The sequence below is a fragment of the Pseudomonas subflava genome, from assembly GCF_023823685.1.
Lineage (GTDB): Bacteria > Pseudomonadota > Gammaproteobacteria > Pseudomonadales > Pseudomonadaceae > Aquipseudomonas > Aquipseudomonas subflava.
In genome coordinates this window covers 1-448,668 of sequence record NZ_JAMXBF010000003.1, presented here as the reverse complement: position 1 = coordinate 448,668, position 448,668 = coordinate 1, and the positions used below count along the sequence as shown (strand labels likewise).

407 protein-coding genes, 1 tRNA gene, 1 other RNA gene, 5 pseudogenes and 1 riboswitch (1 of these 415 only partly in view) are annotated in these 448,668 nt (G+C 66.4%); of the genes and pseudogenes, 186 read left to right on the top strand and 228 right to left on the bottom strand.

The window, feature by feature from the left end; genetic code table 11:
* A protein-coding gene (gene recD, locus NF616_RS05490; protein WP_252272095.1) for an exodeoxyribonuclease V subunit alpha crosses the window boundary here: on the top strand, window positions 1–800 show its 3' end. Its footprint begins 1,033 nt before the window's first position; only the last 800 of its 1,833 coding nucleotides appear in the window; its start codon lies off the left edge, out of view; it ends in the stop codon at window positions 798–800.
* Window positions 801–856: 56 nt separating this feature from the next.
* On the opposite strand, the gene NF616_RS05485 is transcribed toward recD, so the two are convergent.
* The 3 genes from NF616_RS05485 to NF616_RS05475 form a co-directional block, all read right to left on the bottom strand.
* Complete coding sequence (locus tag NF616_RS05485; protein WP_252272092.1) at window positions 857–1,618, bottom strand: TerC family protein; 762 nt, start codon at window positions 1,616–1,618, stop codon at window positions 857–859.
* A gap of 90 nt (window positions 1,619–1,708) precedes the next feature.
* On the bottom strand, window positions 1,709–3,013 hold the full coding sequence (locus NF616_RS05480; RefSeq protein WP_252272089.1) for a CitMHS family transporter: 1,305 nt from the start codon (window positions 3,011–3,013) through the stop codon (window positions 1,709–1,711).
* A gap of 171 nt (window positions 3,014–3,184) precedes the next feature.
* A complete protein-coding gene (locus tag NF616_RS05475; protein WP_252272087.1) occupies window positions 3,185–4,093 on the bottom strand; it encodes an AEC family transporter in 909 nt (302 codons plus the stop codon).
* Window positions 4,094–4,182: 89 nt separating this feature from the next.
* Between NF616_RS05475 and NF616_RS05470 the strand changes: the two genes are divergently transcribed.
* Complete coding sequence (locus NF616_RS05470) at window positions 4,183–4,584, top strand: GFA family protein (RefSeq protein ID WP_252272085.1); 402 nt, start codon at window positions 4,183–4,185, stop codon at window positions 4,582–4,584.
* A 34-nt stretch (window positions 4,585–4,618) separates the two neighbouring features.
* Here NF616_RS05470 and NF616_RS05465 read toward each other — a convergent pair whose 3' ends face one another.
* The 6 genes from NF616_RS05465 to NF616_RS05440 form a co-directional block, all read right to left on the bottom strand.
* A complete protein-coding gene (locus NF616_RS05465) occupies window positions 4,619–6,580 on the bottom strand; it encodes a DUF7844 domain-containing protein (RefSeq protein WP_434091859.1) in 1,962 nt (653 codons plus the stop codon).
* A complete protein-coding gene (locus NF616_RS05460; RefSeq protein WP_252272083.1) occupies window positions 6,577–6,897 on the bottom strand; it encodes a DUF2388 domain-containing protein in 321 nt (106 codons plus the stop codon). Before NF616_RS05460 ends, NF616_RS05465 begins: the two co-directional genes overlap by 4 nt.
* 122 nt (window positions 6,898–7,019) lie before the next feature.
* Entirely contained in the window at window positions 7,020–8,003 is a 984-nt protein-coding gene (locus tag NF616_RS05455) for a glycosyltransferase family 2 protein (RefSeq protein ID WP_252272082.1), read from the bottom strand.
* Window positions 8,004–8,037: 34 nt separating this feature from the next.
* Entirely contained in the window at window positions 8,038–11,205 is a 3,168-nt protein-coding gene (locus NF616_RS05450; protein ID WP_252272080.1) for a glycoside hydrolase family 99-like domain-containing protein, read from the bottom strand.
* Between the two features lie 50 nt (window positions 11,206–11,255).
* The gene (locus NF616_RS05445; protein ID WP_252272078.1) at window positions 11,256–12,011 is read right to left on the bottom strand and encodes an ABC transporter ATP-binding protein; all 756 of its coding nucleotides are present in this window, start codon (window positions 12,009–12,011) and stop codon (window positions 11,256–11,258) included.
* 9 nt (window positions 12,012–12,020) lie between these two features.
* Entirely contained in the window at window positions 12,021–12,776 is a 756-nt protein-coding gene (locus NF616_RS05440) for an ABC transporter permease (RefSeq protein ID WP_252272076.1), read from the bottom strand.
* A 215-nt stretch (window positions 12,777–12,991) separates the two neighbouring features.
* On the opposite strand from NF616_RS05440, the gene NF616_RS05435 reads away from it, so the two are divergent.
* The 10 genes from NF616_RS05435 (at window position 12,992) to NF616_RS05390 (ending at window position 23,574) form a co-directional block, all read left to right on the top strand.
* Window positions 12,992–13,648, top strand: a complete 657-nt coding sequence (locus NF616_RS05435) for a sulfotransferase family protein (protein ID WP_252272075.1) — start codon at window positions 12,992–12,994, stop codon at window positions 13,646–13,648.
* A gap of 16 nt (window positions 13,649–13,664) precedes the next feature.
* Window positions 13,665–14,585, top strand: a complete 921-nt coding sequence (locus NF616_RS05430) for a glycosyltransferase family 2 protein (RefSeq protein WP_252272073.1) — start codon at window positions 13,665–13,667, stop codon at window positions 14,583–14,585.
* A gap of 11 nt (window positions 14,586–14,596) precedes the next feature.
* Window positions 14,597–15,589, top strand: a complete 993-nt coding sequence (locus tag NF616_RS05425) for a glycosyltransferase family A protein (protein ID WP_252272071.1) — start codon at window positions 14,597–14,599, stop codon at window positions 15,587–15,589.
* Between the two features lie 675 nt (window positions 15,590–16,264).
* The gene (locus NF616_RS05420) at window positions 16,265–17,023 is read left to right on the top strand and encodes a class I SAM-dependent methyltransferase (protein WP_252272069.1); all 759 of its coding nucleotides are present in this window, start codon (window positions 16,265–16,267) and stop codon (window positions 17,021–17,023) included.
* Between the two features lie 45 nt (window positions 17,024–17,068).
* Window positions 17,069–18,961 (top strand): hypothetical protein, encoded by a 1,893-nt coding sequence (locus tag NF616_RS05415; protein WP_252272067.1) that lies wholly within the window; start codon window positions 17,069–17,071, stop codon window positions 18,959–18,961.
* On the top strand, window positions 18,954–20,069 hold the full coding sequence (locus NF616_RS05410) for a DegT/DnrJ/EryC1/StrS family aminotransferase (protein WP_252272066.1): 1,116 nt from the start codon (window positions 18,954–18,956) through the stop codon (window positions 20,067–20,069). The genes NF616_RS05415 and NF616_RS05410 overlap by 8 nt, the downstream gene beginning before the upstream one ends.
* Window positions 20,063–21,001, top strand: coding sequence for a glycosyltransferase family 2 protein (locus NF616_RS05405; RefSeq protein ID WP_252272064.1), 939 nt, complete (start codon window positions 20,063–20,065; stop codon window positions 20,999–21,001). Before NF616_RS05410 ends, NF616_RS05405 begins: the two co-directional genes overlap by 7 nt.
* Window positions 20,994–21,935, top strand: coding sequence for a WxcM-like domain-containing protein (locus NF616_RS05400; protein ID WP_252272062.1), 942 nt, complete (start codon window positions 20,994–20,996; stop codon window positions 21,933–21,935). The genes NF616_RS05405 and NF616_RS05400 overlap by 8 nt, the downstream gene beginning before the upstream one ends.
* A 28-nt stretch (window positions 21,936–21,963) precedes the next feature.
* Window positions 21,964–22,341: a GtrA family protein gene (locus NF616_RS05395; RefSeq protein ID WP_252272060.1), complete on the top strand. Its 378-nt coding sequence runs from the start codon at window positions 21,964–21,966 to the stop codon at window positions 22,339–22,341.
* Between the two features lie 84 nt (window positions 22,342–22,425).
* A complete protein-coding gene (locus tag NF616_RS05390) occupies window positions 22,426–23,574 on the top strand; it encodes an acyltransferase family protein (protein ID WP_252272058.1) in 1,149 nt (382 codons plus the stop codon).
* On the opposite strand, the gene NF616_RS05385 is transcribed toward NF616_RS05390, so the two are convergent.
* Window positions 23,534–24,340: a 2OG-Fe(II) oxygenase gene (locus tag NF616_RS05385; protein ID WP_252272056.1), complete on the bottom strand. Its 807-nt coding sequence runs from the start codon at window positions 24,338–24,340 to the stop codon at window positions 23,534–23,536. The genes NF616_RS05390 and NF616_RS05385 overlap by 41 nt on opposite strands.
* Before the next feature lie 54 nt (window positions 24,341–24,394).
* Here NF616_RS05385 and NF616_RS05380 point away from each other — a divergent pair, with 54 nt between their 5' ends.
* Together NF616_RS05380 and NF616_RS05375 are read left to right on the top strand one after the other, a co-directional pair.
* Complete coding sequence (locus NF616_RS05380; protein WP_252272054.1) at window positions 24,395–26,230, top strand: sulfatase-like hydrolase/transferase; 1,836 nt, start codon at window positions 24,395–24,397, stop codon at window positions 26,228–26,230.
* 71 nt (window positions 26,231–26,301) lie between these two features.
* Entirely contained in the window at window positions 26,302–27,309 is a 1,008-nt protein-coding gene (locus tag NF616_RS05375; protein ID WP_252272052.1) for a phytanoyl-CoA dioxygenase family protein, read from the top strand.
* A 63-nt stretch (window positions 27,310–27,372) separates the two neighbouring features.
* On the opposite strand, the gene NF616_RS05370 is transcribed toward NF616_RS05375, so the two are convergent.
* The 4 genes from NF616_RS05370 to NF616_RS05355 form a co-directional block, all read right to left on the bottom strand.
* Window positions 27,373–28,809 carry an NAD(P)(+) transhydrogenase (Re/Si-specific) subunit beta gene (locus NF616_RS05370; RefSeq protein ID WP_252272050.1) on the bottom strand — a complete coding sequence of 479 codons (1,437 nt, stop codon included), beginning with the start codon at window positions 28,807–28,809 and terminating at the stop codon, window positions 27,373–27,375.
* Window positions 28,809–29,123: an NAD(P) transhydrogenase subunit alpha part 2 gene (locus NF616_RS05365; RefSeq protein WP_252272049.1), complete on the bottom strand. Its 315-nt coding sequence runs from the start codon at window positions 29,121–29,123 to the stop codon at window positions 28,809–28,811. The genes NF616_RS05370 and NF616_RS05365 overlap by 1 nt, the downstream gene beginning before the upstream one ends.
* Window positions 29,124–29,134: 11 nt before the next feature.
* A complete protein-coding gene (locus NF616_RS05360; RefSeq protein WP_252272047.1) occupies window positions 29,135–30,256 on the bottom strand; it encodes a Re/Si-specific NAD(P)(+) transhydrogenase subunit alpha in 1,122 nt (373 codons plus the stop codon).
* A 426-nt stretch (window positions 30,257–30,682) separates the two neighbouring features.
* Complete coding sequence (locus NF616_RS05355; protein ID WP_252272045.1) at window positions 30,683–31,210, bottom strand: Mpo1 family 2-hydroxy fatty acid dioxygenase; 528 nt, start codon at window positions 31,208–31,210, stop codon at window positions 30,683–30,685.
* 82 nt (window positions 31,211–31,292) lie between these two features.
* Here NF616_RS05355 and NF616_RS05350 point away from each other — a divergent pair, with 82 nt between their 5' ends.
* A complete protein-coding gene (locus NF616_RS05350; protein WP_252272044.1) occupies window positions 31,293–31,985 on the top strand; it encodes a Crp/Fnr family transcriptional regulator in 693 nt (230 codons plus the stop codon).
* 61 nt (window positions 31,986–32,046) lie between these two features.
* Window positions 32,047–34,908 carry an EAL domain-containing protein gene (locus NF616_RS05345; RefSeq protein ID WP_252272042.1) on the top strand — a complete coding sequence of 954 codons (2,862 nt, stop codon included), beginning with the start codon at window positions 32,047–32,049 and terminating at the stop codon, window positions 34,906–34,908.
* A 135-nt stretch (window positions 34,909–35,043) separates the two neighbouring features.
* Here the strand turns inward: NF616_RS05345 and NF616_RS05340 are convergent, their stop codons facing one another.
* On the bottom strand, window positions 35,044–35,607 hold the full coding sequence (locus tag NF616_RS05340) for a TetR/AcrR family transcriptional regulator (RefSeq protein ID WP_252272041.1): 564 nt from the start codon (window positions 35,605–35,607) through the stop codon (window positions 35,044–35,046).
* Window positions 35,608–35,687: 80 nt separating this feature from the next.
* Between NF616_RS05340 and NF616_RS05335 the strand changes: the two genes are divergently transcribed.
* Window positions 35,688–36,419 carry an SDR family oxidoreductase gene (locus NF616_RS05335; protein WP_252272039.1) on the top strand — a complete coding sequence of 244 codons (732 nt, stop codon included), beginning with the start codon at window positions 35,688–35,690 and terminating at the stop codon, window positions 36,417–36,419.
* A 142-nt stretch (window positions 36,420–36,561) separates the two neighbouring features.
* Complete coding sequence (locus NF616_RS05330) at window positions 36,562–37,155, top strand: 2-hydroxychromene-2-carboxylate isomerase (protein ID WP_252272037.1); 594 nt, start codon at window positions 36,562–36,564, stop codon at window positions 37,153–37,155.
* A 1-nt stretch (window position 37,156) separates the two neighbouring features.
* Here NF616_RS05330 and NF616_RS05325 read toward each other — a convergent pair whose 3' ends face one another.
* From NF616_RS05325 to NF616_RS05310, 4 genes are all read right to left on the bottom strand, one after another.
* Window positions 37,157–38,374 (bottom strand): HDOD domain-containing protein, encoded by a 1,218-nt coding sequence (locus NF616_RS05325; RefSeq protein ID WP_252272036.1) that lies wholly within the window; start codon window positions 38,372–38,374, stop codon window positions 37,157–37,159.
* Between the two features lie 186 nt (window positions 38,375–38,560).
* Window positions 38,561–39,838, bottom strand: a complete 1,278-nt coding sequence (gene gabT / locus NF616_RS05320) for a 4-aminobutyrate--2-oxoglutarate transaminase (RefSeq protein ID WP_252272034.1) — start codon at window positions 39,836–39,838, stop codon at window positions 38,561–38,563.
* Window positions 39,839–40,183: 345 nt separating this feature from the next.
* Complete coding sequence (gene gabD / locus NF616_RS05315; protein ID WP_252272032.1) at window positions 40,184–41,635, bottom strand: NADP-dependent succinate-semialdehyde dehydrogenase; 1,452 nt, start codon at window positions 41,633–41,635, stop codon at window positions 40,184–40,186.
* 303 nt (window positions 41,636–41,938) lie between these two features.
* Window positions 41,939–42,952, bottom strand: coding sequence for an AraC family transcriptional regulator (locus NF616_RS05310; RefSeq protein ID WP_252272031.1), 1,014 nt, complete (start codon window positions 42,950–42,952; stop codon window positions 41,939–41,941).
* A gap of 134 nt (window positions 42,953–43,086) precedes the next feature.
* Between NF616_RS05310 and NF616_RS05305 the strand changes: the two genes are divergently transcribed.
* From NF616_RS05305 to NF616_RS05290, 4 genes are all read left to right on the top strand, one after another.
* On the top strand, window positions 43,087–44,142 hold the full coding sequence (locus tag NF616_RS05305; protein WP_252272030.1) for a fatty acid desaturase: 1,056 nt from the start codon (window positions 43,087–43,089) through the stop codon (window positions 44,140–44,142).
* Between the two features lie 111 nt (window positions 44,143–44,253).
* Window positions 44,254–44,973, top strand: coding sequence for an NAD(P)H-dependent oxidoreductase (locus NF616_RS05300; RefSeq protein WP_252272028.1), 720 nt, complete (start codon window positions 44,254–44,256; stop codon window positions 44,971–44,973).
* Entirely contained in the window at window positions 44,970–45,134 is a 165-nt protein-coding gene (locus tag NF616_RS05295) for a rubredoxin (protein ID WP_252272027.1), read from the top strand. Before NF616_RS05300 ends, NF616_RS05295 begins: the two co-directional genes overlap by 4 nt.
* Window positions 45,135–45,189: 55 nt before the next feature.
* Window positions 45,190–45,266 (top strand) — tRNA-Arg (locus NF616_RS05290).
* Window positions 45,267–45,316: 50 nt separating this feature from the next.
* Here the strand turns inward: NF616_RS05290 and NF616_RS05285 are convergent.
* From NF616_RS05285 to NF616_RS05255, 7 genes are all read right to left on the bottom strand, one after another.
* Window positions 45,317–46,177 carry a TraB/GumN family protein gene (locus tag NF616_RS05285; protein ID WP_252272025.1) on the bottom strand — a complete coding sequence of 287 codons (861 nt, stop codon included), beginning with the start codon at window positions 46,175–46,177 and terminating at the stop codon, window positions 45,317–45,319.
* Between the two features lie 111 nt (window positions 46,178–46,288).
* On the bottom strand, window positions 46,289–48,880 hold the full coding sequence (locus tag NF616_RS05280) for a LuxR C-terminal-related transcriptional regulator (RefSeq protein WP_252272023.1): 2,592 nt from the start codon (window positions 48,878–48,880) through the stop codon (window positions 46,289–46,291).
* A 134-nt stretch (window positions 48,881–49,014) separates the two neighbouring features.
* Complete coding sequence (locus NF616_RS05275) at window positions 49,015–50,382, bottom strand: DUF1329 domain-containing protein (protein ID WP_252272021.1); 1,368 nt, start codon at window positions 50,380–50,382, stop codon at window positions 49,015–49,017.
* Between the two features lie 25 nt (window positions 50,383–50,407).
* Entirely contained in the window at window positions 50,408–52,237 is a 1,830-nt protein-coding gene (locus NF616_RS05270) for a DUF1302 domain-containing protein (RefSeq protein ID WP_252272020.1), read from the bottom strand.
* A gap of 312 nt (window positions 52,238–52,549) precedes the next feature.
* Window positions 52,550–53,881: a spinster family MFS transporter gene (locus NF616_RS05265; protein WP_252272018.1), complete on the bottom strand. Its 1,332-nt coding sequence runs from the start codon at window positions 53,879–53,881 to the stop codon at window positions 52,550–52,552.
* A 253-nt stretch (window positions 53,882–54,134) separates the two neighbouring features.
* A complete protein-coding gene (locus tag NF616_RS05260) occupies window positions 54,135–55,358 on the bottom strand; it encodes a CaiB/BaiF CoA transferase family protein (RefSeq protein WP_252272016.1) in 1,224 nt (407 codons plus the stop codon).
* A gap of 160 nt (window positions 55,359–55,518) precedes the next feature.
* Window positions 55,519–56,700: an acyl-CoA dehydrogenase gene (locus NF616_RS05255; RefSeq protein WP_252272015.1), complete on the bottom strand. Its 1,182-nt coding sequence runs from the start codon at window positions 56,698–56,700 to the stop codon at window positions 55,519–55,521.
* A gap of 176 nt (window positions 56,701–56,876) precedes the next feature.
* Between NF616_RS05255 and NF616_RS05250 the strand changes: the two genes are divergently transcribed.
* Window positions 56,877–57,785 (top strand): LysR substrate-binding domain-containing protein, encoded by a 909-nt coding sequence (locus NF616_RS05250; protein ID WP_252272013.1) that lies wholly within the window; start codon window positions 56,877–56,879, stop codon window positions 57,783–57,785.
* A 44-nt stretch (window positions 57,786–57,829) separates the two neighbouring features.
* Here NF616_RS05250 and NF616_RS05245 read toward each other — a convergent pair whose 3' ends face one another.
* From NF616_RS05245 to oscA, 6 genes are all read right to left on the bottom strand, one after another.
* Complete coding sequence (locus NF616_RS05245; protein ID WP_434091857.1) at window positions 57,830–58,594, bottom strand: hypothetical protein; 765 nt, start codon at window positions 58,592–58,594, stop codon at window positions 57,830–57,832.
* Between the two features lie 196 nt (window positions 58,595–58,790).
* On the bottom strand, window positions 58,791–59,780 hold the full coding sequence (locus tag NF616_RS05240) for a sulfate/molybdate ABC transporter ATP-binding protein (RefSeq protein ID WP_252272010.1): 990 nt from the start codon (window positions 59,778–59,780) through the stop codon (window positions 58,791–58,793).
* A 3-nt stretch (window positions 59,781–59,783) separates the two neighbouring features.
* A complete protein-coding gene (gene cysW, locus NF616_RS05235) occupies window positions 59,784–60,656 on the bottom strand; it encodes a sulfate ABC transporter permease subunit CysW (protein WP_252272008.1) in 873 nt (290 codons plus the stop codon).
* 10 nt (window positions 60,657–60,666) lie between these two features.
* Entirely contained in the window at window positions 60,667–61,485 is an 819-nt protein-coding gene (gene cysT / locus NF616_RS05230; RefSeq protein ID WP_252272006.1) for a sulfate ABC transporter permease subunit CysT, read from the bottom strand.
* Between the two features lie 113 nt (window positions 61,486–61,598).
* The gene (locus NF616_RS05225) at window positions 61,599–62,600 is read right to left on the bottom strand and encodes a sulfate ABC transporter substrate-binding protein (RefSeq protein WP_252272004.1); all 1,002 of its coding nucleotides are present in this window, start codon (window positions 62,598–62,600) and stop codon (window positions 61,599–61,601) included.
* 146 nt (window positions 62,601–62,746) lie between these two features.
* The gene (gene oscA / locus NF616_RS05220; protein WP_252272001.1) at window positions 62,747–62,929 is read right to left on the bottom strand and encodes a sulfur starvation response protein OscA; all 183 of its coding nucleotides are present in this window, start codon (window positions 62,927–62,929) and stop codon (window positions 62,747–62,749) included.
* A gap of 259 nt (window positions 62,930–63,188) precedes the next feature.
* Here oscA and NF616_RS05215 point away from each other — a divergent pair, with 259 nt between their 5' ends.
* The 3 genes from NF616_RS05215 (at window position 63,189) to NF616_RS05205 (ending at window position 65,823) form a co-directional block, all read left to right on the top strand.
* Complete coding sequence (locus tag NF616_RS05215) at window positions 63,189–64,157, top strand: GGDEF domain-containing protein (RefSeq protein WP_252271999.1); 969 nt, start codon at window positions 63,189–63,191, stop codon at window positions 64,155–64,157.
* An 87-nt stretch (window positions 64,158–64,244) separates the two neighbouring features.
* Window positions 64,245–64,826 (top strand): alpha/beta hydrolase, encoded by a 582-nt coding sequence (locus tag NF616_RS05210; protein ID WP_252271997.1) that lies wholly within the window; start codon window positions 64,245–64,247, stop codon window positions 64,824–64,826.
* A 91-nt stretch (window positions 64,827–64,917) separates the two neighbouring features.
* Window positions 64,918–65,823, top strand: a complete 906-nt coding sequence (locus NF616_RS05205) for a sigma-54-dependent transcriptional regulator (protein WP_252271994.1) — start codon at window positions 64,918–64,920, stop codon at window positions 65,821–65,823.
* On the opposite strand, the gene NF616_RS05200 is transcribed toward NF616_RS05205, so the two are convergent.
* The 4 genes and pseudogenes from NF616_RS05200 to NF616_RS05185 form a co-directional block, all read right to left on the bottom strand.
* On the bottom strand, window positions 65,820–66,074 hold the full coding sequence (locus tag NF616_RS05200; protein WP_252271993.1) for a glutathione binding-like protein: 255 nt from the start codon (window positions 66,072–66,074) through the stop codon (window positions 65,820–65,822). The genes NF616_RS05205 and NF616_RS05200 overlap by 4 nt on opposite strands.
* Window positions 66,075–66,258: 184 nt before the next feature.
* Window positions 66,259–66,447: pseudogene (locus tag NF616_RS05195) on the bottom strand (glutathione S-transferase N-terminal domain-containing protein); the annotation flags it as partial.
* A 119-nt stretch (window positions 66,448–66,566) separates the two neighbouring features.
* Complete coding sequence (locus NF616_RS05190) at window positions 66,567–67,793, bottom strand: acyl-CoA dehydrogenase family protein (protein WP_252271991.1); 1,227 nt, start codon at window positions 67,791–67,793, stop codon at window positions 66,567–66,569.
* Window positions 67,783–68,763 (bottom strand): aliphatic sulfonate ABC transporter substrate-binding protein, encoded by a 981-nt coding sequence (locus NF616_RS05185; RefSeq protein WP_252271989.1) that lies wholly within the window; start codon window positions 68,761–68,763, stop codon window positions 67,783–67,785. Before NF616_RS05185 ends, NF616_RS05190 begins: the two co-directional genes overlap by 11 nt.
* A 329-nt stretch (window positions 68,764–69,092) precedes the next feature.
* On the opposite strand from NF616_RS05185, the gene NF616_RS05180 reads away from it, so the two are divergent.
* The 4 genes from NF616_RS05180 to NF616_RS05165 all read left to right on the top strand — a co-directional run bounded on the left by NF616_RS05180 (window position 69,093) and on the right by NF616_RS05165 (window position 73,046).
* On the top strand, window positions 69,093–70,418 hold the full coding sequence (locus NF616_RS05180) for an OprD family porin (RefSeq protein ID WP_252271987.1): 1,326 nt from the start codon (window positions 69,093–69,095) through the stop codon (window positions 70,416–70,418).
* A 94-nt stretch (window positions 70,419–70,512) separates the two neighbouring features.
* A complete protein-coding gene (locus NF616_RS05175; protein ID WP_252271986.1) occupies window positions 70,513–71,484 on the top strand; it encodes an aliphatic sulfonate ABC transporter substrate-binding protein in 972 nt (323 codons plus the stop codon).
* Window position 71,485: 1 nt separating this feature from the next.
* Complete coding sequence (locus NF616_RS05170; RefSeq protein ID WP_252271984.1) at window positions 71,486–72,325, top strand: ABC transporter permease; 840 nt, start codon at window positions 71,486–71,488, stop codon at window positions 72,323–72,325.
* 1 nt (window position 72,326) lies between these two features.
* Window positions 72,327–73,046 carry an ABC transporter ATP-binding protein gene (locus tag NF616_RS05165; protein WP_252271983.1) on the top strand — a complete coding sequence of 240 codons (720 nt, stop codon included), beginning with the start codon at window positions 72,327–72,329 and terminating at the stop codon, window positions 73,044–73,046.
* Window positions 73,047–73,097: 51 nt separating this feature from the next.
* Here NF616_RS05165 and NF616_RS05160 read toward each other — a convergent pair whose 3' ends face one another.
* Window positions 73,098–73,718 carry a LysE family transporter gene (locus NF616_RS05160; protein WP_252271982.1) on the bottom strand — a complete coding sequence of 207 codons (621 nt, stop codon included), beginning with the start codon at window positions 73,716–73,718 and terminating at the stop codon, window positions 73,098–73,100.
* A 66-nt stretch (window positions 73,719–73,784) separates the two neighbouring features.
* Entirely contained in the window at window positions 73,785–74,570 is a 786-nt protein-coding gene (locus NF616_RS05155; protein WP_252271981.1) for an MmyB family transcriptional regulator, read from the bottom strand.
* A 124-nt stretch (window positions 74,571–74,694) separates the two neighbouring features.
* On the opposite strand from NF616_RS05155, the gene NF616_RS05150 reads away from it, so the two are divergent.
* Entirely contained in the window at window positions 74,695–75,096 is a 402-nt protein-coding gene (locus tag NF616_RS05150) for a hypothetical protein (protein ID WP_043312208.1), read from the top strand.
* A 43-nt stretch (window positions 75,097–75,139) separates the two neighbouring features.
* Here NF616_RS05150 and NF616_RS05145 read toward each other — a convergent pair whose 3' ends face one another.
* Window positions 75,140–76,135, bottom strand: coding sequence for a sulfate ABC transporter substrate-binding protein (locus tag NF616_RS05145; protein ID WP_252271980.1), 996 nt, complete (start codon window positions 76,133–76,135; stop codon window positions 75,140–75,142).
* 203 nt (window positions 76,136–76,338) lie between these two features.
* Here NF616_RS05145 and NF616_RS05140 point away from each other — a divergent pair, with 203 nt between their 5' ends.
* The 7 genes from NF616_RS05140 to NF616_RS05110 all read left to right on the top strand — a co-directional run bounded on the left by NF616_RS05140 (window position 76,339) and on the right by NF616_RS05110 (window position 82,135).
* Window positions 76,339–76,977 (top strand): peroxiredoxin, encoded by a 639-nt coding sequence (locus NF616_RS05140; protein WP_252271979.1) that lies wholly within the window; start codon window positions 76,339–76,341, stop codon window positions 76,975–76,977.
* A 9-nt stretch (window positions 76,978–76,986) separates the two neighbouring features.
* The gene (gene ssuE / locus NF616_RS05135) at window positions 76,987–77,580 is read left to right on the top strand and encodes an NADPH-dependent FMN reductase (protein ID WP_252271978.1); all 594 of its coding nucleotides are present in this window, start codon (window positions 76,987–76,989) and stop codon (window positions 77,578–77,580) included.
* Window positions 77,581–77,666: 86 nt separating this feature from the next.
* Window positions 77,667–78,650, top strand: a complete 984-nt coding sequence (locus tag NF616_RS05130; RefSeq protein WP_252271977.1) for a sulfonate ABC transporter substrate-binding protein — start codon at window positions 77,667–77,669, stop codon at window positions 78,648–78,650.
* Window positions 78,651–78,875: 225 nt separating this feature from the next.
* Window positions 78,876–80,024, top strand: a complete 1,149-nt coding sequence (gene ssuD, locus NF616_RS05125) for an FMNH2-dependent alkanesulfonate monooxygenase (protein ID WP_252271976.1) — start codon at window positions 78,876–78,878, stop codon at window positions 80,022–80,024.
* 180 nt (window positions 80,025–80,204) lie between these two features.
* The gene (ssuC, locus tag NF616_RS05120; protein WP_252271975.1) at window positions 80,205–80,999 is read left to right on the top strand and encodes an aliphatic sulfonate ABC transporter permease SsuC; all 795 of its coding nucleotides are present in this window, start codon (window positions 80,205–80,207) and stop codon (window positions 80,997–80,999) included.
* Window positions 80,996–81,826 (top strand): aliphatic sulfonates ABC transporter ATP-binding protein, encoded by an 831-nt coding sequence (gene ssuB / locus NF616_RS05115; RefSeq protein WP_252271974.1) that lies wholly within the window; start codon window positions 80,996–80,998, stop codon window positions 81,824–81,826. Before ssuC ends, ssuB begins: the two co-directional genes overlap by 4 nt.
* Window positions 81,827–81,919: 93 nt before the next feature.
* Window positions 81,920–82,135 (top strand): TOBE domain-containing protein, encoded by a 216-nt coding sequence (locus NF616_RS05110; RefSeq protein WP_076427208.1) that lies wholly within the window; start codon window positions 81,920–81,922, stop codon window positions 82,133–82,135.
* A 17-nt stretch (window positions 82,136–82,152) separates the two neighbouring features.
* Here the strand turns inward: NF616_RS05110 and dibA are convergent, their stop codons facing one another.
* Window positions 82,153–84,423 carry a phosphodiesterase DibA gene (gene dibA / locus NF616_RS05105; RefSeq protein ID WP_252271973.1) on the bottom strand — a complete coding sequence of 757 codons (2,271 nt, stop codon included), beginning with the start codon at window positions 84,421–84,423 and terminating at the stop codon, window positions 82,153–82,155.
* A gap of 165 nt (window positions 84,424–84,588) precedes the next feature.
* Here dibA and desA point away from each other — a divergent pair, with 165 nt between their 5' ends.
* The gene (gene desA / locus NF616_RS05100) at window positions 84,589–85,773 is read left to right on the top strand and encodes a delta-9 fatty acid desaturase DesA (protein ID WP_252271972.1); all 1,185 of its coding nucleotides are present in this window, start codon (window positions 84,589–84,591) and stop codon (window positions 85,771–85,773) included.
* Window positions 85,774–86,147: 374 nt separating this feature from the next.
* Here the strand turns inward: desA and aguA are convergent, their stop codons facing one another.
* From aguA to NF616_RS05075, 5 genes are all read right to left on the bottom strand, one after another.
* Complete coding sequence (aguA, locus tag NF616_RS05095; protein WP_252271971.1) at window positions 86,148–87,254, bottom strand: agmatine deiminase; 1,107 nt, start codon at window positions 87,252–87,254, stop codon at window positions 86,148–86,150.
* Window positions 87,255–87,335: 81 nt separating this feature from the next.
* Window positions 87,336–88,217, bottom strand: a complete 882-nt coding sequence (gene aguB / locus NF616_RS05090; protein WP_252271970.1) for an N-carbamoylputrescine amidase — start codon at window positions 88,215–88,217, stop codon at window positions 87,336–87,338.
* 256 nt (window positions 88,218–88,473) lie between these two features.
* Window positions 88,474–89,115 carry a TetR/AcrR family transcriptional regulator gene (locus NF616_RS05085; RefSeq protein WP_252271969.1) on the bottom strand — a complete coding sequence of 214 codons (642 nt, stop codon included), beginning with the start codon at window positions 89,113–89,115 and terminating at the stop codon, window positions 88,474–88,476.
* Between the two features lie 176 nt (window positions 89,116–89,291).
* Window positions 89,292–90,347, bottom strand: a complete 1,056-nt coding sequence (locus NF616_RS05080; RefSeq protein ID WP_252271968.1) for an extracellular solute-binding protein — start codon at window positions 90,345–90,347, stop codon at window positions 89,292–89,294.
* A 120-nt stretch (window positions 90,348–90,467) separates the two neighbouring features.
* The gene (locus NF616_RS05075; protein ID WP_252271967.1) at window positions 90,468–91,847 is read right to left on the bottom strand and encodes a glutamine synthetase family protein; all 1,380 of its coding nucleotides are present in this window, start codon (window positions 91,845–91,847) and stop codon (window positions 90,468–90,470) included.
* A 275-nt stretch (window positions 91,848–92,122) separates the two neighbouring features.
* On the opposite strand from NF616_RS05075, the gene NF616_RS05070 reads away from it, so the two are divergent.
* The 8 genes from NF616_RS05070 to NF616_RS05035 all read left to right on the top strand — a co-directional run bounded on the left by NF616_RS05070 (window position 92,123) and on the right by NF616_RS05035 (window position 101,342).
* Window positions 92,123–92,881, top strand: a complete 759-nt coding sequence (locus NF616_RS05070) for a gamma-glutamyl-gamma-aminobutyrate hydrolase family protein (protein ID WP_252271966.1) — start codon at window positions 92,123–92,125, stop codon at window positions 92,879–92,881.
* 79 nt (window positions 92,882–92,960) lie between these two features.
* Window positions 92,961–94,319, top strand: a complete 1,359-nt coding sequence (locus NF616_RS05065; RefSeq protein ID WP_252271965.1) for a glutamine synthetase family protein — start codon at window positions 92,961–92,963, stop codon at window positions 94,317–94,319.
* 62 nt (window positions 94,320–94,381) lie between these two features.
* Window positions 94,382–95,755, top strand: a complete 1,374-nt coding sequence (locus NF616_RS05060; protein ID WP_252271964.1) for an aspartate aminotransferase family protein — start codon at window positions 94,382–94,384, stop codon at window positions 95,753–95,755.
* Window positions 95,756–95,875: 120 nt separating this feature from the next.
* Entirely contained in the window at window positions 95,876–96,976 is a 1,101-nt protein-coding gene (locus NF616_RS05055) for a polyamine ABC transporter substrate-binding protein (protein WP_252271963.1), read from the top strand.
* A gap of 216 nt (window positions 96,977–97,192) precedes the next feature.
* A complete protein-coding gene (locus NF616_RS05050; protein ID WP_252271962.1) occupies window positions 97,193–98,290 on the top strand; it encodes a polyamine ABC transporter substrate-binding protein in 1,098 nt (365 codons plus the stop codon).
* A 114-nt stretch (window positions 98,291–98,404) separates the two neighbouring features.
* Complete coding sequence (potA, locus tag NF616_RS05045; RefSeq protein WP_252271961.1) at window positions 98,405–99,559, top strand: polyamine ABC transporter ATP-binding protein; 1,155 nt, start codon at window positions 98,405–98,407, stop codon at window positions 99,557–99,559.
* 23 nt (window positions 99,560–99,582) lie between these two features.
* Window positions 99,583–100,464, top strand: coding sequence for an ABC transporter permease subunit (locus NF616_RS05040; RefSeq protein ID WP_252272475.1), 882 nt, complete (start codon window positions 99,583–99,585; stop codon window positions 100,462–100,464).
* A complete protein-coding gene (locus tag NF616_RS05035; RefSeq protein ID WP_252271960.1) occupies window positions 100,461–101,342 on the top strand; it encodes an ABC transporter permease subunit in 882 nt (293 codons plus the stop codon). Before NF616_RS05040 ends, NF616_RS05035 begins: the two co-directional genes overlap by 4 nt.
* 149 nt (window positions 101,343–101,491) lie before the next feature.
* Here NF616_RS05035 and NF616_RS05030 read toward each other — a convergent pair whose 3' ends face one another.
* The gene (locus tag NF616_RS05030; protein ID WP_252271959.1) at window positions 101,492–103,879 is read right to left on the bottom strand and encodes a penicillin acylase family protein; all 2,388 of its coding nucleotides are present in this window, start codon (window positions 103,877–103,879) and stop codon (window positions 101,492–101,494) included.
* 104 nt (window positions 103,880–103,983) lie between these two features.
* Here NF616_RS05030 and NF616_RS05025 point away from each other — a divergent pair, with 104 nt between their 5' ends.
* Window positions 103,984–105,012, top strand: coding sequence for an AraC family transcriptional regulator (locus NF616_RS05025; RefSeq protein ID WP_252271958.1), 1,029 nt, complete (start codon window positions 103,984–103,986; stop codon window positions 105,010–105,012).
* Between the two features lie 23 nt (window positions 105,013–105,035).
* Here NF616_RS05025 and ptsP read toward each other — a convergent pair whose 3' ends face one another.
* On the bottom strand, window positions 105,036–107,315 hold the full coding sequence (gene ptsP, locus NF616_RS05020; protein ID WP_252271957.1) for a phosphoenolpyruvate--protein phosphotransferase: 2,280 nt from the start codon (window positions 107,313–107,315) through the stop codon (window positions 105,036–105,038).
* 19 nt (window positions 107,316–107,334) lie between these two features.
* On the bottom strand, window positions 107,335–107,814 hold the full coding sequence (locus NF616_RS05015) for an RNA pyrophosphohydrolase (RefSeq protein WP_252271956.1): 480 nt from the start codon (window positions 107,812–107,814) through the stop codon (window positions 107,335–107,337).
* A 145-nt stretch (window positions 107,815–107,959) separates the two neighbouring features.
* Here NF616_RS05015 and NF616_RS05010 point away from each other — a divergent pair, with 145 nt between their 5' ends.
* A complete protein-coding gene (locus tag NF616_RS05010) occupies window positions 107,960–108,613 on the top strand; it encodes a histidinol-phosphatase (protein ID WP_252271955.1) in 654 nt (217 codons plus the stop codon).
* A gap of 128 nt (window positions 108,614–108,741) precedes the next feature.
* On the opposite strand, the gene NF616_RS05005 is transcribed toward NF616_RS05010, so the two are convergent.
* Genes NF616_RS05005 through ilvA form a run of 4 tightly spaced genes read right to left on the bottom strand, consistent with a single transcriptional unit; the run spans window position 108,742 to window position 112,426 of the window.
* Window positions 108,742–109,209, bottom strand: a complete 468-nt coding sequence (locus NF616_RS05005; protein ID WP_252271954.1) for a DUF2269 family protein — start codon at window positions 109,207–109,209, stop codon at window positions 108,742–108,744.
* On the bottom strand, window positions 109,206–110,462 hold the full coding sequence (locus tag NF616_RS05000; RefSeq protein ID WP_252271953.1) for a DoxX-like family protein: 1,257 nt from the start codon (window positions 110,460–110,462) through the stop codon (window positions 109,206–109,208). The genes NF616_RS05005 and NF616_RS05000 overlap by 4 nt, the downstream gene beginning before the upstream one ends.
* Window positions 110,462–110,902 carry a DUF2269 family protein gene (locus NF616_RS04995; RefSeq protein ID WP_252271952.1) on the bottom strand — a complete coding sequence of 147 codons (441 nt, stop codon included), beginning with the start codon at window positions 110,900–110,902 and terminating at the stop codon, window positions 110,462–110,464. Before NF616_RS04995 ends, NF616_RS05000 begins: the two co-directional genes overlap by 1 nt.
* A gap of 9 nt (window positions 110,903–110,911) precedes the next feature.
* The gene (ilvA, locus tag NF616_RS04990; RefSeq protein ID WP_252271951.1) at window positions 110,912–112,426 is read right to left on the bottom strand and encodes a threonine ammonia-lyase, biosynthetic; all 1,515 of its coding nucleotides are present in this window, start codon (window positions 112,424–112,426) and stop codon (window positions 110,912–110,914) included.
* 190 nt (window positions 112,427–112,616) lie between these two features.
* Here ilvA and NF616_RS04985 point away from each other — a divergent pair, with 190 nt between their 5' ends.
* The 5 genes from NF616_RS04985 (at window position 112,617) to rpiA (ending at window position 118,235) form a co-directional block, all read left to right on the top strand.
* Window positions 112,617–113,729 carry a calcium-binding protein gene (locus NF616_RS04985; RefSeq protein WP_252271950.1) on the top strand — a complete coding sequence of 371 codons (1,113 nt, stop codon included), beginning with the start codon at window positions 112,617–112,619 and terminating at the stop codon, window positions 113,727–113,729.
* 130 nt (window positions 113,730–113,859) lie between these two features.
* Window positions 113,860–114,996: a calcium-binding protein gene (locus tag NF616_RS04980; protein ID WP_252271949.1), complete on the top strand. Its 1,137-nt coding sequence runs from the start codon at window positions 113,860–113,862 to the stop codon at window positions 114,994–114,996.
* A gap of 100 nt (window positions 114,997–115,096) precedes the next feature.
* Window positions 115,097–116,242, top strand: coding sequence for a calcium-binding protein (locus NF616_RS04975; RefSeq protein WP_252271948.1), 1,146 nt, complete (start codon window positions 115,097–115,099; stop codon window positions 116,240–116,242).
* 120 nt (window positions 116,243–116,362) lie between these two features.
* Complete coding sequence (locus tag NF616_RS04970; RefSeq protein ID WP_252271947.1) at window positions 116,363–117,499, top strand: calcium-binding protein; 1,137 nt, start codon at window positions 116,363–116,365, stop codon at window positions 117,497–117,499.
* A 64-nt stretch (window positions 117,500–117,563) separates the two neighbouring features.
* Entirely contained in the window at window positions 117,564–118,235 is a 672-nt protein-coding gene (gene rpiA, locus NF616_RS04965; RefSeq protein WP_252271946.1) for a ribose-5-phosphate isomerase RpiA, read from the top strand.
* A gap of 47 nt (window positions 118,236–118,282) precedes the next feature.
* Here the strand turns inward: rpiA and NF616_RS04960 are convergent, their stop codons facing one another.
* Complete coding sequence (locus NF616_RS04960) at window positions 118,283–119,206, bottom strand: SdiA-regulated domain-containing protein (protein ID WP_252271945.1); 924 nt, start codon at window positions 119,204–119,206, stop codon at window positions 118,283–118,285.
* Between the two features lie 117 nt (window positions 119,207–119,323).
* Here NF616_RS04960 and NF616_RS04955 point away from each other — a divergent pair, with 117 nt between their 5' ends.
* The 7 genes from NF616_RS04955 (at window position 119,324) to NF616_RS04925 (ending at window position 127,316) form a co-directional block, all read left to right on the top strand.
* Entirely contained in the window at window positions 119,324–120,334 is a 1,011-nt protein-coding gene (locus NF616_RS04955) for an AraC family transcriptional regulator (RefSeq protein WP_252271944.1), read from the top strand.
* A 73-nt stretch (window positions 120,335–120,407) separates the two neighbouring features.
* Window positions 120,408–121,580, top strand: a complete 1,173-nt coding sequence (ubiM, locus tag NF616_RS04950; RefSeq protein WP_252271943.1) for a 5-demethoxyubiquinol-8 5-hydroxylase UbiM — start codon at window positions 120,408–120,410, stop codon at window positions 121,578–121,580.
* Between the two features lie 770 nt (window positions 121,581–122,350).
* On the top strand, window positions 122,351–123,391 hold the full coding sequence (locus tag NF616_RS04945) for an ABC transporter ATP-binding protein (RefSeq protein ID WP_252271942.1): 1,041 nt from the start codon (window positions 122,351–122,353) through the stop codon (window positions 123,389–123,391).
* Window positions 123,388–124,296, top strand: a complete 909-nt coding sequence (locus NF616_RS04940) for an ABC transporter permease (RefSeq protein WP_252271941.1) — start codon at window positions 123,388–123,390, stop codon at window positions 124,294–124,296. The genes NF616_RS04945 and NF616_RS04940 overlap by 4 nt, the downstream gene beginning before the upstream one ends.
* Window positions 124,293–125,081, top strand: a complete 789-nt coding sequence (locus tag NF616_RS04935) for an ABC transporter permease (protein WP_252271940.1) — start codon at window positions 124,293–124,295, stop codon at window positions 125,079–125,081. The genes NF616_RS04940 and NF616_RS04935 overlap by 4 nt, the downstream gene beginning before the upstream one ends.
* 10 nt (window positions 125,082–125,091) lie before the next feature.
* Window positions 125,092–126,135: an ABC transporter substrate-binding protein gene (locus tag NF616_RS04930; RefSeq protein WP_252271939.1), complete on the top strand. Its 1,044-nt coding sequence runs from the start codon at window positions 125,092–125,094 to the stop codon at window positions 126,133–126,135.
* Window positions 126,136–126,281: 146 nt separating this feature from the next.
* Window positions 126,282–127,316, top strand: a complete 1,035-nt coding sequence (locus tag NF616_RS04925) for a histone deacetylase family protein (RefSeq protein WP_252271938.1) — start codon at window positions 126,282–126,284, stop codon at window positions 127,314–127,316.
* Window positions 127,317–127,403: 87 nt separating this feature from the next.
* Here NF616_RS04925 and NF616_RS04920 read toward each other — a convergent pair whose 3' ends face one another.
* The 3 genes from NF616_RS04920 to NF616_RS04910 all read right to left on the bottom strand — a co-directional run bounded on the left by NF616_RS04920 (window position 127,404) and on the right by NF616_RS04910 (window position 130,554).
* Window positions 127,404–128,327 carry an SdiA-regulated domain-containing protein gene (locus tag NF616_RS04920; protein WP_252271937.1) on the bottom strand — a complete coding sequence of 308 codons (924 nt, stop codon included), beginning with the start codon at window positions 128,325–128,327 and terminating at the stop codon, window positions 127,404–127,406.
* Between the two features lie 78 nt (window positions 128,328–128,405).
* Window positions 128,406–129,071 carry a fumarylacetoacetate hydrolase family protein gene (locus NF616_RS04915; protein WP_252271936.1) on the bottom strand — a complete coding sequence of 222 codons (666 nt, stop codon included), beginning with the start codon at window positions 129,069–129,071 and terminating at the stop codon, window positions 128,406–128,408.
* A gap of 88 nt (window positions 129,072–129,159) precedes the next feature.
* Window positions 129,160–130,554, bottom strand: coding sequence for an FAD-binding oxidoreductase (locus NF616_RS04910; protein ID WP_252271935.1), 1,395 nt, complete (start codon window positions 130,552–130,554; stop codon window positions 129,160–129,162).
* Between the two features lie 177 nt (window positions 130,555–130,731).
* On the opposite strand from NF616_RS04910, the gene serA reads away from it, so the two are divergent.
* A complete protein-coding gene (gene serA, locus NF616_RS04905; RefSeq protein ID WP_252271934.1) occupies window positions 130,732–131,961 on the top strand; it encodes a phosphoglycerate dehydrogenase in 1,230 nt (409 codons plus the stop codon).
* Between the two features lie 131 nt (window positions 131,962–132,092).
* Here the strand turns inward: serA and ppx are convergent, their stop codons facing one another.
* Window positions 132,093–133,592 (bottom strand): exopolyphosphatase, encoded by a 1,500-nt coding sequence (ppx, locus tag NF616_RS04900; RefSeq protein WP_252271933.1) that lies wholly within the window; start codon window positions 133,590–133,592, stop codon window positions 132,093–132,095.
* Window positions 133,593–133,799: 207 nt separating this feature from the next.
* Between ppx and trxA the strand changes: the two genes are divergently transcribed.
* The 4 genes from trxA (at window position 133,800) to NF616_RS04880 (ending at window position 138,195) form a co-directional block, all read left to right on the top strand.
* Window positions 133,800–134,126: a thioredoxin TrxA gene (gene trxA / locus NF616_RS04895; protein ID WP_252271932.1), complete on the top strand. Its 327-nt coding sequence runs from the start codon at window positions 133,800–133,802 to the stop codon at window positions 134,124–134,126.
* A 238-nt stretch (window positions 134,127–134,364) separates the two neighbouring features.
* Window positions 134,365–135,624, top strand: a complete 1,260-nt coding sequence (gene rho / locus NF616_RS04890) for a transcription termination factor Rho (RefSeq protein ID WP_252271931.1) — start codon at window positions 134,365–134,367, stop codon at window positions 135,622–135,624.
* A 109-nt stretch (window positions 135,625–135,733) separates the two neighbouring features.
* Window positions 135,734–137,200 carry a 4-hydroxy-3-polyprenylbenzoate decarboxylase gene (gene ubiD / locus NF616_RS04885; protein WP_252271930.1) on the top strand — a complete coding sequence of 489 codons (1,467 nt, stop codon included), beginning with the start codon at window positions 135,734–135,736 and terminating at the stop codon, window positions 137,198–137,200.
* A 26-nt stretch (window positions 137,201–137,226) separates the two neighbouring features.
* Window positions 137,227–138,195: a CDP-6-deoxy-delta-3,4-glucoseen reductase gene (locus NF616_RS04880; protein ID WP_252272474.1), complete on the top strand. Its 969-nt coding sequence runs from the start codon at window positions 137,227–137,229 to the stop codon at window positions 138,193–138,195.
* 52 nt (window positions 138,196–138,247) lie between these two features.
* Here the strand turns inward: NF616_RS04880 and NF616_RS04875 are convergent, their stop codons facing one another.
* Window positions 138,248–139,228, bottom strand: coding sequence for an NADPH:quinone oxidoreductase family protein (locus NF616_RS04875; protein ID WP_252271929.1), 981 nt, complete (start codon window positions 139,226–139,228; stop codon window positions 138,248–138,250).
* Between the two features lie 157 nt (window positions 139,229–139,385).
* Between NF616_RS04875 and NF616_RS04870 the strand changes: the two genes are divergently transcribed.
* Window positions 139,386–139,796 (top strand): flagellar basal body-associated protein FliL, encoded by a 411-nt coding sequence (locus tag NF616_RS04870; protein ID WP_252271928.1) that lies wholly within the window; start codon window positions 139,386–139,388, stop codon window positions 139,794–139,796.
* Between the two features lie 13 nt (window positions 139,797–139,809).
* Here the strand turns inward: NF616_RS04870 and NF616_RS04865 are convergent, their stop codons facing one another.
* Both NF616_RS04865 and NF616_RS04860 read right to left on the bottom strand, forming a co-directional pair.
* Complete coding sequence (locus NF616_RS04865; RefSeq protein WP_252271927.1) at window positions 139,810–141,663, bottom strand: sensor domain-containing diguanylate cyclase; 1,854 nt, start codon at window positions 141,661–141,663, stop codon at window positions 139,810–139,812.
* 50 nt (window positions 141,664–141,713) lie between these two features.
* Window positions 141,714–142,163: an EVE domain-containing protein gene (locus tag NF616_RS04860; protein WP_252271926.1), complete on the bottom strand. Its 450-nt coding sequence runs from the start codon at window positions 142,161–142,163 to the stop codon at window positions 141,714–141,716.
* Between the two features lie 200 nt (window positions 142,164–142,363).
* On the opposite strand from NF616_RS04860, the gene NF616_RS21215 reads away from it, so the two are divergent.
* A complete protein-coding gene (locus NF616_RS21215; RefSeq protein ID WP_286674911.1) occupies window positions 142,364–142,495 on the top strand; it encodes a hypothetical protein in 132 nt (43 codons plus the stop codon).
* 34 nt (window positions 142,496–142,529) lie between these two features.
* On the opposite strand, the gene NF616_RS04855 is transcribed toward NF616_RS21215, so the two are convergent.
* The 4 genes from NF616_RS04855 to NF616_RS04840 all read right to left on the bottom strand — a co-directional run bounded on the left by NF616_RS04855 (window position 142,530) and on the right by NF616_RS04840 (window position 143,870).
* Window positions 142,530–143,129: a 5-formyltetrahydrofolate cyclo-ligase gene (locus NF616_RS04855; protein WP_252272473.1), complete on the bottom strand. Its 600-nt coding sequence runs from the start codon at window positions 143,127–143,129 to the stop codon at window positions 142,530–142,532.
* An 8-nt stretch (window positions 143,130–143,137) separates the two neighbouring features.
* Window positions 143,138–143,316: non-coding RNA, 6S RNA (gene ssrS / locus NF616_RS04850), on the bottom strand.
* 33 nt (window positions 143,317–143,349) lie between these two features.
* Window positions 143,350–143,664: a cell division protein ZapA gene (locus tag NF616_RS04845; RefSeq protein ID WP_252271925.1), complete on the bottom strand. Its 315-nt coding sequence runs from the start codon at window positions 143,662–143,664 to the stop codon at window positions 143,350–143,352.
* Window positions 143,661–143,870, bottom strand: a complete 210-nt coding sequence (locus tag NF616_RS04840) for a TIGR02449 family protein (protein ID WP_252271924.1) — start codon at window positions 143,868–143,870, stop codon at window positions 143,661–143,663. Before NF616_RS04840 ends, NF616_RS04845 begins: the two co-directional genes overlap by 4 nt.
* A gap of 145 nt (window positions 143,871–144,015) precedes the next feature.
* Here NF616_RS04840 and NF616_RS04835 point away from each other — a divergent pair, with 145 nt between their 5' ends.
* From NF616_RS04835 to gcvP, 10 genes are all read left to right on the top strand, one after another.
* A complete protein-coding gene (locus NF616_RS04835; RefSeq protein WP_252271923.1) occupies window positions 144,016–144,570 on the top strand; it encodes a YecA/YgfB family protein in 555 nt (184 codons plus the stop codon).
* Window positions 144,571–144,579: 9 nt separating this feature from the next.
* A complete protein-coding gene (gene pepP, locus NF616_RS04830) occupies window positions 144,580–145,914 on the top strand; it encodes a Xaa-Pro aminopeptidase (RefSeq protein ID WP_252271922.1) in 1,335 nt (444 codons plus the stop codon).
* Between the two features lies 1 nt (window position 145,915).
* Window positions 145,916–147,100 carry a 2-octaprenyl-6-methoxyphenyl hydroxylase gene (gene ubiH, locus NF616_RS04825; RefSeq protein ID WP_252271921.1) on the top strand — a complete coding sequence of 395 codons (1,185 nt, stop codon included), beginning with the start codon at window positions 145,916–145,918 and terminating at the stop codon, window positions 147,098–147,100.
* Between the two features lie 9 nt (window positions 147,101–147,109).
* Window positions 147,110–147,595, top strand: a complete 486-nt coding sequence (locus tag NF616_RS04820; RefSeq protein WP_252271920.1) for a DUF4442 domain-containing protein — start codon at window positions 147,110–147,112, stop codon at window positions 147,593–147,595.
* 9 nt (window positions 147,596–147,604) lie between these two features.
* The gene (locus tag NF616_RS04815; protein WP_252271919.1) at window positions 147,605–148,822 is read left to right on the top strand and encodes a 2-octaprenyl-3-methyl-6-methoxy-1,4-benzoquinol hydroxylase; all 1,218 of its coding nucleotides are present in this window, start codon (window positions 147,605–147,607) and stop codon (window positions 148,820–148,822) included.
* A 131-nt stretch (window positions 148,823–148,953) separates the two neighbouring features.
* Window positions 148,954–149,955, top strand: a complete 1,002-nt coding sequence (locus NF616_RS04810; RefSeq protein ID WP_252271918.1) for an extracellular solute-binding protein — start codon at window positions 148,954–148,956, stop codon at window positions 149,953–149,955.
* Between the two features lie 170 nt (window positions 149,956–150,125).
* Entirely contained in the window at window positions 150,126–151,745 is a 1,620-nt protein-coding gene (locus NF616_RS04805; protein ID WP_252271917.1) for an ABC transporter permease, read from the top strand.
* A 98-nt stretch (window positions 151,746–151,843) separates the two neighbouring features.
* Entirely contained in the window at window positions 151,844–152,926 is a 1,083-nt protein-coding gene (gcvT, locus tag NF616_RS04800; RefSeq protein ID WP_252271916.1) for a glycine cleavage system aminomethyltransferase GcvT, read from the top strand.
* An 83-nt stretch (window positions 152,927–153,009) separates the two neighbouring features.
* Window positions 153,010–153,399 (top strand): glycine cleavage system protein GcvH, encoded by a 390-nt coding sequence (gcvH, locus tag NF616_RS04795; protein ID WP_252271915.1) that lies wholly within the window; start codon window positions 153,010–153,012, stop codon window positions 153,397–153,399.
* 154 nt (window positions 153,400–153,553) lie between these two features.
* Entirely contained in the window at window positions 153,554–156,427 is a 2,874-nt protein-coding gene (gcvP, locus tag NF616_RS04790) for an aminomethyl-transferring glycine dehydrogenase (RefSeq protein WP_252271914.1), read from the top strand.
* Between the two features lie 42 nt (window positions 156,428–156,469).
* On the opposite strand, the gene NF616_RS04785 is transcribed toward gcvP, so the two are convergent.
* A complete protein-coding gene (locus tag NF616_RS04785; protein ID WP_434091855.1) occupies window positions 156,470–157,336 on the bottom strand; it encodes an aldose 1-epimerase in 867 nt (288 codons plus the stop codon).
* A gap of 77 nt (window positions 157,337–157,413) precedes the next feature.
* Here NF616_RS04785 and NF616_RS04780 point away from each other — a divergent pair, with 77 nt between their 5' ends.
* Window positions 157,414–158,160 carry a FadR/GntR family transcriptional regulator gene (locus NF616_RS04780; protein WP_252271912.1) on the top strand — a complete coding sequence of 249 codons (747 nt, stop codon included), beginning with the start codon at window positions 157,414–157,416 and terminating at the stop codon, window positions 158,158–158,160.
* A 3-nt stretch (window positions 158,161–158,163) separates the two neighbouring features.
* Here the strand turns inward: NF616_RS04780 and NF616_RS04775 are convergent, their stop codons facing one another.
* The 6 genes from NF616_RS04775 to NF616_RS04750 form a co-directional block, all read right to left on the bottom strand.
* Window positions 158,164–159,060, bottom strand: a complete 897-nt coding sequence (locus tag NF616_RS04775; protein WP_252271911.1) for an EamA family transporter — start codon at window positions 159,058–159,060, stop codon at window positions 158,164–158,166.
* Window positions 159,061–159,123: 63 nt separating this feature from the next.
* The gene (locus NF616_RS04770; protein WP_252271910.1) at window positions 159,124–160,404 is read right to left on the bottom strand and encodes a TRAP transporter large permease; all 1,281 of its coding nucleotides are present in this window, start codon (window positions 160,402–160,404) and stop codon (window positions 159,124–159,126) included.
* Entirely contained in the window at window positions 160,405–160,935 is a 531-nt protein-coding gene (locus NF616_RS04765; RefSeq protein ID WP_252271909.1) for a TRAP transporter small permease, read from the bottom strand.
* Between the two features lie 58 nt (window positions 160,936–160,993).
* Entirely contained in the window at window positions 160,994–161,962 is a 969-nt protein-coding gene (locus NF616_RS04760; RefSeq protein WP_252271908.1) for a TRAP transporter substrate-binding protein, read from the bottom strand.
* A 47-nt stretch (window positions 161,963–162,009) separates the two neighbouring features.
* Entirely contained in the window at window positions 162,010–162,891 is an 882-nt protein-coding gene (locus tag NF616_RS04755; protein ID WP_252271907.1) for an SMP-30/gluconolactonase/LRE family protein, read from the bottom strand.
* Window positions 162,892–162,936: 45 nt separating this feature from the next.
* Window positions 162,937–163,746, bottom strand: a complete 810-nt coding sequence (locus NF616_RS04750; RefSeq protein ID WP_252271906.1) for an NAD-dependent epimerase/dehydratase family protein — start codon at window positions 163,744–163,746, stop codon at window positions 162,937–162,939.
* A 334-nt stretch (window positions 163,747–164,080) separates the two neighbouring features.
* Here NF616_RS04750 and kdgD point away from each other — a divergent pair, with 334 nt between their 5' ends.
* The 5 genes from kdgD (at window position 164,081) to NF616_RS04725 (ending at window position 170,473) form a co-directional block, all read left to right on the top strand.
* Window positions 164,081–164,992 (top strand): 5-dehydro-4-deoxyglucarate dehydratase, encoded by a 912-nt coding sequence (kdgD, locus tag NF616_RS04745; RefSeq protein ID WP_252271905.1) that lies wholly within the window; start codon window positions 164,081–164,083, stop codon window positions 164,990–164,992.
* Between the two features lie 19 nt (window positions 164,993–165,011).
* The gene (locus NF616_RS04740; RefSeq protein WP_252272472.1) at window positions 165,012–166,448 is read left to right on the top strand and encodes an aldehyde dehydrogenase family protein; all 1,437 of its coding nucleotides are present in this window, start codon (window positions 165,012–165,014) and stop codon (window positions 166,446–166,448) included.
* Between the two features lie 172 nt (window positions 166,449–166,620).
* Window positions 166,621–167,976 carry an MFS transporter gene (locus NF616_RS04735; protein ID WP_350493478.1) on the top strand — a complete coding sequence of 452 codons (1,356 nt, stop codon included), beginning with the start codon at window positions 166,621–166,623 and terminating at the stop codon, window positions 167,974–167,976.
* Window positions 167,977–167,988: 12 nt separating this feature from the next.
* On the top strand, window positions 167,989–169,545 hold the full coding sequence (gene garD / locus NF616_RS04730; protein ID WP_252271903.1) for a galactarate dehydratase: 1,557 nt from the start codon (window positions 167,989–167,991) through the stop codon (window positions 169,543–169,545).
* Window position 169,546: 1 nt separating this feature from the next.
* Window positions 169,547–170,473: a 2-hydroxyacid dehydrogenase gene (locus tag NF616_RS04725; protein ID WP_252271902.1), complete on the top strand. Its 927-nt coding sequence runs from the start codon at window positions 169,547–169,549 to the stop codon at window positions 170,471–170,473.
* 188 nt (window positions 170,474–170,661) lie between these two features.
* On the opposite strand, the gene NF616_RS04720 is transcribed toward NF616_RS04725, so the two are convergent.
* From NF616_RS04720 to NF616_RS04680, 9 genes are all read right to left on the bottom strand, one after another.
* Window positions 170,662–171,903 carry an OprD family porin gene (locus tag NF616_RS04720; RefSeq protein ID WP_252271901.1) on the bottom strand — a complete coding sequence of 414 codons (1,242 nt, stop codon included), beginning with the start codon at window positions 171,901–171,903 and terminating at the stop codon, window positions 170,662–170,664.
* Window positions 171,904–172,269: 366 nt separating this feature from the next.
* Complete coding sequence (locus NF616_RS04715; protein ID WP_252271900.1) at window positions 172,270–173,550, bottom strand: esterase/lipase family protein; 1,281 nt, start codon at window positions 173,548–173,550, stop codon at window positions 172,270–172,272.
* Between the two features lie 45 nt (window positions 173,551–173,595).
* Window positions 173,596–173,922, bottom strand: a complete 327-nt coding sequence (locus NF616_RS04710) for a DUF2388 domain-containing protein (protein WP_252271899.1) — start codon at window positions 173,920–173,922, stop codon at window positions 173,596–173,598.
* A 77-nt stretch (window positions 173,923–173,999) separates the two neighbouring features.
* Complete coding sequence (locus NF616_RS04705) at window positions 174,000–175,037, bottom strand: GGDEF domain-containing protein (protein ID WP_252271898.1); 1,038 nt, start codon at window positions 175,035–175,037, stop codon at window positions 174,000–174,002.
* 54 nt (window positions 175,038–175,091) lie between these two features.
* Window positions 175,092–175,538, bottom strand: coding sequence for an NfeD family protein (locus NF616_RS04700; protein ID WP_252271897.1), 447 nt, complete (start codon window positions 175,536–175,538; stop codon window positions 175,092–175,094).
* The gene (locus NF616_RS04695; RefSeq protein WP_252271896.1) at window positions 175,535–176,458 is read right to left on the bottom strand and encodes an SPFH domain-containing protein; all 924 of its coding nucleotides are present in this window, start codon (window positions 176,456–176,458) and stop codon (window positions 175,535–175,537) included. The genes NF616_RS04700 and NF616_RS04695 overlap by 4 nt, the downstream gene beginning before the upstream one ends.
* A 65-nt stretch (window positions 176,459–176,523) precedes the next feature.
* A complete protein-coding gene (gene tfpB / locus NF616_RS04690; RefSeq protein ID WP_252271895.1) occupies window positions 176,524–178,308 on the bottom strand; it encodes a type IV pilus assembly ATPase TfpB in 1,785 nt (594 codons plus the stop codon).
* Window positions 178,309–178,341: 33 nt separating this feature from the next.
* Window positions 178,342–179,706 carry a CYTH domain-containing protein gene (locus NF616_RS04685; RefSeq protein ID WP_252271894.1) on the bottom strand — a complete coding sequence of 455 codons (1,365 nt, stop codon included), beginning with the start codon at window positions 179,704–179,706 and terminating at the stop codon, window positions 178,342–178,344.
* 67 nt (window positions 179,707–179,773) lie between these two features.
* Window positions 179,774–181,246 carry an inorganic phosphate transporter gene (locus tag NF616_RS04680; RefSeq protein WP_252271893.1) on the bottom strand — a complete coding sequence of 491 codons (1,473 nt, stop codon included), beginning with the start codon at window positions 181,244–181,246 and terminating at the stop codon, window positions 179,774–179,776.
* 166 nt (window positions 181,247–181,412) lie between these two features.
* Between NF616_RS04680 and argE the strand changes: the two genes are divergently transcribed.
* Both argE and argA read left to right on the top strand, forming a co-directional pair.
* On the top strand, window positions 181,413–182,552 hold the full coding sequence (gene argE / locus NF616_RS04675) for an acetylornithine deacetylase (RefSeq protein WP_252271892.1): 1,140 nt from the start codon (window positions 181,413–181,415) through the stop codon (window positions 182,550–182,552).
* A gap of 167 nt (window positions 182,553–182,719) precedes the next feature.
* Entirely contained in the window at window positions 182,720–184,018 is a 1,299-nt protein-coding gene (gene argA, locus NF616_RS04670; RefSeq protein ID WP_252271891.1) for an amino-acid N-acetyltransferase, read from the top strand.
* A gap of 355 nt (window positions 184,019–184,373) precedes the next feature.
* Here the strand turns inward: argA and rmf are convergent, their stop codons facing one another.
* From rmf to NF616_RS04650, 4 genes are all read right to left on the bottom strand, one after another.
* Window positions 184,374–184,571, bottom strand: a complete 198-nt coding sequence (rmf, locus tag NF616_RS04665) for a ribosome modulation factor (RefSeq protein ID WP_252271890.1) — start codon at window positions 184,569–184,571, stop codon at window positions 184,374–184,376.
* A gap of 144 nt (window positions 184,572–184,715) precedes the next feature.
* On the bottom strand, window positions 184,716–186,302 hold the full coding sequence (gene gshA, locus NF616_RS04660; RefSeq protein WP_252271889.1) for a glutamate--cysteine ligase: 1,587 nt from the start codon (window positions 186,300–186,302) through the stop codon (window positions 184,716–184,718).
* A gap of 297 nt (window positions 186,303–186,599) precedes the next feature.
* Window positions 186,600–186,983, bottom strand: a complete 384-nt coding sequence (locus NF616_RS04655) for a PaaI family thioesterase (RefSeq protein ID WP_192399110.1) — start codon at window positions 186,981–186,983, stop codon at window positions 186,600–186,602.
* Between the two features lie 3 nt (window positions 186,984–186,986).
* Entirely contained in the window at window positions 186,987–189,311 is a 2,325-nt protein-coding gene (locus tag NF616_RS04650; RefSeq protein WP_252271888.1) for a Tex family protein, read from the bottom strand.
* A gap of 174 nt (window positions 189,312–189,485) precedes the next feature.
* Between NF616_RS04650 and ompR the strand changes: the two genes are divergently transcribed.
* The 3 genes from ompR to NF616_RS04635 are packed head-to-tail and all read left to right on the top strand — an operon-like array spanning window position 189,486 to window position 191,958.
* The gene (ompR, locus tag NF616_RS04645; RefSeq protein WP_252271887.1) at window positions 189,486–190,205 is read left to right on the top strand and encodes an osmolarity response regulator transcription factor OmpR; all 720 of its coding nucleotides are present in this window, start codon (window positions 189,486–189,488) and stop codon (window positions 190,203–190,205) included.
* A 19-nt stretch (window positions 190,206–190,224) separates the two neighbouring features.
* Window positions 190,225–190,644 (top strand): hypothetical protein, encoded by a 420-nt coding sequence (locus tag NF616_RS04640; RefSeq protein ID WP_252271886.1) that lies wholly within the window; start codon window positions 190,225–190,227, stop codon window positions 190,642–190,644.
* Window positions 190,645–191,958: an ATP-binding protein gene (locus NF616_RS04635; protein ID WP_252271885.1), complete on the top strand. Its 1,314-nt coding sequence runs from the start codon at window positions 190,645–190,647 to the stop codon at window positions 191,956–191,958.
* 12 nt (window positions 191,959–191,970) lie between these two features.
* On the opposite strand, the gene rimK is transcribed toward NF616_RS04635, so the two are convergent.
* Together rimK and rimB are read right to left on the bottom strand one after the other, a co-directional pair.
* A complete protein-coding gene (rimK, locus tag NF616_RS04630) occupies window positions 191,971–192,876 on the bottom strand; it encodes a 30S ribosomal protein S6--L-glutamate ligase (RefSeq protein WP_252271884.1) in 906 nt (301 codons plus the stop codon).
* On the bottom strand, window positions 192,873–193,340 hold the full coding sequence (gene rimB, locus NF616_RS04625; protein ID WP_286674910.1) for a retropepsin-like aspartic endopeptidase RimB: 468 nt from the start codon (window positions 193,338–193,340) through the stop codon (window positions 192,873–192,875). Before rimB ends, rimK begins: the two co-directional genes overlap by 4 nt.
* Before the next feature lie 99 nt (window positions 193,341–193,439).
* Here rimB and NF616_RS04620 point away from each other — a divergent pair, with 99 nt between their 5' ends.
* The 3 genes from NF616_RS04620 to NF616_RS04610 all read left to right on the top strand — a co-directional run bounded on the left by NF616_RS04620 (window position 193,440) and on the right by NF616_RS04610 (window position 196,566).
* Window positions 193,440–193,832, top strand: coding sequence for an RNA-binding S4 domain-containing protein (locus NF616_RS04620; RefSeq protein WP_252271883.1), 393 nt, complete (start codon window positions 193,440–193,442; stop codon window positions 193,830–193,832).
* A gap of 142 nt (window positions 193,833–193,974) precedes the next feature.
* Window positions 193,975–194,868: an Hsp33 family molecular chaperone HslO gene (gene hslO, locus NF616_RS04615; RefSeq protein ID WP_252271882.1), complete on the top strand. Its 894-nt coding sequence runs from the start codon at window positions 193,975–193,977 to the stop codon at window positions 194,866–194,868.
* Between the two features lie 156 nt (window positions 194,869–195,024).
* A complete protein-coding gene (locus tag NF616_RS04610; protein WP_252271881.1) occupies window positions 195,025–196,566 on the top strand; it encodes a phosphoenolpyruvate carboxykinase in 1,542 nt (513 codons plus the stop codon).
* Window positions 196,567–196,629: 63 nt separating this feature from the next.
* On the opposite strand, the gene NF616_RS04605 is transcribed toward NF616_RS04610, so the two are convergent.
* The 13 genes from NF616_RS04605 to NF616_RS04545 all read right to left on the bottom strand — a co-directional run bounded on the left by NF616_RS04605 (window position 196,630) and on the right by NF616_RS04545 (window position 206,460).
* The gene (locus tag NF616_RS04605) at window positions 196,630–197,031 is read right to left on the bottom strand and encodes a hypothetical protein (RefSeq protein WP_252271880.1); all 402 of its coding nucleotides are present in this window, start codon (window positions 197,029–197,031) and stop codon (window positions 196,630–196,632) included.
* A 105-nt stretch (window positions 197,032–197,136) separates the two neighbouring features.
* Window positions 197,137–197,391: a hypothetical protein gene (locus NF616_RS04600; protein ID WP_252271879.1), complete on the bottom strand. Its 255-nt coding sequence runs from the start codon at window positions 197,389–197,391 to the stop codon at window positions 197,137–197,139.
* Between the two features lie 32 nt (window positions 197,392–197,423).
* Window positions 197,424–197,747, bottom strand: coding sequence for a DUF3392 domain-containing protein (locus NF616_RS04595; protein WP_252271878.1), 324 nt, complete (start codon window positions 197,745–197,747; stop codon window positions 197,424–197,426).
* Between the two features lie 122 nt (window positions 197,748–197,869).
* On the bottom strand, window positions 197,870–199,030 hold the full coding sequence (gene hemW / locus NF616_RS04590; RefSeq protein ID WP_252271877.1) for a radical SAM family heme chaperone HemW: 1,161 nt from the start codon (window positions 199,028–199,030) through the stop codon (window positions 197,870–197,872).
* Window positions 199,027–199,620: an RdgB/HAM1 family non-canonical purine NTP pyrophosphatase gene (gene rdgB, locus NF616_RS04585; protein WP_252271876.1), complete on the bottom strand. Its 594-nt coding sequence runs from the start codon at window positions 199,618–199,620 to the stop codon at window positions 199,027–199,029. Before rdgB ends, hemW begins: the two co-directional genes overlap by 4 nt.
* Window positions 199,621–199,622: 2 nt before the next feature.
* The gene (locus tag NF616_RS04580; RefSeq protein WP_252271875.1) at window positions 199,623–200,042 is read right to left on the bottom strand and encodes a DUF4426 domain-containing protein; all 420 of its coding nucleotides are present in this window, start codon (window positions 200,040–200,042) and stop codon (window positions 199,623–199,625) included.
* Between the two features lie 15 nt (window positions 200,043–200,057).
* Entirely contained in the window at window positions 200,058–200,669 is a 612-nt protein-coding gene (gene metW, locus NF616_RS04575) for a methionine biosynthesis protein MetW (protein WP_252271874.1), read from the bottom strand.
* Between the two features lie 2 nt (window positions 200,670–200,671).
* Window positions 200,672–201,811, bottom strand: a complete 1,140-nt coding sequence (metX, locus tag NF616_RS04570) for a homoserine O-succinyltransferase MetX (RefSeq protein WP_252271873.1) — start codon at window positions 201,809–201,811, stop codon at window positions 200,672–200,674.
* A 98-nt stretch (window positions 201,812–201,909) separates the two neighbouring features.
* Window positions 201,910–203,898 carry a dynamin family protein gene (locus NF616_RS04565; protein ID WP_252271872.1) on the bottom strand — a complete coding sequence of 663 codons (1,989 nt, stop codon included), beginning with the start codon at window positions 203,896–203,898 and terminating at the stop codon, window positions 201,910–201,912.
* 141 nt (window positions 203,899–204,039) lie between these two features.
* Complete coding sequence (locus NF616_RS04560) at window positions 204,040–204,336, bottom strand: DUF167 domain-containing protein (RefSeq protein WP_252271871.1); 297 nt, start codon at window positions 204,334–204,336, stop codon at window positions 204,040–204,042.
* Window positions 204,333–204,923 (bottom strand): YggT family protein, encoded by a 591-nt coding sequence (locus tag NF616_RS04555; RefSeq protein WP_252271870.1) that lies wholly within the window; start codon window positions 204,921–204,923, stop codon window positions 204,333–204,335. Before NF616_RS04555 ends, NF616_RS04560 begins: the two co-directional genes overlap by 4 nt.
* A 13-nt stretch (window positions 204,924–204,936) precedes the next feature.
* Window positions 204,937–205,755 carry a pyrroline-5-carboxylate reductase gene (gene proC / locus NF616_RS04550; RefSeq protein ID WP_252271869.1) on the bottom strand — a complete coding sequence of 273 codons (819 nt, stop codon included), beginning with the start codon at window positions 205,753–205,755 and terminating at the stop codon, window positions 204,937–204,939.
* Between the two features lie 15 nt (window positions 205,756–205,770).
* Complete coding sequence (locus NF616_RS04545; RefSeq protein WP_252271868.1) at window positions 205,771–206,460, bottom strand: YggS family pyridoxal phosphate-dependent enzyme; 690 nt, start codon at window positions 206,458–206,460, stop codon at window positions 205,771–205,773.
* 72 nt (window positions 206,461–206,532) lie between these two features.
* Between NF616_RS04545 and NF616_RS04540 the strand changes: the two genes are divergently transcribed.
* Window positions 206,533–207,567 (top strand): type IV pilus twitching motility protein PilT, encoded by a 1,035-nt coding sequence (locus tag NF616_RS04540; protein WP_252271867.1) that lies wholly within the window; start codon window positions 206,533–206,535, stop codon window positions 207,565–207,567.
* 48 nt (window positions 207,568–207,615) lie between these two features.
* The gene (locus NF616_RS04535) at window positions 207,616–208,761 is read left to right on the top strand and encodes a PilT/PilU family type 4a pilus ATPase (RefSeq protein WP_252271866.1); all 1,146 of its coding nucleotides are present in this window, start codon (window positions 207,616–207,618) and stop codon (window positions 208,759–208,761) included.
* Here NF616_RS04535 and NF616_RS04530 read toward each other — a convergent pair.
* Window positions 208,727–210,202, bottom strand: a complete 1,476-nt coding sequence (locus tag NF616_RS04530; protein ID WP_252271865.1) for a UdgX family uracil-DNA binding protein — start codon at window positions 210,200–210,202, stop codon at window positions 208,727–208,729. The two genes, NF616_RS04535 and NF616_RS04530, sit on opposite strands and share 35 nt — an antisense overlap.
* Window positions 210,202–211,413, bottom strand: a complete 1,212-nt coding sequence (locus tag NF616_RS04525; RefSeq protein WP_252271864.1) for a putative DNA modification/repair radical SAM protein — start codon at window positions 211,411–211,413, stop codon at window positions 210,202–210,204. Before NF616_RS04525 ends, NF616_RS04530 begins: the two co-directional genes overlap by 1 nt.
* 106 nt (window positions 211,414–211,519) lie before the next feature.
* Between NF616_RS04525 and NF616_RS04520 the strand changes: the two genes are divergently transcribed.
* Entirely contained in the window at window positions 211,520–211,918 is a 399-nt protein-coding gene (locus tag NF616_RS04520; RefSeq protein WP_252271863.1) for an NINE protein, read from the top strand.
* A 54-nt stretch (window positions 211,919–211,972) separates the two neighbouring features.
* Here NF616_RS04520 and NF616_RS04515 read toward each other — a convergent pair whose 3' ends face one another.
* The 7 genes from NF616_RS04515 to gshB form a co-directional block, all read right to left on the bottom strand.
* Window positions 211,973–213,244, bottom strand: coding sequence for a dihydroorotase (locus NF616_RS04515; protein WP_252271862.1), 1,272 nt, complete (start codon window positions 213,242–213,244; stop codon window positions 211,973–211,975).
* Complete coding sequence (locus tag NF616_RS04510; RefSeq protein ID WP_252271861.1) at window positions 213,244–214,245, bottom strand: aspartate carbamoyltransferase catalytic subunit; 1,002 nt, start codon at window positions 214,243–214,245, stop codon at window positions 213,244–213,246. Before NF616_RS04510 ends, NF616_RS04515 begins: the two co-directional genes overlap by 1 nt.
* A 9-nt stretch (window positions 214,246–214,254) precedes the next feature.
* Window positions 214,255–214,761: a bifunctional pyr operon transcriptional regulator/uracil phosphoribosyltransferase PyrR gene (gene pyrR, locus NF616_RS04505; protein WP_252271860.1), complete on the bottom strand. Its 507-nt coding sequence runs from the start codon at window positions 214,759–214,761 to the stop codon at window positions 214,255–214,257.
* Between the two features lie 21 nt (window positions 214,762–214,782).
* Window positions 214,783–215,208 (bottom strand): Holliday junction resolvase RuvX, encoded by a 426-nt coding sequence (ruvX, locus tag NF616_RS04500; protein ID WP_252271859.1) that lies wholly within the window; start codon window positions 215,206–215,208, stop codon window positions 214,783–214,785.
* Window positions 215,205–215,771: a YqgE/AlgH family protein gene (locus tag NF616_RS04495; protein ID WP_252271858.1), complete on the bottom strand. Its 567-nt coding sequence runs from the start codon at window positions 215,769–215,771 to the stop codon at window positions 215,205–215,207. The genes ruvX and NF616_RS04495 overlap by 4 nt, the downstream gene beginning before the upstream one ends.
* 61 nt (window positions 215,772–215,832) lie before the next feature.
* Window positions 215,833–216,738: an energy transducer TonB gene (locus NF616_RS04490; protein ID WP_252271857.1), complete on the bottom strand. Its 906-nt coding sequence runs from the start codon at window positions 216,736–216,738 to the stop codon at window positions 215,833–215,835.
* A gap of 83 nt (window positions 216,739–216,821) precedes the next feature.
* A complete protein-coding gene (gene gshB, locus NF616_RS04485; RefSeq protein ID WP_252271856.1) occupies window positions 216,822–217,781 on the bottom strand; it encodes a glutathione synthase in 960 nt (319 codons plus the stop codon).
* A 222-nt stretch (window positions 217,782–218,003) separates the two neighbouring features.
* Here gshB and pilG point away from each other — a divergent pair, with 222 nt between their 5' ends.
* From pilG to NF616_RS04440, 9 genes are all read left to right on the top strand, one after another.
* Window positions 218,004–218,411, top strand: a complete 408-nt coding sequence (gene pilG / locus NF616_RS04480; protein ID WP_252271855.1) for a twitching motility response regulator PilG — start codon at window positions 218,004–218,006, stop codon at window positions 218,409–218,411.
* Between the two features lie 45 nt (window positions 218,412–218,456).
* Complete coding sequence (pilH, locus tag NF616_RS04475; protein WP_043216118.1) at window positions 218,457–218,822, top strand: twitching motility response regulator PilH; 366 nt, start codon at window positions 218,457–218,459, stop codon at window positions 218,820–218,822.
* 55 nt (window positions 218,823–218,877) lie between these two features.
* Window positions 218,878–219,414 (top strand): chemotaxis protein CheW, encoded by a 537-nt coding sequence (locus NF616_RS04470; RefSeq protein WP_252271854.1) that lies wholly within the window; start codon window positions 218,878–218,880, stop codon window positions 219,412–219,414.
* A gap of 84 nt (window positions 219,415–219,498) precedes the next feature.
* A complete protein-coding gene (locus NF616_RS04465) occupies window positions 219,499–221,541 on the top strand; it encodes a methyl-accepting chemotaxis protein (RefSeq protein ID WP_252271853.1) in 2,043 nt (680 codons plus the stop codon).
* Window positions 221,542–221,609: 68 nt separating this feature from the next.
* Window positions 221,610–222,473: a CheR family methyltransferase gene (locus tag NF616_RS04460; protein WP_252272470.1), complete on the top strand. Its 864-nt coding sequence runs from the start codon at window positions 221,610–221,612 to the stop codon at window positions 222,471–222,473.
* 22 nt (window positions 222,474–222,495) lie between these two features.
* A complete protein-coding gene (locus NF616_RS04455) occupies window positions 222,496–230,292 on the top strand; it encodes an Hpt domain-containing protein (RefSeq protein ID WP_252271852.1) in 7,797 nt (2,598 codons plus the stop codon).
* Window positions 230,285–231,304 (top strand): chemotaxis protein CheB, encoded by a 1,020-nt coding sequence (locus NF616_RS04450; protein WP_252271851.1) that lies wholly within the window; start codon window positions 230,285–230,287, stop codon window positions 231,302–231,304. Before NF616_RS04455 ends, NF616_RS04450 begins: the two co-directional genes overlap by 8 nt.
* 29 nt (window positions 231,305–231,333) lie before the next feature.
* The gene (locus NF616_RS04445) at window positions 231,334–231,807 is read left to right on the top strand and encodes a chemotaxis protein CheW (RefSeq protein WP_252271850.1); all 474 of its coding nucleotides are present in this window, start codon (window positions 231,334–231,336) and stop codon (window positions 231,805–231,807) included.
* A 118-nt stretch (window positions 231,808–231,925) separates the two neighbouring features.
* Window positions 231,926–232,534: a LysE family translocator gene (locus NF616_RS04440; RefSeq protein WP_252271849.1), complete on the top strand. Its 609-nt coding sequence runs from the start codon at window positions 231,926–231,928 to the stop codon at window positions 232,532–232,534.
* A 58-nt stretch (window positions 232,535–232,592) separates the two neighbouring features.
* Here the strand turns inward: NF616_RS04440 and NF616_RS04435 are convergent, their stop codons facing one another.
* The 3 genes from NF616_RS04435 to NF616_RS04425 form a co-directional block, all read right to left on the bottom strand.
* Complete coding sequence (locus tag NF616_RS04435; RefSeq protein ID WP_252271848.1) at window positions 232,593–234,086, bottom strand: alanine/glycine:cation symporter family protein; 1,494 nt, start codon at window positions 234,084–234,086, stop codon at window positions 232,593–232,595.
* Between the two features lie 220 nt (window positions 234,087–234,306).
* Window positions 234,307–235,026: a 16S rRNA (uracil(1498)-N(3))-methyltransferase gene (locus tag NF616_RS04430; protein WP_252271847.1), complete on the bottom strand. Its 720-nt coding sequence runs from the start codon at window positions 235,024–235,026 to the stop codon at window positions 234,307–234,309.
* 87 nt (window positions 235,027–235,113) lie between these two features.
* Entirely contained in the window at window positions 235,114–236,520 is a 1,407-nt protein-coding gene (locus NF616_RS04425) for an adenosylmethionine--8-amino-7-oxononanoate transaminase (RefSeq protein ID WP_252271846.1), read from the bottom strand.
* A 180-nt stretch (window positions 236,521–236,700) separates the two neighbouring features.
* Here NF616_RS04425 and NF616_RS04420 point away from each other — a divergent pair, with 180 nt between their 5' ends.
* Window positions 236,701–237,255: a cytochrome b gene (locus NF616_RS04420; RefSeq protein ID WP_252271845.1), complete on the top strand. Its 555-nt coding sequence runs from the start codon at window positions 236,701–236,703 to the stop codon at window positions 237,253–237,255.
* 18 nt (window positions 237,256–237,273) lie between these two features.
* On the top strand, window positions 237,274–237,849 hold the full coding sequence (locus NF616_RS04415) for a YceI family protein (protein WP_252271844.1): 576 nt from the start codon (window positions 237,274–237,276) through the stop codon (window positions 237,847–237,849).
* A 201-nt stretch (window positions 237,850–238,050) separates the two neighbouring features.
* On the opposite strand, the gene rhlE2 is transcribed toward NF616_RS04415, so the two are convergent.
* The 4 genes from rhlE2 to ahcY form a co-directional block, all read right to left on the bottom strand.
* Window positions 238,051–239,913 (bottom strand): RNA helicase RhlE2, encoded by a 1,863-nt coding sequence (gene rhlE2, locus NF616_RS04410; RefSeq protein ID WP_252271843.1) that lies wholly within the window; start codon window positions 239,911–239,913, stop codon window positions 238,051–238,053.
* 202 nt (window positions 239,914–240,115) lie between these two features.
* On the bottom strand, window positions 240,116–241,492 hold the full coding sequence (gene ppnN / locus NF616_RS04405) for a nucleotide 5'-monophosphate nucleosidase PpnN (protein WP_252271842.1): 1,377 nt from the start codon (window positions 241,490–241,492) through the stop codon (window positions 240,116–240,118).
* A gap of 108 nt (window positions 241,493–241,600) precedes the next feature.
* Complete coding sequence (gene metF, locus NF616_RS04400; RefSeq protein ID WP_252271841.1) at window positions 241,601–242,446, bottom strand: methylenetetrahydrofolate reductase [NAD(P)H]; 846 nt, start codon at window positions 242,444–242,446, stop codon at window positions 241,601–241,603.
* 59 nt (window positions 242,447–242,505) lie between these two features.
* Window positions 242,506–243,894, bottom strand: a complete 1,389-nt coding sequence (gene ahcY / locus NF616_RS04395) for an adenosylhomocysteinase (protein WP_252271840.1) — start codon at window positions 243,892–243,894, stop codon at window positions 242,506–242,508.
* 23 nt (window positions 243,895–243,917) lie between these two features.
* A riboswitch (S-adenosyl-L-homocysteine riboswitch) is annotated at window positions 243,918–244,025 on the bottom strand.
* Between the two features lie 236 nt (window positions 244,026–244,261).
* Between ahcY and NF616_RS04390 the strand changes: the two genes are divergently transcribed.
* A complete protein-coding gene (locus NF616_RS04390; protein WP_286674909.1) occupies window positions 244,262–244,666 on the top strand; it encodes an acyl-CoA thioesterase in 405 nt (134 codons plus the stop codon).
* A gap of 63 nt (window positions 244,667–244,729) precedes the next feature.
* Entirely contained in the window at window positions 244,730–245,179 is a 450-nt protein-coding gene (locus NF616_RS04385; protein ID WP_252272469.1) for a c-type cytochrome, read from the top strand.
* 227 nt (window positions 245,180–245,406) lie between these two features.
* Here NF616_RS04385 and ligB read toward each other — a convergent pair whose 3' ends face one another.
* The 5 genes from ligB to NF616_RS04360 all read right to left on the bottom strand — a co-directional run bounded on the left by ligB (window position 245,407) and on the right by NF616_RS04360 (window position 250,804).
* Window positions 245,407–247,065, bottom strand: a complete 1,659-nt coding sequence (gene ligB, locus NF616_RS04380; protein WP_252271839.1) for an NAD-dependent DNA ligase LigB — start codon at window positions 247,063–247,065, stop codon at window positions 245,407–245,409.
* A 64-nt stretch (window positions 247,066–247,129) separates the two neighbouring features.
* Window positions 247,130–247,516 (bottom strand): DUF1090 domain-containing protein, encoded by a 387-nt coding sequence (locus NF616_RS04375; RefSeq protein WP_252271838.1) that lies wholly within the window; start codon window positions 247,514–247,516, stop codon window positions 247,130–247,132.
* Window positions 247,517–247,659: 143 nt separating this feature from the next.
* Window positions 247,660–248,850, bottom strand: a complete 1,191-nt coding sequence (gene metK, locus NF616_RS04370; RefSeq protein WP_252271837.1) for a methionine adenosyltransferase — start codon at window positions 248,848–248,850, stop codon at window positions 247,660–247,662.
* Between the two features lie 9 nt (window positions 248,851–248,859).
* Window positions 248,860–249,867 (bottom strand): ArsR/SmtB family transcription factor, encoded by a 1,008-nt coding sequence (locus NF616_RS04365; protein WP_252271836.1) that lies wholly within the window; start codon window positions 249,865–249,867, stop codon window positions 248,860–248,862.
* A gap of 46 nt (window positions 249,868–249,913) precedes the next feature.
* Window positions 249,914–250,804 carry a LysR family transcriptional regulator gene (locus NF616_RS04360; RefSeq protein ID WP_252271835.1) on the bottom strand — a complete coding sequence of 297 codons (891 nt, stop codon included), beginning with the start codon at window positions 250,802–250,804 and terminating at the stop codon, window positions 249,914–249,916.
* Between the two features lie 106 nt (window positions 250,805–250,910).
* On the opposite strand from NF616_RS04360, the gene NF616_RS04355 reads away from it, so the two are divergent.
* From NF616_RS04355 to NF616_RS04295, 14 genes and pseudogenes are all read left to right on the top strand, one after another.
* Window positions 250,911–252,059: a TDT family transporter gene (locus NF616_RS04355; RefSeq protein ID WP_252271834.1), complete on the top strand. Its 1,149-nt coding sequence runs from the start codon at window positions 250,911–250,913 to the stop codon at window positions 252,057–252,059.
* A gap of 94 nt (window positions 252,060–252,153) precedes the next feature.
* Window positions 252,154–254,154 carry a transketolase gene (tkt, locus tag NF616_RS04350; protein WP_252271833.1) on the top strand — a complete coding sequence of 667 codons (2,001 nt, stop codon included), beginning with the start codon at window positions 252,154–252,156 and terminating at the stop codon, window positions 254,152–254,154.
* A gap of 111 nt (window positions 254,155–254,265) precedes the next feature.
* Window positions 254,266–255,312 (top strand): erythrose-4-phosphate dehydrogenase, encoded by a 1,047-nt coding sequence (gene epd / locus NF616_RS04345; RefSeq protein WP_252271832.1) that lies wholly within the window; start codon window positions 254,266–254,268, stop codon window positions 255,310–255,312.
* Between the two features lie 24 nt (window positions 255,313–255,336).
* Window positions 255,337–256,497, top strand: a complete 1,161-nt coding sequence (locus NF616_RS04340; RefSeq protein ID WP_252271831.1) for a phosphoglycerate kinase — start codon at window positions 255,337–255,339, stop codon at window positions 256,495–256,497.
* Between the two features lie 72 nt (window positions 256,498–256,569).
* On the top strand, window positions 256,570–256,764 hold the full coding sequence (locus NF616_RS04335) for a hypothetical protein (protein ID WP_252271830.1): 195 nt from the start codon (window positions 256,570–256,572) through the stop codon (window positions 256,762–256,764).
* Window positions 256,765–256,776: 12 nt separating this feature from the next.
* On the top strand, window positions 256,777–257,088 hold the full coding sequence (locus NF616_RS04330; RefSeq protein ID WP_252271829.1) for an MliC family protein: 312 nt from the start codon (window positions 256,777–256,779) through the stop codon (window positions 257,086–257,088).
* Window positions 257,089–257,282: 194 nt separating this feature from the next.
* Window positions 257,283–258,347, top strand: coding sequence for a class II fructose-bisphosphate aldolase (gene fba, locus NF616_RS04325; protein WP_252271828.1), 1,065 nt, complete (start codon window positions 257,283–257,285; stop codon window positions 258,345–258,347).
* Between the two features lie 109 nt (window positions 258,348–258,456).
* Window positions 258,457–258,891, top strand: a complete 435-nt coding sequence (locus tag NF616_RS04320) for a hypothetical protein (RefSeq protein WP_252271827.1) — start codon at window positions 258,457–258,459, stop codon at window positions 258,889–258,891.
* A 125-nt stretch (window positions 258,892–259,016) separates the two neighbouring features.
* Window positions 259,017–260,207 (top strand): annotated as a pseudogene (locus NF616_RS21340) (cache domain-containing protein); the annotation flags it as partial.
* A gap of 15 nt (window positions 260,208–260,222) precedes the next feature.
* Complete coding sequence (locus tag NF616_RS21335; RefSeq protein ID WP_434091868.1) at window positions 260,223–261,068, top strand: methyl-accepting chemotaxis protein; 846 nt, start codon at window positions 260,223–260,225, stop codon at window positions 261,066–261,068.
* Between the two features lie 340 nt (window positions 261,069–261,408).
* Window positions 261,409–261,906 carry a YgjP-like metallopeptidase domain-containing protein gene (locus tag NF616_RS04310; RefSeq protein ID WP_252272468.1) on the top strand — a complete coding sequence of 166 codons (498 nt, stop codon included), beginning with the start codon at window positions 261,409–261,411 and terminating at the stop codon, window positions 261,904–261,906.
* Window positions 261,907–261,922: 16 nt separating this feature from the next.
* On the top strand, window positions 261,923–262,351 hold the full coding sequence (locus tag NF616_RS04305; protein ID WP_252271825.1) for a hypothetical protein: 429 nt from the start codon (window positions 261,923–261,925) through the stop codon (window positions 262,349–262,351).
* 187 nt (window positions 262,352–262,538) lie between these two features.
* Complete coding sequence (locus NF616_RS04300; protein WP_252271824.1) at window positions 262,539–263,579, top strand: cyclic nucleotide-binding domain-containing protein; 1,041 nt, start codon at window positions 262,539–262,541, stop codon at window positions 263,577–263,579.
* A 5-nt stretch (window positions 263,580–263,584) separates the two neighbouring features.
* Window positions 263,585–264,340, top strand: a complete 756-nt coding sequence (locus NF616_RS04295; protein ID WP_252271823.1) for a substrate-binding periplasmic protein — start codon at window positions 263,585–263,587, stop codon at window positions 264,338–264,340.
* 6 nt (window positions 264,341–264,346) lie between these two features.
* Here NF616_RS04295 and NF616_RS04290 read toward each other — a convergent pair whose 3' ends face one another.
* The 4 genes from NF616_RS04290 to NF616_RS04275 form a co-directional block, all read right to left on the bottom strand.
* A complete protein-coding gene (locus NF616_RS04290) occupies window positions 264,347–264,817 on the bottom strand; it encodes a GreA/GreB family elongation factor (RefSeq protein WP_252271822.1) in 471 nt (156 codons plus the stop codon).
* Window positions 264,818–264,849: 32 nt separating this feature from the next.
* Window positions 264,850–265,314, bottom strand: coding sequence for a GNAT family N-acetyltransferase (locus tag NF616_RS04285; RefSeq protein WP_252271821.1), 465 nt, complete (start codon window positions 265,312–265,314; stop codon window positions 264,850–264,852).
* 37 nt (window positions 265,315–265,351) lie between these two features.
* Complete coding sequence (locus NF616_RS04280) at window positions 265,352–265,846, bottom strand: DinB family protein (RefSeq protein ID WP_252271820.1); 495 nt, start codon at window positions 265,844–265,846, stop codon at window positions 265,352–265,354.
* Between the two features lie 91 nt (window positions 265,847–265,937).
* Window positions 265,938–267,713, bottom strand: a complete 1,776-nt coding sequence (locus NF616_RS04275; protein WP_252271819.1) for a 7TM diverse intracellular signaling domain-containing protein — start codon at window positions 267,711–267,713, stop codon at window positions 265,938–265,940.
* Window positions 267,714–267,885: 172 nt separating this feature from the next.
* On the opposite strand from NF616_RS04275, the gene NF616_RS04270 reads away from it, so the two are divergent.
* On the top strand, window positions 267,886–268,770 hold the full coding sequence (locus NF616_RS04270) for a type 1 glutamine amidotransferase domain-containing protein (protein ID WP_252271818.1): 885 nt from the start codon (window positions 267,886–267,888) through the stop codon (window positions 268,768–268,770).
* A 187-nt stretch (window positions 268,771–268,957) separates the two neighbouring features.
* On the opposite strand, the gene NF616_RS04265 is transcribed toward NF616_RS04270, so the two are convergent.
* The 7 genes from NF616_RS04265 to glnA form a co-directional block, all read right to left on the bottom strand.
* Window positions 268,958–270,142 (bottom strand): BaiN/RdsA family NAD(P)/FAD-dependent oxidoreductase, encoded by a 1,185-nt coding sequence (locus NF616_RS04265; RefSeq protein ID WP_252271817.1) that lies wholly within the window; start codon window positions 270,140–270,142, stop codon window positions 268,958–268,960.
* A gap of 1,012 nt (window positions 270,143–271,154) precedes the next feature.
* Window positions 271,155–273,347, bottom strand: a complete 2,193-nt coding sequence (gene yccS, locus NF616_RS04260) for a YccS family putative transporter (RefSeq protein ID WP_252271816.1) — start codon at window positions 273,345–273,347, stop codon at window positions 271,155–271,157.
* Window positions 273,348–273,602: 255 nt separating this feature from the next.
* Window positions 273,603–275,036, bottom strand: a complete 1,434-nt coding sequence (ntrC, locus tag NF616_RS04255) for a nitrogen regulation protein NR(I) (protein ID WP_252271815.1) — start codon at window positions 275,034–275,036, stop codon at window positions 273,603–273,605.
* A complete protein-coding gene (gene glnL / locus NF616_RS04250) occupies window positions 275,033–276,115 on the bottom strand; it encodes a nitrogen regulation protein NR(II) (RefSeq protein WP_252271814.1) in 1,083 nt (360 codons plus the stop codon). Before glnL ends, ntrC begins: the two co-directional genes overlap by 4 nt.
* A 188-nt stretch (window positions 276,116–276,303) precedes the next feature.
* Complete coding sequence (locus NF616_RS04245) at window positions 276,304–276,930, bottom strand: DUF4124 domain-containing protein (RefSeq protein WP_252271813.1); 627 nt, start codon at window positions 276,928–276,930, stop codon at window positions 276,304–276,306.
* A 15-nt stretch (window positions 276,931–276,945) separates the two neighbouring features.
* Window positions 276,946–277,506 carry a DUF4124 domain-containing protein gene (locus NF616_RS04240; RefSeq protein ID WP_252271812.1) on the bottom strand — a complete coding sequence of 187 codons (561 nt, stop codon included), beginning with the start codon at window positions 277,504–277,506 and terminating at the stop codon, window positions 276,946–276,948.
* Between the two features lie 161 nt (window positions 277,507–277,667).
* Window positions 277,668–279,074: a glutamate--ammonia ligase gene (gene glnA / locus NF616_RS04235; protein WP_252271811.1), complete on the bottom strand. Its 1,407-nt coding sequence runs from the start codon at window positions 279,072–279,074 to the stop codon at window positions 277,668–277,670.
* A gap of 318 nt (window positions 279,075–279,392) precedes the next feature.
* Between glnA and thiI the strand changes: the two genes are divergently transcribed.
* Both thiI and typA read left to right on the top strand, forming a co-directional pair.
* Window positions 279,393–280,850 carry a tRNA uracil 4-sulfurtransferase ThiI gene (thiI, locus tag NF616_RS04230; RefSeq protein ID WP_252271810.1) on the top strand — a complete coding sequence of 486 codons (1,458 nt, stop codon included), beginning with the start codon at window positions 279,393–279,395 and terminating at the stop codon, window positions 280,848–280,850.
* A 127-nt stretch (window positions 280,851–280,977) separates the two neighbouring features.
* The gene (typA, locus tag NF616_RS04225) at window positions 280,978–282,795 is read left to right on the top strand and encodes a translational GTPase TypA (RefSeq protein ID WP_252271809.1); all 1,818 of its coding nucleotides are present in this window, start codon (window positions 280,978–280,980) and stop codon (window positions 282,793–282,795) included.
* Window positions 282,796–282,863: 68 nt separating this feature from the next.
* On the opposite strand, the gene NF616_RS04220 is transcribed toward typA, so the two are convergent.
* The 6 genes and pseudogenes from NF616_RS04220 to NF616_RS04195 form a co-directional block, all read right to left on the bottom strand.
* Entirely contained in the window at window positions 282,864–284,345 is a 1,482-nt protein-coding gene (locus NF616_RS04220) for a M4 family metallopeptidase (protein WP_252271808.1), read from the bottom strand.
* A gap of 160 nt (window positions 284,346–284,505) precedes the next feature.
* On the bottom strand, window positions 284,506–285,237 hold the full coding sequence (locus NF616_RS04215; protein WP_252271807.1) for an alanyl-tRNA editing protein: 732 nt from the start codon (window positions 285,235–285,237) through the stop codon (window positions 284,506–284,508).
* A 2-nt stretch (window positions 285,238–285,239) separates the two neighbouring features.
* Entirely contained in the window at window positions 285,240–286,223 is a 984-nt protein-coding gene (locus NF616_RS04210; RefSeq protein WP_252271806.1) for a serine O-acetyltransferase, read from the bottom strand.
* A 17-nt stretch (window positions 286,224–286,240) separates the two neighbouring features.
* Entirely contained in the window at window positions 286,241–287,158 is a 918-nt protein-coding gene (locus NF616_RS04205; RefSeq protein WP_252271805.1) for a PLP-dependent cysteine synthase family protein, read from the bottom strand.
* A gap of 10 nt (window positions 287,159–287,168) precedes the next feature.
* A pseudogene (gene moeB / locus NF616_RS04200) lies at window positions 287,169–289,051 on the bottom strand (molybdopterin-synthase adenylyltransferase MoeB).
* A gap of 13 nt (window positions 289,052–289,064) precedes the next feature.
* Entirely contained in the window at window positions 289,065–290,003 is a 939-nt protein-coding gene (locus NF616_RS04195) for a DMT family transporter (RefSeq protein ID WP_252272467.1), read from the bottom strand.
* 97 nt (window positions 290,004–290,100) lie between these two features.
* Here NF616_RS04195 and NF616_RS04190 point away from each other — a divergent pair, with 97 nt between their 5' ends.
* From NF616_RS04190 to NF616_RS04175, 5 genes and pseudogenes are all read left to right on the top strand, one after another.
* Complete coding sequence (locus NF616_RS04190) at window positions 290,101–291,525, top strand: aminotransferase-like domain-containing protein (protein WP_252271804.1); 1,425 nt, start codon at window positions 290,101–290,103, stop codon at window positions 291,523–291,525.
* 162 nt (window positions 291,526–291,687) lie between these two features.
* Window positions 291,688–292,887 (top strand): annotated as a pseudogene (locus NF616_RS21330) (HAMP domain-containing protein); the annotation flags it as partial.
* A 153-nt stretch (window positions 292,888–293,040) separates the two neighbouring features.
* Window positions 293,041–293,748 carry a methyl-accepting chemotaxis protein gene (locus NF616_RS21325; RefSeq protein ID WP_434091867.1) on the top strand — a complete coding sequence of 236 codons (708 nt, stop codon included), beginning with the start codon at window positions 293,041–293,043 and terminating at the stop codon, window positions 293,746–293,748.
* A 195-nt stretch (window positions 293,749–293,943) separates the two neighbouring features.
* Window positions 293,944–295,698 carry a phosphoethanolamine transferase CptA gene (gene cptA, locus NF616_RS04180; protein ID WP_252271802.1) on the top strand — a complete coding sequence of 585 codons (1,755 nt, stop codon included), beginning with the start codon at window positions 293,944–293,946 and terminating at the stop codon, window positions 295,696–295,698.
* A gap of 177 nt (window positions 295,699–295,875) precedes the next feature.
* On the top strand, window positions 295,876–297,792 hold the full coding sequence (locus NF616_RS04175; RefSeq protein WP_286674908.1) for an autotransporter domain-containing SGNH/GDSL hydrolase family protein: 1,917 nt from the start codon (window positions 295,876–295,878) through the stop codon (window positions 297,790–297,792).
* A 48-nt stretch (window positions 297,793–297,840) separates the two neighbouring features.
* On the opposite strand, the gene dctM is transcribed toward NF616_RS04175, so the two are convergent.
* The 3 genes from dctM to dctP all read right to left on the bottom strand — a co-directional run bounded on the left by dctM (window position 297,841) and on the right by dctP (window position 300,813).
* Entirely contained in the window at window positions 297,841–299,124 is a 1,284-nt protein-coding gene (dctM, locus tag NF616_RS04170; protein WP_252271800.1) for a C4-dicarboxylate TRAP transporter large permease protein DctM, read from the bottom strand.
* Window positions 299,121–299,753: a C4-dicarboxylate TRAP transporter small permease protein DctQ gene (dctQ, locus tag NF616_RS04165; protein WP_252271799.1), complete on the bottom strand. Its 633-nt coding sequence runs from the start codon at window positions 299,751–299,753 to the stop codon at window positions 299,121–299,123. Before dctQ ends, dctM begins: the two co-directional genes overlap by 4 nt.
* 64 nt (window positions 299,754–299,817) lie before the next feature.
* Window positions 299,818–300,813: a C4-dicarboxylate TRAP substrate-binding protein DctP gene (gene dctP / locus NF616_RS04160; protein ID WP_252271798.1), complete on the bottom strand. Its 996-nt coding sequence runs from the start codon at window positions 300,811–300,813 to the stop codon at window positions 299,818–299,820.
* A 437-nt stretch (window positions 300,814–301,250) separates the two neighbouring features.
* On the opposite strand from dctP, the gene NF616_RS04155 reads away from it, so the two are divergent.
* Together NF616_RS04155 and NF616_RS04150 are read left to right on the top strand one after the other, a co-directional pair.
* Window positions 301,251–302,402: a PepSY-associated TM helix domain-containing protein gene (locus NF616_RS04155; protein WP_252271797.1), complete on the top strand. Its 1,152-nt coding sequence runs from the start codon at window positions 301,251–301,253 to the stop codon at window positions 302,400–302,402.
* On the top strand, window positions 302,399–302,587 hold the full coding sequence (locus NF616_RS04150) for a hypothetical protein (RefSeq protein ID WP_252271796.1): 189 nt from the start codon (window positions 302,399–302,401) through the stop codon (window positions 302,585–302,587). The genes NF616_RS04155 and NF616_RS04150 overlap by 4 nt, the downstream gene beginning before the upstream one ends.
* 16 nt (window positions 302,588–302,603) lie before the next feature.
* Here the strand turns inward: NF616_RS04150 and NF616_RS04145 are convergent, their stop codons facing one another.
* Together NF616_RS04145 and NF616_RS04140 are read right to left on the bottom strand one after the other, a co-directional pair.
* The gene (locus NF616_RS04145) at window positions 302,604–302,999 is read right to left on the bottom strand and encodes a YkgJ family cysteine cluster protein (RefSeq protein ID WP_252271795.1); all 396 of its coding nucleotides are present in this window, start codon (window positions 302,997–302,999) and stop codon (window positions 302,604–302,606) included.
* Window positions 303,000–303,275: 276 nt separating this feature from the next.
* Window positions 303,276–304,166, bottom strand: coding sequence for a LysR family transcriptional regulator (locus tag NF616_RS04140; RefSeq protein ID WP_252271794.1), 891 nt, complete (start codon window positions 304,164–304,166; stop codon window positions 303,276–303,278).
* Between the two features lie 122 nt (window positions 304,167–304,288).
* Between NF616_RS04140 and NF616_RS04135 the strand changes: the two genes are divergently transcribed.
* From NF616_RS04135 to NF616_RS04120, 4 genes are read left to right on the top strand one after another with little or no spacing between them, the layout of a single operon-like run.
* Window positions 304,289–304,987, top strand: a complete 699-nt coding sequence (locus NF616_RS04135; protein WP_252271793.1) for an MOSC domain-containing protein — start codon at window positions 304,289–304,291, stop codon at window positions 304,985–304,987.
* Window positions 304,984–305,220, top strand: coding sequence for a hypothetical protein (locus NF616_RS04130; protein WP_252271792.1), 237 nt, complete (start codon window positions 304,984–304,986; stop codon window positions 305,218–305,220). The genes NF616_RS04135 and NF616_RS04130 overlap by 4 nt, the downstream gene beginning before the upstream one ends.
* On the top strand, window positions 305,213–306,409 hold the full coding sequence (locus tag NF616_RS04125; protein WP_252271791.1) for an aspartate aminotransferase family protein: 1,197 nt from the start codon (window positions 305,213–305,215) through the stop codon (window positions 306,407–306,409). Before NF616_RS04130 ends, NF616_RS04125 begins: the two co-directional genes overlap by 8 nt.
* Window positions 306,409–307,116: a type 1 glutamine amidotransferase gene (locus NF616_RS04120; protein ID WP_252271790.1), complete on the top strand. Its 708-nt coding sequence runs from the start codon at window positions 306,409–306,411 to the stop codon at window positions 307,114–307,116. Before NF616_RS04125 ends, NF616_RS04120 begins: the two co-directional genes overlap by 1 nt.
* A 60-nt stretch (window positions 307,117–307,176) precedes the next feature.
* Here the strand turns inward: NF616_RS04120 and NF616_RS04115 are convergent, their stop codons facing one another.
* From NF616_RS04115 to NF616_RS04085, 7 genes are all read right to left on the bottom strand, one after another.
* The gene (locus tag NF616_RS04115; RefSeq protein ID WP_252271789.1) at window positions 307,177–308,157 is read right to left on the bottom strand and encodes an alpha/beta hydrolase; all 981 of its coding nucleotides are present in this window, start codon (window positions 308,155–308,157) and stop codon (window positions 307,177–307,179) included.
* A gap of 146 nt (window positions 308,158–308,303) precedes the next feature.
* Window positions 308,304–308,471, bottom strand: a complete 168-nt coding sequence (locus tag NF616_RS04110; protein WP_252271788.1) for a hypothetical protein — start codon at window positions 308,469–308,471, stop codon at window positions 308,304–308,306.
* Entirely contained in the window at window positions 308,468–309,595 is a 1,128-nt protein-coding gene (locus NF616_RS04105; protein ID WP_252271787.1) for a PepSY-associated TM helix domain-containing protein, read from the bottom strand. The genes NF616_RS04110 and NF616_RS04105 overlap by 4 nt, the downstream gene beginning before the upstream one ends.
* Before the next feature lie 102 nt (window positions 309,596–309,697).
* A complete protein-coding gene (locus NF616_RS04100) occupies window positions 309,698–310,393 on the bottom strand; it encodes a 3'-5' exonuclease (protein ID WP_252271786.1) in 696 nt (231 codons plus the stop codon).
* A 64-nt stretch (window positions 310,394–310,457) separates the two neighbouring features.
* Window positions 310,458–312,377: a putative nucleotidyltransferase substrate binding domain-containing protein gene (locus NF616_RS04095; protein WP_252271785.1), complete on the bottom strand. Its 1,920-nt coding sequence runs from the start codon at window positions 312,375–312,377 to the stop codon at window positions 310,458–310,460.
* Between the two features lie 65 nt (window positions 312,378–312,442).
* Entirely contained in the window at window positions 312,443–313,564 is a 1,122-nt protein-coding gene (locus tag NF616_RS04090) for a YbfB/YjiJ family MFS transporter (protein ID WP_252271784.1), read from the bottom strand.
* The gene (locus NF616_RS04085) at window positions 313,564–314,442 is read right to left on the bottom strand and encodes a LysR substrate-binding domain-containing protein (RefSeq protein WP_252271783.1); all 879 of its coding nucleotides are present in this window, start codon (window positions 314,440–314,442) and stop codon (window positions 313,564–313,566) included. Before NF616_RS04085 ends, NF616_RS04090 begins: the two co-directional genes overlap by 1 nt.
* An 85-nt stretch (window positions 314,443–314,527) precedes the next feature.
* On the opposite strand from NF616_RS04085, the gene NF616_RS04080 reads away from it, so the two are divergent.
* Window positions 314,528–315,568 carry an NAD(P)H-dependent flavin oxidoreductase gene (locus NF616_RS04080; protein WP_252271782.1) on the top strand — a complete coding sequence of 347 codons (1,041 nt, stop codon included), beginning with the start codon at window positions 314,528–314,530 and terminating at the stop codon, window positions 315,566–315,568.
* 389 nt (window positions 315,569–315,957) lie between these two features.
* Here NF616_RS04080 and NF616_RS04075 read toward each other — a convergent pair whose 3' ends face one another.
* The 6 genes from NF616_RS04075 to NF616_RS04050 all read right to left on the bottom strand — a co-directional run bounded on the left by NF616_RS04075 (window position 315,958) and on the right by NF616_RS04050 (window position 323,598).
* Window positions 315,958–316,362 carry a phosphate ABC transporter substrate-binding protein gene (locus tag NF616_RS04075; protein ID WP_252271781.1) on the bottom strand — a complete coding sequence of 135 codons (405 nt, stop codon included), beginning with the start codon at window positions 316,360–316,362 and terminating at the stop codon, window positions 315,958–315,960.
* Window positions 316,363–316,373: 11 nt separating this feature from the next.
* Entirely contained in the window at window positions 316,374–317,531 is a 1,158-nt protein-coding gene (locus NF616_RS04070; RefSeq protein ID WP_252271780.1) for a hypothetical protein, read from the bottom strand.
* A 22-nt stretch (window positions 317,532–317,553) separates the two neighbouring features.
* Entirely contained in the window at window positions 317,554–319,176 is a 1,623-nt protein-coding gene (locus NF616_RS04065) for a methyl-accepting chemotaxis protein (RefSeq protein WP_252271779.1), read from the bottom strand.
* 366 nt (window positions 319,177–319,542) lie between these two features.
* Window positions 319,543–320,640: a M14 family metallopeptidase gene (locus tag NF616_RS04060; RefSeq protein ID WP_252271778.1), complete on the bottom strand. Its 1,098-nt coding sequence runs from the start codon at window positions 320,638–320,640 to the stop codon at window positions 319,543–319,545.
* A gap of 159 nt (window positions 320,641–320,799) precedes the next feature.
* Window positions 320,800–322,269 carry a CapA family protein gene (locus NF616_RS04055; protein WP_252271777.1) on the bottom strand — a complete coding sequence of 490 codons (1,470 nt, stop codon included), beginning with the start codon at window positions 322,267–322,269 and terminating at the stop codon, window positions 320,800–320,802.
* An 18-nt stretch (window positions 322,270–322,287) separates the two neighbouring features.
* Window positions 322,288–323,598 (bottom strand): MFS transporter, encoded by a 1,311-nt coding sequence (locus NF616_RS04050; protein WP_252271776.1) that lies wholly within the window; start codon window positions 323,596–323,598, stop codon window positions 322,288–322,290.
* Window positions 323,599–323,845: 247 nt separating this feature from the next.
* On the opposite strand from NF616_RS04050, the gene NF616_RS04045 reads away from it, so the two are divergent.
* Complete coding sequence (locus NF616_RS04045) at window positions 323,846–324,310, top strand: OsmC family protein (protein ID WP_252271775.1); 465 nt, start codon at window positions 323,846–323,848, stop codon at window positions 324,308–324,310.
* 11 nt (window positions 324,311–324,321) lie between these two features.
* The gene (locus tag NF616_RS04040; protein WP_252271774.1) at window positions 324,322–324,849 is read left to right on the top strand and encodes a hypothetical protein; all 528 of its coding nucleotides are present in this window, start codon (window positions 324,322–324,324) and stop codon (window positions 324,847–324,849) included.
* A gap of 7 nt (window positions 324,850–324,856) precedes the next feature.
* Here the strand turns inward: NF616_RS04040 and NF616_RS04035 are convergent, their stop codons facing one another.
* From NF616_RS04035 to NF616_RS04020, 4 genes are all read right to left on the bottom strand, one after another.
* Window positions 324,857–325,768, bottom strand: coding sequence for a LysR family transcriptional regulator (locus NF616_RS04035; protein WP_252271773.1), 912 nt, complete (start codon window positions 325,766–325,768; stop codon window positions 324,857–324,859).
* A 133-nt stretch (window positions 325,769–325,901) separates the two neighbouring features.
* Window positions 325,902–327,281, bottom strand: a complete 1,380-nt coding sequence (locus NF616_RS04030) for a DUF1329 domain-containing protein (protein WP_252271772.1) — start codon at window positions 327,279–327,281, stop codon at window positions 325,902–325,904.
* A gap of 5 nt (window positions 327,282–327,286) precedes the next feature.
* Window positions 327,287–329,071, bottom strand: a complete 1,785-nt coding sequence (locus NF616_RS04025) for a DUF1302 domain-containing protein (protein ID WP_252271771.1) — start codon at window positions 329,069–329,071, stop codon at window positions 327,287–327,289.
* A gap of 363 nt (window positions 329,072–329,434) precedes the next feature.
* Window positions 329,435–331,612, bottom strand: coding sequence for a malate synthase G (locus NF616_RS04020; RefSeq protein ID WP_252271770.1), 2,178 nt, complete (start codon window positions 331,610–331,612; stop codon window positions 329,435–329,437).
* A 157-nt stretch (window positions 331,613–331,769) separates the two neighbouring features.
* Between NF616_RS04020 and NF616_RS04015 the strand changes: the two genes are divergently transcribed.
* Window positions 331,770–332,225 carry a GNAT family N-acetyltransferase gene (locus tag NF616_RS04015; RefSeq protein ID WP_252271769.1) on the top strand — a complete coding sequence of 152 codons (456 nt, stop codon included), beginning with the start codon at window positions 331,770–331,772 and terminating at the stop codon, window positions 332,223–332,225.
* Between the two features lie 21 nt (window positions 332,226–332,246).
* Window positions 332,247–332,768, top strand: a complete 522-nt coding sequence (locus NF616_RS04010; protein WP_252271768.1) for a glycine cleavage system transcriptional repressor — start codon at window positions 332,247–332,249, stop codon at window positions 332,766–332,768.
* 701 nt (window positions 332,769–333,469) lie between these two features.
* On the opposite strand, the gene rarD is transcribed toward NF616_RS04010, so the two are convergent.
* Window positions 333,470–334,366, bottom strand: coding sequence for an EamA family transporter RarD (gene rarD / locus NF616_RS04005; protein WP_252271767.1), 897 nt, complete (start codon window positions 334,364–334,366; stop codon window positions 333,470–333,472).
* A 206-nt stretch (window positions 334,367–334,572) separates the two neighbouring features.
* Here rarD and nirK point away from each other — a divergent pair, with 206 nt between their 5' ends.
* Entirely contained in the window at window positions 334,573–335,649 is a 1,077-nt protein-coding gene (nirK, locus tag NF616_RS04000) for a copper-containing nitrite reductase (protein ID WP_252271766.1), read from the top strand.
* A 10-nt stretch (window positions 335,650–335,659) separates the two neighbouring features.
* On the top strand, window positions 335,660–336,391 hold the full coding sequence (locus NF616_RS03995; protein ID WP_252271765.1) for a formylglycine-generating enzyme family protein: 732 nt from the start codon (window positions 335,660–335,662) through the stop codon (window positions 336,389–336,391).
* A 1-nt stretch (window position 336,392) separates the two neighbouring features.
* Here the strand turns inward: NF616_RS03995 and NF616_RS03990 are convergent, their stop codons facing one another.
* The 5 genes from NF616_RS03990 to NF616_RS03970 form a co-directional block, all read right to left on the bottom strand.
* Window positions 336,393–337,370, bottom strand: coding sequence for a serine/threonine protein kinase (locus NF616_RS03990; RefSeq protein WP_252271764.1), 978 nt, complete (start codon window positions 337,368–337,370; stop codon window positions 336,393–336,395).
* Between the two features lie 46 nt (window positions 337,371–337,416).
* Window positions 337,417–338,106: a molybdate ABC transporter permease subunit gene (gene modB, locus NF616_RS03985; protein WP_252271763.1), complete on the bottom strand. Its 690-nt coding sequence runs from the start codon at window positions 338,104–338,106 to the stop codon at window positions 337,417–337,419.
* The gene (modA, locus tag NF616_RS03980) at window positions 338,093–338,827 is read right to left on the bottom strand and encodes a molybdate ABC transporter substrate-binding protein (RefSeq protein ID WP_252271762.1); all 735 of its coding nucleotides are present in this window, start codon (window positions 338,825–338,827) and stop codon (window positions 338,093–338,095) included. Before modA ends, modB begins: the two co-directional genes overlap by 14 nt.
* A gap of 14 nt (window positions 338,828–338,841) precedes the next feature.
* The gene (locus NF616_RS03975) at window positions 338,842–339,588 is read right to left on the bottom strand and encodes a TOBE domain-containing protein (RefSeq protein ID WP_252271761.1); all 747 of its coding nucleotides are present in this window, start codon (window positions 339,586–339,588) and stop codon (window positions 338,842–338,844) included.
* 61 nt (window positions 339,589–339,649) lie between these two features.
* Complete coding sequence (locus NF616_RS03970; protein WP_252271760.1) at window positions 339,650–340,384, bottom strand: ComFC family protein; 735 nt, start codon at window positions 340,382–340,384, stop codon at window positions 339,650–339,652.
* A gap of 57 nt (window positions 340,385–340,441) precedes the next feature.
* Here NF616_RS03970 and bioB point away from each other — a divergent pair, with 57 nt between their 5' ends.
* From bioB to NF616_RS03895, 15 genes are all read left to right on the top strand, one after another.
* Window positions 340,442–341,500 (top strand): biotin synthase BioB, encoded by a 1,059-nt coding sequence (gene bioB / locus NF616_RS03965; RefSeq protein ID WP_252271759.1) that lies wholly within the window; start codon window positions 340,442–340,444, stop codon window positions 341,498–341,500.
* 120 nt (window positions 341,501–341,620) lie between these two features.
* Window positions 341,621–342,790, top strand: coding sequence for an 8-amino-7-oxononanoate synthase (gene bioF, locus NF616_RS03960; RefSeq protein WP_252271758.1), 1,170 nt, complete (start codon window positions 341,621–341,623; stop codon window positions 342,788–342,790).
* Window positions 342,783–343,514, top strand: coding sequence for an alpha/beta fold hydrolase (locus NF616_RS03955; RefSeq protein WP_252271757.1), 732 nt, complete (start codon window positions 342,783–342,785; stop codon window positions 343,512–343,514). The genes bioF and NF616_RS03955 overlap by 8 nt, the downstream gene beginning before the upstream one ends.
* Window positions 343,507–344,298: a malonyl-ACP O-methyltransferase BioC gene (gene bioC, locus NF616_RS03950; protein WP_252271756.1), complete on the top strand. Its 792-nt coding sequence runs from the start codon at window positions 343,507–343,509 to the stop codon at window positions 344,296–344,298. The genes NF616_RS03955 and bioC overlap by 8 nt, the downstream gene beginning before the upstream one ends.
* Window positions 344,299–344,403: 105 nt before the next feature.
* Window positions 344,404–345,093 carry a dethiobiotin synthase gene (gene bioD, locus NF616_RS03945; protein WP_252271755.1) on the top strand — a complete coding sequence of 230 codons (690 nt, stop codon included), beginning with the start codon at window positions 344,404–344,406 and terminating at the stop codon, window positions 345,091–345,093.
* A gap of 94 nt (window positions 345,094–345,187) precedes the next feature.
* Window positions 345,188–345,457, top strand: coding sequence for a hypothetical protein (locus NF616_RS03940; protein ID WP_252271754.1), 270 nt, complete (start codon window positions 345,188–345,190; stop codon window positions 345,455–345,457).
* A gap of 58 nt (window positions 345,458–345,515) precedes the next feature.
* Window positions 345,516–346,241: a putative metalloprotease CJM1_0395 family protein gene (locus NF616_RS03935; RefSeq protein ID WP_252271753.1), complete on the top strand. Its 726-nt coding sequence runs from the start codon at window positions 345,516–345,518 to the stop codon at window positions 346,239–346,241.
* 169 nt (window positions 346,242–346,410) lie between these two features.
* Window positions 346,411–348,216 carry a phenylacyl-CoA dehydrogenase gene (locus NF616_RS03930; RefSeq protein ID WP_252271752.1) on the top strand — a complete coding sequence of 602 codons (1,806 nt, stop codon included), beginning with the start codon at window positions 346,411–346,413 and terminating at the stop codon, window positions 348,214–348,216.
* Window positions 348,217–348,543: 327 nt separating this feature from the next.
* Complete coding sequence (locus tag NF616_RS03925; protein WP_252271751.1) at window positions 348,544–349,836, top strand: GGDEF domain-containing protein; 1,293 nt, start codon at window positions 348,544–348,546, stop codon at window positions 349,834–349,836.
* Between the two features lie 125 nt (window positions 349,837–349,961).
* Window positions 349,962–351,740 (top strand): acyl-CoA dehydrogenase C-terminal domain-containing protein, encoded by a 1,779-nt coding sequence (locus NF616_RS03920; protein WP_252271750.1) that lies wholly within the window; start codon window positions 349,962–349,964, stop codon window positions 351,738–351,740.
* Between the two features lie 223 nt (window positions 351,741–351,963).
* Complete coding sequence (locus NF616_RS03915; RefSeq protein ID WP_252271749.1) at window positions 351,964–353,787, top strand: autotransporter domain-containing SGNH/GDSL hydrolase family protein; 1,824 nt, start codon at window positions 351,964–351,966, stop codon at window positions 353,785–353,787.
* A 152-nt stretch (window positions 353,788–353,939) separates the two neighbouring features.
* Window positions 353,940–354,950 (top strand): class 1 fructose-bisphosphatase, encoded by a 1,011-nt coding sequence (locus tag NF616_RS03910; protein ID WP_252271748.1) that lies wholly within the window; start codon window positions 353,940–353,942, stop codon window positions 354,948–354,950.
* A gap of 3 nt (window positions 354,951–354,953) precedes the next feature.
* Window positions 354,954–355,553: a DUF924 family protein gene (locus tag NF616_RS03905; RefSeq protein ID WP_252271747.1), complete on the top strand. Its 600-nt coding sequence runs from the start codon at window positions 354,954–354,956 to the stop codon at window positions 355,551–355,553.
* A 130-nt stretch (window positions 355,554–355,683) separates the two neighbouring features.
* Window positions 355,684–355,938 (top strand): outer membrane protein assembly factor BamE, encoded by a 255-nt coding sequence (locus NF616_RS03900; protein ID WP_252271746.1) that lies wholly within the window; start codon window positions 355,684–355,686, stop codon window positions 355,936–355,938.
* Window positions 355,939–355,995: 57 nt separating this feature from the next.
* Complete coding sequence (locus NF616_RS03895) at window positions 355,996–356,535, top strand: lipocalin family protein (RefSeq protein ID WP_252271745.1); 540 nt, start codon at window positions 355,996–355,998, stop codon at window positions 356,533–356,535.
* Here NF616_RS03895 and NF616_RS03890 read toward each other — a convergent pair.
* On the bottom strand, window positions 356,532–356,963 hold the full coding sequence (locus NF616_RS03890) for a DUF2141 domain-containing protein (RefSeq protein WP_252271744.1): 432 nt from the start codon (window positions 356,961–356,963) through the stop codon (window positions 356,532–356,534). The genes NF616_RS03895 and NF616_RS03890 overlap by 4 nt on opposite strands.
* A gap of 100 nt (window positions 356,964–357,063) precedes the next feature.
* Between NF616_RS03890 and NF616_RS03885 the strand changes: the two genes are divergently transcribed.
* From NF616_RS03885 to darH, 4 genes are read left to right on the top strand one after another with little or no spacing between them, the layout of a single operon-like run.
* Window positions 357,064–357,918 (top strand): dialkylrecorsinol condensing enzyme, encoded by an 855-nt coding sequence (locus tag NF616_RS03885; protein WP_252271743.1) that lies wholly within the window; start codon window positions 357,064–357,066, stop codon window positions 357,916–357,918.
* Between the two features lie 20 nt (window positions 357,919–357,938).
* The gene (locus tag NF616_RS03880) at window positions 357,939–359,096 is read left to right on the top strand and encodes a beta-ketoacyl-ACP synthase III (RefSeq protein ID WP_252271742.1); all 1,158 of its coding nucleotides are present in this window, start codon (window positions 357,939–357,941) and stop codon (window positions 359,094–359,096) included.
* A complete protein-coding gene (locus NF616_RS03875; RefSeq protein WP_252271741.1) occupies window positions 359,086–359,493 on the top strand; it encodes a DarG family dialkylresorcinol biosynthesis protein in 408 nt (135 codons plus the stop codon). Before NF616_RS03880 ends, NF616_RS03875 begins: the two co-directional genes overlap by 11 nt.
* Window positions 359,490–360,503: a BtrH-related acyltransferase DarH gene (gene darH / locus NF616_RS03870; RefSeq protein ID WP_252271740.1), complete on the top strand. Its 1,014-nt coding sequence runs from the start codon at window positions 359,490–359,492 to the stop codon at window positions 360,501–360,503. The genes NF616_RS03875 and darH overlap by 4 nt, the downstream gene beginning before the upstream one ends.
* Window positions 360,504–360,841: 338 nt before the next feature.
* Here the strand turns inward: darH and NF616_RS03865 are convergent, their stop codons facing one another.
* From NF616_RS03865 to NF616_RS03840, 6 genes are read right to left on the bottom strand one after another with little or no spacing between them, the layout of a single operon-like run.
* Window positions 360,842–361,399, bottom strand: a complete 558-nt coding sequence (locus NF616_RS03865) for a hypothetical protein (RefSeq protein WP_252271739.1) — start codon at window positions 361,397–361,399, stop codon at window positions 360,842–360,844.
* Window positions 361,396–362,493, bottom strand: a complete 1,098-nt coding sequence (locus NF616_RS03860; RefSeq protein ID WP_252271738.1) for a beta-ketoacyl synthase N-terminal-like domain-containing protein — start codon at window positions 362,491–362,493, stop codon at window positions 361,396–361,398. Before NF616_RS03860 ends, NF616_RS03865 begins: the two co-directional genes overlap by 4 nt.
* Window positions 362,490–362,753, bottom strand: coding sequence for an acyl carrier protein (locus NF616_RS03855; protein ID WP_137973510.1), 264 nt, complete (start codon window positions 362,751–362,753; stop codon window positions 362,490–362,492). The genes NF616_RS03860 and NF616_RS03855 overlap by 4 nt, the downstream gene beginning before the upstream one ends.
* Window positions 362,738–363,922, bottom strand: a complete 1,185-nt coding sequence (locus NF616_RS03850; protein WP_252271737.1) for an ABC transporter permease — start codon at window positions 363,920–363,922, stop codon at window positions 362,738–362,740. The genes NF616_RS03855 and NF616_RS03850 overlap by 16 nt, the downstream gene beginning before the upstream one ends.
* Window positions 363,919–364,803 (bottom strand): ABC transporter ATP-binding protein, encoded by an 885-nt coding sequence (locus NF616_RS03845; protein ID WP_252271736.1) that lies wholly within the window; start codon window positions 364,801–364,803, stop codon window positions 363,919–363,921. Before NF616_RS03845 ends, NF616_RS03850 begins: the two co-directional genes overlap by 4 nt.
* Window positions 364,796–365,203, bottom strand: coding sequence for a hotdog family protein (locus tag NF616_RS03840; RefSeq protein ID WP_252271735.1), 408 nt, complete (start codon window positions 365,201–365,203; stop codon window positions 364,796–364,798). Before NF616_RS03840 ends, NF616_RS03845 begins: the two co-directional genes overlap by 8 nt.
* 82 nt (window positions 365,204–365,285) lie before the next feature.
* Here NF616_RS03840 and NF616_RS03835 point away from each other — a divergent pair, with 82 nt between their 5' ends.
* Window positions 365,286–365,840 carry a methyltransferase family protein gene (locus NF616_RS03835; protein ID WP_252271734.1) on the top strand — a complete coding sequence of 185 codons (555 nt, stop codon included), beginning with the start codon at window positions 365,286–365,288 and terminating at the stop codon, window positions 365,838–365,840.
* Window positions 365,841–366,018: 178 nt separating this feature from the next.
* Here NF616_RS03835 and NF616_RS03830 read toward each other — a convergent pair whose 3' ends face one another.
* Window positions 366,019–366,450, bottom strand: a complete 432-nt coding sequence (locus NF616_RS03830) for a hypothetical protein (RefSeq protein WP_252271733.1) — start codon at window positions 366,448–366,450, stop codon at window positions 366,019–366,021.
* An 84-nt stretch (window positions 366,451–366,534) separates the two neighbouring features.
* Here NF616_RS03830 and pip point away from each other — a divergent pair, with 84 nt between their 5' ends.
* Complete coding sequence (gene pip / locus NF616_RS03825; protein WP_252271732.1) at window positions 366,535–367,506, top strand: prolyl aminopeptidase; 972 nt, start codon at window positions 366,535–366,537, stop codon at window positions 367,504–367,506.
* A complete protein-coding gene (dtd, locus tag NF616_RS03820; protein ID WP_252271731.1) occupies window positions 367,503–367,940 on the top strand; it encodes a D-aminoacyl-tRNA deacylase in 438 nt (145 codons plus the stop codon). The genes pip and dtd overlap by 4 nt, the downstream gene beginning before the upstream one ends.
* Before the next feature lie 59 nt (window positions 367,941–367,999).
* On the opposite strand, the gene NF616_RS03815 is transcribed toward dtd, so the two are convergent.
* The 12 genes and pseudogenes from NF616_RS03815 to ubiE all read right to left on the bottom strand — a co-directional run bounded on the left by NF616_RS03815 (window position 368,000) and on the right by ubiE (window position 376,413).
* A complete protein-coding gene (locus NF616_RS03815) occupies window positions 368,000–368,422 on the bottom strand; it encodes a UPF0158 family protein (RefSeq protein ID WP_252271730.1) in 423 nt (140 codons plus the stop codon).
* Between the two features lie 54 nt (window positions 368,423–368,476).
* Entirely contained in the window at window positions 368,477–369,190 is a 714-nt protein-coding gene (locus NF616_RS21320; RefSeq protein WP_434091866.1) for a methyl-accepting chemotaxis protein, read from the bottom strand.
* Window positions 369,191–369,331: 141 nt separating this feature from the next.
* Window positions 369,332–370,396: pseudogene (locus NF616_RS21315) on the bottom strand (methyl-accepting chemotaxis protein); the annotation flags it as partial.
* A gap of 88 nt (window positions 370,397–370,484) precedes the next feature.
* Window positions 370,485–371,192 carry a 16S rRNA (uracil(1498)-N(3))-methyltransferase gene (locus NF616_RS03805; RefSeq protein WP_252271728.1) on the bottom strand — a complete coding sequence of 236 codons (708 nt, stop codon included), beginning with the start codon at window positions 371,190–371,192 and terminating at the stop codon, window positions 370,485–370,487.
* Window positions 371,189–371,962, bottom strand: coding sequence for a twin-arginine translocase subunit TatC (gene tatC, locus NF616_RS03800; protein ID WP_252271727.1), 774 nt, complete (start codon window positions 371,960–371,962; stop codon window positions 371,189–371,191). Before tatC ends, NF616_RS03805 begins: the two co-directional genes overlap by 4 nt.
* Window positions 371,959–372,318, bottom strand: coding sequence for a Sec-independent protein translocase protein TatB (gene tatB, locus NF616_RS03795; protein WP_252271726.1), 360 nt, complete (start codon window positions 372,316–372,318; stop codon window positions 371,959–371,961). The genes tatC and tatB overlap by 4 nt, the downstream gene beginning before the upstream one ends.
* 10 nt (window positions 372,319–372,328) lie before the next feature.
* On the bottom strand, window positions 372,329–372,586 hold the full coding sequence (locus NF616_RS03790; RefSeq protein WP_252271725.1) for a twin-arginine translocase TatA/TatE family subunit: 258 nt from the start codon (window positions 372,584–372,586) through the stop codon (window positions 372,329–372,331).
* A 22-nt stretch (window positions 372,587–372,608) separates the two neighbouring features.
* Window positions 372,609–372,941: a phosphoribosyl-ATP diphosphatase gene (locus tag NF616_RS03785; protein ID WP_252271724.1), complete on the bottom strand. Its 333-nt coding sequence runs from the start codon at window positions 372,939–372,941 to the stop codon at window positions 372,609–372,611.
* On the bottom strand, window positions 372,934–373,332 hold the full coding sequence (gene hisI, locus NF616_RS03780) for a phosphoribosyl-AMP cyclohydrolase (protein WP_252271723.1): 399 nt from the start codon (window positions 373,330–373,332) through the stop codon (window positions 372,934–372,936). The genes NF616_RS03785 and hisI overlap by 8 nt, the downstream gene beginning before the upstream one ends.
* Before the next feature lie 104 nt (window positions 373,333–373,436).
* Window positions 373,437–375,032 carry a ubiquinone biosynthesis regulatory protein kinase UbiB gene (gene ubiB, locus NF616_RS03775; RefSeq protein ID WP_252271722.1) on the bottom strand — a complete coding sequence of 532 codons (1,596 nt, stop codon included), beginning with the start codon at window positions 375,030–375,032 and terminating at the stop codon, window positions 373,437–373,439.
* The gene (locus NF616_RS03770) at window positions 375,029–375,643 is read right to left on the bottom strand and encodes a ubiquinone biosynthesis accessory factor UbiJ (protein WP_252271721.1); all 615 of its coding nucleotides are present in this window, start codon (window positions 375,641–375,643) and stop codon (window positions 375,029–375,031) included. The genes ubiB and NF616_RS03770 overlap by 4 nt, the downstream gene beginning before the upstream one ends.
* Entirely contained in the window at window positions 375,643–376,413 is a 771-nt protein-coding gene (gene ubiE, locus NF616_RS03765) for a bifunctional demethylmenaquinone methyltransferase/2-methoxy-6-polyprenyl-1,4-benzoquinol methylase UbiE (RefSeq protein WP_252271720.1), read from the bottom strand. Before ubiE ends, NF616_RS03770 begins: the two co-directional genes overlap by 1 nt.
* A gap of 115 nt (window positions 376,414–376,528) precedes the next feature.
* On the opposite strand from ubiE, the gene NF616_RS03760 reads away from it, so the two are divergent.
* From NF616_RS03760 to NF616_RS03750, 3 genes are all read left to right on the top strand, one after another.
* Window positions 376,529–376,807, top strand: coding sequence for a polyhydroxyalkanoic acid system family protein (locus NF616_RS03760; RefSeq protein WP_252271719.1), 279 nt, complete (start codon window positions 376,529–376,531; stop codon window positions 376,805–376,807).
* 101 nt (window positions 376,808–376,908) lie between these two features.
* A complete protein-coding gene (locus NF616_RS03755) occupies window positions 376,909–377,361 on the top strand; it encodes a phasin family protein (RefSeq protein WP_252271718.1) in 453 nt (150 codons plus the stop codon).
* A gap of 10 nt (window positions 377,362–377,371) precedes the next feature.
* Entirely contained in the window at window positions 377,372–378,217 is an 846-nt protein-coding gene (locus NF616_RS03750) for a phasin family protein (protein ID WP_252271717.1), read from the top strand.
* A gap of 94 nt (window positions 378,218–378,311) precedes the next feature.
* Here the strand turns inward: NF616_RS03750 and NF616_RS03745 are convergent, their stop codons facing one another.
* The 10 genes from NF616_RS03745 to NF616_RS03700 form a co-directional block, all read right to left on the bottom strand.
* The gene (locus tag NF616_RS03745; RefSeq protein WP_252271716.1) at window positions 378,312–378,926 is read right to left on the bottom strand and encodes a TetR/AcrR family transcriptional regulator; all 615 of its coding nucleotides are present in this window, start codon (window positions 378,924–378,926) and stop codon (window positions 378,312–378,314) included.
* A gap of 77 nt (window positions 378,927–379,003) precedes the next feature.
* Window positions 379,004–380,686: a class II poly(R)-hydroxyalkanoic acid synthase gene (gene phaC / locus NF616_RS03740; RefSeq protein WP_252271715.1), complete on the bottom strand. Its 1,683-nt coding sequence runs from the start codon at window positions 380,684–380,686 to the stop codon at window positions 379,004–379,006.
* Between the two features lie 147 nt (window positions 380,687–380,833).
* Window positions 380,834–381,691, bottom strand: a complete 858-nt coding sequence (gene phaZ, locus NF616_RS03735) for a poly(3-hydroxyalkanoate) depolymerase (protein WP_252271714.1) — start codon at window positions 381,689–381,691, stop codon at window positions 380,834–380,836.
* A gap of 146 nt (window positions 381,692–381,837) precedes the next feature.
* Window positions 381,838–383,517: a class II poly(R)-hydroxyalkanoic acid synthase gene (gene phaC / locus NF616_RS03730; protein WP_252271713.1), complete on the bottom strand. Its 1,680-nt coding sequence runs from the start codon at window positions 383,515–383,517 to the stop codon at window positions 381,838–381,840.
* Window positions 383,518–383,785: 268 nt separating this feature from the next.
* Window positions 383,786–384,157 (bottom strand): gamma-butyrobetaine hydroxylase family protein, encoded by a 372-nt coding sequence (locus tag NF616_RS03725; protein WP_252271712.1) that lies wholly within the window; start codon window positions 384,155–384,157, stop codon window positions 383,786–383,788.
* Between the two features lie 59 nt (window positions 384,158–384,216).
* Window positions 384,217–385,557, bottom strand: a complete 1,341-nt coding sequence (gene hslU / locus NF616_RS03720; protein ID WP_252271711.1) for an ATP-dependent protease ATPase subunit HslU — start codon at window positions 385,555–385,557, stop codon at window positions 384,217–384,219.
* Window positions 385,558–385,580: 23 nt separating this feature from the next.
* The gene (gene hslV, locus NF616_RS03715; RefSeq protein WP_252271710.1) at window positions 385,581–386,117 is read right to left on the bottom strand and encodes an ATP-dependent protease subunit HslV; all 537 of its coding nucleotides are present in this window, start codon (window positions 386,115–386,117) and stop codon (window positions 385,581–385,583) included.
* A 96-nt stretch (window positions 386,118–386,213) separates the two neighbouring features.
* Window positions 386,214–386,894, bottom strand: a complete 681-nt coding sequence (locus NF616_RS03710) for an SPOR domain-containing protein (protein ID WP_252271709.1) — start codon at window positions 386,892–386,894, stop codon at window positions 386,214–386,216.
* The gene (gene argS / locus NF616_RS03705; protein ID WP_252271708.1) at window positions 386,895–388,634 is read right to left on the bottom strand and encodes an arginine--tRNA ligase; all 1,740 of its coding nucleotides are present in this window, start codon (window positions 388,632–388,634) and stop codon (window positions 386,895–386,897) included.
* Window positions 388,635–388,739: 105 nt separating this feature from the next.
* The gene (locus tag NF616_RS03700) at window positions 388,740–390,959 is read right to left on the bottom strand and encodes a primosomal protein N' (protein WP_252271707.1); all 2,220 of its coding nucleotides are present in this window, start codon (window positions 390,957–390,959) and stop codon (window positions 388,740–388,742) included.
* A 163-nt stretch (window positions 390,960–391,122) separates the two neighbouring features.
* Here NF616_RS03700 and rpmE point away from each other — a divergent pair, with 163 nt between their 5' ends.
* The 4 genes from rpmE to NF616_RS03680 all read left to right on the top strand — a co-directional run bounded on the left by rpmE (window position 391,123) and on the right by NF616_RS03680 (window position 394,936).
* Entirely contained in the window at window positions 391,123–391,335 is a 213-nt protein-coding gene (gene rpmE, locus NF616_RS03695) for a 50S ribosomal protein L31 (RefSeq protein WP_043311131.1), read from the top strand.
* Window positions 391,336–391,343: 8 nt separating this feature from the next.
* Entirely contained in the window at window positions 391,344–392,144 is an 801-nt protein-coding gene (locus NF616_RS03690; RefSeq protein WP_252271706.1) for a thermonuclease family protein, read from the top strand.
* Window positions 392,141–393,580, top strand: a complete 1,440-nt coding sequence (locus NF616_RS03685; RefSeq protein ID WP_252271705.1) for a M48 family metalloprotease — start codon at window positions 392,141–392,143, stop codon at window positions 393,578–393,580. The genes NF616_RS03690 and NF616_RS03685 overlap by 4 nt, the downstream gene beginning before the upstream one ends.
* 87 nt (window positions 393,581–393,667) lie before the next feature.
* On the top strand, window positions 393,668–394,936 hold the full coding sequence (locus NF616_RS03680; protein WP_252271704.1) for a malic enzyme-like NAD(P)-binding protein: 1,269 nt from the start codon (window positions 393,668–393,670) through the stop codon (window positions 394,934–394,936).
* Window positions 394,937–395,026: 90 nt separating this feature from the next.
* Here the strand turns inward: NF616_RS03680 and NF616_RS03675 are convergent, their stop codons facing one another.
* Window positions 395,027–397,441 carry a penicillin-binding protein 1A gene (locus NF616_RS03675; protein WP_434091865.1) on the bottom strand — a complete coding sequence of 805 codons (2,415 nt, stop codon included), beginning with the start codon at window positions 397,439–397,441 and terminating at the stop codon, window positions 395,027–395,029.
* Between the two features lie 184 nt (window positions 397,442–397,625).
* Here NF616_RS03675 and NF616_RS03670 point away from each other — a divergent pair, with 184 nt between their 5' ends.
* The 12 genes from NF616_RS03670 to NF616_RS03615 all read left to right on the top strand — a co-directional run bounded on the left by NF616_RS03670 (window position 397,626) and on the right by NF616_RS03615 (window position 414,011).
* Window positions 397,626–398,690 carry a pilus assembly protein PilM gene (locus NF616_RS03670; RefSeq protein ID WP_252271702.1) on the top strand — a complete coding sequence of 355 codons (1,065 nt, stop codon included), beginning with the start codon at window positions 397,626–397,628 and terminating at the stop codon, window positions 398,688–398,690.
* Window positions 398,690–399,301, top strand: coding sequence for a PilN domain-containing protein (locus NF616_RS03665; protein ID WP_252271701.1), 612 nt, complete (start codon window positions 398,690–398,692; stop codon window positions 399,299–399,301). The genes NF616_RS03670 and NF616_RS03665 overlap by 1 nt, the downstream gene beginning before the upstream one ends.
* Window positions 399,298–399,927: a type 4a pilus biogenesis protein PilO gene (gene pilO / locus NF616_RS03660; protein ID WP_252271700.1), complete on the top strand. Its 630-nt coding sequence runs from the start codon at window positions 399,298–399,300 to the stop codon at window positions 399,925–399,927. Before NF616_RS03665 ends, pilO begins: the two co-directional genes overlap by 4 nt.
* Window positions 399,924–400,448 (top strand): type 4a pilus biogenesis lipoprotein PilP, encoded by a 525-nt coding sequence (gene pilP / locus NF616_RS03655; RefSeq protein WP_252271699.1) that lies wholly within the window; start codon window positions 399,924–399,926, stop codon window positions 400,446–400,448. The genes pilO and pilP overlap by 4 nt, the downstream gene beginning before the upstream one ends.
* Window positions 400,449–400,500: 52 nt before the next feature.
* Complete coding sequence (locus tag NF616_RS03650) at window positions 400,501–402,609, top strand: type IV pilus secretin PilQ (RefSeq protein ID WP_252271698.1); 2,109 nt, start codon at window positions 400,501–400,503, stop codon at window positions 402,607–402,609.
* Between the two features lie 2 nt (window positions 402,610–402,611).
* Window positions 402,612–403,130, top strand: a complete 519-nt coding sequence (gene aroK, locus NF616_RS03645) for a shikimate kinase AroK (RefSeq protein WP_252271697.1) — start codon at window positions 402,612–402,614, stop codon at window positions 403,128–403,130.
* 49 nt (window positions 403,131–403,179) lie between these two features.
* Window positions 403,180–404,283 carry a 3-dehydroquinate synthase gene (gene aroB, locus NF616_RS03640; protein ID WP_252271696.1) on the top strand — a complete coding sequence of 368 codons (1,104 nt, stop codon included), beginning with the start codon at window positions 403,180–403,182 and terminating at the stop codon, window positions 404,281–404,283.
* 9 nt (window positions 404,284–404,292) lie between these two features.
* Window positions 404,293–405,954 carry an AAA family ATPase gene (locus NF616_RS03635; protein WP_252271695.1) on the top strand — a complete coding sequence of 554 codons (1,662 nt, stop codon included), beginning with the start codon at window positions 404,293–404,295 and terminating at the stop codon, window positions 405,952–405,954.
* A 246-nt stretch (window positions 405,955–406,200) separates the two neighbouring features.
* Window positions 406,201–410,646, top strand: a complete 4,446-nt coding sequence (gltB, locus tag NF616_RS03630; protein WP_252271694.1) for a glutamate synthase large subunit — start codon at window positions 406,201–406,203, stop codon at window positions 410,644–410,646.
* Between the two features lie 33 nt (window positions 410,647–410,679).
* Window positions 410,680–412,098 (top strand): FAD-dependent oxidoreductase, encoded by a 1,419-nt coding sequence (locus NF616_RS03625; RefSeq protein ID WP_252271693.1) that lies wholly within the window; start codon window positions 410,680–410,682, stop codon window positions 412,096–412,098.
* Between the two features lie 379 nt (window positions 412,099–412,477).
* Window positions 412,478–413,545 (top strand): uroporphyrinogen decarboxylase, encoded by a 1,068-nt coding sequence (gene hemE / locus NF616_RS03620; protein WP_252271692.1) that lies wholly within the window; start codon window positions 412,478–412,480, stop codon window positions 413,543–413,545.
* A 121-nt stretch (window positions 413,546–413,666) separates the two neighbouring features.
* Entirely contained in the window at window positions 413,667–414,011 is a 345-nt protein-coding gene (locus NF616_RS03615) for a YgiW/YdeI family stress tolerance OB fold protein (protein ID WP_252271691.1), read from the top strand.
* A gap of 89 nt (window positions 414,012–414,100) precedes the next feature.
* Here NF616_RS03615 and NF616_RS03610 read toward each other — a convergent pair whose 3' ends face one another.
* The 22 genes from NF616_RS03610 to NF616_RS03505 all read right to left on the bottom strand — a co-directional run bounded on the left by NF616_RS03610 (window position 414,101) and on the right by NF616_RS03505 (window position 433,800).
* Window positions 414,101–414,544, bottom strand: a complete 444-nt coding sequence (locus tag NF616_RS03610) for an excinuclease (RefSeq protein WP_252271690.1) — start codon at window positions 414,542–414,544, stop codon at window positions 414,101–414,103.
* A gap of 25 nt (window positions 414,545–414,569) precedes the next feature.
* The gene (locus NF616_RS03605) at window positions 414,570–414,965 is read right to left on the bottom strand and encodes a hypothetical protein (RefSeq protein ID WP_252271689.1); all 396 of its coding nucleotides are present in this window, start codon (window positions 414,963–414,965) and stop codon (window positions 414,570–414,572) included.
* A complete protein-coding gene (locus tag NF616_RS03600; protein ID WP_252271688.1) occupies window positions 414,962–416,200 on the bottom strand; it encodes a beta-ketoacyl-ACP synthase in 1,239 nt (412 codons plus the stop codon). The genes NF616_RS03605 and NF616_RS03600 overlap by 4 nt, the downstream gene beginning before the upstream one ends.
* Window positions 416,200–416,928 carry a 3-oxoacyl-ACP reductase FabG gene (gene fabG, locus NF616_RS03595; protein WP_252271687.1) on the bottom strand — a complete coding sequence of 243 codons (729 nt, stop codon included), beginning with the start codon at window positions 416,926–416,928 and terminating at the stop codon, window positions 416,200–416,202. Before fabG ends, NF616_RS03600 begins: the two co-directional genes overlap by 1 nt.
* Window positions 416,925–417,377 carry a hotdog family protein gene (locus tag NF616_RS03590; RefSeq protein ID WP_252271686.1) on the bottom strand — a complete coding sequence of 151 codons (453 nt, stop codon included), beginning with the start codon at window positions 417,375–417,377 and terminating at the stop codon, window positions 416,925–416,927. Before NF616_RS03590 ends, fabG begins: the two co-directional genes overlap by 4 nt.
* Entirely contained in the window at window positions 417,374–418,561 is a 1,188-nt protein-coding gene (locus NF616_RS03585; RefSeq protein WP_252271685.1) for a beta-ketoacyl-[acyl-carrier-protein] synthase family protein, read from the bottom strand. Before NF616_RS03585 ends, NF616_RS03590 begins: the two co-directional genes overlap by 4 nt.
* Window positions 418,561–419,055 carry a hypothetical protein gene (locus NF616_RS03580; RefSeq protein WP_252272466.1) on the bottom strand — a complete coding sequence of 165 codons (495 nt, stop codon included), beginning with the start codon at window positions 419,053–419,055 and terminating at the stop codon, window positions 418,561–418,563. The genes NF616_RS03585 and NF616_RS03580 overlap by 1 nt, the downstream gene beginning before the upstream one ends.
* Entirely contained in the window at window positions 419,055–419,765 is a 711-nt protein-coding gene (locus tag NF616_RS03575) for a class I SAM-dependent methyltransferase (protein WP_252271684.1), read from the bottom strand. The genes NF616_RS03580 and NF616_RS03575 overlap by 1 nt, the downstream gene beginning before the upstream one ends.
* A gap of 13 nt (window positions 419,766–419,778) precedes the next feature.
* Entirely contained in the window at window positions 419,779–421,026 is a 1,248-nt protein-coding gene (locus NF616_RS03570; RefSeq protein ID WP_252271683.1) for an NAD(P)/FAD-dependent oxidoreductase, read from the bottom strand.
* Window positions 421,013–422,164: a sodium:proton antiporter gene (locus tag NF616_RS03565; protein WP_252271682.1), complete on the bottom strand. Its 1,152-nt coding sequence runs from the start codon at window positions 422,162–422,164 to the stop codon at window positions 421,013–421,015. Before NF616_RS03565 ends, NF616_RS03570 begins: the two co-directional genes overlap by 14 nt.
* Complete coding sequence (locus NF616_RS03560) at window positions 422,161–424,488, bottom strand: MMPL family transporter (RefSeq protein WP_252271681.1); 2,328 nt, start codon at window positions 424,486–424,488, stop codon at window positions 422,161–422,163. Before NF616_RS03560 ends, NF616_RS03565 begins: the two co-directional genes overlap by 4 nt.
* Window positions 424,478–425,038, bottom strand: coding sequence for an outer membrane lipoprotein carrier protein LolA (locus NF616_RS03555; RefSeq protein WP_434091864.1), 561 nt, complete (start codon window positions 425,036–425,038; stop codon window positions 424,478–424,480). The genes NF616_RS03560 and NF616_RS03555 overlap by 11 nt, the downstream gene beginning before the upstream one ends.
* Before the next feature lie 713 nt (window positions 425,039–425,751).
* Window positions 425,752–426,177, bottom strand: coding sequence for an acyl-CoA thioesterase (locus tag NF616_RS03550; protein ID WP_252271680.1), 426 nt, complete (start codon window positions 426,175–426,177; stop codon window positions 425,752–425,754).
* A gap of 104 nt (window positions 426,178–426,281) precedes the next feature.
* Window positions 426,282–427,811: an HAL/PAL/TAL family ammonia-lyase gene (locus NF616_RS03545; RefSeq protein ID WP_252271679.1), complete on the bottom strand. Its 1,530-nt coding sequence runs from the start codon at window positions 427,809–427,811 to the stop codon at window positions 426,282–426,284.
* Window positions 427,804–428,736 (bottom strand): lysophospholipid acyltransferase family protein, encoded by a 933-nt coding sequence (locus NF616_RS03540; protein ID WP_252271678.1) that lies wholly within the window; start codon window positions 428,734–428,736, stop codon window positions 427,804–427,806. Before NF616_RS03540 ends, NF616_RS03545 begins: the two co-directional genes overlap by 8 nt.
* Window positions 428,733–429,467, bottom strand: coding sequence for a glycosyltransferase family 2 protein (locus NF616_RS03535; RefSeq protein ID WP_252271677.1), 735 nt, complete (start codon window positions 429,465–429,467; stop codon window positions 428,733–428,735). Before NF616_RS03535 ends, NF616_RS03540 begins: the two co-directional genes overlap by 4 nt.
* 111 nt (window positions 429,468–429,578) lie before the next feature.
* Window positions 429,579–431,240, bottom strand: a complete 1,662-nt coding sequence (locus NF616_RS03530) for an acyl-CoA synthetase family protein (RefSeq protein ID WP_252271676.1) — start codon at window positions 431,238–431,240, stop codon at window positions 429,579–429,581.
* On the bottom strand, window positions 431,237–431,782 hold the full coding sequence (locus tag NF616_RS03525; RefSeq protein ID WP_252271675.1) for a COG4648 family protein: 546 nt from the start codon (window positions 431,780–431,782) through the stop codon (window positions 431,237–431,239). The genes NF616_RS03530 and NF616_RS03525 overlap by 4 nt, the downstream gene beginning before the upstream one ends.
* Window positions 431,783–431,785: 3 nt before the next feature.
* The gene (locus tag NF616_RS03520) at window positions 431,786–432,049 is read right to left on the bottom strand and encodes an acyl carrier protein (RefSeq protein WP_252271674.1); all 264 of its coding nucleotides are present in this window, start codon (window positions 432,047–432,049) and stop codon (window positions 431,786–431,788) included.
* Window positions 432,050–432,060: 11 nt separating this feature from the next.
* Window positions 432,061–432,321 (bottom strand): phosphopantetheine-binding protein, encoded by a 261-nt coding sequence (locus NF616_RS03515; protein ID WP_043310266.1) that lies wholly within the window; start codon window positions 432,319–432,321, stop codon window positions 432,061–432,063.
* A complete protein-coding gene (locus NF616_RS03510; protein WP_252271673.1) occupies window positions 432,302–433,111 on the bottom strand; it encodes a lysophospholipid acyltransferase family protein in 810 nt (269 codons plus the stop codon). The genes NF616_RS03515 and NF616_RS03510 overlap by 20 nt, the downstream gene beginning before the upstream one ends.
* On the bottom strand, window positions 433,084–433,800 hold the full coding sequence (locus NF616_RS03505) for a beta-ketoacyl synthase chain length factor (RefSeq protein ID WP_252271672.1): 717 nt from the start codon (window positions 433,798–433,800) through the stop codon (window positions 433,084–433,086). Before NF616_RS03505 ends, NF616_RS03510 begins: the two co-directional genes overlap by 28 nt.
* A gap of 235 nt (window positions 433,801–434,035) precedes the next feature.
* Between NF616_RS03505 and NF616_RS03500 the strand changes: the two genes are divergently transcribed.
* Window positions 434,036–434,800 (top strand): ParA family protein, encoded by a 765-nt coding sequence (locus NF616_RS03500; protein ID WP_252271671.1) that lies wholly within the window; start codon window positions 434,036–434,038, stop codon window positions 434,798–434,800.
* A gap of 184 nt (window positions 434,801–434,984) precedes the next feature.
* Here NF616_RS03500 and NF616_RS03495 read toward each other — a convergent pair whose 3' ends face one another.
* The 4 genes from NF616_RS03495 to NF616_RS03480 form a co-directional block, all read right to left on the bottom strand.
* The gene (locus NF616_RS03495) at window positions 434,985–435,773 is read right to left on the bottom strand and encodes a universal stress protein (RefSeq protein ID WP_252271670.1); all 789 of its coding nucleotides are present in this window, start codon (window positions 435,771–435,773) and stop codon (window positions 434,985–434,987) included.
* A gap of 112 nt (window positions 435,774–435,885) precedes the next feature.
* Window positions 435,886–436,329: a YiiD C-terminal domain-containing protein gene (locus NF616_RS03490; protein WP_252271669.1), complete on the bottom strand. Its 444-nt coding sequence runs from the start codon at window positions 436,327–436,329 to the stop codon at window positions 435,886–435,888.
* Between the two features lie 88 nt (window positions 436,330–436,417).
* Window positions 436,418–436,855 carry a thioredoxin TrxC gene (trxC, locus tag NF616_RS03485; protein WP_252271668.1) on the bottom strand — a complete coding sequence of 146 codons (438 nt, stop codon included), beginning with the start codon at window positions 436,853–436,855 and terminating at the stop codon, window positions 436,418–436,420.
* A gap of 63 nt (window positions 436,856–436,918) precedes the next feature.
* Entirely contained in the window at window positions 436,919–438,709 is a 1,791-nt protein-coding gene (locus tag NF616_RS03480; RefSeq protein WP_252271667.1) for an SLC13 family permease, read from the bottom strand.
* 187 nt (window positions 438,710–438,896) lie between these two features.
* Between NF616_RS03480 and NF616_RS03475 the strand changes: the two genes are divergently transcribed.
* Entirely contained in the window at window positions 438,897–440,144 is a 1,248-nt protein-coding gene (locus NF616_RS03475) for an MFS transporter (RefSeq protein ID WP_252271666.1), read from the top strand.
* Between the two features lie 7 nt (window positions 440,145–440,151).
* Here the strand turns inward: NF616_RS03475 and NF616_RS03470 are convergent, their stop codons facing one another.
* The 6 genes from NF616_RS03470 to NF616_RS03445 all read right to left on the bottom strand — a co-directional run.
* Window positions 440,152–440,775: a hypothetical protein gene (locus NF616_RS03470; protein WP_252271665.1), complete on the bottom strand. Its 624-nt coding sequence runs from the start codon at window positions 440,773–440,775 to the stop codon at window positions 440,152–440,154.
* A 565-nt stretch (window positions 440,776–441,340) separates the two neighbouring features.
* Window positions 441,341–442,399, bottom strand: a complete 1,059-nt coding sequence (locus tag NF616_RS03465; protein WP_252271664.1) for a hypothetical protein — start codon at window positions 442,397–442,399, stop codon at window positions 441,341–441,343.
* Window positions 442,400–443,518 carry a hypothetical protein gene (locus NF616_RS03460; RefSeq protein WP_252271663.1) on the bottom strand — a complete coding sequence of 373 codons (1,119 nt, stop codon included), beginning with the start codon at window positions 443,516–443,518 and terminating at the stop codon, window positions 442,400–442,402.
* Window positions 443,511–446,984, bottom strand: coding sequence for a toxin VasX (locus NF616_RS03455; protein WP_252271662.1), 3,474 nt, complete (start codon window positions 446,982–446,984; stop codon window positions 443,511–443,513). Before NF616_RS03455 ends, NF616_RS03460 begins: the two co-directional genes overlap by 8 nt.
* Window positions 446,981–447,877: a DUF4123 domain-containing protein gene (locus tag NF616_RS03450; protein ID WP_252271661.1), complete on the bottom strand. Its 897-nt coding sequence runs from the start codon at window positions 447,875–447,877 to the stop codon at window positions 446,981–446,983. Before NF616_RS03450 ends, NF616_RS03455 begins: the two co-directional genes overlap by 4 nt.
* On the bottom strand, window positions 447,864–448,668 hold an 805-nt coding region (locus NF616_RS03445; RefSeq protein ID WP_252271660.1), incomplete at its 5' end, for a type VI secretion system Vgr family protein. The genes NF616_RS03445 and NF616_RS03450, both read right to left, overlap by 14 nt.

Here is a 448,668-nt window from a genome sequence, read left to right as displayed (position 1 = left end):
CCCACAGCCACCGTTTCGCCGGCGACAGCGGCATCGGCGAACTGGCGCGTCGGATCAACACGGGCGATGCCGCCGGCACCCTCAACCTGCTCAGGGAAGATCGTGCGGACCTGGCCTGGCAGGCCGATCCGGTCCAGAGCGCGCTGCTGGAGCGCCTGGAGCAGGGCTATGCACCCTATCTCAAGGCCGCGCGCCGCGGTGAGCCAGCCGAGGCCTTCGCCGCCTTCAACGCCTTCCGTGCCCTCACCGCCCAGCGCGAGGGCCCCTGGGGCGTGAGCGGTCTCAACGAGGCCCTGGAATCCCGGATCAAACGCCGCTACTCGCTGGCCGAGCGCGAACGCTGGTACCCCGGCCGTGCGGTGATGGTGCGGCAGAACGACTACGCCCTCGGCCTGTTCAACGGCGACATCGGCCTGTGCCTCGCTTCGGAGTACGGCCTGCGCGTCTTCTTCGAGGGCGAAGACGGCTTCCGTGCCTTCGCCCCGGCGCGCCTGCCCAGCCACGACAGCGCCTTCGCCATGACCGTGCACAAGAGCCAGGGCTCGGAGTTCGCCGAGGTCCTGCTGGCCCTGCCGGAAAGTCCCAGCCCGCTGCTGACCCGCGCGCTGCTTTATACCGGCATCACCCGCGCCAAACACAAAGTGGAAATCTGGGGCCTGCCGGCGCGCCTCGCCGAGGCGGTGAATACCAAGGCCGAGCGGGCGGCGGGGCTGGCGGAGCGACTGGGTGTCACTCCGGTCGAGCCGCCAGCGATCACGCCGTCGATCGAGGCGCCTGCGGGCCAGATGAATCTGTTCTGAGCGGCAATAAAAAACGGGGCCATTCGGCCCCGTTCTTCTATCTTGCGCTCTCGGGCTTACTCGCCCGGCATGTCCTTGCGCAGTTTCACCGGGTCTTCCTTGCGACCCTTGAGCACGCGCATGCGGATGTTCAGCGCTTCGACGCCCAGCGAGAAGGCCATGGCGAAGTAGACGTAGCCCTTCGGCACGTGGACTTCGAAGGCTTCGGCGATCAGCACGGTGCCGACCACGACCAGGAAGGCCAGGGCCAGCATCTTCAGCGACGGGTGCTTGTCGATGAAGTCGCTGATGGTGCCGGCGGCCAGCATCATCACCAGCACGGCGACGATGATCGCGGCGACCATGACCGGCACGTGGGAGACCATGCCGACGGCGGTGATCACCGAGTCCAGGCTGAATACGATGTCGATGATGGCGATCTGGATGATGGTGCCGATGAAGTTGCGCGCGGCGGTGTTGCCCGGCGTCTGCTCGGTTTCGTCCTCGCCTTCCAGGCTGTGGTACATCTCGGTGGTGCTCTTCCACAGCAGGAACAGGCCGCCGAAGAACAGGATCAGGTCACGCCCGGAGATGCCCTGGCCGAACAGCTCGAACAGGTCGGTGGTCAGGCGCATGATCCAGGTGATCGACAGCAGCAGGGCGATGCGCGTGATCATCGCCAGCGCCAGGCCGAACAGGCGGGTGCGTGCCTGCATGTGCGGCGGCATGCGCGCGACCAGGATGGCGATCATGATGATGTTGTCGATGCCGAGGACGATTTCCAGGGCGGTCAGTGTCAGGAAAGCAACCCAGATCTCCGGGTTGGTCAGCCATTCCATTATGAGTTCCTTTGTACGGGGTATGCGTAGGGCCACGCGGGGCGGCGCGATTCTATCCGGCTTTGCGTGAAAATTCTGTCGTCGGCGCCATCAGGCGCCGAACAGCGGGAACACGCCGAACAACAACGCCGCCGCCATGATGGCCAGGCAGATCAGCACCGCCCACTTCAGGGTGAAGCGCTGGTGGTCGCCGAACTCGATCTTGGCCAGGCCGACCAGCAGGTAGGTCGAGGGTACCAGCGGGCTGAGCAGGTGCACCGGCTGGCCGACGATCGACGCGCGGGCCATCTCCACCGGGCTGATGCCGTAGTGACTGGCGGCCTCGGCCAGTACCGGCAGCACGCCATAGTAGAAGGCATCGTTGGACATGAAGAAGGTGAAGGGCATGCTCACCAGCGCGGTGATGACCGCCAGGTACGGGCCCAGCGCCTCCGGGATCACCGCCAGCAGGCTCTTGGACATGGCCTCGACCATGCCGGTGCCGCTGAGGATGCCGGTGAAGATGCCGGCGGCGAAGATCAGCCCGACCACCGCCAGCACGTTGCCGGCATGGGCGGCGATGCGCTCCTTCTGCTGCTGCAGGCAGGGGTAGTTGATGATCATGGCGATGCTGAAGGCGATCATGAACAGTACCGGCAACGGCAGCAGGCCGGCGATCAGGGTGGCCATCAGCGCGGCGGTCAGTGCGCCGTTGATCCACAGCAGCTTGGGCCGGCGCGCCTCCGGGTACTGGGAGACACTGATCTCGGCGTGGCTCTCGTGGTCGTCCGGCAGCTGCAGCACACCGAGGCGGGCGCGCTCGCGCTTGCCGCATACCCAGGCGATGCCGAACAGGGCGATGCAGCCGATGGCCATGGCCGGGATCATCGGCACGAAGATGTCCGACGGGTCGACGTGCAGGGCGCTGGCGGCGCGCGCGGTGGGGCCGCCCCAGGGGGTCATGTTCATGATGCCGCCGGCGAGGATGATCAGCCCGGCCATGATCAGCGGGCTCATGCCCAGGCGGCTGTACAGCGGCAGCATGGCGGCGACGCAGATCATGTAGGTGGTGGCGCCGTCGCCGTCGAGGGAGACGATCAGCGCCAGCGCGGCGGTGCCCATGGACACCTTCAGCGGGTCGCCCTTGACCATGCGCAGGATGGCGCGCACGGCCGGGTCGAACAGGCCGGAGTCGATCATCAGGGCGAAGTAGAGGATGGCGAACATCAGCATCACCCCGGTCGGGGCGAGCTTGCCGATGCCCTCGAGCATCATCGGGCCGATGCCGGCGGCGAAGCCACCGATCAGGGCGAAGGCAATGGGGACGATGATCAGGGCGATCAGGGCGGACAGGCGCTTGGTCATGATCAGGTACATGAAGGTCATGACCATGGCGAAGCCGAGGAAGGTCAGCATGAGCTATCTCCGGACGGGCGCGCTGCCTCGCGCATTCACTTCGCGGGCGAAGCAGGCGGTGGCGGGGCATGGCTTGCGCCCATCTTGTTGTTGTCGAAACGCCGGTCCGGGGCCGGCGGTCGACGGATGCTAGGGGCTCAAGCTTTCAGCGGGCTTTCGACGCGTGACCGTTCACGCCGCGAGGAGGGTCAGCACCAGCGGCAGGCTGATGGCGGACAGCAGGGTCTGCAGGGTGATGATGCCGGCCATCAACTGGCCGTCGCCGCCGAGCTGGCGGGTCAGCACATAGGCGGTGGGCGCGGTGGGCAGGGCGAAGAACAGCACCAGTACCGAACTCTCCAGCGGTGGCAGTTGCAGCACGCGCGCCACCAGCAGCGCCAGCGCCGGCATGGCCAGCAGGCGCAGGGCGCAGTTCCAGACCAGCGCACCGTGCTCGCCACGCAGCTCCTGCGGGCGCAGCGCCGCGCCGACGCAGAGCAGGCCCAGCGGCAGGCTGGCGGTCGCCAGCAGGCCGAGCAGGCGATCGCTGCCGCCGGGCAGACCGAGGCCTGTCAGGTTGAACGCGATGCCGGCCAGGCAGGCGAGGATCAGCGGGTTCTTCAGGATCGGCAGGAGCAGGCCGGCGGCGCTCACCTGGCGGTCGGCGCTGAGCGACCACACCGACAGCACGTTGACCGAGGGCACCATCAGCGCCAGCAGCAGCGCGGCCAGCACCAGGCCGGGCTGACCGTGCAGGCTGCCGATCGCGGCCAGGCCGAGGTAGGTATTGAAGCGCAGGATGCCCTGGGTAAACGCGCCGAAACGTCCCGCGGGCCAGCCGCGCACGCGACGCACCAGCAGCAGCGCCAGCCAGGCGCCGCCGAGGCCGAGCAGCACCGCCAGGGCCAGGCGCGGCAGCGCCGGGTTGTCCAGCGGCGCGGTGGCCAGGCTGCTGAACAGCAGGGCCGGGAACAGGATGAAGTAATTGAGCCGCTCGGCGGCCGGCCAGAAGGCCTCGCCGGGGAAGTCGTGACGGCGCAGGAAGTAACCGCCGACGATCAGCGCGAACAGGGGCCAGAGCGATTGCAGAAGAACGGTCACGACGGCATCCGTGAAAGGAAACGCCGGCCATGATGGGCAAATACGCGGATGAGCGCTAGGGTGGGACGCTCGCCCCCCAGGAGCTCGCCATGACCGAGACCCACACCGGCGGCTGCCATTGCGGCCGGCTGCGCTACGCCTTCGAGGCGCCGCTGCAGGACATCGCCCACTGCCATTGTTCGATCTGCCGGCGCACCACCGGTGGCATCGTCACCACCTGGCTGACCCTGCCGATGGCCAGCTTCCGCTGGACCCGGGGCAGCGCCGCCGCCTACGCCTCGTCCGCCAGCTGCACCCGTTATTTCTGCGCCCATTGCGGCTGTCATCTGAGTCTGTTCACCACCCACAGCCCGGAGACGCTCGATCTCACGGTGGCAAGCCTCGACCACCCCGAGCGGGCGCCGGCCGACCGGCACATCTGGGTCGGCAGCCGGCTGCCCTGGCTGCATCTCGACGAAAACCTGCCGGAAGAAGCCGAAGAGCGGCTCTAGCGCTCGCTCCGTGGGTGCGCCCTGCCTCGCCCGCCTAGGGCAGTACCAGGCCGCCACCGGCCTTGTGCAGTTCGCGCAAGTGGGCGCCCAGGCTGGCCAGATTGGCCTCGCCGGCCTCGATCTCGGCCACCAGATCCGGCTCCAGCAGGCGCCGCACTTCCTTGTCCAGCGAGTCGTTGAGCTGGCGCAGTTTCAGCTGGCGCTCGCTACTGGCCGCCTCCAGTTGCTGCCACTCGCCGGGTTGCGGCAGGCCGTAGCCGGCATCCAGCAGCTCGGCCGGGCGACTGAGAAAACCGCTGTTGTCGAGGATCTCGCGCAGGGTGGCGTCGGCGTCGGTGAAGCGGCGATCCTGCGGGTCGTCGCGGGCGCCGAGGTAGCGTTGCTTGAGCTGCTCCTGGGCGAGCAGCAGCTGGCGCCGCAGCGCGGCCTGCTCGAGCAGCAGCAGCGCGGCGCTGGCGCGCAGGTCGGCGCGCTCGAACCAGCCGCGGCGCTCGGCGGCGGGCTGGGCCAGCCAGTCCTCGACCGTCTGCTGCGGCACCGCCAGGCGCGCCCGCAGAATCTCGAACATCGCCTGGTAGCGCTCGCGGAACGAGTCGAATCGATAACCCAGGCGCAACGCCTCGCGCGGGTCGTTCAGCACGCTGCGGTCGGCCAGGCCACGGCCTTCCAGCAGGTCGAGCAGGCCGTTGGGCATGATGCTGTCGAGGTCCTGCAGCTCGCCGCGGTCCGTGCCGCTGCGCAGCAGCTTGAGGGTCTCCACGGCGCAGTTGTTGGAGAGGAACCAGTAGTCGCCGTCGTAGCTCCAGTGCAGCTCGGCGGAGCGCCGCACCAGGCGCTCGACGTCCTCGCGGGACAGGCGTAGCGGCACCGAGGCCAGGCTGCGCAGCTCGACCTTGGTGTATTCCTCGATCACCTGGGCCAGCGGCAGGATGAACAGGCGCGAGGGGTAGGCGCCGGTCAGCCCGTCCCAGCTCGACAGCTGCACGTCGCCGACGAAGGCGCGGTAGGACAGCACCAGGTGCTGATCCAGGTCCAGCCGGCAGGCGGGGCCGCGCGGGCGCCCGGGGGCACAGATCACCAGGCGCAACATGCTGTGGCCCCAGCGGCTGGCCCATTGCTGATTGGGTTCGGCGAGCAGGTAGTCGACCTCGTAGACCCGCTCCGGGTCGAGCCAGCCCAAGGGCTGGCGGGCGAAGTCGCGCCCGGCGTTGAGATAGGGAACGCGCTCGGCGCACTCGGCCTGTTGCGCCGGCTGCCAGGCGAAATGCCCGCGCAGGTAGTGCTGCAGCGCCGGGCGCCGGCAGGCGTAGGTGGGGTCGAGCAGAAAGTACTCCATGTTCACCGCGACGAACTCGCGGGAGTTGCTCAGCTCGTAGTGGTCTGGCGTGCGCGCCACCTGGCCGTTGTCCTGCTCGCGGGCACCGCGGCGGCCGACCAGCTGCTGCCATCCCGCCAGATCGAGCAGGCGCGGGTCGTCGCTGAGGCTGAAGCGACGGGCGTCCTGGCCCCGACATTCGCCGCGCTGGCCGACCGGCCCGCTGACCTGCTGCGCCTGCCGACAGCGCCACTGCAACTGGCGCTGCTCTTGCGGCCAGAGCTGGGCACGGTCGTAGAGGTGGGTGAGCTCGTGCAGCACCGTGGCCAGCAGCTCGCGTTGCAGGCTGCCATGGGTGCGCCCGCTGGGCGCCTCGGCCTGTTGCGGATCGATCAGGCGCGGCAGCAGCGCGGCGTTGAGCACGAGGGCATCGAGGCGGGTGGTGCGGCCGTAGACCTCGGCCGGCAAATCGTCCGACCAGCGCACCGAGACCTCGCGGTCCAGACGCTGAACGAAGCTCGGCGGCAGAGCCGCTGCGGCCTGCTCGAGCAAGGACTGGCTGGCGCGGCGCTCCGTGCCGGACAGGCCCTCGGGATCGAGGACCAGGCGCAGGTTGGCCTGGGCGCTCACGCCGACCAGCAGCAGAAGCGTGGCCAGCCAGCGCACGGCGCGGGGTGTCACAGGGCGAGAATGGCTTCGGCCAGTTGCTGATCGGAGGCGCCACGGGCCTCGGGCAGCTGTTCACGCAGGGTGGCGAACGCCGCCTCAAGGCGCGCACCACGGATATCGCCCTGGCTGGCGACGAAACTCGCAGCATCGTCACGAGCGGCCAGCACCACCTTCATGTCACGGATCGAGGTGGTGGTGTCCGACGTGAAGTCGAAACTGCGGTCAAGTGCGCGGACGATGATGTTGCTGGTGGCCACGAGGGTCTGGGCCTGGGCGGCGGTGGTGAGGCAGAGGGAGGTGGCGAGAAGGGCAGACAGAAGGCGGCGCATGGCGGCTCCAGGCAAGCGAAACGGATGAACTGCCTATTGGACGAAAATAGATCCCGTCGGTTCAAGCCCATAGCCCCTGAGGTGAGACAGATCACGCAGCAGTTTAAAACCGACAGCCTCGATCACACCTTGCGCAGCAGAATGGCTGCAACTAACCCTAGGTTGCCCATTAGCGTCTGGCGGTACACTCCAGAGCGGAGCATGGTCTTTATGCGCACAGGCAGGCTGGCGGCGCGGGCCTTTGAGAAGCGTTCCAAGATGACCCTGTTGGATTGAGTCAGCAACTCGATTTGTGGTGCCAGAGCTCGAAGATTGACATCGTTCCATTGGTGAAAATGGCCGGACAGCATCAGGCGGATGCGGAAGATCCTGTCCAAGATTCCAGTGTTAGAGCCAATCAAATTGTTGCCATGCTGACGGTAGTCGATGGCCGGTCTGGGGTCATAGTGCACCTGGCCACCATGCCCGGTGGCCAGAATGTAAAACCACCAGTCATGTGAAATCACCGATACGTTGCCTGCTGCCATAAGTAACTCACGAGCGCACCGATTGAAAACCATGGTGTTGCCTCCAGCGAGGCTCTGCACCAAGGCATTTCGAAAAGACGGTGGCTTATCAAAAAGCGGCGAGAAACCTTGGGGGCAGCCATTCGCGTCGACTAGGCGCGTTCGTGAACAGTACAGCGAGGCTGTTCTTGATGGTTGGTGTTCAAGCCACATCAGGGCTCGCTCCAGTTTATCCGGATGCCAAAGATCGTCCTGGTCGCAGAAAGCGAAGTAATCAGCGGAGATCGACCTGTCCGTTGCCATCGAGAGGAAGTTCGTGGCGAAGCCTTGGCCAGGGCCTTTGATTATGCGCAGCCGGGTTTGCCCAAAACGGTGACGATAGCGTTCGAGAATATCTAGGGTACTGTCCTCAGAGCCATCATCGGAGGCAACGATTATCCAGTCCCGGTAGGTCTGAGCGGCTATAGAGTCAAGCTGCTCAGCCAGGTACTTCTCGCCATTGAATGTCGAGAGAAGAATTGCCACCGTCGCTTTGGCTGTTACTGTTTCTCCGCTTGGCGAGAGGCTGTGCGGGAGCATCTGCAGGGTCTCATCAGGCACGGCGGGCTCTCCCTCGTAGATCATCTCTGCGGCATCAGAGCGTAGCGTCTGCATAGGCATAGCGCTTGTTGCTGGGAGTGCCGTCGCAACTACGTAGCTTCAGGCCTGCCGCATGGGCACTAATGGCAATGGCGCGCTCCAAGGCGTGAGCGAAGGTTCCATCGACCTGACCGGCCTCAGGCTCGAAATCCTCATTGCTCAGGGCCAGATTCATGAGAGGCAGCAGCGCGTCGATTTTGGCGAAGAACATGGTCCCCGCGACGAAGCTGGCACGGCTCAGTTCCGTGGGGCTTATGCCTAGTCTGCAGGCCAGCTTCTCGACCGCGAGAGCGTTCGCCCCCCAATAGAAATTCATGGGAACCACATGCCCGGCCGGGCCCAATATGCCCAGGGCCGGATCGCTGGCAAAGCTCGATAGGGCATCGGCAAGCGCCTGCGGATTCAGCAGCTTGCTATACAGGTCGCGACGCCAGTTGTCGCCGTCCTGGCGATGGGTCGACTTCTTCGTATGTACCTTGACCAGGGTTGCGAAGCCATCCTCGATGATCCGTGGCAGCAGCTTCAGGAACGGCAAGACGTCGCGGCCATGGTTGGGAAATTCCTGCAAATGATAGTCGAGCTGACTACCCGCCAGTAGGGCATGGATATCCTCGGCCTGACCCGCCGGTGTCGAGACATATAGCTTGAAGGGGGTGTGGTGGATCTGTCGGATGTAATCGAGTATTTCCCCGAAGACATCCAGGTAATAGGCATGGATGACCACCGCAATCCCCGGGCGTACGCCTGAGGGTGACTGCGGCGCGTGAAGGGCTGCACGCAGACCGGCCATGCGCGACGCCTCCAGATAGCCATAGCCATAGCGCTGGTCGGGTTCCAGATGGGCACCCTCGGCCCACTCATTCCAGGCATTGATGAACACCAGGCGCTGATCCTCTACAGGGAACCTGCGTACGGTGTCGCGAATGGCGTTGAACAGCCACTCCTGATAGCCGCGTGGTGAGCTATTGATGAAGGAGATGCCACGCTCCTTGCGCCGCGCGGTGTTGTCCCAGGAGGGGCATACTCCCCGGAACAGCGGGTACTTGGGCTGATTCGGCTTGGCGCTGCGTTTCAGGTAGGTGCGCCAGTCGTAGACCTTGCCCAGGAAGTTATTGTCCAGTGGCTGGATGCTGTTGGTGACGTCCTGGGGCTGGGTGCCATTGGGCGGGAACTCGACCGCGGCGTCGAACCCATAGCGTGAAGGCGGAGCCTTGTCGAAGGACTGGGTATAGGCCAGATAGATTTCGCCCACGCCATGCTCGCGACACCAGCTGCGCCAACGCGATGCTGTTGCCTTAGCGTCGGGCAGCTCGCCGGGGCGATATACCAGCAACAGCGGCTTGCCATCGATACGGATGTAGCGTTCATCGCGCATGTAGTTGGCAATATGGGCGATGAACGCCAGGTCATCCTCAGCTGAGTGCTTCTGACTGATCAGTATCTGGTCGTCCAGCCCGTCCCAGCGCCTGCTCCAGTTCTCGTTGGCCCAGCACAGACAAAAGGGCAGGTCGAGGTTGCGGTTGTTCAGGTAGTTCTCGATCGGCTTCTCGAGCAGGCGCTTGCCGCCGAACCAGTAGAAGTAGAAACAGAATCCTGCAATGCCGTAGAGCTTGGCCAGCTCGACTTGGCGTCTTTGCGTGACGGGGTCTTCCAGGTTGTAGTAGCCGAGTTCACTAGGGACATGCGGTTGATAGTGGCCTCTGTAATGCGCCTGGGCGGGTTTGACGTTGGTCCACTCGGTAAAGCCCTCGCCCCACCATTCGTCATTTTCGGGGATGGCATGAAACTGCGGCAGGTAGAAGGCTATCTGTCGTGCCACCTGCCGGGCGGGCAGCTCGGTTCGTAGCCGTTTCACCTGCTGGACGGGTTCGTTCAGCCAGTCGATCTTCACGCTTTCTATCTGGGGGCTTTGCTGGCCGTTGGCGTGCAGCCAATTCTGATAGGCCCGAGTCCGCTGAAACAGGCTCCCGGCATGGCGGAACAGCACGTCCTTGGCCCGGTTCTTATGGGCGATCGAACCGGGTAAACGCCGCCAAACTATACGGGAGGTATGGGAAATACCACGGCCTATTAACTTGGAAACGGTGCGATAGTTTTTAAGCGTCCGCAGCGCTCGCAAAAGCGGGTGGCTGCGCAGCCGATTCAACTGTTCAAGAGCCATGGAGTGCTGTTCAAGTACCTTGGCATGCTCTGTCCAGGCGCCCTGGCATTCATCCTGAAGACGCGCTGTCTGCGCGAGTAGTTCGTCGCGCTCGCGAAGCAAGCCTTCCGGAGTCTCTAGGTTGCTCAGGACATCCAGCTCATGGGCAACTGGTTCGAGAGCCGCCATGCCGACAGCCAGCCGCGTGCATTCGGCGGCGAGGGGCGCCCGGTCGGGGGCGCCGTCCAGGCGCGCGGCGGCCTTCAGCAGTGCATTCAGATCGCGAACGACCTGCAGCACCTCGCCCGGCACGACCAGATGTTCATCGTCGAACCGGGAGTGGCGCAGATCCTGGGTGAGGAACTCCTGGCTGAAAGCGGCCAGGGCCCTGGGCGCGGCGTCCGGCGCAGGTAGGTCGAAGCTTCTGGCGATGCGCCTCAACTGTTGTTGGGGATTCTCCATGAGGCCGTCGTAGTCGACCACCATGATCTCCTGCGACAGGGTGTGCTGCAGTGCGGCAAGGGAGTATTTGGCCCACAGCAACTGGGCATGCACCGGGTAAATGCCATCGCGCTTGCGCAGTGAGGCGGCCACGCTGAGGGGGTTGCGGAAGCAGATCAGGTACTGGGCTCTGACGCCAAGGCGGGAGAACACCTGCTGCCAGAATGGCAGCAGCAGTGAGGCTTGGGGGTCCTTGATCGCCAGGCACTGAACCTGGGCGAGTTTCTCCGCGAGGATGCGCTCGGCCTCGTCGAGCAGCACCGAGAACTCTGGTTGGTGCAGGTACTCCGACGGAAGCGGACCCAGCGTGTCCCAGGCGGAGCCCAGATGGGCCAGCAGTCTGGAGTTGAGGGCGTGAAAATCGATGTCTTCGAAGAAACCTTTGTCGTTGTTGTCCTTGGCCGCCGGCATCAGGCTCTGGCCGAGCTCGGCGCCAAGGACTTCCAGACCGCGGGTAAGTGCACTGGTGCCGCTGCGATGCATGCCCAGAACCATCAGAACCCTTTTGCACTCAATGCTCATACGTATCTCATTGGACTTGTCCGCCCATTATTATTCTTGGTAGTCGACGTTTAGAGTTCGCAGTGCTCGAGCTCTTGTCGCCGTTGTTCCTGTTCCGCCTGGTAGGCCATGCCGGCCGCTTCCAGGTAGCCGTTAGTCACATAGCCCGCTTCGTCGCAGATGATGCTCTTGCCTTCGTGTATCCAGAGCACCCGGTCACACAGCGCCTTGATGGCATCCATGCTGTGCGAAACCAGCACCACGGTTTTGTTCGAGTTGATCTTTTCCTTCATCGCCCGATGCGACTTGTCCTTGAAGTTCTGGTCACCGACTCCCAGCACTTCGTCGATCAGCAGTACGTCCGGGTCCGCATGGATGGCAACCGCGAAACCGAGTCGCGCCCGCATCCCGGTCGAATAACTGGCGACCGGGCGTTCGAAGAAATCCCCGAGCCCGCTGAACCTGTGGATGTCATCTAATAGAGACCTGATGCGGGCCAGGCTCATGCCCAGCAGGAGGCCGCTGATAATGGCGTTCTCTCGGCCCGAGAGTTCGCTCTTCAGGCCGACATTCAGTGCCAACAGACTGGCCGTGGTATTGGGCTCGCGCCAAAGCTCTCCACGATCCGGGTCGACGATGCCGGCGATCATGCGCAGCAGGGTGCTCTTGCCCGCGCCATTGGCGCCGATTACCCCCAGCGTTTCACCGGCATGCAGACTGAAGCTGACATCCTTCAGGGCCCAATAGTGGTCATAGCGAAGGAAACCAGCCCGCTGGCGATAACAAATGCCAATGTTCTTGGCTTCGAGAATCTTCTTTCCGCTCATGGCTTTTCTTCAGAGCATCAGCTTGGGATAACGCCGTTCATTTCGGCGAATGAACAGCACGGCGAATGCCAGCAGTGGCGTCGCAATCATGATCACGTACAGGAGGTGGAAAAAATCCGGCCACTGATTGTGTAGAAGAACGCTGCGGAAGGCTTCAATCAGTACCACCATCGGGTTGAGTTCGAACGCGAAACGCAGCGAATCGGGCATCTGCTCGGCGGTGAAGAATATGCCGGAAAGAAACATCATCACCATCAAGAGGTTATCCACCACCTGCTTAAAGTCCTGAGCCAGCGGAATGATTCCGGCCAGCAGCAAGCCCACTGCGGTAACCAGATACAATTGCGTCAGGATTACCGGCAGAAGGGCGAGCCAGTGCAGTGATGGGCGCTTGCCAATGGCAAGAAGGAAAACCAGCAGCAGCCCGAGAACAATGGCGAACTTGAATGCATTGCCGAATATTTGGATGAGCGCGAGCAGGCTTTTAGGGACGTATATCTGCTGAATCAGAGCGGCATTGCCGACAATGGCCACGCTGGCCTGGCGTGCCGTGCTGTCGAACCACTTCCAGGCCACCATTCCAATTAACAGGAACGGAGCATAGTCCTCTCCACCCTGGCGTAAAGCCAAGGCGAAAACGACGTAGAACGCCGCCATGTATAGGACCGGGTCGAGTATCCACCAGAGAAAGCCGAGGAAGCGCCTGGCGACTTCAGTCCGCAGGTCGCTGTACACCCCGTATAGCAGGATTTCCTTGTAATTCATCTGCGACAGAGGCCGATTGAAATGGGGCGCTCATTTAACCACAATGCTGTACTTTTCCGTCACGTTACCAGCACGGCTTGAGGATTTGCTGCCAGATGGTCGTGTCCGCACCTATAAGAATAAGTGGGGGTGTCATGCGGTTTGTTCGATCCCTATTTTCCTGCGCCGAGCAGCCACTGCCGCCCCCTGACCGGGTGACTGTCATGGTGGTTGGCATGCACCGTAGTGGCACCAGCTTTCTGACCGGCTCTCTGCAGCAGGCAGGTCTTGAACTGGGCAAGTTCAGTGCCTGGAATCCGCACAACCTGAAAGGTAATCGGGAGAACCTAGACATCGTGGCCTTCAGCGATAAGGTTCTCGCCGCCCGTGGCTACGCATGGGATACTCCTCCGGATCAGCCTATCGTCTGGAGCGAGGCCGAATACGCCGAGGCTCGAGAGCTGATTGCAGAATACAACGGAGTTCCCCGCTGGGGCTTCAAAGATCCTCGGGCACTGTTGTTGGTTGAAGGTTGGCAGCATTTGCTCCCTGACTTGAGGTACGTCGGAATTTTCCGTCATCCGACAGCCGTTGCTCAATCTCTCGCGGCGCGCGGGGGGATGCCTCAAGATCAAGCATTTGCGCTGTGGCTGGCATACAACAAGCGACTGCTCAGCCTGTATCGCCAGTCGCGTTTTCCCTTGCTGTGTTTTGATGAGGATGAGGCAGCGCTACACCGCAAGCTTGATGTCGTTCTTGGCGAGCTGGGGCTTACCTCCGCAGCGGAGGAGCGCTTCTTCAGCCCGGAGCTGAAGCATCACCAGCAAGTACGCCAGTCGCTACCCTCCGAGCTGCAAAAGCTCTACCGCGAGCTATGCCGCTGTGCACGTTAACGATGGAAACTGATTGATGTCGATTTTTCGCCGTGCTCCCCGCCTTTCCATCGTGCTGATCGTTTACAAGATGCCTGATCAGGCGGAGAAAACTCTCTACTCGCTAAGCCCTGCCTACCAGCAAGGGGTCAGTGAGGACGACTATGAAGTGATAGTGGTCGAGAACCACTCTGACCGCCTACTGGGTCATGCCCGCGCGATCAAGCACGCAACCAACGTGCGCTATTTCCAGCGCCGGGAAACGCTACGCTCGCCAGTCAACGCGATTAACTTCGGTGCTGAACAGGCTACTGGCAGTCATATCTCGATCATGATCGATGGCGCGCGCATGGTTACCCCAGGGGTGGTGCGTCTTGCTCTTGAGGCTTTCCGCATGGCGCCCCATGCCGCAGTGTCCGCGCCTGGGTATCACATCGGCCACAAGCTCCAGCAGGTCGCTGTCAACGAAGGTTATGACGAAAACGCCGAGGCCAAGCTGCTCGCCGGCATCGAGTGGCCCAAAGATGGTTATCGGCTGTATGACATCGCTGTGCTTAGCGGCTCCTGTCAGGGGGGCTTTTTTCGTTCCAACTACGAAAGCAATTTCATCTGTATGTCCATGCGCAAATGGCAGGCGCTTGGTGGAATGGATGTTCGGTACGATGATTTTGGTGGCGGCAACGCCAATCTGGACCTTTACAAACGTCTGCTGGAGTCCCCGGATACACCCTTCTATCTGCTGTTCGGCGAGGGGTCGTTTCACCAGTTCCATGGTGGGGTGACCACAGGCACGCGCAAGGCCGAGCGCGATGTCATTTACAAGGCGCTGGATGATCAGGACCGGGCTATTCGAGGGGATGATCGTGCGCCGCCAGATGTGCGGCCCATTCTGCTGGGGAGCCCGCACCCAAGTGTTTACCGCTTCATACGTGTGTCGCTGGAAAAGGTAGGTGGATAGTGGGCGGGCCTTTGCTTTCAATCATTGTCATTGCCTACGACATGCCCCGGCAGGCGCTGAATACGCTGATCAGCCTCAGCCCTACTTACCAGGAGGGGGTTTCTGCTGCTGACTATGAGGTGATTCTTGTCGAGAACCGCTCACGACGGAACATGGATGCTGCGGCGATCGAGGCATTGCCTGGCAATTTCCGCTATTTCCTGCGCGATGAGCCAGGCGTGTCTCCGGCTGCTGCGATCAACTTCGGCTTCGCCCAGGCGCGCGGGCAATTTATCGGGCTGATGATTGACGGCGCGCGGATGGTGACGCCGGGCGTAGTGCAGAACGTGCTGATGGCATTTGCCCTGGACGAGTTTGCGATGGTGGCGGTTCCCGGGTATCACCTCGGTGAAAACGAACAGCAGTTCCACCTGACCCATGGTTACACTGAGGAAAAAGAGCAGGCACTGCTGGACGAGATTGACTGGCTGCGCAATGGCTATCGCCTGTTCGACATCTCCTGCCTGAGCGGCGCAAACCCCAACGGCATCTTCCACCCTTTCATGGAATGCAACTGCCTGTTCACTTCGGCCGAGGTGTTCCGCGAGATTGGTCAAGCGGATGAGCGTTTCGACTTACCGGGTGGTGGTGCGCTGAATTTGTGCATCTACCGCAAGATTGCCATGCATCCGCGCACGCGCTCTTTCATGTTGGCAGGCGAAGGGTCGTTCCACCAGTTGCATGGTGGAGTGACTACCTCGGAAGTGGAAAAGCGCGAAGCGATTTTGCGGCGTCAGAATGAACAGCTTACCGAGCTGCTCGGGCAGCCGTTTCGCTCGCCGACGGTGGAGCCGATTCTGCTGGGAAAAGTGCCAGGGCCTGCCCTGCGCTATCTGAGGCATTCCGTCGAGCGCGGCATGCATCGCGCACAGCGTTGCGCGGCACGTAACGAAGAGATGTATGCAGACGAAAAGCTGAAAAAGACCCAGATCCTACATAATCGTTGGGACCCTAGCGAGTTATAGAAGAAGCAATCTTATCGAAGAATCGTATCTCATTGTTGTTCCTTATGAGCTATCTAAGCATGATTCTGAAGATTTTGTGGGGGAGGTAATGAAGGCCTCCGCTGGTGCCCTGGTTTCGATGGATTAAGGGGCCTGCCATTAAGTGAATAGTCAAGAACGAACAATAGTTGAAATAAAATCCATCGGCTGCTGAACGGTATTGGATATGCCGTTTGGTGATGGCGGCTGGGTAAAGAATCTTGCCGTCTGGAGAGACTTCCGCAACCAAATGGCGAGGCACCGGTAAAGCGGAAGGGCGCCTATTTGGAGCTTTCAAGCTACGACTGGTAAAAGAGATTGATACTTTGACAGGGAACGTTTTTTCCAAGCACATATCGACATATGTCTAGGTTGAGAGGCCGGGATCTAGCCCCTTTGAGCTATGAAGTGTGAATCTTGGTGCTTCTGGTTGTCTCTACGGGGCCTATATTAATTTGGAGTATTCACGCTTTTCTCTTCGCCTTGTTCATTCCGCAGGCAGGCAGTCAAAGCGTGCTTTTTAATCTGATTTTTTGGCGAGGTGTCACTGACCTTGCTGTGTTCGATGCTGTGGATAATTTTGTACTGGTTAATCGAAAATCCGCCACTCGCTCAAAAATAAATTGCAGCAACCACAATTTACGCAGGGAATAAAGTATGAGCTATGTATACATGCCACCTTCGATCCGTCGTTTTGAACCCCTGCATATGGTGTTCAGTACGTGGGTTGACCATCTGCCGTTTGGCTATGACCTGGTCGCGGCACTTCGCCCGAAAATGGTGGTCGAGCTGGGAACTCATAAAGGTCTGTCCTATTTCACCTTTTGCCAGTCGATGAAGGAAAATGAGATCGACGGTCTTTGCTATGCCATCGACACCTTCGAGGGTGACGAGCACACCGACAAGTATGACGAATCGGTATTCAACTCGGTCAATAACCATAACCGTCAGCATTATCACGGTTTCTCTTACCTGATGCGGATGTTCTTCGAAGATGCCCTTCGGCACTTCAGCGAAGACAGTATTGACCTGCTGCATATCGACGGCTTCCACACATACGAGGCGGTTAGTGCGGATTTCGCCAATTGGTATCCGAAGGTAACTCCGGGTGGGATCATCCTGTTCCATGACGTGCAGGCCCGCCTGCAGGACTTCGGCGCCTGGAAGTTTTGGGATGAAATTCGTGCGCAACATGAGACCTTCACTTTTAATCACGGCTTCGGACTGGGTGTTATGCGTAAGCCGGGTGGCGATCGTAGTCGGGATCCTGAGTTACTCAAGTTGATGTTCGAGAGCCAAACTGAGCGGTCCGTAGCGGCCATGCGGGCTTTCTATGTTCATGCCAGCAAGCACCTTGAAAACACCCGCAAGATCAAGCGACTGCAGAGAGATAAGACATCGGATGCTAGTGCATAACTCTTTAGAAGAGTTGCGTTGATAGAAAGCGGATGGGTTGCTGGCATGTTCGGGAACAAAATAGCGCAGAGTGTGCTTGCAAAATGGCTGCCGAGGTTTTTGATAGGTTTACCCCTAGTCAGCCTGGGATTGAGTGCGATTTGTTGGCTGAAGTACGGTGTCGACCTCCCCTTTTTTGATGACTGGCGAAAATTTTCGCAGGGGCATGCCGGCAGCTTCGATCCAAGTTATCTCTTTGAGCCGGAGAACGACACGCTTTACCCCGTAGGGAAGTTCCTTGACTCACTGGCCTTTTGGACGCTGGGTGCCAACAGTATTCCCTACCAGTTGTTGTCGCTGCTGGGTGTCCTAGGGGGGCTGTTGATCTTGCAATGGCGACTCTTAAGTCGTTGTGCAAGCAGCTTTTGGATCGCAGCTTGTGCATTTAGCCTGACGATCTTCATGTTGCAGCCCGACAGCTATTGGGGGCGGACAGATCTTGCCTATCATCAAGCTGTTCCATTGTTGTGCGTCCTTGGTGTCCTCAATCTGCTGTTCGCGGCGCGTTGGCGGGGTCTGTGGAGTGCCACCCTGATTCTCGTGTTGGGGTTGTTGTCCGGCTTCGTCTATATCAGTGGGGCCTTCGCATTTCTGAGCCTGGGCCTCAGCCTGTGGGTAATAAGTGCATTCATCTCTGGCGAAGTGCGACGTAGGGTTCTGATAGCGGCTCTGGCATCTCTTGCGGCGGGCATTCCTTCGGTCATTGCTCAACTGCTCGCTCTTGCATCATTGAATGAACAGAACCATAGATACAGCTTCCTGATGGCATATCCTTGGTCAGGTGATTTCTGGCTGTTCATGCTGGGCAAGATGGCGCGCTCGATTCTTTTACCGCTGCAGCAGCCGGCCTTTTCGCTGTTGGCCATTTCGGCTGCCGTGATACTCCTGTTGGTCGTTGGCGGCGGGCTTATGTTGTCGTTGATACGCCGTCGGCTGAGTGAGGAGCGCTTGCCGAGCGCTGTCATATTTCTCAGCCTGTTGGCCGTGATTTTTATATACCTGGGCATGGTTTCGGCGGGGCGTGCTATTGCACTGAGACCGGCCGAATTCAATAGCTTTCTGGGGGCGTTCTCTTGGGGCTTTTTCCGCTTCCATTTTTTTTGGGTCACATTGCTGTGGCCATGGCTTGCCGTTCTCCTGCTCAACCGTTTAGCCGCTGCTAGTGGCCGCTATGTCGTGTTTATGCTGGCAGGCTTCGCTTCACTGATGGTTCTGTCAATCACCCTGACGGATGTGTTTGCGCACGATGCGTTTTACCGCAAGGCGGTTGCGCCCAGATTGCAGGGGCTTGAGTGCCTGCGCAACAACTCCCAGCAAGAGGGGGCTTTCTATTGCCCGCAGGTGCACAGTTTTCCGATTTCCCACGCGCTGGCGCTTGCGAATGCCCGTAAGGCGGGTGCCTCGTTTGTTAGATATATCAATTATGTTCCGATCGCTCTTGGCGCCCCATTGCCTATACCGTTGTTTCGATATTTTGAGGCGAAGAGTGGGGTTCGTTGGCGAAACGCCAAGGTTATCGAGGGGCGAGCGGATGGCGTGCTCGAAGCAGCAGCTGACCCCGGCCTAGAGATTGATGTAGCGGATGCGGGGAAAATGAAAGCCTGTGGTGTCTTGGAGGTTAATGCGAGATTTACCGCTGGCAAGGCTGATTTTGCTCAGATTTTCTACCAGTTGCCCGGTAATGGGGTGTTCAACGAGGCTGACTCGCAAACTGTCCGGTTGCTCTCAAAAGCTGAGCCACAAACAGTGACTTTCCAGATTATGAGTAAAGATGGTTTTCTCCCGAAACTTCGCTTTGACCCCGTACAGGCTGCGCAGCGACTGCAGATGGATGAGCTAGAAGTTCGCTGCAGAGCGAATAGGGAGCAGCATCAAGACAAGGCGCCTTCCAGTGAGTGAAAAACCACAAGTTCCACTGTTTTCTGCAGTCAGGGCAAATGCAGGGCTTGATCTTATCGGTCCGTTGGCTCGCGTTGTGGACCGACACTGGTATGTGTTGGGGGAAGAAGTCAGGAACTTTGAGCGCGAATTTGCCAGGTATGTAGGTGTGGAACACTGCATTAGCGTGGCCAATGGCTCCGACGCTCTTGAGCTGGCATTGCGTGCTGTCGGTGTAGAAAATGGCAGCAAGGTGGTTGCAGTGGCTAACGCCGGCTTCTATGGCAGCACCGCCATTCGCGCATTGGGCGCACTTCCGGTTTATGTGGAGATTGATCCTGCTTCGCTAACCATGTGTCCTCGCGCGCTTGAACAGACGCTTGAGCATCGTCCTGCTGCCATCATCGTGACTCATCTCTATGGGCGTCTGGCGGATATCGAATCCATAGCGGATATGGCTCGTATAGCCGGTATTCCACTTGTCGAAGATTGTGCTCAGGCTCACGGCGCTCGTCTTGGCAGCCGCCAAGCAGGGAGCTTCGGTGACGTCGCATGCTTCAGCTTCTATCCGACGAAAAACCTCGGAGCGCTCGGCGATGGTGGGGCGGTGCTCTGTAACGATGACTCACTCGATGTCAGGCTGCGGCAGCTGCGCCAGTATGGCTGGTCTAGCAAGTATCACGTGGCGGTGCCCGGCGGGCGCAACAGTCGCATGGATGAATTACAGGCGGCAGTACTGCGAGAGAAATTGCCGCACCTCGACAGTTGGAACGCGCAACGCAAAGCAATCGCTCGACGGTACAGCGCTGCGTTTCGGGAGCTGGGATTGGAGGTGCCTGAAGTCGGAGATGACTACGTGGCGCACTTATATGTGTTGCAGGTCCCCCAGCGAGCGCACTTTGTATCTTCTTTGGCAGAGCACGGTATTGCGACGGACATTCATTATCCGGTAGCAGACTATCTGCAAGCTGCCTATTCGCCGGCGCCGGAGTTTTCCCTGCCGTTGACCGAGGCTGCCTGTGCCTCCGTCGTTTCCCTGCCCTGTTTCCCTGGCTTGAGCGATGCGGAAGTCCAGCAAGTTATCGATGCCGTAGTCGCCTACTTCAACAGCGAGGATCAGCCGTGCTGACGCTGGTGATTCCTGTCTACCGGAACGAAGGCTCCATTCCGGATCTGCTCCTTGCTGTTCAAGGGCTTAGCGAGGGCCTGGCAGGTCAGCTTGAGGTGGTTTTCGTCGTGGATGGCAGTCCGGATCGTAGCTATGAGCTGTTAAATGATGCGCTTGGGCGAATTAACCTGCGTGCTCAGTTGATTCTACTGTCGAGAAATTTCGGCTCTTTCATGGCCATAAGAACCGGATTGCAGTTTGCTCAGGGAGAACGCTTCGCGGTCATGGCGGCCGACTTGCAGGAGCCGCCGGAACTGGTTTTACGCATGAATCAGGCGTTGCTCGCGCAGGATGTGGACGTGGTTGTCGGCGTGCGCGAGCGACGCCAGGACCCGCTGCTTTCGCGTGTGGCATCTCAGGTTTTCTGGGGGCTCTATCGCCGCTATGTCGTGCCGGATATTCCGCCTGGCGGCGTTGACATGTTTGCCTGCAATCGCGTCTTCCGCAATACGTTGCTCACGCTTGAGGAGCGCCATAGCTCTCTCATCGCGCAGATTTTTTGGCTCGGGTTTCGTCGGACCAGTGTTTCCTATGAGCGGAAGGAGCGTCAGCATGGCAAGTCCGCCTGGACCATGCGCAAAAAAATCAACTACCTGATGGACAGCGTCTTTTCCTTTACCGACCTGCCCATACGCCTGCTGATCCGGATTGGATCGTTGGGCTCGTTGATCGCCTGTGTACTCGGTCTCTTCGTGTTGCTTGGCCGACTGTCCGGCGCAATCGAAGTGCCAGGCTACGCGATGACGATGCTGACCATTACGTTTCTCGGTTGCTTGAACTTGCTGGGCCTCGGAATCGTCGGCTCCTATGCCTGGCGAACCTACGAAAACACCAAGCAGCGCCCGTTGGCCATCCCCATGCGAGCTCACCGATACGGAGCCACCGATGACTGAGTTGCGTGACTACTTCGTGCATCCCCAAGCGCTCTGCGAATCAACCACTATCGGTAGCGGAACGCGCATTTGGGCATTCGCCCATGTGCTACCGGGCGCTGCTATTGGTCGCGACTGCAACGTCTGCGATCACGTATTTATTGAAAACGACGTGCACGTCGGTAATCGGGTGACGCTCAAGTGTGGTGTACAGCTGTGGGATGGCGTGACCCTGGAGGACGATGTCTTTGTGGGGCCGAACGTTTCGTTCACCAATGATAGATTTCCGCGCAGCAAGGTTTATCCGGAGAGTTTCGCTCGCACCCTTATTCGCAGTGGGGCTTCGTTGGGGGCTAATGCCACGATACTCCCAGGCCTGACCATCGGTGCCAATGCGATGATCGGTGCTGGTGCAGTGGTAACGCGATCAGTGCCTGCGAATGCAATCGTGGTGGGCAACCCGGCAAAAATTGTTGGCTATGTCGAGACGACGTCCTCGTTAGGCGAGGCTGAAAAACGGCTTCCTGTAGAGGTCGGGGCAACCGCCACCTCGGTCAAGGGCGTTACCCTGCATCGCTTGGCTGAAGTGGCGGACATGCGCGGCAATCTGTCTGTCGGGGAGTGCAAGCGAGATATCCCCTTCGACGTGCAGCGCTATTTCCTCGTTTATGACGTGCCCACTGCGGAAACCCGTGGCGAGCATGCTCATATCCGCTGCCATCAATTTCTGGTCGCGATTCGGGGCAGCGTGCATGTAGTAGCCGATGACGGGGTGAGTCGCGAGGAGTTCGTCCTTAATCGGCCCAGTGTCGGAGTTTACCTGCCACCAATGACCTGGGGAATCCAGTACCGTTACTCAAGCGATGCGATGCTGCTGGTCTTAGCGTCTGACTCCTATGACCCAGCGGATTACATTCGCAGCTATGACGAGTTCATCGCTCGCGTTCGTGCCTAGCTTAATGAGGTCCGAACCGGTGTGGTACATGGGGTCGTTGTTGCGTAACCGTTTCGTCCGGTTTCTGTTTTCCGGTGGCCTGAACACGCTCTTCACCTATGCGCTCTATCTGTTGTTGATCATGGTGCTGCCGTATCAAGTCAGCTATGCGATTGCCTATGCGGTAGGGATTGCGCTGGCTTTCATCTTGAATCGCACCTATGTGTTTGAAAGTCATCGAGGCACGCTCTCCCTGCTTTTGTTTCCTTTGGTCTATGTGGCGCAATACGTGCTCGGGGCCGGCATGATGTGGGGGCTGGTCGATGGCTTGCACCTATCGCCACTGTTAGCCCCGCTTCTGGTTGTCGTGATGACCATCCCCGTTACGTTCGTTTTATCTCGATTTGTTTTTCTGAAGAAAAAGTAGAGGCGAGCCAATCAATGGTGCTTCCCTCTTTTCTACTTGCAGGTTGTTTCAGTGCACCGGTCATGGAGAGCACAAGAGCTCATGATGCAAACTTCACTTGGCATGCGTCAGCCCGGAACATATCTCGCGCAACTGGAATCCTTGCGGGGCTGGGCAATCCTGTTAGTGGTTGCCTTTCATTATGTCGGCATTCTGATTGGGGCTGGCGGGTTACCTGACACCTCGCCGCTCTGGCTGCGTGTCGCGGCAGCAGGCAACACCGGGGTAACGCTTTTCTTCGTGCTCAGTGGCTTTCTTTTGAGTTTGCCCTTTATTCAGGGGCTAAAGGATGGTCAGCGTATCGGCATGGCGAATTTTTACAGCGCACGTGTTTTACGCATCCTGCCTCTTTATTACCTAGCTGTGTTGGTAGCGTGGCTCTTCAGCTTTAACACTGAAAGTGCACTCCGGGCGTTACTGTTCGTCCCCGTAGGATTTGAAATTTTCCCGTTCAGCGTCCCATGGTGGTCGCTGTGCACCGAGATACAGTTCTATCTGCTGCTGCCATGGGCAATGCTCGGCCTGCACTTCCGCAGCTCCCGCTGGCTGGTAATTCTCGGAGGGCTACTCTGGCTAGGGTTGCATCTCTACTTTTACTCCCAGCCCGACTGGCTGGCGAATAACAAGAATACGATGCTGCAGTCGTCACTTTTCGGAAGGGGCGGAGCCTTTGTCGTCGGGGGGCTTTGCAGCTGGTTCTACCTTGGCCGAGGCTTCGAGTGGTTCGGCAATGCACCCGGAAGAGTGTTCGTGGTTTCCTTGATCGCCTTTGCGTTGCTGTTAGCGCTGCTGCAGTGGTACGGGCTGAGTGGGCAGAAGGCTGCTCTGCAGAACATGCCCTTTTATCACGATCTGGAAGCGATAGTCTGGGGCGGGCTATTGCTGTGCAGCCTTCACCTCAAGGTGGGGATCAGATGGCTTTTTCTCAATCCGCTATTTAGCCACTTCGGCACCATTTCTTATTCGCTCTATCTGGTGCACGTCCCGATCCAGTTTTACCTTATCTACCCGGTTAAGGTCGGGGGCGCGGGTCTTCTGGATCCTCGCATGCTTACTGCGGTAGCCGTCAGCTTCCTGCTTTCATGGCTGGCAGCGTTTCTCTGCTATCGCTTTATCGAGCGTCCCTGTTTGCGTCTGAAGTCTCACCTGCCGGTTATTGCCGGTAGGTTTCGGGGAGATCCTGCCAGAGCGTAGCGAAGCCAGGCTCGGCCTCTCCTGCAGGACGGCCATTGGTGTAGTAATAGAGCGCCATGGACTTGCGATACACCTCTTCCGGGCAGGTTAGTGGTTGCGGATGACCGTGATAGGACGTCGAGGTGGTGTTGAATACGACGCAGCGGTTCAGGATTGGTAGAACCCGTTTTGGCGGGCCTTCCATTTTCTTGTCCCAAAGCTCCAGGTGGCCGCCATAGGCTTCCGACCAGTCTTGATTCAGGTAGAGCAGAAAGTTCAAGCGACGGTCGAGAGCGAACTCTCGGTGAGTGGCAAAGTCGGCGTGTACTTTGAGGAAGCCGCCCCGTCCGATCTGATGGATGCCCGCGCCCCGAAGATTCGGGTCAGGGATGAGATTGTCGATGCCAGTCATCGTGGCAAGAAAGTACAGGAAGTGCTGCGAGTTGAGTTCCCAGATCAGCTGACGATAGGTCGGCGGCATCTGTAGGTTGTCCCGGATATTGCGCTTGTCCTTCTGGACATATTCCCCACTGCTTTTGTCTTTGTGTGTCGCATCGTTCCACACCGGAAGGCTCTGATCCTGTGGGTATTCCAGAAGCAGCTTGTCAATTGTGCTCGCAGGCAGGAAGTCATCGATAACGATGTGGGGGAACGGCTGATTGCTCTGATAAAGATCGGCCAGCTGCTCTTGCGCATCCCTAAGCGCCTGATAATTGATCAGCAGCCCTGAGGGCTCGGGAATAGCGTGTTGATTACCGGCCAGCTTCGGGAATAATGCGTCACTCATTTAGCAAGGGTCCTACTGGTGGCGGCTTACTGCAAAACCGCGTGCTTTCTTATCGTGGCCATTCTCCTGTGTGCTGGCTGTTCGGGCAATGATGCGGATCAATCTTCACGTCCCAACATACTGCTTATCCTAACCGACGATCTCGGTAACAACGATATCGGTAGTTGGGGTGATGGCGTCGCACCGACACCGACGCTGGATCAGCTCAGTCAGCGCTCGGTGCGATTTCGTCAGCACTACACGGACAGCACCTGCTCCCCCAGCCGAGCAGCACTGCTGACCGGTCTTGAACCCACCCGCATCGGCTTCCAACCTACCGCGCTAGGGTTGTCGATGGATCTGCATACGCTGCCCAAGCAACTTAGGCAGCTGGGCTACCGCACTTCGCATGTCGGGAAGTGGCACGTGGGCGAAGCATTGGAATACAGCACCATACAGCCCTCCCAGCAGGGGTTCGATTACTGGTTCGGGATGCTCAACCACTTCGTCCTGCAGGGGCCGAATGCAAAGGGCCAACTGGTGCGCAACCGTCCCACTCATTGGAACCCCTGGTTGCAGGAAAATGGCACGCCACCGCGACAGTACCAAGGCTACCTCGATGATATTCTCACCAATCGGGCAATCGGGCTGCTCGAGCGGCGCGGTGATCAGCCGTGGTTCATCAACCTCTGGCTGTATTCACCTCATACGCCTTATCAACCCCCAGCGGAGGATGCGGCGAGATTTTCGAGAACCCCTGAAGGTCGGTATCTGGCTGTTTTGGCGCGGCTGGATAAGAATGTCGCTCGTCTGCTGCAGGCGCTTGATGAGTCGGGGCAGGCAGAGAACACCATTGTCGTATTCACCAGCGACAACGGTGGAACCAACAAGGTACGAAACAATAACTGGCCGTTCACCGGTGTGAAGACCGAGTATCTGGAGGGAGGCCAACGAGCGCCTCTGCTGGTGTACTGGCCGAAGCGGTATCTTGACCGCGATATCGAAATCCCGAGCAGCATCACCGATATTTATCCCACCCTGATTGATCTAGCGGGAGGGAGTGACCCTAACGATCTGGATGGACGTAGTCTTGTCGGGGCCATGGACGGGGATGTAGGCATGCTGCATGAACGGCTGTTTTTTGCCGCTCCGGACAATCGTTTCGGCATGAGCTACGGCGGAAGGATCTTCTCCGAGCAGAGGATGTTCTATCAGTCTTTCCTCGGGGGGCTGCAGTCGATGACGGTTGCTCCTCCGATAGGTTCACAGCAGAAGGCGCCGACGACTGAGGCCTTCACTACGCAGCAGGCACTGCGGCGGATTACGAACTGGGAGCGCTCGGTGCGTCAACCTGGTTTCTCTTGGCAGCCGGCTGGGAGCGGATACCCTGCAAGTCTTTCGGGGCTGTCCATGCAGCGCGCGCCGGTTTTCGGCGGATACAGTTTGGGGCTCGCTTTGCGCCCCCCCGTGTTTTCGGGGCGAGTTCAGACGCTGGTTGAGCAGGAGGGCGTCTGGCAAGTTAGTTTGATGGCAGATCGCCGACTGCGTATCCGGCACTCTGGCGTGGAGCAGCTCAGCGCTCCTCTCTCCGCAGAGCAGGTATGTAACCGGCTGATCATCGGCGTGTATGTGGCTGAGGCGATCAGCATACCCTTCAGGAAACCCGCCGAGGCCAAGCTTAAGGTTTCCTGGAACGGTCAGAGCGTGCTCGAAAGCACCCGGTTATTGCGTCGGCCTAGCGATGAGGGCGCGCTAAGTCGTCCGACCTATATCGGGGGGCGTCGAAATGGGAGCGAAGCTTATGCTGGAGGAATCGACCAGCCGATTGTCATCAACAAGTTGCTGTATTCGGGGCAACCCGGGTACAGCCTTGATGACCTGGATCAATCCCTGTGTGCGGCAGCCCCGTGAGAGACTTGGACAGACCAGGACCAGTCGCCGACATGGCGCTACGTTAACCCGTGCAGAACCAAGAGCCAGGCATGATGCAGAATTCGCAAAACCCGATCTCGCTAAGCCCCATCAGGGAGTCCAGTGCCTTGTTAGGTGATCCAGGAGCATTGCGGGCTCGTTTCGAAGAAGAGGGCTACCTCTACCTGAAAGGCCTGCTGCCCAAGGCAAAAGTACAGGTACTGCAGGCGCAGATATTTGATATCTGCAAGCGTAAGCACTGGTTTTCCGGCGACGCAGCGTCCTTTGAGTCTGTCGAACCTTGTGTTGTGCCGGCGGTGGAAGGCGAGGTCGAGTATTTCAGTGTCTATGACGAAGTACAGCGCCTTGAGGCTTTTCATGCCTTGCCCCATGAGCCTGCTCTAATGGCGGTGATGGGCATACTGCTGGATGAAACGGCTTTCCCTCACCCGCTTTCCATCTGTCGACTCATGTTTCCGAACAATGCGGAGACGACCACCCCGCCGCATCAGGATTTTCCCAACAATCAGGGTACGACCGAGCTCTATGCCTGCTGGATGCCGCTGAGCGATTGTCCGGTCAATCTTGGAGGGCTGGCTTTCATGCCTGGATCTCACAAGCACGGGCTGTTGCCGTTGCAGTTCTCGCTCGGTGCCGGTAATCGTCAGGCGGTATTGCCCGACGCGTTGCAGGAAAAACCTTGGGTCACTGGTGATTACCAACAAGGCGATGTCCTGATTTTCCATAGTCTGATGCTGCATCGCGCACTGGACAATCAGACGAATCGAATGAGGGTGTCTGTCGACTACCGCTACCAGTCGGTTCGTGACCCGCTAACGGTCGGTTGTCTGAAGCCACATTTTCAGCGAGAAAGCTGGACGAGAATTTATGAGGGTTGGGCGTCCAGTCAGCTGCAGTTTTATTGGGAAAAATTGCCGCTGAAGTTTGTCGAGTGGACCGACAAGTATCATCAGTTGCCAGAAGGGCATTTGGAGGCTGCATTGGGGCAGACCATTCGCTACAACAAGCGGCGAGCGAAGCTGGCCGAACAGCTGAAGACGGGAGATGCGCCCGACTGAGTAGGATAGGTAAACAAAAAAACCCGGCATTAAGCCGGGTTTTTTATGAGCGGATCAGGCGCCTTACTCGACCGCCTTCACCATATCCTCAATCACCTTCTTGGCATCGCCAAACACCATCATCGTCTTGTCCATATAGAACAGTTCGTTGTCCAGGCCGGCGTAGCCGCTGGCCATGGAGCGCTTGTTGACGATGATGGTCTTGGCTTTGTAGGCCTCGAGGATCGGCATGCCGGCGATGGGCGATTTCGGATCGTTCTTCGCGGCCGGGTTGACCACGTCGTTGGCGCCGAGGACCAGGACCACGTCGGTCTGGCCGAACTCGGAGTTGATGTCCTCCATCTCGAACACCTGCTCGTAGGGCACTTCGGCCTCGGCCAGCAGGACGTTCATGTGGCCCGGCATGCGGCCGGCTACCGGGTGGATCGCGTACTTCACTGTCACGCCGCGGTGGGTCAGCTTCTCGGCCAGTTCCATCAGCGCGTGCTGGGCGCGAGCCACGGCCAGGCCGTAGCCGGGGACGATGACCACGGTGTCGGCGTTGGTCAGCAGGAAGGCGGCGTCGTCGGAGGAGCCCGACTTCACGTTGCGCTCCTGCTGCGCGCCAGCCGGGCCGCCGGCGTCGGCATCGGCGCCGAAGCCGCCGAGGATGACGTTGAAGAACGAGCGGTTCATCGCCTTGCACATGATGTACGAGAGGATGGCGCCGGACGAACCGACCAGCGAGCCGGCGATGATCAGCATCGAGTTGTTCAGCGAGAAGCCGATACCGGCGGCCGCCCAGCCCGAATAGGAGTTCAGCATCGACACCACGACCGGCATGTCTGCGCCGCCGATCGGGATGATGATCAGCACGCCGATGACGAAGGCCAGGGCCACCAGTACGGCGAAGGCGCGGATGTCACCGGTGAAGGTGAAGTACAGGCCGAGGGCGGTGATCGCCAGGCCGACCACCAGGTTCAGCATGTGCTGACCCTTGAACACCACCGGGGCGCCCTGGAACAGGCGGAACTTGTACTTGCCGGACAGCTTGCCGAAGGCGATCACCGAACCGGAGAAGGTGATGGCACCGATGGCCGCGCCGAGGAACAGCTCCAGGCGGTTGCCGGCCGGGATGGCGTCGCCCAGGTTGGCGACGATGCCGAGCGACTGCGGCTCGACCACCGCGGCGATGGCGATGAACACGGCGGCCAGGCCGATCATGCTGTGCATGAAGGCGACCAGCTCCGGCATCTTGGTCATCTCGACGCGCTTGGCCATGATGGCGCCCGCGCTGCCGCCGACCAGCAGGCCGACGATGACGAAGCCGATGCCCTGGACAGCCATATCGGCGCCCAGCTTGTAGATCAGGCCGAGGGTGGTGAGCACGGCGATGGCCATGCCGATCATGCCGAAGGCGTTGCCCTGGCGGGAGGTGGTCGGGTGCGACAGGCCTTTCAGCGCCTGGATGAAGCAGACGGACGCGACCAGGTACAGCAGGGTGATCAGGTTCATGCTCATCAGTGCTTCTCCGCCGAGGCCTTGGGCGCCTTCTTCTTGAACATTTCCAGCATGCGGCGGGTGACCAGGAAGCCACCGAACACGTTCACCGCGGCCAGGGCCACGGCCAGGGTGCCCATGGTCTTGCCGAGGGTGGTTTCGGTCAGCGCGGCGGCCAGCATGGCGCCGACGATGACGATGGCGGAGATCGCGTTGGTCACGGCCATCAGCGGGGTGTGCAGGGCCGGGGTGACGTTCCACACCACGTGGTAGCCCACGTAGATGGCCAGTACGAAGATGATCAGGTTGTAGATGCTGGGGGAGATCAGTTCCATCTCGCGACTCCTTAACCGTTCTTGCGCACGACTTCACCGCCCTTGCACATCAGGCAGGCGGCGACGATGTCGTCTTCGAGGTTGAGCTGGAACTGGGCTTCCTTGTCGATCACGAGCTTGAGGAAGTCCAGCAGGTTGCGGGCGTACAGGGCGGAGGCATCCGCCGGCACCAGCGCGGCCAGGTTGGTGTGGCCAACGAGCGTCACACCGTGCTTGACCACCACCTGATCGGCCTCGGTCAGCGGGCAATTGCCACCCTGAGCGGCGGCCAGGTCGATGACCACGGAGCCCGGCTTCATCTCGGCGACGGTGGCCTCGTGCAGCAGGGTGGGCGCCTTGCGGCCAGGAATCAGCGCGGTGGTGATGACGATGTCGGCCTGCTTGGCGCGCTCGTGCACGGCCTTGGCCTGGCGCTCCATCCAGGAGGCCGGCATCGGGCGGGCGTAACCGCCGACACCCTGGGCGCACTCGCGCTCCTCGTCGGTCTCGAACGGCACGTCGACGAACTTGGCGCCGAGCGATTCGATCTGCTCCTTCACCGCCGGGCGCACGTCGGAGGCCTCGATCACCGCACCCAGACGCTTGGCCGTGGCGATGGCCTGCAGGCCAGCCACGCCGGCGCCGAGGATCAGCACGCGGGCGGCCTTAACGGTACCGGCGGCGGTCATCAGCATCGGCATGAAGCGCGGGTAGTGGTTGGCGGCGAGCATCACGGCCTTGTAGCCGGCGATGTTGGCCTGCGAGCTCAGCACATCCAGGCTCTGCGCGCGGGAGGTACGCGGGGCGGCCTCCAGGGCGAAGGCGGTGATGCCGCGGGCGTTCATGCGCGCAATGGTGTCGTTGCAGAACGGGTTGAGCATGCCGACCAGCACCGCGCCGGACTTCATGTGGGCCAGTTCGGCTTCGGTTGGGGCGACCACTTTCAGCACCAGGTCGGCGCCGAAGGCAGCGGCGTCGCTGCCAATGGTCGCGCCGGCGGCTTCAAAGGCGCTGTCCGGGATGCTGGCGCTGACGCCGGCACCGCTCTGAACGGTCACCTGATGGCCCTGGCCAACCAGTTTCTTGACGGTTTCGGGCGTCGCGGCAACCCGCGTCTCCCCGGCATGGGTCTCGAGAGGAACACCGATGTGCACTGAGAAATCTCCTGCGTGATCGTTTTGATGAACCAGCGCACTACGTGTGGCACGCGGGTGAGTGGGATCAGCACAAAGCCGCACCGGAAGGGGGCGGGCGCGGCATTTTGCAGGCGATTGTCGAGGCCTTCAAGAAATTCTGAAGCGGTACTGTTTGATAACTACAAGTCATGCCGTGACTTGTAGTTCCTGCATTGGTCCGCAAAGTGCCGTTATTGCTGGGATGAAGCCGGATTTACGGAAGATCGCGGCGCAGAGCGGCATTCGGCGCGTGAATGGCCGTTCGTCGATTGACGACAAGGTGGCGGAAGTAAGGAGGGAAGTGCGGCAGAAAGTTTCGAGGACGCGACGCTTTGTAGTAAGCGCCAGTCGGGGACTACTTGAGCCCGGCGAGGCGGCCGCCCGAGCGACGGCCGCGATGGCCGGTCAGGAGGCCAGGGCCTTGGGTGGGCGGATGCAGGTGGGGCCGGCGCGGCGCTCCACCGCTTCCTGTACCTCCGGCCGCAGGCCGAGCAGGAAGCCCAGCTCGGCAACCACGAACAGCGGGCCGACCACCAGGCCCATCAGGTCGTCGACAAAGGCAGGCTTGCGGCCTTCGTAATAATGACCGACGAACTGGATGATCCAGCCGACCACGAACAGGCCGAGGCCGCCGCTCAGCCACACCAGCGTGCTCTGCTGCGCCAGCGCGGCGCCGGCCCACAGGCTGAGCGCCAGCAGCGCGGCCATCAGCACGCCGAAGCGCAGGTCCAGGCGCAGGTAGAAGACGCCGGCGACCAGCGCGGTGAGCAGCGCGGGCGAGGCCCACAGGCCGGCGACTTCCCAGCCCGGGCGTGACAGCAGCACGGCGACGGCGACCACGATCATCGGGATGCCGATGAAGTGGCTGAGGATGTTGCGGCGGTCGCGGTGGTATTCCGCGTACTGGCCGAGATGATCGACGAGGGTTTTCATTATTAGTGTCCTCAGCAAGGCGGGGGTGGTGGCATGATCTCGCCAGCCCCCGTTACCCGACTGTCAGCTAGCCGACAAAGCCATGACCGAGACGCCCGCCACCTATCGCTCGCTGCTGGAAAGCGGCCAGTGGTTCAGCCACCTGCCACAGGCCCTGTGCGATGCGCTGTTGAGCGAGGCACGTCTGCTGCAGCTGGAGCCGGGGCAGCGCTTGTTCCGCCGCGGCGATCCTCCCTGCGGGTTGTACGCCGTGCTTGAGGGGATGATGCGCGTCGGTGCGGTCAGTCGCGACGGCAAGGAGGCGCTGCTGACCCTGGTCGAGCCGCCCTACTGGTTCGGCGAGATCTCGCTGTTCGATGGCCAGCCGCGCACCCACGACGCCTATGCCGAGGGCCCGGCCCGCCTGCTGCAGGTGCCGCAAGCGGCGCTGCTGGCGCTGCTGGCGCGCGAGCCGGCGTACTGGCGCGACTTCGCCCTGCTGATGAGCCAGAAGCTGCGCCTGGCCTTCATCGCCCTGGAAGAGATGAGTCTGCTGCCGGCGGCGCCGCGCCTGGCCCGGCGCCTGCTGATGATGGCCGAGGGGTACGGCGAGACCGACCCGCGCAGCGTGCTGCACCTGGCTCAGGAGCAACTGGCGCTGATGCTCGGCCTGTCGCGGCAGACCACCAATCAGATCCTCAAGGACCTGGAGGCGCGCGGCGCCCTGCGTCTGACCTACGGCGGCATCGAGATCGCCGATCTCGGGATCTTGCGCCAGGCCGCAGGCGTCGGCTGAGGCGTGCGCTAAGCTGGCATAAGGCTTTTCGCCAGCACTTCCGCCTCCCGGACCTTCCACGATGTCGTCTGCCCTTCGCCGGCTCCTGCCCCTGCTGTTCCTGATGCTGTGCTGCGGCGCCGCCCGGGCCGAGCTGCCGCTGTTCGACCTGCGCCAGGCTGACCTGGACACGGTGCCACCGGTGCGCCTGCTCGAGGACCCCGTCGAGCAGCTGTCACTGCATCAGGCGCGAGCGCGCCTGCTCGACGAAGGTCAGGACCTGCGAGCCATTCCCTCCCTCGGCTGGAGCGACAGCGCCCGGTGGCTCGGCATGCGCCTGCAGGGGCGTGCCGGCCAGCGCTATTACCTGTGGCTGGACCACACCTACCTCGACGACGTGCAGTTCTGGGTGTTCGTCGACGATCAGTTGCAGCTCTACCGCCAGGTCGGCGACCTGCTGCCCTTCGCTCGCCGCGACGAGCCCTTGCGCGGCTTCCTGATGCCACTGCCGGGCCTCGGCACGGCGCAGCAGGAAGTGATCCTGCGGGTACGCAGCACCTCGTCGATCAGCCTGCCGATCAGGCTGTTGCCGGCCGAGCGAAAGGACCGCCTGCTCGCCACCACCTGGCTGAACAACGGTCTGATCGTCGGCGCGCTGCTGGTCATGGCGCTGTTCCACCTGCTCAAGTTCGCCATCGCGCCGGACCGCCGCCTGGGCTACTACTGCGCGACCATTCTCAGCGTCGCCTGGTACACCGCAGCGATCAACGACCTGACCAACCTGCTGGCCTGGCGCAACTGGCCGGCGGCCACGCCGTTCGAGACCAACCTGTTCGGCGTGCTCACGCTGATCTTCAGTACCCTGTTCATCAGCGCCTCACTGCGTCTGAACCACGGCCTGCCGCGGCGTCTGCGCGACCTGTTGATCCTCGCGCTGGGCGGCGTGCTGGTGTGGGTGCTGGCGAGCCCGACGCACAGCCAGGCGGCGCAGGCGATGAACCTGCTGTTGCTGGCGATCGGCCTGTTCCAGCTCGGCCTGACCCTGCTCGCGCTCTATCTGCGGCGGCCCTACGCCGGCTGGTTCGCGCTGTTCTGGAGCGGCGCCATTCTGCTCATGCTGATGCTCTCGCTGAGCCGCTCGGGGCTGGTGCCGCGCAACGCCTGGGTCGACGTGCTGCACGCCTGGCTGCCGGTGATCTGCGTGTTCCTCTTCGGCGTGCTCAACGGTCGCCAGCTGGACGACGTGCGCCAGGCGCTGCTGGCCTCCCGCGAGCAGGCCATCGCCAACCTGGAGCAGTACCGCGGGCTGTTCCGCAACGCCGCCGAAGGCATCTTCCGCTGCAACCGCCAGGGCCTGCTGCTGGAGACCAACCCCAGCTTCCTGCGCCTGCTCGGTCGCCCCGAGAGCGACGCCGAGCTGCTCCAGGCCCAGCCGATCCAGGGCCTGCTGGCGCCCGGCGACTGGCAGCGTCTCTGCGAGCAGCTGAGCGAGGCGCAGAGCATCGCCAGCGGCGAGGTGCAGCTGCAGACCGTCGATGGCCACAGCCGCTGGGTGCACCTGTCGCTGCACGAGCAGCGCAGCCAGCATTGCATCGAGGGCATCGTCGTCGACCTCAGCGAGCGACGCGCCCTGGAGCAGCGCCTGGCGCGCCTGGCCGCCCACGACTCGCTCACCGGGCTGGTCAACCGCCGCGAGCTGGAGCGCCTGCTGCAGGGCAGCCTGGAGGGCAGTGGGCGGCACTTCAGCCACCTGTTGTTCCTCGACCTGGACCAGTTCAAGCAGGTCAACGACCTCTGCGGCCATTCCGCCGGTGACCAACTGCTGCGCCAGCTGGCCGGCCACCTGCTCGGCTGCCTGCCGGGGCAGGCCGAGCTGGCGCGCATCGGCGGCGACGAGTTCGCCGTCCTGCTCGGCGGCTGCGACCGAGCCGAAGCGCTGGAGCACGCCGAGCGCTTGCGCCAGGCGGTGGAGGATTTCCTGTTCAGCTATGGCGGTAGGCCGTTCCGCCTGTGCGTGAGCATCGGCGTGCTCGAGCTGGCTTCCGGCGTGCGGGATTGGGAAGAGGCACTGAACTGGGCGGACAACGCCAGCAGCATGGCCAAGGCCCAGGGCCGCAACCGCGTTCACCTGTTTAACCCGGCCGACGGCGCGCTGGTCGAGCACCAGCGCCAGCTGCAGTGGATCGCCCGTCTGCGCGAGGCCATCGAGCGGCAGCACTTCGAGCTGTTCTACCAACCGGTGCGGTCGCTGCGCGGCGAGGAGACCGGCGCCCACTACGAGGTGCTGTTGCGCTACCGCGACCCGCAATCGGGCGAGTGGGTGGAGCCCGGGCAGTTCCTGGTCGCCGCCGAACGCTACGGCTTTCTCGCGCAGATCGACCGCTGGGTGTTGCGCCGCTACTGCCAGTGGCTGGCCGCCAACCCGCGCCACCTGCAGGCGCTGGCCCAGGTCAACATCAACCTCAGCGCGCCTTCGCTGCACGACCCGGATTTCCACGACCTGCTCGACGAGCTGCTCGACACCCACCGCCTGCCGGCCGGCAAGCTGTGCCTGGAAATCACCGAGATGGTGGCGCTGGCCGAGCTGGGCAGCTCGGCCGGATGGATCGAGCGCCTGCGTCAACGCGGGCTCAAGGTGGCGCTGGACGACTTCGGCAGCGGCTTCGCCTCCTACGCCTACCTGCGCCATCTGCCGCTGGACCTGCTGAAGATCGACGGCACTTTCGTACGCGGCATCGAGCGTGACCCGATCAACCGCGCCATGGTCGGCTCGATGGTGCAGATCGCCCATCAGCTGGGGCTGCGCACGGTGGCCGAGTTCGTCGAGAACGAGGCGGCCCAGACCTGCCTGCGCGAGCTGGGCATCGACTACGCCCAGGGCTATCTCATCGACCGCCCGCGGCCGCTGGCGGAGCTGGCCGACGAGCAGGCCGAGGCGCGCTAGGCGCTGCGCCGCGGTGCCGGCGCGGGGTTCGGCATCGAGCGATCCGGTTGACCCGCGGAGGCCGCGACCGCGCGCAGGCATCGATCCGCTGTCGATCGCTGAGAGACGATGCGACTGACGCAGCAGACCGCTGTTTCAGCCGGCGTCCGGGCGATCACACAGCTGCGACTGGATCAGCGCCCGGCTCGACTGCAGCACCTCCTCCTGGCGCTGCGGGCTGGCCAGCATGCGCGCCACCACCAGCGCGCCGACGCACTGGGCGAGGATGGCCCAGGCCAGTTGCGGGTCGCCGAGCGTCTCGCCCCACGCCTGCTGCAGGCGCACCAGCCAGTGCTCGGCGTTTTCGCGCACGCTGAGGTCGGCGCGGGCGATCTCCGGGCCGAGGGTGGGCAGCGCACAGCCGCTGTCGGGCTGCTCGACGTGCTTCATGCTCAGGTAGATGGCCAGGCAGCGCTGCAGCCTGTCGTGGCTGCCGCTGCCGAGCAGCTCGATGCTGTGGCTCAGCTCGCGCTCGACGATGGCGGCGAACAGCTCGTCCTTGGACGAGAAATGACCGTAGAAAGCACCGCCGGTGAGGCCGATGGCCTTCATCAAACCGTCGACTCCGGTACCGCCGAAACCGCCGCGCTTGGCCAGGGCGCCGCTGGTCTGCAGCAGCTTCTCGCGGGTCTGGGCCTTGTGTTCGGCGGAATAGCGCATCATCAACTCCTGCTTGACGGGTGTCGGGAGCGTAGCATAACGTCCGTTTACTAAGCGATCGTTTATCAAAAGGTGGCGACATGAATAACGACAAGAAGGTGGTGCTGGTGATCGGCGCCGGCGACGCCACCGGCGGTGCCATCGCCAAGCGTTTCGCCCGCGAGGGCTACGTGGCCTGCGTAACCCGGCGCAGCGCCGACAAGCTGCAGCCACTGGTCGACGAGATCCGCGCCGCCGGCGGCGAGGCCCACGGCTTCGCCTCCGATGCGCGCAAGGAAGAAGAGGTGGCGGCGCTGGTCGAGGGCATCGAACGCGACATCGGTCCGATCGAGGCCTTCGTCTTCAACATCGGCGCCAACGTGCCGTGCAGCATCCTCGACGAGACCGCGCGCAAGTATTTCAAGATCTGGGAGATGGCCTGCTTCGCCGGCTTCCTCAGCGCCCAGGCCGTGGCCCGGCGCATGGTCACCCGCGGTCGCGGCACCATCCTGTTCACCGGCGCCACCGCAGGCCTGCGCGGCGCCTCGCACTTCGCCGCCTTCGCCGGTGCCAAACATGGCATCCGCGCCCTGGCGCAGAGCATGGCGCGCGAGCTGGGGCCGCGGAACATCCACGTCGCCCATGTGGTGGTGGACGGCGCCATCGACACCGTCTTCATCCGCGACAACTTCCCGGACCTGTACGCGCGCAAGGACCAGGATGGCATCCTCGACCCGGCGCACATCGCCGACAACTACTGGTTCCTCCACGCCCAGCCGCGCGACGCCTGGACCTTCGAGCTCGATCTGCGCCCCTGGACCGAAAAATGGTGAACGGCGCCGAGGCGCCGTTGGCGGCTTGGCTCATGTTCACCGGCTTCGGCCAGCTGCGCTTCTAACCGGCCCGCCGCCGGTCCCGAACGCCGCTCGCAAGGCCGCGATACCTTGCAGCACAATCACAAGAGAGAAGCCATTCATGAGCAAGACCCTAGAGTTCTATTTCGACTTCGGCAGCCCCACCACCTACCTGGCCTGGACCCAGCTGCCGGCGATCTGCGCCGCGGCCGGCGCCAGCCTGGTGTACAAGCCGATGCTGCTGGGCGGCGTGTTCCAGGCCACCGGCAACGCCTCGCCGGTGACCATCCCGGCCAAGGGCCGCTTCATGATCCAGGACCTGGCGCGCTACGCCCGGCGCTACCAGGTGCCGATGCAGTTCAACCCGTACTTTCCGATCAACACCCTGCCGCTGATGCGCGCCGCGGTGGCCGTGCAGCGGCACATGCCGGAGCGTTTCGAGGCCTTCCTCAAGCTGATCTTCGAGGCCCTGTGGGTACAGGCGCGCAATCTCGGCGACCCGACCGTACTGGCGGAGGTACTCGCTTCGGGAGGCTTCGAGCCGCAGCGGCTGCTGGCGCTGATCGCCGAGCAGGAGGTCAAGGATGGGCTCAAGGCGATCACCGAGGAGGCGGTCAAGCGCGGGGTGTTCGGCGCGCCGAGCATGTTCGTCGGCGACGAGCTGTTCTTCGGCCAGGACCGCCTGGACTTCGTGCGCGAGGCACTCGAGGCCTGAGTTAGCGCACGTCGGTCAGCCGCGGCAGCTTCTCCAGCGCCGCGGCGTCCAGGCGCAGCATGCGCGCGGCCTTGTGCTCGGCCAGCGGCGCGAAGGGCTGATCGGCACCGACCTGGGCCGCCTGAGCGGCCAGGTTGAGCACCAGCGCCTCGCGTGTGTAGACGCCGCTGTCCAGCTGAAACACCGCCTTGACCAATTGGCGTAGCTCCAGCGGCAGGCGCCAGCGAATGCGCAGCGCCGAGCCGAAGGGCGCGGCGTGGCGCGCCATGGCCTTCTCCAGGCTGCCTTCGTCCAGCGCGCCGCCCTGGCTGTGCCAGTCCTGCAGGGTGCGCAGCAACGCCAGGTCGCCGAGGCGGTGCAGCAGGCCGGCGGTGAAGCAGCGTTCGGCATCCGCCTCCAGGCGCGCGGCCAGCCAGTGGGCCAGCTCGGCGACCCGCTGCGATTGGGCCCAGACCTTCAGGCCGCTGGCGGTCAGCAGCGGATCTTCCAGGCTGGCGCCGCGCTGCAGCGCCAGGCCCAGCGCCAGGTTCAGGCTGTGCTTGGTGCCCAGCCGCTGCAGGGCCTGCGCCAGCGTCTGGCAACCACCGCCGCGGTGCTGCGCGGCGGTGTTGGCGGCGGCGATCAGCTGAGCGGTGAGCTGCGGGTCGTTGTGGAAGCGCCGCTGCAGATCGTCCAGGTCGGGCAGGGTGGCGCCCTGCAGCAGTTCCAGGGTGTCGTGTACCGCGCCGAGCAGCGGGGCACCGGCGGAGGTTTCGCGGGTGCGCTCGAGGTAGGCGTCGAGCTTTTCCTCCGGTGCCAGCGTCGGCAGCGGGCAGACCACTTCCTCGCCGGGCTCCAGCAGCACCTGGCGCAGGCGGCGCAGCAGGTCGTCGGCGTCGAAGGGCTTGGCCAGGTAGGCAGTGGGTGCCAGCGGCACGGCGGCGCGCACGCTGCTGGCGTCGATCTTCTCGGTGATCAGGAAGAACGGCAGCGGTGGCTGGCGGCGCTGCCGGCGCACCTCGCGCAGCAGGTCGAGGCCGCCGATGCCGGGCAGGCCGAAGTCGACAATCATCAGTTGCGGGGCGCTCTGGCGACACTGCTGCAGCACGCTTTCGCCATCCTTGAGGGTGACGATCTCGGCGTCGCAGCGGGCGCTGCGCACCAACTGGCCGATCAGTTCCGAGGTCCAGCGGTCCGCTTCGCCGATGATCACGCGCGGGGCCCTTGCCGGTTCGCTCATGGCCGCACTTCCGTAAACGGGACTTCCCAGCAGCCTAGTCAAGTTCTCCGCTGGCGAGCAAACCGCGCGAGGAGTGGGCAAAAAAAGACCCGCCGGGGAGGCGGGTCGCAGGGGATGCGCCAGGCCTGGTGAGGGCCGGGCGAATCGGGCATGGACCCCGTTCCCGGGGCCACGCAGGAGGTGGCGTCAGGCCAGCTCGTCGAAGCACTCGGCGACGATGGCGATACCTTTTTCCAGCTGGGCGTCGGGAATGGTCACCGGCATCAGGAAGCGCAGCACGTTGTAGTAGGTGCCGCACGACAGCAGGATCAGGCCCTTCTCGCGCGCCCTGGCGACGATCTTGCCGACCAGCTCGGCGGCCGGCTTGCTATGGTCGCCACCTTCGAACAGCTCGATGGCGACCATCGAGCCCAGGCCGCGCACGTCACCGATGACCTTGTGCTTGGCGGCGATGGCGTTGAGGCCGGCCTTGAGCTTCTCGCCCACGGCTTGCGAGCGCTCCAGCAGCTTCTCCTCGTCGAACACCTTGAGCACGGCCAGGGCCGCGGCGCAGGCGATCGGGCTGCCGGCATAGGTACCGCCCAGGCCGCCGGGCGCGATGACGTCCATGATCTCGGCCTTGCCGCACACACCGGAGATCGGGAAGCCGCCGCCGACCGATTTGGCGAAGGTGGTCAGGTCCGGAACGATGCCCAACTGCTCGGTGGCGAAGAAGGTGCCGGTACGGCCGGCGCCGGTCTGCACTTCGTCGGCGATCAGCAGGATACCGTGCTGGTCGCACAGGGCGCGCAGGCGCTGCATGAACGGCTTGGAGTTTACGTAGAAGCCACCCTCGCCCTGCACCGGCTCGATGATGATCGCGGCGATGTCCTGGGGCTGGGCGTCGTTCTTGAAGATGCGCTCGATGCTGGCGATGGACTCGTCCTCGCTCACGCCGTGCAGCGGGCACGGCGCCAGGGCGCGGAACACGCCGCCGGGCATCAGGCCCATGCCGGCGGAGTAGGGCACGACCTTGCCGGTCAGGCTCAGGGTCATCATGGTGCGGCCGTGGTAGGCGCCGGTGAAGGCGATCACGCCGGCGCGGCCGGTGGCGGCACGGGCGATCTTCACCGCGTTCTCGACGGCTTCGGAGCCGGAGGTGACCAGCAGGGTCTTCTTGGCGAAGTCGCCCGGTACGCGCTTGGCGATCTCTTCGCACAGCTCGATGTAGGGCTCGTAGGCCAGCACCTGGAAGCAGGTATGGGTCAGCTTGCCCAGCTGCTCCTGCACGGCGGCGATCACCTTCGGATGCAGGTGGCCGGTGTTCAGCACGGCGATGCCGCCGGCGAAGTCGATGTACTCGCGGCCGTCGACATCCCACACGGTGGCGTTCTCGGCGCGCTCGGCGACGATCGGGTGGATCTGGCTGACGCCGCGGGCCACGGCGGCCTGGCGACGTTGCAGGAGGGATTCGTTCTTGCTCATGTTGTCCTCATAAGCCGCTTATGGCGGCCCGGTCCAAGGATGATGACGGGGCTGGGCAGGCTCGCAGCTGGCGATGATCGAACTGCTGCCTTTCCCGCTGGCCGTCGGCTGGGTTAGCCGGTGCCACCACCGGAAACGCCGACGCCGGGTGACCACGACTCCTGCCTGTCACCCGACACCCACGGATTCATATCTGGAAAGCTTGGAAACTGATTCATAGCCTCGCGAGCTAGAGCCAGGCAAGGCGGAAGTGGCCGAGGGAGCGCAGTTTACGAGCTGTAAATGAGCATCCCGAGGCCGCTTTCAACGCAGGCTGGCCGACGCGCAGCAGGCTACGGATCGGTTTCACACGCCGCCCAGGCACATGTATTTGATCTCGAGGTAGTCCTCGATGCCGTATTTGGAGCCTTCGCGGCCCAGGCCGGAAGCCTTCACGCCACCGAACGGCGCCACTTCGTTGGAGATCAGGCCGGTGTTGATGCCGACCATGCCGTACTCCAGGGCCTCGGCCACGCGGAACACGCGGCCCAGGTCGCGGGCGTAGAAGTAGGAGGCGAGGCCGAACTCGGTGTCGTTGGCCATGGCGATCACTTCGGCCTCGTCCTTGAAGCGGAACAGCGGCGCCAGCGGGCCGAAGGTCTCGTCCTTGGACACCAGGGCGTTCTTCGGCACGTCGACCAGGATGGTCGGCTCGAAGAAGGTGCCGCCCAGGGCGTGCGGCTTGCCGCCGAGCACGACCTTGGCGCCCTTGCCGACCGCGTCGTCGATGTGCTCGCGGACCTTGGCCACGGCCTTCTCGTCGATCAGCGGGCCGGTGGTGATGCCCTCTTCCAGGCCGTTACCGATGTTCAGTTTGGCCACGGCGGCTTTGAGCTTCTCGACGAAGGCGTCATAGACGCTGTCCTGGATGTACAGGCGGTTGGCGCAGACGCAGGTCTGGCCGTTGTTGCGGTACTTGGAGATCAGCGCGCCTTCCACGGCGGCGTCCAGGTCGGCATCGTCGAAGACGATGAACGGCGCGTTGCCGCCCAGCTCCAGGGACACCTTCTTGATGTCGTGGGCGCACTCGGCCATCAGCTGGCGGCCGATCTCGGTGGAGCCGGTGAAGGTCAGCTTGCGCACAATCGGGTTGCTGGTCAGCTCGCCGCCGACCTCGCCGGCGCTGCCGGTGACCACGCTGAACACGCCTTTCGGGATGCCGGCGCGCTCGGCCAGTTCGGCCAGGGCCAGGGCGGAGAAGGGGGTCTGCGAGGCGGGCTTGAGCACCATGGTGCAGCCGGCGGCCAGGGCCGGGCCGGCCTTGCGGGTGATCATCGCCGCCGGGAAGTTCCACGGGGTGATGGCGGCGGTCACGCCGATCGGCTGCTTGATCACGATCAGGCGCTTGTCCGGCTGGTGGCCGGGGATGACGTCGCCGTAAACGCGCTTGGCTTCCTCGGCGAACCACTCGATGAAGGAGGCTGCATAGGCGATTTCGCCCTTGGCCTCGGCCAGCGGCTTGCCCTGCTCCAGGGTCATCAGGCGGCCCAGGTCGTCCTGGTTGGCCATGATCAGCTCGAACCACTTGCGCAGCTTCTGCGCGCGTTCCTTGGCGGTCAGCGCGCGCCAGGCCGGCAACGCCTTCTCGGCGGCCTCGATGGCACGGCGAGTCTCGGCACGGCCCATCTTCGGCACGTTGCCGATGATTTCGCCGGTCGCCGGGTTGTTCACGGCGATGGTCTGGCCGCTGTCGGCGTTCGACCAGGTGCCGTCGATATAGGCTTGCTGGCGGAACAGCTGGGCGTCTTTCAATTGCATGGTGTTCTCCTGGTGCGGCGCCGACGGGCAGGCAGCGATGCGGATGGCCGAGGCGAATCTCGGCCGGCGTTTGAAATGTCAAACGAATGCTAGGGCCGGCGGGGGCAAAGGGCAATAGCCATGTTCGATAAAACCAACGAAATCGCGAGAAAGGATGACCGCCATCCTGCCCCTGCCCGGCTCCCCGTGAGACCCGGTTTGCCGCGCTGGCCTCCGGGACGAGCGGACGGGCGGGCGGCGCGGGTGACAGTCGGCACGGCTGTTCTCGATTCCGAACACTCGTGTCGCCCGAGCCGGCGACCGTCAGCGCTCGCCGCGTAGCGAATCGCGGTACTGGCTGGGGCTCTGCCCGGTCCAGCGCTTGAAGGCGCGGCTGAAGCTGCTGCTGTCGGCGAAGCCGAGCAGGTAGGCCACCTCGCTGATCGAGCAGTCGTCCTCGCGCAGGTGGTTCTGCGCCAGGTCGCGGCGGGTGTCGGCCAGCACCTGCTCGTAGCTGCCGCCTTCCTCGCTAAGGTGCCGCTGCAGGCTGCGCAGGCTCAGGTGCAGGCCGTGGGCCAGGGCCTCGGCAGAGGGTTCGCCGTTCGGCAGGCATTGCTCCAGCGCGCGGCGCAGGCGGCGGCTGACGGTGTCGGGTTGCAGCGCCTCCAGGCGTTTCTGCAGCACCGCCTCGTTGTGTGCGGCCAGCTCCGGGTTGCCATCGCCGAGCGGGCGGTCGAGGTCGGTGCAGGCGAAGCACAGCATGTCTTCGGCGGCGGCGAAGTGCACCGGGGCGCGGAACACCTCCAGCCAGGGGCCGGGGTCCGCGGGCGGCGGCCGGCGCAAATGCACGGCCAGCGGCGCGTAGTCGCGGCCCAGGCGGTTGCGGCAGGTGCGCACATAAATGGTGGCGAAGGCATCGATGGCTTCGGGTGCCGGCGCGGGCGAGCCCGGCGGCAGACGGAAATGTAGCTGACAGACGTCGTCCACCTCGCGCAGCTCCAGCACCAGGGCGTCGCTGACCACCTGGTGATAACGCACGATGCGCTCGAACACCTCGCGCAGGCTGCCGCTGGCCATCACCGCCAGGCCCATGGCGTGGAAGGTGGTCGGCGCCACGTGCCGCGAAGTGTGCAGGCCCAGGGTCGGGTCGCCGCTGGCGATCACCGCCAGCTGCCACAGGCGCGTGGTGGCGTGCAGCGGGTAGCGCGCGTTGGGATCGTCCATCAGCGCCGGGTCGAGGCCCGCTTCGCGGCACAGCGCGGCGCTGTCCAGGCCGAGGGCGTCGAGCTGACGGCGCAGGGCACGGGTCCAGCTGGCCAGGGTGGAGGGTTCAGTCATTCAGGTTGGCATTCTCGGTCAACAGGTTGGCGTCGTCGGTCGGGCGTGCCGCCGCGGGGGCGCGCACTCTAGCCTCGCCTGATCACAACAACAGTCCGCGGCGCCCGGCCGGCGCCGAACAAGAGGATGCGTGCATGACCCCGACTCCTGCAACCCACCAAGAGCGCTCGGCGCACATTCGCGCCGTGGTGATGGCCCGCGGCGACGAGCTGCGCAAGTGCTACCCGATCCTGCGCCACCAGGACGCCCTCGGCGCCGGCATCCTGGCCTTCGCCCTGGCCGGCATGGTCGGCAGCGCCTGGCTTTACGCCGAGGGCGCCATCGCCTGGTGGGCGTGCCTGCTGGCCAATGCGTTCTTCGCCTCGCTGACCCACGAGCTGGAGCACGACCTGATCCACTCCATGTACTTCCGCAAGCAGCGCGTGCCGCACAACCTGATGATGGCGCTGGTGTGGATGGCCCGGCCGAGCACGATCAATCCGTGGATTCGTCGCCACCTGCACCTCAACCACCACAAGGTCTCCGGCACCGAGACCGACCTGGAGGAGCGCGCCATCACCAACGGCGAGCCGTGGGGCTTCGCCCGCCTGCTGATGGTCGGCGACAACGTGATGTCTTCCTTCATCCGCTTCCTGCGGGCGCCGACCTGGGAGCGCCGCAAGATGATCGTCAGTCGCACGCTCAAGGGCTACGCGCCGCTGGGCCTGCTCAACTGGGGCGCCTGGTACGTGTTCCTCGGCTTCCACCTGATCGACTTCGTCGCCGCCGCTGCCGGCGCGCCGGTGGCCTGGTCGGCCACCACCCTGGCGGTGATGGATGGCATCACCTTCGCCGTGGTCGTGCTGGTCGGCCCCAACGTGCTGCGCACCTTCTGCCTGCACTTCGTCAGCTCCAACATGCACTACTACGGTGACGTCGAGCTGGGCAATGTGGTGCAGCAGACCCAGGTGCTCAACCCCTGGTGGCTGTGGCCGCTGCAGGCGTTCTGCTTCAACTTCGGCAGCACCCATGCGATCCACCATTTCGTGGTCAAGGAGCCCTTCTACCTGCGCCAGATGACCGCGCCGGTGGCCCACCGGGTGATGCGCGAGATGGGCGTGCGCTTCAACGACTTCGGCACCTTCGCCCGCGCCAACCGCTGGCATCCGCTGAATCAGCCGGCCGCCACCACCGCACAGCCGGCCGCCTGAGTCACGCGTCAGTTCCCTCTCTCGCTCGCGGGAGAGGGGCTTCTGCCTTTTCCCGGCCTCTCTTCCGGCAATGGAAAGGGGACCGCTCCGACGCCTCCTTTTGGATCTCCCATGAATATCCTGATCGTCCACGCTCATCCCGAGCCGCAGTCCTTCTGCACCGCCATGAAGGACCTGGCCGTCGCCACCCTGGAGGGCGCCGGCCACCAGGTCCGCGTCTCCGACCTTTATGCCATGGGCTGGAATCCTGTCGCCTCGGTCGCCGACTTCGGCGCACGCAGCAACCCCGATTACCTGGTCTACGCCCTTGAGCAGCGCGAGGCGGTCAAGGCCGGCGCCATCGCCGCGGACATCGCCGCCGAGCTGGACAAGCTGTTGTGGGCGGACCTGCTGATCCTCAACTTCCCGCTGTTCTGGTGCTCGGTGCCGGCCATGCTCAAGGGCTGGATCGACCGCGTGCTGGTCTCCGGCACTTGCTACGGCGGGCTGCGCTTCTATGACCGCGGCGGCCTGGCCGGCAAGCGTGCGCTGCTCAGCTTCACCCTCGGTGGGCAACAGCACATGTTCGCGGGCGAAGAGGCCGTGCACGGCGACTGGGAACCCATGCTGCGCCCGCTGCAGCGCGGCACTCTCGCCTACGTCGGAATGAGCGTGCTGCCGCCATTCACCGCCTATCACGTGCCCTACATCGGCCATGAGGCGCGCGAGGACATCCTGCGCCGCTACGGCGACTACCTGCTGCAACTGGAGTTCGCCGAACCGCTGCACTTCCCCTCGCTGGCCGACTTCGACCGGGCGCTCAACCCGTTGCAACGCGAGGTGCCGGCATGAAGACCTGGATCTGTGTGATCTGCGGCCTGATCTACGACGAGGCCAGGGGCTGGCCGGACGACGGCATCCCCGCCGGCACGCCCTGGGCCGAGGTCCCCGATGACTGGCTGTGCCCGGACTGCGGCGTCAGCAAGGCCGACTTCGACATGCAGGAGCTCTGACCGACCACCCGCATGGACGCCCGCGAGGCGGATGCGTATGATTGCGCCCCGCAACGCATCCGTAGCTCAGCTGGATAGAGTACTGCCCTCCGAAGGCAGGGGTCGTGGGTTCGAATCCCGCCGGATGCGCCATACAAAAAAGCCCTGGGCAGATGCCCGGGGCTTTTTTATTGGGCTCAGGGTTATGGGCGGTAGTGTTCGATGCGGTAGCCCGCGCGCTCCAGCTCGTGGAGCAGCCCGTGCTCGCCGGCGAGGTGCAGGGCGCCGACCAGCACCAGCGTCCGCTGGGGTTCGCCGGCCATGCGACGGATCTGCGGGAGCCAATTGCGGTTACGCTCGACCAGCATGCCGTCATAGGCCGCGGGCATGAGCGCCTGCATCTCGCTCGCCCACTCGCCGAGCTTCTCGAGGTCGCCGGCGAGCAACGCGTTCTGCATCTGATCCGCCAGTGGCGGCTGCTCCTCGATGGCGTCGAGGGTGTCGGCCAGCAGCACATCCGGCTCCACGCCTGCGAAGGCATCAATGGCACGCAGCTGGTCTTCGGGGGTTTCCAGCGTGGCGATGGTCTTGCCGGCTGCGCGCGCCTGTTCCGCGAGCGCCAGGTCGAGAAACAGGGTGCGGCCCTCGCGCAGCATCTGTAGCGAGCTCAGCATCACGGAGGCGTAGCCGGGAGTGAAGCGCTCCAGGTGGGCCAGCGGAACCTGGTTGGCCTGGGCATACCGCTCCAGGCGTTGCCAGGACTGCGGTGAGAGCCGTGCCCGCAGGGACTCGCCCTCGGGCAGGGCGAAACGCCGGTTCATCTCCATGGCGAATTCCGGCCGGGCGACCTGCCGGGGATCGGTCTCGAAGGCGACTCGCTCGGCGCTTTCGAGCGCCTGGCGATATTCCGTCGGCAGCGGCATGTCGGCAGGGCGCAGCATGTGGATTGTGCCGGCGATCAGGATGCGTTCCGTGCCCTTCTCGACGCGCCAGACGCCCGAGTCGGCGAGCGTCCAGGAAGACAGCAGCAGGCAGATCAGGGGCAGGCATTTCAGGCGTTTCATGACTCGTCCTTGAGTGGGTGGCGAGTCGGCATGCTAATCCACGGTCGCGCCAATGCAAGCGTCGCGGTCACTCTCTCGCCCGTGCGGCAAGAGAGTGACCTGACGGATACTTCACCCCAGCCAGCCCTCCGCCTTGGCCCGGGCCACGGCCTGGGTGCGGCGCTGTACGCCGAGCTTGACGTTGATGCGCCGCGCGTGGGTCTTCACCGTGTGCAGGGAGATGTACAGCTGCTCGGCGATCTGCTGGTTGGAGTGGCCCTGGGCGATCAGGCTCAGTACGGCCAGCTCGCGCTTGCTCAGCAGCGACTCGCCGACAGCGGCGGCGCCTTCGGCGGTCTGCTGCAGCAGGCCTTGCGGCCAGGCCGGGTGGCCCTTGAGCCAGTCCGGTTGACGCTGCTGCAGGTTGAGCAAGGCCAGGGCCTGCTGCTGGCGCTGCGCTTCGCCGACGGCAATGCGCAGCAGGGCGTCGGCCTCTTCGTCGCGCCCGGCTAGGTGCAGGGCTTCGGCCTGGACCAGGCGGGCCTGGGTGGCCAGACTGTGGTGGCCGCTGTGTCGGCAGTCGTCATGCAGTTGCTGCAGGGCGGGCAGCACGGCCGCGGCCTCGCCGAGAACCAGGTCGGCCTGGGCCAGGCACAGGCGCGCGCGCGGCAACAGGTCGTAGAAGCCGGAAGGCGCCAGCAGGCGCTCTTCCTCCAGGCGGCGGGACACGCGCAGGAAGGCCTGGCGGGCCTGCCGCGCATCGCCCTGGCGCAGCCAGAGATTGCCCTGGGCCAGCTGCAGCATCTCCCGGTAGCGCACTTCCGGCACGTGCAGCCACTGCATCTTGCGCTCGGCGCGGCGCAGCAGTTGCTCGCCGTGTTCGTGTTCGCCCTGGGCCGCTGCCAGTTCGGCCAGGCCGAGGTAGCCGAACAGCAGATAGGCGTCCTCGCAGCTCTCGGCCTCCTGCACGCCCGTCTGCAGGACGGTCCGCGCCATTTCCAATTCGCCGTGGCTGGCCAGCAGGGTGCCGCGCAGCAGCAGCAGGCGCGCGTGCACCGGACCGCGCAGGTTGGCGCCCTGCAGCAGCTGCAGGCACTGCTCGGCCAGGTCCAGTGCGCGCTCGCGCTCGCCGAGCATGGCCAGCAGGTGGATGTGGTCGACGCTGAGCAGGGCCTCGAACAGCACGTTGCCGCGCAGGCGCGCCAGGCGCAGGCCCTCGTGGCTGTATTGCTGGGCGCTGACCAGATCCAGCTCGGCCATCGCCTGCTGGGTCAGCGCCTGGTGGCAGAGGATGTGTTGCGACCAGGCCGATTCGTGCAGCACCGGCAGGGCCTCCAGGCAATGCTGGCGGGCGCTGGCCTGGCCGCGCTGGCGCTGCAGCACGCCCTGCACCGCCTGGTACTGGGCGACCAGCTGCTGCTGACGGCGCGCATCGGGCTGCGGCAGGAAACGCGCGAGGTCGACGAGGCAGGCCTCCACTTCGTCGAGGCGGGCGCAGATGATCAGCGCCCAGGCCTGCAGCATGATCAGCCGCGGCGTGCTGCTGAACAGGCTGGCCGGCAGCTCGTCGCGCCAATGCAGGAACTGGGCGACGCTGTGGCCGATCAGCAACTGGTCCTGGCCATAGCGCTGCAGGTAGTTGGCGGCGACGTCCGGCTGCTCGGCCCACAGCGCGTGCTCGACCGCCTCACGCACCGCGCCACGCCCGGCGAACCACTGACAGGCGCGCACGTGAGCCTGCAGCGGCGTCTGACCGCCGGGCAGGCGCTTGAGCATGGCGGCCAGCGGCCGCCACAGGCGGAACCACTCGCCGCAGCTGTCCAGGCCGTGGAGGAACAGCTGGCGCTGGCGCAGCTGCTCGAGCACGCCGGCGCCGCCGTGATCTTCCAGCAGGTGCTCGCACAGGGCGGCGGAGAAGCGCGGCATGTGCGCCAGCACGAACAGGGCGTGGAGCAGCGCCGGGGGCACGCCGGCCAGCACCTCGCGCTCCAAGTAGTCGAGCAGCAGCGGCGTGCCGGCGGCCAGGCGCTGGCCCAGGTTGTCGGCGCTGCCGCCGATCAGCAGCAGGCAGATGCCGGCCAGCCAGCCTTCGCTGTGGTGCAGCAGGTGGGCGGCGAGCTCTTCGGGCAGCGCTTGCTGGCGCTGCTTGAGCAGGCGGCCGAGTTCGTCCTGGTCGAGGGCCAGGTCGTGGGCGTCAAGTTCCTGCAGGTCGCCCTGCAGCAACAGGCGGGGCAGGTTCCAGGCCGGCCGGCGGCGGCCGCCGATCCACCAGCGCAGGGTGTGCGGCGCGCGTTCGAGCAGGCGGTCGAGGCAGGCGTCTAGCTCGGCGCAGGGCTGGCGCGGGTAGTCGTCGAGGATGATCCACAACGGCTGTTCGACGCGGCCGAGCAGCAGCCCCAGCTCGGCGCAGGGCTCGCCATCGCCATGCGGCAGTTGCAGGGCGGCGGCCAGGCGGGCGAGCAGCTCGGCGGGGCTGTGCGGATGGCCGAGCAGGTCGAGCCACACCACACGGGTGTTCATGGGCGCGTGACGGGCGCATTCGTTGAGCAGCACGCTCTTGCCGAAGCCGGCGGGGGCGCAGACCAGGGTGAGGCGGCTGTCGCCGGCCAGCAGGGCCTGGGTCAGGCGCGTACGGGAAATATGCGCCGCCGGCAGGCGTGGCAGGGAGGGGTCCGGTTGGCGCGGGGTGGCGGCCGGATGCAGGGCGCGAACCTTTTCGTGCATGGTCGTGGCCTCGGCTCTTGTAGTTGTTGTAAGCGAGAGGTCGATCTTATCCAATTCGTTGCCCACGAGGCGCTCGCGGACAAAAAAGGCGACCACTGGGGTCGCCTCAAGCTGGAGCAGCGTTGCGTTGGAACTCAGCGTACGCCGGCGTTACGCAGGGCGGCCGGGGTGAAGTCCACGGCCGAAGCCTGGATGCCGTACTGCACGGCGTTCTTCTCCTCGTTGGCCATGCCGATGGCGATGTAACGGCCGGCGATGATGTCGTACAGGGCCTCGAAGGCGTACACCGGGACCTGCTGGTCGAACTGCTGAACCAGCATGGCCTGGCCGACGCGCCACAGCTGGCCGCGGCCGTCGTAGTGCTCGGACACGGCGATCTGCCAGCTGTCCTCGTCGACGAAGAAGCGACGCTTGGCGTAGATGTTGCGCTCGCCGGACTTCAGGGTGGCCTCGACTTCCCAGACGCGGTGCAGCTCGTAGCGCGCCAGGTCCTGGTTGGTATGGCCGGCCTTGATGATGTCGTCGTACTTCACGTCCGGCGACTGCATCTTGTAGTTGTTGTACGGGATGTACAGCTCGCGCTTGCCGACCAGTTTCCAGTCGTAACGGTTGGGGGCACCGTTGTACATGTCGAAGTTGTCGGAAGTACGCATGCCGTCGGCGGCGGTACCCGGACCGTCGTAGGCGACCTGCGGCGCGCGGCGCACACGACGCTGGCCGGCGTTGTACAGCCAGGCCATGCGCGGCTCGGCGATCTGGTCCAGGGAGTCGTGCACCAGCAGCACGTTACCGGCCAGGCGCGACGGCGCGGTGACGCGCTGCTTGAAGAACAGCAGGGCGTTTTCCGCCTTCTTCGGGTCCAGGCCCTTGGTCTGGCTGGGGAATGCAACCTCGTCCTCGAAGTGCACCAGGGTGTAGGAGCCGTTCGCCTGCGGGGCGGCCTGCACGATGCTGCGACGCAGGTTGCCGCCGCGGTAGCGGGTGATGTGGTTCCACACCACTTCCAGGCCGTTCTGCGGGATCGGGAAGGCGTAGTAGCGGCTGTCGGCGAAGCCCTTCAGGCCGTTGCCACCCTCGATCAGGCTGGTGTTGGTCGCGCTCTTCTTGGCCGCCTCGTAGATGTCCGCCGGCAGGGCCACGCTACGGTGGCTGGGGTAGACCGGCATCTTGTAGGTTTCGGGGTAGCGCTTGAACATCGCGACCTGCCCCTCGGACAGCTTGTCCTTGTACTGGTCGAGGTTCTGCGCGGTGATGGTGAACAGTGGCTGTTCGTTGGCGTAGGGGTTACCCAGGAAACCACCGGACAGAACATTGGCGGCGTTCTTGTCCAGGCCACCGTTCCATTCCGGGATGCTGCCGTCGGCGTTGCCGGCCTTCTCGGCACCCAGTGGGGTGAGGCTGGTGCCGAGCTTGGCCGCTTCGTCCGCCGACACGGCAGCGAGCACGCTGCCGGCCAACAGGGAGAGGGTGAGGGCGCTGATCAGTTGTCTTGTTGTTTTCATGCTGACTGATTCTCTGAAAGCCGAATTAGAAGTTCACGCCGACGCTGAACGCGAGGAAGTCGCGGTCGACGATCGGGTTGTAGTCGCCGCCGAAGAAGTCGGTGTACGACAGGCTGGCGGTGTAGGTGTTGGCGTATTCGGCGTCGATGCCGACGCTGACGGCCTTGGAGCCTTCGTTGAAGGTCGGGCCGTAGCCATCCACGTCATGCGACCAGGACAGGTTGGGCTTGAAGTTGATGCCCGCGATCACGTTGCTGTAGTCCCAGATGGCGCGCGCGCGGTAGCCCCAGGAGGTGTCGGTGTAGAAGCCGTGGTAGCCGTACTCCGCTGCGGAGGCCAGGTTGGACGCGGCGGTGCCGTAGGGCGAGCCGTAGATGGAGTCGCGGCCGTAGCGCAGCTCGTCCTTGCTCTCCAGGGCACCGATGTGGGTCACGCCGATCTCGCCCACCAGGGTCAGGCGGTCCGCGCCCATCACCCGGTCGAAGAAGTGGGTGAAGGTGGTCTGCGCCTGGGTGACTTCCTTGCGGTTGTAGCCGCGGCTGATGGCGCCGGCCTGGGCCAGAGCCGCCGGGAAACCGCCGGTACCGAGCGCGCCGGCGACCGAGGTGGCCAGTTTGCCGGTCATGTCGGTGGTATTGATCTGCAGCGGCATGTTCGGCCGGTAGCTGATTTCACCGGACCAAGCGGTGCCGGTGGGCAGCGAGGTGGAGAAGCTCAGGCCGTAAAGCTGGATGTCCTCGGGGTACTCGAGGAAATAGCTGCCGCGACCGAGCAGGATCGGCTGGGCCAGGGCGCCACCGAGGGTGGTCAGGGCGGCGGTGATGTCCGCGGCACTGGCGTTCTGCATGCTCAGGTTGGGCGTGCGGCTGTGGTAGTTGAGGAAGTAGGCGGCGTACTCCGCCTCGTCACCCATCCAGCGCAGCGCGGCGCCGAACTGGCCGCTGTCGCGGGCGTCGCGATCACCACCGCGCGGCACGATCAGACCCTCGTCGGTGACTCCCACGTCGGCCATGGCCGCGGCCGCGGCAGGGCCCAGCAGGCCGGCCTTGGCGGCCTGGATCGAGGCGATCGAGCCCGGGCCGAGGATGTTGTAGTTGTTGTCGCAACCGTCGGCGACCACATCCGCGCCGGCGAAGAAGGTGCCGCAGTTGTCGGCGACCGTCTGGTCCCATTCCAGCTGGTAGAAGGCTTCGGCGGACAGCTGGTCGGTGATGCTCTGCGATACGTAGAACATGTTCACCGGGATTAGGCCTTCCTTGATCTCGGCACCCGGGCGGCGGAAGGCTGCGGCATCGATCGGGTTGATGGAGTTGATGCTGTTGCCGATGAAGGTGCTTTCACCCCAGCTCACCACCTGCTTGCCCAGGCGCACGGAGCCCGGCAGATCGCCGATGGCGTAGTTGTGGTAGACGAAGGCGTCGAGGATCTCGGCGCCGGAAGACTGCGCGGCCTGCTTGCGGTTGGAGTCGTCGATGTCCTTCCACAGACGGCTCTCGTCCTTCAGCTCGAAGTCGTACCAGTACTTGCCGCGCACGAACACGCCGGTGTCGCGGTACTTCAGCTCGAGGTCATGAATACCCTTGAAGATCTTCGAGAAGGTCTCGCCCTTCTTGAAGTTCAGGCGACCGTCGTCGCCGGTCTGGGTGAAGCCGGTGCCGCCGTTGGCTTCACCGATCAGGTCTGGATCGGCGCTGCGCATGGACCAGCTGGCGCCTACCGACATGGACGAATCGAGCTGGCCCTCGATCTCCCCGATATTGAAATTGACGGCATACGCCGGAGCTGCGGTTCCGAGGGCGATGGCCAGGGCGAGGGTGTGCGGCTGGAAAATTCCGGGCCTTGTTGTTTTTGTCATGAGGCTCTCCGTGAATGGGGGTGCAACTGAGCGCACCCTACCCAGCGGATGACAGGCGCAGAAGCGCACCAAGGATGTATTTGCGATGTAGCCCGAAAGTATTAAAGGCCCTGCCAGGCGGGCCCTGGCGGGGTCAGTAATGCGCTGAATGCAGGGTCATCAGCGAAACCCCATGGACAGGGCAGGCCGACACCTCGTAGGCACGGGCGCAACGCGCGAATGGCGGCTGGAGGTAGCCCGCTACTCGCGCCTTTTGGAGCATGAAAAAGCCCCGCCTAGGCGGGGCTCTTCAAGAGCGCGACTTGCGCCCGGTCAGGCGGCGCCCAGCGACCACTGCTGCAGGCGCTGCAGGCTCTCACGGTAAGGGTGCAGGCCGCGCCACAGCAGCAGAACGGAGGCTGCTACAGCGATGGAGGTGACGATCAGCAGCGAGTAGCGCAGGGCGTTGTCGTCGGCGAACACGAAGTCGGTCACCAGTGCCACGGCGGTTGGGCCCAGGCCAAGGCCGATCAGGGTGATGACGAACAGGTACAGGGCCGAGGCCTGGCCGCGCATGGAGTTGGGCATGATCTCCTGGATCGCGGCGGGGGCGACGCCGAACGGCATGCTCAGGAAGAACACCGTCGGCGCCATCAGTACGCAAGACCAGAGCGCGCTTTCCATCAGCGGGAAGGCCAGGACGAAGGGCAGCGCACCAATGGCGGCATACAGACCGACGCGCATGTTGGCGTCGCTGCGCCCGTGCTTGGCCAGCCAGTCCGCCAGGCGCCCGCCGAAGACGATGCCGAGGCAGCCGAATACGGCGACGATGGAGCCGTAGATGATGCCCACTTGGCCGGCATCCCAGCCGTAGGTGCGGATGTAGAAGGTGGGAATCCACGCGGCGCTGCCGTAGCCGGCGAAGGCCAGACCGGCGAAGCCGAGGTTGTGGCACAGCACGGTGCGGCGGTTGCTGCGGATGTAGCGGCCGACGTCGGCCAGCGGTACCGCCACGCCGGCGCCCACGCCGCGGCGGGCCGGCTCGCGCACCGCCAGCATCAGCAGGGTGAAGAGCACGCCGGCGGCGCCGAGGATGAGGAAGATCAGCTGCCAGGGGCGTACTTCGCCGAACACCGGGAGATGCACATCACCCTGGGCCGAGGCGAACTGGATCACCAGGCCGCCGAGGAGGAAGGCGATGCCTGAGCCCAGGTACACGCCCATGCCGTACACCGCCATGGCGGTGGCGCGGCGGTTGGGCGGGAAGCTGTCGGCGATCAGCGAATAGGCAGCCGGTGACAGCGCGGCTTCGCCGACGCCGACGCCGATGCGGCAGATGAGGAACTGCCAGTACAGCTTGGCCATGCCGCAGGCGGCGGTGGCCGCGCTCCAGAACAGCACGCCGAGAGCGATCAGGCCGCGCCGGCTCTTGGTGTCGGCCAGGCGGCCGAGGGGGATGCCGCAGACGGTATAGAACAGGGCGAAGGACAGGCCCATCAGCAGACTCATCTGCGTGTCGGTGATGTCCAGATCGCGGCGGATCGGGCCCACCAGCAGGTTGAGGATCTGCCGATCGATGAACGACAGCACGTAGGCGATCATCAGGATGGTGACCGTGATCCAGGCGGAAAGACTGGAGGGGTAGCCGTTATTGTTGTTGGACATGTGGCAAGGCTCCGCGGCGCCATCCTGGCACTCGATAGGGTTACGGGATGAACCCAGCTTAGGTCCGTCTAACGGCGGCTTAGTATCGCTCGAAGGTACTATCAGCGAGTTGAATCAGATTGATGTCCGCTCGCTGATGACTGTTACCAGTTGCGTGGGCGAGCGCGAATGTCGGCTATTTTCGTTGCCGCTGCGGTGAACTGGCCGAGTTTTTTGCAAATGGGAAAGCGGCTGCCGGGCAGCCCCGCTGCAATCAGATCACGGCCGCGCGGCGCAACGTGGCGATCTGCTCGGTATCCAGACCGAGCAGCCGCTGCAGCAGTGCATCCGTATGCTCGCCCAGCAGTGGCGGCGCCAGGCGGTATTCCACCGGGTTCCCGGACAGGCGCAGCGGGCTGGCCACCTGCGGGGTGACACTGCCCATGCCATTGCGCATATCGACGTGCAGGCCGCGGGCCCGCACCTGCGGGTCGGCGAACACCTGGGCCAGGTCGTTGATCGGCCCGCACGGTACGCCGGCCGCTTCCAGCAGCGCGACCCATTCGGCGGTGGTCTTGAACACCGTAGCCTGGCGCAGCAGCGGGATCAGCTCGGCGCGATGGGCGACGCGCGCCTTGTTGGTGGAAAAGCGCGGGTCGTCGGGCAAAGCCGGGAGTCCGGCGACCTCGCAAAACTTGCGGAACTGCCCGTCGTTGCCCACGGCCAGGATGAAGTCGCCGTCGGCGGTGGGGAAGTCCTGGTACGGCACGATGTTCGGGTGGGCGTTGCCCAGGCGCTTGGGCGCGCTGCCGGTGGCCAGATAGTTCATCGCCTGGTTGGCCAGGCAGGCCACCTGCACGTCGAGCAGCGCCACGTCGATGTACTGGCCCTGGCCGCTCTGTTCGCGGGCATTCAGCGCGGCCAGCACGCCGACGGTGGCATACAGGCCAGTGAGGATGTCGGTCAGCGCCACGCCGACCTTCATTGGTCCGGCACCGTTCTCGCCATCGGGCTTGCCGGTCAGGCTCATCAGCCCGCCCAGGCCTTGGATCATGAAGTCGTAGCCGGCGCGCTTGGCGTAGGGGCCGTCCTGGCCGAAGCCGGTGATCGAGCAGTAGATCAGCCGTGGATTGACCGCCTTCAGCGATTCGTAGTCGAGGCCGTAGGCGGCCAGGCCGCCGACCTTGAAGTTCTCCAGCACCACGTCGCACTGCGCCGCCAGCTCGCGCACCAGGCGCTGGCCTTCGGCCTGGGTGAAGTCCAGGGTCAGCGACTGCTTGTTGCGGTTGGCGCACTGGAAATAGGCGGCCTCGCGGCTGTCGTTGCCGTCGGCGTCCTTGATATAGGGCGGGCCCCAGTGGCGGGTGTCGTCGCCGCTGCCGGGACGCTCGACCTTGATCACCTCGGCGCCAAGGTCGGCGAGGATCTGCCCGGCCCAGGGGCCGGCCAGCACGCGGGACAGGTCGAGGACACGGATATGGGACAGGGCGCCGGGCATGGGAAACCTCACAGGCTGGCGAATGGGTAAGAACAACTCCCTCTCCCCCTGGGAGAGGGTTGGGGCGGGCCGCGGAGGCTGAGGGGGCTATGGCAACTCGGAGCGGCCCGGAGATCCCTCACCCCCGGCCCCTCTCCCGGAAGGAGAGGGGAGGCAGGGCTTAGAAGAACGCCTGCAGGCCGGTCTGCGCGCGGCCGAGGATCAGCGCGTGCACGTCGTGGGTGCCCTCGTAGGTGTTGACCACCTCGAGGTTGACCAGGTGGCGGGCCACGCCGAACTCGTCGCTGATGCCGTTGCCGCCCATCATGTCGCGAGCCATGCGCGCGATATCCAGCGCCTTGCCGCAGCTGTTGCGCTTCATGATCGAGGTGATTTCCACCGCGGCGGTGCCCTCGTCCTTCATCCGGCCCAGGCGCAGGCAGCCTTGCAGAGCCAGGGTGATTTCGGTCTGCATGTCGGCCAGCTTCTTCTGGATCAGCTGGGTCTGCGCCAGCGGGCGACCGAACTGGGTGCGATCCAGGGTGTACTGGCGCGCGGTGTGCCAGCAGAACTCGGCGGCGCCCAGGGCGCCCCAGCTGATGCCATAGCGCGCGGAGTTGAGGCAGGTGAATGGGCCTTTCAGGCCACGCACGTCGGGGAAGGCGTTCTCTTCCGGGCAGAACACGTTGTCCATCACGATCTCGCCGGTGATCGAGGCGCGCAGGCCGACCTTGCCGTGGATCGCCGGGGCGCTCAGGCCTTCCCAGCCCTTCTCCAGGACGAAGCCACGGATCTCGCCGGCATCGTCCTTGGCCCAGACCACGAACACGTCGGCGATCGGGCTGTTGGTGATCCACATCTTGCTGCCGCTGATGCGGTAGCCGCCGTCGACCTTTTTGGCGCGGGTGATCATCGAGCCCGGGTCGGAGCCGTGGTTCGGCTCGGTCAGGCCGAAGCAGCCGATGTATTCGCCGCTGGCCAGCTTGGGCAGGTACTTCTGCTTGGTGGCTTCGTTGCCGAACTCGAAGATCGGCACCATCACCAGGGAGGACTGCACGCTCATCATCGAGCGATAGCCGGAATCGATGCGCTCCACTTCGCGGGCGATCAGGCCGTAGCACACGTAGTTCAGGCCGCTGCCGCCGTAGGCCTCGGGGATGGTGGCGCCGAGCAGGCCGGTCTCGCCCATCTCGCGGAAGATCGCCGGGTCGGTCTTCTCATGGCGGAACGCTTCGAGCACGCGCGGGGCCAGCTTGGCGGCGGCGAACTGCTGGGCGCTGTCGCGCACCATGCGCTCTTCCTCGGTCAGCTGCTGGTCCAGCAGGAGCGGGTCGATCCAGTTGAAGCTTGTCTTGGCGGCCATGGGCGAATCCTCGAAACGGGGGCAGTGGAAACCGGCGCTGGCCGGACGATGGAGAGAGACTAGGCGGCGTGGCGGCCATGGGCAAACGAGGATTTCGCATACTGTTGTGCGAATAACTCACTCCGAGATAGCCTGAATGGGCAAATTTTGCGCTACAGCTTGAGGTCTACGCATAGATGCGCCGCAGAATCCCCAGCACCGCTGCCCTGGTGGCCTTCGAGTCGGCTGCTCGCCACCAGAGCTTCACCAAGGCCGCCGACGAGCTGGTGCTGACCCAGAGCGCGATCTGCCGGCAGATCGCCGGGCTCGAGCAGTTCCTCGGCATCGAGCTGTTCCGCCGCTCGCGGCGCGGGGTCAAGTTGACCGAGGCGGGCCTGGCCTATAGCCGCAAGGTGGCGGCGCAGCTCGATGCGGTGGAGCGCGACACCCTGGCCGCCATGGGCCAGCAGGGCGCGGTGGCCATCGAGCTGGCGGTGGTGCCGACCTTTGCCACCCAGTGGCTGGTGCCGCGCCTCAAGGACTTCCAGCGCCTGCATCCCGAAGTGACGGTGCACCTGACCAACCGCACCCGGCCGTTCCTGTTCGCCGATACCGCCTTCGATGCGGCGATCTATTTCGGCGATGCCGAGTGGTCCGGTACCGAGGCGCACTTCCTGATGCCCGAGGAGCCGCAACCTGTCTGCAGCCCGGAACTGCTGGCTGGGCGCGATCAGTTCGAGGCCGCGGAACTGGCCAGCCTGCCGCTGCTGCAGCAGACCACCCGGCCCTACGCCTGGCGCCAGTGGTTCGCCGCCCAGGGCCTGAGCGTGCCGCATGACCTCGGCGGGCCGCGCTACGAGCTGTTCTCCATGCTGGCCCAGGCCGCCAGCCATGGCATGGGCGTGGCGCTGATCCCGCCCTTCCTGATCCAGCGCGAGTTGGCCGAGGGGCGGCTGGTGCCGGCGCACCCGGCGGCGCTGCACAGCAGCGACAAGGCCTATTACCTGATGATTCCCGAGCGCAAGGCCGAGTCCGCTGCCCTGCGCGCGTTTCGCGATTGGCTGCTGCAGGCAGCGGGTACCTATCAGGGCGAAAGCCGGACATGAAAAAGCCGGGCGCTGGGCCCGGCTGTGTGAGGCGATCCGTGGGGTTATGGCGAACCGGCGACCTGGCCCAGGGACATCCACTGGCCGGTCATGGAACGGGTGTGGCGGTCCACGGTAGTCGGCGCAAAGGCGCGACCTGAAGCGCTGGCCAGGGCATTGCTGCCGCTGTTCATATCCATCAGGGCGGCGCGCAGGAACTTCCAGCGAGTCTTCAGCTTGGCCACGGCCGGATTGCCCTTGGCGTCGAGCGCGCCGAGTTCCTTGTCGATCTGCGGCACCAGCACGCGCTCGTCCTGGCCGACATAGTTCTCGGTCTGCTCGCGGGCGATCTCGAAGCTGCCGATGTAGGAGCGGCTGAGGTACTGCACGGCCAGGTATTCGACCTTGGCCGGCAGCTCGCCGGACGGATCGGCGTTCGGCACGTTGCGTGCGACGGTCAGCAGCTCGCGCAGGGACTTGGCCAGGTCCTGGGGATATTCCCAGGGCATGTTCTCTTCGTTGGGGCCAAAGGAAACACCGCGGCGTAACTGGGTAACAAGCTGATTGGTCAGGCCGGGAATTTCAGAACTGCCGCTCATGGCGGCCTGGGCGGCGGTTTCCAGGTCGGCGATGTCCTTCTCCAGACGCTGCCGATGCTCTTCCTGGAAGCCTTCGCCGCGGACCAGCAGCAGGCTGCTGGTGGCTCGGCTGGCAAATACCTGGACCTGTTCCGCGGCCGTCATGGCGGCGGCCTGGGCGACGGCAGAGACGGCCGCCATGACCCCCAATATCACTGGAAAAATCAACCTAATCAAAGGATTACGATTCATCCCGGTCGCTCCTTCTTATTCTTGTTGGCGCGTTTCTTATGGTTGGCTAGAAGTGCCGTTGACGCAGCGGCAACAGACTACTGCGCTTGCAACAGCAAGGTATGAGCCAAAAGAGTGATTTACATCGCAAATTTCGGGAGTAGGAACGCCGGCGGGCATCTTCGCCTCTTTCGAAGGTTGAATGCCCCCGGTCTGGTCAGCGAGTGGCCTGCGGGTCCCAGACCTTGGGCTTGAAGAACAGCGTCTCGCCTCGGCTGAGCCCTGTAAGGCTGTCGTGATCCTTGACCACCTCGGCCTCGATCAGCTCTTCCTGATCGTCGACCTTGAGGGTCACCCGGGTGATGGCGCCGAGCGGGCGGATGTCGCGCACTTGCGCCGCGCGATGTTCTTCCATCGCCAGGCGCGATAACGACACCTCGTGGGGACGGAACAGCAGGTGCCGATCCTCGCCCAGGTGCAGGCGGTTGGAGTCGCCGAGGAAGTGGTAGACGAAGTCGCTGGCCGGCTTCTCGTAGACCTCGCCCGGCGCGCCGATCTGCTCGATGACGCCCTTGTTCATCACCACGATGCGGTCGGCTACTTCCATGGCCTCTTCCTGGTCGTGGGTGACGAACACCGAGGTCAGGTTGATCTCCTCGTGCAGCCGGGCCAGCCAGCGGCGCAGCTCCTTGCGCACCTTGGCATCGAGGGCGCCGAAAGGCTCGTCGAGTAGCAGTACCTTGGGCCGCACGGCCAGGGCGCGGGCCAGGGCGATGCGCTGGCGCTGGCCACCTGACAGCTGTTCCGGATAGCGGTCGGCCAGCCAGTCGAGCTGGACCATGTTGAGCAGCTCGTGCACGCGCTCCGCGATCTGCTGCTCGCTCGGCCGTTCGCCCTTGGGCTTCATGCGCAGGCCGAAGGCGACGTTGTCGAACACCGTCATGTGGCGGAACAGGGCGTAGTGCTGGAACACGAAGCCGACATTGCGATCGCGCACATCGTGCTGCGACACGTCCTCGCCGTGGAACACGATATTGCCGGTATCGGGCGTCTCCAGGCCTGCGATGATACGCAGCAGGCTGGTCTTGCCGCAGCCGGAGGGGCCGAGCAGGGCCACCAGCTCGCCGCTGCGGATGTCCAGGTTGATGTCGTTGAGCGCGCGGAAGGCGCCGAAGTGCTTGGTGACGTTACGGATTTCGATACTCATGGCTTATTCCTCATCGCCAGCGGACTTCAGACGGGACAGACGCGCTTCGCTCCACTGCTTGAGCAGCAGGATGACCAGGGCCAGTGCGAGCAACAGGCTGGCCACACTGAAGGCGGCGACGTGGTTGTATTCGTTGTAGAGAATCTCAACATGCAGCGGCAGGGTGTTGGTGTAGCCACGGATGTGGCCGGACACCACCGACACCGCGCCGAACTCGCCCATGGCCCGCGCGGCGCACAACACCACGCCGTAGATCAGGCCCCACTTGATATTGGGCAGGGTCACGTGCCAGAACATCTGCCAGCCGTTGGCGCCGAGCAGGCGCGCCGCTTCCTCCTCCTGGGTGCCCTGCTCCTGCATCAGCGGGATCAGCTCACGGGCGACGAAGGGCACGGTGACGAACACGGTGGCGAGGACGATGCCGGGCAGGGCGAAGATGATCTGGATGTCGCGCTCCTGCAGCCATTCGCCGAAGAAGCCCTGGGCGCCGAACAACAGCACGTAGATCAGGCCGGCGATCACCGGCGACACGGAAAACGGCAGGTCGATCAGCGTCACCAGAATGCTCTTGCCGCGGAACTCGTACTTGCTCACGCACCAGGCGGCGGCCACGCCGAACACCAGGTTGAGGGGTACCGAGATGCCCACGGCGAGCAGGGTCAGCTTCAGCGCGCTGATGGCATCGGGTTCCACCAGCGCGGTGAAGAAAGTGCCGAAACCGAGCTTCAGCGCCTCCGACAGCACCACATACAGGGGCAGCAGCAGAAACAGGGCGAAGGTCAGCCAGGCCCCCGTGATCAGAGCGATGCGCCCGGCCGCGCTGCCGCGCCGTGCGGCGTTGGCGGCGGCGCTGGCCGACAGGGTCGTAGTGGTCATGGCGGCCTCCTTATGGGCGCTCGATGCGGCGCTGCAGCAGGTTGATCAGCAGCAGCAGGATGAAGGAGACCACCAGCATCAACACGCCGATGGTGGTGGCGCCGTGGTAGTCGTACTGGTCGAGCTTGACCATGATCAGCAGCGGCAGGATCTCGGTCTTCATCGGCATATTGCCGGCTATAAAAATGACGGATCCGTACTCGCCGACACCGCGGGCGAAGGCCAGGGCGAAGCCGGTCAGCCAGGCGGGTAGCAGGGCTGGCACCAGCACGTGGCGGAATATCTGGAACGGCTTGGCACCGAGGCAGGCGGCGGCCTCCTCGACCTCGCGCGGAATGTCCGCCAGCACCGGCTGGATGGTGCGCACCACGAAGGGCAGTGTGACGAAGGTCAGCGCCAGGGTGATGCCCAGCGGGGTGTAGGCGATCTTGAAACCCAGGGCGGTGGCGAACTGGCCGACCAGACCGGCCGGGGCATAAAGCGCGGTGAGGGCGATGCCGGCGACTGCGGTGGGCAGGGCGAACGGCAGATCGATCATGGCGTCGATCAGCCTGCGCCCGGGAAAGGTGTAGCGCACCAGAACCCAGGCCAGCAGGGTGCCGATCACGCCGTTGAGCACGGCCGCGCAGAGTGCGGTGGAGAAGCTCAGCTTGAGGGCGGCGACCACCCGCGGCGCGGAGACGATGTTCCAGATCTGATCCCAGCTGAGCTGGGCGGCGTGCACGAACATGGCACCCAAGGGAATCAGCACCAGCAGGCTGAGGTACACCAGGGTGTAGCCCAGCGTCAGCCCGAAGCCGGGTATGACGGGGGAAATGCGGCGTGACATAAGGTCCTCGCAATGTTGAGCCCGGAGGCTGTCCGGGTTGTTTCGGCGCAAAGCCCCGGCGTGGCCAGGGCTTGCTCGTTCCACGCGTCCGGCGCGGGGCCGTTACGCCAGGCTCACTGCGCCTGGTAGATCTGGTCGAACACGCCACCGTCGTTGAAGAACTTCGGTTGCGCTTCCTTCCAGCCGCCGAAGTCCTTGTCGATGGTGACCAGCTTCAGCTGTGGGAACTGCTTGGCGAACTCGGCGGCGACCTTCCCGTCACGCGGGCGATAGAAGTGCTTCGCGGCGATGCGCTGGCCCTCGTCGCTGTACAGGTACTGCAGGTAGGCGGTGGCCACTTCGCGGGTGCCCTTCTTGTCGACGTTCTTGTCGACCACGGCCACCGGCGGCTCGGCCAGGATGGACAGTCTCGGTGCGACGATCTCGAACTGGTCGCCGCCCTGCTCTTTCAGGGCCAGGAAGGCCTCGTTTTCCCAGGCCAGCAGCACGTCGCCGATCTGGTTGTTGACGAAGGTGATGGTCGAGCCGCGGGCGCCGGTGTCCAGTACCGGCACGTGCTGGTACAGATTCTTCACGTATTCCTGCGCCTTGGCGTCGCTGCCATAGGTCTGCTTGGCCCAGGCCCAGGCGGCCAAGAAGTTCCAGCGCGCACCACCGGAGGTTTTCGGGTTCGGGGTGATGACTTCCACACCCTCTTTGGTCAGGTCGCCCCAGTCCTTGATGCCTTTCGGGTTGCCCTTGCGCACCAGGAACACGATGGTCGAGGTATAGGGGGTGCTGGATTGTGGCAGGCGGCTCTGCCAGTCGGCGGGGATCAGTTTGCCGAGCTTGTTCAGCTCGTCGATATCGCCGGCCAGGGCCAGGGTCACCACGTCGGCCTTGAGACCGTCGATCACCGCGCGAGCCTGCTTGCCCGAGCCGCCGTGGGACTGCTGCACGGTCACGGCTTCTTTGCCCTGGGCGGTCCAGTGCTTGTTGAAGGCGGCGTTGTACTCCTGGTACAGCTCGCGGGTCGGGTCGTAGGAGACGTTGAGGATTTCGGTGGACGCGGCGGCGGTCGGGCCGGCGATCAGTGCGGAGGCCAGTGCGGCCAGGGCGAAACGGCGAATGGACATGGTGCAGCTCCTGAAATCTGGAATTGTTCTGTTGTTGGCTTTGCGGCGCGCTGGCGCATTCGCGCCATTCGCCATGCGGACCTGCTGGGAAATGCAGGGGTCCGGCTTCAGGGGAAGCACCTCTGGTTGTCCAGTCGGGCTATGGGTCAGGCCGGCTTGGCGTTCTGCGCCTGCAGACGGAATTTTTCCTTGCGCTCGATCTGGACCACCTGGCCGTTATGCACGGTGATCTCGACGGCGCCGAAGCGCAGTCCCTGCAATGCGGATTGGATTTCACGCAGGATGCTGGCTTCGTCCTGGCCTTCGACGCTTCTGAGAGTGGCGCTCATGATCTGCTCCTCGTTTGGCCCGGGCTGGGCGTGGGGCGGATATTAGGTCCAAGGGAAATAGTCTTAAAAAGAATATTTAACGATTTATTTATTCATTATTGATCTATAAGGCGATACCGCAGAATCTCTTGCGGGTTCCGTAATCCTGACCGCGTCGTTGAAATTCTCTGCCATTCGTCACACGGCCGCGTTGCCAGCATCGCTAGTGGCACGATGAGGCGCTTAGGCTGCGGCCATGAATCTCACGAGGCGCCGTCCGATGGACGACAACGACCAGGCTCCCAGCGAGCTTGAAACCCTCACCCTGGCGCTGTTGCACAGCCGGGGGGAAGTCGAGCGCCTGCGTGAGCGTGAACTGCTGGTGGGCAGCCTGCTCGCCGGTCTCAATGCCGTGCTCTGGGCCTTCGACTGGGACCAACAGCGCATGGTCTACGTGAGCCCCGCCTACGAGCGCATCTTCGGGCGCAGCACCGCGCTGCTGCTGGCCGACTACGGCGAGTGGCTCAACAGCATTTATCCCGACGACATGGAATACGCCGCCCAGAGCCTGGAGTCGGTATTGGAGGTGGGCTCCGTGGAGCAACGTGAATACCGCATCATCCGCGGCGACGGCGAAGTGCGCTGGCTCAGCGACAAGTGCTTCATCAGCCCGCCCAACCTGTTCGGCGGTCAGTCGCTGATCGTCGGCATCGCCGAGGACATCACCGAAAAGAAGGTGCTGCAGAGTGAACTGCACCGCCTGGCCACCAGCGATGTACTGACCGGTGCGAGCAACCGTCGACACTTCTTCGAGCGCGCTGAGGAGTTGTTCGTCGAGGCCCGCGATGCCGGCAAGCCGTTGTCCTTCCTGCTGCTCGACATCGATGACTTCAAGAAGATCAACGACCGTTACGGCCACCAGATGGGCGACCGCGTGCTGCAGCGGGTATCGCATTGCGGAGCCTATGTGCTGCGCCGCGATGACCTGTTCGGGCGCATCGGCGGCGAAGAGTTCGCCGCCGTCTTCCCCTATTGCGACGCCGAGCAGGCTCGTCAGGTAGCCGAGCGTCTGCAGCGCGAGGTACAGCGTCTGCAGTTCCCCTGCGACGGCGTGAACTTCGGTGTAACCATCAGCCAGGGCATCACCGTGCTGCGCGAAGGCGACGAGTTGGAAGACCTTTACGGCCGCGCCGACGCCGCGATGTACCAGGCCAAGCGTCAGGGCAAGGACTGCATCGTCATTGGTTAAAATGGAATAAGTAAATAAATTCTTATTCCTTAACTTCGATTTCTTCTCTGCTTAGACTGCCTCCCATCTCGTCGTCAGGAGGCAGACATGGCCAGCCAGACCCACCGTTATCTGATCCTGCCCGGATGGCAAGGATCGCCTCACGACCATTGGCAGAGCCATTGGCAGCGCAGCCTGCCGAACGCCACGCGTGTCGAGCAGGCCGACTGGCACTGCCCCGACCTTCGCGACTGGATCCTCACGCTCGAGAAGCACGTGGCCGCCGCCAGCGGTCCGCTGGTTCTGGTGGCGCACAGCCTGGGGTGCATCACCGTGGCTCACTGGGTTGCGCAGGCGCCGCGGGCCTCCCTGTGCAAAGTGCTCGGCGCCTTGCTGGTGGCGCCTGCAGACGTCGAGCGTGACAACTGCCCTGACGCCCTGCGTGGCTTCGCCCCGATTCCTCGCGAGTCGCTGCCCTTTCCCAGCCTGCTGGTGGGCTCGGACAACGACCACGCCGCCAGCGCGCCACGCGCCTTGCAGCTGGCCCGTGATTGGGGCGCCCAGGCGACGATCCTGCCTGGGGCCGGACACATCAACGTGAAGTCCGGGCACGAACGCTGGGAACAGGGCTTCGCCTATCTCTACCGCCTGCAACGGCAGATCGAGCAGCTGGAGCGGCGGCGCGCATGAACCGGCGAATGCGAACCCGCCGGCGTCGCGTTCCTCCCATACCCATCTGAGCCGCCGCTCGGCGGCGGCTCACCTCGACCAGGATCACCCTATGAGCCGCCCCGCCTTCCCCCAGCAGTCGCTGTTGACCTTAGCCGATACCGAAAAGAGCCCGCTGAGCATTCGCGCCAAGGCGCTGGTGTTCGTCGACCCGCGCTCGCGCCAGCTGCGCGAGCGGGCCGACGCCTTGGCCACCGCCGGGCAGCCGGTGCTGATCCTCGGTGAGACCGGTACCGGCAAGGAGCTGCTGGCCCGCCATGTACACCGCGAAAGCGAGCGTGGCGGCCTGTTCGTCGCCGTCAGCTGTGGTGCCATCAGCCCTAAGTGGGGCGAGGCCGAGCTTTTCGGCCATGCCGCCAGCGCCTACGCCGGCGCTGCCAGTAGCCGTGCAGGATGGTTCGGCTCGGCCAACGGCGGCACCCTTTATCTGGATGAGATCGGCGATCTTTCACGGGGCCTGCAGGACAGACTGCTGGCGGCCCTGGAGACCCGCGAGGTCCAGCGGGTCGGCAGCCAGCACGCGGTGCCAGTGGACGTGCGCCTGGTGGCCGCCACCAGCATCGATCTGGGCCAGGCGGTGGCCGCCGGCAAATTCAACGAGCGCCTTTACCACTACCTGAACGAGGGCCGCTTGCCGCTGCCGGCGCTGCGCGAGCGGCCCGGCGACATCCTGCCGCTGGCCGAATATTTCCTCGGCATTTATGCCCAACGCCTGGGCCTGGCCATTCCGCAGATCGGCTCGGCCGCTCAGGCGGCACTGGAGACTTATCCCTGGTACGGCAACACCCGCGAGCTGGAGAACGTCATCCACTTCGCGCTGCTGGTCAGTAGCGGCGAGGAAATTCTTCCGGAGCATCTCAACCTGCCGCGGGAGGCCGCGCTGCAAAGCATCGAACGGCAGTGGGCACTGCTCGGCGGCGAGGAGCGCCAGGCGCTGCTGCGCCGCCTCGCCGGCTAGTCGCCGAGCTGTGCCAGCCACGTCTCCTCGAGTTCGGCGATACGGACCACCGAAGGGCGCGAGGCGATCCGCTCGGCATAGGCCTGCAGCACCGGCAGTGGCGGTACCACGCCGAAGCCCAGAGTCCACTTCAGGGCGGTGCCCCAGAGGAGGTCGGCACTGGATAGCCGCTCGCCGAGCAGATAAGGCCCCTTTTCCAGCTGACCCACCAGCGTGCCGAGCATGGTGTCGAAGTCGCCGTAGGGGCTCATCGAAACCGGCGGCACGTGCTGCTGGGCGGTCGGCGATCGCCGGCTCGAAGCTCGAACCGTAGAACACCAGCCAGCGCAACCAGGCGCCGCGCTGCGGGTCGTCCAGCGGCGGGGTGAGCCCGGCTTCGGGGTAAAGGTCACTGAGGTAGATGAACACCGCGCCCTGTTCGGCGACCAGGGTATTGCCGTGCAGGATCGCCGGGACCTTGCCCATCGGGTTGATTCCCAGATACTCCGGCTGGCGCGTCTGCCCCTGCTGGATGCTGAGCAGGCGTATTCGGTAATCGGCGTGCAGCTCTTCGAGCAGGATGGCCACTCCGGTGGAGCGACTGCGTGGCGCATGGAAGAAGGTGATGCGGCGGTCCTGTTGCATGGCGGCCTCCTGGCGGCACGGGTAGTGAACCCTAGTCCAGGTGGCGGGCGCTGTCAGGCGGGATAAAAAAAAACGGGAGCCGCCCTGTCTGGTAACGGCCCCCGTGAAAAACGCTGGCGTCAGGAGTACAGCGAGGGCGTCGGCGCCACACCGCGGGTGAGCCACTGGCCGATGTCGCGCACCTTGTAGTCCAGCGGGTCATGCAGGCTGTGCACCCGCACGTTGCGCCAGAAGCGGTCGAAGCCGAAGCGCGAGGCAGTGGCACGGGCGCCCATGGTCTCGAACACCTGGCTGGTGATCTCCAGTGCCGCACGCGCCGAGGCGACTCGCGCCTCGGCGATAAGCAGAGCCAGCTCGCCGCGCTCGACAGCGCCCAGGGCCGGCTTGTCCCACGCCAGCTGCAGGTGCTCGGCGGCCCGCTCGGCCTGTAGCAGCGCGCCGCGGTAGAGCAGCCAGAGCTCGCCGTAGCGCTTCTGGATGAAGGGGTCCTCCACGGCGGCCTCGACACCTGCGCCGGTCCATGGCCGCGCCTGTTCGCGCACGTAGCGCAGGGCGCCGTCCAGTGCGGCCTGGGCATTGCCCAGGTACAGCTGGGTGAGGATCAGCTGCGACACACACACGCGCAGGCTGCTGCGCGGGCTCTGGCCGCCGGAGAGCAGCAGCTCGCCACGGTCGACGAAAACGTTCTCGAACTGCACCGTGCCGCTGTCGGTCTGGCGCTGGCCGAAGGCATCCCAGTCGTCGTTGATCGCCAGGCCCTCGCGTTGCGCCGGCAACACCAGAAACACCCGCTCCGTGGCGCTGTTGCCACGCGGGGCGCTGACCACCAGCGCATCCGCACCCAGCGCGCCGGAGCAGAACGATTTGCGTCCATTCAGCTCGAAATGTTCCTCGCGCGCGTGCAGCTGCAGACCGAGGTCGCGGCCGTTGGTGGCATTGCCCCAGAACCAGCGCTCGCGCGCCGCGCGTCCCAGCCAGTGGCGCTGCTGCTCGGCACTGCCGTGCAGCAGGATGGTCGCCACCTGCAGGTGGTTGAAGGCGAACAGGTGGGCCAGCGAGCTGTCGGCGGCGGCCAAATGACGGACGATGCGGTAGATCTCCGGCCAGGGCCGCTCATGGCCGTCGAAACGCTGCGGTATGGCCAGCGCCAGCAGGCCACTGTCGCGGATCAACTCGCGCTCGGCGCGCGCGTGGCCGCCACGGCGGTCGCGCTCCACCGCGCTCTCGGCCAGCTTGCGCGCCAGGCGCTCGACCTTGGCGGTGAGGGTGCCGAAGTCGGCCGGGAACAGCCGCGCATCCAGTAGCGTTTCGGCGTTGGGGTGAAGTTGCCGAGCTTCACTGGGCATCGCGCGCCTCCGGCTGCCAGACGGCCACGTCGCCGGCCTTCACGCGCCTGGGCAGCAGGCCCTCGGCGAAGAAGGCATCGGCGATCTTCTGCTGTTCGGCCAGGCCGTTCTTCTCCACCGGGCGTACCTCGTAGCTGCGGCGACTGTTGGCCTGCTCGACGATGGCGGACTCGAGATTGCCCCACAGCGGCCCGAGGATCTTCGCCGCCTCGGCCGGGTGCGCGCGCAGCCACTCACCGGTCCTGGCCAGCTCACCGTAGACGGTCTGCAGCACCTGTGGGTGTGCCTCGGCGAAGCGGGTGCTGGTCAGGTAGTAGCGCTGGTAGCTGGCCAGTCCCTGGCTGTCGGCCAGGGTCCGTGTGGGCAGCTGGCGCTGGGCGGCGCTGAGGAAAGGCTCCCAGATCACCCAGGCGTCGACCTTGCCGTTCTCGAAGGCGGCCCGGCCGTCAGCGGGTGTCAAATAGGCCGGCTGAATATCGCTGAACTTCAGGTTGGCCTTGGCCAGCGCGGCGATCAGCAGGTAGTGGGCGCCGGCGGCCTTGGTCACCGCCACCTTCTTGCCCTTCAGATCGGCCAGGCTGTGCAGCGGCGCGCCGTCGCGCACGAGAATCGCCTGCGCGGCCGGCGAGGGGGTCTCCCGGGCGAAGTAGGCGAGCTGGGCGCCGGCGGCCTGGGCGAACACCGGCACGGTGTCGGCGACATCGGCGGACAGGTCGATGTTGCCGACATTGAGTGCCTCCAGCAGCGGCTGACCGCTGGCGAACTCGTGCCAGCTGACCCGGATGCCTTGATCGCCCAGGGCCTTCTCCAAGGTGCCCTGGCTCTTCAGCAAGCTGATCAAGGTGGAGGACTTCTGGTAGCCGATGCGCAGTGTCGAATCCGCCTCGGCGGCGGAAGGCAGGGCGGTCAGCAAGCCGAGGCTCAGACCGAGTCCGAGCAAGTTACGACGGAACAGCGAGGGGCGGGACATGGGAAAGTCTCTGCTATGGCGTCCCGGCCATGCGAGGCGTCGGAACACGAACTTCAGTAAGGGGGAAGTCCGGTGGTCCGGTGGAGACAAGCTATCGATCTAAAAAGAGCCCTGCAAATAATTTTCAGGAATTAGCTTATGGTCAGATAAGCCCGCCTGTTATTCCTTTTTATTACATTAAAGTGAAAAACAATTCTTTTTAGAGATTACGTAAATCCCCTAGATTGGCCGCCAAGCCGCCAGCGGACCACCGCACCGAGCCCGTAAATCAGGGGCTCCCGCCAACACGAAGCCCCGGAACGAGAAGAACAGCATCTGGAGCATCGCACATGAACAAGTCGTCCCTGGCCCTTGCCGTCGCGTTTGGCCTCTTCGCCCAGCAAGCGTCGGCCGCCGGTTTTATCCAAGACAGCAAGGCCACCCTCGGCCTGCGCAACTTCTACATCAATCAGGACACCCGCAACGCGGCCGCCAACACCCAGGAAGAATGGGGACAGGGTTTCCAGTTCAATTACGTCTCCGGCTTCACCGAGGGCACCGTGGGCTTGGGCGTCGACGCCATCGGCCTGCTCGGCGTCAAGCTCGACTCCGGCCGTGGCCGTCACTACAACCCGGATTCCAGCAGGTACAGCGGCACCGTGTTTCCCACCGACGAGAACGGCCGGGCGGAGGATGAGTTCAGCAGCCTGGGACTGACCGGCAAGGTGCGCATTTCCAAGACCGAGGCGCGCCTCGGCACCCTGCAGCCCAAGCTGCCGGTGGTGACCTTCAACGACGGTCGCCTGCTGCCGCAGACTTTCGAGGGCGGCCAGATCACCTCTGCCGAGATCGACAACCTGATCCTTGTCGGCGGCCAGCTCGAACATGCCAAGGGCCGCAGTTCGAGCAGCAGCGAGAGCCTGTCCATCGGCGGCGCCAACAATGCCGAGACGGGGCGGTTCAGCAACAAGTTCTATTACGGCGGTGCCGACTACAAGATCACCCAGAATCTGTTGGCGCAGTACTACTACGGCAACCTGGAAGACTTCTACCAGCAGCATTTCCTCGGCCTGACCCACAACTGGGCGATCGGCCCTGGCGCGCTGAAGACCGATCTACGTTACTTCCACAGCGGCTCCGACGGCGAGAACGGCAGTGTTGCCGGCCGCGCCGACGGCTACCGCAGCAGCGGCTACTGGGACGCCGGTGACAGCGATCGCGGCGAGGTGGACAACGACACCTGGAGCGCCCTGTTCACTTACAGCCTGGGCGGCCACGCGCTGAGCGCCGGCTACCAGCAGGTTTCAGGCGACAGCGCCTTCCCGTTCCTCAACCAGGGCGACGGCTCCACCGCCTACCTGATCACCGACCGCCAGATCGGCAAGTTCCTCTCCGCCGGCGAGCGCACCTGGCTGGCCGAGTATGCCTATGACTTCGCCAAACTCGGCGCGCCCGGCCTCAAGGCGACCGTTGCTTACCTGTCCGGCGACAACATCGATTCGGCCGAGGGCGACCGGAAGGAATGGGAACGGGATTTCCGACTGGACTACACGCTGCAGAGCGGCGCCCTGAAGGGCCTGGGCTTCTCATGGCGCAATGCTTCGCTGCGTAGCAATGCCGCCGCCGACCAGGACGAGAACCGTCTGATCGTCAGCTACACCCTGACCCTGCTGTAACCCTGGCCGGGAGGGGATGTCTCCTCCCGACACTCTCCTGACCAGTCCGACATTCGGCCCGGAAGGCACCCACCCAAGCATGAGGAGATGACCCATGGGTCTGTACACAGTGCGTCGGGGCCTGACTGCCGTTCTGGCAGCGCTCCTGTCGTTCGGCGTTCATGCCGAGAAACTCGACGAGATCCGTCTCGACTACGCCTTCTATTCCCCGGAAAGCCTGGTGGTGAAACACAACGGTTGGCTGGAGGACGCGTTCGCCAAACAGGGCACGCAGGTGCGCTGGGTGCTGTCGCGTGGCAGCAACAACTCGCTGGAATTTCTCAACAGCGGTGCCTCCGATTTCGCCCTGACCTCGAGCATCTCGGCATTCGTCAGCCGGGCCAACGGTCAGCCGGTGAAGGCCATCTACAGCTACTTGTGGTACGTGCCCAGCGCCCTGCTGGTGCAAAAGGATTCGGCGCTCGGCTCGGTCGATCAGCTCAAGGGCAAACAGGTCGCCGCCACCAAGGGCACCGATCCCTACTTCTTCCTGCTGCGCTCGCTGCAGGCCAATGGCCTGACGCCGGATGACATCAAGATCGTTCACCTGCAGCACCCCGACGGCCGCACCGCCCTAGAGCAGGGGCGGGTGGACGCCTGGGCCGGCCTGGACCCGCACATGGCCGCCGCCGAACTGGCCGGCGCGCGCTTTCTCTATCGCAACGACAGCTTCGGCCTCGGAGCCTTCCTCAACACCCGCGACAGCTTCCTGGAAGACCATCCGGATGCCGTCGGCACGGTGCTGCAGGCCTATGAGCGGGCGCGCCGCTGGATCATCGCCAACCCGGATGAAGCCGCCACGCTTATTTCCGGCGAAACCCAGCTGCCGGTCGAGGTGATCAAGCTGCAGCTCGGGCGTTACGACCTCAGCCGTCCTTTGCCGGGGCAGCAGCATCTGGCGGCCATCGAGCCGGTGGTGCCACTGTTGCAGGCCGATGGCGTGCTGCGTCGCAACGCCGACGTGTCGGGCACGCTGAGCAGCCTGATCGACGCGCGCCTGGCGCGGCCCGTGATCGAGGCGAACTGATATGGCACGCGCAACCGGCGTGGCGGGCCAAATCGCGACGGCGCCCTGCGCGAACGCGCCGCGGTCTTCGCGCGCGACCCGCCTCGGTGCATTGCGCGGCTGGGTGGTGCCGGCGGTCCTGCTGGCACTTCTGGAGACCGTGGTGCGCCTGGGCTGGATCCCCGGCTACCTGATGCCGGCGCCCAGCGAGCTGGCGCGGAGCATGTGGGAGCTGGCCGAGGGGCCGCTGTGGGAGCACATCCTGGCGAGCACGCTGCGCGTGCTGTCCGGCTTCGCCATCGGCGCCTCGCTGGCGCTGCTGCTGGGCTCGGCGGTGGGCATCAGTCAGCGCCTGGAGGCCTTTCTCGATCCGACCTTCCAGGCCCTGCGCGCCGTGCCCGGCCTGGCTTGGGTGCCGCTGCTGCTGATCTGGCTGGGCATCGACGAAACCTCCAAGGTCACCCTGATCGCCATCGGCTCGTTCTTCCCGGTGTACATGAACCTGGTCGCCGGCATCCGCAATGTCGACCGCAAGCTGGTGGAACTTGGCGAGCTGTATCGCCTGTCGCGCCGTCAGCAGATCCGGCGGATCTTCGTGCCCGCGGCTCAGCCGTATCTGTTCACCGGGTTGCGCAACGGCCTGTCGATGGCCTGGCTGTGCGTGGTCGCCGCCGAATTGCTGGCGGCCACCGAGGGCATCGGCTACCTGCTCACGGACGGCAGGGAAACCTCGCGCCCGGATCTGGTGCTGGTGGCGATCATCACCCTTGCGGTAATGGGCAAGCTCAGCGACAGCCTGCTCAAGCGCCTGGAACAGCGCACGCTGCGCTGGCGCGACAACTTCACGGGCGGGGAGAGTTGAGATGAGCGGACTGCTGGAGCTGCGAGACATCCGCAAGTCCTACGCCGGCGTGCGGGTGCTCGATGACGTCAGCCTGGCCCTGGCGCCTGGCGAGATCATCAGCCTGCTCGGCCCCAGTGGCTGCGGCAAGAGCACCCTGCTGCGCATCGCCGCCGGTCTCGACCAGGACTTTACCGGCGGCTTGTCGCATAACCCGCTGCTGGACTTTGGCGGTGGCAGTGGCATCGGCGTGGTGTTCCAGGAGCCGCGCCTGCTGCCCTGGCTGAACGTGGCGCAGAACGTCGGCTTCGCCGATGGTCGGGGCGTCGATGGCGCATGGGTCGAACAACTGCTGACGGACGTCGGCCTGGCCGGACAGGGCGAAAAGCTGCCCAAGCAACTCTCCGGCGGCATGGCCCAGCGCGTGGCCATCGCCCGCGGCCTGTACCAGCGCCCCCAGGTGCTGTTGCTGGACGAGCCGTTCAGCGCGGTGGATGCCTTCACCCGGATGAAACTGCAGGATCTGGTGGTACGCCTGGCCGACGCCTATGGCATCGCCCTGCTGCTGGTCACCCATGATCTGGACGAGGCGTTCTACCTCAGCGACCGGGTGCTGATCCTCGGCGGCAGCCCCAGTCGCATTCAGCGCGAACTGGCCGTGCCGCTGGCACATCCGCGCGACCGTCGCTCGGCCGAGCTGGCCTACCTGCGCGGCGAGGCGCTGACCGAGCTGACGCTGTAAACGACCCTCAGGGTGGAAGCTGTTTCCGGGCCGCATGGCCCGGTTTTTTTATCAGCTGCGCTGCAGCGAAGAAGCGGCGAGACCGAGCCCCAGCGCGACCAGCACGCCGCCGATGGCGCGTTCGATCAGGTGCCGGCTGCGGGCGACGAAGCCGCGCGCCGCTTCCGAAGACAGACCGTAGGCCACCAGAGCGAACCAGAACAGGTGCGCGGCGGACATGAACAGGCCGTAGCCGAGCTGGGTCAGGGTGGCGGTGTCCGGGCTGATCACCTGGGTGAACAGGGCGACCACGAACAGCGTGGTCTTGGGGTTCAGCGCATTGGTCAGGAAGCCCACGCGCAGCGCCTGCCAGTCGCTCAGTTGCGGCGCAGCCACCACTTGTTGCGGATCGAGCTTGCGGCTACGCAGCATGCCTATGCCGAGCCAGATCAGGTAGGCGGCGCCGGCGAATTTGACCAGGTTGAACAGCAGGATCGACTGCGAGATCAGCAGGCCGATGCCGAGCATCGAATAGGTCACGTGGACCAGCACGCCGAGGCTGATGCCCAGCGCGGTGAGCAGCCCGGCGCGGCGCGAGAGGAACATGCTGTTGCGGCTGACCATGGCGAAGTCGGCGCCGGGGCTGATCACGGCGAGCAGGGTGATGGTGACGACCGAGACGAGTTCGAGCATGGCGCAGTCCGCTTTCCGGGTGGGCTGCTCAAGATGGGGTCAGGCGCCGCGTCCTGCAAGCGCGACCTAGGTCTTGGCCAGCTGGCGCAGGTACTCGGCGCTCTCGGCATCGGCCGGGAAGAAGGTCTCCAGGGCCAGCTCGGCCAGGGTCACGTCGTTGGGCGTGCCGAATACCGTGGTGGTGCTGATCAGGCTGAGCACGCCCTGCTCGGTCTGGAACTGCAGTGGCATCAGCACGCTCTCCGGCATCGGTTCGGCCTTCTCGGCAGGGGCCGGGTAGCTCAGCAGCTCTTCCTGCAGGGCCATCAGCTGCGGGTCGCCGCTGATGTCGATGTCGTGCTGCAGGCGCATCAGCAGATAGGCGCGCCAGTGGGCCAGATTGAGGATGCGCGGCGCCAGGCCCTGCGGATGCAGTGATACGCGCAGCACATTGAGTGGCGGGCCGAGCAGCTCGGCCGGCAACCCGGCGAGGAAGGGCGCCACCGAGGAATTGGCCGCCAGCAGGTTCCACTGGCGGTCGATGGTCAGCGCCGGGTAGGGCTCGTGGGCCTTGAGCAGTTGCTCGATGGCGGCGCGGGCGGCGGCCAAGGCCGGATCGTTCAGCCCGTGCTGGCTGTACAGCGGTGCATAGCCGGCGGCGCTGAGCAGGCGGTTGCGTTCGCGCAGGGGAATCTCCAGCTGCTCGGCCAGGTGCAGCAGCATCTCGCGGCTGGGCAGGGCGCGGCCGGTCTCGACGAAGCTCAGGTGGCGGGTGGAAATGTCCGCCTCGCAGGCGAGGTCGAGCTGGCTCAGGCGGCGGCGCTGGCGCCACTGGCGCAGCAGGGCGCCGACGGGGTGATTGGCTGTTTTCATGGTTGCGGACGATAGCCCAGGCGCGTCAACGCGACCATTACCTGGCAGGTAATCGACGCGTCGCCCGCAGCGGGAGAACTCTATGGCCAGGCGCCAGTCCGGCGCCCTCATTGGAGGATTCGCCATGCATACCCTGAACGCTTCTCCGTTGTTGCGCCGCGCCCTGCTCGCCGATGGCGTGGCCGGCCTGGCCACCGGCTCGCTGCTGGTGCTGGCCGCCGGCTGGCTCGCCGAACTGCTGGCCCTGCCGCGCGAACTGCTGCTCGGCGCCGGCTGGCTGCTGTTGCCGCTGGGCGTGTTTCTGGTCTGGCTGGGCAGCTGCGAGCAGATCAATCGTTTGGCGGTATGGGCGGTGCTGGCGATCAACGCGCTGTGGGTAATCGATACCCTGGTGCTGCTGCTCGCCGGCTGGGTCACGCCGAACCTGCTCGGCCACGTCTTCGTCATCGGCCAGGCGCTGACGGTGCTGCTGTTCCTCGAGCTGGAACTGGTCGGCCTGAAACGCTCCGAGCCGCTGGCGGCATGAGGGGCGCAAACAAGAAGCCCGGCATTTGCCGGGCTTTTGGGTGTCACTGGGCGGTGTAGATCTGGTCGAACACGCCGCCGTCGTTGAAGTGGGTCTTCTGGATGCTCGGCCAGTCACCGAAGGTCTCGTTCACGTTGAGGAAGGTGACTTTGGGGAAGCGGTCGGAGAACTCGGCGAGGATTTTCTCGTTGCGCGGGCGCAGGTAGTTGTTGGCAGCGATGCGCTGGCCCTCGTCGGACCACAGGTACTTCAGGTAGGCCTCGGCCTCGGCGCGGGTGCCTTTCCTGTCCACTACCTTGTCGACCACCGTGACAGGCGGCTCGGCCTGGGCGGAGACGGTCGGGTAGACCACTTCGAAACCGCCGCGCCCGAATTCGCGGGCGATCATCTCGGCCTCGTTCTCGAAGGTCACCAGCACGTCGCCGATCTGGTTCTGCATGAAGGTGGTGGTGGCGGCGCGGCCACCGGTGTCGAGTACCGGCGCCTGCTTGAACAGCTTGCCGACGAAGTCCTTGGCCTCGGTCTCGTCGCCGCCGTTCTGCAGTACATAGCCCCAGGCGGAGAGGTAAGTATAGCGGCCGTTACCCGAGGTCTTCGGGTTCGGCACCACCACCTGCACGCCGTCCTTGAGCAGGTCCGGCCAGTCCTTCAGGGCCTTGGGGTTGCCCTTACGCACGATGAACACGGTGGCGGAGGTGAAGGGCGCGCTGTTGTTCGGCAGGCGCGCGGCCCAGTCTTCGGGGATCAGCTTGCCGTGCTCGGCCAGGGCGTTGATGTCGGTGGCCATGTTCATGGTGATGACATCGGCCGGCAGGCCGTCGATCACCGCGCGCGCCTGTTTGCTCGAGCCGCCGTGGGACATCTGGAGGGTCAGTGGTTTGCCGCCCTCGGCCTGCCAGTGCTTCTGGAACGCGGCGTTGTAGTCCTTGTAGAAGTCGCGCATCACGTCATAGGAGACGTTGAGCAGGTTCGCCGCCTGGGCGGAAGCGGTGAAGATCAGGCCGGCGGCAAGTAGAGAGACGGGCAGAAGGCGTTTCATCGGGACATCCTTTGGGTGGGCGGCCACGACTATAGAAGGCGCCATTTATTCTTTGAAAGAATTATTGGTTGGGTACTTATTCCATAAACCTTATTGCGCTTATATTCCTTTAAGAAATAAATAAATCATCATTTATTCTTTTTGATCTTCCGCGTTCGTGAGCAATAGTGGCGCCACGCAACGAACCGCTAAGGAACATCACCATGAGCATCCGCCTGGGCGACATCGCCCCCGACTTCGAGCAGGACTCCAGCGAGGGTCGCATCCGTTTTCACGAGTGGCTGGGCGAGAGCTGGGGCGTGCTGTTTTCCCACCCCGCCGACTTCACCCCGGTGTGCACCACCGAGCTGGGCTTCACCGCCAAGCTGAAAGACGAATTCGCCCGGCGCGGCGTGAAGGCCATCGCCCTGTCGGTGGACCCGGTGGACTCGCACATCAAGTGGATCGACGACATCAACGAAACCCAGAACACCCGGGTCAACTTCCCGATCCTGGCCGACGCCGACCGCAAGGTCTCCGGCCTGTACGACCTGATCCACCCGAACGCCAACGACACCCTCACCGTGCGTTCGCTGTTCATCATCGACCCGAACAGGAAGGTGCGCCTGATCATCACTTACCCGGCCAGCACCGGACGCAACTTCCACGAGATCCTGCGTGTCATCGACTCGCTGCAGCTCACCGACCACCACAAGGTCGCCACCCCGGCCAACTGGCAGGACGGTGACGAGGTAGTGATCGTGCCGTCGCTGAAGGACGAGGCAGAGATAGCCCAGCGCTTCCCGCAAGGCTATCGCGCGGTGAAGCCCTACCTGCGTCTGACGCCGCAGCCGAACCGTTAAGGACAGAGCATGCACGTTGTCCTGTTGTCCGGCAGCCCATCGGCGCGCTCACGCACCGAACTGCTGCTGGAGTATGTGAGCCAGCGCCTGCAGGCCAATGGTCTGGAGGTCAGCCTGCTACGGATACGCGACTTTCCGGCCGACGCCCTGCTGCATGCCGACTTTTCCAGCGCCGCGGTGCAGCAGCTGCAGGCGGCAGTGGCCAGCGCCGACGGCCTGGTGGTCGCCACCCCGGTGTACAAGGCGTCCTTCACCGGCGCGCTGAAGGTGTTGCTCGACCTGCTGCCGGAGCGCGCCCTGGCGCACAAGGCGGTACTGCCCATCGCCAGTGGCGGCAGCCCCGCCCATTTGCTGGCCGTGGATTACGCGCTGAAGCCGGTACTGGCGGCGCTGAAAGCCCAGGAGATGCTCCCCGGCGTGTTCGCCGTGGACAAGCAGATCGCCTATCCGGAAGGGGACCACCCCGCCCGCATTGACGAGGAACTGCGCGAGCGTCTCGATGAATCGGTGGAGCAGCTGGTCGCCGCCCTCGCGCGCCGGCCGAAACCGATCGACCCGAATCTGTTGAACGACCGGCTGGTGAACGCCCGCTGGAGTATCTGAACCGACACACAGCAACACCCCGCCTTACTCGCCCGCCAACGGGCAAGCAGGTCGCCAACCCAGAAACCACAGCAAAGGAGAGCGCCATGCGCACCATTACTTTGCGTCGGAGCCTGGTCGCCCTGTTTGCCGCGGCCATCTCATTCGGCGCCATCACTCAAGCTCACGCTGCTTCTCAGGATAAGAGCGTCCTGCGTATCGGCTATCAGAAGTACGGCACCCTGGTGCTGCTCAAGGCCAAAGGCACGCTGGAGAAGCGCCTGGCCGAGCAGGGCGTCGAGGTGAAATGGACCGAGTTCCCCGGCGGCCCGCAGCTGCTCGAAGGGCTCAATGTCGGTTCGGTGGACTTCGGTGTCACCGGCGAAACCCCGCCGGTATTTGCCCAGGCTGCCGGCGCCGATCTGCTCTACGTGGCCCACGAGCCGCCAGCGCCGACTGGCGAGGCGATCCTGGTGCCGAAGGATTCGTCGATCAAGAACGTTGCCGAACTCAAGGGTAAGAAAATCGCCCTGAACAAGGGCTCCAACGTGCACTACCTGCTGGTGCGCGCCCTGGAAGACGCCGGCCTGAAGTACAGCGACATTCAGCCCGTGTACCTGCCGCCAGCCGATGCCCGCGCCGCCTTCGAGCGTGGCAGCGTCGAGGCCTGGGTGATCTGGGACCCCTTCCAGTCCGCCGCCGAGCACCAGCTGCAGGCGCGCAGCCTGCGTGACGGTAGCGGCCTGGTCGACAACCACCAGTTTTACCTGGCCACCCGCCCCTATGCCGAGAAGAACCCGCAGGTGATCGGCGTGCTGGTCGAGGAAATCCGCGGCGTCGGCGAGTGGGTCAAGGGCAACCTCGACGAAGCCACCAGCCAGGTCGCCCCGCTGATCGGCCTGTCGCCGGCAATCACCCGCCAGGCCGTCGAGCGCCAGGGCTACGGCGCGCGGTTCATTACCCCTGAGGTGATCGCCGCGCAGCAGAAGATCGCCGACACCTTCACCGACCTCAAGCTGATCCCCAAGCGCCTGACCATCGCGGACGTGATCTGGACTCCTCCGGGCTCGGTCAAGGTGGCCCAGCAGTAACGGCCAACCCTCTCCCCTACGCGGGCCACCCCAGCCCCTCTCCCATAAATGGGGAGGGGAGATTGTGGCACCGGTACGGCTCTTCCCTCTCCCGTTTACGGGAGAAGGCGGCCCGCAGGGTCGGGAGAGGGGCGGTACAACATCGAATTCGAGTAGCCCGGATGCAATCCGGGAAATCCAGCCCCGGGTTGCATCCCGGCTACGCCTGACCAAGGAGACCACTCCGTGAGCCTCAACATTTTCTGGTTCCTTCCCACCCACGGCGACGGCAAGTACCTCGGCACCGCCGAAGGCGCCCGCGCCGTCGACCATGGCTATCTCACCCAGATCGCCCAGGCCGCCGACCGCCTCGGCTTCGGCGGCGTGCTGATCCCCACCGGGCGTTCCTGCGAGGACTCCTGGCTGGTGGCTGCCTCGCTGATCCCGGCGACGCAGAACCTGAAGTTCCTCGTCGCGCTGCGCCCGGGGATCATTTCGCCCACCGTGGCCGCGCGCCAGGCGGCGACCCTGGACCGCCTGTCCAATGGCCGCGCGCTGTTCAACCTGGTCACCGGTGGCGATCCGGACGAACTGGCCGGCGACGGCCTGCACCTGTCACACGAGGAGCGTTACGAAGCTTCCGTCGAATTCACCCGCATCTGGCGTCGCGTGCTGGAGGGCGAGACCGTCGACTACGACGGCAAGCACCTGCAGGTGAAGGGCGCCAAGCTGCTCTACCCGCCGATCCAGCAGCCGCGCCCGCCGCTGTACTTCGGTGGTTCCTCCGAAGCCGCCCAGGACTTGGCCGCCGAGCAGGTCGAGCTGTACCTGACCTGGGGCGAGCCGCCAGTCGCGGTGGCCGAAAAGATCGCCGCCGTGCGCGAGAAAGCTACCCGCCAAGGTCGTACGGTGCGCTTCGGCATCCGCCTGCACGTCATCGTGCGCGAGACCACCGAGGAAGCCTGGGCCGCCGCTGATCGCCTGATCAGCCACCTGGACCAGGACACCATCGACCGCGCCCAGGCTTCTCTGGCGCGCTTCGACTCGGTTGGCCAGCAGCGCATGGCCGCCCTGCACGGCGGCAAGAAGGACAACCTGGAAGTCTCGCCGAACCTCTGGGCTGGCGTCGGCCTGGTGCGTGGCGGTGCCGGCACCGCGCTGGTCGGCGATGGCCCGACCGTGGCCGCGCGGGTGAAGGAGTATGCCGACCTCGGCATCGACACCTTCATCTTCTCCGGCTACCCGCACCTGGAAGAGTCGTACCGCGTCGCCGAGCTGCTGTTCCCGCACCTGGATATCGCCCAGCCGGAACGCCCGGCTAGCCGCGGCTACGTCAGCCCGTTCGGCGAAATGATCTCCAGCGACATCCTGCCCAAGGCCGCTTCGGCCAGCTGAAAGGCACCCTCTCCCCAACCCTCTCCCATAAATGGGAGAGGGAGTAGACGGGGTGGTAGCCGAGCTCGGCGTAGCCGGCAACACAGAACATCCCCTCGCCCCCTCTGGGGAGAGGGTTAGGGAGAGGGGCGGAGCCTTCACCTCACTCCACAGCGAAGAATCTAAGAAAGGAGCGTTGCCATGTCGACGCACAAGCTACACAACATCGGTCGCCGCCTGGCGCCCTGGGCGCTGCCGGTCGCACTGCTGGCCCTGTGGCAGGGCGCGGTGGTCGCAGGCTGGCTGTCCACGCGCATCCTGCCGGCGCCCAGCGCGGTGATCGAGGCGGGTTGGGCACTGCTTTCCAGCGGCGAGATCTGGACTCACCTGGCCATCAGCGGCCAGCGCGCGGCCATCGGTTTCGCTATCGGCGGCGGCATCGGCCTGCTGCTCGGCTTCATCACCGGCCTGTCCAACTGGGGCGAGCGCTTCCTCGACAGCTCGGTGCAGATGATTCGTAACGTGCCGCACCTGGCGCTGATCCCGCTGGTGATCCTGTGGTTCGGCATCGACGAAGCGGCGAAGATCTTCCTGGTCGCCCTCGGCACCCTGTTCCCCATCTATCTGAATACCTACCACGGCATCCGCAACGTCGACCCGGCCCTGGTGGAGATGGCGCGCAGCTACGGCCTCAAGGGTTTCGCCCTGTTCTGGCAGGTGATCCTGCCCGGCGCGCTGCCGTCGATCCTGGTCGGTGTGCGCTTCGCCCTCGGCTTCATGTGGCTGACGTTGATCGTGGCGGAGACCATCTCCGCCAGCAGCGGCATCGGTTACCTGGCGATGAACGCCCGCGAGTTCCTGCAGACCGACGTGGTGGTGCTGGCCATCCTGCTCTACGCGGTGCTTGGCAAGCTGGCCGACGTCGCCGCCCGCCTGCTCGAACGTGCCTGGCTGCGCTGGCATCCGGCCTACCAGGCCAAGGCAGGTGCGCAATGACTGCCCTGCACAGCATTCGCCAGGGCAGACCGCTGGGCGGCACTCCGCTGGACGGCATCCCGCTGGCCATCGAGGGCATCCGCAAGGCCTTCGGCGAGCGCGAGGTGCTCAAAAGCATCGACCTGCACATCCCGGCCGGGCAGTTCGTTGCCGTGGTCGGCCGCAGTGGCTGCGGCAAGAGCACTCTACTGCGCCTGCTGGCCGGGCTCGACGCGCCCAGCGGCGGCCAGCTGCTGGCCGGCAACGGCCCGCTGGCGGCGGCCCGCGAAGACACCCGGCTGATGTTCCAAGACTCGCGCCTGCTGCCGTGGAAGCGCGTGATCGACAACGTCGGCCTCGGCCTGTCCGGTGAATGGCGGCCCAGGGCGCGCGAAGCACTGGCCGCCGTCGGTCTGGCCGACCGCGCCCACGAGTGGCCAGCGGCCCTCTCCGGCGGGCAGAAGCAGCGCGTGGCCTTGGCCCGTGCGCTGATCCACCAGCCTCGCCTGCTGCTGCTCGACGAGCCGCTGGGCGCCTTGGACGCGCTGACCCGCATCGAAATGCAGCAACTGATCGAAGGCCTGTGGCAGCAACACGGCTTCACCGTGCTGCTGGTGACCCACGACGTGGCCGAGGCCGTGGCCATCGCTGACCGGGTGATCCTGATCGAGGATGGAGAGATCGGCCTCGACCTGGCCGTCGACCTGCCGCGTCCGCGCCATCGCGGCTCTGCGCGCCTGGCCGCGCTGGAGGCCGAAGTGCTCGACCGCGTGCTGGCGCTGCCGGCCACGCCGCCGCAACCCGAACCCGTTTCCCCATTGCCCACGCAACTGCGCTGGGCGCTGTGAGCAACTGCGAATCCGTGGCCCGGATGCATCCGGGAGCGGAGCCGATGATTTCCCGGATTGCATCCGGGCTACCCACGACCAAGGAGCAACACCATGACCATCAAAGCCATCAATGTGCGTAACCAGTTCAAGGGCACCATCAAGGAGATCGTGATCGGCGACGTGCTGTCGGAAATCGACGTGCAGACCGCCGCCGGCATCGTCACCTCGGTGATCACCACCCGCTCGGTGCGCGAGCTGGAGCTACAGGTGGGCAGCGAGGTGATCGCCTTCGTCAAATCCACCGAGGTTTCGATTGCCAAGCTCTGATCACGGCCTGTGCCGTTTCAGCCCTGGGGCGGAGTCGAGCGCAGGTGCTCCGCCGGCTGCGGTCGGCCGAACCAGTAGCCCTGGCCCAGGCTGCAGCCGATCTCGCGCAGGAATGCCGCCTGCTCGGCCGTCTCGATGCCCTCGGCCAGCACTCGCAGGCCGAGGCTGTGGCCGAGGGTGACCACCGCGCGGGCGATGGCCGCGTCCTCACGGTCCTGCGGCAGGCCGCGGACGAAGCTCTGGTCGAGCTTGAGCTTGTGCACCGGCAGGCTCTTCAGGCGCGCGAGCGACGAGTAGCCGGTGCCGAAGTCGTCGATGGCCAGGCGCACGCCCAGGCGGTGCAGCTGGTCGAGCAGCTCGCTGGCGCGCTCGGGGTCGTCCATCACCGCGCTTTCCGTCACCTCCAGCTCCAGCTGCTGCGGGCTCAGGCCGCTGTCGCGCAACACCCGCTCTACCCGCAGATCCAGTTCGCCGCGGCTGAACAGCCGGCTGGAGACGTTGACCGCGACGAACTCCAGCGCCAGGCCGTCGGCCTGCCAGCGGCGCATCTGCGCGCAGGCCTGCTCCAGTACCCAGGCGTCAATGGCGCCGATCAGGCCGCTGTCCTCGGCCACCGGGATGAACTCGCCGGGCGGCACCAGGCCGCGCTCGGGGTGCTGCCAGCGCACCAGCGCCTCGGCACCGAGCATGGCGCCGCTCTCCAGCGCGTGGATCGGCTGGTAGTGCACGCGTAACTGGTCTTGCTCCAGCGCCTGACGCAGCTCCGATTCCAGGCGCACGCGCTGGCGGGCGACGGTGGTCATGTCCTGGCTGTAGAAGCTGAACGTCTGGCGCCCGCTGCTCTTGGCGCGGAACAGCGCCGAGTCGGCATTGCGCAGCAGCTGCTCGACGCTGTCGCCGTCGTCGGGAAACAGGCTGATGCCGATGCTGGCGCCGATGAACAGCGGCTGGTCGTCGACCATGAAGGGTTCGCGCAGGCAGTCCAGCAGCTGCAAGGCCAGCTGCGAGGCCTGTTCGGCCTGGGCGCAGTCGCTGCTGAGCAGGCCGAATTCGTCGCCGCCGAGGCGGGCGAGCGTGACGCCGGGGCCGAAGGCGTCGTTCAGGCGTTCGCCGATCAGCCGCAGCAGGCGGTCGCCGGTGTTGTGGCCAAGGCTCTCGTTGACGATCTTGAAGTGGTCGAGGTCGACCAGCAGCAGCGCGCCGCGCCGCTGTTCGCCGCGCACCCGCTGCAGGGCCTGCTCGATGCGCTCGCCGAACAGCAGGCGGTTGGGCAGGGTGGTCAGCGGGTCGTGGTGGGCCAGGTAGTCCAGCTCGTGCTGGGAGCGCTTGATGGCGCTGACGTCGGAAAACACCGCGACGTAGTGGCTGAGGTGGCCGTTCTCGTCGCGCACCGCGCGCAGGCATTGCCAGATGGGGAACACCTCGCCGTCTTTGCGCCGGTTCCAGATTTCCCCGCTCCAGGTGCCGCGCTCGTTCAGCGCATGCCAGAGCGCGCGGTAGAAGGTGTCGTCGTGGCGACCGGACTTGAACATGCTGGGCTGGCGCCCGAGCACTTCCTCGGCGGTGTAGCCGGTGATGCGGGTGAAGGCCGGATTGACGTGGACGATGCGCTGCTCGCGGTCAGTGACCAGCACGCCCTCGAGGGTGCTGTCGAATACTGCGGCCGCCTGCCGAAGGCTGTCCTCGTCGGCGCGGCGCTGGGTGATGTCGCTGGAGGTGCCGATGAAGCGGCTCGGCTCGCCGGCCTCGTCCAGCAACAGCTGGCCACGGGCGTAGAGCCAGCGGTAGTCGCCGTTGTGGTGGCGCAGCCGGAAGATGCTTTCGTAATAAGGACTGCGCTCCTCGATGAGGGTACGCAGCCGTTCCGCGGCGAGTTCGCGATCTTCGGGATGCAGGCGCGACACCCACGCCTCCCGGTCGTCACCGAATTCTTCGGGTGTGTAACCGAGTATTTCGCAGTAGCGGCGCGAGTAGTACACCCGGTCGCTCTTCATGTCCCAATCCCAGAGTCCCTCCTGCGCCGAGTCCAGCGCCAGGATCAGGCGCTCCTCGCTGCGTTTCAGCGCAACGCGGGCGCGCAGCTGCTCCGCGTGGTGCTGGTTCAGCGCGTAGAACAAGGCGAAGCCGCTGAACAGCACGAAAATAAAGCCCTTCATCGTCTGGTAGTGGGCCAGCGCAACGCGGTCGAAGCCCAGCCGCAACAGCAGGGTGTCGCTGCACAAAATCCATAGGGAAGCGACGATCAGATAAAGCAGGGTGAGCTGCAGCGGGCTGCGCTGAAATTTCATCAAGGGGGCGACCAGGCCGAATGAGAGCTGCGGCACATTATAGATACGAAGGCATCCAGTGCATTCGCGTCTAAATGACCCACTGGTTTTCTCCCCCGGCTTGGGGATAATGCCGGCAGGCCAGGGCCCCGGCCGCGATCTTCTCCCCGCGAGGCAATACCCTTCATGTGGTACAACGGTTTTCTCGATCTGTCGCCGTGGCAACTGGTGGCAGTCACCCTGGTGCTGACCCACATCACCATCGTCAGCGTCACCGTCTATCTGCACCGCTACTCCGCGCACCGCGCGCTGGAGCTGCATCCCGCACTCAAGCACTTCTTCCGTTTCTGGCTGTGGATGACCACCGGCCAGAACACCCGTGAGTGGACTGCCATCCACCGCAAGCACCACGCCAAATGCGAGACCGTCGATGACCCGCACAGCCCGGTGATCAAGGGCCTCGGCACCGTGCTGCGCAAGGGCGCGGAGCTGTACCAGGAAGAGGCGAAGAACGAAGAAACCCTGCGCATCTACGGCAAGAACTGCCCGGATGACTGGCTCGAGCGCAACGTCTACAGCCGTTTCCCCATGGGCGGCATCATCCTCATGGCGATCATCGACCTGGCCCTGTTCGGCGTGCTCGGCATGACCGTGTGGGCGGTGCAGATGATGTGGATTCCGGTGTGGGCTGCGGGCGTGATCAATGGCCTCGGCCATGCCGTCGGCTACCGCAACTTCGAGTGCCGCGACGCCGCGACCAATCTGGTGCCCTGGGGCATCCTGATCGGCGGCGAAGAGCTGCACAACAACCACCACACCTACCCGAACAGCGCCAAGCTGTCGGTGAAGAAGTGGGAGTTCGACATGGGCTGGGCCTGGATCAAGCTGTTCAGCGCCCTCGGCATGGCCAAGGTGCAGCGCGTGGCGCCTATCGCCCACCGCGTCGAGGGCAAGCACAGCCTGGACATGGACACCGCCATGGCCATCCTCAACAACCGCTTCCAGATCATGGCCCAGTACCGCAAGCTGGTGATCAAGCCGCTGGTGAAGCAGGAGCTGGCCAAGGCCGACGAGTCGGTGCGCCACCTGTTCCGCCGCGGCAAGCGCCTGCTGTCGCGCGAGACCAGCCTGCTGGAAGACAAGCACCACGCGCGCATCAGCGAGCTGCTGGCGCAGAGCCAGGCGCTGAAGGTGATCTACGAGAGGCGCATCGCCCTGCAGCAGATCTGGGCCAAGACCAGCAGCAACGGCCACGACATGCTCGAGGCGATCAAGCAGTGGGTGCACGAGGCCGAGGCCAGCGGCATCCAGTCCCTGCGCGAGTTCGCCGAGCAGCTGAAGACCTACTCGCTGCGCCCGGCTACCGCCTGAGTCGCCGCGATCTGCAAGAGCCCGCCTCCGGCGGGCTTTTTTATGCCCAGCCGTCGTGGCGCCTGAGCGAACGAGGCCGAGAAGCGCTCGGCGTAGCCCGGATGCAATCCGGGAGGCAGGCGGCTCCGTTCCCCGGATTGCATCCGGGCTACCTTACTGCTCGCTGCACCCGGCGGCGACCTGAGTCGCTGAGATCAGAAGGCCTGCCATACGGGGCTTTGCGCCTAGCCGTGACGGCTATACCGGTTGCTTGAGGGAATGAGGCCGGGAAGCGCTCGTCGTAGCCGCAATGCCTCGCGGAAGCGTGTTAACCCGGTGCGCCTTCTCTTTGCCCATGAAAAAGCCCGCCGAAGCGGGCTCTGGTCCGGCTGCGATCAGCGTTTTTGCGGCGCCGGCTGTTGCTGGGTGATGCAGTGGATATTGCCGCCGCCGAGGAGGATCTCGCGGCCCGGGACCATCACGACGCGGTGCTCGGGGAACACGCGTTGCAGGATGGCGCGCGCTTCTTCGTCCTTGGGGTCGTCGAAGCTCGGCGCGACGATGCCACCGTTGACGATCAGGAAGTTGACGTAGGAGCCGGCCAGGCGCACCGCGGGACTGCGTTCCTGGCTGCCTTGGGCGGCGTCCACGCCGGCGCACTCTTCCTCGCTGGCATGCAGCGGGCCGGGAATCGGCATCTTGTGCACGACCAGTTGGCGACCCTTGGCATCGCGGGCGGACTCCAGCACCTGCATCGCCGCCTGGCAGCGCGGGTAGTTGGGGTCGTTGGCGTCGTCGGTCCAGGCCAGTAGCACTTCGCCAGGGCGCACGTAGCAGCAGAAGTTGTCGACGTGGCCGTCGGTCTCGTCGTTGAACAGGCCGTCCGGCAGCCAGATCACCGTGTCGATGGCCAGGTGATCGCGCAGCACCGCCTCGATCTCTTCGCGGGACAGGTGCGGATTGCGGTTCCTGTTGAGCAGGCATTCCTCGGTGGTGATCAGGGTGCCTTCACCATCGACGTGAATGGAGCCGCCCTCCAGCACGAAGCCCTCGGTGCGGTAGCGGTCGCAGCGCTCGATTTCGAGGATCTTGCTGGCCACCTGGTCGTCGCGCTGCCAGGGCCAGTACAGGCCGCCGTCGAAGCCGCCCCAGGCGTTGAAGCTCCAGTCCACGCCGCGCACGTCACCCTGATCGCTGGTGACGAAGGTGGGTCCAGTGTCGCGCACCCAGGCGTCGTCGGTGCTGATTTCCACCAGGCGGATGCCGCTGCCGTCGAGGCGCGCGCGGGCGTTCTCGTATTGGCCTGCGGATACGCAGACGGTGACCGGCTCGAACTCGGCGATGGCGCGGGCCACGGCGGTGAAGGCGGCCTGCGCCGGCTTGCCGCCGAGGCGCCAGTTGTCCGGGCGCTCGGGCCAGACCATCCAGGTCTGGCTGTGGGGTTCCCATTCGGCGGGCATGCGGAAGCCGTCGGCGCGTGGGGTGGAGGTCAGAGTGGGCATTGCGTGGCTCCGTAGGGTGCGCCATGCGCACCGGCGAAGGTGTCTGGAGGCGAGGTGCGCGCGGCGCACCTGCCCGTACGGTCACTGCGAGGGCATGTCGCCGTCGAGGGTCGAGAGCGGCCAGTATAGGTTCGGGCGGCGGTCGCGGAACACGCCCCAGGCGCTACGCACCTGCTCTAGGCGGTCCAGGTCGAAGCTGTGCACCATTACACCCTCTTCGGTTTCGCCCAGTTCCTCGACCTTCTCGCCGAACTGATCGGCGATGAAGGACGAGCCGTAGAAGGTAATGGCGTAGCCGTCCTGCTCTTCACGGCCGATGCGGTTGGAGGCGATCAGCGGCATCAGGTTGGCACCAGCATGGCCCTGTTGCACGCGCTGCCAGTGATTGCGCGAGCTGATGCTCGGGTCGTGCGGCTCGCTGCCGATGGCGGTCGGGTAGAACAGCAGCTCGGCGCCCATCAGCGCCATGCTGCGCGCCGCCTCGGGGAACCACTGGTCCCAGCAGATGCCGACGCCGATCTTGGCGTAGCGGGTGTTCCACACCTTGAAGCCGGAATCGCCCGGATTGAAGTAGTACTTCTCGTGATAACCGGGGCCGTCCGGGATATGACTCTTGCGGTACACGCCAAGGAGGCTGCCGTCGGCGTCGATGATGGCGATGCTGTTGAAGCGGGCGCGGCCGGCGCGCTCGAAGAAGCTGATCGGCAGCACCACCTGCAGCTCACGGGCGACCTGCTGGAAATGCAGGATCGCCGGATTCTCCTCGGCCGGGGTGGCCAGTTGCAGGTAGTCCGGGTTGGGCTTCTGGCAGAAGTAAGGCGTCTCGAACAGCTCCTGGATCAGGATGATCTGGGCCCCCTGGGCAGCCGCCTGGCGTACGAGTTTCTCGGCCGTGGCGATGTTGGCGGTGCTGTCCCAGGAACAGGCCATCTGGGTGGCGGCGACGGTAACGGTACGCGACATGAAACACCTCGAAGAGCATGGAAGGGCGCGTCTGGCATGCGACGCGACTGTGCCGTGGTGACGGCGAATGCTCGATTTATATCCGATAAAAATCGGCTTTAAAAGCGAAAATTAATTTAGTGATGCGTGTTTCTTTGGCTGATAAATATCGATCCGATGAACTGGCTGCGCAACGACCAACGCGTGCCGAAGGCGCGCGCGACGGGGCCGCGCGAGGGGACCCGCGTGCCTGAGGGAACGTCGATGGATATCGGGTTTAGTTCAGCGGCTCATCGCGCTTCGGCAGCGCCGGCGGCAGGTACAGGCCCAGGTAGGCATCGAATACGCGCATGCCTTCGTCGGCCAGGCGCGGCGTGATTTCGCCATGCAGCTGCACCGAGCGCGCATAGACCCGGTCGCCCAGCTCCATGGCCAGGGCGAACACGTCGATGTCGTCCGGCAGTTGCGGCAGCGGGAAGTGTCTGTCGAAGAGCTGCTGCATCAGGCGGCCCAGCTCCAGGTCGTGCTGGCGGTCGGCCTGGGTCACCTCGGACAGACCGTGCTGCGCCAGGATCAGCTGACGCGCCGCGGTGTCGTCGGCATAGATCGCCAGCATGCGCTGCTCGATGAGGCGCGACAGGTCTCGCCAGTCGCGCAGCTGTGCGTGCTCCACCGGCTGCAGTAGACAGTCGCGAAAGGCCGCGTGGATGTCGGCGGTCAGCGCTTCCAGCAGCGCCGGTACGCTGGCGAAGAAGTGGTACACGGAGGAGGGCGGAATGCCCGCCCGCTCGGCCACCGCGTAGATGGTGAGACCGGCGAAGCCCTGGGTGCCGAGCAACTCGCGTGCCGCCTCGAGGATCAGCTCGATGCGCGCCTGGCTGCTGGCGCGGGGCTTGCGGGGCTGGGCGGTGCGGGGCATGCGGTGTCCTCTGACGACTGTTCCTTCATGGGTGCGTTGCTGCGCCGGCAATGGTGCTCGCAATGATACAGGGTGCCATGTGCCGCGCAGCCCGAAGGCCGAGCCATCAGAAGACGGCGGCCTCTCGGGCAGGCGCTATTGGACGTCAGACGGACAGGGGAGGCAAGGCCGCCGCTTCAGCTGCCTTCGCGAAAGCGCGCCCAGACCTCGTCGCGCGCGGTCTTCAACTTCTCCGGCAGCGGCAGCAGGCTGAACAGGCGGCTCTTGGCATCGTTCATGTCACCGCCGAGCTGGTCGCGCAGCGCGGGTTCGAGGAACTCATGGGCATCGGCGTTGGCGCTGGGATAGAGCGTCTTGCTGCTGATCTGCGCGGCCACCTGCGGCTGCATCAGGAAGTCGATGAACTGGTGCGCCAGGTCGGCGCGGCGGGCGCTGGCGGGGATTACCAGGTTGTCGATGAACAGCGTTGAGCCCTCCTCGGGAATCACGAACTTCACCGGCTGCCCGGCATTGCTGGCGCTCAGTGCGTCGCCGACCCAGGCCACCGCCATGCACAGGTTGCCCTGGCTGAGGTCGTCGATGTAGCGCTCGCTGTCGACGTAGCGCAGGTTCGGCCGCAGGGTCTGCAGCATCTCGCCAGCCTTGTAGAAGCGCGACGGCGGACTGGTGCTGAAGTTGCGGCCCTGGTAGTTGAGCAGGCTGTGCAGCAGCTCGTCAGGCGCATCCAGCACGCTGATGCCGCAGGTGCTCAGCTTGGCGCTCTGCTCGGCGTCGAACAGCAGGCTCCAGCTCTGCGGCAGCGGGCCGCCGTAGGCCGCCTCGGCCTGCGGGGTATTGATCGCCAGGCCGACGGCGCCCCACAGATAGGGCACCGCGTAGCGGTTCTGCGGGTCGACTGCCGCCAGCTTGCTCAGCAGGTGCTTGTCCAGATGCTTGCGATTGGGCAGCCGGGTCAGGTCGAGAGGCTGCAGGCGGCCCTGCTCGATCAGCGGCGGCAGATCGTTCTGCGAAGGCACGGCGATGTCGATGCTCTCGCCGCTGGCGATGATCTCGTTCAGTTCCTCGGCCGAGGCGTAGGTGTGGTACTCCACCTGGATGCCGGTGGCCTTGGTGAAGTCCGCCAGCACCTGCGGCGCGATGTAATCGTTCCAGTTGTACACGCGGATGCTGTCGGCGGCAGCCGCCAGCCCGGGCGAGAGAGCCAGCAGCAAGGGAGCAAGAATGCGAAACATGACGACCTCCTTGGCAAATGATTGGCACGGCTTCGCCACTTCGCGGGATGTCGCGAAGTGGCGAGGTTGGCGGCAGTAGAAAAGACGACGCCGGCTTTGGGCCGGCGTCAGGGCGTTGCGTCAGACGGTGTGCAGGTACCAGTTGTATTCCAGATCCGAGATCGTGGTCTCGAATTCCTGCAGTTCGGCTTCCTTGCACGCGACGAAGATGTCGATGTAGTCCGGGCTGATGTACTTGTTCAGCACCTCGCTGTCGTCCAGCTCGCGCAGGGCATCGCGCAGGTTGTTCGGCAGGCTTTGTTCCAGCTGCTCGTACGAGTTGCCTTCGATCGGCTCCCCGGGATCGACCTGGTTGGTCAGGCCATGGTGAATACCGGCGAGAATCGCCGACATCATCAGGTACGGGTTGGCATCGGCGCCGGCCACGCGGTGCTCGATGCGCACGGCATCGGCGCTGCCGGTCGGCACGCGGACGGCCACGGTGCGGTTGTCCAGGCCCCAGCTCGGCGCATTGGGCACATAGAACTGCGCGCCGAAGCGGCGGTACGAGTTGACGTTGGGGCAGAGGAAGGCCATGGACGCCGGCATGGTCTCCAGGACACCGCCGATCGCATGGCGCAGTGCGGCGTTCTCCTGGGGATCATCGCTGGTGAAGATGTTCTTGCCGGTGGTCTTGTCGAGCAGCGAGATGTGCACGTGCAGGCCGTTGCCCGCCTGGCCCGGGTAGGGCTTGGCCATGAAGGTGGTGTCCATCTCATGGTCGTAGGCGATGTTCTTGATCAGGCGCTTGAGCAGCAGCGCGTGGTCGCAGGCCTTGATGGCATCTTCCACGTGATGCAGGTTGACCTCGAACTGTGCCGGGGCGCTTTCCTTGACGATGGCGTCGGCCGGGATGCCCTGTTCCTTGGCGGCTTCGAGCATGTCCTGCAGGCAGTCGACGTACTCGTCGAGGTCGTCGATCAGGTACACCTGGGTGGAGATCGGGCGCTTGCCCGACATCGGCGAGCGCGGCGGCTGCGGACGGCCGTTCACGTTCTCCTGGTCGATCAGGTAGAACTCCAGTTCGAACGCGGCGCAGATGCGCAGATTCATCTCGTCGAACTTCGCCACGACCTGGCGCAGCACTTCGCGCGGGTCGGCGAAGAACGGCTTGCCGTCCAACTCGTGCATGGTCATCAGCAGCTGCGCGGTGGGGCGCTTCTGCCAGGGCTCGTTGCACAGGGTATTGGCGATGGGGAAGCAGATGCGGTCGGCGTCGCCGATGTCCAGGCCGAGGCCCGTGCTTTCGACGGTGGAGCCATTGATATCGAGGGCGAACAGCGAGGCGGGCAGGTTGATGCCCTTTTCATACACCTTGTGCAGGCTGTTCCGTTCGATGCGCTTGCCGCGCACCACCCCATTCATATCCGCAATCAGAAGGTCAACGAACTGGACCTCGGGATGTTCCTTAAGGAACGCGTTAGCCTCGTTGAGCTGAACGGCACGCGGGGGTACCGACATGATGCACACCTTTTTTGTTAAAAATATCAATCATGCAATCGCACAACCCGAGTCAATCTCAATCACCCTTGGGCTGTCAATAGCGGCTCATTCTGCCCTGAAACGGGGCTCGATGGCCAGTTTTGGGGCATTTCGGGCATCTCTAACCCGTCGCGCGGCCCCGTGGTTCCTGCTGCTCAGTGGGGCGTGTTCAATTTTTTACAGCCCTATTGTGTAATAAATTGAACAAGGCTAATCTCGGCCTCACCTGACAACAGCATAAGAACGGGTGTCCCATGTTGCGCCTGCCGATCATCGGCGTCACCGCCTGCGCCAAGCAGGTGGGCCTTCATCCCAACCACATCGTCGGCGACAAGTACGTCCGCGCGGTGGCGGTAGGAGCCGAAGGACTGCCCCTGGTGATTCCGGCGCTGGGCGAACTGATCGATCAGGACACCCTGCTGGCCAGCGTCGACGGCCTGGTCTTCACCGGCTCGCCGTCCAACGTCGAACCCCATCACTATAGTGGTCCGGCCAGTGCGCCCGGCACCCATCACGACGCCTTCCGCGACGCCACCACCCTGCCGCTGATTCGCAAGGCCGTCGAGGCCGGCGTTCCGGTGCTGGGCATCTGCCGCGGCTTCCAGGAAATGAACGTGGCCTTCGGCGGCAGCCTGCACCAGCGCGTGCAGGAGGTGACCGGGATGATGGACCACCGCGAGCCGGCCGACGAGCCGGTCGACATTCAATACGCCCCCCGCCACACGGTGCACGTGCAGGCCGGCGGGGTGCTCGCCGGCCTCGGCTTGCCGGGCGAGATTCAAGTCAATTCCATTCATGGCCAGGGCGTGCAGCGTCTGGCGCCGGGCCTTCGCGTAGAAGCTCTGGCGCCCGACGGGTTGATCGAAGCCTTTTCCGTCGAAGGCGCGCGTAGCTTCGCGCTCGGGGTGCAATGGCACCCGGAATGGCAGGTACGATCCAACCCGAATTATCTCGCCATCTTCCAGGCCTTTGGTGAGGCTTGCAGGAAGAGGGTGGGTCAACTGAGTAGGTGAGCAACCGGTCGGTGAAATCGGGAGGTTTCGCTAGGCTTTAACCGGTCCGCAGTAGCCGCTCTACAACCCTGAGGTCTCTATGAGTACCAAGCTTGACCAGCTCACCAGCTGGCTGAAAGAACGCAAAATCACCGAAGTTGAATGCCTGATCAGCGATCTTACCGGCATTGCCCGCGGCAAGATCTCGCCGACCAACAAGTTCCTCGACGAGAAGGGCATGCGCCTCCCCGAGAGTGTGCTGCTGCAGACCGTGACCGGCGACTACGTCGAGGACGACATCTATTACGAGCTGCTCGACGAGGCGGACATCGACATGTTCTGCCGTCCGGACGAAAACGCCGTGTTCCTGGTGCCCTGGGCCATCGAGCCCACCGCGATGGTGATCCACGACACCTTCGACAAGCAGGGCAACCCGATCGAGCTGTCGCCGCGCAACATCCTCAAGAACATCCTCAAGCTCTACGCCGACAAGGGCTGGAAGCCGATCGTCGCGCCGGAGATGGAGTTCTACCTGACCAAGCGCAACAGCGACCCCGACTTCCCTCTGGAGGCGCCGATGGGCCGCTCCGGTCGCCCGGAAGTCGGCCGCCAGTCGTTCTCCATCGACGCCGCCAACGAATTCGACCCGCTGTTCGAGGACGTCTACGACTGGTGCGAGCTGCAGGACCTGGACCTCGACACGCTGATCCACGAGGACGGCCCGGCGCAGATGGAGATCAACTTCCGTCATGGCGACGCGCTGCACCTGGCCGACCAGATCACCGTGTTCAAGCGCACCATGCGCGAGGCCGCGCTGAAGCACGACGTGGCGGCGACCTTCATGGCCAAGCCGATCACCGACCAGCCGGGCAGCGCCATGCACATCCACCAGAGCGTGGTGGACATCAAGACCGGCAAGAACCTGTTCTCTGACGCCGACGGCACCATGAGCGAGCTGTTCCTCAACCACATCGGCGGCCTGCAGAAGTACATCCCCGAGGTGCTGCCGCTGTTCGCGCCGAACGTCAACTCGTTCCGCCGCTTCCTGCCGGATACCTCGGCGCCGGTGAACGTCGAGTGGGGCGAAGAGAACCGCACCGTGGGCCTGCGCGTGCCGGAGGCCGGCCCGCAGAACCGCCGCGTGGAGAACCGCCTGGCCGGCGCCGACGCCAACCCGTATCTGGTGCTGGCCGCCTCGCTGCTGTGCGGCTACATCGGCATGGTCGAGGGCCTCAAGCCCAGCGCACCGGTCAAGGGCCGTGGCTACGAGCGGCGCAACCTGCGCCTGCCGGTGACCATCGAGAGCGCCCTGGAACGCATGGAGGCCTGCAAGGCCGCCGAGAAGTACCTGGGCGAGAAATTCGTTCGCGGCTATGTCGCGGTGAAGCGTGCCGAGCACGAAAACTACAAGCGGGTGATCAGCTCCTGGGAACGCGAGTTCCTGCTGCTCTCCGTCTGATAGGGAAGGGGGCCGGGTGGCGACGCCCGGCGTCCGACCGATGCGCAAAATCGAGGTGAAGAATGACTAACCCAGTGAACAACCCGAAAACCCGCGAATGGCAGGCCATGAGCCGTCAGCACCATCTCGCGCCGTTCAGCGACTACCAGCAGCTGCACGAGAAGGGCCCGCGCATCATCACCAAGGCCGACGGCGTCTATCTCTGGGATAGCGAAGGCCACAAGATTCTCGACGGCATGGCCGGTCTCTGGTGCGTTGCCGTCGGTTACGGCCGCGAGGAGCTGGTCGAGGCGGCCAGCGCGCAGATGCGTGAGCTGCCCTTCTACAACACCTTCTTCCAGACCGCCCATCCGCCGGCGCTGGAGCTGGCCCAGGCCATCGCCGAGGTGGCGCCGGAAGGCATGAACCATGTGTTCTTCACCGGTTCCGGCTCCGAGGGCAACGACACCATGCTGCGCATGGTCCGCCACTACTGGGCGCTCAAGGGCCAGCCGGATAAGAAGGTCATCATCTCCCGCCACAACGGCTACCACGGCTCCACCGTGGCCGGCGCCAGCCTGGGCGGCATGACCTACATGCACGAGCAGGGCGACCTGCCGATCCCGGGCATCGTGCACATCCCGCAACCGTACTGGTTCGGTGAGGGCGGCGACATGAGCCCCGAGGAGTTCGGCATCTGGGCCGCCGACCAGCTGGAGAAGAAGATCCTCGAGGTCGGCGAAGACAAGGTTGCCGCCTTCATCGCCGAGCCGATCCAGGGCGCCGGCGGTGTGATCATCCCGCCGGACAGCTATTGGCCGCGCATCCGCGAGATCGTCGCCAAGTACGACATCCTGTTCGTCGCCGACGAGGTGATCTGCGGCTTCGGCCGTACCGGCCAGTGGTTCGGCAGCGATCATTTCGGCAACCGGCCGGACCTGATGACTATCGCCAAGGGCCTGACTTCCGGCTACGTGCCCATGGGCGGCCTGATCGTCAGCGACAAGGTGTTCCAGGTGATCAATGCCGGCGGCGACTTCAACCACGGCTTCACCTATTCCGGCCACCCGGTGGCCGCCGCCGTCGGCCTGGCCAACCTGCGCATCCTCAAGGAAGAGAAGATCATCGAGCGGGTGCAGAGCGAAACGGCACCCTATTTGCAAAAGCGTTTGCGTGAGCTGGCCGATCACCCGCTGGTGGGAGAGGTCCGCGGCGTGGGCATGCTCGGCGCCATCGAACTGGCGAAGAACAAGCAGACCCGCGAGCGTTTTCCGGGCGAGATGGGCGTGGGCATGATCTGCCGCGGTCACTGCTTCGAGAACGGGCTGATCATGCGCGCCGTGGGCGACACCATGATCATTGCGCCGCCTCTGGTGATCAGCAAAGAGGAGATCGACGAGCTGGTCGAGAAGGCCCGCAAGTGCCTCGATCTGACCGCCCAGACAGTGCTGGCATAAGGCTTGAGTGACAGGCCAGACCTTGCCAGACTGCGGGGTGCGTTGGCCAGGCTCACCGGAGGGTGCGTCGCTCAGGCGACGCAGCCCCGGATACTACAAACGACAATGGAGCTAACTCGCATGATCAAGACTTTCGGCAAGACGCTGCTTGCCATGACTCTGGCGGGCGCCGTGGCCGGCATGGCCCAGGCCGACGACAAGGTGCTGCACGTCTACAACTGGTCCGACTACATCGCGCCGGAAACCCTGGAGAAATTCACCAAGGAAACCGGCATCAAGGTCGTCTACGACGTCTTCGACAGCAACGAAGTGCTGGAAGCCAAGCTGCTTGCGGGCAGCTCCGGTTACGACATCGTCGTACCGTCCAACCCGTTCCTGGCCAAGCAGATCAAGGCCGGCGTGTTCCAGAAGCTGGACAAGTCCAAGCTGCCGAACTGGAAGAACCTCGACACCAACCTGCTGAAGGCCCTGGACCCGAGCGACCCGGGTAACCAGTACTCCATTCCGTACATGTGGGGCACCATCGGCATCGGCTACAACGTCGACAAGGTCAAGGCCGTGCTGGGCGAAAACGCCCCGGTCGATTCCTGGGATCTGGTGTTCAAGCCGGAGAACATGGCCAAGCTGAAGGAGTGCGGCGTTTCCTTCCTCGACTCGCCGACCGAGATCCTGCCGGCTGCCCTCAACTACCTGGGCCTGAGCCCCACCAGCGAGAAGCCGGATGAGTTGAAGAAGGCCGAGGAACTGTTCCTCTCCGTGCGCAAGGACACCGCCTACTTCCACAGCTCGAAGTACATCGGCGACCTGGCCAACGGCAACATCTGTGTGGCCATCGGCTACTCGGGCGACCTGTACCAAGCCAAATCCCGCGCCGAAGAAGCCAAGAACGGCGTGAACATCCTGTACAGCATCCCGAAAGAAGGTGCCGGCAGCTTCTTCGACATGCTGGCCGTGCCGGCCGACGCGAAGAACGTCGAGGGCGCCCATGCCTTCCTGAACTTCCTGATGAAGCCGGAAATCATGGCTGAGATCACCAACTTCGTGCAGTTCCCCAACGGCAACGCGGCGGCTACCCCGCTGGTTGACGACGCGATCCGCAACGACCCGGGCATCTACCCGAACGAGGCGACCATGGCCAAGATCTACACCTTCCCGGACCTGCCGGCGAAAGTGCAGCGCACCATGACTCGCAGCTGGACGACCATCAAGTCCGGCAAGTAAGCGACCACAGCGACACCCTCCGGCGGGTGCTCCCGCCGGAGCCCCGCAGGAGGCTCCATGACCCACTTCGAGCACCGTTACACACGAGCCCCACACAGCTCCGTGCGCGGGCGGCTGGGCGAAGAACGGCATGGATGTCAGGGATAGGACAACGCGTTTTTCACCACGCCGGGTCGCGGTGCGACCTGCCAGATCAACAAGAAAGAGGACCGACGTGTGCGAACTTCCTTCCGTAAAACCCTGACCGCTGCGGCGGTGGCCCTGGGTCTGACCGGTGTTGCCCAGGCAGAGCAACCTACCGTGCACATCTACAACTGGAGTGACTACATCGGCGAAACCACGCTGGAGGACTTCGAGAAGGCCACCGGCATCAAGCCGAGCTACGACGTGTTCGACTCCAACGAAACCCTGGAAGGCAAACTGTTGGCGGGCCGTAGCGGCTACGACATCGTGGTGCCGTCCAACCATTTCCTCGGCAAGCAGATCAAGGCCGGCGCGTTCCAGAAGCTCGACCGCTCCCTGCTGCCCAACTGGAAGAAACTCGACCCGGCGCTGCTCAAGCAGCTGGAAGTCAACGATCCGGGCAACCTCTACGCCGTCCCCTACCTGTGGGGCACCAACGGCATCGGCTACAACGTCGAGAAGATCAAGGCCGCGCTGGGCGTCGAGGAGATCGACTCCTGGGCCGTGCTGTTCGAGCCGGAGAACATGAAGAAGCTGAGCAGCTGCGGCGTCGCCTTCATGGACTCGCCGGACGAGCTGTTCCCCGCCATGCTCAACTACCTGGGCCTCGATCCGCGCAGCACCAAGTCCGAGGACTACAAGAAGGCCGAGGCCAAACTGCTGGAAGTGCGCCCCTACGTGACCTACTTCCACAGCTCGAAGTACATCGGTGACCTGGCCAACGGCAACGTTTGCGTCGCCTTCGGCTACTCCGGTGACGTGTTCCAGGCCGCCGCCCGCGCCGAAGAGGCGGGCAAGGGCATCGAGATCGCCTACAGCATTCCGAAGGAAGGCGCCAACCTGTGGTTCGACCTGATGGCCATCCCGGCCGATGCGAAGAACGTCAAGGAAGCCCACGCCTTCATGAACTACCTGCTCGACCCGGCGGTGATCGCCAAGGTCAGCGATTACGTTGGCTACGCCAACCCCAACCCGGCATCCGACAAGCTGATGGATCAGGAGGTGCGTAATGATCCTTCCATCTATCCAAGCCAGGAAGTCATGAACAAACTCTACATTTCGACGGAACTGCCGCCGAAGATCATGCGCCAGATGACCCGTAGCTGGACCAAGATCAAGTCGGGTCAGTAAGCGACACTCGCAATTGCCGTACGGCGGGCGGTGCCTGCCGTACGGACCCGCTGCGCCAGGCGTGGCAGATTACATTCGGGCCCCTGGCCCACTTTTTCCCGGGAGTTTTTGGAAATGGCAGTCGCCTCCAGCGCCTACAAGAAAGCCCTAGAGGGCAGCCAGCAACCCAAGGAGGTGCTGGTCAAGATTGATCGCGTGACGAAGAAGTTCGACGAAACCATCGCCGTCGACGACGTCTCGCTGACCATTAACAAGGGCGAGATCTTCGCCTTGCTCGGTGGCTCCGGCTCCGGCAAATCGACCCTGCTGCGCATGCTCGCCGGCTTCGAACGGCCGACCGAAGGGCGCATCTTCCTCGACGGCGAGGACATCACCGACATGCCGCCGTACGAGCGGCCGATCAACATGATGTTCCAGTCCTACGCGCTGTTCCCGCACATGACCGTGGCGCAGAACATCGCCTTCGGCCTCAAGCAGGACAGGCTGCCGCAGGCCGAGATCGACGAGCGCGTGGCCGAGATGCTCAAGCTGGTGCACATGACCCAGTACGCCAAGCGCAAGCCGCACCAGCTCTCCGGCGGCCAGCGTCAGCGCGTGGCCCTGGCGCGTTCCCTGGCCAAGCGTCCCAAGCTGCTGCTGCTCGACGAGCCCATGGGTGCTCTGGACAAGAAGCTGCGCTCGCAGATGCAGCTTGAGCTTGTCGAGATCATCGAGCGTGTGGGCGTGACCTGCGTGATGGTGACCCACGACCAGGAAGAGGCCATGACCATGGCCCAGCGCATCGCCATCATGCACCTCGGCTGGATCGCCCAGACCGGCAGCCCGGTGGACATCTACGAGACCCCTGCCAGCCGCCTGGTCTGCGAGTTCATCGGCAACGTCAACCTGTTCGACGGCGAGATCACCACCGACGAAAGCGACCACGCCATCATCAGCTGCCCGCAGCTGGACCGGCCGATCTACATCGGCCATGGCGTCAGTACCCGCGCCGAGAGCAAGTCGGTGAGCTATGCCCTGCGCCCGGAGAAACTGCTGATGGCCAGCGCCCTGCCGGCCGACCACGAGCATCCCGAGTACAACTGGTGCAACGGTACCGTGCATGACATCGCCTACCTCGGCGGCCACTCGGTGTACTACGTCAAGCTGGCCTCGGGGCAGATCGTGCAGTGCTTCATCGCCAACGCCGAACGCCGCGGCAAGCGCCCGACCTGGGACGACGCCGTGGTGGTGTACTGGGAAGACGACAGCGGCGTGGTACTGCAATCATGAGGCCCGGCAAACTGAAACGATACCTGCCCAATGGGCGGCAGGCCGTGATCGGCGTGCCCTTCGTCTGGCTGTTCCTGTTCTTCCTGCTGCCGTTCTTCATCGTCCTGAAGATCAGCTTCGCCGAAGCCGACGTGGCCATCCCGCCCTACACCGACATCTACAGCTGGGCCGACAACCAGCTGCAGATCGTGCTGAACCTGGGCAACTACATCTTCCTCACCGAAGACGAGTTGTACCTCTCGGCCTACCTCGGCTCGCTGAAGATCGCCTTCATCAGCACCCTGCTCTGCCTGCTGCTCGGCTACCCGATGGCCTACGCCATCGCCCGCTCCAGTAAGGAAGCGCAGACGGTGTTCCTGCTGCTGATCATGATGCCGACCTGGACCGCGATCCTGATCCGCGTCTACGCCTGGATGGGCATCCTCAGCAACAACGGCCTACTCAATGGCTTCCTGCAGATGCTCGGAGTCATCGATGAGCCGCTGCAGATCCTCAACACCAACCTCGCGGTGTACATCGGCATCGTCTACTCGTACCTGCCGTTCATGGTGCTGCCGCTCTACGCCAACCTGGTCAAGCACGACATGAGTCTGCTGGAGGCGGCGTCGGACCTGGGTTCGAGCAACTTCAACAACTTCTGGAAGATCACCGTGCCGCTGTCCAAGAACGGCATCATCGCCGGCAGCATGCTGGTGTTCATCCCGGTGGTGGGCGAGTTCGTCATCCCCGAGCTGCTCGGCGGACCGGAGACCCTGATGATCGGCAAGGTGCTGTGGCAGGAGTTCTTCAACAACCGCGACTGGCCGGTGGCATCCGCCCTGGCGGTGATCATGCTGGCGATCCTCATGGGCCCGATCATCTGGTTCAACCGTAACCAAGCGAAAGAGATGGAGGGCCGCGCATGAGACGCCTGAGCTTCTCTACAGTGATGCTGTGGGTGGGTCTGCTGTTCATCTACCTGCCCATGGTCATCATGGTCGTGTACTCCTTCAACGCCTCCAAGCTGGTCACCGTGTGGGGTGGCTGGTCGGTCAAGTGGTACGTCGGCCTGCTCGACAACACCCAGCTGATGGGTTCGGTGCTGCGCTCGCTGGAGATCGCCCTGTACACCGCCGTCGCGGCGGTGGCGCTGGGCACCCTTGCCGCATTCGTGCTGACCCGCGTGCCGCGCTTCAAGGGCCGCACCCTGTTCGGTGGCCTGGTCACCGCGCCGCTGGTGATGCCGGAAGTGATCACCGGTTTGTCGCTGCTGCTGCTGTTCGTGGCCATGGCCCAGCTGATCGGCTGGCCGGCTGAGCGTGGCGTCATGACCATCTGGATCGCCCACACCACCTTCTGCTCGGCCTACGTGGCGGTGGTGGTGTCGGCGCGCCTGCGCGAGCTGGACCTGTCCATCGAGGAAGCGGCCATGGACCTGGGCGCCAAGCCGTGGAAGGTGTTCTTCCTGATCACCATCCCGATGATCGCGCCGTCCCTGGCGGCCGGCGGCATGATGTCCTTCGCCCTGTCGCTGGACGACCTGGTACTCGCCAGCTTCGTCTCCGGCCCGGGCTCGACCACCCTGCCGATGGAAGTGTTCTCCGCCGTGCGCCTGGGCGTGAAGCCGGAGATCAACGCGATCGCCAGCCTGATCCTGCTGACCGTGTCGATCTTCACCTTCTTCGCCTGGTTCTTCGCCCACCGCGCCGAGGAACGCCGCAAGCGCGCTATCCAGCAGGCGATGGAGTCGATGGCCGAGGAAGTCACCAGCTCCAAGTGGAAACCGGCTCAGGCCGCCGCCTGAGGGTTTCCACAGCATGAAAAAGGCCGCCCTCAGGCGGCCTTTTTCATTTCTGTCGTCGGGACTGGCCCGTGTGTTTGTGGTGCGCGCGGCGCACCCTACGGGATGTTGCGGCCCTGTCGGACCTGGCTCGTAGGGCGCGCCATGCGCACCTAGAGTGCTTCGGCCGGCTGCAATTGCAGCGTGCCGCGGGTAGTGGCCTGCACATCCTCTTCACTGAAGTGCATCGGCACATACCGGCCGCCGATATAGGCCTCGGCCTGGTCGGCGTAGTGCTGGTCGAACGGCACGCCGCTCTGGCCCACCGGGTTGATGCCCAGGCCCTTGCTGGCGTCGGCCATATCGATCAGGCGGCGGGTCGAGGGGCCGTAGACCACCGACCAGGGCGCCGGGCCGACGCGGTGCGAGAGGTTGTTCGGTACCTCGTGGCCGCCCGGGGCGGCGAAGGGGCCGACATTGAACAGCCGGTCCAGCGGCTTCTGCGCGCCCAGCGGATGGCTGTGGGTCAGGGTGTGGCCCTTGCCCCAAGACCACTGGCTGCTGTCCGCACCGAAGCTCTGGCGCAGATGAGCGAGGCTGGCCTGCCAGGCGGCCTTGACCGTGTCGGCGCGACTCTCCACGGATTCACTGTCGCGCTTGTCCCACCAGGGCGAGGTGGCGTCGGCGGTCAGGCGCGGCAGGGCCACGTCGAGCACGCGGGTCTGTAGCAGGCTGTCGAAGAAGGCATCGCCCAGCTCGTCGCGCATGGCCTGGTTGGCCAGCTCGAAGGTCAGCTGGTTGAACAGGGTGGCGGCGGTGGATTCCAGCGGATGGCCGCCGTCCCAGTCGGCGAGTTGCTCGACCAGCGCGCGCTCCTCGTCGTTCGTCGACGCGATGCGCAGCTCGTCGAGAATCGGCGCCAGCAGGCGTGGGCCATAGCCGGTGCCGTCGTCCAGCTGCAGGGCCTGGCTGTTGTGCGTGTCCCACTTCACGTCCGGCTGGGCCAGGCGCTGATTCAGGCGTTCGCCGCGGTCGGCCAGGTTGTAGTAGCCGGGAATCGCCACGCCGGTCGGCGAGTCGGGCTGGTAATTGGCGGAGATGATGTAGCCGCGCGGCGGATTCTCCTCCTGCGGGTTGGCGGCGAACGGCAGGTAGCCCGGCTTGTCCGCCTCGCCGTTGCTGCCGTCGAGGATGAAGCTCGGGTTCACCCCGGCCGGGCGCTGCGGCAGTTTGCCGGCGGCCCACCAGCCGATGTCGCCATGGGCGTTGGCGTAGATCACGTTGAGGCCGGGCGAGTGGATCTTCGCCGCGGCGGCGCCGGCCTTGGCCAGCGTGTCGGCGCGGTTGAGCTGGTAGAAGGCGTCGAGGATCGGGTTCTCCGTCTGCAGGAAGGCCCACCACATGGCGATCGGCGTCTTGCCCGGGGTGGCGCCGAGGGCGTCGTTGACGATGGGGCCGTGGGGCGAGCTGCGCAGGGTGATGGTCAGGTCGTCGCCGTCCTTGACCCGGATGGTCTCCTCGCGGCTCTGCAGCTCCACCCATTGGCCGCCGACCCACACCTGGTTCGGGTTGTCCGGGTTGACCTTCTCGGCGATCAGGTCGAGATCGTCGTTCTGGAACATGGTCAGGCTCCAGGCGAACTGCCGGTTGTGGCCGAGCGAGGCGTAGGGGTTGAGCGCCTGGTGGTGGCCATACAGCTCGAAGCCCGGATAGCTCAGCTGCGCCTCGTACCACACCGCCGGCACGGCGAAGCGGATGTGCGGGTCGCCGGCCAGCAGCGGCTTGCCGCTGGCGGTGCGGGCGCCGGCCACGGCCCAGGCGTTGCTACCCTCGAACTGCGGCAGGCCGGCCTCCACCAGCGCCTGCTGGCTGAGCCGCGCCAGCATGTTGAGTGCCTGCCAGTCCTCGCCGCCCAAGCGGCTGGCGACCGCGCCGCCGGGGTGCCAGTCGAGGTCGAACACGCGCAGGTAGTCGGCGCTCAGCTGGTCGCGCACGTGGGTCAGCACCGGCTCGGTGCGGAAGGCGGCGGCGAAGCTGTAGGCCATGTAGCCGGCCACGCTGACGGTGTCTTCGAGGGTGAAGGGGCGCTTGTCGATGCCCAGCAGGTCGAACTCCACCGGCGCCGGGCGGCTGTCCTGGAACTGATTGATGCCGTCCAGGTAGGCCTGCAGCGCCTTCACCGCCGGGCTGTCGCGGTCCAGATCCTGGACGTAGCGGTCGGCGTGCTGGCGGATGCCGAGGGTACGGAACAGCCGGTCGGTGTCGACCAGCTTGGCACCGAGGATCTCCGCCAGCTCGCCCCGTGCCAGGCGGCGCAGCATTTCCATCTGGAACAGGCGGTCCTGGGCGTGGACGAAGCCCAGCGCGCGATACAGGTCGGTCTCGTTCTGCGCCTCGATGTGCGGCACGCCACGCTCGTCGTAGCGCACCTCCACCGGCGCCTGCAGGCCGGCGAGCGGCAGTGTGCCGTCGCGCACCGGGAGCTTGCTGTCGATGTACCAGGCGGTGCCCGCGGCGACCGCGGCAACGGCCAGGGCGAGAATGGTCAGACTGCGCTTCATGACGCCTCCTTGTTGTTGTGCGGCCATTCTGCGCAGTGCTTTGGCCAGCGGCATTGACCGCTGGCTTTGCGGCTGGAATTCTTCGGTCAATCCGAGGAGCCGCCATGTACCCGTCCGCCGATCTCGCCCCGCTGAGCCAATCCGCCACCCTGCGGCGCTTGCTGTACGAGGCGTTGAGCGAGCTCGGTCACGAGCCGGCGACGATCTATCGCGGCGCCAACCAGTATCGCCGCCTGCTGCCGCCGCCCAGCGAAGGCCGCCTCAGTCACGACGAGGCACCGCTGTTCTGGCAGGCCGCCGACGCCCTGACCGGCGATGCCGACATCGGCCTGCACCTGGGCGAGGTGATGAAGCCGCGTCTGCTCGATGTGGTCGGCTACCTGCTGCTGGCCAGTCGCGACCTGCAGCAGGCGGTGGACAGCTTCCTGCGCTTCCAGCACATCCTCGCCGGCGGCCTCGCCGCGCAGCTGCGGGTCGAAGGCGAACGCGCTTGCCTGGTGCTGGACATCAACTACCGCGGCTTCGGCCCGCTGCGCCAGCAGATGGAGTGTCTGGTGCTGCTGTTCATCAAGCTGCTGCGGTTGATCAGCGATGGCGAGTTCCGCCCGCTGGCGGTGCAGTTCCGCCATGCCCGGCCGAGAAAGCTGACCGAACATCGCCGCCTGCTGGGGCTGCAGCCGGACTTCGGCTGTGCCCACGACGCGCTGTGGTTCCCGGGCAGTCAGCTCAGGCGCCCGTCGCGCAATGCCAATCCGGAGCTGCACCGCCTGCTCTGGCAACACGCCGAGGCGCAGCTGGCGGCGCTGGTGGAAAACGACTTGCTCAACCGGCTGCGTTATCTGCTCGATCTGCACCTGGGCCGGACGGACTGCTCGCTGCGCGCCTGCGCCGCCGAGCTGGGGCTGGAGCCAAGTGCGCTGCAGCGGGGCCTGGCCGCTCAGGGCGCCAGCCTGCGCCAGGTGCGCGAGGCGGTACAGCAGGCGAGGGCGCAGGAGCTGCTGCAGGCCGGCGAGTCGATTCGCGAGGTGGCGAGGGCCTGCGGCTTCGCCGAGCTGTCGCCGTTCTACCGGGCGTTTAAGCGCTGGTACGGCGTCACGCCGGATGTCTATCGGGGGAAGATGGCGGGCGAATAGCCTTGTGCGGTTGTGACCCGCGCTCAGCTCTGGATCGCCGCCGCCGGATTGATCACCCGGCCCAGGCCGAGATTGCGCAGGGCCAGGTGCAGGGTGCTGTGGATGACCTGCGGGTTGTCGATGGTCATCAGCTGGTCGAGCAGCTCCTTGGCGCGGGTGGAGCTGATCTGGCGCAGCAGCCACTTCACCTTGGGCAGGTTGGTGGCGTTCATCGACAGCGAGTCGAAGCCCATGGCCAGCAGCAGCACGGCGGCCGCCGGGTCGCCGGCCATCTCGCCGCAGATGCTCACCGGCTTGCCTTCGGCGTGGGCGCCGTCGACCACCAGGCGCAGCGCGTGCAGCACCGCCGGGTGGAGGAAGTCGTAGAGGTCGGCGACCCGCGGGTTGTTGCGGTCCACGGCCAGCAGGTACTGGGTCAGGTCGTTGGAGCCGACCGACAGGAAGTCGACCTGGCGCGCCAGCTCGCGCACCTGGTAGACGGCGGCGGGGATCTCGATCATCAGGCCCACGGGCGGCATGGGGATGTCCACGCCCTCGTCGCGCACCTCGCCCCAGGCGCGGTGGATCAGGTGCAGGGCCTCCTCCATCTCCTGGGTGCCGGAAATCATCGGCAGCAGGATGCGCAGGTTGTCCAGGCCGTCGCTGGCTTTGAGCATGGCGCGTACCTGGACCAGGAAGATCTCCGGGTGGTCGAGGGTGATGCGGATGCCGCGCCAGCCGAGGAAGGGGTTTTCTTCCTTGATCGGGAAGTAGGACAGGGCCTTGTCGCCGCCGATGTCCAGGGTACGCATGGTCACCGGCAGCGGGTGGAAGGCGGCCAGCTGCTCGCGGTAGGTGGCCAGCTGTTCCTTCTCGCTGGGGAAGCGCTCGCCGTTCATGAACGGCACCTCGGTGCGGTACAGGCCGACGCCTTCGGCGCCGCGTTCCTGGGCGCGCTTCACGTCGGCCAGCAGACCGGTGTTGACCCACAGCGGCAGGCGGCGGCCGTCCAGCGTCTCGCAGGGCAGCTCGCGCAGGGCATCGAGGCCCTGGGCCAGCTGGCGTTCTTCCTCGACCACCTCGGCGTACTGCTTGCGCAGCAGCTCGCTGGGGTTGGTGAAGACCTCGCCGTGGTAGCCGTCGACGATCAGCTGAATGCCGTCGACCTTGGAATAGGGCAGGTCGACCACGCCCATGACCGTGGGGATACCCATGGCGCGGGCGAGGATGGCCACGTGGGAGTTGCCCGAGCCCTGTACCGAGATCAGGCCGACCAGCTTGCCTTCCGGTACCTGGCCGAGCATCGCCGGCGAGAGTTCCTCGCTGACCAGGATGCTGTTGTCGGGGTAGACCAGGGTCTGCTTGCGCTCTTCCTGCAGGTAGGCGAGCAGGCGGCGGCCGAGGTCGCGTACATCGGAGGCGCGTTCGCGCAGGTAGGCATCGTCCATCAGCTCGAAGCGCTTGACGTGCTCCAGCACCACCTGGCGCAGCGCGCCCTGGGCCCACTGGCCGGTCTTGATGACCTTGCGCACCTCGCTGCCGAGGGCGTTGTCGTCGAGCATCATCAGGTAGACGTCGAACAGCGCCAGCTCTTCCTTGCGCAGCTGGCTGGCGAGCTTGGCCGACAGTTCCTGCATGTCCTCGCGGACCCAGTCCAGGGCCTTGCCGAACAGGACGAGTTCCGCCTCGATGTCGTCGATGGACTTGTCCGGCACGACGTTGAGATCGGCCGGCGGCAACACCACCACGGCGGTGCCGACGGCGGCGCCGGGCGAGCCGGGAACGCCGACGAAACGGGTCTCCTGGATGCCCTTGCCCTGCTTGCCCAGGCCGCGGATCGAACCGGTGGCCTCGGCGTGGGCGATGACCCCGGCGAGCTGGGCGCTCATGGTGACGAGGAAGGCTTCTTCGCCCTCGTCGAACTGGCGGCGCTCCTTCTGCTGCACCACCAATACGCCCATCACCCGGCGGTGGTGGATGATCGGCGCGCCGAGGAAGGAGGCGTAGCGCTCCTCGCCGGTCTCGGGGAAATAACGGTAGCGGGGGTGTTCCGAGGCGTGCTCGAGATTGAGCGGTTCCTCGCGGGTGCCCACCAGGCCGACCAGGCCCTCGTTGGGCGCCATGCTGACCTTGCCGATGGAGCGCTTGTTGAGGCCGTCGGTGGCCATCAGCACGAAGCGGTTGGTCTCGGGGTCGAGCAGGTAGACCGAGCAGACGTGGCTGCCCATGGCTTCCTTCACCCGCTGCACGATGATCGTCAGCGCCGCCCGGAGATCCTTGGCGGCGTTTACTTCCTGGACGATCTTGCGCAGCGTGTTGAGCATGGCTCGTTATCGAACTCCGTCAGTCGCGCGCCAGCAGGCGCGGGGCTAATTCCTTCAGGGCGCGCCGATAGACCTCGCGCTTGAACGTCACCACCTGATTCAGCGGGTACCAGTAACTCACCCAGCGCCAGCCGTCGAATTCCGGCTTGCCGGTCAGGTCCATGCGCACGCGGCTTTCCTCGCCGACCAGGCGCAGCAGGAACCACTTCTGCTTCTGCCCGATGCACAGCGGCTGGCTGTGGGTGCGTACCAGACGCTGGGGCAGACGATAACGCAACCAGCCACGGGTGCAGGCAAGAATCTTCACATCCTGCTGCTCCAGGCCCACTTCCTCGTTGAGCTCGCGGTACAGCGCCTGCTCGGCCGATTCGTTGGGGTTGATGCCGCCCTGGGGAAACTGCCAGGCATCCTGGTTGATTCGCCGTGCCCAGAGCACCTGGCCGACATCATTGGTCAGGATGATGCCGACATTAGGGCGAAAACCATCGGAATCGATCACGGCACACCACCTCGCAAACGCACGTTCCGGCATTGTTCCACAAAGCTCGCGGGCGCAGCAAACGCGGGCTATGCGCCGTGGGCAGGGGGGATGAAAACGGCTATTCTGGCGCCCCTTCCGGCCATTTCGAACCAGGTACCACGCCATGCGCCTCGCCCTCTTCGACCTCGACAACACACTGCTCGCCGGCGACAGCGACCACAGTTGGGGCGAGTTCCTCTGCGAGACTGGGTGTGTCGACGCCACCGAATACCGCGCGCGCAACGATGCCTTCTATGCCGACTACGTCGCCGGCCGGCTGGACGCGGTGGCGTATCAGAGCTTCACCCAGGCCATCCTCAGCCGCACCGAGGCCGCCGAGCTGGCGCGCTGGCAGGCCGAGTTCATGGCCGCGGTGATCGAGCCCATCGTCCTGGCCAAGGGCGAGGCGCTGCTGCGCCAGCACCGCGAGGCTGGCGACCGGGTGGTGATCATCACCGCCACCAACCGCTTCATCACCACGCCCATCGCCGCGCGCCTGGGCGTCGAGACGCTGATCGCCACCGAATGCGGCATGCAGGACGGTCTCTACACCGGCCGGGTCGACGGCGTGCCCTGCTACCAGGACGGCAAGGTGACGCACCTCAACCGCTGGCTGGCGCAGACCGGGCAGAGCCTCGAGGACGCCTATTTCTACAGCGACTCGCGCAACGACCTGCCATTGCTGGAGGCGGTGAGTCACCCGGTGGCGGTCGACCCGGACGACACCCTGCGCGCCATCGCCGTCGAGCGCGGCTGGCCGGTGATCAGCCTGCGTTGATACGGGCCGCGTAGCGCGGGTAGACGTAGGGTGGATGACGCTCTGCTCATCCACCAATAGCGCCACACGGGGGCCGCCCGGTGGAATGCCACCCAGTGGATCGGTTAAGCGTGATCCGCCCCATGCCATCACAGCGGCTTGGCCACCATCAGCCAGAAGATCGCGACGAAGGCGATGAAGGCCGGCCAGCCCAGCACGAACCAGATACGCATGTAGCGGTGGGCACGCTCCGGCAGCTCGCGGCCATCGCACAGCGCCTCGGCGGCCATGTCGCGCACGCGGATCTGCAGCCACAGTACCGGCAGCCAGCACAGCCCGGCGAACACGAACAACCCCGCGCTCCACAGCAGCCAGGCCTGGCTCAGCGGCCAGCCCGCGAGCTTGGCCAGGGCCAGCCCCGAGAACGGCTGGAACACCGCGGTGGTGGCGATGAACAGCCAGTCGGCGGTAACCAGATGGCGGAAGGTGGTGGCGATCACCTGCAGCTGGCCGCTGCGCCAGGCGCGCAGGGCGTAATAGGCCGACCCCAGCCCGGTGCCGAACAGCAGGGTGGAGGAGAGAATGTGCAGGGTCTTGAGCAGCAGGTACAGGCTCATCGGAATCTCGTCGAGGAAGCGGAAAGGCCCAGCAGCCAGAGGCTCAGCAGCAGGACCGCGAAATTCTTGCCCAGCGCCATGTACGGGTCGAACCAGTAATGGGGCAGCAGCAGGCTGATGATCAGGCTATAGGCCAGCATCAGGCCAATCTGTGCCTGCAGCGCGCGGACGCGCCAGCGGCGTCGCAGCAGAGCCAGGCCCAGCAGGCCGTCGAGCAGGCCGCCGCCGATCACCGCCAGGCGCGCCGGCAGGCCTTCGACACCGGCCTCCGCCATGATCCGCAGGCCCCAGTCGAAGCCTGGCCCGAGGCAGACCACGGCAGTGCCCAGCCAGATCAGCGCCAGCACCAGCAGTGCCAGCGGCTGCAACGCCAGGGCCAGACTCTGCGCCGGCTGTGGCCAGTGCCGCAGGCGGCTCGCCAGGGGCGCCGCGCGATAGCCGCAGGCCTGTTCCAGCGCTGCGGGGTCGGCGAGGTTGTCGCGCTGGCTCAGGCGCAGGGTCTGGCGGTTCAGTGCCTGCCAGCCGAGACGCTCGCCCAGCGCCGCACCCAGCCGGGCCAGCGGTGTCGGCACGCTCAGGTAGCGCGCCGGCTTCCAGCCCTGGGCGGCGCGCAGCGCGTCGATCAGCTCACCCTGGGTCATCTCCCGCGGGCCCACCAGCGGCAATACGGTCGGCTGCGCCGGCCAGTCGCGCAGCAGCGCCAGCACCGCGGCGCAGAGATCATCGATATGCAGCGGCTGCAGCCGCGCCCGGTTGCCGAGCAGCGGTATCAGTGGTGACGGCGAGAGGCGCTGCAGCCAGGTGCTGCTGGTGCCGCCGGGGCCGACCACCAGCGAGGGGCGCAGCACCACGGCGGGAATGCCGAGCCCCAGCAGGAGCGCGTCCGCCCGGGCCTTGCTGACCAGGAACGGGGCGTCGGGATGCTCGCCGGCGCCGAGGGCGGAGATCTGCAGCACCGCGGCGCCGTGCTGCCGGGCCCGCTCGAACAGCGTGCAGGCGCCCTGGTATTGCAGACGATCCATGCGCGCGGCGTCGGTGGAGAGCTCGCCGCTGGCGTTGATCACCAGCTCGATGCCGTCCGGCCAGGCGAAATCCTGCGGCCGCAGCAGGTCGAGGCCGCGCCATTCGACACCCGGCAGCAGCGTGGCGTCTGGCGCGCGGCGGGTGGCCACCACCGTATGGCCGGCGAGAATCAGGGCGTCGAGCAGATGCCGGCCGATGAAGCCGCCGGCGCCGACCAGCAGGATGCGCATCAGGCCGGCTTGGCCCCCATCAGGGCGAAGATGGCCAGCAGCACGACCAGCATCAGCGCGGCATAGGCGACCACGAAGCGCAGTAGCCCGGCCGGCACCGCGCCGCCCGCTGCCGCCTGCCATGCGCCGAGGCGGCCGTGCAGCAACAGGCCGAGCACCACTAGCACGGCGAACAGCACGGCGCTGAACAGCAGCCAGCTGGCGCCCAGCGACAGGCCGACCGTGTGCACCAGCCACCAGCCGCTGACCGGCAGCGACAGCGCCAGCAGGCCCAGGGCCGGCAGGCTGTACAGGCGGGTGACGCGCAGCTTGCGGGTCAGCACGGCGGCATCGCCGGAGCGCCTGGCCTTCCACAGCATGAACACGTGGGCGATGAAGCCCGCCAGCACCAGTACGGCGGGAATCAGGTGGGCGTACTTCAGCAGTTGGTAGTGTTCCATCCGTGTTCCTTAACCGAGGAAGAGCTTGTAGGCCGGGTTGTCGGTCTCGTCCCAGTAGGGGTAGCCGATGGCGTCGAGGGCTTGCGGAATCTGCTGGCGCTCCTCTTCCGGCACCTGCAGCGCGGCCAGCACGCGGCCGTCGGCGGCGCCGTGGTTGCGGTAGTGGAACATGGTGATGTTCCAGCGCCCGCCCAGGCGATTGAGGAAGTTGAACAGCGCGCCCGGGCGCTCGGGAAACTCGAAGCGCAGCACCACCTCGTCCGATACTGCCGCAGCATGACCGCCCACGGTGTGGCGGATGTGCAGCTTGGCCAGCTCGTTGTCGGTCAGATCGAGCACCGGGAAGCCCTGCTCGCGCAGGTTCTCCACCAGCGCCTGGCGCGGATCGTTTTCCGGGTGGGTCTGCACGCCGACGAAGATGTGCGCCTCGCGGTCGGTGTGATAGCGGTAGTTGAACTCGGTGATCTGGCGCTTGCCGATCGCCTCGCAGAAGGCCTTGAAGCTGCCCGGCCGCTCGGGGATGGTCACGGCGATGATCGCCTCGCGCTTCTCGCCCAGCTCGGCGCGCTCGGCCACGTGGCGCAGGCGGTCGAAGTTGATGTTGGCGCCCGAGTCGATGCCCACCAGCACCTTGCCCTGCAGGCCCTCGCGCTTCACGTATTTCTTGATCCCGGCCACGGCCAGCGCGCCGGCCGGCTCGGTGATCGAGCGGGTGTCGTCGTAGATGTCCTTGATCGCCGCGCACAGCTCGTCGGTGCTGACGGTGATCACCTCGTCGACGTGATCCCTGCACACGTCGAAGCAGTGCTGGCCGATCTGCGCCACGGCCACGCCGTCGGCGAACAGCCCGACCTGCGACAGCACCACGCGCTCGCCGGCGGCCATGGCGGCCTGCAGGCAGTTGGAGTCGTCCGGCTCCACGCCGATGATCTTGATCTCCGGGCGCAGGTATTTGACGTAGGCGGCGATGCCGGCGATCAGGCCGCCGCCGCCGACCGGGACGAAGATAGCGTCCAGCTGGCCCGGCTGCTGACGCAGGATCTCCATGGCCACGGTGCCCTGGCCGGCGATCACCAGCGGGTCGTCGTAGGGGTGGATGTAGGTGTAGCCCTTTTCTTCCACCAGCTTCAGCGAATGCGCCAGCGCTTCGGGAAAGGCGTCGCCGTGCAGCACCACCTTGCCGCCGCGCGAGCGTACGCCCTGCACTTTCAGCTCCGGGGTGGTGCGCGGCATGACGATGGTCGCCTTCACGCCCAGGTGCTTGGCGGCCAGGGCCAGGCCCTGGGCATGGTTGCCGGCGGAGGCGGTGACCACGCCGCGCTCCAGTTCCTCGGCGGTCAGCTGGGCCAGCTTGTTGTAGGCGCCGCGAATCTTGAACGAGTACACCGGCTGCAGATCCTCGCGCTTGAGCAGAATCTGGTTGCCCAGCCGCTCGGTGAGCTGGCGGGCGGGTTGCAGCGGAGTTTCCACCGCGACGTCGTAGACGCGCGAGGTGAGGATCTTCTTCATGTACTGTTCGAGCATCACGGGTATCACGGCGCCGGAAGGAGGGAGAGGGGAGTCTACTCCGCCGAAGCGGCACGCGGCCACCCGACCGGCGGCTGGGAATCTTTCGCCGTCGCGCCAGTCATTCCGCTCAGGCCCCTTGTGTTGTGGCGTGCCTCCCCACTTCACTTCACGAGGATTTGCCATGGCAGCTCCAACGCGTGTGCCCGTGCCCGGAACCTCCGCAGACGACTTGCTGGTCGCTCGGCCCGAACCCAGTCTGCTGAGAGGAGGCGATGGCGACGACACCCTGATTGACGGCCCCGGCTCCGATTCCCTGCACGGCGGCGCCGGCAACAACCGCCTGTATGGCGGCCCTGGCAGTGACTACTACACCTACGACCGCTATTCCGGCGCCCGCGACGAAATCCTCGACTTCGACCCCAGCCCGTCCTGGGTCAACGTCAACCTCGATACCCTGATCATCAACGAAAGCCTGGAGGAATTCGGACCCTTCGAGCGCCGCGGGGACGACCTGCTGATCGGCCTGGGCGGCGAGCCGGGCGTGGTGACGGTCAAGTATTTCTTCCTCGATCCGGCGTTCCGCATCGAAGTCTTCCGCTTCGGCGCCACCACCATCACCGATGAGCAGGTGCTGCGTAACTTCCAGATCGACCCGACGATGCCGCTCGGCCGCAGCGCGGATAACCCGCCGAGCTACACCGGCGACCTGATCCGCCTGACCGGCAACGAGTTTGCCAATCGCCTGGTGGCGGCGGATCGGCCGACCTACCTGCTGGGCCGCGGCGACAATGACCTGCTAATCGGTAGCCGCCACGGCGATGTGCTCAACGGCGGCAGCAGCGAGCCGATGTTTCTCGGCGACAACCACTGGAATCGCCTGTACGGCGGGCCGGGCGATGATTACTACCAGGTCGACTCCGCTGTCGACTTCGGCGACCACCAGATCTACGACTACGATCCCACGCCCGGCAATGTCGATACCCTTCAGGTCCGCGGCGATGTCGGCGGGGCGGCGGGCGTCTATATGAATGGAGCCGTGGGCGGCGATTTGATCATCGAGCTGTATAACGAGCAGCGCATCGTTATCGACAATTACTTTCTCGACCGCGCTTTCGTCGTCGAGAAGATCCGCTTCGACGACGGCAGCGTGCTGGACGAAGCGGCGATCCGCCAGCGCCTGGGCCTGCCGCCGCCCGCATCACCGCCCCAAGCCAGCCTGAACATGCCGCCGCCTGCCAGCGCGGTCGAGGTGCCGCCGGCAGGTGACGGCTGGCTAAGCCTGGTATTGCTCGCCGGTGTTGCCTTTTCGGGCGGCTAACGGGCTATCGGTTCGTCGGCGATCAGCCTGGCGGTGCAGGACGGCCTTCGGATGGCCTTACTGCGCCCGGCGGGCCCGGCCGACCTTCTTGCAGTGGCTGTCTCCCTACCAACCATCTAGAGGGCTCATCATGGCCGACTTTTCTCGCGTGCTTGTGCAAGGCAGCAATGCCGACGATGTGCTGGCCGCTCGTCCCGAACCCAGCCGTCTATCCGGCGACTACGGTAACGACGTGCTGATCGACAGCCCCGGCTCGGATGAGCTGAACGGTGGCGCAGGTCATAACCGCCTGTACGGCGGCGCCGGCAACGACTACTACGTCTACGAGCCGACGCTCGGCGGGCGTGATGAGATCCTCGATATCGATGTGCTGGAGCCGCCGGGTGGTGGCCAGCTCGATACCTTGATCATTGGCGAAGGCTTCGAGTCGTTCGGTCCGCTCGAGCGCTCCCGTGACGATCTGCTGATCGGCATCAACGGTGAACCAGGCGTCGTGGTTGTGAAGTACTTCTTCCGTGACCCCGTGTTTCGTATCGAAAGATTCCGGTTTGGCTCCACCGTGGTGAGCGACGATCAGGTGATGCGCAGTTTTCATCTCGATCCAACCAGGGCCTATGCAGCCAGTGACAATTTCTACTATCACACGGGTGACCTGGTCGTACTCCAATCGGTGTGGGCTTCACGCCTCGTGGCGAGGGATGAGGCGACCTATCTGAAGGGCTGGCGAGGCGACAATATCCTGATCGGCAGTCGCCATGGTGACGTGCTCGATGGCGGCTTCAGCGAGTATTACCACTTTGGCGAAATCAGTTGGAACCAGCTTTACGGAGGGCCGGGGGATGACATCTACAAGGTCCAGCTGGAGATGTATGGCAAACCAGTCAACAACCAGATCTACGATTACGATCCCGCGCCGGGCAATGTCGACACGCTTTATTTTCAAGGAGCGTTTGACCCGTCTCTGATGCGTTTCAGCAAGGGGCCATCGGATGATTTGATGGTAGAGACGGGCTATGGCCATCGCCTCGTCATTATCAATTACTTCCTCGACAAGTCCTTCAAGGTCGAAAAAATTCGCTTTGACGACGGTACGGTCCTGAACGAGACCGATGTCCTTCAGCGCATGGGCTTGCCTGTGCCCGTATCACCGCAGGCGAGTCTGAGCACACCCATACCCCTGAGCACCCTCGAGAGGCTCGAGCCCTCGTCGGATGGCTTGCTGAGCCTGGTATTGGCTGCAGGCGCTGCGTTGACCCACAGCGTCTGACCCGGTCGACGACGAATAATCCTTTTATCGATCACCCCTGAATCCAGCTGCCGTGCGCCGCTGCGCAGGCTGCTCGATCCCGTTTCCATGAGGACTCGCCATGCGTTTTCATCGTGAACTTATTCAAGGTACCCCAGGTGACGATCTGCTGGTCTCCAAACCCGCCCCCAGTCGACTGGTCGGTGGCGAGGGGGATGATGTGCTGCTCGCCGGCCCCGGCTCGACGTCGCTTGACGGTGGCGGTGGCCACAACAGTCTGTATGGCGGCCCCGACGTCAATTACTACGTCCACCATGTGGAAAACGGCGGATACGACGTCATCTTCAATTTCGGTGAGCCTGACTCCTGGGAAGAGGTTGGGGACACGCTCATCGTCAATGCCGAGCGGGAGTCGATCCACCCTATCGAGCGGATGGGTCACGACCTGATGATTGGCATCGACGGCGAGCCGGGCAGAATCGTCTTGAAGGATTTCTTCCTCCACTCCGATTTCCAGCTGGCCAGATTCCGCTTCGGCACCCGGTACTGGGATAGCGAGCATATGTTGGAGGAGCGGTTTCTGGTGTCCCGATACGGGCTTCCACTGGCCCCGCCCAAGCCGTTGCCCATTCTCTACACCGGCAACCTGCGGCGCTACGACGGCACGAATGGCCCGGACGTGTTGAAAGTGCCGCGGAGCGTAGCCGCGGCTCATCTGTCGGGGCATAGCGGCAATGACGTATTGCTGGGTGGTAGCGGCGGTGACTTGCTGAATGGAGGGGTGTCTACCCCCATCTTTCCCGGGGCCGCCAGCGTAGATCGGCTTCTGGGCGGGCTGGGCGATGACTACTACCAGGTCGATGTCGTGACCGGCGAGGACACCAGCCATCAGCAGATCTACGATTTCGACCCTAGCGGCCCGAACCTAGACACCCTGCATATCCGGGGTGGGATAGGCCTGGCCTCGGTGCGTTTCAATGGCGGTCCCCCCGGAGACCTGGTGCTCGAGCTGCCGAACGAGCAGCGCATCGTCATCACCAACTACTTCCTGCACGAATCCTTTCTGGTCGAGAAGATCCGCTTCGACGACGGCACGGTGCTGGATGAAGCCGATGTGCGCGAACTCATGGGCCTGCCCGCACGCGAGGCACCGCAGGTCGGGCTGCTCACGCCGGCCCACTCCAGCGTGGCCGAGGCGCAGCCGCCGGTCAGCGATGGCTGGTTGAGCCTGGTGCTCCTCGCCGGCGCGGCCCTGACCGGCGGCTGAGCGGCGTCCGACGAACAGCTCGGCGTCCATGGGCAGCCGGTAAACGGCTGCTCTATGCTCGTCGAGCTGGCGGACCTTCGTGCAGTGGCGCGCCTCCCACCCACTTCACGAGGACCCGCCATGGACACTCCCTCTCGCCTGCTCGTGCAGGGCACATCGGGTGACGACCTTCTGGTCGCCCCGGCACAACCCACTCGCCTGGTCGGCGGCGCCGGCAATGACATCCTGATCGACAGTCCCGGCTCCGATGCCTTTTACCCGGGCGCGGGCGCCAACCGTCTTTACGGCGGGCTGGGCAACGATTACTACATGAATCAGTACTCTGGCGGTTCCCAGGAGATACTCGATTTCGATCCCACCCCAGGCAATGTCGATACCTTCGACTTCGGTGAGTCTCCGGAAAACGTGGCGGGCGTCGAACGCCATGGCGATGATCTGCATATACGGGGAGGTGGCGGTGACCAAGACGTGGTCATCATCCGCAGTTTCTTCCTCGATCCGGCCTTTCGCATCGAGCGCTTCCGCTTCTACGGTGAAGTGCTGACCGACAAGGACATACTGCGCGTCTTTCACGTCGATCCGGCACCCGTGCCTCATGCCGACGAACCGCCGAGCTATACCGAAGATCGCATCCGTCTGAGCGGGGGCGAGAAGAGCGATCATCTCGCGGCGGGGGATCAGGCGACTTACCTCTCGGCGCGCTGGGGACACGATCTGCTGATTGGCAGCCGCTACAGCGATGTCCTCAATGCCGGCAATAGCGAGAGTCCGTCACTCGCCATCAGCCCGCACCGCAGCGATCGCCTGTTCGGCGGACCCGGCGGCGACTATTACCGTGTCGACTCCGATTGGCGCCACGCTGAAATCAGCCTCACCGAAATCCATGACTACGACACCACGCCGGGCAACATCGACACCCTGCATATTCGCGGCGACGAAAGCCCCGCGTACATGAGAATCACCGGCTGGGAGCGCGGCAGCCTGGTGTTGGAGCTGAACACCAATCAGCGCATCACCCTCCACAACTACTTTCTCGACAAGGCCTTCGTCATCGAGAAGATCCGCTTCGACGACGGCACCGTGCTGGACGAAGCGGCGATCCGCCAGCGCGTGGGACTGCCGCCGGCGACTCCGCCGCAGGTCAGCCTGAGTACGCCGGGCGACTGTTGCGCGGGCGCCGCACCGGCGGTCGAGGCCGACGGCTTTCTGGGGCTGGTGCTGGCCGCAGGGGCTCTGCTCGGCCGCGCCGGCGGATGAGAAGCGCTGCGGCCGGGTGGGCAGCGCGGCTATAATCGCGTTTTTCCCGCCCGGCAGAAGCGTCATGACCCAGGATCAGCTCAAGCAGGCGGTGGCCCAGGCCGCCGTCGACCACATCCTCCCGCAGCTCGACAGCAAGAGCGTGATCGGCGTCGGCACCGGCTCCACCGCCAACTGCTTCATCGACGCCCTGGCCCAGCACAAGATGGCCTTCGACGGCGCCGTGGCCAGCTCCGAAGCCACCGCTGCGCGCCTCAAGGGCCACGGCATCCCGGTGTACGACCTGAATGCGGTGGACGGCCTGGAGTTCTACGTCGACGGCGCCGACGAGAGCGACGATCGCCTCAACCTGATCAAGGGCGGCGGCGCCGCGCTGACCCGCGAGAAGATCGTCGCGGCGGTGGCCAAGACGTTCATCTGCATTGCCGACGGCAGCAAGCTGGTGCCGGTGCTCGGCGCCTTTCCGCTGCCGGTGGAAGTCATCCCCATGGCCCGCAGCCACGTGGCGCGCCAGCTGGTGAAGCTGGGCGGCGACCCGGTATACCGCGAGGGCGTGGTCACCGACAACGGCAACATCATCCTCGACGTGCATAACCTGAGCATCGTCGATCCGGTGAAGCTGGAGGCGGACATCAACGCCATCGTCGGCGTGGTCACCAACGGCCTGTTCGCCGCGCGCCCGGCCGACCTGCTTCTGCTCGGCACCGCCGAGGGCGTGAAGACGCTGAAGGCCTGATCGCCTTGCAGGCATGAAGGACCCGGCCCAGGCCGGGTCTTTTCGTTTCAGCGCGCCGCCTGTTTCTCGAACACGTAGAACAGGTTGGGCTCGCTGACCAGGTACAGGCCGCCCTGGTCGTCCATCGCCACACCCTCGGCCTGCGGCACGCTGCTCTCCAGGCCATGCTGGCCGCCGAGCAGCGACAGGGTGCTGATGGGGCGGCCGTCCGAGTTGATCTCGATCACCAGGCGCGATTCGTCCGACAGCGCCAGCAGGTGGCCGCTGCCCTCGTCGTATTGCAGGCTGGAGAGGTCGCGGACGAACAGGCGCGCGTCGCGCTCGGAGTTTTCCACCACGTGCACGGCGAAGGGCTTGTCCGGATTGGTGTGGGGGAATCCGTGAATCTCGTAGATGCTCACCGGGTCGCGCTCCTTGGCGGCGAACAGGCGGTGGTTGGTGGCGTCGTAGGCCAGGCCCTCGAAGCCCTTGTTGCCGTTCAAGCCGATGCCCAGCGACAGCTGCTCCGACTCGGCGGCGTCGACGAAATCGGTGTCGTCGTTCAGGTGCACGCGGAACAGGCGCTGGCGGCGCTCGTCGGTGATCACGTAGAGGTCGCGGCTGATGTATTCGATGGCTTCCGGGTCGCCGAAGCCGACCAGCGGAATGCGCCGCACGATCTGGCCGTCCAGCGACAGCTCGATGATCTGCGCGTCCTTGTTGGTCACGGTGAACAGGCTGCGCCGGTCCGGATCGAAGGTCAGCGCCGACACATCCGCGCTCAGCCCCTCGATCGGCCGGGCCTGGATGCTGGCGCGATAGTCCGGCAGCCAGATCGAGCGGTCGCGCCACTCCGCCGCATGGCGCCATTCTTGCACCGCGAACCAGCCGCGCTCGAATAGACGCCATTGCTGGGCAACCACCAGCAGGGCCACGAGAAAGAGCAATGCCAGGGTGGGCAGCAGGACGCGAGCTTGGGTCAGGCGGCGCATGGACGAGTTTCCGATTCAGGGAGGCTGCATGAAAACAGCCGCAGCTGAATTGAAGCTTAAGATGCTGAATCGGGACGAAGGCGAGTTACCGAACACCACCGCAGCGGAACGGCAGTCATGGCAGTGTTACCGGAAGAGCGAGTATTGACCACCCTGCACACGGTCGCCCTGGCCGTGCAGGTGCTGCAGCGCATGGGCGTGGCGCCCGAACGGGTGCTGGACGGCAGCGGCGTTCGTGCCGAAGACCTGGAAACCCCGACCCGCCTGATCAGCCACGCCCAGGAATTGCGCGTGCTGGCCAATGCCCTGGCCGCCAGCGCCGACCCGGCTCTCGGGCTGCTGCTGGGCAAGCGCATGCACGTCTCGGCCTACGGCATGCTCGGCTACACCCTGCTGGCCAGTCGCAATCTCGGCGAGGCGCTGCGCCTGGCCATCGCCCACCCGGCACTGCTCGGCACCTACTTCCAGCTGGCGCTGCAGCCGGTCGGCGACGAGGTCCGCCTGACCGCCGCCGGCTACCGCTACGATGCGACGCTGAACCTGTTCAACATCGAGCTGTGCCTGGCCTCGCTGCTCACCGTGGTGCAGGACCTGCTCGGCGAGTCCGTACGTCCGCGCCGTCTGCTGCTGGCCTATCCGGCGCCGGCCCATGCCGCCAGCTACAGCGAGAAGCTTGGCTGCCCGGTGGAGTTCGACGCCGGCTGCAATGCGCTGTGCTTCAACCCGGCGCTGCTCGAGCGGCCACTGCCGCTGGCCGACCCGGTCAGCCACCAGCATGGCCTGCAACAGTGCATGCAACTGGAGGCGCAGCTGCACAGCCGCCACGACCTGCGCGACCTGATCCGCCAGCAACTGGCCGGCGACCTGATCGAGTGCGCCAGTCTGGAGCGTGTCGCCACCCGTCTGCACCGTTCCGAGCGCACCCTGCGCCGCCATCTCCAGCAGCTCGATACCAGCTTCCAGCACCTGCTCGACGAGGTGCGCTACGACAAGGCGCGCCAGCTGCTGCTCAACACCGACAAGCCGATCTACCTGATCGCCGAAGAGCTCGGTTACAGCGAGACCGCCAGCTTCCGTCACGCCTTCCAGCGCTGGAGCGGGCTGGCGCCCAGCGAACTGCGCCGCTGATTGATCGGGGACAAGAAGCGGCCGCAGCCGCGGTTCTAGACTGCCGCGCATTCACCTGCGCGGAGCCCATTGCATGATCCACGATGTCGTCATTATCGGCGCCGGCCCGGCCGGCCTGTGTCTGGCTCGCGCCCTGTCCGGGCATGGTCTTTCGGTCGTTCTGCTCGAACGCCAGGCCGAGCAGGCGTTGGCCGAACCGGCCTTCGATGGTCGCGAGATCGCCCTGACATATGGTTCCCAGGCGTTGCTGGAAAAACTCGGCCTGTGGCAGCGCCTGCCGGCGGAGGAGGTCGCCGTGCTGCGCGACGCCCAGGTGCTCAACGGCCCCTCGCTGTTCGCTTTGAAGATCCGCGCCGAGCAGGCCGGTGCCGAGCGCCTCGGCCATCTGGTCGCCAACCGCGCGATCCGCCGCGCCGCCTATGAAGCGGTAAACGAGTGCGCCGATGTGCAGCTGCGCTGCGAGGCGAGCGTGCGTGCCATTCGCCACCATGAGCGCGAAGTCGAACTGGAGCTGGTCGACGGCGAGGTGCTGCACACGCGCCTGCTGGTCGCCGCCGACAGCCGCTTCTCCGAGACCCGCCGCCAGCTGGGTATCGGCGCCCGCCTCAAGGACTTCGGCAAGAGCATGCTGGTGTGCCGCATGGACCATGAGCAGTCGCACCGGCAGACCGCCTGGGAATGGTTCGGCTATGGCCAGACCCTTGCCCTGCTGCCGCTAAACGGCAACCAGTCTTCCGTGGTGCTGACCCTACCTCCGCGCGAGATCGAACGCTTGCGCGGGCTGGACGAGGAGGCCTTCGCCCGCGAGATGGAGCGCCGCTTCGACCGCCGCCTGGGCGCCATGCAGCTGGCCAGCGAACGCCACGCCTACCCGCTGATCGGTGCTTATGCCGAGAAGCTGGTCGGCCCGCGCTGCGCGCTGATCGGCGACGCCGCCGTCGGCATGCACCCGGTCACCGCACACGGCTTCAATTTCGGCCTAGGCAGCGTGCAGCGGCTCAGCGCGGCGGTGCTGGCCGCCCATGCCCGTCGCGAAGACATCGCCGCGCCGGCGGTGCTGTCCCGCTACGAGCGCCAGCACCGCCTGGCGACCTGGCCGCTGTACCAGGCCACCAACCTGTTGGTGGATGTCTATACCGACGACCGCCTGCCGCTGAAGCTGCTGCGCGGGGCGGGATTGCGGGTAGCTCAGGGGTTATTGCCGTTGAAGAAGGGGATTGCGCGGCATCTGACGGCGAGAGCGTGAGATAGAACCTTTCTTGGGCTTGGCGCCGCGCTCAATACCGAGCGCCATTAAATGTTTGGTTTCGCCCTCCTGGGCGAGTCACTTTCTCTTTGCGCGCGCAAAGAGAAAGTAACCAAAGAGAAAGCGCGCCCGGCATCCGGGTCTGGCCTATGGCCAGACTCCCCTCATTCCGGTGCCGCTCCGGGGGCCGGCTTACAAGGGCCATCCATGGCCCTTTAAGCCTCTCGCCGCATCCATGCGGCTCGTCCCCCTGCGCGACACCTCCACTCGGCCTCCTGACGGGGGTTCTGCTCCGAGTTCGTATAAGTTCTGTTCCTGTCTCTGCTCTGCCCAGGCAAACCATCTGGCAGCGCCAAGTCCCCTTCAGGAGGGTGAGTGGAATCGTTGTGGAAGGGGTTGAGCGGCATGGATGCCGCGAGAGCAGCGATGGGCCATGGAAGGCCCTTCGCTGCGTGCCCCTGGAGCGACGATGGAGTGAACGAACCACGGCGTAGCCGTGGCCGAATGTAGGGGTGGCCTTCTCTTTGGTTACTTTCTCTTGGCCAGGCAAGAGAAAGTGACTCGCCCGGAGGGGCGAAAACCAAAAGTATTTGCGCGCTCGGTAATCGTCCTGCATGAACGGCCCACCAACTTGGCCACATCTATCCCCTTTTGACCGCATCTATCGTTCTGCCGTCGGCGCGGCGCTGCCTAGAATCGATCCAAGGCCACCTGGCCGCTTCCTGCCTCTTAATCACCAATAAAAACAATTGGTTAGGAGCTATTCGCGGATGAGCAGTGCGATCTCGATCGAAACCCTGAGCATGGAGTTCGGCCCGGGCATGAAGGCCCTGGACGAGGTCTCCCTGGAGATCCGCGACAACGAATTCTTCACCCTGCTGGGGCCGTCCGGCTGCGGCAAGACCACCTTGTTGCGGCTGATCGCCGGCTTCGAGCAGCCCAGCGCCGGGGTGATCCGCCTGTACGGCGAGCCGATGCAGGACCTCCCGCCCTTTCGCCGCCCGGTCAACACCGTGTTCCAGAGCTATGCGCTGTTCCCGCACATGACGGTGGCGCAGAACATCGGCTTCGGTCTGGAAATGCAGGGCAAGCCCAAGGCCGAGATCGCCGCCACGGTGGAGCGCATGCTGGCGCTGGTCAAGCTGCCGGATGTGGGTGGTCGCCGCGCCGACCAGCTCTCCGGCGGCCAGCAGCAGCGCATCGCCCTGGCCCGCGCGCTGGCCAGCCGGCCCAAGGTGCTGCTGCTCGACGAGTCGCTGTCGGCGCTGGACATGAAGCTGCGCAAGGAGATGCAGATCGAGCTCAAGCGCCTGCAGGCCGAGACCGGCATCACCTTCATCTTCGTCACCCACGACCAGGAAGAAGCGCTGACCATGTCCGACCGCATCGCGGTAATGAGCAAGGGGCGCATCCTCCAGGTCGGCACGCCGAGCGAGATCTACGAAAACCCGGCGAACCGCACCGTGGCCGACTTCATCGGCGAGACCAATTTCCTCGAAGCCCAGGCCATCGGCGAGCAGCTGCAGCTGGCCGACGGTCAGACACTGCCCAGCCATTGCTCGGCCCAGGGCGCGGTGACCCTGGCCATCCGCCCCGAACGGGTGGCGCTGAGTGAATCCGGCAACCTGGCCGGCGAGGTGGAGGAGGTGGTGTATATCGGTACCGACACCCTCTACCTGCTGCGAGTCGCCGGGCAGTCGGGCTTTCGCGTACGCGAACAGAACGGTTGCGGCGTGCGCCCGCTGCTGCAGCGTGGCGCGCCGGTGCGGCTGGAGGTGCCGGCCGCCGCCATCCGGGTGCTGAGCGAATGAGTACGCCGCGGCAACTGGCCGAGCGCCGCCAGCTACTGCGCCGCCTGGGCCTGATCGCGCCGGGCATGGCGATGCTGGCGGTGTTCCTGGTCGCGCCGCTGGCGATCATGCTGCTGGTGTCCTTCCTGCAGCCCGGCGAGTACGGCGGGGTGAAGTGGGGCGAATACTCGGCCGAGGCTTACATCAGCTTCTTCTACGAGCGCGATTTCGACGACAACCTGGTGTTCAACACCGATTACCTCGGCATCTTCCAACGCTCCTTCTGGCTGGCCGTGGCGACCACCGTCGGCTGCCTGCTGATCGGTTTTCCCACCGCGCTGTACCTGGCCCTGCAGAGCGAGAAGAAGCGCAACCTGCTGCTGTTCCTGGTCACCGTGCCGTTCTGGACCAACCTGCTGGTGCGGGTCTACGCCTGGATGCTGCTGCTGCGCAACGGCGGGCTGGTGGACGGCGCGCTGGGCGTGTTCGGCGTGCCCGAGGGCAGCGTCGGCCTGTTGTACAGCAGCGGCGCGGTGATGATCGGCCTGCTCTACAGCTTCCTGCCGTTCATGGTGCTGCCGATCTACACCAGCCTGGAGAAGCTCGACTGGCGCCTGGTGGAGGCGGCCTTCGATCTCGGCGCCAACCGCTGGCAGGCGCTGAAGCGGGTGATCCTGCCGCTGGCACTGCCGGGCATGCTGGCCGGCGCCACCCTGGTGTTCATCCCGGCGCTGGGCAACTACATCATTCCCGAGCTGCTCGGGGGCGGTAAGGCGCTGATGATCGGCAACCTGGTGCAACTGCAGTTCGGCTCCGGGCACAACTGGCCGCTGGGTGCGGCGCTGGCCTTCTCGCTGTTCAGCCTGGTGCTGCTGGCCCTGCTGTTCAACGGCCTGCGCCAGCGCGGCCAGGAGGTGCGCGCATGAACCTGCAGGGTCCGCTGTGGCGCTTCACCGGCGTGCGGCCGGTGGCCTGGACGTTCTTCGCCTTCCTCTACATCCCGATCCTGGTACTGGTGGCGCTGAGCTTCAACGCCGGCCAGTCGGCCACCCTGTGGCAAGGGTTCAGCTTCAAGTGGTACGGCGTGGTGGCGAACGACCCGGAGATTCTGCGGGCGGCGAAGAATTCGCTGATCGTCGCGGTGTGCGCCACGCTGATCTCCACCTGCCTGGCGACCCTCGCGGCGCTGGGCATGCACGGCCGGCGCTTCCGCGGCCAGGGTGCGCTGCAGGGCGTGCTCGGCCTGCCGCTGCTGGTGCCGGACATCGTCTGCGCGGTGGCGATCCTGATGTTCTTCGCCTTCATCGGCCTGAAGCTGTCGCTGCTGACCATCCTCATCGCCCACGTGGTGTTCTGCACGCCGTTCGCCTACCTGCCGATCCGCGCGCGCCTGCAAGGCATGGACCCGCGCCTGCTGGAGGCCGCCGCCGATCTGTACGCCTCGCCCTGGAGGGCGTTCTGGCGGATCAGCTTCCCGCTGCTGCTGCCCGGCATCCTCTCCGGCGCGATGCTGGCCTTCATCATCTCGATGGACGACTTCGTCATCACCTACTTCGTCGCCGGCGCCGGCTCGACCACCCTGCCGGTGTACATCTTCAGCTCCATTCGCATGGGCATCTCGCCGAAGATCAACGCGATCTCCTCGATCATGCTCGTGCTGTCCATCCTGTTCGTCACCCTGTCGTACTACCTCGGCCAACGCAAACGCTAGGAGCCAGACCATGATCCGTCGTACCCCGCTCGCGCTATCCGTTGTACTCGCCCTCGGCCTGTCCGGCGCCGCCCAGGCCGCCGGCAGCCTCAACTTCGCCAACTGGTCGGACTACTACCCGCCGGAGCTGCTGAAGAAGTTCGAGGCCGACACCGGCATCAAGGCCACCCTCGACGCCTACGACTCCAACGAGACGCTGCTGGCCAAGCTCAAGGCCGGCGGCGGCAACTACGACGTGGTGGTGCCGTCGGACAGCTTCATCCAGATCATGGTCCAGGAGGACCTGCTGCAGAAGTTCGACAAGAGCAAGCTGCCGAACCTGGCCAACCTGGCGCCGACCTTCCAGAAGCTCGACTTCGACCCCGGCCACGACTACAGCGTTCCCTACCTGTGGGGCACCACCGGCTACAGCTACGACAGCGCCCAGGTGCCGGGCGGCAAGCTCGACGAGAGCTGGGGCCCGTTCTTCGCCCCACCGGCCGAGCTGAAGGGCAAGGTGGTGGCGCTCAACTCGATGGACGACCTGTTCCCGCCGGCCGCCTTCTACCTCGGCATCGACCGCTGCACCGAGGACCCACAGGAGGTGAAGAAGATCATGGAGCTGCTGAGCCAGCAGAAGGACATGCTGGCCATGTACAACAGCGACGGCACCATCGAGCGCATGGCCGCGGGTGAGGTGGCCATGCACCAGCAGTGGAACGGCGCCTTCCACCGCGCCAAGGAGCAGCGCGATTCCCTGGTCTACGTCTATCCGAAGGAGGGCATTTCCACCTTCATCGACAACTTCGTGATTCCCAAGGGCGCGACCAACGTCGAGGAGGCCCACGTGTTCATAAACTGGATGATGCAGCCGGAGAACATCGCCGCCGCCTCCAACTTCGCCAAGTACAATAACGCCATCGCCGGCGCCGAGAAGTTCATGGACAAGGCCCTGTTCGACGATCCGGCGATCAACACCCCGCAGGACAAACTCGAGCGCCTGCGCTCGTTCAAGCTCTGCTCGCCCAAGGCCCTGGCGCTGCGCACCAAGGTCTGGACCAAGCTGAAGAAATAAGCGCTTCGCTCCCCTCTCCCGTTTACGGGAGAGGGGTTGGGGGAGAGGGTGCGCGACAGCCCCCTCTCCCTAGCCCTCTCCCCGTTGGGGAGAGGGGATTCCACTCGCAACTTTTCACGGACCGACCCGAGTCCGGGGAGCCCCTCATGCTGACCATCTATAGCGACGACCATCACCTGCACCACGGCAAGTTCGAATTGATCGACGGCCAGCTGGCGCCCTGCTTCGAGAAGCCCAGCCGCGCCGACATGGTGCTGGCGCGGGCGCAGAAGGTGAAGCTGGGCGAGGTGGCGACGCCGCGCGAGTTCGGCCTGGAGCCGATCCTGCGGGTGCACGACGAGGGTTTCGTGCACTTCCTCAAGGGCGCCTGGGCCGAGTGGCAGGCCATGGGCCGCGACTACGACATGCTGCCCTTCACCTGGCCCAACCGGCGCCTGCGCCAGACCATCCCGGACAGCGTCGACGGGCGCTTCGGCTACTACAGCTTCGATGCCGGCGTACCGATCACCGCGGGCACCTGGCAGGCGGTGAGCAGCTCGGTGAACGTCGCGCTGACCGGCCAGGCCGAGCTGGCCAAGGGCGCGCGCGGGGTGTTCTCGCTGTGCCGTCCGCCGGGCCACCATGCCGCGGCGGACTACATGGGCGGCTACTGCTACTTCAACAACGCCGCCATCGCCGCCCAGGCCATGCTCGACCAGGGCGCCAGCCGGGTGGCCATCCTCGACGTGGACTATCACCACGGCAACGGCACCCAGGACATCTTCTACGACCGCGCCGACGTGCTGTTCACCTCGATCCACGGCGACCCGCGCTTCGAGTACCCGTTCTTCCTCGGTTACGCCGACGAGAAGGGCGCGGGCGTCGGCCAGGGCTTCAACTTCAACTATCCGCTGGCCGCCGGCAGCGACTGGTCGGTGTGGAACCTGGCGCTGGCCGCCGCCTGCCGGCAGATCGCCGCCTACGCACCGGACGCGCTGATCGTGTCGCTGGGCGTGGACACCTTCAAGGAAGACCCGATCTCCCAGTTCAAGCTGGACAGCCCGGACTACCTGCGCATGGGCGAGACCATCGGCGCACTGGGCCTGCAGACCCTGTTCGTCATGGAGGGCGGCTACGCGGTGGAGGAGATCGGCATCAACGCGATCAACGTGCTGCAGGGCTTCGACAGCGTGACGCGCTGAGGCTACGGCCGGCAAATGGTGCGCACGGCGCACCCTGCGTCAGGGGCGTCGGCTCGCGTGTAGGGTGCGCCGCGCGGCCTGTCTTGGTCAGCCCTGGGGAGCGGCGAACGGCTCGTCCTTGCGGAACACGTAGAACAGGTTCGGCTCGCTGACCATGTAGATGGTGCCGTCCTCGTCCATGGCCACGCCTTCGGCGCGCGGGATGCGGTCTTCCAGGCCGCTGCTTCCGCCGATCAGGCTGATGAAGCTGATCGGCTCGCCCTTCTCGTCCAGCTCCAGCAGCAGGCGTGACTGTGCGGAGAGGGCGAGGATGTGACCGGTGCGCGGATCGACGCTGAGCGCGGAGAGGTTGCGCATGCCCAGGCCGTAGCTCGGCAGCGGCTGCAGGGCCTGGTCGCGCAGGTGCTGGCCGTCGCTGTGCAGGCTGAACATCGCCGTGGGCTCGCGCTCCTTGCCGAGCAGCAGGCGCTGCTGGGCTGGGTCCCAGGCGATGCCCTCGAAGCCCTTGTTGCCGGCGTCGGGGAAGCCGAGGTCGTAGGGATCGGCATCGGCCAGGTTCAGCTCGCGGGTCTGCGGGGTAAGTTCGAAGATCGACAGGTTGCGCTTGCGCTCGTCGGTCAGGGCGATCTTGCCGTTCTCCAGGACCGCCACGCCCTCGGGATTGGAAAAGCCCTTGAGCGCGATGCGCCGCAGCACCTCGCCGGTGCGGCTCAGCTCGACCAGCATCGGCAGCTTGCCGGTCACGGTGAACAGCGTGCCGGTCAGCGGGCTGTAGGCCAGGTCGGAGGTTTCGTCTTCTTCCAGGCCGCGCAGCGGCTTGCCCTCGATGCGGGCCTGGTAGCCCGGCAGCCAGATGCTGGCGGCGCGGTCGGCGGCCGGCATGTTCTGCTCCTTGAGCCACAGCAGGGTCTGGTCGTCCCAGTGCAGGTAGCGGATCAGCGCGACGAAGAGGGCGAGGATGGCCACCAGTGCGAGGCACAGCGTGTGGCGGCGGGAGAGGGCGAGGGACATCCGGAGGACTCGGCTAAAGCGAGCCCTCTAGATAGCCCAGCGGCGGTGAAAGTTCCGTGAAGGCCCGACGCCCGGGCCTCACAGCACCCGGGTGGCGAAGCGCGACAGGCCGACCAGTTCGATTTCCAGGCTCTCGCCGCTGCCCAGCGGGCCGACGCCGGCCGGCGTGCCGGTGGACACCACGTCGCCCGGCTGCAGGCTGAAGTGGGCGGCGATGTGCTGGATCAGCGGGATGATCGGGTTGAGCATGTCGCGGGCGTTGCCGTCCTGGCGCACCTGGCCGTCGATGGTCAGGCGGATGCCGATATCGCGCACGTCTTCCACCGCATCGGCGGTGACGAAGGGCGCCAGCACGTAGGCGCCGTCGAAGGACTTGGCCAGTTCCCAGGGCAGGCCCTTCTCCTTGAGCCGGGCCTGCACGTCGCGCAGGGTCAGGTCGAGGGCCGGGGCGAAGCCGGAGATGGCGTCGCGGACTTCCTCTTCGCTCGGCTGCTTCGACAGCGGCTTGCCGATCAGCACGGCGATCTCCGCCTCGAAGTGCACGGCGCCACGGTCCTGCGGGATGGCGAAGCCGTCGTCCATCGGCACGGTGCAGCTGCCGGGCTTGATGAACAGCAGCGGCTCGGTCGGGACCGGGTTGTTCAGTTCCTTCGCATGCTCGGCGTAGTTGCGGCCGACGCAGACCACCTTGCCCAGCGGGAAGTGGATCGGGGTGCCGTCGATGTACTGGTGCTGGTAGCTCATGCGGGCTCCTAGGATCGGGGAGACGGTGGACTGCCACCGCGGAGCGGCAGGATGGCAGGTGCGCGCGGCGCCGGCCATCCGACGGAAGTCAAAGAGGGAAGATCTTGCCCGGGTTCATGATGCCGTTGGGGTCGAACACCTGCTTGATCGCCTTCATGTAGCCGATCTCGGCCTCGGAGCGGCTGTAGTGCAGGTAGTCGCGCTTGGTCATGCCCACGCCGTGTTCGGCGGAGATCGAGCCGTTGTACTTCTGCACGGTCTCGAACACCCACTGGTTGACCACGGCGCACTTGGCGAAGAATTCGTCCTTGCTCAGGTTCTCCGGCTTGAGGATGTTCAGGTGCAGGTTGCCGTCGCCGATGTGGCCGAACCACACCACTTCGAAGTCCGGGTAATTGGCCTCGACGATGCGGTCGATGTCGTGCAGGAACGCCGGCACCTGGCCGACGGTGACCGAGATGTCGTTCTTGTACGGGGTCCAGTGGCTGATGGTCTCGGAGATGTATTCGCGCAGCTTCCACAGGTTCTCCAGCTGCTGCTGGCTCTGGCTCATCACGCCGTCCAGCACCCAGCCCTGCTCGACGCAGTGCTCGAAGGTCTCCAGCGCCTGGTTGGCGACTTCCTCGGTGGTGGCCTCGAATTCCAGCAGGGCGTAGAACGGGCAGTCAGTCTCGAAGGCCGGCGGCACGTCGCCGCGGGCCATGATCTTGGCCAGGGCCTTGTCGGAGAAGAACTCGAAGGCGGTCAGGTCCAGCTTGTTCTGGAAGGCGTGCAGCACCGGCATGATCGAGTCGAAGTCCGGGGTGCCGAGCACCATCGCGGTGAGGTTCTTCGGCGCGCGCTCCAGGCGCATGGTGGCTTCGACGACGAAGCCCAGCGTGCCTTCGGCGCCGATGAACAGCTGGCGCATGTCGTAGCCGGTGGCGTTCTTGATCAGGTCGCGGTTGAGTTCCAGCAGCTCGCCGGTGCCGGTGACCACCTTCATGCCGGCGACCCAGTTGCGGGTCATGCCGTAGCGGATCACCTTGATGCCGCCGGCGTTGGTGCCGATGTTGCCGCCCAGCTGGCTGGAGCCGCTGGAGGCGAAGTCCACCGGGTAGTACAGGCCCTTGTCCTCGGCGTACTGCTGCAGCTGCTTGGTCACCACGCCCGGCTGGCAGACCACGGTGCGGTCGTACTCGTTGAAGGCGAGGACCTGGTTCATGTAGTCGAAGGCCACCACCACCTCGCCGTTGGCCGCCACGGCGGCGGCGGACAGGCCGGTGCGGCCGCCGGAGGGCACCAGGGCGACCTTGCGGGCATTGGCCCAGCGCACGATGGCCTGCACCTGCTCGACGGTCTTGGGGAAGACGATGGCGCTGGGCGCCGGGGCGAAATGCTTGGTCCAATCCTTGCCGTAGGCATTGAGGGAGTCGGCATCGGTCAATACCTTGCCGGGCTCCACCAGGGTCTTCAGCTCTTCGATCAGGGCGGGATTGGTCATCTCGGAACTCTCAAACGGTTCATGGTCACCCTGAGAACGCTTCATCGCCCAGGGGTGGCTGTTTCGCGGGGCTCGTATGCTAGCATACGCACCCCGCCAATCGTGCCTCCCAGCCGATCCGCGGAGCCGGCCGCGGCCGTTTTCCTGACACTTTTTTGTGGGACCACAGGTACTCCGATGAGCAAGACCTCTCTCGACAAGAGCAAGATCAAGTTCCTTCTGCTGGAAGGCGTGCACCAGAACGCCGTCGACGTGCTGAAGGCCGCGGGTTACACCAACATCGAGTACCTCAAGACCGCGCTGTCCGGCGACGAGCTGAAGGAAAAGATCGCCGACGTCCACTTCATCGGCATCCGCTCCCGCACCCAGCTGACCGAAGAGGTCTTCGACTGCGCCAAGAAGCTGGTCGCCGTCGGCTGCTTCTGCATCGGCACCAACCAGGTCGACCTGGGCGCCGCCCGCGAGCGCGGCATCGCCGTGTTCAACGCCCCCTATTCCAACACCCGCTCGGTGGCCGAGCTGGTCCTGGCCGAGGCCATCCTGCTGCTGCGCGGTATCCCGGAGAAGAACGCCTCCTGCCACCGCGGCGGCTGGATCAAGTCGGCGGCCAACTCCTTCGAGATCCGCGGCAAGAAGCTGGGCATCGTCGGCTACGGCTCCATCGGCACCCAGCTCTCGGTGCTGGCCGAGGCGCTGGGCATGCAGGTCTACTTCTACGACGTGGTGACCAAGCTGCCGCTGGGCAACGCCACCCAGATCGGCAACCTGCACGAGCTGCTGGGCCTGTGCGACATCGTCTCCCTGCACGTGCCGGAGCTGCCCTCCACCCAGTGGATGATCGGCGAGAAGGAAATCCGCGCCATGAAGAAGGGCGGCATCCTGATCAACGCCGCCCGCGGCACCGTGGTCGAGCTGGATCACCTGGCCAATGCGATCAAGGACGAGCACCTGATCGGCGCCGCCGTCGACGTGTTCCCGGTCGAGCCGAAGTCCAACGACGACGTGTTCGAGAGCCCGCTGCGCGGCCTGGATCGCGTGATCCTGACCCCGCACATCGGCGGCTCCACCGCCGAGGCCCAGGCCAACATCGGCCTGGAAGTGGCCGAGAAGCTGGTCAAGTACAGCGACAACGGCACCTCGGTGTCCTCGGTGAACTTCCCGGAAGTCGCCCTGCCGGCCCACCCGGGCAAGCACCGCCTGTTGCACATCCACCAGAACGTGCCGGGCGTGATGAGCGAGATCAACAAGGTGTTCGCCGACAACGGCATCAACATCTCCGGCCAGTTCCTGCAGACCAACGACAAGGTCGGCTACGTGGTGATCGACGTCGACGCCGAGTACTCGGACCTGGCGCTGGAAAAGCTGCAGCACGTCAACGGCACCATCCGCAGCCGCGTGCTGTTCTAAGCGGCCGATAACGGCGACCGCCGCTCGCGACGCCTCCTGGCGTCGTCCGAGGCGGAAACGAAAAAGGGGAGGCTTCGGCCTCCCTTTTTTTCTTGCGCGTCTTCGCAGGGCGCGCCCCGAATGCCCGTTTCTCAGCGCACCGTCATGACGAAGCCGATGCGGGTCAGCCATTCGGCCTCTTGCTCGAAGTCGGCCTGGGTCAGCGGGTTGGCCGTCAACCAGCCTTCGGGGAAGGTCAGGTCCAGGCTCTGCGGGCCGGCCTCGAGCTGCACCCTGGGCATTTCCTGGGTGCCGCGGATGTGGTGGAACAGAATGGCGAAGCGCAGCAGCACGCACAGGCGCAGCAGCTGCACGCCGTCCTCGCCGAACTCGGCGAAGCGCTCCTTGGGGATGTTGCGACGGTGGCCGCGCACCAGCAGGGCCAGCATCAGTTGGTCGCGACGGGAGAAGCCGGCCAGGTCGGAGTGTTCGATCAGGTAGGCGCCGTGCTTGTGGTACTGGTAGTGGGCGATGTCCAGGCCGATCTCGTGGACCCGCGAGGCCCACTGCAGCAGGTCGCGGTGGCGGTCTTCGTCCAGCTGCCAGGCGCTGGCGACCTTCTCCAGCGCCTGCAGCGCCTTGGTCTCGACCCGTGCGGCCTGTTGCAGGTCGACGTGGTAGCGCTCCATCAGCGCGCCGAGGGTGCGTTCGCGCACATCCTCGTGGTGGTGACGGCCGAGCAGATCGTAGAGCACGCCTTCGCGCAGGGCGCCCTCGGAGTGGTCCATACGCTGCAGGTCGAGGGCGTCGAAAATCGCCTCGGCGATGGCCAGGCCGGCCGGGAAGATCTGCCGGCGGTCGGGCTTGATGCCGTCGATATCCAGCTTGTCCACCTCGCCCAGCTTGAACACCTTGCGCTTGAGCCAGGCCAGGCCCTCGGGAGTGATCTCGCCATTGCCCTGGCCACCGGCCTTGATCGCCAGGCCCACCGCGCGCAGGGTGCCGGAGGCGCCCACCGATTCCTGCCAGCCCAGGCGCTGCAGGCCCTGCTCGATGCCCATCAGCTCCAGCCGCGCGGCGGTGTAGGCCTGGGCATAGCGTGCCGGGGTGATCTTGCCGTCCTTGAAGTAGCGGCGGGTGAAACTGACGCAGCCCATCTGCAGGCTCTCGCGCAGCAGCGGCTCGAAGCGCTGGCCGACGATGAACTCGGTACTGCCGCCGCCGATGTCCACCACCAGGCGCTTGCCGGGGGTATCGGCAATGGTGTGGGAGACGCCCAGGTAGATCAGGCGCGCCTCTTCACGGCCGGAGATCACCTCGACCTGGTGGCCGAGTAGTTCGTCGGCGCGGCGGATGAATTCGGCGCGGTTGCGCGCCTCGCGCAGGGCGTTGGTGCCGACGATGCGCACGGCGCCGTGGGGCAGGCCCTGGATCAGCTGGCCGAAGCGGCGCAGGCAGTCGAGGCCGCGCTGCATGGCCTCCTCGCTGAGCTGGCGCTCGTCGTCCAGGCCGGCCGCCAGCTGCACCTTCTCGCCGAGCCGTTCGAGAATGCGGATTTCGCCGTGGTCGGCCTTGGCCAGCACGATGTGGAAACTGTTGGAGCCGAGGTCGATCGCGGCGATCAGGGGAAATTGTTTGGTGCTAGTGGGCATGAAAGAAATCCCTTAACGAAACGCGGGCACCTCGCCGAGCGGGTGCGCCAATGACCGCATGTTAACCGCCCGCGCCGTGTTGCCGTACTCTTTCATCGGTTGTATGAAATTCATTGATAGTCAAGCTCAATGGAGAGCGGCTTTCGGCGGGGGCGGATGCGGGCTATCATGGCGTCACTTTTTTGCTTCCGAGCACGGAGACTGTACATGAGCGAATTCATCACCAACGTCAGCGACGCCAGCTTCGAAGACGATGTGATCAAGGCCGAAGGTCCGGTTCTGGTCGACTACTGGGCCGAGTGGTGCGGTCCGTGCAAGATGATCGCCCCGGTCCTCGACGAGATCGCCCAGACCTACCAGGGCAAGCTGAAGGTCTGCAAGCTGAACATCGACGAGAACCAGGAAACTCCGCCGAAGTACGGCGTGCGTGGCATCCCGACCCTGATGCTGTTCAAGAACGGCAACGTCGAGGCCACCAAGGTAGGCGCCCTGTCCAAGTCGCAGCTGGCCGCCTTCCTCGACGCCAATATCTGAGGCACTCGCCCCGGATGAGAAAAGCCCCGCACCTCGCGGGGCTTTTTCATTGTGCGGGCTGGACGTTCCCGTAAACCCGGTGTTACATTCGGGCCTGCAGCGGGTTCCTCGCTGCCCTCCAAGCCGTCGCCGACGCACCCCTCCCGATAATATCGAGCGACCCAGTCGCCTTCTTCGCGGCGCGGCCAGCAAAGCCCTCGGGGCTTTCCCCTCCCTTTCTCATACCTACGTCATTCCTATGAATCTGACCGAACTCAAGCAAAAGCCGATTGCCGAACTGCTGGACATGGCCGACCAGGCCGGTCTGGAAAACATGGCCCGTTCGCGCAAGCAGGACATCATCTTCGCCCTGCTGAAGAAACACGCGAAAAGTGGCGAAGAGATTGGCGGCGACGGCGTGCTGGAGATCCTCCAGGATGGATTCGGCTTCCTGCGCAGCGCGGACTCCTCCTACCTGGCCGGCCCGGACGACATCTACGTCTCGCCCAGCCAGATCCGCCGCTTCAACCTGCGTACCGGTGACACCATCGTCGGCAAGATCCGCCCGCCGAAGGAAGGCGAGCGCTACTTCGCCCTGCTCAAGGTCGACACCATCAACTTCGACCGTCCGGAAAATGCCAAGAGCAAGATCCTGTTCGAGAACCTGACCCCGCTGTTCCCGACCAAGCGCCTGACCATGGAGGCCGGCAACGGCTCCACCGAGGACATCACTGGCCGGGTGATCGACCTCTGCGCGCCGATCGGCAAGGGCCAGCGCGGCCTGATCGTCGCCCCGCCGAAAGCGGGCAAGACCATCATGCTGCAGAACATCGCGGCCAACATCACCCGCAACAACCCCGAGTGCTACCTGATCGTCCTGCTGATCGACGAGCGCCCGGAAGAAGTGACCGAGATGCAGCGCACCGTGCGCGGCGAAGTGGTCGCCTCGACCTTCGACGAGCCGCCAACCCGCCACGTGCAGGTCGCCGAGATGGTGATCGAGAAGGCCAAGCGCCTGGTCGAGCACAAGAAGGACGTGGTCATCCTGCTCGACTCCATCACCCGCCTGGCGCGTGCCTACAACACCGTGATTCCGAGCTCCGGCAAGGTCCTGACCGGTGGTGTCGACGCCCACGCCCTGGAGAAGCCGAAGCGCTTCTTCGGCGCCGCCCGTAACATCGAGGAAGGCGGTTCGCTGACCATCATCGCCACCGCGCTGGTCGAGACCGGCTCGAAGATGGACGAGGTGATCTACGAGGAATTCAAGGGCACCGGCAACATGGAGCTGCCGCTGGACCGCCGCATCGCCGAGAAGCGCGTGTTCCCGGCCATCAACATCAACAAGTCCGGCACCCGCCGCGAGGAGTTGCTGACCGGCGAGGAAGAGCTGGCGCGCATGTGGATCCTGCGCAAGCTGCTGCACCCGATGGACGAGATCGCCGCCATCGAGTTCCTCACCGACAAGCTGAAAGATACGAAGACCAACGAAGAATTCTTCCTCTCCATGAAGCGGAAGTGATTCGAGCGTTGCCACAGAGGCCGGGGAAACCCGGCCTTTGCGTTTGTGCAGCCTTCTGAATAACCCAGTTCGGCGCTAAACTTTGCGCCCCGACCTGTGAGGCCCAAGCATGCAGTATCGCGACCTGCGCGACTTCATCCGCGAGCTGGAAAAGCGCGGCGAACTCAAGCGCATCCAGACCCCGGTCTCCCCCGTGCTGGAAATGACCGAAATCTGCGACCGCACCCTGCGCCGTGGCGGTCCCGCGCTGCTGTTCGAGAAGCCCACCGGCTTCGACGTGCCGGTGCTGGGCAACCTGTTCGGCACCCCCGAGCGCGTGGCGCTGGGCATGGGCGCCGAGGATGTCGGCGAGCTGCGCGAGATCGGCAAGCTGCTGGCCTTCCTCAAGGAGCCCGAGCCGCCGAAGGGCCTGAAGGACGCCTGGAGCAAGCTGCCGATCTACAAGAAGGTCATCAGCATGGCGCCCAAGGTCCTCAAGGATGCGCCCTGCCACGAGGTGATCGAGGAGGGCGACGCGGTCGACCTGGGCAAGCTGCCGGTGCAGACCTGCTGGCCGGGTGACGTGGCGCCGCTGATCACCTGGGGCCTGACCATCACCAAGGGGCCGAACAAGGAGCGGCAGAACCTCGGCATCTACCGCCAGCAGGTGATCGGTCGCAACAAGGTGATCATGCGCTGGCTCAGCCACCGCGGCGGCGCGCTGGACTACCGCGAGTGGTGCCAGAAGTACCCGGATCGCCCCTATCCGGTGGCCGTGGCCCTGGGCGCAGATCCCGCGACCATCCTCGGCGCCGTCACCCCGGTGCCGGACACCCTCTCCGAATACGCTTTTGCCGGCCTGCTGCGCGGCCATCGTACCGAGCTGGTCAAGGCCATCGGCTCCGACCTGCAGGTGCCGGCCAGCGCCGAGATCGTCCTTGAGGGCCACATCTATCCGGGCGAGACCGCGCCGGAAGGCCCCTACGGCGACCACACCGGCTACTACAACGAGGTCGACACCTTCCCGGTGTTCACCGTCGAGCGCATCACCCGTCGGCGCGAGCCGATCTACCACAGCACCTACACCGGCCGCCCGCCGGATGAGCCGGCGATCCTCGGCGTGGCGCTGAACGAGGTGTTCGTGCCGATCCTGCAGAAGCAGTTCCCGGAGATCACCGACTTCTACCTGCCGCCGGAAGGCTGCTCCTACCGCATGGCGGTGGTGACCATGAAGAAGCAGTACCCCGGCCACGCCAAGCGCGTGATGCTCGGCGTCTGGTCCTTCCTGCGCCAGTTCATGTACACCAAGTTCGTCATCGTCACCGACGACGATGTCAACGCGCGCGACTGGAACGACGTGATCTGGGCCATCACCACGCGCATGGACCCCAAGCGCGACACGGTGATGATCGACAATACGCCGATCGACTATCTCGACTTTGCCTCGCCGGTCTCCGGCCTCGGCTCGAAGATGGGCCTCGACGCCACCCACAAGTGGCCGGGCGAAACCAGCCGCGAGTGGGGTCGGGTGATCGAGAAGGACCCTGCCGTGGTCTCACGTATCGACGAGATCTGGAACGAGTTGGGCATCGATTGATGAGCGGGTCATCTGCCGACGGCTTCATGAAGGTCACCCTGCAACCCTCGGGCGCGGTGCTCAACGTACAGGACGGCGAGCGCATCCTCGATGCCGCGCGGCGCCTGGGCTACGACTGCCCGCAAAGCTGCCGCAACGGCAACTGCCACATCTGCGCGGCGCTGCTGGTGGAGGGGCGGGTGCGCCAGGCCGGCGCCGAGCTTGACCACGGCGAGCTGTTCACCTGCCTGGCCGAGCCGCTGGAAGACTGCGTGCTGCATTGGGACGGCGTGCTCGCCCCAGGCGAGCTGCCGGTGCGCACCTTCGGTTGCCAGGTGCTCGAGCTCACCGACCTCGGCGGCGATGTCTGCCGCGTGCGCCTGCGCGCCCCGGCCGGTAAGGCGCCGCGCTACCACGCCGGACAGTACCTGCTGCTGCAGCGCGACGACGGCGAATGGTCGGCCTTCTCCCTGGCCTCGGCGCCGCATCAGGGGCGCGACCTGGAGCTGCACGTGCTGGTCCGCGAGGACAGCACGCGCCAGCTGATGGCCCAGTTGCGACGCACCCGCCTGGCGCGGGTGCAGATGCCCTTCGGCGATACCCACCTGGCCGAGTTGCCCGACGGGCCGCTGGTGCTGATCGCCGCCGGTACCGGCATGGCGCAGATGCACAGCCTGATCGAACACTGCCGCGCCACCGGCTTCGACCACCCGCTGCACCTGTACTGGGGCGTGCGCCACCCCGACGACTTCTACCATCTGGACCACTGGCGCGACTGGCAGGGGCAACCCGGCCTGCACCTGCACCAGGTGGTCAGCGAGACCTGCGGCTGGCCCGGGCGCTGCGGCATGCTGCACGAGGCGGTGTGCGAGGACTTCGCCGATCTGGCGGCCCTGCACGTCTACGCCAGCGGCTCGCCGGCCATGGTCTACGGCACCCTCGACGCACTGGTGGAGGCCGGTATGGACGCCCACCAGATGCGCGCCGACGTGTTCGCCTACGCCCCTCGCGAGTGACCGTCCGGAAACGAAAAAGCCGCCCGTAGGCGGCTTCTTCTGGTGCGCGGTCTTACCTGACCTGCACCACCACCTTGCCAACCGCCTTGCGCTGGCCCAGCGCGTCAATGGCCTCGCCGCCGCGGGCCAGCGGGAAGGTCTGCGACACCAGCGGCTTGAGCTTGCCCTCGGCATGCCAGGCGAACAGCTGCTGGAAGTTGGCGGCATTGTCCTGCGGCTGGCGCTGGGCGAACGAGCCCCAGAACACCCCGACCAGCGCCGCGCCCTTGAGCAGCGGCAGGTTGGCCGGCAGGGCCGGGATGCCGCCGCCGGCGGCGAAGCCCACCACCAGGAAGCGACCGTTCCAGGCGATGGAGCGGAAGGCCTCCTCGAACAGCTCGCCACCCACCGGGTCGTAGATCACGTCCACGCCCTGGCCGCCGGTGAGCTTCTTCACCTCGTCCTTCAGGCTCTGCTCGCTGTAGTTGATCAGGTGGTCGGCGCCCGCGTTGCGCGCCACTTCCAGCTTCTCGGCGGTGCTCGCCGCGGCGATCACTTTGGCGCCCATGGCCTTGCCGATCTCCACCGCCGCCAGGCCGACGCCACCGGAGGCGCCGAGCACCAGCAGGGTCTCGCCCGGCTGCAGGTTGGCGCGCTGCTTCAGGGCGTGCATTGAAGTGCCGTAGGTCATGCCGAAGGCCGCCGCGGTGGTCAGCTCCATGCTCTTCGGCACCGGCAGCACGTTGTAGCCGGGCACCGCTACTTCCTCGGCGAAACCGCCCCAGCCGGTGAGGGCCATGACCCGGTCGCCGGCGCGCAGGTGGCTGATCTTCTCGCCGACCGCCTTGACCACGCCGGCCGCCTCGCCACCCGGGGCGAAGGGGAAGGGTGGCTTGAACTGGTACTTGCCTTCGATGATCAGCGTGTCAGGGAAATTCACCCCGGCGGCATGCACCTCGATCAGCACCTCGTTCTTCTTCGGTTCGGGGCTGGGCAGGTCTTCCAGGACCAGGCTGGAGGCCGGGCCGAAGGCTTTGCAGAGCAGGGCTTTCATGGACTTTCCTCGGGTTCGTGACTGTCCGGCAGTGTAGGTGGCGAGCCTGCGGGGTCAACGAGCATGGCCGCATCTGATGGCCTGTCATAAGCGTCGGGCTTGGGCGCGCGGGCCGCTATGGCTATGCTAGGCGGCATTCGCTTTCGAGGAGTCGCCCGTGAAGAAGTCCATCGCCCTGCTGCTCGCCCTGATCCTGCCGTGCGCCGCCCTGGCCAGCGGTGGCGGCGAGGAGGAAGAGAACGCCGCACCCAAGGTCGCCTATGTCAGCCTGGTGCCGGCGCTGGTGGGCAACTTCGGCGCCGGGCCGAAGCTGAAGTTCTTCAAGGCCGACATCGCCCTGCGCGTGACCGGCACCGAGGCGGAGGAAAAGGTCGAGCACCACGAGCCGCTGATCCGCAACCAGCTGGTGATGCTGTTCTCCCAGCAGACCGACGCCAGCATGGCCGACGAGGCCGCCAAGGAGAAGCTGCGCCAGGACGCGCTGAAGCAGGTGCAGGATGTGCTGACCCAGGAAGAGGGCATACCGATCGTCGAGGACCTGCTGTTCAACAACCTGATCATCCAGTGATTCGCGCCGGCGCCTAGCGCGCCTCGCCGTCCGTTGCCTCGCTCCACACGCAGGTGCGGTCGCGGCCCTCGTGCTTGGCCCGGTACAGGGCCTGGTCGCAATGTGCAATCAGGCTGCCCGGCTGCTCCTCGCTGACCGGCTCGGCGATGGCCAGGCCGATGCTCAGGGTCAGGCGTTTCTGTGGGCTGCCGGGGTGAGCGATGGCGAGCTCGGCGACCAGGTCATGCACCCGCGCCGCCACATGCTCGCCGCCCTCCAGACCCGTGTTGGCCAGGATGATGGCGAATTCCTCGCCGCCGTAGCGGCAGGCCACGTCACCCTCGCGCTGCAGGCTGTCCTGTAGCGCCTTGCCGACCTGACGCAGGGCGTCATCGCCGGCCAGGTGGCCGAGGGTGTCGTTGAACGCCTTGAAATGATCGATATCCAGCATCAGCAGCGCCAGCGGCGCGCCCACCCGGCGCAGGCGGCGCCACTCGCTGTGCAGCTGCTGGTCGAAGAAGCGCCGGTTGTACAGGCCGGTCAGGCCATCCTGTTGCGACAGGCGCTGCAGGCGCGCCTCCAGTTCCAGGCGTTCGCTGTTGTCGCGGGACACGGCGATCAGGTATTCACGCTCGCCCAGACGTACCAGCTGGGTGTTGATCTCGGCCGGTCGACGACTGCCGTCGCGGCGGCACAGCTCGCGCTGGAAGATGCGCGACTGATTGTCTCGCTGAGCCTCGCGGACCTGCTCCAGCCATTCGTCGAAACCCGGCAGCAACTGGTCCGGATGGTCGCGCAGCAGCTCGGCGAACTGTTCGGCGCGGTAGCCAAGGCCCGCATAGGTAGCCTGGTTCATGTGCAGCAGCTCGCGGCTGCGGGTATCGAAGATGAACAGTCCGTCGTGGCTCGAGTCGGTGAGGTCGAGCACCAGTTGCAGGCGTTCACGGCTGTCACGCAGGTGGCGTTCGATTTCCTCGCGGCGCTCCGCCTCGACCCGTAGGCGCCGGTTGGCCTGCTGAGTGGCACCGGTGCGTCGGGCGTTTTCCAGAGCCAGGGCCAGCGCCGCGACCAGCAGCAGGCTGATGGCCAGGCTGGCGCCCAGCACTACCTGCGGTAGTGGTGTGGACAGACCCTGCACCAGGCGAGTGGTAGGACTCAGCTGGAGCTTGAAGGCGCCATTGTTGAGGAGCTGCAGCGGCACGTCGCGAGTCATGCCGCCTACCGTCTCGGAGCGTTCGAGGCGATAGAGGACCTGGCTGTTCTCCAGCAGGCGCACGCTGAAGCCGTCGTCGCCGAGTTGGTCGAGCAGGCGGTCCATCAGAGGATCGACCCGGAATACGCCTTGCAGGAAACCGTCGAACTCCAACTGCCCTTCAGCGCCGTCCAGGTATAGCGGCGTATAGAGGACGAAGCCGCGCCCGCCCTGGACCAGCTGGAAACTGTTGGAGAAGCGTTGCTGGCCGGTCTGTCTAGCCTGTATCGCCACCGGGTAATTGGGGTGGTCTGGAGCGAGGTGAAAGCGGGTGGCCGCCTCGTTGCCCTGCAGCGGCACCAGCCAGCGCATGTACAGGTCAGGGCCGAGCCATTGTATGGATTGGTAGGCGGGAAATTCGTCCAGCGCCAGCTGCGCCTCCTGTTCCCAGTCCTTGCGGTCGAGACGGCCGAGGTGGCGCCACAGGCGGGCGATGCGCTCCAGGCTTTCCACCTCGGCCTGCAGGGTATTTTCCAGCTGGCGTGCCAGGGCCTGGGCCTGGTAGTCGACGCGCTCGCCGATGCGTTCGCGCTGATCGTCCTCCAGCTGCTGCCAGAGCGCCAGGCTGGCCAGGCACATCATCAGGAAAAGGACGACCAGCGCCAGGCGCGCCGGCCAGACGGATCGTGCGCGCATCATCGGCTCCGCAGGCTATGTGCTGGTCATAGCACAGCGCCTGCCGCGACTCAACGCAGTGCGAGAACGGCGGCCCATTGGGCGTTGCTCACCGGCATCACCGACAGGCGGCTGCCGCGCTGCACCAGTGCCAGCTCCGCCAGGGCCGGCTCGGCGCGCAGGCTTGCCAGCGGCAGGACGATAGGGAAGGCCTCGACGAACTCGACATCCAGCGCGCTCCAGGGATTCTTCTCGGCGCTGGCCTTGGCATCGAAGTAATGGCTCTGCGGGTCCAGGGCGGTGGGGTCCGGGTAGACCGTACCGGCGATTCGGGCGATACCGGCGATGCCCGGCTCGGGACAGCTGGAGTGGTAGAAGAAGAACAGGTCGCCCGGTTGCATGCTGCGCATGAAGTTGCGTGCCTGGTAGTTGCGCACCCCATCCCAGCGCGCCGTGCCGAGCTGCTGCAAGTGATGGATGGACAGTTCGTCGGGTTCTGATTTCATCAGCCAATGAGGCATGAACTTTGCTCCTGTTTGCCGGTCCTTGCGCGGGTCCGAAGAATGTCCCGCCACGGACCGCCGGTTGGCGACCAATCCAGTCCGCGAGTTCTTCCGCCTTCCCGGCGGCCGAGGGCTCGGGCTAGGCGCCGCGGTAACGGCCAATAAAAACACCGCCGCCGGTAACGACGAGCAGTATGCCGAAAGGGGGAGGCAATACGATGAAACGCAAACCAGATCTGTTGTGGGTGCTGGTCATTCTGTTCAGCCTGGGGATGGTTACCACAGGTTACACCCAGGGTCTCTGGGATCGTCAGGATGACGCTTCGGTGTCTATCCAGAGCCAGCAATGATCGCGACGATGTCGCCGCAGGGAGCGCGGCGGCTTCAGTCGTACCAATGTCGATCGGTCACTACCGCGCCGAGCCGCACGTCCCAGCTTGCCAGCGCAAGTCGATCTACCCGCTGACAGTCGTGAGCCACACCGAGTAGCGTCGGTTTGTGCCAATTTTTGCGCAAATGCCGATAGGCCAGACTGCGGTCGTAAAACCCCCCGCCCATGCCCAGGCGTCCGCCGTGGGCGTCGAAGCCCACCAGCGGCAGTAACACCAGATCCAACGTCCAGACCTTGCGCTGGCGCTTCGGATTGGTCAGCGGTTCCTCGATGCGAAAGCGGTTGCGTACCATCGCTTCGTGCATGCGCACGCGCTGGAACCTCATTCGGTTGCGCGGCCAGGCGCTGAGCACCGGCAGGTAGGTGGCCTTGCCGCGACACTGGGCCTCGCGCAGCAGCGGGCGCGGGTCGATCTCGCCGTCGTTCGGCAGATACAGGGCGATGTGGCGTGCGCGGCGAAACAGCGGATGCTGCGCCAGCTGCCGGTACAGGTCCCGGGCGGCGCGCTTCTGTTGCTGGGGAGAGAGCGTGCGGCGAGCCTGGCGGAGCTGGCGGCGCAGGGCTGCGCGGGAGAGATCACCAGCCAGGATCATGGAATTCAAGACTCCCCGGTCATGCCGCTGTCGGGTTAGCCCTTGAACCCGAAAGTTCAAGGTGGAGGTTGCAGAGGGCGTTAAGGCTTTCCGTCAGGCGGACATGCACACCGGCCCCACTGGCAACCCCCGTGGTTGTGCGTATCGGCTCAGGGACATCACCGACTGGCCAACACACCAGGGAGCTGGCCGCAGTATACCCCATCGAACCGCTCTGGGATCAGAGTAACTGGCCGTCCTGATCGGCGGCGAGTGCGTTGTCGACGCGGTCCAGCAGGTCGCGCACGCGCTCGCGGGTGGAGCTCGCTTCCTCGTCCAGGCGCTGCTGCTTGTGCAGCAGGTCGTGGGTGATATTCAGCGCGGCCATCACGGCGATGCGGTCGGCGCCGATGACTTTGCCGCCGGAGCGGATTTCGCGCATCTTGCCGTCGAGGTAGCGTGCGGCGCTCTCCAGGTTGGCGCGCTCGTCTGCGGGGCAGGCGATGCAGTAGTCCTTGTCGAGGATGTGCACGGTTACGGTGTTCGACTGGGTCATGAGTCCTGCTCCAGGGCTTTCAGGCGCGAAATCATCGCTTCGACCTTATGCCGGGCCATTTCGTTCTTTTCGATCAGATGGGCGCGTTCCTCGCGCCAGGCCTGCTCACTGGCCAGCAGGGCACGGTTCTGCGACTTCAGCTGCTCGACGCGCTGGATCAGCTGTTCCAGCTTGCGCGACAGGGCTTGCAGTTCGGCGTCTTCCATGGGCTCCACCAAGGCTATGAGTGGCTGCACTATAAAGGATGCGGGGCGTGGCGGCGACGGCGGCTTCGATGGCTTGGCCGCGTCCGCCGGTGCTAGGATACGGGGCCTCCATTCTAGAGATAGCGCGGTTCAGCGCCTAGTTGCCATGTCCATTTCGAACTCTCCCTACACCGCCTTCGCCGCCCTCCTGGCGAGCACCGGCAAACCCGTTTCACCCGCCGAGCTGCACGGCCTGCTGGTCGGCCGCAGCTGCGCCGGGGCTGGCTTCGAGGCCGAGTCCTGGGTCGCGGACGCCAGCGAATTGCTCGGCGGCGAGCCGGCCGACAACGTGCGCCAGGCGCTGGTCGGCCTGCAGGAGATGGTCAAGGGCGAACTCTCCGGCAGCGACGTCACCCTGGTCCTGCTGCTGCCCGGCGACGACGCGCCGCTGGCCGAGCGGGCCAAGGCGCTGGGGCAGTGGTGCCAGGGCTTCCTCGACGGCTTCGGCATGGTCCTCGGCAACGCCGCGCTGAGCGCCGAGGCCATGGAAGTGCTGCAGGATCTTTCCGCCATCGCCCAGGTGCAGAGCGCGCTGGAGGAATCCGAGGACGGCGAGAGCGACTATATGGAAGTGATGGAATACCTGCGCGTGGCGCCGCTGCTGCTGTTCGCCGAATGCGGCAAGGCCGCCGCTCCCGCGCCCAAACCCTCCCTGCACTAAGGTCGAGTCATGGTCAGCATCCCGAAAGCGGAATACGCCCGCCGGCGCAAGGCGCTGATGGAGCAGATGGAACCCAACAGCATCGCCATCCTGGCCGCGGCGCCGGTGTACATCCGCAACCGCGACGTCGAGCACGTGTACCGCCAGGACAGCGACTTCCAGTACCTCACCGGCTTTCCCGAGCCGGAGGCCGTGCTGGCCCTGATCCCCGGTCGCGAGCACGGCGAATACGTGCTGTTCTGCCGCGAGCGTGATCCGGAGCGCGAGTTGTGGGACGGCCTGCGCGCCGGCCAGGACGGCGCCGTCGCCCAGTACGGCGCCGACGATGCCTTCCCCATCGGCGATATCGACGACATTCTGCCGGGCCTGATCGAGGGCCGTGAGCGTGTCTACTACGCCATCGGCACCCATCAGGAGTTCGATCATCGGCTGATGGAGTGGATCAACGTGATCCGCTCCAAGGCGCGCCAGGGGGCGATTCCGCCCAACGAATTCGTCGCCCTCGACCACCTGCTGCACGACATGCGCCTGTACAAGAGCGCGGCCGAGGCCAAGGTGATGAAGGAGGCCGCCGAGATCAGCGCGCGCGCGCATATCCGCGCCATGCAGGCCAGCCGCGCCGGGCTGTTCGAGTACCACCTCGAGGCCGAGCTGGACTACGAATTCCGCAAGGGCGGGGCGAAGATGCCGGCCTACGGCAGCATCGTCGCCGCCGGCAGGAATGCCTGCATCCTGCATTACCGCGAGAACGACGCGCCGCTGAAGGATGGTGACCTGGTGCTCATCGACGCCGGCTGCGAGATCGACTGCTACGCCAGCGACATCACCCGTACCTTCCCGGTCAACGGCACGTTCTCGCCCGAGCAGAAGGCCATCTACGAGCTGGTGCTCGAGGCAAACGAAGAGGCGTTCAAGCACATCGCCCCCGGCAAGCACTGGAACGAGGCCCACGAGGCCACCGTGCGGGTCATCACCGCCGGCCTGGTCGACCTGGGCCTGCTCGAGGGCGACGTCGAGCAGCTGATCGCCAGCGAGGCCTATAAGCCCTTCTACATGCACCGCGCCGGCCACTGGCTGGGCATGGACGTGCACGACGTCGGCGACTACAAGGTCGGCGGCGAGTGGCGCGTGCTCGAGCCGGGCATGGCCATGACCGTCGAGCCGGGCATCTACATCGCCGCGGACAACGACAAGGTCGCCAAGAAGTGGCGCGGCATCGGCGTGCGCATCGAGGATGACGTGCTGGTGACCAAGACCGGCTGCGAAGTCATCACCGGCGGCGTGCCGAAAACGGTCGCCGAGATCGAGGCGCTGATGGCCGCCGCCCGCGAGCAGGCCGCCTGAGTTGAGCCGCGTGCAGCTCGCCATCGTCGGCGGTGGACTCGTCGGCGCCAGCCTGGCGCTGGCCCTGCAGGCCGGGGCGCGGGCGCGTGGCTGGCGCATCGTGCTGATCGAGCCGTTCGCCCCGGGCGATGCCTGGCAGCCGAGCTACGATGCGCGTTCCAGCGCCCTGTCCTACGGCAGCCGGCAGATCTTCGAGCGCCTCGGCCTGTGGCCGCTGCTCGCCGAGCGCGCCGAGGCCATCACCCAGATCCAGGTCTCCGACCGCGGCCGCTTCGGCGCCACTCGCCTGAGCGCCGCCGACGAGGGCGTGCCGGCCCTCGGCTACGTGCTGGAAAACGCCTGGATGGGCCACTGCCTGTGGAAGGCCCTGGACCCCGAGGTCGTCGAGTGGCGCTGCCCGGCGGAAGTGACGCGGATGGAAGCGCTAGAGGCCGGCTACCGCCTGCACCTCGGCGACGACTCCAGTCTTGATTGCGAACTGGCCATATTGGCCGACGGCGGCCGCTCCGGCCTGCGCGAGCAACTGGGCATCGCCGTGCGCCACACCGCCTATGAGCAGAGTGCGCTGATCGCCAACGTCAGCCCCGCCGAGCCGCACGGCGGCCAGGCCTTCGAACGCTTCACCGAGCAGGGCCCGCTGGCCCTGCTGCCGCTGTCGGACGAACGCTGCGCGCTGGTCTGGACCCGCCCTCCGGTGGACGCCGAACGCCTGCAGGCGCTGTCCGACCGCGCCTTCCTGAGCGAGCTGCAGGACGCCTTCGGCTACCGCCTCGGCGCCCTGCGCCAGGTCGGCGCGCGGCATGTCTATCCGCTGGCGCTGGTCGAGGCCACCGAGCAGGTGCGCCCGCACCTGGTGGTACTGGGCAACGCCGCCCACAGCCTGCACCCGGTGGCGGGGCAGGGCTTCAACCTGTCCCTGCGCGACGCCCAGGCCCTGGCCGAGAGCCTGCTGGAGGGCGCCGACGGCCCCGGCGACTTCGCCGTGCTGCAGCGCTATCTGCAGCGCCAGCGCCAGGACCAGGCGCTGACCGTCGGCTTCTCCGACGGTGTCACCCGCCTGTTCGGCCGCGGCGAGTCGCTGCTGGTGGCCGGCCGTACCCTCGGCCTGCTCGGTCTCGACCTCTTGCCGCCGGCCAAGCGCTGGTTCGCCCGCCAGGCCATGGGCCTGGGTACCCGTTCCCTGTGAGAGACGTACGTGACTGACCGTCAACTGGCGCGCCGCGCCCGCCTGCTGCGCATTGGCCTGAATCTCTATCCGCCTTACCTCGGCGCCGGCATCCGCGTGCAGCAGATCAGCCCGGACTGCCGCCACGCGCGGGTGAAAATGGCGCTGCGCTGGTACAACCGCAACTTCGTCGGCACCCAGTTCGGCGGCTCGCTGTACAGCATGATCGACCCTTTCTACATGCTGTTGCTGATGCCGCTGCTGGGCGACGACTACATCGTCTGGGACAAGGCCGCCAGCATCGACTTCGTCAGCCCCGGCAAGGGCCCAGTGTATGCCGACTTCCGTATCGACGACGCCCTGCTGGCGGAGATTCGCGACAAGACCGCCGGCGGCGACAAGTACCTGCCGCAGCTGCACGTGGAGATCCGCGATGGCGAAGGCACGCTGGTCGCCACGGCGCACAAGACCCTGTATATCCGACTCAAGCCGCGCGTGCGGCGCACTGCAGCCTGAGGAAACGAGATGCAAGCGGACCTGATCATCGTGGGCGCCGGCATGGTTGGCAGCGCCCTGGCCCTGGCGCTGGAACACAGCGGCCTGGAGATCCTGATCGTCGATGGCGGCCCGCTCAGTGTCCGCCCGTTCGACGCCGAAGGCGCCTTCGAGCCTCGGGTCAGCGCCCTGTCCGCCGCCAGCCAGCGCATCCTCGAGCGCCTCGGCGTATGGGATGGCATCGTCGCCCGGCGCGCCTCGGCCTACCGCGATATGCGCGTGTGGGACGGCTCGGGCACCGGCAGCGTGCACTTCGCCGCCGCCAGCGTGCATGCCGAAACCCTCGGCCATATCGTCGAGAACCGCGTGGTGCAGGACGCCCTGCTCGAACGCTTGCACGACAGCCGGATCGGCCTGCTCGGCAGCGCACGCCTGGAGCAACTGCGCCGCTCCGGCGACGGCTGGCTGCTGACCCTGGCCGACGGCCGCGAACTGCGCGCGCCGCTGCTGGTGGCCGCCGATGGCGCCAACTCGGCGGTGCGCCGCCTGGCCGGCTGCGCCACCCGCGAGTGGGATTACCTGCACCATGCCATCGTCACCAGCGTGCGCTGCGAGCGCCCGCACCAGGCCACCGCCTGGCAGCGTTTCACCGACGACGGCCCGCTGGCCTTCTTGCCGCTGAGCCGTCAGGGCGACGAGCGCTGGTGCTCGATCGTCTGGTCTACCGTGCCGGCCGAGGCCGAGCGCCTGATGGCACTGGACGACGAGGCCTTCCGCGGTGAGTTGGGCAAGGCTTTCGAATGGCGCCTGGGGCAGATCACTGATGCCGATCCGCGGGTGTGCATCCCGCTGCGCCAGCGTCATGCCAAGCGCTATGTGGAGAGCGGCCTGGCGCTGATCGGGGATGCCGCCCACAGCATCCACCCGCTGGCCGGCCAGGGCGTCAACCTCGGCTTCCTCGACGCCGCGGTGCTGGCCGAGGTGCTGCTGCACGCGCTGCAGCGTGGCGAGCAACCCGGCGACGTGCGTGTGCTCAGCCGCTACGAGCGCCGGCGCATGCCGCACAACCTGGCGATGATGGCGGCGATGGAGGGCTTCGAGCGCCTGTTCCAGGCCGACCCGCTGCCGATCCGCCTGCTGCGCAACAGCGGCCTCAACTGGGTCGACGAGCTGCCGGACGCCAAGGCCCTGTTCGTCCGCCGCGCCCTCGGCCTGGTCGGCGATCTGCCGGAGCTGGCGGCCGTCTGAAAGTTGCCGTCGAGCCGGTCCAGAGGGCCGGCTAGAGGGGCAGCGACACACTGCGACATAAAAACGCTACTGCTCGCAGCTGCGAGTCACTATCATTTAGTGCCTTTTCGCAGTCACGAGAGAGTTTTGCCATGTCCCTGTCCCAACGCCTGCTCGCCGTCATGGCGCTGAGCGCCGCCGCCGGTTCCGCCACGGCTGCCGAGGAAGTGGTGGTCTATTCCTCGCGCATCGACGAGCTGATCAAGCCGGTATTCGACGCCTACACCGCCAAGACCGGGGTGGACATCAAGTTCATCACCGACAAGGAGGCGCCGCTGATGCAACGCATCAAGGCCGAGGGCGAGAACGGCGTGGCCGATATCCTGATCACGGTGGACGCCGGCAACCTCTGGCAGGCCGAGCAGATGGGCATCCTGCAGTCCTTCACCTCGCCGGTGATCGACGCCAACATCCCGCCGCAATATCGCTCCAGTACCCATGCCTGGACCGGCCTGTCGCTGCGCGCGCGGACCATCGTCTACTCCACCGACCGGGTAGACCCCGCGGAGTTGAGCACCTACGAGGCCCTGGCCGGCCCCGACTGGGAAGGCCGTCTGTGCCTGCGCACCGGTAAGAAGGTGTACAACCAGTCGCTCACCGGCACCCTGATCGAGACCCATGGCGCCGAGAAGGCCGAGCAGATTCTCCAGGGCTGGGTGAAGAACCTGGCCACCGACGTGTTTGCCGACGACAACGCGGTGATCCTCGCCGTGGATGCCGGTCTGTGCGATGTCGGCATCGTCAACACCTACTACTACGGCCGCCTGCACAAGGCCAACCCGGAACTGCGTGCCAAGCTGTTCTGGCCGAACCAGGGCGACCGCGGCGTGCACGTCAACCTGTCCGGCGCCGGCGTGACCAAGCATGCGCCGCACGCCGAGGCGGCGAAGAAGCTGGTGGAGTGGATGACCACGCCCGAGGCGCAGGGCATGTTCGCCGAGATCAACCAGGAGTTCCCGGCCAACCCGGCGGTCAAGCCGTCCGCCGAAGTGGCGGCTTGGGGCGAGTTCAAGGCCGACACCATCCCCGTGGAGGTCGCCGGCAAGCGTCAGGCCGAGGCCATCAAGATGATGGATCGGGTCGGCTGGAATTAAAGCCGGCCTAGGGGTGGATGGCGCTTCTTCCATCCACCGGCTGACGGCAGAGCGGCCGTCCGGTGGAAACGCTGCGCGGTTTCCACCCTGCCAAGCCCGGTTCTACCTCAATCGTTATACTCGACGCCCCGGCCCGTCCGGGGCGTCTCGTTTCTCAGCCAGGAGTCCGCGTGAGTCATCCCGTTCAGCGCCGCTGGTATCCCATCGCTTTCGCCATCGCCGCCCTGGTGCTGTTGCCGCTCTCGGTGCTGGCGCTGTCCTGGCACGAGGTCGACGGCGAGATCTGGCGCCACCTGTGGGACACCCAGATGCCGCGCCTGCTCGGCAACACGCTGATGCTGGTGCTCGGGGTTGGCGTCGGCGTGACGCTGCTCGGCGTCAGCCTGGCCTGGCTCACCAGCCTCTGCGAATTCCCCGGGCGGCGCTGGCTGGACTGGGCGCTGATGCTGCCCTTCGCCATCCCCGCCTACGTGCTGGCGTTCGTCTTCATCGGCCTGTTCGATTTCGCTGGGCCGGTGCAGAGCCTGCTGCGCGAATGGTTCGGCACGGGCATCCGCTTCCCCCGGGTGCGCTCCACCGGCGGCGTGATTCTGGTGCTGGTGCTGGTGTTCTATCCCTACGTCTATCTGCTTGCCCGCAGCGCCTTCCTCGCCCAAGGCCGCGGCCTGCTGGAGGCCGCGCGGGTGCTCGGTCAGTCGCCCTGGCAGGCGTTCTGGCGGGTGGCCCTGCCGATGGCGCGGCCGGCCATCGGCGCCGGCCTGGCGCTGGCGATCATGGAGACGCTGGCCGATTTCGGCGCCGTGGCCGTGTTCAATTTCGACACCTTCACCACCGCCATCTACAAGACCTGGTACGGCTTCTACAGCCTGTCCAGTGCCACCCAGCTGGCCAGCCTGCTGCTGCTGGCGGTGATGCTGGTGCTCTACGGCGAGCGCCGCGCCCGCGGTGCCAGCCGCCCAGCCAGCGAGCGGCCGCGCGGCGCGGCGCTGTACCGCCTGCGGGGCTGGAAGGCCTTCGCCGCCAGTGCCTGGTGCGGCCTGGTGTTCGCCTGCGCCTTCGTCGTGCCGCTGCTGCAGTTGCTGGCCTGGTTCTGGCAGCGCGGCCGCTTCGACCTGGACGAGCGCTACGCCGGCCTGATCCTGCATACCCTGTCGCTCGGCGGCCTGGCCGCGCTGATCACCGTGGCCGTGGCGCTGCTGCTGGCCTTCGCTCGACGGCAGGCGCCGACCCGGCCGATCCGCAGCGCGGTGAGCCTGGCCAACCTCGGCTATGCGCTGCCCGGTTCGGTGCTGGCGGTGTCGATCATGCTGGCCTTCAGCTTCCTCGACCGCGAGCTGGTGATCCCGCTCTCCGCCTGGGCCGGCGGCGCCGGCAAGCCGCTGCTGCTGGGCAGCCTGTTCGCCCTGCTGCTGGCCTATCTGGTGCGCTTCATGGCGGTGGCCTACGGGCCGCTGGAGAACAGCCTGGCGCGCATCCGTCCGTCGCTGCCGCAGGCCGCGCGCAGCCTCGGGGTTAGCGGGCCGGCATTGTTCCTGCGGGTCTACCTGCCGTTGCTGCTGCCCGGTGCGCTGTCCGCCGCGCTGCTGGTGTTCGTCGACGTGCTCAAGGAAATGCCGGCGACGCTGCTGATGCGCCCCTTCGGCTGGGACACCCTGGCAGTGCGCATTTTCGAGATGACCAGCGAGGGCGAATGGGCCCGCGCCGCCCTGCCGGCGCTGACGCTGGTGCTGGTCGGGCTGCTGCCGGTGATCGGTCTGATCCGCCGCTCGGCGCGCCAGCCGGGGCATTGACCACACGGAGTGTCCAGTTTCTTTGCGCAGGGCTACAATGCGCGCCTGCTTGCGCAGCCGTCCATGAACCCCGCCGGGGTCCGTATAAGGAGTTATCCATGGGACAGCGTACACCCCTCTACGACCAACACCTGGCGCTGGGCGCCAAGATGGTCGATTTCGGCGGCTGGGACATGCCGCTGCACTACGGTTCCCAGGTCGAGGAGCACCACCAGGTACGTCGCGACTGCGGCGTGTTCGACGTTTCCCACATGACCGTGGTCGACATCACCGGCGCCCAGGCCAAGGCCTGGCTGCAGCACCTGCTGGCCAACGATGTCGAACGCCTGAAAACCCAGGGCAAGGCCCTCTACAGCGGCATGCTCAACGAGCGTGGCGGGGTGATCGACGATCTCATCGTCTACCTCACCGACTGGGGCTACCGCATGGTGGTCAACGCCGCCACCCGCGACAAGGACATCGCCTGGATGCAGGCGCAGACCGCCGGCTTCGAGGTCACCCTGAACGAGCGCGCCGAACTGGCCATGCTCGCCATCCAGGGCCCCAACGCCCGGGCCAAGACCGCCGAGCTGGTGTCCCACGCCCGCGCCGCGCTGATCCATGAACTCAAGGTGTTCCAGGGCCTGCCGGAAGGCGACTGGTTCATCGCCCGCACCGGCTACACCGGCGAGGACGGCCTGGAGATAATGCTGCCGGCCGAGCAGGCCGCCTCGTTCCTCAACGAACTGGTCGGCGCCGGCATCGCCCCGATCGGCCTGGGCGCCCGCGACACCCTGCGCCTGGAGGCCGGCATGAACCTGTACGGCCAGGACATGGACGAGGACACCTCGCCGCTGGCCGCCAACATGGGCTGGACCATCGCCTGGGAGCCGGCCGAGCGCCAGTTCGTCGGCCGCAGCGCCCTGGAGACCCAGCGCGCCGCCGGCGACCAGCCCAAGCTGGTCGGCCTGGTGCTGGAGGAGCGCGGCGTGCTGCGCGCCCACCAGGTGGTGCGGGTCGAAGGCCTGGGCGAGGGCGAGATCACCAGCGGCAGCTTCTCGCCGACCCTGAACAAGTCCATCGCCCTGGCCCGCGTGCCGGCCGCCACCGGCGACCGCGCCGAGGTGGAGATCCGCGGCAAGTGGTACCCGGTGCGCGTCGTGCAGGCGAACTTCGTCCGCAACGGCAAGGCCGTCATCTGATTCGTACGGCGCGGGGCAGAGCCCGCGCCAGCTGCTAAATTTTCCGGGCGGCCGTTCCGCCCCATCGATTCGAGGAATACGACATGAGCAACATCCCCGCCGACCTGCGTTACGTCGCCAGCCACGAGTGGATTCGCCTGGAGGCCGACGGTTCGGTCACCGTGGGCATCACCGACCATGCCCAGGAAGCCCTGGGCGACGTGGTCTACGTCGAACTGCCGGAAGTCGGCAAGCAGCTGGCCAACGGCCAGGAAGCCGGTGTGGTGGAATCGGTGAAGGCCGCTTCCGACATCTACGCCCCGATCGGCGGCACCGTGGTGGCGGTCAACGAGGCCCTGGCCGATGCGCCCGAGCAGGTCAACGGCGAGCCCTACGAGGCCTGGTTCTTCAAGCTGCAGCCGAGCGACCCGGCCGAGCTGGAAGGCCTGCTCGACGCCGCCGGCTACCAGGCCGTCTGCTCGGCCGACGCCTGAGAACCGATCTGCGATCTGCGCATCTGGCGCGCGATCGTAAACCGGTTTGAAAGGAGTGGCCGCGTCTAGCACGCGGCCCGCCACCGAGAAACACGAATTCCGCTGTCGAGCCTCGATCCGTCGAGGCTCTGTCATTTTTTCCGAGAGCCCCGTCATGTCCACGCCCCGTCTCGATCAACTGCAACAGCCCGATGCCTTCCTCCGTCGCCACCTCGGCCCCGATGCCCGCGAGGAGCAGGCCATGCTCGACGCCCTCGGGCTGAGCAACCGCGACGAGCTGATCGTGCAGACCGTGCCGCCGGCCATCCGCCTCAACCGCGAGCTGGATCTGCCCGCCGCGCTGGACGAGCAGGGCGCCCTGGCCAAGCTCAAGGGCTACGCCGAGCAGAATCAGCTGTGGACCAGCCTGATCGGCATGGGCTACCACGGCACCATCACCCCCACCGTGATCCTGCGTAACCTGCTGGAGAACCCGGGCTGGTACACCGCCTACACCCCTTACCAGCCGGAGATCGCCCAGGGTCGCCTGGAGTCGCTGCTGAACTTCCAGCAACTGACCATCGACCTGACCGGCCTCGACCTGGCCAGCGCCTCGCTGCTCGACGAAGCCACCGCCGCCGGCGAGGCCATGGCCCTGGCCAAGCGCGTGGCGAAGAGCAAGAGCAACCTGTTCTTCGTCGACGAGAACTGCCACCCGCAGACCATCTCCGTGGTGCAGACCCGTGCCGAAGGTTTCGGCATCGAGGTCCAGGTCGGCGCGCTGGACGAGCTGGCCGGCCTGGAAGTGTTCGGCGCTCTGCTGCAGTACCCGGACACCCACGGTGAAATCCGCGACATCAAGCCGCTGATCGAGCATCTGCACGCGCAGAACGCCCTGGCCTGCGTCGCCGCCGACCTGCTCAGCCTGCTGCTGCTGACCCCGCCCGGCGAGTTCGGCGCCGACGTGGTGTTCGGCTCGGCCCAACGCTTCGGCGTACCGATGGGCTACGGCGGCCCGCACGCGGCCTTCTTCGCCACCCGCGACGCCTTCAAGCGCGCCATGCCCGGCCGCATCATCGGCGTGTCCAAGGACGCCCGCGGCAACACCGCGCTGCGCATGGCCCTGCAGACCCGCGAGCAGCACATCCGCCGCGAGAAGGCCAACTCCAACATCTGCACCTCGCAGGTGCTGCTGGCCAACATGGCCAGCTGCTACGCCGTGTACCACGGTCCGGAAGGCCTCAAGCGCATCGCCCAGCGCGTGCATCGCCTGACCTGCGTGCTGGCCGCCGGCCTGGAACAGAAGGGCCTGAAGCGCGACAACCAGTTCTTCTTCGACACCCTGACCCTGGATGTCGGCGGCATGCAGACCGCCATCATCGAGTCGGCCAAGGCCGCGCGCATCAACCTGCGCATCCTCGGCCGCGGCAAGCTGGGCGTGAGCCTGGACGAGACCTGCTCGGCGCAGACCGTCGAGCAGCTGCTGAGCATCTTCCTCGGCGCCGACCACGGCCTGTCCATCGCCGAGCTGGACGCCGGCACCCTGCCGGAAGGCATCCCGGCCGCGCTGCAGCGTACCTCCGGCTACCTGAACCACCCGGTGTTCAACAGCCACCACAGCGAAACCGACATGCTGCGCTACCTCAAGCGCCTGGAGAACAAGGACCTGGCCCTGAACCAGGCCATGATCCCGCTCGGTTCCTGCACCATGAAGCTCAACGCCACCAGCGAGATGATCCCGGTTACCTGGCCAGAATTCGGCGCCCTGCACCCCTTCGTGCCGGCCGACCAGGCCGTCGGCTACAAGCTGATGATCGACGAGCTGGAGGCCTGGCTGCGCGCCATCACCGGCTTCGACGCGATCTGCATGCAGCCCAACTCCGGCGCCCAGGGCGAGTACGCCGGCCTGCTGGCCATCCGCAAGTACCACGAGAGCCGTGACGAAGGGCACCGCGACATCTGCCTGATCCCGGCCTCGGCCCACGGCACCAACCCGGCCTCGGCGCAGATGCTCAACATGCGCGTGGTGGTGGTGGAGTGCGACGCCGCCGGCAACGTCGACATGGACGACCTCAAGGCCCGCGCGGCCGAGGCCGGTGACAAGCTGTCCTGCCTGATGATCACCTACCCGTCGACCCACGGCGTGTACGAGGAAGGCATCCGCGAGATCTGCGAGGTGGTCCACAGCTTCGGCGGCCAGGTGTACATGGACGGCGCCAACCTCAACGCCCAGGTCGGCCTGGCCCGCCCGGCCGACATCGGCGCGGACGTGTCGCACATGAACCTGCACAAGACCTTCTGCATCCCGCACGGCGGTGGCGGCCCGGGCATGGGCCCGATCGGCGTGCGCGCGCACCTGGCGCCGTTCGTGGCCAACCACCCGGTGGTCGAACTGCAGGGCCCGAACCCGCAGAACACCGCGGTCAGCGCCGCGCCCTGGGGCAGCGCGAGCATCCTGCCGATCAGCTGGATGTACATCGCCATGATGGGCCCGCAGCTGGCCGACGCCACCGAGACCGCGATCCTCAACGCCAACTACCTGGCCAGCCAGCTCAAGGGCGCCTTCCCGGTGCTCTACAGCGGCCGTAACGACCGCGTCGCCCACGAGTGCATCCTCGACCTGCGTCCGCTCAAGGCCGAGACCGGCATCAGCGAGGAAGACGTGGCCAAGCGCCTGATGGACTACGGCTTCCACGCCCCGACCATGAGCTTCCCGGTACCGGGCACGCTGATGATCGAGCCGACCGAGAGCGAGTCCAAGGAAGAGCTGGATCGCTTCATCGAGGCGATGCTGAGCATCCGCGCCGAGATCGCCAAGGTCGGCAGCGGCGAGTGGCCGGCGGAGAACAACCCGCTGAAGAACGCGCCGCACACCCTGGCGGACGTCACTGGCTTATGGGAGCGCCCGTACAGCATCGCCGAGGCGGTGACCCCGACGACCCACACCCTGGCGCACAAGTACTGGCCGGCGGTGAACCGCGTGGACAACGTCTACGGCGACCGCAACCTGTTCTGCGCCTGCGTGCCGATGGACGACTACCGCGAGTAAGCGTCCCGCGTCACCGAAAAGGCCGCCCATGGGCGGCCTTTTTCATGGGCGTGTGGTCAGCGGCCGGCAGGTCATGCGCCAGTCCAGCCGCAGGCGCTGGCCGGGTTTGAGCAGACGCAGCCCCGGCCGGCCCGGCAGGTGGTGGGCGTTGGGCGGGTGCGACACCGGCTCGACGCAGAAGAAGTCGCGCCCGCTCGGGCAGAACAGCATGTAGTGGCCGCAGTGCGAGGCCTGGCACTCCAGGACGTAGCCCAGGTCCGGCTGGACGACGCGGCAGCGACCGTTCCAGCCGGCGAAGGCGTTGTCTACCTCGTTGTCCGGCAGCGCGCGTTCGCGGGCGAAATCCCAGGCCGGCGGCAGCGGCGCCAGCTCGTTCGGCAGGCGATCGGCGCCGCACAGCCATACGGCCTCGGCGCCGACCTCGAGGCGGGTGGCGGCGGTGCGGGGAAAATACGGATGCAGGCCCAGCCCGTACCAGGCCGCCTCGGCGCCGCGGTGCTCCACCTGCAGGCTCAGGCTAAGGCAGCCGTCGCGCAGGCTCAGCCGCTGCTCCGCGCGGTAGGGGAGGGGCTCGGCGCTGTCGAGAACCAGCAGCGCCGAACTCGGGTCATGGGCCAGCAGGGTCCAGGCCTGGTGCCAGGCGCTGCCGTGAATCGGCAGGGCCTCGCCCGGCGGCGGCTGCAGGTCCAGCCAGCCGGAAGGATTGGCGAAGCCGCCGTCGGCGATGCGGTTGGACCAGGGCACCAGGGCGAAGCAGCCCAATCGGCGCGGAGTGCCCGCGGCCAGCGCCTGTTCGTCGGCGTGGCGCAGCAGCGGCGCTCCGCCGTCACGCAGTGCCCAGTTGGCGATGGCGCCGCCCAGGTCCGGGCGCAGTTCCAGGCGGGTTAGCGCGTCCTGCAGAATCGGCATGGAAGCCTCGGGTGTCATCGTACAACTGCCTGAGATATGATGGCGCGGTTGCCGACAGCAGAGACCGCACCCACGTCATGGAAACCCCGAGCACCGCGCCGCGCGCGCGCCGCAAGCACCGCAGCCTGGCCCAGGAACTGGTCAGCGAGCTGTCCCAGCAGATCAGCGACGGTGTGTTCAAGCGTGGCGAGAAGCTGCCCACCGAGTCGGCGATCATGGCGGCCCAGGGCGTCAGCCGCACCGTGGTGCGCGAGGCCATCTCGCGCTTGCAGGCGGCCGGCTTGGTGGAAACCCGCCACGGCATCGGCACCTTCGTGCTGGACATGCCCAGCCCGAGCGGCCTGCGCATCGACCCGGCGACCATCGTCACCCTGCGTGAGGTCATCGCCCTGCTCGAGCTGCGCATCAGCCTGGAGGTCGAGTCCGCTGGGCTGGCAGCCACGCGCCGCACGCCCGAGCAGCTGGCGGCGATGCGCGCGGCGCTGGACAGTTTCCTCAGCGCCGCGCACCGCAGTGACGCGGTGGCCTCGGACTTCCAGTTCCACCTGCAGATCGCCATCGCCACCGACAACCGCTACTTCACCGACATCATGACTCACCTGGGCACCAGCATCATTCCGCGCACGCGGTTGAACTCGGCGCGCCTGGCCCATGACGACGAGAAGCACTACCTGTCGCGCCTGAGCCGCGAGCACGAGGAAATCTACGAGGCCATCGCCCGCCAGGACGCCGAAGCCGCGCGTGCGGCCATGCGCCTGCACCTGACCAACAGCCGCGAGCGGCTGCGTCAGGCCCACGAAGAGGCGGAGCACCAGCACGACTGAGCTTCAGCCGCGCCGCAGCGCCAGCAGCACGATGCCGCCGAGCACGATGGCGCCGCCGAGCAGCTGCAGGCTGCCCAGCGCCTGACCGAGGATCAGCCAGGCGAACAGCAGGCTGGACACCGGCTCGACGTTCATCACCGGCGCGTTGCGCGCCAGGTTCAGCCGCGGCATGCAGATGAACAGCACCGAGAACGCCGTGCCGTAGAGCAGGGTCAGGCAGAGCAGCGCCAGCCAGCCGCTGGTGGCCGCGGGCGGCGTCATCATGCCGGGCATCGCACCGCCGAAGCCGGCCGCGGCGGCGGCGACGAACACCACACCGATGGTCATCATGCTGCGCAGCGTGCCCGGCACCGCCGACAGCCGGTGCTCGGTGATCCACAGTGCCACCGCGAACACCGCCGCCGCCGCCACGCCGGAGGCGATGCCCGGGCCCCAGGCGGTGTCGCCGCTGCCGGCCAGCCGCGCCGGTACGTCCAGCACCAGCGTCAGGCCGACCAGGATCATGCCCATCAGCAGCGCCGTGCGCCGGGTCGGTCGCGGCCCGCCAAGAGCCCAGGTCAGCAGCACCAGGAACAGCGGCGCCAGGTTGACCACCAATAGCGCCACGGCCACCGGGATGCGTGCCACCGCCGAATAGACGCAGAAGCTCTGGGTGGCGATCAGCAGGCCGAGCAACAGCTGCCAGCCGCCGGTGCCGGCGGGCAGGCGCAGCGACTCGCGGCGGATCAGCAGCAGGCCGAACAGCACCAGCAGGGTCAGCCCGGAGCGGCAGAGGATGGCCAGCAGCAGGCCGGTGCCCTGGTCGAAGGCGATGCGCGCGGCGATGTGGTTGGCGGCGAAGCTGCTGGAGGTGAAGACCAGAATCAGCACCGCCAGCAGGCGGGGGAAGGGTTGCGACATGTCTCTTTCTCGCTGCAGAAGCGCCGACGCCGCCCGAAGGCGGCGCCGGCCTGGCCCTCCTCGTCAGAGCACGACGCTCGGCAGCCAGAGGGAAATGGCGGGGATGTAGGTGACGGCCATCAGCACCATGAACAGGGCCACGTAGAAGGGCAGCAGCGCCTTCACCGTGGTCTCGATGCTGACCTTGCCGACCGCCGAGCCGACGAACAGCACCGCACCTACCGGGGGTGTGATCAGGCCGATGCCCAGGTTGACCAGCATGATCATGCCGAAGTGCACCGGGTCGATGCCCAGGTTGAGGATCACCGGCAGCAGGATCGGCGTGAGGATCAGGATCAGCGGGGCCATGTCCATCAGCGTGCCAAGCAGCAGCAGCATGAAGTTGATCGCCATCAGGATCACGTAGCGGTTGTCCGACAGGGTCAGGAAGGCCGTGGTGATCTTCGACGGAATCTGCATCAGCGTCATGATGTAGCCGAAGGCGCCGGCGAAGGCGATCAGCACCATGACGATCGACAGGGTGCGCACCGTGCGGTGCATCAGCTTGGGCAGGTCGCGCCACTTGTAGTCGCGATAGATGCACATGGTCACGAAGAACGACCAGACCACCGCGATGGCCGCCGACTCGGTGGCGGTGAACACGCCCGAGAGAATGCCACCGAGGATGATGCCCATGGTGGCCAGGCCCCACAGTGCCTCGACGCAGATCTTCAGCGCCTGGCGCAGCGGAATCACCTCACCCTTGGGGTAGTTGCGCTTCTTCGCGAACAGCAGGCACAGACCCATCATCACCGCGGTGAGCAGCAGGCCCGGACCGATGCCGGCGATGAACAGCGAGGCGATCGATACGGTGCCGCCGGCGGCCAGTGAGTAGAGCACCGAGTTGTGGCTAGGCGGGGTGAGCAGCGCCTGTACCGAGCCGCTGACGGTGACCGCGGTGCAGTAGTCGCGCGGATAACCCTTCTTGACCATTTCCGGAATCATCACCGAGCCGACCGAGGCGGTGTCCGCCACTGCCGAGCCGGAGATGGCGCCGAAGAAGGTCGAGGCCACGACGTTCACCAGCGACAGGCCGCCGCGAACGAAACCCACCAGCACCCCGGCGAAGGCCACCAGGCGGCGGGACATGCCGCCCTCGGCCATGATCGCGCCGGCCAGCACGAAGAACGGAATGGCCAGCAGGGCGAATTTGTTGACCCCCGCGGCCACCTGAATCATCAGGGCCGAGAAGGGAATGTCGATCCACCAGGCGCCGGCCAGGGCGGACAGGCCCAGGGCGTACGCCACCGGCATGCGCAGGACGATGAGCAGCAGGAAGCTGCCCAGGAGAATGAAGGCATCCATTTACGACACGGCCTCTTGGCTTTCTTCGTGCTGCTCGTAGTTGACGGCGCGGCGGTGGCTCTGGTCGCCGAAAAGCAGTCGTTCGAGGATGAAGATCAGGGTGATGGCGCCGCCCAGCGGAATCGGCGCGTAGCTGATGCCTACCCGCAGCGAGGGCAGGGCGGCGATGGTCTGGTTCCAGGTGGTCGCGCAGAGCTTGATGCCCCAGATGGTCATGAACAGGCACACGGCTGCCATCAGCAGCTGCACCAGGATCTCGATGTAGCGTTGCGTATGCGGCGGCAGGCGGTCGGTGAGCATGGTCACCGCCATGTGCGCGCCGGCGCGGTAGCTGGCGGCGGCGCCGATAAAGGTGAACAGCACCATCAGCAGGATCGCCACCGGCTCCGGCCAGCTGGAGCCGGCGCCGAGTACGTAGCGGGCGAAGATGCCCCAGGGAATGATCAGTGCCATCACGGCCACGGACAAGCCGGAGACCCAGATGGCGCTGATGTAGATCAGGTCGTTGAAACGCAGGATTCGTTCTTTCATGGCGCGCTACCACGGCCGCGGCGGAGAACCGCCGCGGCGCTGCTTGGGACGGGGAGGATTACTGCACCGCTTCGATGCGCTTGATCAGGTCGGCGTACTGGACACCGTACTTCTCGCGAACCGGGGCGGTGGCGTCGTAGAACGGCTTCTTGTCCACCTCGATGAACTCCACGCCCTCGGCCTTGAGCTTGTCAACGCTGGCGGCGGACTTGGCGTCCCACAGCGCGCGCTCTTCCATCTGCGCCTCGCGGGCCAGCTTCTTCACCAGGGCCTGCTGCTCGGGGCTCAGCTCTTCCCAGGTGGCCTTGGACATCACCAGCGGCTCCGGCAGGATCAGGTGGCCGGTCTGGGTGAAATACTTGGCGTACTTGTAGTGGTTGTGCTCGAGCAGGGTCGGCGGGTTGTTCTCAGCGCCGTCGATCACGCCGGTCTGCAGCGCGGTGAAGATCTCGCCGGTGTCCATGGCGATACCGTTGCCGCCCATGGCGTTGAGGGTGTCGATGAACAGCGGGTTGCCGATCACACGGATCTTCATGCCCTTGAGGTCTTCGATCTTGCGCACCGGCTCCTTGGTGTAGAGGTTGCGGGTGCCGCCGTCCATCCAGGCCAGGCCGACCAGGCCGAATTCGGAGTTGGTGATCTTGTCCAGGATTTCCTGGCCGACGTCACCGTCGATCACCTTGCGCATGTGGTCGTGGTCGCGGAACACGAACGGCATGTTGAACACATTGACGTCCGGCACCACCGGGCCAACCACGCCGAGGGTGATGCGCGCCAGCTGGATGGCGCCGAGCTGGGTCTGCTCGACCACTTCCTTTTCAGAGCCGAGCACGCCGCCGGAGAACATCTGCACGCGGATTTCGCCGTTGCTGGCGGCCTCCAGCTTCTTGCCCATGCTTTCCACCGCGACCACGGTCGGGTAGCCGGCGGGGTGCACGTCGGAGGCCTTCAGCACGATGTCGGCGTGGGCGGTCATGCTGAAGGCCAGCGGCAGTGTGGCCAGGAGCAGTTTGCGTTTGAAGTTCATGGGTCTCTCCCTTGTTGTTTTTGTTGGAACGCGTTTTGGATGGCCGTTCAGACGGCGAACGGGGGTTCTTCGAGTCCCTTCACGCCAGGCCTCAGGGCGAACACGCCACCGGCCAGGGGCTGGTCGGCGAGGTCGCCGCCCGGGCGAATGGAGGTGACGAACAGGGTGTCAAGGTCGCGCCCACCGAAGGCGCACATGGCCGGCTTCTTCACCGGTACGGCGAGGGAGCGGTCGAGGCGGCCGTCGGGGGTGAAGCGGTGGATCAGGCCGGCGTCGTTGCCGCAGATCCAGTAGCAGCCATCGGCGTCGACGGCGGCACCGTCCGGCCGGCCGAGATGCTGGCGCATGTCGACGAACAACCGGCGATTGTGTGGCGTGCCCGTGTCGATGTCGTAATCGAAGGCCCAGATGGCCTGCACGTCGGGATGCGAGTCGGACAGGTACATGATGCGCCCGTCCGGGCTGAAGGCCAGCCCGTTGGGCACGATCAGCCCACCGAGTTGGGCCTCAAGGCGGCCGTCGCTGAAGCGATATAGACGCCCAAGCGCCGCCCCGGCCGCCATGTCCATGAGCATGCTGCCCAGCCACAGGCGACCCTGACGGTCGCAACGGCCATCGTTGAAGCGCATGCCCTCGGCGCGGTGCTCGACCGTAGCCACGCGGGTGCCGGCTAGGCGGCCGTCGGCCTGCGGCTGCAGCTGGAACACGCCACTCTCCTGACCGGCGATCCAGCCCTGGCCGTCGGCGCTGCGGGCGACGCAGCCGATCATCTCGTCGCTCTGCCAGCTGCTCACCTGCTCGTCGGCAGCGCTCCAGCGATGCAGGCGCCCGGCCGGGATATCGACCCAGTACAGCGCCTGTTCGCGGGCACTCCACACCGGGCTTTCGCCAACGCCGTTACGGGCGTCGAAAATCAGTTCTGCTTGCATGGCGATGTCTCTTGTTGTTGTTCGCGTGGCTGCAAGAGGGGCTGGTCAGTCGAACGGCCCCTGGGCGCAGAACGCGCCGCCCTGGTAGAGCGCCGCGGGGTCGTCGGCTGCCACCGGCGGCTGCGCCTCGACCTTGTCGCGGAACACTTCGGAGCTGTCCTTGGGGGAGAAGCCCAGGTGCGCGGCCAGGTGGTTGTCCCACCACACCTCGCGGTTGGCAGAGGCGCCGTAGACCACGGTGTGGCCGACGTTCGGGGTGAACAGGCAGCGCTCGATCAGCTGGGTGAGGTCGTCGTAGCTCAGCCAGGTGTGCATCATGCGGCGGTTGGCCGGCTCGGGGAACGAGGAGCCGATGCGGATGCTGACGGTCTCGATGCCGTAGCGGTCGAAGTAGAAGCTGGCCATGTCTTCGCCGTAGGACTTGGACAGGCCGTAGTAGCCGTCCGGGCGGCGCGCCGCGGCGGCGTCGATGCGCTCGTTCTGCGAATAGAAGCCGATCACGTGGTTGGAGCTGGCGAACACCACGCGCTTCACCCCGTGCTTGCGGGCGGCTTCATAGATGTGGAAGGTGCCGGCGATGTTGGCGCCGAGGATCTCCTCGAACGGCCGCTCGACCGAGACGCCGCCGAAATGCAGGATGGCGTCGACGCCTTCGACCAGGGCATGCACCGCGGCCTTGTCGGCGAGGTCGCAGGGAATCACTTCTTCATGGGGACCGGCGGCGGGCTCCATCGGCGCGATGTCGGAGAGACGCAGTACTTCGGCGTAGGGGCGCAGGCGCTGGCGCAGCACCTTGCCGAGGCCGCCGGCGGCGCCGGTGAGCAGCAGGCGGGGGAGGACGGGGTGATTGCTCATGGGCAGTGTCCTGAAATTGTTGTTGTTAGTTGTCGTATGACTTGATTGCGATTTGAGCAGGCGATGTTCGTCTTGTCAACGTGACTAAAGTCGAACGGGGCAAATCGGTACCGGCGGTTACCATCTGAACCTGCCTAGCATGAGCTTGGCAGCCTATCTAAACCGCCGCTTTCACGCAGGATAACCGAGCGCGAAGGTGACTGGAACAGCCGAACGCTATACCAAGGGATGGGAAATTCGGGTGTTGGCAATCTTGATAGTTGTACGATAACGTATCTCTCGAAGGTTGCCACCGAGGCGACCGCCTCCTAACGATGCACAGGGTGTCCGAACAATGAATCCACAAGAACTAAAGTCCATCCTTTCTCACGGCCTGCTGTCTTTCCCGGTCACCGATTTCGATGAGGTCGGCAACTTCAACAAGGATGGCTATGTGCGCCGTCTGGAGTGGCTGGCACCCTACGGCGCTTCCGCGCTGTTCGCCGCCGGCGGTACCGGCGAGTTCTTCTCCCTCGACAGCCGTGAATACAGCGAGATCATCAAGACCGCCGTGGACACCTGCGAGAAGAGCGTGCCGATCCTCGCCGGCGTCGGCGGCCCGACCCGCGTCGCCATCCAGATGGCCCAGGAGGCCGAGCGCCTGGGCGCCAAGGGCCTGCTGCTGCTGCCGCACTACCTGACCGAAGCGTCCCAGGACGGTGTTGCCGCTCACGTCGAGCAAGTCTGCAAGTCGGTGAAGATCGGCGTGGTGGTGTACAACCGCAATGTCTGCCGCCTCAATGCCACCCTGCTCGAGCAACTGGCCGAGCGCTGCCCGAACCTGATCGGCTACAAGGACGGCCTGGGCGACATCGAGCTGATGGTTTCCATCCGCCGCCGCCTCGGCGACCGCTTCAGCTACCTCGGCGGCCTGCCGACCGCCGAGGTCTACGCCGCCGCCTACAAGGCCCTGGGCGTGCCGGTGTACTCCTCTGCCGTGTTCAACTTCGTGCCGAAGACCGCCATGGACTTCTACCGCGCCATCGCCGCCGACGATCACGAAACCGTCGGCAAGCTGATCGACGATTTCTTCCTGCCCTACCTGGACATCCGCAACCGCAAGGCCGGCTACGCCGTGAGCATCGTCAAGGCCGGCGCCAAGCTGGCCGGCTACGACGCCGGTCCGGTGCGTGCGCCGCTGACCGACCTGCTGCCCGAAGAGGTCGAGAAGCTGGCCGCGCTGATGGACAAACTCGGCCCGCAATAAGGCCCTCGACGACAGGAGAATTCCCGTGCGTTACGACAACTACATCGGTGGCGAATGGGTCGCCGGCGCCGCCTACGCGGACAACGTCAATCCCTCTGACCTGAACGACGTGGTCGGCGAATACGCCCAGGCCGACGCCGCTCAGGTCGGCCAGGCGGTGGCGGCGGCGCGCGCCGCCTTCCCGGCCTGGTCCACCTCCGGCATCCAGGCGCGCAGCGATGCGCTGGACAAGGTCGGCAGCGAGATCCTCGCCCGCCGCGAAGAGCTCGGCACCCTGCTGGCCCGGGAGGAGGGCAAGACCCTGCCCGAGGCCATCGGCGAGGTGACCCGCGCCGGCAACATCTTCAAGTTCTTCGCCGGCGAATGCCTGCGCCTGGCCGGCGAGATCGTGCCGTCGGTGCGTCCGGGCGTATCGGTGGAAGTGACCCGCGAGCCGCTCGGCGTGATCGGCCTGATTACCCCGTGGAACTTCCCCATCGCCATCCCGGCGTGGAAGATCGCCCCGGCCCTGGCCTATGGCAACTGCGTGGTGTTCAAACCCGCCGATCTGGTACCGGGCTGCGCCTGGGCCATCGCCGAGATCATCTCCCGCGCCGGTTTCCCGGCCGGCGTGTTCAACCTGGTGATGGGCGCCGGCCGCGTGGTCGGTGAGGCCATGGTCGACAACCGCGAAGTCGACGGCATCAGCTTCACCGGCTCGGTCGGTGTCGGCCGCGCCATCGCCGCCAAGTGCGTGGCACGCGGCGCCAAGGTGCAGCTGGAGATGGGCGGCAAGAACCCGCAGATCATCCTCGACGACGCCGACCTCAAGGTGGCCGTCGAGCTGGCCGTGCAGAGCGCCTTCTACTCCACCGGCCAGCGGTGCACCGCTTCCAGCCGCCTGATCGTCACCTCGGGCATCCACGACCAGTTCGTCGCCGCCATGGCCGAGCGCATGAAGTCGATCCGCGTCGGTCATGCCCTGCACAGCGGCGTCGACGTCGGCCCGGTGGTGTCCCAGGCCCAGCTCGAGCAGGACCTGCGCTACATCGACATCGGCCGCGACGAAGGTGCGCGTCTGATCACCGGTGGCGAGCGCGTGCGCTGCGAGACCGAAGGCTACTTCCTGGCGCCGACCCTGTTCGCCGACAGCTCGGCCGACATGCGCATCAGCCGTGAAGAAATCTTCGGCCCGGTGGCCAACGTGGTTCGCGTGGCCGATTACGAGGCGGCGCTGGCCATGGCCAACGACACCGAGTTCGGCCTGTCCGCGGGCATCGCCACCACCTCGTTGAAGTACGCCAACCACTTCAAGCGTCACGCCCAGGCCGGCATGGTCATGGTCAATCTGCCCACTGCCGGGGTGGATTACCACGTGCCGTTCGGCGGTCGCAAAGGCTCGTCCTACGGCCCGCGCGAACAGGGCCGCTACGCCGCCGAGTTCTACACCACGGTGAAGACCACCTACATCGGCTGAACCGGAGCGGGCCCGCGGGCCCGCCTCCACCCGCTCGACCACTGCAATACCACTGGGGACGACCCGAAACCGCGAGCGGCGCATGCCACGCTCGGTGCCGAGTCCTCCACCGCAGGCGCCCCTACGGGCCGCCCAATGCAAACCCCGACAAGAACAAATGGGGGCGTTATCCGTGCAAGAACTCAAGCAGACCCGCGTGCGTTACCTGATCCTGCTCATGCTGTTTCTGGTGACCACGATCAACTACGCCGACCGCGCGACCATCTCCATCGCCGGCTCCGCCATGCAGAAGGACCTCGGCTTCGACGCCGTGACCCTTGGCTACATCTTCTCCGCCTTCGGCTGGGCCTATGTGATCGGGCAAATTCCGGGAGGCTGGCTGCTCGACCGTTTCGGCTCCAAGCGCGTGTATGCGGCGGGCATCTTCATCTGGTCGCTGTTCACCCTGCTGCAGGGCTTTGTCGGCGTGATGCCGATGGCCTGGGCGGTGGTCACCCTGTTCGTCATGCGTTTTTTGGTCGGCTTCGCCGAGGCGCCGTCCTTCCCCGGTAACGCACGCATCGTCGCGGCCTGGTTTCCCACCGCCGAGCGCGGCACCGCGTCGGCCATCTTCAACTCCGCGCAGTACTTCGCCACCGCGCTGTTCGCCCCGCTGATGGGCTGGATCGTCCACGCCTTTGGCTGGGAACACGTGTTCGTGGTGATGGGCGCGTTAGGCATCGTCTTCTCCATGGTCTGGATGAAGACCATCTACAACCCCAAGGACCATCCTCGGATCAACGCTGCCGAACTGGCGCACATCGAGAGCAACGGCGGCCTGGTCGACATGGACCAGAAGAAGGCCGGCGGCGGTCCCAAGTGGAGCTACATCAAGCAACTGCTGACCAACCGCATGCTGCTCGGCGTGTACCTGGGCCAGTACTGCATCAACGGTATCACCTACTTCTTCCTCACCTGGTTCCCGGTTTACCTGGTGCAGGAGCGCGGCATGACCATCCTCAAGGCCGGCTTCGTCGCCTCCCTGCCGGCCATCTGCGGCTTCGTCGGCGGCGTGCTCGGCGGGATCATCTCCGACTGGCTGCTGCGCCGCGGCCACTCGCTGACCTTCGCCCGCAAGCTGCCGATCGTGGTCGGCCTGCTGATGTCGACCAGCATGGTGTTCTGCAACTACGTGTCGGCCGAATGGATGGTCATCGGTTTCATGAGCCTGGCCTTCTTCGGCAAGGGCATCGGTGCGCTGGGCTGGGCGGTGGTGGCGGACACTTCGCCGAAGCAGATCGCGGGTCTTTCCGGTGGCCTGTTCAACACCTTCGGCAACGTCGCCTCGATCACCACGCCGATCGTCATCGGCTACATCATCGCCGCAACCGGCTCGTTCAAGTGGGCCTTGGTATATGTAGGCGCCAACGCCCTGGTGGCGGTGTTCAGCTACCTGGTGATCGTCGGCAAGATCCAGCGCGTGGAGCTGGACGATGATCCGCGCCCGCACGGCGAGACGGCGCCGGGACAGAAGCTGGCTTCGGCCTGAGGAGTACCTGCCATGCAATTGATCCCCCATCAGGACTCGCCGCGCTACATCCGCCTGCACCCGGCCGACAACGTCGGCGTGGTGGTCAACGCCCAGGGCGTCGCCGCGGGCGGACGCTTCGACGATGGCCTGGTCGCCGTCGAGGGCATCCCGCAGAGCCACAAGGTGGCGCTGCTCGACCTCGCCGAGGGCGCCGAGGTGGTGCGCTACGGCGAGGTGATCGGCTACGCGCTGCGGCCGATCCCGGCCGGCAGCTGGGTCACCGAGGCGCACCTGCGCATGCCCGAGCCGCCGGCGCTGGACAACCTGCCCAAGGCGACCCTGTCGGCGCCCGTGGCCGAGCCGCTGGAGGGCTTCACCTTCGAGGGCTTCCGCAATCCGGACGGCACCGTCGGCACGCGCAATATCCTCGGCGTGACCACCACCGTGCAGTGCGTGGTCGGCGTGCTCGATCACGTGGTCGAGCGCGTGCGCAAGGAGCTCCTGCCGAAGTACCCGCATGTGGACGACGTGGTCGCCCTGTCGCACAGCTACGGTTGCGGCGTGGCGATCAACGCGCCGGACGCGGTGGTGCCGATCCGCACCCTGTACAACATCAGCCGCAACCCCAACCTGGGCGGCCAGGCGCTGGTCATCGGCCTGGGCTGCGAGAAGCTGCAGGCCAGCCAGCTGATGGATGGCGACATCCTCACCCAGGGCCAGGACGAGGAGGAGTGGCTGTTCCGCCTGCAGGATTCCGGCACCGGCTTCACCGGCATGGTCGAGCAGATCATGGGCATGATCGAGGCGCGCCTGCAGGTATTGAACGAGCGTCGTCGCGAGACGGTGCCGGCCGCCGAGCTGGTGGTCGGCATGCAGTGCGGCGGCAGCGATGCCTTCTCCGGCATCACCGCCAACCCGGCCCTCGGCGTGGCCGCCGACCTGCTGGTGCGCGCCGGCGCCACGGTGATGTTCTCGGAGAACACCGAGGTGCGCGACGGCATCCACCTGCTCACCCCGCGTGCCGCCTCGGTGGAAGTGGCCGATGCGCTGATCCGCGAGATGGACTGGTACGACCGCTACCTGCAGCGCGGTATGGCCGATCGCAGCGCCAACACCACGCCGGGCAACAAGAAGGGCGGGCTGAACAACATCGTCGAGAAGGCCATGGGCTCGATCGCCAAGTCCGGCTCCAGCGCCATCGCCGGGGTGGTCTCGCCGGGCGAGCGCATCCGCGGCAAGGGCCTGTGGTTCTGCGCCACGCCGGCCAGCGATTTCATCTGCGGCACCCTGCAGATCGCCGCCGGCATGAACCTGCATATCTTCACCACCGGCCGCGGCACGCCTTACGGCCTGGCCATGGTGCCGGTGATCAAGGTGGCCACGCGCAGCCAGCTGGCCGAGCGCTGGCCGGACCTGATCGACGTCGACGCCGGGCAGATCACCTCCGGGCGCATGAGCCTCGAGGAGATGGGCTGGCACATCTTCCGGCTGTACCTGGACGTAGCCAGCGGGCGCAGCGAGACCTGTGCCGAGCGCCTGCGCCTGCACAATGACCTGACCCTGTTCAACCCGGCACCGGTGACCTGAAATGAACCCACGACTGTTGCAAATAGGCCCGCTGAGCGAGGGCCTGCAGGCCCGGCTGGCGCAGTGGCCGGTGACCTCGCTGTGGCGCGAGCCGGCCGACCACCTGAGCCGCTATGGCGGCGACTACGACGTGGTCGTCACCTCGGCGCGCCACGGTCTGAGCGAGGCGCAGCTGGCGCAGCTGCCCCGGGTACGCGCGATCTGCAGCTTCGGCGTCGGCAGCGATGCGATCTGCGTGGCCGCCGCCCAGGCCCGCGGCATCCGCGTCAGCGTCACCCCGGACGTGCTCAACGACTGTGTCGCCGACCTGGCCCTGGGCCTGATCCTGGCCACGGCGCGGCAACTGCCGGCCAGCGACCGTTTCGTCCGCGAGGGGCGCTGGGCCGCAGGCGCCTATCCGCTGACACGGCGGGTCAGCGGCAAGCGCCTGGGCATCGTCGGGCTGGGGCGCATCGGCGAGCAGATCGCCCTGCGCGCCACCGGCTTCGCCATGCCGATGCGCTACCACAGCCGCCGGCCGCACCCGCAGCACGGCGACAGCCACGAGCCCGACCTGCTGGCGCTGGCCCGCTGGGCGGACTTCCTGGTGCTGGCCTGCCCGGGCGGCGCCGCTACGCACCACCTTATCGACGCCGCGGTGCTGGACGCCCTGGGTCCGCAGGGTGTGCTGATCAACATCGCCCGCGGCAGCGTGGTCGACGAGGCGGCGCTGGTCGCCGCCCTGCGCGAGGGTCGCCTCGGCGGCGCCGGCCTGGACGTGTTCGAGCACGAGCCGCAGGTGCCGTCGGAACTGTTCGAGCTGCCCAACGTGGTCCTGCTGCCGCATGTCGGCAGCGGCACCGTAGAAACCCGCCAGGCCATGGAGCAGTTGCTGCTCGACAACCTGGCGGCCTTCCTGCGCGACGGCGAGGTGCTCACCCCGCCCTGAATATGGCGCGGCTCCTGCCGGGAGCCGGGCCCTATAGGCGGCGGCGCCACAAGCGCCGTCGCTTCATCCACGCTAGTTGTACTGGTTTATTGCAGTAGCGGCGCACCACAAGTGCGCCGTTTTTTTTGCGCAAAAAAAGGCCCGTCGCGAGAGACGGGCCGAAGCGTGCTGCAGGAGCAGCCGAGGAATCAGAGGATGTCGAGCGGGAAGTTGATGATCACGCGGTTCTCGTCGAAGCTGCGCGAGCCGGCCCAGTCCTTGCGCAGCGAGGAGTTGCGCCACTTCAGGCCGAGGCTCTTCAGCGGGCCGGACTGCACCACGTAGGTCAGCTCGGACTCGCGGCCCCACTCTTCGCCGTCGTCGGTGCCGGCGATCTCGATGTTGTCGCCGCTAATGTAGCGGTTCATCAGGGTCAGGCCCGGCAGGCCGAGGGCGGCGAAGTTGTAGTCGTGGCGCAGCTGCCAGGAACGCTCTTCGGGGTTGTCGTAGCTGTTGTTGAAGCTGTCGTTGGCCAGGGTGCCGCCGCTGGTGCCGTTGACGCGCATCCAGCCGCTGTCGCCGCTGAGCTTCTGCAGGCCGACGATGAAGGTGTTGCCGCCGAGCTTGGCGGAGAACATGCCGAACGCGGTCTTGTTGTCCAGGTCGCCGGCCAGGGCACTGCCCTCTTCCTTGCCGATGAAGTAGCCGAGGTTGGCGCCCAGGGTCCAGTCGCCCACCGGCTGCTTGTGCTGCAGGTTGTAGAACTGCTGCTGGTAGACGTCCTGCAGCTCGGCGTACCAGGCGCCGACCAGGGTGCGCTTGTCGTTGAAGGTGTATTCGCCGCCGCCGAAGTTGAAGCGGTCGGAGGTGCCGCCGCCGTAGCTCATGTCTTCCAGGCTGCCGTCGTTACGCGGGCTGTTCTGGCGGAACTGGCCGCCGTACAGGGTCAGGCCGGCGATCTCCTGGGAGGTGATCTGGCCGCCCTGGAAGGTCTGCGGCAGCGAGCGGCCGTCGTCGGCGCGGAGGATCGGCAGCACTGGCATCCACTCGCCGACTTTCAGCTCGGTCTTGGAGAAGCGCGCCTTGCCGGCCACGGCCAGGCGACCCCAGTCATCGGCCGGGCGACCGTCATCGTGCACTGGAATCAGCTGGGTGCCGGCGGTGCCGCGGCCACCGTCGAGCTTGATCGAGAGCATGCCGAGGGCGTCGACGCCGAAGCCGACCGTGCCTTCGGTGTAGCCGGAGCGGGCGTCGAGGATGAAGTTCTGTGTCCATTCCTCGGCGTAGTTCTGCGGCGACTCGTCGACGAAGTTGCGGTTGATGTAGTAGTTGCGCAGGTTCAGGTTGACCTTGGCATCCTCGACGAAACCGGCGGCCTGGGAGAGGTTCGGCAGGGTGGACAGGCCGGCGGCCAGCAGCGCGGCGGAGATCGGGGTGTAGCGAGCTTTCATTGTTGTTGTGCTCCTTGGGTTTTCAACGGAACGGCCGACCCCCTGCAGGCCGAACGGCGCGCATGTGGAGGCGGTGACGGTGGAAACCGGCGCAGGGCAGCGCGCCGGCGGTTATCGACTAGTGGTCGACGAATCCGGTAGGCGAGCGATGAGGCGATAGATGGCTGGCCTGACGCGAGGCGGCCGGGCGCAGGTGCCGATAGGCGATGAAGGTGGCGGTCGTGAGCATGCCGAAGCGCTCTTGTTGTTATATGTTGTCGTACAACCTGTCTGGATTATCGACAACCCCCGCCTGGCTTGTCAATCAGGCGCTATGGCGACTTTTGTCGTAGAGGCGAAATGGCGTGATTCGAAGAGGTCGTACGATCACATGGCCGGCGAAGCGGGGCGGCAGCCATCTTCGGGCAGGCCGGCGAGTGCGCGCTGCAGGAGCACCCGGCTGCGTGGGCTGCGCATGATGCCGGTGTGATCTTCGGGCAGCAGGAACAGGCGCTCGGCCTCGTCCTGGGCCGCTGGGATCAGCTCGCTGGCCAGCGGTACGGTGCCGTCGTTGGGCTCGGCAATCATCCGGCTGTTGCCCGCATAGCTGACCAGCAGCCATTGCCGCAGGTGCACGGGCAGCGGCGCGGCGAACAGCGTACGCAGGAACGGGCTGCCAGGCGCCATGTCGCGCCACACCGGCACCTCCAGCGGTATCCGCGACACGCCGGTGGCGGCGGACGGGTGGCCGCCCCAGGGCGTGGCCAGGGTCAGCAACAGGCACAGGTGATCGCTGCCGCCGCCCAGCTCGAGCAGCTGCACGCTGCGGCGCGCCACCAGCCCGCCCATGCTGTGGGCGAATAGGTGCATCCGCGCGGGCTTCAGGCGCAACTGAACATCGCGCATCGCCTCGCTCAGCAGGTAGGCGCTGTTGTTCAGTGGCATGCCGCTGGGGTAGTGGAACAGCACTGGCTGGTAGCGCTCGCGGTCGAGGGCGGCTAGCAGCTCGCGCCACACGCTGGGCGAGCTGTTGATGCCGTGCAGCAGGAAGATCGGTTCGCGGTCCTCGTCCCAGGGTTCCAGTAGGTAGAGGCCATAACCGACCTCGCTGAGGAAATCCAGCGGCCGCCAGGCGCCCTCTTGCGTGCGCCGTTCAGAGAAGCGCGGGTCGTCGAGGCTGACCACCTGCAGGTAGTTGTGCCGCGCCTTCGGCAGGTCGCGATAGAGCCGCTCCAGGCTCAGGTCCAGTTCGGGCAGGGGCGTCGCATCGGGCAAGGCGGGGTCCAGGCGGTTGAGCCGGCCCAGCACCGCGCGGCGCTCGGCCGTCGGCTGCACTTCGAAGGGCACGCTGGCGGGGGCCGGCAGCCAATGGCGTGGTTCGTCGGGGTCGAGACGCAGGTTGTCGTTGCGATCCTCGAAAGCCAGCAACTGGTAGTCGCCGGCGGCCACGCTGAAGTAGAAGGCCCCGCCGGGCTGCACGCTGCGGTAGGCCTGCAGGTGCTGGTCGGCGAATAGAGCAACCAGCGCCTGGCGCGGGGCCTGCGCGTCCAGCCGGCCGGGAATGAGGATGCGGGTCTGCTGCGCGGTGCGCAGCTGCCGGTCCAGTTCCAGCAGCTGGCAGCCGCCCGCCAGCGAGGCCAACAGTGCCAGCCACAACAGCCTCGCCATGAGCGTTCTCCAGCCGCGGTCGACGGCTGGAGTCTAGCCGCTGCGCTACTGCCGCGTCGGCTGCGGCCCGGTCTGGATCAGCAGTGCCTGGGCCAGCTCCTCGTCACTGGCGCGCAGCTGCGGGTGTTCGCTGCGTACGCGCTGCAGGGCGGCTTCCAGGTGCGCGCCGCGGATTTGCCCGCCGCTGGCGACGAAGGCGCTGGCATCGTCGCGGGCGGCCAGGACCTGCTTGTCGTCCTTGAAGGTCATGTAGGTGGAGGCGGTGGTGGCGCCGGAGGAGAGGACGTCGCGCCAGAAATCGGCGTCGGCCATGGCCGGGGCCACCGGCAGGGACAGCAGGGCGAGGGTGAGAACGGTCTGACGAGTGCGCATGGGCGGATGCTCCGTTTGCGGCTGAACCTATGGTTCAGAACGCCGGCGCGGTCGGCGAGTTCCGCTGGCCGTGGGGCCTAGCCCGGCTCGCCCACCACCTGGTTGCGGCCCTGCTCCTTGCCCTGGTACAGACGGCGATCGGCGCAGCGGTAGAGCTCGTCGGGGGTCTGCCCGTCGCGCGGCCATTCGGCCAGGCCGAAGGTGGCGGACAGCTCGATGCGCTGGCCGGCGTAGTCCAGCGGCTGTTCGCTGATCAGCTGGCGCAGCGACTCCAGCAGCGGCAGCGCGGCCTCGGCGTCGGTGCTGCGCAGCAGCAGGCCGAACTCCTCGCCGCCGAGCCGGCCCAGGTTGTCGGTGCCGCGCAGGCGCTGGTAGAGCAGGTCGCAGACGTGGCTTAGGGCGCGGTCGCCGGCCTCGTGGCCGTGGCGGTCGTTGACCTGCTTGAAGTGGTCGATGTCCATCAGCGCCACCACCAGCGGGCTCTGGCTGCGCCCGGCCTCCTTGAGCGCGCGCTGCAGCTCCTGGCGGAAGTGCTGACGGCTGTCGGCGCCGGTCAGCGGGTCGATCTGCGTCTGTCGTTGCAGCTCGACGAAGACCGCGGCGCGGCGCGTCTCGTAGAGATGGACGAAGACCACGATCAGCGCGCCGCAGAGAATGGCGTTGCCGGCGTCGATCCACTCCGGCGCACTGCCCGGCAGCGGGTTCTTTAGGTAGTAGAGCAGCAGCCCGGCGAACATGAACGGCAGTGCCAGACGCACGCCGCGGCGCTTGCCGAGCATCAGGTAGGAGAGCACCGGGATCAGGTAGATCCACACGAACGCGGCGGCCGAGGCCCGCGGCATCAGGCTGATATAGAGGATGAAGGCGAAGGTCGGCAGCAGGTACAGATAGATCCACAGGTCCAGGCGCCGGGCCCGGAGAATGCCGCGGCTGGCGACGACCAGGACCAGGCAGGCGAGCACCTCGAGGCTGGCGAACAGGATGTTGCCGGAGCCGAACTGCAGCAGCGAGAAGGCGCCGATGGTCAGGCCGGTGGCGGCGAAGATCAGGCTCATCAGCGCGCGGCGGTCGCTGTCCTCCAGCCCGCTGTGGCCGCCCTCCCTTCCCGCTCGCATCTGCCGCTCGTGCATGTTCGGCTCCTGGCCCCGCGTTCCTGCGGGGCGCCTCGATCAGACCGCTTCGACCCGCAGCAGCACGCCGTCCTGGCCGACCACCCGTACCGCGCTGCCGACCGCGAGGTCGCTGCCGGTGACCAGCCACAGGCTGTCGCCGGCGCGGATCTTGCCGCGTCCGCCGACGATGGCCTCGTGCAGGACGAAGGTGCGCCCGATCAGTTCGCTGCCCCGGCGGTTCAGCCCCGGTGCGTCCGAGGGCTTGGCGGCGCTGCGCTGGCGCCGCCACCAGAACACCGCCGTGAGCACCGAGAGCAGGGCGAAGACCACGAACTGCCAGGCCCAGGGCAGATCCGGGAAGAGGTAGGTGAGCACGCCCACCGCGGCGGCGGCCACGCCGATCCACAGCAGGTAGCCACCGGCGCCGAACACCTCGAGGATCAGCAGCACGGTGCCGAAGGCCAGCCAGTCCCAGAAGGACAGGTGCTGCAGGTAGGCGATCACGGCTGGCCGTCCTTGCCGAAGGTGGCGCGGACGATCTCGCCGATGCCGCCGACCGCGCCGATCACCTGGCTGACCTCCAGCGGCATCAGCACCACCTTGCTGTTATTGGCGGAGGCCAGCTGGCCGAGGGCATCGACGTACTTCTGCGCGACGAAGTAGTTGACCGCCTGCACGTTGCCGCTGGCGATGGCGTCGGACACCATGCGGGTCGCCTCGGCTTCGGCCTGGGCGGCGCGCTCGCGGGCCTCGGCCTCGAGGAAGGCGGCCTGGCGCTCGCCCTCGGCCTCGAGGATCTGCGCCTGCTTCTTGCCTTCGGCGGTGAGGATCTCGGCCTGGCGTTTGCCTTCGGCCTCGAGGATCTGCGCACGCTTGAGACGCTCGGCCTTCATCTGGCTGGCCATGGCCTCGACCAGGTCGGCGGGCGGGCTGATGTCCTTGATCTCGATGCGGGTGACCTTGATGCCCCAGGGCGCGGTCGCCTCGTCCACGGTACGCAGCAGGCGCTCGTTGATCGCGTCGCGCTGGCTGAGCATGGCGTCCAGCTCCATGGAGCCGAGCACGGTGCGGATATTGGTCATCACCAGGTTGCGGATGGCGTGTTCCAGGTCGTTGACCTCGTAGGCCGCCTGGGCCGCGTTGATCACCTGGAAGAAGCACACCGCGTCGATGGTGACGATGGCGTTGTCGGCGCTGATCGCTTCCTGCGGCGGGATGTCCAGCACGCTTTCCATGACGTTGAGTTTGCGGCCGATGCGGTCCATCACCGGGACGATGATGTTGAGGCCCGGGGTGAGCGTGTTGGTGTAGCGGCCGAAGCGCTCGACCGTCCACTCGTAGCCCTGCGGTACCACCTTGAAGCCCATGAATACGACGGCCAGCGCCAGGCCGACGAAGAGAAAGATCACACCACCGATTTCCATGCTGTTGCCTCCTGCTAATGCATGTGTGCGCGCAGTATTGCATGCGCCGCTCGGCTTGGGTGGCGCTACTTTTGCTCGCTCTGCGGGGTGACCCGCAGCACTTCCTCGACGGTGGTGAGGCCGGCGGCGACCTTCTGCGCGCCGGACAGACGCAGGCTGCGCATGCCGTCCTTGAACGCCGCGCGGCGCAGGGCGATGAGGTCGGTGTCGGCGGTGATCAGCGGCTTGATGCTGTCGTTCAGCAGCATGATCTCGTAGACCCCGGCGCGGCCGCGGTAGCCGGTCTCGCGGCATTCCAGACAGCCGACGGCGCGGTGGGCACCGGTCGGCAGCGGCGCGTTCCAGGGTCGGGTCAGGTCCTGCCAGCTGTCTTCGCTCATCTCCACCGGCGCCTTGCAGTGCGGGCACAGAGTGCGCACCAGGCGCTGGGCCATGACGCCGAGGATGGTGGCCTTGAGAAGGTAGTGCGGGACGCCCAGCTCGAGCAGGCGGGTGATCGCGCTGGGCGCGTCGTTGGTGTGCAGGGTGGACAGCACCAGGTGGCCGGTGAGCGCCGCCTGGATGGCCATCTCGGCGGTCTCCAGGTCGCGGATCTCGCCGACCATGATGATGTCCGGGTCCTGGCGCATCAGCGCGCGCACGCCGCTGGCGAAGGTCAGCTCGATGTTGTGCTGCACCTGCATCTGGTTGAAGGCGCCCTCGATCATCTCGATCGGGTCTTCGATGGTGCAGACGTTCACCTCGTCGGTGGCCAGCTGCTTGAGCGTGGTGTAGAGCGTGGTGGTCTTGCCCGAGCCGGTGGGGCCAGTGACCAGGATGATGCCGTTGGGCTGGCAGGTCATGCTCTCCCAGCGGCGCAGGTCGTCGGCCGAGAAACCGAGCTGGTCCGGGCTTTTCAGCAGCACCTCGGGGTCGAAGATGCGCATCACCATCTTCTCGCCGAAAGCGGTGGGCAGGGTCGACAGGCGCAGCTCCACCTCGCCGCCTTCCGGCGTCTTGGTCTTGACCCGGCCGTCCTGCGGCTTGCGCTTCTCCGCCACGTTCATCCGGCCGAGGTGCTTGAGGCGGCTGACCACCGCCATGGTGACCTGGGCGGGGAACTGGTAGACGTTGTGCAGCACGCCGTCGATGCGGAAGCGCACGGTGCCGATCTCGCGGCGCGGCTCGATGTGGATGTCGCTGGCGCGCTGCTGGAAGGCGTACTGGAACAGCCAGTCGACGATGTTGACGATGTGCGCGTCGTTGGCGTCCGGCTCCTGGTCGCTGGCGCCCAGGTTGAGCAACTGCTCGAAGTTGCCGACGCCGCTGATCTTGATGTCCTGGGCGGTGGCGCCGCTGACCGAGCGGGCCAGGCGGTAGAACTCGGTGGTGAAGCGCTGGATGTCCGCCGGGTTGGCCACCACCCGCTTGATCGGGCGCTTGAGCACGTGGGTCAGATTGCTTTCCCAGTTGTGCACGAAGGGCTGCGCGCTGGCGATGGTCACCGTCTCGCTGTCCGCCGCCACGGCGAGGATCTTGTGGCGCTGGGCGAAGGCATAGGACATCAGCGGGGTCACCGCCGCCACGTCGATCTTCAACGGGTCGATGCGCAGATACGGCTGGCCGGCGAAGTTGGCCAGCCACACGGTGAGGCCTTCCAGATCGTGCTTGCGCCCGGGCCGCTGCAGATCGTCGATCTGCTGGGCAGCGAGGAACTCCAGGGGGTGCAGCTGGGCGTTGGCCGAGGCGCGGCGCAGCACCATGCACTGCTCGGCCTGCTCCTGGGCCACGCGGCCCTGGGCCACCAGTTCGCGGAGGATGTCGTTGAGGTCGAGCCAGCGATCCTGGGCGGGCGAGGCGAGGGTGGACATGGAGCTCCCTTTTCTGTGACGAGGGCGAGCAGCTTATTTCAGCAGCAGCTTCCAGGGTTTGAGCGTCGCCACAGTATGGGCCTGTGCCTGGCGAGCGACCAGCACTTCGGCGTCGTTGTCGCGGCTGGCCAGCGCCTCCAGCTTGCCCAGCTCGCCGTACAGGCGATCCAGCTCCGGCAGTTCCGGCACCTGGCGGGCCAGGCGCAGCCAGGCCTGCAGGCGCTCGATGCGCGGCAGCTGCTCGGCCAGCGCCTCGGGGAACTGCTGGTAGTGCTTCAGGCGCAGGCCCTCGGCCTCCTCGGCCAGCAGGGTCGGCAGCCAGTTGCCCAGCGCCGCCGCGCCCTGGCGATCGCCACGCGGGTTGCGGCCGACCGTCCAGCCGCGCTGCAGCAGCCAGCGCGACAGTTGCAGCGACAGCAGGCCCCAGCGGTTGCCCAGCAATTCGCCGGCGAACATGGCCGGCGCGTGGTGGCGCAGCGCCTCGTCGTCGCGGCCGGCGGCCAGACGCGGACGCCAGTCGCCCAGCAGCGCGTCGAGACCTTCGCGCAGCTCGCGGCTGGAGGCGCGCGGCGCGGCCTGGCCGAGGCTGCCGAGCAGCGCGCGCAGGTCGATCAGCTGCTGCAGCCATTGCTCCAGCAGCTTCCAGTGGCCGTTCCAGCGGTACTGCTCGGCCAGGCGCTGGCTGCTGCCGAGCAGGTGCCAGGCGAGCGCGGCGAAGGCGTCGTCCAGCGTCATCTCGGCATTCAACTCCGGGGCCGGCAGGCTCAGGCTGTAGCTGCCGGCGTCGAACAGCCGGTAGCCGCGCTCGGCCTTGCTGATGTCGCAGGGCATCAGCGGCAGATCGGCGGCCAGCTCGCAGGCCAGCTCCAGCAGGGCGGCGGGCTCGCCTTCGCGCAGCTCCAGTTCCAGCTCGCAGATTTCTTCCTCGCCCTCGCCGGCGACCACCTTGCCCAGGTCCAGTGCCGCCTCGATCACCGTCTTGGCCTTGCCGCGGCCCCAGGCGATCTCGGCCTTCTGGCGGACGAAGTCGGTGGTGAAGATCGGTTGCAGGCGGCCCTTGTCGAACTCCGCCAGGCTGGCCGGCCAGCAGCTGTCGTCGAGCAGCTTGAGATCGAGCTTGGCCTTCTTCAGATGCCAGTCCCACTCGTTGCGCTCGGACAGCCCGGCCACGCTCTGGCCGCGGCTCTTCAGGGTCTGGATGAACTGTTCGCCGTCGCGGCGCAGGCGCAGGGCGACGCGGGCGCCGGCCAGGTCGCGCTCGGCGCTGTCGTAGTACTGGTTGAACAGCTCGTGGGTCTGCCAGCCGGACTTGTTGCGCTTCTTCAGCAGCGGGTGGTCGCGCAGGGCGGCGAGGGTTTCGCGGCTGGCGCGCAGTTTGATCTCGGTTTCTTTGGCCATTTCAGCATCTCGGTAATACATCAACGAAAAGGCCGCCCGTAGGCGGCCTTGTCATGCGGGGCGCGGTTCAGACGAACAGCTTCACGCCCAGCCAGAACAGACCCGCGGAGAGCAGGATGGTGGCCGGCAGGGTCAGCACCCAGGCCATCAGGATGTTGCGCACTGTACCGAATTGCAGGCCGCTCTTGTTGGCGACCATGGTACCGGCGACGCCGGACGACAGCACGTGGGTGGTCGACACCGGCAGGCTGTAGACGTTGGCCAGGCCGATGGCGATGGACGCGGTGATCTGCGCACTCATGCCCTGGGCGTAGGTCATGCCCTGCTTGCCGATCTTCTCGCCGACGGTCAGCACCACGCGCTTCCAGCCGACCATGGTGCCGATGCCCAGGGCCAGGGCCACGGCGAAGATCACCCAGGTGGGCGCGTATTCGGTGGTGGCGGTGAGGTCCTTGCGCAGCTTGTCCAGGTCGGCCTTCTCACGCGCCGGCAGGGTCGCCAGCTTGCCGACCTTCTTCGCGGTGTCGTCCAGGCACAGCAGGTAGCGGCGGACCTGGGTGCGCTTCTCCTGGCTCATCTGGTTGTAGTCGGTGACGCCGTTGAGGTTTTCCATCAGCGCGGCGATGGTCGGCTCGGTGAGCTTGGCGTCGCAGCGGAACTGCTTGGGCAGCTCGGTGTTGCCGGCGCGGCCCAGGGCCAGGTAGTCGCTCAGCGCATCGTCGTTGCGCTGGTAGAACTGCTGCAGGTGGATGGCGGCGTCGCGGGTGCGCTCGATCTGGTAGGTGGTGCTGTTGAGGTCCAGGACGAACTTGGCCGGGACGATGCCGATCAGCACCAGCATGATCAGGCCGATGCCCTTCTGGCCGTCGTTGGAGCCGTGCACGAAGCTCACGCCCATGGCCGAGGCGATCAGCACCACGCGGTTCCAGAACGGCGGCTTCTTCTTGCCCTTGATCTCTTTGCGGCTCTCCGGGGTCTCGTGCATCTTCGAGTCGGCGAAGGCGCGGCGCAGGCCGATCAGAATCAGCGCGGCGACGGCGAAGCCGGCCAGCGGCGAGAGCAGCAGCGAGAGGCCGATGTCGATCGCCTTCTGCCAGTTCACGCCGTCGGCCAGGGAGATCTCGGTGAGCAGGGCGTTGGCCAGGCCGACGCCGAGGATCGAGCCGATCAGCGTGTGCGAGCTGGAAGCCGGGATGCCGAAGTACCAGGTGCCCAGGTTCCAGGCGATGGCGGCGGTCAGCAGGGAGAACACCATCACCAGGCCGTGGGAGGTGTTGACGTTGATCAGCAGCTCCACCGGCAACAGGTGGACGATGGCGTAGGCCACGCCGACGCCGCCGAGCAGCACGCCGAGGAAGTTGAAGATGCCGGAGGCGATCACCGCCAGGTGTGGCGGCATTGCCTTGGTGTAGATAACCGTAGCCACCGCGTTGGCGGTGTCGTGGAATCCATTGATGAATTCGAAGGCCAGGACGAAGGCCAGGGCCAGCACCAGGCTGACGGCCACCCAGGCATCTAGCCCGCTGAATAGATCGAACATGACGGTTTCATGACAGAGAAAAAGGGCGCGAAGTATGCCAGATGACAACGGCTTCTGCTTAAACGCTCGTTTCCAGTCGTGTCGCCCGGACGAAAGGTGTCGTGCCGTGCCGTTTGCAGCGGCGTCTCGGCTCTCTATGATGAGGGCCGACCCTGGGAGATCCGCCATGCCGCTTCCACCGCTCAAAGAGCAGCTCGCCACGCTGATCGCCACGCCTTCGGTGAGCTGTACCCAGCCGCACTGGGATCAGTCCAACCGCGCCGTCGTCGAACTGCTCGCCAGCTGGCTGGGCGACCTCGGCTTCGCCTGCGAGATCCAGGAGGTGCTGCCGGGCAAGTGCAACATGCTGGCGACGCTGGGCAGCGGCCCCGGCGGGCTGGTGCTGGCCGGCCACAGCGATACCGTGCCCTTCGATGCCGGCCTGTGGCAGAGCGACCCGCTGCGCCTGAGCGAGCAGGGCGACCGCTGGGTGGGGCTCGGCGTGTGCGACATGAAGGGCTTCTTCCCGCTGGTGATCGAGGCCGTCCGTGGGCTCGTCGACCGGCCGTTCCGCCAGCCTTTGCTGGTGCTGGCCACCTGCGACGAGGAAAGCTCGATGATCGGCGCGCGGACCCTGGCCGAGGCCGGCCGGCCCCTGGGGCGCGCCGCGGTGATCGGCGAACCCACCGGGCTCAAGCCGGTGCGCCTGCACAAGGGCGTGATGATGGAGCGCATCGACATCCTCGGGCAGAGCGGCCACTCCTCCGATCCGAGCCTCGGCCACAGTGCGCTCGAGGCCATGCAGGACGCCATGGGTGCCCTGCGCGAGCTGCGCGCGCAGTGGCAAAGCGAATTCAACAACCCGCAGTTCGGCGTACCGCAGCCGACCCTCAACCTCGGCTGCATCCACGGTGGCGACAATCCCAACCGCATCTGCGGCCAGTGCTCGCTGGAGTTCGACCTGCGCCCGCTCCCGGGCATGGACCCGGAGCAGCTGCGCGCGGCCATCCGCGGCAAGCTGCAGCCGCTGGCCGAGCGCCACCGGGTGCAGATCGACTACGGGCCGCTGTTCCCCAGCGTGCCGCCCTTCGAGCAGGGTGCCGACAGCGAGCTGGTGCGCATCGCCGAGCGTCTCACCGGGCATGCGGCGCAGTCGGTGGCATTCGGCACCGAAGCCCCGTATCTTCAGCAGCTCGGCTGCGAGACCCTGATCCTCGGCCCGGGCGACATCGCCTGCGCCCACCAGCCGGGTGAATACCTCGAGCTGGCGCGCATCGAGCCGACCGTGACGCTGCTGCGCCAGCTGATTCAGCACTACTGCCTATGACCCGCCAGACCGACCGGAGCCTGTTCACCGTGCTACGACGATAACTACGGACTGCCCTCTCCCGCTCGCGGGGGAGGTTTGGGGAGAGGGTGAGCGATGCCCCTCTCCCCCGGCCCCTCTCCCGTGGCGGGAGAGGGGAGTCATGGACCCGTACTGCGACCTCTCTCATGCACGACTACGTCAACTGGCTCCGCCACGCTTCGCCCTACATCAACGCCCACCGGGACTGCACCTTCGTGGTCATGCTGCCCGGCGAGGGTGTGGAACATCCGAATTTCGGCAACATCGTCCACGACCTGGTGCTGCTACACAGCCTCGGGGTGCGCCTGGTGCTAGTGCACGGCTCGCGCCCGCAGATCGAGGCGCGCCTGGCCGAGCGCGGTTTGGCGCCGCGCTATCACCGCGACCTGCGCATCACCGACGGCCCGACCCTGGATTGCGTGATCGATGCGGTCGGGCGCCTGCGCATCGCCATCGAGGCGCGGCTGTCGATGGACATGGCCGCCTCGCCGATGCAGGGCTCGCGCCTACGCGTGTCCGGCGGCAACTTCGTCACCGCGCGGCCGATCGGCGTGGTCGACGGCGTCGACTACCACCACACCGGCGAGGTGCGCCGGGTCGACCGCAAGGGCATCGGCCGCCTGCTCGACGAACGCAGCATCGTGCTGCTCTCGTCGCTCGGCTATTCGCCCACCGGGGAGATCTTCAACCTGGCCTGCGAGGACGTCGCCACGCGCGCCGCCATCGACCTGCAGGCCGACAAGCTGCTGCTGTTCAGCGCCGAGCGCGGCCTGCTCGACGAGGCCGGCAAGCTGGTGCGCGAACTGCGCCCGCAGCAGGTGCCGGCGCACCTGGCGCGCCTCGGCAGCTGCTACCAGGCCGAGCTGCTCGACGCCGCCGCGCAGGCCTGCCGCGCCGGGGTCAAGCGCGGCCATATCGTCAGCTACATGGAAGACGGCTCGCTGCTCACCGAGCTCTTCACCCGTGACGGCGGCGGCACCCTGGTCGACCAGGAACAGTTCGAGTCGCTGCGCGAGGCGACCATCGAGGACGTCGGCGGCCTGATCGAGCTGATCACCCCGCTGGAGGACCAGGGCATTCTGGTGCGCCGCTCGCGCGAGGTGCTGGAGCGGGAGATCGGCCAGTTCAGCATCGTCGAGCGCGACGGCCTGATCATCGCCTGCGCCGCGCTCTACCCAATCGCCGATTCCGAGGCCGGCGAACTGGCCTGCCTGGCAGTCAACCCGGAGTACCGTCACGGCGGCCGCGGTGACGAGTTGCTGGAGCGCATCGAGGAGCGGGCCAGGGCGCTGGGGCTGAAGACCCTCTACGTGCTCACCACCCGCACCGCCCACTGGTTCCAGGAGCGTGGCTTCGGGCCCAGCGCCGTCGACCGCCTGCCTGCGGCGCGGGCCTCGCTGTACAACTACCAGCGCAACTCGAAGATCTTCGAGAAGGCGCTGTAGCAGGGCTCCCAGGTGGCTTCCGATGGTGCGGGCAGCGCACCCTACGGGGGCGTGCGCACAGCGATTGGCCGCGGCTTCCGTACGGTGAAAGTGATGGGCATTTTGGCCTGAGCCAGCAGCATTCCCGATTGGGGGCACAGGGCGCCGCGCGGGCGTCGCTGTACAACTACCAGCGTAATTCGAAGACTTCGAGAAGGCCCTGTGACAGGGCTCTGCGGGTGGCTTCGGTGGTGCGCACGGCGCACCCTACGGGGCCGTGCGCACGCTAGCGGCCACAATAGTCGCAGGTCGATGGTGATGGGCAGTTCTGCCTGGGCCGGCAGCGTTGTCGATGGGGATCGGAGGCCCGGAGCGATCAGGCGCTGCGGCGCTGATGCACGGCGTACTGCTCGTTGCCGTCGTCCCAGCCGGCCTCCCAGGCGGCGGCCAAGACTTCGGCGGGGTAGGGTTGCGCGTGCTGCGGCTGGCCGGTGAGTCCGGCCATGTAGCCTTGCTGGTAGGCCTTGTTCAGGCTTTCCAGGCTCCAGTCGTGGTTGTCTTCGGCGGGCGTCATGGCGGTTGGCCGATGAAGGTTTCCCGACAGGCTAGCCCGCGCCAGAGCCAGTGGCGCACCGCTGGTCCGAACCGAACGGTCAAGGTGGCGGATTTGTGACGGACTACCGCTGTCTGCGACAGTCCGTCACCTAGGTGCCTGATTTCAAATGTCGATACCGAGAATGCTGGCCTGGTAGGCGGCGACGAACCCGTCGAAATCGCCATTCTCTGCACGCTCCAGCTCGGCCTGAGCCGCCAACGAGTCGCGCGCCATGCGTTCGAAGGTCTGCTCCTCGGCCGCGCTCAGCGGTTGCTCGCGCAGGGTCGCGGCGTGGGCCGCGCTCTGCCGCAGGGCGAAATCGCGGAAGCGCTCGCCGCGTGCCTGCAGTTCGGCCAGCACCCGCGCCGACGGCGTCAGGCTGGGATCTTCGACCTTGCGCTGCTGCAGTCCCAGCGCGGCCTGGTAGGCGTCGCCGCCGTGGGCGCGGTCGAGCAGGGCGGCGATCGGCGCGAAGGCCTCGAGCAGTTCGCCGGCCCAGGCGCGCAGTTCGATCTGCTCCGCGCCGCGCTGCAGCTGCAGGCCGGGACGGCGTCCCTCCTTGACCGTCTTGAGGAAATTGTCGGTGCAGCCGCGACATTCGCCGCCGCCCAGCAGCGGGCTGTCGGACAGGGCGCAGAACAGGATGAAGGCGTCGAGGAAGCGCGCCTGGTTCAGGTCGATGCCCAGCGGCAGGTAGGGGTTGATGTCCAGGCAGCGCACTTCCACGTACTGCACGCCGCGGCTCATCAGCGCCTGGATCGGCCGCTCGCCGGAGCGGGTGACGCGCTTCGGACGGATGCTCGAGTAGTACTCGTTTTCGATCTGGATGACGTTGGTGTTGAGCTGCAGCCACTCGCCGTTGGCGTCCTTGGTGCCGATCTCGGCATAGGCCGGATAAGGCGTGGCAACTGCGCGGCGCAGGCTCTCGGTGTAGCTGGCCAGGTCGTTGTAGCAGGGCGTCAGGCCTTCCTGGGCGCTGCTCTGGTAGCCCAGGTCGCTCATGCGCAGGCTGGTGGCATGAGGCAGATAGAGAGTGTCCGCATCGAGCTGCTGCAGCCGGTGCGGACGGCCACGCAGGAAGCTGGCATCCAGCGCCGGCGAGGCGCCGAACAGGTACATCAGCAGCCAGCTGTAGCGGCGGAAGTTGCGGATCAGTGCGATGTAGGCGGCGGACTGGTAGTCGCGTGCGCTCTGGCTATCGCCATCCAGTCGCTGCAGTAGCGGCCAGACCGCCTCCGGCAGGCTGAAGTTGTAGTGAATGCCGGCAATGCACTGCATGGTCTTGCCATAGCGCAGGGCGAGGCCCTGGCGGTACACGTACTTGAGGCGACCGATGTTGGAGCTGCCGTAGCGGGCGATGGGGATGTCCGCTTCCTCGGGCAGCAGGCCCGGCATCGACGGGCTCCACAGGTACTCGCCATCCAGGCGGCTGGCGGCGAAGCGGTGAATGCGTTCGAGGTCGGCCAGGGTGTCGGCCGGGTTCGGCTCGGCCGGGGTGATGAACTCCAGCAGCGCTTCGGAATAGTCGGTGGTGATCTGTTCGTGAGTCAGCGCCGAGCCCAGGGTCTGCGGGTGCGACGTCTGCGCCAGCCGGCCATCGGCCGTCACACGCAGGGTCTCGCGCTCGATGCCGTGCAGGCACTGGGTGAGCAGGGACAGGTGGGCGGCATCGCCGAGCAGGGCCAGGCGGCGGTTGAGGAGATCGCTCAAGATTCTTTTCCTTCACTCGACGGTCGCCCCTATATGGGGATGGGGCCGCCACACTGCAAGTCGGGTTGCGGACGGACGCTGTCGCCTGGCCGGAAGGGGAGGATGCGCCGAGCGAGGGGCTCGGTGCAATCCTGTGCTGTTCGGGGGCTTGCCTGCGCCGCGAGGCAGTCGTGACGGAAGCCCGCGTGGAGCAGGGCCTGAACCTGCCGCCCTCTCGCATAAGCGAGGTCGGGAGCAAGCGAGCCGTGCCTGCCGAGAGCGGCTACAGCCCCGCCGGCGCCAAGGCCGGCGGCGTCCTTATTTGCAGATGAACGTGGCCTGGGCCGTGGCGATCAGCTTGTCGCCCTGTTCCACCTTGGCCTCCAGCACATGCACCTTGCGCCCACCGTTGAGTACGCGGGCGTGGCAGACCACCTCGCCGGACTCGACGCCGCGGATGTAGTTGACCTTGCACTCCAGGGTCATGCTGCCGGCCTCGCCGCCGAACAGGCTGTGGCTGGCCTGGCCGAGGGCGGTGTCGATCAGCGAGTAGAGCGCGCCGCCGTGCATGCGCCCGTGCAGGTTGAGCATCTGCTCCTGCATGTCCATGCGCAGCTCGGATTCACCGTTCTCGGCACGCAGGATGCGGATGCCGAGCAGGCGGCTGAAGTTGCTTTGCTTGCCGACGGGCGCGTCACTCACGACTCATTTCCTCAGCTGCTTGGCGTTGGCGAACAGCGAGGCCATGGCCGCGTTGGCCGGCGCCGGCTTGTCCTGGCTGGAGTGGCGCTCGGCGCGCGGCTGGTTGCCGCGATGGCCACCACGGGATTGCCCGCCGCGCGGGCCATCGACCTTCTCGCCAGGGGTGTCGCTCATGCGCATGGTCAGGCCGACGCGGTTACGCGGGATGTCCACTTCCATGACTTTCACCTTGACGATGTCGCCGGCCTTGACGACCTCGTAGGGGGCTTTGACGAACTTCTCCGACAGCGCGCTGATGTGCACCAGACCGTCCTGGTGTACGCCGATATCGACGAAGGCGCCGAAGTTGGTGACGTTGGTCACCACGCCTTCGAGGATCATGCCCGGCTGCAGGTCCTTGAGGCTCTCGACGCCTTCTTGGAACTCGGCGGTCTTGAATTCCGGGCGCGGGTCGCGGCCGGGCTTGTCCAGTTCCTTGAGAATGTCGGTGACGGTCGGCAGGCCGAAGGTTTCGTCGGTGAAGCGCTTGGGATCGAGGCTGCGCAGGAAGCTGGAGTCGCCCAGTAGCGAGCGCACATCGCGGCCGGTGTCGGCGGCGATGCGTTGCACCAGCGGGTAGGTCTCCGGGTGCACTGCGGAGGCGTCCAGCGGGTTGTCGCCGTTCATCACGCGCAAGAAGCCGGCGGCCTGTTCGAAGGTCTTCTCGCCCAGGCGCGGCACCTGCTTGAGGTCGGCGCGGCTCTTGAACGCGCCGTTGGCGTCGCGGAAGGCCACGATGTTGCCGGCCAGGGTGCTGTTGAGGCCGGAGATGCGCGCCAGCAGGGCGGCGGAGGCGGTGTTCACATCCACCCCGACGGCATTCACGCAGTCCTCGACCACCGCGTCCAGCGAGCGCGCCAATTTCAGCTGCGACACGTCGTGCTGGTACTGGCCGACGCCGATGGATTTCGGGTCGATCTTCACCAGCTCGGCCAGCGGGTCCTGCAGGCGGCGGGCGATGCTGACTGCGCCGCGCAGCGACACGTCCATGTCCGGGAATTCGCGGGCGGCCAGCTCGGAGGCGGAGTACACCGAGGCGCCGGCCTCGGAGACCATCACCTTGGTCAGCTTGAGCGCCGGCAGCTTCTTGATCAGGTCGATGGCCAGCTTGTCGGTCTCGCGGCTGGCGGTGCCGTTGCCGATCGAGATCAGGTCTACCGCGTGCTTGGCGCACAGCTTGGCGAGTATCGCCAGGGTGCCGTCCCAGTCGTTGCGCGGCGCGTGCGGGTAGACGGTGGCGGTTTCCAGCACCTTGCCGGTGGCGTCGACCACGGCCACCTTGCAGCCGGTACGCAGGCCCGGGTCCAGCGCCAGGGTGGCGCGCGGTCCGGCCGGGGCCGCCAGCAGCAGGTCGTGCAGGTTGCGGGCGAACACGGTGATCGCCTCGTCTTCGGCCTTCTCGCGCAGCTCGCCGAGCAGGTCGGTTTCCAGATGGGTATACAGCTTGACCTTCCAGGTCCAGCGCACCACTTCGCCCAGCCACTTGTCGGCGGCGCGGCCGCGCTGCTCGATGCCGAAGCGCTCGGCGATCATCAGTTCGCACGGGTGCAGGGTGCCGGGCGCTTCGTCGCCGACCTTGAGACTGGCGCCGAGGATGCCCTCGTTGCGGCCGCGGAAGATCGCCAATGCGCGGTGCGACGGCACGCCCTTGAGCGCCTCGTCGTGCTCGAAATAGTCGCTGAACTTGGCGCCTTCGGTTTCTTTGCCGGCAACCACGCGGGCGCTGAGGGTGGCCTCGTTCTTCAGGAAGGAACGCAGCGTGTCGAGCAGGCTGGCGTCCTCGGCGAAGCGCTCCATGAGGATGTACTTGGCGCCTTCCAGCACGGCCTTGATATCGGCGAAGCCCTTCTCGGCATCGACGAAGCGCGCTGCCTCGGCTTCCGGGTTCAGGCTCGGATCATTGAACAGGCCGTCGGCCAGCTCGCCGAGGCCGGCTTCCAGGGCGATCTGGCCCTTGGTGCGGCGCTTCTGCTTGTACGGCAGGTAGAGGTCTTCGAGGCGGGTCTTGGTGTCGGCCTCGTCGATCTCGCGCTTGAGTTCGGGCGTCAGCTTGCCCTGTTCCTCGATGCTGGCGAGGATCGCGGCGCGGCGCTCGTCCATCTCGCGCAGGTAGCGCAGGCGCTCTTCCAGGTGGCGCAGCTGGGTGTCGTCCAGGCTGCCGGTGACTTCCTTCCGGTAGCGGGCGATGAAGGGCACGGTGGAGCCTTCGTCGAGCAGGGCCACGGCGGCGGCGACCTGTTGCGGGAGGACACCGAGCTCGGCGGCGATACGCTTGTTGATGCTATCCATGAACACACTACCTGACAGAAAAACCACGCCGACTGGCCGACGCGAAAGCGCCGCATTATAAACACCGAGGCGGAAAGCCTTGGGAACCGTTCAGGGAAAAATCTGCTAACAATGGCCAAGCCGCGGCGCATCGGCGCTGGGCGATAATGCGCCGCCACTCGCACAGGAGAGAACATGAGCACCGAAGGCGAAAAGATCCTCATCGTCGACGACGACCCCGGCCTACGCCGCCTGCTGGAACGCTTCCTCAGCGAGCAGGGTTATCGCGTGCGCGCGGTGGAGAACGTCGAGCAGATGGACCGCCTGCTGGCCCGCGAACTGTTCCAGCTGCTGGTGCTCGACCTGATGCTGCCGGGCGAGGACGGCCTATCCGCCTGCCGCCGCCTGCGCGAGGCGAACAACCAGATGCCGATCATCATGCTCACCGCCAAGGGCGACGAGGCCAGCCGCATCCAGGGCCTGGAGGGCGGCGCCGACGACTACCTGGCCAAGCCGTTCAACCCGCGCGAGCTGCTGGCGCGGATCAAGGCCGTGCTACGCCGTCAGGCGCCAGTAGTGCCGGGCGCCCCGGCCAGCGCGGACGAGACCGTCAGCTTCGGCGACTACGAGCTGTCCCTGGCGACCCGCGAGCTGAAGAGGGGCGACGAGGTACACATGCTCACCACTGGCGAGTTCGCCGTGCTCAAGGCCCTGGTCCAGCACGCCCGCGAACCGCTGACCCGCGACAAGCTGATGAACCTGGCGCGCGGCCGCGAGTGGGACGCGCTGGAGCGCTCCATCGACGTGCAGATTTCCCGCCTGCGCCGGCTGATCGAGCCGGACCCGTCCAAGCCGCGCTATATCCAGACCGTCTGGGGCGTGGGTTACGTCTTCGTGCCGGACGGCAGCAAGTGATGTGCGCCGGCGCGTGCCGTTGATCCGCAGCCTGTGGGTGCTCCTGCTCACGGGGCTGAGCAGTTTGGCGCTGCTGGCCCTCTACGGGTTCGGCCACGAGCTGGCTTTACAGCAGGGCCGCCCGCTGCGCGGTGGCGTGGCCTGGGGCCTGCTGGCCGGCGCGTTGCAGCTGTGCTGGTTCCCGCTGTTGATGCTGCTGCAGAACACCGGTGCGCTGCTCTGGCCCGTGCGGCGCCTGCAATTGGCCCTCGGCGCCATGGCCCTGTTCGTTCTTCCCTTGCTGGTGCTCGCGCCGCCTTGGGCAGATTGGAGTCACCCCTACCGTTCGGCCTATTTGCTGTTCTGCGCTGCCGCGGGCATTGCGCTGTCATACGCAGGTCAGTCCGTTCTCCCGCATTGGTGCGCTCGCCGCTCCGGCGACCGCTACATGGCGACATAAATGAAAACCCCTCGCTGGTTCCCGCAAAGCTTCTTCGCCCGCACCTTGTGGCTGGTGCTCGTCGTCGTGCTGTTCTCCAAGGCGCTGACCCTGGTGTACCTGATGATGAACGAGGACATGCTGGTCGACCGCCAGTACAGCCACGGCGCGGCGCTGACCCTGCGCGCCTACTGGGCGGCGGACCCGGAGGACCGCGCGCAGATCGCCGAGGCGGCGACCCTGACCCGGGTGGCGCGCGAGCAGGTGCCGGCGACCGAGCAGCACTGGCCCTATTCCGAGGTGTTCCTGCGCCAGATGCAGTCCGAGCTGGGCCCGGACACCGAGGTGCGCGTGCGGGTGCAAAGCCCGCCGGCCCTCTGGGTGCGCGCGCCCAGCCTGGGCGACGACTGGCTGAAGGTGCCGCTCTACCCCTATCCGCTGCGCGGGCAGAAGATCTGGAGCGTGCTCGGCTGGTTCCTCGGCATCGGTCTGCTCTCCACCGCGGCGGCGTGGATCTTCGTCACCCAGTTGAACGCGCCGCTCAAGCGCCTGGTGTTCGCTGCCCGCCAGTTCGGTCAGGGGCGCAGCGTGCGCCTGCCGGTGAGCGACACGCCCAGCGAGATGACCGAGGTGTACCGCGCCTTCAACCAGATGGCCGAGGACATCGAGCAGGGCGCCCGCGAGCGCGAGCTGATGCTGGCCGGCGTCTCCCATGACCTGCGCACGCCGCTGACGCGCCTGCGCCTGTCGCTGGAGATGCTCGGCGGCGACGCCGAGATGACCGAGGACATGATCCGCGACATCGAGCACATGGACACCATCCTCGACCAGTTCCTCGCCTTCATCCGCGATGGCCGCGACGAGCGCTCGGAGCTCTGCGACCTGGGCGAGCTGGTGCGCGAGGTGGTCGCGCCGTACAACCAGCACAGCGAGCAGGTGCGCCTGTACCTGGAGCAGCTGCCAGCCTTCCCGCTGCGCCGGGTCTCGATCAAGCGCCTGCTGGTGAACCTGCTGGAAAACGCCCTGCGCTACGGTGGCCAGAGCGTGGAGGTGGTGACCAATCTGGCCGGCGACGAGAGCGCGCCCTACGTGGTGCTCAGCGTGCTCGACCGTGGCCCCGGCATCGCCGCCTCGGAGATGGGCGAGATCTTCAACCCGTTCATCCGTGGCGATCGCGCCCGTGGCGGCAAGGGCACCGGGCTCGGCCTGGCCATCGTCAAGCGCATCGCCGCGCTGCACGGCGGCAGCGTCGAGCTGCGCAACCGCTCGGGTGGCGGCCTGGAGGCGCGCATCTGTCTGCCGCTGGGGCTGTTGCTGCCGCGCGACGCCAACTGAGCGGGCGGCGCCTCAGCCCCTGCCCTTGGTGCGGGTCTGGCCGGGGATGGCGTTCTTCTCCAGGTACTGCACGATGATGCCGGCCACGTCCTTGCCGGTGGTGGTCTCGATGCCTTCCAGGCCGGGCGAGGAGTTCACCTCCATCACCAGCGGGCCGTGATTGGAGCGCAGGATGTCGACGCCGGCCACCGACAGGCCCATGACCTTGGCCGCGCGGATGGCGGTCATGCGTTCTTCCGGGGTGATCTTGATCAGGCTGGCCTGGCCGCCGCGGTGCAGGTTGGAGCGGAACTCGCCGGGCTTGGCCTGGCGCTTCATCGCCGCGATGACCTTGTCGCCGACCACGAAGCAGCGGATGTCGGCGCCGCCGGCCTCCTTGATGTATTCCTGCACCATGATGTTCTGCTTCAGGCCCATGAAGGCCTCGATCACCGACTCCGCAGCCTTTTCGGTTTCGCACAGCACCACGCCGATGCCTTGGGTGCCTTCCAGCACCTTGATCACCAGCGGCGCGCCGTTGACCATGCGGATCAGGTCGGGGATGTCGTCAGGCGAGTGGGCGAAGCCGGTGACCGGCAGGCCGATGCCCTTGCGCGACAGCAGCTGCAGCGAGCGCAGTTTGTCCCGCGAGCGGCTGATCGCTACCGACTCGTTGAGCGGCGCCACGCCCTGCATTTCGAACTGGCGCAGCACGGCGCAGCCGTAGAAGGTCACGGAGGCGCCGATGCGCGGGATCACCGCGTCGAAGCCCTCCAGCGGCCTGCCGCGGTAGTGGATCTGCGGCTTGTGACTGGCGATGTTCATGTAGGCGCGCAGGGTGTCGATCACCACCATCTCGTGGCCGCGCTGCTCGCCGGCCTCCACCAGGCGACGGGTCGAATACAGGCGCGGATTGCGCGACAGGATGGCGATCTTCATGGGGCACCGAGAGGGCTGGGGAGCTGCGGTTTGTCTTGCACGTAGGTGAGCGCCGGGTTGACCACCAGCTGGCCGTCGACCAGGGCGTGGGCGCCGAGCAGCACGCGGTAGCGCATGGTCTTGCGGCAGGCCAGGGTGAAGTCCACCGGCCAGCTGCGATCACCCAGGGTGAGCAGGGTGCTGATCACGTAGCGGGTCTGGGCCTGGCCGTTGGAGCTCTTGATGGTCTTCACCGTCACCACCTTGGCCTCGCATGGGTGGCGGCGCTGCACCAGGGTGCCGAAGTGGGCGGTGAAGCGCACCCAGCGTTCACCGTCGCGCTCGAACGGGACGATGTCGCTGGCGTGCAGGGTCGAGGTGCTGGCGCCGGTGTCGATCTTCGCGCGCAGGCCGATCATGCCGAGCTCCGGCAGGTTGATCCATTCGCGCAGGCCGATCACGGAGAGTTGGTCGAAAGTCTTCAATACGGGCTTCCACAGGCGATGGAGGCATTCTAGATGCGCCATGTGACAACTGCATCAGGCAAGATTCACAGGGTGATTCACCTACTTCCTGGAACGGCGATGAGCGAGAAAGACGACGACAAGGTACGCCTGGACAAATGGCTATGGGCCGCGCGCTTCTACAAGACCCGGGCGCTGGCCAAGGAGGCCATCGAGGGCGGCAAGGTGCATTGCCGCGGCGAGCGCTGCAAACCCGGCAAGGAGCCGAAGGTGGGCGACGAATTCGTGATCCGCGCGGGCTTCGACGAACGGACCGTGGTGGTGCGGGCGCTCTCTACCGTGCGCCGCGGCGCGCCGGAGGCGCAGCTGCTGTATGAAGAGACGCCCGACAGCATCTCCCGGCGCGAGGAAGCCGCCGCGCAGCGCAAGGCCGGCGCCCTGGGCGTGCAGACCGACGGCCGGCCGAACAAGAAGCAGCGCCGGCAGCTGCTCGGCCTGCGCGGCGGCGACTGAGGCCGGCCGGTCGCCTACCGGCGGGCGTGGTTTGCGCCGGGGGCGCGGCAGCCTCTAGAATTCGACTCATCCCCCGGCCAGCAACGCGGCGCCCTTTTCCCGGCGTCGGCGGCCCGTCATCCCTCTTCGTCAGGCGATCTCCATGCACGATTTCGATCACTCCCAGCGTTTTCTCTTCGACGACAACGACGTCCGCGGCGAGATGGTCAGCCTCGCCGAGAGCTACCAGCACGTACTGGCCAAGCATCCCTATCCGCAGCCGGTGGCCCAGCTGCTCGGCGAGACGCTCGCCGCCGCCGCGCTGCTGGTCGGTACTCTGAAGTTCGAGGGGCTGCTGGTGCTGCAGATCCGCTCCTCCGGCCCGGTGCCGCTGGTGATGATCGAGTGCTCCAGCGAGCGCGAAGTGCGCGGCATTGCCCGCTACGATGCCGAGGCGGTCGATGCCGGCGCCGGCCTGCGCGAGCTGATGCCCGATGGCGTCCTGGCGCTGACCATCGACCCCGCCAAGGGCCAGCGCTACCAGGGCATCGTCGAGCTGGAGGGCGAGACCCTGGCCGACAGCCTGACCGCCTACTTCGCCACTTCCGAGCAGCTGCCGACGCGCTTCTGGCTGCGTGCCGACGGCCAACGCGCCCGCGGTCTGCTGCTGCAACAGCTGCCGCCGCACCACCAGACCGAGCCGGAAGATCGCCAGGAGAGCTGGAATCACTTGGTGACCCTGGCCGACACCCTGAGCGCCGAAGAGCTGCTGGGGCTGGACAACCAGACCGTGCTGCACCGTCTCTACCATCAGGAAGAGGTGCGCCTGTTCGAACCGAGCCCGCTGCAGTTCCGCTGCAGCTGCTCGCGCGAACGCTCGGCGCGCGCGCTGGTCAGTATCGGGCAGGCTGATGCCGAGGCGCTTGTTGAAGAGAGTGGCGGTCAGGTCGAGATCGACTGCCAGTTCTGCAACCAGCGCTATTTCTTCGATGCCAGCGACGTGGCCCAGCTGTTCGCCACCGGCGACAGCCAGGCGCCATCCGCGACCCGGCATTGATCATAGGCCTGCTCTATTGACAGCCATAGTGGATGGGAGGCTGCCAAGGGCCTGGCTTTTCTGGCATACTCCCGCGACTTTTTTATCGCTGTAGTGAATTTTTACATTCACTACACAAACGTTCGGAAGACTCGGCCACGGCCGACGGGGACCCACATGACGCAAGCCAACACCGCCGTTTACACCGACATCAGCGCCGCCCAACTGGTCGAAGAGGCCATCCGCCGCGGCGAGGGTGAACTGGCCGCCAACGGCTCTCTGGTAGTTCGCACCGGTCACCGTACCGGTCGCTCGCCGGCCGATCGCTTCATCGTCCAGGAGCCGAGCACCGAGTCCAAGATCGCCTGGGGCAACATCAACCGTCCGTTCCCCGCGGACAAGTTCGATGCCCTGTGGGCCCGTGTCGAGGCGTTCAATGCCGGCCAGGACCATTTCGTTTCCCACGTGCACGTCGGCTCCGCCGCCGAGCACTACCTGCCGGTCAAGATGACCACCCAGACCGCCTGGCAGAACCTGTTCGGCCGTTGCCTGTTCATCAAACCGGAAAACTACAACCCGGCCGCCAAGGCCGAGTGGCAGATCCTCAACGTCGCCAACTTCGAGTGCGTGCCCGAGCGCGACGGCACCAACTCCGACGGCTGCGTGATCATCAACTTCGCCCAGAAGAAGGTGCTGCTGGCGGGCATGCGCTACGCCGGCGAGATGAAGAAAGCCATGTTCTCCGTGCAGAACTTCCTGCTGCCGGAAGTCGACGTGCTGCCGATGCACTGCGCCGCCAACATCGGTGAAGAGGGCGACGTGACCCTGTTCTTCGGCCTGTCCGGCACCGGCAAGACCACCCTGTCCGCCGACCCGAGCCGTTACCTGATCGGTGACGACGAGCACGGCTGGGGCGAGGGCGTGGTGTTCAACATCGAGGGTGGCTGCTACGCCAAGTGCATCGACCTGTCCGAGAAGAACGAGCCGGTGATCTGGAAAGCCATCCAGTTCGGCGCCGTGCTGGAAAACGTGGTGCTCGACGACAATCGCGTCCCGGACTACGCCGACGACAGCCTGACCCAGAACAGCCGGGCGGCCTATCCGCTGGAGCTGGTCGAGAAGCGCTCCGAGAAGAACCTCGGCGGCGAGCCGAACGCCGTGATCTTCCTGACCTGCGACCTGACCGGCGTACTGCCGCCCGTGTCGATCCTCAGCGAAGAGCAGGCTGCCTATCACTTCCTGTCCGGTTACACCGCGCTGGTCGGTTCCACCGAGATGGGCAGCGGCGGCGGCATCAAGTCGACCTTCTCCACCTGCTTCGGCGCGCCGTTCTTCCCGCGTCCGGCCGGTGAGTACGCCGAGCTGCTGATCAAGCGTATCCGCGGCTTCAACTCCAAGGTCTACCTGGTCAACACCGGCTGGACCGGCGGCGGCTACGGTGTCGGCAAGCGCTTCAACATCCCGACCACCCGTGGCGTGATCGCTGCCATCCAGAGCGGCGCTCTGGTCGGCGCCGAGACCGAGCACCTGCCGATCATCAACCTGGACGTGCCGAAGGCCGTTCCGGGCGTCGAGACCAACCTGCTCAACCCGCGCAACACCTGGGCCGACGGCAACGCCTACGACGAAGCCGCCAAGGGCCTGGCCCAGCAGTTCGTCGACAACTTCAAGAAGTTCGACGTCTCCGACGCCATCCGCAACGCCGGCCCGCAGCTCTAAGCGCCCAGGCCCACGAAAAAGCCGCCCGAGGGCGGCTTTTTTCATGCCTGTCCGCCGGACGGCTCAGGCATAGGTTGCGACGTAGGGCTCCGGCCTGGCCGGATCGGTCTCGGGCCGCTCGGGGCGGCTGGCAATGTCGGCGATGTTCTGCGCCCGGTCGTTACGCGTCTTCAGCTCACTCAGCTCGGCAGCGTTCTCCAACGGGCTCGGCTGGCTGTCGACTTCGCCTTCGCTGGCCACCGCCAGGTAGGTCTCGATCTGCCGTTGCTGAGTGTTGGCGCTATAGATCTGCGCGGCGGCGTCGCGTTTGCCGGCCTGGCTCAGTTCGCGGCTTTGCTGGCGCTCGTCGACTCGGTCGGATGCGGCGTCCACGGCTTTGTTCACCTGTTCGGGATTGGCCGGGCCGTACTTGTTGATGACCTGAGTGGAGAGCGGCAGATTACCGCTGTACCCGTTGATCTGCATGGCGGTTCGGTCTCCTGCGGTTGCCTGAATTCACTCTAATCCGGCGGTGCTGCGGCATTAGATTGATTGGCGATAGCCGTCTCGCTGCGCGTCGGGCTGCAGCGCCTAGTCGATCACCTCGGCGCCCTGGATGGTCAGCTCCGGCAACGCGGCGGGCATGGGGCAGACCTGCAGATACTTGATGCTTTCCCGCGGGATCATCAGCAGGTCGCCGTCCACCTCGATGCTGACGAACGGCGACTCCAGCTGCTTGCGCAGGGCGCGCGCCACCGCAGCCGGGTCTTCGAGCTGCTTGGGAAAGCGCAGCGCCAGGCGCTGGCCATCCTGGAAATATATGTAGAGATGCTTGAGTGGCTTCATGGGGCTCCTCCCTGGGCGCCCCGCGGGCGACCCTAGCTGCGGTCGGCCAGAACGCCGATCAGGAAGAAGACTAGTAGCAGGACGGGCGACAGGGTGAAGTTGTTGAAGTAGCCCAGCCCCTTGGCCAGCCAGGGCGTGAGGAAGACGATGGCCAGGCCGTAGCCGACGGCGCAGACCAGCACGAAGATCAGCGTGCGCAGGACGAAGTTGAGGCCGCCGATGGAGCGCTGCACCCAGGCGTTGATGCCCGGCCCGAACAGCACGAAGAGGGTGGCCATGATGGCCAGCGAGATGTCGTACAGGTTGCCGCGGCACCAGCGCGAGAGGGTGGCGATCAGGTCGAGTACGAGATCCATCGGGTGTCCTTGTCGTGGTGGTTGGGCGCAGGGAGTTTACCGTCTGCCGTTCCGCTGTGGGAGCGACTGGCTGGCATTCCGTTTCACCGCGACGATGGCGCGAAGGGCGTCGCGGCCAAGGGTCAGGGCAGGAAGTGCTGCAGCAGGTCGTTGAGGAACAGCTGGCCTTCGCGCGTGGCGACCAGCCGTGTGGGATCGGACTTGAGCAACTGGCGCGCCTCGGCCTCGCGGCGCGCCGCATCCAGGCTGGTCAGCGGCAGGCCGGTGCGCTGCTCGAACAGCGCGGCCGGCGCGCCCTCGGTCAGGCGCAGCACGTTCATGAGGAACTCGAAGGGCAGCTCTTCGGCATCCAGCACACGCTCGCCGGCCTGGAAGGTCTTGCTCGTATCCAGGTAGTCCTTGGGCAGGCGGGTCTTCCAGGTGCGCAGGATCCGTCCGTCCGGTGCGCTCAGCTTGGCGTGGGCGCCGGCACCGATGCCGAGGAAGTCGCCGAAGGTCCAGTAATTAAGGTTGTGCCGCGCCGCCTTGCCGGCCTGGGCGTAGGCGGAGACCTCGTACTGCCCGTAGCCCTCGGCGGCCAGCAGGGCCTGGCCGGCTTCCTGGATATCCCACAGCAGGTCATCCTCGGGCAGCTGCGGCGGCTGGCTCCAGAACACCGTGTTCGGCTCCATGGTCAGCTGGTACCAGGACAGGTGCGTCGGGCCCTGGGCGATGGCGGTGCGCAGGTCGAACAGGGCGTCCTCGATGCTCTGCTCCGGCAGGCCGTGCATCAGGTCGAGGTTGAAGTTGTCGAAGCCGGCGGCGCGCGCCATATCGGCGGCGCGGATCGCCTCGTTGCCGTCGTGAATGCGGCCCAGCGCCTTGAGTTTGGCCTCCTGGAAACTCTGCACGCCGATCGACAGGCGATTGATGCCCAGGCTGCGGTAGTCGCGGAACTTGGCCTGCTCGAAGGTGCCGGGGTTGGCCTCCAGGGTGATCTCGATGTCGCCGGCAAATGGCACGCGGCGCTGCACGCCCTCCAGCAGCCGGCCGAGGGCCTTGGCCGAGAACAGGCTGGGCGTGCCGCCGCCGAAGAAGATCGAGGTCAGCTCACGGCCGTGGGTGTGCGCCTGATCGGCTTCGAGATCGGCGAGCAGGGCGTCGACGTACTCCTCTTCCGGCAGGCTCGGGCCGGCGGCGTGGGAGTTGAAGTCGCAGTAGGGGCATTTGCGCACGCACCACGGGATGTGGATGTAGAGCGCGAGTGGCGGCAGCTGGAAGCCACCGCCGGGCGAGGTGTTCATTGCAGACCCAGGCGCTGCTTGAGCAGGGCCATGGCGCGGGCGCGATGGCTGATGCGGTTCTTCTCGTCGCTGGCCAGTTCGGCGCTGGAGCAGTCGCGCTCCGGCACCCAGAACAGCGGGTCGTAGCCGAAGCCCTCGGCGCCACGGGCCTCGCGCAGGATGCTGCCGTGCCACAGGCCCTCGCAGATGATCGGCAGCGGGTCGTCGGCGTGGCGCACCAGGGCCAGGGCGCAGACGAACTGGGCGCCGCGCTCGGCGTCCGCCACGTCCTTCAGCGCATCGAGCAGCTTGGCGTTGTTGGCCGCATCCCCCTGGCCGTCGGCATAGCGTGCCGAGTAGATGCCCGGCGCGCCGCCGAGGAAGTCCACCGCCAGGCCGGAGTCGTCGGCCAGTGCCGGCAGGCCGGACACGCGGGCGGCGTTGCGCGCCTTGAGGATGGCGTTCTCGACGAAGGACAGGCCGGTCTCTTCCGGCTCGATGCTGGAGAACTCGCCCACCGAGCGCACGCGCACGTGTTCGCCGAGCATGGCCTGGAGTTCCTTGAGCTTGCCGGCGTTGTGGCTGGCCAGTACGAGTTCTTTGAAGGGCATGGTCATTCGTCCGGGAACACTTCCTGGTTGAAGGTGAGGGTGTGCGGTGCGCCGTCGCCGATCTGCACGTCGATGCTGAAGGTCAGCACCTCGCGCTGGCGCAGCGGGAATTCGGCCAGGTAGTACACGGCGCCGCTCTCCAGCACCTGCCTGAACTGCAGGGGCGTGGTCTGGCCGAGCAGGTTCTTCAGGGTGCCGTCGACCTTGGCCGGCTGGCCCTTGCCGCCCTTGAGCACGGCGACGTTGAGCACGCCGACGGTCTTGCTGCGGGTCAGGCCGGCGGCCGCGGCCACATCCGGTTGCAGGAAGCTGGAGTTGAAGGTGCTGTAGTGCACGTCCAGCTCGCCGAAGGTCTGCTTGCGTTCGGCGAGCGCAGGCAGGGCGAAGAGCAGGCAGAAGATGAGCGATGCGATGCGGCGCATGAGAGATCCTCGGGATTAGACGGCAGGGGCCAGGCCGGACCCGCTGATGCGATAGATGCCGATCTCACCCAACAGGTTAGGCCAGAGTCGGCTGCCCAGGTTGTGCCGGTGCTCGTGGTCCACCGCCAGGCGCTCCTCCACCTTCGCGCCCTGTTCCAGGCACAGGCGCTCGAAGTCCTCGAAGGTGCAGAAGTGGATGTTCGGCGTGTTGTACCAGGTGTAGGGCAGGAAGTCCGACACCGGCATGCGGCCCTTGGTGGTCAGGTACCAGCGGCAGCGCCAGTGGCCGAAGTTGGGGAAGGTGATGATGCAGGTCTTGCCGACCCGCAGCATCTCCGCCAGGACCTTGTCCGGGTACTTCAGGGCCTGCAGCGACTGGGTCATCACCACCACATCGAAGCTGTCGTCGGCGAAGTTGCCCAGGCCCTCGTCGAGGTTCTGCTCGATGACGTTGACGCCGCGGCCGATGCACTTGGCGATCTTCTCGGGGTCGATCTCCAGGCCGTAGCCGCCGACCTGCTTGTGGTCGCGCAGGTGGGCCAGCAGTTCGCCGTCGCCACAGCCCAGGTCGAGCACGCGGCTGCCGGCCGGGATCCACTCCTGGATGATTTCCAGATCCGCTCGCATGCTTACACCTCGATCCGGTTCATGTAGGCGCTGAAGCCCTGCAGATAGCGCGGGATCGGCATGAGGAAGGCGTCGTGGCCCTGCGGCGCGTCGATCTCCAGGTAGCAGACGTTCTTCTTGGCGGCGAGCAGGGCATCGACGATCTCCCGCGAGCGCGCCGGCGAGAAGCGCCAGTCGGTGGTGAACGACATCAGGCAGAAGTCGGCCTTGGCCGCGTTCAGGGTCCTGGCCAGGTCGCCGCCGTGTGCGGCGGCCGGATCGAAGTAATCCAGCGCCTTGGTCATCAGCAGGTAGGTGTTGGCGTCGAAGCGTCCAGAGAATTCCTCGCCCTGGTAGCGCAGGTAGCTCTCGACCTGGAACTCGACGCTGTGGAAGTCGTAGTTGAGCTTGTCGGTCTTCAGCTCGCGGCCGAATTTCTCGCCCATGGCGTCATCGGACAGGTAAGTGATGTGGCCGACCATGCGCGCCAGCATCAGGCCGCGCTTGGGGGTCACGCCCTGCTCCTGGAAGTGGCCGCCATGGAATTCCGGGTCGGTGAGGATGGCCTGGCGGGCGACTTCGTTGAAGGCGATGTTTTGCGCCGACAGCTTGGGCGCCGAGGCGATGCACAGACAGTGCCGCACCCGCTCGGGATGGCCGATGGTCCATTGCAGGGCCTGCATGCCGCCGAGGCTGCCGCCGACCACCGCGGCCCACTGGCGGATGCCGAGCAGATCGGCCAGGCGCGCCTGGCTATTGACCCAGTCTTCCACCGTCATCACCGGGAAGTCGGCGCCGTATGGCTTGCCGCTGGCCGGGTTGAGGCTCGAGGGACCGGTGGAGCCGTTGCAGCCGCCGAGGTTGTTGAGGCTGACGACGAAGAACTTGTTGGTGTCGATCGGCTTGCCGGGGCCGATGCAGCTGTCCCACCAGCCGGGCTTGCGCTCCTCGGCACTGTGGAAGCCGGCGGCGTGGTGATGGCCGGAGAGGGCGTGGCAGATCAGCACCGCGTTGCTGGCCGAGGCGTTGAGCGTGCCGTAGGTCTCGTAGACCAGCTGGTAGTCGGCCAGGCTGCGGCCGCAGACCAGCGCCAGCGGCTCGCTGAAGCGGGCCACTTGCGGCACGACCAAACCTACGGAGTCGGCGGGAAAAACAGTCGGCATCGACCCTGCTCTCGATCCAGGAAAGTGCAGCAGTCTAAAGAGCACGGCCCCCGGCAGCAAGCGCGGGGGCCGTGCTCAAGTCCCTGAATTCAGGGGCTTTAGGCGGGGTCGGCGGCGCTCTGTTGGCGCGGTGCGGCGGGCAGGGTGACGACCTTGCCCTGGCGCTGGATGGGCGCCGGCCGGCGCAGCGCGCGGAGCATTTCGTTGGCCTGGGTCAGCTGGCCTTCCAGCTGGGTGCAGTAGCCGGCCAGCTGCTGGCCGCGCTGGCGCGCCTGCTGGGTCTCCTGGGCCAGGGACTTGAGGCGCAGCATGTGGGTCTCGAGCATCTGCTTGTGCTCGAGGGTGTGCTGCATCAGCGGCATCAGCGCCTCGCCGGACCACTGTTCGGCCTCGGCGCGCAGGCGCTGGTGCAGGCCGATGACTTCCTGCACCAGGGTGGCGAAGAAGCGGCGGGTGAGGCTGCGCTGCTCGGTGAGTAGGGTCTTCAGGTTGAGGCGGAAATGGTCGGCCTTGGTGCGCAGCTGTTTCAGTTCGCGCAGGTAGCGCTGGCTGTTGAACTGCGGTGCGTCCACGCCGTGCAACGGGTTTTCCTCGTTGTGCCGGCGGTAGATGGCGGAGACCATCTTGTTGGCCATCTCGGCCTCGTGGGCCAGGTTGCCGAGGTCGTGCTCCACGCTCTTGAAGAAATGCACGATGGCGTGGTTGATGCCCAGGGTGGTCCAGCTGCCGGTCAGCCCGCGGCGGGCCTGGGTCAGGTGCTCCTCCAGGCGCTCCGGGCGCACGGCCGCGCGCAGCAGGTCGCCCTGGCGCTTGAGCAGGCGCTGGTTGGTCTTCAGGCCGAGCAGGCGCTTGTGGTGCAGGGCGTGGTCCTGCTTGGTCTTGGCGGTCAGCTCGAACAGCAGCTGGCCGTTGTCGTGCTGGTGGCCGTTGAGCAGGTTCTGCTGCTCGCGCACCTTCTCCAGGCGCAGGCTGAGCACGTGCTGGCTGTTGTTGACCAGCGCCAGCACCTGGTTGACCACGCGCTCCTCGAGCAGGCGCTCCTTCTGCGCGACGATGCGCTCGCACAGCAGACGCTCCAGGTCTGCTAGGCGGCTGCGCTCGAGCAGTTCCTCGTCGCTGCGCACCTTGGCGATCAGCGCCTGCTTGGCCGACAGCGGCAGCACGCTGGAACCGGGGATGCCCAGCTGCTTGGCCGCGGTGTTCTGCACCAGGCCGATGGCCTTGTTGACGAATTCCTCGCCGGCCAGGTCGTCCCACAGCACGTCGACCTTGTTGAGCACGGCGAACAGGCTGGCCTGGGTGTCCTCGTCGAGCTGGCGGATGTGTTCCTTCCAGATGGCCATGTCGCTGGCCGTCACGCCGGTGTCGGCGGCCAGCAGGAAGATGATCGCCTGGGCGCTGGGCAGCATCGACAGGGTCAGTTCCGGCTCGCTGCCGAGCGCGTTGAGGCCGGGCGTGTCGAGGATGCGCAGGCCCTGGCGCAGCAGCGGGTGGTCGAAGTTGACGATGGCGTGGCGCCAGGCCGGCACCAGCACCTGGCCGGGCTTGCCGGACGGCTCGAGCATGTCCGGCAGGAAGCCGAGCTGGATCGCCTGCTCCACCGGCATCGGCTTGGTCTTGGCCACCTGGGCGAAGGCCAGGGCCATGTTGTTCGGGTCGCTCGGGTCGAGCGGGATGTTCACCCAGTGCCGCGGAATGCGCTTGAACTGCGCCACGCTGGCGTCGGTGGTGCGCGTCTCGATGGGCAGCAGGCGGATGTAGGAGCGCTCCGAGCGCGGGTCGAAGAACAGCTCGGTGGGGCACATGGTGGTGCGCCCGGCCTGGGACGGCAGCATGCGCTGGCCGTATTCGGAGAAGAACAGGGCGTTGATCAGCTCGGTCTTGCCGCGGGAGAACTCACCGACGAAGGCCAGGGTGATGTGGTCGGTACGCAGCAGACGCAGGGCGCGTTCCAGGCGCGCGTCCATGGCGTCGGAGCCGAGCCGGTTGTGCGCCAGCCAGCTGCGGTAGCGGGTGATCTCGCGCATCAGCTCGCGCTTCCAGGCGACGTAGGCATCCACCTGCTGGCTGAGACGTTCCATGCTCATTCCGAGACTCCTCCGGTTCGTGCTGGCTTCGAAAGAAACGCACAACGCTCCGTGCGGACCGTTCGCCGGAGATGCCCGCATTATGCGGGCGTCATCGCGGCCGTCAATCGAGGCGTCGCGGATCTGTGGCCGGGTGGCGATTCAGGAGGGGCGAACGGTCAGCCCGGGCAGACCGGGGAGCGTGCGCGGCGCGCGGATGCGCACGCGCTTCTGCCGGTTCAGCTCGCCGCTTTCCAGGCTGACCTGGCTCTTGGCGACACCGAAGGCGCCGGCCAGGAAGGCCTGCAGCTGGGCGTTGGCCTTGCCCTCCACCGGCGGTGCGGTGAGGCGGATCTTCAGGCGCTCACCGTGCAGCCCGGCGAACTCGTCGCGGCTCGCCTTGGGCTGCAGGTGACAGTTGAGGAGCAGGTCCTCGCCGTCCCAGCGGAACCAGCTCACATCAGCAGGCCGAGCACCGAGGGCATGTGGGTCATGGCGGCGAGGTTCTTCACCACCAGCATGTCGATCAGGTTGATCGCGATGAAGGCGAAGATCGGCGACAGGTCCAGGCCGCCCAGGCTGGGCAGCAGCTTGCGGATGGGCGTCAGCAGCGGCTCGCAGATCTGGTTCACCAGCTGCGCACCGGGGTTGTAGCTGCCCGGCGCGACCCAGGACAGGATCACGCTGATGATCAGGGCGAAGAAGAAGATCTTGAGGAACAGCGAGGTCACGCCGATCAGCGCCCACACCAGCAGCTGCAGCGGGTTGCCGGTGGTGCCGTAGGCCAGCAGCAGGGTCAGCGCCATGATCACCAGCTGCACCAGGATCGCCAGCAGCAGCGAGGCCAGGTCGAGGCCGCCGAAGCCGGGGACGATCCGGCGCAGCGGGCGCAGCAGCGGCTGGGTGGCTTTCACGGTGAACTGGCTGAGCGGGTTGTAGAAGTCGGCGCGTACCAGTTGCAGGACGAAGCGCAGCAGGACGATCAGCAGGTACATGCTGCCGAGGGTCTGCAGGATGTAGATGGCGGCGGTATCCAGTCCGTTCATCGATGAGGGTTCCTTATTGGCCCAGTTGTTCGGCGAGTTCGGCGGAGCGATCGGCGGCAGCATTCAGCGCCTGTTGCACCAGGGCTTCGAAGCCGCCCGCCTGGAAGGTCTTGATGGCGGCCTCGGTGGTGCCGTTCGGCGAGGTCACCCGGCGGCGCAGCTCGGCGGCATCGACATCGCTCTCGGTGGCCATGCGCGCGGCGCCGAGGGCGGTCTGCAGGGTCAGGCGCGCGGCCGTCTCGCGTGGCAGACCGAGCTGCTCGCCGGCGGCGGTCATGGCCTCGATCAGCAGGAAGAAATAGGCCGGGCCGCTGCCCGAGACGGCGGTGACGGCGTCGATCAGCGCTTCCTCGTCCAGCCACAGGGCCAGGCCGACCGCCGAGAGCAGCTGCTCGGCCTGGGCGCGCTGGGTCGCCGACACCTTGTCGTTCGCGTACAGGCCGCTCACACCCTGGCGTAGCAGGGCCGGGGTGTTGGGCATGCAGCGCACGATGGCCACCTCGCCGAGCCAGGCGCTCAGGCTGGCGCAGGTGATGCCGGCGGCGATGGAGACGATCAGCTGGCCGGGGCGCAGGCTGGGTGCCAGCGCCTGGCAGACGACCTTGAGCACCTGGGGCTTGGTGGCCAGTACCACCAGATCGGCCTCGGCGATGGCCTCGGCGTTGTGCTCGAACAGCTCGATGCCGTACTCGGCGGCCACCTTGGCACGTTGCTCGGCACCGGGGTCGCTGGCGCGGATGTGGCTGGCCGGGATGCCCTGGGCCAGCAGGCCGCCGATCAGGCTGGCGGCCATGTTGCCGGCGCCGATGAAGGCGATACGGGGGTGAGTCATCGTGGTGCTTCCTTATTAATGGGGCGAGCCGTAGTCACGGGCACCGAACAGGGCGGTGCCGATGCGTACCCAGGTGGCGCCTTCGGCGATGGCCGCTTCCAGGTCCTGGCTCATGCCCATGGACAGGGCGTCGAGATCCGCCTGCAGCGCATCGCGCAGCTGGCGCAGTCGCGCCAGGGGCACGCGCTGGGCCTGCGGGTCGTCGCTCGGTTCGGGGATTGTCATCAATCCGCGCAGGCGCAGTCGCGGCAGTTGTGTAACCGCCTGTGCCAGTGCCGGCAGCTCCTCCGGCGTGCAGCCGGACTTGCTGGCCTCGCCGCTGACGTTCACCTGCAGGCAGATGTTCAGCGGCGGCAGATGCGCGGGACGTTGCTCGGACAGGCGCTGGGCGATCTTCAGGCGGTCCACCGAATGCACCCAGTGGAAATGCTCGGCGATCGGCTTGGTCTTGTTCGACTGGATGGGCCCGATGAAGTGCCAGACGAGGTCCAGGTCGGCCAGTTCGGCCTGCTTGGCCAGGGCCTCCTGCAGGTAGTTCTCGCCGAAGTCGTGCTGGCCCGCGGCGTGCGCTTCGCGGATGGCGGCGGCCGGTTTGGTCTTGCTCACGGCAAGCAGCCCGACCGCCTCCGGATCGCGCTGCGAGGCTTGCGCCGCCTCACGGATACGCTCGCGAACCTTTGCAATATTCTCTGCTATCGTGGACATTACTTGCGCTCTATAGCCCGCCCGTCAGGGGTCTGCGGCATTCTACCCGCTTGCATTCGATTGGGGAGTCCCATGGATATTACCGAGCTGCTCGCCTTCAGCGCCAAGCAGGGCGCGTCGGACCTGCACCTCTCGGCGGGCCTGCCGCCGATGATTCGCGTCGATGGCGATGTTCGCCGGATCAACCTGCCGCCGATGGACCACAAACAGGTCCACGCGCTGATCTACGACATCATGAACGACAAGCAGCGCAAGGATTACGAGGAATTCCTCGAGACCGACTTCTCCTTCGAAGTGCCGGGCGTTGCGCGCTTCCGGGTCAACGCCTTCAACCAGAACCGCGGCGCCGGCGCCGTGTTCCGGACCATTCCCTCCAAGGTCCTGAGCATGGAAGACCTGGGCATGGGCGAGGTGTTCAAGAAGATCACCGACGTGCCGCGCGGCCTGGTGCTGGTGACCGGCCCGACCGGTTCGGGCAAGTCGACCACCCTGGCGGCGATGCTCGACTACCTGAACAACAACAAGTACCACCACATCCTCACCATCGAAGACCCGATCGAATTCGTTCACGAGTCGAAGAAGTGCCTGGTCAACCAGCGCGAGGTGCACCGCGACACCCACGGCTTCTCCGAGGCCCTGCGCTCGGCCCTGCGTGAAGACCCGGACATCATCCTGGTGGGTGAGATGCGCGACCTGGAAACCATCCGCCTGGCGCTGACCGCCGCGGAAACCGGTCACCTGGTGTTCGGCACCCTGCACACCACCTCCGCCGCCAAGACCATCGACCGCGTGGTCGACGTGTTCCCGGCCGAGGAAAAGTCCATGGTCCGCTCCATGCTCTCCGAGTCCCTGCAGGCGGTGATCTCGCAGACCCTGATGAAGAAGATCGGCGGCGGCCGCGTGGCGGCGCACGAGATCATGATCGGCACCCCGGCGATCCGTAACCTGATCCGCGAGGACAAGGTCGCGCAGATGTACTCGGCGATCCAGACCGGCGGCGCACTGGGCATGCAGACCCTCGACAGCTGTCTGAAGACCCTGCTGAGCAAGGGCCTGGTCAGCCGCGAAAGCGCGCGCGAGAAGGCCAAGACGCCGGAAAACTTCTAACGACAAGGCGGCATCAGCCGCCGCAGATGAATCACACGGGCGGGAAAGATGGAATTTGAAAAGCTGCTGCGACTGATGGTGGAGAAGGGCGGTTCCGACCTGTTCATCACCGCCGGCGTGCCTCCTTCGATGAAGGTCAACGGCAAGATCATGCCGGTGACCAAGAATGCCATGTCGCCGGAGCAGACCCGCGAGACGGTGCACTCGGTGATGAACGAGCAGCAGCGCCGCGAGTTCGCCGAGAACCACGAGTGCAACTTCGCCATCAGCGCCCGCGGCGTGGGGCGTTTCCGCGTCAGCGCCTTCTACCAGCGCAATCTGGCCGGCATGGTGCTGCGTCGCATCGAGACCAACATCCCCACCCTCGATGACCTCAAGCTGCCCGAGGTGCTGAAGAAGCTGGCGCTGACCAAGCGCGGCCTGGTGCTGTTCGTCGGCGCCACCGGTACCGGCAAGTCCACCTCGCTGGCGGCGATGATCGGATACCGCAACAAGAACACCAGCGGCCACATCATCTCCATCGAAGACCCCATCGAATACATCCACCAGCACCAGAGCTGCATCGTCACCCAGCGCGAGGTCGGCATCGACACCGAGTCCTTCGAGGTGGCGCTGAAGAACACCCTGCGCCAGGCGCCGGACGTGATCCTGATCGGCGAGATCCGTACCCGCGAGACCATGGACTACGGCGTGGCCTTCGCCGAAACCGGCCACCTGTGCCTGGCCACTCTGCACGCCAACAACGCCAACCAGGCGCTGGACCGGATCATCAACTTCTTTCCGCCGGACCGGCACAACCAGGTGTGGATGGACCTGTCGCTCAACCTCAAGGCCATCGTCGCCCAGCAGCTGGTGCCGACGCCGGACGGCAAAGGGCGCCGCGCGGTGATCGAGGTGCTGATCAACACCCCGCTGGCCGCCGACCTGATCCGCAAGGGCGAGGTGCACGAGCTCAAGAGCCTGATGAAGCGCTCCACCGAGATGGGCATGCAGACCTTCGACCAGGCGCTGTACAACCTCTACACCCAGGGCGAGATCACCTACGAGGACGCCCTGCTCTACGCCGACTCGGCCAATGACCTGCGCCTGATGATCAAGCTGGGCTCGGAGACCGATGGCGAGCACCTGACCAGCATGACCCAGGGCCTGAGCCTGGAAGTCAGCGACGAAGATCCGGGGCGGCGTTTCCGCTGACCCTCGCCGCCAGCTGGCGCGCCTGGGCGAGGGCCGCGACCAGCTCGGCGAATCGTCTTTCGCCATCCTCGCCCGCCCGCAACACCGCGGCCGGATGCGGTGCCACGATCACCCAGCGGTCCCCGTGCCGGAACGGCGCGCCGGCGAAATCCGCCAGGCGCAGGCGTTGCGGCTCGAAGGTCCCGAGTAGCGAGGCCAGGGCCGTCCTGCCGAGCGCCACCACCACCTGCGGCGAAACCTGCGCCAGCTCTTCGTCGAGCCAGCGATGGCAGGCCTTGATCTCGCCGGGTTTCGGCGTGGCGTGCTTGCGGGTGACGGCGCGGCTGTTGGGGCCGCCGCGCGGTATCCACTTGAAGTGCTTCACCGCGTTGGTCAGATACAGCGCCTCGCGCTGCAGCTGCGCCCGCTCCAGCGCATTGCCCAGGACTTGCCCGGCGGGGCCGACGAAGGGACGACCGGCCAGGTCCTCCTGATCGCCGGGCTGCTCGCCGACCAGCATGATCGGGGCCTGTCGCGGCCCCTCGCCCGCGACTGCGCAAGTGGCGTCGCGCCAGATGTCGCAGTCGCGGCATTCGCCCAGCGAGGTGCTCGGCGCCCGTTTCGGCTGGGCCCGGTCGCTGGCGATCAGCACTTCCTTGCCTTCACGCGTGCTCACGCTGGCGGCCTGCGCCAGACGCTGCTGGCCGGCGCGGGCCTGGCTCATCATCTGCGGAATCAGCGGGCCTTCCGGCAGATGCTTCCAGAAGCGCACCGGCATGCTGCTCTCCAGCACGTCGCGGTTGAGCCGCGCCGGGTTGAAGGTGCTGTTGTAGTAGGCCAGCCAGAGGTCCGCGCCCGGATCGGCGGCGGAGCGCGCCAGGTCACGCAGCTCGGGCGGGCAGGGGCGGAGAAAGCGCATCTGTTGCCCGTCCCAGAGCGCGGCGGCGTCCGGTGTGGCGATCAGCCAGGTCTCGCGGCCCAGCCGCTCGGCAAAGTGTTCGGCGGCGACTTCCAGAATGTCGTGGGCCGGCTCGTGCCAGGCGACGAACCGGGGTGGCCCGGTGTTGACGGGTCTTTCGCGAAAGCGCAGGAACGCATGCATGTGATGGGCCTCGCGGCGCACGCTCTTGACCCGCCGCTGCAGGTCGCTGCCATCCCCGTCACCGGCGAGCATGGCCGAGCGATCGCCCTGCGCCACGCGCCAGAGCACGCGGTAGAGCAGGGCCCAGCGGTCGTCGGCGCGATAGCGCGAGGCGCTTTCCAGCAGCTCGGGCAATTCGCGGGGGATGCGCCGCGGCGCGGGCGCCGCGGTCGGCGCCTCGGTGAACGGATCACCGAACAACTGGCCGGCATCGTCGTCGGTGCGCCAGCTCAGCGCAGCGGGTTCGATGCCCGCCTGCAGGAGTCGCCGGGCCTCGCGGCGCCAGCCGGCGAAGCTGCCGTCGAAGTGAACGCTCTGCATCACCACAGCGCCATCTGTGCCGGCGTGTCGCTCAGGTGACGGCGCAAGGCGGATGACTCCAGTGTCGCCTGCCGCGGCCGGTAATCCTGGGTGACGATGAAGGGGCCGGCCTTGTCCATCGCACAGCGCAGGCGCACCACGTCGGCGTAGCGGATGCGCCGCTGGCGGCGCAGCTCGACCAGGCGTCGGGCGCTGAGCACGCCGATGCCGGGCACCCGGGCGATCATCGCCGGCTCGGCGCGGTTGAGATCGAGCGGAAATTGCTCGCGGTTGGCCAAAGCCCAGGCCAGCTTGGGGTCGACATCCAGGGGCAGGTTGCCGGGCGTGGCGAGCAGCTCCCCGGCCTGGAAGCCGTAGCCGCGAATGAGGAAGTCGGCCTGGTACAGTCGATGCTCGCGCAGCAGCGGCGGGGCCTGGAACGGCACGCTCTTGGGGCTGTGCGGGATGGGGCTGAACGCCGAGTAATAGACGCGCTTGAGCTTGTAGGCGCCGTAGAGCGTCTGCGCCGTGTCGAGGATGGTGCGGTCATCGGTGTCGTCGGCACCGACGATCATCTGCGTGCTCTGCCCCGCGGGGGCGAAGGCCGGGGCGCGCGTCTCCTCGCTGGCCTCGTCGACGCCGAGGCGGATCGAGCCCATGGCCTTCTTGATGGTGCCGACGTTCTTCTCCGGCGCCAGGCGTATCAGGCTGGCCTCGCTGGGCAGCTCGATGTTGACGCTGAGCCGGTCAGCGTAGCGACCGGCCTCGGCGATCAGCTCGGGCGCTGCGTCGGGAATGGTCTTGAGGTGGATGTAGCCGCGGAACTGGTGCTCCTCGCGCAACAGGCGCGCGACCCGGACCAGCTGTTCCATGGTGTAGTCGGCCGAGCGGATGATGCCCGAGCTCAAGAACAGGCCGCTGATGCAGTTGCGTCGGTAGAAGTCGAGGGTCAGCCGCACCACCTCCTCGGGCGAGAAGCGGGCCCGCGGCACGTCGCTGGAACGGCGGTTCACGCAGTACTGGCAGTCGTAGATGCAGAAGTTGGTCAGCAGCACCTTCAGCAGCGACACGCAGCGCCCGTCCGGTGTGAAACTGTGGCAGATGCCCATGCCGTTGGTGGCGCCGAGGCCTGCCTTGCCGCGCGAGTCGCGCTTGGGCGCGCCGCTGCTGGCGCAGGAGGCGTCGTACTTGGCGGCGTCGGCCAATACGGTTAGCTTGTCGATCAGTTCCATGGCGAGGTCGAGTGCTGTTTGGATATACAGTATTCGATCCGCTGCCGTTCGACGCAAGCGCTCGGGCTTGCCGCTCATCGGCGCGGCCCCAACACGAGGATTTCCCATGCAGCGACAGGACACCCACAGCAAGGTCATCGGCTATCTGCTGTGGATCTTCGGCTTCCTCGGCGCGCACCGCTTCTACTATGGCAAGCCGGTGACCGGGACCATCTGGTTCTTCACCTTCGGCCTGTTGTTCATCGGCTGGATCATCGACCTGTTCCTGATTCCGGCGATGGATCGCGAGGCCGACCTGCGCTTCACCGCGGGCGACACCGACTACAACGTGGCGTGGATACTGCTGACCTTCCTCGGTGTGTTCGGCGTGCACCGTATGTATCAGGGCAAATGGATCACCGGGATCATCTACCTGCTGACCGGCGGCCTGTTCCTGCTCGGCGTGCTCTACGACTTCTGGACGATGAACACGCAGATCTCCATCAGGAACGCCTCCCGCGCCTGAACATCTCGCAGAAAAAAGCCCGCCGATTGGCGGGCTTTTTCATCGTGGTGCGATTCAGCTCTGGTAGCTGACGCGGCCGTCCACCAGGGTGTAGCGCACCCGGCCCGGCAGGCAGTGGCCGATGAAGGGGCTGTTGCCGCCTCTGGAGTGCCAGGTCTCGCCGGCCAGGGTCTGGCCCTGCGGGTCGAACAGCAGCAGGTCCGCGGGAGCGCCGGCCGCCAGACGACCGACCGGCAGGTGCAGCGCCTTGGCTGGGCCGCTGCTCAGGCGCGCCAGCAGGGTCGGCAGATCGAGCAGGCCGTCGTCCACCAGGGTCAGGGCCAGGGGCAGCAGCAGCTCGACGCTGCTGATGCCCGGCTCGGTGGCGCCGAATGGCGTCAGCTTGGCGTCCGCCTCGTGCGGTTGGTGATGGCTGGCGATGGCGCCGATGACGCCGGCCTTGACCGCCTGGCGCAGGCCCTCGCGGTCGGCCGCGGTGCGCAGCGGCGGTTGCACGTGGTAGAGGCTGGAAAAGCCCAGCAGCGCCTCGTCGGTGAGAATCAGCTGGTACATCGCCACGTCGGCCGTCACCGGCAGGCCGCGGGCCTGGGCGGTGGCGATCATCTCGGCGCCGCGTGCGCTGGTGATCTGGCTGAAGTGAGCGCGTACGCCGCTCTGCTCGACCAGCAGCAGGTCGCGGGCCAGGGCCACGGTCTCGGCGCTCTCGGGAATGCCGGCCAGGCCGAGGAAGCTCGCGGTAGGGCCCTCGTGAGCCAGGCCACCCTCGGCCAGCTCAAAGTCCTGGGCGTGGAAGATCACGGTTAGGTCGAAGGTTGCGGCGTACTCCAGCGCGCGGCGCAGGGTGCGGTTGTTGGCCATCGGCGCCAGGCCGTTGGCGAAGGCGACGCAGCCGGCGTCGCGCAGGGCCACCAGTTCGGCCAGCTGCTCGCCGCCGAGGCCTTTGGTCAGCGCGCCGATGGGAAAGACCTTGGTATGCCCTGCCTCCTGGGCGCGGTCGAGGATCAGCTCGGCCACCGCCGAGGTGTCCAGCACCGGCTTGGTCAGCGGCGGGCAGCACAGGCTGGTGACGCCGCCGGCCGCGGCGGCCAGGGTCTCGCTGGCGATATTGCCCTTGCGGCTGTAGCCCGGCTCGCGCAACGCCACGGACAGGTCGACCAGGCCCGGGCTGGCGACCAGGCCACGGGCGTCGATTTCCTGGTCGGCGTCGAAGCTGGCCGGTGCCTGATCGAGGGCGGCGATCTTGCCGCCGTCCAGGTAAAGGTCGCAGACCCGGTCCAGGCCGCTGGCCGGGTCGATCACCCGGGCTCCGAGGATTCGCGTGCCCATCAGTTGTGCTCCTCGGCATTGAGTTGACGCTGGGCGGCCTGGCCGCTCATGGCCATCGACAGCACGGCCATGCGGATGGCGATGCCGTAGGTGACCTGGTTGAGGATGACCGACTGCGGGCCGTCGGCCACCGCCGACTCGATCTCCACGCCGCGGTTGATCGGGCCCGGGTGCATGACCAGGGCATCCGGCTTGGCCAGCTTCAGGCGCTGCTCGGTCAGGCCGTAGAGCTTGTAGAACTCGCCTTCGCTGGGCAGCAGGCCGCCCTGCATGCGCTCGCGCTGCAGGCGCAGCATGATCACCACGTCGACGTCCTTGAGGCCCTCGGCCAGGTTGTGGTGAACGCTGACGCCGTACTGCTCGATGCCGATCGGCAGCAGGGTCTTCGGGCCGATCACGCGGATGTCCGGGCAGCCCAGGGTCTTCAGCGCCAGCATGTTCGAGCGCGCCACCCGCGAGTGCAGGATGTCGCCGACGATGGCCACCGAGAGGTTCTCGAAGCCGCCCTTGTGGCGGCGGATGGTCAGCATGTCGAGCATGCCCTGGGTCGGGTGCGCGTGGCGGCCGTCGCCGCCGTTGATGATGGCCACGTCGGGGCAGACGTGTTCGGCGATGAAGTGCGCGGCGCCGGAGTCGGCATGGCGCACCACGAACATGTCGGCGGCCATCGCCTCCAGGTTCCGCAGGGTGTCGAACAGCGTCTCGCCCTTGCTGGTGGAGGAGGTGGAGACGTTGAGGGTGATGACGTCGGCCGACAGCCGCTGGGCGGCCAGCTCGAAGGTGGTGCGGGTGCGCGTGGAGTTCTCGAAGAACACGTTGCACACGGTCTTGCCGCGCAGCAGCGGGACCTTCTTCACCGCGCGGGCGCCGACCTCGAGGAAGGAGTCGGCGGTGTCGAGGATTTCCGTCAGCAGCTCGCGGGGCAGGCCGTCGAGCGAGAGGAAGTGGCGCAGCTGGCCCTGGTCATTGAGCTGCAGCGAACGCTTGGCGTCGATGGGCATGGGGTGTTCCTAGGCGGAAAGGCGCTGCAGCTCGAGGGCGAGCGGCGCGGGGCCGGACAATTTTACCCGTTGCTCGGGTGCCAGGGCGAGGGTGGCGCCGAGCACGTCGGCGTGGATCGGTAGTTCGCGGGCGTCCAGGTCCAGCAGGCTGACCAGGGTCACGCTGGCCGGGCGGCCATAGTCGAACAGCTCGTTCAGCGCGGCGCGGATAGTGCGCCCGCTCATCAGCACGTCGTCGATCAGCACCAGGTGCTGATCCTCGATCTCGAACGGCAGTTCGGACGGCTTGACCTGCGGGTGCAGGCCGCTGCGGGTGAAGTCGTCGCGGTAGAAGGAAACGTCCAGGGTGCCGAGCGGCTGATCCAGATCCAGCTCGCGCAGCAATGCCTCGGCGACCCAGACGCCGCCGGTGCGAATGCCGATGAAGCGTGCCTGCTCGACGCCGCGGCGCGCCAGCAGGGCCTTGAGGTCGGCGGCCATGCGCGGCAGCAGCTGTTGGGGATCGGGCAGGGTCATGGGCATTCCTCGCAAGAGTTCCTAAAGATGGTGTTCCAGCCAGCCTTCCAGCAGCAGGGCGGCGGCCAGGGCGTCCACCGGGAGCTCGCGGTAGCCGCCGCGCTGGCCCTGGGAGAGGCGCTGGCCCTTGGCCTCGAAGGTGGTCAGGCGCTCGTCGTGGGTGTGCACCGGCAGGTTGAAGCGGCCGTTGAGGCGACGGGCGAACTTTTCGGCACGCTCGCTCATCTCGCTGCGCGTGCCGTCCATGTTCAGCGGCAGGCCAACGACGATGGCGTCCGGCTGCCATTCCTTGATCAGCGCCTCGACCTTCTGCCAGTCCGGCACGCCGTTCTGCGCCTTGAGCACGCACAGTTCGCGGGCCTGGCCGGTGACGGCCTGGCCGACGGCGACGCCGATCTGCTTGGTGCCGTAGTCGAAGCCCAGCAGCAGGCGCGGCGCCTCGCTCATGCGTGGCCGGCCTGGGCGGTGAGCAGGCTGAGGTTGATGCCCAGGCGCGCGGCGGCCGCGGACAGGCGCCCGTCGAGCGGCGTGTCGAACAGGATCGCGGCGTCGGCCGGGCAGGTCAGCCAGGCGTTGTCGGCCAGTTCGGCCTCCAGCTGACCGGCTTCCCACCCGGCGTAGCCGAGGGTGATCAGATGTTTGTCCGGGCCGCTGCCGTCGGCGATGGCGAACAGCACGTCCTGGGAGGTGGAGAGGGCCAGCTCGCCCAGTTCCAGGGTCGCCTGGAAGCTGTGCCCGGTCGGGTGCAGGACGAAGCCGCGATCAGTCTGTACCGGCCCGCCGGCGAGGATCGGCAGCGCCTGGCAGCGCGCCGGCGGCGTCTCGTCGGGGCGCAGCTGCTCCAGCACGTCGGCCAGGGTGAGGCCATTGGCGCGATTGATCACCAGGCCCATGGCGCCCTGTTCGTTGTGTTCCACGAGGTAGGTGACGGTCTGCGCGAAGTTTGGATCGGCCATGTGCGGCATGGCGATCAGGAAGTGGTGCTTGAGGTAGCTGGCGGCGGTCTTCATGGCCGCTAGTTTCGTCCCGGAAGGCGCCGGCTTCAAGCGCCGGGCGGAAATGCCGCGGCGATCAGTTGCTGGACAGGCGGTCGCCGCGCTCGAAGCGCCAGGTGCGGATGATCTCCAGGCGGTCGATGTCCGCGAGGTCGCCGGCGAACGGTGCGAAGGGGGCGGCCAGGCGCACGATGCGCAGGGCGGCCTGGTCCAGCACCTGCTGGCCGGACGATTCCAGCACCTGCACCTCGTAAAGCGTGCCGTCGCGGTTGATCGACACCAGCATGCGCAGGTTGCCGTAGATGCGCTGGCGGCGGGCCTCTTCCGGGTAATTGAGGTTGCCGACCCGCTCGACCTTCTTGCGCCATTCATCCTTGTACCAGGCACCCTTGTCGCGCATGGTCGAGGCGGCGTTGAGGCGGTGGATCTTCGGGCGCTTGGCGTAGAGCTGCTGCTCCTGGGCCAGCTCCGCCTCCAGGCTGGCGATCTCCGCGGACAGCTGGGTGCTGTCGAACACAGGCGCCGGCTGGGCCTCGGGCTGTGGCTCTTCTTCCTTCTGCTTGGTGACGGCTTTCTGCGGCTGCGGCTTGGTGGTGGTCAGCGCGGTCTTGGCGGCGGGAGCCTCCTTGCGCTGGGTCGGCTGCGGAGCGGCGGCCGGGGTCACCTTGTTCACCTTGCTGTCCTGAAACGGCGCCTGCTCGGTGGTCTTGGGCGCTGCCTTGTGCTCCAGAGTGCCGCTGCCCTGCTGGTTGTCCTGGGCGAGGAAATCGGCCTCCTTGGGCTGCTCCTCGCTCTTGAAGGTGGACAGGGTGATTTCCAGGGTCTTGCTGATCTGCCCTGGCTTGGCCAGGGTGAAGCCGACACCGAGAATCAGCGCCAGGTGCAGCAGCGCCGCGACGAACAGGGTAAAGCCCAGGCGATCCGCGGGGCGGATGCCTTGGCTGGTCGTCAGTTCGGGCGGAGGTCTCACTGCTGCGTTCATCTGGTGGCGCCTACGGAATGCCGCGCAGTCTGCCGGCTAGGGCCGGGCGGCTGCAAGCCGCAAGCGCCAAGCTGCCACCTGGATCAAGCTTTGCGCGCGGCGAGCTTGCCCTCGATGGCGTCCATCAGGCGCTCACCGATACGGGTATCGAAGGCCTTGTCGATTTCACGGATGCAGGTCGGGCTGGTCACGTTGATCTCGGTGAGGTGCTCGCCGATCACGTCCAGGCCGACGAACAGCAGGCCCTTCTCGCGTAGCGCCGGGCCGACCTGGGCGGCGATCCAGCGGTCGCGCTCGGTCAGCGGGCGGGCCTCGCCGCGGCCGCCGGCGGCCAGGTTGCCGCGGGTCTCGCCGTGCGCGGGGATGCGTGCCAGGCAGTAGGGGATCGGCTCGCCATCGATCATCAGGATGCGCTTGTCGCCGTCCTTGATTCCCGGCAGGTAGCCCTGGGCCATGATCTGGCGGGTGCCGTGCTCGGTGAGGGTTTCCAGGATCACCGACAGGTTGGGGTCGCCCTCGCGGTGGCGGAAGATCGAGGAGCCGCCCATGCCATCCAGGGGTTTGAGAATGATGTCACGCTGCGTTTGCGCGAACTCGCGCAGAATGTCGGCCCTGCGGCTGACCAGGGTGGGCGGCATGCAGTGGGGGAATTGGGTGGCGAACAGCTTCTCGTTGCAGTCGCGCAGGCTCTGCGGGCGGTTGACCACCAGCACCCCCTCGCGCTCGGCCTGCTCCAGTAAGTAAGTGGAGTAGACGAACTCGTTATCGAAGGGCGGATCCTTGCGCATCAGGATCACGTCCAGCTCGGCCAGCGGGGCGTCCTGTTCCTCGCCCAGTTCGAACCAGCGTTGCGGGTCGTTGAAGACGCGCAGCGGCGTCATCCGGGCGCGGGCCTGGCCGGCGTTCTGATAGAGATCGCGCTGTTCCATGTAGAACAGTGACCAGCCGCGGTCCTGGGCAGCCAGGAGCATGGCCAGGGAGCTGTCCTTCTTGAAGTTGATCTGGGCGATGGGATCCATGACGATCCCCAGGCGAATGCTCATGGGGCGAAACCTGCTTCCAAGGGCCGAATAGATGCGCAAGGGTGGCGCCGCGAGACGCTGCCGGTCAAGAAAAACCCCGAGTATTAGGGGCTTATAGATTGCGTCAGGAGAGTGTGCTAAAAAGTCCGGACGATCGGGTCGCAGCCCGTTAGTGATACGGCCTCAGCCACACTGCGCTGTATAGATAAAACAAATAATCGCCGAGGCGATGGTAGGGCAGACATGGAACAGCATTCCGACGGTTTGAAGGTCATGGTGATCGACGATTCGAAGACGATTCGTCGCACCGCCGAGACGCTGTTGAAGAAGGTGGGTTGCGAGGTCATCACTGCGGTTGACGGTTTCGATGCGCTGGCCAAGATCGCCGATACGCATCCAAGCATCATCTTCGTCGATATCATGATGCCGCGCCTCGACGGCTATCAGACCTGCGCCCTGATCAAGAACAACAGTGCTTTCAAATCCACCCCGGTGATCATGCTGTCCTCCAAGGACGGCCTGTTCGACAAGGCCAAGGGTCGCATTGTCGGGTCCGACCAGTACCTGACTAAGCCTTTCAGCAAGGAAGAGCTGCTCGGCGCCATCAAGGCGCATGTGCCCGAATTCGTCCCGGTGGAGCAAGCCTCCTGATAGCCGGCCACAAGCCGGCGATGCCTATTCCGAATGGGGAACTTCATGGCTCGTATTCTGATTGTTGATGACTCGCCGACCGAGATGTACAAGCTGACCGCCATGCTCGAGAAGCATGGCCATCAGGTACTCAAGGCGGAAAATGGTGCCGATGGCGTTGCCCTGGCTCGCCAGGAAAAGCCCGATGCCGTGCTGATGGATATCGTCATGCCCGGTCTCAACGGTTTCCAGGCGACTCGTCAGCTGACCAAGGACGCCGAAACCAGCCACATCCCGGTGATCATCGTGACCACCAAGGATCAGGAGACCGACAAGGTCTGGGGCAAGCGCCAGGGCGCGCGTGACTATCTGACCAAGCCGGTCGACGAAGACACGCTGATGAAGACCCTCAACGCGGTGCTGGCCGGCTGATCGCCTGCCAGTCCGCGCCATTAGCAGTACATAAGAAGAAAAGGCCAAGGCCGGCATGTCGGACGCGCATTCCCCCTTCCAGCTTCTCGTAGAACTCGATCAGCGCTGCCGTGCGCTGGCTGCGGGCCTGCCGTCGCAACAGCAGACGGTACAGACCTGGAGCGGCATCGGCTTTCGCATGGGCGAGCGCTATTTCGTTGCGCCCATGGGTGAGGTGGGCGAAGTGCTGCACGAGCCACGTCACACCCTGCTGCCGGGTGTGAAGAGCTGGGTCAAGGGTGTGGCCAACGTGCGGGGTCGCCTGCTGCCGGTGATGGACCTGTGCGGGTTCTTCGGCAGCGATCTGTCGCCTCTGCGCAAGCAGCGGCGCGTGCTGGTGGTGGACCACAACGAGGTGTTCGCCGGCCTGACGGTGGACGAGGTGTTCGGCATGCAGCACTTTCCGGTGGACACATTCTCTGAGCAGCTCCCGCCTCTCGAGGCGGCGATTGCGCCTTTCATTCATGGGGTCTTCCAGCGCGAGCGTCCCTGGCTGGTGTTCAGCCCGCATGCGCTGGCGCAACACCAGGGTTTTCTCGACGTGGCGGTATAAGCAATTTCGGTTGGGTCGGCGCTTGCCGGCCCTTTGGCTTTACATGGAAATCGTTGTGCGGTAGGTCCAGGCGGGGGCCAAATAATGAAAAAACTCGATGCAGGCAATCTCTTGGCAGGTGTGCGCAGTAACACGCTGATCGCCGGACTCTTCGTGGTCCTGATCATTTCCATCGTGCTGCTGTTCGCCAACTTCGCCTACCTCAACACCCAATCCGGCTACGACAAGGAATACATCAGCCACGCGGGCGAACTGCGCGTGCTGTCGCAGCGTATCGCGAAGAACGCCACGGAAGCGGCGACCGGCAAGGCGGAAGCCTTCCCGCTGCTGAAAGAGGCGCGTCGCGACTTCGAGGAGCGCTGGGGCTTCCTTACCTCCGGTAACGAGGCCAGCGGTCTGCCGGCGGCGCCCGAGTCGGTCAAGCCGCAGATGGACGAGGTACAGAAGGACTGGGACGTGCTGCGGCAGAACGCGGACGCCATCCTGCAGAGCGAGCAGACCGTACTGTCGCTGCACCAGGTGGCCGCGACCCTCGCCGAAACCATTCCGCAGCTGCAGGTCGAGTACGAAGAGGTGGTCGACATCCTGCTGCAGTCCGGCGCCCCGGCGGCCCAGGTCTCGGTGGCCCAGCGTCAGTCGCTGCTTGCCGAACGTATCCTCGGCTCGGTGAACAAGGTGCTGGCTGGTGACGAAGACTCGGTGCAGGCCGCCGACATGTTCGGCCGCGACGCCAGCCTGTTCGGTCGCGTGCTCAAGGCGATGATCGAAGGCAACGCCGCCATGGAGATCTCGGCGGTAACCGACGAGAACGCCCTGGAGCGTCTGGCCGAGATTTCCGAACTGTTCCAGTTCGTTTCCGGCTCGGTGGACGAGATCCTCGAGACCTCGCCGGAACTGTTCCAGGTCCGCGAATCCGCCAACACCATCTTCACCAGCTCGCAGACCCTGCTGGACAAGACTTCCGGCCTGGCCACCGAGTTCGAGAACCTGGCCGACGGCCGTTACTTCAACACCCTGGCGGGCTACGTGCTGGGTGCCCTGGCCCTAGCGGCGATCATCCTCATCGGCCTGGTGATGGTGCGCGAGACCAACCGTCGACTGGCCTCTACCGCCGAGAAGAACGAGCGTAACCAGGCGGCGATTTTGCGACTGCTCGACGAAATCGCCGACCTCGCGGACGGTGACCTGACCGTGGCCGCGACCGTAACCGAGGACTTCACCGGTGCGATCGCGGACTCCATCAACTACTCCATCGACCAGCTGCGCGACCTAGTAGCGACAATCAACTCGACCGCCGTTCAGGTGGCCGCCGCCGCCCAGGAAACCCAGTCCACCGCCATGCACCTGGCCGAGGCTTCCGAGCACCAGGCCCAGGAAATCGCCGGCGCCTCCGCGGCGATCAACGAAATGGCCGTGTCGATTGACCAGGTATCGGCGAACGCCGCGGAATCCTCCGCGGTAGCGGAACGTTCCGTAGCCATCGCCAACAAGGGTAACGAGGTGGTGCACAACACCATCACCGGCATGGATAACATCCGTGAGCAGATCCAGGACACCTCGAAGCGGATCAAGCGCCTCGGTGAATCGTCCCAGGAAATCGGTGACATCGTTAGCCTGATTAACGACATTGCCGACCAGACCAACATCCTCGCACTTAACGCCGCGATCCAGGCGTCCATGGCCGGTGACGCGGGCCGCGGCTTCGCCGTGGTAGCGGACGAAGTACAGCGCCTCGCGGAACGTTCCTCTGCCGCGACCAAGCAGATCGAGGCCCTGGTTAAGACCATTCAGACCGACACCAACGAAGCGGTAATCTCCATGGAGCAGACCACTTCCGAAGTGGTACGCGGTGCACGTCTGGCGCAGGACGCCGGTGTGGCCCTGGAGGAGATCGAGAAGGTATCCAAGACCCTTGCGGCCTTGATCCAGAACATCTCCAACGCCGCCCGTCAGCAGGCCTCTTCGGCCGGTCACATCTCCAACACCATGAACGTGATTCAGGAGATCACCTCGCAGACTTCCGCAGGTACCACCGCTACCGCCAAGAGCATTGGTAACCTGGCCAAGATGGCCAGCGAGATGCGTCGTTCGGTATCCGGCTTCACCCTGCCGGAAGGCCAGGCCTGATCGAGGGAGGTGCGGCGGCCTGAGAGGGTCGCTGCCCGGGGCATTCGGCCATGAGCGAGGGGCACGGCATGCAGCCAAGCGGCGTCTGGGCCTTGAAACCCCTGGCAGACATGTCGCAGGCGGAGTTTCGCGACTGGCAGGCCCTGCTGGAAGAGCGGACCGGCGTGGTGATCAACGAGCAGCGCCGTGCCTTCCTGCAGACCAACCTGACCGCGCGCATGCGTGAGCTGGGCGTCGGCGACTACGCCAGCTACTACCGCCAGGTCACCGACGGCCCGCGCGGCGCGGTGGAGTGGTCGACCCTGCTGGACCGCCTCACCGTGCAGGAGACCCGCTTCTTCCGCCATCGCCCGTCCTTCGAGGTGCTGGAGCGTTACCTGCGCGGGCGCCTGGCCATCGACGAACAGCAACAGCCCCTGGCCCTGTGGAGCGTTGGTTGCTCCAGCGGCGAGGAACCTTATTCGATGGCGATCTGCGCCGCCGAGGTGCTGCGCGAGCTGGACAGCCAGCGGCAGTTCGGTGTGACCGGCACCGACATCAGCCTGAACGTGTTGAACAAGGCGCGCGAAGCGATCTACGGCGCGCGCAAGCTGGAACAATTGGACAGCGACCTGTGCGAGCGTTACTTCCTCGCCCAGGCCGATGGTCGTTATCAAGTAATGCCGGACCTGGCGGCACGCGTCTGCGTCGCCCGGTTGAATGTGCTGGAGCTGGCCAAGGCGCCGCAATCCGGCATGGACGTAATCTTTTGCCAGAACCTGCTGATCTATTTCCGCCGCTGGCGCCGCCGCGAAATCCTCAACCGCCTGGCCGAGCGCCTGGCGCCGGGAGGCATGCTGGTGGTGGGTGTGGGGGAAGTGGTCGGTTGGCAGCATCCGGACCTGGTGCCGGTGGCCGACGAGCGGGTCCTGGCGTTCACCCGCAAGGGCTAAGACAAGAATGACTGGAGCAGGTATGGGTGATCGGCACGATTATGTCGCCCTGGAGTGGGTCAAGGGCGAGATCGCAGAAACCCTGAAGCAGGCCCGCCAGGCCCTGGAGGCGTTCGTCGAGAACCCGCAGGACGCCACGCGCATGCGTTTCTGCCAGACCTACGTGCACCAGGTCCACGGCACCCTGCAGATGGTCGAGTTCTACGGCGCGGCTCTGCTCGCCGAGGAAATGGAGCAGCTGACCCAGGCCCTGCTGGAGGGCCGCGTCGGCAACCAGGCCGAGGCCCTGGAAGTGCTGATGCAGGCGATCCTGCAGCTGCCGGCCTATCTCGACCGCATCCAGAGCGCCCGCCGCGACCTGCCGATGGTTGTGCTGCCGCTGCTCAACGACCTGCGCGCCGCCCGCGGCGAGAACCTGCTGTCGGAAACCAGTCTGTTCTCCCCGGACCTGTCCGGCCGCCTGCCGGCCTTGCCGCTGGATTCGCTGGAAAAGCTGCGCACCGCCGAGTTGCCTGTACTGTTGCGCAAGCTGCGGCAGATGCTGCAGATGGCCCTGGTCGGGGTGATCCGCAACCAAGACCTGGCCACCAACCTCGGATACATGGCGCGCGTCTTCGCCCGCCTGGAGACCCTTTGCAAGGAGGCCCCGCTCGGCCCGCTGTGGCAGATCGCCTCCGGCATGGTCGAAGGCCTGGCCAACGGCAGCGTGGTCAACAGCACGTCGGTGCGGACCCTGCTGCGCCAGGTCGACAAGGAGCTCAAGCGCCTGGTCGACGACGGTGCCGACGGCATCAACCAGGGCGCCCCGGACGAGCTGACCAAGAACCTGCTGTTCTACGTGGCCAAGGCGCCGGCCCAGTCGCCGCGCATCCGCAGCCTCAAGGACCAGTACCGTCTCGATGACGCCCTGCCGGACAGCGGCGTGGTCGACGAGGAGCGCGCCCGTCTGGCCGGCCCGGATCGCGACGCCATGCGTTCGGTGGTCGGTGCCCTGTGCGAGGAGCTGGTGCGGGTCAAGGACAGCCTCGACCTGTTCGTGCGCAGCGACCGCCAGCAGGTCGCCGAGCTGGATGCCCTGCTGGCGCCGCTCAAGCAGATCGCCGACACCCTGGCCGTGCTCGGCTTCGGCCAGCCGCGCAAGGTGATCCTCGACCAGATCGACGTGGTTCATGCCCTGTCCCTCGGCCAGCGCGAGCCCAACGACGCGGTGCTGATGGACGTGGCCGGCGCGCTGCTCTATGTCGAGGCCACCCTGGCCGGCATGGTCGGCCCCGGCGACGACGCGCAGAACGAACAGAGTCACCTGCCCACCACCGACGTGGCGCAGATTCACCAGCTGGTGATCAAGGAGGCGCGTACCGGCCTGGAACAGGCCAAGGACGCGATCATCGAGTTCATCGCTTCGCAGTGGAACCACGAGCATCTGGCCCGCGTGCCGGAGCTGCTGACCCAGGTCCGTGGCGGCCTGGCGATGATCCCGCTGGCCCGTGCCGCCGAATTGCTCAAAGCCTGCACCCGCTACATCGAAGAACAGCTGCTGGTGCGCAAGGCCGTGCCCAACTGGCAGAACCTGGACACCCTGGCCGACGCCATCACCAGCGTCGAGTACTACCTCGAGCGCCTGGCCGAAGATCACGCGACCCAGGGCGACCTGATCCTCGACGTCGCCGAGGAAAGCTTGGAGAGCCTGGGCTATCCGCTCAAGGAGAAGCCCTCGATCCTCGACCGTGTCGAGCCGCGCGAAGAGGCGCCGGCGCCGCTGGCCGACCCGCTGCAGGAGATCGAGGTGCTGGCCGCCGAGGAAGTGGCCTTCGAGCCGCTGGCAGACGAAGCGCCGCTGGAAGAACTGCCGCCGCTATCGCTCGAAGAGCCGGGCGAGGAGCTGAGCGCCGAGTTCGCCGAGCTGCCGGCCGAAGAGCCTGGCGAGCTGCTGGTGTCCGATGACAACTGGAGCCTGGGCGAGACCGTCGAGAAAGACACCGCTGGCGTCGACCTGAGCCTGGATGCCCCGCTCGAATTCGAGACTCTGGAAGACCTGCAGCCTCTCGAACAGGCGCCGGATCTGGCCGATCCGGTCGAATTCCTGATCGAAGAAGAACTGCTGATCTCCGGCGAAGAAACGCCGGTCGATGCCGACGAGCTGAGCCTGGAAAGCACCCCGTCCAGTTGGGACGAGCTGGAAATCGCCGATCTGGAGCTGCCCGAGGTCGAGCTGCCGAGCGCCCCCGTCGAGCCGCAACCGGCTGCGGAGCCGGTCGAGAAGCCGCTGACCATGGCCGAGGTCATGGCCGCTCCCGTGCAGGCGATCAACCCGCCGGCTCAGGACGTGCCGCCGACCCTGCTGCCGCCGCCCGCGGACGAGGAGCCGGTGGACGAAGACCTGCTCGAGGTGTTCGTCGAGGAGGCAGGCGAGGTCCTCGAGACAATCAACGAATACCTGCCGCAATGGCGCGCCGATACCGACAACAAGGATGCGCTGACCGAAGTGCGGCGCGCCTTCCACACCCTCAAGGGCAGCGGGCGCATGGTCCGCGCGCTGGTCATCGGCGAGCTGGCCTGGTCCATCGAGAACCTGCTCAACCGTGTGCTGGATCGCAGCATCCAGCCGGATCAGCCGGTGCAGCAGGTGGCCGCCGACGTGGTGGCGCTGATGCCGGCGCTGGTCGATGAGTTCGCCGCCAAGGCCCAGCGCCAGCGCGACGACGTCGACCGCCTGGCCGCAACTGCCCATGCCCTGGCCCGCGGCCAAGTGCCGAATTTCGCCAGCGAGCCCAGCGTCGCCGAGTTACCGGAGGAGCCGGCGGAAGAGCCGGGTGTCGAGTCGTTGCTCGTAGAGATAGCGTTCGAGACCGTGGAACCCGCGGCGATCGAGGCACCCGCCGTCGAGGACGACGGGCTGGACCCGCTGCTGCTGGAGATCTTCCGCAACGAGGCCGAGACCCACTTGGATACCCTGGTCGGCTTCCTCGCCGACTGTGCCCAGGAGTTGCCTCAGCCGGTCACCGACGATCTGCAGCGCGCCCTGCACACCCTCAAGGGCAGCGCGCACATGGCCGGCATCCTGCCGATCGCCGAGATCGCCACGCCGCTGGAAAAGCTGGTCAAGGAATTCAAGACCTACCTGATCGACATGGATCTGGCCGAGGCCGAGCTGCTGCGCGACTCCGAGCAGCTGTTCCGCGCCGGTCTGGAACAGCTGGAGAGCCGGCCGCTGGCGCCGATTCCCGGCGCCGCCGAGTTTCTCGAGCGGGTGCAAAAGCTGCACAGCAGCCGCCTGGAGAGCGCCGAGAACGCGCGCCTGGACGAGCAGGATCATCGCGACCCGCAGTTGATTTCGATCTTCCTCGCCGAGGGCATGGACATCCTGCTGGATGCCGAGGACCTGCTGCGCAAGTGGCGCGAGCACCCGAGCGAGCAGCAGGAGCTGTCCGCGCTGCTGGAGGAGCTGACCACCCTCGGCCGCGGTGCCGAGATGGCCGAGCTGCCGCAGATCGACGAGCTGTGCCAGGCGTTGCTGTCCCTGTACCAGGCCGTGCTGGACGGCCGCCTGGCGGTCAGCGAGCACTTCTTCGCCGAGGCCGAAGCCGCCCACGAGGCGCTGATCGGCCAGATGGACCAGGTTGCCGCCGCCCTGCAGGTCAGCCCGCAGCCCGAGCGCGTGGCGGCCCTGCGCAATTTGCTGGACCAGGCGCTCGACCCGGCCACCCTGGCCCTGCTGGATACCGGCAACGCCGCGGGTCTTGAGGTCGTCGAGCTGGAGGAGTTGCCGGTCGAGCCGCAGATCGAGCCCGAGGCCTTGCTGAATCCCGAGCCCGAGCCCGAGCCGCTTGCCTTTGCCGAGCCCGAGCCGCTGGCATTCGCCGAGCCCGAGCCGTTCGCGCCGAAGGCCAGCATGCCGGAGAACCTCGACGCCGAGATGGTGGAGATCTTCCTGGAAGAGGCCGTCGATATCCTCGACAGCGCTGGTCAGGCCCTCGACCGCTGGCTCGCCGACCCGGACAGCACCCTGGCCCTGTCGTCGCTGCAGCGTGACCTGCACACCCTCAAGGGCGGCGCGCGCATGGCCGAGATTCGCGCCATCGGCGACCTGGCCCACGAGCTGGAGTCCCTCTACGAAGGGCTGGTCGACCGACGCTTCAGCTACTCGCCGACCCTCGCCGACCTGCTGCAGCGCAGCCACGACCGTCTGGCCGTGGTGCTGGAGCAGCTGCAGCGCAACCAGCCGTTGCTGGATTCGAGCGAGCTGATCGAAGCGATACGCTCCTTTCGCCAGGGCGGCACCATAGCCGCGCCGAGTTCCTCGGCCAGTGACGAAAGCCAGCTCATCGCCCCCGAAGGCGAAGCCGAAGCGCAGGCAGCGGCGGATGACGACGAGTCGATGGAGATCGACCTCGGCGAACTGGCCGAAGTGGACTTCGTCGCGCCGCAGCCGGACGAGCTGCCGGAGCTGCACATCGAGTCGGGCGAGCAGCCGGACGAAGAGCTGCCGACCGAGCTGCCGGCACTGAGCCAGCAGGAATGGAGTCTGGACGACACGCTGCCGGCGCTCGGCGGGGAAACTTCCGACGACGAGCCGGCCGCCGGGCTCGAGCCGCCCGCGCCGGAGCCAATCGAAGAATCGAAGGAGATCGACCTGGGCGAACTGGCCGAGGTGGATTTCGTCGCGCCGCAGCCGGACGAGCTGCCGGAGCTGCATATCGAAGTCAGCGAGCCGGCGAGTGAAGAGCTCCCCGAGAGCATGCCCGAGCTGAGCTCGGACGAGTGGCATCTGGACGAGTCCCTGCCCGCCCTCGGCGCCGAGGCCCTGGAGCCGGTTGCTGAGCCCGCGCCGCCGGCCGAAGCTGCTGCCGAGCCCGAGCCCGAGCCCGAGCCCGAGCCCGAGCCCGAGCCCGTGCCCGAGCCCGAGCCCGAGCCCGTGCCCGAGCCCGAGCCCGAGCCCGAGCCCGAGCCCGAGCCCGAGCCCCGGGCACCCGTCGCGGCTGCGTCGGCACCAGCGGTCGACCGCGACCCCGAGCTGGTGGAGATCTTCCTCGAGGAAGGCTTCGACATCATGGACAGCGCCTCCGCCGCCCTGCAGCGCTGGATGGGCGATGTCGACAACACCCTGGAAGTCGAGTCGCTGCAGCGCGACCTGCACACCCTCAAGGGTGGCGCGCGCATGGCCGAGATCCGCGAGATCGGCGATCTGGCCCACGAACTGGAGTTTCTCTACGAAGGCGTCGGCGACGGCCGCCTGAAGGCCAACGGCGAGCTGTTCGGCGTGCTGCAGGCCTGCCACGACCGTCTCTCCGAGATGCTCGAGGCGGTGCGCGGCAACCGTGCCATCCCGGACGGCCTGGCGCTGATCGAGACCATCAAGCGCTTCCGCGCCGACCCCGAGGCCCAGCTCAGCGTGCCGACCAGCGTGCACCTGCAGCCGGTGCAGGAGGAGGTCGAGGCGGGCGACGAGAATGACGAGATCCTCGACATCTTCCTCGAGGAGGGCGACGACCTGCTCGAGGCCATGGAGGCCGCGGTCGGCCGCTGGGAGGCCAACCGCGAGGACGGCTCTGCCATCGACGAGCTGCTGCGCATCCTGCACACCCTCAAGGGTGGTGCACGCCTGGCCGGACAGAAGCGCCTGGGCGATCTCAGCCACGACCTCGAACAGCACCTGACCGAGGCTCAGCAGCAGGGCGCGCCCTGGCCGGAGAGCCTGTTCCTCGACGTGCAGTCCGCCTTCGAGGGCCTGCAGCAGGAACTCGACCAGCTGCGCAAGCGCCTGGACGACGGCCATGCCAGCGAGGCGCAGAGCGCGCCCGCGGAGACTCCGCCGGCGACCGAGTCGGCCCCGGCTCCGGTCACCCTGGCCAAGCCGATCGTCGCGGCCAGCAGCCGCCCGCAGGAGGCGCAGCAGGACAAGGTCCTGCCGTTCGTCCAGCGCGCCGCCGAGGCCGCCGCCCGCGCCGCCGCCCAACGCGCGCCGCAGGAGCTGGTCAAGGTGCCCGCGGAACTGCTCGAGGGCCTGGTCAACCTGGCCGGTGAGACCTCGATCTTCCGCGGTCGCGTCGAGCAGCAGGTGAGCGACGTCGGCTTCACCCTCGGCGAGATGGAAGCGACCATCGAGCGGGTGCGCGACCAGCTGCGGCGCCTCGACACCGAGACCCAGGCGCAGATCCTCAGCCGCTACCAGGCCGAGGCCGAACGCGCCGGCTACGAAGACTTCGACCCGCTGGAGATGGACCGTCACTCGCAGCTGCAGCAGCTGTCGCGCGCGCTGTTCGAGTCCGCCTCCGACTTGCTCGACCTGAAGGAAACCCTGGCGGCGAAGAACCGCGACGCCGAGACCCTGCTGTTGCAGCAGGCGCGGGTCAACACCGAGTTGCAGGAAGGCCTGATGCGCACCCGCATGGTGCCGTTCGACCGCCTGGTGCCGCGCCTGCGCCGGATTGTCCGCCAGGTGGCCGGGGAGCTGGGCAAGCAGGTCGAGTTCCATGTCGGCAACGCCGATGGCGAGATGGACCGTACCGTGCTGGAGCGCATCGTCGCGCCGCTGGAGCACATGCTGCGCAACGCCGTCGACCACGGTATCGAGCCGGCCGACAAGCGCCGCGCCGCGGGCAAGTCCGAGGTCGGCAATATCCGCCTGACCCTGGGGCGCGAAGGCGGCGACATCCTCCTGGTGCTGGCCGACGACGGTGGCGGCATCCGACTCGACGCGGTCAAGCGCAAGGCCATCGAGCGCGGCCTGATGGACGAGGGCAGCGACCTGTCGGACCACGAAATCCTGCAGTTCATTCTCGAGGCGGGCTTCTCCACCGCCGAAAAGGTCACCCAGATCTCCGGCCGCGGTGTCGGCATGGACGTGGTGCACTCCGAGGTGAAGCAGCTTGGCGGCTCCATGAGCATCGAGTCGACGGTCGGCGAGGGCACCCGCTTCCTGATCCGCCTGCCGTTCACCGTGTCGGTCAACCGCGCGCTGATGGTGATGTCCGGCGAGGACTTCTACGCCATCCCGCTGAACACCATCGAAGGCATCGTGCGGGTCTCGCCGTACGAGCTGGAGGCCTACTACGGCCCGGACGCGCCGCGCTTCGAGTACGCCGGCCAGGCCTACGAGCTGAAGTACCTCGGCGACCTGCTGAACAACGGCCAGCAGCCCAAGCTGGTGGGCCAGAGCCTGCCGCTACCGGTGATCCTGGTGCGTTCCAGCGAACACGCGGTGGCGGTGCAGGTGGATGCCCTGGCCGGCTCGCGCGAGATCGTGGTGAAGAGTCTCGGCCCGCAGTTCGCCGGCGTGCACGGCATCACCGGCGCGACCATCCTCGGTGACGGCCGCGTGGTGGTGATTCTCGACCTGCTGGCGACCATCCGCGTGCGCCACGCCCACCTGCTCGGTCAGGTCCAGGTCCCGCGCCTGGCCAGCGAGGCGCCGGAGGCGGCGGAGAGCGACAGCGCGCGGCCGACCCTGGTCATGGTGGTGGACGACTCGGTCACCGTGCGCAAGGTCACCAGCCGCCTGCTCGAGCGCAACGGCATGAACGTGCTGACCGCCAAGGACGGGGTCGACGCCATCGCCCAGCTGCAGGAACAAAAGCCGGACATCATGCTGCTGGACATCGAGATGCCGCGCATGGACGGCTTCGAGGTGGCCACCCTGGTGCGCCACGACGAGCGCCTCAAGAATCTGCCGATCATCATGATCACCTCGCGGACCGGCGAGAAGCACCGCGAGCGGGCCATGGCCATCGGCGTCAACGAATACCTGGGCAAGCCGTACCAGGAGTCGGATCTGCTGGAAAACATCCTGAAGCTGGTCAAGGACAAGGCCAATGACTGACAGAACTGCTGCTCGTATCGCGGTCATCGCCGACACCTCGCTGCAGCGCCACGTGCTGCAGCAGGCACTGGCCGGTAGTGGCTATCAGGTGGTGCTCAACAGCGACCCAGCCCGTCTCGACGAGGCGGCGCTGGCCGACTGCGAGACCGACCTGTGGCTGGTGGACCTGGCCCAGTCGGAAGACTCGCCGTTGGTCGACAACCTGCTGGAGAAGGCCAGCGCTCCGGTGCTGTTCGGCGAGGGCCATGCCCCGGAACGGCATTCGGAGAACTACCCGCGCTGGGAGCGCCGCCTGTTCGGCAAGCTCAAGCGCCTGGTCGGCGATCCGGCTCAGGCCGTCGGCCCGAGCCTGGAGGCGCTGCTGACCGAGGCGCAGCGTCCCAGCCGCCTGGAGCTGCCCGCCGCGCTGGCTGGCACGCCCTTGGCAGCCGGTGAGCCAGCCAAGCAGGTCTGGCTGCTGGCAGCTTCCCTCGGCGGCCCGGCGGCGGTGAAGGAATTCCTCGACGCACTGCCCGGCGGTCTGCCGATCGGTTTCATCTACGCCCAGCACATCGATGCCGCCTTCGAGACGGCGCTGCCCCAGGCCGTCGGCCGCCACAGCCAGTGGCACGTCAACCCGGCGCGCAATGGCGATGCGGTGCGTTGCGGCGAAGTGGTGGTGGCGCCGATCGCCAACGAGCTCGGCTTCGCCGAAGACGGCGCCATGCAGGTGGCCGACCGCGGCTGGCCCGAGCCCTACAGCCCGTCCATCGACCAGATGATGCTCAACCTGGCCCAGCAGTTCGGCGCCCACTGCGGCGTGATCGCCTTCAGTGGCATGGGCAGCGACGGCAGCGCGGCTGCCGCCTACGTGCGTCGCCAGGGCGGGGTGATCTGGACCCAGAAGGCCGACAGCTGCGCCAGCCCGAGCATGCCCGACAGCCTGCGCGAGGGCGGCTACAGCGTCCTCAGTGGGGACCCGCGCGAGCTGGCCGCCGCCCTGGTCAATCACCTGGCCGAGCAGTGCCAGTAACGGCGCCAGCAGTCTTTCAAGGAGCCGCCATGAGCCAAGCCATCGCCAGCCAGAACAGTGTCAGTAGCCTCACCGGCCTGCTGGTGCCGCTGGCCGACCGCACCCTGCTGCTGCCCAACGTGGCGGTGGCCGAACTGATTCCCTACCGTCCGCCGCACGTCACGCCGGGGCTGCCGTCCTGGTTCCTCGGACAGGTGGCCTGGCGCGACCTGCAACTGCCGCTGCTGTCCTTCGAGGCAGCCTCCGACGGGCAGCCGCAGATCGGCCCCGGCGTGCGCGTGGCCGTGCTCAACGCCATGGGCGGCCGCGACAGCGTCAAGTTCATCGCCCTGCTGGTGCAGGGCATCCCGCGTTCGATGAAGGTCGACGGCAACCTGCAGCGTGCCAGTGGCGCCGCGCTGGCCCCGCTGGAGCTGGATGCCGTGCAGCTCGGCGAGGCCGTGGTGAAGATCCCCGACCTGATCGGCCTGGAGCAGAAGCTGGCGGATGCCGGCCTGATCTGAAGCTCACCTTCGCCGCACGGCTCGAACGCCACCCCGCATTCGAGCCGACGCGATCAGCCCTCTGCGTCGGGCTAAGACGCCTCGGCGAGTCTGCACCGGCGCAATCCAGAGACATCCCATGCTGCCCATCTTTCTCGCCGCCATGCTGTTCGGCCTGGCGTTCTGCGCGTCTCCGGGCGCGGTGTTCAGCGAAACCCTGCGCCGCGGTCTGACCGGCGGCTTTCGTCCGGCGCTGCTGGTGCAGTTGGGCTCGCTGATCGGCGATGCGGTCTGGGCATTGATCGGCCTGACCGGGCTGGTCCTGCTGCTGGCGCAGGACAGCGTGCGCGTGCCGCTGACTCTGGCCTGCGCGGCCTATCTGGCCTGGCTCGGTATCCAAGGCCTGCGCGATGCCTGGCGGCCGCCGGTGCAGGCGGAGGGAGTCCAGCAGGGGCGCAACGCCTTCGGCGCGGGCGCACTGCTGTCGTTGTCCAACCCGAAGAACATCGTGTTCTGGGGCGCCCTGGGCAGCGCGCTGGCCGGCATCGTTGAAGGCACGCCGAGCCAGGCGCAGATGGTGGTGTTCTTCGCCGGCTTCATGTTCGCCTCGCTGCTCTGGTGCTTCGTCTGCGCCGCGCTGGTGGACTGGCTGCGCCGCCACACGTCGGTCCTCTGGCAGCGCGTCAGTTATGCCGCCTGCGGGCTGATGCTGCTGGTGATGGCGGGACTCACGTTGCGCGGCCTCTGAGCCACCAACAAAAAGCCCCGGACCTTGCGGTACCGGGGCTCGTTCAGAACGTTGCGACTCAGCGCTGGGCTTCTGCCCGGCCCTGGGCCTCGGCGGCCTGGTCAGCGGCAGCGTTGTCTTCGGAGGTGCGGGTACCCCAGTAGTCGGCGTTCTTGATGCCGAGCTTCTCCGGGTGGAACACCGGCTCCTTGCCTTCCTTCTGCTGCGCCTCGTAGTCCTTCAGGCACTTGAACGCGGTCTTGTGCATCAGCAGGATGGCGACGATGTTCAGCCAGGCCATCAGACCCACACCCAGATCGCCCAGGCCCCAGGCCAGGTCGGCGGTCTTCACGGTGCCGTATACGGTGGCCGCGATGATGCCGACCTTCAGCAGCAGGGTCAGAATCGGGCGCTGCACCTTGCGGTTGATGTAGGCGATGTTAGTTTCGGCGATGTAGTAGTACGCCACGATGGTGGTGAAGGCGAAGAAGAACAGCGCCACGGCGACGAAGATGTTGCCGAAGCCCGGCATCATGTTCTCCATCGCGGTCTGCACGTAGCCCGGGCCCGCGGCGACGCCGGCGATGCCGGTGAACAGCGCGCTGCCATCAGGTGCCTGCACGTTGTACTGGCCGGTGATCAGCAGCATGAACGCGGTGGCGGAGCAGACGAACAGGGTGTCGATGTACACCGAGAAGCCCTGCACCAGGCCCTGCTTGACCGGGTGGCTGACGGCGGCGGCCGATGAGGCGTGTGGGCCGGTGCCCTGACCCGCTTCGTTGGAGTACACGCCACGCTTCACGCCCCACATGATGGCCAGGCCGAGGATGGCGCCGAAGCCGGCTTCCAGACCGAAGGCGCTCTTGAAGATCAGCGCGACCACTTCCGGCAGCTTCTCGATGTTCAGCATGACGATGACGCAGGCCACCAGGATGTAGCCAAGGGCCATGAACGGCACCACGAACTCGGCGAAGCGGGCGATGCGCTTGACGCCGCCGAAGATGATCAGGCCGAGCATGATGGCCAGGATCGCCGCGGTGGTGTTGGGGTGCACGTCGAAGGCGGTCTGCACGCTGGAGGCGATGGAGTTGGCCTGTACGCCCGGCAGCAGCAGGCCGCAGGCGAAGATGGTGACGATGGCGAAGGCCCAGGCGAACCATTTGATGCCCAGGCCCTTCTCGATGTAGAAGGCCGGGCCGCCGCGGTACTGGCCGTCCAGCTTCTCCTTGTAGACCTGGCCGAGGGTGGACTCGACGAAGGCCGAGCTGGCGCCGAGGAAGGCCACCATCCACATCCAGAACACCGCGCCCGGGCCACCGAAGGTGATGGCGGTGGCGACGCCGGCGATGTTGCCGGTACCGACGCGGCCGGCGAGGGTCATGGTCAGCGCCTGGAAGGAGGTGATGCCGTGTTCATCGGTGCGACCGTTGAACATCAGGCGGATCATTTCCTTGAAGTGGCGAACCTGCAGGAAGCGGCCGCGCAGGGAAAAATACAGACCGACGCCGAGGCACAGATAGATCAGTGCCGGGCTCCAGACCAGCCCGTTTAATGTCGAGACCAGTTCGTTCATTGAGTGCTCCTGTTGGCCCGGGACGGGGTGCGGCCTTCTCTTGAAAGGTCCGGGTCCCGGCAAATTGTTATTGGAGTGAGGTCGGCACGATACGTGTCGACCTCGGCAAAGGCGGCGCGATTATGGATGCGGACCGCCGTCGGCGCGCAGAGCATGCCAGAGGCGGACGCACTTGCCATTCGCTGAAGTCACATCTTGTTACGTCCAGGCGACACGCGCGCTAGAAATCGCCCCACAGCTGCTGGGCGACGGCCAGCGCCACCACCGGCGCCGTCTCGGTGCGCAGCACCCGCGGGCCCAGGCGTGCGGGGTGAAAACCGGCTGCCCCGGCCTGCTCGACCTCGGCCTCGGTCAGGCCGCCTTCGGGGCCGATCAGGAAGGCCAGACTCTGGGGCCTGGCATGGCTCTCCAGCGGCGCCGCCACCGGATGCAGGACCAGCTTCAGATCGGCCGCGACGCCGGCCTGCCATTCGGCCAGCGTCTGCGGCGCGTGGATGACCGGCAATACCGAGCGGCCGCACTGCTCGCAGGCGCTGATCGCCACCTGGCGCCAGTGGGCCAGGCGCTTGTCGGCGCGCTCGTCCTTCAGGCGCACTTCGCAGCGCTCGGAGACGATCGGGGTAATCTCGCTGACACCCAGCTCGGTGGCCTTCTGGATCGCCCAGTCCATGCGCTCGCCGCGCGACAGGCCCTGGCCGAGATGCACCCGCAGCGGCGACTCGGCCTGGCCGTCGAACTGCTCGCGCAGCTCGACGCGCACGGCCTTCTTGCCCACCTCGATCAGCTCGCCGCGGTACTCCTGGCCGCTGCCGTCGAACAGCTGCACGGCGTCGCCCACGGCATGGCGCAGCACCCGGCCGATGTAATGGGCCTGGGCCTCGGGCAGTTCGTGCTGGCCGAGGGCGAGCGGGGCATGGATGAAGAAGCGGGATAGACGCATGAAAGGGCTACGAGAGGTTGAAGGAAAGCGGCAAGCTTAAAGCCGGGAAGGGCGCTTTTGTAGGGTGCGCCATGCGCACCCTACATTTCAGCCCGGATCGCGAAAACCGGGATACAGATCGGCCTGCATGGACACGCTCACCGATTCGCGGGTGGCGAGGTCAATGCCTTCGCTGGCCACCTCGGCGAGGAAGTCGATCTCCTCCGGCGTGATCACGTAGGGCGGCAGGAAATACACCACGCTGCCCAGCGGGCGCAGCAGGGCGCCACGCGTCAGCGCATGCTGGTACACCGCCAGGCCGCGGCGCTGCTGCCAGGGGTAGGCGACCTTGCCGGCCTTGTCCTGGACCATCTCGATGGCCAGGGCCATGCCCGTCTGCCGTACCTCGGCCACGTGCGGGTGGTCCCTGAGGTGCTCGGTGGCACTGGCCATACGCGCGGACAGCCGCTTGTTTTTCTCGATGACGTTGTCCTGCTCGAAGATGTCCAGGGTCGCCAGGGAGGCGGCGCAGGCCAGCGGGTTGCCGGTGTAGGTGTGCGAGTGGAGGAAGGCGCGCAGGGTGGCGTAGTCGTCGTAGAAAGCGCTGTACACCTCGTCCGTGGTCAGCACGGCGGCCATCGGCAGGTAGCCGCCGGTGAGCGCTTTGGACAGCACCAGGAAGTCCGGGGTGATGCCGGCCTGCTCGCAGGCGAACATCGTCCCGGTGCGGCCAAAGCCCACGGCGATCTCGTCGTGGATCAGGTGCACGCCGTAACGGTCGCAGGCCTCGCGCAGCAGCGTGAGGTAGACCGGATGGTACATGCGCATGCCGCCGGCGCCCTGGATCAGCGGCTCGACGATCACCGCGGCGACCTCGTGATGATGCTCGGCCAGGGTCTGCTCCATGGCGGCGAACAGGGTGCGCGAATGCTCTTCCCAGCCCATGCCCTCGGGACGCAGGTAGCAGTCCGGGCTCGGCACCTTGATCGTGTCGAGCAGCAGCGCCTTGTAGGTGTCGGTGAACAGCGCCACGTCGCCCACCGACATGGCCGCCACCGTCTCGCCGTGGTAGCTGTTGGTCAGGGTGACGAAGCGCTTCTTCTCGGGCTTGCCGGTGTTGATCCAGTAGTGGTGGCTCATCTTCAGCGCCACCTCGATGCCCGAGGAGCCATTGTCGGCGTAGAACACCCGGTTCAGCCCTGCCGGGGTGATGCGCACCAGGCGCTCGGATAGCTCGACCACAGGCGCGTGGGTGAAGCCCGCCAGCATCACGTGTTCCAGGCTCTCCAGCTGTTCCCTGATGCGCGCATTGATGCGCGGGTTGCCGTGGCCGAACACGTTGACCCACCAGGAGCTGACCGCGTCGAGGTAGCGCTTGCCGTCGAAGTCTTCCAGCCATACGCCTTCGCCGCGTTTGATCGGGATCAGCGGCAGGCGCTCGTGATCCTTCATCTGGGTGCAGGGGTGCCACAGCACGGCGAGGTCGCGCTGCATCCACTGGGCGTTCTGGCTCATGACTCATCTCCGCTACGACAGGGGCGTGAGCCTATCAGAAGGCTGGCGCGGACAGGCCGTCACGGCGAGCCCGGAGTCGGGCAATCATCTGGTTACTCGATATTTCGCAGCGAAAAATTCCGCTTTTAATCGATGCGTTTGCCGCTAGGCTTCTCCCATTCCCCGCTTCGGATTTCTTTCATGCAGTGGCGCAACTCGAATTCCACCTACGGCCTGGTCAGCATCCTGTTGCACTGGCTGGTGGCGCTGGCGGTGTTCGGCCTGTTCGGCCTCGGCCTGTGGATGGTCGGCCTGGACTACTACAGCACCTGGTATCGCACGGCGCCGGACCTGCACAAGAGCATCGGCATCCTGCTGTTCGTGGTCATGCTCGGCCGTGTCGCCTGGCGCCTGGTCAGCCCGCCGCCGCCCGCGCCGGCCAACCATGGCGCGGCCACCCGCCTGGCCTCCAAGGCCGGCCATGGGTTTCTCTACCTGGCCCTGTTCGTACTGATGATCAGCGGCTACCTGATTTCCACCGCCGACGGCCGCGGCATCGCCGTGTTCGGCCTGTTCGAGGTGCCGGCCACGCTGGCCGGCATTCCGGATCAGGCCGATGTCGCCGGCGCTATCCACGAGTACCTCGCCTGGGCCCTGGTGATTTTCGCCGGCCTGCATGCCCTGGCGGCGTTCAAGCACCATTTCGTTGACCGTGACGCCACCCTGGTGCGCATGTTCGGGCGCACCGGCAAGTAACCCACAAGGAGACCGTTAATGCTCAAAAAATCCCTCGCCGCCCTGACCCTGGGTGCCGCACTGTTCGCCGGCCAGGCCATGGCTGCCGACTACGCCATCGACAAGCAGGGCCAGCACGCCTTCATCAACTTCAAGATCAGCCACCTGGGCTACAGCTGGTTGTACGGCACCTTCAAGGACTTCGACGGCAGCTTCAGCTTCGACGCCAAGGCGCCGGAAGCCAGCAAGGTGAGCGTCAAGATCAACACCGCCAGCGTCGACTCCAACCATGCCGAGCGCGACAAGCACCTGCGCAGCGGTGACTTCCTCAACGTCGACAAGCACCCGACCGCCAGCTTCGAGTCGACCTCGGTGAAGAGCACCGGCGAAGGCACTGCCGACATCACCGGCAACCTGACCCTGAACGGCGTGACCAAGCCGGTGGTGATCGCCGCCAAGTTCCTCGGCGAAGGCAGCGACCCGTGGGGCGGCTACCGCGCCGGCTTCGAGGGCAGCACCAAGCTGAAGCTGAAGGACTTCGACATCCAGAAGGACCTCGGCCCGGCTTCCCAGGAAGTGGAGCTGATCCTGTCCGTCGAAGGCGTTCGGCAGTAAACCGGGTTTGCTGCGCGTCGGCCATGCGTCGTTGGAGAAGGCCCCTTGGGTGCGCTCATTACTACCTGTAAAGTCCGCGCCCTCGGCCCTTTTCGTGGGGCCGCCTAGGCCTAGCCTGGCTCTGGCTCGCTAAACCCTCGCCACTTTCGGGTGGCACAAAAAAAGCCGGCCCTTGGGCCGGCTTTTTCATGGCGCGGAAGATTACTCCGCGGCTTCGTTCTTGCGGGTCAGCAGCGCCGGCTTCTCGCCACGCGGACGGCTGTCCTGCAGGCTCTCCAGCTGCTCCATGGTCGGCAGGCGCTCACCCTTGCGGATGATCAGCGGCTGCTTGGTGGCGCGGTTGTCCTGCACCGGCTCCTGGCGCTCATAGCGCGGCTCGTCGCGGCGCATGCCGCCGTTGCCGCGCGGGCCCTGGCCTCCGCGACCGCGGTTCTGCCCCTGGCCTTGGCCGCCCTGGCGCTGGCCGGACTTGGCCGGCTTCTGGCCGCCCTGTCCGCCCTGGCGCGGAGCACCCTGGCCGCGGGCCTGACCGCCCTGACCCTGACCGCCGCGACGCTGATTACGGCCCGGCGCCTTGGGCGGGTTGGGGCTGACGTAGTCGGCGCGGTTGCCGAAGTTGTCGAAGTCGTCGTCGAGGAACTCCTCGGGATCGCGCTCCGGCGGCAGGCCCTGCGGCGAGGCCGGCTTGCGCGCCTGACGCGGCTGGTTCTGCTGCGGCTGCTGGGCCTGGGCCTGCGGCTGGCCTTCACCGGCGCCCTTGCCCTTGCCACGACGACGCTTGCGCTTCTTGCCCTGGCCGTCGCCGGCTTCGCCGTCGGCCTTGGCCTCGCGCTTGGGTTCGTGGCGCGGCTTGTCGGCACGCGGCTGGCGCTCAGGGCGCGGACCGCGGGCTTCCGGCTTCTCCACCTCGACGCTGGCCGGGTCGAAGCCCTGCATGTCGCCGTCCGGGATCTGCTGCTTGGTCATGCGCTCGATGGCCTTGAGCAGCTTTTCCTCGTCCGGCGCCACCAGCGAGATGGCCTCACCGCTGCGCCCCGCACGGCCGGTACGGCCGATGCGGTGGACGTAGTCTTCCTCGACGTTGGGCAGCTCGTAGTTGACCACGTGCGGCAGCTGGTCGATGTCCAGGCCGCGGGCGGCGATGTCGGTGGCCACCAGGATGCGCACCTGGTTGGCCTTGAAGTCGGCCAGGGCCTTGGTGCGCGCGTTCTGGCTCTTGTTGCCGTGGATCGCGGCGGCCGGCAGGCCATGCTTGTCCAGGTACTCGGCCAGGCGGTTGGCGCCGTGCTTGGTGCGGGTGAACACCAGCACCTGTTCCCAGGTGCCGAGGGTGATCAGGTGCGCCAGCAGGGCGCGCTTGTGCGTGGCCGGAATGCGGAACACGCGCTGCTCGATGCGCTCGACGGTGGTGTTCGGCGGCGTCACCTCGATGCGCTCGGGATCGTGCAGCAGCTTGGTGGCCAGGGCGATGATGTCCTTGGAGAAGGTCGCCGAGAACAGCAGGTTCTGGCGCTGCGCCGGCAGGCGCGCGAGGACCTTCTTCACGTCGTGGATGAAGCCCATGTCGAGCATGCGGTCGGCTTCATCAAGGACCAGGATCTCCACGCGGGAGAGGTCGACGCTGCCCTGGCCGGCCAGGTCGAGCAGGCGGCCGGGGCAGGCGACGAGCAGGTCGACACCCTTGGCCAGGGCCTGGACCTGCGGGTTCATGCCGACACCGCCGAAGATGCAGGCGCTGACCAGCGGCAGGTCGCGGGCGTAGATCTTGAAGCTGTCGTGCACCTGGGCCGCCAGCTCGCGGGTCGGGGTGAGCACCAGCACGCGCGGCTGTTTCGGGCCGTGGCGGTGTTCGCGGTCCGGATGGCCGCCCGGGAACAGGCGCTCCAGGATCGGCAGGGCGAAGCCTGCGGTTTTACCAGTACCCGTCTGGGCGGCGACCATCAGGTCGCGGCCTTGCAGCACGGCGGGAACGGCCCGCTGCTGCACCGGAGTGGGCTGGGCGTAGCCGGCGGCTTCAACGGCGCCGGCCAATGCCTCGGAGAGACCGAGGGAAGCAAAGGACATGAGTCATCCTGTCAAAAATGGGGCGAAGGCCCGATGGGGAAGTTGCCTGGCTTGAATCGCTCTCGCTGAACGATCCCGTCCGGTACTGCTGGGCGATGGGTTGCCGAGCATCCGGGCGCAAGCCTGGCGGGTGCCCGGAGTATAACAGAGCAATGCGGTCGGGCCGCTAGCTCCTCGTCGGAGCTTTTGGCCCGTCTCGCGCTCAGCTGATCACCCGGTAGCAGGGCACGTAGGCGCTGCCGCCGGGCAGCTTCATGCGGTGCTGCTCGACGAAGGCCTGCAACAGGCGGTCGAGTGGCTGCATGATGGCCTGGTCGCCGCGGATCTCGTAGGGGCCGTGCTCCTCGATCATGCGGATGCCGTGGGCCTTTACGTTGCCGGCGACGATGCCGGAGAAGGCGCGGCGCAGGTTGGCCGCCAGCTGGTGCAGCGGCTGGTCGCGGGAGAGGTTGAGCGCGGCCATGCTGGCGTGGGTCGGCTCGAAGGGGCGCTGGAAGCCCTCGTCGATCTTCAGCAGCCAGTTGAAGTGGAAGGCATCGTTGCGCTCGCGGCGGAACTGCTCCACTTCCTTGATGCCGGCCGCCATCTGCCGGGATACCTCGGCCGGATCGTTGACGATCATCTTGTAGCGCTGCTGGGCGGCCCTGCCGAGGGTCGCGCCGATGAAGTCGTGCAGCTGCTGCAAGTACAGCTCGGCGCTTCGCGGGCCGGTGAGCACGACCGGGAAGGGGATCTCGGCGTTGTCCGGGTGGGTGAGGATGCCCAGCAGGTAGAGGAATTCCTCGGCCGTGCCCACGCCGCCGGGGAAGACGATGATGCCGTGGCCGACGCGGACGAAGGCTTCCAGGCGCTTCTCGATGTCCGGCAGGATCACCAGCTCGTTGACGATCGGATTGGGCGCCTCGGCGGCGATGATGCCCGGCTCGGTCAGGCCCAGGTAGCGGGCGCCGAGAATGCGCTGCTTGGCGTGGGCGATGGTGGCGCCCTTCATCGGCCCCTTCATCACCCCCGGGCCGCAGCCGGTGCAGACGTCGAGGCGGCGCAGGCCGAGCTCGTGGCCGACCTTCTTGGTGTACTTGTATTCCTCGCTGCTGATCGAGTGCCCGCCCCAGCACACCACCATCCGCGGCTCGACGCCGGCGCGCAGGGTGCGGGCGTTGCGCAGCAGGTGGAAGACGTAGTCGGTGATGCCCTGGGAGCTCTCGAAGTCGATGCGCTGATTTTCCAGCTCGCTCTGCGTGTAGACGATGTCGCGCAGGGCGCTGAACAGCATCTCGCGGGTGCTGGCGATCATCTCGCCGTCGACGAAAGCGTCCGCCGGGGCGTTGCGCAGCTCCAGGCGGATGCCGCGGTCCTGCTGGTGGATGATCACCTCGAAGTCGGGGTAGGCCTCGAGGATGGTCTTGGCGTTGTCGCTGTGCGAGCCGGTGTTGAGGATGGCCAGCGCGCACTGGCGGAACAGGGCGTATATGGTGCCGGAGCCGGTTTCGCGCAGTTGCTGCACTTCGCGCTGGGAGAGGGTTTCGAGGCTGCCCTTGGGGCTGACCGATGCATTGATCTTGTTGCGTACCAGAATCATCGAGGCTTCCGTGTCGGACGCGCGCCTGCGCCGGAACGGCGGCGCGCAGGGTGTGTCTGGTATGAGATCACGCCGCCGCCGCGAAGTTGCTCCGACGGCGCGCTCGCCTCAGCGTGGCAGCTTGAGGTTGTTCCAGATGGCCAGGCTCGGTTCGGCCTGGTTGAGGGTGTAGAAGTGCAGGCCCGGGGCGCCGCCGTCAAGCAGGCGCTCGCACATCTGGGTCACCACCTGCTCGCCGAAGGCCTGGATGCTCTCCAGGTCGTCGCCGTAGGCTTCCAGCTGCTTGCGGATCCAGCGCGGGATCTCGGCGCCGCAGGCGTCGGAGAAGCGCGCCAGCTTGCTGTAGTTGGTGATCGGCATGATGCCCGGGACGATCGGCAACTCCACGCCCAGCTTGCGCACGCGCTCGACGAAGTAGAAGTAGCAGTCGGCGCTGAAGAAGTACTGGGTGATGGCGCTGTTGGCACCGGCCTGGCACTTGCGCACGAAATTCTTCAGATCGTCCTCGTAGCTGCGTGCCTGCGGGTGCACTTCCGGGTAGGCCGCCACTTCGATGTGGAAGTGGTCGCCGGTCTCGCTGCGGATGAACTCCACCAGCTCGTTGGCGTAGCGCAGCTCGCCGCTGGCCATGCCCATGCCGGATGGCAGGTCGCCGCGCAGGGCGACGATGCGCTTGATGCCGGAATGCTTGTACTGGCTGAGCAGGCTGCGCAGCTCGTCCTTGCTGTCGCCGACGCAGGACAGGTGCGGTGCGGTCGGCACGCCGACGTCGCCATCGAGCTGCAGCACGGTGTTGAGGGTGCGGTCGCGGGTGGAACCACCGGCGCCATAGGTGCAGGAGAAGAAATCGGGGTTGTAGCCGGCCAGCTGGCGGGCCACGTTCATCAGTTTTTCATGTCCGGCTTCGGTCTTGGTGGGGAAGAACTCGAAGCTGTAGCGACGTTCTTGTGACATGGATCTGTTCCTTGCAGACACGAAAAGGACGGGACGTCGCCGTCCCGCCCTCCGGTGCATCAGTAGCGGTAGGTGTCCGGCTTGAACGGACCCTCGACGGTCACGCCGATGTAGTCGGCCTGCTGCTTGGTCAGCTGGGTGACCACGCCGCCGAAGCCCTTGACCATCTCCAGCGCCACTTCCTCGTCCAGTTTCTTCGGCAGCACTTCCACGGTCAGGCGTTCGGCCTTCTTCTCGGCGGAGAGGTCGGCGTACTTCTGCTCGAACAGGAAGATCTGCGCCAGCACCTGGTTGGCGAAGGAGCCGTCCATGATGCGGCTCGGGTGGCCGGTGGCGTTGCCCAGGTTCACCAGGCGGCCTTCGGCCAGCAGGATCAGATAGTCGTCGTTGGCCGGATCGAAGCTGCCGGCGCCGGTGCGGTGGATCTTGTGCACCTGCGGCTTGACCTCTTCCCACGCCCAGTTCTTGCGCATGAAGGCGGTGTCGATCTCGTTGTCGAAGTGGCCGATGTTGCACACCACGGCGCGCTTCTTCAGCGCTTTCAGCATGCCGGCGTCGCAGACGTTGACGTTACCGGTGGTGGTGACGATCAGGTCGATCTTGCCCAGCAGAGCGGCGTCGACGCTGGCTTCGGTGCCGTCGTTGAGGCCGTTCTTGTAAGGGGAAACCAGTTCGAAGCCGTCCATGCAGGCCTGCATGGCGCAGATCGGGTCGACTTCGGAGACCTTGACGATCATGCCTTCCTGACGCAGCGACTGGGCCGAACCCTTGCCCACGTCGCCGTAGCCGATCACCAGCGCCTGCTTGCCCGACAGCAGGTGGTCGGTGCCGCGCTTGATGGCGTCGTTCAGGCTGTGACGGCAGCCGTACTTGTTGTCGTTCTTGCTCTTGGTCACGGCGTCGTTGACGTTGATCGCCGGGACTTTCAGGGTGCCGGCCTTGAGCATGTCCAGCAGGCGGTGCACGCCGGTGGTGGTCTCTTCGGTCACACCGTGGATGCGCTCGAGCATCTGCGGGTATTTCTTGTGCAGGATCTCGGTCAGGTCACCGCCGTCGTCCAGCACCATGTTGGCGTCCCACGGCTGGCCATCTTTCAGGATGGTCTGCTCGATGCACCACTCGTATTCCTCCTCGGTCTCGCCCTTCCAGGCGAACACCGGGATGCCGGCGGCGGCGATGGCGGCAGCGGCCTGGTCCTGGGTCGAGAAGATGTTGCAGGAGGACCAGCGCACTTCGGCACCCAGCGCGGTCAGGGTTTCGATCAGCACGCCGGTCTGGATGGTCATGTGGATGCAGCCGAGGATCTTGGCGCCTTTCAGCGGCTGGCTGGCGGCGTACTTGCGACGCAGGCCCATCAGTGCCGGCATCTCGGATTCGGCGATGATCAGCTCTTTGCGGCCCCACTCGGCCAGGGAAATGTCGGCGACTTTGAAATCGTTGAAAGCCATGCAATAGCACTCCATTCGTTGTCTGCGAATGGGCGCCGTTGATGCGTTTGGGTAACGCCCCATCCGAGCCTGACAGCTGAAAGTCTGATTCGAATCAGGTCTTTCAGGCTGCTGCAGCGCCCCTCGGACAGGTGGCGGGCACGACCGGGCGGAGCCGGCCATGTGAAGCCCGGCGATTATAGCCATCCGCGCCGCCCAGCCCAAGGTCTTCCGTCGCCGTGGTGCGCGCGCCGGCGCGGCGCCCTCGCCGCGTACGTGTCGGGCCCGTTGCGAACTATCGGCGCCATTGAAAATCTTGCCGGGACAGCGCCGCCGTCGCGGTTCATCCTGTCGCTCGAAACTGACCGACCAGACAGGAGAAGTGGCGATGAAATTCCACACACGCAAATGGGTGAAGCCCGAAGACCTCAATCCCAACGGCACCTTGTTCGGCGGCAGCCTGCTGAAGTGGATCGACGAGGAAGCGGCGATCTACGCCATCATCCAGCTCGACAGCCCCAGGGTGGTGACCAAGCTGATCTCCGAGATCAACTTCGTCAGCTCGGCGCGCCAGGGCGACATCATCGAGCTGGGCCTGACCGCCACCGATTTCGGCCGCACCTCGGTCACTCTGCGCTGCGAGGTGCGCAACAAGATCACCCGCAAGAGCATCCTGACCATCGACCGCCTGGTGTTCGTCCATCTCGGCGAGGACGGCCTGCCCGCGCCCCACGGCAAGACCGAGATCAGCTACATCCGCGACCGCTTCAAGGAGGAGCCTGCGACAGCCTAGCGCTTGGCGGGCGGGCGGAGACTGGCAATACTGTCGGGCCTTCGCACCGACCGGTTGTAGATGATGAAGTCCAAACTGCTCCTGGCCCTGCTGGCCTGTACTCTGCTCGCCGGCTGTGACCGGGTCGACCCCAACTCGCCGCTGGGCAAGCGCCAGGCGCTGTTCGAGGAGATGCTGCGTACCAGCGAAGACCTGGGCGGCATGCTGCGCGGGCGCCTGTCGTTCAATGCGCAGCGCTTCGCCGAGGGGGCGATCAAGCTCGACGAGCTGTCGCGCCAGCCCTGGCAGCATTTCCCGCAGGTCCGCGAAGAGGCCGGCGACAGCCAGGCACGCGACGAGGTCTGGCAGCGCCAGGAGCGCTTCCAGCAACTGGCCCGCGACCTCGAGGCGACGACCGCCGAACTGCGTGGCGCGGCGCAGATCGAGCCGCTGAAGTCGAAGGCCCTGGGCGCGCCGATGGCCAAGGTCGAGGCGGCCTGCAAGGCCTGCCACGAAGAGTTCCGCATCTACTGACGCCGAGGCCGATTGGTGCGCCATGCGCACCGTTCCGTTGGCCAGATGCTCAAGATTGGATGCCAGAGCGGCGCCGAGTCGAGGCGGGAGCGCCCAAGGGCTGCGCTTCCCCGGTCGGCTCCGATGGTGCGCATGGCGCACCCTACGGTTGGGCCCCCGCGTTGCGCTCGCGCAGGGTGCGCCGCGCATGACTAGGATTGGGCCGTGCACCCTGGAGCTTCGCCGACTTAGAAGCCGTCTACTCCGGCGCTACGCAGCCGCTCGCGCAGCTGCAGCACTTCGGGATGGCGGAAGAACGCGGCCAGCTGCGTGGCGCGGGTCGGTCCCACGCCGGAGTAGCCGTCCCAGTCACGGGCGCTGCGCGCCGCCAGCAATTCCCAGCCGCCCTCCAGCGGTGCCGAGCCGTACGGCGGCAGGCCCAGGGCCAGCAGCCACTGGCGGAACGGGCGCTGGCGCGCCTGAGCGAATGCGGCGTTCAGCGTTGCCGCGCGCTTGGCGCCCAGGCCCGGTCGCCCGGCCAGCGTGGCGGCATCCAGCTCCAGCCAGTCCAGCAAACTTTGCGGGCGCAGGCTGTTCCAGGCTCCGGCGCCGACGCCGGAAAGCGCCAGGCCACGCTCGCCGCCCAGCCAGCGCAAGCGGGCGGCGAACTGGCTCTCGCAGCCGGGCGTCGGTCGCCAGCAGCTCAGCGCGTGGTGTTGCGCCGGGTCCGGCACGCGCAGTTCGGGGCGCTGCCGGCTGCGCCAGACCACGCCTTCCAGACGCGGGATGGTCAGGCCGGCCAGGGCAATCGCCACCTCGTCGCCGGGGCGCACGTCCAGGGTCTGCCAGCGCTGCAGCGAGCCGAGGCCGACCCGGCTGATCCGGCGGCCGTCCAGCTCCACCGGCTGCAACTGCAGCACCGGAGTGATGCGCCCGGTGCGGCCGATCTCGAACTGCACCGCGTGTACCTGCGCCAGCGCCTGGCGCGGCGGGTACTTCCAGGCGGCGGCCCAGCTCGGCGGTTCGGCGACCCAGCCGTGGCCGGCGGGGCGGCTGCCCTGGCGCAGCACCACGCCGTCGGTGGCGAACGGCAGTTCGGAGCGGTACCAGCGCTCGCGCCACTGGCCGGCCTGCTCGACCCCGCTCAGCGGCAGCGTCAGTTCGGCGCTGTCGGCGAACCCCAGTTCGCGCAAGCCCTGCAGGCGCTCGGCCATGCTTGCCGGGCCGTTGGGCCAGTCCCAGACGAACAGGCCGACGCCCGCCGTCGTGGCCGCATCCGGTGTGCCTCGGGCCATGGCGCCGGCCGCCTTGCCGCGCAGGTTGCGGCCGCCGTCGCGGGCCTGCACATGGGCCGCGGCACGCCAGTACAGCTCGCCCTGCAGAACCAGTTCTTCATCGCGCGGCAGCTGCGGCGGAATCGCCGGGATCAGGCGGGCACGCGCCGTCCAGTCCTGGCCCGTGCGGCCGTCGCCGCGGCTGATCGCCTGCTGCAGCCGGCCGCCCCGGTAGATCAGGGTGACGGCTACGCCATCGACCTTGGGCTGGATCCACAGATCGTCGCGCCCGGCCATCCAGGTGCGCACCGCGGCTTCGTCGCGCAGCTTGCTCAGGCCGGTCTGCGCCACGGGATGGGCGACGGGGCCGCCAGCCCCGCGCAGTGGCGCGTCGGCGGAGGCCTCGGGCCGGGCGAAGCAGGTGCGCCATTGGGCGAGGCGGGCGCGGCTCTGGTCGTAGATGTCGTCGTCGACCAGGGCGCGGCCCTGCACGTGATAGGCGTGATCCCATTCGGCGAGGCGCCGTTCCAGCGTGGCGATTTCCTCGCCGGCCCGGGCGGCGGGCCAGTCAGGGCAGGGTGTGGCCTGCGCGGAGCAGGCGAACAGCAGGAGTGACGCGATCCGGCGGTACATGCGAGCATCCTTGCTCCAGAGTGACCGGCAACAGCCTAGTCGAGCGACCACGGCTGTGCCGCAATCAGCGCTGCAGGGCTTCCTGGGCCTCGCGCAGCTCCTCGCGGGACTCGGCCAGCTTGGCGCGGCGCTTGTCGATCTTGGCCGGTTCGCCCTGCTTCAGGGCCTCCTGCAGCTCGGCTTCGCGGGTGCGCACTTCGTGCTCCGCATCGAGCACCTCCTCCTCGCGAGACTTGCGCAGCTCGCCGTCGTCGCAGTGCTCGACGACCTGGCTCAGGGCCTTTTCCAGCCCGGCCTGACGGTCGCGGTTGCCCGCGGATCGGGCGGCTTCGATCTGCTGCTGCAGGTGGTCGCGCTTGGCGGCACAGCCACCGGTCTCGGCGGTGGCCGGCAGGGTGATCAGGGCGGCGCAGCCGCCGAGCAGGATGTTCGCGAGTAGGCGCTGGGACATGACGGGTTCCTCCTGGGTTGCAGAATGGACCGCAGCGGTATGGGCAGGGTTGCATGCTGGCACGGATGGCGCGGGCTGGCCTTGATCCCAGGCATGAAAAAGCCCCGCCGAGGCGGGGCTTTTCGTGCGGCGTGCGGTGCGGCTTACAGGCCGGCGGCAGCGCGCAGGGCGTCGACCTTGTCGGTCTGTTCCCAGGTGAAGGTGGTGAAGCTGTCTTCGCCCACGGTCTTCTGCTCCGGGGTGCGGCCGAAGTGGCCGTAGGCCGCGGTGGCCTGGTACATCGGGTGCAGCAGGTCGAGCATCTTGGTGATGGCGTAGGGGCGCAGGTCGAAGACTTCGCGCACCAGCTTGATGATCTTGTCTTCGGCGATCTTGTGGGTGCCGAAGGTGTTGATCGAGATGGAGGTCGGCTGGGCCACGCCGATGGCGTAGGACACCTGGATCTCGCAGCGATCGGCCAGGCCGGCGGCGACGATGTTCTTGGCCACGTAGCGACCGGCGTAGGCGGCCGAACGGTCGACCTTGGACGGGTCCTTGCCGGAGAAGGCGCCGCCGCCGTGACGGGCCATGCCGCCGTAGGAGTCGACGATGATCTTGCGGCCGGTAAGGCCGCAGTCGCCCACCGGGCCGCCGATCACGAAGTTGCCGGTCGGGTTGATGTGGAACTGGGTGTCCTTGTGCAGCAGCTCGGCGGGCAGGGTGTGCTTGACGATCAGCTCCATCACCGCTTCGCGCAGGTCGGGCAGCGAGACGTCGGGGTTGTGCTGGGTGGACAGCACCACGGCGTCGATGCCGACCACCTGGCCGTTCTCGTAGCGGCAGGTGACCTGGCTCTTGGCGTCCGGGCGCAGCCACGGCAGCAGTCCGGACTTGCGGGCCTCGGCCTGGCGCTCGACCAGGGCGTGGGAGAAACGGATCGGCGCCGGCATCAGCACGTCGGTCTCGTTGCTGGCGTAGCCGAACATCAGGCCCTGGTCGCCGGCGCCCTGGTCTTCCGGCTTGGCGCGGTCTACGCCCTGGGCGATGTCTGGGGACTGCTTGCCGATGATGTTGACGATGCCGCAGGTGGCGCCGTCGAAGCCGACTTCGGAGCTGTCGTAGCCGATGTCGAGGATGACCTTGCGCACCAGCTCTTCCAGGTCGACCCAGGCGGAGGTGGTGACTTCTCCGGCGACGACGGCGACGCCGGTCTTGACCAGGGTTTCCACGGCCACGCGGGCGTGTTTGTCCTGGGTGATGATGGCGTCGAGGACGGCATCGGAAATCTGGTCGGCGATCTTGTCCGGATGGCCTTCGGACACGGATTCGGAGGTAAACAGGGAGTATTCGCTCATTTCAAAATCCTATTCATACCTGGTTTGGCGGGTTTGCTTCGCATCCGGCTTGGCGAAGTGCCGTACCTGAATCTGAAAGCCGTTCTTGAGGCCAATGTAGAGGCTCTCGCCGGGCGTGAGCCCCGCGGCATCGGCCCAACGGGCCAATTCTTCCTGCTCGAAGCCTAGCCAGAGATCGCCGCAGGCCGTCCTGGCCCAACTCTGGTCATGGCTGCACAACTCGGTGATCAACAGGCTGCCGCCGGTGTTCACCAGGCGCGCCAGCTGTTTCAGCGCCTCGGCCGGGGCGGCGAAATGGTGCAGCACCATGTTCACCACCACGCAGTCGGCGGCGCCGATCTCGTCGTTCAGGGCATCGGCGAGCTGCAGCTCGACATTGCCCAGTCGTTCTTTGGCGCACCGCTGGCGCGCCAGTTCCAGCATCGCCTCGCTGTTGTCCAGCGCCACCACGCGGGCGAAGCGCCGCGCCAGTTCCGGGAGAAAGCCGCCGTCGCCGGGGCCGACCTCCAGGGCCGTCGCCGCCGGGGCGAAGCCCAGGGCGTCGAGCAGGGCCAGCACGCTGTCGCGGTACTGCGGCAGCCCGGCGATCAGGTCCTGCTGGGCCTGGAACTTGTCCGCCGTGCGCGCGAAGTAGTCGCGGCTCGCGGCGGCGCGCTGGGCATGCACGGCGGCGATGCGCGCCTGGACCTCGTCCGGCAGCCGCAGGCCGTCGACCTCTTCCAGCAGCGCCCCATGCAGGGTGCCGCCGAGCAGCTCGCCCTGGGGCAGGGCGCGGCGATAGAAGATCGCGTTGCCCTCGCGGCGGGTGGCCACCAGGCCGGCCTGGGCCAGTACCTTGAGGTGATGGCTCATGCCCGACTGGCCGGTGGCGAAGATCTGCGCCAGCTCCAGCACGCCGAACGAGTCGTTGGCCAGCGCCCGCAGCACGTTCAGGCGCAGCGGGTCGCCGCCGGCCTTGCACAGGGCGGCCAGTTCATCGGCGGGCTCGAAGCGGAGCTGAGGGACGCGCAGGTTCATGGGGGGCGCAGTCTAGTCGGTCATTTTTCATACAGCAACAGCAATATCAAAAAGTTTTGATATTGCCTTCGATCAGCTGCAGGAATGCGGCGGGCGCGGGATTGAGCTGGCTGCCCTGGCGCCAGAGCACGTGCAGGTCGCGCTCGATGCGCAGGTCGTGCACGTCGAGCTGCACCAGGCGACCGTCGGCCAGCTCTTCCTCCACCACCAGTTGCGACAGCCAGGCGATGCCACGACCGCTGGCGATCAGGCGCTTCAGCGGTTCGGTGCCGCCGCCGACCATCGCCGCCCGTGCCTCCAGGCCGTGTTCGGCGTAGGCCTGCTCGATGCTGACGCGGGCGCCGGAGCCGGGCTCGCGCATGTACAGCTCGTGGTGCTGCAGCTCGCTCATGGGCAGATCACGGCGGCCCGCCAGCGGATGGCCGGGGCCGGCCACCGGCAGCAGGCGGTCGCGGGCCAGATGGCGGTGCTGATAGTCGGTGGCGGGGAACGGGCCCTCGACGAAGCCGAGGCTGATCACGGCGTCGTCGAGCTGCTGCAGCACTTCCTGGGTGTTGCTCACCTGCAGGCTGACGAAGACGCCGGGATGGTCGGCGCGGAAACGATTGAGCAGCGGCGGCAGCCAGTAGGCGCCGAGGGTGGCACTGGCGCCGAGCGCCAGCTCGCCATGGCCGAGGCCGGCCAGGTCGCGCAAGTCACGCTCGGCGGCTTGTTCCAGCGCGAAGATGCGTTCGGCGAACTGCAGCAGGCGCTGGCCGCCCTCGGTCGGCTGCACGCCGCGGGGGTGGCGGTCGAACAGGGGCAGCCCGAGGTTGGCCTCCAGTTCGCGGATCTCGCGGGTCACCGCCGGCTGGCTGATGTGCAGGCGCGCGGCGCCGGCGCTGATGCTGCGGGCCTGGGCGACCGCCAGGAAGACCTTGAGGTGATGCAAATTCATGGCATTCGCATAAATAGAAAGTATGTAGATCATGCTGAATATGTATTTTTCATATGGCAAGCGGCTCTCTAGCCTTGGCGCCTCGTTTATCCCCTTCGGAGCCTCCATGCCGCGCCCCTTCACCCGCCTGCCCGAGCCCTGGGCGTTCGTTCGCCACTTCACGCCCAACTGGTTCGCCATGACCATGGGCACCGGCGTGCTCGCCCTGGTGGTTGCCCATCTGCCCTGGCGCCTGCCCGGGCAAATGGCGCTGGCCGAGGCGCTGTGGCTGTTCGGCGTGGCGCTGTTCACCTTGTTCGGCCTGCTGTTCCTGGCGCGGGTGCTGGTGTTCCGCGAGACGATCTGGCCGATGCTGCTGCACCCGGTGCAGTCGATGTTCCTCGGCGCGATTCCCATGGGCTTGGCCATGCTGATCGGCGGCCTGGTGCAGTTCGGCCCGGCGCGCTGGGGGGCGGAGGTCTATCAGCTGGCCCATGCGCTCTGGTGGCTGGACGCGGCCATGGCGCTGGGCAGCGCGTTGCTGGTGCCTTACCTGATGTTCACCCGGCAGAGCCACGCGCTGGAGAAGATGACCGCGGTCTGGCTGCTGCCGATCGTCGCGCCCGAGGTGGCGGCCGGCGCGGCCGGCGGCCTGGCGCCGCATCTGGATCCGGCCTCGGCGCGGCTGATGCTGTCGGTCGGTTTCGTGCTCTGGGGCATGTCGCTGTCGCTGGCCTTCTCGCTGATTACCCTGGTGCTGCTGCGCCTGGCCCTGCACAAGCTGCCGGATACCGACTTCGCCGCCACCAGCTGGCTGCCGCTGGGGCCGCTGGCCACCGGCTGCCTGGGTCTGCTGACCATGGGCCAGGACGCGCCGGCCGCCTTCGCCGGCACCGCGCTGGCTGGTGCCGCCGACGTGGCCAGCGGCCTCGGCCTGGTCGGCGGCCTGGCGCTGTGGGGCGCGGGGCTGTGGTGGCTGGTCACGGCGATTTTCTTCACCCGTCACTACATCCGCGACAACATGCCGTTCAACCTCGGCTGGTGGGGCTTCACCTTCCCGCTGGGCGTGTTCACCCTGGCCACCTTCGAGCTGGCGCGGCTCACCGACCTGCGCTTCTTCGCCCTGGTCGGGCTGGTGCTGGCGGTGCAACTGGCGGCCGTCTGGCTGCTGGTGCTGCAGCGCACCCTGCGCGGGGTGTGGCATGGCGAGCTGTTCGAGGCGCCCTGTCTGGAGGGGCCGCAGAGCCGCGCGCACGGGGTGTTCAGCGCCGATTGAGGGCGTTCGACCATCTGTCATTGCCCCTGGAGGGCCGGCTGGGCGAAAATACGCGCCTTTTTTACCGTGACCCGTCCCCCCAGGAGATTCTGCGATGCCCAGCCGTCGTGAGCGAGCCAATGCCATTCGTGCCCTCAGCATGGATGCCGTGCAAAAGGCCAACAGCGGCCACCCCGGCGCCCCCATGGGCATGGCCGACATCGCCGAAGTGCTGTGGCGTGACTACCTGAAGCACAACCCGCAGAACCCGAACTGGGCCGACCGCGACCGCTTCGTGCTGTCCAACGGCCACGGCTCGATGCTGATCTACTCGCTGCTGCACCTGACCGGCTACGACTTAGGGCTAGACGACCTCAAGCAGTTCCGCCAGCTGCACAGCCGCACCCCGGGCCACCCGGAATACGGCTACACCCCAGGCGTCGAGACCACCACCGGCCCGCTGGGCCAGGGCATCGCCAATGCCGTGGGCTTCGCCATCGCCGAGAAGGTGCTGGGCGCGCAGTTCAACCGCCCGGGCCATGACATCGTCGACCACCACACCTACGCCTTCCTCGGCGACGGCTGCATGATGGAAGGCATCAGCCACGAGGTCTGCTCGCTGGCCGGCACCCTGGGCCTGGGCAAGCTGATCGCCTTCTACGACGACAACGGCATCTCCATCGACGGCGAGGTTCACGGCTGGTTCACCGACGACACCCCGGCGCGCTTCGAGGCCTACGGCTGGCAGGTGATCCGCAATGTCGACGGCCACGACGCCGAAGAAATCAAGATCGCCATCGAGACCGCGCGCAAATCCACCGACCGCCCGACCCTGATCTGCTGCAAGACCGTCATCGGCTTCGGCTCGCCGAACAAGGGCGGCAAGGAAGAGTGCCACGGCGCCCCGCTGGGCAACGACGAGATCGCCGCCACCCGCGCCGCGCTGAACTGGAGCCACGGCCCGTTCGAGATTCCCGCCGACATCCGCGCCGAGTGGGATGCCAAGGAAGCCGGCGCCGCCCGCGAGGCCGCCTGGAACGACAAGCTCAAAGCCTACGCCGCCGCCCACCCGGAACTGGCCGCCGAGCTCAAGCGCCGCCTGGCTGGCGAGCTGCCGGCCGACTTCGCCGAGAAGTCCGCCGCCTACGTGCAGGAAGTGGCCGCCAAGGGCGAAACCATCGCCAGCCGCAAGGCCAGCCAGAACGCGCTGAACGCCTTCGGCCCGCTGCTGCCGGAATTCCTCGGCGGCTCCGCCGACCTGGCCGGCTCCAACCTGACCCTGTGGAAGGGCTGCAAGGGCGTGGAATCCACTGACGCCGCGGGCAACTACCTGTTCTACGGCGTGCGCGAGTTCGGCATGAGCGCCATCATGAACGGCATCGCTCTGCACGGCGGCTTCATCCCGTACGGCGCGACCTTTCTGATCTTCATGGAGTACGCGCGCAACGCCGTGCGCATGTCCGCGCTGATGAAGCAGCGCGTGCTCTACGTGTTCACCCACGACTCCATCGGCCTGGGCGAAGACGGCCCGACCCACCAGCCGATCGAGCAGCTGGCCAGCCTGCGTGGCACGCCGAATCTCGACACCTGGCGCCCGGCCGACGCCGTGGAATCTGCGGTGGCCTGGAAACACGCCATCGAGCGCAACGACGGCCCGTCCGCGCTGGTCTTCAGCCGCCAGAACCTGCCGCACCAGACCCGTGATGCCCAGCAGGTCGCCGACATCGCCCGTGGCGCCTACGTGCTCAAGGACTGCGCCGGCGAGCCGGAGCTGATCCTGATCGCTACCGGTTCGGAAGTCGGCCTGGCCGTAGAGGCCGCAGGCAAGCTGACCGAGCAGGGCCGCCAGGTACGCGTGGTGTCCATGCCGTCGACCAGCGTGTTCGACCAGCAGGACGCCGGCTACAAGCAGGCCGTGCTGCCGCTGCAGGTCGGCGCGCGCATCGCCATCGAAGCCTCGCACGCGGACTACTGGTACAAGTACGTGGGCCTGGAAGGCCGCGTCATCGGCATGACCACTTTCGGCGAGTCCGCCCCGGCGCCTGCGTTGTTCGAGCACTTCGGCTTCACCCTGGAGAACATCCTGGAGAACGCCGCCGAGCTGCTGGACGCGTAAGCGCCATGTGGTGGTGGATGGCCGCGGCCATCCACCCTACGTGACTCCATCCTTGCGTAGGGTGGAAAACCCGCGAAGCGGTTTTCCACCTGCCAGACCGACGAAGAAACCATGGCCAAACGCCCTCTCAAAGTCGCCCTCAACGGATACGGCCGCATCGGCCGTTGCGTGCTGCGCGCCCTGCACGAGCGCGGCGCCGCGGCCGGTTTCGAGATCGTCGCGCTGAACGACCTGGCCGACCAGGCCAGCATCGAGTACCTGACCCGTTTCGACTCCACCCACGGCCGTTTTCCCGGCGAGGTGAGAGTCGACGGCGACTGCCTGCACATCAATGGCGACTGCGTGAAGGTGCTGCGCCAGAGCGAGCCCGAGGCCATCGACTGGGCGGCGCTGGACATCGACCTGGTGCTGGAATGCTCCGGCGTATGGCACAGCCGCGCCGACGGTGAGCGCTTCCTGGCGGCCGGCGCGCCGCGGGTGCTGTTCTCCCAGCCGATGGCCAGCGAGGCGGACGTCGACGCCACGGTGGTGTTCGGCGTCAACCAGCACTGCCTGAGCGGCGCCGAGACCCTGGTGTCGAACGCCTCCTGCACCACCAACTGTGGCGTGCCGCTGCTGAAACTTCTCAACGAGGCGGTGGGTCTGGAGTACGTCTCCATCACCACCATTCACTCCGCGATGAACGACCAGCCGGTAATCGACGCCTATCACCATGAGGACCTGCGCCGCACGCGCTCGGCCTTCCAGTCGGTGATTCCGGTGTCCACCGGCCTTGCGCGGGGTATCGAGCGCCTGCTGCCGAAACTGGCCGGGCGCATCCAGGCCAAGGCCATCCGCGTGCCGACGGTCAACGTCTCGTGCCTGGACATCACTCTGCAGACCGCCCGCGATACCTCGGCCGAAGAGATCAACCGGGTCCTGCGCCAGGCCGCCGAGGCCGGCCCGCTCAAGGGCCTGCTGGCCTACACCGAGCTGCCCCACGCCAGCTGCGATTTCAATCACGACGCCCATTCGGCCATCGTCGACGGCAGCCAGACCCGGGTGTCCGGCCCGCGCCTGGTCAACCTGCTGGCCTGGTTCGACAACGAATGGGGCTTCGCCAACCGCATGCTCGACGTCGCGGAACACTTCCTCGCCGTCTCCACGACTTCCAACTAACCAGCCCCCTCTGAAGGACTGACCATGACCGTTCTCAAGATGACCGACCTCGACCTCGCCGGTAAGCGCGTGCTGATCCGCGAAGACCTCAACGTGCCGGTGAAGGACGGCGTGGTGAAGAGCGATGCGCGCATCCTCGCCTCGCTGCCGACCATCAAGCTGGCCCTGGAGAAGGGCGCGGCCGTGATGGTCTGCTCGCACCTGGGCCGTCCGACCGAGGGTGAGTTCTCCGAGGAGAACAGCCTGGCGCCGGTCGCCGCCTACCTGAGCAAGGCCCTGGGCCGCGAAGTACCGCTGGTCAAGGACTACCTGGGCGGCGTCGAGGTCAAAGCCGGCGACATCGTGCTGTTCGAGAACGTGCGCTTCAACAAGGGTGAGAAGAAAAACGCCGACGAGCTGGCCCAGCAATACGCCGCCCTGTGCGACGTGTTCGTGATGGACGCCTTCGGCACCGCCCACCGCGCCGAGGGTTCGACCCATGGCGTGGCCAAGTTCGCCAAGGTCGCCGCCGCCGGCCCGCTGCTGGCCGCCGAGCTGGACGCCCTGGGCAAGGCCCTGAAGAGCCCCGAGCGTCCGCTGGCCGCCATCGTCGCCGGCTCCAAGGTCTCCACCAAGCTGGACGTGCTCAACAGCCTGGCGCAGATCTGCGACCAGCTGATCGTCGGCGGCGGCATCGCCAACACCTTCCTCGCGGCCGCGGGCCACAAGGTCGGCAAGTCGCTGTACGAGGCCGATCTGGTCGACACCGCCAATGCCATCGCGGCCAAGGTCAGCGTGCCGCTGCCGGTCGACGTGGTGGTGGCCAAGGCCTTCGCCGAAGACGCCGAAGCGACCGTGAAGGCCATTGCCGACGTCGCCGACGACGACATGATCCTCGACATCGGCCCGCAGACCGCCGCGCAGTTCGCCGAGCTGCTGAAGTCGTCCAAGACCATCCTGTGGAACGGTCCGGTCGGCGTGTTCGAGTTCGACCAGTTCGGCAACGGCACCAAGGTGCTGGCCCAGGCCATCGCCGAGAGCCCGGCGTTCTCCATCGCCGGCGGCGGCGACACCCTGGCGGCCATCGACAAGTACGGCGTGAACGAGCAGATCAGCTACATCTCCACCGGTGGCGGCGCCTTCCTCGAATTCGTCGAGGGCAAGGTGCTGCCGGCGGTCGCGGTACTGGAAGAGCGCGCCCGCTAACGCATCGGCGCTAAACCAAGTTCCCGTCTCCGCGGTCCCTTGCAGAGGAACCCCGGAGAAAGGAGCTAGGTCATGCGTCAGTTCGCGATACTGTTACTCTTTGCCGGCCTCGCCGGTTGCACTGGCAACGGCTCGGGCCCCAGCACCTGCGAAGTGCTGAGCCCGCCGGATATCATCCTGCCGACCACCCAGGACGATCAGCGGGTCGAGGCGCAGAGCACCGGCGACCCTACCCTGGATGTGGGTGAGCAGCAAAACTGCCCCTGACACGGAGCGTGCATGAGAGCTTTGATCCTGGCGCCGGTCGCCCTGCTGCTGGGCGCCTGCGCCGGCCAGCCGGAACCCGGCGACCACTGGACCCGCTGGGTCTGCGACAGCCAGGCCGAAGTGCTGTGGCGGCCGGTGGGCGACGAGGCGGTTGACCTGCGCCTGGGCGGCGACGACATCGTCCATCGCCTGCAGCGCGAACCCTCGGGTTCTGGCGCGCTCTATAGCGACGGCGTCCTGGCCTTCCACAGCAAGGGCGAGGAAGGCCTGGTGTACCGGGTGGCGGACGATGACCTGATCGGTCGCGGCTGCACGGCGCAGTAATAATGGTAACCCGCGGTTCGGACCATGGTCCGGGCCGGCAGTGCGGCGGGCCAGCGGCCCGTCGGATTCGAATCCCGCGTGTCGAACGGCGCGCGGGGCAGGGAGGGCGGACGCCCGATTCCCGAAAACTTGAACAAGGCCCGCCCCTGCGGCAGGCTTGCACACCTAACGACCCTGATTTGGGAGCTTCACAGATGGCACTTATCAGCATGCGCCAGATGCTCGACCACGCCGCCGAATTCGGCTATGGCGTGCCGGCCTTCAACGTCAACAACCTCGAGCAGATGCGCGCGATCATGGAAGCGGCCGACAAAACCGACTCCCCGGTGATCGTCCAGGCCTCCGCCGGTGCCCGCAAATACGCCGGCGCGCCCTTCCTGCGCCACCTGATCCTGGCCGCCATCGAAGAATTCCCGCACATCCCGGTGTGCATGCACCAGGACCACGGCACCAGCCCCGACGTGTGCCAGCGCTCCATCCAGCTGGGCTTTTCTTCGGTGATGATGGACGGCTCGCTGAAGGAAGACGGCAAGACCCCGGCCGACTACGACTACAACGTCCGCGTCACCCAGCAGACGGTCGCCTTCGCCCACGCCTGCGGCGTGTCCGTAGAGGGCGAACTGGGCTGCCTGGGCAGCCTGGAAACCGGCATGGCCGGTGAAGAAGACGGCGTCGGTGCCGAAGGCGTGCTGGACCACAGCCAGCTACTGACCGACCCGGAAGAGGCTGCCGACTTCGTCAAGCGCACCCAGGTCGACGCCCTGGCCATCGCCATCGGCACCAGCCACGGCGCCTACAAGTTCACCAAGCCGCCGACCGGCGACGTGCTCTCCATCGAGCGCATCAAGGAAATCCACAAGCGCATCCCCAACACCCACCTGGTGATGCACGGCTCCTCCTCGGTTCCGCAGGAGTGGCTGAAGGTGATCAACGAGTTCGGCGGCGACATCAAGGAAACCTACGGCGTGCCGGTAGAGGAAATTGTCGAAGGCATCAAGCACGGCGTACGCAAGGTCAACATCGACACCGACCTGCGTCTGGCCTCCACCGGCGCCATCCGCCGCATGATGGCCGAGCAGCCGAGCGAGTTCGACCCGCGCAAGTTCTTCGCCAAGACCATCGTCGCCATGCGTGACATCTGCATCGCCCGCTACGAAGCCTTCGGCACCGCCGGCAACGCCTCCAAGATCAAGCCGATCTCCCTGGAAGGCATGTACCAGCGCTACGCCAGCGGCGAGCTGACCGCCAAGGTCAACTAAGCGGCCCGCTGTACCGAAAGCCCCGCTCTGCGGGGCTTTCTCGTTTAGGGATGCGCCTCACGTGGAGGCGCCAGACGGTGCGCGCGGCGCGCCCTACGGAGAGCTGCGTATGAGACTGTTCATCATGGCCTTGGCCTGCATGGTGCTGCTCGGCTGCACGCAGCGGCCGGCGACGGACTCGCCCGGTCCCGCCCCGGCGCAGCCTGCTCCGGACCCGCAGCGCTGCGTGGCGCGTGCCGAGTGCACCACCAAGGTCTCGCGCACCCTGCTGTTCGTCTTCGACTACGCCGCGGCCGGCGGCCATCTGGTGCAGCGTCGGCAGCGTCTTCTGTTCACCCCGGCCGATGCCCCGCCCAGCGACTGGCCGGCGCTCTCCATCCGCCTGGCCGAGCCGACCGACAGTCGCTTCGAGTTCGACGCCGAGTGCCGTGTCGCACGGTGCCGCTACGACGCGGCGCAGCTGCTGCGGGTCTACCGCAGCTACCTGGCCGACCGGCCCTGCTCGCTATTGCAGGACGCCGCGATCCGCGCCTGCGCGGACTAGTCGGCGAGACAGTGCGGCGCGGCGGACAAGAATGTCGTGCGAGCTTCGTCCCCGACTCCAGTGGACCGCCCGCGACTTTCGCCGCCACCCTTCAAGCCCGGTGCGGAGCGGTCGATAACCGGGATATGCTGCCACCAGGCCATCCGGGCCGCAGAATCGGCATTCACCGAGCAGGAGCAACCATGGGCTCAATAAAAACAATCCAGGCCCGCTACACCCTCATCTTTGTGGCCTTCATCGCGGTGGTGTTTCTTCTCACCGAGGAAGGCATTCGTCATTTCGTTGCGCCCAAGCTGAAGGCCGCGGAAGAGCAGCTGGTGTTGAACCAAGTCAGTACTATCTCGGAGAGCATCCTCTTCGAACTGGCCAGGGTCGAGGCGCAGTCGCGCAGCATCACCCAGACCATCCCGTTGCTCGACAGCGACAGCATCGACGCCGTGGTGCCCGGCCTGGTCGACCAGTACGGCGACCCCAAGGTGTTCGGCGGCGGCATCTGGCCGCTGGCGCAGAAGCGCTCGGAGCGCGACAAGCACAGCACCTTCTTCCACCGCGACGCCAGCGGGCAGATGACGGTCAACACCTACTGGAACTCCGACGAGGCGCCCGCCTACTACGAGCAGGCCTGGCACCGTGCCGGGCAGCAGGCGCCGGCGGGGCGCTGCGCCTGGGCCGCCGCCTACAAGGACGACGCCAGCGCCCAGCCGCGCACCAACTGCGCCATGGCCATCCGCAAGGACGGCGCGCTGTTCGGCGTGTCCACCATCGACGTGACGCTGGGCTTCTTCAACAACCTGGTGGCGGAGAAGGAGAAGGAAATCCAGGGCGAGGTGATGATCGTCGAGCCGGACGGCAAGATCCTCAGCAACCAGGCGCGCATCGGCGGCGAGATCGTGCTGAAGAATGTCTCCGAGCTGGCCGGGCAGTCGGCGTTCGTCGGCGAGATCCAGACGGGCCTCGGCAAGATCGGCCGCGAGGCGCTGTACAAGCATGAGTTCGACAACGCCGGTGATGACTGGACCTTCTACCTGCAGCCCATCCCCGGCACGCCCTGGCTGCTGGCGGCGGCGCTGCCGACTCACCTGCTGACCGAGAACAGCGCCGACGTGCTGAGCACCCTGGCCTACATCCAGGTGCCGCTGGTGATCCTGCTGCTGGCCATCATGCTGTTCTCCATCCATCAGCTGATGCAGCGCCTGCACGTGCTGCGCGGCAACATCGATTCGCTGTCCGCCGGCGACGCCGACCTGACCCGGCGCATCGCCCTCAAGGGCCAGGACGAGATGGACGCGGTCGGCGAGTCGGTCAACCGCTTCATCGCCTACCTGCAGAACATGATCGCCGACGTCACCCAGGCCTCGGCGGTGATCGCCGAGGAGCTGGCGCAGCTGCAGCAGCAGTCGCGCCACACCAACGAGGTGCTGACCCGCCACGCCAACGAGACCGACCAGGCGGTGACGGCCATTACCGAGATGAGCTCGACCGCCGACACCGTGGCGCAGAGTGCCACCGAGACGGCTGCCTTCACCCGCAATGCCAACGATAACGCCGAGCAGTCCAAGCAGGTGGTGGCCGAGGCCTCGACCAGCGTGCTGGCCCTGGTCGACGAGGTGGAAAGCGCCACCGCGCGGGTGCTGGCCATGCAGCAGGACGCCCGGCGCATCAACGATGTGCTCGGGGTGATCGGCGAGATTGCCGGGCAGACCAACCTGCTGGCGCTCAACGCGGCCATCGAGGCGGCTCGCGCGGGCGAGCAGGGCCGCGGCTTCGCCGTGGTCGCCGACGAGGTGCGCGCCCTGGCCGGCCGCACCCAGCAGAGCACCTCGGAGATCAACGAGATGCTGGCCAAGCTGCAGCAGGGCGTGAGCTCCGCCGTGCAGGCCATGGAGCAGACCAAGGCCAGCTGCCAGGCCACCGCCGACCGCACCGCGCGGGTCAACGTCGGCCTCGACGACATGGCCTCGTCGGTCGGCCGCATCCACGACCTCAGCGCGCAGATCGCCACCGCCGCCGAGGAGCAGAGCGCGGTGACCGAGGAGATCAACCAGAACATGGTCGCCATCCGCCACATGGTCGACGACCTGGTCGCCGGCGGGCAGCAGGCGGACCGCAGCGCCGATGCGCTGCTGGCCTCCAATCGCCGCCTGGTGGAACTGGTCAGCCGCTTCAAGGTGCGCTGACCGTTCGCCGCGGGCGGCTGCCTGAGGGCGGCCGTGTTCAAGTTTCGTTCACGGCCGCGACGGAGCCCGTCTTTGCGCGGAGCCAGGCCGAGCCGGCTCCCGGCGGGCTACGGCATTCACACCATCCATGGGGATCGCGCGAGACGCGAGGTTCGGTCGTTCGAGCAACGACGCTCCGCGCAAAAGCTGGCCCGTCCCTACGGGTTGCGCGCAAGATGACGCCCTGCGTTGTTGCGCAACCGCCCTTGCCAGCGTCCCGCGCCTGGCGGAACGCCGCCCGGCCTGGCGTGATTTGCCCAGCAACGCGGCTCGTGAACGGAACGTGAACAGACCCCTCGCCATGACTACACCCTTCAAATACCTCCAGGGCTATCCACCGCACCTGCAGCAACAGGTGATGCAGATGGTCGCCGAAGGTCGCCTCGGCGATTACCTGGCCAAGCGCTATCCCGATCGCCATCAGGTGCAGAGCGACAAGGCCCTGTACGGCTACACGGTGGAGCTCAAGCAGGAGTACCTGCGCAGCGCGCCGGCCATCGACAAGGTGCTGTACGACAACCGCCTCGACCTGACCCACCGCGCCCTCGGCCTGCATACGGCAGTCTCGCGGGTGCAGGGCGGCAAGCTCAAGGCGAAGAAGGAGATCCGCGTGGCCGCGCTGTTCAAGGACGCGGCGCCGGAGTTTCTCAACATGATCGTGGTGCACGAGCTGGCGCACCTGAAAGAGGCCGAACACAACAAGGCCTTCTACAAGCTGTGCCAGCACATGCTGCCGGACTACCACCAGCTGGAGTTCGACCTGCGCCTGTACCTGACCTGGCGCGAGATGGCCTCCTGATCTAGAGGAAATGCTCATGGACGAGATCAATCCCTACGCGACACCGCGTAGCACGTTGCGCAGCGACTCCGCGGCGCCTGCCGGAAAGCCTCGGGGTTATGGCTGGTACAAGGGTTTCAGCCTGGCGTACGGGCTGCTGGCGGTGGTGGTCTGCCTGCTGTTCGTCTCGGAGCAAGCGCGCGCCTCGCCGCTCTGGGGCGTGATTCCGCTGGTCCTGCTGGCGCCGCTCATCAGCTACCTCTTGGTGGCCAACCGTCTTCGGCGCCTGTCCTACAGCTGGCTGCCCCTGCACCTGATCGGCGTCTGCCTGCTGTTCGGGCTGCTCGTCGACAGAGACGACCCGCAGGACCGGGTCAAGGCGACGGTCTTCCTGTTTCTGGCGACGGCGAGCCTGCTGTCCTGGCTCTCCAGCCTGTACTTCCACTGGCGTCTGGGCAAGAAATGAGCAGCCTTCTGCAGGCCGCTGCGGCTGCGCTTCGGCGCCGGTCATCCCCGGCTTATCCACAGAGCCATCCCCGGCCTCTGTGCAAAAACACCCGCTAGAACGCGCGCTGTTTCCGGCGCGACCAAAGGACTGGAGCGCTACCGATGGCCGATGCCATAGTGGTCGAACCCGATGCAGGAGAAGCGCCATGAGCAGCGCCCCGCTCACGCCCGAGCAATTGAGCAGCTTCAGTCCGATGGATTTCCTCACCCCGGCCTACCGCCAGCAGCTGCACGCCAGCCTCAAGTACCTGCAGCGCCCGGCCGGCACCCAGCTGCTGCAGAAGGGCGAGCGTGCGCTGGCCCAGTATTACCTGCTGGAAGGCAAGGTGGCGGTGGATGTGGGCCCCGGCCGGCAGACCCTCGAAGGCGGCTCGCCGCATGCGCACCTGCCGCTCAACCCCGGTCAGGTCAACCCGCACGGCGTCAAGGCGATCACCGACGTGCGCCTGTTCGCCGTCGAGCATCAGTTGCTCGAACGCCTGCTCGGCTGGAGCCAGGAGGCCGCCTACCAGGTCAGCAGCCTGGGCGGCGAGGGCATGGTCGAGGCGCACGGCGAGGACGACTGGCTGGCGCGCCTGCTCAGCACGCCGCTGTTCGGCCGCCTGCCGCCGTCGCACCTGCACGCGCTGCTGGCGCGCTTCGAGTACCTGCCGGCGCGCGCCGGCGAGGCGGTCGTCAGCTACGGCGAGCCGGGCGAGCATTTCTACGTGATCAAGCAGGGCCGCGCGCGCATCAGCCTGCCGCAGGCCTATCGCGAGCAGCCCACCCAGGAACTGGCGAGCGGTGACTTCTTCGGCGAGGAGGCGCTGGTCAGCGGCGCGGTGCGCTCGGCCAGCGTGATCATGCTGGAGGACGGCGAACTGGCGCGGCTGCACCGCGACCTGTTCGTCGAACTGGTGCGGCCCAGCCTGATCCCGCGCATCGACGGTCCGCAACTGGAGCGCCTGGAGCGCAAGCACCTGTTGCTCGACGTGCGCCTGGCCGTCGAATACCGCCTCGGCCATCTGCCGGACAGCCTCAACCTGCCGGTGGCCAATCTGCGTACCCACGCCGATGCCCTGGAGCGCGACACCTGCTACATCGTCACGCCGGAGGGCGGCATCCGCAGCGAGCTGGCGGTGCACCTGCTCAACCAGCTGGGCTTCGAGGCCTACCTGTTGAGCGCCGACGGCGCCGGGACGGCCTGAGCGCCATGCGCCGCTGGTGCCGTGTCCTGCTGCTCGGCCTCGTTGTCGGCGCGCTGACCGCCCAGGCGCAGCCGCGGGAATGGCTGGTGGTCGGTACGCCGTTTCCGCAGATATTCGAGCAGGGCGATGACGGCGACGTCCACGGCCTGGCGCCGGCGATCCTGCGCCAGATCGCCGTGCAACTCGGCGCCGAGCTGCGCTTCGAGCTGTATCCCTGGACCCGCGCGCAGCGCATGGTGGAGCTGGGGCAGGCGGACATCCTGGTCGGCCCGTACCGCACCGCCGAGCGCGAGGCGCGGTTCGCCTTCGCGGCCGCGCCCTTCTACCAGGACCGCATCGTCTTCTACGTGCGTGGCGACAAGCGCATCACCTGGAACGGCGACTACGCCAGCCTCGGCAGCCGGCGCCTCGCCGTGGTGCGCGGATGGATCTATGGCAGCCGGTTCGAAGCGCGGCGCGCGGACCTGCATCCGGTGGCGGTCGAAACGGTACGCAACGGCCTGCGTATGCTCGATGCCGGGCGCATCGACCTGCTCGCCAGCAATCAGCGCAACACCGTGCCGCTGCTGCAGGCACTCGGGCTGCGCGGGCGCATTGTCGAGCTGGCGCCGCTGATCGACGTGCAGCGCGGCTACTTCGCCTTTCCCCGGGGGCCCGGCCACGACCCGCTGCGCCAGCGCTTCGACCAGGCCTTCGCCGCGCTGGTGGCCTCGGGAGAGTTGGCGCGCCTGGCGACGCCACTCGGGGTCAACGTGCCCTGAGCGGGCTCACGCTACGCCGACGATCCGCCAGGGCGCCTGGCCCAGCCTCACCTCGTCACCCGGCCCGCGGCCCAGCAACTGCTGGCCGAGCGGCGCCTGGGCGGTGATCAGCAACACCTCCTGGCCGGCCAGTTGCAGTTTGAGGCCCGCACCGTCCGGGCCCAGCAGCAGGCACTGGCGGCGATCCTGCGCGTCGGCCAGGTGAATCAGCGCGCCGAGCTGGATGCCCTGGTCATCGTCGTAGGGGCGCATCTGCAGCGTGCGCCAGGCGGCCAGCGCGTGGCGGATCTCCTCGACCCGGCGCGACTGGCCGGCGGCGAGGTAGGAAGCCTCTAGGCCGCGGGTATCGTACTTGTTCTCGGCCTTGCTCTCTTCGTGGGTCGCCGCCTGGCGCGCGGTCTCCGCGGCGGCGACCAGCAGGTCGAGGTCGGCTTCGAGGCGCTGGCAGACCAGCTGTTGCAGCAGATGCTTGTCCATGGTGCTAGTCGGCGTGTGGCGGGGCGGGCAGGTTAGCAGCCCGGCGGGCCGCGGCGCATGCCGATGTGCGGGATGTCGTCTTCCAGGTATTCCTCGGTGACGGCGACGAAGCCGTAGCGGCCGTAATAGCGCTGCAGGTGCGCCTGGGCCGAGAGATACACCGGCAACCCGGGCCAGCGCGCGGCGCAGGCCTGCAGGGCGTGCTCCATCAGCGTATGACCGAGGCCATCGCCGCGCGCCTCGGGGGCGATCACCACGCGGCCGATCACCACCTCGCCGTCGTGGCGGGCCGGGTCGAGCAGGCGTAGGTAGGCCAGCAGTTGTCCGTCGCGCCAGGCCAGCAAGTGACAGGTGTCGCCGACCAGGTCCTGGCCATCCACTTCCTGGTAGGGGCAGTTCTGCTCGACCACGAAGACGCGGGTGCGCAGTTCGAGCAGGGCGTAGAGCTCGTGGGTGTCGAGCTCGCGATGGTGCTTGGTGTGCCAGCTGAGGGTCATGGGCGTCGCGGTCGTGTCCGGTGGGGCTGCGATTCTGTCACAGGCCGGCCCGCGCCTCGATCTTGCCGAGCAGCCACTGCAGGCCGGCCAGGTGTTGCTGGTCATGGCTGCACAGGTAGTGCACCAGGCCGCGCAGGGTCGTTTCGCCATAGCCTTCGAAGCGGGCGCGGCGGCGGAACTGCTCCGGCGTGATCGAGCCGATCAGCGCCAGGGTCTCGCGGCGCGCGTGGCGCAAGTCGGCCAGCACGGCCTCGGCATCCGCCTCGGCGTAGCGGCGCTCGCGGGCCATGGCCTCGCCGTCCAGCGAGACCAGCAGCGGGTTGTCTTCCTCGAGGGTGCGGCGGATGCGTCGCTGGTAGCCCTCTACCTCCACGTCGAGCACATGGCAGAGCTGCTCGAGTGCGGTGAAGGGTTCGCTGGGTACGCCGTCCCAGCAGGCCGGCGCCCAGTGCCGATACGGGTCGGGAAAGCTGGCGAAATGGGCGGCCAGCTGATCGGGAAAGGCGGCGAGGGCATCGAGTGTGGCGTGCATGCCGGAGCTCCTGCGGACGGAGTCGGCATGCTGGCACGCGCCGCGCCGGCTGGCGCGATACAGATGGCGGTTAAAACGCCTCGTCCGTCTGCTAGACGCTCGGCGACCCGTCGATGCGCACCCGGTTGCGGCCCTCGGCCTTGGCCTGGTACATGGCCATGTCGGCCTGGCGGATCAGCTGGGTGGGGCTGCCCTCGCCGCGGCTCAGGGCGATGCCGATGCTGGCGCCGACGCGCACCTCGCCCGCCGGCGTGGCGATGGGCTGGCCGAGCCGCACGAGGATGCGTTCGGCCACCTCGCGGGCGGCCTCGTCGGAGGCGAGCGCCTCGCACACCAGAACGAATTCGTCGCCACCCAGGCGGGCCGGCAGGTCGCAATCGCGGGCGCAGTTCTGCAGGCGCTGCGCCACCTGCTCCAGCACCTGGTCGCCGAGGGCATGGCCGTGCTGGTCGTTGATCGGCTTGAAACCGTCCAGGTCGATCAGCATCACCGCCAGCGGCTCGCCGTTGCGCAGGGAGCGGCGCAGGGCCATTTCCAGATGCTGCTGCAGGGCGTTGCGGTTGGCGAGGCCGGTCAACGGGTCCTGCAGGGCCAGGGCCTGCAGGCGCAGGTTGGCGGCGGCCAACTCCTCGGTGCGTTCGGCCACGCGCCGCTCCAGCTGGCGCTCCTGGGCCTGCAGGCTCGCCTCGCGCTGGCGCTTGTGGGCGTTGAAGCGCGCGGCGAGGGCGAAGGACAGCAGGATCATCTCCAGCATCGAGCCGATCTGCATGGCGTGCAGGGTGAAGAAGTTCGAAGGGATCAGGGCGAAATTGCGCAGGGCCATCAGCGCCGCGCCGCACAGCAGCATGGTCCAGGCCAGGGCGAAGAAACCGGCGCCCGGCACGCGCCGGCGTACGCTGACGAAGGCCACGCTGAGCAGCACCGCGCAGACGCTGACGCCGAAGATCGACATGGCCTTCAGCGCCAGCGGCACCGGCAGCAGCAGGGTGGACAGGGCGCAGCTGAACACCACGGCGAACCACAGGCCGAGGAACCGGTCCCAGCGCGGCAGCCAGCGGCGGGTGTCGAGGAAGCTGCGGGCGAACAGCAGGGCGATGGCGCCGGCGGCGCTGATGCCGAACGGCAGCGCGCGGTTGGTCCACCAGCCCGCGCCAGGCCAGAGCAGCTGGGCGCCGAGGCCGTTGAGGCCGAGCAGGCCGATGCAGAAGGTCGAGACGAACAGCACGTAGTAGATGAACGGCCGCTCGCGCAGGGCGATGAACAGCAGCAGGTTGTAGCTGCCCAGCGCCAGCAGGGCGCCGAGGTAGATGGCCTGGGCCAGGTAGCCGCGGATGCTGTGCTGCTCGTGCTCGGCCAGGCTGTAGAGGCTGGTGGCGAGCGTCATGCTGCCGGAAGAGCTGGCGCGCAGATAGAGGGTGCGGCGTTCGCCCGGCTGCAGGTGCAGGTCGAACACCGGGGTGCGATTGCCGACGCTGCGCTGGTCATACACCACCATGTCGCCGGCGTGGCCCAGGCGAATGCCGTCGCGGCCCACGTCGAACAGCTGCACCCGGTCCAGCGAGGGATAGTCGACTTCCAGCCGCCAGCGTCCCGGATGGCTGGCCGTCGACTCCACCTCCACGCGCAGCCAGATGGCGCCGCTGACGTAGCCGAAGCCCAGGTCGCGGCGCGTGGCGCTGGAGGTGAAGCGCTCGGGGTGGGCGATCAGCTCGTCCAGTTGCAGACGGCCTTCGGGGTCGGCCAGGTAGTCGGCCACGCCGTACAGCGGCAGGGCGTCGGTGTGGTCCGTCAGCTGCAGGGTCGCGGCCCAGCCGGGCGTGGCCAGCAGGCAGAACAGAAGCAGCAGCGAAGACAGGGCGGAGCGCATCGGGGGTCCATGGCGGTGAGCCGGTGGCCAATAGTGGCAGAGCGCCACGGCGTGCGCCAAGCCGGATGTGATCACAACTGGCAGCGCCGGCGCGGCGCGCTGTCGCGATCGGCCTGCTCGCGGCGGCCGGGGGCTGCTATGGTCTGTGCCCATCTTTCCTCGAGAATTCGCCATGCCCGCACCCTGCGTCCTGATGCCCCTGCCGCGCCGCGACTACGACCCCAGCGAGGCCGCCCTGGCCTGGCGCGCGTTGCGCCGCGCCGGCTACCGGGTGTGCTTCGCCACGCCGGATGGCCGGCCCGCCGAGCCGGACCCGCTGATGCTCAGCGGCGAAGGCCTGGATGCCTGGGGGCTGGTGCCGGGGCTGCGTCGGCTCAAGCTGCTCGGCCTGCTGCTGCGCGCCCGTCGCGAAGCCCGCCTGGTCTGCGCCGAGATGCTGCGCGATCCAGACTATCTCCAGCCGTTGCGTCACGAGCGCCTGCGCGTCGAGGATTTCGCCGGCCTGGTGCTGCCCGGCGGCCACTGGGCCCGGGGCATGCGCGAATACCTGGAGAGCGAGACGCTGCAGGCCTTCGTCGCGGCCTATTTCGCCGCCGACAAGCCGGTCGCGGCGGTCTGCCACGGTGTGCTGCTGGCCGCGCGCAGCAAGGGCGCGGACGGTCGCTCGGCGCTGCACGGGCGCAAGACCACCGGCCTGACCTGGAAGATGGAGAAGACCGCCTGGGACCTGACCCGCTTCTATGGCCGCTGGTGGCAGGGCGACTACTACCGCACCTACGCCGAGGCCGCGGGCGAGCCGGCCGGGCACATGAGCGTGCAGGGCGAGGTGGGACGCCTGCTGGCCAGCCCGGCGGATTTTCTCGACGTGCCGAAGGACGCTCCCGACTTCTGGCGCAAGACCAGCGGCCTGCACCGCGACACACCGGAAGACAGCCGCCCGGCCTGGGTGGTGCGCGATGGCAACTATGTGTCCGGGCGCTGGCCGGGGGACATGCACGAACTGATGCGGCGGTTTATCGAGCTGCTGCCGGCGGTCCAGGTAGGCGTAGAGCCGTAGCCCGGATGCAATCCGGGAATACAGGCGGACCGCCCCCGGATTGCATCCGGGCAACATGCTCTATCGAACTGTTGCCCGCGGTGTAGATCGGCAGCGGCCGGTGCGCACGGTATACCCTACCGTCCTTAGCGCGCGTAGAGCGCATCGGAGGCGCCCTGTCTCCCTGTGGAGGGAGCCCGGCAAACCGTCAGGCGTACTGCGCGGCGGCGTGGGCCGAGGCCCAGGCCCATTGGAAGTTGAAGCCGCCCAGGTGGCCGGTCACGTCCAGCACCTCGCCGATGAAGTACAGCCCCGGCGACTTCTGCGACTCCATGGTCTTCGACGACACCTCGCGGGTATCGATGCCGCCCAGGGTCACCTCGGCGGTGCGGTAGCCCTCCGTGCCGGCCGGCACCAGGGTCCACTCGGCCAGCCTGGCCGCCACCGCCTCCAGCTCCGCCGGGGTGTACTGCTTGAGCGGCTTGCTGACGAACCACTGCTCTGCCAGCAGGCCGGCCATCTTCTTGGTGAACAGCTCGGCCAGCAGGGTCTTCAGCTCGGTATTGGGACGTTCGCGCTGCTGGGTGGCCAGCCACTCGGGCAGGTCGATGTGCGGCAGCAGGTTGATGCTGATGGCGTCGCCCGGCTGCCAGTAGGAGGAAATCTGGAGGATCGCCGGGCCACTCAGGCCGCGGTGGGTGAACAGGATGTTTTCCTTGAAGCTCGTGCCGTTGCAGCTGACCACGCAGTCCTCCACCGAGGTGCCGGACAGTTCGGTGCACAGCGCCTTGAGCTGCGGCTCGGTGATGGTGAAGGGCACCAGGCCGGCGCGGGTCGGCAGCAGGCTGTGGCCGAACTGCTTGGCCACCTGATAGCCGAAGCCGGTGGCGCCGAGGGTGGGGATGGACAGGCCGCCGGTGGCGATCACCAGCGACTCGCAGGTGAGCTTGCCGGCGCTGGTGTGCAGGGCGTAACCGGCATCGGTCTTGCCGATGGTCTCGACCGAGGTGTCCAGGCGCAGGTCGACGCCGTGCTCGTCGCACTCGGCCAGCAGCAGGTTGAGGATGTCGCTGGCCTTGCGGTCGCAGAACAGCTGGCCGAGCTTCTTCTCGTGGTAGGGCACGTCGTGCTTGATCACCAGCTCGACGAAGTCCCACTGGGTGTAGCGGGCCAGGGCCGACTTGCAGAAGTGCGCATTTTGCGAGAGGAAGTTGGCGGGCTCGCAGTACAGGTTGGTGAAGTTACAGCGGCCGCCGCCGGACATGAGGATCTTCTTGCCCGGCTTGTTGGCATGGTCCAGCAGCAGGACCTGGCGCCCGCGTGCGGCGGCTTGCGCCGCGCACATCAGGCCGGCGGCGCCGGCGCCGATGATTATGACCGGGAAGAAGGACACGGCTGAACCTCGATGAGTGCAAAGCCGCGCATTCTAGCGGAAAGCGCCGCTCGGCCTGCGCCGCGGTCGTCGGCCGGGCGGGAGCGATGCGCGGGACCGGCCCTCTCCCCCGGCCCCTCTCCCGCAGGCGGGAGAGGGGTGGCTTCTGCCGAGGCGCCGTGCGACGACTATGCGCGTGTTATGTCGCCTGCATTCGAAGCGCAGGCACCGTCAGGCCATTCCGTGAAAGCATGCAGTACATGTATCGCATCGACTGGCGCGAGCCTCGCCACCTCGCAAGCGAGAGAAGTCGCACGGCGAAAGGCACGAGCGCCGCTCCGGCCCCCTCTCCCATTCATGGGAGAGGGTTGGGGAGAGGGCGGTCGGCTCACCGGCATCGTCAGGCAGTTCCGCGAAAACACGGCTGGACCTGTATCGGCATCGTCTGGCGCGCTCCTCGCCACATCGCGAGCGAGAGAAGTCGCACGGCGAAAGGCACGAGCGCCGCTCCGGCCCCCTCTCCCATTCATGGGAGAGGGTTGGGGAGAGGGCGGTCGGCTCACCGGCATCGTCAGGCTGTTCCGCGAAAACACGGCTGGACCTGTATCGGCATCGGCTGGCGCGCGCCTCGCCACCTCGCGAGCGAGAGAAGTCGCACGGCGAAAGGCACGAGCGCCGCTCCAGCCCCCTCCCCCATTCATGGGAGAGGGCGGTCGGCTCACCGGCATCGTCAGGCTGTTCCGCGATAACACGGCTGGACCTGTATCGGCATCGGCTGGCGCGCGCCTCGCCACCTCGCGAGCGAGAGAAGTCGCACGGCGAAAGGCACGAGCGCCGCTCCAGCCCCCTCCCCCATTCATGGGAGAGGGCGGTCGGCTCACCGGCATCGTCAGGCCGTTCCGTGAAAGCACGCAGCACCTGTATCGGCATCGGCCGGCGCGAGCCTCGCCACCGCGCGAGCGCGAGAGAAGTCGCACGGCGACAGGACGAACGCCGCTCCAGGGCCTTCTCCCATTCGTGGGGGAGAGCCGCCTTATGCCGCCTTGGCCTGCGCTGGCTCGGCCGGGCCCTTCTGCAGGTGCGCCACCAGGGTGCGCAGGGGCGCCAGCTGGCGGCAGATAAGCCCGAGTTGCACCTGCACCAGACGATGACCCTCGTCCATCTCGTCGGGCAGTTGCTCAAGCTCCTCGGCCAGGTTCTGGTCGGTCTCGTCATAGACCGCCACCGGTTGGCCGCTCTGCAGGCCGGCGGCGATGGCGTCGAGGCTCTGGCTGATATGGGCCACGGCGCGGTCGTGCAGGGCGTCGCTGGCGTCGTCGGCCAGGCTCGCGCGGTGCGCGCCGAGGGCCGACAGGTAGCTGAGCAGCGTGTGCGACAGCACCAGGAAGCGGAAGCCGGTCTCGGCGTCCTTCCGGAAGTGGCCGGGCTCCAGGAGCATGTTGGACAGGGTGGTGGACAGCGCCGCGTCGGCGTTGTGCGCGTTGCGCCGGGCCAGGCGGTAGCTGAGGTCGTCGCGGGCGCCGGACTCGTACTGCTGCATGATCTGCAGCAGGTAGCGGCTGTTGCTGCTCAGGGTGCTGGCCAGCACCTGGTTGAGCTTGCGACCCTGCCAGTCCGGCAGGATGAAGAACACCGCCAGGCCGGCGATCACGGTGCCCAGCACGGTGTCCACCAGGCGCGGCCAGAGCAGGGTGTAGGCGTCGCTGATCTGGTTGAAGCAGAGCACCACCACCAGGGTCATGGCGGTGGTGGCCAGGGTGTAGCGGTCGACCCGGTTGGTGAAAAACACCACGCCGGCGCCGACGGCGAACAGCGATTGCAGCAGTGGGTCGGGAAACAGGCGGATCAGCGCCCAGCCCAGCACCAGGCCGATCAGCGTGCCGCTGACCCGCTGCACCAGGCGCAGGCGCGTGGCGCCGTAGCTGGGGCGGCAGACGAACAGGGTGGTGAGCAGGATCCAGTAGCCCTGCTGCGGGTGAATCCAGTGCAGCAGGCCGTAGCCGGCGAGCAGCGCGGCGGACAGGCGCAGGGCGTGGCGGAACACCAGGCTGGTGGGGGTGACGTGCTGGCGCAGGCGCTCGAAGGCTTCCTTGAAGGTCTGCGGCGAGCGGTCGAGCAGGCTGCTGTCCTGTTCGTCGGCCAGAGCGTCGGGGTTGCTGGCGCTGGACAGCTTGCGCTCGAGGGTGGCGAGGTTGCTGGCCAGCGCGCCGAGCGAGCGCAGCAGGCGGCGCCAGGCGGGGTTCTGCTGCTCGTGCAGGTAGGTCATGGAGGCGTCGAGGTCGGCCATGGCCTGGCTGTTGTCGTTGTAGTCGAATGGCTGGCGCAGCCGAATCGCCCGGCCCAGCGCCTGGCAGGCCTTGCCCTGCTGACTGAGCAGGCGGCCGCAGCGGAACATCACGTCGCTGTGGAAGAAGGCCTCGGCCAGGGCGTTGTAGGGGTAGTGCGAGGAGCTGGCGCGTTCGTGGATATCCTGGGCGATGAAGTACAGCTTGAGGTAGCGGTTGGTCTTCTGCCCGCTGCGCTTGCGGCTCATGCGGTTGAGGATGATCTCCTTGGCCAGGTTCAGCGCCGTCACCACCCGGCCATTCTGCCGCGCCAGCTCCAGGCGACGGGCCTCAAGGTCGAGCTGCCTGACCGGCTCGAACAGCGAGGCCTTCAGGCGCAGGTAGGCGCCGAGTTCATCGAACACCCGCGACAGTGCCTGCTGCACCGGTTGCTGGCTGAACAGCGCGCTCCAGACGATGCCCAGCAGGCCGTACCAGGCGGCGCCGCCGATCAGCAGCAGCGGCTCCTGCCAGAAACCACCGGCCATGCCGCCGCGGTGCTCCAGACCGATGGCCGTGTAGATCGCCAGGATCAGGGTGGCCTGGGCCACCGCGGCGTAGCGCTCGCCAATGCCGCCGAGCAGGGTCATGGCGAAGGCCGCCAGGGCCAGCCCGCCGCCGAACAACCAGGGGTAGGGGAACAGCAGTTGCACGGCGCTGGCGGTGGCGCCGAAGCAGGTCAGGGTCACCAGCAGCGCCTGGCTGCGGCCGCGCCAGTGGTCGTCGCTCTCGGCCAGGGCGCTGGCGATGCAGCCGAGGAACAACGGGATGACGAAGGCGATGCGGTCCAGATACCAGCACAGCGCCATGGCCCCGGCCAGGGCGATGAATACCCGCACGCCGTAGGTGAATTTCTCGCGCGCCCAGAGATGGCGCAGTGTGGATCGCAACGATGAGGGCATGGGCGAACGGCGGCCAGGCAAGAAGAATGGTGTGCCGAGAAGACGGCGCAGGAGGCGAGCGAGGCACCCCTTTTTTGACCTTTCGTTCAGAGGATAGCCGTTCGTGTCGAGCGGGTGGAGTCGGCCCGCTGCGGAGAGGTGTGCACAGGACGGGCGAAAGACCTAGCCGAGACAATGGCGGTCGTCGGACTCACCGAACCTCGGCAGGGTGCACCGCGCGCACCATTCGCGCGGCTCCGATGGTGCAGCTGGGGTTCAGTCCTCGCTGTCGTCCTCGTCGCTGCCGTCCACCTTCATGCCCAGCTCCTTGATCTTGCGCGTCAGGGTGTTGCGACCCCAGCCCAGCAGCACGGCGGCGTCGCGGCGGCGGCCAGCGGTGTGCTTGAGCGCGGTCTCGATCATGATTCGCTCGAAGGCCGGCACCGCGCTGTCCAGCAGGCTGGACTGGCCGCGGGCCAGGGCCTGGTCGGCCCACTGGCGCAGGCCCTGTTCCCAGTTGGCGGCGGGGGCGTTTTCCTGAGGCTGGGTGAGCAGCTCCGGCGGCAGGTCGTCGATGTGCACCTCGCGACCGGAGGCCATCACGGTGATCCAGCGGCAGGTGTTCTCCAACTGGCGCACGTTGCCCGGCCAGGGTAGATGCTTGAGGTAGTCCTCGGTCTCGCTCTTTAGCAGCTTGGGCTCGACGGCCAGTTCCTGGGCGGCGCGGCCGAGGAAGTGGCGGGCCAGGGTCGGGATGTCCTCGCGGCGGTCGGCCAGGCGCGGGATGTGGATGCGGATGACGTTGAGGCGGTGGAACAGGTCCTCGCGGAACTTGCCGGCCTGCACCAGGGACTCGAGGTTCTGGTGGGTGGCGGCGATGATGCGCACGTCGACTTTCACCGGGGTGTGGCCACCGACCCGGTAGAACTCGCCGTCGGCCAGTACGCGCAGCAGGCGGGTCTGGGTGTCGGCCGGCATGTCGCCGATCTCGTCGAGAAACAGGGTGCCGCCGTCGGCCTGCTCGAAGCGCCCGCGACGCTGGTTGGCCGCGCCGGTGAAGGCGCCTTTCTCGTGGCCGAACAGCTCGGACTCCATCAGGTCCTTGGGAATCGCCGCCATGTTCAGCGCGATGAACGGCGATGCCGCGCGCGGGCTGTGGCGGTGCAGGGCGTGGGCGACCAGCTCCTTGCCGGTGCCGGATTCACCGTTGATCAGCACGGTGATGTTGGAGTGACTCAGGCGGCCGATGGCGCGGAACACCTCCTGCATCGCCGGCGCTTCGCCGATGATCTCCGGGGTGCGCGAGAGCGAGGCCGGAGCCTCCAGGCTCTGCTGTTCCTGGGCGTGCTGGTTGGCGCGCTTGACCAGGGACACCGCCTCGTCGACGTCGAACGGCTTGGGCAGGTACTCGAAGGCGCCGCCCTGGTAGGAGGCCACCGCGCTGTCCAAGTCGGAGTGGGCGGTCATGATGATCACCGGCAGGCGCGGGTGCATGTCGCGGATGCGGGCCAGCAGGTCCAGGCCACTGGCGCCGGGCATGCGGATGTCGGAAATGATCACGTCCGGCTGCTGGCGGGACAGGCGGGTGAGCACGCCATCGGCGCTGTCGAAACTCTGGGTGGTGATGCCCTCCTGCTGCAGGGCCTTCTCCAGCACCCAGCGGATGGAGCGGTCGTCGTCGACGATCCAGACGGTTTCACTGCGGCTCATGGCTGTGCGGCTCCTTGGTCCAGGGGCAGGAAGATCGAGAACACGGTATGGCCCGGATGGCTCTCGCATTCGATCAGTCCCTGATGCTGGCTGATGATGTTCTGGGTGATGGCCAGGCCCAGGCCGGTGCCGTCGGGGCGACCGCTGACCATGGGGTAGAAGATGGTTTCCTGCAGCTCCGGCGGAATGCCCGGACCGTTGTCGATGATCTCCACCTTTACCACCAGGCGATGGCGGGTATGGCCGATGGTGAACTGGCGGAAGGTGCGGGTGCGCAGGCTGATGCGGCCCAGGCGCAGGTCGCTCTGGGCCGAGAGGGCCTGCAGGGCGTTGCGCACGATGTTGAGCATGGCCTGGATCAACTGCTCGCGGTCGATCAACAGGTCGGGGATGCTCGGGTCGTAGTCGCGCACCAGGGTGACGCTGCCCTGGGCCTCGGCCTCGATCAGGCTGGCGACCCGCTCCAGCACCTCATGGATGTTGGTCATGGCCAGGGAGGGCAGCTTGTTCGAGCCGAGCATGCGGTCGACCAGGTTCCGCAGCCGGTCGGCCTCCTCGATGATCACGTTGGTGTAGTCGCGCAGGCCTTCTTCCGGCAGCTCGCGGGCCAGCAACTGGGCGGCGCCGCGGATGCCGCCGAGCGGGTTCTTGATTTCGTGGGCCAGGCCGCGCACCAGCAGCTTGGTGGTCTCCTGCTTGGACAGCTGCGCCTCTTCCTTGGTGATGCGCAGCAGGCGGTCGCGCGGGTGCACTTCCAGCAGCAGCAGGGTCTGGCCGCGGTTGAGAATGGGCGTCACCGCATAGTCGACGGTGATCGTCTGGCCGGCCAGCGAGGTGAGTTGGGCTTCGCGCTTGGTGAAGGGATGCGCCTGTTCGACCGCCTGACGCAGCGAGCTGAGGGCCTCGGGAGATTCGGTGAACAGCTCGCTGATGAACTGGCCGTGGCTGCGCTGGCCGCTGACCGCCAGCAGCATCTCCGCGGCCGGGTTCATGTACTCCAGGCGCAGCTCGGCGTTGAGCAGAATGGTCGCGGTGGTCAGGTTGTCCAGCAGTAGGCGGTGCAGGGCGTCGTTGATCATGGCAGGTAGATGTCCCGGCGATGGGCTGGAAAATGCAAGAAGCAAACCAAGGCCCCGAAAAGACGCGAATTTCTGCCAGCCGCCGCCCTCGGGCTACGTTTGGGCGCAGCCGGCGAGGTGTCGAGTGAACCAAAACGGGGAGAGTATAGAAATCGGTGCAGCGATGCGCACCGATTTGGTGCGCATTGTCAGTCGACGAAGGGAAGGATGCTGATGATGCCCTTCGGCGGTTCGGCGGGCTTGTCTTCGATAGGGCATTCCGGGCGGACGCCCCAGTCCTTCTTCTTGCAGGGGTTGGTGCGGCGCTTCTCGGCCAGGGAGATGCGCTTCATGTGAAAGGGCTGGCTCGGCGTGCGTTCGACGATGCGACCCTGGGCATCGACGATCTCCACCGAGATCTGGTGGGTGCCGCGGTCGACGTTTTTCAGCGGAAACACCGGGCTGCGCCCGGCCTCGCTCGCCGGCTGGCCGTCCATGATCAGGCGGAAGCTGTGGCCGGCGTGCAGGGCGGGCTCGCTGGTGGCGCTGACGATCAGGTCGCCGCTCATCTCGCGCAGGGTGGCGTCCGGCTCGGGCACCAGGATGCGCAGCACCTGATAGCTGAGTTCCTTGGGCAGCGGCTCCGCGACCCTTGGCGGAGGCACTTTGGTGGGGCGCATGGCGTTGGACGGTGCCATCTCCACCCGCTCGGCCTGCTCGGACTGGGGCTGGTCGGTGAAGACGCGATTACCCTCGGCGTCGACGTAGGTGTAGACGCCGGCCTGGGCGGCGAAACTGGCGAGGCCGAGGAGCAGGCAGGGCAACAGGCGTGGCATCGGGGCGTTCTTCACTCAGGGGGCCGGTCGGGGCGTGGGCTTGGGCGGCGCGGCATTCTGCCGCGCCGGGCTGTTCAGGCTGATGCGCTGCACGGTGAACACCACGGTCGGGCTCTGCTGCACCTGGCGTTCGCCGTTGAGCACTTCCACCGCCAGGCTGTGTTCGCCGCGGTCGACGTTGGTCAGCTGCAGGCGCGGGACGTTGCTGGCCTGGCCGTAGGGCTGGCCGTCCAGCAAGAGGCGGAAGCGGTGGCCGGGCATCAGGCGCGGTTCGATCTGCACGCCGACGGTGAAGGTGCCGTTGTTGGCGCGCAGCGCCGCCTCGTCGGGCAGGTTGGTCAGCTGCAGGGTGCCGTAGGGCGGCAGGTCGCTGTTCGCCGGCGGGGCTTGCTCGGTCACCACCGGCTCCTGCGCTTCCACCGTATTGGTCGGCGGCAGCTCGACCGATTCGGCGCTCTGGCCTTCCGGCGGCTGGTTGGTGAAGACGGTATTGCCGTTGGAGTCGGTGTACTTGTAGATCTGCGCGGCGGCCGGCAGGGCCAGGGTGCAGAGCAGGCAGGCGGTGAGCAGGCGCATCGGTAAGCTCCTGAAGGGTCCTGCGGCAAGGGTTGCACCGCGCGGCGTACCTGGCAAGTCCGCGCTGCGGCCCGCGTGGCGTGGCGCACCAAAATTGCGGCGGAAAAAAAGAGGCCTCCCGAAGGAGGCCTCTCAGATGAGCCGGAAAGCTCAGGACTGGATCAGACGCTGTAGTACAGGTCGTATTCCAGCGGGTGCACGAAGGTGCGCACCTTGATTTCTTCTTCGCTCTTCAGCTCGATGTAGGCATCGATGAAGTCGTCGGAGAACACGCCGCCCTTGGTCAGGAACGCGCGGCCCTTGTCCAGTTCTTCCAGCGCCTCTTTCAGGCTGCCGCACACCTGCGGGATTTCCTTGGCCTCTTCCGGCGGCAGGTCATACAGGTTCTTGTCGGCGGCATCGCCGGGGTGGATCTTGTTCTGGATACCGTCCAGACCGGCCATCAGCAGAGCTGCGAAGGCCAGGTACGGGTTGGCGGCCGGGTCCGGGAAGCGCGCTTCGATGCGGCGGGCTTTCGGGCTGGAAACGTACGGGATACGGATCGAGGCGGAACGGTTGCGGGCCGAGTAGGCCAGCATGACCGGGGCTTCGAAGCCCGGGACCAGACGCTTGTAGGAGTTGGTCGACGGGTTGGTGAAGCCGTTCAGGGCCTTGCCGTGCTTGATGATGCCGCCGATGAAGTACAGGGCGGTGTCGGACAGGCCGGCATAGCCTTCGCCTGCGAAGGTGTTCTTGCCATCTTTGGCGATGGACAGGTGCACGTGCATGCCCGAACCGTTGTCGCCGTACAGCGGCTTCGGCATGAAGGTAGCGGTCTTGCCGTAGGCGTCGGCGACGTTGTGCACGCAGTACTTCAGGGTCTGAACTTCGTCAGCCTTGTTGACCAGGGTGTTGAACTTCACGCCGATTTCGTTCTGACCGGCGGTCGCCACTTCGTGGTGGTGAACTTCTACGACCAGGCCCATTTCTTCCATGGCGTTGCACATGGCAGTACGGATTTCGTGGTCGTGGTCGCACGGCGGAACCGGGAAGTAACCGCCCTTGACGGCCGGGCGGTGGCCCTTGTTGCCGGACTCGACATCGGCGTCGGTCATCCAGGAGCCCTGTTCGGAGTAGATCTTGAACATGGAACCGGAGATGTCGGACTTGAACTTCACTTCGTCGAAGATGAAGAACTCGGGCTCCGGGCCGACGAAGACGGTGTCACCGATACCGGTGGTCTTCAGGTAGGCCTCGGCGCGCTTGGCGATGGAGCGCGGGTCGCGGTCGTAGCCCTGCATGGTGCTGGGCTCGATGATGTCGCAGACCAGAATCAGGGTCGGCTCTTCGGTGAACGGGTCTAGCACGGCGGTATCGTCGACCGGCAGCAGGATCATGTCGGAGGCTTCGATGCCTTTCCAGCCATGGATGGAGGAGCCGTCAAACATTTTGCCGACTTCGAAGAATTCGTCGTCCAGGGCGTCACGGGCCGGCATGGTCACATGGTGCTGTTTGCCCTTGGTGTCGGTGAAGCGCAGGTCAACCCACTTCACGTCGTGTTCTTTAATCAGTTGAAGCGACTTCGACATGGTGTCCTCCAGGTGGATGGGGCCGGCTTCGCCAGCCTCCGGAATCGGTGCAAAACCGGGCGGATGGTCCGCCAGGCCTGGCTGCCTCACAAGGGAGCAATTTGCATGCCAGTGCCCCGGAATGGGCTGAGGGCCTGAAACTCAGGGGTGCCGGGGGCTGCAAGTGGATTCCGGGTGTTTTTATGCACCGAATGAGTGCCAGGAAATGCCTGGCCGCCCTGTTTTGGTGCTCGCGTTGTTTTTTGGTCAAAGCTTGAGCAGTTTCCGCTATAATCCGCGCCCCTGTTTTTCGGCACGCACTCCGGCGCTCGTTTTCCCATGAAACTCATCGTCAAACCCTTCGCGGAAATCACCATCAAGAGCCGGCCGGTGCGCAAGCAGTTCATCCGCCAGCTGGCGAAGAACATCCGCACGGTGCTGCGTGACCTGGACCCCGAACTGGAGGTGCAGGGCGAATGGGACAACCTGGACCTGATCAGCCGCGTCGGCGAGCGCAAGGTCCAGCTGGAGATGTTCGAGCGCCTGCGCTGCACGCCGGGCATCGCCCACTTCCTGGAAGTGCACGAATACCCCTACGTCGACTTCGACGACACCTTCGAGAAGTGCCGCGAGCACTTCGGCGCCGGGCTCGCTGGCAAGGTCTTCGCCGTGCGCTGCAAGCGCGCCGGCAACACCCATGACTTCACCTCGATGGAACTGGCCACCCACGTCGGCAGCCGCCTGCGCCGCGAATGCGGGGCCGCCGGCATCGACCTGAAGAACCCCGAGGTAGAGGCGCGTTTCGAGGTGCGCTACGACCGCCTGCTGATCATCCACGCCCAGCACGAGGGCCTCGGTGGTTATCCGCTGGGCTCCATCGAGCAGACTCTGGTGCTGATGAGCGGCGGCTTCGACTCCACCGTCGCGGCCTATCAGATGATGCGTCGCGGCCTGCTCACCCACTTCTGCTTCTTCAACCTCGGTGGCCGTGCCCATGAGCTGGGCGTGATGGAAGTGGCCCACCACCTGTGGAGCAAATTCGGCAGCTCGCACCGCGTGCTGTTCATCAGCGTGCCGTTCGAGGAGGTGGTCGGCGAGATCCTCTCCAAGGTCGACAACAGCCAGATGGGCGTGGTGCTCAAGCGCATGATGCTGCGCGCATCCAGCCGCATCGCCGCCGAGCTGAACATCGATGCCCTGGTGACCGGCGAAGCCATCAGCCAGGTGTCCAGCCAGACCCTGCCGAACCTCTCGGTGATCGACGCGGTCACCGACACCCTGGTGCTGCGCCCGCTGATCGCGGCGCACAAGCAGGACATCATCGACACCGCGGTGGCCATCGGCACCGCCGAGTTCGCCAAGAACATGCCCGAGTACTGCGGCGTGATCTCGGTGAACCCGACCACCAAGGCCAAGCCCGGCCGCATCGAGCACGAAGAGAGCCACTTCGACATGGCCATCCTCGAGCGCGCCCTGGAGCGCGCGCGGCGGGTGACGGTGGACCGGGTGATCGACGAGCTGGGCCAGGACGTGCAGGTCGAGGAAGTCGCCGAGGCGCTGGCCGGGCAGATCGTCATCGACATCCGTCACCCGGACACCGCCGAGGACGAACCGCTGGCGCTGCCCGGCATCGAAGTGCAGGCGCTGCCGTTCTACGCGCTGAACAACCGCTTCAAGGAACTGGACGAGAACCGCCAGTACCTCCTCTATTGCGACAAGGGCGTGATGAGCCGTCTGCACGCCCACCACCTGCTCAGCGAGGGGCATGCCAATGTGCGCGTCTACCGTCCGCGCTAGGGCGACCCGCCTGCTCAGCGAGGTGCGCCGTCGGCGCCCTCCCGATCAGGCCGTTTAATTCCCCGTTCATCCGGGTCGCGTAGAGTGCGCGGCCACTGGTTTCAGAATCCTTAATCGAGACGACATCGTGATCGAAAAACTGCGCAACATCGCCATCATCGCCCACGTCGACCATGGCAAGACCACCCTGGTAGACAAACTGCTGAAGCTCTCCGGCACCCTCGACCGCAAAGAAGCGGAATCCGAGCGCGTGATGGACTCCAACGACCAGGAAAAAGAGCGCGGCATTACCATCCTGGCGAAGAACACCGCCATCAAGTGGAACGGCTACAACATCAACATCGTCGACACCCCCGGCCACGCCGACTTCGGCGGCGAGGTAGAGCGCGTGATGTCGATGGTCGACTCCGTGCTACTGGTGGTCGACGCCCAGGACGGCCCCATGCCGCAGACCCGCTTCGTGACCCAGAAGGCGTTCAAGGCCGGCCTGCGTCCGATCGTGGTAGTGAACAAGATCGACCGTCCGGGCGCACGCCCTGACTGGGTCATCGACCAGATCTTCGACCTGTTCGACAACCTCGGCGCCACCGATGAGCAACTCGACTTCCCGATCGTCTACGCCTCGGCCCTGAACGGCATCGCCGGCATGGACCACGAGAAGATGGACGACAACATGGATGCCCTGTTCCAGGCCATCATCGACCACGTGCCGGTTCCGGACGTCGATGTCGACGGCCCGTTCCAGATGCAGATCTCCCAACTGGACTACAACAGCTTCCTCGGCGTGATCGGTATCGGTCGTATCGCCCGTGGCCGCGTCAAGACCAACACTCCGGTAGTTGCCATCAGCGACGACGGTACCAAGCGCAATGGCCGCGTGCTGAAGATCATGGGCCACTCCGGCCTGCAGCGCGTCGAAGTGGCCGAAGCCGAAGCCGGCGACATCGTCTGCGTTTCGGGCATGGACGAGCTGTTCATCTCCGACACCCTGTGCGACCCGCAGCACATCGAGGCGCGTCCGCCGCTGACCGTCGACCAGCCGACCGTGAGCATGACCTTCCAGGTCAACGACTCGCCGTTCGCCGGCAAGGAAGGCAAGTTCGTCACCAGCCGCAACATCAAGGACCGTCTGGACAAGGAGCTGCTGCACAACGTCGCCTTGCGCGTCGAAGCCGGTGATTCCGCCGAGAAGTTCAAGGTTTCCGGTCGTGGTGAGCTGCACCTGTCGGTACTGATCGAAACCATGCGTCGCGAAGGCTTCGAGCTGGCCGTGGGCCGTCCGGAGGTGGTGATCATCGAGAAGGACGGCGTCAAGCAGGAGCCGTACGAGAACGTCACCATCGACATCGAAGAACAGCACCAGGGTCCGGTGATGGAGCAGATGGGTCTGCGCAAGGGCGACATGACCAACATGGTTCCGGATGGCAAGGGTCGTATTCGTCTGGAGTACGTGATCCCGGCTCGCGGCCTGATCGGTTTCCGTAACGCCTTCCTGACCATGACCTCCGGCACCGGCATCCTGACCTCCACCTTCGACCACTACGGTCCGGTGAAGGCCGGCGACGTCGCCCACCGCCAGAACGGCGTGCTGGTCTCCATGGCCACCGGCACCGCGCTGACCTACTCCCTGGAAACCCTGCAGGACCGCGGCAAGCTGTTCCTGTCCCCGGGCGACGAAGTCTACGAAGGCCAGCTGGCCGGCATCCACAGCCGCGACAACGACCTGGTGATCAACCCCACCAAGGCCAAGAAGCTCGACAACATGCGTGCTTCCGGCAAGGACGAAACCATCCAGTTGACCCCGGCGCTGAAATTCACCCTGGAACAGGCTCTGGAGTTCATCGACGAGGACGAACTGGTGGAAGTGACGCCGAAGTCCATCCGCCTGCGCAAGAAGATGCTCAACGAGAACGACCGCAAGCGCTACGAGCGCAGCAAGGTCTGATCCTCGCGCAATGAGTGAAAAGCCCCCGTCGGAGCGATCCGGCGGGGGCTTTTTTCATGCTGCCGCGTTTACAGCGCGCTCGGGCAGCGCACGCCGACCGCGGCGAAGGCGGCCGTGGCGTCGGTGCTGTCGTAGCCGCGGTTCAGCGCGGACTGGATCACGCCGCAGGCGCCCTGGTCGAAGCCGCTGGTCTCGGTCCAGTAGAAGCGGTTGGCATCGACGAACACCTCGAAGGCCTTGCGCGTGTTCCAGCCGGCGCTGCGGCTGAGCAGATGGAAGGCGCGGTTGTACACGCCGCTGGAGTGGTGCACGTCGAGGCCGTCGTAATACTGGCTGGCGTGATCGATGGAGGCGCCGTCGCGGCTGGGCTGGTCCATGTAGCGCAGCGAGCCGTTGCCCTTGAAGATGTCGGCGCCGACCTTCCAGTCGTTGCTGCCGCGCATGAAGTACTCGGCGGCTTCGCCGGCCATGTCAGAGAACGCCTCGTTGATGCCGCCGGACTGGCCCTCGTAGACCAGCCCCGAGTTCAGCTCGGTGAAGCCGTGGCTGACCTCGTGGGCCGAGACGTCCAGCGACACCAGTGGATGGAAGCGGCTGCGGCCGTCGCCGAAGGTCATCGCCTGGCCATCCCAGAAGGCGTTCTCGTAGCCGCTGCCGTAGTGCACCTTCATGTACAGCTTGCGCTCGTTGAGCGGGCGCAGGCCGTCGAACCAGCTGCCGTACATGCGGAACACCACGTTGCCGAAGTAGTGCGCGTCGTTGAGCGGCGAGTAGGCGCCGTTGATTGGCTTGTAGTCGTTGTACGGGCAGGCGAAGCGGAAGGGCGTGACGCTGCGGTTGTCGTAGCGGTGGTTGAGGTTGACGGTGATCACGTCGCCGCTGTTCATCTGGCAGTTACTGGTGACGACCAGCGGGCCGTAATCGCTGCCGTACTGGTATTGCCCGGTCTTGCTGTTGCCGCCCGGTCCGGTCGCCTCGGCATGGGCCAGGCCTTCCCAGCGCGCGAGCAGCTCGCCGGTGTTGGCCTCGATCATGAAATGCGGGCGCGACGGCCTGGCGCCGGCGATGAAGAAGGACACCACATAGGCCAGCTGCGCCTGGCTCCGCTCATTCAGGCGCACCACCAGCTCGCTCTGCGGGTTGCTCGGCGGCAGGGCGCTGTGGATCAGGCCGCGGGCGCGCTGCAGCGCCTGCTCCGGGGTCAGGGTCGGGGTGGCGTCGCGGGCCAGGTCCTGCTCGATGCCGACCAGCATGCGCCCGGAGCGTGTGGGGCTGCGTCCGCTCGTCTCGGTGATGGCTTCGCCCCACACGCGCACGCCCTTGTAGAACTGCTGGTAGCGCACCACCTGGTTGCCGCTCGGCATTCGCGCGCTGGCGCTTTCGTCGAGTTCGTCCTGGGCCAGGCCCAGGTCGCGGTGGATGTCACCGCCGGCGATGCCTGCGCGGGCGGCGGGCAGGCTGGCGACATCGACCAGCTGCGCCGCGAGGGCAGCGGCGGGCAGGCCGAGGCTGGCCAACAGCAGCGATTGTGGGATCAGTTTGTTGTGCATGGTCTTCTCCTTGGGTACGGAGGATGGCTCCGTGGTGGGGGCCGACCGCCTTGTGGGCGGTCGGCGTTACTCGTCGCGGCGGGGAGGCGGGTAGCCGACCGACGCAACGAAAAGGAGGAAGAGAGCGCAGCCGCGGCGGGCGCGGCAGGGCGGTGCGGAATCAGCTGAAGCGCAGCGTCACACGGCGGTTATGTCGGCTCTTCTTTTCGATCTTGTCGCAGGTCACCGCGCCGACTTCGGCGGTGTTGCGCACGTGGGTGCCGCCGCAGGGCTGCAGGTCCACGCCGGGAATGTCGATGACCCGCAGCGTGCCGTCGCCCTGCTGCGGCGGCGGAACCTGGGTGCGGCACAGGCCCGGCAGGCCGCGGTACTCGTCGGCGGACAGTGTGCGCACGTTGACGTCGAGCGCACCGTCGACCAGTTCCTTGAGGCTCTGGGTGATGCGGTCCTTGTCGAGGGTCGATTCGGGCAGGTCGAAATCCAGGCGGCCCTTGTCGACGGCGATGCTGCAACCGGTCACCGGCGCGTCGACGATGGCGCACAGCAGGTGCAGGCAGGTGTGCATGCGCATGTGACGGTAGCGGCGTTCCCAGTCCAGGCAGCCCTGCAGCTCCATGCCCGCGTGCAGCTCGGCGCGGCTGCCGTCCTCCAGCTGGTGCCAGATGATCGAGCGCAGCAGCGGGTCGCGCTGGGTGCCGGTCACCGCCACGGCGGAGCCATCGGGCAGCAGGAAGTGGCCCTGGTCGCCGGGCTGGCCGCCCCCGGTGGGATAGAACAGGGTCTGATCCAGCGCCACGCCCTGATCGCTCACCGCCAGCACGCGGGCGGTGAAGGTGTGCTGGTAGGGCAGCTCGTCGAACAGCGGGCGGGTGTGCAGGGCGGGTGCCGTCATGGTCAGCCTCCTACGCTCAAGATGTGGGGTTTGAGAACCGCCTGCACCAGCTGGTTGAGGCCGGGCGGGTCGAGCAGCGTCATGTCCTGCTGGGCGTCGATCACGCGCAGGTTCAGCGGGTAGCGCGGCGCCGGAACCAGCGCGCCGAAGTTGCGCAGGCGGTACTGGCGGTGATGGCGTTCGCGCACCGTGCATTCCAGGGCCAGGCAGCCGAGCAGGCGGTGGTCGGCGTCGAGCACCGTGACGTCTTCCGCCTCCGGCAGCTCGCCGACCAGGTGCACGCGCTCGCCGAGGACGAAGGCGCCGAGGTAGCCGCGGCCGCCGGCGACGCTGGCGCGCTGCATCTGCAACTGGTTGACGATGCTGACCCGGGCATTGGCCGGTACATCGCGGGTGATGACGCAGGCGGGACTGACGAAGGCGTGGTCGCCGATGTGGATGGCGCCGAGAATGCGCGCGCCGGCGCCCACCTCCACACCGTTGCCGAGGGTCGGGTGGCGCTTGCCGCCGGGGTTGTCGGCGATGCCGGCGGCGCCCAAGGTCACGCCGCTGAGCAGGTAGCAGTCGTCGCCGATCTCGCAGGTCTCGCCGATCACCGTGCCGAAGCCGTGGTCCAGCACGAAGCGCCGCCCGATGCGCGCCGCCGGGTGGATCTCCACGCCCGACTGGAGCTTGCCGGCGTTGGCCAGGCGATGGGCGATCAGCTCGCGCAGCGGCAGCCCGCCGTGCAGCCACACCTGGTGGGCCAGGCGGTGGAACAGCACCGCCTTGAACGAGGCATAGGTCTCCAGGATCAGTTCGCTGCGCCCGCAGGAGGCGGGGTCGCGGTCGGCGTAGGCCTGCAGGTCCTCCGCCACCTGGTCCACGGCGCGGTCCATGATGCGGTCCAGGTACGGCATCAGCGGGTCCAGGTGCTCCGGGCGCAGAGCGTGCACCAGATGGTCGAGCAGCCCGTCGTAGAGTTTCAGGCGGTCGAGATAACGCATTCCGTCGTCCTCCACGGCTAGCAGTCGAAGTGCGGCAGGTAGCTGTCGACGCCGTCGTAGACCAGCGTCAGTACGCGCGCGCCGCGTGGCAGCTCGCCGGCCAGCTGGGCGATGGCCACCAGGTTGGCGGCCGACGACAGGCCCAGGCTGATGCCGTCGCTGCGCATGGTGCGGCGCACCCGGTCCAGGCACGCCTGCTTGGTGACCTTGAGCATGCCGTCGAGCACGCCGAGGTTGAGGATGGCCGGCACCAGGCCGATGGACAGGCCCTGGATCTCGTGCGGCGCGTGGCGGTCGGCGAGCAGGTCGCACTGCTCCGGCTCCACGCCGAACACCCGCAGCTGCGGCCAGTGCGCCTTCAGCGTCTCGCCCAGGCCGGTGACGTGGCCGCCGGTGCCGATGCCGGCGACCAGGCACGCCGGCGGCAGCTCGGCGAAATCGCGGAGGATCTCCTTGGCCGTGGTGCGCCGGTGGATCTCCGGGTTGGCCGGATTGCGCTGCTGGTTGAGCATCACGTAGCCGGGATTCTCCAGCTGCAACTCCATGGCCAGCTCGCCGTGGGAATTGTTGCCGCGGCGGCTGTCGGACAGCACCACCTCGGCGCCGTACAGGCGCAGCAGCTTCTGCTTCTCCGGGCTGTAGTTGTCGGGGATCACCAGCACCACGCGGTAGCCGAGGATGTTGCCGGCGATGGCCAGGCCGATGCCGGTGTTGCCGCCGCTCGGCTCGATGATGGTCTGGCCGCCGCCCGGCACCAGGATGCCGCGGGCCTCGGCGTCGCGGACCATGGCCAGGGCGATGCGCGCCTTGTGGCTGCCGCCGGGGTTGAGCGATTCCAGCTTGGCGTACACATCGAGCCCGGTCTCGGCGCTGAAGGCCGCCAGGCGCACCACCGGCGTCTCGCCGATGGCCTGCAGCAGGGATTCGTGGATCATCGGCCGGTCCTCAGTACAGCGGCATGTCGGGGTCGACATCGCGGGCCCAGGCCTTGAGGCCGCCGCGCAGTACCGTTACCTCGATATGGCCGGCCTCCAGCAGCTGGCGCGCGGCGCGTTCGGCGCGAGGGCCGCCGTAGCAGATCAGGCAGAGCGGGCGGACACGGTCCAGCTCGTGCAGGCGTTCGCCCAGCTCGCCCAGTGGGATGTTGAGCGCGGTGGGCAGGCGGCAGACTTCCAGCTCGTTGGGTTCGCGCACGTCCAGCAGTTGCAGGTCCGCGCCGCTGGCCAGGCTCAGCTGCAATTGCTGCGGGCTGACGAACCGCGCGTCATCCAGTGCGGCGTCGCCAGTGGCGGTGGCCGCGCAGGCGACCGGGGGCTCGGCGCGCAGCGTGCGGTCCGTGCGCGCGGACGAGCAGGTGATGCAGTCGGCGCGGCGCTTGAAGCGCACCTCGGCGAACCTCATCGCCAGGGCGTCGAAGCGCATCAGGCGGCCGACCAAGGGCTCGCCGATGCCGAGGATCAGCTTGATCGCCTCGGTGGCCTGGAGCAGGCCGACCACCCCGGGCAGCACGCCGATCACGCCGCCGGCGTTGCAGTTGGGCGCCAGCTCGGCGGGTGGGCTCTGTGGATACAGGCAGCGGTAGCAGGGGCCGTCCTGGTGGTTGAACAGGCTGACCTGGCCGTCGAAGCGGTGCAGGGCGCCGTACACCAGCGGGCGCTTGAGCAGCACGCAAGCGTCGTTGAGCAGGTAGCGCGTGGCGAAGTTGTCGGTGCCGTCGATCACCAGGTCGTAGTCGCCGACCAGCTGCAGCGCGTTGTCCGGGGTCAGAGCGCAGTCGTGGGCGTCGATGCGGATATCGGGGTTGAGGTCATGCAGGCGGCGACGCGCCGATTCCACCTTGGCCTGGCCGAGGGTGCTGGTGCCATGCACTACCTGGCGTTGCAGGTTGCTGCTCTCGACCCGGTCGAAATCCACCAGGCCGAGGGTGCCGATGCCGGCGGCGGCCAGGTAGAGGCTGACCGGCGAACCCAGGCCGCCGGTGCCGATGATCAGCACACGGGCGTTCTTCAAACGCAGCTGGCCGCTGCGGCCGACATCCGGCAGGGTGATGTGGCGCACGTAGCGGCGCACCTCGTCGTTGCTCAGCTCGTCGCAGTCCAGGCCGCCGGAGGTGGCGAGCATGATGTCCAGCTCGGCCTCGCCCGGCAGCGGGCTGTCGGCCTCCAGCAGTTCGCCACCGGCGGTGAGCAGGAAATGCTCCTTGAACTGGTCGTTGCCGTAGAACAGGTGCTCGCGCAGGCCGGCATGGCGGCCGCAGACGTCCTCCACCAGCTCGCGCACGGTACGGCCCTGGCCCTCGACCCGCGCCGCGGGAAGCCTGGCGACGCGGGCCAGCACTTCCGGAAAGATCACCACACTCATAGCCAAACTCCTTTTGCAGGCCGTTAAGGGGAGCCGGGGAATTCCCGGCTGCAGACGAATTCTTCTCCGCTCCACTCGAACAGCTTGGCGCCGCGCGCCTCGCCGGCGCGCACATCCACCACCAGGTAGGCGACGGGATGGATGGGCTGGCCCATGAACAGCGCCTTGTCCTCGTCTTCGCGGCTGAAATAGGCGCCGACGTCGGGGTGCGAGTGGTAGATGACCCGCACCGGGTTGTCGCCGCGCAGGCTGTGGTTGAGCAGCAGGGTGTCGGCCACGGCGAAGGTGTAGCCGTTGGCGGCGCTGCGCCGGTACACCTCGGGATCGAGCCGGTTGAGCCGGTTCTGGATGTTCTCGCCGCAGTGCACGCGGGCGTCGGCGAAGACGAAGCCGCAGCATTCCTCGGGATAGGTCTCGGCGGCGTGGCGATAGATGGTCTGCAGGGCTTGGTGATCGAGGACGTCCATGTCGGTCATGGCGCTAGTCCTTCTTCGCCAGCAGTCTTTCCACCGGCACCTTGGTGATGGCGAAGCCGGCCAGCAGCAGGGCGGAGTACAGCGCGAGGTCGCGGGAGATCGGCAGGCCCTCGTACCAGGAGCCGACGATCACGGCGAACACCGGGAAGATGATGAAGACGAACGAGAGGATCACCGGGCTCAGGCGCTTGAGCAGGAAGAAGTAGACGATGAAGCCGCCCACCGAGGCGCACAGGCCCAGGTAGGTCAGCGCCCACCAGGAACGTGCGCTGATGCCGGCGAAGTCCGGCTGCTCCACGCCCAGGCCGACGAGGAACAGCATCAGCCCGGCCAGGCCGATGGGCAGGGTGTTGTAGGTGATGACGCTGATGTCCGCGCCCTTCTTCTTGGTCACCACGTAGCACAGGGCGTGCATCACCGCGGCGGCGAGAATCGCCAGCACCCCGGCGAATTCGTCGTGGGCCAGGCTCAGGCCCTGGCTGCGCAGGATCATGAACAGGCTGGCGAAGCCGATGCCGATGCCCATCACCTGCGACAGGTAGATGCGCTCGCGCAGGAACAGCGCGGAGAAGATCAGGATGAACACCGGCATGCAGCTGAACAGCAGCGCGGTGAGGCCTGACGACACATGGGTCTCGCCGTAGTTGAGCAGGTAGTAGGGCAGGCTGAAGTAGCACAGGGTGACGAAGACGAAGAAGCCCCGGTGGCTGCGCGGGAAGAAGATTGAGTCGCCGCGGATCAGGGCGAAGCAGATGAACAGCGGAAAGGCGATGAGGAAGCGCAGGCCCGAGGCGGTCAGCGGCGGCACGGTCTCCACGGCGATCTTGATGCCGAGCCAGGTCGTGCCCCAGCTCAGGCAGACGATCAGGAACAGCAGGCTGGTAACCAGCGCGCTCAGCCAGTACTTCCGGTTTTTACCGGTGTTTTCAATCACCGCTGACATTGGCATGATGACAATCCTTCGTTTCTGCCGAATTGAACCCTAATTCGCGGGAATCAATCGCGATTGATACTGGCCGATGAGGCTATTTGGACGGAAAATGGCTGTCAAACCAATTATTGACACGGTGTCAATTCTTCGAGAGGCCCTAAGCTCGGGCCATGGCGCCAAGTACAAGCGCCTGGCCGAGGCCCTGCAGGCGCGCATTCTGGAGGGCAGTCTCGAGGGAGGCGCCAAGCTGCTGCCGCACCGCCATCTGGCCGATCGCCTCGGCGTGACCATCGGCACTGTCAGCCGTGCCTACGCCGAACTGGAGCGCATGGGCCTGGTGGTGGCGCGCATCGGCGACGGCACCTTCGTCCGCCAGCGCGACCTGGAGCGCAAGCGCGACGCCGGCTTCAGCAACTTCGTGGAGGAGCGGCCGGAGCAGTTCGACATGAGCCGCAACATGCACATCCCCGGTCTGGAGACCAGTCTGCTGGCGCAAAGCCTGGCGGACCTGGCGCGCGACCCGCGCACCCTGGCCGAGCTGACCCTCTACACCCCGGATGCCGGCCTGCCGCGCTATCGCCAGGCCGGTGCGCACTGGCTGGCCCATGGCGACTTCCAGCCCCAGGCCGAGCAGGTGCTGTGCGTCAACGGCGGCCAGCACGGCCTGCTCTGCACCCTGATGGCGCTGCTGCGGGCCGGCGACACGCTGGTCACCGAGCAGCTCACCTACCCGGGCCTGATCACCGCCGCGCGCATGCTCGGCATCAAGCTGCTCGGCGCGACGATGGACGAGGAAGGCCTGATCCCCGAGTCCCTCGACGAGCTGTGCCGGCACAACCGCGTCACCGCGCTGTACTGCACGCCGACCCTGCAGAACCCGACCACCGGCGTGATGTCCGCCAGCCGCCGCGAAGCCGTCGCCGCGGTGTGCCGCGAGCACAACCTGCTGATCGTCGAGGACGAGGCCCACGCGGTGCTGGTGGCCGATCGCCCGCCGCCCCTGAGCGTCTACGCGCCGGAACGCAGCATCCTGATCGGCAGCCTGAGCAAGGCCATGGCCGCCGGCCTGCGGGTCGGCTATCTGCATGCGCCGGCGACCCTGGTCGGACGCATCTCGGCCACCCTGCGCGCCAGTTGCTGGATGGCCACGCCGCTGGCCATGGAGCTGGCTACCCACTGGATCGACAGCGGCGTCGCCGACCAGCTGCTGCGTCAGCAAGTGGCCGAGATCGGCCGGCGCAAGGCGCTGGTGCAGGGCCAGCTGGAGGGCCTGAGCTATCGCACTCATCCCCAGTGCCCGCACTTCTGGATCGAGGTGCCCGAGCCCTGGCGCGCCTCGGACGTGGAAGTGGACCTGAAGCTGAAGAACTGCCTGATCGCCACCGCCGAGGCCTTCGCCGTCGGTCGCGCCGCCGTACCGCAGTTCGTCCGCGCCAGCGTCAGCAACGCCTCGCACGACGACTCGCTGCTGCTGCACGGCTTCCAGGCGCTGGCCGGCGCGTTGCGTCAGGATCTCGGTCAGTTCGACGAGTGAATGGCGCGTTTTCGCACCTTGATGGCGCATTGCCTTCTACCGTTACCCTCACGAAGTCGGCGAGGCTTCCGATAACTACGGAAGTCTCGAAGCGGCGCAGGCGTGGCTCGGCATTTGCTAGGTCACGAGTTTCGCAGTTTCGTCCGATTCAGGAGTTCGACGATGAATGCGCTGTTGCTGCCCGGGGTCAACGCTCTCGAGAATTTCAGCTTCGCCCGCAAGTTCCAGTTGCTGGCGCTGCTGTTCATCCTGCCGCTGGCCTACGCGGCCTGGTCGATCAGCGACAACTACCTGGGCAAGCTCAAGGTAGTCGACGGTGAGCATTCCGGCGTGCTGCAGCTGCAGGTGCTGGACCGGGTCGAACAACTGCTGATTCGCCAGCGCAATCTCACCGCCCGCTGGAAATCCACCGAGCGCGACCGCCAGGCCAGTGCCGAGACCCAGGCGGCGATTGCGCGTCTGCAACAGAGCGAGGCCGAGCTGGACCAGGCGCTGCAGGACCTGCAGCAAGTGCTGGTCGCCGAGGGCGCCAGCGAACAGGCGCGCGACAGCCTCGGCGCGCTGCAGGCCGAGCGCGACGGTTTGCGCGCCCAGGCCCTCGGCAGCATCGGCTGGTGGCCGGACGCCTACGACCGCTTCAGCAACGCGCTGCAACGTCTCGGCGCGCTGCGCGAGCAGATCGCCACCGAGAGCGGCCTGATCCTCGATCCCTGGCTGGAGACCTACCTGCTGATGCAGCTGGCCACCGAAGACTCGCCGGGCCTGCAGCAGCGCCTCGGCGTGCTCGCCAGCGTCGGCCAGGGCGCCGTGGCGGCCGGTCAGTTCAGCCTGCAGAGCCGCCTGCAGCTGCGCGAGATCCGCGCCGCCACCGGCGAGTCGCGGCAGCAGCTGGGCAAGCTCGGCGAGCGCCTGGAGGGCGAGCTGCCGAAGTCGCTGTTGGCCTGGACCCAGGCCTACGCCCAGAGCCTGGCCGGCCTCGATGAGTGGCTGGCCCAGCTGGACCAGAAGATGTATGGCGACGGCGGCATCCAGCTCGACATGGCCACCTTCGAGCGCGGCATGGACGCGGCCCAGCAGCACGCCGAGGCGCTGCAACGCGCCACCCTCGACGCCCTCGATGCCCGCCTCGGCCAATACCGGGCCAAGGCCCTGCGCGCGCTGATCATCACCCTCGGCGCCTTCGGCGTGCTGGTGGCGCTGGCGCTCTACGCCCTGGTCTGCCTGCAGGTGTCGATTCGCGGCAGCAGCCGGCGCATCACCTCGCTGGCCCAGTCCCTGCGCGACGGCGACCTGCGCCGGCATGTCACCGTGCATGGCAAGGACGAGCTGGCGCTGATCGGCGCCGCGCTGAACGACGCCGTGGGGCAATTGCGCGGCTCACTGCAGGGCGTCAATCGCGAGAGCGCCGAGCTCGGCGACACCGTGCTCACCCTCGGCGACCAGGCCCGGACGGCGCTGCAGGCGGTGGAGCAGCAACAGCAGCAGGTCAGCCAGATCGCCGCCGCCGCCACGCAGATGGCCGCCACCGCGCAGAGCGTGGCGGAGAACTGCGAGCTGGCGGCCCAGGACGCCACCCAGACCCGCCATGTGGCCGAGCAGAGCAACCAGCGCAGCCAGCAGACCACCGCCAGCATGCGCCAGCTCACCGCGCGCCTGGGCGACACCGCCGCGGCGCTCGGCGAATTGCGCGAGCAGGCCCAGCAGATCGACCGGGTGGTGGACGTGATCAAGGGCATCGCCGAGCAGACCAACCTGCTGGCGCTCAACGCCGCCATCGAGGCGGCCCGCGCCGGCGAGCAGGGCCGCGGCTTCGCCGTGGTGGCCGACGAGGTGCGCTCGCTGTCGCAGCGCACCCAGGAGTCGACCCGCGAGATCAGCGCCACGGTCGAGGCGCTGCAGCGCGTTGTCCTTCAATCCGTAGAGCTGATGCAGAGCGCCTGCAGCCAGGCCGAGGTCGACGCCGGCGCGGTCACTGAGTTGGGCGACCACCTGGGCGAAATTGCCGGCGCGGTGCAGCGGGTCAGCGACATGATCGCGCAGATCGCCACCGCCGTTGAGCAGCAGGCGGCCACGGCGGAGGAGGTCAGCGGCAATATCCAGCAGGTCGACCAGGCCGCCGCCAGCCTGCTGCACGGCGCCCAGGCCGTGCACGGCGTGGCCGACCGCCTCGGCGAAGGCAGCCGCGCCCTGGCGCAGAACACGGCGCGCTTTCATCTGGAGTGACGGCGCGGTCCGAGCCGAGGCGCCGTTCGGCACAGTTCGGTGGAACGGCTTCACTGGCGGCGGGCGACAACTATCCAGGGTACGCGCCGTTTCTGAACAGCCGGCCAACATTTCAATCAGTTGACACTGTTTTCACGCCCGCTCGGGCAGATTGCCCGGCGATAAGGGGTTCTCCCGTTTCGCCGTGGGGTTGTGATGACGAACGTGCAACGCGCCGGTGCCTCCCGTGCCGGCATCGACTGGGCCGGCCTGGGCTGGGCCTTTCTGTTTTTCTGGTACTTCTCGGGTGTCACCCAGATCCTGATCTACGCCAGCGACAGCGCCGGCTTCTCCGGGTTGCGCCAGTCGCTGTTGCTGAGCCTGCTGTGGCTGGTGCCGCTGCTGCTGTTTCCGGCGCGGGCGCGGCTGCTGGCGGGGCTGATCGGCGTGCCGCTGTGGCTCTGCTCGCTGGCCGGATTCGGCTACTTCCTGATCTACGGGCAGGAGTTCTCGCAGAGCGTGATCTTCATCCTCTTCGAGTCCAACGTCAGCGAGGGCAGCGAATACCTGGCGCAGTACTTCGCCGGGTGGATGGTGCCGGCCTTCCTGCTCTACGGCCTCGGCGCCTGGCTGCTGTGGCGCAGGGTGCGCCCGGTGTACCTGTCGCGGCCCGGAGCACTGCTGGCATCGGCCTTTCTGCTGTTCGCCTCGGTCGGTTATCCGGCGATACGCCAGTTCAGCAAGCACGACAGCACCCTGGCGGCGCTGGAGAATTTCGAGGAGCGCATCGAGCCGGCCACGCCCTGGCAGCTGGTGGTCGGCTATCGCCAGTACCGCACGCAGCTGGCCAACATGCAGGCGCTGCTGGAAGGGCGTCAGCGCATCGCGCCGCTGACCGACCTGCGCGACGCCCATGCCGGGCAGCCGGCGACGCTCGTGCTGGTCATCGGCGAGTCGACCAATCGCCAGCGCATGAGCCTGTACGGCTATGGCCGCCCGACCACGCCGCAGCTGGACAAGCTGCGCGACCAGTTGCAGGTGTTCACCGGCGCGGTCACGCCGCGGCCCTACACCATCGAGGCGCTGCAGCAGGTGCTGACCTTCGCCGACCAAGAAAACCCCGACGCGCACCTGAACACGCCGTCGCTGGTCAGCGTGATGAAGCAGGCCGGCTACAAGACCTACTGGATCACCAACCAGCAGACCATCACCAAGCGCAACACCATGCTCACCACTTTCTCCAAGCAGGCGGACGAGCAGTTCTACCTGAACAACAACCGCGAGCAGAACGCCCGCCAGTACGACGGCGATGTGCTCGAGCCTTTCGCCAAGGTGCTGGCCGATACGGCGCCGCGCAAGTTCGTGGTGGTGCACCTGCTCGGCACGCACATGAGCTACCGCTATCGCTACCCGCCGGAGTACGAGCGCTTCGCCGACCGCAGCGGCGTGCCCGAGCACGTCAGCGACGACCAGCTGCCGACCTACAACGCCTACGACAACGCCGTGCTGTACAACGATTTCGTCGTCTCCAGCCTGATCGAGCGCTTCGCCGCCACCGACCCCAACGGCTTCCTGCTGTACCTCTCCGATCACGGCGAGGCGGTGTTCGACGCCCGGCAGCCGCAGGTGCTGGGGCGCAACGAGGCGGCGCCGACCGGGCCCATGTACACCATCCCGTTCATCCTGTGGAACTCGCCGAAATGGCAGGCGCGCGACTATCGCCAGGCGCTGGCGCGGCCGTTCAGCAGCTCGGCCCTGGTGCACACCTGGGCGGACCTGGCCGGCCTGGACTTCGCCGAACACGACCGCAGTCGCAGCCTGGTCGCCGCCGAGTTCAAGCCGCGGCCGCTGCTGATCGGCAACCCGCAGCGGCCGCAGAACCTGATCGACTTCAGCCTGATCCGGCCGAAAGCCAGCGATGCCGAGGTGGCCCGGCAGGAGCCGCCCAAGGGCGGCGCGCAGCCGCTCTAGCACAAGGTCGATCCCCCGCAGGAACGAGCGCCGCGCCGATGGAGTAGTCCGTCGCGCGGCGTTTCAGTCTTAGGAGGGAATTTGCACCGGGCGATGGTGCAGGCCCTGCCGCTGTCCCTACATTCCCGCCGCTTGCCCATCACAACAAGAACAAGGGAAAGGGACATGAAGCGACTAATGACTCCCCTCGCGTACGCCTGCCTGCTGGCCACCGCCACCTATGTCGAGGCCGGCGCCTACAGCGGCATGGTGGTGTTCGGCGATAGCCTGAGCGACGCCGGCCAGCGCCCCGAGGCCGCCGCGCCGAGCAACCCGGTGCGCCACACCAACCGCGTCGGGCCGACCTATGGCGTCGGCGAGGCCTACGGCTCGACCTCGCCGATGCTGATCAACGACGGTCTGGGGCTGGCCCCGCAGGTGGCCTCGACCAATCTGGTGCGCGCGCTCAGCGGGCAGCCCGACGGCAACAACTGGGCGGTCGGCGGCTACCGCACCGAGCAGATCTACAACTCGATCACCGGCGCGTACGACCCGGTCACCGGCATCGGCGGCTCCCAGGTGCGCGCCGGCCTCAATTACAGCGACCCGCTGATCCGCCAGCGCGACGGTTACCTGGTCGATCTGCGCAACCGTGGCCTGAGCGTCGACCCGAACACCCTGTTCTACCTCAACGGCGGCGGCAACGACTTCCTCCAGGGGCTGATCACCGACGATGCCAGCGCCCGCGCCGCGGCCGGGCGCCTGGTCGGCGGCGTGCGCGCGCTGCAGGCGGCGGGCGGGCGCTACTTCATGGTGCCGCTGCTGGTGGACGTGGCCAGCCCGGTCACCGGCGGTTTGCCCAACGTCGCCCAGCAGGCCCAGGCGGCCAGCTTCAACGCCGAGCTGGCAGCGCAGCTCGGCGCCGTGCCGGCCGAGGTCATCCCGCTCAACGTGCCGCTGCTGTACCGCGAGGTGCTGGCCGACCCGGCCGCCTTCGGTTTCGACCCGACGCAGAACTTGCTCGGCACCTGCTTCTCCGGCTGCGCCGCGATCAACCCGGTGTACGGCATCGGCGGCGCCACGCCCGACCCAGACCGGCTGATCTACGCCGACGTGGTCCACCCCAGCACCGCCATGCAGCGCATCCTCGCCGACCAGGGATTGTCGATTCTCGCCGCGCCCTGGGAGATCGGCCTGCTGCCGCAGGCGGCCGAGTCGGCCCTGCGCGGCAGCCGCGAACAGCTGCGCCGGCAATGGCTGGCTGACTGGGGCGATTGGCAGGCCCGGGGCAAGTGGCGCGGCTTCGTCTCCGGCAGCAGCCAGCGCAGCGACTACGACGGCGACGACACCGCCGCGGCCGGCGACGGTCATGGCGAGAGCCTGGGCGCCGGCGCCAGCTACCGCCTCGATGAGCACTGGCGCCTCGGCCTGAGCCTGGACGTGCAGCAGCAGGACCTGGAGCTCGGCGCGCGCGACTCCGACTACGGCCTGCGCAGCTACCTGGCCGGCGCGTTCGCCCAGTACCAGGACGGCCTACTGTGGGGCGACCTGAGCCTGAGCGCCGGCTACCTGGACTACCACGACCTCAAGCGCCGCTTCGCCCTCGGCCGCACCACCCGTACCGAGCGCGGCGACACCGAGGGCCGGGTGCTGGCCCTGGGCGGTCGCATCGGCATCGAGCTGAGCCCGGCCGAGCGTCTGCGCCTGGCGCCTTTCGTCAGCGCCGACGTGGCGCGCATCGAGGTGGACGGCTATCGCGAAGACGGCGCCAGTTCCACGGCCCTGAACTATGACGACCAACGTCTGGATTCGCAGCGCCTGGGCGTTGGCCTGCAGGCGCGCTTCGCCCTGGCCGACGATGCCGAACTGTTCGGCGAGGTGGTGCGCGAGCGCGAGTTTGAGGACGACGAGCAGGAGGTGGACATGGCGCTCAACAGCGTCGCGGGTGTCGACTTCAGCCTGGTTGGCGCGGCCCTGGAGCGCGACCAGACTCGCGCCAGCGTCGGCCTGCGCCAGCGCCTGGCGCCGGACCTGGCGCTGCAGGTCGGCTACGACTACCGCAAGGCCGGCGACGACCTGCACGGCATCGGCCTGAGCCTGTCGCTGGACTGGTAAACGAAAAGGCCCGGCGGATGCCGGGCCTTTCGCTGTCGCGGGTCTGGGTCAGCTCATGCCGAGCCAGTTGGGCAGCGCCAGGGAGATCCACGGCACGTAGGTGACCAGGATCAGGAACGCCAGCAGGATCATCAGCCACGGCATGGCCGCGCGGATGGTGCTGGTCAGCGGCATGCCGGTGACCGCCGAGGTGACGAACAGGTTGAGTCCCACCGGTGGCGTCACCAGGCCGATCTCCAGGTTCACCACCATGATGATGCCCAGGTGGATCGGGTCGATGCCCAGCTCCATGGCGATGGGGAAGAGGATCGGCGCCAGGATCAGGATGATCGCCGACGGCTCCATGAACGCACCGGCGATCAGCAGCACGATGTTCACCACCAGCAGGAAGGTGATCGGCGTCAGGCCGGCCTCCAGCACCCAGGCGGTGATCTGCTGCGGCAGCTGCTCGGTGGTCAGCACGTGGGCGAAGAGCATGGCGTTGGCGATGATGAACATCAGCATGATGCTCAGCTTGGCCGACTCCAGCAGCACCTTGGGCACCTCACGCACGCGCATGTCCTTGTACACGAACAGGGCGATGAAGGCGGAGTAGATCGCCGCCACCGCAGCCGCCTCGGTGGGCGTGAACATGCCGGAGTAGATGCCACCGAGGATGATCACCATCAGCAGCAGGCCCCAGATCGCCTTGCGCGCGGCGCTCAGCCATTCGCGCAGGGTGGCGCGCGGCAGGGCCGGCAGGTTCTTCTTCACCGCGACGATGTAGATGGCGATCATCAGCGTCAGGCCGAGCAGCACGCCGGGAACGACGCCGGCCATGAACAGCTTGCCTACCGAAGTCTCGGTGGCGGCGGCGTACACCACCATGACGATGCTCGGCGGGATCAGGATGCCCAGGGTGCCGGCGTTGCACACGATGCCGGCGCCGAACGACTGCGGATAGCCCGAGCGCACCATGCCGGCGATGGCGATGGAGCCGACCGCCGCCACGGTGGCCGGCGACGAGCCGGACAGCGCGGCGAACAGCATGCACGCGAGCACCGCGGCGATCGCCAGGCCGCCACGGATGTGGCCGACGCAGGCGTTGGCGAAGTCGATCAGCCGGCGCGCCACGCCGCCGGTGGTCATGAAGGCGCCCGCCAGCAGGAAGAACGGAATCGCCAGCAGGGTGTAGTGCTCGCTGGTCTCGAACAGCTTGATCGCCAGCGAGCGCACCGAGTCGGGGCTGAACAGCATGATGGTCAGCGAGCCGGCCAGGCCGAGGGACACGGCGATGGGCACGCCGATGAACATCAGCAGGAACAGCAGGAGGAAGAGGAACAACACGGTCATGGCTTCGGCTCCTCGTGCTCGGTCAGCTTGATCGCCTCGGCGGCCTCGTCGGCCAGGCCCAGGCCGGTCTGCCGGTTACGCAGGATGCGCACGAGGATCTCGAGGAAACGCACGAACACCAGGGCGAAGCCCAGCGGCACGATCAGGCCGATGTGCCACTGCATGATGCCGTAGTGACCCAGGTCTTCGGCGCCGATGGCGGCGGTGAACAGGGTCTGTACCCATTCGAAGCTGGCCACGCTGAGCAGGCCGGCGTAGCCGAGGCAGCAGAGGCAGGCGATCACGCCGATCACCCGCTGCACGTGGCGCGGGGCGAGCTTGACCAGCGCGTCCACGCCGATGTGGCCGGCCGTACGCACGCCGTAGGCCAGGCCGAAAAAGATCAGCCAGGCGAACAGCGCCTTGGTCAGCGCGTTGCTCCAGGTCATGGCCTGGGCCGCGCCGAGAATGGCGTCGCCGATGGCGAAAAGGGTCTCGCTGGCGCCTTCGAAACGGTCGGCCAGGTCGTAGAAGAGGGTGTAGAGGTTGTTGAGGATGACGTAAACGAAGGTCACCAGCGTCATGGCCGCCAGGAGGAAGGCGATGAAGCCCTCTTCGAAGTGGTCCCAGACGCGCCGCAAGGCGTTCATGGCAGGCATCTCCCGATGGCGGGTACGGCGGGAAGCCGCCGCCACGAGGGCGGCGGCACCGGCATCACTGGGCTTGGTTGGCGGCTTCGGCGGCCTTGATCAGGTCGGCGCCGATTTCACCTTCGAACTTCTTCCACACCGGCTTCATCGCCTCGCGCCACTCGCCACGCTGCTCCGGGGTGAGGGTGATGATCTCGGTGGTCTTGGCGTCGAGGATGCGCTGCTTGTCGCCCTGGTTGAGGTCGTCGGCCTGCTTGTTCACCTCGGCGGTGACTTCGACGACGATCTTGCCCAGCTCGGTGCGTACATCTTCCGGCAGGCCGTTCCAGAACTTGGTGTTGGTGATCAGCATGTAGTCCAGCAGGCCGTGGTTGGACTCGGTGATGTACTTCTGCACCTCGTGCATCTTCTGGCTGTAGATGTTCGAGTAGGGGTTCTCGGCACCGTTGACCACGCCGGTCTGCAGGCCCTGGTAGACCTCGGCGAAGCTCATCTTGCGCGGGTTGGCGCGCACGGCCTTGAACTGCTCCTCGAGCACGGCGGAGGCCTGCACGCGGAACTTCAGGCCGCGGGCGTCCTTGGGCTCGCGCAGCGGCTTGTTCGCCGACAGCTGCTTCAGGCCGTTGTGCCAGTAGGCCAGGCCGGTGATGCCCTTGGATTCCATGGAGGTCAGCAGCTTCTGGCCCTCGGGGCTGTGCTGGAAGCGGTCAACCGCGGCCATGTCGTCGAACAGGAAGGGCAGGTCGAAGATCTGCACCTGCTTGGTGTACTGCTCGAACTTGGCCAGCGAGGGGGCGATGATCTGCACGTCGCCGAGCAGCAGGGCCTCCATTTCCTTGCCGTCGCCGAACAGCGAGGAGTTCGGGTAGACGTCGACCTTCACCTTGCCGGCCAGACGCTCCTCGGCGAGCTTCTTGAACAGCAGCGCGCCCTGGCCTTTCGGGGTGCTGTCGGCCACCACGTGGGAGAACTTGATGACGATCGGGTCGGCGGCCTGGGCCAAGCTGGAGATGCCGAAGGAGAGGGCGCAGGCGAGCGCCATAGCGGTGTGCTTGAACATGCGGGGGTCCTTTTCTTGTGTTTGTTAGGACGGTTGTGGCGTCCGGGAGCCCTTATCACTCTAGCTCGGCCCGGACGAATGGCTTGCGCAGCGGCATTCGCAATTCGGATGCCAACTGGCGACAAGGCCTCTGCGCCAGGGGTGACGGGGCCAGGCCAGGGTAGAGCTCATTTTTTCTGGCGAAAATTCGCCATTTTTCGGGTGTGGGCGGGCGAGAATCCGCCACGCATCCATCGGAGATGGCGAAAGGCTTGTAGTCGAAGCGTGTGAGAAGTATTCTCAAACGCGTGTGCGACCGTCTGACGTTGCGCACGTCCACCGTCGCATCCGCGACGCATGCGCCAAGGCCGCAGAGCCCGCGCAGATCTTTCCCGCGATCGTTCAGGCCGCCCGTGCGAGCCCGATGTCCCGGGGCCGAATACCCTGACGAGCCGAACATGACCGCCCGAGCCCTGCGCAACTGGTACCTGGTGCACAAGTGGACCAGCCTGATTTCCACCGTCTTCCTGCTGATGCTGTGCCTGACCGGCCTGCCGCTGATCTTCCATGAGGAGATCGAGCACTACTTCGAGCCGCATCCCGAGCTCAAGGAGCTCACCGCCGACGCGCCGCGCATCGACTACGACAAGCTGATCGACGAGGCCCTGGCGGTGCGCCCGGGCGAAGTGGTGCGCTTCGTCGGCTTCGACCCGGAGGAGCCGCTGGGCTTCATCTTCACCGCGCCGACCATTCAGCCGCCGCCGCTCGATTCCTACATCCAGACCTTCGATACGCGCACCGGCGAGCTGTTTCCCTCGGAGCCGCCGGAAGACGGCTTCATGCACCTGATGCTGCGCCTGCACACCGACATGTTCCTGGGTCTGCCCGGCTACCTGTTCCTCGGCTTCATGGGCCTGCTGCTGGTGGTCTCGCTGGTGTCCGGCGTGGTGGTCTACACGCCGTTCATGCGCAAGCTGGACTTCGCCACCGTGCGCACCGCGCGTAGCAAGCGCCTGAAGTGGCTGGACCTGCACAACGTGCTCGGCATCGTCACCCTGGCCTGGGTGCTGGTGGTCGGTGCCACCGGGGTGATCAACACCCTGGCGATCCCGATTCTCGGCCTGTGGCAGAACGGCCAGCTGGCGGAAATGACCGCGCCCTACAAGGACCTGCCGCCGCTGACCGAGCTGGGCTCGCTGCACAAGGCCATGGAGACCGCGCAGGCGGCTGCGCCGGACATGGCGCCGAGCTTCGTCGCCTATCCCGGCACCGACTTCAGCAGCCAGCACCACTACGCCGTGTTCATGCGCGGCAACACGCCACTGACCTCGCGCCTGCTCAAGCCTGCGCTGGTGGATGCGACGACCGGCGAGCTGACCGACATGCGCGAGATGCCGATGTACGTGAAGACGCTGCTGGTGTCGCAGCCGCTGCACTTCGGTGACTACGGCGGCCTGCCGCTGAAGATCATCTGGGCGCTGCTGGACATCGTCTCCATCGTCATCCTGATCAGCGGCCTGTACCTCTGGCTGGCCCGGCGCAAGGCGCCGCTGGAGAAACGCCTGGCCGAGCTGAACGCCGGCGGCCTGGTAGCGGAGGGCAGGGCATGAGACGCGGACTCTGGATGATCTTCCGCTGGCCGCTGCTGCTGGCGCTGCTGAGCCTGTTCGGCCTGATCGCGGCGCTGGTCGGCGACGATGTCTACGATCTGCTGTCGTGGCTCACGCTGGGCGTGCCGCTGCTGCTGATCGGCGTGGTGTGGGTCCGGCTGAAGGCGACGCGGCAGACGCGCTGAGGTTGGCCGCGCCCGTTCAGGTCTTTGGCCGCCAGGCGCAGTAGCCCGGCCGCGGGCCGACGCGCGGATGGTTGCGGCAGGTGTCCGGGCGCTTGTCGTAGACGGTGCAGAGGCGGGTCTTGCGGTCCAGGTACATGCAGTCGCCGTTGCTCATCCGGGTCAGGGTGAAGATGCCCGATTTCTGGTTGAAACGCTCGACCAGGCCTTCCTTCTGCAGCCGCTTGGCGATGTTCTTCGGCGGCTCGCCGCGCTCGAACTCGTCCACCACGCCGATACGGATCAGGTCGACGATGCGCACCTCCACCGGCATGGTGCAGCACGTCGACATGCAGCTGGTGCACATGTCCTTGTTGTACTTGCTCCAGGTTTCCAGGCGGTCGATTTCCGCCGCGGCGATCAGTTGCGGTCTCATGGTTGGCTCGGTGGGGCGTGGCAGGCGCGCGATGATAGCCGTCACACGCACTTTGTGAACCCCTTCCCGCTCGGCGGCTTTGTAATCTTTGGCTTACAAAGCGTACCGGCGAAGGCTGCTATCAGCGTGCCATCAGCCGGATTAATCTCGCTTTCAAGGACTTAGCGCAGGAAGCGCACCGAGAAAACAGGGACATGAGGGATTGTTCGCCAGGATGGCGCACGGATCATGGACGTCAGGGAACAAGTCTGCAGAACCCCGCGCAAGCGGGGTTTTTTATTTCCCGTTCACCACCTCGTCCAGCAGCTTGCCCAGCAGGTCCAGCGTCGGCTGCTGGCGCTGGGCATCTCGGAACACCAGACCGACCTTCAGCGGCACCCGTGGCTCGCTGATCGGCTTCCACAGCAGGCCCTGGTTGGCGTGCAGCTGGCGGGCGCGGCCCGGCAGCACGGTGGCCAGGCCGGCCGAGTGCGGCAGGCTGTCGAGAATGCCACTCATGTGATTGAGTTCGGCCTGCACGTGCGGGCGGCGGCCGAGCAGCGCCAGCTGCTCCTGCCAGATCTGCCTTACGCGGAATTCCTCGCCGAGCAGCAGCATCGGCTGCTCCGCCGCCTGCGCCAGCGACACCTTCCTGAATTCGCGCAACGCATGCTCCGGTGGCACCACCAGCTGCAGCTCGTCCTCGTACAGCTCCAGGCTGTGCAGGCCGGGCTGGCGCGGCGGCAGGAAGCCGATGCCGATGTCCAGGCTGCCGCTGAGCAGGCGCCGCTCGATGTCCAGGCCGGACAGTTCATAGATCTGCACCACCAGTTGCGGTTGCGCGGCGCGCAGCTTCTCCAGCAGGTGCGGCACCAGGCTGGCGTTGACCGTCTGCAGCACGCCGATGGCCAGGCTGCGCGGGGCGCGGCCGCGGAAGCCGCGCAGGGCGTCGCGGGCCCGCTCCAGGCCGTCGAGCAGCGGCAGCGCGTGGCTGTACAGGGTATGCGCGGCGAGGGTCGGCAGCAGGCGTTTGCCGCTGCGCTGGAACAGCGCCACCTCCAGGTTCTGTTCCAACTGGCGAATCTGCTGCGACAGCGCCGGCTGCGACAGGCTCAGGCGCTCGGCGGCGCGGCCGACATGGCCCTCCTCGTACAGCGCGACGAAGTAACGCAACTGGCGAAAGTCCATGGGCTGCTCCTTGGCTATCGATAACTTCAGCTTATCAATGAAGCTGGGAAATCGAAATGTCATCCGGCCGCTGCGCTCAATAAGATTGCCGCATCGAAAGCCGCGACAGGGTGGCGGAGAACATGATCAAGGCAGAGGTGGTGGGTTTATTCATAGGAAAAACCGTGGATGAAGGCCGCGGTTACGTCAGCGCGCTGGGCAAGCAGCCGGTGAACGCCGACATCTGGCTCGGCCCGCTGGGGCTGGAGGGCGACGAGCAGGGCGACAGTCGCCACCACGGCGGCCCCGAGCGCGCGTTGCACCTCTATCCGTCGGAGCACTATGCGCACTGGCGCCAGCGTTACCCGCAACGCGAGTGGTCGCAGCCGGCCTTCGGCGAGAACCTGTCCAGCCATGGCCTGCTGGAGAGCCAGGTGTGCATCGGCGACATCTTCCGTTGGGGCGACGCGCTGATCCAGGTCAGCCAGCCGCGTTCGCCCTGCTACCGCCTGGCCGAGCGCTGGGCGCTGCCGGGGCTGGCGCTGGAGATGCAGAACAACGGCCTGTGCGGCTGGTTCTTCCGCGTGCTGCAACCGGGCTGGGTCAGCGCCGCGCAGCCGCTGGAGCGGGTGCAGCGCAGCCCTTCCGGCCTGAGCGTGGCCCAGGCCATCCGCAGCTATTTCCAGTTCCCCCTCGAACGCGGCGGCCTGCAGCAGCTGGTGGCCTGCGAGGCACTGTCCGAACGCTGGCGCCATGGCGCCGCACGGCGCCTGTCCAGCGGCCAGCTGGAAGACTGGCGCAACCGTCTGGAGGGCCCGGCACGGCCGGCGCTGAGCGCATGAACGAGTATTTGATCCAGTTGCACCGTGACGGCTGCCTGTGGGCCGAGATGACGGTCACTGGCGCCCGCCTGGATGAGGTGCGCGGCGAGTTGCAGCGGCGCTTTCCCGAGGCCGAGGGCTTCACTCTGGGCGTGCAGCAGCGCAAGGAGCAGCGGCGCATCGTCGAGTGCGGGCCGGAGGGCATTCGCCTGCTCGGCGTGCAGTACCAGTATCTGGAGCTCGACGATGCGTGACGACTGGTCCCGCGATCGCCTGATGCACACCGTGCAGCGCCCGGAGCAGCTGTTCGTGCGCGGCCAGGGTTCCTGGCTGTGGGATGCCGAGGGTCGCTCCTACCTGGACTTCACCCAGGGCTGGGCGGTCAACAGCCTCGGCCACAGCCCGGTGGCCCTGGTCCGCGCGCTGCAGCGCCAGGCCGGCCAGCTGATCAACCCCGGTCCGGCCTATTACAACCGCGGCATGCTCGAACTGGCCGCGCGCCTGTGCCAGGCCACCGGCAGCGACCAGGCCTACTTCCTCAATAGCGGCGCCGAGGCCAACGAAGGCGCGATCAAGCTGGCGCGCAAGTGGGGCCAGCTGCACAGGGGTGGCGCCTACCGCATGGTCACCGCCGTCAACAGTTTCCACGGCCGCACCCTCGGCGCCATGTCCGCCTCCGGCAAACCGGCCTTCCAGGCGCTGTACGAGCCCAAGGTGCCGGGCTTCGCCAAGGTGCCCTACAACGACCTGGCGGCCCTCGACGCGGCGCTCAGCGACGACGTAGTGGCGCTGATGCTCGAGCCGGTGCAGGGCGAGGCCGGCGTGCTGCCCGCCGAGCTGGACTATCTGCAGGGCGCCGAGCGGCTGTGCCGCGAGCGCGGCATCCTGCTGATCCTCGACGAGGTGCAGACCGGCATCGGCCGCTGCGGCAGCCTGCTGGCCGAGGAGCTGTACGGCATCCGCGCCGACGTGATCACCCTGGGCAAGGGCCTGGGTGGCGGCGTACCGCTGGCGGCCCTGCTGGCCCGCGGCAACGCCTGCTGCTTCGCGCCCGGCGAGCAGGGCGGCACCTATCACGGCAACGCGCTGATGACGGCCGCCGGCCTGGCGGTGCTGGACGCCGTGCTGGAGCCCGGCCTGCTGGAGCAGGTGCGCGCTACCGGGCAGCAGATGCGCGACGGGCTGGCCCGCGTCGGCCGTCGCTTCGGCGCCGGGGTGCCGCGCGGCCACGGTCTGCTGCTCGGCCTGCCGCTGGGTGCGAGCGACGCCGCCCAGGTGGCCCGCGCGGCCCTGGACGAAGGCTTGCTGATCAACGCGGCGCAGCCCGACGTGCTGCGCTTCACCCCGGCGCTGACGGTCAGCCCGGGCAATATCGAGGAAATGCTGCGGCGCCTGCACCGGGCGCTGGAGCGGGCGCGCCGACCGGCGCAGGAGGTGGTGTGATGCGCGTGGCCATACTGCAGCACGTGGCGTTCGAGGGGCCGGCGCAGATCGGCCAGTGGCTGGACCAGCGCCGCCTGCTGGCGCGGGTCCATCACCTGTATGCCGGCGATGCGCTGCCGACGCTGGACGACTTCGACCTGCTGGTGGTCATGGGCGGGCCGATGAGCGTGCACGACGAGGCCGAGCATCCCTGGCTGGTGGCCGAGAAACAGCTGCTGCGCGCCGCGCTCGATGCCGGCAAGCGCGTGCTGGGCATCTGTCTCGGCGGTCAGCTGCTGGCCGAGGCCCTGGGCGCCGAGGTGCGCGTGGCCGACACGGCGGAAATCGGCTGGCACCTGATCGAGCAGCACGCCGCGGCGAGCCAGTCGCCGCTCGGGCGCATGCTGCCGCAGCGGTTGATGGCCATGCACTGGCACGGCGAGACCTTCGGCCTGCCGGCCGGGGCCATTCCCCTCTACCACTCGGCGGCCTGCGCCCTGCAGGGCTTCGTCTGGCAGGAGCGCGCCGTGGCCCTACAGTGCCACCTGGAGAGCAGCCCGGCCAGCATCGAGCAGCTGATCGCCGCCTGCCCGCAGGACCTGACGCGGCCCGGCGCCGTGCAGGACGCCGTCACCATCCAGGCCGGCAGCGCCCACTGCGCCTCGCTCAAAGCCAGCCTGTTCCGCCTGCTCGACTACCTCAGCGGGCCGCACGCCCAGCTCACCTGATTCGCGCGTTTGTCACCCTGCGCTTGGCCCCACTCCCGGGGCCTTTTTTATGGCCGCGATTCAGGCGGCGCTGTCGTGCAGGATGCTGGTGCGGCGGAACTCGTCCTGGGGGAATACCCGGCCGCTGACCAGGCACTCGAACAGGTGGTCGAAGACCACGCCGGACACGCCCGGCGTCCTGCCGCTGCGGAAGTACGAGTGGCCCTTGGGGAAGTCGTAGAGGGTGTTGATGTCGTCGCAGTCCACCGCGTAGACGTTCTGCGGCGTCAGCTCCAGGTTCTCCGGCCCGCTGTGGCCGAGGCGGCGCGAGGCGATCCGGTTCTTCACGTTGGCCGCCTTGCTGCTGCGCAGGGCCAGGTCGTCCGAGGCGTAGTACACCACCACGTTGCGCGAGGCGTGGGCGATCAGCTCGCCGCGCTGGCCGCGGTGGATCGACTCGTTCTCGATATCGGCGGCGATCAGGAAGGTGTTGCGGAACAGCATCGGCACGCCATTGGCCAGGTCGTAGCGGTCCCATTCGCAGAGGGTCTCGCGCAGCACGCGGTTACCCATGGAGTGGGCCAGCACGTTGATGCGCTTGAGGCAGCTGGGCTGGCCGGCTTCCTCACGCTCCTTGCGCCAGGCGAGGAAGAAGCACAGGGCGCGGGCCAGCGACACGGCGCTGTAGTCGGCGGACTTCTGGTCGTCCCAGTAGTCCTGGACGATGCCGTGGTCGTTGTCGCACGGCCAGATCACCGGCACCACCAGCACCTCGCCCTTGCCGCTGCGCTCGCACAGCGCCTGGAATTCCTCGACGGAGGCGAACACGTCGTCCGGCAGGTTGGCGTAGCCGTGGATGTACAGCAGGATCTGCCGCTGCCTGGCCTCCTGCAGCCGGCCGAGGAAGGCCTGACTTCCGACCTCGACCAGCTTGCGCTTGCTCTGCCGCTCGCAGAAGTACACCGAGTTGCTCGGCGCGTTGTTGTTCAGGTCGAAGGAGAATGGGCGGTCGATCTCGGTCTTGATCGAGCCCTTGGGAAAGCGATTGGTGATGAACAGCATGGCGATGCTCCCTGGCGGTGGCTGACGGGGCCGCATGGGCGGCGGGCGCGGCAGAACAGCGAGGGAGAAAGGACTGACAGCGGCGCACTCCTGTGCTTCCGATCTCTGCCTTGTTTCACGTTAGGTCGGCGTTGCGCTTTCGCCAGTCAGCGGCGCAGCAGCGGCCAGCATCCGAGCACGGCCGGCAGGCCCAGGCCGAGCCAGGCCAGGGCGTCCCACGGGCCGTCACCGAGCAGCGCGGCGAATAGACCGACGGCGCTGAGCAGGCCGATCAGCGTGGGGATGGCGAAGGTCGACTCGCGCCAGCGCTTCATGCCGCCACCTCGTCGCGCAGGGCGGCGCGTGGTGCGCGGCGGCGCACCCACCAGAGGTACAGGCCGCTGCCGAGGACGATCAGGGTCAGCACGTCGAGCACCGCCCAGAGGATCTGCATCGGCCGGCCGCCGTAGTCGCCGAAGTGCAGCGGCTGCGACATGGCCAGGGCGTCCATGTACCAGGGACGGCTGGCGACGGCGGTGACTTCGAGGGTCCGCGCGTCGATCAGCACCGGCGTCCACAGGTGCGAGGTCAGGTGCGTGCTGCCCTTCATGAACACCGAGTAATGGTGCTCGCTGGAGAAGCGCGTACCGGGGAAGGCGATGAAGTCCGGCTGCATGCCGGGCGCGGCGGCCTGGGCGATGTCCAGCAGGTGCGTGGCCGGGGCGCGTTCGGTGAGCGGCGGGGCGTCGCGGTAGGGCGCGACCATGGCGGCGAGAGTGTCGTTGCGCCAGGCGCTGATCAGCAGGTCGGCGCAGGCGCTGATCACCCCGGTAAGGCCGACGGTCAGCGCCCAGACCAGGGTGACGATGCCGATCAGGTTGTGCAGGTCGAGCCAGCGCAGGCGCATGGACTTGTGCTGGCGCACGGTGCCGAAGTCCAGCCGGCGCATGAACGGCGAGTAGAGCACCACGCCGGAGACGATCGCCACCACGAAGAGGATGCCCATGAAGGCCAGCAGCAGCTTGCCGGGCAGGCCGGCGAACATGTCCACATGCAGGCGCAGCATCAGCATCATGAAGCCGCCGTTGGCCGCCGGCATTTCCACCGCCTCGCCGCTGCGCGCATCGAGCATGAAGGTGTGCGAGGAATTGGGCTCGGTGCCGGCGGTGGCGGCCATGATGGTCACCACGCCGTTGGGCTCGTCGTCTTCCCAGCCCAGGTACTGCACCACCTCGCCGGGGCGATGGCGCTCGCCGGCCTCGACGATCTGCTGCAGGTCCAGGCGCGGCACGTCGGGCGCCATCTCGCGCAGCTCCGGCGCCTCGCCCAGCAGGTGTTCGATCTCGTGATGGAAGATCAGCGGCAGGCCGGTGAGCGCCAGCAGGAAAAGGAACAGGGTGCAGACCAGGCTGGTCCAGGTGTGGACGATGGACCAGCGGCGGATGGTGGTGGAACGCATGGTGGGCGGTTCGAGACGAGGAAACGGGCTCGCATTCTAGTGGAGGCCGGGTGCCGTTTGAATCGAGAATGTTTTACAACCGATATTGCTCCGCTCTATCGCCTAGAGCGAGGGCGACAGCTGTCGGCGGCGCCAGGCCTGGGCTTGGCGTTGCAGATCGGCCAGATTGTCCAGGCCCTGACGGCGCGCCTTGCTGAACAGGATTAGCGCCAGCTCCGCGGTGGCCAGGGCATCGGCGCTGGCATGGTGGCGCTCGCTGGCCTGCAGGCGGAAATGCCCCAGCCATTCGTCCAGACCGCGGTACGGCGGCGCCTCGGGGCACAGCAGCGGCGCCAGCACGGCGGCGTCGAGGAAAGGGTGGTGCAGGCGGTAGCCCAGTTCCTCGCGCAGGGCGCGCTCGAGCATGTGCTGGTCGAAGGGCGCGTGGAAGGCTAGCAGCGGGCTGTCGTCGACGAACGCCATGAACGCCAGCAGCGCCTCGTCCGGCGCCTGCCCGGCAGCCACCGCACTGGGTGCGATGCCGTGGATCAGCGTGCTGGCGCCGGCCCGGTGACCCGGCTGGCACAGGGTGCACTCGAACTGCTGGGAGAAATCGATGGCGCCGTCCTCGATCACCACCGCGCCGATGGCCAGCAACTGGTCGCGTTGCAGGTCGAGGCCGCTGGTCTCCAGGTCCACCACCACCATGCGCTGGCGGGCCAGCGGGCGCTCGTCCAGCGGCTGGGCGGCGGGCAGGCGCAGGCTGCGCGGGTCGACGGCGGGGCGAGCGGGGAGAAAACGGGCGAGCAGCTTCTTCATGGCGTGCCGCCGAGTCTGGGCGCGGGAGAGGCGGTGCGCACGGCGCACCCTGTGCAGGCCGGGCTCATAGCTGGTAACGCAGCGCCAGGCTGGCCTGCAGGCGCTGGGCCTGACGGAAGGATTCGCGCAGGATGCGCCGGTCCAGGTGGTTGAGGCTGTCCGGGTCGAGGCGGTTGGTCAGCGGCAGGCCCTGGGCCGCCTGCTGCTGGTGCAGCTGCAGGCGGGTCTGCTGGATGAAGTGGTAGGCCTCCTCGTAGGCGGCGCCGTCCTGGGCGTCGATCACCCGCAGGCGCACCAGTTCGGCGAAGCGGCGCAGGGTGTTGCTGTCGGCCACGCCGTGCGCCAGGGCCAGCAGGCGGGCGCCGTCGACGAAGGGCGTGAGGCCTTCCTCCTTGAGGTCGAGGGTGTCCTTCTCGGCACCCTTGCGCGCCACCACGAAGTCGCGGAAGCGTCCCAGCGGCGGGCGGTGGCGCAGAGCATTGGCCGCCAGCAGGCGCTGGAACAGGCTGTTGTCGGCCACCTCGGCGAGCAACTGCCGGCGCAGCTGGGCGCAACCCTGCTCATCGCCCCAGACCACGCGCAGGTCGAAGTAGATGCTCGAGCCCAGCAGGCTCTCCGGGGTGGCCTCGCGGACGAAGGCGGAGAAGCGCCGCGTCCACTCCCGGCGCGACAGGCACAGTTCCGGATTGCCGGCCATGATGTTGCCGCGGCACAGGGCGAAGCCGCACTCGGCGAGCAGCTGGTTGATGCGCTTGGCGTAGGGCAGCAGGCGCTGGCGGATGCGTTCGGCCTCGGCGGCGTCGGCCGCCTCGAAGAGGATGCCGTTGTCCTGGTCGGTGTGCAGGGTCTGCTCGCGGCGGCCCTCGCTGCCGAAGCACAGCCAGCTGAATGGCACGCCGGGGTCGCCCAGCTCCTCCAGAACAAGCTCGATCACCCGGCACACGGTGTGATCGTTGAGCAGGGTGACCAGCTGGGTGATCTGGGTGGAGCTGGCGCCGTGGGCCAGCATGCGCTCGACCAGCAGGCGGATGTCGCTGCGCAGCGCCACCAGTGTCTCCAGGCGCCCGGCGTGGCGGATGGTGCGCGCCAGGTGCACCAGGTCGACGCGCTGCAGGGAGAACAGGTCGCGCTCGGACACCACGCCGACCAGGCGCTCGTGCTCCACCAGGCAGACGTGGGCGATGTGCCGCTCGGTCATCGCCAGGGCGGCGTCGAAGGCGCTGGCGTCGGGGGGCAGATGGAACGGGCGCTGGGTCATCAATGCGCTGATCGGCTGTTCCAGCGATTCCCCGGCCGCCACCACCCGGCGCAGGTCGCGCAGGGTGAAGATGCCGTTGGGCTGGGCCTGGTCATCGACGATAACGATGCTGCCGACATGCTGCTCGTGCATGCGCCGCACCGCGTCGCGCAACGGCGTGTCGGCGCTGCAGGCCACCGGCTGCTGCGGCGCCAGTTCGCGCAGCGGGGTATCCAGCGAGTACTGCGCGCCGAGGTTCTCGGCGGCGCGCAGCTGCACCTGCTGGTTGACTTGGTCGAGCAGGCTGCTGACCCCGCGCAGGGCGAAGTCGCGGAAGGGGGCGGACTGGGCGAACAGGCGGACGAAGGCGTCCTTGCCCAGCAGCAGGCAGAAGGTATCCTCGCCGGCCAGGTGCTCGGTGCGGGTGGCGCGCTCGCCGAGCAGGGCGGCCAGGGGGAAGCATTCGCCGCTGGCGATCTCGAAGGTGGTCTCGCTGCCGCGCCGGGCCGAGTGCGGGCGTTCGCCGACCACCTGGCCCTGCTTGACGATGTAGAAGTGCTGCACCGGCCCGTCGCCGGGCTTGATGATGCTCTCGCCGGCGGCATAGAAGCGCAGCTGGCAATGCTCCACCAGGTAGGCCAGCTGGGCGCTGTCCATCTGATTGAACGGCGGGTACTTGCGCAGGAACTCCATGGTGCCGTGGATGTTCTGCAGCACGGCCGTCTTGCCCGCGGCGCTGGACGACATGCGGCGTTCCGGAGGTGAGGTCATGCGCCGATGGTCGCGCCTGCGGCGTGCGCCGCCTATTGGACCTAGGTCGCAGGCGCCGGGCGCGGCAGGCTCAGCAGCGCCGCCAGGGCCAGGCCCGCGGCGGCGCACAGCAGGGCGGGAGCGAAGTGCCGGAAGTGGCCGTGCAGGGCCTCGGCGAGCAGCGGCCCGGCGATCTGGCCCACGCCATAGCTGGCGGTCATCCACGCCGCCAGTTGCGGCGTGTGCCGCGATTCGCCCCGGGCGGCGGCCATGGCGATGGTCACCGTACCCATGAAGGTGCCGCCGACCAGCAGCGCGCTGAGCAGGCCGCCGGCGAGGCCGTCATCGAGCGCCGGCAACGCCACGCCGATGGCCTGCAGCCCCAGGTTGAGCGCCAGCGCCCGGCGCGTCCCCAGGCGCTCGCGCAGGCCGTGCCAGAGGAAACACGAGGGCACCGCGCCCAGGCCGAAGGCGGCCCAGATCTGCAGCGGGTCAATGCCGTTCAGGCCGTCGCGCAGCAACAGTGGTAGGTAGGTGGCGGTGACGATGTAGCCGAAGCCGGCCAGGCCGTAGAGCGTGACCAGGCGCGCGGCCGGCAGTGCGCGCTCGGGCGGCGCCTGTGTGGCGGTTGTGGGAGTCGTCTGGCGCAGCGCCAGAGTGGCGGGCAGGATCAGCATCAGCGCCGCTATGCCCAGCAGTAACCACTGGGCCGGGCTGTGCCAGCCAAGCCGTTGTCCGGCGGCGAGCAGCTCGGCGGACAGGAGGATGCCCAGGCCGACGCCGGCGTAGAGCACCGGCGCGGCTCGCGGATGATGGTCGGCGCGCAGCAGCCACAGCGACGCGCCGACCAGGGTCAGGGCGCTGGCCACGCCGGCGAGCAAACGCAGCGGCAGGACGCTGGTGACGCTCGGTGCGGCGGCCATCGCCAGCAGGCAGGCCAGGCTGCCGAACAGGCCGGCGCGGCACAGCGTCGCCGGCTGCCAGGGGTGTTTCCAGGCCAGCAGCAGGGCGCCGAGCAGGTAGCCGGCATAGTTCGCCGAGGCGGCCAGGGAGCCGCCGCGAAGGTCGAGCACGCCGTCGGTCATCATCTGCGGATAGAGGCCGGTGAAGGCGAAACGGCCGAAGCCCATGCCGACCGCCAGCATCAGGGCGCCGGTCAGGGCATCGCGCAGTGGCCGGTCCATTACTCGGGGCTCCGCAGCCGTTCGTGCAGGCGCTCAACGGCGATGCTGGCGCTGCCCCGGCGGCGGATCAGCAGGGTGTCCAGCGTCAGCAGTGGCACGCTGCGCACGGCCGGGGCCTGGCGCGGCAGTTTCAGCAGCGAGCGCGGCATCACGCCGACGCAGGCGCCCGCCGCCACGCAGGCGAGAATGGCGTGGTAGGAGCCCACCTCCTGCACGCGCACGGGTGGGCCGCCGGCGCCCAGCCAGCTGAGGGCGATATGGCGATAGCTGCAGCCCTGGGCGAAGCCCGCCAGGGTGCGGATCTGCACCTGCTCCGGTTGCTCCACCGGAGGATGGTCGGCCGGCAGTACCAGCAGCAGTTCCTCGCGGAACACCGGCTGCGCGTCCACGCCATCCGGCAGGGCCTCGGCCTGCCAGCCGCCCTGCTGCCAGCTGTGCGGCTGGGCGATCAGCGCGCAGTCCAGGCGTCGCGCCAGGACCGCCTCGAGCAGCGGCAGGCTGGGACCGGTGCTGACCTCCAGGGCGACCTGCGGGTGGTCGCGGTGAAAGCGCGCCAGCGGTTGCGGCAGGCGCGCGGCGGCCGTGCTTTCCATCGTGCCCAGGCGCAGGCTGCCGGCGGGGTCTTGCGGGTGCAGGGCCTGGCGCGCCTCGTCGGCCAGCGCCAACAACTGTTCGGCGTAGGCGAGGAAGGTGCTGCCACGCTCGGTCAGCAGCATGCGCTTGCCCTCGCGCAGGAACAGCGCGGCGCCGAGCTCTTCTTCCAGCTGCTGGATGCGCGTGGTCACGCTGGACTGGGCGCGCTGCAGGCTCTGCGCGGCGCGGGTGACGCTCTGCTCGAGGGCAACGGTGCGGAAGAGGGCGAGGTTGGTCAGATCCATGGGCTTCTATAAATCTCGAAATGAGAATAGAGTTTTCGAAATAATCTTGTTTTGAGATTGATTGGTCAATCCTGCGGAGGTTTTCATGTCATCCCTGTGCACGTTGCTCGGCATCCGCCATCCCATCATCCAAGCGCCTATGGTCGGTGTGTCCACGCCGGCCTTGGCTGCCGCGGTGTCCGAGGCCGGAGGCCTGGGCTCGCTGGGCCTGGGCGCCAGCAGCACGGCGCAGGCCCGCGAGCTGGTCGAGCAGACCCGCGCGCTGACGGCCAAAGCGTTCAATCTCAACCTGTTCTGCCACCGCCCGGCGACCGCCGACGCCGCGCGCGAGGCGGCCTGGCTGGAACGCCTGCGGCCGCTGTTCGCCGAGTTCGGCGCCGAGCCGCCGGCCCGGCTGCGCGAGATCTATCAGAGCTTCCTGGCCGACCCGAACATGCTCGAGCTGTTGCTGGAGCTGCGCCCGGCGGTGGTCAGCTTCCACTTCGGCATGCCGCCGCAGGACTGGATCGAGCGCCTGCAGCGGGTCGGCATCCGCACCCTGGCCTGCGTCACCACGCCGGAGGAGGCACGGCTGGCCGAAGCCGCCGGTGTGGATGCGCTGGTGGCCCAGGGCGTGGAAGCCGGCGGCCATCGCGGCGTGTTCGCGCCCGAGCACGGCGATGCCGGCCTCGGCACCCTGGCCCTGGTGCGTCTGCTGGCGCAGCAGTCGCGCCTGCCGGTGATCGCCGCCGGCGGCATCATGGACGGCGCCGGCATTCGCGCCGCCCTGGCCCTGGGCGCGTCCGGCGTGCAGCTGGGCACGGCCTTCGTGCTCTGTCCGGAGTCCGCGGCCAACGCCGCCTACCGCGCGGCGCTGAAGGGCGAGCAGGCGGCGCGCACCGAGATCACCGCGAATATCTCCGGCCGCCCGGCCCGCGGCCTGCCCAATCGCCTGTACGGCGACCTCGGCGCGGCGTTGCCGGACTACCCGATCTGCTACGACGCCGCCAAGGCCCTGCACGCGGCCGCGAGCGCCCGGGGCAACCACGACTTCGCCGCACAATGGGCCGGCCAGGGCGCACCGCTGGCGCGCGAGATGCCGGCGGCGGAACTGCTGGCGACGCTGGTGAAGGAGATGCACGCGTAGGGTGCGCCGTGCGCACCTCGGGAGGCTCGATGCCAATGGTGCGCATGGCGCACCCTACGGATGGCTGGTGGCGACGCTGGTGAAGGAGATGCGCGCGTAGGGTGCGCCGCGCGCACTCGGGAGGCTCGATGGCCAATGGTGCGCGTGGCGCACCCTACGGATGGCTGCTGGCGACGCTGCTGAAGGGGATGCACGCGTAGGTGCGCCGTGCGCACCTCGGGAGGCTCGATGGCCAAGGGTGCGCATGGCGCAACCTACGGATGGCGTGCCTCCGGTGTTGCTCGGGAAGCAGGGTGCGCCACTGGCATGGGCGGCGCGTGTCGAAAACGGCGCAATAAAAAAGGCCGGCGGGTCACCCCGTCGGCCTTTTTCGTTGCGCTACCCCTGAATCAGGGCAGGGTGAACAGCACCTTGACCTGGTCGGTTACGGCGGCCTTGTCCACGTAGCCGATGGCATCGGCTTCGGCGGCGACCTTGGCCACCGCCTCGGCATCGCCGGCCACGCTCGGCAGCGGCTGGCCCTTGCCGGTGAACACCAGGCCGGACCAGTAGGACTTCAGCTGGGCTTCGTTCTTCTTGGTGACCGAGGTATAGAACTTCTCCTTGGTCGGGTTCCAGTCTTTCTGGTCGACGCCTTTCAGCGACTTGTTCTTGCCCAGGAAGATGTTGGCGACGTCGGACTGCGACGGAGTCGCCGCGGCGCCGGCGTTGACGATCACGGCGACTTCGGCCTGGGCCGCGACGGCGGCGCTCAGGCTGGCGGCGGTGAGGAGGATGCGGATGGACTGCTTCATGGACACGCTCCTCAGAACACGAAGTCGACGCCGGCGCTGATGATGTCGCCGTCGTAGTTGCGCGCCGGAACGCCGAGGGCACCGCCGGTGACGTCGCTCACGGTGTTGTCGTACAGCTCCTGTGCATCACGCACGAACACGCCGTCGTAACCGCCCTGGGTGTCGACGCGCTTGTACTCGCCCTTGAGCACCACGGTCGGCAGGACGTTGTAGTTCAGGCCGAGGGTCCAGGAGTTCTGGCGACCTTCGTCCTCGTCCAGCTGGGCGTAGGTGACGTGGGCCAGGAAATCGCCGAAGCGGCGGCCGCCCATCAGGTAGAAGGAGTCGGTGCTGGCGCTGCCGTCGTTCTCGATCACGCGGCTGGTCCACTCGTTGGCGGTCAGCCAGGTGCCGTTGTCGTACTGGTAGCCGATGGAGGTGAACTTGCCCTTTTCCTTGTCCAGCGCCAGCAGGGTGGCGGTGCCCGGGTTGCCCAGCAGGTCGGTGAAGCTGCCGGCGATCTCGGTCTCGATGTCGGCCTCGACGTAGCCGACGCGGAAGGTGCCGAAGTCGTTGGTGGCCAGGCTCACGCTGGAACCGAAGACGTTGTCGTAGTCGATGTCGAACTCTTCGTCATACAGGTAGTAGTCGCGGTTCTTGGCGACGCCGCCGGCGACCTGGAACGACAGGGTGGCGAAGGACAGCGGCAGGTTGTAGACCAGGTCTGCGCCTTCGTAGTTGGACAGCTGGACCTGGCTGTAGACCTCGTCCGGCAGACGCAGCCAGGGGTAGGCGAAGCCCACGTCGATGCTCTCGGAGTACATGTAGACCGGGGTGCGCAGACGGCCGAAGCGCATCATCAGGTTGTCGGTGCTCTGCCAGGACAGGTAGGCCCACTCCAGATTGGCCTTCCACTCGTCGGCATAGGCCTTGGCGGTGGTCTGCAGGGTCAGGCCGACGGTGTCGGTGACGCCGTAGGTCAGCTGGGCGCCGAACTTGCTCAGCTGGTCGCCGCGCCAGGAGTCGGTGGTCTGGCCGGAGAGGCCGTAGCCGCGGCCGTCGTCTTCACCACCCAGGTGGGTGACGCCGACGGTGCCGAAACCGTTGATGAGGGCCTCGCCTTGTTCCAGCGCGAATGCCGAGGTGCTGGCCAGGCAGATCGCCAGGCCGAGAACGCGGGCAGTAGTCATGCAGTGATGCTCCAATGAAAGGTTAAACGCGGAATTGGGCCGTCGCCGCGCGCAGGTGGTCCCCTGTGCTGACCAGCTGCTCGCCGAGGCGTGCGGTGGCTTCGGCCCCATGTGCGGTTGCTTGGGCGTCCTGCTGCAACACTTGGGTATCTTGTTGGATGGAACTGGACAAGCCGATCTGCTCGTGGGTGAGCTGGGCGATGCCGGCGTTCAGTTCGTCGATCTGGCCCACCGCGGAGACGATGGACTCGAGCATGCGGGTGGCTTCCACCGAGCGCTCGATGCTGTGCTGGGCCTTGTCGCCGTTGGCGGTCATGACGTTGAGCACACCGTTGGCGCTGTTCTGCAGACGCTGGATGATCTGCTGGATCTCGGCGGTGGAGGCGGCGGTCTTCTGCGCCAGATTGCGCACCTCGTCGGCGACCACGGCGAAGCCGCGACCCTGCTCGCCGGCGCGGGCGGCTTCGATGGCGGCGTTGAGCGCCAGCAGGTTGGTCTGCTCGGCGATGCTGCGGATCACGGTGAGCACCGAGCCCACCTGCTGGGTTTCTTCCTCCAGCTGCTGCATGGCCTGCACCGCGCCGAGCACGCTGCTGCCCAGGTCGCTGATGCTGGTCGACAGGCCGCCGATGCTGGCGCGCGCGGCATCGGCCTGGCGCGAGGCATCGCCGGCGCCCTGGGAGGCCTGCTGCGAGCGCTGCGCCACTTCCTGGATGCTGCTGGTCATGGTCTGGATGTCGCGGCTGATCGAGTCGGTATGGCCCTGCTGCGACTTGGCATTCTCTTCCGAGCCCTGGGTCAGCCGGTACAGCTCCTGGGACATGCTGCCCAGCGGGCTGGCGGCCTCGATGATCTGGCGGATGGTGCCCTGCAGCTTGTCGAGGAAGCCGTTGAACAGCTGGATCATCTCGCCGATCTCGTCGCGCGAGTCGACGTTGACCCGGCGGGTCAGGTCGCCGTCGCCTTTGGCGATGGCCTGCAGCGACTCGATCACGCCGTGCACATTGCCCATGATGCCGCGGATGATTACCCAGGCGCCGAGGCCGACCAAGGCCACCAGCAGGGCGCTGAGGATATAGCCGGCGCGGGTGGTCTCGGCGTTGTCGGTGCGGGCCTGGCCGAGGGTGCTCTGGAAGTCCTCGTAGGCGTGGGCGCGGAAGGCGGCGCCGAGTTGCTGCGCGGCGGCCAGGTCGCTGGCCATGCGGTCCAGGCTCGGGCGCAGGTCTTCGAAGCCGGCGCTGCCCTTGATCAGTTGCTCGGAGGCGGACAGGGCATTGTCGGCGTAGCGGCCGATGGCCTGGCGCCAGTCCTCCAGTTCGCCGGCACGCTCGGCGTTGGCGCGGGTCAGCGGCTGCAGCTGCTGCTGCAGGCCGGCGATATCGCCGAGCACCTTGCGCGCCTCGTCGAGCGTCGCCAGCTCGCCCGCGGCCACGGCGCTGTTGAGCAGGCCGGGCAGGCGGGAGAACTGGAAATTGACCGCGTCGGCCTTCTCCAGCGTCGGGAAGCTGTGGGTCTCGAGGGTGTCCAGGCGGGCATCGTTGGCCGCCAGCTGTGTCGAGGTGTAGACCACGAACAGCAGCAGGCCCAGCAGGGCAACGGCGGGCAGCAGCGACAACTTCAGGGTCAGCGACAGATTCTTGAGCATTTGGCAGGTACCCAAAGGGGGGCGCGAATTGTACAGAAAGCCGTTTGGTGGCTGAAGGCCATCGGTCAGTCATCCCGTGACTGCAGATAGCGTCTGTGTGGTGAGTCCCTCCTATGTCGGCTGCGCCTTTTCTTTCTATAGCCGCTGACGGGCGGCTGCGCCTGAGCCATGACGCGGCGGAACGGGCCGCGGCCAAGCTGTGTGCACCGCTCTCGGGTCGGTGCAGGCAGCCGCAAGCCTGCGCCACACGGGGGCTGGCGCGGCGGTTGGGGGATGCAAGCGAGGCGGTTCAGGCGCCGCTATAGCTGTTCTGCCGCGCACCGCGAAACCCGACGAACTGCAGGCGAAGCGGCTGTTCCGGCCTGGTCAGGACGCGCGGGGCAGCGGCGTGGCGAGCCCGTCCAGCGCCTGGTCGAGCACTTCGCGGGCCTGTTCGAGCACCTGGGCCTTCCAGTCATCGGCATCGACATAGAAGGCGTCGCGCAGCTGCTGCTTGATGCGCTGCTGTCGGGCCGGCGCGACCTGCGGGTTGCGATGCAGCCAGTGGTCGCCACGCATGGCGTTGAGCACCTGCAGGCCGGGCAGGGTGCCGTATTCCAGGGTCAGGCCGTTGTACTCGGCCTGCGGGCAGGTCAGCGGCACCACGTTGTCGATGGTGCCGTTGAGCTTGGCCGAGACCGAGTTGCCCTCGGCGCTGTTGGTCACCCGCTCGCCCCACCAGCGGCGGCAGCGGGCGATGTCTTCCGGCGTCTGCCGACCCTTGTAGATGCGCTCGCCGATGCCGCGCGGGCCGAGGCCGGTGTGGATGTCGATCCAGGCGATGCGGCGGCACTGCAGGCCATGCTGCTGCAGCACCCGCTCCAGCGTGAGGCGGCTCCAGGTCGGTGCGTTGCCGGCGTAGAACATCCCCGTCGGGTCGTCGCTCTGCCCGCGCGAGATGGCGCCCTGCAGGGCCATGCGGCCGTGGCGCAGCGAATAGCCGAGCAGGCCCAGGGTGCTGAGCAGCGTCGGCGGCTGGCGCCTGGGCAGCAGCAGGTGGGCGATGGCGCGGTAGTCGGGGTTGTCCGGCAGCGGCTGGCTGAAGTCGAGGAAGTTGCGATTGAGGTCGACGTTGTCCTCGGTCACCCGGCGCAGCCAGGAGAAGCCGTGCGGGTTGAGCGCGTGGATGAACAGCACGGCCAGGTCGTCGCGTTTGCAGCGCTCGAGCCAGGCCGGGTCGCGCAGATGCTCGACCTGGATGCCGGAGCCGCAGAAGCCCTCGGCGCCGTGGCAGGCGCTGCTGAGAATCAGCAGGTTGGCGGCGTCGGCGGCGCCGAGGCGGGCGACATCCATGGCCAGTTCCTCGCCGTCGCGGCCGCGCAGCGGATGGACGTGGGATTCGACGGCGAGGCCGGCGCCGGCGCAGGCCTGGAGAAATTTCTGCCGGGCCTCGGCGTAGCGTTGCGAGAAGCTGGAGAGATCCATGCGTGATGTTCCTTGTGTGAAAGCGGCCCGCGGGGTTTCGCGGGCACGGCCGAGCCTGCGGCGCGGGCTCGTGGCCTTTGCCGGGCGACGGAGAGGTCGTTGGAGGTGGGGCTAAGCCCCGGGCTGGCGGCCTTGTGGACCGCTAGCCCGGAACGGGCGTCATGAATCGATCACGACGCGGCCGAGGCTGCTCTGCTGCTCGCCGACCCGCACGGTCTCGATCTCGATGCGGGTGCCGAACGCGGCGGACAGATCGCGCAGGCGCTCGAGGATGCGCCGCGCCTGGGTGTCGTTCTCGGGCGTATCCAGGGCCAGGCGCGGGATGCCGCGCTCGGCGTCGCGGCCTTCGAAGCCCAGCTCGATCGGGTGCAGGAGCAGCTCCTTGAGGGTTCCGGCTGCGTTGAAGTGGCACTCGGCGATCACGCTCTCGAACCACACCGGCTCGCTGAAGATGCCGACCACGCGCTTCCACTCGAGGAACTCGGCCGCGGTGGTCAGGCGCGGATTGGTGATGCCCTTGGGCCCGATGAAGGCCTCGGCGGCCAGCCACTCGCGGCTTTCCCACTTGTCCGCCGGCATCAGCTTCATGCTGTTGTCCATGAAGCAGAAGTTGCCCAGCGAATACAGCAGCGGCTTGCCGTTGTAGATGTCGATGCCGCGGATCTGGTGCGGGCCGTGGCCGCAGAGCATGTCGGCGCCGTTGTCGACCAGGTTGCGGGCCAGGGCTGGCAGGTAGTTGGGCACCTCGATGCACTGGTTGTCCGGCTCGTGGGTGTGCTGGGCGACGATGGCGAAGTCGCTGCTCTGCTTGGCCTGGCGCAGGTTGCGCAGGATGTCGGCCTGGTCGAGCTTGTCGCACTCGTAGTGGATGCGCACGGTGCCCGGCGCCGCATTCGGGTCGACGCGGTAGTGCAGGGCCATCCCTAAGTGCACGCTGTGCTCGCCGTGCAGGGTACGCAGCAGGTAGTGGTCCTGGAAGGCCTCCTGCTCGTTGAGGCGCTTGAGCACGGCGAAGTCCTGCGGGCTGACCAGGCGGTGTGGCGTGGTGCGCAGCGGGCTCAGGCCTGGGCGCGGCGGCACCATGCCGAGGCCATCGGCGGCCGGGGCGTTGGCCTCGAAGGTGGTGGCGTAGGAGATCAGCGAGACGCGCGCCTTGGTCGTGTCGACGAAGGCCGGCGCGCGGGCGGCGGCCAGGCTGGAGCCGGTGCCGGCGTGAGCGATGCCGGCGTCATCCAGCAGTTCGTCGGTCATCTTCAGGCCGGCCGCGCCCCAGTCCAGCGCGTGGTTGTTGGCGCGCGACATCATGTTGAAGCCGATGCCGGCCAGGTCCGCCGGCGCATCCGCGTCGCTGAGCAGCCAGGAGAAGCCGGACAGCGCCTCGGGGTAGCCGTCGTAGCGGTTGAAGTCGATGGCGGTGCATTCGTAGTTGCCCACCACCACGTCGCCACGCTTGAGGATGTCGAGCAGCTCGGGCGACTTGCGCGCCAGCTTGGCGGCGATGGCATGGGTGATGATGATGTCGCCGACGGCGACCACACAGAAGCCGTCTTCCACGTCGGCGTCGCGCCAGCTATCCGGCAGGGTGATGCGTTCGGGGCGTTGCTGGGGCGAGGGGACTCGTTTGTGCATCTCGGAAAGCTTCCTGGCTCAGGCCTGGCTCGCAGCCGGCTCGTTGTTGGATTCGTGATTGCTGGTGCGGGCGGCCAGGGTGCTGCGGTCGCGTTCGGGCTCGACCAGGCGCAGGGCCAGCGCGCCACCGGCGATCAGGGCGATGCCGAACAGGCCGACGGCCAGCTCGAAGCCCCTGACCAGGTCGCCGCCTTCCCAGCCGATGGCCTGGCCGACCACGTGCGGGGCGAGCATGCCGGCGCTGGTCATCAGGCCGATGTGCAGGGCCAGCATGCTGCCGCGCTGTTTGGCCGGGGCGATGTAGGCGATGGTGGTGTTGGAGAAGGTGGTCACCAGGTTCACCACGATGCCGCCGATCAGGTACAGGGTGATGGTCATGGCCACGCCCTGCTCGACGAAGCCCATCAGGGCCATGGCGATGCCGCCGACCACGCAGGCGATGGCCGGTGGGAAGACCATGGCCAGGCGCACGCTGGCACCGCGCTTGAGGGCGCGCTGCGACAGGCTGGAGACCAGCAGGTTGAGGGCGATCACGCCGAGGGTGGCCGCCATCACCACATAGCCGGACTGCATCGGGCTCATGCCCAGACCTTTCTGCAGGTAGGTCGGCACCCAGCTGTAGATCAGCGCATTGGGCAGGTAGCTGCAGAAGCCGAGCAGGGTGATGAAGATGAAGGTGCGGTTGAGCAGCAGGTGGCGGTAGCGGGCGGTGCCGCCGGTCATTTCGCCGGCGGCCTCGTCGTGCCGGCCCTCGCGGCCGATGCACAGCCAGATGACCAGCCAGAGCAAACCGACGCCGGCGAGGATCAGGTAGCCGAGGCGCCAGCCCAGGTGCTGGATCAGCAGGGGCAGCGACAGCGCGCCGAGGATGGCGCCGACCATGATCGCGATATGGATCCAGGCGCCCGGCAGCACCCGCTCGCGCGGGGCGTACCACTTGAACGCGGCGTGCTGGGTCACCGCCGTGCCCGGGCCGCAGCCGGCGCCGAGCAGCATGCGGCTGGCGACCAGGGCGTAGAAGCTGGTGGAGATGGCCGTGAGGATCTGCGCGGCCATCCATACCAGCGACATGCCGGAGAGAATCCAGCGGCTGGCCACGCGGTTGGCGAGGAAGCCGACCAGCACGCCCGACACCGAGTAGAGGAAGAAGAAGGCGCTGCCGATGAAGCCGAACTGCTCGGGGGTGAGCTTGAGCTCGTCGATGATCTGCGGGCCGGCGAAGGCGAAGATGGTCTTGTCCAGCACGCTGATGACCATCACGGCCAGCAGCATCAGGACCACCAGCGCGCGCTTGTCGTCGGCCGGCTTGTTGTTGAAAAGGGACGGCATGGATCGAATCTCGCTCGGGGCATCGGCCCTCGGTGCGTGTCCGCATCCAGGGCGTTCGGTGAATAGGTTCGGGCTCCGAGCGCGTTCCGGTCATGCGGCGCGGCGCTGCGGGAGCTGGTGCGGCGCAGCATGCCTCAGGCGCGGCGGCTGCGGATAATCACCTCTGCGCATGTGTATCGGCTTTGGTTATGTGCACCGGCGCGACGCACGGTTATGCTGGTCCGCCCGCCTGGTTCGGAGACCTGCGATGGCGATCCATAGCGCTGAAATCCTCTGGTCGCGCGGCGATCAGGACTTCCTCGACAACCGCTACAGCCGCGCGCACCTGTGGCGCTTCGATGGCGGCGTGGAGGTGCCGGCCTCGTCCTCGCCACACGTGGTGCCGCTGCCCGGCTCGCGAGCGGACGCGGTGGACCCGGAAGAAGCCTTCGTCGCCTCGCTGTCCAGCTGCCACATGCTCTGGTTCCTGTCGCTGGCCGCGCGCGACGGCTGGCGGGTGGACGCCTACCGCGACCTGGCCGAGGGCCGCATGGGCCGCAACGCCGAGGGCCGCCTGGCCATGCTCCGCGTCACCTTGCGCCCGCAGGTGAGCTTCGCCGGCACCGCCCCCAGCCGCGAGCAGCTCGACGCGTTGCACCACCAGGCTCATGAAGAGTGCTTCATCGCCAGCTCGGTGAAGACCGAGGTGCTCTGCGAGCCGGTCGATTCCTGAGGAGAACGGAAATGCGCACGCCCTCCAGGCGCATGCACGACGCCCCCACGCCCGCCGATGTCGGCTCGCCCGGCCTGCACCGGGTGGCCTGGGCGTTGCCGACCGGGCTGCTCGTGGCGGTCTGCCTGCAGCCTCGTCTGCTCTGGATCGTCGCGGGCCTGGCCGTACTGGGGCTGGGGACGGTGTGGCGCGAGCGCCGTCATCTGGCGCGGCTGGCTGCACAGCGCCAGGGCGAATCCATCTGCCAGTTCACCCGCGCCTTTGCGTGGCGGCGGGTGGATACCTGGGTGATTCGTGCCGTGTACGCGTCGCTGCACGGCCATCTGGGCGGGCAGGTGCCGATCCGCGCCGATGACCGACTGAAGCAGGACCTGTGGCTGGATGACGAAGATCTGGACCTCGACCTGCTCGCGGAAATGGCCCGGCTCAGCGGCCGCTCGCTGGAGCGGACCGCGGACAATCCCTGGTTCGACCGGGTGACCACCGTGCGCGACCTGGTGGCGTTCCTCGAACACCAGCCGCGTCTGGCGCCGGCCTGAGTGTGGCCTAGTCGCTCACCTTGGGCGCGTGCGGGCTGGTGTAGGCGTATACCAGCTCGTCGGCCAGGGCCTTGGCCTCGCGGGTCATCAGCTCCTGGTCGCGGCAGACCAGGGAGATGTTCATCGGCGGCACCCGCTCCGCGATGTCGAGCACTTCCAGCTCCTGGCCCAGGGTCTGTACCCGTTCGAGCAGGCGCAGCGACCAGTAGCTGACCGCGTCGGTGTGCAGCGCCAGCTCGGTGAACAGCACCACCGAGGCGCATTCGGTGACGTTCTGCGGGTATTCGATGCCGTGGTCGACGAACATCATGCCGACCTTGGACTGCTCCAGCGAGTCCTGCAGCAGCCATTCCTCGCCGAGCAGCTCGCGCAACGAGCGCGCGCCACGCAGTGGATGGCCCTTGCGCACGGCCAGCGCGGCGGGCTGCTCGTACAGCTCGGTCCAGTGGAAGCCATCGGCGCTGCGTGCCTCCGGCAGTGAGGTCAGCACCAGGTCCAGCTGGCCTTCGCGCAGGCCCTCCATCAGCTTGGACGGGCGCAGCTCGTGGATCTGCACCTGCACCTTGGGGTAGCGCTTGCGGTAGCGGCTGAGGCTGCTGATGAACTGGGCGCCGGGGGTGACCGGTGATACGCCGATCGACAGCTTGCCGTCCATCACGCCCTTGAGGGTCTCGATCTCCTCACGGGCGCGGCGCACCTCCTCGAGGATCAGGCGGGCGCGGCGCACCAGGCGCTCGCCGAACTCGGTCACCGTGATGCCGCGGTTGGAGCGCACCAGCAGCGGCACGCCCAGTTCCGCTTCCAGCTCCTTGATGCCCTTGGACAGGGCCGGCTGGGAGATGTGCAGCAGGCGCGACGCCTCCTGAATGCTGCCGCTCTCGCTGATGGCGAGCATGGCGCGGAGTTGATGCAACTTCATGGGCAACGCCGGGGATCGGTGGTCGGGGCCTGGAATGTAAAACAAAAGCGCCGGCAACGGGCCGCCGGCACTGTAACCGCGGATAAAAAAACGGCGGCCCGCAGGCCGCCCAGGGTGGAGTGCCGGGTGAACCTCAGCGGATGCCCGCCGCGCGCAGGGCGCTGGGGGTGAACTGCTTGCGGCTGTACTGCACGTCGAAGTCGTAGGCGTTCTTCTGCTCGTTGAACAGCGCGCCGACGGCGTAGCGGCCGGAGAGCACGTCGTAGTGGGTCTCGGCGCTGAACTGCGGGGCCTGCTGGTCGTAGAAGAACACGCCGTGGCCCTCGGAGACGCGCCACAGCTGGCCGCGGCCGTCGTAGGCGTCGGCCTCGGCGGCCTGCCAGCTGTCCTCGTCGAGGAAGATGTCGCGGCGCGAATAGACGTGGCGCTGGCCCGGCTTCAGGGTGGCAGTCAGGTGCCAGACGCGGTGCAGCTCGTAGCGGGTGTGCTCGGGGTTGAGGTGGCCCGGCTTGACGATGTCCGTGTACTTCAGCGTGGGCGAGCTCAGCTTGTAGCTGTTGTAGGGGATGTAGATCTCCTTCTTGCCCACCAGCTGCCAGTCGAAACGGTCCGGCGAGCCATTGAACATGTCGAAGTCGTCCATGGTGCGCATGCCTTCGGCGCCGGGGCTGTCGTAGGCGATCTGCGGGGCGCGGCGCACGCGGCGCTGGCCGGCGTTGTACTGCCAGGCCATGCGCGGTTCCTTGACCTGGTTGATGGTCTCGTGGACCAGCAGCACGCCGCCGGCCAGGCGCGCGGGGGCGAGGAATTCCTCGCGGTACATGTACAGCAGGTTGGTCATCTCCGCCGGGGCGTAGTCGGACAGGCCCACCGGGTAGGCCAGCTGCTGCTTGATCAGGCTCGGGGTGAAGGCACCGTTGGCCTGCGGCGAGGCCTGCACCACCATGCGCTGGAAGGCCAGACCGCGGTAACGGCCGATGTGGTTCCAGATCACTTCCAGGCCGTTCTGCGGAATGGCGAACGGCAGGCCGCCGCTGCGGTAGTTCTGCAGGCCGTTGCCGCCTTCGGCCAGCTGGGTGTCGGCAGCGTTCTGGCGGGTGGTGTCGAGGTAGCTCTGCGGCAGGTTCACCGAGCGGCGGGTCGGGTAGACCGGGATGCGGTAGCTCTGCGGGTACCGCTGGAACAGGGCGAGCTGGCCGGGGGTGAGCTTGTCCTTGTGCTGCTCGAGGTTATCGGCGGTGATGGTGAACAGCGGCTGGTCGGCGGCGAACGGGTCGCTGAGGAAACCGTCGGTGTCGCGCTGGCCGGCGTCCCGGGCCAGGCCGCCGGTCCAGGCCGGGATGCTGCCGTCGGCATTGCCGGTGGTCTCGGCACCGACCGGGGTTAGGTCCTTGCCGAGGCGGGCGACCTGCTCGGCCGGTACCGCGGCCAGGGCCTGGCCGGCGAGCAGGCCGAGGCCCAGGCAGCCGGCGCGCAGCAGTTGCGAGTGGAGAGTGGAAAACTTCATCTGCATTGACCTCAGAAGCTCATGCCGACGCTGAAGGCGAGGAAGTCGCGGTCGGTGTTGGTGTTGAAGTCGCCGCCGAAGTAGTTGGTGTAACTCAGGCTGGCGGTGTAGGTGGACAGGTAGTCGGCATCCAGGCCCAGGCTCACCGACTGGTTGCCCTCGGTGAAGGTCGGCCCGTAGCCCTCGACGTCGTGGGCGAAGGCCAGGTTGGGCTTGAGGTTCACCCCGGCGATGGCGTCGTTGAACTCCAGCTGGGTGCGCAGGCGGTAGCCCCAGGAGTTCTGGGTGTAGTAGCCCTTGCCGGTGCACTGGTCCGGGTTGGTGGGGTTGAGCAGGCTCTGGCACAGCGAGTTGCCGGTCACGCCGAGGGCGGCCGCCCAGTCGGGCAGCTGGCCGTTGCCGTACACGCTGCTGCGGCCGAAGCGCAGGTCGGAGCCGTCGCTGGAGCCGAGGTCGCCGATATGGCTGTAGCCGACCTCGCCGATCAGGGTCAGGCGGTCGCCGCCGAGCACGTTGTCGAAGGTGTGTATGGCGCTGACCTGGGCCTGGGTGAAGGGCATGCGCTTGTAGCCCTGCACCTGGCTGCCCTGGCTCGCGTCGGCCCAGCCGCGGTCGAAGATCGCCAGGCCATCGATGCCGAGCAGGCCGACCAGTCCGCCGACGCTGGCGGCGGTGGAGACGTCGGTGCCGTTGAGCGACAGCGGCATGTTCGGCCGGTGGCTGACCTCGCCGGACAGCGCGGTGCCGTCGGGCGTGGTGGTGGCGAAGCTGATGCCGTACAGGCGGATGTCTTCCGGGTACTCCAGGTAGTAGCGCGCGCTGGCCGGGCCGGGCGCACCGGTGATGGCGCTGAAGTCGGCGCTGCCCACGGTCCACATGCTCTCCGGCGTGCGGCTGTGGTAGTTCATGGCGTAGAAGCCGAACTCGGTGTCGTTCAGCGCCGGCACCAGCCAGCGCAGGGCCACGCCGAACTGGCCGCCATCGCGGGCCTCCTGGTCGTCCAGGCGCGGCACCCAGCCGTACGCGGCCGGGTCGCGGTCGTAGTCGCTGCCGAAGGTGGTCATGCCGTATTCGCAGCCCTTGGCCGCGGTGTCGGTGCCGAAGAAGGTGCCGCAGTTGTCGAGGACGGTCTTTTCCCACTCGAGCTGGTAGAAGGCCTCGGCGGACAGGTTCTCGGTCAGGCCCTGGGTGACGTAGAGCATGTTGACCGGAATCAGGCCTTCCTTGATCTCCGAGCCCGGCCGGCGGAACGCCGCCACGTCGGCGGGGTTGATGGCGTTGATGCTGTTGCCGATGAAGGTGCTCTCGCCCCAGCTCACCACCTGCTTGCCGGCGCGCACGCTGCCCGGCAGGTCGCCGAGCAGGTAATTGTGGTAGACGAAGGCGTCGAGCAGCTCGAAGCCGGAGGCCTGGGCGGCGTTGTCGCGGCCGCTGTCGTTGATGTCGTAGAGCAGGCGGTGCTCGTCCTTCAGCTCGAAGTCGTACCAGTACTTGCCGCGCAGGAACACGCCGGTGTCGCCGTAGCGCAGCTGCAGGTCGTGGATGCCCTTGAAGATCTTCGAGAAGGTCTCGCCCTTCTTGAAGTTCAGGCGACCGTCGTCGCTGGTGCGGGTCGAGGCGTCGCCGCCGTTGGCCCGGCCGATGAACTCGGCGTCGGCGTCGTCCATCGCCCAGCTGGCGCCGATGGACAGGGAGGAGTCGATCTGCCCCTCGATTTCCCCGAGCGTGAAGTTGGCGGCCTGGGCCGGTAGCGCGCTGGCCAGCGCGACGGCCAGGGCCAGGGCTTGGGGATGCATGGCCCCCGCGCCTGTTGTTGTTCTTTTCATGGTGCTCTCCGCTGTTCAAAGAAGGCCCGCGGCACGGCCGCGCGGCGCATCGCTTCTTTGCAGCCTGATGACAGGTGCCGGGGCATCCTAGGTAAGCCCCGCGGCCCTGACTTCTGAAAAATCCTTATGCCCATAGCCAAAGGTGAGGTCGGCGCCAGGGCGCGGATGCAAGGGCGTGCGGCGACTTGGGCAAAGCCCCGTGGTTGGCGGCTCGGGCGGCATTCGCCGTGCATAACCCAGGGTTATCCCGATAAGCAGCCGGGCGTCGGCGCCCTGATTGCGGGCATAAAAAAACCGCCCCGGAGGGCGGTTCTTTGCAGCGCTTGCGGCGAATTACAGACCGTTGGCGGCCTTGAACTCGCGGCGGCGACGGTGCAGGACCGGCTCGGTGTAGCCGTTCGGCTGCTGGGTGCCTTCGACCACCAGTTCCAGGGCGGCCTGGAAGGCGATGTTGCTGTCGAAGTTCGGCGCCAGCGGGCGGTACAGCGGGTCGTTGGCGTTCTGGCGGTCGACCACCGGCGCCATGCGCTTGAGGCTCTCGACGACCTGCGCCTCGGTCACCACGCCATGACGCAGCCAGTTGGCCAGCAGCTGGCTGGAGATGCGCAGGGTGGCGCGATCTTCCATCAGGCCGACGTCGTTGATGTCCGGCACCTTGGAGCAGCCGACGCCCTGGTCGATCCAGCGCACCACGTAGCCGAGGATGCCCTGGGAGTTGTTGTCCAGTTCGTTCTGGATCTCTTCGGCGGACCAGTCGGTGTTCGGCGCCAGCGGGATGGTCAGGATGTCGTCCACCGACGCCGGGGTGCGCTTGGCCAGCTCGGCCTGACGGGCGAACACGTCGACCTTGTGGTAGTGCAGGGCGTGCAGGGTGGCGGCGGTCGGCGACGGTACCCAGGCGGTGTTGGCGCCGGCCAGCGGGTGGCCGATCTTCTGCTCGAGCATGCCGGCCATCAGGTCGGGCATGGCCCACATGCCCTTGCCGATCTGTGCCTTGCCCTGCAGGCCGGTGGCCAGGCCGATGTCGACGTTGTTGTTCTCGTAGGCGCCGATCCACTTCTCGGATTTCATGGCGGCCTTGCGCACCACGGCGCCGGCTTCCATGGAGGTGTGGATTTCGTCACCGGTGCGGTCGAGGAAGCCGGTGTTGATGAACACCACGCGCTCGCTGGCGGCCTTGATGCACGCCTTGAGGTTGACGGTGGTGCGGCGCTCCTCGTCCATGATGCCGACCTTCAGGGTGTTGCGCGGCAGGCCGAGGACGTCCTCGACGCGGCTGAAGATCTCGCCGGCGAAGGCGACTTCCTCCGGGCCGTGCATCTTCGGCTTGACGATGTACACGGAGCCGGTGCGGGTGTTCTTGCGGCTGGTGTTGCCATTCAGGTTGTGGATGGCGATCAGGCTGGTGAACAGGCCGTCCTGGATGCCTTCCGGAATCTCGTTGCCGGCGGCGTCGAGGATGGCCGGGTTGGTCATCAGGTGGCCGACGTTGCGCACGAACAGCAGGCTGCGGCCGTGCAGGGTCAGCTCGGAGCCATCGGCCTTGGTGTAGACGCGGTCCGGGTTCATGGTGCGGGTGAAGGTGCTGCCGCCCTTGCTGACTTCTTCGGCGAGGTCGCCCTTCATCAGGCCCAGCCAGTTGCGATAGACCACGACCTTGTCGTCGGCGTCGACGGCGGCCACGGAGTCTTCGCAGTCCATGATGGTGGTCAGGGCGGCTTCCATCAGCACGTCCTTCACGCCGGCGGCGTCGGTCTGGCCGATCGGGCTGCTCGGGTCGATCTGAATCTCGAAGTGCAGGCCGTTGTGCTTGAGCAGCACGGCTTGCGGCTTGGCGGTATCGCCCTGGAAGGCGATGAACTGCGCGGCGTTCTTCAGGCCGGCTTCGCTGCCGTTCTTCAGGGTCACGGCCAGCTGGCCGTTCTTGATGGCGTAGGCGGTGGCGTCGACATGGGAAGCGGCTTCCAGCGGGGCGGCCTCGTCGAGGAAAGCGCGGGCGAAGGCGATGACCTTGTCGCCGCGGACCTTGTTGTAGCCCTTGCCCTTCTCGGCGCCGTTCTCTTCGCTGATCACGTCGGTGCCGTAGAGGGCGTCGTACAGCGAGCCCCAGCGGGCGTTGGAGGCGTTCAGGGCGAAGCGCGCGTTCATCACCGGCACTACCAGCTGCGGGCCGGCCAGGCGGGCGATTTCTTCGTCGACGTTCTGGGTGGTGGCCTGGAAGTCGGCCGGCTCGGGCAGCAGGTAGCCGATTTCCTGGAGGAAGCTCTTGTAGGCGGCGGCGTCATGGGCCTGACCCTTGCGGGCCTGGTGCCAGGCGTCGATCTGGGCCTGCAGTTCGTCGCGTTTGGCCAGCAGGGCGCGGTTCTTCGGGGCCAGCTCGTTGATCACGGCTTCGGCACCGGCCCAGAACTGGTCGGCGGCGATGCCGGTGCCCGGGATGGCTTCGTTGTTGATGAAGTCGTAAAGGGCCTTGGCGACCTGCAGACCACCTACTTGAACGCGCTCAGTCATTGCTTGCCTCACTATGATGCTAGACAGGGCCGGAAGGCCATGTAGTAAGAGTCGGCGGATACTACATGACTCATTCGGAAAAATCAGTCACAAACTGCGCCCGCCTGCCCGGCGGCGGCCCCTATACTCCGGGCATTCTTGCGCCTGTGGGGTAGCCATGCCGATCCGTCCCGCCGTACCCGCCGACCTCGCCGATCTGGGCGAACTGTTCTCCGGTTATCTGGACTTCTATCGGGTGCCGCGCCCGCGGGCCGAGGTCGAGGCATTCCTCGCCGCGCGCCTGGAACGTGGCGACTCGGTGCTGTTCATCGCCCGCAACGAGGCGGGGCAGGCCCTGGGCTTTGTCCAGCTGTATCCCTTCTTCGCCTCGCTGCACATGGCGCCGGCCTTCCTGCTCAGCGACCTCTACGTGCACCCGGATGGCCGCCGCCAGGGCCTGGCCGAGCAACTGATGAACGCCGCCCGCGCCCATGCCGAGGCGACCGGGGCCTGCGGTCTGCAACTGGAGACGGCGAAGAACAACCTGGCCGGCCAGGCGCTCTACGAAAAGCTTGGCTATGTGCGCGATGAGGTGTTCTATACCTACTGGCTCGGCCTGCCCGGCCCGGCCTGAAACCCGAACAAGGAGTCGCACGTGGATCATCTGGTACTCACCGTCATCGCCCCCGACCAACCCGGCCTGGTCGAACGCATCGCCCAGTGCATCGCCACCCACGGCGGCAACTGGCTGGAGAGCCGCATGTCGCGCATGGCCGGGCAGTTCGCCGGCATCCTCAAGGTAGCGGTACCGGCCGAGGGCTACGACGCGCTGGTGGACGGCCTGCAGGCCCTGGGCAGCCAGGGCATCCGCGTGCTGGTGGCGGAGAGCGGCATCGATCCGGCCTGCACCTGGAAGCCGATCCACCTGGACCTGGTGGGCAACGACCGCCCCGGCATCGTCCGCGACATCACCCGCCTGCTGGCCGAACAGGGCATCAACCTGGAGAGCCTGACCACCGAGGTGGCGCCGGCGCCGATGAGCAGCGAGCCGCTGTTCCATGCCGAGGCGCTGCTGGCCGTGCCGCTGACCCTGTCGCTGGACCTGCTGCGCGAGCGCCTGGAGAACCTGGCCGACGACCTGATGGTGGAGCTGAATCTGCGCGCTACCGAGGAGTGATCCCCAGAATGCGGGGATGAAGCTGTGGACAGTCTGGGGAGCCCCGGCGCACTGCCTAGTGCCCCGGGGCTTTTCTTTGCCCGATCAAAAAAGCTGCAGATTCAACGGCTTGTGCACACATGCCGGGGATGGAGCTGGGGGCGGCGTGGGGATAACTCCACGCAGCCCGGCGATGGCGCGGGTTACAGCGGTTTGCTCGTTTTTCAGCCAGTGATGGTCGCGCTCCGGATATCCCCGAAAGCTGTGGATGAAGATGTGGGCAGCCTGGGGGATGGCGGCTGCGGATCAGGCGTGCCGCGGCCTTGCGCGCTTCGCTCAGAAAAACAGCAGTTTCAGCGGCTTGTGCACAAAGGCCGGGGATCATTCTGTGGATAAGGCGGGGATGTAGCGCTGCGCTTCACCGCTGGCGCGGCTTGCGGTGCGCTGGTCATTCTTTGTGCAGCGCCTGGCCGGGGCCGACGCGGTGGATAACGCGCCGCGCACCGTTGCGCCGGACTGTCCCCATTCGCCGTGGGCAGTGCTGTGGACAGCCTGGGGAGACAGGGCTGCAGGCCAGGTGAGGCGCGGCCTGCAGCCGATCGATCAGGAAATCGCCAGGGCCGCAGGCTTGTGCACAAAGCCTGGGGATGGAGCTGTGGAAAAGGTTGGGAATAACCGCGCCAGCCCAAGCGCGGCGCGGTGCGGCGGGAACTGTTCGTTTTCTAGGCGGTCTGGCCGCGGCGGCGCAGGCTCAGCCAGATGTCCAGGCTGTAGATGAACAGCGCCGCCCAGATGCAGGCGAACGACACCAGCTTGCTCGGCTCCAGCACTTCGCCGAACAGCAGCACGGCCTGCAGCAGCACGAGGGTCGGTGCGATGTACTGCAGGAAACCCAGGGTGGTGTAGGGCAGGTGGCGCGCGGCGGCGTTGAAGCACAGCAGCGGCACCAGGGTGATGGGGCCGGCGGCGATCAGCCAGAGCGCCTCGCTGCTGCTCCAGAACGCCGGCTGGGTGCTCATCGCCGCCGGGTGCAGCATCAGCCAGCCGAGCGCCAGCGGCAGCAGCAGCCAGGTTTCCACCACCAGGCCGGGCAGGGCGGCCACCGGCGCCTGCTTGCGGATAAGGCCGTAGAAGCCGAAGGACAGCGCCAGCACCAGCGACACCCAGGGAATGCTGCCGACCTGCCACAGCTGCTGCAGAACGCCCAGCGCCGCCAGGCCCACGGCGACCCATTGCAAACGACGCAGACGCTCGCCGAGCAGCAGCATGCCGAGCAGCACGTTGACCAGCGGGTTGATGTAGTAGCCCAGGCTGGCCTCGAGCATGCGCCCGTTGTTCACCGCCCAGACATAGACCAGCCAGTTGCTGGCGATCAGCAGGCCGCTGGCGGTCAGCACCGCCAGGCGCTTGGGGTTGTCGCGCAGTTCGCGCCACCAGCCGGGGTGCTTCCACAGGGCCAGCAGCAGGGCGCCGAACAGCGCGGACCAGATCGCCCGGTGGGCGATGATCTCCAGCGCCGGCACGGCCTGGATGGCCTTGAAGTACAGCGGGAACAGGCCCCAGATGAGATAGGCGGCGATGCCGAGCGGGTAGCCGCGGCTGGGGTTGGCGGTGGCCATGGGAGTCCTTGCAGGGGTAAGCAGGCAGCGATTCTATCCCGCGGCTCGGCGCCTGTCCGTTCGGTCAGCAACCCGCCGGTCAACAGGTCGGGCCTGCGACAAAAGGACCCGGCCCGGCAGAAGCGCCGCTTTCGTTGCTCCAGGACAACAAACGAGGTTCCCGCTTGGCCTGCAATGGGCCAAGCCAACGAAAAAGGAGCTTCGCGATGAACGTCTTAAAACCCCTGGCCATGGTGGTGTCGCTGGTCGTCGTAGGGCAGGCGCTGGCGGCGGGCGCCGACGGATTGCAGCGGGTCAAGGTCGACCTGGTCGCACCGCCGCAGGTGCACGCCCACGAACAGGCGGTGACCCGCGCGCCGCAGGTGGTGCAGTTCCGCATGGTGATCCAGGAGAAGAAGGTGGTGATCGACAACCAGGGCACCACCCTGCAGGCGATGACCTTCGACGGTTCCATGCCCGGCCCGACCATGGTCGTGCACGAGGGCGACTACGTCGAGCTGACCCTGGTCAACCCGGCCAGCAACAGCATGCCGCACAACATCGACTTCCACGCCGCCACCGGCGCGCTGGGCGGCGCCAAACTGACCTTCGTGGCGCCGGGCCAGGAGGCCGTGCTGCGCTTCAAGGCCGACCGCAGCGGCACCTTCGTCTACCACTGCGCGCCCGAGGGCATGGTCGCCTGGCACGTGCTCGCCGGCATGAGCGGTACGTTGATGGTGCTGCCGCGCGAAGGCCTGAAGGACCCGAACGGCAACCCGCTGCACTACGACCGCGCCTACACCATCGGCGAGTTCGACCTGTACATCCCCAAGGGGCCGGACGGCAAATACAAGGACTATCCCAGTCTGATGGCCAGCTACCCGGACACCCGCGAGGCGATGCGCACCCTGACGCCGACCCACGTGGTATTCAACGGCAAGGTCGGCGCCCTGACCGGCGAGAACGCGATGACCGCCAAGGTCGGCGAGACCGTGCTGTTCATTCACTCCCAGGCCAACCGCGACACCCGCCCGCACCTGATCGGCGGCCACGGCGACTGGGTGTGGGAGACCGGCAAGTTCGCCAACGCGCCGGAGAAGAACCTGGAGACCTGGTTCATCCGCGGCGGCTCGGCGGGCGCGGCGCTTTACACCTTCAAGCAGCCCGGGGTGTACGCCTACGTCAACCACAACCTGATCGAGGCGATGGAGCTGGGCGCCGCCGGGCACGTCAAGGTCGAGGGCGCGTGGAACGACGACCTGATGAAGCAGGTCAAGGCGCCCGGCCCGATCTCCAGCGAGTGAGGGGCGCAGCGTGAAGACGCGGAGCCTGGTGCTGCTCGGCACGCTGCTGTTGCCGGGCTGCGGGCCGACGACGCCAGCACCGCAAGTGGCGCTGGTGGATATCCCGGCCGGCACGGTGCGTTACCAGTTGCCGGGCGCGGCGACGCCGGTGGCGGAGCGGATCGACGGCTTTGCCATCATGCGCCGCCAGGTCAGCCAGGCCGAGTACGCGGCCTGCGTCGCCGATGGCGCCTGCGCGGCGCTGGACGGCCCGGCGCGCGGTACCGTCGCCGCCGACCTGCCGGCGGTCGGCCTCAGCTGGCTGGACGCCGGCGCCTATGCCGCCTGGCTGTCGCGGCGCCGCGGCGAACGCTATCGCCTGCCGCGCTATGGCGAATGGGTGCTGGCGGCGGGCTCGGCCTATGAGGACGAGGCGCCGATCGTCGATGATCCCCGCGACCCTTCACGCCGCTGGCTCGCCGAGTACGAGCGCGAGGCGCGCCGCGGCGTGCCCTCGGCGCAGCTGCTGCGCTTCGGCGGCTACGGCGAGAGTTCCAGCGGCCTGCTCGACGTGGCCGGCAATGTCTGGGAGTGGACCGACAGCTGCTTCGGCCCGGCGCTGGGCGGCTTCTGCGGCATCCGCGTGGCCGCCGGCCGGCATCCGAGCGGGCTGTCCGACTTCGTCCGCGACCCGGTGGGCGGCGCCTGCTCGACCGGTACCCCGCCCACCCACCTGGGCCTGCGGCTGGTGCGCGAAGGCTGACTCAGCCGAACAGCCGCAGCGGCTCCTCGTCCAGCGCCGCCAGCTGTTCGCGCAGCATCAGGATCTGGTCGCCCCAGTAGCGCTCGTTGGCGAACCAGGGAAACGCCAGCGGGAAGGCCGGGTCGTCCCAGCGCCGGGCGATCCAGGCGCTGTGGTGCATCAGGCGCAGCGCGCGCAGGCCTTCGATCAGCGGCAGCTCGCGGGCCGCGAAGTCGTGGAATTCCTGGTAGCCGTCGACCAGCTCGGCGAGCTGCCCGAGGCGTTCCTGGCGCTCGCCGGCCAGCAGCATCCACAGGTCCTGCACGGCCGGGCCCATGCGGCAGTCGTCGAGGTCGACCACATGGAAGGCGTCGCCACGGTGCAGCAGGTTGCCCGGGTGGCAGTCGCCGTGCAGGCGGATCGGCGTGTAGCGCACGCGGGCGAACAACTCGTCCAGGCGCTTGAGCAAGTCGCGCGCCACCGACTCGTAGGCCGGCAGCAGGCTGCGCGGGACGAAGTCGCCTTCCAGCAGGGTGGCCAGCGAGGCGTGGCCGAAGTTGTCCACCGCCAGCGTCTCGCGGTGTTCGAAGGGGCGGCTGGCGCCGACCGCGTGCAGGCGGCCAAGCAACTGGCCAAGGCCGTACAGCTGGTCCAGATTGCCCGGCTCCGGCGCGCGGCCACCGCGGCGGGGGAACAGGGCGAAGCGGAAGCCGGCGTGCTCGAACAGGCTCTCGCCGCCCTGTTGCAGCGGCGCCACCACCGGCACCTCGCACTCGGCCAGCTCATGGCTGAAGGCGTGTTCCTCGCGGATCGCCGCGTCGCTCCAGCGATCCGGGCGGTAGAACTTGGCGATCAGCGGCTCGCCGTCCTCGATGCCCACCTGGTAGACGCGGTTCTCGTAGCTGTTCAGCGCCAGCACGCGGGCGTCGCTGAGATAGCCGAGGCTCTCCACGGCGTCGAGGACCAGGTCGGGGGTGAGGGTGGCGAAGGGATGGGACATGGGGCGCTCCGTAATCAGGCGCCCAGTCTATCCGGTAAATGGCGTCTCAACCGCGCATCGGCGCGGCGCGGCGTGTATCGCCCAGGCCGTAGACCAGCAGTAGCAGCAGGAACGACAACCCCAGCAGGCAGGCCGCCAGGCGGTGCGCCTCGCCGTAGCGCAGGGCCTCGACGTGCTGGAACAGGGCGATGGACACCACCTGGGTCTCGCCGGGGATGCTGCCGCCGAGCATCAGTACCACGCCGAACTCGCCCAGGGTGTGGGCGAAGCCTAGCGTGCCGGCGACCAGAATGCCGCGCCGCAGCAGCGGCAGCACCACCCGCAGCAGGCGCTCCCAGCGGTTGGCGCCGAGGCTGGCGGCGGCCTCCAGCAGGCTCTGCGGAATCTCGCGCAGGGCCACGGTCAGTGGTTGCACCACGAAGGGCAGGGAATAGAGCACCGAGCCCAGCACCAGGCCGGCGAAACTGAAGGCCAGGCCCTGGCCGGTGAACCAGTGCCAGGCCTGACCGAGCGGAGTGTCGGGGGCGAACAGCACCAGCAGGTAGAAGCCCAGCACGGTCGGCGGCAACACCAGCGGCAGGGCCAGCACGGCGTCGAGCACACGGCGCAGCGCCGTCTGTTTGCGCACGCGCCAGGCCGCCAGCGGCAGGCCGATCGCCAGCAGCAGGGCGGTGGACAGCCCGGCCAGCTGCAGGGTGATGGCCAGGGCCTGCCAGTCGCTGTCAGTCAGCAGCACAGCCGGCCTCGCCGGGCAGGCCGTAGCCGGCCGCCTTCAGGGTGTCTTTCTGCGCGTCGAAGAAAGTCAGGAAGGCCTCGGCCGCCGCCCGGCGCTCGCCCTTGGCCAGCAGCACGCGCTTCTGCACCAGCGGTTCGTAGAGCGTGGCGTCCACCCGGGCGTACTGCGCGGCCGGCGTCCCCGCCGCGGTCAGCTGGCTGAGGGCCACGAAGCCGCTAGGTGCATTGCTGCTGTGCACGAATTGATAGGCCTGGCCGATGTCCTGGGCGTACACCAGCCGCGGCTTCAGTTCATCCAGCTGGCCGCTGCGTTCGAGGGTCTGCAGGGCGGCGCGGCCGTAGGGTGCGGTGTCCGGTTGGGCGATGGCGATCTTGCCGGCGGGCAGGGCGTCCAGTTTGGGTTCGGCCTTCGGGACCCACAGGGCCAGGCGGCCGCAGGCGTAGGTGCGCGACGCCTCGCCGGTGCCGGCAGCGGCCAGTTTGTCCGGGCGCTCGGCATCGGCCGAATAGAACAGGTCGAAGGGCGCGCCGCGGCGAATCTGCTCGTAGAAGGCGCCGCTGGAGCCGCCGGCCAGCTGCACTTTCGCACCGGCCTGCTGCCGGTAGTCCCGGGCGATCTGCTCCATCACCGGAAGCAGGTTGGCGGCCACGGCGATGCGCACCGGCTCGGCAGCCTGAATGCAGGGGGCGGCGCCGAGCAGGGTGAGCAGCAGGTGGCGCATGGTGACTCCTCGTCTCACGTGGGAATGCCCAGCAGAACCTGGGCCGGCGACACGCGGGCCAGCACCGGTCGGCCGGCGCTCGGTGCGAGGGCGGACAGACGCCCGGCCTCGACCAGGGCGCACAGGCGCTGGCCGCCGGGCAGGGCGATGCGCACCTCCGCCGGGCCGTCGCCGTCTGCCAATACCTGCTCGACGGTGCCGCGCAGCGCGCCGTCGCCGGTCTCGACCAACTCCAGGCAGCCGGCCTTGAACAGCGCGACCACCGGAGTGCCGACGACCAGCTCCAGGCGCTCGGTGCTGTCGTGGGTGATCTGCGCCTGCAGGCGGTTGTCGTCGTCCAGGGCGATCTCGATCAGGTCGTTGCGGCCCTGGGCACGAATGGCCGCGACCCGACCGCTGAGCTGGTTGCGCGCGCTGGTGCGCAGCATCAGACGGCCGAGCAGGGCGAGGTCATCGTCCTGCTCGGCGGCCTCGAGCAGCTGTTCCTGCAGCCGCTCCAGGCGCCGGTACAGCTGCAGCAGGCGCTCGCCGGTGGCGGACAGGCGAGCGCCGCCGCCGCCCTTGCCGCCGACACTGCGCTCGACCAGGGGCTGACCGGCCAGGTTGTTGAGCTCGTCGATCGCGTCCCAGGCCGCCTTGTAGCTGAGCCCGGCCGCCTTGGCCGCGCGGGTGATCGAACCCTGCGCCGCCACCTGCTGGAGCAGGGCGATGCGTTGCGGGCGGCGGGCGATGTGTTGGGCGAGGGCGGTCAGGAGAGTCATGAGACAGGCGCAATATAGTTTTCTATATAGCGGATCACGATGCGCGATCCGGCGCCGGCGGTCAATCGCCCGGTTTGGGCGTGCGGGCCAGGCAGTAGATGTCCACCCGCGCCGCGCCGGCCTTCAGCAGCAGGCGGGCCAGGGCTTCGGCGGTGGCGCCGGTGGTCAGCACGTCATCGACCAGGGCGAGATGCCGGCCCGCCACCGCGGCGCCTTCGGCCAGGGCAAAGGCGTTGCGCAGGTTGCGCCGGCGCGCGGCGGCGTCCAGCTCCTGCTGGTGCGCGCCTTCGCCCGGGCGCAGCAGCCAGCGGCTCTGCCGCGGTATTTCCAGCTCTGCGCCCAGCCAGTCGGCAAGCATTTCGGCCTGGTTGAAGCCGCGGCTGCGCAGGCGCCTGCGCCCCAGCGGCACCGGCAGCAACAGGTCGGGGCGTGGCAGGTCCTCGGCGAAGGCGTGTTGCAGATGATGTGACAGCAACCCGGCCAGCAGGCGTCCCATGGGCCACTGCGCCTGATGCTTGAAGCGGGTGATCAGGCTGTCGAGCGGAAAGTCATAGCGCCAGGCGGCCTCCACCCGGGCGAACGCCGGTGGCCGCTTCTGGCAGTCGCCGCACACCAGGCCGCTGGCCGGCAACGGCAGTGCGCAGAGCGCGCAGTGCCCGCCGAGCCAGGGCAGCTCGCCCTCGCAGGCGCTGCACAGCGGTTGCGGCGTGTCCGCCGGCTCGTCGCACAGCAGGCAGGTCTGTTTGTTTTTTGTCCAGATGTAAACGTGATTCTCGCGATCAGGTTGACAGCGCATGGTCCTTCCCTTGACGATGCCTCAGCCGTGTCGCACAGCCTAGAACAAGGAATACCCATGAGCGCCAGTATCGCCTCCGTCACCCGTCACGATTGGTCCCTCGCCGAGGTGAAGGCGCTGTTCGAGCAGCCGTTCAACGACCTGCTGTTCCAGGCCCAGACCGTGCACCGCGCGCACTTCGACCCGAACCGCGTGCAGGTCTCCACCCTGCTGTCGATCAAGACCGGCGCCTGTCCCGAGGACTGCAAGTACTGCCCGCAGTCCGGCCACTACAACACCGGCCTGGACAAGCAGAAGCTGATGGAGGTGCAGAAGGTGCTGGAGGCGGCCGCCGAGGCCAAGGCCATCGGCTCGACCCGCTTCTGCATGGGCGCGGCGTGGAAGCACCCGTCGGCCAAGGACATGCCCTACGTGTTGAAGATGGTCGAGGGCGTGAAGGCCCTGGGCCTGGAAACCTGCATGACCCTCGGCAAGCTCGACCAGGAGCAGACCCGCGCCCTGGCCGCCGCCGGCCTCGACTACTACAACCACAACCTCGATACCTCGCCGGAGTTCTACGGCAACATCATCACCACCCGCACCTACTCCGAGCGCCTGCAGACCCTGGCCTACGTGCGTGAGGCGGGGATGAAGATCTGCTCCGGCGGCATTCTCGGCATGGGCGAGTCGGTCGACGACCGCGCCGGCCTGCTGATCCAGCTGGCCAACCTGCCCGAGCATCCGGAGTCGGTGCCGATCAACATGCTGGTCAAGGTCGAGGGCACGCCGCTGGCCGGTGAGAAGGACGTCGATCCGTTCGACTTCATCCGCATGCTCGCCGTGGCGCGGATCATGATGCCCAAGTCCCACGTGCGCCTGTCCGCCGGCCGCGAGGCGATGAACGAGCAGATGCAGGCCCTGGCCTTCATGGCCGGCGCCAACTCGATCTTCTACGGCGAGAAGCTGCTGACCACCGCCAACCCGCAGGCCGACAAGGACATGCAGCTGTTCGCCCGCCTCGGCATCAAGCCCGAGGAGCGCGAGGAGCATTCCGACGAGGTGCACCAGGCCGCCATCGAACAGGCCCTGGTCGAGCAGCGCGACTCGCAGCTGTTCTACGACGCGGCCTCGGCCTGACGCATAACGCCCCCTCTCCCATTGATGGGAGAGGGCTGGGGAGAGGGCGGTCTCAACCCTCTCCCCCGGCCCCCTCTCCCGCAAGCGGAAGAGGGGAGATGGAATCCTATCGAGCCAGCCATGCCTTTCGATCTCGCTTCCCGCCTCGCCGAGCGCCGCGCCGCCCACCTTTACCGCCAGCGCCCGCTGCTGGAGACGCCGCAGGGGCCGCAGGTGCAGGTCGATGGCCGAGAGCTGCTGGCCTTCTGCTCCAATGACTACCTGGGCCTGGCCAATCACCCCGAGGTGATCGCGGCGCTGCGCGCTGGCGCGGAAAAATGGGGCGTGGGCGGCGGCGCCTCGCACCTGGTGATCGGCCACAGCACGCCGCACCATGAGCTGGAAGAGGCCCTGGCCGCGTTCACCGGGCGGCCGCGGGCGCTGCTGTTCTCCACCGGCTACATGGCCAACCTGGCCGCCGTCACGGCGCTGGTCGGGCAGGGCGACACGGTGCTGGAGGACCGTCTCAATCATGCCTCTCTGCTGGATGCCGGCCTGCTCAGCGGCGCGCGCTTCTCGCGCTACCTGCACAACGACGCGGTGAGCCTGAGCAAGCGCCTGGAGCGCGCCGAGGGCAATACCCTGGCGGTGACCGATGGCGTGTTCAGCATGGACGGCGACCTGGCCGATCTGCCGATTCTTTGTGCCGAGGCTCGCAGCAAGGATGCCTGGGTGATGGTCGACGATGCCCACGGCTTTGGCCCGCTGGGCGCCACCGGCGGCGGCATCGTCGAGCACTTCGGTCTGGGGCTGGACGATGTGCCGGTGCTGGTCGGCACCTTGGGCAAGGCCTTCGGCACCGCCGGTGCCTTTGTCGCCGGGTCGGAGGAGCTGATCGAGACGCTGATCCAGTTCGCCCGCCCCTACATCTACACCACCAGCCAACCGCCGGCGGTGGCCTGCGCCAGCCTGAAGAGCCTCGAGCTGCTGCGCACGGAAAGCTGGCGCCGCGAGCATCTGAACACGCTGATCGCACGTTTCCGCGCCGGCGCCGCCGAGATAGGCCTGAGCCTGATGGACAGCCCGACCCCGATCCAGCCGATCCTGGTCGGCGACAGCGAGCGTGCCCTGCGGCTCTCCGCGCTGCTCAAGGAGCGCGGCCTGCTGGTCGGCGCCATCCGCCCGCCAACCGTTCCCGCCGGCAGCGCGCGCCTGCGCGTGACCCTATCCGCCGCGCACAGCGAGGCGCAGCTGGAGCGCCTGCTGGAAGCGCTGGCCGAATGCTGGCCGCAGGTGAACCGCGATGCGTGACCATCTGATCCTGCTGCCGGGCTGGGGATTGGGCAGTCTGCCGCTGGAAGTCTTGGCCGAGGCCCTGCGCGGCCTCGATCCGGCGCTCAAGGTGGAAATCGAGCCGCTGCCCGAACTGAGCCGCGGCGAGCCACGCGACTGGCTGCTGGAGCTGGACGAGCGCCTGCCGCCGCACACCTGGCTGGGCGGCTGGTCGCTCGGTGGCATGCTCGCCAGCGAGCTGGCGGCGCTACGCGGCGAGCGTTGTCGCGGCCTGCTGACACTGGCCAGCAATCCCTGCTTCGTCGCCGGGCCGGACTGGCCGTTCGCCATGGACGAGGGCACCTTCAACGCCTTCGTCGACGGCTGCCGCGCCGATCCGGCCGCCACGCTCAAGCGCTTCAGCCTGCTCTGCACCCAGGGCTCCAGCGAGGGTCGTGGACTCGCCCGCCAGCTTCAGGCCGCCGCGCCGCATACGGAGCCCGAGGTGCTGCTGGCCGGCCTGGAAGTGCTGGGCAACTTCGATGGGCGCAGCGCCCTGCAGCGCTTCGCCGGGCCGCAGCTGCACCTGCTGGCCGGCGCCGATGCGCTGGTGCCGGCCGAGGTGGCCGGCGAGTTGCTGGCGCTGCAGCCGGATATCGAGGTGGGCCTGATCGAGGAGGTCAGCCACGCCTTTCCGCTGGAGCGCCCGCATGAGGTGGCGGCCGCCATCCATGCCTTCATCACCGAGGTGGGCGATGTCTGAGGAGGCGCTGCTGCCAGACAAGCGTCGGGTCGCAGAATCCTTCTCCCGCGCCGCCGCCAGCTACGACGGCGTCGCCGAGCTGCAGCGCCAGGTCGGTGGCGAACTGCTGGCCGAACTGCCGAGCCTTGCACCGACGTACTGGCTGGACCTGGGCAGCGGCACCGGACATTTCACTCGTGCCCTGGACGAGCGTTATCCCTGGGCGGAGGGCATGGCCCTGGACCTGGCCGAGGGCATGTTGCACCACGCCCGGCCGCTGGGCGGAGCCCGCCACTTCGTCGCCGGCGACGCCGAGCACCTGCCCTTGCGCGATGGTGGGTTCGATCTGATCTTCTCCAGCCTGGCCGTGCAATGGTGCGCCGACTTCGCCGCGGTGCTGGCCGAAGCCCGACGCGTGCTACGTCCCGGCGGCGTGCTGGCGTTCAGCAGCCTGTGCGTCGGCTCGCTGCAGGAGCTGCGCGACAGCTGGCAGGCGGTGGACGGCTTCGTCCACGTCAACCGCTTCCGCCGTTTCGAGGATTACCAGGCGCTGTGCGCCGCCAGTGGCCTCGGAGTGCTGACGCTGGCGCGCCGCGCCAGGACCCTGCATTTCCCCGATCTGCGCGCGCTGAGCCGTTCGCTCAAGGACCTCGGCGCGCACAACCTCAATCCCGGTCGGCCGGGCGGTCTCACCGGCCCCGCGCGCATTCGCGCGCTGATGGAGGCGTACGAGCACCTGCGCACCGACCAGGGCCTGCCGCTCACCTACCAGGTGGTGTACGGCGTGCTGCGCAAGGAAGCCTGAGATGAGCCAGGGCTGCCGCAAGACTCGCGCCGATACTCCGGCTGTCGGTAACAAGCCGGCAAGGCCGCGCCGGTCGCGACTGTACCGAATTGGGAGATCAACGTGATGAGTCGAGCCTATTTCGTCACCGGCACCGACACGGAAATCGGCAAGACCACCATCGCCGCCGGCCTGCTGCACGCGGCGCGCCGCACCGGCCTGAGCACCGCGGCGGCCAAGCCGGTAGCCTCCGGCTGCGTGGCAACCCCCGATGGCCTGCGCAACGACGACGCCCTGGCGCTGCTCGACCAGTGTTCGCTGGCGCTGGCCTATGACGAGGTCAATCCGTTCGCCTTCGCCCCGGCCATCGCCCCGCACCTGGCGGCGCGCGAGGAGGGTGTCGAGCTGAGCGTGGCGCGCCTGTTGCCTGCGGTGCGGCGCGTGCTGCAGCGGGGTGCGGACTTCACCCTGGTGGAAGGTGCCGGCGGCTGGCGCGTGCCGCTGGCCGGTGACGAGAACCTCTCGGACCTGGCCGTGGCCCTGGAGCTGCCGGTGATCCTGGTGGTCGGCGTGCGCCTCGGCTGTATCAATCATGCGGTGCTCAGCCTGGAGGCCATCGAGCGCGACGGTCTGCGCGTGGCCGGCTGGGTGGCCAATATCGTCGATCCGCAGACCTCGCGCCTGGACGAGAACCTGGCGACGCTCGCCGGGGGCCTGCCGGTACCCTGCCTCGGACGCGTGCCACGCCTGTCCCGGGCGACGGCCGAAGCGGTGGCGGAGCATCTGGATCTCGCGCCGCTGGGGGTGGCGCTCTAGCCGTTGATCGACCGTCGCGCTCTGCTTGTGCGTTTTTTGAGCATTTTCTGCTTTAATTGCCGGCACGAGTCCGTCCCGCCAGGGAGCCAGCACCATGCAAATCACCGGTAACGCCTTCAACACGGGTCTCAGCGGCATCCAGTCCGGGATGCGTCGCGTCGACCAGGCGGCCAGCGAAATAGCCAGCAGTACCCTGCCCGCGCAGGTCGAGGCCCAGCCGGTCGAGGCGGCCGCCCAGGCCCCCAGCGATCTGGCCGGCAGCCTCGTCGGCCTGACCCAGGGCCGCTACGAAGTGCAAGCCAACGCTCGCGTGGTGGAGACCGCCGACGAGGTGTTGGGCACCCTGATCGACACCCGCGCCTGACGGGTATTCTGCGCCGCGATAGTCATGACGCTCGCCCGACGAGGCGAGGAGGGCAGTGATGCAGATCGGCAGTGCCACGAGCTACGTTGCGCCGCTGCCCTCGTCGCAGGCGGCTCGCCCGGCCGCGTCCGATCCTTCCCTGCCCGCCGATGCACCGGCCGATCCCCGGGCCGCGCCCTCCACTGCTCCACGCGATGACGCCGACAGCCGCGACGGCACTTTTGTCGAAGGCAAGGACAAATCGGCCCGCGAACTGCAGCTGTTGCGCGAGGAGCAACTGCAGATCTCCGAACTGGCCCGCCGTGATCGCGAGGTGCGCAGCCACGAGCAGGCCCACGCCTCCGTCGGCGGCGCCTATGCCGGGGCGCCCACCTACAGCTTCAAGCGCGGGCCGGACGGCAAGAGCTACGCCGTCGCCGGCGAAGTCAGCATCGACGCCAGTGCCGTTCCCAACGACCCCGAAGCCACGCTGCGCAAGATGGCGCTGGTGCTGCGCGCCGCGCTGGCGCCGGCCGAGCCTTCGGCGCAGGATCGACGCGTGGCTGCCCAGGCCCAGGCCCAGGCGGCGACCGCGCGCGCTGAGCTTGCGCAGATGCGTCGCGAGGAGACGAGTGCCGCGGCCGAAGAGCGGGCGCTGAGTCGCGAGGAGCGTCTGGCCGAGGAGGAGAAGCAGGCCAAGGAGGACGAGAAACAGCCCGCGCAATCGCCGCCGCCCGGCCTGGATCTCTACCGGCAGCTGGCCCAGTTACAGGCCCCGCCGCCCGCCGTCGACCTGCTCATCTGAGCGGTATGTGGCAGATGCTTGACAACGGCGTGGGGGTAAACGTATGTTTCAAACGCCTGTTTGAGTGCCTGGTGGGTTTGTGCCTGCCTGGCGCCGGGAGAAATCCCGCGAACGACCGCTCCAGACGGTCACCCTAACACTAAGGAATCCACCGTAGAGGTTTACCGCTATGCCTGAGTACAAGGCCCCCTTGCGTGATATCCGCTTCGTTCGCGACGAACTGCTCGGCTACGAAGCGCACTATCAGAGCCTGCCTGGCTGCCAGGACGCCACCCCGGACATGGTCAGCGCCATTCTGGAAGAAGGCGCCAAGTTCTGTGAGCAGGTCATCGCTCCGCTGAACCGCGTTGGTGACCTCGAGGGCTGCACCTGGTCCGAATCCGGCGTGAAGACCCCCACCGGCTTCAAAGAGGCCTACCAGCAGTTCGTCGAAGGCGGCTGGCCGAGCCTGGCGCACAACGTCGACCACGGCGGCCAAGGCCTGCCGGAATCCCTGGGCCTGGCCCTGAGCGAGATGGTCGGCGAAGCCAACTGGTCCTGGGGCATGTACCCCGGCCTGTCCCACGGCGCGATGAACACCATTGAAGCCCACGGCACCGACGAGCAGAAGCACACCTACCTGACCAAGCTGGTATCCGGCGAGTGGACCGGCACCATGTGCCTGACCGAGCCGCATTGCGGTACCGACCTGGGCATGCTGCGCACCAAGGCCGAGCCTCAGGCTGACGGTTCCTACAAGGTGTCCGGCACCAAGATCTTCATCTCCGCCGGCGAACACGACATGGTCGATAACATCGTCCACATCGTGCTGGCCCGCCTGCCCGACGCCCCGCAGGGCACCAAGGGCATCTCCCTGTTCATCGTGCCGAAGTTCAACGTGAACGCCGATGGCAGCGTTGGTTCGCGCAATGCCGTTTCCTGTGGCTCCCTAGAGCACAAGATGGGCATCCACGGCAACGCCACCTGCGTGATGAACTTCGACGGCGCCACCGGCTACCTGATCGGCCCGGCCAACAAAGGCCTGAACTGCATGTTCACCTTCATGAACACTGCTCGCCTGGGTACCGCTCTGCAGGGCCTGGCCCACGCCGAAATCGCCTTCCAGGGCGGCATCAAGTACGCCCGCGAGCGTCTGCAGATGCGTTCCCTGACTGGCCCGAAATCGCCGGACAAGGCTGCCGACCCGATCATCGTCCATCCGGACGTGCGTCGCATGCTGCTGACCATGAAAGCCTTCGCCGAAGGCAACCGCGCGATGGTGTACTTCACCGCCAAGCAGGTCGACATCGTCAAGTACAGCCAGGACGAAGAAGAGAAGAAAGCCGCCGACGCGATGCTGGCCTTCCTGACTCCGATCGCCAAGGCCTTCATGACCGAAGTCGGCTTCGAAGCCGCCAACCATGGCGTGCAGATCTACGGTGGCCACGGCTTCATCGCCGAGTGGGGCATGGAGCAGAACGTGCGCGACAGCCGCATCTCCTGCCTGTACGAAGGCACCACCGGTGTTCAGGCTCTCGACCTGCTCGGCCGTAAAGTGCTGATGACCCAAGGCGAAGCCCTGAAAGGCTTCACCAAGATCGTGCACAAGTTCTGCCAGGCCAACGAAGGCAACGAGGCCATCAAAGGTCTGGTCGCACCGCTGGCGCAGCTGAACAAGGAGTGGGGCGACCTGACCATGAAAGTGGGCATGGCCGCGATGAAGGACCGCGAAGAAGTCGGTGCCGCCTCGGTGGACTACCTGATGTACTCCGGCTACGCCTGCCTGGCCTACTTCTGGGCCGACATCGCTCGCCTGGCTGCCGAGAAGATCGCTGCCGGCACTGAGGAAGAGGCCTTCTACAAGGCCAAGCTGCAGACCGCGCGCTTCTACTTCGAACGCATCCTGCCGCGTACCCGTACTCACGTCGCCACCATGCTGTCCGGCGCCAGCAACCTGATGGAAATGGACGAAGAGCACTTCGCTCTGGGCTACTAAGTCCGGTCCGACCTCAGGTCAAAGAAACCGCGGCCCCCTCGGGCCGCGTTTTTTTTTTGCGCGGCATTTTTGCCTTGCGGTATCGGCCCTGGCTCAGAGCCCGCTCCGCAGCAGCGGGAAGAACCAGCAGGCATTCGGAATCCCATCAGCAGGTCGGGATGGCTAGACCGTGAGCTGGATAAAAGGCTGGGCGTCGGAGCTGACGGTTCGTTGTGTGCGCCGCTCGCCCCGTGCTCCGCCTGGCGACGGAATGCCAGCGATTTCCGCTGCCCTTTGCCCTCGATACAGGCAAAATGCCGCATCTTTCCGGCCGACTTCGAACTGACCTTGCCTCGTCTCGCCGCCTACCGTCCCGACCATCTGCTCGCCGCGCTGCCGCTGCTGCTGGCGGGGTTGGCCGTGGCGCGCATGGAATCGCTCAGCGAGTTCTTCCAGTCGCTGTTCAATGTCCTGCCGACCCTGCTCCTGCTGCTCGGCGGCGCCTTCTGCGTGGTCTATGGGCGGCAGCGCGAGCTGTCGTTGCTGGTGGTGGTTTACCTCACCTATTTCCTGCTGGACACCCAGACCGATCACTACCGCGCCCACGGCCACGTGCGCGCCGACGCGGCGCTGGTGTTCCACCTGTGCAGCCTGCTGCTGCCACTGCTCTACGGCCTCTACGGCGCCTGGCGCGAGCGGAGCCATCTGCTGCAGGACATGGTCGCCCGCGCCGCAGTACTGCTCGCCGTGGGGGGCACCTTCCTGGCGCTGGCCCGCCGTTTTCCCGAGGGCCTGCAGGGCTGGCTGGCGGAGGTGCACTGGCCGCTCTGGCACGGGCAGTGGATGAACCTGATCCAGCTCGCCTACCCGCTGTTCCTGATCGCCGGCGTACTGCTGCTGGTGCAGTACCTGCGCCAGCCGCGGCCGCTGCATGCGGCGCAGTTCCTCGGCCTGCTCGGGCTGCTGTGGATGCTGCCCAATACCTTCATCCTGCCGCATGCGCTGCAGGTGATGAGCAGCCTGGTGATGCTGATGCTGGTGGCGGCGGTGGTTCACGAGGCCTACCAGATGGCCTATCGCGACGAGCTCACCGGCCTGCCCGGGCGGCGCGCGCTGAACGATCGCCTGGAGCGCCTCGGCCGCAACTACGTGATCGCCATGGCTGACGTCGATCACTTCAAGAAATTCAACGACACCCATGGCCACGACGTCGGCGACCAGGTGCTCAAGCTGGTCGCCAGCCGCCTGCGCCGCGTCGGCGGGGGTGGCAAGGCCTATCGCTACGGCGGTGAGGAGTTCACCCTGGTGTTCCCCGGCAAGTCGATCGACGAATGCCGGGCGCACCTGGAGGCGGTGCGCGATGCGGTGGAGCACTACCCGCTACAGCTACGCGACAAGCAGCAGCGGCCCAGGAGCGACAAGGAAGGGCGTCAGCGGCGCAGGGCTAGCGGCGCGGCGAGCGTGTCGGTGACCATCAGCATCGGCGTCGCCGAGCGCGAGGCGCATCAGCGTGGCGCCGACGAAGTGCTGCGCAGCGCCGACAAGGCCCTGTACGCGGCCAAGCGCGCCGGGCGCAATTGCGTGGTAGCGCAGGGCGAAAATCGACGCGGCGCGGTGCGGGTGAAGGCGGCGGTCGAGTGACCATTCGGCGCGTGACTGGATGTTCATAACTAGAACCTATGTCCTGAAATTGTGTTCGGATAGACTCCGGCCCATGTTGAACCGGCCGCGTCTTTCGGCCGTTCCCTTGTCCCGAGGATCGCTCCATGGCCGACTACAAAGCTCCCCTGCGCGACATGCGCTTCGTACTCAATGAAGTCTTCGACGTTTCCACGCTGTGGGCCGAGCTGCCGAGCCTGGCCGAAGTCGTCGACGCCGACACCGCTTCCGCCATCCTCGAAGAGGCCGGCAAGGTTACCGGCGGCACCATCGCCCCGCTGAACCGCAGTGGCGACGAAGAAGGCTGCTCGTGGAACGACGGCGTGGTGACCACCCCGGCCGGCTTCCCCGAGGCCTACCGTACCTACGCCGAGGGCGGCTGGGTCGGCGTGGGCGGTTCGCCGGAGTTCGGCGGCATGGGCATGCCCAAGGTGATCGGCGCCCAGGTCGAGGAGATGGTCAACTCGGCCAACCTGTCCTTCGGCCTGTACCCGATGCTCACCGCCGGCGCCTGCCTGTCGATCCTCAACCACGCCAGCGAAGAGCTGAAGGCGCAGTACCTGCCGAACATGTATTCCGGCGTCTGGGCCGGCTCCATGTGCCTGACCGAGCCGCACGCCGGCACCGACCTGGGCATCATCCGCACCAAGGCCGAGCCTCAGGCCGACGGCAGCTACAAGATCACCGGTACCAAGATCTTCATCACCGGCGGCGAGCACGACCTGACCGAGAACATCATTCACCTGGTCCTGGCCAAGCTGCCGGACGCCCCGGCCGGCCCGAAGGGCATCTCGCTGTTCCTGGTGCCCAAGGTCATGGTCAATGCCGACGGCTCCCTGGGCGAGAAGAACTCGCTGGGCTGCGGCTCGATCGAGCACAAGATGGGCATCAAGGCCTCGGCCACCTGCGTGATGAACTTCGACGGCGCCACCGGCTGGATCGTCGACGAGCCGAACAAGGGCCTCAACGCCATGTTCACCATGATGAACTACGAGCGCCTGGGCGTCGGCATCCAGGGCCTGGCCCTGGGCGAGCGCTCCTACCAGAGCGCCATCGAGTACGCCCGCGACCGCATCCAGAGCCGCGCTCCGACCGGCCCGGTGAACAAGGACAAGGCCGCCGACCCGATCATCGTGCACCCGGACGTGCGCCGCATGCTGCTGACCATGAAGGCGCTGAACGAGGGCGGCCGTGCCTTCTCCAGCTACGTCGCCATGCAGCTGGACACCGCCAAGTACAGCGAGGAGGCCACCACCCGCAAGCGCGCCGAGGAGCTGGTCGCCCTGCTGACTCCGGTGGCCAAGGCCTTCCTTACCGACATGGGCCTGGAAGCCACCGTGCACGGCCAGCAGATCTTCGGCGGCCACGGCTTCGTCCGCGAATGGGGCCAGGAGCAGCTGATCCGCGACTGCCGCATCACCCAGATCTACGAAGGCACCAACGGCATCCAGTCGCTCGATCTGATGGGCCGCAAGATCGTTGGCAGCGGTGGCAGCTACTACCGTCACTTCGCCGACGAGATCAACGCCTTCATCGCCAGTGCCGACGCCTCGCTGGCCGAGTTCACCGGCCCGCTGCAGGCCGCGGTGAAGAACCTCGACGAGCTGACCGCCTGGGTTCTGGAGCGCGCCAAGGCCAACCCGAACGAGATCGGTGCCGCTTCCGTCGAGTACCTGCACGTGTTCGGCTACACCGCCTATGCCTACATGTGGGCGCTGATGGCGCGCGCCTCGCTGGGCAAGGAAGGTCAGGACGACTTCTACGCCAGCAAGCTGGGCACCGCGCGCTTCTTCTTCGCCCGCCTGCTGCCGCGCATCCACTCTCTGAGCGCCTCGGTCAAGGCCGGCAGCGAGTCGCTGTACCTGCTGGACGCCGCTCAGTTCTGAGTCGCCGCCCGCGCTGAAAAGCCCCGCCTCGGCGGGGCTTTTTCTTGCCCGCGTGTCCGGGCGCGGCGTGTCAAGCGTGCGTACTCGGCGGGGCGTTGCTGCTGCACCAGGCGTGGATGGAGTGCCGTTAGCGGTCTGGAGCAAGCGCTTGGTGAATTGCGACGGAAATCACGCTAGAGTCAGTCGGTGCCACCGGTCAAATAACAACGACAAGGACATTCCGATGAAGCGCTTACTCACTCCCCTCGCGGCGGCCTGCCTGTTGGCGGGTACCTCTCTTTCGCTGCATGCGTCCCCCTATTCTTCGCTGGTCGTGTTCGGCGACAGCCTGAGCGATGCCGGCTGGTTCACCGATGCCGACGGCCCCATCCGCTTCACCAACCGCGTCGGCCCGGGTTACGGGCCGGGCGAGGCCTATGGCCCCGTGGCTCCGATGCTGCTGGGCGGTCAGCTGGGGCTGGGCGCCGATGGTCTGGCCGCCGCCAATGACGGCGGGAACAACTGGGCCGTTGGCGGCTATCGCACCGACGAGATCCTCGGGACCATCGACGGCGGTACCGGCTATCTCGCCTCGACCGGCGGCCGGGCCGATCCCAACGCGCTCTACTACATCACCGGCGGCGGCAACGATTTCCTCCAGTTCCGAGTCACCAGCACCGCAACGGCCCAGGCCGCGGCGGGGCGCCTGGTCGATAGCGTGCAGACGCTGCAACAGGCCGGCGCCCGCTACATCATGGTCTGGCTGCTGCCGGACGTGGGCAAGACGCCGGCCCTCTCCGGCACGCCGCTGGCCGGCACCGTCTCCCAGCTGGGTGCGGACTTCAACGCCGAGCTGGTCCGCCAGCTGTCTACGGTGAATGCCGAGGTCATTCCGCTCAACGTGCCGCTGATGCTCTCGGAAGTCCTGGCTGCCCCGGCCAGCTATGGCCTGGCGGCGGATCAGGACCTGATCGGCACCTGCTTCGACGGCTGCGCAGTGGAGAATCCGGTCTACGGCATCAATGGCACCAACCCGGACCCGACCAAACTGCTGTTCAACGACGGCGTGCACCCGACCATCGCCGGCCAGACGCTGATCGCCGACTACGCCTACTCGCTGCTGTCCGCGCCCTGGCAGGCCAGCCTGCTGCCGGAGATGGCCCACGGCACCCTGCGTTCGCACCAGGATCAGCTGCGCGCGCAGTGGCAGGCGGACTGGGAAGCCTGGCAGGCGGTCGGCCAGTGGCGGCCCTTCGTCAACGCCGGTGGCCAGCGGCAGAGCTACGAGGCGTTCGATGGCGATGCCGACGGCAACGGCTACAGCCTGAACGTGGGTGGCAGCTATCGCCTCGACGAGGCCTGGCGTGTCGGTCTGGCGGCCGGCCTGTACGAGCAGGACCTGGAGGTCGACCAGACCGATACCGACTACGACCTGCGCAGCTACCTGGCGACCGCCTTCGCGCAGTATCAGCAGAACCGCTGGTGGGGCGAGCTGGCAGCCAGCGCCGGTTACCTGGACTACGACGATCTCGAGCGCCAGTTCGACCTCGGCCCGGCCACCCGCCAGGAGAAGGGCGATACCGATGGCGAGCTGTGGAGCCTGAGCGGCCGCATCGGCTACGACATTGCCCAGAGCGCGGACAGCCCGTGGCACCTCAGCCCCTTCGTCAGCGCCGATTACGCGCGGGTCGAGGTGGACGGCTATTCCGAGGACGGTCAGAGCTCCACCGCGCTCAACTACGGCGACCAGAAGCGCACTTCCAAGCGCCTGGGCATCGGCCTGCAGGGGCTGTTCGACCTGAACCAGCAGACCCGCCTGTTCGGCGAGGTGGCGATGGAGCGTGAGTACGAGGACGACGCCACCGAAGTGGACATGTCGCTGCGCAGCCTGCCGACCATCGGCTACACGCTGGACGGCTACACCCCGGACGACAAGACCTGGCGCGCCAGCTTCGGCGTCAGCCACCGGGTCGCGCCGGGCATGTCGGTGCGCGGCGCCTACACCTTCCGCGACGCCGACGACAGCGACCAGCACGGCCTCAACGTCTCCCTCGCCTGGGACCTGTAAGGCCTCGCATCACCGCGGCCCCGCAACGGGGCCGCGTCACTGAACTTCCCCCGTGTCGCTATCCTCTCATCTGCTGTCGAGTCCGGCAGAGGCGCCGGAACCCGCAACCGGTTAAACTGCCGCCGTTTTTCTTTCCCTTCCGGAGCCCCTCCATGTCGCGCGTCACCCTGAGCCGCTACCTGATCGAACAGACCCGCAGTCACAACACCCCGGCCGACCTGCGCTTCCTCATCGAGGTGGTGGCCCGCGCCTGCAAGGAAATCAGCCACGCCGTCTCCAAGGGCGCCCTCGGTGGCGTGCTCGGCAGCATGGGCACCGAGAACGTGCAGGGCGAGGTGCAGAAGAAGCTCGACGTGCTCTCCAACGAGATCCTGCTGGAGGCCAACGAGTGGGGCGGCACCCTGGCCGGCATGGCGTCCGAGGAGATGGACAACGCCTACCAGATTCCCGGCAAGTACCCGAAAGGCGCCTACCTGCTGGTGTTCGACCCGCTGGACGGCTCCAGCAACATCGACGTCAACGTGTCGGTCGGCACCATCTTCTCCGTGCTGCGCTGCCCGTCCGAGTGCTTCAGCCAGAACGATCCGCTCGGCGAAGAGGCCTTCCTCCAGCCGGGCACCCAGCAAGTGGCCGCCGGCTACGCCATCTACGGTCCGCAGACCATGCTGCTGCTGACCCTGGGCGACGGCGTGAAGGGCTTCACCCTGGATCGCGAGATGGGCAGTTTCGTGCTGACCCACGACGACATCCGTGTGCCGGAAAGCACCGCCGAGTTCGCCATCAACATGTCCAACCAGCGCCACTGGGAAGCCCCGGTCAAGCGCTACGTGGACGAGCTGCTGGCCGGCAAGGAAGGCCCGCTGGGCAAGAATTACAACATGCGCTGGATCGCCTCCATGGTGGCGGACGTGCACCGCATCCTCACCCGCGGCGGCCTGTTCATGTACCCGCGCGACGCCCGCGAGCCCGGCAAGCCCGGCAAGCTGCGCCTGATGTACGAGGCCAACCCGATGTCCTTCATCATCGAGCAGGCCGGCGGCGCCGCCACCAACGGCACCCAGCGCATCCTCGACATCCAGCCGGAGTCCCTGCACCAGCGCGTGGCGGTATTCCTCGGCTCGAAGGAAGAGGTCGAGCGCGTCACCGGCTACCACCAGGGCTGAGTCTTGAACGCCTGGCAGCCGCTGCTGGACTGGTGGTTCGGCGCCGCCGAGACCGCCGGCGAAGTGGCGGCCCAGCGCAACCGGCTGTGGTTCGGCTACCGCGCCGAGCAGGATGAGCAGGCCCGTCTGCTGTTCGGCGAGCCCTGCGCGGCGGCTCTGGCCGGAGGTCTGCAGGACTGGGCCGAACAGCCGGAAGGCCGGTTGGCGCTGATCCTGCTGCTCGATCAGCTGCCGCGGATGATCCACCGCGGCACGCCGCAGGCCTTCGCTGGCGACGCGCGCGCCAGGTCCTTGCTGCGCGAGGGACTGGAGCGAGGCTTCGACACCGGGCTCGCGCCCATCCAGCGGGTGTTCGCCTACCTGGTGCTGGAGCATGCCGAAGATCCGGCGCTGCAGGACGAGGCCGTCGCCCGCTTCACCGGGCTGCGCGACCAGGCGTCTTCCGCCGAGCGCGAGCTGTTCGCCGGCTTTCTCGACTTCGCCGAACGCCACCGCGACGTGATACGCCGTTTCGGCCGTTTCCCCCACCGCAACCTGACCCTCGGTCGCCCTTCCACGGCCGAGGAGCTGGCCTTTCTGGACAAGCCCGGGTCGCGATTCTGAGCCGCTGCGGCACCGCGCCGGCCTCACTCGAGTCGCTGTGCGAATCATGCCGCGCTCTTGCGGTCCGAGCAGCGCAATCGGGCCGGCCTTGTGCCAAGCTCACAACCTTCCCATATCTCTGGAGTCGCCCATGTCGCCGCGTCATCTCGTCGCTCTCGCCGCCTGTGTCCTGCTCGCCGCCTGCAACAAGATCAACCAGGAGAATTATTCCCAGCTCAAGGCAGGCATGCCCAAGGGCGAAGTGGAAAACCTGCTCGGCAGCCCCACCGAGTGCTCCGGCGCCATCGGCCTGACCAGCTGCACCTGGGGCGACGAAACCTCCTTCATCAGCGTTCAGTTCGCCGGCGACAAGGTGATGATGTTCTCCGGCCAGGGCCTCAAGTAAACGGACCCGTTGCCGGCCGGCGTTGTCATAGTGCGAACAGACCCTGGAGATCGTCCCATGCGTTCGCTGCCACTCTTCTTGCTGCTCACCGTCCTCGCCGGCTGCGCCGGATCGGCGAATTCCGAGGCCCCGCCGCAGACCGCCGGCAAGGTCGATCTCGAGCGCTATCAGGGCACCTGGTACGAACTCGCGCGACTGCCGATGTTCTTCCAGCGCGACTGCGTCGCCTCGGAGGCGCACTATGGGCTGCGTGACGACGGCCGCGTCGACGTGACCAACCGTTGCCGCACCGAAGACGGCGAGTGGAAGGAGGCTCGCGGCCAGGCCGAACTCCAGCAGCCGGGACAGACCGACAAGCTGTGGGTGCGCTTCGACAACTGGTTCAGCAACCTCTTCCCCGGGCTGACCAAGGGCGACTACTGGGTGCTCTACCTGGACGATGACTACCGCACCGCGCTGGTCGGCAATCCCAACCGCGAATACCTCTGGCTGCTGTCGCGCACGCCCGAGGTCTCGGCCGAGACTCGCGAGCGCCTGCTGTCCGAGGCACGCAGTCGCGGCTACGACACCGCCGAGCTGGTCTGGCGCGCCGACTAGCGCTGCTTGCCGCGCAGCTTCACCGTGATCGACGTATCGCCGCCGCCGTGCTCGAACAGGCACTGCGGCGGCGTCGGCTTGCCCTTGAACAGGCTGGGATTGGTGGAGAAGCCCACCGGCTCGCGAGGCACGCCGCGGGGGCTGAGGGCCAGGGCGCCGTCGCCGTCCAGGTCCTGGAACAGCTGCACGGCATAGCTCCCCGGCGGCACATCGGTCAGGCGCATTTCGCTGGAATCGCCATGTATCTGGCGCAGGATCTGGCCGTCCCACTCCGGCTGGTCGGCCGGCACCAGAGCCAGGTGCAAGGTGCCCTTGGCCTGTCCGCCCTGCACCTTGACCAGAATGTCCCCGGCTGCCGCTGACGAACTGACGAACAGCAGTGCCAGCAGGCATGGCCAGGTTACGGTTTGAAGAAATCGCTGTGGCATAATCCCGCCATTTTGCAGGGAATCGGCAAGGGATGCGATGCGTCAGGTTTTAGTGGTTCATTTCTCACAAACCGGCCAGTTGGACCGTCTGGTCCGGTCGGTGTGCGAGCCCCTGGAAAAGCGCCCCGATGTGCAGGTCGACTACCTGCCGTTGCAGCCCGCCCAGCCGTTTCCCTTCCCCTGGCCGTTCCTCGGCTTCTTCCGCATCTTTCCCGAAACCGTGCTGATGCGTCCGCAACCGCTGCAGCCGCTACAGGTGGACGCCGGCAAGCGCTATGACCTTGTGATCCTCGCCTATCAGGTGTGGTTCCTCTCGCCATCGATGCCGGTGACCGCCTTCCTCGCCTCGCCGGAGGCCGCCAGGCTGCTCGAGAACACCCCGGTGGTAACCCTGATCGGCTGTCGCAACATGTGGCTGATGGCCCAGGAGAAGGTCAAGGCGCGCCTGGCCCAGCTCGGCGCGCGTTTGGTCGACAACATCGCCCTGACCGACGCCTGCGGCACCGCCGCCAGCTTCCTGGCCACGCCGCTGTGGATGTTCACCGGCCGGCAGAAGTCCTATTCCTGGGTGCCGCGTGCCGGTATCGAAGACGGCGAGATCGCCGCCGCCGGCCGCTTCGGCGAAGCCATGGCGCAGCGCCTGGCCCGTGACGAGCTGCCCATCACCGAGCCCATGCTCAAGGGCCTGGGCGCCGTGCGCGTCGACGAGAAGCTGATCGGCAGCGAAAAGGTCGGCAACCGCAGCTTCCAGCTGTGGAGTCGCCTGCTCTCCGCCCTCGGCCCGCAGCAGAGCCGGCGCCGAGGTGTCGGCCTGGTCGTCTACATCGTCTTCCTGATCTGCCTGATCATCACCGTGGTGCCGCTCGGCGCCCTGCTCAAGAAACTGCTGGCTCCGCTGTCCAGGGAACGGACTCTGCGTGAAAAGGCCTACTTCGCCGGCCCGTCCGGCGAGTGAAGTGACCCGAGGAATTCAACGTGGCCAATCCCGTCTTCATCAACCGCATCAGCGCCTACCTGCCGTTCGACCCGGTCGACAACGAGCAGATGGAAGAACGCCTCGGCTACGTCGGTGGCCAGCCGTCGCGGGCGCGGCGCCTGGTACTCAGGCGCAACGGCATCCAGAACCGCCACTACGTGATCGACCCGGCCAGCGGCCGGCAGGCGATGAGCAACGCGCAGATCAGCGCCGCCGCCATCCGCGAGCTGCAGGCGCCGGGCTTCGATCTGAATGAACTGGACTGCCTGGTGGCCAGCACCTCGTCGCCGGACCAGACCATGCCCGGGCACGCGGTGATGGTGCACGGCGAGCTGGGCAACCCGCCCAGCGAGGTGGTGACCACCGCCGGCATCTGCCTGTGCGGCATGACTGCGCTGAAGTACGCCTGGCTCAGCGTGGCCAGCGGCGAGAGCCGCAACGCCGTGGCCTGCGGCTCGGAGGTGGCCTCCGCACTGATGCAGGCGCACAACTTCGACGCCGAGTACGAGCGCCGCGCCGCCGAACTGGAGAGCCACCCGGAGATCGCCTTCGAGAAGGACTTCCTGCGCTGGATGCTCTCCGACGGCGCCGGCGCCGTGTGGCTGCAGGGCCAGCCCAACGCCCGCGGCCTGAGCCTGCGCATCGACTGGATCGACATCCTCTCCTTCGCCGACCAGATGCCGCCGTGCATGTACGCCGGCGCCGAGATGGAGGAGGGCGGCCTGACCGGCTGGAGCCGCTTCGACGCCGACGAGCGCAACCGTCGCTCGGTGATGGCGATCAAGCAGGACGTCAAGCTGCTCAACGACAACATCGTCAAATACACCGTGGTCGAGGCGCTCAAGCGCATCCTGCACAAGCGCGACCTGCGCGTGGCGGACATCGACCACTTCCTGCCGCACTACTCCTCCGAGTTCTTCCGCGAGCCGCTGGCGGTGGGCCTGGCCGAGGCCGACCTGCCTATTCCCCAGGAGCGCTGGTTCACCAACCTGACCAGCAAGGGCAATACCGGCGCCGCGTCGATCTTCATCATCCTCGAGGAACTGTTCAACGGCGGCCGCCTGCGCCGTGGCGAGCGTCTGCTCTGCTACGTGCCGGAGAGTGGTCGTTTCTCCAGCGCATTCATGCATCTGACGGTGGTCGGCGATGAAGCTTGACGAGGTTCCCCAGGATCACAGCTCCACCTACGGCGGCCACAGCAAGCTGGTCTATGCGGTGGATGCCGAGGGCCACTACCAGCGCGCGCAGAGCGACGGCTGGGACACCGAGGCCTACGCCACTCAGCTGGCCGTGGCCGAGCTGGAGTCCCAGGAAGCCGAGGCCGAGGCGGCCTGGCAGCGCGGCGAGCTGTCGCCGCTGAAGTGCCTGATGTACCGATACCGTCTGGACGAGCCGGCGCTGGCACAGATCACCGGGCTGTTCCAGTGGCGCATCCGCCGCCACTTCCGCCCGGCCATCTACCGGCGCCTGAGCGCCGCCATCCTCGCCCGTTACGCCGAAGCCTTCGGCCTGCCGGTGGAACAACTGATCGGCTACCAGAAGGCACCGGCATGAGCAGCTTCGAACCGCATTTCCAGCACCGCCAGAGCGCCCACTGCGAGAGCGGGGTAATGGCCAGCCTGCTGACCCACGCCGGCCTGCCGATGAGCGAGCCGATGGCCTTCGGTCTGGCCTCGGGCCTGGCCTTCGCCTACCTGCCGATCGTCAAGCTCAGCGGCATGCCGCTGATTGCCTATCGCATGCCGCCGAAGCACCTGATCAAGACCCTGAGCAAGCGCCTCGGCGCGCGCCTCAACAGCCGCACCTTCGGCAACCCCGAGCAGGGCCGCCGCGAGCTGGATGCGCTGCTCGACCAGGGCCGTCTGGCCGGCCTGCAGAGCTCGGTGTTCTGGCTGCCGTACTTCCCGCCGGAGATGCGCTTCCACTTCAACGCGCACAACCTGCTGGCCTACGGCCGCGACGGCGACGAATACCTGATCAGCGACCCGGTGTTCGAAGAGCCCGTGCGCTGCGCCAGCGCCGACCTGCAGAAGGCGCGCTTCGCCAAGGGCGCCCTGGCAGCCAAGGGCCTGATGTACTGGCTGGATGACGTGCCGCAGCAGCAGGACTGGGAGAGGCTGATCCGCCAGGCCGTGCTCGGCACTACGCGCATCCTCGACGGCATGCCGCTGCCGTGGATCGGCATTCGCGGCATCCAGCACCTGGCCAAACAGGTCGAGAATCTCGATCCGGCGCAGACCAAGTACAACCGCCTGTACCTGACCCACATCGTGCGCATGCAGGAAGAGATCGGCACCGGCGGCGCCGGCTTCCGCTTCATGTATGCCAGCTTCCTGCAGGAGGCCGGCGAGAAGATCGGCGCGGCCGACCTGGGCGAGGCCTCGGCACGCCTGACCGCCATCGGCGACGACTGGCGCCAGTTCGCCTCGGCCTGTGTGCGCGCCAGCCGCAGCAAGGGCGAGGCACCGGACTTCCGTCCCATCGCCGAGATGCTGCGTGGCATCGCCGGCCAGGAACGGGCGCTGATGCAGGAGCTGGGCGCCTGGAGTAAGCGCAAGGGCTGATTGCGTAGGGTGGACCGCGCTTTATCGATCCACCGTGCGGGGCTGGTGGTGGATGAACGGAGCGTCATCCACCCTACGGCCAGCGCTCCAGGTCGAGCCGCCCGCTGATAGCGGTGAAATCCGCTGCCGGCTCGATTGCCTTTCCGACTTCCAGACCGTAGCCCGGATGAAATCCGGGGGGCGGACTGACGCTTTCCCGGATTTCATCCGGGCTACCGAGGGCGCGCTGGGCGCCTGGAGCAAGCGTGATTGCATAGGGTGGATCGCGCTTTATCGATCCTCCATGCGGGCTGATGGTGGATGAGCAAAGCGTCATCCAGCCTACGGCCTGACCTGCGTTACAGGTCGAGCCGCTTCACGTCGACACTCGCTGTTAGCGCAGCAAAATCCGCCGCTGGCGCGCTCGCTTCTCCACGCTCCAGTAGTACCGCCTGCACGCGGAAGTCGCCCAGGTCTTCGACCACTATCAGCAGCGCCTGGCTGACCAGGCCATCGGCCAGGTCCAGCGCGGCCAGCCGCTGCAGTTGCGGCCACACCCGTGGCCCGGCACCGACGAACAGATTCGGCCCTTCCAGACCCAGCTGCTGAGCGACATGGAAGCCGGCGGCGTTGCTCACGCTGTTGACGAACTCGAAGGGCTTGGGCTGGCGCTGCTGCACGCACACGGCGTCGAGCAGCGCGCCCATGGTCGGCCGCGCCGGGTGGCGTGAGGCCAGGTACAGGCCGCAGTCGCTGCGCACCTGTTCCTTGAGCAGGGCGGCGCCGAGCAGGGCCTGGAAGATCAGGCGGTCGATGCGGCGTGGCGGGCTGCTCAGGTAGCGGCTGAGCGCGGCCTTCAGCGCCTTGTCGTCGAGCTCGGCGCTGCCGTGGATCTCGCTGGCGGCAATCACCTTCATTGCGCGATCCCCTGCAGCACCAGGCTGGCGTTGTTGCCGCCGAAGCCGAAGAAGTTGGCCAGCAGCAGGGCGTCGGGCGCAATTGCTGTCGGCTCGGTGGGCAGCGGCAGCAGCGCCTCGCCGGCATAGTCCAGCGCCGGTAGCGTGCCTTGGCGCAGGGCGGCGAGCAGCAACAGGGTCTCGCTCAGGCCGCAGGCGCCCAGGGTGTGGCCGAGCCAGGGCTTGAGCACGGCCAGCGGCGGCATCTGATCGGGGTAGAGCAGGCGCATGCCGGCGCTTTCGGCCAGGTCGTTAGCGCCGGTGGCGGTGCCGTGCAGCTTGATCAGGCCGATCTGCCCAGCTTCGACTCCGGCGGCGTTCAGCGCGCGTTGCATCACCCAGTCGATATGGCTGCCGTCCTCGCGGGTGGTGGTCAGGCTGCTGGTATCGCAGGCGCTGAAGCCGCCGAGCAGCTTCGCCAGTGGTGCTGGGCCTGGCTCAAGGCCGAGCAGGGTGGCGCAGTAGCACTCGCCGAGTACCAAGCCGTCGCGCTCCGGATGAAAGGGCCGATAGGCGCCGCTGGGGCTGGTCAGGTCGAGGGCGCTGAAGCCTTGCTGGGCGATGGCGCTGGGCGTCTCGAAGGCCAGCACCAACACCTGCGTGCAGTCACCGCTGGCGAGCAGGCGCGCGCCATACAGCAGGCCGTTGGCGGCGCTGGTGCAGGCGGTGTTGAGGGTGAAGGCATCGGCGAAACCGTGGCGCTGGCGCAGGCGCTCGGCCATCAGGTCCAGCGGTGTGGAGTGTTCGAAGCGGAAGCCGCCGTCGGCTGCCACTTGGGTTTCCAGCTCGGTGATATCCAGCGCGGTGCTGGCGACGATCAGCAGGCAATCGCCGGCCGCGGCGTCGCCCAGGGTTTCGCCCAGCAGGCGATCCAGACGTGCGTCCAGCGTCTCGTCAGTGGCGACGGCGAAGTAGGGCCGCGGCTGCTGCAGTTCGTGCAGCTGGAAGGGCGTCGGCTGCGGCCGAAGGTCGGCCAGCAGGTTGCTCGCCGCGTCGCTCAGATCGGCGCCGAGGGTGCTGTGCAGGGCGCCGCGTTGCAGGTAGACCGGGGTCATTTCTGGCTGCGGATAAAGGCGGCGATATCGGCGATGCTGGCGAGGATCTTGCGACCGTCCTTGGCGCCCTCGATACGCACGCCGTAGTGCTGCTGCAGGGCCAGCGACACCTGCAGGGCGTCCAGGCTGTCCATCTGCACGCGGCTCTTGGCGCCGAACAGCGGTTCATCGTCGGCGATGCTCTGCCAGTCGATGTCGTCTTCCTTGTCGCACTCACGAATCAGCAGTTGCTTGAGTTGTTGTTCTAGTCGTTCGTCCATTGCGTTTGCTGCACTCGTCTGCGGAACAGAAGCCAGCCACCGCCGCCCAGCAGGGCAGCCATCAGCAGCAGGCGGAAACAGTGGGGGGCGATGTCGGCGAGCGAGCCCTGGCCCACCAGCAGGGTGAGGAAGGCGTCCAGCGCCCAGCTCATCGGCGAAACTTCTGCCAGCTGGCCCATGGCCGCCGGCATCACGCTCTTCGGCACCATGATGCCGCCCAGTGCGGCGAGGATGATATTGATCCCGCCGCCGAGCAACAACGCCTGCTCGGCGCTGCGCGCCAGGGCCGCCAGCAGCAAGCCGAGGCCGCAGGTGGCCAGGCCCAGGCTGATGGCAAGCAGGGCGTAGGCCGCCGGGCTACCGGGCAGGGACAGGCCCTGCAGGCCGAGCAGCGGCAGGCCGTGCACGCCGATGCTCAGCAGTAGGGCGAACTGCACCAGGTTGATGGCGAAGTAGGGCAGCAGCTTGCTCAGGGCCAGGGTGGCCAGGCTGAGGTCGAGAGCGCGGAAGCGCAGGAGGGCGCCGCTCTGCTGCTCGCGCTGGAAGCCGCCCGCCATCGGCAGGGCGACGAAGAACATACCGAAGATCAGCCAGGCCGGCACGCTCAACTGGCTGGCGTTGGCGCGGCCGCTGAGGTCGCCGCTGGCCAGCAGCTCTCGTTCCTCTATCTGGCTCTGGGTGCGTTGCTGCACCAGGGCCAGGCGCTCGGCCAGCGGCAGGCTGGCGTCCAGGTCGCCGTTGTCTTCGAGGAAGGCGAGCAGACGGGTCTGCGCCAGGGCGATGCGCACGGCGCCGCGCAGGTGCTGGCGCGACAGCTTGTCCAGCTGCGGCGGGAAGCTCAGGGCCAGGCCCTGGCGCTCGTCGTCCAGCAGGGTCTCGCTGAAGTCGGCGGGCAGGCTGATCCTGGCGCTGCGCGCATCGCCCTGCGCCAGCAGTTCGCTGCCCGGCAACTGGGCCTGCAGAGCGACGCGGAACGCCTGTTCGTAGCTGCCGTTCGGCGTGGCCTCCAGCACCAGGCGCAGGGCTGGCGGCTTGTCCTGCAGGTAGTTGGACATGGCGCCGGCCATCAGCACCAGGAACAGGGTCGGCATGATGAACAGCACGGCCAGCGCGTGCGGGTCGCGCAGCATCAGCAGGAATTCCTTGCGCACCAGGGCCCGCAGTCTCATAGGCGGCCTCCGTTGAGGCGCAGGTAGAGCTGCTCCAGCGAGGGCCGACCGAAGCGCAGCAGGTGCGGCAGCTCGGGGCGCTCGGCGAGGAAGCGGGTGATCTCCAGCAGCTGCGGGCCATCCAGCGCGGCGATGCGCAGGCCGCCCGGCAGTGTCTCGGCGCTCAGGTGCAGCTTGCCCAGCAGTTCGCGCAGGCCGGCGGGCTCCCCGTTCTGCCACTCCAGCAGCAGGCCGTGGCTGTCGCCGAGCAGCTGGCGGCTGTCCAGGTCCAGGCGCACGCGGCCTTCGTGCAGCAGGACGATGCGCTGGGCCACGCGCTCGATCTCGTCGAGGTAGTGGCTGGTGTAGATCACCGCGTGGCCTTCGCCGGTCAGGCGCTCGACGGCGCCCAGCAGCAGCTGGCGGCTGGCGGCGTCGACGCCGACCGTGGCTTCGTCGAACAGGTACAGGCGCGCCGGCTGCAGCAGGCCGATAGCGAAGTTCAGCCGTCGTTGTTCGCCACCGGACAGGCGCGCGGCGCGGCGTTGCAGCTTGCTCTCCAGCGCGGTGCTGGCGATGCACAGCTCCAGGCGGCGGGTGCGTTCGGCGCCGCGCAGGCGATACAGGTCGGCGAACAGCTCGAGGTTCTCGCGCACCTTGAGTTCGGCATAGAAGGCCAGCTGCTGCGGCACCAGGCCGAGGCTGCGCTCGCCGTCCCAGCGGATCTCGCCCTGCTGCAGCGGCAGCACGCCGGCCAGCAGGGAGAGCAGGGTGGTCTTGCCGGCGCCATTGCTGCCGAGCAGGCCCAGGCACTGGCCGGGCTGCAGCTGCAGGTCGATGCCCTGCAGGGCCGGGATGTCGGCGCCGGGATAGCGGTGGACGATGTTGCTCAGCTCAAGCACGGATCAGCACCAGCAGAAGCTTGCCGTCCAGCAGCAGGCGCTGCTCGGCGTGGATGCTGAAGGCGTAGAGCGCGCCGGCCGGGCTCAGTGCCTCCTGGGTGGCGGCAACGTGCAGCGGGCCTTCGCGGTGCTGTGGCTCATGGTGCAGCTGCAGCTGGGACAGCTTGCCGACCAGGGCCATGTCGATGGCGTTATCCTCGCCATATAGGGCACCATGCGCGGCGCACAGCTGGGCGGCGGCCTCGAACAGCAGGCAGGGCGAGGCATTGTCGCCAAAGGCATGCAGATGATGCCAGGCGGACAGTCCCTCGATGTGGCCGGCGTCGTGACCGAGCAGGGCGTCCAGCCACAGGGCTTGGCCCTGGTGCGGCAGCAGGCTGTGCAGTTGGGTGCGGTCCATTGCGTACGCCGGAACTGAAGAGGCCGGCAGTGTATCAGAGGCCCGAACGGGGCTGGCGAAGCGGCAGACGGAGGAACGAGGGATGGTATGGATGCAGGTCGGGGCGTTTCTGCTGGGCTCGCTGGCGTTGCTGGGCATCTCCTGGCGCGCGCTGAAGAACACCCGCTCCCACGGCTTCTATCGCTTCCTCGCCTGGGAGGCGATGCTCGGTTTGCTGGTGCTCAACGCGCCGGTCTGGTTCGAGGACCGCTACGCGCTGCACCAGAAGATCTCCTGGGTCTTTCTGTTCGCCTCGCTGACCGTGCTATCCCTCGGCCTGTACCAGCTGCGCCGTGACGGCAAGCCCAGCGAGCGGCGCCAGGACGATGAGCTGTACGCCTTCGAGCGCACCTCGCAGCTGGTCACCGGCGGCATCTACCGCTTCATCCGCCACCCGCTGTTCTGCTCGCTGCTGCTGCTGACCTGGGGCATCGCCTGGAAGGACCTGCATGCCCTGACTCTGGTTCTGGCCGCCACGGCCAGCGTGTTGCTGTATCTGGCGGCGCGGCGCGACGAGGCCGAATGCCTGGATTACTTCGGCGAGGCCTACCGCGCATACATGGGGCGTAGCCGGATGTTCATTCCCTGGCTGTTCTGAGACCTGTCCACGCTCTCCTGGCTCGCGGCCATACGGCGTCAAAAGCCCTGGGTCGGATGCTCACTTACCACTCGTAAACTCGCGTGCGAGCCCAGTGCCCTTCCTCGGGCGTTTTTGCGGGGCCGCCGAGGCCTTGCCTGGCTCCAAACCAGAAGCTTGTGAACAGGCCCTGACCGGCTCACTGCCAGTCCAGCCGCGCCAGCTGCCACTCGCCGTCTTCCAGCCACCACTCCAGCGTGACGCTGTAATGCCGGGCGCTATCCGGGATCAGCCCCTCGGCGCCAGTGAGGGCCACCTCGGCGCGGGTGTGGCCCTTGTTGCTGTAGGTGGGGTTGACCTCACTGCTCTTGCCGATGGCGATCACCCGCACCTGCTTGTGGCGCAGGAACAGCAGCGCCATGGTGCGCCGCGCCCACTCGCGATCGTACTGCTGCTGCGCGCTGAATTGCGGGTGCAGTTGCTCCAGTACCTCGTCGTTGCGCTTGGCCTCTAGGTTGTCCTGCAGGCGCTGCACGGCCTCCTCCAGCGCGGCCTGCGGATCGCTCGGCGTGCAGCCGGTGAGCAGGGCGCAGATCAGCAGAAAAGCGGGGATTAATCGCGGGAGAGGCATGTTCAACGTCCTTTTCATGGTTATGATGCCCGGCACGGCCTCCGGCCGACTCAGGGACCTTACGCACAGACTCGGGAGTGCGCCATGCTGACTTTGTATCCGGAGATCAAACCCTACGCCCGCCATGAGCTGGCGGTGGACGAGCCGCATGTCATCTATCTGGATGAGAGCGGCTCTCCGGACGGCCTGCCGGTGCTGTTCGTGCACGGCGGCCCAGGCGCCGGCTGCGATTCCGCCAGCCGCCGCTACTTCGATCCCAACCTGTACCGCATCGTCACCTTCGATCAGCGCGGCTGCGGCCGCTCCATTCCGCATGCCAGCCTCGACGGCAACACCACCTGGGACCTGGTGGCCGACATGGAGCGCATCCGCGAGCACCTGGGCATCGACAAGTGGCTGCTGTTCGGCGGCTCCTGGGGTTCGACCCTGTCCCTGGCCTACGCCCAGACCCATCCCGAGCGCGTCCATGGCCTGATCCTGCGCGGCATCTTCCTCTGCCGCCCGCAGGAGTTCGACTGGTTCTATCAGGAAGGCGCGAGCCGGCTGTTCCCCGACTACTGGGAAGACTACGTAGCGCCGATTCCGCAGGAGGAACGCGGCAATCTGGTCCAGGCCTTCCACAAGCGCCTCACCGGTGCCGACCAGATCGCCCAGATGCATGCCGCCAAGGCCTGGTCCTGCTGGGAGGGACGCACCGCCACGCTGCGGCCCAACCCGCAGGTGGTCGACCGCTTCACCGAGCCGCACCGCGCCCTGTCCATCGCCCGCATCGAGTCGCACTATTTCGTCAACAACGCCTTCCTCGAGGAAGACCAGTTGCTGCGCGACATGCCGAGGATCGCCCACCTGCCGGGCATCATCGTGCACGGTCGCTACGATGCCATCTGCCCGCTGGACAACGCCTGGTCGCTGCACCAGGCCTGGCCCAACAGCGAGCTTCAGATCATCCGCGACGCCGGCCATGCCGCCGCCGAGCCGGGCATCACCGATGCCCTGGTACGCGCCGCCGACCAGATGGCCCGGCGCCTGCTCGACCTGCCGCCGGAAGACGCGTGAAGCTGCTGATCCAGCGAGTACGCGGCGCCCGCGTCGAGGTGGAAGGTGAAGTCGTCGGCGCCATCGATCAGGGGCTGCTGGCGCTGGTCGGCATCGAGCCGCAGGACGACGCGGCGAGCCTCGCCAGGAGCCTGCACAGGCTGCTCAACTACCGGGTATTCGCCGACCCGGCCGGCAAGATGAACCTGTCGTTGAAGGACGTGGGCGGCGGCCTGCTGCTGGTGTCGCAGTTCACCCTGGCCGCCGACACCCGCAGCGGCCTGCGCCCGAGTTTTTCCACGGCGGCGCCACCGGCACAGGGCCTGGCCCTGTTCGAGCGCCTGGTCGAACTGGCTCGCGAGCAGCACCCGCAGGTGGCCACCGGCCGTTTCGGTGCCGACATGCAGGTGCATCTGGTCAATGATGGTCCGGTGACCTTTCTGCTCGAAACCTGAGCCGCGGATCACGCCGGCCCGGCGCTTCACGCCTCTTTCGCGTTCAGGTCGATTGCCGCTCAGTGCAGCGATCGTGCCGGCTGTAGCTCGTGCTCTTCCAGCCAGTCCAGTGCCAGTTCGCGCAGACGCTCGGCCTCGAACTGCTGCCAGGCTTCCAGCAGGGCCGGATACTGCATCAGCACATGCACGAAGGTGCGCGCCGCGCGCCGGCCTTCCAGCGCCTCTTCCAGCTCTGCGTAGGCATGCGGGTGGATCACCTCGGCGAGGAACTCACGCATCAGCGTCAGGCCGGCCTGCGCGTCCAGTGGCTCGATGGCCAGGAAGCGCTCCGGCTCGTCGCGCAGCAGGGCTTCCAGTTCGGAGTCGGTATCTTCTTCCGGCATCAGCAGCACCTTGCCGCTGAGCAGGTCGAGGTAATGGTCGAGGCCTTCGCTGTTGAGGGCGAAGGCCAGTTCGGCGAGGTCGATGGTCAGTGGGCGCATGGCTCGGGGCGGGCAGGGGAATGAACGGCCCATACTACGCCCCGCGCCGCGGGCTCACACGCGGAAGCGGCTGACCAGCAGTTGCAGCTCGTTGCCGAGACGCGCCAGCTCGATGCTCGAGGCGGCGGTTTCCTCGCTGGCCGAGGCGGTCTGCTCGGAGATGTCGCGCACGTTGATCACGCTGCGGTTGATCTCCTCGGCGACCGCGGTCTGCTCTTCGGCCGCGGTGGCGATCTGCTGGTTCATCGCCTGGATGGACGACACCGACTGGGCGATGGCCCCGAGTTGCAGGCCGGCGCGGCGGGTCAGCTCGACGGTGCTCTCGGTCAGCGCGCGGCTGCTGTCCATGCGCGCCGCGGCCTGCTGGGTGCCGTGCTGCAGGGCGGCGATCAGCGACTCGATCTCCTCGGTGGACTTCTGTGTGCGCTGGGCCAGGCCGCGCACCTCGTCGGCGACCACGGCGAAGCCGCGCCCGGCCTCGCCGGCTCGGGCCGCCTCGATGGCCGCGTTGAGCGCCAGCAGGTTGGTCTGCTCGGCCACCGTCTTGATCACGTCCAGCACGCTGCCGATCTTGTCGCTCTCGGCTTTGAGGTGGGTCACCGCCTCGTTGGAGCGGCCCACTTCGCCGGCCAGCCGGTCCATCTGCTCGACCGCCTCGCTGACCGCGGTCTCGCCTTCCCGGGCCTGCTGGTCGGCGGCGCTGGCGGCGTGGGAGGCCTCCTCGGCGTTGCGCGCAACCTCGTGCACGGTGGCGGTCATCTCGTTCATCGCGGTGGCCACCTGGTCGGTCTCGACCTTCTGGCTGTTGACCCCGGAGCTGGTCTGCTCGGTCACGGCCGACAGCTGCTCGGCGGCGCTGGCGATCTGGGTGACGCCGTCGCGAATGTGGCCGACCAGCTCGCGCAGGCTGACGGTCATGGTCTGCATGCTGCGCTGCAGCTGGCCCATCTCGTCCTCGCGGGTGACGCGGATGTCCTGACTGAGGTCGCCGGCGGCGATGCGTTCGGCGGCCTTCAGGGTGTGCTGCAGCGGGCGCACGATCAGGCGGGTGATGATCAGCGCTGCCCCCAGGCCGATCAGCAGCGCCAGCACCGAGGCGCCGGCCAACAGGGTGCGCGCCTGGGCCGATTCCTTGGCGCGCTTGGCCGACTGCCGCTCGAACAGGGTCTGGCTGACCTTGAGCACGCGATCGCCGTGCTGGCGCATCTGCTCGAACTGCTCGGTGCTGCTGGCCATGGCATTGCCGAACTCGGCGATGGCGGCGCGGTAGGCCTGCAGGGCCTTCTCCGCGGCGAGCAGGTCTTCGTCGTCGCTGCCGATGGTCGCGCCCAGCTCCTGCAGGCCCTTGAGGGCCTGGTCCACCGCATCGAAGGCGGCCTGCTGCAGGCTCGGGTCGCTGCTGTAGGTGTAGCCGCGCACCTGGAAGCGCGCCTGCTGCACGCCCAGGCCCAGCTTGCTGAGCTGGCGGAACTGCTCGAGGCGGGTGGCGTCGTCGAGCATGATGTCGTTGAGCACGCGGCCCTCGATGTCCACCAGCAGGGCCACGGCGGCGTCGGCGCTGCTGCCGAGCTTGCCGCGGGCCGTCTCGCGGGCCTGGTAGGCCTGGGCCAGCCTGGAAAACGCGTTGCGGTAGTCCGCGGTGGCGGCTTTCTGCTCGTCGATCTGGCGCAGGTCCTGCGGATCGCTGAACAGGGTCTTGAGCTCGTCGCCGAGGGTGTCGATGGCCTGCACGTTGTCTTCGATCGCCCGGCTGGTCGTGGCGTCCTGCTTCGCCTGGTAGGCCTGGCGGCTCAGCGCCAGGTCCTTGGTCAGTTCGCTGAGGCGGGCGCTGGCACCGAGCTTGTCGCCGCGCGCGACGGTGGCGCTCAGGCTGTACCAGCCGGTCACGGTGATCAGCAGCGTGAGCAGCAGGACCAGGCCGAAGCCCAGGGTGAGTTTGAGTCGGACGCTGAGGTTGCCGAACCAGCTGAACATGAAGGACTCCCGAAAAGGTACAGAGGCCGGGCGCGGCGCCGGCGGTAGTCCTTTATCGGCGCGGGCGTGTTTCTCTTAAGCGCAACGATCAGAACAGACGGGCGAGCAGGGCGGTGACCGCGGTTTCCACGCGCAGGATGCGCTCACCCAGCTGCACCGGCGCCAGGCCGGCCTCGCGCAGCATGTCCACCTCGTAGGGAATCCAGCCGCCTTCGGGGCCGATGGCCAGGGTCACCGGCTCGCTCACCGCGCGCGGGCAGGCCGGGAAGTCCCCGGGATGGCCGATCAGGCCGAGGGTGTCGGCGGCGAGGGCCGGCAGGCGGTCCTCGACGAAGGGCTTGAAGCGCTTCTCCAGGACCACCTCGGGCAGCATCGTGTCGCGGGCCTGTTCCAGGCCGAGGATCAGCTGCTCGCGGATGGCTTCGGGCTCCAGAAAGGGCGTCTGCCAGAAGCTCTTCTCCACCCGGTAGCTGTTGAGCAGCACCAGGCGCGGCACGCCCATGGCGGCCGCGCTCTGCAGCACGCGCTTGAGCATTTTCGGCCGCGGCAGGGCGAGCAGCAGGGTCAGCGGCAGCTTGGCTGGCGGTGGCTGGTCAAGTTCGACCTGCAGCTCGGCGTGTTGCTCGTCCAGAGCCAGCAGGGTGCCGCGTCCCATCAGGCCGCCGAGGCGGCCGACACGCAGCTGATCGCCGGCCTCGGCGCGATGCACGTCATGCAGGTGCTTCAGGCGCCGGCCCTGCAGCACGGCGCGGTCGGAGGCGACGAAGTCAGCCTCCTCGAGCAGTAGCAGGTTCATGGCAGCGGTGCGGGGGGCTGGTCGTCGGACTCGACGTCGTCGTGCTGGCTGCGCGTGCGCACCATGCCGCCGAAGAACAGCCCGACCTCGAACAGCAGCCACATGGGCACGGCCAGCAGGGTCTGCGAGAAGATGTCCGGCGGGGTGAGGATCATGCCGACCACGAAGCAGCCGACGATCACGTAGGGACGGCTCTTCTTCAGCGTCTCGATGTCGACGATGCCGACCCACAGCACCAGGAAGGTCGCCACCGGGATCTCGAAGGCCACGCCGAAGGCGAAGAACAGGGTGAGGACGAAGTCCAGGTACTCGTTGATGTCCGTCATCATCGCCACCCCCTCGGGGGTCACGCTGGCGAAGAAATGGAAGATCAGCGGGAACACCAGGAAGTAGGCGAAGGCCATGCCGCCGTAGAACAGGAAGATGCTGGAGACCAGCAGCGGCATGGCGATGCGCTTCTCGTGCCGGTACAGCCCCGGCGCGATGAAGCCCCATACCTGGTGCAGGATGATCGGGATGGCGAGGAACAGCGCGCACCAGGCCGTCAGCTTGAACGGCGTGAGGAAGGGCGAGGCGACGCCGGTGGCGATCATCGTCGCGCCTTCGGGCAGGTAGGCGCGCAGCGGCGCCGAGACGAGGGTGTAGATGTCCTGGGCGAAATAGAACAGGCAGGCGAACACGATGAACACCGCCACCACGCAGCGCAGCAGGCGCGAGCGCAGTTCGGTGAGGTGCGCCACCAGGGGCATTTCGGCTTTCGGGTCGGTCATGGCTGGCGCGGCGGCTCCGGGGTGGCCGGGGGAGTGGCGGGCGGAGTGACCGGCGTGGCGCTTTCGGCCTGCGGCTGGGCCTCTACCGGTTCAACGGCGGCCGGTGCCGCCGGCGGCTGGATCGACTGTTTGAGCTCGCGCTCCATCTGCAGGATCTGCTCGTTGTGCAACTGCCGGCGGATTTCGTCGGCGCCCATCTCGCGCTCCACTTCCGCCTTGATCGCGCCGAAGCTGCGCTTCAGCCGGCCGATCCACAGGCCGGCGGTACGCGCCGCACCGGGCAGGCGTTCGGGGCCGAAGACGATCAGCGCCACCAGGCCGACCAGCAGCAGCTCGGAAAAGCCGATATCGAACATGGTCCGGGGCTCAGTCCTTGCGCACCGGCTCTTCGACCTTGTGCGCCTGGGCGTCGATGGTCTGCGGCTTGTGCAGCTGCTCGCCGGCCTGGGCGGGCTGTTGCGGCTGCGGCTCGTCCGGCTTGTCGTCGTCGGTGTTCATCGCCTTGCGGAAGCCCTTGATGGTCTCGCCAAGGTCGGAACCCAGGTTCTTCAGGCGCTTGGTGCCGAACACCAGCACCACCACGATCAGAATGACCAGCCAGTGTTTCCAGTCGAAAATGCCCATGCAATCAGTCCTCGCAGTGAATTCAGGAAGTGGGGCGCGCCGCCTTTTCGGCGTGCCCGGACAGACCGAAGCGCCGGTCCAGCTCGTCCAGCACGGCCTGCGGGTGCTGGCCGAGGGCGGCGAGCATGACCAGGCTGTGGAACCAGAGGTCCGCGGTCTCGTAGATCAGGTCGTTGCAGTCGCCGCTGGCGGCTGCGTCCTTGGCGGCGAGAATGGTCTCGACCGACTCTTCGCCGACCTTCTCCAGGATCTTGTTCAAACCCTTATGATACAGGCTGGCCACGTAGGAGCTGTCCGGCGCCGCGCCCTTGCGCGATTCCAGCACTTCGGCCAGGCGGGTGAGGGTGTCACTCATGCTTGTGTTCCTGGTAGATGGCGTGCGGGTCCTTCAGGACCGGGTCGACGGTTTGCCAGGCACCTTTTTCGAAGACGCGATAGAAGCAGCTCTCGCGGCCGGTGTGGCAGGCGATGCCGCCAAGCTGTTCGACCAGCAGGATGATCACGTCGGCGTCGCAGTCCAGGCGCAGTTCGTGGAGCTTCTGCACATGACCGGACTCCTCGCCCTTGCGCCACAGCTTGCCGCGCGAACGTGACCAGTAGATGGCACGCTGTTCGGCGGCGGTGAGGGCCAGGGACTCGCGGTTCATCCAGGCCATCATCAGCACACGCCCGGTCTTGTGGTCCTGGGCGATGGCCGGGACCAGGCCGTCCTCGTTCCAGTGAATCTCGTCGAGCCAGTCGGTCATTTCGCATCCGCCCGTCTAGGGCGCTCTCATGGCGCGGGCTTCGCGCCGGTGGTGCACCCGCCGGGTGCGGAAAGGTCAAGTGTGCCAGCCGAGGGCGGCACTGGCTATCGGCGCAGGATCAACGCCAGGCCGGCGCCCAGGCTGAGCCAGGCGGTCCAGGCCGCCGGTGCCAGCGACAATTCCTGGCTGACGCCCGCCGCCACCAGGGCCGCACCGAGCAGGCGCAGCGGCCAGCGATCGCGGCGCTCCTGCCAGGGTGGCGGCGGGTCGCTGGCGTGGGGCTGGCTCATGCGCTCGAGCAGGTCGCGGGTCATGTTGGCGAAGTGCGGCACCTGCTCGACCTGGGTCTGCAGATTGTGCAGCAGGTTGCGCGGGCTGACCCGCTCGCGCATCCAGCGCTCGAGGAAGGGCTGGGCGGTGGTCCACAGGTCCAGGTCCGGGTACAGCTGGCGGCCGAGTCCCTCGATGTTGAGCAGGGTCTTCTGCAACAGCACCAGCTGCGGCTGCACTTCCATGTTGAAGCGCCGCGCGGTCTGGAACAGGCGCAGCAGCAGCTGGCCGAAGGAGATGTCTTTCAGCGGCTTCTCGAAGATCGGCTCGCACACGGTGCGAATGGCCGCCTCGAATTCGTTGACCTTGGTTTCCGCCGGCACCCAGCCGGAGTCGATGTGCAGCTGCGCCACGCGACGGTAGTCGCGCTTGAAGAAGGCGATCAGGTTGCGCGCCAGGTAGTCCTGGTCCTCGGGGGTGAGGCTGCCGACGATGCCGCAGTCGATGGCGATGTACTGCGGGCTCCAGGGCGTGCGGGTGGCGACGAAGATGTTGCCGGGGTGCATGTCGGCGTGGAAGAAGCTGTCGCGGAACACCTGGGTGAAGAAGATCTCCACGCCGCGCTCGGCCAGCAGTTTCATGTTGGTGCGCTGGTCGGCCAGGGTCGCCAGGTCGGTTACCGGCACGCCGTAGATGCGCTCCATCACCAGCACCTTGGGCCGGCACCAGTCCCAATGTACCTGCGGCACGTAGAGCAGTGGCGAGTCCTGGAAGTTGCGCCGCAGCTGGCTGGCGTTGGCCGCCTCGCGCAGCAGGTCGAGCTCGTCGTAGATGGTCTTCTCGTAGTCCGACACCACCTCCACCGGGCGCAGGCGGCGGGCGTCGGCCGAGGCCTTCTCGGCGATGCGTGCGGCGAGGAACAGCCAGGCCAGGTCGGAGCGGATAATCGGCCGCAGGTTGGGGCGGATCACCTTGACCACCACCTCGTCGCCGTTCTTCAGCTGCGCCGCGTGCACCTGAGCCACCGACGCCGAGGCCAGCGGCTGCACGTCGAAGCGGGCGAAGGCCTCTTCGATCTTCGCGCCGAGCTGTTCCTCGATGAGCGCCACGGCGTGCTCGGGGTCGAAGGGCGGTACCTGGTCCTGCAGGCGCGCCAGCTCGTCGGCGACGTCGGGCGGCAACAGGTCGCGACGGGTGGAAAGCAGCTGGCCGAACTTGATGAAGATCGGTCCGAGGTCTTCCAGCGCCAGGCGCAGGGCCTGGCCGCGGCTCAGCTCGGAATGGCCGCGGGGCAGCCAGCGCCAGGGCAGGGCGAAGCGCAGGGCGCGCATCCAGGAGGGCAGCGGCAGGGTCAGCAGCAGGTCGTCCAGGCGGTAGCGGATGACCACGCGCAGGATGCGCAGCAGGCGGCGGGTGGCGAGCAGGCTCATGGGGTCTTGTTCAGGTTCCGGGCGAGGCGGTCGATGCGCGCGTCGAGGCGGTCGAGGGCCAGCTTGAGGTCGTCCAGTTCGTCGAAGCGGGCCTGGGCCTCGCGTTCGCCGACCAGGCTGCGCGACTCTTCGGCAAGGTAGTCGGCCAGGGTCTGGCGCAGGCTCTCCAGGCTGTCGCCGGCCCATCCCGCGCGGCTGCGCAGGTGGCCGGACAGCAGCTGACTGCCGACTGGACCGAGCCAGCGCGACAGTTCGTATTCCCAGTCCAGTTCCAGGTCCTGGAGGATGCCGGCCAGCTCCAGCAGCACCGCGCTGTCGCCGCTCAGGGTGACTTCCGGGCGATGCAGGATGGCGGTCTTGTCCTTGGCCAGGGCCAGGCGCAGGAGGCTGCTTGCGGGGGCGCTGAGCACGCAGTCGGCATGCTCCCAGTGGCTGGCCAGCTGCAGTCCTTCGTCGCCGGGCAGGATGAACAGCCTGAGCGCCGGGCTCTGGCAATCGACCTCGATCACCTTGCCTTCCAGGCGAGCCAGACGCGGCAGCGCGGTGCTGTCCATCTGCAGCACGCGGTTGAGGCCGAGCTCGACGCCGGCCAGCAGGCCGCCCAGCAGCATCAGGGCTTGATGCCCCGGTGCAGGGCGACGATGCCGCCGGTCATGTTGTGGTAGGTGGTTCGCTCGAAGCCGGCCTCGATCATCATGGCCTTGAGGGTTTCCTGGTCCGGGTGCATGCGGATCGATTCGGCCAGGTAGCGGTAGCTGTCGGCATCGTTGGTGATCAGCTTGCCGGCCAGCGGCATGAAGCTGAACGAGTAGGTGTCGTAGGCCTTGGCCAGCAGCGGATTGCCCGGCTTGGAGAACTCCAGCACCAGCAGGCGGCCGCCCGGCTTGAGCACGCGCAGCATGGAGCGCAGGGCGTTTTCCTTGCGCGTCACGTTGCGCAGGCCGAAGGCGATGGTGACCACGTCGAAGTGGTTGTCCGGGAAGGGCAGCGCCTCGGCGTCGGCCTGGACGAACTGCACGTTGCCGGCCACGCCCTTGTCCAGCAGGCGGTCGCGACCGACCTTGAGCATGGAGTCGTTGATGTCGGCCAGCACCACTTCGCCGGTCGGGCCGACCAGGCTCGCGAACTTGCGGGTGAGGTCGCCGGTGCCGCCGGCGATGTCCAGCACGCGGTTGCCCGGGCGCACGCCGGACAACTCGATGGTGAAGCGCTTCCACAGGCGGTGCAGGCCGCCGGAGAGCACGTCGTTCATCAGGTCGTACTTGGCCGCGACCGAGTGGAAGACCTCGGCGACCTTGTCCGCCTTCTGGCTTTCCGGCACATCCTGGAAGCCGAAGTGGGTGGTCTTTTCCTGCTCTGGGTTCTGGCGCGGGTCGTTCATGTCGCGGTCACCTGAATCGAAGTGGCGGCCATTCTAAACCCGTGGCCTGCCTTTGTCTTGGCGCCGGGAGGAGCTGATATAGTCGCGTGACACAAGGTCGCAGCAGGAGTCGCCCATGTCCCGCATCACCGTCGAACGTTCCCACAACCTCGGTCTCGCGACCGCCCGCGAGAAGGCCGAGGCGCTGGCCCAGCGCCTGGCCAGCGAGTACGACGTGACGTACCGCTGGAGCGGCGACACCCTGGAGTTCAAGCGCAGTGGCGCCGACGGCACCATCGATGTGGCAGAGGACCGTGTGCGCGTGGAGCTCAAGCTCGGCTTGCTGCTCTCCGCCCTCGGCGGCACCATCAAGCGCCAGATCGAGGAGACCCTCGACAAGCACCTCAAGGCCTGAGGCTGCGCGGCCTAGTATGTGATTTCTAATTTTTCCTTCTACCTTGCGCTCGAGTCCTGGCAAAGGACGACCAGACCACCACTCCGAACGCGAGGTGCACCATGGCCACTACAGTTGCCGCCAAGAAGAAAGCCGTAGTCGAGAAAGTCGAAGACAAAGCCACCGTCCTCACCGACGTGAAGGGCTACGCCCGTAAGATCTGGCTGGCTGGCCTGGGTGCCTACGCCAAGGCCGGTGCCGAGGGTGCCGAGTACTTCAAGGAGCTGGTCAAGACCGGCGAAGGCCTCGAGAAGCAGGGCAAGAAGCGGGTGAACGAGCAGGTCGAGGCCGCCAACAGCCAGATCGAGACGCAGATCAAGAGCGTCAAAAGCGGCGTCTCCGAGGTCAAAGGCAAGGTCGAGGTGCAGTTCGACAAGATCGAGAAGGCCTTCGACAACCGTGTCGCCAGCGCGCTGAACCGCCTGGGTATTCCCTCCAGGCAGGATGTTGAGGCACTCTCTGCTAAGCTGGACGAGTTGAATGCTTTGCTTGAGCGAGTGGCGCGTACCCAATAAGGAGAGCAGGATGGCTGTTAAGAAACCTACCGCAGCAAAACCGGCGGCAAAACCGGCTGTGAAGAAGCCGGTTGCCAAGAAGGAAAGCAACTCCTGGATCGGCGAGGTCGAGAAGTACTCGCGTCAGATCTGGCTGGCCGGCCTCGGTGCCTATTCCAAGATCAGCAAGGACGGCAACAAGCTGTTCGACGGTCTGGTCAAGGACGGCGAGAAGGCTGAGAAGAAAGCCAAGACCGAAGTCGACAAGCAGCTGGGTGTGGTCAAGTCCGGCGTCGGCTCTACCGTCGGTTCCGCCAAGTCGAAGGTCGACGAGGTGCGCGGCAAGGCCATCGGCAAGTGGAGCGAGCTCGAAGAGGCGTTCGACAAGCGTCTGAACAGCGCCATCTCCCGCCTGGGCGTGCCCAGCCGTAACGAGGTGAAGTCGCTGCAGACCAAGGTCGACAGCCTGACCAAGCAGATCGAAAAGCTCACCGGCCAGTCGGCCAAGCCGGTCGCCCGGGCCGCCGCCAAGCCGGCAGTCAAACCGGTTGCCAAGGTTGCCGCCAAGCCGGCCGCTAAAGCTGCTGCCAAGCCCGCTGCCAAAGCTGCCGCGAAGCCCGCCGCTAAAGCCGCTGCCAAGCCGCTCGCCAAGGTTGCCGCCAAGCCTGCAGCCAAACCTGCTGCTGCGAAGTCCGCTGCCAAGCCCGCCGCAAAACCGGCTGCCAAACCGGCTGCCGCCAAGAAGCCTGCGGTGAAGAAGGCTGCGCCGAAGCCGGCCGCCAAGCCGGCTGCTGCCAAGCCCGCTGCTCCGGCACCGGCACCGGCTGCTACCCCGGCTCCGGCCGCCGCTCCGGCGACGCCTGCCACTCCGTCCTGATCGTTCTTCAGGATCTGCAAACGCCCGGCCCAGTGCCGGGCGTTTGCATTTGGGGGCAATGGATCTTCAGTTGATGTCGGTCGCGCGCCTGGACTCAGGCTTCCAGATAGCGATGGGCGATGCGTTCGGCGGCGTGGCGCGCGTCGTCGGCCAGGTGCGGGGCGACCAGCATCATCACCTGGAACACCACCAGGCGTACCTCGGCACTTGCGCCGAGGATGCGCTGGTAATCGAGTGAGAACAGCAGGGTCAGAGTGATCTGCTCGACCAACTGGCCGAGCGCTTCGGTGTCGCTGCGCAGCTGGCCGAGCGCCTTGAGTCGGGCGAGCAGGCTGGCGAGGGTGCGCTTGAGCTGGTTGAGCCACTGGCGAATGCCGCGGGCCAGTTTCGGCAGGCGTCCGGCGAGATTGGACAGGTCCTGGAACAGGAAGCGGTACTGGGCGAGGCGCTCGACGATCAGGTGCAGGAACAGCCAGTAGTCCTCGGCATCCAGTTCGGCCTCGGCCGGCGGGTTGAGCAGCGGCGCCAGTTCATCCTGGAAACGCTCGAACAGCTCCATCACCAGCGGCTCCTTGCCATGGAAGTGGTAGTACAGGTTGCCCGGGCTGATGCCCAGCTCGGTGGCTATTTCCAGGGTGGAGACATTGGGTTCGCCCCGCTCGTTGAACAGCTGCAGGGCGCATTCGAGGATGCGGTCGCGGGTCTTCATTCCATGATCTTGTTATGGCCGCCGGAGCACCGACGATAACCGGCCGGGCGGGCGCCCGGCCAGTGCTTTCGCCGCACTCAGCGCACGTGCACGTAGGTGCCGGGCGATGCTTCCATCGCCGGGTAACGATTGCTTCCGACGCCGAACACGCTCTGGCGCTGTTCGCCCGAGCGCTGCTGGATCCACTCCAGCCACTGCGGCCACCAGCTGCCTTCCTTCTTCTGCGCCTCGTGCTGCCAGGCGCGCGGGTCGCTGGTGAGCTTGCCGCTCTCGAAGTAGGTGGCCTTGGGATTGCCCGGAGGGTTGAGGATGCTCTGGATGTGCCCGCTGTTGGACAGGATGAAGCGGCTGTTGCCGCCGAGCAGCAGGGCCGAGCGGTACACCGTGTCCCACGGGGTGATGTGGTCGTTGATGCCGGCCACGCTGAAGCTGTCCAGATTGACCTTGGCCAGGTCGATCGGCGTGCCGCACACCTCCAGGGCGCCGGGACGGGGCAGCGGGTTGTGCTTGAACAGATCGAGCAGGTCGCCGTGCAGCGCCGCCGGCAGCCGGGTGTTGTCGTTGTTCCAGTAGAGGATGTCGAAGGCCGGCGGCTCCTTGCCCATCAGGTAGTTGTTGACCCAGTAGTTCCAGATCAGGTCGTTGGGCCGCATCCAGGCGAATACCCGGGCCATGTCGCGGCCATCCAGAACGCCGCTCTGGTAGGAGCGACGCTTGGCCGACTCCAGCGTCTGCTCGTCGGCGAACAGCATCGCCGGGCTTTCCACCTGGGCGTCCAGCAGGCTGACCAGGTAGGTGGCGCAGCCGATCTTGCGCAGCTGGCGCTTGGCCTGCAGGTGACCCTGGAGCGCGGCGATGGTCAGCCCGCCGGCGCAGGCGCCCATCAGGTTCACTTCCTTGCTGCCGCTGATGGCGCGGCAGACGTCGCTGGCATCGCTCACCGCCTGTACGTAGCTGGACAGTCCCCATTCGCGATGGCGCGCATCCGGGTTGCGCCAGCTGATCATGAACACCTGCAGGCCGTTCTTCAGGCAGTACTGGATGAAGCTCTTCTCCGGGCTGAGGTCGAAGATGTAGAACTTGTTGATCTGCGGCGGCACCACCAGCAGCGGGCGTTCGTACTGTTTCTCGCTCATCGGCCTGTAGTGGATCAGCTCGAACAGCTCGTTGCGAAACACCACCGCGCCCGGGGTGGTGGCCAGATTACGGCCGACCTCGAAGGCGCGCTTGTCGACCTGCTGCGGCATGCCGGCGTTGTACAGCAGGTCGTCGAGCATCTGCCGGGCGCCGCGCAGTACGCTGGTGCCGCCGCTGTTGAACAGCTCCTTGACCGCCAGCGGGTTGAGCAGGGTGTTGGTCGGCGCCAGGGCATCGTTGAGCAGGGCGAATAGGAAATGCGCGCGGGTGCGGTCGTCTGGCGACAGGTCGCTCTCGTCGATCCACGCCTTGAGCTGCTTCTGCCAGGCCAGATAGGCCTGCAGCGTGCGTCGGTAGAAGGGGTTGTGGTGCCAGGTAGGGTCGGCGAAGCGGCTGTCCTGCGGATGCGGCTGATAGGGCGTGTCGCCGATCAGTACGCGGCCCAGCTGCTTGCCGAACGACAGCAGGTGGCGCGTGCTGTGCGCCGGCTGACGCAGGCCCTGTACGGCCAGGGTGCGTAGGGTGGAGAACAGGTCGCGGCCGCGCAGGCCGACCATCGCGCTCTGCGCGTTCATGAAGTGGGCGGGGACCGGCAGGGACCCCGGGGCTGTCTTGTCACGCATGGTCAGGCTCCGTCGTCGAGCTGTCACATCCGGTGACAGCAAGGCTTGTACCAGGGCGCGCCGGAGGGCGATCCAGACTGCCGCGCAAACAATATGTCTTCACCGGCGTGCCCCAGCCTGGGGCGGGGCATGCCGGATCCGTGCGAATCAGTGACTGCGAGCGGGCATCGGCTGCGGGTGCATCACTGCGCGCTGCCGCTCCTCCTGCAGGAACTTCATGATGATCGGCGCCACCGCCTCGGCGCGGGTCACCAGGAACAGGTGGCCATCGTCGATCACGTGGAGTTCCGAGTTGGGGATGCGCCACGCCAGCAGGCGCATGTTGACCAGCGGGATGATGGGGTCGTCGTCGCCGGCCAGTACCAGCGTAGGCTGGCGGATGCGATGCAGCCAGTGGATGCTGGTCCAGCCGAGGCCGGCGAACAGCTGCCAGTAATAGCCCATCTTGCCGCCGGAGCGGACCTTGCTCGCATGCGCCAGGGCCAGTTTGGGATCGCGGCGGAAGGCGCCGCCGTAGATGTCCGGGGCGATGTGCACGCCGTAGGACGGCTGGATATAGCGCCGCGGGCTGGCCATGCGCCAGAGCACCCTGGGTTTGCCCGGCACCATCACCGCGCCGGCCGAGGTGGCGGCCAGCACCAGCTTCTTGCAGCGCTCGGGATAGTCGTGGGCGAACTGCTGCGCCAGCGCGCCGCCCCAGGACACGCCGATGGCGTTGACCTGCCCGTAGTCCAGGTAATCGAGCATGCGCGCGGCCAGCTTGGCCAGGCCGGGGAAGCGGTACGGCGTGCTCGGTGTGGACGAGCCGCCGACGCCGGGAACGTCGAAGGCGATCACTTCCAGATCCGGGTCGAGCGCCTGGACGAAGGGCATCACCAGTTCGAGGTTGGCGCCGATGCCGTTGAAGATCAGCAGCGGCGTGAGGCTGCTGCTGCCCGGGCGGACCGCGGTGCGGATGATCTGGTCATCCAGCTCGATGGTGCGGAAAACGAAAGGTTGCGGCATGCGCTAGGCCCTGTACATGAATCGGCGGCGAGCGGCTCTCCTGAGCGACTCGCCGAATATCCGCCGGGGCGGAGCGCCACACCGGCTCGGGCCGTGTGGCGTGCGACGCCTTCCGGGCGCCGCGGCAGTGTTGCAGGGAGCGCCGATCAGCGCTCGTGTACGTAGGTGCCCGGCGAGGCCTCGCCCGGAGCATGGGCCTTGTTACCGAGGTTGGCCGGTGCCTTCTTCAGCTTGCCGGAGCGCTCGCCCAGCCACTGTTGCCAGTGCAGCCACCAGGAGTCGGCGTGCTTGGTGGCGTTCTCCAGCCACTGCTTGCCGGTCGGCGTCTGCTCGCTGTTGGTCGAGAAGCGCGCCTTGGGGTTGCCCGGCGGGTTGAGGATGCTCTGGATGTGACCGCTGTTGGAGAGGACGAATTCGACCTTGCCGCCGAACAGCAGCGAGGACTTGTAGCAGGCCTCCCAGGGGGTGATGTGGTCGGTGGTGCCGGCCACGCAGTAGATGTCGCTGGTGACCTGCTTGAGGTCGATCGGCGTGCCGCAGACTTCCAGGGCGTTGGGCCGGGTCAGCGGGTTGGTCTTGAACAGCTCGATCAGATCGCCGTGCAGGGCGGCGGGCAGGCGCGTGGTGTCGTTGTTCCAGTAGAGGATGTCGAACACCGGCGGCTCGTTGCCCAGCAGGTAGTTGTTGACCCAGTAGTTCCAGATCAGGTCGTTGGGGCGCATCCAGGCGAACACCTTGGCCATGTCCTTGCCCTCCAGCACGCCGGCCTGGTACGAGCGACGCTTGGCGGCCTCGAGGGTCTTCTCGTCGGCGAACAGGGCGACCTGGGTGTCCAGCTTGGTGTCGAGCACGCTGACCAGCAGGGTCAGCGAGTTCACCTTCTGCTCGCCGATGGCCGCGTAGTGGCCGAGCAGCGAGGCGGTGGTGATGCCGCCGGAGCAGGCGCCGAGCATGTTGACGTCCTTGCTGCCGGTGATGGCGGTGACCACGTCGATCGCTTCCTTGAGCGCCTCGATGTAGGTCGACAGGCCCCACTCGCGCTGTGCCTTGGTCGGGTTGCGCCAGCTCACCACGAAGGTCTGTACGTGGTTGCGCAGGAGGAAGCGCGCCACGCTCTTCTCCGGCGACAGGTCGAACACGTAGAACTTGTTGATCTGCGGCGGCACCACCAGCAGCGGACGCTCGTGCACCTGCTCGGTGATCGGCTTGTACTGGATCAGCTCCAGCAGGTCGTTGCGGAAGATCACCGCGCCTTCGCTGGTCGCCAGGTTCTTGCCGACCTCGAAGGCGTCCATCTTCACCTGGCTGGGCATGCCGCCGTTGTTGACCAGGTCCTTGGCGAGGTGCGACAGGCCGTCGAGCAGGCTCTTGCCGCCGGTCTCGAAGAAGCGCTTCACGGCGGCCGGGTGGGCCATGCTGTTGCTCGGGGCGAAGGCTTCGGTCATCAGGTTGACGACGAAATGGCCGCGGCTGGTGTCCTGCTCGGAGAGGTTGCTGTCCTCGATCCACTCGTGCAGCTCCTTGCGCCAGGCCAGGTAGGTCTGCAGGTAGCGGCGGTACAACGGGTTCTGGCTCCAGGCCGGATCGGCGAAGCGGCGGTCGCCGTCTTCCGGGAGCAGCTCGGACTGGCCGAGTAGCACGTTCTTCAGCTCGAAGGCGAAATGGGTGACGTGCTTGGCGCTGTGGAGGGGTTGCTTGATGGCCTGGGCCAGCACCATCCGGGCAGAGGTGAGTAGATCCTTGCCGCGCAAGCCGATCACCGGGTTCAGACCCAAGGTGTTTTCCGAGGCTTGGCGATGCAGGTCTTCATTATTCTTGTGGGTCATCTACGACGCTCCATTGTCCTGAGACGAATACCAACCACTGTGAAGCTGGTACTGCTCGGGTTACCGGGTGCGGAACGAACTCCGCGCTTTCTTGGCATTTGCAGTGGGCAAATGCATGGAACCTGCCAGTTCCTTGGTTACCCGAGTTTCCCTTTTTGCGCAAGCTCAGCGAGGGCCGCTGCACGGCGCGCGCGAGTATGCCGAGCGCGATTAGAAAATGCGCCCTAGGCGTGAAGGCAATGTGACGGGGAGGCGTCTCGGCGACGGCCTAGAGCATCAGGCGCACGACCGACTCGCTGGGATCGCGCGACTTGCCGGCGGCGGCCAGCTGCACGAGGTAGTCGGCCCACAGCTGATCCTGGCGGGTGGCGAGCTGGTAGAGGTAGTCCCAGGTGTACAGGCCGCTGTCGTGGCCGTCGTCGAAGCACAGTTTCAGTGCGTAGTTGCCGGCCGGCTCGACGCGGCTCAGGGCCACGTTCTGCTTGCCATGCTGGAGGATCGGCTTGCCATGGCCCTGCACCTCGGCCGAGGGCGAATGCACGCGCAGGAACTCGGCGCCGAGGCGGTAGCGTTCCTCGCCATAGGCCAGCTCCAGGGTACGGGAGGCCTTGTGCAGCTTGATGGCGGTGGGCATGCGCATGAGCGGGAGTCCTGCAGGCGGGGTGGGGGTGGGCGAGCATTATCCACCCCGCGGCGGCATCAGAGAATGTAGCGCGACAGATCCTCGTCCTGCGCCAGCTCGCCGAGGTGGCCGTTGACGTAGGCGGCGTCGATGCGGATCGGCTCGCCGTTCTGCTGGCCGGCCAGGTCGCCGGCGCTGAAGGAGACTTCCTCCAGCAGGCGCTCGAGCAGGGTGTGCAGGCGGCGGGCGCCGATGTTCTCGGTCTTCTCGTTGACCTGCCAGGCGATCTCGGCGATGCGCTTGATCGCGTCCGGCTGGAATTCGATGTGCAGGCCCTCGGTCTTGAGCAGCTCGCTGTACTGCTCGGTGAGCGCTGCGTGGGGCTCGGTGAGGATGCGCTCGAAGTCTTCCGGCGACAGGGCCTTGAGCTCGACGCGGATCGGCAGGCGGCCCTGCAGTTCCGGCACCAGATCGCTGGGCTTGCTCAGGTGGAAGGCGCCGGAGGCGATGAACAGGATGTGGTCGGTCTTGACCATGCCCAGCTTGGTGTTGACGGTGCAGCCCTCGATCAGCGGCAGCAGGTCGCGCTGCACGCCCTCGCGGGACACGTCCGCGCCGCCCGCGTTGGCGCGCTTGGCGACCTTGTCGATCTCGTCGATGAAGACGATACCGTGCTGTTCGACCGCTTCCAGGGCGCGGGCCTTGAGCTCTTCCTCATTGACCAGGCGCGCGGCTTCCTCGTCGCGGACCATCTTCAGGGCGTCCTTGACCTTCAGCTTGCGGGTCTTCTTCTTGCCCTTGGTCAGGCCGGAGAACAGGTTCTGCAGCTGGCTGGTCATCTCCTCCATGCCCGGCGGGGTCATGATCTCGACGCCGGCCGGTTGCTCGGCTACCTCGATGTCGATCTCCTTGTCGTCCAGCTGGCCCTCGCGCAGGCGCTTGCGGAACAGCTGGCGGGTGTTGGAGTCCTGGCTCGGCGTCGGGTCATCGTTGAAGCCGACGCGCGCCGGCGGCAGCAGCGCGTCGAGGATGCGGTCCTCGGCGGCGTCTTCGGCGCGGTGCTGCATCCTCTGCACTTCCTGCTCGCGCAGCAGCTTGAGCGCGGCGTCGGCCAGGTCGCGGATGATCGACTCGACGTCGCGGCCGACGTAGCCGACCTCTGTGAACTTGGTCGCCTCGACCTTGAGGAAAGGCGCGTTGGCCAGCTTGGCCAGGCGGCGGGCGATTTCGGTCTTGCCGACGCCGGTCGGGCCGATCATCAGGATGTTCTTCGGGGTCACTTCCTGGCGCAGCTCCGCGGGCAGCTGCATGCGTCGCCAGCGGTTGCGCAGAGCGATGGCAACGGCACGCTTGGCGTCGTCCTGGCCGATGATGTGGCGGTCCAGTTCGGACACGATTTCGCGGGGTGTCATGGGCATGTCGGGGCTCCAGCAGGCGCGGCTCAGACGGCCGAGTCCAGCTCCTCGAGAGTCAGGTTCTGATTGGTGAACACGCAGATGGAGCCGGCGATGTTCAATGCGGTTTCGGCAATCTCGCGGGCGGAGAGTTCAGCGCCGCCCTTCTGCAGCAGGGCCATGGCCGCCGCCTGGGCGAATCCGCCGCCGGAGCCCATGGCGATCAGGCCGTGCTCGGGTTCGACCACGTCGCCGTTGCCGGTGATGATCAGCGAGGCGTCCTTGTTGGCCACCGCCAGCATGGCCTCGAGGCGGCTCAGGCTGCGGTCGGTGCGCCAGTCCTTGGCCAGCTCGACGGCCGCGCGCACCAGGTGGCCCTGGTGCTTCTCCAGCTGACCCTCGAAGCGCTCGAACAGGGTGAAGGCGTCGGCGGTGGCGCCGGCGAAACCGGCCAGCACCTGGCCGTGGTAGAGGCGGCGCACCTTCTTGGCGTTGCCCTTCATCACGGTGTTGCCGAGGGACACCTGGCCGTCGCCGCCCATGATGACTTTGCCGTTGCGGCGGACTGAAACGATGGTGGTCAAGAGTGGATCTCCACGCAGCGGGGCAGAAGTGCCCGAATGGAGATCAGATGGGGTGCCCGCCCCGGCTTTTCAACCGGGGCGGGCGCCGAACCCGTGTCAGCGGCCCTGGCGCTGCTGTAACAGCAGGTTGCTGAAGCCGCTGGCGGCCAGCTGTTTCTGCGCGCCGGCCAGCTGCTCGCGGCTGGCGTAGGGGCCGACCAGCACGCGGTGCCAGGTTTCTTCGCGGACCTTGCCGGATTCCACCTGCACGTTCTGGCCGAGCAGGAGAATCTGCGCGCGCACCTTGTCGGCATCCTCGCGCTTGCGGAACGAGCCGGCTTGCAGGAAGAACTGGGTGGTGACCGGCGCCTTGGCCAGCACCGGCGGCGGAGGCGGCGTCTCGCCGTTGAGCGCGGCCTCGGCGCGCTCGGCGTCGATCTTCGCCGCTTCCTCGGGGCTCACCGGCTTCTGCTCCGGCGGCTTGGGCGCGTCGGCCGGCGGCAGGGCGTCCGGCGGCACGATGACTTCGGATTCCGGCAGCAGCGTATAGAAGTCGTACTTGGGCTTGACCGGCTCAGGCGCTACCTGCGGCTTCTTCTGCTCGGCGCGCTTCTGCTCCTCGGGCTTGGTCCGCTTCACCTCGTCGCGACCCGGCTCCAGGCTGAACAGGAACATGAAGAACCCGCCGATGACCAGGCCGCAGACCATCCACACCCAGCCGGGTACCGGCTTCTTCGCCGGCGCCTGGTAGCGGCTGGCGCCGCGCTTGGGCGCGGGTTTTTTCTTCGCTGCCGCCACTTACATGCGCTCCAGGGTTTCCAGGCCCAGCAGCTCCAGGCCCTGCTTGAGGGTGCGCCCGGTCAGCGCGGCCAGGCGCAGGCGGCTCTGCTGGGTGGCCTCATCCTCGGCGGCGAGGATCGGGCAGTTCTCGTAGAAGCTGGAGAACAGTCCGGCCAGGTCGTACAGGTAGCTGCACAGCAGATGCGGGGTGCCCTTCTCGGCGACGCTGGCGAGCAGCTCGTTGAACTGCGCGAGCTTTGCGCCCAGGGCCTGCTCCTGATCGGCGACCAGGACGATCCTGCCGCCGATCTCGTCGATGCCCTTGCCCAGCTTGCGGAACACGCTGGCCACCCGGGTGTAGGCGTACAGCAGGTAGGGCGCGGTGTTGCCCTCGAAGCTGAGCATCAGCTCGAAGTTGAAGCTGTAATCGCTGGTGCGGTGTTTGGACAGGTCGGCGTATTTCACCGAGGCGATGCCGACCACGCGGGCGATCTCGCGCAGTTCGTCGTCGGACAGCTCCGGGTTCTTGCCCTTGACCAGGGCGTAGGCGCGCTGCTCGGCCTCGTCGAGCAGTTCGACCAGCTTCACGGTGCCGCCGTCGCGGGTCTTGAACGGGCGGCCGTCCGGGCCGTTCATGGTGCCGAAGCCCATGTGCTCCATCTCGAAACCGGCGGGCACGAAGCCGGCCAGGCGCGCGGCGGCGAACACCATCTGGAAGTGCAGGGCCTGGCGCTGGTCGACGAAGTACAGGGCGCGGTCGGCCTTCAGCACGCTGGCGCGGTAGCGGGTGGCGGCCAGGTCGGTGGTGGCGTACAGGTAGCCGCCTCCAGCCTTCTGCACGATCAGCGGCAGCGGGTTGCCTTCCGCGTTCTTGAACTCGTCCATGAACACGCACTGGGCGCCGTTGTCCTCGGTCAGCAGGCCCTTGGCGGCGAGGTCGGCGACCACGTTGGCGAGGTCGTCGTTGTAGGCGCTCTCGCCCTTGACGTCGGCCATACTTAGCTTCACGCCTAGGCGGTCGTAGAGCGCCTGGCAGTGGCTCAGGGAGATATCGTTGAAGCGGTGCCAGAGACGCATGCACTCGGCGTCGCCGGCCTGCAGCTCGACCACCAGCTGGCGGGCGCGCTCGGCGAACTCGGCGGACTCGTCGAAGCGCTTCTTGGCGGCGCGGTAGAAGCCTTCCAGGTCGGCCAGTTCGCTCTCGGCGGCGGCCGGATTCTCCTGCATATAAGCCAGCAGCATGCCGAACTGGGTGCCCCAGTCGCCGACGTGGTTCTGACGGATGACGCTGTCGCCGAGGAATTCCAGCACGCGCGCCACGCCGTCACCGATGATGGTCGAGCGCAGGTGGCCGACGTGCATCTCCTTGGCCAGGTTCGGCGCCGACAGATCGACCACCACACGTTGCGCCGGGCCATTCTTGCGCACGCCGAGTTTGGCGTCGGCCAGCGCTGCCTCGAGGCGCTCGGCCAGGGCGTCGCTGTTCTGGAAGAAGTTGAGGAAGCCGGGGCCGGCGATCTCCACCTTGCTGACGCCGGCGTCGACCGGCAGCGCGGCGATCAGCTTCTCGGCCAGGTCGCGCGGCTTCATGCCGGCCGGCTTGGCCAGCATCATGGCGATGTTGCTGGCGAAATCGCCGTGACTCTTGTCCTTGGTGTTCTCCACCTGGATCGCCGGGCTCAGGCCTTCGGGCAGCACGCCCTCGGCGGTCAGGCGGGTCAGGGCTTGCTGGATCAGGTGGCGAATCGTGTCTTTCATGGTCTGCTCGGTCGGCCGTGGCTGGTCGAAAACTGCGCATTATAGAGGCAGGCATCGGCCGCAGGCGAGCACGTAGGGTGCGTAGTGCGCGGCGGAGAGGGCCGCTCAGAACAGGTCGATCGGGTCGACATCCAGCGACCAGCGCACCGCGCGGCCGCCTGGCATCGCTTCGAGGATCGGCAGCCAGTGCGCCAGCAGCTTGTGCAGCGGCGCGCGGCTGGTGCACTGCAGCAGCAGCTGGGCGCGATAACGGCCGGCGCGGCGCTCCATCGGCGCCGGCACCGGGCCGAGCAGTTCGATGCCGCTCAGATTGAGTTCGCCGCACAGCTGTTCGGCATAGGTGCAGGCGTCATCGAGGAAGGCCTCGGCCTGTCCCGGCTTGTGCGCCTCGCCGCGCAACAGGGCGAGATGGGCGAAGGGCGGCAGGCCGGCGCCGCGGCGCTCGCTCAGGGCCTGCTCGGCGAAAGCGGGGTAGCCCTGCTCGGTGAGTTGCACCAGCAGCGGATGGTCGGCCAGGTGGCTCTGAATGATCACCTTGCCGGGCTCCTCGGCGCGGCCGGCACGGCCAGCCACCTGCACGGTGAGCTGGGCCATGCGCTCGCTGGCGCGGAAGTCGGCGGAGAACAGACCTCCGTCGGCGTCGAGAATCGCCACCAGGGTCACACGTGGGAAGTGGTGGCCCTTGGCGAGCATCTGGGTGCCGACCAGGATGCACGGCTCGCCCTTGTTGATGGTGGCGAACAGCTTGTCCATGGCGCCCTTGCGCGCCGTGCTGTCGCGGTCGATGCGCAGCACCGGGAACTGCGGGAAGAGCAGCGCCAGGCGCTCCTCGGCGCGCTCGGTGCCGGCGCCGACCGGGCGCAGGTCGACTTTCTGGCAGTCCGGGCAGTTGCGCGGCGGGCGCTCGACATGGCCGCAGTGGTGGCAGCGCAGCTCGTTGTGGCGCTGGTGCAATGTCATGCGCGCGTCGCAGCGTGGGCACTGGCTGATCCAGCCACAGTCGTGGCACAGCAGGGTGGGGGCGAAACCGCGGCGGTTGAGGAACACCAGCACCTGCTGGCCGGCCTCCAGTGTCTGGCGGATCGCCAGTTGCAGCGGGCCGGAGATGCCGGCGTCGAGCGGCAGGCTCTTCACGTCCAGGCGCAGGAAGCGCGGCTGCTGGGCGCCACCGGCTCGTTGAGTCAGCTTGAGCAGGGCGTAGCGCCCGGCATGGGCGTTGTGCAGGCTCTCCAGCGAGGGCGTGGCGGAGCCGAGCACGATTGGCAGGTTCTCCTGGCGGGCGCGCACCAGGGCCAGGTCGCGGGCGTGATAGCGCAGACCTTCCTGCTGTTTATAAGAGGCGTCGTGTTCCTCGTCGACGATGATCAGGCCGGGATTCTTCAGTGGCGTGAACAGCGCCGAGCGGGTGCCGATCACGATATCGGCCTCGCCGTCACGCGCCGCCAGCCAGGCGTCCAGGCGCTCGCGATCATTGACCCCGGAATGCAGCAGGGCGATGCGTGCATTGAAGCGGCGGGCGAAGCGCTCGACCGTCTGCGGGCCCAGGTTGATCTCGGGGATCAGCACCAGCGCCTGCCGGCCGGCCTCCAGGCAGTGGCGGATCAGTTGCAGGTAGACCTCGGTCTTGCCGCTGCCAGTGACGCCGTACAGCAGGTAGGCGCCGAAGTCGCCCATGCCGGACTGCACGGCGTTGAAGGCGGCGCGCTGCTCGGCATTGAGCTGCAGCTCCGGCTGCGCCAGCCAGCCGCCGTGGCGCTCCAGCGGCGCGCTGCGGCGCACCTCGACGCGCACCAGGCCCTTTTCCAGCAGCAGGTCGAGGCTGTCCTTGTTCAGTTGCAGTTTGCTCAGTAGCGCATGCGGTACGCCGTGATGGTGCTGGGCCAGGGCGCGCAGTGCCTCGCGCTGACGCGGCGCACGGGCTAGGCGCGGGTCGTCCGGGCTGGCGCCTTCCACAGCGTGCCAGTAGCGCTCCTGGCGCGCCTCGGCCGGCTCGCCCTGGCGCAGCAGCACCGGCAGGGCCCAGCTCAGGGTGTCGCCGAGGCTGTGCTGGTAGTACTGGGCGGTCCACAGGCACAGCTTGAACAGCGGCGCGGGTAGCGGCGGCTTCCGGTCGAGCAGTTCCAGGGCCGGCTTGAGCTTGTCCGCCGGCACATCGCTGGTCTGCGCCACCTCCACCAGCACGCCCACCACCTCGCGCCGGCCGAACGGCACGCGCAGGCGTACCCCGGGCTGCAGCACGGCGCGCGGCAGGCCCTGCGGCGCCAGATAGTCGAACAGGCGGCGCAGTGGCGAGGGCAGGGCGAGGCGCAGGATGGTGTCGGGCACGGCGAACTCCGGAATCGAGGCGGGCGATGCTAGCACGGCCGCACGTCGCCACGAGTTGCCGGCGGCTTGCGCAGTGGCGGTGGTCTGGTATAGTGCGCGGCCTATTTCCGTGCGGTACTTGGCAGCGAGCCGAGTGGCGGCACACTAAACCGAGGAAGATACGATGAAAGCCGATATCCATCCGCAATACGAAGAAATGGTCGCCACCTGCAGCTGCGGCAACGTGATCAAGACCCGTTCGACCCTGTGCAAGCCGATGAGCCTCGACGTGTGCTCCGAGTGCCACCCGTTCTACACCGGCAAGCAGAAGATGCTGGATACCGGCGGCCGTATCGACCGCTTCAAGCAGCGTTTCGGCGTGTTCGGCAGCAAGTAAGCCGAAAGGTGGTGAAAGCCACACTGCTGAAAAAGGCGTCCCGGGTGGGCGCCTTTTTCGTTTCTATCTGCCTGGTTTCCCCGGCCCAGGCCTTCTGCCCGCTGGTCGGCGACCTGGCGCCACAGCGCGTGGCCAGGGTGGTGGACGGCGATACCCTGCGTCTGACCGATGGTCGCAGCGTGCGCCTGATCGGCATCAACGCGCCGGAGCGGGCGCGCGACGGTCGCCCGGCCGAGCCCTTCGCCGAGGCGGCGCGCAAACGTCTGCAAGCGCTGGTGGCGGCAGGCGAGGGTCGCATCGGCCTGCGTCTGGGGCGCCAGCCGCGCGATCATTACGGGCGTACCCTCGCCCACGTCTATGACCGCCAGGGGCAGAACCTGGAGGCTCAGCTGCTGGCAGAGGGCTTGGGCTACCGAGTGGCCTTCGAGCCCGCCACCGGTCTCGAGCGCTGCCAGCGCGAGGCGGAGCGGGCGGCGCGCGAGGAGCGCATCGGCCTCTGGCAGCAGGCCCGGGTCGTCGGACCCTTCGATCTGCGCCGCGGCGGATTCGCTCTGGTCGGCGGCCGGGTCGAGAAGGTGCAGCGCAACCGTGGCGGTCTGTGGATCGAGATGGACGGCCCGCTGGTGCTGCGCGTCGAGCCGAAGCTGCTCCGTCACTTCGATGCTGCCGCGCTGCAGCGCCTCGCCGGGCAGACGATAGAGGCGCGCGGCTGGGTCATTGACCGGTCCCGCCGCGGCGGCGTAAAACCGGGGCAGGCCCGGTGGATGCTGTCGCTGACCCACGAGGCCATGCTCGAGGTAATGCCATGAAGTTGCGTCTGCTGTTGCTGCTGTCCGTGCTCGCCCAGCTTGTCGGCTGCGCCGTCAATCCGGCCACCGGGCGCACCGACTTCGTGATGATGAGCGAGCAGCAGGAGATCGAGCTGGGCCGCAATTACGCCGAGGAGATCGCCAAGCAGTACCCGCGCTACGCCGACGAGAAGCTGCAGGCGTACGTGCAGGGAGTCGGCGAGCGAGTGGCGCGCAACAGTCACCGCAGCAACCTCGACTACCGCTTCACCGTGGTCGACAGCCCGGACATCAACGCCTTCGCCATTCCCGGCGGGCACATCTATATCCATCGCGGCCTGATGGCTTATCTCGGCTCCGAGGCGGAGCTGGCCGCCGTGCTCGGCCATGAAGTGGGGCATGTCACCGCGCGGCACAGCGTGCGCCAGCAGAGCCAGTCCACGGCCTGGAACATCCTCGGCCAGGCGGTCGCCATTGGCACGGGCGTGGGCGCCGCCGGCGACGTCACCAATGTGCTGGGCTCGGCGTTCGTGCGCGGCTATGGCCGCGACATGGAGCTGGAGGCCGATGGCTTCGGCGCCCAGTATCTGGCGCGCAGCGGTTACGACCCGCAGGCGATGATCGAGGTGGTGAAGGTCCTGAAGAATCAGGAGGACTTCGCCCGCGACGAGGCCCTGGCCAAGGGGCAGGAAGTACCGCCGGCGGGCTATCACGGTCTGTTCGATACCCACCCGGACAACGACACGCGCCTGCGCCAGGTGGTGGCCTCCGCCAGCCCGCTGGTCAATGGCCAGGGCGAGGTAGGGCGCCAGGCCTACCTGAAGATGATTGACGGCATGCCCTTCGGCGACTCGGCCGAGGCTGGCGTGCGCCGCGGCCAGCGCTTCTACCATGTCGGCCTAGATTTCACCCTGGCGTTCCCTCAGGGCTGGGGGCTGGTCAACCGCCCCGACGCGGTCATCGTGCACAGCCCGGACGAGCAGGCGTTCCTGGTCATGAGCATGCAGGGCCTGAAGGAGCAGGTCGATTCGCAGGCCTTCATCCGCCAGAGCACCGGCGGCCGGGGCCTGACCGGGCAGGAGAGCTTCAAGCAGGATGGCCTGGACGTCACCACCGGCGTGCTGCCGGGCAATGAGGCCAGGCGTGTGGCGGTGATCGTGCGCGACCGCGAGGCCTTCATCTTCATCGGGGCGGTCAAGGGGCGGGCGTCGCTGGAAACCGCCGACGACCGATTCATGGAGGTGGTGCGCAGCTTCCGTCCGTTGCGTGCCGATGAGCGCCAGCTCGGTCAGCCCTGGCGCCTGCACCTGGTGCGGTTCGAGGCCGGCCAGAGCCTCGAGACGCTGAGCCGGCAGATGGGCGGCGAGGGCGACAAGCTGAAGCGTCTGCGCCTGCTCAACGGTCTGTATCCGACCGGCCGGCCACAACCTGGCGATTGGCTCAAGGTCGTTCGCTGAAGCGCCGAGAGCCGCAATCTTGTGGGCCTCGAGCATCTTGCGTATGCTCGCTCGCCTGCCTTTCACAGCAAAGCGGAAATAGCCGAAATGTCCGATCTCAAAACTGCCGCTCTCGAGTATCACGCTCAGCCCCGCCCGGGTAAGCTCAGCGTCGAACTGACCAAGCCCACCGTCACCGCCCGTGACCTTTCCCTGGCCTACAGCCCGGGTGTGGCTGAGCCGGTACGCGAGATCGCCCGCGACGCCGAACTGGCCTACCGCTACACCGGCAAGGGCAACCTGGTGGCAGTGATTTCCGACGGCACCGCCATCCTCGGCCTGGGCAACCTGGGCCCGCTGGCCTCCAAGCCGGTGATGGAAGGCAAGGGCGTGCTGTTCAAGCGCTTCGCCGGCATCGACGTGTTCGACATCGAAGTCGACTCCGAGAGCCCGCAGGCCTTCATCGACACCGTCAAGCGCATCTCCATCACCTTCGGCGGCATCAACCTGGAAGACATCAAGGCGCCCGAGTGCTTCGAGATCGAGCGCGCGCTGATCGAGCAGTGCGACATTCCGGTGTTCCACGATGACCAGCACGGCACCGCCATCGTTACCGCGGCCGGCATGCTCAATGCGCTGGAAATCGCCGGCAAGACCCTGCCGGAAGCCAAGATCGTCTGCCTCGGCGCCGGTGCCGCGGCCATCTCCTGCATGAAACTGCTGGTGAGCATGGGCGCCAAGGTCGAGAACATCTTCATGCTCGACCGCAAGGGCGTGATCCACGCCGGCCGTGACGACCTCAATCAGTACAAGGCGGTATTCGCCCACGAGACCGAGAAGCGCAGCCTGTCCGACGCCCTGGGCGGCGCCGACGTGTTCGTCGGCCTGTCCGGCGCCAACCTGCTGAGCCAGGAAGACCTCAAGCGCATGGGGCCGAACCCGATCGTCTTCGCCTGCTCCAACCCGGACCCGGAGATCAAGCCCGAGCTGGCCCGCGAGGCGCGCTCGGATGTGATCATGGCCACCGGTCGTTCGGACTACCCGAACCAGGTCAACAACGTGCTCGGCTTCCCCTTCATCTTCCGCGGTGCCCTGGACGTGCGCGCCACCCGCATCAACGAAGAAATGAAGATCGCCGCCGCCAACGCCCTGCGCGACCTGGCCAAGCTGCCGGTGCCGAAGGAAGTCTGCGATGCCTACGGCGGCATCGAGCTGAGCTTCGGTCGTGAGTACATCATTCCCAAGCCGATGGACGCGCGCCTGATCACCGTGGTGGCCGACGCCGTGGCCAAGGCCGCGATCGAGACCGGTGTGGCGACCCTGCCGTATCCGCAGCACTACCCGCTGAAGTCGGTGGATGACGTGTTCAACGGCTGATCGCTGATCAATAAAAAGCCCCGCAAATGCGGGGCTTTTTATTGGTGGTGCTCGGATCAATCAGAGCGCGGCGATCTCGGGGGCGTGCGATCAGAACAGGTCGATCGGCGCCGCTTCGTCGCTCGGCAGCGGGCTGCCGGGAATGCCCATGGCCGGGTCCAGCTCGCTCATCGGCGGCGGCGAGTCCTCGCTCTTGAACAGCTCGAAGTAGGCGTCCGGCGTACCCGGCGAAGCGGCGCGTCCGCTCACCGGGTCGATGCGCAGGCTGAGCAGTCCGGAAGGCTCGGGCGGCAGATGCTCCGGTTTGTCCTTCAGTGCGGCACCCATGTAGTTCATCCAGATGGGCAATGCTACGGTGCCGCCATATTCATGGCGGCCGAGGCTCTCGGGTTGGTCGAAACCGACCCAGACGGTGGTTATGTAGTCGGCGTTGTAGCCGGAGAACCAGCTGTCCTTGGATTCGTTGGTGGTGCCGGTCTTGCCTGCCAGGTCGCCGCGGCCCATGGCCAGGGCGCGACGGCCGGTGCCGCGCTTGATCACGTCCTGCAGCATGCTAGTCATGATGTAGGCCGTGCGCTCGTCGATGATCTGCTCGGCGAGTACCGGTTCTGTCACGTCCGCGTTGGGTTCCTCCAGCAGCAGCGCAGCGTTCTGTTCTTCGACCAACTGGGCGCTCTCGGGCGTGCGCGGTGGGTTGGCGATGAACAGCGGCTTGCCGTCGCGGCTGTCGATACGCTCGATCAGATACGGTTGGATCTTGCGCCCGCCATTGGCGAAGGCGCTCCAGCCACTGGCGATTTCCAGCGGCGTCAGGCCGGCGGTACCGAGGGCGAGCGACAGGTTGCGCGGCAGTTCCTGGCGCTTGAAGCCGAAGGTGCTGATGTAGTCGAGCGTGTAGTCGATGCCGATGGTCTGCAGCAGGCGGATCGACACCAGGTTGCGCGACTTGTACAGCGCCTCGCGCAGGCGGATGGGCCCAAGGAAGGTGTTGTTGTCGTTCTTCGGGCGCCAGGCTTCTTCCATCCCGGCCTCCTGGAACACGATCGGCGCGTCGTTGACCAGGCTGGCGGCGGTGAAGCCAGCATCCAGCGCGGCGCTATAGATGAAGGGCTTGAAGCTGGAGCCAGGCTGGCGCTTGGCCTGGGCGGCGCGGTTGTAATTGCTCTGCTCGAAGGAGAAACCGCCGACCAGGGCGCGAATCGCACCGTTTTGCGGATCGAGCGAGACCAGCGCGCTCTGCGCTGCGGGAATCTGTCGAAACAGCAACGCGCCGCTCTCGGCATCGGTCGCCACCCGCACCAGGTCGCCGATCTGCGCCACGTCCGCGGGCTTCTGCGGTCGCGGGCCGAGGCTGTTGGTGTTGAGGAAGGGGCGCGCCCATTTCATGCTTTCCCAGGTTACTGGCTGCTCCTCGCCGCTGCGCAGCAGGACCATGATGCCGCTCTTCTCTACCTGGGTGACGATGGCGGGCTGCAGGCCGTTGATGCTGCGGTACTTGTCCAGCTCCTGCAGCCAGGCCTCACGGGTCAGGCCCGGCAGCCGTGTTTCCGGCCCGCGGAATCCGTGGCGCTGATCGTAGGCGATGAGGCCGTCGTACAGCGCCTTGTTGGCGGCTTCCTGGAGTGCCGCCGGTACCGTGGTGATCACCCGGAAGCCTTCGGTGTAAGCCTCGCTGCCGTATCGGCCGACCATTTCCGCGCGCGCCATCTCCGCGATGTAGGGGGCGTTGAGTTCGATCGGCTGGACGTGGTGACGAGCCTCGATGGTCTCCGCCAGCGCCGCCTCGTAACGGGCCTGGTCGATCGCGCCCAGCTTGAACATGCGACCGAGAATCCAGTCACGGCGCTCCTTGCTGCGCTGCGGATTGACCAGAGGGTTGTACCGCGAAGGTGCCTTGGGCAGGCCGGCGATCATCGCCATCTGCGCCAGGCTGAGCTCGCGCATGGATTTGCCGTAGTAGACCTGGGCCGCGGCCTCGATACCGTACGCGCGGTTGCCCAGGTAGATCTTGTTGACGTAGAGCTCGAGGATCTCGTTTTTGCTCAGCTCGCGCTCGATTTGTAACGCGAGCAGTATTTCATTGATCTTGCGCGAAAAACTGCGCTCGCTGGTGAGGAAGAAATTCTTCGCCACCTGCATGGTGATGGTGCTGCCCCCGGTCTGGATGTGCCCGCTGGCCAATAACTGCGTAGCAGCGCGCAACAGGCTGGTCACGTCGACGCCATAATGGTTGGCGAAATTGTCGTCTTCCGCGGCCAGCAGCGCACGGATGAAGTCTTGGGGGATGTCTTCGAAGCGGATCGGGGAGCGGCGCATCTCGCCAAATTCCGCGATCAGCTTGTCATCGCTGCTGTAGACGCGGAGCGGGATCTGCAGCTGGATGCTGCGCAGCGATTCGACGGAAGGTAAGCCGGGACTAAGATAGAGAAAGGCTCCGCTGAAACTGAGCACTAACCCGCAAAACACGGCGACGCAGGACCACCAGAAAAACTTCAGCAAACGAATCAAGGTTCTTGGAATTCCAGGCAAAAGAATGGGTTAAGTGTGGTGCGGTGCGAAAAGGGGAAAACTGTTCACATTATAAGCGGTTTTTTTGCGGGGGAGCCATTTGCGCTTCTGTCAAGACTGTTATTTAATGTGGAAAAACATAAATAGTCCGTAAGTCTCGGATGCAGATAGGAAAACGGTCGTGCTAGGGCTCTTCAATAAGAAAGCGAACACGCTTCTGGGGATCGATATCAGTTCGACCTCGGTCAAGCTCCTTGAATTGAGTCGCTCCGGAAGCCGCTACAAGGTAGAGGCCTACGCCGTCGAGCCGCTCCCCCCAAATGCAGTGGTCGAGAAAAACATCGCCGAATTGGAGGGGGTCGGTCAGGCCCTTTCTCGCGTTCTGAGCAAAGCCAAGACCGGGGTGCGCACCGTTGCGGTCGCGGTGGCCGGCTCTGCGGTGATCACCAAGACCATCGAGATGGAAGCGGGCCTCAGCGACGATGAGCTGGAAAACCAGCTGAAGATCGAAGCCGACCAGTACATCCCTTACCCGCTCGAAGAGGTCGCCATCGACTTCGAGGTGCAGGGCGCCTCCGCGCGAAACCCTGAGCGCGCGGAGGTTCTCCTGGCGGCATGCCGGAAGGAAAACGTCGAAGTCCGCGAAGCAGCTCTCGGCTTGGCCGGGCTGACCGCCAAGGTGGTCGACGTCGAAGCTTATGCACTGGAGCGCGCTTACGGGTTGCTCGAGTCTCAGTTGGGTGGCAATGCCGATGAGCTCACCGTCGCGGTGGTCGACATCGGCGCCACGATGACCACGCTGAGCGTTCTGCATAACGGTCGCACCATCTATACCCGCGAGCAGCTCTTCGGCGGTCGCCAGCTGACCGAGGAAATCCAGCGTCGCTATGGGCTCTCTGTTGAGGAAGCCGGTCTGGCCAAAAAGCAGGGTGGCCTTCCGGATGACTATGAAAGCGAAGTCCTGCAGCCGTTCAAAGAAGCGGTCGTGCAGCAGGTTTCCCGCTCGCTGCAGTTCTTCTTCGCTGCCGGCCAGTTCAATGATGTGGATTACATCCTTCTGGCTGGCGGTACCGCCTCCATTCCCGATCTCGATCGCCTGATCCAGCAAAAGATCGGCACTCCTACTCTGGTGGCCAATCCGTTCGCCGACATGGCGCTGGGGGGCAAAGTCAACGCCGGTGCACTGGCTAGCGACGCACCGTCCTTGATGATTGCCTGTGGTCTGGCGATGAGGAGTTTCGACTGATGGCGCGGATTAACTTACTACCCTGGCGTGAGCAACTGCGAGAGGAGCGTAAGCAGCGGTTTGTTGTTGCCATGGGGGCGGCTGCAGTTATTGCGATCGCCTTAGTTTTCTTGGCTGGGCAATATTTGGACGGAGCGACTGAGCGGCAAAATGCGCGTAATAATTTTGTCAAGAAAGAGATAGCCGTTTTGGATGCCCGTATAAAAGAAATTAGCCAGCTAAAAGAACGACGTCAGCAGCTACTTGAGCGCATGAAAATTATCCAGGATTTGCAAGGTAATCGTCCTGTTATTGGGCATATTTTTGATCAATTGGTACGCACTCTCCCTGACGGGGTTTATTTTACAGAACTGAATCGGGTAGGAGCGAATATCGCAATTACAGGATTCGCGGAATCTAATAATCGCGTTTCAGGGTTGATGCGTAACCTGGATGCTTCTGAATGGCTGAAGGCCCCTACGCTCACCGAGGTTAAGGCCGTAACGGCGGGTGCGGTGGATCAGGCCAACGTCTTTCAATTGAACGTTTTGCAAGTCCAGCCAGGTGAAAGCGCTCCGGATGATGGGGGCTCAAAGCCTATAGAGAAAAACAAGAAGGCGGTGAAGCGATGAGCCTTTCGGAGTCTTTAGCGGCGCTCAGGAAGGTTGACCTGTCTGAGTTGGATGCAAATAATCTAGGGGCTTGGCCGGCGCCTGTTAAAATAATCGTCTGTGTTTTGATTTTATTAATAGGTTTGGGGTTGGGTTATAATTTCTATTTGAAAGATCTAGAGTCTGTTTTGGATCAAAGGCGTTCTGAAGAAGTTGCGCTAAAAGATCAATTTAAAACGAAGGCATTTCAGGCGGCTAATCTGGAGGCCTATAAGATTCAGATGAAAGAGATGGAGGAGTCATTTGGTACGCTTCTGAGGCAGTTGCCTAGCGATACCGAGGTTCCGGGGTTGCTGGAGGACATAACAAGAACTGGGCTTGGGAGTGGGCTGGAGTTTGAGGAAATTAAACTTGAGCCAGAGGTAATTCAGCAGTTTTATATTGAGCTTCCCATTCAAATAAAAGTTGTAGGGGGCTATCACGATCTCGCAACGTTCGTGAGCGGTGTCGCTAGTCTTCCTCGAATAGTCACTCTGCATGACTTTTCCGTAGTGTCCGCGGATGAGGGCGAAAACAGTACCTCTAGGCTGCGAATGAGCATTCTAGCTAAGACATATCGTTACAATGACGAGGGGATGAAAAAATGACCCTGCATCGGGCTCTTTGTTTAATCCCTTTTTTGGTCTTGGCTGGCTGCGTTGACGGCGGCGATTTTGCGGATCTGCAGCAGTATATGGATGAGGTCAGGGCTCGCCCGCACGGGGCGATAGAGCCTCTTCCCAAGTTTCAGCCTTACGAGGCCTTTACTTATCGAGCTTCAGCTCTGCGTAGTCCATTTCAGCCCCCCATAAAAATTGATTTGGCAAGTCGCCAGAAAGGCTCAAAAGACGTTCATCCAGATGAAACAAGGGTTAAGCAGTTTCTTGAGGGTTTTAATATTGAAGCCTTTGAAATGGTTGGCACTCTTCAGGGTGAAGGTGGTGTTTTTGCCTTAGTGCGCGGTGCTGGGGGCGTACATAGAGTCAAGACTGGTGATTATCTGGGCCGTAATCACGGCCGTGTCATATCGATTGATGAGTCGAAAGTCGATGTGGTGGAGATAGTTCCGGATGGGGAGGGTGGTTGGCTAGAGCGCCCAAGGACTCTCACCCTGAAAGAGCGCACTTAGTCGTGAGGTTCATATGAATTATAAATTCCGATCTGCTAAACGGAACTATTCCATGACAAACAAAATTACAAGCTTGTGTATGTCGTTGTTGCTGGCCGGAATGGCGCCGCATATCTTGGCTGCAGATTTAACGGCCCTAGACGTCGCTTCTTTGCCGGGCGATAAAGTTGAGTTAAAACTGACCTTTGATGAGCCTGTATCCGCTCCGCGTGGTTATACCATTGAGCAGCCGGCGCGTATCGCGCTGGATCTTCCGAGGGTCGCCAGCAAGCTCGACTCTAAGAATCGTGAGCTAGGGGTGGGTAATGCGCGAAGTGTCACTGTGGTCGAGGCGAAGGATCGTACTCGTTTAATTATTAATCTTACGACTTTGGTTCCTTATACTACTCGTGCTGAAGGTAATAGTCTGTTCGTTGTAGTTGGTGGAGCGGGTCCTGCCGCTGCCGTCGCCGCCGCTCCAGCCTCTCCTGTCATGAAAAGCTTGTCTCCCGCAACTCCTGCTATCACTGGAGTCGATTTTCAGCGAGGCGAGCAAGGCGAGGGTAATGTTGTCATTCAGTTGTCTGACGCTTCGGTAGGGGCTGATATTCAGGAATCTGCTGGTAAAATTACGTTGAAGTTTCCAAAGGCGCAAATACCTGAAGGCCTGCGGGCTCGTTTGGATGTAAAGGACTTCGCCACTCCGGTTCAGTTTGTCAGCTCCAAAGCTGAGGGAGATGGGGTTGCTATCTCAATTGAGCCTACCGGCAGTTATGACTATCTTGCATTTCAAACGGACAACAAGCTGACCATCAGTGTTAAGCCGCTAGCGCAGGATGATGTTGAAAAGCGTCGTGCCGAAAGATTTGCCTACACCGGCGAAAAGTTATCCTTGAATTTTCAGGATATTGATGTTCGATCCGTTCTTCAGTTGATTGCCGATTTCACTGATTTGAACTTGGTAGCAAGTGATTCGGTTCAGGGGAATATCACTCTCCGGCTGCAGAACGTTCCTTGGGATCAAGCGCTGGATTTGGTTCTTAAGACGCGCGGACTAGACAAACGCCAAATCGGAAATGTGCTTTTGGTCGCGCCGGCGGATGAAATTGCAGCTAGAGAGCGTCAAGAGCTTGAGGCGAAGCAGCAGTTGGCAGAGCTCGCTCCTCTCCGTAGAGATGTCGTGCAGCTTAACTATGCTAAGGCATCTGATATTGCCAAGCTGTTTGAGGATGCGGGAGAACAAGGAACGTTAGATAAGGATATGAGGGGCAAGGTCATTTACGATGACAGAACTAATAGCATCATCGCCTACCTCACTCAGGAGCGTATAGATGAGTTACGGCGTATCGTTACTCAGCTTGATATACCAGTGCGCCAAGTTATGATTGAGGCGCGCATAGTTGAGGCCAATGTTGGCTACGATAAAAGCCTGGGTGTGCGTTGGGGCGGTGCAATCCGCAATGATAAGTGGCGGTATTTTGGTAAGGATGGCGGCTTAGGGGTCGAAGACGAGGACGGTTATTCCTGCGGGCCGTTTGCCGGGAGATGTACTCTGCCCGTGACAGATGGAGAAAATGGTGGAAATCCAGTGCCATTCGTCGATATGGGTGCATTAGAAGCTACTTCGGGTATAGGAATAGGCTTCATCAGTGACAATGCAATTTTGGATCTGCAACTGTCTGCGATGGAAAAGACTGGTAATGGCGAGGTTATCTCTCAGCCGAAAGTCGTCACCTCAGATAAAGAGACCGCAAAGATCGTAAAAGGAACTGAGGTTCCATATCAGGAGGCTAGTTCTAGCGGTGCTACTACAGTTTCATTTAAAGAAGCTGCGCTGTCGCTGGAGGTTACTCCTCAGATCACTCCTGATAATCGCGTCATTATGGAGGTCAGGGTAAATAAGGATGAGCCGGATTATCAGCGCCAGGTTAATGGTGTTCCTCCTATCAATAAGAATGAAGTGAACGCCAAGGTTCTTGTTAATGATGGTGAGACTATCGTGATAGGGGGGGTGTTCTCGAATACCCAAAGCAAAGCGGTAGATAAAGTTCCTCTGCTGGGAGATATTCCCTTCGTAGGGCGTATTTTTCGTAGGGATACTGTTACGGACTCTAAGAATGAGCTCCTGATATTCGTGACTCCCCGTATCATGAACAACCAGTCCATTGCGGTCAGCAACTGATAGTGCAGAACGTAGTCCTGGTAGGCCCGATGGGGGCTGGTAAGAGCACCATCGGGCGGTTGTTGGCCAAAGAGCTGAGGCTGCAGTTCAAGGATTCGGACAAGGAAATCGAGCAGCGCACCGGTGCCGATATTCCCTGGATCTTCGACGTTGAAGGCGAGCAGGGTTTTCGCGAGCGTGAGCAAGCCATGGTCGCGGAGCTCTGTGAGCTGGAGAGCGTGGTGATCGCTACCGGCGGTGGTGTGGTGCTGCGGCCGGAGAACCGCCATGCACTGCGCGGTGGCGGGCGGGTCGTGTATCTGCATGCCTCAGTCGAGCAACAGCTCGAGCGCACTTCGCGGGATCGAAATCGCCCGCTGTTGCAGAATGCCGAGCCGGGCAAGGTGCTGCGCAGTCTCATGGAGATCCGCGATCCGCTTTATCGCGAGATCGCCGATGTGATCATCGAGACGGATGAGCGGCCTCCGCGTCTGGTGGTGCAGGAGATCATCGATCGTCTCGCCGCATTGCCTCCCCGTTAAACAACGCGTCCAGCTGCGTTATCCTACGCCCTTTCAATGTGGGGGCTTCATGCAGACTCTTAGTGTCGATCTTGGCGAGCGCAGCTATCCCATTTATATCGGGGAGGGGCTGCTTGCCCGCTCCGACTTGTTCAAGTCGCATCTAGCCGGTCGGCAGGTGGCGATAGTCACCAACGAGACGGTTGCCCCTCTTTATCTCGAAGCGCTGAAGCAGTCTTTGGTGGGTCAGGACATCGCAACCGTGGTTCTGCCCGATGGCGAGAGCTTCAAGACCTGGGAGACGCTGCAGCTTATCTTCGACGGCCTGCTCCAGGCTCGCCATGACCGGAAAACCACCGTCGTTGCCCTGGGGGGGGGCGTTGTTGGTGACATGGCCGGATTCGCCGCAGCCTGTTATCAGCGTGGCGTCGATTTCATCCAGGTGCCTACCACCTTGCTGTCCCAAGTGGACTCCTCGGTTGGTGGCAAGACCGGCATCAATCACCCGCTTGGCAAGAACATGGTTGGGGCCTTCTACCAGCCTAATGCGGTCATCATCGATACGTCGGTGCTCGGCACCCTGCCGGCCAAGGAGCTTTCGGCGGGGCTGGCCGAGGTGATCAAGTACGGCCTGATCTGCGATCCGCAGTTCCTCGACTGGCTGGAAGACCACGTCGAAGCGCTTCGTCATCTGCAGCCAGCGGCGCTGATCGAGGCCATCGAGCGCTCCTGCGCCGCGAAGGCTCGAGTGGTGGGGTCGGACGAGCGCGAATCGGGCATGCGCGCCATTCTCAACCTCGGCCATACCTTCGGGCATGCCATCGAGACCCACATGGGCTACGGTGAATGGCTGCACGGCGAAGCGGTCGCGGCGGGCACTGTCATGGCGCTGGAGATGTCTTCACGGCTGGGCTGGATTTCCAGTGCTGAGCGCGACCGGGGCATACGCCTGCTGTTGCGTGCCGGGCTGCCGGTGGTGCCGCCTGCCGAGATGGCTCCCGAGGACTTTCTCGAGCACATGGCGGTCGACAAAAAGGTGCTCGACGGGCGCCTGCGCCTCGTGCTGTTGCGTGGCCTGGGTGAGGCCGTGATTACCGACGATTTCCCGCGGGAAATCCTGGATGCCACCCTGCGCGCCGATTACCGCGCGCTGCTGGCACAGCTTGGAGAGTAAGAGAGCTACATGAGCAGTCTGCACGCCGACGAGGCATTCCTCGCGCACTACCAGTTCAGCCACGATCCCTTCGCCGCTCGGGTACCTGGCTTTCGCTTTTACCCGGCCCAGCGCAAGCCCGTGCTGGGGCAGCTCCATCATCTGGCTCGATACAGTCAGCTGCTGCTGGTTGTCACCGGTCCGCAGGGTGCCGGCAAGACCCTGCTGCGCCAGGCGCTGGTGGCCAGCACTAACAAGCAGGCCGTGCAGTCGGTGGTCATTTCCGCCCGCGGCGCTAACGACGTGGGCGGCATCCTGCGCCAGATCGGCCAGGGCCTGGGCGTGCAGCAGATGGACGTTCGCGGCATTCTCGCCCAGGTGAGCCAGCTGGCGCTGACCGGTCAGGAGGTCTATTTGTTGGTGGATGACGCCGAGCAGCTCGCCGATGCCGCGCTGGATATGCTGTTCACCCTGGCAGCCGGCAATGTCGACGGGCGCCCGCATGTTTTCCTCTTCGCCGACAGCGAGTTGCTGCCGCGGCTCGAACTGCTCGCCGATGGCGAGGAGCGTTTCCATGCCATCGAACTGTCGCCTTATAGCGAAGACGAGACGCGCGAATACCTGGCCCAGCGCCTCGATGGTGCGGGCCAGGGCATCGATCTGCTGAGCGACGACCAGATCACCGACATACATCTAAATTCCGGCGGCTGGCCGGGCGCAATCAATCTAGCGGCGCGTGATGTGCTGGTCGAGGCGATGCTGGCGAGTCGCGGCGCCGCTGCCGGGGCACCTTCTGGCGGGCTGCCGAAAAAACATCTGCTGGCGGTCGCCGTGGTGGCGGTAGCGCTGGGTGCAGCCTGGCTGATGCAGGGTCGCACCGAAAGCACGCCGCCCATGGTTACCGAGGTGCCAATCGAGCTGACTTCGCAGGGTGCTGCGCCGGCTGTGGTCGATGCCGATAAGCCTGCTGCACCCGCCACTCCGGCTGCGCCGGAGCGGCAGGGCGCAGCCGTCGAGTTCAGCGGGGCCAGTCAACCGCTGCCTTTGCCGTTGGTGGGAGAGGCGCAACCGGTGATTCGCGAGCCTCTGGCTCAAGCCTCCGGCATGGAGGAGGGGGAAGAGAGTGATGCCACCGAAGAGCAGGCTTCGTCCGCTGCATCGACTCCGGTGACCACTCCGGTTCCGGTCGCGCCGGTAGTGCCGACCGTGGCCAGCGCTGCGGCGGAGCAGCCAGTTGCACCGAAGCCCGAGCCGACTCAAGCGCAGGTGCAACCGGTACCCGCTACGTCTGCGATTAAGCCGTCTCCAGCGCCTGTCGCCGCGGCGCCAAAGCCTGCGGCCCCCAAGCCCGCTGCGCCTGCTGTCAAGGCAGAATCGAGCCTGGCCAGTGCCGCTCCCGGCCCGGGCGCCGAGTGGTATGCGAGCCGTCCAACCGGCAACTACGCGCTGCAGATCCTGGGCACCCGCTCGGAGAGTAGCGCCAAAGCCTTTGTCAGCAAGAACGGCGCCGAATACCGTTACTTCAAGAAATTGCACCAAGGTCAGGCACTTTATGTCGTGACCTATGGGCAGTTCTCCAGCCGCGCCGCCGCCCAGGCGGCGATCAAGTCGCTGCCGGCCAGCGTGCAGGCCGGCAAGCCCTGGCCACGTAGCTTCGCCAGCATCCAGCAAGAGGCCGTCCGGGCCCGCTGAGGGCCCGCGAACCCGCCTCTCATTTGGTGACTGAATGGTCCTAGCACGGGCCTTCGGTCGCCGCCTTTCGTCCAGGCGACAGAAGTTTTCATTTGGCCGCCACAAAAATTTGTGGGGGTCGGGGTCGCTATGTAAAATGACCCCCCTTTGCCTGCGCCAAACTGGGGCGCGCTCCGGTGTGGCAGGCGCCTAGGTCTATGAATTAGAAAGCAATTTGCCTCTCGAGGCAGCCTGGTGAGAGTGTCTATGAAAGCAGGTCTGTACCATCCTGATCAGTTCAAGGATAACTGCGGCTTCGGCTTGATCGCCCACATGGAAGGTGAGGCGAGCCATCACTTGCTGAAGACCGCCATCGAAGCACTGACCTGCATGACCCACCGCGGCGGTATCAACGCCGACGGCAAGACCGGTGACGGTTGTGGTCTGCTGATCCAGAAGCCCGACCTGTTCCTGCGCGCAGTCGCCAAGGAGCAGTTCGGCAGCGATCTGCCGCAGCAATATGCGGTGGGCATGGTGTTCTTCAACCAAGACTCGGGCAAGGCCGAGGCCGCCCGCGCCAACATGAACCGCGAGATTGAGGCCGCCGGCCTGCAGCTGATCGGCTGGCGCAAGGTGCCGATCGACACCAGTGTGCTCGGCCGCCTCGCCCTGGAGCGCCTGCCGCAGATCGAGCAGGTATTCATCGGCGGTGAAGGCCTGGACGACCAGCAGTTCGCCATCAAGCTGTTCAGCGCCCGTCGTCGTTCCTCGGTGGCCAATGCAGCCGACACCGACCACTACATCTGCAGCTTCTCGCCGAAGACCATCATCTATAAAGGCCTGATGATGCCGGCGGACCTGCAGCAGTTCTATCCGGACCTCGGTGACGAGCGCCTGCAGACCGCCATTTGCGTGTTCCACCAGCGCTTCTCCACCAACACCCTGCCGAAGTGGCCGCTGGCGCAGCCCTTCCGCTTCCTCGCCCACAACGGCGAGATCAACACCATCACCGGCAACCGCAACTGGGCCCTGGCCCGTCGTCTGAAGTTCGCCAACGAGCTGATTCCGGATCTGGAAGAGCTGGGCCCGCTGGTCAACCGCGTCGGCTCCGACTCCTCGAGCATGGACAACATGCTCGAGCTGATGGTCACCGGCGGCATCGACCTGTTCCGCGGCGTGCGCATGATCATTCCTCCGGCCTGGCAGAACATGGAGACCATGGACGCCGACCTGCGCGCGTTCTACGAGTACAACTCCATGCACATGGAGCCGTGGGACGGCCCCGCCGGCGTGGTGCTGACCGACGGCCGCCACGCCGTCTGCCTGCTCGACCGCAACGGCCTGCGCCCGGCGCGCTGGGTCACCACCAAGAACGGCTACATCACCCTGGCGTCGGAAATCGGCGTGTGGGACTACAAGCCGGAAGACGTGATCGCCAAGGGCCGTGTCGGCCCGGGCCAGATCCTCGCGGTGGACACCGAGACCGGCCAGGTGCTGGACACCGACGCCATCGACAACCGCCTGAAGTCGCGCCACCCGTACAAACAGTGGCTGCGCCAGAATGCCGTGCGCATCCAGGCCAAGCTGGACGACGACCATGGCGTGGCCAGCTACGACGCCGACCAGCTCAAGCAGTACATGAAGATGTTCCAGGTCACCTTCGAGGAGCGTGACCAGGTGCTGCGCCCGCTCGGCGAGCAGGGCCAGGAAGCGGTCGGCTCGATGGGTGACGACACGCCGATGGCGGTACTCAGCCAGCGCGTGCGCTCGCCTTTCGACTATTTCCGCCAGCAGTTTGCCCAGGTGACCAACCCGCCGATCGACCCGCTGCGCGAGTCGATCGTCATGTCCCTGGAGATCTGCCTGGGCGCCGAGCGCAACATCTTCGAGGAATCCCCGGCCCACGCCAGCCGCGTCATGCTGAGCAGCCCGGTGATCTCCCCGGCCAAGTGGCGCGCGCTGATGAGCCTGAGTGCTCCTGGCTTCGAGCGTCACGTCATCGATCTCAACTACGATCCGGCCATCGGTCTGGAAGCCGCGGTGCGCAACATCGCCGACCAGGCCGAGGAAGCCGTGCGTGCCGGCAAGGTGCTGCTGGTCCTCACCGACCGCCACATCGCCCCGGGCAAGCTGCCGGCGCATGCCGCGCTGGCCACCGGCGCCGTGCACCACCGCCTGACCGACAAGGGCCTGCGCTGCGACTGCAACATCCTGGTCGAGACCGCCACCGCCCGCGATCCGCACCACTTCGCCGTGCTGGTGGGCTTCGGCGCTTCCGCCGTGTACCCCTTCCTCGCCTACGAAGTGCTGGCCGACCTGATCCGCACCGGCGAAGTGCTGGGCGACCTTTACGAGGTGTTCAAGTACTACCGCAAGGGCATCTCCAAGGGCCTGCTGAAGATCCTCTCGAAGATGGGCATCTCCACAATCGCCTCCTATCGGGGCGCCCAGCTGTTCGAGGCCGTCGGTCTGTCCGGCGAGGTCACCGACCTGTGCTTCAAGGGCGTCGCCAGCCGCATCCAGGGTGCGCGCTTCGTCGACATCGAGTCCGAGCAGAAGCTGCTGGCCTTTGAGGCCTGGAACAACCGCAAGCCGATCCAGCAGGGCGGCCTGCTGAAGTTTGTCTACGGCGGCGAATACCATGCCTACAACCCGGACGTGGTCCGCACCATCCAGGAAGCGGTGCAGCAGGGCGACTACGCCAAGTACAAGGAATACGCCGCGCTGGTCGATCTGCGCCCGGCGTCGATGATCCGCGACCTGCTCAAGCTGAAGCTGGCCGATCAGGCGCTGCCGCTGGATCAGGTCGAGCCGCTGAACGAAGTGCTCAAGCGCTTCGATTCCGCCGGTATCTCCCTCGGCGCGCTGTCGCCGGAGGCCCACGAGGCCATCGCCGAGGCGATGAACCGCCTGGGCGCGCGCTCCAACTCCGGCGAGGGCGGCGAAGACCCCGCCCGCTACGGCACCGTGCGCAGCTCCAAGATCAAGCAGGTCGCCACCGGCCGCTTTGGTGTGACTCCGGAATACCTGGTCAACGCCGAAGTGCTGCAGATCAAGGTGGCCCAGGGTGCCAAGCCCGGCGAGGGCGGCCAGCTGCCGGGCGGCAAGGTCAACGGCCTGATCGCGCGTCTGCGCTATGCGGTGCCCGGCGTGACCCTGATCTCGCCGCCGCCGCACCACGACATCTACTCGATCGAAGACCTGGCGCAGCTGATCTATGACCTCAAGCAGGTCAACCCGGCCGCGCTGGTATCGGTCAAGCTGGTGGCGGAAGCCGGCGTCGGCACCATTGCCGCCGGCGTGGCCAAGGCCTATGCCGACCTGATCACCATCTCCGGGTACGACGGTGGCACCGGCGCCTCGCCGCTGAGCTCCATCAAGTACGCCGGCAGCCCTTGGGAGCTCGGCCTCGCCGAGACCCACCAGACCCTGCGCGGCAACGACCTGCGCGGCAAGGTACGGGTGCAGACCGACGGCGGCCTGAAGACCGGCCTCGACGTGATCAAGGCCGCCATCCTCGGCGCCGAGAGCTTCGGCTTCGGCACCGGTCCGATGGTCGCCCTGGGCTGCAAGTATCTGCGTATCTGCCACCTGAACAACTGCGCCACCGGCGTCGCCACGCAGAACGACAAGCTGCGCAAGGACCACTTCATCGGCACCGTCGAAATGGTGATGAACTACTTCACCTATATCGCCGAGGACACCCGCGAGTGGCTGGCCAAGCTGGGCGTACGCAGCCTGGGCGAGCTGATCGGTCGCACCGATCTGCTCGAGGTGCTGCCGGGCGAGACCGCCAAGCAGGGCAACCTGGATCTGACCCCGCTGCTCGGCAGCGACCTGATCCCGGCCGACAAGCCGCAGTTCTGCGAAGTCGAGAAGAACCCGCCGTTCGACCAGGGCCTGCTGGCCGAGAAAATGGTCGAGATCGCCGCGGCCGCCATCGCCGGCAAGACCGGCGGCGACTTCGAGCTGGACATCTGCAACTGTGACCGCTCCATCGGTGCGCGCGTGTCCGGCGAGATCGCCAAGCAGTACGGCAACCAGGGAATGAAGGACGCGCCGGTCACCTTCCGCTTCAAGGGCACCGCCGGGCAGAGTTTCGGCGTGTGGAACGCCGGTGGCCTGCACCTGCGTCTGGAAGGCGACGCCAACGACTACGTCGGCAAGGGCATGACCGGTGGCAAGCTGGTCATCGTTCCGCCGGCCGGCAGCCCGTTCAAGACCCAGGAGTCGGCCATCATCGGCAACACCTGCCTGTACGGCGCCACCGGTGGCCGCCTGTTCGCCGCCGGTACCGCTGGCGAGCGCTTCGGCGTGCGCAACTCCGGTGCCCACGCCGTGGTGGAAGGCACCGGTGACCACTGCTGCGAATACATGACCGGCGGCTTTGTCTGCGTATTGGGCAAGACCGGCGTGAACTTCGGCTCGGGCATGACCGGCGGCTTCGCCTACGTGCTCGACCTGGACAACAGCTTTGTCGACCGCGTCAACCACGAGCTGGTGGAAATCCAGCGCATCAGCAACGAGGCCATGGAGGCCTACCGCAGCCATCTGCGCGAAGTGCTGAGCGAGTACGTGGCGGAAACCTCCAGTCCCTGGGGCACTCACCTGCTCGAGAACCTGGAGGATTACCTGCGCAAGTTCTGGCTGGTCAAGCCGAAGGCCGCGAGCCTCGGTTCGCTGCTCTCCAGCACCCGTGCCAACCCGCAATAACAAGCGCCTGAAGTGGTTTGATGAGGTTTTGAAATGACTGAACGTCTGAACAACGACTTCCAGTTCCTCGAGGTCGGGCGCAAGGATCCGAAGAAGAAGCTCCTGCGCCAGCGCAAGAAGGAGTTCGTGGAAATCTACGAGCCCTTCAAGCCGGCCCAGGCCGCCGACCAGGCACACCGTTGCCTGGGCTGTGGCAACCCGTACTGCGAGTGGAAGTGCCCCGTGCACAACTTCATTCCGAACTGGCTCAAGCTGGTCTCGGAAGGCAACATCCTGGCCGCCGCCGAGCTGAGCCACCAGACCAACACCCTGCCGGAAGTCTGCGGCCGCGTGTGCCCGCAGGACCGCCTTTGCGAGGGTGCCTGCACCCTTAACGACGGCTTCGGCGCGGTGACCATCGGCTCGGTGGAGAAGTACATCACCGACACCGCCTTCGCCATGGGCTGGCGTCCGGACATGTCCAAGGTCAAGCCGACCGGCAAGCGCGTCGCCGTGATCGGCGCCGGCCCGGCCGGCCTGGGCTGCGCCGACGTGCTGGTGCGCAACGGCGTGACCCCGGTGGTGTTCGACAAGAACCCGGAAATCGGCGGCCTGCTGACCTTCGGCATCCCCGAGTTCAAGCTCGAGAAGAGCGTGCTCAGCCGTCGTCGCGAAGTCTTCACCGGCATGGGCATCGAGTTCCGCCTGAACACCGAGATCGGTGTCGACATCACCCTGCAGCAACTGCTGGATGAGTACGACGCCGTGTTCATGGGCATGGGTACCTACACCTACATGAAGGGCGGTTTCCCGGGCGAAGACCTGCCGGGCGTCACCGACGCGCTGGACTTCTTGATCGCCAACGTCAACCGCAACCTCGGCTTCGAGAAGAACCCGGAAGACTTCATCGACATGAAGGGCAAGCGCGTGGTCGTGCTCGGCGGTGGCGACACCGCGATGGACTGCAACCGCACCTCCATCCGTCAGGGCGCCAAGGCCGTGACCTGCGCCTACCGTCGTGACGAAGAGAACATGCCGGGCTCGCGCAAGGAAGTGAAGAACGCCAAGGAAGAGGGGGTGAAGTTCCTCTTCAACCGCCAGCCCATCGCCATCGTCGGCGAGGACAAGGTGGAAGGCGTGAAGGTGGTCGAGACCCGTCTCGGCGAGCCGGACGCCCGTGGCCGCCGCAGCCCCGAGCCGATCCCGGGCTCCGAGGAAATCATCCCGGCCGAAGCCGTGCTGATCGCCTTCGGTTTCCGCCCGAGCCCGGCCGCCTGGTTCAGCGACTTCCAGATCGACACCGACAGCCAGGGCCGCGTGGTGGCACCGGAGCGCGGTCCGTTCAAGCACCAGACCAGCAACCCGAAGATCTTCGCCGGTGGCGACATGGTCCGTGGTTCCGACCTGGTGGTGACGGCGATCTTCGAGGGGCGTACCGCCGCCGAAGGCATCCTGGACTACCTGCAGGTCTAAGCTGCTGCGCTCGGCCAGGCGTTGTTGAAAACAGGTCGGGACGCGCCGTCTCGGAATACTCATTTACAACTCGTAAACTGCGCTTCCTCACCTGTTTGACCAGCCGGAGGCTGTTACTCACGTTGCGCCTAGCCTGACCTTCGCTCGCGACGCTTAGCGAGCGATCCGCGTCGCGGCATATCGTCGCGATGGACAAAAGGCACGGCACCCGCCGTGCCTTTTGTTTTGGGGTCTGCGAAAATGCCCGCACTTTTTCTGCGCCGAGGCGCGCGGCGCTCCTGCGATCCGGGAGCCCGCCCGGAGGAAGGGGGCCGCCACCGTGCGCCGTCCGCATACTCCCGCCGCTACGCTCCCTGCCGATTTTCCAGGAACCCTGCCGATGTCCGCCCTGAAGAACGACCGTTTCCTGCGCGCCCTGCTCAAGCAACCCGTCGACGTCACCCCGGTGTGGATGATGCGCCAGGCCGGCCGTTACCTGCCGGAATACCGCGCCACACGCGCCAAGGCCGGTGACTTCGTCAGCCTGATGAAGAACCCCGAGCTGGCCTGCGAGGTCACCCTCCAGCCGCTGGACCGCTACCCGCAGATCGACGCCGCGATCCTCTTCTCCGACATCCTCACCATCCCCGACGCCATGGGCCAGGGCCTGTACTTCGAGACCGGCGAGGGCCCGCGCTTCAAGAAGGTGGTCAGCAGCATGGCCGACATCGATGCGCTGCCGATTCCCGATGCCGAGCAGGACCTGGGCTACGTCATGGACGCGGTGCGCACCATCCGCCGCGAGCTGAACGGCCGCGTGCCGCTGATCGGCTTCACCGGCAGCCCCTGGACCCTGGCCACCTACATGGTCGAGGGCGGCTCCAGCCGCGACTTCCGCAAGTCCAAGGCGATGCTCTACGACAACCCGCAGGCCATGCACGCGCTGCTCGACAAGCTGGCCCGCTCCATCACCGCCTACCTCAACGGCCAGATCAAGGCCGGTGCCCAGGCCGTGCAGATCTTCGATTCCTGGGGCGGCGCGCTGTCGTCGGCGGCCTACCAGGAATTCTCCCTGCGCTACATGAAGCAGATCGTCGACGGGCTGATCCGCGAGCACGATGGTCGCCGCGTGCCGGTGATCCTGTTCACCAAGGGCGGTGGCCTGTGGCTGGAGGCCATGGCAGAGACCGGCGCCGAGGCCCTGGGCCTGGACTGGACCTGCGACATCGGCAGCGCGCGTCAGCGTGTGGGCGGCAAGGTGGCGCTGCAGGGCAACATGGACCCGGCCGTGCTGCATGCCAAGCCGGAGGCCATCCGCGCCGAGGTGGCGCGCATTCTTGCCTCCTACGGCCCGGGCGACGGCCAGGTGTTCAACCTCGGCCACGGCATCACCCCGGAAGTGCCGCCGGAACACGCCAAGGCCTTCTTCGAGGCCGTGCACGAGCTGTCGGCGCAGTATCACGCCTGACCCTTCGCGCGCACTCGAGACGCCCGGCCGCTGCCGGGCGTTTTCGTTTTCGCCGATTCAGTTTCAGTTCAGCTGTGCTGGATAGTCTGATTCCACACCAACCCACGCAAGGATCGGAATCATGAAAGCTCGCTACCTCGCTCTGCTCGTCGCTCCCCTGTTCAGCACCGCTGCCCTGGCTGCCGGTTACACCGGCCCGGGCGCGCAGGCCATTACCACCGTGGCGGCCGCTCAGGAGGCCGTTGACGACGCCAACGTGGTCCTGCAAGGCCACATCATCAAAAAGCTCGAAGACGAGAAATACGAATTCAAGGACAGCAGCGGCACCATCACCATCGAGATCGACGACGAAGACCTGCCGCCGGTGGCCTTCGACGACAAGACCAAGGTCAAGCTGACCGGTGAAGTCGACAAGGGCATGATGAAGCGCGAGATCGACGTCGACCTGGTCGAAGTCCTGCAGTAACAAACGCGCAAATGAAAACGCCGGCGAAAGCCGGCGTTTTACTGTGTGCCTGGTGGTGGGAAGAACTCGCCGCCGCTCAGGCAATTGGATTACTTGACGTTGGCCAGGTCGGCCTTCAGGGCGACACCGGCCATGATGGCGCCGGCGTGGCACTCGTACTTCTGCGCGTCGGAATAGACCACGTTCTTGTAGTTGCTGACGATGTTGACCACCGCGTTGGCGCCGGCCTGCTTGGCGGCGTTCTGCAGGCGGATCAGCGCGGACTGCAGGGCCCAGGAGCAGGCTTCTTCGTCGCTCTTGTTGAAGGCGTTGGTCTTCTGGCTGGTGGTGACGCCGGACTTGACCACGTTCACGCCGCCGGCCGGCTTGGTGCCCGCCAGGTGGAACTTCACGCTGCCGTCCAGGCGCTTGGCGTTAATGGCTTCCTGGACCACCTGGTCGAACGGCAGGAAGTGCGTGGTATCACGTGCCTGGCTGATGCCCGGGATTGCAGCGAAGAGCAGGGCGGCCAGGGTCCAGTTTTTCAGTTTCATGGTCGTCTCCTTGACGATAAGTGACTCACGGGTTTTTCGGGAGATTCAGGCGCTGCAGGATCTCGGCACGCAGGCTGTTGACCCAGCGATTGTAGTTGCGATGGATGTTGCCGTCCTCGTACTCCAGGCCCTGGCTGTCGCGGTAGCGGATCTGAAAACCGAAGGGGCTGTAGTCGATGCTGACCCGGGCGAGATGCTTCTGGCGCACGTTGATCGAGGCCTGGATCTGCGTGGGCTCGACCCGCTCCACCTGCCAGCGGCGCGCCTCCAGCGCGCTGACGATGGCCTGCTGCAGCTGCACCTGGCTGAACTCGCGCTCGGCCGGCAGCTTGGCCTCGGGCTGCAGCAGCGGCTTGGAGGTGCAGGCCGCCAGACCGAACAGGGCCAGGGCGATGAACAGGACTCTGAGGGGGCGGATCATGCGGGGCTTCCATTCCAGCGTTTGAAGATCAGCGAGGTGTTCACCCCGCCGAAGGCGAAGTTGTTGTTCATCACGTACTGGTGGCTCATCTGGCGGAACTCGCCGCGCAGGTAGTCCAGCTCGCCGCATTCGGGGTCGACATTGTCCAGGTTCAGGGTGTGCACGTAGCTGTCCGAGTTCATCATTTCGATGCTGAACCAGGACTCCAGCGCGCCGCAGGCGCCCAGGGTGTGGCCGAAGAAGCTCTTCTGCGAGCTGATCGGCATGCGCGGGCCGAAAAGGCTGCTGGTGGCCAGGCTCTCGGCCACATCGCCCTGGGCGGTGGCGGTGCCGTGGCCGTTGACGTAACCGATGGCGTCGGGCGCAAGGCCGGCATCTTCCAGGGCTAGCTCCATGGCGCCGCGCATGGTCGCCTGCTCCGGCTTGGTGGCATGGATGCCGTCGGAGTTACAGCCGAAGCCAACGATCTCGGCATGGATGGTCGCGCCGCGCTCCAGCGCGTGCTCCAGCTCTTCCAGCACCAGGATGCCGGCGCCTTCGCCGATCACCAGGCCGTCACGGCCGGCGTCGTAGGGGCGTGGCGACAGGTGCGGGGTGTCGTTCTTCAGGCTGGTGGCGTAGAGCGCGTCGAACACCATGGCCTCGGTCGGGCACAGCTCCTCGGCGCCGCCGGCCAGCATCATCTTCAGGCGGCCGAACTTGATCGCCTCGTAGGCGTAGCCGATGCCCTGGCTGCCGCTGGTGCAGGCGCTGGAGGTGGGGATCAGGCGACCCTTGAGGCCGAAGAAGATGCTGATATTGGCCGCCGTGGTGTGCGGCATCATGCGGATATAGGAGTTGGCGTTGAGGCCGTCTGCTACCGAATTGAGCAGCATATTGCCGAACGCCTTGATCTCGTCGGTGCTGCCGGTGGACGAGCCGCAGGCCACGCCCATGCGGCCGTCCTGGATGCGCTCGTCACCGAGCAGGCCGGCATGCTCCAGGGCGCGCTCGGCGGCGTACACCGCCAGCTTGGACACCCGGCCCATGCTGCGGGTCTGCTTGCGCGTCCAGTGCCTGGGCTGGACGAAGTCGTCCACCGGGCCGCCCAGGCGGGTATTCAGCTCGGTGAAGCGGTCCCACTCGTCCATGCGGCGGATGCCGCTCTTGCCGGCTTCGAAGTTGGCCGAGATGGTCGGCCAGTCGCTGCCCAGCGAGGTGATGCCGGCCATGCCGGTGACGACTACACGTTTCATCAACACAAACCACCGTTCACCGCGAGGACCTGGCGGGTAATGTACGCCGCCTCCTCGGACATCAGGAAATTCACCGCACCGGCCACTTCCTCGGGGGTGCCCATGCGCGCGGCCGGAATCATCTTGAGGATCTCGTCCACCGGCACCAGGTCATCCAGGATCTCGGTGTCGATCAGCCCCGGCGCCACGCAGTTGACCGTGATCTTGCGCTTGCCCAGCTCGATGGCCAGGGCCTTGGCGGCGCCGATCACACCGGCCTTGGAGGCGCTGTAGTTGACCTGGCCGCGGTTGCCGATCAGCCCGGACACCGAGGTGATGCAGACGATGCGCCCGGCCTTGCGGCGGCGGATCATCGGCATGGTCAGCGGGTGCAGCACGTTGTAGAAACCATCGAGGTTGGTGCGCAGTACCTGGTCCCAGTCCTCGTCGCTCAGCGCCGGGAAGGCGCCGTCGCGGGTCAGACCGGCGTTGCACACCACGCCGTAGTAGGCGCCGTGCTGCTCGACGTCGGTCTCCAGCGCTTCGCGGCAGGCGGCGCGGTCGGACACGTCGAATTGCAGGATGCGCGCCTGCTGGCCCAGCTCGGTGATCTGCGCCTGCACGGCTTCGGCCTCGTCGCGGCGCGAGCGGCAGTGCAGGACGATGTCGTAACCGGAGCGGGCCAGGCGCAGGGCGATGGCACGGCCGATGCCGCGGCTGGAGCCGGTCACCAGAATGGTTTCAGTCATTGCGATTGCTCTTGTAGATAGCTGGCCACTTCCGGCGGGCGGAACACATTGAGACGTGCCTCGGCGTGGATGTCGGGGCCGTCCAGGTGGCATTCGAACACGCCCATGCCGTTGTCGTCCTGCAGCGAGCGCAGGGCCTTGATGCGCAGCTCGGCACCGGCCGGGAAGCGTTCGACGTTGCACTCGAACTTGCGCGTGCCGAGCAGGAAGCCCAGCTCCACCGGCAGACCGGCCTGGCGCGCCTGGCAGCCGGCGTAGGCGGCCACGCTCTGCGCCATCAGCTCGATGCCGACCCAGGCCGGCAGGCTGCCGTCGGCCTGGCTGAACAGGCCGCCGGGGCGCACGGTGAGGCGGGTCTCGATGTCCTCGGCGCCGAAGCTCAGCACCTCGTCGATCAGGATCATGTCGCCGGCGTGCGGCACCAGCTCGGCGATCGGCCACAGGCTCATGGCGCGTCTCCCAGGATCAAGGCGACGTTATTGCCGCCGAAGGCAAAGGAGTTGCTCATCAGGCGGCGGCCGCTGCTGCGGGCCAGCTGATCGCCAGCGCCAACCAGCTGCAGGGGCTCCAGTGCCGGGTCGGCCTGGCCGTCCCACAAGTGCGGCGGCAGCAGGCCGTCGCGGTTGTGCTCACTCAGGGTCAGCCAGCAGAAGGCCGCCTCCAGCGCGCCGGCGGCGCCCAGGGTGTGTCCGGTCAGCGGCTTGCTCGACGAGCAGGGCACGCCGGCGGGGAACAGGCCTTGTACGGCCTTGCTCTCCATCGCATCGTTGTGCGCCGTGGCGGTGCCGTGCAGGTTGAGGTAGTCGATATCGCCGGGCTGCAGGCCGGCGTTGGCCAGGGCCTTGTCCATCGCCGCGCGGGCGCCGAGACCCTCGGGGTGTGGCGCGGAAATATGGTGCGCGTCGGAGGTGGCAGCGCCGCCGAGGAAGGCGATCGGACTGGCTTCCTTGGTCATCAGGAACAGTGCGGCGCCCTCGCCGATATTGATGCCGTGGCGGTTCACCGAGAAGGGATTACAGGGCTCGGCGGAGACCGCTTCGAGGGCCGAGAAGCCATTCAGGGTCAGACGGCACAGGCTGTCCACGCCGCCGCAGATCACTGCATCGCACAGCCCTTGTTGCAGCAGGCGATGGGCGCTGAGCAGGGCGCGCGCGCTGGAGGTGCAGGCGGTGGACTGGCAGTAAACCGGGCCGGCCAGTTGCAACCAGTCGGCGAGGAAGGTGGCCGGCGCGGCCATCTCCTGTTGGGCGTAGTCGTATGCAGCGGGCAGCTCGCCCTCGTGAAGGAAGCGGGCGATGCCGTCGCTGGCCTCGCGGATGCCCGAGGTGCTGGTGCCCAGCACCAGGCCGACGCGGGCGGCGCCGTAGCGGGCGATGGCGGCGCGCAGCTCGGGCTCGATCTGTTGGGCGGCGGCCAGCAGCAGCTGGTTGTTGCGGCTATGGGCGGTTTCGAAGCCCTCCGGCATGGCCGGCAGGGCAGCGCGCACGGCGCCGACGGTGAGACGGCGGTCGGTGACCCAGCCGTCCTCGGCGCGCATGCCGGAGGCATCGCCGGCCAGCAGTGCGTCGGCCACCGCCTGCTTGCCTTCGCCCAGGGCGCACAGCAGGCCGAGGGCATTTAAATAGCTGGGCATCAGTTGCCTTCTTCTTGGTTCAGCGCGCGCACCCGATAGCTGAGCTGCGGTGCGGCGAGGGTGAAGTCCAGTGCGGAACGGTAGCGGATTCGCCAGTCCGGGTTAAGCCGGCGCTGACCATCGGCGCCGCGCTGCCAGCTGCCCTCGGGGTAGGCGGTCAGCGCGTTATCGGCGGTGAGGGCGAACAACAGGGCAGCGAACAGCTCGCGGGCCTCGGCATTCGGTGGCAGCAGGCCGTCGTTGCGCCATTCGCCGTGCTCCAGCAGTTGGCGCGCCAGCGGCACGCCGAGTGGATCGAACAGCGACCAGCGCAGGGCCTGGCCTTCGGCCTGGATGACCAGCAGCCAGTCGCGCTGCTCAGCACTCTGTGTGCGCTCGATCTGCAGGCTGATGGGCAGTGCGGCGCTCAGTGCGGGGCTGCTCGCCGGCACGGGCGTGTGCCCGGCGCAGGCACCGAGCAACAGGGTCAGGGCGAGCAGTACAACCCGTAGCATCACGGCTTACGCGCCACTGCGTTGACCAGGGTCTCGTCACGCTGGCCAAACGGCTTGGCCTTCATGATGCCCCAGCGCTCGAGCAGGCCGAAGTCCTTGGCGCGGCTCCACCACAGGTAGGGGTAGGAGACGTTGCGGTCCTCGAACTGGAAGCCCTGCTGGCGCAGCATGCCCAGGTATTCCTCGGCGCTCTTCTGCACATGCATCGGGTGGCGGAACAGCCAGCGGATCACCCAAGTGTCGATGTAGAACTTGGTCGACTCGGCGAACAGCAGCAGGCCACCCGGTTTCAGCACGCGCCAGAACTCGGCCAGGGCCCGTTCCTGCTCGACCAAGTGGTGGAAAGTCTGGTGGCAGAACAGGATGTCGACGCTGGCATCCGGCAGGTCGATGGCCGCGCAGTCGCTGGCGATCAGTTGTACGTCGAGGCCCAAGCGCTCGGCCTCGGCGCGCGAGCAGTCGAGGCTGTGCGGGTCGGCGTCGAGGCCGATCATCCGCGCCGGGGCGTAGGCCTCGTTGAGCAGACCGAACGAGCGGCCCTGGCCGCAACCTGCGTCGAGCAGCACCGGTGCCTGCGGCAGCGGCGCATCGATCAGGCGCTTGAGATCGTTGATTGCCACGCGCAGCACATGGTGTTGCCACACGTGGCTCTGCAGGAACCAGAAGCCGAAGCGGGTTTCCTCGACGTAGGTAGGTGCGGCGCGTTCCATCGACAGGGTTTCCTCAGTTGGTCGCGCAGATCTCGGCCAGCACGCCCAGGCGGCGCTTGGGCTCGGCGACATAGGGGTTCTTCTCGTCCCAGGCGTAGCCGGCGAGGATCGAGCAGATCATGCGGCGGATCTCCGGCGTGGCCTTCTCGTAGAAGATCACGTCCTGGAAGCTGCCATCGTACCAACCCTGCACATACACGCGGAACGTATCCACGCCGCGCTTGAGCGGGATGGCGAACTCGTTCTTCCAGTCCACCGTCTCACCGCTGAGCTGGCGATGCAGCAGGCCGGCGGCCATGCTCGCCGAGCGCATGGCGATGGTCACGCCGGAGCTGAACACCGGGTCGAGGAACTCGGCGGCGTTGCCCAGCAGGGCGAAGCCCGGGCCGTGCAGGCTCTTGACGTTGGCCGAGTAGCCGCCGATGGCGCGCGCCGGGGTGTCCCACACGGCGTTTTCCAGCACTTTGGCCAGGCTCGGAGTCTCGGCGACAAACTGCTTGAGGCAGGCGTCGAGGTCCTTCGGGTAGCCCTCGTAGTGCTCGGCGGCGGAGACCACGCCGAGCGAGCAGCGGCCGTTGCTGAAAGGGATGGTCCAGAACCACACGTCCCTGAGTGTCGGGTGCGTGGTGATCAGGATCTTCTCGCGGTCGAAGCCGGAGGCCGGGTCGATGCGGTCCTCGATGTGGGTGAACACCGCCTGGCGGATCGGGAAGGACGACGGCGTGTCGAGGTCGAGCAGGCGCGGCAGCACGCGGCCGTAGCCGCTGCCGTCGAGGACGAAGGCACATTCGACTTCATACTCGTGGCCGTCGGCCAGGCGGCGCACCGACAGGCGTGGGCAGTCGCCAGAGAAGTCGGCGGCGAAGATTTCTTCCTCGTAGCGGATATCCACGCCCTGCAGCTCGGCTTGGTCGGCCAGCAACTTGTCGAAGTCGGCGCGGATCACCTGGTAGGTCGAGCCCTTGCCCTCGGTGAATTTGTCGCGGAAGTCGAACTCGGTGTAGCGCTCGCCCCAGGCGAAGGCCGCGCCGTGCTTGGTCTGGAAGCCGGCGGCCTGCACCGCTTCGAGCATGCCGGCTTCCTCGACGAAGTCGAGGCAGTGCGACAGCAGGCTCTCGCCGATGGAGAAGCGCGGGAAGCGCTGGCGTTCCAGCACCAGCACATCGTGGCCCTGGCGCTTGAGGATGGCGGCGGCGATGGCGCCGGACGGACCCGCGCCGATGACGACGATCTGACGCTGTTCGACTTCAGGAGACTTCATAACGGCTTCTCGCTTCATTGTTGTTGGCATGCTTGCCGAGCAGGGCCGGCAGCAGGGTGGAGAACAGGCTCATCAGCAGCAGACCGAAATACACCAGCGAATCGATCAGCTGCAGTTGCAGGAGCAGGTTGAGGAAGACGATTTCGGTGAGGCCGCGGATGTTCAGCAGCAGGCTTTCGTGCCACTTGATCCGCGCCGCGGCGCTCGGGTCGGCCCAGTGCAGGCCGAGCCAGCTGCCGAGCACCTTGCTGATGGCCGGCAGCAGGACGAGCATACCGATGGCCAGCCAGGAGTAGTCTTGACCTATGCCATGGAAGTCCACGCGCAGCACGCCGAACGTCAGGATCAGCGGCACGGCCAGGCCGTTCATCAGCAGCTTCCAGGCGCGCTCCGGCAGAGGTAGCACGAACGGCTGCCTGAGCCAGCCCAGGCACAGCATGTAGGCGATGCCGAACACCAGGGCGTTGATCTTGAGTTGCTGGAACAGCAGCATCAGGGCGAAGAATGGCAGGCTGTAGAACAGGCCGTGGCGCAGGCGCAGCACTTTGTGCAACAGCAGCGGCAGGGCGGCGGCCAGCAGCGGCCACAGCAGCGCGGCCGGGTGGCTACTGCCCTGGGCCAGGCCGAACAGGCTCCAGCACAGGAATTCCATGAGGATCGCCGCGTGCAGCAGGCGCTTGGTGTCCGCCGCCGGGTAGCCGATGCTCTGCAGGAACAGGTAGAGCACCGGGATGGCGGTGATCGAGAACAGCAGGCCGATGCCCACCGCGCTGAGCCAGCTGCGCTCGCCGGGCAGCAGCCAGAGCGAGCAGGCCAGGCCGGCCAGCATCGGCACCAGAAAGCTGGGCAGGGCGATCTTCAAGCAGGCCGGGCTGAGGTCCAGGTCGATCACGTCGCTGAGGATGTAGCCCAGCAGCAGGGCGAAGCACAGACCGTAGGTCAGGTTCAGCCAGGTCGGCGCCAGCAGGTCCTGGGCGCTCAGTTGCCAGTGCGGCTCGACCCACAACAGCAGCAGGGCGGGAATGGCGATGGCCGCCACCAGCAACTGGCCGACGATGGGAATCAGCCGGCGCCCGCCGATGATCGCCACCAGGGCGTAGATCGCCAGGGCCAGCAGCCAGAAGCCGAGCACGCTCACGCGACGACCTCCTTGTGCGGCCGCCCGGCGGCCCAGGGCGAGAGCAGGAAACAGAACAGCAGGCCGAGACTGATGGCCAAGCCGAAGTTGGCGATGGCCGGGGTCTGGCTGATCAGCAGCAGGCCGAACGACATCCACGCGGTGAGCGCGGAGAGCAGGGTGCCGAGCAGGCTCACCGCCGTGCCGCCGATGTTCTCGCGCATGAGGATCGCGTAGTCGACGCCGATGGCGGTGATCAGCAGCAGGCCGAACAGGCTGAACAGGGTCAGCGGCTGACCCAGCCAGCCGAGACAGGCCAGCGCCGCCAGGGCCGAGAGCAGCGGCAGGCAGATCACCCGCAGCGCGCCGCCGAGGCCGAAGGGCAGGCACAGCAGCAACAGGATGGCGGCGCTGGACATCAGCTTGAGCTCGGCAGCGCTGAGCTGGGTGGCGGCGAACAGCTGGTTCAGCTCGCCCAGGCGGTCGATCAGCTGCACGCCGGGCAGCCCTTCGGCCGTTTGCTGCAGCAGCGCGCTGTCATTCAGGCCCTGCAGGCTGACGATGCCGGCGACCTCGTTCCCATGGCGGCCCAGCCACAGCGGGCGCCAGGCCTCGCCCAGCGGGCCGGCCAGGGCCTGCTCCAGGCTCGGCTGCGGCGCACGCAGCAACTCGTCCAGCTCGGCGCGCAGCGCGGCCTCCGGTAGGCCGAGGTCGAGCAGCGGCTGCCAGTGCTGCGGCAGCTTGGCCAGCGCGGCGCGCAGCGGTGCCAGTTCGCTCTCGGGGGCGACCAGCTGGCTGAGGGCGCGATAGCCGCGCAGATGGCCGGCGGCGATGGCGGCGTCCAGACGCGCACTGAGTTCGGTCTGGCGCTGCAGCAGCTGTTGCTCGTCGGCGCCACGGACCAGGAAGAACTGGCTGGTGGGCTGCTGGCCGGTCAGCTCGGCGATGCGCCGGGCCTCGCTCATCAGCCTCGGCTCTTGGCCCAGCCACTGGCGCAGGTCGTTTTGCGGCGTCAGCTGCCACAGGCCGCCGGCGCAGAAGGCCAGCAGGGCGAGCAGCAGCGGCCAGCTGCCGGTGCGCGCCAGCAGGCGTTCGCGGCGCTGCACCAGGCGCCCGGCGGCGCGGCGCAGGCTGGCCGGTGGCGCCAGGCGCAGGTTGTTCAGCCAGGCCGGTAGCAGGCACACCGAGCACAGGTAGGCGCCGATCAGGCCGGCGGCGGAGAACAGGGCGATCTGGGTCAGCGCCGGGAACGGGGTGAAGGCCAGCGCCACATAGCCGGCGAGGTTAGTGCCGAGGCTCAGGCTCAGTCCCGGCAGGGTCTCGCGCAGCGCGGCCCAGCTCGACCAGGGGCCGTCGCCCCAGCTCTTGCTCAGGTAGTGCTGTGGGTAGTCGGCGGCGACGCCGACCAGGCTGGCGCCGAGCACCAGGGTCAGCGCGTTGATCTGGCCGAACACCAGCACGCAGGCAGTGCAGCCGGCCAGCAGCGCCACGCCCATCGGCAGCAGGCTGACCAGGATGCGCGGGCGGCGGAAGGCCAGCAGTAGCAGGAGCAGGGTGCCGAGAGTGGCGCCGCCGCCGATCAGAGCGATCTCCTGGGTGGCCTTGGCCTGGCCGGCCGCGGCGTGCAGCGCGCCACCGGCAGCGAGCAGCTGGCCACCTTCGCTCTCGATCTGCTGGCGCAGCTCGGCCACGGCGGCGGCGATCTGCGGTGGAGCCTGCATGTCGAAGGCATCGCCACGGGTACGCAGGCGCAGCAGAGCCCAGGTGGTGCCGTCGTCCTGCAGCAGCAGGGCGCCGCTGCCGAGGTCGGCCTGGATGCGGCTGCCGGGATTCAGCGTCTGTTGGGCGCGCAGGCCGAGGCCGAACCAGTCCTGCTCGGTGGGCAGCAGGCCGAAGCCGGCGAAGGTGTCGAACAACTGCTGCGTGCGCTGCTCGATGAAGCTGTCCGGCTGCTCGATCAGCAGCTGGAGGTCAGTCGGTGCCAGCAGGGCCAGGCGCTCGCCGCGCAGTTGCTGGCGGATGGCGTCGAGGTCGGCCTGCAGGCTCCACTGCACCTTGTCGAAACGGCCGCTGGCCTGCCACTGCTTACCGGCCTGGCGCACCAGCTCGATGGCGCGCTCGCGCTGTGGGTGGCCGATCAGGATCAGCAGCTCGCGCGACAGCGGCTCCTGCATGCGCTGCTCGGCCTGCTGCACCAGCTCGTCGCCGGCGCCCTTGGGCAGCAGGGCGAGCATGCTGGCCTGCACCGGCGGGCCGTCGCGCCACTGCCAGGCGGCCAGCACCAGCAGGGCCAGGAGCAGGGCGCCGAACAGGCGCGGCAGCAGGCGTTGGACGCTAATGGACAAGGTCGGCGCGCTCCTGCTCGGTCAACCCGTCGCCAGCCTGGCTCTGCGGCAGTTTCAGAACGGTGCGGTCGCCCTGGGTCTCGATCAGTTCGATGCGCTCGACCAGCGCGCCGCCGTCGATGCGGATGGCGCTGAAGATCTGCTTGAGCAGCAGGGAGTGCGGGGTGAGCTGGAGCTGCCAGGCGTCTTGTTGGCCGCTGAGCTTGAGGTCGAAGTCGCGCTCAAGGCCGCTGCGGTCACCTTTGAGTACCGCGAGGAACAGGCGGCTCTGCTGGGCGGCCACGTCCTGGCCCGGTTGCTGTTGCCAGCCATCGTCGGTGCGACGGGCGATGCCGGCGTCGTCGATGCGGTAGTCCTGCTTGAGCGGCTTCTGCAGCAGCCAGAGCAGGCCGTGGTCGCGGGACAGGGTGAACTGGCCCTGGCTGGTCAGCGGCGTGGGCAGGGCGCGCAGGTGTTTCTCCTGCACGAACGGCCCGCGCACCACGGCGGGCTTGGCCAGCTGGGCGCTGAGCTCGGCCAGGTCGAAGGCGTGGGCGTATGGGGTGCTTATGCTTAGGAGCAGCAGGCTCGCGGCTTTGATTACTTGGCTGATTGTCGAGCTGGCTTTTGGGTTCGGGTTTCGCCCACCCGGGCGAGTTACTTTCTCTTTGCTCGTGCAAAGAGAAAGTAACCAAAGAGAAAGCACGCCCGGCATACGGGTCTCGCTACGCTCGACTTCCCTCATTCCGTCACTCTTCCAGGGGCACGTCGCGAAGGGCCATCCCTGGCCCATCGCGCCTCTCGCGGCATCCATGCCGCTCAACCCCTTACAGATCGACTCCACTCGGCCTTCTGACGGGACCTGTCCCGGCCCCATCCTCTGTTGTGAGCGGGCAGACGCATGCTGGCCTGCGGTTGCGCCCCCATGCATCAGGCGCGCGGAAGTCCCCGTCAGGAGGCCGAGTGGAGGTGTTGCGCAGGGGGACGAGCCGCAGGGATGCGGCGAGAGGCTTAAAGGGCCATGGATGGCCCTTGTAAGCCGGCCCCCGGAGTGGCACCGGAGCGAGGGGAGTCTGGCCGCGTAGCGGACAGACCCGAATGTCGGGGTGTCCTTCTTTTTGGTTACTTTTTCTTGGGCAAACAAGAAAAAGTGACGCGCCCGGGGGGGCGCAACCGAAAGCGACAAAGCACTGAGGTAATTGGCCAAGCGCCGGGCATCGGTCTGCTGGGTGTCGCTACGCTCCACCCAGCCTACGAGTTGCCGACAAGCCGCGATGAGCCAGCTCACGCAATAACCCTCTCCACCGCCTCAACAAACACCCGAGGCGATGCCAACAGCATCTCCCGAGTCGCAATCTCCACCGCCACCTGCACGCTGCTGCCGCGCGTCATGCGCTCCCCGGTGGCCACATCGGTGATCAGGTAATTGATCTTCAGCCGGTTCTCCCACTCCACCAGATCGGCACGCACGCGGATGCGCTGACCAAACTGCGCTCCACGGATATAACGCACCTGCAGATCGATGATCGGCCAGGCGTAGCCGGCGCCGCGCATCTGCCGGTAGTTGTGGCCGAGCTTGTCGAGCAGGGCGCAGCGCGCTTCCTCGAAGTATTTGACGTAGTGCCCGTGCCAGACCACTTCCATCATGTCGACGTCGAAGAACGGGACGTTCAGCTCGATCTCCGCTTGCAGCACGCCCTCCTTACGCATGATCGGCTCCCCAGACGGTGGTGCGCACGGCGCACGCTACGCAGAGCACCCTGCACGGCGTGTGTATCGCGTCCGTAGGGTGCGCCATGCGCACCGCGAGCGACTCACGCATACAGCCCCCAGTGGCGGCTGCGGATGCGCGCCAGGCACAGGCGCAGCTCGCCTTCCAGGGCGCGGTCTTCGATCACTGGTGCAAAATCCACGGCCAGCTGCGCGCGCATGGCGGCCAGCGGCGCGGGGATGTCGGTCTTGCCGGCGCGCTCGCGCAGCCACACACCCTGGTTGGCGGCCAGCAGAGTGGCGGCGGCGACCTGCTCGGTCAGCTCCAGGCTGCGCAGGGCGTCGCGCGCGGCGATGGTGCCCATGCTCACCTTGTCCTGGTTGTGGCACTCGGTGGAGCGCGAGAACACGCTGGCCGGCATGGTGTTCTTCAGCGCTTCGGCGGTCCAGGCGCTGGTGCCGATCTGCACGGCCTTGAAGCCGTGGTTGATCATCGCGGTTTCTGCCGGGGCGCCGGACAGGTTGCTCGGCAGGCCGTGGTTGTAGCGGGTGTCGACCAACAGGGCGAGCTGGCGGTCGAGCAGGTCGGCGACGTTGCCGACCAGGTTCTTCAGGCTGTCCATGGCGAAGGCGATGTGCCCGCCGTAGAAGTGGCCGCCGTGCAGGGTGCGCTCGGTCTCGGCGTCGAACAGCGGATTGTCGTTGGCGCTGTTCAGCTCAATCTCGATGAACTGGCGCAGCAGGCCCAGGCTGTCGGCCAGCACGCCGAGCACGTGCGGCGCGCAGCGCAGCGAGTAGCGGTCCTGCAGGCGGTGCAGCGGCGGCAGCGGCTCGGCCACGGCCAAGTCTTCGCGCAGCCAGGCGGCGACCTGGGTCTGGCCCGGGTGCGGCTTGGCGGCGAACAGGCGCTCGTCGAAGTGTTCCGGGTTGCCTTCCAGCGCCACTACGTTGAGCGCGGTGATGCGGGTGGCCAGTTGCAGCAGGTAGTCGGCGCGCGAATAGGCCAGGCAGGCCAGGGCGGTCATCACCGCGGTGCCGTTCATCAGCGCCAGCGCTTCTTTCGGGCGCAGGGTCAGCGGCGTCCAGCCGAGTTCTTTATGCACGTCCGCCGCGCTGCGGCGTTCGCCCTTGTACATCACCTCGCGCTCTCCGCTGAGGGTGGCGGCGACATAGGACAGCGGGGTCAGGTCGCCACTGGCGCCAACCGAGCCTTCTTCCGGGATCAGCGGCAGCACATCGTGTTCGAGGAAGGCCTGGAGGCGCTCCAGCAGCTCCACGCGCACCCCGGAAACCCCGTGGCACAGCGACTGCAAGCGCGCGGCCAGCACGGCGCGGGTGCTGGCTTCGTCGAGCAGCTTGCCCAGGCCACAGCCATGGAAGGTGAACAGGTGCTTGGGCAGCGCCTCGACCTGGTGCAGCGGCACGGCCACCACGCAGGAGTCGCCGTAGCCGGTGGTGACGCCGTAGATCACGCCTTCCTTGTCCAGCAGGGTGTCGAGGAAGCGCGCGCCCTTGGCGATCTTCTCGCGGTAGGCGGCATCGCCCTGCAACTGCGCGCGGGTGGTGCGGTTGGCCAGGGCGACCACCTGCTCGATGGTCAGCTGGGCTTCGCCGAAGGTCACGTGGTCAGTCATGGGCATTCCAGAACGGGTAGAAGTTGAACCATTGCCGCGGAGCGTTCAGGCAGCGTTCGCCAAGACGCTCGGCATAGCGTTGTACCCAGCCGCGGATCACCTCGTCGCGTTCCTTGCGCGTCCACTGCACGCGCTCGGCGAAGCGTTCGAGGATCACCTGGTAGCGGCCGTCGATCTTCAGGCAGCTCATCAGGTTGACCGGGCATTGCAGGAGTCCGGCCAGCAGCCAGGGCCCTTGCGGGAAAGCGGCCGAATGGCCGAGGAAATTCACGCTGACGTTGCGCCCGCCATGCAGCGGCACGCGGTCGCCGGCGATCGCCAGCCACTCGCCGCGCTCCAGGCGCTCGGACAGCTGCAGCATGATCGCCGGGTCCAGTTCGCTGACCTGGATCAGCCGCAGGTGGCTGGCGCCGGCCTCGCCGAGCAGGCGGTTGAACTGCTCGGCGTGCTTGGTGTGCACCAGCACGTTCATCTGCACCTTCTCGCCCAGCTCGGCCAGGGCGCGGCACACCTCGAGGTTGCCCAGGTGGGCGCCCACCAGCATCTGCCCGCGCGGCTCGCGGTGCAGGCGCTGGCGGATGCCGTCGGGGTCGATCAGGGTGATCTGCTCCAGGCCGAGGCGGCCGTTCCACACGTCGAGCTTGTCCAGCAGGGCATCGGCGAAGGCCATGAACTGGGCGAACACCGAGCCGAAGCGCGGCGCCAGCTCGCTGCGCCCGCTCCAGCTGGCCAGGTTGTGCTGGTACTGGCGGATGCTGCGCCGCGCCTGGCGACCGAAGACGAAAAAGTACAGGACGATGGCGTACAACAGCGGCGTCAGCGCGCGGCGGCCGAGCAGGCGCACGGCGCCGGCGGTGAACTTCATCAACAGGAAGTGGCCGCGTTCGCGCTGGCCGGCCCAGTGTTCGGCCTTCTGCCCGGTCATCCGCGCCACCTGCGCCAGAGGATCAGCGGCGCGCGCAGCAACATGCCGAAGAACAGCTTGGCGTGCATCTTCGAGATCAGCGCGTTGTCGTGGAACAGGCGGAAGTGCGACAGGCCGTCCAGCGGATAATGCACCCTGGTCGGCAGCCACTGCATCGGCTGGTTGCGCCAAGCCAGGCGCACCAGGATCTCCGGGTCGAAATCCATGCGCTTGCCCAGGTTGCTGGCGTCGAGCAGCGCCACCGTGGCCGGCAGCGGGTAGACGCGGAAGCCGCACATGGCATCGCGGATCGACAGCGACAGGCTGTTGATCCACACCCAGATGTGGGTCAGGTAGCGTGCGTACAGGCGGCTCTTCGGCACGCTGGCGTCGTACTGCGGGTAGCCGCAGACCAGCGCCTGCGGATGCTCGCGGGAAGTGCCGAGGAAGGTGGCGATATCGGCCAGGTCGTGCTGGCCGTCGGCGTCCACCTGCAGAGCGTGGGTAAAGCCCAGGCGCTGCGCCTCGCGCAGGCCGGCCATCACCGCGCCGCCCTTGCCCTGGTTCACCGGCAGGCGCACCAGGTAAGTATTTTCTTGAGCTGCCAGTTCATCCATCACCGTCGCGCAGCTCGGGCTGGAGGCATCGTCGACCAGCACGCAGGGCAGGCCGGCTTCGTGCAATGCGGCGACCACCACGGGCAGGGCGTGCTCGTGGTTGTAGACCGGGATCACGGCGCAGGGGCTATGCATGGGGACATTCTCCATAGCGCGGCGTAGGGTGGGCAACGCCGAAGGCTTGCCCACCATGGTGGATGGCTGCGGCCATCCACCCTACGAAGGCGGCGTCAGACACCCACAGCCTCACTGCATCGCCCCCAGCAGGATGCGCCCGGACGAGCACGGCGCCTCGCCATTGCGGTAGGCGAAGTACAACTTGCCGCGCTCGGCGTCGAAACGCAGGGTCAGCTGGATGCGGTCGCCGGGGCGCACCAATTGCTGGAACTTGAGCACTTCCATGCCGCAGAAGCGCGGCGGCAGCTCTTCGATCAGGCTACGCGCCAGCTGCTGGGCCCAGTCGATCTGCACCACGCCGGGCAGTACCGGGGTCTGCGGGAAGTGGCCGGTGAAATGGGCCAGATCCGGGGGCACGTCCAGCTCCAGCTGCCATTCGCCGTCGACCAGCTCGGCCTTGCGCGGCTCGACGCGGGTCGGGCGCGGCGCGGCGACCAGTTCGTCGACGGTGCTCTGCGCCAGCTTGCCCTGGCTGCTGTAGGGCAGCTCCAGCAGCAGTCGCCAGCGCCGCGGCAGCGCGATGGCCTCGCAGTGGCCGGCCAGGTGCTTGCGCAGGGTTTCGGTGACGGTCTTGCGGCCCCGGTTGCGCAGGGCGTGCAGGCCGGCCGGGCTCAGCGCCAGCAGGGCGCCGAGGAAGGCGCGGCCTTCCTGGATCACCCCGAGGCGGGCATCGGCGACCCATTCATGATTCAGCAGCGCCTGCTCCAGCATGGGCAGGGAAATGCGTTTTTCTTCCAGCTTGACGATGCGGTCCAGGCGCCCGCGCAGGGCGAAGCGGCCATCGGCCTGCAGCTCGGCGGCATCCGCGCTTTGCTCGATGTGCCCGGCCGGCAGGTAGGGCGAGGCGATGCGCAGGGCGCCCTCGTCGTTCAGGCCCAACTTCACGCCGGGGAACGGCTGCCACAGCTCGCCGCCCTGGCGCCAGGCGATGCCGCCGGTCTCGGAGCTGCCGTAGATCTCGCTCGGCTGTTGGCCGAGCTGGGCGCCCAGTTCGACGGAAACCTCCGCCGGCAGCGCGCCGCCGGAGGAGAACACCCGGCGGACCACGCCCAGGGCATTCCAGTCGAGGTTGTCGCCCATGCGCTTCAACAAGGCGGGACTGGCCACCCAGGCGAACGCCGGCTGGCCGAGGCTCTCGCGCTGCAGGTCTTCGGGGAAGGGCAGGGCGCGGCGCCAGAAAGGGCGGCCGGCGCACAGCGGCCAGAGCACGCGGAACAGCAGGCCGTAGATATGCTGGGCGGCGACGCTGCCGAAGATGGTCGCGCCGGCGAGATCCTGGCCCCACAGCTGTTCCAGGGCGTCGACCTCGTTGGCCAGCTGGCGCAGGGACTTGTCGATCAGCTTGGGCTCACCGCTGGAGCCGGAGGTGCACAGGGTCAGGCTACAGGTGTCGAGATTCAGGGCGGCGGGAGCCAGGGGCTCACCGTCCAGATCTACGAGCGAGTCCAGCCACAGATCGGTCTGTTCGCTCAGGCGCTGGCGGCTCTGCGCCTGGGCATCGGCCGGCAGCAGCACGGCGACCCCGGCACGCCAGGCGCCGAGCAGGGCGATGGCCAGCTCACCGGCGTCTTCCAGGTACAGCGCCACGCGCTGCACGCCGCGCGCCTGCAGCGCTCCGGCCATGCGCAGGGCGCGCTGTTGCAGCTGGGCATGGTCGAGCGCCGGCTCCAGCGCCACGGCGCGGCCGGCCAGGGGTTGCAGCAGCAGCTCGGCGAGCGGCAGCCAGGTCATCCATGCCTCCTTACTTGCTGGCGGATCAACCACTCAGCGGCAAACAACAGGCCCATCAGGGCATAGGCGATCAGCCCGGTGTACAGCATCCACCAGCTCAGCGGCGCCCACAGGGTCAGGGCCACCACCACCAGGGCGTTGGCCAGGAAGAAACCGGCCCAGACGCCGGTGACCTTGCGCGTGTAGCGCACCGCGTGCTCCGGCAGCTCCGGCTCGCGCAGGCGGGCCAGGCGTTCCACCAGCGGCGGGCCGAACTTCAGCGACAGGCCGAACAGCGCCAGCAGCATCAGGTTGAGCAGCACCGGGTACCAGCGCAGCAGCGCCGGCTCGCCAGCCAGGCCGAGCAGCGCGCAGAAGGCTAGGGCGGCGCCGGCCATCCACAGGGCGCCGGGCTTGCCGGGCTGAGTCAGGACGCGGGCCAGCCACAGGCCGCCGAGCAGGGCGGCGAACAGGCGTGGCGACAGGTGCTCCATGCCGTAGTACACGGCAAAGGGGTAGAGCAGGCCGGCCACCACCAGCAGCAGGCCAAACAGACGCCCCATGGCTTAGCCGGCGGCCGCTTCGGCGTTGACCACCTGGTACACGGCCTCGACCACGTCACCGACGGTGCGTACGGCCTTGAACTCCTCGGCGGCGATCTTCTTGCCGGTCTGGCGCTTGATGTGGTCGATCAGGTCGACGGCGTCGATGCTGTCGATTTCCAGGTCTTCGTAGAGGTTGGCGTCGAGTGTCACGCGCTCGGCGTCCAGCTCGAACAGCTCCACCAGGGCGCCCTGCAGGGTGGCGAAAATATCTTCACGGCTTTGCATCGCTAACGTCCTCAGGCGGCCTGTTTCGAGGCGACGAAAGCCGCCAGGCTGGCCACGTTGGCGAAGTGCTGGCGGGTGTCCTTGGCTTCGGCGTCGATCTTGATGCCGAAACGCTTCTGGATGGCCAGGCCCAGCTCCAGGGCGTCCACCGAATCCAGGCCCAGGCCTTCGCCGAACAGGGTCAGGTCCGCGGCGATGTCCTCGGCGGCCATGTCTTCCAGGCCCAGGGCCTCGATGATCAGGTTCTTGATCTCAGTTTGCAGATCGCTCATCTGTTGCGAGCTCCCTCATGAAGTGTTGGTGCAGATGGTCGTTGAGCTTGCGCGAGGCAATCGGCAGTGGCGCCTGCTCGGTGAATTGCCGCGGGTCGATATCCTCCCCGACCCGCAGGCGAAAATGGAAACGGCGCGACGGAATGCTGCACCACGGCTCGGCCTTGGTCAGGGTGGTCGGCGTTACGCTGATCACCACCGGGGTGACGATGCGGGCGCCGCGCACGGCGATGGCCGCCGCGCCGCGGTGGAATTCCGGCGCCTGTCCCGGCGTGGTGCGGGTGCCCTCGGGGAAGACGATCAGGGTCTGGCCCTGCTCCAGCGCGGCGGCCGCCTCTTCGAGCATGTCCATGCTGCCGCTGTTGCTGATATAGCCGGCGGCGCGAATCGGCCCACGCATGCAGGGGTCGTCCCACAGACTCTGCTTGACCACGCAGTTGGCGTCGCGGATGAAGGCGATCAGCACCACCACGTCGATCAGCGAGGGGTGGTTGGCGATCACCATCTGCCCCGGGCGGCCCAGGCGTTCGGCGCCCTCCACCTCGTAGGTCAGCACGCCGCTGCGGAACATGAACTGGACGAACCAGTAGAAGGTGCGGCTGACCACGGCGCGGGCGCGGGTGCGACGCGCCAGCGCGTCGCCGGGCAGAAGGGCCAGCAGCGGAAACACCACGAGGCGCAGCAGCACGCCGCCGACGCCGAACAGGGTGAAGCTCAGCGCGGTGGCGATCAGGCGCCACCAGTAGGGCGCGCTGTAGGGGCTCAGGCCCCGATGCGTGACCAGTTCCATTGCCGGCGTTTCCAGTGATGTTGCAGGGAATCCGCGCCGCCGCTGAGGGCGCGGACCAGTTCCAGGGCATGCGGCCAGGCGGCGCGCGGGCCGGCGCCCTCGGCGAGTTGCAGCTGCCAGTCGGCGCCCGGGCGCAGCAGCAGGGCCACGGCGTAGGGGAAGGGCACGTCGTCGATGTAGGGGCCGTAGAGCGCGGGCGGGTTTTCCTCGGCGACGATCAGCAGCACGCCGGGCGAGCCCTCGCCGAGCAGGGTGGCGGCCTCCAGCACGGCCTGCTCCAGGCCGTCGCCCTCGGCGGCCAGGGCGGTCATCTCGCTGGTATCGCCGCGCTGGATCGACCACAGGCCGATGATCGCGTTGTGCACCGAGAGGCTGAACTGGGTCGGCGAGAGCGGCTCGTCGCGGGCCAGGTCTTCGAGGATGGCCAGGGTGCGCGGGGTCTCGCCGTGGCGCGAGGCGAACACCAGCGGCAGCGGACCGGCGGCATCGGCCAGCGGCCAGGCGACATGGAAGGCCATGCGGGCCAGGCGGCTCAGGCGACGACGCTGCAGGGCCGGAAGAAAGCCGACATCGGGCTGTTCGCCGCCGTCCTGCGGGGCGAAGGGGGCCTGTTGCCAGGCGTGCCAGTCGGCTGCGCCGTCCAGGCCGGGAGCCCAGGCGCGCCAGTGTTCGATCCTGAATTGAGTCACGCTGAGAGCTCTTCTCGGCCCCTTCCCAGGGCGTCCTTGTCTACTGCGGTCCCGCCAGCGGAGGGGGTGGCCGGGACCATGGCGAGGTGCTGGCATTATCCAGACGGTGCGGGGGACGCGCAAATCCCGGCGGCGCCGTCCTGACCAGAGGTTGAACGCCGTGGCGCTTATTCCTCGCCCTTTGCCACGGCCTTTGCATAGAATCCCCAACCATCTGCAATCAGGGAGGTGTCTCATGCGGCGCGTGGTGTTCAATCAGAAAGGCGGCGTAGGCAAGTCCAGCATTGCCTGCAACCTGGCGGCGGTGAGTGCGGCCGAGGGCTATCGCACCCTGCTCATCGACCTCGACGCTCAGGCCAACTCCACCCACTACCTCACCGGCCTGACCGGCGACGAGATTCCCACCGGCATCGCCGATTTCTTCAAGCAGACGCTCTCCGCCACCGCCTTCAAGAAGGGCAAGGTGGATATCTACGAGACGCCGTACGACAACCTCCATGTGATCACCGCCACGGCCGAGCTGGCCGAGCTGCAGCCCAAGCTGGAGCAGAAGCACAAGATCAACAAGCTGCGCAAACTGCTGGAGGACCTGTCGGAGGATTACGAACGGATCTACCTGGATACCCCGCCGGCGCTGAATTTCTACACCGTTTCTGCGCTGATCGCCGCCGATCGCGTGCTGATTCCCTTCGACTGCGACAGCTTCTCGCGCAACGCCCTGTACGGCCTGCTGCAGGAGATCGAGGAGCTGAAGGAGGACCACAACGAGGATCTGCAGGTCGAGGGCATCGTGGTCAACCAGTTCCAGCCGCGCGCGACCCTGCCGCAGCAGCTGCTCGACGAGCTGGTCGCGGAAGGCCTGCCGGTGCTGCCGGTCAACCTGATGAGCTCGGTGAAGATGCGCGAGTCGCACCACGCCTGCGTTCCGCTGATTCACCTGGACCGCAGCCACAAGCTGACCCAGCAGTTCGTCGAGTTGCACAACCTGCTGGAAGGCTGAGTTTCCCAGTCATGAAAAGGCGCCCGAGGGCGCCTTTTTCATTTCTAGGGTGGAGGGCGCGCGAGCTAGAGCCAGGCTAGGCGAAATCAGGCGAGGGCGCGGAGTTTGCTCGTTGTAGATGAGCAGCCCGAGCCTGCGCGGCTCGGCCATGATTTCAACCACGCATGGCCGACGCGCAGCTGGCTCAGCGCACCACGAAGATGTCGCAGGGCGCCTTGTGCAGGTAGTGCTGCGCCAGGCTGCCGAGCAACGCCTGGGAGAGCGCGCCGCGCCCATGGCTGCCGAGGACCAGCAGCTGCGGATGCTGGCTGGCGATGTGCTCCTGCAGGGTGCGCAGGATGCTGCCGGTGCGTACTTCGTGGCTCAGCGTGGGGGTGCCCGGCGGCAGGCGCTGCGCCTCGTCGTGGAGCAACTGATCGATCAGCGCCCGCTGGGTGGGCAGCTCGCTTTCCGCGGCGTTCTTCTGCGACTCGAACACGTGCAGGGCATGGATGGCGGCCTCGCTCGGCAGCAGCAGGCAGGCCTGATGCAGCGCCGTGCAGGCGCACAGGGAGAAGTCGATGGCAGCCAGGGCGCTGCGGTAGGGCGTCGCCTCGTCGCGGGCGACCAGCAGCAACGGCACCGGGCAGCGCCGGGCGATGCGGTCCAGCGTGGTGCCGGAAAAGAACTCGTGGCGCTGGTGATGGGCGCCCAGTACCAGCAGGTCGGCGCCCGTCTGTTGCACCTGTTCCAGCACGCCTTCGGCCGGCTTGCCCTGGCACAGGCGCAGCTGGCTGCCCGGCGGGGCGAACTCGGTGAGGCTGCGGTCGAGCGCCTGTTCGATGCGCTCGCGCTCGGCCTGGTCGATCTTGGGGTCGAAGACGTGCAGCAGGGTGAGCCTGGCGTTGTGCTGGCGGGCCAGCTGGCTGGCGCGCCGCAGCGCGAGATCGGCGGTGCCGCGCAGGTCGTGCGCGATGAGGACGTGTCCTGTCATTGCATTCCCCTCGGTGCGCCCGTCCATGCGTGGCGCCAGTGAAAACCTCTGCGGGTTTTTAGAATGAGCTTTCTAAATAGACCCGCTTTGGCCCGGGGACAAGCTCCGCACGTCAGTGTTTGCGCAATTGGTACAGAGCGCTCGTTTCCGCCACCACTTCGCCACCCTCGTCGCGCAGTTGCAGCTCGAGACGGTAGTCGGCCTTGCCGTTGCGTTCGGCCTCTTCCTGGATGCGCTCGATTTCCTCGGCGGCCAGGTGCACCTCGACGCTGATGTCGCTGCTCGCCGGACGGCGGAAGCGCAGATTCATCTCCTTGATCAGCGGGTAGAAGCGCTGCACGTCGAAGCTGGTGAGGAACAGCGCGCCGCCGGGAATCTCGGCCAGGGTGAAGAGGGCGCCGGCGTAGAGGGTGCCGATGTGGTTCTGGTTGCCGGCCAGCGGCATGCGCAGGCGCACGAAGCCGGGCTCCAGCTGCTCGGCCTTGAGGCCGCAGCGTTTGACGAAATCGATCTTCTCTTCGGTGAACACGCGGGCCATCTCGGCGGGCAGTGGCATGGCGGGGCTCCTGGCGGTTTTGCCCGAGACTAGCCGCTGGTGCCGCGCCGGCAATGACCGCGGCGCTCGCCGCAGCTGACCGATCCGCTCAGGCGATGCCCTGGCTGCGCAGCCAGGCGAGCAGCTGTGGCAGCGGCAGTGCGCCGGCCTGGCGGGCCACTTCCACGCCGCCGCGGAACAGGATCAGGCTGGGGATGGAGCGGATGCCGAGCTGACCGGCCAATTGCGGGTTGGCCTCGCTGTCCAGCTTGCCCAGGCGGCAGCGGCCCTGCAGCTGGCTGGCGGCCTGCTGGAACGTCGGCGCGAAGGCCTTGCACGGCCCGCACCAGTCGGCCCAGACATCGACCAGCAGCGGCAGATCGCCCCTGAGCTGGACGGCGAAGGACGCCTGGTTGAGCTCGAAGGGTGTGCCCGGCAGCACCGCGCTCTTGCAGCGGCCGCAGCGCGGCGCATCGGCCAGGCGCTCGGTCGGGATGCGGTTGAGGCCGTTGCAGGCCGGGCAGGGGATCAGCAGAGGCTCGCTCATGATCGACTCCAGGTGGCGGTGGCCTCTATCTGGAGTCGAGCATGGCCCATTGCAAGGCAGGCGTCAGGCGGGCACCAGCGGCCAGATCAGCGGAATGACGATCATGGCGACGCCGACCATGAGGATGTTCAGCGGAATGCCGATGCGCATGAAGTCGCTGAAGCGGTAACCGCCGGCGTTGTAGACGAAGGTGTTGGTCTGATAGCCGATGGGCGTGGCGAAGCTGACGCTGGCGGCGAACATCACCGCGACCACGAACGGGCGCGGGTCCAGCCCCAGGCTTTGGGCGATGCCGATGGCTACCGGCGTGACCAGGACCGCCACGGCATTGTTCGACAGGAGTTCGGTGAGGCAGGTGGTCAGCAGATAGACGAAGCCGAGTACCAGCAGCGGGCTGGCGTTGGGCAATGCGCCCATGGTGTGGCTGACGATCAGGTCGATCAGGCCGACCTTGTCCATCGCGATGCTGATGGCCAGCATGCCGAAGATCAGGCTGAGAATCTTCCAGTCGACCGCCTTGTAGGCATCTTCCACGTCCAGGCAGCGAGTGGCGATCACCACGGCGCAGGCGATCATCGCCAGCCCCTCGATGGGCATCACCTCGAAGGCCGCCAGCAGCATCACCGCCAGCGTGGCGACGATGGCGATGGGCGCCTTGTCGCGGCGGTAGGCGCGCTCCTGCACGGTGTTGAGACTGATCAGCTCGCCGTTGTCGGCGAAGCGCTTGATCTGCGCCGGCGTGCCCTCCACCAGCATCACGTCGCCGAACTGCAGGTGGAAGTCGTCCAGGTTGCCGGAGACGTTCTCGTCCTGACGATGTACGGCCAGCACGGCGATGCCGTAGCGGGCGGTGAGGTCGAGGTCGCGCATGGGGCGGTTGCTGTAGCGGGAGCCGCGGCCGACGATGGCCTCGGCGAGAATGACGTCGTGGCTGCTGACGGTCTCGAAGGCTTCGCCGCGGTTGAAGCTCAGGCGGTTGCTCTCGCGCATGTCCACCATGTCCTTGACCTGGCCGTGCAGCACGAGCAGGTCGCCGGCCTGCAGCAGGGTGTCGCCGGTGGGCTCGGTCAGCTCCTGCTGGTCGCGGAAGATCTTCAGCACCTGCAGGCCGCTGCCACCGTTGAGGTGCGCCTCGGACAGGCTCTTGCCGATCACCGGGGAATCGTGCGGCACCAGCAACTCGGTCATGAAAGTGCGGTCGAGGTTGGGCCGCAGCTGCTTGGACAGGGTGTCCCGATCCGGCAGCAGGCGGTTACTGAACAGCATCAGATAAGCGAAGCCGACCACGCAGAAGGCCAGCGCCGCGGGCGTGATCTCGAACATGCCGAAGGGCTCGAGGCCGGCCTTGCGTGCCACGCCATCAACCAGGATGTTGGTGGAGGTGCCGATCATGGTCAGCATGCCGCCGAGCACGGTGGCGAACGACAGGGGAATCAACAGCTTGGACGGCGAGCCGTTGGCGCGCTTGGCCAGGGCGATGGCCACGGGAGTGAGGATGGCCACCACCGGTGTGTTGTTGAGGAAGGCCGAAATGGTCAGCGCCGTGAGCATCAGCCCGGCCAGGACGCGCACCGGGTCGTTGCCCACCAGGTTGCCCAGCCAGTTGCCCAGGGCGTCGATGCAGCCGGTGCGCTCCAGCGCCGCGGAGAGCACGAACATGCAGGCGATGGTGGCCGGCGCAGAGTTGCTCAGCACACCCAGCACCTCGCCGGGCGTGAGAATCTGCGTCACCAGCAGCGCCGCCACGGCAATGGCCGCGACCACGTCGGGGCTCCACTTCTCGCGAACGAAGGAAACCAGCAGCCAGACCAGCAGGGCCGCGACGAACATCAGGGAAAGAGAGTCCCAGGGCATGGGCGTCCTTACGCGTGCGAATCTCGTGTGAGGTATCGGGACGCTCTGGAGCGGCCTCGCAGGGGCGAGAAGATAAGGCTTGGACCTTAGATAGTCTAAGAATGTTTTTGGAGGTTTATATTCTATTTCGTGCGGTGCATTCTGCCGCTTCGTGGCCGCGTCATACCCATTCAGAGGGACTTTATCCGTGACCCCAACCTCCCGCCCTGGCAGCACCATGCTGGTACTGCTCGCCTCTCTCTACTGCGCGCAGGGCCTGCCGTCGGGGCTGGTCGCCCACTCGCTGCCGGTGCTGCTACGGCAGAACGGCGTCGACCTGGCGCTGATCGGGCTGCTCAAATTGCTCGCGTTGCCCTGGTTGCTCAAGGTGCTGTGGGCGCCCTGGGTCGACCGCATCGGCTCGCGCCGCTTGGGTCATCACCGCGGCTGGATTCTGCCGCTGCAGGGCGTGGTGGTTCTATGCCTGGCCGGCCTTGCCCTGATTGCACCGCAAGCGCTGTTTGGCAGCGCGTTCTGGCTGCTGCTGGGCACGCTGCTGATCATCAACCTGAGCGCTGCTACGCAGGACGTGGCCACCGATGGCCTGGCCGTGCGCCTGCTGCCGGAGCGCTGGCGTGGCCTGGGCAACAGCCTGCAGGTGGGCGGCTACAAGGTGGGCATGCTGGCCAGCGGCAGCGGCCTGCTGCTGGTGATCGGTGGTCTGGGCTGGAATCTTTCTATTGGCCTGTTGGCGGGTGCCTTGCTGCTACTGACCCTGCCGATCTGGCTATTTCCCGAGAAGCGCCTGCTGCCACAGTACATCGAGCAGTCCGAACCCGCCGGCCCCGGTTTGCTTTGGCGACACTACAAGGGGCTGCTGGCCCAGCCGGGCATGCTGGCCTGGTTGGCGGTGGTTCTGACGTTCAAGCTTGGCGACGCCCTCGGCTCGCCGATGATCAAGCCGATGCTGGTGGATCAGGGTTGGGACACCACTGCCCTTGGCCAGCTGACCCTGATCAGCAGCCTGGCCGGCATCGGCGGCGCCTTGCTCGGTGGCCTGCTCTACGCGCGCATCGGCGCCCTTCGGTCTTTATTGGTCTTTGGCGCGCTGCAGGCCCTGGGTATTGCCGGCATGGCACTGCTGGTGGGGCGAGGCGGCGATGCAGGGCTGGTCTACGCGGTCTCGCTGTTCGAGCAGGCCGCCGATGGGATGTCCACCGTCGCCCTGTTCGCCGTGATGATGCGCATGTGCCGCCCCGAACACGAGGGTGCGGACTTCACTCTGCAGGCCAGTGCGCAGGTGCTGCTGGCAGGTGTGGTGGGAGCGTGCAGCGGGGTGGTGGCCAAGGTGGTGGGATATCAGGGGCTGTTCCTTGGGGCGGCGTTGTTGGGGTTAGCCATGCTTGTGTGGGTGGTTCGCCATTTTCGAGGTCAAGGGCAGCCCAAGGCTGCCTAGGTTATCGCTACTCCGTTGAATATTCGCCTTTCCACTGAGCGTTGCATGCGGCTATTTCGCTCTGTGGACCCACAAGATGAATGTCTATCCTGTGGGGCATCAATGGGGACAGTCGCTGTAAATCGCTCATCACCAAGTGCAATGGGCGGAAGGTATTGATCAGCAAGTGTGGAAACTCACCTGAGCGAGAGGTCTTGATACGGTATTGTCTCCAGCGATGTGTTCCGTGCCGCCCTTCATGCACTGTCTTTGATTCCAGAGTAATCGACTCGATTTCGGCAAACGGAATCCGGATAGCGGTACTGAGCTCTGGAAAGTGACCACACTCGAACTCTAGTAGAAGGCCATCCTGTTCCGCATATGCCTCGACCCTGTCCGGCGGTATGCCACGCTCAAGCCACCAGAAAACTGCAAAAGGGAGGATCGGCGTCGCTATGAGCATGATGCACGCTAACCAGCCCTGCTCTGTCACCAGGCCCAACACGAATAGCCCGAATGGAATCAGGGCACATGCGCTGAAGACTTTCCCTCGGTGGGTGTTTGGCTGGCGCACCAGTGGCTTGAAACGATCAAATTCGTTGTCGGTGAAGTGAGCGTTGTTGGCGAAAAGTCGAATCCGTTTCTGCTGCATGGCCGTTCCCTGAGTAATTTGATCCACCGCTCCGCTGATGCTGCTGGTATAGATTGTGTTGGAGTAATGGTTAACCCCCCATCTTTGTCTTAAATGCTTAGCGCCGAGCTACCCGTTCGGCCTTCTCGGCTTTGGGAAAACTGGCCTTGGGCAGGTGACCGAACCACTCGGACCTGGCAAGGTATGGTCCAATCGGTGAAGCACCGCAACAGCCACCAGCTGCGATAGCGGATAAAGCCGAGTTCTTCGCGGCAGATATCGCAGGTTGCCCGGAAATAGGCCAGGCTGCCTTCCTCATACTCGGCGGGTGGTGTGGAGGCAGGGCGTCGGGGCCTTGTTCCATATATACCCGCAGTGCCTCCCACTCGCTAATGGCGAACACCAGACTAGGAGCTGGCGCGCTAGCCAGTACATCTGCCCTTCCAGGGTGTCGTGAAATCCTAGACGTAAGGCGAAATGGGTGTTGATGGTCTGCTCCACCGAGACGCAGGCCGTTAGATCTTCCCAAAGGATAAAAGCCAGCCGATCCACTGCGGGGCGATACGGGTGTGCCACAGAGCATGCTCTAACCTGCTGTGGCAGGTGATTCGGTGGCTGGGTCTGCGAATTTGATCTGGTAGTAGTCCAGCAGGTTTTGGCCCTTAGCAAAGGCCTTGCGGATTTCGGCGCTTTCTTTGAGCAGGGCTTCGCTCGGCTTGGCCTGCCGCTCGTCGGGCAAGGGTTGCGACCAGTCCAGCACCTCCTGTGGAAAGACGGCCTTGGGACGGCGGTTGACCCATTGGGCAATGTGGCAGGGTAAGGTCCAGCCGCTGCAGAAATGGATGACCAGAAAACCGAAGGCATAACGTGGCCACCAGTGTTCCTTGCGGTACACGCCCCGGCACATATTGAAGTAGGCCACGGTACCTTCCTGGAACTCTTCATCGGACAGTACCGGCGTGGGCAGGGCCGCAGGGCCTTCTTCCATATACACCCGAATGGCTTCCCACTCGCTGACCACCAGGCCCAGGTTGCCGCCGGGGATGGTGACCCAATAGACATCGCCGCTACTGGCGTCACGCAGGCCGAGCATTAGGGCAAAGCTGGGCATGACAGCGTACTGGGTGACGATCTGGCTGGCCGAAACGCAGGCGATCACCTCTTCCCAGGGCACATAGACAGGGGCTTCGCCGCGAAACACCAGGGCCACTTCGCGGCGCTGGCGGTTAAAACGCACGGGCGAGCGAGAACCAAGATTGCGGATAATGCGAAACATGTTGTAGCCGGCCAAGGCGGCAATGCAGGCAATAAAGCCCCACATAAACGGGTTAAGTTCGTAATGCAGCCAACTGGGCCAGAATGGCTCTTTATCCCGTCGTAGCCAGGCAGCCAAACCCGCCGTAAAGGAGTGCAATATCACCAGCGTCATGACTGAGCCGATATAGGTCCTAGCGGCGAACTCGACGCTGGCCTGGCCGGCGCCCACATCCAGGAAAACTTCATTGGCCTCCTGATGCAGGTTCTGCCCGCTGAAGGCCGGCATGCCAGTGGGCACCGGCCTGGGCGCCAGGTAGAACACCTCGGTGCCGGCTTCGCGCTCGAAGTCCCCGGCTTGAGGCAGGCGTTCGCACGGGCTACTAGACATTCAGCTGGCGACCTCGCCGTTTGCCGGGCGACTTTTGCCCTTGCCACGGCGTTTGCGACTCGACGATATGTTGGTGGGTATGTTTTCCGCTGATTCGCTGAAAGAGGCCTTGAAGTACTGCATAAAATCCAGGCCGCGGGCGTAGGCGGCCTGGACTTCGGCGCTTTGTTTCAACAGTTCTACGCTAGGTTTTACCCATTGCTCGGCTGGCAGGGGTTGAGACCATTCGCGAACGGCTTTGGGAAAGCCGGCCTTGGGCAGGTGACTGAACCATTCGGCAACACGGCAGGGGATGGTCCAGCCAGTGAAGAGCTGCAGCAGCCACCAGCTGCGGTAGCGGATAAAGCCGAGCTCTTCGTGGTAGATATCGCAGGCCGCTCGGAAGTAAGCCAGGCTGCCTTCTTCATACTCGGCTGGCGGTGGTGGTGGCAGGGCGTTGGGGCCTTGCTCCATATAGGCCCGCAGTGCCTCCCACTCGCTGATGGCGAACACCAGGCTGGGAGCTGGCACGCTAAGCCAGTACATCTGCCCTTCCAGGGTGTCGCGAAATCCTAGACGTAAGGCGAAATGGGTGTTAAGCGCATATTGGGTGATGGTCTGCTCCACCGAGACGCAGGCGATTAGATCTTCCCAAGGGATAAAAGCCGGTTTGCCCTTGGCAGGGGCATAGCAGACTTCACGGCGTTGGCGATTGAAGCGTATGGGGGGATGTCGGGTTTCCTGATGGACGGCATAGGCGAAGATGCCGCCAAAGACTGTGGCGAAGAACAATATAAAGAGCCACATGTACCAGTTCATAAAAAAGAACTTCAGAACAAAGTCCCAGATAGATGAGCCACGATCAACATAGTCAACCCATCCCAGGAAAGCGGTGCATGTAAAGAAAAAGACTAAGCCTGCGATAAGGGTCCCCATGGTGACCCGTACGCCGAACTCGATACGCCCAGTGCCTTGGGCAAAATCCAGGTAGGTGGAGTTGATTTCACGGTGCATCTGTTGGGCACTGATTGCGGCTTGACCGGTCGGCACTGGGCGGGGGGCCAGATAGAGAATTTCCAGGCCCGGTTGGCGCTCGATATCGCCGGCTTGAGGTAGGCGTTCGTATTGGCTGTCAGGCATGCAGGTGCTCCGGCATGATCGTGATGAATGTCGTCGTCGAGCTAAGTGGTGGGCTGGTCTTGGCCGCGGTGATCGGCTTTTTCAGTTGGGTCATCACCAAGGGCAGGCTGTAATGCAGGTAGCCTTTATCGCCCAGCAGCGGTTTTGCAGCCATCTCCGGCTGGCAGACCAAGCGTAGCGATAACATGCTTTGTGGGCCGAACCAGTCAATAGGTAGACGTAATTCCAGGGCCAGGGGCTCGCGACTGATCACGCGCAGGCTATCGCGTAGCTCTTGCCCCACATCCCGCACATGTTCAAACCCGCCGCGCAGTTCGGCGGTCCAGAACAAGGGGTGCTCCGCCAGGCTGGCGGCACGTAGGCCGGGCACATCTAGGCGATAGCTACGCCACAGTTCGCCGTCGCCGCGGTCTTGAGTCGGGCCGATTTCACTTATCAAGGGTTTCAAAGTTGCCTCGGCCAGCGCCTGGTAGTGACTGGTCCAGTCCCAGGCCATGTCCTCGTGGCCCCAGCAGCTCTGCAATAGCCAGCGCTGATGATCGTCCAGGTTGAAGTAGTTGTAGAGCGTTTCGCCGCCAAGCTGGAGACCGGTAAAGGCCAGTCCCCAGGGGCTGATACGGGTGGCAAATGTCATGAAACGCACGCCGCGGGTTGCCCAGGCGGCGGACAGCGCGGCGCGCCTGGTTAGGGCCGGTGTTTCCCCCATTAGCACTGTGGCTTCGCGACCCAGCAGGAAAATATCCATTCCTCCTTTGATAGTGGTCGCGGCACCGACCGTGGTGCTACCTATATCGCCGGCCAGGGCCATGGCCGCACCAACTCTTTCGCCTGTGGTTCCCGTAAGCAGGGCATCGGTCCATTTGTTCCAGTTCTGCAAGGTGGTGCCGAGGGCTGCGAGTGTGGCAAAGAAGCTGATGGGCGTACCCAGAGCCAGGCCTAACTTGCCGAGGCGGACTGAGAAGAGCGCTCCTGAGCGTGGCTGGGTACTGGTATTCAGAGCCTTGAGCACGGTATCCACCATGGCGGTATGGGCGCCTTGGTAGATGGACAAACCTGCGGAAACAGTGCCTGAGAGTGCCCCTGCCATAATGAAGAACTCTTTAGGTGTTCTTTGATCTGCTCCGAGGGCGCGCCATGTACCCAGCGCTGCTATGGCATTCTGTATTTGCGCATAGAACAACACGCTGGGCAGCCAGGCGCTCTTGAAGGCGGCCTTATAAGTACCGGCAGTGCCATAGCCCTTGAGCTGGCCGCTGCTCATGCGGCGTATCTCGTTCTCCAGAGCGGCCTGCTGGGCCGAGTCCAGGCCACGAATACGCACTCCATTGTGACCCTGGGCCAGGGTGCTGGTTGGGCTAAGGTTGCTTTCCAGTTGCAGGCGGAGTTTGTCGCGCTGGCTACGAATTTGAACCAGTTGCTGGTTATAGGCTTGTTTGAGCCTCTTAGCCTGTTCTCGCTGCGCGGGGGAAAGTCTGCGTTTCTTACTGTCGCGTTTGGCTTGATCGCGCTTGACGACCAGTTCGTCCTCGGTGTTGACCAAGTTGTTGAAGTCAGCCAGCGTGGTGGTGAAGCGTTGGACCTCATCCGGTTTGGCCGGGGCCAGCCAGGCTTCTTGTTGTCGCAGCGCGAGCAGTTGACCAAGGCGCTGGCCGTTGTTGGCATGTTTGTCGAACTCATCTAGCAGTTTATCCAGGTTGCCGGTCTGGAGTTGCGCCTGGGCTTTTTGCAGCCATTTGTCGGTGCGCATGGCAAGCGCCGGCACATAAGCCGCATTGACCACCAGGCTAACCTGCTGAGCCTGAGGCGACAGACTCAGGCTTTTGGCCCAATAGCTGCCTAGTAGCCCGTCGATATCGTCCTGTTTGGCCAGCGCCTTGGCCATGGCCTTTTTGACATTACCGACCTTCTCCAGCCACTTGGCGATTTTGGGGATCTGCTTGGAGAGAAATGCTTCGGTAAGGCGAGTTTGAAAGGCTGGCAGCACATAGTAGGGGTAGGTGTGGAAGTACTCGCCGATGGCAGCGAGACTTTCCTCGGTACGGCAAAGATCACGGACGCAGTTCTGCTCTGTCACCAACGCGGCCATCAACTGGTCGGGATGGTCTGGATCGAAGTACCAGGCACTTCGGTGGAATTCGCCTTTGGTGAAGATGGTTATCCGGTCGTTGGTGATACGGTCCAGGCGGGCAGTCCAGCGCTTGAGGTAAATACGCTCGCCTTCGAGGTATTTCTTCATTTCCTCGTGGCGCACCAGGTCGTGGATGCCGCGTGCGCCCCAGCCTTTACCCTCCAGGGTCCCTTCGTGCTGGTCTTCGAGCTTTTCGATATCGTCCTCGAGCTCGTCGTGCAGCTTTTCACCGAGGCTGTCGATCATGGCTTGCTTTTTTGCATCCATGTTCCGCTTGGCTGCAATGGTGCGAGGATCGGGTACGACATTGCGGGTGTAGTAGCCGCCAACCTTTTCCGCTACCGGGGGCCGGCGTTTCTCCCATAACCACTTATTACGGGCCTCGATATATGCGTAGATTTTCTCGCGTTGGGCAGGAGTGGTTTTATTGAACAAGTCATCACTTGTGCCTGCTTGGCGAGCGGTGGAGTTGTTCACTGTCATCAGCGTTTCGATATAACTGCCGATAACGTACTTGAGCTCCTTGCGTTGCTGACCGACCCAGTGGTCGATCCAGCCGACGACCTTGTCCTGCTCGTCGGCCAGGTCGCGCATGACGCCGATGCTGTCCTTGAGCACCAGATAGAGGTGGTCATGCTCGTACTTGGGCAGCAGGGCTTTCTTGACTTCGCCGAGCTGGGTCTTGCGATAGAGCTGCTGGTGCTCCCAGCAGTAGTCCTGGCTTTCCTCGGGGTGGGCGCCCGCTGGAGCTTTGGTGGCGGCTGGTTGTTCGGCCAGCTCCGCTATCCATTTGGCGGCCTGTTTTTCGGTCAGGAGGTGGGGGCCACCTTTTTCGCAATCGGCCTTTGTCAGATCAATCACTTGCATGAAGTGGTCGCGTTCGGCTCGGCTCTTGAGCATCTGTGAGCATTTGAATGCAGTCCACTGCACTTCCGAAAAACCGACATGTAAGGTACTTCCGCGCGGAAAGACCAGGCGATCATCGGTCAGGTTGCCTTGGCGCTTGTCCTGATCGGCTTCCTTGCCTTTCCAGAGAAACTTGGTGACGAGGCCTTTCTCGACCCGGTACTCATGCAAATAGCCGGTGCTGTTATCAATCACATACAACCAGCCATCTCGCAGCAAGCGGATGCCCAGTGGCCTCGATCTAAGTTTGTAAGGCACAGCAACTTCGCTGGCCGGATCCAGGCGTTCGACCAGTCCATAGCGCAGTGGCAGCAGTTGCACCTTGTTCTTCATCAACGGGCAGGCACCGCTTGTGGCCTTGGCGTCGCTGCTGCTCTTGGGGGCCAGGTTGGGATTCTTGCCGCTGCTACGCGGCGGTTGCTGGGCGGTCATGTGGGATTCCTTTCCATGGACTCGGCGCGCTCGCTGGCCAGCTCGGCGGCCTGCTCGATACGCTGTTCGGGCGATGCTGCGGAGGGCGTATTTAGCAAGGCAGCGATGTCAGCGTGCCGCTCCAGGGCATGCTCGCCGAGAAAGCCAAAAATGTTGGCGTATAGGGTGATGGCTCGCTCGCTGTTGAAGCCGCGCGCATAGGCATTCGAGGCAAGCCCGTGTAAATGTTGCCAGCGCTCCGGGCCCAACAGCTGGGGCTGGTAGTTGGGGAAGAACTCCTGCATATGGGCATCGAGCTGGATAACGCAGCTGCGCAGGCTGACTTCGCCTAGCAATTCCAACTGATCCTCGGAGAGTTGGTAGGGTCGCTCCCGCGAGATTCTGGTGGCGGTCGCTGGGCGGGAATACTGGCACCAGGCATGTTTCGTGCGGTCGACCAGGGCAATTTGCTCGAACGGTCCGAACAGTGTGGCGTCGCCGATTTGTTCTGCATGTCCGAGCAAAGCCCCGGCTACCGCTGGATCAGCCAAGCGCAGGAGCATCTCTTCGCCCAGTGGGTGCTTGACGCTGCTCAGCCAGCGGAGGTGTGCCAACTGTTCCTCCCAGCTGGCCTTGCTGAACAGCAGATAGCCCCATTCCTCATCGGCATGCTGCAGATGCTGAGCGAGAGTCGAATCGCCAGTGCCACTCAGGCGCACCAGGCAAGGAGATACGTCGCTCAGATCGGACCAGCGGGTACCTGTGTAGAGCGGTTCGAAGTCGGGTTCGGAGTTCCATTCGTAGAGTTGGCGTGGCAGCTCTTCCACGCTGATGCCATCGAGCAGCAGGCTTGCCTGACCATCCCATGGTAACCCTGCCGGTAGTTCGAATAGGCGGCGGTCATTGCTCGGCATCCGCAGCCTCCCGCTTGGCTGCTTCGCAGATGGCGCACAGCGGCTTCTTCTGCATCAGCGCCTGGCGCTGAGCTTGAATCAGCAGCTCGCCAGCCTTGTCGCTGTCTGCCGCCAGTGCCTTGCCCGGCAGGATGGGCGCCGCGCCGCTACCACTACCCGGCCCGCCGCCCGAGTTGATCTTGATCTGCGGGCCGACCAGGGTGACGCCGCTGGCGTCCAGTTTGATGAAGCTGCCGGCGGCCTTGAAGGTAAGTTCGGCGCCGGCTTCGAGAACGACCTTGAGGCCGCTGGAGAGGTGGATCTCGTTACCCGCCTCGATGAACTGCCCCGTGCCCAGCTTCACGTGCTGGTTGGTGCCCACGGTCAGGTGGTCGTTGGCACGGATCTCGGTCTTGCGGTCCTTGTGGGTAGTGCGGTGTTCCTCGGCCTTCAGCTCGGTGTAGCTGTTGGCCTCGACGGTGTCGTGGCGTTCGTGGCCGATGCGGATCTTCTGGTCGTGCTCGACGTTCTCGTCCCAGTCCTTCTGGGCGTGGATGTAGATCTGCTCCTGGCCCTTGCGGTCCTCGATGCGCAGCTCGTTGTAGCCACCGCCGCCCGGACTGCTCAGGGTCTTGAATACGGTCCGGGTCTTGTTCGCCGGCAGGTCGTAGGGGACCACATGCTCCTTGTGGTACAGGCAGCCGGTGACCAAAGGTTGGTCGGGATCGCCTTCGAGGAAGGTGACCAGCACTTCCATGCCGATGCGCGGAATGGCGATGCCACCGTAGCGGTCGCCGGCCCAGCTCGAACTC

Excerpts from the sequence above, each read along its gene's own strand:
- hemE (WP_252271692.1), top strand. The coding sequence starts at position 412,478 with ATGTCCGCCCTGAAGAACGACCGTTTCCTGCGCGCCCTGCTCAAGCAA.
- NF616_RS04610 (WP_252271881.1), top strand. The coding sequence starts at position 195,025 with ATGACGCAAGCCAACACCGCCGTTTACACCGACATCAGCGCCGCCCAA.
- NF616_RS05280 (WP_252272023.1), bottom strand. The coding sequence starts at position 48,880 with ATGCACGAAAAGGTTCGCGCCCTGCATCCGGCCGCCACCCCGCGCCAA.
- NF616_RS04680 (WP_252271893.1), bottom strand. The coding sequence starts at position 181,246 with ATGTTCGATCTATTCAGCGGGCTAGATGCCTGGGTGGCCGTCAGCCTG.
- rpmE (WP_043311131.1), top strand. The coding sequence starts at position 391,123 with ATGAAAGCCGATATCCATCCGCAATACGAAGAAATGGTCGCCACCTGC.
- NF616_RS03615 (WP_252271691.1), top strand. The coding sequence starts at position 413,667 with ATGAAAGCTCGCTACCTCGCTCTGCTCGTCGCTCCCCTGTTCAGCACC.
- epd (WP_252271832.1), top strand. The coding sequence starts at position 254,266 with ATGGCCAAACGCCCTCTCAAAGTCGCCCTCAACGGATACGGCCGCATC.
- kdgD (WP_252271905.1), top strand. The coding sequence starts at position 164,081 with ATGAATCCACAAGAACTAAAGTCCATCCTTTCTCACGGCCTGCTGTCT.
- fba (WP_252271828.1), top strand. The coding sequence starts at position 257,283 with ATGGCACTTATCAGCATGCGCCAGATGCTCGACCACGCCGCCGAATTC.
- NF616_RS04020 (WP_252271770.1), bottom strand. The coding sequence starts at position 331,612 with ATGACTGAGCGCGTTCAAGTAGGTGGTCTGCAGGTCGCCAAGGCCCTT.
- rarD (WP_252271767.1), bottom strand. The coding sequence starts at position 334,366 with ATGGCCACCGCCAACCCCAGCCGCGGCTACCCGCTCGGCATCGCCGCC.
- NF616_RS04080 (WP_252271782.1), top strand. The coding sequence starts at position 314,528 with ATGTCATCCCTGTGCACGTTGCTCGGCATCCGCCATCCCATCATCCAA.
- NF616_RS03750 (WP_252271717.1), top strand. The coding sequence starts at position 377,372 with ATGGCTGTTAAGAAACCTACCGCAGCAAAACCGGCGGCAAAACCGGCT.
- NF616_RS05085 (WP_252271969.1), bottom strand. The coding sequence starts at position 89,115 with ATGCCCCGCACCGCCCAGCCCCGCAAGCCCCGCGCCAGCAGCCAGGCG.
- NF616_RS04355 (WP_252271834.1), top strand. The coding sequence starts at position 250,911 with ATGCCGCGCCCCTTCACCCGCCTGCCCGAGCCCTGGGCGTTCGTTCGC.
- NF616_RS04720 (WP_252271901.1), bottom strand. The coding sequence starts at position 171,903 with ATGAAAGCTCGCTACACCCCGATCTCCGCCGCGCTGCTGGCCGCCGGC.
- NF616_RS05110 (WP_076427208.1), top strand. The coding sequence starts at position 81,920 with ATGACCATCAAAGCCATCAATGTGCGTAACCAGTTCAAGGGCACCATC.
- metF (WP_252271841.1), bottom strand. The coding sequence starts at position 242,446 with ATGTCACAAGAACGTCGCTACAGCTTCGAGTTCTTCCCCACCAAGACC.
- NF616_RS04125 (WP_252271791.1), top strand. The coding sequence starts at position 305,213 with ATGCGTGACGACTGGTCCCGCGATCGCCTGATGCACACCGTGCAGCGC.
- NF616_RS05140 (WP_252271979.1), top strand. The coding sequence starts at position 76,339 with ATGAGCATCCGCCTGGGCGACATCGCCCCCGACTTCGAGCAGGACTCC.
- NF616_RS04195 (WP_252272467.1), bottom strand. The coding sequence starts at position 290,003 with ATGTCAGCGGTGATTGAAAACACCGGTAAAAACCGGAAGTACTGGCTG.
- NF616_RS05375 (WP_252272052.1), top strand. The coding sequence starts at position 26,302 with ATGATGCAGAATTCGCAAAACCCGATCTCGCTAAGCCCCATCAGGGAG.
- NF616_RS04065 (WP_252271779.1), bottom strand. The coding sequence starts at position 319,176 with ATGCTCAAGAATCTGTCGCTGACCCTGAAGTTGTCGCTGCTGCCCGCC.
- NF616_RS04075 (WP_252271781.1), bottom strand. The coding sequence starts at position 316,362 with ATGAAGCAGTCCATCCGCATCCTCCTCACCGCCGCCAGCCTGAGCGCC.
- NF616_RS04840 (WP_252271924.1), bottom strand. The coding sequence starts at position 143,870 with ATGGAAGACGCCGAACTGCAAGCCCTGTCGCGCAAGCTGGAACAGCTG.
- NF616_RS03975 (WP_252271761.1), bottom strand. The coding sequence starts at position 339,588 with ATGACTCTCCTGACCGCCCTCGCCCAACACATCGCCCGCCGCCCGCAA.
- NF616_RS05305 (WP_252272030.1), top strand. The coding sequence starts at position 43,087 with ATGACCCCGACTCCTGCAACCCACCAAGAGCGCTCGGCGCACATTCGC.
- NF616_RS04525 (WP_252271864.1), bottom strand. The coding sequence starts at position 211,413 with ATGGAACTGATCGACAAGCTAACCGTATTGGCCGACGCCGCCAAGTAC.
- NF616_RS05345 (WP_252272042.1), top strand. The coding sequence starts at position 32,047 with ATGTCGTCTGCCCTTCGCCGGCTCCTGCCCCTGCTGTTCCTGATGCTG.
- NF616_RS04290 (WP_252271822.1), bottom strand. The coding sequence starts at position 264,817 with ATGGACAAGCATCTGCTGCAACAGCTGGTCTGCCAGCGCCTCGAAGCC.
- NF616_RS05060 (WP_252271964.1), top strand. The coding sequence starts at position 94,382 with ATGACTAACCCAGTGAACAACCCGAAAACCCGCGAATGGCAGGCCATG.
- gcvP (WP_252271914.1), top strand. The coding sequence starts at position 153,554 with ATGTCCACGCCCCGTCTCGATCAACTGCAACAGCCCGATGCCTTCCTC.
- NF616_RS04135 (WP_252271793.1), top strand. The coding sequence starts at position 304,289 with ATGATCAAGGCAGAGGTGGTGGGTTTATTCATAGGAAAAACCGTGGAT.
- NF616_RS05395 (WP_252272060.1), top strand. The coding sequence starts at position 21,964 with ATGGGGTCGTTGTTGCGTAACCGTTTCGTCCGGTTTCTGTTTTCCGGT.
- NF616_RS04420 (WP_252271845.1), top strand. The coding sequence starts at position 236,701 with ATGCAGTGGCGCAACTCGAATTCCACCTACGGCCTGGTCAGCATCCTG.
- NF616_RS05025 (WP_252271958.1), top strand. The coding sequence starts at position 103,984 with ATGTACCCGTCCGCCGATCTCGCCCCGCTGAGCCAATCCGCCACCCTG.
- phaC (WP_252271713.1), bottom strand. The coding sequence starts at position 383,517 with ATGACCCACAAGAATAATGAAGACCTGCATCGCCAAGCCTCGGAAAAC.
- NF616_RS04040 (WP_252271774.1), top strand. The coding sequence starts at position 324,322 with ATGCGCACGCCCTCCAGGCGCATGCACGACGCCCCCACGCCCGCCGAT.
- hisI (WP_252271723.1), bottom strand. The coding sequence starts at position 373,332 with ATGACCGACTGGCTCGACGAGATTCACTGGAACGAGGACGGCCTGGTC.
- NF616_RS04865 (WP_252271927.1), bottom strand. The coding sequence starts at position 141,663 with ATGCGCGCACGATCCGTCTGGCCGGCGCGCCTGGCGCTGGTCGTCCTT.
- NF616_RS04045 (WP_252271775.1), top strand. The coding sequence starts at position 323,846 with ATGGCGATCCATAGCGCTGAAATCCTCTGGTCGCGCGGCGATCAGGAC.
- nirK (WP_252271766.1), top strand. The coding sequence starts at position 334,573 with ATGAACGTCTTAAAACCCCTGGCCATGGTGGTGTCGCTGGTCGTCGTA.
- NF616_RS05070 (WP_252271966.1), top strand. The coding sequence starts at position 92,123 with ATGTTGCGCCTGCCGATCATCGGCGTCACCGCCTGCGCCAAGCAGGTG.
- NF616_RS05175 (WP_252271986.1), top strand. The coding sequence starts at position 70,513 with ATGGGTCTGTACACAGTGCGTCGGGGCCTGACTGCCGTTCTGGCAGCG.
- NF616_RS03520 (WP_252271674.1), bottom strand. The coding sequence starts at position 432,049 with ATGCAAAGCCGTGAAGATATTTTCGCCACCCTGCAGGGCGCCCTGGTG.
- NF616_RS04860 (WP_252271926.1), bottom strand. The coding sequence starts at position 142,163 with ATGCCTCATTGGCTGATGAAATCAGAACCCGACGAACTGTCCATCCAT.
- NF616_RS03910 (WP_252271748.1), top strand. The coding sequence starts at position 353,940 with ATGTCGCGCGTCACCCTGAGCCGCTACCTGATCGAACAGACCCGCAGT.
- aguA (WP_252271971.1), bottom strand. The coding sequence starts at position 87,254 with ATGCCCACTCTGACCTCCACCCCACGCGCCGACGGCTTCCGCATGCCC.
- NF616_RS04450 (WP_252271851.1), top strand. The coding sequence starts at position 230,285 with ATGACTGACAGAACTGCTGCTCGTATCGCGGTCATCGCCGACACCTCG.
- pilH (WP_043216118.1), top strand. The coding sequence starts at position 218,457 with ATGGCTCGTATTCTGATTGTTGATGACTCGCCGACCGAGATGTACAAG.
- NF616_RS04970 (WP_252271947.1), top strand. The coding sequence starts at position 116,363 with ATGGACACTCCCTCTCGCCTGCTCGTGCAGGGCACATCGGGTGACGAC.
- darH (WP_252271740.1), top strand. The coding sequence starts at position 359,490 with ATGAGCAGCTTCGAACCGCATTTCCAGCACCGCCAGAGCGCCCACTGC.
- rhlE2 (WP_252271843.1), bottom strand. The coding sequence starts at position 239,913 with ATGTCCTTTGCTTCCCTCGGTCTCTCCGAGGCATTGGCCGGCGCCGTT.
- NF616_RS04435 (WP_252271848.1), bottom strand. The coding sequence starts at position 234,086 with ATGAACGAACTGGTCTCGACATTAAACGGGCTGGTCTGGAGCCCGGCA.
- ompR (WP_252271887.1), top strand. The coding sequence starts at position 189,486 with ATGAGCACCGAAGGCGAAAAGATCCTCATCGTCGACGACGACCCCGGC.
- NF616_RS03510 (WP_252271673.1), bottom strand. The coding sequence starts at position 433,111 with ATGGAACTGGTCACGCATCGGGGCCTGAGCCCCTACAGCGCGCCCTAC.
- NF616_RS04935 (WP_252271940.1), top strand. The coding sequence starts at position 124,293 with ATGAACCTGCAGGGTCCGCTGTGGCGCTTCACCGGCGTGCGGCCGGTG.
- NF616_RS05330 (WP_252272037.1), top strand. The coding sequence starts at position 36,562 with ATGAGCAAGACCCTAGAGTTCTATTTCGACTTCGGCAGCCCCACCACC.
- NF616_RS05255 (WP_252272015.1), bottom strand. The coding sequence starts at position 56,700 with ATGGCCGCCAAGACAAGCTTCAACTGGATCGACCCGCTCCTGCTGGAC.
- NF616_RS05415 (WP_252272067.1), top strand. The coding sequence starts at position 17,069 with ATGTTCGGGAACAAAATAGCGCAGAGTGTGCTTGCAAAATGGCTGCCG.
- NF616_RS04555 (WP_252271870.1), bottom strand. The coding sequence starts at position 204,923 with ATGAACGGACTGGATACCGCCGCCATCTACATCCTGCAGACCCTCGGC.
- NF616_RS03530 (WP_252271676.1), bottom strand. The coding sequence starts at position 431,240 with ATGACCTGGCTGCCGCTCGCCGAGCTGCTGCTGCAACCCCTGGCCGGC.
- metX (WP_252271873.1), bottom strand. The coding sequence starts at position 201,811 with ATGCCGACTGTTTTTCCCGCCGACTCCGTAGGTTTGGTCGTGCCGCAA.
- NF616_RS03540 (WP_252271678.1), bottom strand. The coding sequence starts at position 428,736 with ATGACCGGGCAGAAGGCCGAACACTGGGCCGGCCAGCGCGAACGCGGC.
- NF616_RS04705 (WP_252271898.1), bottom strand. The coding sequence starts at position 175,037 with ATGCGAGCGGGAAGGGAGGGCGGCCACAGCGGGCTGGAGGACAGCGAC.
- tfpB (WP_252271895.1), bottom strand. The coding sequence starts at position 178,308 with ATGTCCACCCTCGCCTCGCCCGCCCAGGATCGCTGGCTCGACCTCAAC.
- NF616_RS05055 (WP_252271963.1), top strand. The coding sequence starts at position 95,876 with ATGATCAAGACTTTCGGCAAGACGCTGCTTGCCATGACTCTGGCGGGC.
- NF616_RS04530 (WP_252271865.1), bottom strand. The coding sequence starts at position 210,202 with ATGCAGAGCGTTCACTTCGACGGCAGCTTCGCCGGCTGGCGCCGCGAG.
- ptsP (WP_252271957.1), bottom strand. The coding sequence starts at position 107,315 with ATGCTCAACACGCTGCGCAAGATCGTCCAGGAAGTAAACGCCGCCAAG.
- yccS (WP_252271816.1), bottom strand. The coding sequence starts at position 273,347 with ATGCCCTCATCGTTGCGATCCACACTGCGCCATCTCTGGGCGCGCGAG.
- ssuC (WP_252271975.1), top strand. The coding sequence starts at position 80,205 with ATGTCGACGCACAAGCTACACAACATCGGTCGCCGCCTGGCGCCCTGG.
- NF616_RS04455 (WP_252271852.1), top strand. The coding sequence starts at position 222,496 with ATGGGTGATCGGCACGATTATGTCGCCCTGGAGTGGGTCAAGGGCGAG.
- NF616_RS03650 (WP_252271698.1), top strand. The coding sequence starts at position 400,501 with ATGACAAACAAAATTACAAGCTTGTGTATGTCGTTGTTGCTGGCCGGA.
- pyrR (WP_252271860.1), bottom strand. The coding sequence starts at position 214,761 with ATGACCCTGCCCGATCCCCAACAGCTGCTGCCGCGCATGGCCGCCGAC.
- cptA (WP_252271802.1), top strand. The coding sequence starts at position 293,944 with ATGACGAACGTGCAACGCGCCGGTGCCTCCCGTGCCGGCATCGACTGG.
- NF616_RS04460 (WP_252272470.1), top strand. The coding sequence starts at position 221,610 with ATGCAGCCAAGCGGCGTCTGGGCCTTGAAACCCCTGGCAGACATGTCG.
- NF616_RS05470 (WP_252272085.1), top strand. The coding sequence starts at position 4,183 with ATGACCGAGACCCACACCGGCGGCTGCCATTGCGGCCGGCTGCGCTAC.
- desA (WP_252271972.1), top strand. The coding sequence starts at position 84,589 with ATGTGGTACAACGGTTTTCTCGATCTGTCGCCGTGGCAACTGGTGGCA.
- NF616_RS03725 (WP_252271712.1), bottom strand. The coding sequence starts at position 384,157 with ATGCGCATGCCCACCGCCATCAAGCTGCACAAGGCCTCCCGTACCCTG.
- NF616_RS04960 (WP_252271945.1), bottom strand. The coding sequence starts at position 119,206 with ATGCGCCGCCTGACCCAAGCTCGCGTCCTGCTGCCCACCCTGGCATTG.
- NF616_RS03915 (WP_252271749.1), top strand. The coding sequence starts at position 351,964 with ATGAAGCGCTTACTCACTCCCCTCGCGGCGGCCTGCCTGTTGGCGGGT.
- NF616_RS04760 (WP_252271908.1), bottom strand. The coding sequence starts at position 161,962 with ATGAACTTCAAACGCAAACTGCTCCTGGCCACACTGCCGCTGGCCTTC.
- NF616_RS04710 (WP_252271899.1), bottom strand. The coding sequence starts at position 173,922 with ATGCGCACTCGTCAGACCGTTCTCACCCTCGCCCTGCTGTCCCTGCCG.
- NF616_RS04050 (WP_252271776.1), bottom strand. The coding sequence starts at position 323,598 with ATGCCGTCCCTTTTCAACAACAAGCCGGCCGACGACAAGCGCGCGCTG.
- NF616_RS03460 (WP_252271663.1), bottom strand. The coding sequence starts at position 443,518 with ATGCCTGACAGCCAATACGAACGCCTACCTCAAGCCGGCGATATCGAG.
- NF616_RS04980 (WP_252271949.1), top strand. The coding sequence starts at position 113,860 with ATGGCCGACTTTTCTCGCGTGCTTGTGCAAGGCAGCAATGCCGACGAT.
- NF616_RS04130 (WP_252271792.1), top strand. The coding sequence starts at position 304,984 with ATGAACGAGTATTTGATCCAGTTGCACCGTGACGGCTGCCTGTGGGCC.
- NF616_RS04810 (WP_252271918.1), top strand. The coding sequence starts at position 148,954 with ATGTCCCTGTCCCAACGCCTGCTCGCCGTCATGGCGCTGAGCGCCGCC.
- NF616_RS04545 (WP_252271868.1), bottom strand. The coding sequence starts at position 206,460 with ATGTCCACGATAGCAGAGAATATTGCAAAGGTTCGCGAGCGTATCCGT.
- ntrC (WP_252271815.1), bottom strand. The coding sequence starts at position 275,036 with ATGAGCCGCAGTGAAACCGTCTGGATCGTCGACGACGACCGCTCCATC.
- NF616_RS04685 (WP_252271894.1), bottom strand. The coding sequence starts at position 179,706 with ATGGCCAAAGAAACCGAGATCAAACTGCGCGCCAGCCGCGAAACCCTC.
- dctQ (WP_252271799.1), bottom strand. The coding sequence starts at position 299,753 with ATGAACGCCTTGCGGCGCGTCTGGGACCACTTCGAAGAGGGCTTCATC.
- NF616_RS05350 (WP_252272044.1), top strand. The coding sequence starts at position 31,293 with ATGACCGAGACGCCCGCCACCTATCGCTCGCTGCTGGAAAGCGGCCAG.
- ilvA (WP_252271951.1), bottom strand. The coding sequence starts at position 112,426 with ATGCTCGAACAGTACATGAAGAAGATCCTCACCTCGCGCGTCTACGAC.
- NF616_RS04440 (WP_252271849.1), top strand. The coding sequence starts at position 231,926 with ATGCTGCCCATCTTTCTCGCCGCCATGCTGTTCGGCCTGGCGTTCTGC.
- ligB (WP_252271839.1), bottom strand. The coding sequence starts at position 247,065 with ATGTACCGCCGGATCGCGTCACTCCTGCTGTTCGCCTGCTCCGCGCAG.
- NF616_RS04070 (WP_252271780.1), bottom strand. The coding sequence starts at position 317,531 with ATGACTACTGCCCGCGTTCTCGGCCTGGCGATCTGCCTGGCCAGCACC.
- hemW (WP_252271877.1), bottom strand. The coding sequence starts at position 199,030 with ATGAACACCTCGCCCGGCGGTGGCTTCCAGCTGCCGCCACTCGCGCTC.
- aguB (WP_252271970.1), bottom strand. The coding sequence starts at position 88,217 with ATGTCGCGTACCGTTACCGTCGCCGCCACCCAGATGGCCTGTTCCTGG.
- NF616_RS04025 (WP_252271771.1), bottom strand. The coding sequence starts at position 329,071 with ATGCATCCCCAAGCCCTGGCCCTGGCCGTCGCGCTGGCCAGCGCGCTA.
- NF616_RS04465 (WP_252271853.1), top strand. The coding sequence starts at position 219,499 with ATGAAAAAACTCGATGCAGGCAATCTCTTGGCAGGTGTGCGCAGTAAC.
- NF616_RS04755 (WP_252271907.1), bottom strand. The coding sequence starts at position 162,891 with ATGCAAGCAGAACTGATTTTCGACGCCCGTAACGGCGTTGGCGAAAGC.
- NF616_RS03545 (WP_252271679.1), bottom strand. The coding sequence starts at position 427,811 with ATGACTGACCACGTGACCTTCGGCGAAGCCCAGCTGACCATCGAGCAG.
- NF616_RS03570 (WP_252271683.1), bottom strand. The coding sequence starts at position 421,026 with ATGAAGTCTCCTGAAGTCGAACAGCGTCAGATCGTCGTCATCGGCGCG.
- NF616_RS04910 (WP_252271935.1), bottom strand. The coding sequence starts at position 130,554 with ATGACCAATCCCGCCCTGATCGAAGAGCTGAAGACCCTGGTGGAGCCC.
- NF616_RS04085 (WP_252271783.1), bottom strand. The coding sequence starts at position 314,442 with ATGGATCTGACCAACCTCGCCCTCTTCCGCACCGTTGCCCTCGAGCAG.
- NF616_RS05430 (WP_252272073.1), top strand. The coding sequence starts at position 13,665 with ATGTCGATTTTTCGCCGTGCTCCCCGCCTTTCCATCGTGCTGATCGTT.
- NF616_RS05300 (WP_252272028.1), top strand. The coding sequence starts at position 44,254 with ATGAATATCCTGATCGTCCACGCTCATCCCGAGCCGCAGTCCTTCTGC.
- gltB (WP_252271694.1), top strand. The coding sequence starts at position 406,201 with ATGAAAGCAGGTCTGTACCATCCTGATCAGTTCAAGGATAACTGCGGC.
- NF616_RS04425 (WP_252271846.1), bottom strand. The coding sequence starts at position 236,520 with ATGAGCCAGAACGCCCAGTGGATGCAGCGCGACCTCGCCGTGCTGTGG.
- NF616_RS04580 (WP_252271875.1), bottom strand. The coding sequence starts at position 200,042 with ATGCGCCGCATCGCATCGCTCATCTTCTGCCTGCTCTTCGCCCTGCCT.
- NF616_RS04565 (WP_252271872.1), bottom strand. The coding sequence starts at position 203,898 with ATGAGCATGGAACGTCTCAGCCAGCAGGTGGATGCCTACGTCGCCTGG.
- NF616_RS03855 (WP_137973510.1), bottom strand. The coding sequence starts at position 362,753 with ATGGACGAACGACTAGAACAACAACTCAAGCAACTGCTGATTCGTGAG.
- NF616_RS05180 (WP_252271987.1), top strand. The coding sequence starts at position 69,093 with ATGAACAAGTCGTCCCTGGCCCTTGCCGTCGCGTTTGGCCTCTTCGCC.
- NF616_RS04600 (WP_252271879.1), bottom strand. The coding sequence starts at position 197,391 with ATGAAGCCACTCAAGCATCTCTACATATATTTCCAGGATGGCCAGCGC.
- NF616_RS03770 (WP_252271721.1), bottom strand. The coding sequence starts at position 375,643 with ATGCTGCTGGGCGGCCTGCTGGCCGGCGTCGAGCTCGGCCTCAACCGC.
- NF616_RS04975 (WP_252271948.1), top strand. The coding sequence starts at position 115,097 with ATGCGTTTTCATCGTGAACTTATTCAAGGTACCCCAGGTGACGATCTG.
- metW (WP_252271874.1), bottom strand. The coding sequence starts at position 200,669 with ATGCGAGCGGATCTGGAAATCATCCAGGAGTGGATCCCGGCCGGCAGC.
- gabT (WP_252272034.1), bottom strand. The coding sequence starts at position 39,838 with ATGAGCAAGAACGAATCCCTCCTGCAACGTCGCCAGGCCGCCGTGGCC.
- NF616_RS05270 (WP_252272020.1), bottom strand. The coding sequence starts at position 52,237 with ATGACAAAAACAACAAGGCCCGGAATTTTCCAGCCGCACACCCTCGCC.
- NF616_RS03955 (WP_252271757.1), top strand. The coding sequence starts at position 342,783 with ATGCGTGACCATCTGATCCTGCTGCCGGGCTGGGGATTGGGCAGTCTG.
- NF616_RS05385 (WP_252272056.1), bottom strand. The coding sequence starts at position 24,340 with ATGAGTGACGCATTATTCCCGAAGCTGGCCGGTAATCAACACGCTATT.
- metK (WP_252271837.1), bottom strand. The coding sequence starts at position 248,850 with ATGAGCGAATACTCCCTGTTTACCTCCGAATCCGTGTCCGAAGGCCAT.
- tkt (WP_252271833.1), top strand. The coding sequence starts at position 252,154 with ATGCCCAGCCGTCGTGAGCGAGCCAATGCCATTCGTGCCCTCAGCATG.
- NF616_RS04115 (WP_252271789.1), bottom strand. The coding sequence starts at position 308,157 with ATGCTGTTCATCACCAATCGCTTTCCCAAGGGCTCGATCAAGACCGAG.
- NF616_RS04210 (WP_252271806.1), bottom strand. The coding sequence starts at position 286,223 with ATGCGTTATCTCGACCGCCTGAAACTCTACGACGGGCTGCTCGACCAT.
- NF616_RS21215 (WP_286674911.1), top strand. The coding sequence starts at position 142,364 with ATGAAACGCAAACCAGATCTGTTGTGGGTGCTGGTCATTCTGTTCAGC.
- NF616_RS04150 (WP_252271796.1), top strand. The coding sequence starts at position 302,399 with ATGAGACGCGGACTCTGGATGATCTTCCGCTGGCCGCTGCTGCTGGCG.
- NF616_RS04120 (WP_252271790.1), top strand. The coding sequence starts at position 306,409 with ATGCGCGTGGCCATACTGCAGCACGTGGCGTTCGAGGGGCCGGCGCAG.
- proC (WP_252271869.1), bottom strand. The coding sequence starts at position 205,755 with ATGACTCACCCCCGTATCGCCTTCATCGGCGCCGGCAACATGGCCGCC.
- glnL (WP_252271814.1), bottom strand. The coding sequence starts at position 276,115 with ATGATCAACGACGCCCTGCACCGCCTACTGCTGGACAACCTGACCACC.
- NF616_RS05435 (WP_252272075.1), top strand. The coding sequence starts at position 12,992 with ATGCACCGTAGTGGCACCAGCTTTCTGACCGGCTCTCTGCAGCAGGCA.
- NF616_RS04775 (WP_252271911.1), bottom strand. The coding sequence starts at position 159,060 with ATGTCGCAACCCTTCCCCCGCCTGCTGGCGGTGCTGATTCTGGTCTTC.
- NF616_RS05295 (WP_252272027.1), top strand. The coding sequence starts at position 44,970 with ATGAAGACCTGGATCTGTGTGATCTGCGGCCTGATCTACGACGAGGCC.
- dibA (WP_252271973.1), bottom strand. The coding sequence starts at position 84,423 with ATGAAATTTCAGCGCAGCCCGCTGCAGCTCACCCTGCTTTATCTGATC.
- NF616_RS04495 (WP_252271858.1), bottom strand. The coding sequence starts at position 215,771 with ATGAAGACCGCCGCCAGCTACCTCAAGCACCACTTCCTGATCGCCATG.
- NF616_RS03940 (WP_252271754.1), top strand. The coding sequence starts at position 345,188 with ATGCAAATCACCGGTAACGCCTTCAACACGGGTCTCAGCGGCATCCAG.
- NF616_RS03850 (WP_252271737.1), bottom strand. The coding sequence starts at position 363,922 with ATGAGACTGCGGGCCCTGGTGCGCAAGGAATTCCTGCTGATGCTGCGC.
- NF616_RS04100 (WP_252271786.1), bottom strand. The coding sequence starts at position 310,393 with ATGAAGAAGCTGCTCGCCCGTTTTCTCCCCGCTCGCCCCGCCGTCGAC.
- NF616_RS03525 (WP_252271675.1), bottom strand. The coding sequence starts at position 431,782 with ATGGGGCGTCTGTTTGGCCTGCTGCTGGTGGTGGCCGGCCTGCTCTAC.
- NF616_RS04920 (WP_252271937.1), bottom strand. The coding sequence starts at position 128,327 with ATGTCCCTCGCCCTCTCCCGCCGCCACACGCTGTGCCTCGCACTGGTG.
- ppx (WP_252271933.1), bottom strand. The coding sequence starts at position 133,592 with ATGCCCACTAGCACCAAACAATTTCCCCTGATCGCCGCGATCGACCTC.
- NF616_RS04095 (WP_252271785.1), bottom strand. The coding sequence starts at position 312,377 with ATGTCGTCCAGCGCCGCGGGCAAGACGGCCGTGCTGCAGAACATCCAC.
- NF616_RS05200 (WP_252271993.1), bottom strand. The coding sequence starts at position 66,074 with ATGAGCCCCTACGGCGACTTCGACACCATGCTCGGCACGCTGGTGGGT.
- NF616_RS03580 (WP_252272466.1), bottom strand. The coding sequence starts at position 419,055 with ATGCTACGGGTTGTACTGCTCGCCCTGACCCTGTTGCTCGGTGCCTGC.
- NF616_RS05400 (WP_252272062.1), top strand. The coding sequence starts at position 20,994 with ATGACTGAGTTGCGTGACTACTTCGTGCATCCCCAAGCGCTCTGCGAA.
- NF616_RS04285 (WP_252271821.1), bottom strand. The coding sequence starts at position 265,314 with ATGACCCTCAGCTGGCACACCAAGCACCATCGCGAGCTCGACACCCAC.
- NF616_RS05365 (WP_252272049.1), bottom strand. The coding sequence starts at position 29,123 with ATGGAACTGATCTCCCCCAGCATCTACAACCTGATCATCTTCGTACTG.
- NF616_RS03625 (WP_252271693.1), top strand. The coding sequence starts at position 410,680 with ATGACTGAACGTCTGAACAACGACTTCCAGTTCCTCGAGGTCGGGCGC.
- NF616_RS04635 (WP_252271885.1), top strand. The coding sequence starts at position 190,645 with ATGAAAACCCCTCGCTGGTTCCCGCAAAGCTTCTTCGCCCGCACCTTG.
- NF616_RS04310 (WP_252272468.1), top strand. The coding sequence starts at position 261,409 with ATGACTACACCCTTCAAATACCTCCAGGGCTATCCACCGCACCTGCAG.
- NF616_RS04770 (WP_252271910.1), bottom strand. The coding sequence starts at position 160,404 with ATGGATGCCTTCATTCTCCTGGGCAGCTTCCTGCTGCTCATCGTCCTG.
- NF616_RS04060 (WP_252271778.1), bottom strand. The coding sequence starts at position 320,640 with ATGGATCTCTCCAGCTTCTCGCAACGCTACGCCGAGGCCCGGCAGAAA.
- bioC (WP_252271756.1), top strand. The coding sequence starts at position 343,507 with ATGTCTGAGGAGGCGCTGCTGCCAGACAAGCGTCGGGTCGCAGAATCC.
- phaZ (WP_252271714.1), bottom strand. The coding sequence starts at position 381,691 with ATGCCGCAACCTTTCGTTTTCCGCACCATCGAGCTGGATGACCAGATC.
- NF616_RS03900 (WP_252271746.1), top strand. The coding sequence starts at position 355,684 with ATGTCGCCGCGTCATCTCGTCGCTCTCGCCGCCTGTGTCCTGCTCGCC.
- NF616_RS04845 (WP_252271925.1), bottom strand. The coding sequence starts at position 143,664 with ATGACCCAGTCGAACACCGTAACCGTGCACATCCTCGACAAGGACTAC.
- NF616_RS03990 (WP_252271764.1), bottom strand. The coding sequence starts at position 337,370 with ATGTCCCATCCCTTCGCCACCCTCACCCCCGACCTGGTCCTCGACGCC.
- NF616_RS03535 (WP_252271677.1), bottom strand. The coding sequence starts at position 429,467 with ATGCATAGCCCCTGCGCCGTGATCCCGGTCTACAACCACGAGCACGCC.
- NF616_RS04105 (WP_252271787.1), bottom strand. The coding sequence starts at position 309,595 with ATGCGTTCCACCACCATCCGCCGCTGGTCCATCGTCCACACCTGGACC.
- NF616_RS04340 (WP_252271831.1), top strand. The coding sequence starts at position 255,337 with ATGACCGTTCTCAAGATGACCGACCTCGACCTCGCCGGTAAGCGCGTG.
- NF616_RS05335 (WP_252272039.1), top strand. The coding sequence starts at position 35,688 with ATGAATAACGACAAGAAGGTGGTGCTGGTGATCGGCGCCGGCGACGCC.
- NF616_RS05005 (WP_252271954.1), bottom strand. The coding sequence starts at position 109,209 with ATGAGCCTGTACCTGCTGCTCAAGACCCTGCACATTCTCTCCTCCACC.
- NF616_RS04510 (WP_252271861.1), bottom strand. The coding sequence starts at position 214,245 with ATGCCCATCGACGCCAAGCGTTCGCTGCAGCTCAATGACCAGGGCCAG.
- oscA (WP_252272001.1), bottom strand. The coding sequence starts at position 62,929 with ATGAGCGCCACTCTCAGAAGCGTCGAAGGCCAGGACGAAGCCAGCATC.
- NF616_RS05240 (WP_252272010.1), bottom strand. The coding sequence starts at position 59,780 with ATGAGTATCGAAATCCGTAACGTCACCAAGCACTTCGGCGCCTTCCGC.
- NF616_RS04245 (WP_252271813.1), bottom strand. The coding sequence starts at position 276,930 with ATGCCACGCCTGTTGCCCTGCCTGCTCCTCGGCCTCGCCAGTTTCGCC.
- NF616_RS04030 (WP_252271772.1), bottom strand. The coding sequence starts at position 327,281 with ATGCAGATGAAGTTTTCCACTCTCCACTCGCAACTGCTGCGCGCCGGC.
- NF616_RS04145 (WP_252271795.1), bottom strand. The coding sequence starts at position 302,999 with ATGAGACCGCAACTGATCGCCGCGGCGGAAATCGACCGCCTGGAAACC.
- NF616_RS05130 (WP_252271977.1), top strand. The coding sequence starts at position 77,667 with ATGCGCACCATTACTTTGCGTCGGAGCCTGGTCGCCCTGTTTGCCGCG.
- NF616_RS05325 (WP_252272036.1), bottom strand. The coding sequence starts at position 38,374 with ATGAGCGAACCGGCAAGGGCCCCGCGCGTGATCATCGGCGAAGCGGAC.
- NF616_RS03970 (WP_252271760.1), bottom strand. The coding sequence starts at position 340,384 with ATGCGCTGTCAACCTGATCGCGAGAATCACGTTTACATCTGGACAAAA.
- NF616_RS05075 (WP_252271967.1), bottom strand. The coding sequence starts at position 91,847 with ATGTCGGTACCCCCGCGTGCCGTTCAGCTCAACGAGGCTAACGCGTTC.
- NF616_RS05170 (WP_252271984.1), top strand. The coding sequence starts at position 71,486 with ATGGCACGCGCAACCGGCGTGGCGGGCCAAATCGCGACGGCGCCCTGC.
- serA (WP_252271934.1), top strand. The coding sequence starts at position 130,732 with ATGAGCAAGACCTCTCTCGACAAGAGCAAGATCAAGTTCCTTCTGCTG.
- NF616_RS03515 (WP_043310266.1), bottom strand. The coding sequence starts at position 432,321 with ATGAGCGATCTGCAAACTGAGATCAAGAACCTGATCATCGAGGCCCTG.
- tatC (WP_252271727.1), bottom strand. The coding sequence starts at position 371,962 with ATGACCGACCCGAAAGCCGAAATGCCCCTGGTGGCGCACCTCACCGAA.
- NF616_RS05440 (WP_252272076.1), bottom strand. The coding sequence starts at position 12,776 with ATGAATTACAAGGAAATCCTGCTATACGGGGTGTACAGCGACCTGCGG.
- NF616_RS04280 (WP_252271820.1), bottom strand. The coding sequence starts at position 265,846 with ATGCACGCCACACTCGATGCCCTCGCCGCCTTTCCCGATCAGCTGGCC.
- NF616_RS04220 (WP_252271808.1), bottom strand. The coding sequence starts at position 284,345 with ATGCACAACAAACTGATCCCACAATCGCTGCTGTTGGCCAGCCTCGGC.
- ppnN (WP_252271842.1), bottom strand. The coding sequence starts at position 241,492 with ATGATTCTGGTACGCAACAAGATCAATGCATCGGTCAGCCCCAAGGGC.
- NF616_RS04360 (WP_252271835.1), bottom strand. The coding sequence starts at position 250,804 with ATGAATTTGCATCACCTCAAGGTCTTCCTGGCGGTCGCCCAGGCCCGC.
- NF616_RS04470 (WP_252271854.1), top strand. The coding sequence starts at position 218,878 with ATGTCGGACGCGCATTCCCCCTTCCAGCTTCTCGTAGAACTCGATCAG.
- NF616_RS03785 (WP_252271724.1), bottom strand. The coding sequence starts at position 372,941 with ATGAGTGACACCCTCACCCGCCTGGCCGAAGTGCTGGAATCGCGCAAG.
- NF616_RS05185 (WP_252271989.1), bottom strand. The coding sequence starts at position 68,763 with ATGTCCCGCCCCTCGCTGTTCCGTCGTAACTTGCTCGGACTCGGTCTG.
- NF616_RS04940 (WP_252271941.1), top strand. The coding sequence starts at position 123,388 with ATGAGTACGCCGCGGCAACTGGCCGAGCGCCGCCAGCTACTGCGCCGC.
- ubiD (WP_252271930.1), top strand. The coding sequence starts at position 135,734 with ATGCAGTATCGCGACCTGCGCGACTTCATCCGCGAGCTGGAAAAGCGC.
- NF616_RS05390 (WP_252272058.1), top strand. The coding sequence starts at position 22,426 with ATGCAAACTTCACTTGGCATGCGTCAGCCCGGAACATATCTCGCGCAA.
- NF616_RS04995 (WP_252271952.1), bottom strand. The coding sequence starts at position 110,902 with ATGGAACACTACCAACTGCTGAAGTACGCCCACCTGATTCCCGCCGTA.
- NF616_RS04605 (WP_252271880.1), bottom strand. The coding sequence starts at position 197,031 with ATGCAGATCAACGGGTACAGCGGTAATCTGCCGCTCTCCACTCAGGTC.
- bioB (WP_252271759.1), top strand. The coding sequence starts at position 340,442 with ATGAGCGCCAGTATCGCCTCCGTCACCCGTCACGATTGGTCCCTCGCC.
- argS (WP_252271708.1), bottom strand. The coding sequence starts at position 388,634 with ATGAAAGACACGATTCGCCACCTGATCCAGCAAGCCCTGACCCGCCTG.
- NF616_RS03935 (WP_252271753.1), top strand. The coding sequence starts at position 345,516 with ATGCAGATCGGCAGTGCCACGAGCTACGTTGCGCCGCTGCCCTCGTCG.
- aroB (WP_252271696.1), top strand. The coding sequence starts at position 403,180 with ATGCAGACTCTTAGTGTCGATCTTGGCGAGCGCAGCTATCCCATTTAT.
- NF616_RS05010 (WP_252271955.1), top strand. The coding sequence starts at position 107,960 with ATGCGCCTCGCCCTCTTCGACCTCGACAACACACTGCTCGCCGGCGAC.
- NF616_RS04515 (WP_252271862.1), bottom strand. The coding sequence starts at position 213,244 with ATGGGCACGCGAATCCTCGGAGCCCGGGTGATCGACCCGGCCAGCGGC.
- NF616_RS05265 (WP_252272018.1), bottom strand. The coding sequence starts at position 53,881 with ATGTCCAACAACAATAACGGCTACCCCTCCAGTCTTTCCGCCTGGATC.
- NF616_RS04880 (WP_252272474.1), top strand. The coding sequence starts at position 137,227 with ATGAAGGTCACCCTGCAACCCTCGGGCGCGGTGCTCAACGTACAGGAC.
- NF616_RS05245 (WP_434091857.1), bottom strand. The coding sequence starts at position 58,594 with ATGAATCGTAATCCTTTGATTAGGTTGATTTTTCCAGTGATATTGGGG.
- NF616_RS04330 (WP_252271829.1), top strand. The coding sequence starts at position 256,777 with ATGAGAGCTTTGATCCTGGCGCCGGTCGCCCTGCTGCTGGGCGCCTGC.
- NF616_RS04715 (WP_252271900.1), bottom strand. The coding sequence starts at position 173,550 with ATGGCGAGGCTGTTGTGGCTGGCACTGTTGGCCTCGCTGGCGGGCGGC.
- gcvT (WP_252271916.1), top strand. The coding sequence starts at position 151,844 with ATGGGACAGCGTACACCCCTCTACGACCAACACCTGGCGCTGGGCGCC.
- NF616_RS04695 (WP_252271896.1), bottom strand. The coding sequence starts at position 176,458 with ATGGAAATCGGTGGTGTGATCTTTCTCTTCGTCGGCCTGGCGCTGGCC.
- NF616_RS05030 (WP_252271959.1), bottom strand. The coding sequence starts at position 103,879 with ATGAAGCGCAGTCTGACCATTCTCGCCCTGGCCGTTGCCGCGGTCGCC.
- NF616_RS04300 (WP_252271824.1), top strand. The coding sequence starts at position 262,539 with ATGAGCAGCGCCCCGCTCACGCCCGAGCAATTGAGCAGCTTCAGTCCG.
- NF616_RS05370 (WP_252272050.1), bottom strand. The coding sequence starts at position 28,809 with ATGAGCATGAACCTGATCACCCTGCTGTACCTGGTCGCGTCCGTCTGC.
- NF616_RS03605 (WP_252271689.1), bottom strand. The coding sequence starts at position 414,965 with ATGATCCGCCCCCTCAGAGTCCTGTTCATCGCCCTGGCCCTGTTCGGT.
- NF616_RS03470 (WP_252271665.1), bottom strand. The coding sequence starts at position 440,775 with ATGCAGCAGAAACGGATTCGACTTTTCGCCAACAACGCTCACTTCACC.
- pip (WP_252271732.1), top strand. The coding sequence starts at position 366,535 with ATGCTGACTTTGTATCCGGAGATCAAACCCTACGCCCGCCATGAGCTG.
- NF616_RS05160 (WP_252271982.1), bottom strand. The coding sequence starts at position 73,718 with ATGCTCGAACTCGTCTCGGTCGTCACCATCACCCTGCTCGCCGTGATC.
- rpiA (WP_252271946.1), top strand. The coding sequence starts at position 117,564 with ATGACCCAGGATCAGCTCAAGCAGGCGGTGGCCCAGGCCGCCGTCGAC.
- pepP (WP_252271922.1), top strand. The coding sequence starts at position 144,580 with ATGGTCAGCATCCCGAAAGCGGAATACGCCCGCCGGCGCAAGGCGCTG.
- NF616_RS21325 (WP_434091867.1), top strand. The coding sequence starts at position 293,041 with ATGGCCGCCACCGCGCAGAGCGTGGCGGAGAACTGCGAGCTGGCGGCC.
- NF616_RS05205 (WP_252271994.1), top strand. The coding sequence starts at position 64,918 with ATGAGCCGCCCCGCCTTCCCCCAGCAGTCGCTGTTGACCTTAGCCGAT.
- NF616_RS04750 (WP_252271906.1), bottom strand. The coding sequence starts at position 163,746 with ATGAGCAATCACCCCGTCCTCCCCCGCCTGCTGCTCACCGGCGCCGCC.
- NF616_RS21335 (WP_434091868.1), top strand. The coding sequence starts at position 260,223 with ATGATCGCCGACGTCACCCAGGCCTCGGCGGTGATCGCCGAGGAGCTG.
- NF616_RS04785 (WP_434091855.1), bottom strand. The coding sequence starts at position 157,336 with ATGCCGATTCTGCAGGACGCGCTAACCCGCCTGGAACTGCGCCCGGAC.
- NF616_RS03465 (WP_252271664.1), bottom strand. The coding sequence starts at position 442,399 with ATGTCTAGTAGCCCGTGCGAACGCCTGCCTCAAGCCGGGGACTTCGAG.
- NF616_RS05450 (WP_252272080.1), bottom strand. The coding sequence starts at position 11,205 with ATGAGCATTGAGTGCAAAAGGGTTCTGATGGTTCTGGGCATGCATCGC.
- gabD (WP_252272032.1), bottom strand. The coding sequence starts at position 41,635 with ATGCAATTGAAAGACGCCCAGCTGTTCCGCCAGCAAGCCTATATCGAC.
- ruvX (WP_252271859.1), bottom strand. The coding sequence starts at position 215,208 with ATGAGCGAGGCGCCGCGCCTGCTGCTGGGCTTCGACTACGGCACCAAG.
- NF616_RS03760 (WP_252271719.1), top strand. The coding sequence starts at position 376,529 with ATGTCCCGCATCACCGTCGAACGTTCCCACAACCTCGGTCTCGCGACC.
- cysT (WP_252272006.1), bottom strand. The coding sequence starts at position 61,485 with ATGTCACGCCGCATTTCCCCCGTCATACCCGGCTTCGGGCTGACGCTG.
- NF616_RS03680 (WP_252271704.1), top strand. The coding sequence starts at position 393,668 with ATGTCCGATCTCAAAACTGCCGCTCTCGAGTATCACGCTCAGCCCCGC.
- NF616_RS04365 (WP_252271836.1), bottom strand. The coding sequence starts at position 249,867 with ATGAACCTGCGCGTCCCTCAGCTCCGCTTCGAGCCCGCCGATGAACTG.
- dctP (WP_252271798.1), bottom strand. The coding sequence starts at position 300,813 with ATGTTCAAGCACACCGCTATGGCGCTCGCCTGCGCCCTCTCCTTCGGC.
- NF616_RS03755 (WP_252271718.1), top strand. The coding sequence starts at position 376,909 with ATGGCCACTACAGTTGCCGCCAAGAAGAAAGCCGTAGTCGAGAAAGTC.
- NF616_RS04835 (WP_252271923.1), top strand. The coding sequence starts at position 144,016 with ATGTCCATTTCGAACTCTCCCTACACCGCCTTCGCCGCCCTCCTGGCG.
- NF616_RS03890 (WP_252271744.1), bottom strand. The coding sequence starts at position 356,963 with ATGCCACAGCGATTTCTTCAAACCGTAACCTGGCCATGCCTGCTGGCA.
- NF616_RS04295 (WP_252271823.1), top strand. The coding sequence starts at position 263,585 with ATGCGCCGCTGGTGCCGTGTCCTGCTGCTCGGCCTCGTTGTCGGCGCG.
- hslU (WP_252271711.1), bottom strand. The coding sequence starts at position 385,557 with ATGCCCATGACACCCCGCGAAATCGTGTCCGAACTGGACCGCCACATC.
- rimK (WP_252271884.1), bottom strand. The coding sequence starts at position 192,876 with ATGAAGATCGCCATCCTGTCGCGCAATCCGCGCCTGTATTCGACCCGT.
- garD (WP_252271903.1), top strand. The coding sequence starts at position 167,989 with ATGCAATTGATCCCCCATCAGGACTCGCCGCGCTACATCCGCCTGCAC.
- trxC (WP_252271668.1), bottom strand. The coding sequence starts at position 436,855 with ATGAGCGAGCCTCTGCTGATCCCCTGCCCGGCCTGCAACGGCCTCAAC.
- NF616_RS05190 (WP_252271991.1), bottom strand. The coding sequence starts at position 67,793 with ATGCCCAGTGAAGCTCGGCAACTTCACCCCAACGCCGAAACGCTACTG.
- potA (WP_252271961.1), top strand. The coding sequence starts at position 98,405 with ATGGCAGTCGCCTCCAGCGCCTACAAGAAAGCCCTAGAGGGCAGCCAG.
- NF616_RS05065 (WP_252271965.1), top strand. The coding sequence starts at position 92,961 with ATGAGTACCAAGCTTGACCAGCTCACCAGCTGGCTGAAAGAACGCAAA.
- NF616_RS04035 (WP_252271773.1), bottom strand. The coding sequence starts at position 325,768 with ATGAAGTTGCATCAACTCCGCGCCATGCTCGCCATCAGCGAGAGCGGC.
- NF616_RS04215 (WP_252271807.1), bottom strand. The coding sequence starts at position 285,237 with ATGACGGCACCCGCCCTGCACACCCGCCCGCTGTTCGACGAGCTGCCC.
- NF616_RS04205 (WP_252271805.1), bottom strand. The coding sequence starts at position 287,158 with ATGATCCACGAATCCCTGCTGCAGGCCATCGGCGAGACGCCGGTGGTG.
- NF616_RS05485 (WP_252272092.1), bottom strand. The coding sequence starts at position 1,618 with ATGGAATGGCTGACCAACCCGGAGATCTGGGTTGCTTTCCTGACACTG.
- thiI (WP_252271810.1), top strand. The coding sequence starts at position 279,393 with ATGAAACTCATCGTCAAACCCTTCGCGGAAATCACCATCAAGAGCCGG.
- NF616_RS03790 (WP_252271725.1), bottom strand. The coding sequence starts at position 372,586 with ATGGGCATTTTCGACTGGAAACACTGGCTGGTCATTCTGATCGTGGTG.
- ubiM (WP_252271943.1), top strand. The coding sequence starts at position 120,408 with ATGATCCACGATGTCGTCATTATCGGCGCCGGCCCGGCCGGCCTGTGT.
- NF616_RS21320 (WP_434091866.1), bottom strand. The coding sequence starts at position 369,190 with ATGAACGAGATGACCGCCACCGTGCACGAGGTTGCGCGCAACGCCGAG.
- NF616_RS05210 (WP_252271997.1), top strand. The coding sequence starts at position 64,245 with ATGGCCAGCCAGACCCACCGTTATCTGATCCTGCCCGGATGGCAAGGA.
- NF616_RS04540 (WP_252271867.1), top strand. The coding sequence starts at position 206,533 with ATGGATATTACCGAGCTGCTCGCCTTCAGCGCCAAGCAGGGCGCGTCG.
- NF616_RS04090 (WP_252271784.1), bottom strand. The coding sequence starts at position 313,564 with ATGGACCGGCCACTGCGCGATGCCCTGACCGGCGCCCTGATGCTGGCG.
- hslO (WP_252271882.1), top strand. The coding sequence starts at position 193,975 with ATGCACGATTTCGATCACTCCCAGCGTTTTCTCTTCGACGACAACGAC.
- NF616_RS04270 (WP_252271818.1), top strand. The coding sequence starts at position 267,886 with ATGCCCGCACCCTGCGTCCTGATGCCCCTGCCGCGCCGCGACTACGAC.
- NF616_RS04275 (WP_252271819.1), bottom strand. The coding sequence starts at position 267,713 with ATGCGCTCCGCCCTGTCTTCGCTGCTGCTTCTGTTCTGCCTGCTGGCC.
- NF616_RS03490 (WP_252271669.1), bottom strand. The coding sequence starts at position 436,329 with ATGCCACTGCCCGCCGAGATGGCCCGCGTGTTCACCGAAGAGAAGATC.
- NF616_RS04390 (WP_286674909.1), top strand. The coding sequence starts at position 244,262 with ATGAAATTCCACACACGCAAATGGGTGAAGCCCGAAGACCTCAATCCC.
- NF616_RS03665 (WP_252271701.1), top strand. The coding sequence starts at position 398,690 with ATGGCGCGGATTAACTTACTACCCTGGCGTGAGCAACTGCGAGAGGAG.
- NF616_RS03685 (WP_252271705.1), top strand. The coding sequence starts at position 392,141 with ATGAAGTTGCGTCTGCTGTTGCTGCTGTCCGTGCTCGCCCAGCTTGTC.
- NF616_RS05340 (WP_252272041.1), bottom strand. The coding sequence starts at position 35,607 with ATGCGCTATTCCGCCGAACACAAGGCCCAGACCCGCGAGAAGCTGCTG.
- NF616_RS04335 (WP_252271830.1), top strand. The coding sequence starts at position 256,570 with ATGCGTCAGTTCGCGATACTGTTACTCTTTGCCGGCCTCGCCGGTTGC.
- pilP (WP_252271699.1), top strand. The coding sequence starts at position 399,924 with ATGACCCTGCATCGGGCTCTTTGTTTAATCCCTTTTTTGGTCTTGGCT.
- NF616_RS04175 (WP_286674908.1), top strand. The coding sequence starts at position 295,876 with ATGACTCCCCTCGCGTACGCCTGCCTGCTGGCCACCGCCACCTATGTC.
- modA (WP_252271762.1), bottom strand. The coding sequence starts at position 338,827 with ATGCGCCACCTGCTGCTCACCCTGCTCGGCGCCGCCCCCTGCATTCAG.
- NF616_RS04855 (WP_252272473.1), bottom strand. The coding sequence starts at position 143,129 with ATGATCCTGGCTGGTGATCTCTCCCGCGCAGCCCTGCGCCGCCAGCTC.
- NF616_RS04955 (WP_252271944.1), top strand. The coding sequence starts at position 119,324 with ATGGCAGTGTTACCGGAAGAGCGAGTATTGACCACCCTGCACACGGTC.
- NF616_RS04430 (WP_252271847.1), bottom strand. The coding sequence starts at position 235,026 with ATGCGTCTATCCCGCTTCTTCATCCATGCCCCGCTCGCCCTCGGCCAG.
- NF616_RS03450 (WP_252271661.1), bottom strand. The coding sequence starts at position 447,877 with ATGCCGAGCAATGACCGCCGCCTATTCGAACTACCGGCAGGGTTACCA.
- fabG (WP_252271687.1), bottom strand. The coding sequence starts at position 416,928 with ATGACTGAAACCATTCTGGTGACCGGCTCCAGCCGCGGCATCGGCCGT.
- NF616_RS03920 (WP_252271750.1), top strand. The coding sequence starts at position 349,962 with ATGGCCGACTACAAAGCTCCCCTGCGCGACATGCGCTTCGTACTCAAT.
- bioF (WP_252271758.1), top strand. The coding sequence starts at position 341,621 with ATGCCTTTCGATCTCGCTTCCCGCCTCGCCGAGCGCCGCGCCGCCCAC.
- NF616_RS05260 (WP_252272016.1), bottom strand. The coding sequence starts at position 55,358 with ATGCCCGGCGCCCTGTCCCATATCCGTGTCCTCGACCTGTCCCGCGTG.
- NF616_RS05460 (WP_252272083.1), bottom strand. The coding sequence starts at position 6,897 with ATGCGCCGCCTTCTGTCTGCCCTTCTCGCCACCTCCCTCTGCCTCACC.
- NF616_RS03585 (WP_252271685.1), bottom strand. The coding sequence starts at position 418,561 with ATGCCCAGCTATTTAAATGCCCTCGGCCTGCTGTGCGCCCTGGGCGAA.
- NF616_RS03600 (WP_252271688.1), bottom strand. The coding sequence starts at position 416,200 with ATGAAACGTGTAGTCGTCACCGGCATGGCCGGCATCACCTCGCTGGGC.
- NF616_RS03865 (WP_252271739.1), bottom strand. The coding sequence starts at position 361,399 with ATGAAGGTGATTGCCGCCAGCGAGATCCACGGCAGCGCCGAGCTCGAC.
- NF616_RS03480 (WP_252271667.1), bottom strand. The coding sequence starts at position 438,709 with ATGCCCTGGGACTCTCTTTCCCTGATGTTCGTCGCGGCCCTGCTGGTC.
- NF616_RS03575 (WP_252271684.1), bottom strand. The coding sequence starts at position 419,765 with ATGGAACGCGCCGCACCTACCTACGTCGAGGAAACCCGCTTCGGCTTC.
- NF616_RS04725 (WP_252271902.1), top strand. The coding sequence starts at position 169,547 with ATGAACCCACGACTGTTGCAAATAGGCCCGCTGAGCGAGGGCCTGCAG.
- NF616_RS04780 (WP_252271912.1), top strand. The coding sequence starts at position 157,414 with ATGGAAACCCCGAGCACCGCGCCGCGCGCGCGCCGCAAGCACCGCAGC.
- NF616_RS04765 (WP_252271909.1), bottom strand. The coding sequence starts at position 160,935 with ATGAAAGAACGAATCCTGCGTTTCAACGACCTGATCTACATCAGCGCC.
- NF616_RS05480 (WP_252272089.1), bottom strand. The coding sequence starts at position 3,013 with ATGCTGACCTTCCTCGGCTTCGCCATGGTCATGACCTTCATGTACCTG.
- NF616_RS03830 (WP_252271733.1), bottom strand. The coding sequence starts at position 366,450 with ATGCCTCTCCCGCGATTAATCCCCGCTTTTCTGCTGATCTGCGCCCTG.
- NF616_RS04815 (WP_252271919.1), top strand. The coding sequence starts at position 147,605 with ATGCAAGCGGACCTGATCATCGTGGGCGCCGGCATGGTTGGCAGCGCC.
- NF616_RS04595 (WP_252271878.1), bottom strand. The coding sequence starts at position 197,747 with ATGGATCTCGTACTCGACCTGATCGCCACCCTCTCGCGCTGGTGCCGC.
- NF616_RS04320 (WP_252271827.1), top strand. The coding sequence starts at position 258,457 with ATGAGACTGTTCATCATGGCCTTGGCCTGCATGGTGCTGCTCGGCTGC.
- NF616_RS03875 (WP_252271741.1), top strand. The coding sequence starts at position 359,086 with ATGAAGCTTGACGAGGTTCCCCAGGATCACAGCTCCACCTACGGCGGC.
- NF616_RS05080 (WP_252271968.1), bottom strand. The coding sequence starts at position 90,347 with ATGTTTCGCATTCTTGCTCCCTTGCTGCTGGCTCTCTCGCCCGGGCTG.
- NF616_RS04015 (WP_252271769.1), top strand. The coding sequence starts at position 331,770 with ATGCCGATCCGTCCCGCCGTACCCGCCGACCTCGCCGATCTGGGCGAA.
- NF616_RS03500 (WP_252271671.1), top strand. The coding sequence starts at position 434,036 with ATGCGGCGCGTGGTGTTCAATCAGAAAGGCGGCGTAGGCAAGTCCAGC.
- NF616_RS03840 (WP_252271735.1), bottom strand. The coding sequence starts at position 365,203 with ATGGACCGCACCCAACTGCACAGCCTGCTGCCGCACCAGGGCCAAGCC.
- glnA (WP_252271811.1), bottom strand. The coding sequence starts at position 279,074 with ATGTCGAAGTCGCTTCAACTGATTAAAGAACACGACGTGAAGTGGGTT.
- NF616_RS04620 (WP_252271883.1), top strand. The coding sequence starts at position 193,440 with ATGAGCGAGAAAGACGACGACAAGGTACGCCTGGACAAATGGCTATGG.
- NF616_RS04925 (WP_252271938.1), top strand. The coding sequence starts at position 126,282 with ATGCTGACCATCTATAGCGACGACCATCACCTGCACCACGGCAAGTTC.
- dctM (WP_252271800.1), bottom strand. The coding sequence starts at position 299,124 with ATGACCGTGTTGTTCCTCTTCCTCCTGCTGTTCCTGCTGATGTTCATC.
- ssuB (WP_252271974.1), top strand. The coding sequence starts at position 80,996 with ATGACTGCCCTGCACAGCATTCGCCAGGGCAGACCGCTGGGCGGCACT.
- NF616_RS05215 (WP_252271999.1), top strand. The coding sequence starts at position 63,189 with ATGGACGACAACGACCAGGCTCCCAGCGAGCTTGAAACCCTCACCCTG.
- NF616_RS05420 (WP_252272069.1), top strand. The coding sequence starts at position 16,265 with ATGAGCTATGTATACATGCCACCTTCGATCCGTCGTTTTGAACCCCTG.
- NF616_RS04055 (WP_252271777.1), bottom strand. The coding sequence starts at position 322,269 with ATGCACAAACGAGTCCCCTCGCCCCAGCAACGCCCCGAACGCATCACC.
- rmf (WP_252271890.1), bottom strand. The coding sequence starts at position 184,571 with ATGACGCCCGCCGAAGACAACCACGACTGGAGCCTGGAAAGCCTGAAC.
- NF616_RS04875 (WP_252271929.1), bottom strand. The coding sequence starts at position 139,228 with ATGAAAGCCCTGCTCTGCAAAGCCTTCGGCCCGGCCTCCAGCCTGGTC.
- pilO (WP_252271700.1), top strand. The coding sequence starts at position 399,298 with ATGAGCCTTTCGGAGTCTTTAGCGGCGCTCAGGAAGGTTGACCTGTCT.
- NF616_RS03835 (WP_252271734.1), top strand. The coding sequence starts at position 365,286 with ATGGTATGGATGCAGGTCGGGGCGTTTCTGCTGGGCTCGCTGGCGTTG.
- rdgB (WP_252271876.1), bottom strand. The coding sequence starts at position 199,620 with ATGCCCTTCAAAGAACTCGTACTGGCCAGCCACAACGCCGGCAAGCTC.
- NF616_RS03860 (WP_252271738.1), bottom strand. The coding sequence starts at position 362,493 with ATGACCCCGGTCTACCTGCAACGCGGCGCCCTGCACAGCACCCTCGGC.
- NF616_RS05225 (WP_252272004.1), bottom strand. The coding sequence starts at position 62,600 with ATGTCCATTCGCCGTTTCGCCCTGGCCGCACTGGCCTCCGCACTGATC.
- NF616_RS05250 (WP_252272013.1), top strand. The coding sequence starts at position 56,877 with ATGCGCCGCAGAATCCCCAGCACCGCTGCCCTGGTGGCCTTCGAGTCG.
- tatB (WP_252271726.1), bottom strand. The coding sequence starts at position 372,318 with ATGTTCGATATCGGCTTTTCCGAGCTGCTGCTGGTCGGCCTGGTGGCG.
- gshB (WP_252271856.1), bottom strand. The coding sequence starts at position 217,781 with ATGAGCATTCGCCTGGGGATCGTCATGGATCCCATCGCCCAGATCAAC.
- NF616_RS05285 (WP_252272025.1), bottom strand. The coding sequence starts at position 46,177 with ATGAAACGCCTGAAATGCCTGCCCCTGATCTGCCTGCTGCTGTCTTCC.
- NF616_RS05445 (WP_252272078.1), bottom strand. The coding sequence starts at position 12,011 with ATGAGCGGAAAGAAGATTCTCGAAGCCAAGAACATTGGCATTTGTTAT.
- NF616_RS03495 (WP_252271670.1), bottom strand. The coding sequence starts at position 435,773 with ATGACAGGACACGTCCTCATCGCGCACGACCTGCGCGGCACCGCCGAT.
- NF616_RS03455 (WP_252271662.1), bottom strand. The coding sequence starts at position 446,984 with ATGACCGCCCAGCAACCGCCGCGTAGCAGCGGCAAGAATCCCAACCTG.
- NF616_RS03590 (WP_252271686.1), bottom strand. The coding sequence starts at position 417,377 with ATGAGCCTGTGGCCGATCGCCGAGCTGGTGCCGCACGCCGGCGACATG.
- ssuE (WP_252271978.1), top strand. The coding sequence starts at position 76,987 with ATGCACGTTGTCCTGTTGTCCGGCAGCCCATCGGCGCGCTCACGCACC.
- NF616_RS04305 (WP_252271825.1), top strand. The coding sequence starts at position 261,923 with ATGGACGAGATCAATCCCTACGCGACACCGCGTAGCACGTTGCGCAGC.
- NF616_RS05000 (WP_252271953.1), bottom strand. The coding sequence starts at position 110,462 with ATGCGCATCCTGCTGGTCGGCGCCGGCGGCTTCATCGGCCGGCATCTG.
- NF616_RS05310 (WP_252272031.1), bottom strand. The coding sequence starts at position 42,952 with ATGACTGAACCCTCCACCCTGGCCAGCTGGACCCGTGCCCTGCGCCGT.
- NF616_RS03805 (WP_252271728.1), bottom strand. The coding sequence starts at position 371,192 with ATGAACCTGCTACTGCTCGAGGAGGCTGACTTCGTCGCCTCCGACCGC.
- NF616_RS05035 (WP_252271960.1), top strand. The coding sequence starts at position 100,461 with ATGAGACGCCTGAGCTTCTCTACAGTGATGCTGTGGGTGGGTCTGCTG.
- ubiB (WP_252271722.1), bottom strand. The coding sequence starts at position 375,032 with ATGAGCCTGCTCGCCACCCGCCGCCTGCTGCGCATCCTGCGCGTGGTC.
- NF616_RS04240 (WP_252271812.1), bottom strand. The coding sequence starts at position 277,506 with ATGCGCCTGCTCACCGCCTGCCTGCTCTGCACCCTGGCCCTGCCGGCC.
- phaC (WP_252271715.1), bottom strand. The coding sequence starts at position 380,686 with ATGCGTGACAAGACAGCCCCGGGGTCCCTGCCGGTCCCCGCCCACTTC.
- NF616_RS04140 (WP_252271794.1), bottom strand. The coding sequence starts at position 304,166 with ATGGACTTTCGCCAGTTGCGTTACTTCGTCGCGCTGTACGAGGAGGGC.
- gcvH (WP_252271915.1), top strand. The coding sequence starts at position 153,010 with ATGAGCAACATCCCCGCCGACCTGCGTTACGTCGCCAGCCACGAGTGG.
- ahcY (WP_252271840.1), bottom strand. The coding sequence starts at position 243,894 with ATGGCTTTCAACGATTTCAAAGTCGCCGACATTTCCCTGGCCGAGTGG.
- NF616_RS03550 (WP_252271680.1), bottom strand. The coding sequence starts at position 426,177 with ATGCGTAAGGAGGGCGTGCTGCAAGCGGAGATCGAGCTGAACGTCCCG.
- NF616_RS03815 (WP_252271730.1), bottom strand. The coding sequence starts at position 368,422 with ATGCGCCCACTGACCATCGACCTCGCCGAACTGGCCTTCGCCCTCAAC.
- NF616_RS04915 (WP_252271936.1), bottom strand. The coding sequence starts at position 129,071 with ATGAGCTACCAGCACCAGTACATCGACGGCACCCCGATCCACTTCCCG.
- rho (WP_252271931.1), top strand. The coding sequence starts at position 134,365 with ATGAATCTGACCGAACTCAAGCAAAAGCCGATTGCCGAACTGCTGGAC.
- NF616_RS04375 (WP_252271838.1), bottom strand. The coding sequence starts at position 247,516 with ATGTCCCAGCGCCTACTCGCGAACATCCTGCTCGGCGGCTGCGCCGCC.
- NF616_RS04190 (WP_252271804.1), top strand. The coding sequence starts at position 290,101 with ATGGCTGTCAAACCAATTATTGACACGGTGTCAATTCTTCGAGAGGCC.
- NF616_RS04110 (WP_252271788.1), bottom strand. The coding sequence starts at position 308,471 with ATGAAGCGCTGGCGCGAGTCGACCTTCGCCATCCCCACGCTGATCGGC.
- NF616_RS04155 (WP_252271797.1), top strand. The coding sequence starts at position 301,251 with ATGACCGCCCGAGCCCTGCGCAACTGGTACCTGGTGCACAAGTGGACC.
- NF616_RS04415 (WP_252271844.1), top strand. The coding sequence starts at position 237,274 with ATGCTCAAAAAATCCCTCGCCGCCCTGACCCTGGGTGCCGCACTGTTC.
- NF616_RS05145 (WP_252271980.1), bottom strand. The coding sequence starts at position 76,135 with ATGAAACGCCTTCTGCCCGTCTCTCTACTTGCCGCCGGCCTGATCTTC.
- NF616_RS03895 (WP_252271745.1), top strand. The coding sequence starts at position 355,996 with ATGCGTTCGCTGCCACTCTTCTTGCTGCTCACCGTCCTCGCCGGCTGC.
- pilG (WP_252271855.1), top strand. The coding sequence starts at position 218,004 with ATGGAACAGCATTCCGACGGTTTGAAGGTCATGGTGATCGACGATTCG.
- NF616_RS05275 (WP_252272021.1), bottom strand. The coding sequence starts at position 50,382 with ATGAAAACAACAAGACAACTGATCAGCGCCCTCACCCTCTCCCTGTTG.
- NF616_RS04650 (WP_252271888.1), bottom strand. The coding sequence starts at position 189,311 with ATGGATAGCATCAACAAGCGTATCGCCGCCGAGCTCGGTGTCCTCCCG.
- ubiE (WP_252271720.1), bottom strand. The coding sequence starts at position 376,413 with ATGAACGACCCGCGCCAGAACCCAGAGCAGGAAAAGACCACCCACTTC.
- NF616_RS05165 (WP_252271983.1), top strand. The coding sequence starts at position 72,327 with ATGAGCGGACTGCTGGAGCTGCGAGACATCCGCAAGTCCTACGCCGGC.
- NF616_RS03610 (WP_252271690.1), bottom strand. The coding sequence starts at position 414,544 with ATGAAACTGAAAAACTGGACCCTGGCCGCCCTGCTCTTCGCTGCAATC.
- NF616_RS05155 (WP_252271981.1), bottom strand. The coding sequence starts at position 74,570 with ATGAAAACAGCCAATCACCCCGTCGGCGCCCTGCTGCGCCAGTGGCGC.
- NF616_RS04535 (WP_252271866.1), top strand. The coding sequence starts at position 207,616 with ATGGAATTTGAAAAGCTGCTGCGACTGATGGTGGAGAAGGGCGGTTCC.
- NF616_RS03930 (WP_252271752.1), top strand. The coding sequence starts at position 346,411 with ATGCCTGAGTACAAGGCCCCCTTGCGTGATATCCGCTTCGTTCGCGAC.
- NF616_RS04445 (WP_252271850.1), top strand. The coding sequence starts at position 231,334 with ATGAGCCAAGCCATCGCCAGCCAGAACAGTGTCAGTAGCCTCACCGGC.
- argA (WP_252271891.1), top strand. The coding sequence starts at position 182,720 with ATGCACGACTACGTCAACTGGCTCCGCCACGCTTCGCCCTACATCAAC.
- NF616_RS04930 (WP_252271939.1), top strand. The coding sequence starts at position 125,092 with ATGATCCGTCGTACCCCGCTCGCGCTATCCGTTGTACTCGCCCTCGGC.
- NF616_RS05150 (WP_043312208.1), top strand. The coding sequence starts at position 74,695 with ATGCATACCCTGAACGCTTCTCCGTTGTTGCGCCGCGCCCTGCTCGCC.
- bioD (WP_252271755.1), top strand. The coding sequence starts at position 344,404 with ATGAGTCGAGCCTATTTCGTCACCGGCACCGACACGGAAATCGGCAAG.
- cysW (WP_252272008.1), bottom strand. The coding sequence starts at position 60,656 with ATGACCACTACGACCCTGTCGGCCAGCGCCGCCGCCAACGCCGCACGG.
- trxA (WP_252271932.1), top strand. The coding sequence starts at position 133,800 with ATGAGCGAATTCATCACCAACGTCAGCGACGCCAGCTTCGAAGACGAT.
- argE (WP_252271892.1), top strand. The coding sequence starts at position 181,413 with ATGCCGCTTCCACCGCTCAAAGAGCAGCTCGCCACGCTGATCGCCACG.
- NF616_RS03745 (WP_252271716.1), bottom strand. The coding sequence starts at position 378,926 with ATGAAGACCCGCGACCGCATCCTCGAATGCGCCCTGCAGCTGTTCAAC.
- NF616_RS03635 (WP_252271695.1), top strand. The coding sequence starts at position 404,293 with ATGAGCAGTCTGCACGCCGACGAGGCATTCCTCGCGCACTACCAGTTC.
- NF616_RS04520 (WP_252271863.1), top strand. The coding sequence starts at position 211,520 with ATGCAGCGACAGGACACCCACAGCAAGGTCATCGGCTATCTGCTGTGG.
- NF616_RS04945 (WP_252271942.1), top strand. The coding sequence starts at position 122,351 with ATGAGCAGTGCGATCTCGATCGAAACCCTGAGCATGGAGTTCGGCCCG.
- NF616_RS04490 (WP_252271857.1), bottom strand. The coding sequence starts at position 216,738 with ATGAACGCAGCAGTGAGACCTCCGCCCGAACTGACGACCAGCCAAGGC.
- NF616_RS04385 (WP_252272469.1), top strand. The coding sequence starts at position 244,730 with ATGAAGTCCAAACTGCTCCTGGCCCTGCTGGCCTGTACTCTGCTCGCC.
- NF616_RS05355 (WP_252272045.1), bottom strand. The coding sequence starts at position 31,210 with ATGAAAACCCTCGTCGATCATCTCGGCCAGTACGCGGAATACCACCGC.